Origin of the sequence: Gracilibacillus marinus (assembly GCF_042651725.1) — a bacterium.
GTDB classification, from domain to species: domain Bacteria; phylum Bacillota; class Bacilli; order Bacillales; family Amphibacillaceae; genus Gracilibacillus; species Gracilibacillus marinus.
On record NZ_JBHSDV010000003.1, the window covers coordinates 1 to 417,244 of the forward strand.

Genomic DNA, 417,244 nt, shown 5'->3' on the forward strand with positions numbered 1-417,244 from the left:
CGGAGAGGTCACACCTGTTCCCATGCCGAACACAGTAGTTAAGCTCTCCAGCGCCTATGGTAGTTGGGGCCTTGCCCCTGCGAGAGTTGGACGTTGCTAGGCAATTAAAAAGCTTCTTAGTTTGCATTATGTAATCTAAGAAGCTTTTTTGTTTTTCAATAAAGTAGTTGTATAATATTTGGTGTTGGTGTAGGAAATTTTGAGAAGAGATTCGTGCTCGTCAAAATACATTCACTAGCACCTTTTTCCTTTATAATAGAAAACAAGTGAATTTTCCTGTGGAATTAGTTTTTACTACAAAACAATTAGGAAAGAACTCACTTGTCTATATATAATTTTAATATAAAATTGATGAATTTCAAAATAAAAATACACTATTAGTAGCTGGGATGTCTGTTAAGAAACTATAATCAATAATATTAATTAAGAAATTTAGTTTTTCAAATTCTGATATGTTTGTAATACATAAGTTGATAACGCGATATACTCGTTGGGAGACCCTACTAGATTTAATTACTTGCAAAAAGATGAAACTGAAATTCAACAAATTTAGTGTTATACATATTTATAGAGATGCAAGCTTAATGAGAGATTCCTTCCCATGCTGCATGCATTCCAGCGACTCTACCAGTAACTAAAGCTGCAGTGATATTATAACCACCTGTATATCCGTGAATATCTAATACTTCCCCACAAAAATATAAACCATGCATAAGTTTTGATTGCATTGTATTTGGCACAACTTCTTTAATAGAAATGCCCCCACCAGTAACAAAAGCTTTCTCAATAGATAAATTTCCATGAACATAAAAAGTGAAGTTTTTTATGTTATTGACAATATCTAGTATATTTTCCCGGGAAATATTTGCGCCATTTGTATCGACATTGATCTTTGCTTGCTCTAAAATAAAATCTAAATAACGCTCAGGTACTTGACCTTTTAAAATATTCTTGATTGTTTTTTTAGGGTTATTATTTATTAAATTAGTGATTCCTATTTCTAATTCATTTTGTGTCAATAAAGGTTTTGCATCAATGGTCATTTTAACTTTTTTTAATCCAGATAGAAAAAGTTTGACTACATATTGAGAACAACGCAAAATTGCTGGTCCAGAGACACCGAAATGGGTGAATAACATATCCATTTGATGTGTAATAATCTTTTTATCTTTCTCATTATAAACAGAGATGGCAGCATCACGTAAAGATAAACCTTGTAACCTTTTCTCTTTTATAAATGGTTCGTTTGAAGTTAAAGGTACTTCTGTTGGATATAATGTTGTAACGGTATGTCCAGCTTTTTTAGCCCATGGATATGCATCACCTGTTGATCCTGTATGTGGAACAGAAGTACCTCCAGCTGCAATAATTACAGTATTTGTTTTAATTTTCTCACCATCAGTTAAAATGATTTCATGTTGTTTTTGACCATAGTGTATTGCTTCTACTTTTGTATTTTTACGAATATCTACATGTAACTCTGCTAATCGATTTAATAACGCATTGACAACATCTTGTGCCTTATTACTTAATGGGAACATTCTTCCATGGTCTTCTTCTTTTAATGGGACATTCAGCCCTTCAAAATAATCAATGATGTCAAAATTGTTAAATGTAGAAAAAGCACTATATAAGAATTTTCCGTTACCTGGTATGTTTCGAATGACTTCTTCTTCAGGTAAACGATTTGTTACATTACATCTACCACCACCAGAAATAGCTAATTTCTTGCCTAACTTGTTTCCTTTATCTATTAATAATGTTTTTGCATTTTGTTCAGCTGCTGCAATTGCTGCCATTAATCCTGAAGGACCGCCACCTATGACGACAACTTCGTAACACATAATTTAACCTCATTTCATTACTTTCTTTTCTAATCATAAACTATTTTTTGTAATGAGTAAATCGACAAAGAGTTCCTATTCTTGACAATAATTAATAACAATATATTGTTAATTATGATAAAATAATTACGTTACATGAATGAGAGGAATATAGGTGAAAAAATGAGCTCAAATTTTATTAGAGGAACAATGCTACTAACAGGTGCAAGTTTCTTGTCTAAATTTTTAGGTATGATTTATGTAATTCCATTTATACATATGGTTGGAGAGGAAGGGATGACATTATACGGATTTGCATATACACCGTATAATATTATGCTCTCTGTAGCTACTGTAGGGGTTCCTTTAGCAGTATCAAAGTTTGTTTCTAAATATAATTCATTAGATGATTATTATACAAGTATGAGAATGTTCAAATTAGGAAACTATTTAATGTTAATCACTGGAATTATCGGTTTCCTTCTAATGTATTTTGGTGCAGATTTGTTTTCAAAAATGGTATGGGATCCTAGAACAGAAGGAAACATAACTGTTGCTGACGTTGCAAATTCTATTAAAATGGTCAGCTTTGCATTAATAATTATTCCAAGTATGTCGATTGTACGTGGATTCTTTCAAGGAAATCAATCCATGGGACCAACAGCGGTCTCTCAAGTAATAGAACAAATTGTGCGAATTATATTCTTGCTTATTTCTGTCTATATAGTGATGGAAGTATTAAATGGTGAGATTGCTACATCAATTGGTTATGCTACTTTAGCAGCATTTGTTGGTGGTATTGCTTCATGGATTGTACTATTAGGTTACTGGTTTAAACGAAGGAAATATGTGAAAGCAAAAGTGGATGCACAAAAAAATAGACAACACATTCCAATGAAAGAATTATTCAGAGAATTACTTTCATACGCTGGTCCATTTGTATTAGTTGGTGTGGCTACATCTCTTTATCAATTAGTGGATATGTTGACATTTCAACGAGCAATGGCACAAGCAGGACTGGAATCCATTTCTAACATTGCTTATTCAAGTTTTAATCAACAAGGACATAAATTAGTCATTATCCCAGTAACTATTGCAACAGGGCTATCATTAGCTTTAATTCCAGAAATTACACGAGCTTTTCAGAGAAATCAACAAGATCGCGTAAAAAAATTAATTAATCAATCACTTCAAATTGTGATGTTCTTTGTTTTGCCTGCAGTAGTAGGTTTAGTCATTTTATCACATGAAATTTATACAGGCTTATTTGGTGGAGATAACATTGCCATCACAGGTCCATTATTTGCATGGTATGCACCAGTTGCTTTAACATTTGGATTCTTTACTGTGACTGCGTCTATTTTACAAGGAATTGAGCGCCAACGATTTACTTTGTTTAGTTTAGGAGCAGGTATTTTAATCAAACTATTATTCAATGCGATTATGATTCAATCTTTCGGGGCTAAAGGAGCCATCATCACAACATTTGTTGCCTCGCTTGTAGCAGTTGTTTTAAATATATGGCAAATAAGAGCATCAATACAATTTTCATTTAAAAAATTCTTTAAATTAACATTACTTATGATCATATTCAGTACAATAATGGCGATTGTACTAATAGTAATCAAATGGCTATTTAGTTATTTGATGACATATCAAGATGGTAGCATTCAAGCAATCATCATTGCTGGATTTGGAGTAATTCTAGGTGGAGGCGTCTATCTTTATTTAGGGTATGCTTCTACATTATTTGAACGAATTGTTGGGAAAAGGATACCAATTCTTGATCGTATTACTGGTAGATAGGAGTACAGAATCTGATGAGACTTGATAAGTTGTTAGCGAATAGTGGATATGGCTCAAGAAAAGACGTCAAGCAATTAATTAAAAATAAATTAGTAAAGGTCAATGAGACTATTGTTAAAAAAGCAGAAATGCAAATCAATCCTGAAACAGATCAAATTACATGTAAAGGAGAAATAGTACAGTATGAGCAGTTCAAGTATTTGATGCTTTATAAACCCAAAGGAGTAATCTCTGCAACGGTAGATGAGGAACATAGGACAGTGATTGACTTGTTGGACAAAAAAGACCAGATAGCTGACTTATTCCCTGTGGGTCGACTAGACAAAGACACAGTAGGATTGCTCTTACTTACAAATGACGGAAAGCTTGCTCACAATTTACTTTCACCAAAAAAGCATGTAGACAAAAAATATTTTGCAAAAGTGAAAGGTATCGTTACAGAAATGGATAGACATACATTCGCAAAAGGTGTCAATATAGGGGATTATATTACGAAGCCAGCTAGCTTAAATATTCTATCATCTGCTGATATATCAGAAGTAGAAGTCATTATATCAGAAGGAAAATTTCATCAAGTGAAAAGAATGTTTGAAGCAGTAGATAAAAAGGTGATCTATTTAAAGAGGTTAGAAATGGGGCCTTTAGTATTGGATGAGAAACTGCCTATTGGAAAATACAGAGAATTATCTATTGAAGAACTACAATTACTTAAAGATTGTTAAAAAAACTTATTCCATCAATATAGTATCATCTGTTTATATTACAATAAAAAACCAGCATAAAAATTTATGCTGGTTACAGTTTATATGAAACATATATTCATTGCTATGATATTTTTACCTTTTTCTTTGTAATTTCCCAACTTCCCCGATTTGGGCTATCGACAAGCCCGTTATACGCTAACAAATGTAAATCTCGTTGTGCTGTACGGTCTGTAATACCAAATTCTTCTGCTATTTCATTTGTCGTCACAGGCCCATTCTCTTTAATGAATAGATAAACTGCTTTAACACGAGATAGCATGCGGGTGGTTGATTGACTCAAAGAATCACTCCTTAAAAGTTATCGGTAACCATTAAAAGCATATGCAAGTTGTTACTATTATTTTACACATAATATATATTTTTTTCTAGTTATAATAGTTAGAATTTACAGATATTTTATATTTGGGAGGGAAATAAATGATAATACTTCAGTCACTCTTTAGAAAAGTCATTCATATATCTAATCATTTGTTATTTATTATAAGTATATTTCTTGTTGCTTTTTCATCATTTTTGATTGTGAAAATAGAATCAGATACATTTCCGACATTCTTTGATGGTTTATGGTGGGTAATGACGACTGTAACAACTGTAGGATATGGAGATTTCTATCCAGTTACGGTTGCAGGACGAGTAATTGCACTGTTTCTATATGTTTTTGGAATTGGATTAATTGGTATTGTAATTGGAAAAGTAATTGATGCTTTTTCAGTATTTAGAAAAAAAAGAGTAGAAGGTGATATTGTGTATAACGGAAAAGGACATTATATTATAATTGGCTGGTCACAAAAAGCTAAAATTGCTATAAAAGAGATGATGGCAACAAATGAGAAAATTGACGTGATTATTATCGATACATTAGACAAAGCACCGATATTAGAAACGAATATCTTCTACATTAAAGGGGATGCAACAGAGAAGGAAACATTAGAGCGAGCGAATATTCATGATGCGACTGCTGTATTAGTGTTTGCAAATGAAACTATAAATAATGGTCAACTAGCAGATGGTCAGACATTATTAATTGCTTCAACGATTGAATCGATTGCTTCAAGTATCTATACCATTGTCGAAATTAAAGAAGAAAAGCATTTAAAGAATTTCAAGTATATGAATGTGGATGAATTTATATTATCTGATGAAACCATTTCTTCATTGTTTGTTCGATCCGCATTTAGAAAAGGAGTTTCTAACATCTTCTCTCAACTTTTAAAAAGAACAGAAGGAGATGATTTATATTATATCCCTGTAAAACCTAATTGGAGAACATATGGTGAAGCATTTGAACAATTATTAGCACAAGGTGCCACTCTAATTGCAGATCGCAACAAATTAAATATTAACCGTATGTTAGAAGAAACTATTCCTAATGATGCAGAACTTTATGTAATCTGTGATAAAGAGACCTACAATACAATTATTAGAGGAGCTTCTGATATACGATGACTTCCAATCATTACTTTATTGCTATCAAATTTGATAATAATATAAAAAAATGGATATATGACCAACAAGCAAAAATAAAATCAAGTCAATTGCCTTATCAAATTTGGGTACATGAAGAAGACTTTCATGTTACACTACAATTTTTAGGTGAATTATCAGAGGAAAAAAAGAGTATATTGAGTAAGGATTTAGACCAATTAGAGAATTTTCCATCTTTCAAAATGATGTTAAGTGGAATGAATCGGTTCGGTAAAACAAATCAACCCCGTGTCTTATGGGTAGAAGTAGAAAACACTAACATATTAAACGATTTACATGATCGAGTTCAAACAATTTGTAAAAAAAATGATTTTCCAATAGATCATCGTGTATTTACACCACATGTAACTATTGCAAAAAAGTGGAAAGATAAGAATGAGTATTTGACCGAGAATTTGACCCCAACATTAGAAGAGGCATCAACAATTATAAATGAAATTGCGCTGTATCGTATTAATCCAACAGCTGCAGTAAAATATATACCAGAAAAAATCGTTACATTAAGATAAAGAAAGTGTGGATAAAATTGGCCCAACTTATCAAACTTAGAGACTATATATCACGATATGAAACAGATATCTTCCATTATCCAAGTCAGTTTGTAAGATTAAAACAAGAAAATTGGAAAAAGCTTAAGCTTGAATGGCAAGAAAAACTTGAGCAAAGTGAAGAAAATGATCAGACAGAGCCTGAAAGAAATCGATGGAATTTCTTTCACAAAACAGATGCAAATGAACCGGATGAGAAGAATGAGCATACATTTGAAGCAATTCCTCAAACTGAAGAAGAATTGAAATATTTTTATTTAAACAAATTATTCCAATTCCAATTAAAGTGGGCATCTACTACAATTAGTAATATGTCTTTTATCGATAAATCTTATGATAACAATGTACAATTGAGATATTTTCTTCAGCGCATCCCTGATAATTATTTAGTACTGTATGAACCGATTTTTTCATTGAAAAATCATTTGATGGATGGAGATATCATTTTAATTAGTCCATTAAGTATTGAAGTGATTACATTATTTGAACAAGATGAAAAATATAAAATTATTGCTGATGAAGAAAGAGTTTGGTATATCGAAGAACGCAATGTGCAAACAAAAGTATTAAGTCCAATACCGTCATTAAAAAGAACGGAGAAGGTCATTCAATCCATTTTAGATAAACATGAATTAGACTTCCCTATTTATCGAACGATATTGGCACATCATAATGTAATAGAAATGAAAAAAGAGCCTTACCGAACAAGATATGTAGATAAAATCAATCATGAAGATTGGCTCAAAGAAAAACGTAAATTGCAATCTCCAATAAAATTTGATCAATTAAAAATAGCAAATGCCATTCTGCAACATTGTGAAACAACATCATTCAGAAGACCAGAATGGCACAGAGAAAATGACAAAAATGAAGACAATAATAGACAAAATTTCAATGAATTTTAGGAAATTCACAATAAATACTTGAAATTATGTCTAGTTTTGCGGTAATCTATTATTACTATTCTCTATTTTTTCTTTGATAGAAATGAAGAATAGATTACGAGGAATCGAGGGTGACAACTGTGGAACACATTTTAGGAGAAGGCTGGATTATTGAGCCTGCTGGTGGTTCAACTGGCGCAGCATATTACGCACAATCAAATAAAAAGCGGTTGTTCTTAAAGCGCAACTCCTCACCTTTTTTAGCTGTATTATCAGCACAAGGCATTGTTCCTAAATTAGTATGGACAAAGCGCTTAGAAAATGGTGATGTTGTTACTGCACAACAGTGGCTTGAAGGTAAAGCATTAAATGTTGAAGAAATGCAGCATCCAAAAGTTGCTACACTACTTAGTAAAATTCATCATTCCTCCGAATTATTAGATATGTTATTAAGAATTGAGAAAACAACGGTTACGCCTGTCAATAGTCTTCAAATGGTGAAAGAGATTATTGAACAAAATAGCCAGTTAAATCATTCACTTCTTATTCGTAAAATATATAAATATTTACAAAAACGTGTAAAAGTCATGCCAGTTAATCATACAGTTGTTTGTCATTGTGATTTAAATCATCATAATTGGATGTTATCTGAAGAAGGCGAATTATATTTAATTGATTGGGATAACGCAAGAGTTGGAGACCCTGCAATGGATATAGGGAGAATTCTTCAATCCTATATTCCAGTGGAAGACTGGGAACAGTGGTTAAATCAATATGGTTTAGAATATAGTTATGAATTAATGCAAAGAATGCACTGGTATTTATTAATAGATGAAATTATTGGTTATGCTTGGGCAGTTCAACAGAAAAAGGACAAAGAAGCTAATTATCATTACGAAGAATTAAACCAGCTTCTTTACCAAGTTAATAATTGGAATCTTTAATAGACTGTAACCATGTAGAAAAAGCTTCTTGGTGACTTAAAATATGTTGTTCCATTGTGGAAGTAACAGCACCATCTTCTCCATATTTACGAATATGATCGTAATGATTTGTTAATGGAGATTGGATGGTGTTTTGTTGTTGAATGGACTGAATAAGTCGAGCAATTTGTTCACACTCTGATTTACTACCACATCCTTCTTCAGCATGAAGGCTGAGTAAATCATGTAAAAGTTCTAATTGATTATTAATATTCAAAGACATATTTTATCACCTCATATTTAGAGTAAGCATTTTTATAAAAACTATACAGAATGTTACAATATTCTTAAATACAAAAGGAGAAAAACGATGAGAGCTAGACATAAACCATGGGCAGATGATTATCTAAAAGAAAATGTATCGATTGTAGAATTAAATCCAACAGAAAATAAAGGGAAATGGAAGCAAATTTTTACAAATGACAATCCGATTCATTTAGAAATCGGTTCTGGTAAAGGACAATTTGTTTCAGGTATGGCTAAACAGTTTCCTTCTATTAATTTTATTGGAATGGAACTTGTAAAAAGTATTATTGTTTCGACAATTGATAAAGTAAAAGAAGTTGGTTGTAAAAATGTTCGTTTAGTGAATGAAAATGCAGAAAAAGTAACAGAGTTCTTTGAAGAGGATGAAGTAGATACCATATATTTGAATTTCTCAGATCCTTGGCCAAAAAATCGCCATGAAAAACGTCGACTAACCTATCATACATTTTTAGAACAATATCAAACCATTTTAAAAAAAGGTGGAAAACTTGTTTTGAAGACGGATAATCAGCAATTATTCGAATATTCCTTAGTTAGTTTTTCACAATTTGGTTGTACATTAGAAGAAGTATCTTTAGATTTACATGCATTGAATGACCCGACAAATATAAAAACAGAATATGAAGAGAAATTTGCAGCGAAAGGTCAACAAATCTATCGTTGTGTCTGTCGTTTCGATTAATGAATATTTTAAGTCAATAGGTGTTGTTACAAGTAAGTGATGGACATAACTCTTGTTATTCGCAACTTTGTGTATTTACCCCGCTCCACTTTTTATAGAACTTTTTCTTCAGCTAACTTTTCCAAGCAAAAACTGGTTGGAAAAATGAACTTTCAGAAAAAAGAACCCCATAGGAGTGGGAGTGAGCGCATATATAAAATCTCAAAATCACATAATATTTCCTTTTTAAGTACACAAAAACTCCAAACGATTCAAAGTTATTTGCTGAATCGTTTGGAGTTTTTTTAAGTTAAAGAGTTCTTTTGTTCCAATTGTTTATCACTTTATTGCTGACGTTCTTTGGTTTTTACTACTGTTCCTGTACGTGCATCAATAAAAAATTCAATTGGGATATGCTCTCCATCGATATGTTTCGTAATTCCGCCATGATACACTTCGTAAGGCAAATCATTAATCATTAGTTGTTCCTTCTTCATATAGATCCAAGAACCACTTACATCATACCTTTCTTGAAATCGTTGTCTCGTTATTTTTAATGCAACTTCAGGCTTTATAAAATCATCTTCTTGTTTTTGTTTTACCAAATACCCGACTACCATTCCCAATCCAAAAGCAATGGCATAATCTTTAAATTTCAATACGGTCACCTCTAATTTTCTTTACTTTCTTTAGTGTAAAAATAATTCGACGAAAAAAGCAAGTATTTTTACTGTAAATAAAATAATGATATAGTAAAGATACATTATAAATATTAGAAGGTGAAAAAATGAATAAGGAAACGTTAGAATTATTTCGTACATTAACAGAACTACCTGGAGCACCTGGTAATGAGAAACCAGTACGTCAATTTATGCGTCAAGAACTAACGAAGTATGCTGATCGTATTATACAAGATAATTTAGGCGGAATTTTTGGAGTAAAAGAAGGTGTTGGTCCTAAAGTTTTAGTAGCAGGCCATATGGATGAAGTTGCATTTATGGTTACACAGATTACAGATAATGGGATGATTCGATTTCAGCCTTTAGGAGGTTGGTGGTCGCAAGTACTATTGGCACAACGTGTAGAGATATTCACAGAAACAGGCCAAGTGATAGGTGTCGTAGCATCCATTCCTCCGCATCTATTAACACCTGAAGAAAGAAACAAACCGATGGAACTAAAAAATATGTTAATTGATGTGGGTGCAGATGATAAAGAAGATGCCAAACGAATGGGAATAAAAGAAGGTCAGTCTATTTTACCTTATTCTCCATTCACACCAATGGCAAATAAGAAAAAAATCTTAGCAAAAGCATGGGATAACAGATATGGGTGTGGACTAGCAATAGAGTTATTAAAAGAGGTACAGACAGAGAAATTAGATAATATGTTATATTCAGGTGCAACTGTGCAAGAAGAAGTAGGTCTTAGAGGTGCAAAAGTAGCTGCGAATATGATTCAACCAGATATCTTTTATGCTTTGGATGCGTCCCCTGCAAATGATATGTCAGGTGATAAAAAGGAATTCGGACAATTAGGCAAAGGTGCTTTATTACGTATATTTGATCGTTCTATGGTGACACATCGTGGAATTAGAGAATTTGTTCTCGATATTGCAGAAACAAATAATATACCATATCAATATTTTGTTTCTCAAGGTGGAACAGATGCTGGCTCTGTTCATGTCGCAAATAATGGTATTCCTTCAGCGGTTATAGGTATATGTTCCCGTTATATTCATACACATGGCTCCATCATTCATGTAGATGATTATGCTAGTGCAAAGGAATTATTAGTTCAATTAGTGAGAAGCACAAATCAATCGACAGTGGACTCGATTCGAAATAATGATTAATGTTGGTTTCGTTTGTTTAGATAATTTATGTTAACTGATTCATAAATAAAAATTGCACTTGTGTAAATAGAGAAAAAAAAGTATGATAGAAAAGGGGAAAATTGAACTATTTTTCAGGAGGATTACGATGAAACAGGAAAAAACTGGGCTGTTAGTAATAGGATTATTGCTCGTAGCAGTCATCGGAATAAGCATATGGAGTATGGAACCAACTGAGGATATTTTAACTGAGGCTATCGTTGTTGCGAATGAAAAGTTTACAGAAAACAGTGTGGAAGTAAATAGTGAAACAGATGAATTAAGTATGTATGTACCTGAATCATTCGTAGTAGTAGAAGAATCACCAAATAATGTGATATTATCTCGTGAAGAGCAACAATATATACTATTTTATAATTCCTTCGAGCCTGTTACGAGTAAGCTGAACTATGAGGCAGCTTCAAAAGATACAGATAGCCTAGTATTGGAAAGTTTTGAAGAGAATGATCGATTTGGTTATATTTATATAACTTCAGAAGAAGCAAATGATAAAGCATTCCTTTTGCAAATTGGAGTCGGAGGCGTTAAAATTACAACAATCAGCTCAAAAAATGAAATATTATATGATGTAGAACAAATGATGCTGATGGCCAATTCTATCGCATACAAAGACAAATAAGTACTGGAGTGTAGCAAATGAATATAGTTAAATCAGAAGAACAATATGAGCAATTATTACAAGAAGAGAAAGTAATTTTCTTATTTACTGCAGATTGGTGTCCGGATTGTCGTGTAATTGAGCCGGTATTACCAGAAATAGAAGAGAAATTTGCTGATTATCAGTTTTATTCCGTAGATCGTGATGACTTTATTGATATTTGTATAAAAAATGACATCTTTGGAATACCTAGTTTTGTTGCATATAACAAAGGGCAAGAAGTGGATCGCTTCGTTAGTAAGAAACGTAAATCACAAGAAGAAATTGAAGCATTTCTTACTGATTTATTTTAATCTATCGTGAATGACGAACCGAGCAATGGAAGATACTTTCTGATTGCTCGGTTTTTTATATTTTCGGCACAATATCGTTTTCTTGAATTACAAATATATAGCGTGATACAATAGGATGATGACTGTTTCTTCCTTAAGGAGGATGATGAAAATGAAAATGACTACATTAAAAATGAAAAAGAAATTAGATGAACTTTTTCAAAATGATGATTGGAGAATCTCCTATCAACGTGATAAAGATATATATAGAATAGAGTGGAAAGAAACAAAAGAAGGAGTCTCTATTAAATTACCTAATGTAATTGCCAAATATGAACAACGCGGGGAACAAGCTGTGGAAGAATTACACTATCATGTTACAGAATCATTAAAAATGATGAAAGAAAAGCACGAATTAACTGGTAAAGAGAAACACATCTTTCCTGTAATTCGCGCAACTTCTTTTCCTAAGAAAACAAAATCAGGAAAAAAATTACTCTTCACTAAACACACAGCAGAAACAAATATTTATTATGCACTTGACTTAGGTAATACGTATCAATTAATTGATGAAACGATGATATCTGAGTACAATTTGGATGAAACAAGATTAAAGGAAATTGCATTGTTTAATATACGATCGTTAAAGATTACACCAAAGAAACAACGTGTAGCGGATAATGATTTTTATTTTATTTCACCACAAGACGGCTATGATGCGAGTAGAATATTAAATGAAGTATTTTTAGAAGAAATGAGAGCAAATGCAATCGGAGAATTAGTAGTGGCAGTTCCACACCAAGATGTTTTGATTGTGGCAGATATCCAAAATGAAACTGGTTATGATATAATCGCACAGATGACAATGCAATTCTTTGCTGAAGGTAGAGTTCCAATTACATCGCTACCATTTGTGTATGATAATAAAAAGCTGGAACCCGTATTTATTTTAGCTAAGAACAAACCAAAGCAATAATGTATAAGTTTATTAAAGTTACTGAGTAGATTCAGAAAGGGAGACATATATGCATATTTTTTATAATAAACAAGGAATTGGTGATGTACTGTTATTTCCATTTAAAACCGTAACACACAATCACATTACATTTGAAACATATGGAGATGTTGTAGAGATACGAGAAAACCAAACAAATGAAGTGATTGGATATAATATTTTCCATGCTTCTAGTTATATGAGTGACTTAGAAACAGGAAAAATAGTAGTAGATGAAACAATCGTGTCAAAATTAGGTGAAATTTTCAAAAAAAATAATGTGCCAACTGAGTTATCCATCGATTTATCTCCAAAATTTGTTGTGGGGCAAGTAGTAGAAATGAAGCCACATGAAAATGCAGACAAATTAAGAGTTTGTCAAGTAGATATCGGCGAGGAAACATTACAAATTGTATGTGGTGCACCAAATGTGGACATACATCAAAAAGTGGTAGTAGCAAAAGTTGGCGCAATCATGCCAAGCGGATTAGAAATAAAGCCATCTAATTTAAGAGGAATAGATTCATTTGGAATGTTATGTTCTCAAAAAGAATTAGGATTACCTAATGCTCCGAAAGAAAAAGGGATTTATGTGTTACCAAATGACTATGTATTAGGTGAACCATTTGAATTTTAATAAGTAGTAAGGATAGTCTGACTCTTAGTAATCAATATGGTTGATGAAAAGAGACAGGCTATTTTTGATGAATGAGTGATTTGAACTATATCTAATTTATTATTTGTCCAACACGTTAAAACAAATGATGTGGACGTATCTATTCATAGAATACATTTCGTGATAGAATAATAAATAACTTTGATGTGATGTAAGAGGAAAGAAACCTTGAAGAGTTCACAAGCCTCTTTATTGATATACTTACAAGATGTAAATGATTGTATTACATGACGCCTGTCCATTATAGTTAAGTAGACAACATGTTTAACTATGTCGGAACGGGTGTTCTTATGTTTCTAAGCGAAAGTCTTATAATGGCTTTTTATATAAAGGAAGTGAAAGAGATGTGGAAACATTTAAAAAATAAATGGGATCATTTATTTGATGATGAGGAAGAACTGATATCAAGTAATGAGAAAATAAAAAATAATGATATAAATAAACAATTAGAATTACAACATCATACATTTCAACGCAAATCAATTGAAACAAAAGTAGCGTACCAATATCCAAAAACACATTTACATACTGAAAGAATGGATGAAGTTAAGCCAAATAAACCAAATAAGCGAAAAGAAACAAATAACGTGGCATCTAATCAAACAACCGAAGAACCAAAAGAGAGGAAACAGAAAAAGCCATTCAAAGTAAGTAGTGTACCATCACCAATCCATGGCTTTCAACAAAAAAAGCAATTTAAGAGTGATGATGATGAGAATGTTGTCCTAAGCAACGTAATGACGTCAGAAACAGAACAAGTGGAAGAAGAGAAAGTATTACCTAACAAGATAGAGCAACAATTAGTGGATGACGAGAAAGTAAGTAGGAATCAAGAAAATCATGTAACCAAAGAATTAATGGCAAATGATGAACAAGTAAGTGAGTTGAACAATGCAACTGAAATAATGGAAAAACCAGCATTTGAAAGAAAGAGAGAACAAGAAACAAGTACGAAAAAAGAACCAATATTCGCTCAACAACCAACTAAACATACTTTTAAAAAACCAGTCAATGTGATGATGACACCGAGAGATAAACGAAGACAATGGGAGAAACAGCAAGAATTAAATAAGCCAATCAATAGAACACATACAGAATCGATCCATCATACTCCTGTAAATACAATCGTAACAAAGAAAATACCTTATCACTTATTAAATGATGCACCTATGAATCAATCTGAACAATCAGATTGGGTAAAGGAACAATCGGATCGTTTACAATTAACCATGAATCATTTTCACATTCAGGCAAAAGTAGTAGGTGCTACACAAGGGCCTAGTGTAACAAGATTTGAAATTCAACCAGAACCAGGTGTGAAAGTGAGCAAAATAAAAAATTTAACTGATGATATTAAATTAAACCTTGCAGCGAAGGATATCCGTATGGAAGCACCGATACCAGGTAAAAACACAATTGGCATTGAAGTTCCAAATGAAATAGCGCAGCCTGTTTATTTACAAAACATGCTTGAATCAGAAGCATTTCAAAATCCTTCTTCACCGCTAACTGTCGCGTTAGGGGCCGATATCGAAGGCAAACCTATTGTGACTGATTTACAAAAAATGCCGCACGGCCTCATTGCAGGTGCAACAGGCTCTGGTAAAAGTGTTTGTATTAATACAATGTTAATAAGTCTTTTATACAAAGCGCATCATGATGAAGTGAAATTTCTGTTAATCGATCCTAAAATGGTTGAGTTAACACCTTATAATGACATTCCACATTTAGTTGCACCTGTAATTACTGATGTAAAAGCAGCAACATCTGCTCTCAAATGGGCAGTGAATGAAATGGAAGATCGATATAAGAAGTTTGTTCAAGAAGGTGTCCGTGATTTAACAAGATATAATGATAAAATGACCAAAGCAAATCGAATACATGAACGGATGCCATACTTAGTCATTGTAATTGATGAGCTAGCAGATTTAATGATGACATCGCCACAAGATGTAGAAGATGCCATCTGTCGAATCGCACAAAAGGCTCGAGCATGTGGTATGCATTTACTGATAGCTACACAAAGGCCGTCTGTTGATGTCATAACTGGATTAATTAAAGCAAATGTTCCGACTAGAATTGCATTTAGTGTTTCTTCACAAGTGGACTCTAGAACGATTCTGGATGTGGCAGGTGCAGAAAAACTGTTAGGTAAAGGGGATATGTTATTTGTTGAGAATGGATCTGGTGAGATGAAACGAATCCAAGGCGCGTTTGTCTCTGATGATGAAATTGAACGAATTACCCATTATGTTAAACAAATTGCTGAGCCCAATTATTTATTTGAACAAGATCAACTAATTGCACAAATTAATATAAATGAAGATGTTGATGAACTATATGAAGAAGCAATAGCGTTTGTTTTAGAACATAATGGCGCTAGTGCTTCATTATTACAAAGAAGATTTAAAATCGGATATAATAGAGCAGCAAGATTAATCGATTCGATGGAAGAGAGTGGCATAATCTCAGGCCAAAATGGAAGCAAACCAAGAGATATTATTGCAAATAGACAAGAAATTGATCATATACTAAAAGGATAAAGAAATTGCTACTTGTCGATTTCAAAGAATTCCTATATTATAGACAATGATATTTTTTTATGGAATGCATGCCTAGATGAACGATTTAAATAGACGAAGAATAGAATAGGGTAAATATTTTTTTGAATAACGTATGCACAGAAAATAATCGAGTATAGAAATAGAAGTATGACAATGATTAGATGTTGGAGGTTCATTTTATGAAAGCTTACCATTTTATTGGTATTAAAGGAACAGGAATGAGTGCATTAGCACAAATACTAGCAGATTCAGGGATAAGCGTACAAGGTTCAGATATTGATAAGTATATATTCACACAAGATGCACTTGAAAATAAGAATATACCTATATTGCCATTTTCAAAAGATAATTTGCAAGAAGGGTTGACAGTTATTGCTGGGAATGCATTTAAAGACGACCATGAAGAAATTCAGGAAGCTAAACGTTTAGGCTTACCATTTTATCGTTATCATGAATTTTTAGGTGAATGGTTACAAAAGTACACGAGTATTGCAGTAACAGGCGCACACGGAAAAACATCAACAACTGGCCTTTTAGCACATGTGTTGAAACAAAATTTCCCGATTTCTTATTTAATTGGTGATGGGACAGGTTGTGGAGATATAAACAGTGAATATTTTGTTTTTGAGGCATGTGAATATAGAAGACATTTTCTTGCATATGAACCTGATTATGCAATCATGACAAATGTGGATTTTGATCATCCAGATTACTTTACGGATATCCATGATGTATATTCATCGTTTCAGCAGATGGCAGATCGAGTGAAGAAAGGTATAGTTGCTTGTGGTGATGATGAATATCTACAATCTATACAAGCAAAAGTTCCAGTAGTATATTATGGATTAAATGAGAATAATGATTTTCAAGCAAAAAATATTCGAATTGAAGATGGGAAGACAACATTCGATGTACATGTAAGAAATGATTATTATGACACATTCCAAATAAATGGTTTTGGTACTCATAATATTTTGAATGCATTAGCTGTTATTGCGATTTGTCAGTATGAGAATATGCAAGCAGATGAAATCAATCAAATGGTTTCTTTTGAAGGGGTAAAGCGTAGATTTTCAGAAAAAACATTCCATAATCAAATTCTAATTGATGATTACGCACATCATCCTAAGGAAATTGAAGCAACTATAGAAGCAGCAAGAAAAAAATATCCAGATAAAGAGATTGTAGCAATATTTCAACCACATACTTTTACACGAACAAAAACATTTTTAAATGAATTTGCAGCTGCTTTATCTACCGCAGATTGTATCTATTTGTGTGATATTTTTGGATCCGCTCGCGAGAAGCAATCTGATTTAACAATCCAAGATGTGCAAAAACTTATCGACGGAAGCAAAGTACTAGAATTAGATCAAGTAGACATATTAGAACAACATAAAAATAGTGTGTTGGTATTTATGGGTGCAGGTGATATTCAAAAATATCAACAAGCATATGAAAAAAATAATTAAAATAGTGGAAGGAATTAGCATCTTCTTGTAGAATTAGTTTATAAGGATGTTTTTTTCCTTCTTTTTTTTGTTTAGAATAAGTGAGTTCGGGTATACCATAATTATAATATACATAACTTAAGGAGTGAACTAGTATGGAGATATTACTTTATCTAGCAGCAATCATTGCAGCTGTTGCATTTGCAGTTCTTGTTATATACTTAGTGAAAGTGTTAAAAGAAACTCAACGAACAATGTCTAACGTTGCAGATACACTTGAAGGATTAGAAAAGCAAATGGAAGGTATTACGTTAGAAACTACAGCACTACTTAATAAAACGAACAAATTAGCTGATGAAATAAATTCTAAAACAGCTAAACTTAACCCACTGATGGATGGGGTGAAGAACGTTGGTGACAGTGTAAAAGAATTTACTCAGTCTATAAAAAATGTCTCCCAATCTGTTAGTAAAATTGCTGATGAGAACAAAGAAACTACAGCAGAAGCAATTAAATGGAGCACTGTCGTACTAGAATTGTTTAACAAAAATAAAAAAAATAAATTACAATAATGGAGGAATGAGAAATGACAAATCAAACAAACACTACACACACAAATGACGATAACCAAAATATTAATAGCAAAGACTTTTTAATTGGTTCACTAATTGGTGGAATTGTAGGCGCATCTTTAGCTTTAATATTCGCACCTAAATCAGGTAAGGAGCTTCGTGGCGATATTAACCAAGGTGCAGGATATGTGAAGGACCGTGCATCTGAATGGAAAGATGTAGCGTATGTGAAAGGTTCTGAATGGAAAGACTATGCAAAAGAACAATCCACTCAATTAGGACAAACGGTTCAAGAAAAGTCATCTCAAATTTCTAATAAATTAAAAGAAACAACTTCGACTATTCAAGATAAAATCAAAGGAGAACAAGATCCAGAACAAGCAGCTGAAGAAGTTGCAAAAGCAATCGATGATGCAGCAAAAGCCTTTGATGAAACAGATGACGACAATGTAACTAATATTTAATATGTGAAGAATAAAAAAGAGATTGTGATAAAAGTATTTTTTAACCTAAAAAAATCCAAACGATTCGAAAGCTATTTACCGAATCGTTTGGATTTTGTGCATATTAGAAGAAAACTGAGATATCACTCTATTTGGTTATTTGGAGCTTTTTTATACGCTACAATTATAGTAATAATAAAAATATTTGCTTTACTTCATATCGACCACGATCAACTAATAAGCGCCTATCTGTAACAATCCAAAATGCTAGCACTTGCAAGCATTGTAGAACTTCATAAAGCGAAGGCGCACGCTCCCACTCCTATGGGATTCTTTTTCCTGAAAATCAACTTTTCCAAGCGGTCTGCGCTTGGGAAAGTTAGTTGGAGGAAAAAGCCCATGGAAAGGGAAGTGGGCAAGCCGGAGCGGGTTATACGCACACAATTCATTTCACAATTCATCATTTAAGCGATGTCTAATTATTCTTACCGGGCACTTGCGCTTTTGATTCGTCTAGCTCCAGTGCCCAGAAACTAGGCGACTTCGCGAAGCAACGATCAACATAGAAGACTTACCTCATGAGGATACATGAGGTATAGTCGCACTTGTACTGGTGAGTATAAGTCATCATCGATTCGCAAGCTCACCGTGATTCCTTTATTTCTGTTGATGCACTCCAGTCGCTACGTTTCTAAACGGGCACTTACGCTTTTGATTTTTTTAATCAAAATAAATTTCTATGTGGTCGTTTGGTTTTAGTTGTTCGAAAAAGGAAACGGGTTCTTTGTTTTTTAAAGTAACGATTTTTCCTTTTGTATTAGACAAATCTAATGAAATAAAACGGAATATATCTTGGAAAATGAAAGGTTCATCTCTTAATTTTTTCAATTGTAATTTATCGTATTGAAAAAGTTCATCTGACCACTTTAATGCTTCTCCATTTCGTGTCACTTCTATTAATTGATTAGATAATTTAAGTGGTTTATTGTTGTAAACAATATCGATTGATTTCTCCCATTGATAGGGGAAATATGATTTTATATCTTCAAGTATGGGTTGTTGCAATACTTGAATGGTACATTTGTCTCCATTTCTGACATAATCATTCATATTTATTTCTTTGCCATTTACAAGTAGTTGATGTGTATACTGATTCATTTCTAACTTTTGATCATCAATCCATAGAACAAATGGATGGTGTTTATTTTTAATTTCCTCTAAATCACCCCATTTTTTGGTGTGTCGAAATTCAACATTGTCTCCATCTTGAATGATATAATTTGCTGTTTGTTTTTTATTATTTACTAGAATTGTAGGATGTATTTCTTTACGTTCTTCATTAAGGAAAATAGCAAATGGATCACATTCTCCAACTAAATCTTCTATAGACATTTCAGGACTTAAACCATCTGTTCCTTTATTAATTTGGATAGTATCTCCGTTTTGAATCATTGTATCAACAGATGCTTTTTGACCATTAATAAATATTTCTGGAGCTGTTCCAAAACTTCCAGGTAGTGTTAATTGTTTTCCATTATATTGAATAATATAAGCAATACCAGGTTTTCCATATAATTTTTGGATATTCAACCCTGCAGCTAGTAAAACATCTGCCATTGTTAATTGTTTCATTTCAAAAAGACGGATCATTCGTTCGTTTACTGTTACACTTATATAATGTACAGGATTTTGTTTGGCAGCAATCGCAATACCTATAGGTGTAATGAATTCAGGTCCGATTGGTAACTGTTCATTTTTTTCTAAAAGTTGAATGGCATCTACTCCACGAATAGCTACTCTATTTTCTGGTAACTTCAATTTATGTGCGAGACGCTTGGAAAGTTCAGGCGTTTGGCTACCACCACCAACTAACATGACAGCTTTTGGTGGCTTTCCATTCAGAGTTATAAGTTGATCTGCAATTGCTTGTGCTAACTCGTCTACAGAAGGTAAAACAATATCTACTAATTCTCTATATGTTACTTCTTGTTCAAAACCAAGAATATCTTCAATCATCGCAACATTATTTGTCGTAATATCTTTTTTAAATTGCTCTGCTTGATTAAAATCAAGTAAATAATGATCACTAATAGCCTCTGTTATCTCATCACCTGCTTTAGGCACCATACCATATGCTGTGACGGTTCCTTCTGAAGTAAGAGCAATATCACTCGTACCCGCTCCAATATCCACTAGTGCTACATTTAAACGACGCATAGAAGGGGGTATTAATACTTGTATTGCAGCAATTGGTTCTAATGTGAGTGCTTCTAATTTCAAATCCGCTCTCGTTAAAGCAGAAAGTAATGATTCAACAACTACTTTTGGAAGAAACGTAGCAATAATCTCGACAGTTGCATATGTACCTTGTTGATCAATTAATGAACCAATAATTTCATCATCTAAAACATAATTAAGTACAGAATAACCAACACAATAATAATGACTACTACTATCTTTTTCTTCATTTGCTAAATCATATTGTGCTTTTTGAACTGCTTCCAATTCTAGAAATAGAATATCTTCTTCGTTCATTAGTGGTTGTTTTTCTATGTTTTTAGTTGTCTTCACTCGTTTTGTTTTTAATGCACGTCCCGCTGCTGCAACACAGACGCTATCTAAAGTAATGTGATGTTTTTGTTCTAAATGGTATTTCACTCGTTGTATGACATTCGATACTGCAACGATATCATGTATTTGTCCATCTAACATGGATCGTTCATCATGTTCTACAACATAATAATCAATCAGTCTATAAGTTTCATCTATTTTTTCTATTAACAGACCCACAACAGATCTTGTCCCAATATCAAGTGCAAACATTCTATCAGACATGGTTGTTTTCCTTTCTTTTGTATGAATATTTTAAATTTTCTATAAAATATTATAACTAAATGGTGACAAGACGATAAATTTTAGCTATAATAATCCCTAAATATATAGAAAGTATAACACTTTTTTAGTAATTTAAAATAGGAGTAGGGGGATTTTATAATGAGTAATGAACAATTGGATCAGCTTCGTGAAAAGCTAGACCAGATAAACTTAGAGATTTTAGAATTAATTAACAAAAGAGCGGAACTAGTACAACAAACTGGTCAAGCAAAAGAAAAACAAGGTGCAAATCGTAGCTATGATCCTGTTCGTGAACGTGATATGTTAAATCTTATCACAAAAAACAATAATGGGCCTTTCGAAAATTCGACGATTGTTCACTTATTCAAAGAGATTTTTAAAGCAGGACTAGAACTTCAAGAAGATGATCACAGTAAAGCCTTATTAGTATCACGTAAGAAAAAAGCAGAAGATACTGTGATTGATATAAATGGCGATAAATTCGGTGATGGGAACCAACATTTTATTTTTGGACCATGTGCTGTTGAAACATATGAGCAAGTAGCAGAAGTTGCAGCTGCAATTAAAAAAGAAGGCTTAAAATTAATTCGTGGTGGAGCATTTAAACCTAGAACATCTCCATACGATTTCCAAGGGTTAGGATTTGAAGGATTAGAGATCTTAAAGAAAGTATCTGAAGAGTACGGTTTAGCTGTTGTGAGTGAAATTGTTAATCCAGCTCATATTGAAGAGGCTATTAATTATATTGATGTAATTCAAATTGGTGCAAGAAATATGCAGAACTTCGAATTATTAAAAGCAGCTGGTGAAACAAATAAACCAGTATTATTAAAACGTGGAATGTCTGCAACTATTGCTGATTTTATCAATGCAGCAGAATATATTAATTCAAAAGGTAATGGTCAAATTATTCTATGTGAACGTGGTATTCGTACATACGAAACAGCTACAAGAAACACATTAGACATTACAGCAGTACCTATTTTGAAACAAGAAACACACTTGCCTGTAATGGTTGATGTAACGCATTCTACAGGAAGAAGAGATTTATTATTACCTGCAGCAAAAGCAGCACTTGCGATTGGAGCAGATGGTGTAATGGCAGAAGTACACCCTGATCCAGCTGTTGCTTTATCTGATTCTCAACAACAAATGGATATACCAACATTCCATAACTTCATGAAAGAATTATTAAACAAGTAATAATAAAAACACAAGCGATTATGATGCGCTTGTGTTTTTATTTTGTTGTATTGACACCATATTTTCAATAATATAGAAGATAATAGCGTGTTTTTGTGATTTTTTCACATTTCTTTGAAAATATTTATGAAAATTGATGTTTTCCATGTAAAAATTTTCACTATATTTGTTATAATAGTAATGATATACATATTGATTATACGAAAAGTCATAAAAACTATCGTATTATAAAATATATGAAAAACATATAGTAGCATAAATAGATGGAGGTAACGATAATGAATATAACAATTTATGACGTGGCAAGAGAAGCGAATGTATCAATGGCAACAGTATCACGTGTAGTGAATGGTAATCCAAATGTAAAACCAGCAACAAGAAAGAAAGTTTTAGCGACGATCGAGCGTTTAGGGTATCGCCCAAATGCAGTTGCTCGTGGTTTAGCTAGTAAAAAAACAACTACAGTTGGTGTAATTATTCCAGATATCTCAAGTATTTTCTTTTCAGAGTTAGCAAGAGGTATTGATGATATTGCAACAATGTACAAGTACAATATTATTTTAAGTAATTCAGATCAAAATAAAGAAAAAGAATTACGCCTTATTAATACAATGTTTGAGAAACAAGTGGATGGCCTTATTTATATGGGTGCAACTATTTCTGAGGAGCATGTACAACAATTAAAGACATCTCCAGTACCTGTTGCGCTTGCGGCAACTATTGACGGCTCTGACACGATCCCTTCTGTGAACATAGATTATGAACAAGCAGCATATGAAGCGACAAAATACTTAATCGAAAATGGAACAGAACATCCAATCTATGTTACAGGTGTAGAGGATTCTGTTGTATATGAACGCAAATTAAATGGCTATAAAAAAGCATTGGAAGAATCTAATGTTACTTTTAATGAAAATTATAAAATCGAAGTAGACTTTAGTTATGAGGCTGGACTTGATGCTGCAAGTAAAATTGTTGAAATGGAAGATTATCCAAAAGCAATTTTTGCTGCAACAGATGAAATCGCTCTAGGTATTATTCATGGATTACAAGATAAGGGAATGAATGTCCCAGAAGATGTAGAAGTATTTGGATTTGATAATACACGTTTAGCAACAATGGTTCGCCCGACTTTAACTACTGTTGTACAACCAATGTATGATATTGGTGCAGTTGCTATGCGTCTACTTACTAAATTTATGAATAAAGAAACGGTAGAAGAAAAAAATGTGGTTTTACCACACCAAATTGTGAAAAGAAACTCAACAAAATAAAAATAATGCCGATATTCATACTGTAGGTTTCATTACCTAGTATACTTTGAATTGTTTCAAACATTAGGGAGAGAATACAGATGAAAAAGAGAGATATTTTTACTCCGATTGGCATTACTGTCGGATTTATCATGATTATGTTCGGAATTGTTTCAAGTGGTGGTATGAGCGGATTTGTTAGCTTCCTCCATGTGTCCTCCATTTTTATCGTTATCGGTGGACTTATTGCAGCATTACTTGTAAATTTCAATATGCAACAAATGAAATCATTAAAAGATGTGTTTAAAGAAGCATTCAAGCGAAATGACAATGATTTGTCTGATTTAATCGCATTATTTGAGAAATTATCAGAGAGAGCTAGAAGAGAAGGATTACTTGCATTAGAGAATGAATTAGAGAATGTAGACGATCCTTATATTAAGAAAGGGATTCTTCTAGCAATTGATGGTATTGAACCTGAAGTGATTCATGATATTATGAATGCTGAAATAGAAGCAATGGAAGAGAGACATTATCGTGGACGACAGATTTTGGAGAAAGCTGGAGAGTATGCACCAGCATGGGGGATGATTGGTACACTAATCGGACTAATCTTGATGCTACGAAACCTTCAAGAGCCTGAAACATTAGGCCCGAGTATGGCAGTTGCCTTGATTACCACATTTTATGGATCTGTATTAGCAAATCTTGTATTCTTACCTATGGCAGGTAAATTAGAAGCAAAAACAAATGAAGAGATATTTGTCAAACAAGTGATTATTGAAGGTGTCATTGGAGTACAGTCAGGACAAAATCCGAGAATTCTAAAAGAAAAACTAAGTGCATTCCAATCAGATAAAGTAAAACAATTAGACTCAACAGAAGAGCAAGAAGAGTTTACGGAGGAATCTTTTAATGAGGCGTAAACAAATGAAGAAGCGTCCTGAATCAAAAGGTGCTCCTAAATGGATGACAACATACTCTGATATGGTGACACTAATCCTTGTTTTTTTCATTTTGCTTTTTACAATGTCTCAAATTGATGCAGAAAAGTTTGAAAAGGTTGCTATTGCATTAAGAAGTAGTAGCATTTTTGACTCGATGCCTGCAATGATGGAAGAACAAACGATAAAAGAAGACAACAATTTAGAAGTAAAAGAGCCTGTCAAAGAAGATACTCCGACACCAAATCAAGACAATGCGGAAACACCACCTGTTGTAAACAATAATGATATAGAGCGAGAAGATAAAGAAACACTTGATGAACTACTACAAGAAGTCGAATCCTTTTTAAATAAGAATAATTTGAATGATGTAATTACAGCTACAAGAACAGATGAAGGTGTCGTTCTTGTCTTACAAGAAAACGCCTTATTTGAATCAGCTGAAGCAGAAGTATTAGAACCGGCCAAGCCATTTCTAGATAAAGTTAGTACATTATTATCAAATGTTCCGAATATGGTAAGAGTAGAAGGACATACAGATAATCGTCCAATATCTAATTTCAGGTTTCCTTCCAATTGGGAACTATCTGGCGCGAGAGCAAGTAGTGTGATTCGATATATTCTTGAAACGAATTCATTTGATACATCACGATTTATTGCTGCTGGTTTTGGGGATACAAGACCAATTGTACCAAATGATTCTCCAGAAAATTGGAGTAAAAATCGTCGAGTAGAGATTATTATTTTAGAACAAAGCAATTCATAATTTGTGAGAAGAATATAGAGGTTGCCACAAACGAAAGCTTTTCATTACAAAAATCCAAACGATTCAGTACCGACCCAAAAAAGTTAGAGTGATAATCTAACTTTTTTGGTTTTTTTTATGCATACAAATCATTTCATAATTACCCAACCCATTCTGTTATTTTACTTGATTACTACTAGCATTTTCTACAAACTTCAATACTTGTGTTAATATTTGATTGTTGTAATCTGTAATGATTGGTTTTCTTTTGATAGGCGTATACTCATCCAAAGAGTCTTCCCATGTTAGTGGTAATGGAATCCTTTGATTATCTTGCCAATAAGAAAGCCACTCTTTATTAATGAGACCTGTAAAAGCTTGATTCCTTATCATAATCTTCCATAACTGTCCCCATGCACGAGGTACTACTTGCCAAATATCGTATCCGCCCCCACCTAGTGCAAGCCATTTGCCATTACAATATTCATGTGCTAATTGATGAATTTTACTTGGAATTTTATTGAAAATATCCATAGTACAGTGTAAGTGTGTTAATGGGTCTAAATAATGCGCATCTGCTCCATGTTGACTAATAATGATATCTGGTTGATAATATGCGCAAATATCATCTATTGCACGGTTAAAAACATGTAAATAAGATTCATCTTCCGTAAATGCATCCAATGGAAAATTAAAAGAGTATCCAAATCCTTCTTTAATACCTCGCTCACTTGTTTTACCTGTACCGGGATATAAATATCTTCCTGTTTCATGAAAAGACACTGTGCAGACTCTCGGGTCATCGTAAAAGCAATGTTGAACACCATCACCATGATGTGCATCTGTATCTATATATAATACTTTCCAATCTGTATTGTTGAGGATATATTGGATAGCTATCGCAATATCATTAAAAATACAAAATCCTGCAGCATGATCTGGAAATCCATGATGAAGACCACCACCAAGATTCACTACATGGTCTGTTTCATTTTGGATAAGTAAATCACATGCAGTAATTGTTCCTGAAACTAACAACATTGCAGCATCAAACATTCCTTTAAAGGCAGGTGTATCTGCACTACCAATACCATAGTTTGATGGTAGCTTTATCGATGGGTCGTTGCTTGCTTTCTTGACTGCTTGAATGTAGTCTTCTGTATGAATCAATCGCAACAAGGATTCATCAATGGGTACTGGCATAACAATATCTGAGTCTGAGAGTGTATGATGACATTCCAACAAACTTTTTGTTAATTCGATTCTATGTTGATTAAATGGATGATTTTCATGGAATGTATAGTCTGTAAAGTTGCTAGAATAAATGAATTTTGCATTACATGAACTCATTAGAATCCTCCCTTATTGGATCTATCAGTTCATAATTTGATTGCTTTAGATCATTGATTACAGGTATTGGATTCATTGTTTGTATACGAAATATAAGTTGTTTATATCCTGCTGTTGCTGGTAAAGGATATGTGTAGACAGACACAATTTTGATGTTTCTTTGTGTAAATATGTTACTTATTTCTGTCAATACACCAACTTGATCGGGAACCTTTACTACGATTTGCGTACTAGGTTGAGATGTTCCTGTAAATTGTATAAACGTATATAGCATATCTTTTTCTGTTACCATTCCAACAAGTTTTTGATTTGCTACAACCGGAACACAAGCAAATTCCTTGTCATAAAAAATAGAAGCAACCTCGTCAAAGGACTCATTTGGATGTATTGTAATGACAGGAGAAGTCATTATTTTTGAAATAGGTTCAGAGAATATATTGGCTTGAGTCGATTGCTCTAATGTAGATGGGCTCACGTCGCGAATATCTCTGTCTGATACAATACCAATTACATTATCTTCCTCATTGATAATTGGTATGTGTCTAATATGATGCTTTTTTAATAGGTGTATTGCATTTTGGATAGTATCTTCTTTTTTCATTGTAATGACAGGTTGTTTCATTACGTCTCTCACAAGCATCATCATTCACTCCTCTCATAAAAACAATCGTCACATATTCATGAAGCGTATTTTATCAAATCTTTGTCTATCAGAATCTGAAACATTCTCACCGATACGCACCATTAAACAATTTGCAGGGTGCGCCATAATTTCTGGATCATTAGTAGGCATTGGTCTTAATCCACCTGCATTCATCATTTTTTCCATAATTTTGCGGTAGTCCCACACACTTAATTTCGTTTGGGTAAGATCCCAGTGCCAGTAATATTCAGTTGAAATAATAATATAATTCTCCATAAACGGATCAATCATAGCTAATTCAATTAAAGTAGAGCCTAAATGTAATCCTCTATATTCATTTGCTACTTCAATTGCACCAAGCTCTAATAAATTCTCTTTCTTATATAGTGACCATCGTTCAATTGGATCTGGATGTAAAAAGGTAACATAACCGATAATCGTATTGTTTCTCTCGACAATAAAAATTCTACCTTCTTCTAACTCTGCAATTTCTTTTAGTGCTTCTAATTGTTGGTTTGGTGGGCGAAAAGCACATAAGTCAAAGTGCATTGTCAATTCAGATAAGGTAGATGATGACACAGGTCCTTTGACAATAATTGTTTCCGTTTCTAGTTTTATTGTTTTCATTTGTTCATTTTTTGTATGAATCAATCCTTATATCACCTCTTATGAAAACGTTTTATATAACTAGTATACTATATATTTTCGAATAATAAAAAGGAAGAACTTAGTTGTGATAAGTTCTTCCTTTGAGTAGAGTCTATTTTATTCTTCTGTATTTGATTCCTCCGGCTTAGGGTCTGGCTTCGGTTTTTCTTGCTCAGTAGGTTTCGGTTTTGTTTCTTCTTTCTTCTTTTCTTCTTTCTTCTTTTCTTCTTCTTGTTTCTTTTTCTCTTCTTCTTTTTCTTTCTCGAAATCTCCTACAATTACTTTGTTGGAATTAGATGATTCATTTCCTTCGTAATCGACAGCTTTGACAATGTAGACAGCATTTTGATTTGGAACTGTGAAGCTTGTCTCCATTGTGTTTCCGATACGTTGGAAATTGTCGCTATCTGGATTATTCGAACGATAAATTCGATAACCGACAACATCTGAACTTGATGATTTACTCCAACTTAATTTTTGATCTGTTGCTTTTAGACTTTTTGGTGGTTCAGGACTACCTCCTACATTCTTGAAGGAAGTAGTCATATCTGGGAATTGAATTTTTGACCATGCACCTGAACCATGGAATGGAATTAATTGTTTGATATTCGATAACTTATCATAACCCATTTCTTTTAACCAATCAGGATTGAAAATATATCCGTCACCCTCAGTAAATTCTGAAGGTGTTTTGTCCCCAGCTTGAACGGCATTATCCCCAATCATGACGTAAGATTTCTTAATTAAGCTATTATCTTCTTTAGTTGGTACAAAGTTCGCATTATAAATATCTGAACGCACAAGCCCTAAATCAGAACATTCTTTAGATGGAATTAATCCAGAAGTTGCACAATAACTTCTAGATACAATACCACCAGGACGTTCAAATGCTTGGGATGGTGCCATAATTTCTGGTTTCACTTCAGTTGCAGCATTTACTAATTGTGCCCAGAAGATGTTATTGATTGCACCATGTCCTGTTGATAATTTTTGATTATAATCATATCCCATCCAACTACCTAATGTGACATTTGGATTGGATGCAACAAACCATGAGTCTCGGTAATCATTCGATGTACCTGTTTTACCTGCCCAATCAACACCTTTATTATTAAGGGATGCGCGCGCGGCAGTACCAGTCCCACCAGCTTGTGTTAACACATCACGCATCATATCAATGGTTAGGTAACTTGTTTGAGGACTAAATACTTCTTGTTTCTTCACTTCATGTTGATAAAGTACTTCACCATCTTTTGTTTCGATTTTCTCAATCATATATGCATCAACAAATGTACCACCATTTGCAAATGTTGCGTATGCATTTGTATTTTCTTCAACTGTCACACCATTTAATGTACTACCAAGTGTGAGAGACATATTCTCATAATCACTTGAACCGGCTTCATGTGATAGTGCTTCAAATCCCATTTTCTCTAAAAATAACTTAACTGGATTTTGATCAATTATTTTAGAGTACACTTGCAATGCAGATATGTTATGGGAACGATACAATGCTTCACGTACAGAAACTAAACCATAATATCTATTTGGTACATAGTTACTAGGTTTTGTACTTGTATACCCTCTAATTGGTGTATCTACATCTGCAATAATAGAACCAGGTTGTACGACACCTAATTCCATTGCTGGTGCATATGCAGCAAGAGGTTTCATAGTACTACCATTCGGTCTTCTCGAATTGGTTGCGTGGTTTTTTTGAGAAATAGAAAAGTCTCTACCTCCAACAAAACTTAAGATTTTACCAGTACTATTCTCGATAAGTACACTTCCAACTTGCACTGGTTGATACCCTAATGGTTTTTCTTCACCTGTTTCAGGATCTGTAACCATAATTGGTGTATTTGTACGCTCATTTCTTGCGATTTTATCTTCACCATAATTATTGTATTCTTTTGCTACTTTTTGAAAAACAGTATAAATCGGTTTGTCAATTGTTGAATGAATTCTTAATCCAGCACTAGATAATTCACGTTCTGCTTTTATGTGATATTCCTCTAATAACACTGGACTGTCTTCAAGTTCTTCCAATGTGTATCCGTCATTCTTAGCCAATACTTCCATCAAAATATCTTCTGCACGCTGTTGAATTTCAGTTACTAAATAAGGATACGCTTGATTATCTGAATCGTCGTTTTGTTTGAAATCAGCGACAATATCGTAATTAAATGCTTGATCATATTGTTCCTTGTCTATATAACCAGCTTCATGCATTCTAGATAGTACTGTTTTCATACGATTTAACCCTGGTTCCAATCCTTCTTTTTCTTTGATACCACCACTGTTAAGGAATGGTGTATAATAGGATGGACTTTGAGGTAAACCTGCAATAAAGGCGGATTGTGCTAGATTTAACTCATTTGCAGAAACGCCAAAAATACCTTGTGCAGCTGTTTCTACACCAGCTATATTTTGACCAGATGCATTACGTCCAAATGGCACAATATTTAAATATGCTTCTAGTATTTCATCTTTCTTGAAGAATTGTTCAAGTCTCATTGCCAACAGTATTTCTTTTGCTTTACGTTCAAAAGACACTTCATTTGTTAATATTTGATTCTTAATAATTTGTTGGGTTAATGTACTACCACCAGTTTTTACGGCAGAGTTCGTTACTTCTTGAAATACAGCTCTTAAGATTGCTTTTGGCACAATGCCATTATGTGTATTAAAATATTCATCTTCTGTTGCAATAACAGCATTCTGTAGATCCTTACTTACTTTGTCTAGCGTCGTCTCATCTCTTAATAAATCTGTTCTTACTTCTGCTAAGAATTGATTATCAGCAAAATAGAGTTCAGATGTTTCTTCATAGTTGTATATTGCTTTCGTCATCTCTTCTTTTGTTTGAATTTTTTCGTCAGCTACAAGGGAAGCAAAATAGCCTGCACCAAGTCCACCTGCAAAAAAACCACCAATAATGAAGATACTTAAAAATACTAACGTGATATTCCAAATAATATGATAGCTAATTCTAGCTGATTTTTGAATTGTTTTCTTCTTCCATCTTGTTCGAATAGATTGCCAACAATTACGTAAGAAATCTACAATTTTCATTATATTAAAACCCTCCATTTCCCCAATCAATATTATATCACAACAGTCAAACATTCCATTATGTTCTTAAAAATTTTTATTGCATAATAATTTGAATTATGTTAATAATGTATTAATAACTTTATATTTAACAAACGTAGAACGATTGAAGTAAGGATATGATTCACTGTATAGAGAGCTAGCGGTTGGTGTAAGCTAGTCATAATCATTGATTGAATTACGATCGGGAGTTTTCTTCTAGAATGGAAGACGGTGTAGGTGCATCGTTATTTACTTGAGTGGCAATTTATTTTGCAACAAGGGTGGTACCGCGAGACAGACTCGTCCCTTTTTTATGGGAGGAGTTTTTTGTGTTAAAAAATTTAAAAGGAGTTGCGTTGGATGCATATTTTAGATGATTTAAAAGCAAGAGGATTATTGAATCAAGCAACAGATGAAGATGGGTTACGAAAACATTTAAGTGAGAATACAGTAACATTATACTGTGGATTTGATCCAACAGCAGATAGTTTACACATTGGTCATTTATTGCCTGTGTTAATGTTAAAAAGATTTCAAGAAAGTGGCCATCGTCCTATCGCTTTAATCGGTGGGGGAACTGGATTAATTGGTGATCCAAGTGGCCGTTCGACAGAGAGACAATTAAATAGTGTAGATATTGTAAAAGGATATAGTGACAGTATTAAAGAACAACTTGCGAGCATTCTTCATTTTGATGCATCAGAGAGTGGTGCGGTTGCTCGTAATAATTATGAATGGTTATCATCACTTACTGTCATAGAATTTTTACGTGATATTGGAAAACATTTTGGAATTAATTATATGTTAGGCAAAGATTCCGTTGAATCTCGTTTAGAGAATGGTATTTCATTTACTGAGTTTACGTACATGATTCTTCAATCATTTGATTTTATGAATTTATACGAAAAAGAAAATTGTACATTACAAATTGGTGGTAGTGACCAATGGGGTAATATTACTGCAGGAATGGAACTTATTCGAAGAACGAAAGCAGAAAAGGGCGAAGAAGACGCTAAAGTATTTGGGTTAACTGTCCCGCTAATTACGAAGAGTGATGGAACAAAATTCGGTAAAACAGCTGGTGGCGCTGTATGGCTAGATCCAGAAAAGACAACACCATATGAATTTTATCAATTCTGGATTAATACAGATGATCGTGATGTAATTAGATTCTTGAAGTACTTTACATTCCTTGATTTACAAGAGATTGATGCACTCGAAAAAGAATTAGAAGAAGCACCAGAAAAACGTGTGCCACATCGTCGATTAGCAGAGGAAATGACGACATTAGTACACGGTAAAGAAGCATTAGTTCAAGCACAACGAATTACGGAAGCGTTATTTAGTGGTGATGTAAAAAATTTAAATGCGGCAGAAATTGAGCAGGGCTTTAAAGATGTGCCATCAACTACAATAGAAGATAAAGAAATAGCATTAGTTGACTTATTAGTGACTGCAGGTATTGCAAAATCGAAACGCCAAGCGAGAGAAGATATTGCTAATGGAGCAGTCTATATCAATGGTGATAGAAATCAAGATGTTGCATATCAATTAACAGATGCAGATCGTATAGATAATACATTCACGATTATTCGTAGAGGGAAGAAGAAATATTTCTTAATTCGTTACTAAACACATGTAAAAAAGCGAAATGTACTCTCACATTGTGAGAGTACATTTCGCTTTTATTCTTAATAATCCCCTTTTTGTATCCACCAAAAGCTAACGATCAAACCAAGAATTACAATGAGAAATGGTGCGTAGAAATAAACGAACTGATCCATATTGGTGCCTCCTATTTTGTTTTGCCTTCAAGGTACGCTTTGTTAAATAAGAACAATTTGAATAGTAGAAATAAAGATGGAATGAGTAAACAGAATCCAGCAATAAATGCAATAATTAATGCTGTTGCCATTGCATCACTTGTAAATCCTTCTGTTATAGTCAAGTAAGGATACAATAAATATGGATAATGAGAAACTCCATATGCAAAAAAGGCAATGAAAAATTGTAATGTAAGTACAATAAATGCAAGCCCGTAACTTCTTCTAAGCCATAATAAACGTATCGTTAGAAGAAATAGCAAGAATGAAATAGCAAACATCCACCATAAATCTATCATTCGCTCGTAATGATGAATATTGTGAAGACGTAATTCCACGATAATTCCTGCTGCTGTTAGAATTGCAGGAATTGCCCAGATAAGCGCATATTTTCTCATTAATTCTGTTGCTTCTTCATCTTTCGCTTTAGATGCATACCATGTTAGGAATACTGCAGAAATATAAAGGACACTTGTTAAGCTTAAAATAACAATACTCCATGTTAATGGACTTAGAAATAAGTTTAAATAATCTAACTCTATAGAAGAATTGGTTTGAAGAACAAATCCACCCTCTGATATTGTAAGTACAATAGATAAGGAAGCTGGGATGAATAACCCAGAGAAGCCATATAAGTATGTCCACATATTACTTTTTAGTGACCCGTAAGTTGTAAAAGCATAATAAGAACCTCTTATAGCAAGCAAAATAATTGCAATACTTGCAGGCACGAGTAAAATGGTACCATAATAATATGCAGTACTAGGGAAGAAACCAACAATGCCAACAAAGAAGAATACTAAAAATACATTCGTTACTTCCCAAACTGGAGATAAATAGCGTTTAATGATATTGCTAATAATATGTTCTTTCTTTACAAGCACACTATACGCTTGAAAGAAGCCTGCACCGAAATCGATGGATGCAACAATGATATATCCAAATAAGAAACACCACAATACCGAAATACCAATTAGCTCATGAGACATATCATCCACCACCTTTAACATCTTGAAGTTCTTTTTCTACTGGATTTCTTTTGAACATTCTTATTAGTACAATCATACTTGCAATTCCTAATACGATATATAAAGCGATGAATAAATATAACATCACATCAACATGGTTACTTGTTGTTGCAGCATCTTTCGTTCGGAGTATTCCTCGTAATATCCATGGTTGTCTACCAACTTCAGCTAACCACCAACCAGCTTCAATTGCGATGATACACAACGGTCCAGTTAATACAAGCAAGGTAAGGAACCACTTATTGTGAATAAAGGTTCGTCTCAGGAAGTTAGCAACTACATATATTAATCCAATAAATGTAACCCCCATACCGATAATGACCATAATATTAAACAAATAATGAATATATAAAGGAGGGATGTCCTCTTCATTGTATTGATCTAACCCAATTACTTCAGCATTTGGATTTCCGTGTGCTAAAATACTTAAGGCATATGGCAATTTGATGGAATACTGAATATCATTCTCTTCATCTAATATGCCAAACAGAACTAGAGGTGCACCTTCTTCCGTGTGAAAGTGCCATTCCATTGCAGCTAACTTCTCCGGTTGATATGCAGCTAAGAATTTTCCAGAGAAATCACCAATAATTGCCGCTGCAATCGAGAAGACTAATCCAATTTTTACTGTTAAGAGCAATGCTTTTTTGTGATAAATATGATTCGAGCCTTTCATCATTCTAAATGCTGCAATAGATGCTAAAATAAATGCGGAGGTCATATAGGCTGTCGCTAGCACATGTGCCACTTTTGTAGGCATTGCTGGATTGAACATTGCAATTAATGGTTCGACATTAATTAGATTACCATTTTCTAATTCAAATCCTTGTGGTGTGTTCATAAATGCATTTACCATTGTGATAAAAACAGCAGAAAAGGATGCTCCGATTGCAACAGGAATGAGTAAAAGCATATGTTTTCGTTGATTCTCAAATCGATCCCATGTATATAAGTAAATCCCAAGAAAAATCGCTTCAAAGAAAAATGCAAATGTCTCCATAAATAGTGGTAGAGCAATCACGTTCCCTGCTAACTCCATAAATGTAGGCCATAGTAGATTTAATTGAAGTCCAATGGCGGTTCCTGTTACAACGCCAACTGCTACTGTAATAATAAATCCTCGTGTCCATCGTCTAGCTAATAATATGTAATGTTCATCTTGTTTCTTGATTCCTAGCCATTGCGCCATAAATATTAATAATGGCACACCTACACCTATTGTTGCATAGATGATATGGAAGGTAAGGGTAAGTTCTGTTAACATTCGACTAAATAAGACGGAGTCATAATGTTCCATTGTTTCATCTCCATTTAAATAAATATTCTTCTAAATATAGATAATCCTAAAAGAAAAACAACAATGACAATTAATATAAATAATCGTTTCTCATGTTTTTTATACATATAGTCGCCTACCTTAAGTTGATAAAAAATACTTTTCTATTTTCAACTAAAGCCTTTTTTTTATACGCAAAACGCATGGTTTTATACATAAAATTGCTATTCTTGCTTAAATCGATTACAATATTTTTTATGTGTCTTGGATATTTTGCTGAAAAATCGGGTATACGATGAACAAAAGGAGAGTGGGCAACATGAAGAGTGTAGAAGATTTTTTGGGAAAAATCATTGACTTTGGAAATATGGTGCTATGGGATTACATACTCATTTATTTATTACTTGCAGTAGGTTTATATTTCACATTTCGATCTCGATTTGTACAATTTAGATTGTTTGGTGAGATGTTTAAAGTAATTAGTGAAGAGGCGGTAGAGCAAAGTGGAAAGCGTGGAACAAATGCCTTTCAAGCTTTTAGTATCACTATTGCTTCAAGAGTAGGGACAGGAAATTTAGCAGGTGTTGCATTAGCTGTTGCAATTGGTGGACCTGGTGCAATTTTCTGGATGTGGGTGGTTGCATTAATCGGTATGGCAACAGCATTTATTGAAAGTTCATTAGCTCAAGTATATAAAGTACCAGATAAAGAAGGATTTCGTGGTGGTCCAGCATATTATATGGAGAAGGCGCTTGGACAGAAATGGTTAGGTGTATTTTTCTCGGTATTAATTACAATCACATTTGGATTTGTATTTAATGCCGTACAATCTAACACGATTTCGCAAGCGGTAGATCAAGCATTTAATATTGACCCAATGTGGACAGGTATAGCATTAGTTGTCTTATCTGGACTTGTTATATTCGGAGGAATTAAGCGAATTGCAAACGTTGCAGGTGTCATTGTACCAATCATGTCATTAATTTATTTACTTGTAGGTTTATATGTTGTGATTACGAATTTTACTGCAATACCTGATGTGTTTATGCTAATTATAAGAAATGCATTTGGTTTAGAAGAAGTATTTGGTGGTGGAGCAGGTGCAGCGATGATGTATGGTGTACGTCGTGGGCTTTTCTCCAATGAAGCTGGTATGGGTAGTGCGCCGAATGCTGCTGCGACAGCAGGTGTGAATCACCCTGTTAAACAAGGACTTGTACAATCATTAGCGGTATTTTTTGATACGATTGTTATCTGTAGTGTAACTGCTTTTATCGTTATTTTATATGATAATTTTTACCAAGCTTCTGAAGATGGTATACAGTTAACACAAGTAGCATTAAGTCACCATGTTGGTGAATGGGCATCTATCTTCTTAGCAATTGTTATTTTCTTCTTTGCATTTAGCTCGATTGTAGGAAATTATTATTATGGCGAAACAAATGTGAGCTTCTTAAATCATAGTAAACAATGGTTAACTTTATATCGTATTTTCGTTTTAGGAATGGTTATGTTCGGTGCATTGGCTAAAATCCAATTAGTATGGAACATGGCAGATCTATTTATGGCATTAATGGCAATTGTCAACTTAATTGCAATTGTTTTATTAAGTAAAATATCTATCCAAGTATTACAAGACTACACAAAACAGAAAAAAGAAGGAAAAGACCCGATATTCCACTATAAAAATATTACAGGATTAAAAAATATTTCATGGTGGGGAGCACAAAACGAGAAAAAATAGTAAATTTTATCTAAATAAATAAGATTTTTAACTGATGTGCATCCTAAAAGTTAGACGAACTAATTCTAACTTTTGGGGTGTTTTTTTGGAGTCATATTTGATAAAGGATTTAAGCAAAATGTGGATAACACTTCAATTACAACTTCATTATTTATAGTCGGCTTTGATTAAAATTTATTAGATGGTAATTAGTTCTATCTTGTGGTAAAATATTCAAGTATATTATGAGGAGGATATTGAATGAAGAAAATTATATTAATAGTCGCATTAATCTGTATGTTTGTCTTAACAGCTTGTGGAAATGATACGGATGAAAAGAAAGTAGATGAAAATACATCTACAGAGACAGATTCAGCAAATGGTTCAGAGCAAAATGTAGAAGTAGATAAGAATCTATTAAGTGTAGAAGTAACGATACCAGCTTCTATGGTCGAGTCTACAGAAGATACCCTTGCTGCAGCGGAAGAAGAAGGACTAAAAGTAACAGAAAATGAAGATGGTAGCTTAACATACAAAATGTCAAAGGCTAAACATAAGGAACTTCTAAGTGAAATTGGTTCACAAATAGATCAATCTATAGAAGAATATAAAACAAGTGGTGACTTTGTTTCTATTCAAGATGTTGTGGCAAACAAGGACTATTCTGAATTTACTGTTGTTGTGAATGAAGCCGATTATGAGAACAGTATGGATGGTTTTATCGTGTTAGGATTAGGGGTTAGTGGTATGATGTACCAATTATATGATGGGAAATCAGCAGACAATTATAATGTTGAAATTAATGTAGAGAATGAAAATGGAGAAGTGTTAAGCACTGTAAACTATCCAGAGGCATTAGAAGAATTAGAAAATATGGAAGTAGAATGAGTGAAAACCCTGAAAACTTGTAGTGATAAGTTTTCAGGGTTTTTTGTAATTATATACATGTGACAATTTTGATTAGGAAACTCCGTTTATGCTGCTTTCTCATTAGCAATCGTTGTTTTTTTGGTTTTCAAGAAGAGTGAAAATACTAATCCAACAATGGAAAGAATCGTTGCAACCCAAAAAACTGTTTGATACCCACTAATAGCAGCATCTCCTGCTACTTGTGCCATTGCTTCTTGTTCAGATAAGCCTGCAATATCTGATTGATTTGGTTGATAATTGCTCGCGGTTGTTGTCATTAACGTAATTAATATAGCTGTACCGATAGAAGCAGATACTTGTTGCATCGTATTAGCCATAGCCGTACCGTGTGAATGCAATTCCATTGGTAATTGATTTAATCCAGCAGTCATTACTGGCATCATAACAAGTGATAATCCAAACATACGAATGGCATAGATGATCACAAGGTAGTTAAATGCTGTGTCTAGTGCAAGGTTCGTAAACAGAAATGTTGTAATTGTAACTATTGTAAGTCCACTTGCAGCTAACCATTTCGCACCAAACTTATCAAACAACATACCTGTAATTGGTGACATAATCCCCATCACAATAGCACCTGGAAGTAGCATGAGACCAGAGTCTAATGGAGAGAAATCTCTAGTGTTTTGCATATACAGTGGTAAGATCGTCTCAGCACCAATTAACGCCATTAATACAATCATCGTGATGACTAATGATAATGAATAGACAGGATATTTAAAAACGCGAAATTCAAGCATTGGTTTTTTAATTTTTAGTTGACGAATGATAAACAGAGTTAAAATAATCGCACCACTAATAATAAATGTTAATCCAGTAGTACTTATACCGCCAGACGCCTCACCTGGACCGTGTCCTCCAACCGTTGAAAATCCGTATAGTAAGCCACCAAAACCGAATGATGACAATAAGATGGATAGTATATCAATTTTAGGAAAGGTTTGATTTGTAACATTTTTAACATAAATAAATGCAACAATAATTGCGATGATGACGATTGGCAATACGACATAAAATAGTCCTCTCCATGAGGTGAATTCAAGCAACCATCCAGATAATGTTGGGCCAATTGCAGGAGCAAAGGAGATAACAATCCCTGCCATTCCCATTGCTGCACCACGCTTTTCGATAGGGAAGATAGCTAACATAACGGTCATCATTAGTGGAAGCATAATCCCAGATCCTGATGCTTGGATTATACGTGCTATAAGTAATAATTCAAAGCTATGTGATATAGAAGCAATGAATGTACCTAATGCAAATATGCTTAATGCAGTAATAAATAATTGTCTTGTCGTAAAACGTTCAATAAGAAAAGCTGAAATAGGAATCATAATCCCATTTGTAAGTAAGAATGCGGTAGTTAGCCATTGTACTTGTGTTTCTAAAATACCAAAATCATCCATAATACTAGGTAATGCTGTTGCAAGTAATGTTTCATTTAATAGACCAACAAAAGCCCCAATTAACATAACTGCAACCATAGGTATTCGCTTCACATTTTCTAAATTCGTTTGTTGATTCATCAATTTTCCCCCTGTTGTAGCAATTGTTCTAATTGCCATATTATTATTTGTAATTCTTTTTTTTGTTTTAGAAAATATAACAATGCCTCTAATAAAGGAACATTGATACTCTCTTTATTCCATTCAGTCTCTATAAGCAAAAGTACTTCATTATACTTCGATTGCTCAGATTTGTCTTGAATGTTGTGCATCATTTGCTTCAAATCCTGAATCAGTTGTGTCTTATTTTTTGGATGGTTGTGAGCAAGTAAAGGTTCTCTTTCTTCAATATGCTGGATAATAGAGTGTATATGATGACTAACCCAATCAGCAATCGATGCAGGAGAAATTTGCAGTTTCCGATGAATAACAATCTGAATAATATACTCACGCATCATACCTTCTAATAACAGAACTAAATCTGATAGATACTTTTCCAACTTTTCACCATATATATGGAAAAAGATACGGTAGTGATTATTGATCGTTGCTTCATGAATTCTTTCCATACGATCGGTAATTGCACCATTCGAATTAGGTGGGAATTCTCTGAAAAGCACATAGAAAAAAGACTGGTTTTCCATCCATGCTTCGACTTCTAACTCAATATAGTTAGCTAGTGAATGTATGGAATTTGATTCATTCCAATCAAATTCATTTGTGCGTTGTGTAATTTTATGGTAATATTCATCAATTAAATCGAGCATTAACGCTTGCTTCGATTTGAAATAGTTATAAAAACCGCCTTTTGAGATATTAGCACCATCAGCAATTTCTTGTATAGAAGTTTCATTAAATCCTTTTTCAGCGAATAAATTTAAGGCGATTTGAGTGATTTCTGTTTTCTTAGACAACAAAGAGCCTCCTTATTTTGACTAATCGGTATGGTTTTCTGACTAATTGGTCACTCGGCTATATTATAGGATATATAAACTAATGTCAATCAATAGGATTTTCGTATTATGGAGTTATTTAAAGGGATAATATTTTGAGTTTTTTGGATGTATAAACAGACGAGAATAGTAGCAAGGTTTGGAGGTGTTGATATTAAAATAGTTTATCCTCGATTATGTGGAGAAATTGAAACTGAGTTTGAAGATTGTGTTAGATGTGAATGTGGTGTGCATATAAAAAATAATGCAGGGATTTGAATTATATTAATAAAAAAATCATTTTGTAGACAAAAGTGGTGATGAAAATTAAATGATATAACATTTAAAAGTTTATTTTTTTCAAGATTATGTGTATTTAATCTAGTAAAGTGTAACTATGTAATATAGAAGTTTCTTTTACGTGTGGCTTGTTTGTGAAGAACAGATCTTTTTAAATATTATTTCAATTTGAATACACTGCTTGTAATAATATTTTAGATTTAAGAAAATAAAGCCCCATAGAATGTTGTTATAGCAACATTCTATGGGGTTACTTTCATTAATCTGCAAACTATATAGATTAACGAGAGTAGAACTCAACAATAAGTGCTTCGTTGATTTCAGCTGGTAATTCAGAACGCTCTGGTAAGCGAGTGTAAGTACCTTCTAATTTATCTGCATCGAAAGATACGTAGTCAGGTGTGAAGTTGTTAACCTCTACAGCCTCTTTAATAATATCAAGGTTAAGAGATTTTTCACGAACACCAATTACTTGACCAGGTTTTACTTCGTATGAAGGAATATCTACACGACTTCCATCAACAGTAATGTGACCATGGTTTACTAATTGACGAGCTTGACGACGAGTACGAGCAAGACCAAGACGGTAAACTAAGTTATCTAAGCGAGATTCAAGAAGAATCATGAAGTTCTCACCATGGATACCTTTGATTTTGCTAGCTCTGTTGAATAAGTTACGGAATTGACGTTCGTTTACTCCGTACATGAAACGTAATTTTTGTTTTTCTTGTAACTGTAAACCATATTCAGATAGTTTACGACGTTGATTAGGTCCGTGTTGACCTGGTGCGTAAGGGCGTTTGTCTAACTCCTTACCAGTACCTGTTAATGAGATACCAAGACGACGAGACTTTTTCCATACAGATCCTGTATAGCGAGCCATAGTGCATCTTCTCCTTTATATATTAGATTTGCATAAATAAGACAGTGTGTTCCAATATCGTCAGCCATTTTATTTTCATGTATCTTCGCCCTAGTAGCAGAGAGTTACGCGATACACCTTATTAAAATAAGGAATAAAATGGTCAGCCGGCGGTTCACATAGGCTACCTTTTTTACACAAACTCCATTATATGATTTTCCTAGAACGAAGTCAAGAGAATTAAATGAATTTCTCCAGTGTCGCAACAAATTCTTCTAAATATTTTTTATCGATTTCATCAAAGCGATATGTGCTAGGACTATCAATATCTAATACACCAAAAATACGACCGTCTTTTCTTATTGGTACGACAATTTCTGACTGACTAGCAGCGTCACAAGCAATATGTCCTGGGAATTGATTGACGTCCATGACAAGTTGTGTAGTTTCTTCACTTACTGCAGTTCCACATACACCTTTACCAATTTTAATTCGTACACATGCAGGAAGTCCTTGGAATGGCCCAAGTACAAGCTCTTCCTCTTTTAATAAATAAAAACCTACCCAATTCACATTATCTAAAAATTGATTGAGAAGTGCAGATGCGTTGGATAGATTTGCAATAATATCTGTCTCTCCATCTAGTAATGCATCCAATTGTTTAATAACAAGCGGATAATCTTTTTCTTTATCACCATTATAGTGACTAACGTTAAACATTTGTAGTCCCCTCTCTATGTTGTTGTATTTTATCGAAAGATTGTATCTATCGTATAATATCTTTAAAAATGTGACAAATTTCAGCAACTTTTGAATCACTTTTTTGCATTTATTTCAAGTATTGCAAAAAGAAATTAGATAAATATTAAAAATCTTGGCAAAAACAGTGCTAAACATGATATTATAACTTTACATACAAAAGTCGCAATTATTTTCATAAAATGACAATAGATAGTGGTGTTTAGTGGGAGGAAATGAAAATGGAATTTGTGATCGGTGGAATATTACTCATCATTGCACTAATGATTGTTGGGCTTATTCTGAGAAGAAAAATATATGATGAAGTAGATCGACTCGAAGAATGGAAAATGAGCATCATGAGTCGTAATGTGACAGCAGAACTAGGAAAAATAAAACAATTAAATTTATTAGGTGAAACGCAAGATAAGTTCGAATCATGGAAAGATGCGTGGGATGAGATTGTTGCACAAGTATTACCAGATATGGAAGAGGACTTATTAGATGTTGAAGAACTTGCGAATCGATTTAATATTCCTCAAGCAAAGAAAAGATTACAGTTAATTGAGCAATCGTTACAAGAGATTGACCACAAAATTGACCAACTATTAGAAGATGTGGATCGATTATTAGATTCTGAAAAACATACAAAAGAACAGGTAGAATTGTTAGCACCTGACATTAAAGAACTAAAAAAATATCTATTACATAATCGCGTACAATTCGGAAAAGCTGAATTATTTTTTGAATCAAAATTAACACAGCTTGAAAAGAAGTTAGATTCGTATCATGAATTAGAGGATGGTGGCAATTATATTGCTGCACAAACGATGGTAGAAGAAGTGAAACAGACATTTGCTGAATTGGAAAACAAGATATCTGTATTTCCTGAACTCTATCGTAAGTCTAACAAAATGTTACCTGAACAAATGAATGAACTATTACGTGAAATGAAAATGATGGCAGAAGAAGGGTTACGTGTAGAACAATTTGGTTTTGAGAAAGAATTAAGACAATACGATAAAGTACTAAAGCAAACAATTATTAACTTAGAACAAGGTGAGTTAATAGATGTAGATGAAACATTAGTGCAAATGGAAGAACGTTTAAATGAAATGGTATTAATGTTAGAAAAAGAAGAGAAGTCAAAATCCATTGTAGAAAATGAATTTCCAAAGTTAAAAGTAAAAGTAGAAGAATTAAAAGAAGCATATATTGTTTTGAAACAAGAAATTGCCGAATTACAGGAAACGTATTATATTGAGTCACCAGATTTAGAACTGTTTTTAAGTATTGAAAAATGGCTTGAAAAAATACAAAATCAATTTGAACAAATGGAAAAGGATTACGAAGAAAAGGCAACTCACCATGTTGATTTGAAAGACAGAATTGACGGTATAAGAGAAGAAATGGAAGAATTAGAAAAGGCACAAGTGGAATTCTACGAAAAAATTAAAGACTTACGTAAAGATGAGATAGAAGCAAAAGAAAAAATTGGACGATTAAAACGACAATTGGTTGCAACAAATAAAAAATTAATGAAAAGTAACATTCCAGGAATTCCATCAACCATTCTAAATTTGTTGGAAGAATCTACGGATAAATGTGAAGTCGTACTGAAGAATTTGTACAAACACCCATTAGATATGGGGAGAGTACAACATAGTTTAGATGAAGCATATAAGGCAGTTTCACATTTCACAGAACAAACAGAGATGTTATTAGATCAGGCTCGTTTAGTTGAAGTGGCAATCCAATATGGGAATCGTTATCGTACGACACACCCCGAAATTAATGGATCATTGATTGAAGCAGAAAAGCTTTTCCGTGATTATAAATATGAAAAAGCATTAGAGGTATGTGTGAAAGGTTTAGAAGAAGTGAATCCATATGCGATGAAGAAAATTGAACAATTGGATGAACACTATCAACAAATGTTAAGTTAAAGGAGTACTGACATCATGAAATGGCTTATATCGATACTATGTGTTTTTACTATTGCTATATGGGGTACAATTATTTGGACATATGCTGGCGTGAAGGCAACAGATGTAACTGTTGCATCCCATCACTACAATATAAATAGTGAATTAAATAAAAAAGTAAGAGTATTCAATTACTTTGATACGATAGAATCGAAACAATATGCAAATCACTCACAAGATGGAAGTAAAGAAGAGGAGAGACAACAAGATAAACTAACTACTTCCCTAGAGCAACATATAGGATATATCAATCCAAATCGAGCATTATCCATCGATGTGGTATTAGAAGCATTAAATATTCAAACACAGTAAAAAAACGCAGAGAGTACTCTGTGTTTTTTTACGTTAGCAACGATAAGCGCAACAACAACTAAAAAGTTATTTAAAGCTTTTACGAAATGTGTTACGATATTTCAATGAATAAGTATGAGGATAGCGATAGAAAATTAAAAGAGGGGTAACATGATATATTTAGACAATAGTGCAACAACAAAACCTAATGAAGAAGTAATGAAAAGTTTTCATACTGCTGCTACACACTATTTTGGTAATCCATCATCTTTGCATGGATTAGGTATGGAAGCTGAACGATTACTTAGAAAAGCAAGGGAGCAAATTGCAGAACTTCTTCAAATCAATCCAGATGAGGTTGTTTTTACATCTGGCGGAACAGAAGGGAATAACTTAGCAATTAAAGGGATTGCGCTTCAACATCAACATCGAGGCAGACATATTATAGCGTCATCTGTAGAACATCCTTCTGTAATAGAATCATTAGAAGCGTTAAAACAATTAGGTTTTCATATCACATATATTCCAGTAGATGAAAACGGAAGAGTAAATCCAAATGATGTGAAAAAAGAAATAACAGATGATACGATATTGGTGTCAGTAATGCATGTGAATAATGAGATTGGTACAATTCAACCAATAGAAGAAATCGGAGCATTGCTTCACAATTATCCAAAAATCTTTTTTCATGTAGATGCTGTACAGAGTATCGGGAAAGTACCGATTTCGATTCGAAAAGCAAATATAGACTTATGTACCATTTCCGGTCATAAAATCCACGGCTTAAAAGGTACAGGTATATTATATGTAAAAAAGGGTATTCGACTTTTTTCTTTAGCGCATGGTGGAGGTCAGGAAGCAAACATTCGGTCAGGTACAGAGAATGTTCCAGGTATCGTAGCACTAGCAAAAGCATTACGAATTACATTAGCTAAGGAAAATGATACGAAGCGTATAGAACAACTTAAAATCTATATCATGGATGAACTAAAAAAGATTCATTATGTAAAGATAAATACACCAGAGACAAGTAGCGCACCACATATTGTGCATTTTTCTTTACCTGGCTTCAAACCAGAAGTTGTCATTCATGCATTAGAAGAAGCAAAAATTTATATTTCAACAAAATCAGCTTGCTCTTCAAAGAAATCCGATATCAGTAGTGTGTTAGAAGCTTGTGGAAAAAGCCAAGCTATTGCTAGTTCTGGATTGCGAGTAAGTATGTCCTTCAATACAACGAAAGAAGAAATCGATGGATTCCTTCACACATTAAACATAGTTATAAATAAATTAGCAAAAGTAATGAGGTAGATAAAGATGAATTATGATCATATTGTAATAAGGTATGGGGAATTGTCATTAAAGGGTCGAAATAGAAAGCTATTCACAACTCCATTACACAAAACTGTTATCAGAGCAATAAAGGACTTCCCTAATGCAAGAGTACAGAAAAAAAGAGACCGTATGTACATCGAATTAAATGGGGAAAATCCTGAGCCGATATTAGAAAGATGTAAAGATATATTTGGTATCCAAAGCTTAAGCTTAGCTATAAAAGCGGATAATGATGTAGAAAAAATTAAGGATAGTGCACTTACATTATTAAAAAAATCAAATCCTACTACATTCAAAATTACAACAAAACGATCAAATAAAGAGTTCCCGTTAGACTCACAACAAATGAATCAAGTGCTTGGAGGGCATTTACTTGTTCATACAGAGAATATTACAGTAGACGTTCACAATCCAGACTTAGAAATCACAGTGGATATAAGAGAAAAGGCGACATATTTAACATCCGAAAAAGTTCTTGGTGCTGGTGGATTACCTGTAGGTTCAGCAGGGAAGACATTATTGTTGTTGTCCGGAGGAATTGATAGCCCTGTTGCAGGTTATTTAGCGATGAAACGTGGTATTGAGTTAGAAGCCATTCATTTTCATTCACCACCATATACTAGTGAAAGAGCAAAAGAAAAAGTATTAGATTTAGCAGAGAGACTTGCTTATTATGGCACGAGTATGAAAGTACACATCATCCCTTTTACTGCTTTACAGCAAAAAATTCATCGTGAAATACCTCATGGTTATTCCATGACAGTAATGCGTCGGATGATGATGAGAATAAGTGAAGAAGTAGCAAAAAAAGAAGAGATTTTATCATTAACAACAGGAGAGAGTCTTGGACAAGTAGCTAGTCAAACAATGGAGAGTATGCATGCAATTAATGCTGTTACAAATTATCCTGTTATTAGACCATTAGTAACAATGGACAAAGATGAGATTATAAGGATTTCTGAACGAATTAATATGTATGATATATCGATACGTCCATATGAGGATTGTTGTACAGTATTTGTTCCGAAATCACCAAAGACAAAACCAAGACTTGAAAAAGTTGAGCAATTTGAAAGTGCTGTTGAATTTGAACAAGATATAGAAGAAATCCTAGCAAATATCGAAACCATTCATATTACACCGCAAATGAAACAAAAAGATGAGATGGAAGACTTGCTATAATCATTGGTTAAATTAACAACAACTACCAAAGTTTTTGATGCATGATTCCTCCCTACTTGGCGCAAGATACTATTGTACCAAGAGGAGGTGAATATCATGGCGAATAACAATAGCTCAAATCAATTAGTAGTTCCTGGAGTAAGTCAAGCATTAGATCAAATGAAATATGAGATCGCACAAGAATTTGGCGTAAGTTTAGGTGCTGATACTACTTCTCGTGCAAATGGTTCAGTTGGTGGAGAAATCACAAAACGTTTAGTACAAATGGCTGAACAACAATTAAATGGAACACAAGCAAATCAATAATTTAGAAATATAAAAAGGGTAGTGCGATGTGCACTATCCTTTTCAATATGTATGCTTTCTGTTATCGTTAGTGCTAATACAATAAAGTGTGTATGGAGTGGGATGAAATGAGTACATTATGGTATGGTGGAAAAATTTATACGATGACAGAAGAGAATGATATCGTTGAAGCGGTCGTAACAGACAATGGAAAGATAATAGATCTAGGTAATAAAGAAACACTGATACATATGTATAAAGATAAAATCACTAAATGGGAAGATTTAAATGGAAGCGTCATGTATCCTGGTTTTGTAGATAGTCATTTGCATATCATTGGCCATGGAGAGAAATTGATGCATATAGACCTCTCGCAGATGCAATCAAAAGAAGAAGTGTTAGAAAAAGTAGCAGAAAGAGCAACAGAACTCGATATGGATGAATGGCTCATTGCAGAAGGATGGAACGAAAATCAATGGGACGAGAAAGAAATTATTCATAGAAAAGAACTCGATAGTGTTTGTAAAGACAATCCAGTTATGTTAACAAGAATTTGTCGACATGCAGTAATTGTTAACTCGAAAGCATTACAATTAGCTCATATATGTAAAGATACGGAAAATCCTCAAGGAGGAAAGATTATTAAAGATGACAGTGGTGAACCAACTGGTTATTTATTAGATCAAGCACAAGAACTAATCAAGAATGTCATTCCTCCAATATCTGACCAGTTATTGCGTAAGACAACAGAACGTGCGATACAAGATTTATTATCAAAAGGATTAGTAGGCGGACATACAGAAGATTTAGCTTATTATGATGGATTTGCTCGGACATTACAGGCATACCAATCTATATTGCCGAGTACATTTCTATTTCGTGCACATTTATTAGTTCATCACGAAGTTTTTCAAGAAATGATTCAATCAGGCTATGTGTATGGAGATGGTGGAGAATATACCGAATTAGGTGCGATGAAAATATTCTCAGATGGTGCACTTGGTGGGCGAACGGCATGGTTAAGTGAAGCATACGAGGATGATTCTAATAATAAAGGGATTCCTATTCATCATCAAGATGATTTAGAAAAGTTAATTATACAAGCACGTAAACAAAATCATCCGATTGCTATTCATGCAATTGGGGATAAAGCTTCAGAAGTTGTAGCTAAATTAATCAAGAAGTATCCATTAACAAATGGATTGCGTGATCGAATTATTCACGCACAAGTAACCAATCCAGATGTCATACAATTACTGAAAGAAATAGATGTTGTTTTAGATATTCAACCAACATTTGTCGCATCGGATTTTCCTTGGGTAATAGAAAGAATTGGTGAATCGAGAGCAAAGCAAGCATATGCTTGGAAAACATTTTTAGAAAATGGGATTCACTGCGCTGCAGGATCTGATGCACCAATTGAGGAGGTTCATCCGTTATTGGGTATCGACGCATTTGTCAATCGCGTTTCTTCCATAGACAATCAAACATATTATCCAGAACAATGTCTATCTGTTTATGAAGCTGTGTCGTTATATACAAAAGGAAGTGCCTATGTCATTGGTCATGAGCATGATAGAGGAATGATAGCAAAAGGTTATGTAGCTGATTTTACTCTACTTGCTGAAGACTTATTTGCTATTGACCCGATTCACATAAAGGATGTACAAGTAGTAGGGACAATTGTGAATGAACAGTGGATGTATAAAAGACAAGAAAGTTAATTATATATAAGTATTTTAGAAAAAAATGAACTTGAGTCAGAAGGATTTTTTTACGTGTTTAAGGGGAGTGTAATGTGATTTTGAGATTTTATATGTGCTTAGCAACCACTCCGGCTTGTCCGTTTTTCCTTTCCGTGGGTTTTTCCCCTAAGCTAACTTTTTTTAGCAAAGGTCTCTAAAAAAGTGGATCTTAGTGGAAAAACATCCCATGGGAGTGAAAACGGACACCTGCGCTTTTTGATACTCTACAATTAAAGTAATCATCAAAATTTCATTTCTGCTATGATTTGGTCTTTAGATTACGTATGATAAGAAAGAAACAATCTACTATCTGTAATAAACCAAAATATAAGCACTTGTAAACATTATAGAACTTCACTTAGCGAAGGCGCACACTCCCACTGCTATGGAAAGGGGAGTGGGCAAGCCGGAGCGGGTTATACGCACATAATTCATTTCATAATCAATAATTAGAGTCGTTTCGTATCATATCATCCTTTCATTATGAAACAATAAATATGGCATCTTTTGTTTTTTTGTGTTAAGGACAATATTGATGTTCCTTTCTGCTTTCAATTTTCTATAGAAATGTACGTTTTACACGGTCCCAGAAGGAATTGTTTTTTAGTTTTACTGTTTTTACTCGTTTGTCACTCAATTGAATTGTGACTGTTTTGATGTTGCGGATAGAATATGCTTCATTGTCCAAACCGATAATCGGATAGTCATTACCATCTTGAATCACTTCGATACGTAGTGTTCTATCTTGATTTAGAACAAAAGACGAGCCGAGTGTACGATAGTGGTTGTTATTTAATGAAGCGAGTTCTGTCACCTGAAAACATGGGATCTTTGGATCAATGACAGACCCAGTTGTTGATTTATTATAACCAGTACTTCCTGTAGGAGTAGCTACAATAAGGCCATCTCCACGGAATCGTTCGAAATGATTATCATCTATGTATACATCCATAACAATTGTTTTAATAATCGCTGAACGAATAGTTGCTTCATTTAAACAATGAAAAGTAGACTCACCATTAATTGTTACATCAATGACAGGAAAACGTCGAACTTCAATTTGATCATCTTTCATTGCATGAATCATATCAACATATCGATCTAATTGAAAATCACAATATAATCCAGCTTCATTCTCTTGTGTGATTCCGACATACAAACAATCTTGTCTAAAATTAGTGTGGCGAACAGCTTGCAAAAATTCACCATCACCACCAACACTTATGATGATATTTGCCTTGTTAAAATCATCTACAATGTTAAAACCACTTTTTTTCACTGTTTCAAATAATGCGGATAACTTTTCCTCTAGTTCTTCACTTTTAGCGTGATAAAAATATAGATTCTTGCGTTTTTCCATTATGTAAGCACCTCCATTTGTTCATTGTATCATCATTTTATCATGTATTATTCATTGTTCCTATTCTAAAGTATGGCTTATTTGATTAATGTTATCAAAAATTGTATAGACTATTAACGTATTTATTGGAATAAATGAACGTTATAAAAAGGCTACACCATAATAAAGGTGGTGACAGACATGATTGTCCTTACGTTAGCAATTCTTCTCTTACTTATACTGCTAGTAGCCATTTTAATTATTTCTTTCGCCAGATTTTATTGTTGGTTAAATTGGAATATTAATAAAGATTCACAACAAGTAGAAATGACGATTCGAGTGATCGGATTCAAAATATATCAGAACAGTATCCATCTTTTAGACGATAAGGAAGATACGTCTTCTGACAGTAATCTTAGCAAAAAAAATATCAAGCTTCTGATGCATTTTTTTATGAATGAAGTAAGAACAGAGAAATTACAAGCAGATATTGTGATAGGAGCAGAAGAACCTGATGTTACTGCTATATGGTATGGAATTATACAGTCTATTGTTGAAATAATAAAAAGCCGACAATCTAATAACGCAACAATCGATTGTCAAGTTGCTGCGAATTTTGAAGAAAATATATTGGAAGCAAATGGTGTATGTATTTTTTCTTGGAAATTGCGAAAGACTATACATGTCTTTAAACAATGGAAAAAGAAAGGAGAGAAATAAATGGAAGAAAATGTTCATCCACTAGAAGGATTTATGTCATTAACAATGGAGAATCTCAGACAAATGATTGAGGTAGATACGGCAATTGGGAAGCCGATAGATGCACCAGATGGGAGTGTGATTATTCCTCTATCCAAAGTGAAATTTGGATTTGCGGCCGGAGGAAGCGAATTTTTAGGAAAGGAACAGAAATCACAAGATCAAGGGTCTGATATGATTATTCCATTTGGTGGGGGAAGTGGTGGGGGTGTATCCATTACGCCCACAGCATTCTTAGTTGCAAATAAGTCAGGGGTCGAACTCATTACATTAAATGAGTCCACACATGTGTATGAGAAAATGTTAGAGAAAGGTCCACAATTTATTGATCAAATTATGGGTCTTCTAAAACATGAAAAAGATAAAAATCAACATGATGAAAAAAAGTAATGAATACAAACGAGTAGACAGAACAATCCACTGCCTTCATAATATAATAGGCAGTGGATTTGTTGTATGTTAGGATGAAGTGTAAAGAGCAACAAATACTTGTGAAGTGAAAGCAATGGAACAAAGAGTGGGGGAGAATAATGAGTTATCAAATAGAAGAAGTATTTAAACAATTAGACGAAGTAACACATTTAATAGAAGAAAGATTAGACATCACTTATTTAGAAGGTCTTATAGAAGTACTCCAATTTTTAAATGATGGTAGCAACTCGGATTTTCAAACAAATGAATTAGAGTTATTAGAGAATATTAAAAACAAAGTGACAGATGAAAAAGTAGAAAGTGAACAAATTAGAAAGACAATTCAATTAGCTTTAATAAAAGGAATGAAAGGTCATACGCAACCACAGCATATGATTACACCAGATTCTGTATCCATGTTCATGGGGTATTTTATTCAAAAACTAGTGAAAAACAAACAACATTTTCGTTTATTTGATCCAGCAAGTGGGACAGCGAACTTATTAACTGCTATCATGAACCAAGTAGAAGCAGATGTGAGTGGTTATGGTAGTGAAGTAGATCCTACATTTATTCAATTAGCAGTGGAGAATGCTAACTTGCAAAAACAATCAATCGAATTTTTCCATCAAGACAGTTTAATGCCATTTCTATTAGAACCAGTAGATATTACTGTATGTGATTTGCCTGTTGGTTACTATCCAAATGATGAGCAAGCAGCTAAATATGAGTTACAAGCGGAAGAAGGGCATTCTTATGCACATCATTTATTTATTGAACAAAGCTTAACATATACAAAAGCAGGGGGATTCTTATTATTTATTATCCCTAATTTCTTATTTACAAGTGATCAAAGTAAGCAACTACACAATTTCTTGCACAAACATGCACATATTGTGAGTTTATTACAATTACCGATGTCGATGTTTGCGTCAGAAAAGCATGCAAAAAGTGTTTTTATTATTCAGAAAAAGGGAGAAAATACAAAAGCACCAAAGCAAGCGTTAATGGCTCAATTACCGTCATTTAAAGACATACAAAAGACACATGCGGTACTTCGAAAAATTGATCAATGGTTCAAAGATGAAGGTTTAGAATAATCAGAAAATAAAAATTTTGTGAAGGAAACGGTATCATTAGACATCTCTGTTGCAAACTTGTTCTGACGGTGGTTAAATGGAATGGGGAATGTTCAACAATTATTATGTTTAGGAACGAAAGGATGGAAAATATTGCGTAAAATATTAGCAGTAAATGCTGGAAGTTCGTCTCTAAAATTCCAATTAATCGAAATGCCAGAAGAAAAAGTACTAGCAAAAGGCTTAATAGAAAGAATCGGAATAGCTAATTCTATTTTTAATATGGAATATGGCGAGACGGAAGACAAAGTAGTTGAAGATATAGCAAATCACGAAATTGCTGTAAAATTATTATTAGACAAATTAACAAAAACAGGTGTCATTAAAAGCTTAGACGAAATCGATGGGGTTGGACATCGAGTTGTTCACGGTGGAGAAAAATTCAATGATTCTGTGAACATTGACAAAAAAGTTATTGATGAGATTGAAGAAGTATCTGAATTAGCACCATTGCATAATCCTGCTAATTTGACAGGGATTAAAGCATTTTTAGAGGTATTACCAAATGTACCTGCAGTCGCAGTTTTTGATACAGCATTTCATCAAACAATGCCGGAACAATCTTATTTATATAGCTTACCATATGAGTATTATGAAAAATACGGTATCCGTAAATACGGTTTCCACGGGACATCACATAAATATGTGTCAGAACGTGCTTCTGAATTAATGGGAGTACCACTTAGTCAATTACGTCTGTTATCTTGTCACTTAGGAAATGGTGCGAGTATTGCAGCGATTGAAAATGGGAAATCTATTGACACTTCAATGGGCTTTACACCACTTGCAGGTGTGACAATGGGTACAAGATCAGGAAATATTGACCCAGCACTTATTCCATATATCATGGAAAAAACAGGACAAACAGCACAAGAAGTGATGAGTGTATTAAATAAGAAGAGTGGGATGCTTGCATTATCAGGCTTCTCAAGTGACTTACGTGACATTCAGGAAAAAGCAGATGCAGGAGACCATCGTGCAGAGCTAGCTTTAGAAGTATTTGCAGAACGTATCCATAAATATATTGGTTCATATGCTGCAAGAATGCATGGAGTTGATGCAATAATTTTCACTGCAGGTGTTGGTGAGAATAGTATTACAATCAGAGAACGTGTACTTAAAGGTTTAGAATTTATGGGTGTATACTGGGATCCTAAATTAAATAATATTCGTGGAAAAGAAACATTTATTAACTATCCACATTCACCAGTTAAAGTAATTATCATTCCAACGAATGAAGAAGTTATGATTGCGCGAGATGTTGTACGACTAACAGATCCTGTGAAAGCATAACTTAATAAATAATAAAAGTTATAATGTATCTGAAGCCAATCTTTTTTCTTAACAAAAGAAGATTGGCTTTTGTAATAGCTAAAAGCACAAGAGAGTCGTGAAGTCGAAAATATTACACATAGAAAAACCGAACTTTACTTACAGTTCGGTTTGAGATTTATCACAATTATTATACAAAGTCACTACTCTAGCTCCTAACAACTAAAACATCACATTTTGCATATCGAGTAATACTTTCTGACACACTTCCAATTAAAAATCTTTCTACTGCATTCATTCCAGTTGCTCCGCATATAATTAAATCTGCTTCATATTTCTTAGCTAAATCTTTAGGTATTTTAATTTTCGGTGAACCAACTTCCACATGTGTAACGATATCAAGTACACCACTTTTGTGTGCTTTTTCTTTATAATCATTTAGTATGGATTGAGCATAACTTTCAGAGCGTGAAGCAAGTGTTTGATCATATACCTCTGGTGCAACAGTTGTAATAGTACGTGTGTCAATGACATGTACTAAAAACATTTTTGCATGATTCCTTTTTACGATATCCACAGCTTTTTTAAATGCTAATTCAGATGCTTCTGAACCATCTACAGCAACGAGAATACGGTGATATTCAAATGCCATGATGATCACTCCTTTCTTATATAATAATTATATCATGAATTCGCTTACAATGTGTGAACATTATAAGAATAAATACCCTTTTCGATGTGAAATCAAACAAGTGAGCTGGCATGTTACCATTAGATATTTGTTCGAAAAAGATGTTATGATAAAAATGTTGATATTTTTTTAAAAAAAAGTGAAACGTATTTCATTTAGTTTCCGTATAAGTAGTAACAACTTGATATTGGTAAAGTGGGGTGTAATAGTTGGGTTTGTTTCAAAGATTATTTTCTAAAAATAAATCAATTCCAGATATTAAGAAGCGAGATGCTTTATCTATTCAAATAGGTGACATAGTTGAATATGACTTACAAGATTTTGAAGTTGTAGGGAAGATTATCTATCGTCAAGGTAACTATGAGTGGATTAGCTATCAATTATTAGGAGGTGAGGACACGATTTGGCTATCAGCTGAAATGGATGATGAATTAGAGCTTGGTATATACAAGAGTATTCAGTTACCTGAAGCTAGTACGTATCCAAAAAAACTTGATTACAATGGTAAAACGTATTATTTGGATGAACGAGGCGAAGCAAGAATTCAAGGTGAAGGTAGAAGCCGAAATGTGAATGGTCAAGTAATGAAATATGCAGATTACTGTGACGATAGTGAGGAGCATTTTCTTAGTCTAGAGGACTGGGGAAGTGAAATTGAAGTGAGTTATGGTTTTGAAATAGAACCATTTGAAATTAAAATAATAGCAGGATCAAATTAAGGAGGAAATCAATATGTTTCAATTTTTTAAACGTGTAAAAACAGTAGTAGGTTCAGAATTAAATGCGATGTTAGACAAGGCAGAAGATCCGGTTAAAATGCTTGATCAGTTCATGAGAGAAATGGAGTCAGATATTCGTGAAGCAGAAGCGTCTGTAGCGAAACAAATTGCAAATGAAAAAATGCTAAAACGCAAAGCAGATGATGCAAATCAACTTGTTGAAAAGAGACAACAACAAGCAGAAAAGGCAATTGAAGCAGGTAATGAAGATTTAGCAAGACGTGCTTTAGAAGACAAAAAAAGCCAAGAACAACAAGCGATTTTGTTAACAGAGTCATGGGAACGCGCAAAACAAGATGCAGATCAATTGCGTGAAAAACTAGATGAAATGAAAAAAGAATACCAAGACATGCAATTGAAAAAAGACACATTAAAAGCACGTGCAGAGTCTGCTAAAACACGTACGAAAATGAATCGTGCTATGTCTAGTATTAGTAATGACGAATCAAAACGTGGATTTGAGCGAATGGAAGAGAAAGTAATGCGTTTTGAAGCGGAAGCAGAAACTAGTGAAGATTTATCTTCTTCTAGTCGCAGTTTAGATGATGAATTCAGAGAGTTAGATAAAGGCGGAGTAGATGATGAACTAGCGGCATTAAAGAAGAAATTAGGTAAAGAATAATTAAATAGTAGGATGAAGAAAGAGCCTGAATAGGTTCTTTCTTTCCTATGTATTTACGGCTTACTGGGAGGTGAATTAATGAAGAAATTTACATTGATTTGTAGTGCTTTATTTTTCTTTATCTTATTATCTGGCTGTAGTCAAAATGAATTTTCAAATCTTTCAGCGTTTGATGAATCTTCGTCCGTCAATCTAGAAGACATTCAAACAGGTATTACGAAAGAACAGACAATGGAAAATATTAAAAATGATCGTAATCAAGAAATAGACACAATCATTGCGAACAACTTCTCTTATATTGATAATGTAAGTGGGAAAGAAACGGTTGCAAATGTTTACGGAACAGATTTATTTGGTGTAGAAGAACTGGCTGATTTGTTAAATGAAACAAAACAACCTGATGAAATAAGTGAGTACATAGATGGTCAACAAATACTAATTTATCAGGATCTATTCATTATTTTAAAAGATAGTGAAGAATTAGAAAATGTAACAATCATTGAAGTAGCAAGTGATCAGTTTGTTCGTAATAATTATAATCCTAGTTTTTTACAAACGTATTTTGCAATTCGATTACTTGATGATGTACTGGATGTAGATGATTGGGGAAAGAACAGAAGAAAGTACTGTCAAACTAATGACTGTTACGGTGGATATTCCTCTAGTACAGGAAAAGCATATAGTGGTGGAAGTACGACAAACAGAGGAATGTCATCTGTACGTGGAGGCGGACCTAGTTCAGGTAAATAATTGAAGGAGGTAGTATAAAAATGGATGCATTTATTTCAACTTTTATTTATTTTATTGCGGCAATTGTGGTTATTTTAATTGGTTTAGTTATTTTTGAATGGATTACTACAAAGTATAAAGACTGGGATGAAATCAAAGCAGGTAATCAAGCGGTGGCATTGTCTATTACAGGGAAGATTATTGGTATAAGTATTATATTATCATTTGCCATTTATCATAGTATTTCAGTTTGGGAAACGCTTATTTGGGGTGCTTATGGTGTGATACTTCAAATGATAGCATATTTACTTTTTGAATTAGTTACTAGAAAATTTTCGGTTGAAGAACAATTAAAAAACAACAATATTGCTGTTGGAGTTATTTCTTTAGGAGTATCAGTCGGTCTTGCATTTGTTATTGGTGCATCGATCACATAACATGTGAAACCTGGTCGAATTGGCCAGGTTTTTATCGTGTAGGTAAATTATTTTATTTATACTAAAGTTGGAGTGGCGTGTATGGAGAAGGTTAAACATAGGCAGAGTTACTTTATTTATTGGGCTTCTGGTATTGTATCTATTTGTGGCATTATATTTGAAGTATTATTTGGTGCATTAGGTTCCTATATTTTAGGAGATGGTGTGAAGCAATATACACTGACTATCTCACTTTTTTTAACTGGGATGGGTATTGGTGCTAGTCTTAGTGAAAAAGTCACAAAGAAACTAATCTTATCGTTTATATACATAGAATTCTTGGTTGCATTAATTGGTGGTTTTTCTAGCTTTTTAATGTTTGGGATGACTGCATTTGGATCTGATGGTGCAGACGCCATTTTTCTTTATGCTATTACATTAACTGTTGGTGCATTAACAGGTGTGGAATTGCCGATCCTGATTCGTAAAGCAAATGCAATCGGTGTGACATTAGAGAAGAGTACAGCGAGAGTACTTTTTTCTGATTATGCAGGTGGATTAATTGGTGGATTATTATTTGTGTTCTTCTTACGTCCTCAACTAGGTATTGTAAAAAGTGCGTTTTTCGTCGGATTAATTAATCTAACAGTTGCTTTGGTTGTATTGTATTTATTTAGAAATGAAATAAAACGTATGTTACTCCATTCGATTATTGGCGGTAGTATCGCAATTGTTTTAATTGTTGGACTGTTATTTGGTGAGCAAGTTGCACTAACGTTTGAACAGAAATTGTATAATGACCCTATTATACATTTAGAAGAAAGCCAATATCAGAAAATTATCCTAACAAAGGAAAAAGCTGATATACGATTATATTTAGATGGTGCATTACAATTTAGTTCGATAGATGAGCATCGTTATCATGAATTACTTATTCATCTTCCAATGGCGCAAGCAGAAGAAAAGAAAAATGTTCTTGTATTAGGTGGTGGGGATGGCCTAGGGACAAGAGAATTATTGAAATATGATGAAGTAGAGGAAGTCACATTAGTTGATTTGGATCCTGTTGTCATTGAGTTAGCAAACACGAATCCATATTTACTCGAGTTAAATGGAGGGGCATTAATGGATAAACGCGTACACGTGGAGAACCAAGATGCTTTTCAATATTTAGAAAATAGTGATCAATGGTTCGATATAGTTATTATAGACTTACCAGATCCAAATAATGAAAGCCTCAATAAATTGTATACAAAGGAATTCTATTCTCTTGTTCGCAATCACCTCACTCCAGGTGGAGCCATGATGGTACAGGCAACAAGCCCGGTGTTTGCACGAGAAGCTTATTGGACAATTTCTAATACAATTGGGAGTACGGGTTTACAGACAGAGAACTTTCATGTCGATATTCCGAGTTTTGGGAACTGGGGATTTGTTCTTGCATCAAGAGAAGAAATAGCAATCGAAGACATGAAAATTAGCGTTGAGACAAATTATTTAAAGGAAGAGATGATAGAGAGTCTCACATATTTTGGAAAAGATGAGAGTGATAATGGATTGGAATTAGGTGTAAATACATTAATAGATCCATTACTTATTCCAATATATGAACGTTCATGGGAATATTATTAAATCTACTTGATGTACATATGTAATTATCGTTAGGTATTCTTATAATACAGTTCATAAAAAAATAATAAGACAGTAGATGTGAATAAGAGAAAAATCACATTATTACTACAATAAATTGAATATTCTAGCAACTAACTGTATAATAAAACTATCGAAATAATTATTAGTACAGATGAAAGTATGGTGAGCTGCTATTGGCTACAAAACATGAGCAAATATTGGCATTTATTGAATCGTTAAAAGTAGGAAATAAAATCTCTGTTAGACAAATTGCAAAAGAATTGCATGTAAGCGAAGGTACGGCGTATCGTGCAATCAAAGAGGCAGAGAATAAAGGGTTAGTTAGTACAATAGAGCGAGTTGGTACGATTCGAATTGAAAAGAAACAAAAAGAGAATTTTGAAAATCTCACGTTTGCTGAAATTGTAAGTATTGTAGATGGTCAAGTGTTAGGTGGTCGTGAAGGTTTATACAAGACATTGAATAAATTCGTTATAGGTGCAATGAAGTTAGATGCGATGATGCGCTATACTGAGAAAGATTCTTTATTAATTGTAGGAAATCGAACAGAAGCACACCAACTAGCATTACAAGAAGGAGCAGCTGTTTTAATTACAGGTGGATTTGACACCGATGATGCATCAAAAAGAATAGCTGATGATAAGAAATTACCTATTATTTCAACAAGTTATGACACATTTACCGTTGCGGCAATGATCAATCGAGCGATTTATGATCAATTAATAAAGAAAGAAATTGTCTTAGTTGGAGATATTTATACAAAAGAAGAAGACACCTATTATTTACATATAAAAGACCACGTGACAAAATGGCATGAGTGGGAAGAAGAAACTACACATAGCAGGTATCCAGTTGTTGATGATAGAAATAAAGTTGTAGGTATCGTTACATCGAAAGACGTCATCGGCAAAAGAGATGATGTCCTCATAGAGAAAGTAATGACAAAGAATCCATTAACAGTAATGAAAGAAACTTCCTTAGCGTATGCAGCACATATGATGGTGTGGGAAGGAATTGAAATAATGCCGGTTGTTGATCAACATCATCAATTAGAAGGTTTAATTTCACGGCAGGATGTGTTAAAAGCATTACAGCATATACAAAAGCAACCTCAAGTTGGCGAAACAATCGACGACATTGTTTCTAATTACTTCGAACATGCATCTACTGATTCGAATCAAGCAACTTTTGAAGCAGAGATTACACCACAAATGACCAATCAATTAGGGACATTGTCTAATGGTGTATTCGTATCATTTGTCATTGAAGCTGCAAGCAGTCTATTAAGACAACAAAAGAAAGGTGACCTTGTTGTTGAGAATATTACAGTATACTTTATAAAGCCAATACAATTAGAAACAAAAGTCGTCTTCCATCCAAAGATTATTGATATCGGTAGAAAATCAGCAAAAATTGACGTAGAAGTATACCACGAACGAAAAATGGTAGGAAAAGCCATGCTAATGGCACAATTAATTGATAGGTAGAACCAAAAACGGAAGCGTCCTGTTAATCGACATAGCAACTGGAGCGAAGCAACCAAAATCAACACAAATATTATTCTTCTAAAATTAACAAAAAATAAACTGCACTGGATTATACAGTAGCAGTTTTTCTTTTCTTTTGTTCATTTGTGTAATGTTTATATCTTTTCCATCCAGCAATGAGTTGAATAAAACCAATCAAAAGAAAGGCGATGGTGACGAACAACGCTATTTGCGTTTGATAATATACATATTGATTCACACCAAATGCAATCATAAATATACCAAGAGACATTCGTGCTTTTGCATTTGTAATTTCTTGTATTAAAGGATCATTGCTTCGAATAATCATTACTTTAAAATACACATACATGATGATGGATGCAATAATGATAATTGGAAAGATTGGCATGATGAAACCTCCTAAACATGCTATAATAAGATGAAACAACTGTTATCCATTTTACATTGATGTGTACATTAATGCTAGTGATTTACGACATAATTATTTAAATTTGATTTTGGGGGCTATGTAATGAGTACAAGTGAAATTGTAAAGAGAATTAACAAATATGGCACGATAATTATCCACAGACATGTGAGACCAGATCCAGATGCATATGGATCACAAAATGGATTAGCTGAAATAATAAAAGCCTCTTATCCAGATAAGTTTGTCTATGTGGTAGGTGAAGAAGAAGAATGGTTGAAATATTTTGCGGAAATGGACCAAATTGATGATGAAGTGTATCGTGATGCTTTAGTCATCGTTTGTGATACAGCAAATCAAGAACGAGTATCTGACCAAAGATATAATTTAGGAAAAGAAATAATAAAAATTGATCATCATCCAAATCACGATAAATACGGGGATGTATTATGGGTAGATACGGATGCAAGTTCAACAAGTGAGATGATCTATCGTTTATTTGAAAAAGAACAATCAAACGGACTTGTGATGAATGATAAAGCAGCATCTCTTCTATATGCTGGTATTGTAGGGGACACGGGGAGATTCCTATTTCCAAGTACTTCTAATGAAACATTTGAGATTGCTTCTAAATTAGTTACATATCAATTCGACCGAACAGAGATATATCGTCAAATGTATAGTACAAGTTTAAAAATGGCTAGATTAAAAGGATATGTACTTCAACATGTCGAAGTATCAAAAACTGGAGTAAGTTATGTAAAATTAACTAAAGAAATACTAAAACAATTTGATGTGACACCAAACGAGACAAGTGCAATCGTTGGAATACTAGGTGAAATTGAAGGAATAAAAGCATGGGCTATTTTTGTGGAGGAAGAAGATGTAATTAGAGTACGTCTGCGTTCAAATGGACCGATTATTAATCAAGTCGCACAGAAATATGAAGGAGGGGGCCACCCACTCGCTTCAGGTGCTAAAATTCATCAGTGGGATGAAGTGGAATCTCTTTTAGCTGATTTACAAGAGGTTTGTGAATCTTTTTCTTAATAACTGTTAGGAATGAAACGAACATTTCTTAATCGAATAGGAAATGTTCGTTTTTCTAAATCCTACTGTTCACGTAGCTTTTTCTAGTTCAATGGCAAGTAGTAACTTCTCTGAAATAAGGACTCGTGTGACGTTTGCTTGAAATTTATATGGTTCAACAGCAATTGTTTTATTTTCGATTGCTCTTATTAATAAATCTAGATTCGATTCGACTTCATCCATATGTTTTCCCAATAATTGATTTGCTTCTTGTCTGATCGAATCATCCAATTGATGGATAAGTATTCTGTCTGTATCAATTTTTAATATCTTTAAATTAGTAAATGTAATCTCGATTTCTTTGATTTCCATCGCATCATTTGCCTTTTCATCTAACACACGATGGTTTTCTAATAATGTTTCATAGTTTTGATTTAATTCTTGTAATTGTTTTCGTAAATCGAGATTCTCTTCAATCCAATCCTCTTGCATTTGCCCAAACATGAAAAGAAATAGGAGATAACCGATGAAGCTACCTAATGCGACACCTGTCAAAAAACGTTGCCAACTAGGTTTTTTGTATAGTGGAGGAATGTGCATTATTCAATTTCCTCCTGTATTAACCATTCAATTATGAGTAATGCGGTTTGAGCACCACCCATTGCTGTAATAATTAATATAATTTGTTTCACCATGTCCATCGTCGAACCTAAAAAAATACCTCTTTCTAAATTAGAAATAGCGTCAAATGTCCCACCTATTGCTGCAACAATCGCCCATATATGCAAACTTTTAGCAATCCTATTCATATAAGTAAATGGAGGTTCGCCAGTTACAAATGCGCCAATACTTCCAATCATAGAACCACCAATCATGACACCAAGCGCAATGAAAAAACATTGAATCATTGTTGCGATAAATCGTTCTTCCACTATATTTCACCTCATTATATAACGATGTGCATTTCTTTTGTTATCGTTATAATATATGAGATTCATACAAGCTTATGTTTCCCAATTTCATAATAACGAAAATTTCGATATAATAATAAAGAACAATCGGACGGAAGGTGAAAGCAATGACGCTCGCACAACTTCATATTAAAAGTGGTTATAGTTTTAAAAAAAGTATGATTCAACTGGAACAATTAGTACATCGCGGGAAAGAATTAGGATACACGCATTTGGCTTTGACCGATGAGAATGTGATGCATGGTGTAATCCCTTTTTATCAATTGTGCAAGCAATATGGTATTACGCCGATAATTGGCATGGAAATAGAGTTGGATGAGGAGAATATGCAAGCAATCCCTTTCATCCTTCTGGCTAAAACAACAGAAGGATACAAGAAGCTCATGCAAATCAGTTCCAATTTAAATCGAAGTATAAAAGTAACAATGCAAGAAGTAATTGATAAAGAAAATATCATTACGATTATTCCAACTGATTTCTTGATGACTAATGGTGATTTTTCTTTTGAAAGATTTCAACAAGTAATCGATGTTTTTTCGGAAGAACAAGTATATTACGGTATTTCCATTGTGAGTCGTGCGTATTGGAATGAGATGAAACAGGTGCTCGATGATACGAATAATATTGGACTAGCATTATCTAATGTGCGTTTTTTACTACAACAAGATAAATTAGCATATAGTTATTTACGAGCGATGATGGAAGAAGTGAAGTGGGACCAAGAGGCATTACTACATATGAATGAAATGCATCTTGAGTCATTAGAAGAGCAAAACATCAACTTTAGTGAATGGAAAGAATTGGTTAAAAATCAACAACAATTGGTGGAATCTTGCAATGTACAGATAGATTTTCATAAAAGATTTTTGCCAGCTTTTCCAGTTCCTACAGACGAAACAGCAGATGATTATTTAGAAAGAATTTGCTATCAACAACTAAAGCATAAATATCCAGATGTTACAGATGAGATTTACACACGATTAAATTATGAACTTGATGTCATTCAGTCAATGGGATTTAGTGATTATTTTTTAATCGTGAGTGATTTCATTCAGTATGCTAAAGCGCAGGATATCATGGTAGGACCTGGACGTGGCTCTGCTGCTGGTTCTCTTGTTGCATTTATACTTGGTATTACCAATGTTGATCCAATTAAATACGATTTATTGTTTGAACGTTTTTTAAATCCAGAACGTATCACAATGCCTGATATTGACATCGATTTTTCTGATGAAAAAAGAGATCAGGTAATACGATATGTACAAGACAAGTATGGAACAGAACATGTTGCTCAAATCATTACATTCGGAACATTTCAAGCGAGATCTGTTTTACGCGAATTAGCAAAAGTGATGGCTATAGAAGAAAGTGACTTGAATTATATTTTGAAATTACTACCAAAAGATTCGGCAGTAAAACTAGCAACAATGGTGAATCAATCGACAGAACTAATTGAATACGTAAAACAATCAGAGAAATTGATGCGATTTTTTAAGATTGCAAATAGATTAGAAGGATTACCGAGACATAGTTCCACGCATGCTGCAGGGGTAATTATTAGTAAAAATAGGTTAACTGAACATGTACCCATTATGCAGGCGGAAAATGGAATAGCATTAACACAATATGCAATGAAAGAGTTAGAACAAGTAGGTTTATTAAAAATGGACTTTCTTGGATTACGAAATCTAACGTTACTCGAGCGACTAGTGCAACAATTGCAGCGCCAGAAAATTACGATTGATTTAGACAATCTACCTTTAGATGATATAAAAACATTTGAGTTATTACAAAAAGGTTTAACGAATGGAATTTTCCAATTAGAATCTGAAGGTATGAAGCATGTGTTAAGAAATATGATTCCAACACAATTTGAAGATATTGTGGCTGTAAATGCATTATATCGACCTGGTCCAATGCAATTTATCGAAACATATAATCAAAGAAAGAATGGACGAGAAGATGTCACCTATTTACATCAAGAATTAGAAGAAATTTTGCAACCAACATATGGTGTATTAATCTATCAAGAACAAATCATGCAAATAGCTAATAAAATAGCGGGATTTTCTTATGGAGAAGCAGATATTCTAAGACGAGCAGTGAGTAAGAAAGAAAGAGATGCAATCATTGCACAAAAGAAGAAGTTCATTGATGGATGTAAGAGCAATGGCTATTCCAACAAAATGGCTGAAGAAATATTTGAATGGATTGTGCAATTCTCTAACTACGGGTTTAACAAAAGTCATGCAGTAGCATATAGTCTTATTGCATACCAATTGGCATATATTAAAGCAAATTATCCGAATGTTTTTTTTGCAGAGCTACTTAGTATGCAAATAGGGAATCCAGATAAGCTACAAGTATATTTAAAAGAAGCAAAGAATAATCAAATCCACGTATTACCACCAACCATCAATAAGAGTATCGGGAAGTTTCGGGTAGAGGGTAAAGCTATAAGAATTGGATTACGGGTGATAAAGGGTGTCGGTTATCCTATTATTCAAGATATTTTAAATGAAAGAAAGAATGGAAGCTTTAAAAATATATTCGATTTTTGTATGAGACTACCCCATATAAAAAGACAAGTACTAGAACAATTAATACTGGCTGGTGTTTTTGATGAAACATATGCCAATAGAAGGACAATACTCGCAACTTTAGGAGATGCAATGGAACAAGCAGAACTTTTTGGGGGGATGGATCCTGAATTTAATTTATTAGGAGATCAGTTAGAGTTAGATGTTACGTATCATGAGAAAGAACCTTTTCCAATTATAAAGCAACTATTAATGGAGCAAGATGTCATTGGTTTTTTTGTATCGGAGCACCCTTTAGCAACATTTCGCCAACTTTTGCAAAAAAGAAAATTTCTATCCATTTATACGATAAAACAATCTAATGTGAAAAAGGTAAAATTGGCAGGTGTCGTGCAATCAATAACCATGATTCGTACAAAAAAAGGTGAGTCGATGGCATTTATGACAATAGCAGACGAATCAGATAGTATAGACACAGTAATGTTTCCGAATATTTATCGGAATTGTAATGATTGGTTAGAAGAGAATATGTTTATTCAAGTAACAGGTAGAGTAGAAGAACGTCAAAACAAATTACAAATGATTATTGAATCTATTCAAATACTAGATTTAGATCAGTTAGAGAATAGTAATCGAAAAGTATATATCAATTGGAAAGATAATCATGATATGCGTAAGCTAGAAGAGATAGCGCGTAGATTTCCTGGAATGAACGAAATCTATATTTACAAAAAAACACAACAAAAACTTTTCAAACTTGGAGAAAAATATCAATTGGAATTAACAGAACAAGCGATAAATGAATTAAATCAATTATTTGGGGAGAATGATGTAGCAATAAGAGAAGGTGAATAATAGAGCTAGTTTTTCTCATACGATTAGAGCACTGCTTTACATCAACTTGTCATCTGCTATAATAGAATAGTTAATGTAAATGCATTGACGTACTTTTACATAATATAATAAGTACAAGTTCGTTGCTTATTTTAGGTGACAGACTAGCATGAAAACAAACAAGTTGATTAATGTAATTATAGAAGTAATGTATCAATAAAGGAGGAATAATCCTTGCAGTTGAAAGATTTATTTGCAAAAAAGAAAAAGTATGCATCGATTCCTAGTGAACAAGCAAAGAAAGATGTTCCTGAGGGTTTAATGCAGAAGTGTGATAGTTGTCAGAAGATTTATTATCAAAAAGAATGGAAAAAGAATTTATATGTTTGTCCTAATTGTGGACGTCACCATCAGATTACTTCACATGAAAGAATCCAACATTTATTTGATGAGAATACATTTGTAGAATGGGACAAAGAGTTGCTTTCAGGGAATCCACTTGATTTCCCACAATATGAGGAAAAAATAGAAAAAGACAGAGTGAAGACAGGATTAAATGAAGCTGTTGTCACTGGAGAAGGACTCATTAAAGGCAAGCCGTGCGCTGTTGCTGTAATGGATTCCAGATTTAGAATGGGTAGTATGGGTTCTGTAGTAGGCGAAAAAATTACCCGTGCCATTGAGAATGCAAGAGAGAAAAAAATACCTGTCATTGTTTTCGCGGCATCTGGTGGTGCACGTATGCAAGAAGGTATTTTAAGTCTTATGCAAATGGCGAAAACATCGATTGCCATTCAGCGTCTACATAAAGAAAATGGACTATTTATCTCTGTAATGACAAATCCAACAACAGGTGGTGTTTCTGCTAGTTTCGCTTCAATTGGTGATTACAACTTTGCTGAGCCTGGAGCATTAATTGGTTTTGCAGGTCGTAGAATTATTGAACAGACGATTCGTGAGAAATTACCGAGCGATTTCCAAACGGCAGAATTTCAATTGACACATGGACAAGTAGATAAAGTCATCCCTAGACAAGAAATGCGTGACACACTTGCTACTATATTAGAAATTCACCAGTTAGGAGGTGTGGCAGATGAAACAAGTTCTTGAGTTTGAAAAACCAGTAATAGAATTACGAGAGAAGATAGAAGAATTAAAACGAATGACAAAAGACAGCGAAATAGACTTATCTGAAGAAATTGAAAAAATGGAAACTAGATTAAAGAAATTAGAGAATAATATCTATGGACAATTAAAGCCATGGGATCGTGTCCAAATTGCTAGACATTCCGATAGACCTACGACACTTGATTATATACAGCACTTATTTACCAATTTTATTGAATTTCATGGGGACAGGTATTATGGTGACGATGAAGCAGTTGTAGCAGGAATTGCAAGATTCAATCATATACCTGTGACTGTTATCGGACAACAAAGAGGCAAAAATACAAAAGAAAATATCGAGCGTAACTTTGGGATGCCACATCCAGAAGGGTATCGAAAAGCATTACGACACATGAAACAAGCTGATAAATTCAATCGTCCAATAATCACATTTATCGATACCAAAGGGGCATATCCAGGTAAAGCAGCGGAAGAACGTGGACAGAGTGAAGCAATCGCTCGTAATTTAATGGAAATGGCTGGATTAAAAGTACCTATCATCTGTATCGTCATTGGAGAAGGTGGTAGTGGTGGAGCATTAGGTATTGGTGTAGGTGACCATATTCATATGCTAGAGAACTCTACGTATTCAGTTATTTCACCAGAAGGTGCTGCAGCATTATTATGGAAAGATGCAAAACAAGCGGAGCGTGCAGCAAAGTCATTAAAAATTACTGCTCCAGACCTAAAAGAATTAGGTGTCATTGACGAAGTGATTCCTGAGCCATTAGGCGGTGCCCATCGAGATATCGCTGAACAGGCAAAAGCTATAGGTTCAGTGATAGAAGATTCATTGGAAAAACTCATGAAGTTAACAGAAGATGATTTATTAGAAGAACGATGGGAAAAATATAAGAAAATTGGGGAAGTAAAAGAACGGATACAAGTATAATATCTATTTAATTGCTTATACTACCACATGTATTCGGATTACGATTAGTTTGTGTATATATTGCAATTATTAAATTAAAGACCGAATATTATCTAGGTATTATAGGATAATGTTCGGTTTTTATGTTGGCGCGTTGTATCATAAATGATGGGATTTTGCTTTTCTTCCCATCAACTTTTAGCTATAATTATATATTGTGACAAATTGTTCTTAAATTGTTTTAGAAATATTTTAATTTTATTAGGAAAAACGTGAGTTTACTGTTCATTTCATGTATAATCATTAATGGATAGAATCTTGTTTAGATAACAAGTAATTTAGGGAGAAATGAATAGGGACATTTTATTTTGAAAAAGAGGTGACTTTATGAAAAAAATTGGCGTATTAACTAGTGGTGGAGATGCTCCAGGCATGAATGCCGCTATACGTGCCGTTGTGCGTAAAGCTATTTACCATGATTTAGAAGTATATGGCGTATACAATGGCTATGAAGGTCTAATGGAAGGTAATATTAAAAAGATGGAATTGGGATCTGTAGGGGATATCATTCAACGTGGTGGTACTATTCTTTATTCTGCTCGCTCAGAAGAATTCAAAACAGATGCAGGCCAATTAAAAGCAATTGAGCAAATGGAAAAACACGGTATTGAAGGACTTATTGTAATAGGTGGCGACGGCTCTTTTAGAGGTGCTGAGAAATTAACTCTAAAAGGATTTCCATGCATTGGCGTACCAGGTACAATTGATAATGACATTGCTGGTACTGATTATACAATCGGTTTCGATACTGCACTTAATACAATTGTTGATGCAGTAGATAAAATTCGTGATACAGCAACTTCACACGAACGTACATATGTAATTGAGGTTATGGGACGTGATGCAGGTGACTTAGCATTGTGGGCAGGACTTGCGAATGGTGCAGAAACTGTTATCATCCCAGAAAAAAAAGAAAGCTTCGAAAGTGTTGTTGCAAAATTGAAACGTGGACAAGAACGTGGCAAAAAACACAGTATCATCATCCTTGCTGAAGGTGTTGGTAGCGGTGTAGACTACGGAAAACGTATTGAAGAAGAAACACAAATGGATACACGTGTCACTGTGCTTGGTCATATTCAGCGAGGTGGATCGCCATCTGGTTATGATCGTGTACTAGCAAGTCGACTTGGTGCAAAAGCAGTCGATTTATTGCTTAGTGGTGTAGGTGGAAAAATGGTTGGTGTTCAGAATAACCTCGTAGTAAGTCATGATATCTCAGAAGTTTTAACTAAAAAACATGAAATCAATATGAATATGTACGATCTATCTAATCAATTATCAATCTAGCTTAAGCTAGATTGATATACGTTACATAGATTGTTTAACTATGCCCAAGGAGGAGAACGTAATGAGAAGAACAAAAATAGTTTGTACAATTGGACCAGCATCTGAAGCTCCTGAGAAATTAGAACAATTAATGGAAGCTGGTATGAATGTTGCTCGTCTTAATTTTTCACACGGTGATTATGAGGAGCATGGTGCGCGAATCAAAAACATTCGACAAGCTGCAAAAAAATTAGGCAAAACTGTTGCTATTTTATTAGATACAAAAGGTCCTGAAATTAGAACGGGTGTATTAAAAGAAGGTAAAGCAGAAATCATTAAAGGAAACACAGTATATGTTTCTATGGATGAGTCACTTCAAGGTGATGCGGAAAGAATTTGTGTTACATATCCACAATTAATTAATGATGTACATCCAGGTTCTAAGTTATTACTTGATGATGGACTAATCGCACTTGAAGTTGTAGAAGTTCTAAAAGATCGTAATGAATTGAAAACAGTTGCATTAAACTCTGGATTATTAAAAAATAAAAAAGGTGTGAATGTACCGAATGTAAGTGTGAACTTACCTGGTATTACAGATAAAGACGCTGCTGACATTAAATTCGGTATTGAGCAAGACGTTGATTTTATTGCAGCATCGTTTGTTCGTCGTGCGTCAGATGTACTTGAAATTAGAGGGCTACTTGAAGAGAATAATGCGACACATATTCAAATTATTCCTAAAATTGAAAATCAAGAAGGTGTAGATAACTTAGATACTATCTTACAAGTAAGTGATGGATTGATGGTAGCGCGTGGGGATTTAGGTGTAGAAATTCCACCTGAAGATGTACCATTAGTACAAAAAGACATGATTCAAAAATGTAATAATGCTGGTAAACCAGTAATTACAGCTACACAAATGCTAGACTCCATGCAACGTAACCCACGTCCAACAAGAGCAGAAGCATCAGACGTAGCAAACGCTATTTTTGATGGTACAGATGCAATCATGTTATCTGGTGAAACAGCTGCAGGAGATTACCCGGTCGAAGCTGTAATGACAATGAGTAACATTGCGAAAAAAGCAGAAACAGCTATCAATCACAAAAATGTTCTTGATGCAAGATCGAAAGCATCTGATATGACGATAACAGATGCGATTAGTCAATCTGTTAATCACTCTGCAATGAATTTAAAAGCGGACGCAATATTGACACCGACAGTTAGCGGATTTACAGCGCGTATGATTTCTAAATATCGTCCTAAAGCGCCAATCGTTGCAATGACATTTGATGAGTCTGTATCAAGAAAATTGGCACTAGTGTGGGGTGTGGAAACAATTGTTGGAAACTTACTTCATACGACTGATGATGTATTAGAAGAAGCAATTGAACGCGGACTTGAGACAGGACACTTTAAACGTGGTGATCGTGTGATTATTACAGCTGGTGTACCTGTTGGTGAAAGTGGTACAACAAATCTGATGAAAATTCATATCATTGGCGATGTATTAGCGAAAGGTCAAGGTGTTGGGAAAGGTCATGCATATGGTCGCGCAGTTGTTGTGAAGGATGCTGAAGAAGCTCAATTAAAAGTAAAACAAGATGATGTTATTATTACGTATGGTACAGATAAAGATATGATTCCTGCAATTGAGAAAGCGGCAGGTATTATTACAGAAGAAGGCGGATTAACTTCGCATGCTGCAGTTGTTGGATTAAGTCTAGGTATCCCTGTTATTGTAGGTGTAGAAAATGGCCTAGAATTAATTAAAGATGGGCAAGATATTACAATTGATGCAAATAAAGGAGATATTTACGCAGGACACGCTAGCGTACTTTAATCTTCATACATGTTATACTAAGGAAGAAGGACTAACTAGTTCTTCTTCCTTTTTTAAAAGGTTTAATTAATTGTATGAAATAGTAAAAGGATGTGTAGTAATGTTTAAATGGTTATTGTTAGCGATTATCTTGTTACCTGCAATAGAAATTGGTGTATTAATATGGATTGGTGGATATATTGGTCCACTATGGGTAATCATTCTTATTGGGTGTACTGGTATTTTTGGATTATTTTTAGCTAAGAAAGAAGGCATGGATACGATTGCAAGAGCAAAGCAAGCAATGCAAATGGGATATTCCCCACATGAAGAAATCATTGATGGCATCTGTATTCTAATTGGTGGATTATTTTTATTAACACCAGGTTTTGTCACAGATACTATTGGCTTTATACTACTTTTACCTCCAACGCGAAAGCCGCTAAAAGTTATCATAAGAGATATGCTAAATAAAATAATGCAGAATGGTAGATTTACTCTTTATCGACGTTAATAGTACCATTACGAATATACGACCATATCATATGAAATATTTGAATATCATATAACCCTTTGGACAAAAACAGTGTGCAGGGACCTACCCAAATTCCATGAATACCAAATAGTTGAAATCCTAAATAAATAGATAAGATGGTTAATAGTGGATGCACACCTAACGCATCTGCTATTAATTTTGGTTCCAATAATTGTCGCTGCACAATAATTAGAATATAAAGAAGTAGTAAGAATAAAGCGAGAAGGCTTTTATTTGTTACAAACAAATAAAAAATCCATGGAATAAAGATAATACCAGTTCCTAAAAAAGGCAGCAAATCGAAAATTGCGATAAGTGTAGAAATAGTGAGTGCATGTTTAATTTGTAAGGAAATAAGCCCAATAAAAATAGTGATGAATGAGATACTAATAAGCAAAAATTGAGCTTTCATATATCTTAATAGTGTTAATTTAATATGATTGTATAATTTACTTGATAATGAAAAATAGGTAGATGCAACATGATGGTACATGAACTCCTTTAGCTTAGGAATATCTTTTAAAATAAAAAAAGTACAAATAAGAGAAAAGAAAAAAATAATAAAGAAACCAGGTAATTGAGTCAAATATGTGCCGATTGTATTCAATAAAAATTCAAGTAAACTAGCAAATTGATCTGCCATACTGATACTAATCTCATCTAGCTGTTCTTTCATCAATAGCCGTTGTTCATTGCTTAGACTATCCATATAATGCATAACTTTCTGTATAAGCGGCAAGAACCATTCATTGAATAAGGATGTCATTTCTTCAAGAAATTGTTGAAATGGTTCTGGTAGCCATTTAGCTAAATAAATGACACCATCAATCAATTCAACGACAATAATAACAGAGACAAGAACAAATGATAGTAAAAATATGAAAATTGCTAATATACATGCGAGAAAATGATTGATACTGAACTTTGTCTTTAAAAATTTGATAAATGGATAGATACATAAGGATAAGATAATTGCTAGAAATAATGGGAAGATGTATGTATATATGATAAAAATGAAGCAGAACAAAATGAACACGCTAGATAACGTGATGAACGCTCGTATAATCATACTATTATGACTTTTCAAGCAAGGATCCCCTTTCGCCGGTCAAGGATTTAGATAAGCAGATGAACCGTGTAGGTTACATTTAATATATTAGTACAAGCTATGCGAAGAGAAAGATAATATGCGCAAAATTAATCGTTTTCATTTACTATCTTTTATTCTTTGTTTATAATAAGCATGGGGATGTTATAAAAGCACCATTTGCTTTTTAGGATAAGAATCACTGAATAAGGATAGGAAAAGGAGAGAGATGTTATGTCAATAGTTAAGGGACTTGAAGGGGTAGTCGCAGCAGAAACAAAAATTAGTTCAATAGTTGATGACCAACTAACTTATGTAGGATACTCTATCGATGATTTAGCGGAAAATGCTAAATTTGAAGAAGTTATTTTTTTGCTTTGGAATAAAAGACTACCAAATAAAGAAGAATTAGAACAATTAGAACAAGACCTTTATGAAAATATGGCGCTCCCACAAGGAGTAATTGATCACTTTAAATCCTATGAAATACATAAAGTACATCCAATGGGTGCACTTCGAACTGCTGTTTCGTTATTAGGTTTATATGATGAAGAAGCAGATGATATGAGTGAAGATGCAAACAAGCGAAAGGCCATCCGGCTGCAAGCTAGAGTAGCTTCAGTCGTTAGTGCGCTTTCTAGAATTAGAGATGGAAAAGAAGTGGTTCAACCAAAAGCAGGATTAAGCTATGCAGCTAATTTCTTATACATGCTAAAAGGAGAAGAACCAAATGATTTAGAAGTCGAAGCAATTAATAAAGCTCTTGTATTACATGCAGATCATGAATTAAATGCATCTACATTTACGTTAAGAGTATGTGTTGCTACACTTTCTGACATTTATTCAGGTATCACAGCTGCAATTAGTGCATTGAAAGGTCCATTACATGGTGGGGCAAATGAAGCGGTCATGAAGATGTTACTTGAAATTGATGAAGTAGAGAATGCTTTACCATATGTGAAAGAAAAAATGGCAAACAAAGAGAAAATAATGGGCATGGGACATCGCGTATACAAGACTGGTGACCCTCGTGCAAAACACTTAAAGAAAATGTCAAAAGAAATTACTGCATTAAAAGGTACTGAAAAGTGGTATGAGATGTCAGTGAAAATAGAAGAATTTATTAAAAAGGAAAAAGGTTTACCAGCAAATGTAGATTTCTATTCTGCCTCTGTATACCACAGTTTAGGAATTAAGCATGATTTATTCACACCTATTTTTGCTATGAGTCGTTTTTCAGGATGGATCGCACATATTCTAGAACAATATGATAATAACCGTTTAATTCGTCCACGAGCAGAATATGTAGGTCCAGAAAAACAAGTCTATACAGATATTAGTGAACGCTAATATACGATTTTAAGTATCTGCTATCAATACAAACGTTCGTTAAACCAGAAGGCTAGAACCAATAAGTCATAAAACGGACGTTAACTTTCTGATAAGTCTCACTATTTCGAAAAAATGTAGACGAGTTACTAATTTGATTCGTCTCATTTTTCAATACATGCTATAATGAATTTGAATTTATATCTAGGAGGAATTGAAACATGGGAGAAAAGATTACAGTAGAGAATGGTAAGGTAGTAACACCTAACAACCCGGTAATTCCATTTATTGAAGGTGATGGTACAGGTCCAGATATTTGGGCAGCTGCAAGCCGTGTGCTAGAAGCATCTGTTGAGAAAGCATATAATGGCGAAAAAAGCATTGAGTGGAAAGAAGTATTAGCTGGTGAAAAAGCATTTAATCAAACAGGTGAATGGTTACCAGAAGAGACACTTGATGTAATTCGTGAGTATAAAATTGCAATTAAAGGACCTCTTACAACACCAATCGGTGGAGGCATTCGTTCATTAAACGTAGCTTTACGTCAAAAATTAGACTTATTTACATGTCTACGCCCTGTACGTTGGTTTGAAGGTGTACCTTCACCTGTTAAGCGCCCTGAAGATACAGATATGGTTATTTTCCGTGAAAACACAGAAGATATTTACGCGGGTATCGAATGGCAACAAGGTTCAGATGAAGTGAAGAAAGTAATCGACTTTTTACAAAATGAAATGGGTGTGACAAATATCCGTTTCCCTGAAACTTCTGGAATTGGTGTGAAACCAGTATCTGAAGAAGGAACAAGCCGTCTTGTTCGCGCAGCAATTGATTACGCCATTAAAGAAGGTCGTAAGAGTGTAACTTTAGTACATAAAGGTAACATCATGAAGTTTACTGAAGGTGCATTTAAAAATTGGGGTTACGAATTAGCAGAAAAAGAATACGGGGATAAAGTATTCACATGGGCTGAATATGACAAGATTGTGGAAGAAAAAGGCCGTGAAGCTGCTGATAATGCACAACAAGAAGCAGAAGCGGCAGGTAAAATTATCGTTAAAGATGCCATTGCAGATATTTTCTTACAACAAATTCTTACACGTCCAAAAGAATTCGATGTTGTTGCTACAATGAATTTAAATGGTGACTATATTTCTGATGCCCTAGCTGCACAAGTTGGCGGTATCGGTATTGCTCCAGGAGCTAACATTAACTATGAAACTGGACATGCTATTTTTGAAGCAACACATGGTACAGCTCCTAAATATGCAGGTTTAGATAAAGTAAATCCATCTTCTGTTATTTTATCAGGTGTGTTAATGCTTGAGCACTTAGGATGGAGAGAAGCAGCTGATTTAATTATTAAATCAATGGATCAAACTATTGGATCAAAAGTTGTCACATATGATTTTGCACGTCTAATGGACGGTGCAACGGAAGTAAAAGCTTCTGAATTTGCTGATGAATTAATCAAAAATATGGGATAATAAATATAAAAAAATCGAACATTATTTATAATGTTCGATTTTTTTGTGTAAACAGATTATTAAGAATTGTAAATAAAAATTAACAGTAAATTTGCTTTTTTATTGTCGACATCTATTCACATTCCCTTCTTGTCCATGTATGATAAAGGTAATATAGAAAGATAGATGAGGTGCTTGCATGGAAGAGAAAGTATTAATTGTCGATGATGAACAATCCATTGTTACATTATTGCAGTATAATATTGAGAAATCTGGTTTTAAGACAGATGTAGCATTTGATGGAATCGATGGTTTAGAGAAAGCTTCAACAGGTGAATATGATATTATTGTGCTTGATTTGATGCTTCCAGGAATGGAAGGTACAGATGTTTGTAAAATGTTAAGGCAAAGACAAATTGAGACACCAATTTTAATGTTGACAGCGAAAGATGACGAATTTGATAAAGTACTTGGTCTGGAATTAGGCGCAGATGATTACTTGACCAAACCTTTTAGTCCAAAAGAAGTAGTAGCAAGAATTAAAGCAATTTTACGTAGAACGAGATATCGTGATACAACACAAGAAATGTCATTTATTAAAATTGCAAATTTAATCATTTACCCACAACAATATGAAGCAACCATTCAAGGAGAATCCTTGTCATTTACACGTAAGGAATTCGAGTTATTACATTACTTAGCAAAACACAAAGGCAAAGTGTTATCTCGAGATCAATTATTAAGTGCTGTATGGAACTATGATTTTGTTGGAGACACAAGAATAGTAGATGTGCACGTTAGCCATTTACGCGAAAAAATCGAGCCAGATACGAAGCATCCTATGTATATCAAAACAATTCGTGGTTTAGGATACAAAATGGAGGAACCTTCATAAATGATAGAAGAAAATAAAGGCAATTTATTTTTAAGGTATTTAATTATGATTACAGCTGTCTTTATTTTGATTGGAATTGTGGCAGTACCATTTTTAAAAGGTGATGACAGCCTATTTATTATTCTGGCTCTTTTTATCGGATATATCGTGATATTAGTATTGATGTATCATGTGTTTGAGAATTATGTAAAACCGATAAGAGCTTCTGTAAAAGTAACCAAGGAGTTAGTAAAAGGTAATTATAATGTTCGTACATATGTGAAACCAATTGGAGAAGCACAAGAATTGAGTGAGTTAATTAATAAGTTAGCTCGAAATTTTCAAGAAATGTATCTCCAAGAAAAAATGCAGGGCAGCCAATGGAAAACAGTCATTAATAATATGGAAAGTGGTTTAATGCTTATTGATGAGCGTGGATATGTGCATTTAGTAAATAGAAAATTCCTCAAGATGTTTGGTAAAAACTCGATACAGTATATCGGCTATTTGTATTATGATGTGCTTGAAGAAAAAGCAATACATAAAGTAGTACAAGAAACTTTTTTATATGAAGAAAAAATAACAGAAGCAATCACAAGAACAATAGAGGCACAAAAACATCATATTGAAGTAGTAGGTGCCCCAGTTATTAATGATGTGAAGGAATTAAAAGGCGCAGTGTTAGTATTTCATGATATTACAGAATTAAAACGTGTAGAACAAATGCGCAAAGACTTTGTTGCAAATGTTTCTCATGAATTAAAGACGCCAATTACATCTATTAGAGGATTCTCTGAAACTTTACTAGATGGTGCAATGGAAGATGAAGAACTGTGTAAACAATTTCTACAAATTATTTTGAAAGAAAGTACAAGATTACAAGCATTAGTACAAGATTTATTAGAATTATCCAAATTAGAAAAAGAAGAAATGAAGTTGATGTTAAAAACCATTCATATTGATGAATGGATTACAAGTATCCAAACATTAATGGAGCAACAAGCAAAAGCCAAATCGATTTCTTTCCAATCAACTATTGATGGAGGCATTACGTTCATAGCGGATCCTGACCGTATGCAACAAGTTGTTTTAAATTTACTTTATAATGCAATTAACTATACAGGTGAAGGTGGGACTGTCACATTACGAATAGAAGCAAAAGAGAGTGATATCCATATTTCTATTACAGATACAGGAATAGGAATTCCGGAAGATTCTATTCAACGTATTTTTGAGAGATTTTATCGTGTAGATCGAGCAAGGAGCCGAAATACTGGTGGAACTGGTCTAGGTTTAGCTATTGTCAAACATATCGTAGAAGCACATAAAGGAAAAATACTTGTAGAAAGTATGGTGAATAAAGGATCTACCTTTACAGTTATACTTCCGAAAGAATGGTAAATGTATGTTTACTGTTCTTTTTTATGTTCAAATAGACAAATTGGTTGAATAATGAAACTTTTGCTACACGTGGCCCGTATATGTAATGAAATTATTTTTGGTACTAAAAAGGGGGAAAATATGATGACATTAAAGCAAATCTATAGTTGGATTGGATTAATTATTGGAGCTATCATCTTAGCTATAATTGCGCTTACGAGTTGGTATACAGTGGATGAATCAGATCAAGCTGTTGTCATTACATTCGGGAAAGCAGATGAAGGAATTACGGAGCCGGGGCTACATTTTAAATTACCTTGGCCAATACAAAGTGTAGAGAAATTATCAAAAGAAACATTTAGTTTGAATTTTGGTTATGATCCAGAACAAGCAGAGAATGCAGATGTCGTTAGAATGATTACAGGTGACGAAAATATTCTTCAAGCAGATTTAGTCGTTCAATGGAAGATTGTCGATCCTGCTAAGTACATATTCAATTCTAATGATCCACAACAGATTCTATATAATGCAACATCTGCTTCTTTAAGAAGTATTATCGGATCATCTACAGTAGATGAAGCATTAACAGATGGAAAAGCAGAAATTGAGAACCAAGTATTAGATTTATTAATTAGTGTAATGGATGATTATGAAGTTGGGATTGCTATTCAAGATGTGAAACTGCAAGAAGTGGATTTACCGAATGAAGAAGTACGTCAAGCATTTATGAAAGTAACAGATGCACGTGAGACAATGAACACGAAGAAAAATGAAGCGGATAAATACCGTAATGAAATATTTGAAGAAGCACAAGGGGAAAAAGATGCCATTATTTCACGTGCAGAAGGGGATAAAATTGAGCGAGTAGAGATTGCGCGAGGAAACGTTGCTGGATTTAATGCATTATACAATGCATACAAAAATGACCCTGAAATTACGAGAAGTCGTCTAGTTTTAGAAACACTTGATGAAGTCTTGCCAAATGCCAATATTTATATTATGAATGATGATGGAAATACATTGAAGTATTTACCATTAGGTCAAAATGGTCAAACAACAACGATTCCGCCAGTGGAAGATCCGAAACAAGATGAGGTAGAGGAGGAGTCTAATAATGACAACCAATAATACGGATAATGTATATGAAATGAAGAAAATGTCCCCAAAAGAAATAAGAAGATATATCAAAATTGGTTTATCTTTATTGCTAGTTGTAATTATTACGATTCTCTTTTTTAGTAGTATGTTTATTGTGAAGGAAGGCGAATATAAAGTTGTTCGTCAATTTGGAGAAGTCGTTCGTATAGAAGAAACTCCTGGATTGAAGTTTAGGATTCCATTGGTACAATCAATTACAACATTACCAAATAAGAAATTAGTATATGATGTAAATGAGCGTGAAATTAATACATTAGATAAAAAACGAATGATTATAGATAATTACGCAATTTGGGAAATAACGAATCCTGAACAAATGATAGCAAATGCTCGTACAGAAATAAATGCAGAAACGAGAATGGGTGAGTTTATTTTTTCAGTAATTCGTTCAGAACTTGGCGCAATGAACTACGAAGAAATAATCAATGACGAAGGAAGTACACGAGGAGATCTCAATAAGCGAATTACAGATCGAGTCAATGAACTGTTAACGCGTGATGAGTATGGTATTCAAGTAGACGACGTTCGAATTAAACGTACAGATTTACCTGAAGAGAACGAACAATCGATTTATAATCGCATGATTTCCGAACGTGAATCTCAAGCACAACGATACTTATCTCAAGGGGAAGCAGAGAAAAAACGTATTATTGCACAAGCAGATAGAGATGTGAAGGAAATGTTATCAAAGGCGAATGCCGAAGCGGAGCAAATAAGAGCAGAAGGGGAAGCGGAAGCAGCTGAAATGTATAATGAATCATTTTCACGTGACCCTGAATTTTACCAGTTGTATCGAACACTCGAATCCTATAAAGAAACAATCGATGGTGAAACGACAATTATCATACCACAAGGATCACCATATGCAGATATTTTATTAGGGTATTTTGAGTAAGTATTAAAAAATATAATGAATGGATAAGTAATAATAAATTGGACATAAGAATCCTTTAACCAGAAAAGATCCAAATGATTCGAAAGGTATTGACCGAATCATTTGGATTTTGTGCGTATCAAAGAAGAATTAAGATCTGATTTAGAGATTTTATCTACTTATAACCATCATACATGATTAGATGATACAGAAGTGGTAAAATAATAGTAAGAAGAAAGAAAAGGAGACTCGGATATGTCAAATAAATTAATTCTGATTGATGGGAATAGTATTGCATACAGAGCATTTTTTGCACTACCGTTATTAAATAATGATAAAGGTGTATACACAAACGCAGTATATGGTTTTACAACAATGTTATTGAAAATAATCGAAGAAGAGAAACCAACACATGTACTTGTTGCGTTTGATGCAGGTAAGACAACATTTCGTCATAACACATATACAGAATACAAAGGTGGAAGACAAAAAACACCATCTGAATTGAGTGAACAATTCCCATTATTACGTGAGTTGTTGGATGCATTCCAAATTAAGCATTATCAACTCGAGAATTATGAAGCAGATGATATTATAGGAACAATGGCACGAATTGCTTCAGATGATGGGGTACAAGTGAAAGTGATTTCAGGAGATAAGGATTTATTACAACTTGCTGGAGATAACATTGAAGTGAACTTAACGAAAAAAGGAATAAGCGAAATGGTTGTCTATTCCAAAGAAGTAATTGAACAAGAGATGGAAATCACCCCATTACAAATCATTGATTTAAAAGCATTAATGGGTGATCAGTCTGATAACATTCCAGGTGTACGAGGTGTAGGTGAAAAAACAGCATTAAAACTTCTAAAACAATATGCTTCTGTTGAGAATATTTATGAACATTTAGATGAGATTACAGCAAAGAAATTAAATGAGAATCTAACCACATACAAAGAAGATGCATTTATGAGTAAAGAACTTGCAACAATTAACCAAGAATCACCAATAGAAATAACTGTAGAAGATCTTAAATATGACGGGTATGATACAAACAAATTAAGCACAGTATTTAAAGAATTGGGATTTCAATCATTATTAAATAAATTGGATGGGGAAGTAGATGTTGAGGAAGAAGTCGCTCTGAAAGAAATTAATTATGAGGTGATTTCGGAACTAGATGAAAGTATTTTTACTGGTGAAAATGCGTTCCATATTGAAATATTAGACGAGAATTATCATACAGAAGAAATGATTGGAGCATCTATTGTAAATAAAAATGGGAATTACTATATACCAATAGATGTGCTGGAAGACTCCGCAATATTTAAGAAGTGGGCCGAAGACGACACAAAAGAGAAATATGTTTTTGATGCAAAGAAAATGACAGTATTACTTCGACGTTTAGGTATTGATTTAAAAGGTGTAACGTTCGATTTACTTTTAGCGTCCTATTTAGTGAATCCATCAGAGAATAATCATGATATTCCATCAATAAGTCATCGATTTGGTGAAAAAGAAGTAAAGACAGATGAAGAAGTGTATGGTAAAGGGGCAAAAAAAGCGGTACCTAGTGAGAATGTATTGTATGAAGAACATATTATTCGTAAGACTGTTATGATTCATCTATTAAAACAACAAGTAGAAGATGAGCTCATTGCAAATAAACAATTGGAGCTGTTAACAGAATTAGAATTACCATTAGCATTAGTGTTAGGCAAAATGGAAGCAACAGGTGTAAAAATAGATAAAGACCGTTTATTAACAATGGGTAGTGAATTGTCAGAGAGATTAAGTGTATTAGAAGAAGAGATTCAAGAATTAGCAGGAGAAGCATTTAATGTGAATTCACCTAAACAATTAGGTCCAATTCTTTTTGAAAAATTAGAATTACCTGTTGTAAAGAAAACGAAGACAGGTTATTCTACTGCAGCAGATGTTTTAGAACAGTTAGAAGGCAAACATCCAATTATTGAAAAGTTATTATTATATCGTCAATTGAAAAAATTAGATTCCACCTATATTGCTGGCTTGTTACGTGTGATTGATGAAGACACGTTGAAAATTCATACACGTTTTAATCAAGCATTAACACAGACAGGTAGATTGAGTTCTATTGACCCTAACCTTCAGAATATACCAATTCGAATTGAAGAAGGAAGAAAAATCAGACAAGCGTTTATCCCATCTGAACAAGGATGGAAGATTTTTGCGGCAGATTATTCACAAATTGAACTACGCGTGCTTGCACATATCGCCAAAGATGAAAAGTTACAGCAAGCATTTAAGCAAGATAAAGATATCCACACACAAACAGCAATGGACGTGTTTCATGTAAGTGAAGATGAAGTTACATCAAATATGCGTAGACAAGCAAAAGCAGTTAATTTTGGAATTGTGTACGGAATTAGTGATTATGGTCTTTCACAGAATCTTGGAATTACTCGAAAAGAAGCAAAACAATTTATTGATCGTTATTTAGAAAGTTATCCTGCAGTAAAAGAATATATGAAAGACGTTGTACAGGAAGCAAAACAAGATGGATTTGTTACAACAATCATGAATCGAAGAAGGTATCTTCCTGATATTACAAGCAGAAATTTTAATGTAAGAAGTTTCGCTGAACGTACTGCAATGAACACGCCGATACAAGGTAGTGCAGCAGATATCATCAAACTTGCGATGATTCAATTGAGTAAGCAATTAGAAGAATCAGATTTACAAGCAAGACTCTTATTGCAAGTACATGATGAATTAATTTTGGAAGTACCTGAGAATGAATTAGAAGAAGTAGAGAAGCTAGTTGCAACAACAATGGAGCAAGCAATAGAGTTAGATGTTCCATTAAAAGTGGATGCATCGTATGGCGATACATGGTATGATGCAAAATAATGAATAAGATAAAAAACGTATTACAATTAAAAGCGGGGAATATACATTGCCAGAATTACCAGAGGTAGAAACCATTCGACAAACATTAAAACAATTGGTCATTGGAAAAGAGATAAAAGAAATTATGATTCATTGGCCAAAAATCATACAAGAACCAAATGATACGGAGCACTTTAAACAATTATTAATTGGGCAAGAAATATTAGATATTCGACGAAAAGGTAAATTTTTGCTGTTTGATTTAAATCATCATGTGCTTGTCTCTCATTTGCGGATGGAAGGTAAGTATGGTGTGCATCCTAAAGCAGAAGAGTTGCTTCCACATACGCATGTTATTTTTCAATTTACGGATGACTCTGAATTACGTTACCGAGATGTACGTAAATTTGGAACGATGCATGTATTTGAAAAAGGGACAGAGGATTTCATCAAACCTCTAAGTCAATTGGCAAAAGACCCATTGGAAAAAGATTTTTCTAAGGGAACATTTAAAGAGAAAGTTATAAAAAGTACAAGAGTGATTAAAAATATACTGCTAGATCAAACGGTCATCGCAGGTTTAGGTAATATTTATGTTGATGAAACATTATTTCTTGCAAAGGTTCATCCACTTACAAAAGGTATAGATTTATCTGATGCACAAATAGAAAAGATAGTAGATTCAGCTACCATTACTCTGAAGAAAGCTGTGCAAGAAGGTGGTACAACTATTCGTTCCTATGTGAATTCACAAGGACAAATAGGAATGTTTCAACAACAATTGCATGCATATGGGCAAGAAGGGAAAGCATGTAATGATTGTAGTACAGCAATTGAAAAGATAAAAGTAAGCGGAAGAGGTACGCATTATTGCCCAACATGTCAGGAAATTGCACCGATTAGGTGATTTGCCCATATAATACAGCAATTAAGCTGTAAGGGAGCAAATTACTTTGATTACATTGGTATTGATCGCTATTGCTATAAGTATGGATAGTTTCTTTATTGCATTCACATATGGACTAAAAAAACTAACGATGTCATTTTTTCAAATGTTAAAAATTGCATTCGTAGTTGGAATGGTTTTTAGTTTCTCTATGTTTTTAGGAGAGATAGCACTAGCAAAGGTCCCAAATGACTATACAGAAGTCATTGCTGGGATAATCTTGACAGTAATTGGGATTGTCTTTTTATTATCCACATGCCCTCTACCGAATATTTCATTACCTTATATGAATAGCTTGTGTTTTTTAATGGATATATTAAAAAAACCAATTAAAGCAGATTTAGATAATTCAGGAAAAATTAACGGGTGGGAAGCAGTTGTTCTGGGAATTGCATTGTCATTAGATTCCATTGGTGCTGGAATTGCATTATCTTTTTTGGAGATTCCTATTGCAACTGCTGCCATATCAATCATTGCAATTACAACATTCTTTTTGTTTACAGGTGTGAAAGCAGGAATGTATTTTGCTCGTTTTCAAACAATCGCAAAATTTTCTTTTATTCCTGGATGTGTATTAATCATTATTGGAATCTACAAAATTATTTTTTAACCGACATAGGACGTGGTTTATTTTGATTATTGGCGTAACTGGCAATATCGCAAGTGGGAAAAGCACAATCGTAAATTATATTAGGGAAACATATCATTATCCTGTGATTGATGCAGATCTTGTAGCAAGAAAAGTAGTGGAGCCTGGTGAAAAAGCATTAAACCAACTTGTTCAAACATTTGGACGAGTAATATTGAATAAAGATGGGGCACTAAACAGACAACATTTAGGACAAATTGTTTTTTCAAATCAGGAAGAAAGAGAAAAACTAAATCGTATTGTTCATCCTGCAGTAAGAGAACAAATGATAAAGGAAAAGGAATGTCTATTAAATAGTGGACATGATATAATAGTGATGGATATTCCATTATTGTTTGAAAACAATTTGCAATATTTGGTTGATAAGACGGTGTTAGTATATACAAATGAAAAGATACAATTAATAAGATTGATGAAAAGAAATGGGTTCACAGAACAAGAAGCAAAAAGTCGAATGAATGCACAATTATCTCCACAAAAGAAGAAAGAATTAGCTGACGCAATCATTGATAATTCTAATACTATTGATGATTCAAAAAAACAAGTCGATGTGCTTTTTAGAAAATGGGAATTGATATAATAAACTAGGAAAAAATAAATTATGTCGCTTTTTGTAAAAACTCAAGAAAATAGCTTGTCAAAAATGTAAAAAGCAGATATAATCTTGTTGTCTTTGTATAGGCATACGGAGTGAAATGTGATAAGCTTATGTAGAGATTTTCTGAATAAGTGTATTAAAAATGATGGCTTAAAGGGTTAGGACCTCTTTGGACTAACTTTCCCCCGTGGTCATACATTGCATATTACTCAGAAGAACCTATTTTTTAATTAAGGGGGAATATCGAAATGGATACAATGGGAAGACATGTTATTGCGGAATTATGGGAGTGTAATCTTGACATATTGAATGATATGGAACGGTTAGAAAAGACATTTGTCAATGCAGCTTTAAAAGCAGGAGCAGAAGTGAGAGAAGTTGCTTTTCACAAGTTCGCTCCATTTGGTGTGAGCGGTGTTGTCATTATTTCAGAATCACATCTTACGATTCACAGCTTTCCTGAACATGGATATGCTAGTATCGATGTATATACTTGTGGGGATATTATTGATCCGCATGTTGCTGTGCAATTTATCCAAGACGAGCTAGAAGCAAAAACGACTGAAAAAATCGAAGTTCCACGCGGTATGGGTGCGGTGCAACTACAAAATATAAAAGCACAGTAAATGAGACTTAAGCGGTTCTTCTTAGGAAGAATACGCTTAAGTTTTTTTGATTCTTGTTAAAAAAAGACCTCCATTTATAGTCTTTAATCGTTTTCTCAATGAAAACGTGTTAAAATAAAAACAACTATAAATATATAAGAGGTGTGGGGTATTTATGTCATTTCGTAATACAATAAATAAGAATTTTAATAATCATTCAGAAACAAGAGATAAGCATTGGGATCCAGCATTACGAACGCATTATTTCAAAACGACGAAAGATAAAGCATTTGATAAATTAGAACCAATGTTTAAAGGCATGAAAGAATGTGAAATTGTTGGAATCTCCAAGGAACATGGGGAAATAAGCTTTAATTACAAAGCAGGTCGCAAAGTATTTATCATTATGACGATTATTATGGTAAAACCATATCGTACTGCAATTGATATTTCTGCAACAACTGAATCATCTATTCCATTTGATTTTGGTTATAGCCATAAATTAATCCCTAAATTGTATGACAAGATTAAAAAAGAACTTGATTATATTGGAACGTCAGAATAAAAGTAAGGATGATGGAACGTGAAATGTCCACATTGTGATTTCAAAAACACAAAAGTATTAGATTCGCGACCAATTGAAGAAGGGCGATCTATTAGAAGAAGAAGAGAGTGCGAATCCTGTCAATTTCGTTTTACTACATTTGAACGAATTGAAGAAGTTCCGCTAATTGTTGTTAAAAAAGAAGGCACTAGAGAAGAGTATAGTAGGGAAAAATTAATGCGTGGTTTAATCAGAGCTTGTGAAAAGAGACCAGTTGCATTAGAACAAATTGAGAACATCGCATTAGAAATCGAGAAAGAATTAAGAAACAGAGGAACATCAGAGGTGCAAAGTAATGAGATTGGCGAGATGGTAATGGATAGATTAGTGGATGTAGATGAAGTGGCATATGTTCGCTTTGCATCTGTTTATCGTCAATTTAAAGATATAAGTGTGTTTTTGAATGAATTAAAAGATTTAATACGATCAGATCATGATAAGAAGTAAGGAGATAATGTAATGAGTATTGGCGACTTGGGTAAAATATTACCAGCAGAACGTTACATTGTCGAATTATCGTCTGATGTACAACAATCATATAATCATGTCTTAACACATTTATATCAACCGCTTATAGGGATTGACGCAATTAGTCTTTACCAAACATTGTTATCTGAATCGACATTGTTGTTTGAAAATAAAAATTATCAAACACACCATATGTTAATGAATTATATCGGGTTACCACTTGATCGTATCTATCGAGCGAGAAGAAAGTTAGAAGGTATTGGATTACTTAAAACATTTGAAATCGAGCACCAAGCAGAACGGATATTTAGGTATGTTATACAATCTCCGTTATCAAGCAGTGCTTTTTTTCAACATGACACATTATCCCAATTACTATTACACCAAATTGGGAAAGAGAAATTTGCAAAAATAGAACAAGCCTTTTCTAAACAAGTACGTCAATATCCTGAAAATATGTATGAGACAACTGCAAAATTTAAAGAAGTATTTTATTTAAAGAATCTAGCAGATGTGGATAACATTCATGAGGATAAAAGTAACACTTCAGAGATATTTGTAGGTACAACAATTGATTTTGGTTGGATAGCCCAATTATTAGATCAAAGAATGTTACCAAAACACATGATTCTGAGTGATGAGAACAAGAAGCTAATTCAACAAATGCAAGGATTATATAATTTGACGAATCAAGAAGTGGAGAAAGCATTAATTTGGGCAATTGGAGAAAATCATCAATTGAACAAGAAAGAATTTAAGGAAGCGTGTTTTGATTTTTCGGCATCCAGTTCCTCTAAAGTCACTCTTCAAGTCATTGAACATAGAGATAAATTAGCTACAAATGAAAGAAATCAAGCACCAAAAACACAAGAAGAGCAATTTATCTCCATGCTTGAGCAAATTTCTCCGAAAGAGTTGTTAGAAGATTTAACAGATGGTGCCAAAGCTTCTAATCAAGATTTAAAGACAATTAGTGAGGTTATGACGCAACAAGGGCTTACACCAGGTGTAATGAATGTGTTGATTCATTATGTTATGTTAAAAACAGATATGAAGTTAACGAAGAGCTACTTAGAGAAAATTGCTAGTCACTGGGCACGAAAAAATGTGAAAACAGTTCGTCAAGCAATGACTTTAGCTAAATCGGAGAATAAGAAATACCAACAATGGACAAAATCAACCAAACAAAATCGACAATCATATGTAAATACAAAAAGAGATATTGTACCAGAATGGTATAAAAAGCAAAAAGAAGAGCGTAAACAGAACGAAACGACAGATAAAGAAGTGGATAAACAAAAACGTGCAGAAGAAGCGGATGCATTACTTGCAGAGTATTTACAACAACAGACGAAAGATGAGTAAGGGGGGGGAACGATGAAACCTATTAAATCGGCAATGAAACAATGGTTACATTCCAATGAACGGTTACAAGAGACATATAAAGAAATACGTGAAGAAGTATTACAAGATCCATCAGTCCAAGATGTGTTAAGTAATCATATAGAACTAAGCGAAGAAGATATGGACAGAAATCTAATGAAGCTATATGAATATAAGCAAGCTTCAAAAGAATGTAAACAATGCCCGAATCTAAATGGTTGTATTAACATTGTTAAAGGATATACCCCTCATGTAGAAAAGAACGGAAATGATATTACATTAAGGTACGAAAAATGCCATAACAAAATTCAAGATGATTTACAAAAAGAAAAAGAATCTTTAGTAGAAAGTCTGTATATGCCAAAGCAAATTCGTTCTGCAAAATTGCAAGAATTGAGTACGGACACTTATGAAAGAAAAAATATTGTCAAAGAAATTCTTGAATTTATGAAATATTATAATAGAGATAACTTCCGTAAAGGTTTATATATACATGGTCCATTTGGTACGGGTAAATCGTATATATTAGGTGTGCTAGCAAATGAATTGAAAAAAAAGAATATAGCAACAGCTATTATTTATATGCCAGAGTTCGTAAGGATGATGAAAGCCTCGATTCAGGATGATTCTTTACAAATGAAAATGAATCATTTCAAGAATGTCGATGTACTCATGTTTGACGATATTGGTGCTGAAACTATGTCCGCATGGTTTCGTGATGAAGTTCTTGGTGCGATTTTACAATATCGTATGACAGAAGAATTGCCTGTATTTTTTACTTCTAATTTTGATTTTTATCAACTAGAAAAGCATTTAGGAATATCCAATCGTGGAGATGTAGAAACAATTAAAGCGGGAAGAATTATGGAAAGAATTCAACAATTAAGCAAACCAATTGGTTTAGAAGAGCGATACAGAGATAGTTAAATAAATGAATAGAAAAACATATTACCGATTGAACATAGGGACTCTTTTGCCTAAAAAAATCCAAACGATTCGAAAGCTATGTGGTATCGAATTGTTTGGATTTTTTCGTGTTTAAAGGTAATTCTCTTTGGTTATCGTGAGATTTTATATTTACTTGCAAGCCGGATTGAGTTAAACGCACATCATTCATTTCTCGCATTAATTAGCGAATCATTAGGTTTATTGAGAGATGGTTATTTTTTTCACTTTTGCCCCATATACTTATAGCAGTTTGATGCTGATGAGGGTGATGTGAATTGATGGAAGTTTATTTTGATCAAATGCAAGAAGCGGATTCATTTTGTTTATTTTTACGAGAAAAATGTCCGACATGGAGAACCATACGTAAACGTGGGAATATTCAGACGGTTCATATAGTAACAGATGAAGAGATAGTCATGGAATCATGCAAGCAACAGATTGCTCAACTATTAGCTATGGTTTATGTAAGACACAGAGAAATACAAGCAATTGAATCCATTTTACAAAAAGTATATCATTTCTCAAATGAAACAGAAATGGAACGCATTACGAGCTTAGCAATATCGTTAATTGAAAAAGATGCAGATATTTATGAACACCGAATTCATCAACATGAATTACATGATATTTTGCAAGCAATTTTCTTTGTGAATATGGAAAAGGACATCATTAGATATGATTCTATTATTCACTTTAGGTTTCATCATTATTTTGAACAATTAACGCAATTAGTAGGGCTTGCTATTGATGAATTTAAACGTGAGGAAGAATATCAAGAATATGTACATTCATTGCGCGAATTTGTGAAACGGAAAAACCCTGAACTTGATGTGATTTATGTCCTGGAAGGAAGTACGTTCGAATTCTACAAGGAAGATGGTACATGTATGGAGATGTCTGAACTAAGAGAATACGTAAACCAATTTCCGCTTTATTTATTAGGATTACCTGAAGATGAATGGGATATTTCCCCATTAATTAGTATGTCTCCAAATCATATTTATTTGTTTTGCTATGACACAAATGAACCGAGAATTCAGACAGTGATGAGTATCTTTCAAGAAAAGTGTTCGTTGTATAGTTTAGAGGAGTTTCCCTTTTATATAGAAAAAGAAAAAGGTTCTTGATTTTTCTTTTTCTAATGGTTATAATATAGCGCATAGTCACATATATTATAATCAGTTATGATGAGGACAAGATAGATTGAATGGATGTCTAAAGAGAGGAAAGTCATTGGCTGTGAGCTTTCTGTCATACCGCAATTTATTACCACCTCTGAACTCTATTTACGAATCCAATTATTAGTAGTAAATAGCGATTAATCATCGTTATCGATTGATAATGAAGCCATATTTTTTATATGGAAAATTGGGTGGAACCACGGGTGCTAACGCTCGTCCCTTTACGATTACAGTAGAGGGATGGGCGTTTTTTGTGTTTTTTGTCACTTATAATAACTGAGATGAGCTTCAAGATACACTTGGTAAATGTTTATTCATGCAAATAAAAAGGAGAGAAAAAAATGAGTCAAATCCAATTAACTTTTCCAGATGGTTCAGTAAAACAATTTGATCAAGGTGTAAATGGAGAACAAATTGCACAATCTATTTCACCAGGATTAAAAAAACAAGCAGTAGCTATAAAATTAGATGGTGTATTTTTTGATTTGCGTACGCCATTAGAGCATGATGGTGCAATTGAAATTATTACATTAAAAAATGATGAAGGTATTGAGATTTTACGTCATTCTACTGCTCACTTAATGGCACAAGCAATTAAACGACTGTATAAAGATGTAAAGTTGGGTGTTGGGCCGACGATTGAAGGTGGTTTCTATTATGATATCGATATGGAAGAAAGTATCACACCAGAAGACTTACCTAAGATTGAGAAAGAAATGAAACGTATTGTTGATGAGAATTTAGAGATTGTTCGTAAAGAAGTTTCTCGTGACGAAGCAAAAGCAATGTTTGAAGAAATTGATGATGAGTTGAAATTAGAATTGCTTGATGCAATACCAGAAGACGAGAAGGTAACCATTTATGAGCAAGGTGAATTTTTTGATTTATGTCGCGGTATACATGTTCCACAAACAAGCAAAATTAAAATTTTCAAATTGCTAAGTATTTCAGGTGCATATTGGAGAGGCGATAGCAATAACAAGATGTTACAACGTATTTATGGTACTGCTTTCGAAAAGCAAGGTCAGCTTGATGAATATCTTCGTTTACGTGAAGAAGCAAAAGAGCGAGATCACCGTAAATTAGGAAAAGAATTAGGGATATTTACAGTTTCTCAAAAAGTTGGTCAAGGATTACCACTATGGCTTCCAAAAGGGGCAACAATTAGACGTACAATTGAACGATATATTGTTGATTTGGAAGAACGTCTAGGATACAACCATGTGTATACACCTGTATTAGGTAGTGTTGAGTTATATAAAACAAGTGGACACTGGGATCATTACCAAGAAGATATGTTTCCAATTATGGAGATGGATAATGAAGACTTAGTATTACGACCAATGAATTGCCCGCACCATATGATGGTATACAAAAACCAATTACACAGTTACCGTAATCTACCTGTCCGTATTGCGGAGCTTGGTACAATGCACCGCCACGAAATGTCAGGTGCTTTAGCAGGATTACAACGTGTACGTGGAATGACTTTAAATGATGCACATATTTTCGCTAGACCTGATCAATTAAAAGATGAGTTTAGCCGTGTAGTGAAACTTGTGCAAAATGTGTATAAAGATTTTGGAATTGAAGATTATTATTTCCGTTTATCATATCGTGATCCAGAAGATACAGAGAAGTATATTGATAATGATGAGATGTGGGAAAAAGCACAAGGCATGTTAAAAGAAACAATGGAAGACTTAAAACTTGAGTATGTGGAAGCAGAAGGAGAAGCGGCATTCTATGGTCCTAAGCTTGATGTACAAGTAAAAACAGCCTTAGGTAAAGATGAAACTTTATCAACTGTTCAACTAGACTTCTTGTTACCTGAACGCTTTGATTTAACTTATATCGGTGAAGATGGGAAAGAACACCGACCTGTAGTTATTCACCGTGGTGTTGTATCTACGATGGAGAGATTTGTTGCATTTTTATTAGAAGAATATAAGGGTGCCTTCCCAACATGGTTAGCTCCAATTCAAGCGCGTATCATTCCTGTATCTAATGAAGTGCATTTAGACTATGCGAAAAAAGTAGAAGAAGAGTTACGATTCCATGGTATTCGTGTAGAGTTGGATGAACGTGATGAGAAAATTGGTTACAAAATAAGAGAAGCACAGACAGAAAAAATCCCATTTGCTTTAGTAGTTGGAGATAAAGAAGTAGAGCAAAATGCAGTAAACGTAAGACGTTATGGAGAAAAGGATTCAGAGACAGTTGAATGTGATGCATTCCTTTCACTCATAACAGATGAAATCAAAAATAGAACATTACGTGACAAATAAAGATATATCAACAACCCATTTTTACTTGATGAATAGAATAGTAGAAATGGGTTTTTACAAATGCATTTTTGATTGAAAGCGGTTATAATGACAATAGGGAGGGATTTTAATGAAATATCGTTATTTAGGAAATAGTGGATTACAAGTGAGTGAAATAGCGTTAGGAAGCTGGTTAACATATGGTAAAGCTGTTGCAGATAATACAGCTGAAAATTGTATACATAAAGCATACGAGCTAGGAATTAATTTCTTTGATACGGCTAATGCCTATGAAACGGGTCAAGCAGAAATCGTATTAGGAAAAACATTACAAAACTATGATAGAAGTAGCTATGTTGTTGCAACAAAAGTGTTTTTTCCTATGGGAGACAAACCAAATCAAAGTGGGTTATCGCGAAAACATATTATGGAACAATGTGATGCCAGCTTAAAAAGATTAGGTCTTGACTATATTGATCTATATCAATGTCACCGTTTTGATGCGAACGTACCTGTCGAAGAAACGATGCTCGCATTAGATGATTTAGTAAAGCAAGGAAAGATATTATATGCAGGTGTAAGTGAATGGTCTGCAGCCCAATTAGAGAAAGCAGCTGCAGTTCAAAAGGAATGGAAGTTACATCCGCTTATATCCAATCAACCGATTTACAATATGATTGAACGATATATTGAAACAGAAGTCATTCCTGTCTCCGCTCGAAATGGAATAAGTCAGATTGTATTTTCACCATTAGCTCAAGGGGTACTAACAGGAAAGTATAAACCAAATGAAAGTATACCTAAGGATAGTCGAGCAGCTAATAATGAAACAAACATGGTAATTAATAGTTATTTTGATGAACGCGTTTTACATGTCATTTCGAAATTGAATCAATTGGCAAGTGACCATGATATGAAATTATCTCAATTAGCTTTAGCTTGGATTCTAAGACAAGAAAATGTCGCATCAGCGATTATTGGTGCAAGTAAACCAAGTCAAATAGAAGAGAATGTGAAAGCAGTTGATTTCAAGTTATCAGAAGCATTGATTCAAGAAATCGAACATACTTTGGAACCAATCAAAGATTTTCATCCAGCAAGATAGTGGAGTAAGATGAGCTTCAGATAACTCTTATTGGTTATCTGAAGCTCTTTGTATATGCTTTGCAACCGCTACGCCTTGTCTGTTTCCCTTTCCGCGGGTTATATGCACACAAATCATTTTGTTGTGTGTATAATTTTCTCAATATGAAACAATAGTTGTGTCCTAGCCATAGTCAAAAATTCTAAATGCAAGTTGACATTGTTACATGCCTATGTTAAGATATTAGGAGTGAATTAAATATGATCTCAAAAGACAAGTAGAAGCACCCGCTTCTCACCTGATTGACACATGATGTAGTTGACAGGTATAGTTATCCGACTTAATTGTAATGAAATGGATGATGTGTGGGTGCAGTATGTGTACCGACACTTTTTTAATGGAAAAAATTAAACTTGTCTATTCAAAATGGATCATGTTTCATTACGCTTTTATAAAAATTCGGAGGTGGCTGATTATTAGCAAAGATATGAATGTCAATGAGAATATTCGAGCACGTGAGGTTCGTCTCATTGATTCAAATGGGGATCAATTAGGAGTTAAATCTCGTCAAGAAGCTTTAGAAATTGCCCAAACACGTAATCTTGATCTTGTATTAGTTGCACCAAATGCGAAACCACCAGTATGTCGTATCATGGACTATGGTAAGTTCCGTTTTGAGCAACAAAAGAAAGATAAAGAAGCACGTAAGAAGCAAAAAATTATTAACGTAAAAGAAGTACGTTTAAGCCCTGGAATTGAAGAACATGATTTCAATACAAAGCTTCGTAACGCACGTAAGTTCTTGGAAAAAGGCGATAAAGTTAAAGTCTCTATTCGTTTCCGTGGACGTGCGATTACCCATAAAGAGTTAGGTCAAAAAGTGTTAGAGAGAATGGCTGAGGAATGTAAAGATCTTTCCACTGTTGAACAAAAAGCAAAAATGGAAGGTCGTAGTATGTTCTTAATGCTTGCTCCTATCACGGATAAGAAATAATACGAACTATACACAGCTTTACAAGGAGGAACTATTATGCCAAAGATGAAGTCACATAGAGGTACTGCAAAACGTTTCAAAAAAACAGGTTCTGGGAAGGTAAAACGTTCCCATGCATATACAAGTCACTTGTTTGCAAACAAATCTCAAAAACAAAAACGTAAATTGCGTAAATCAGCAGTAGTATCTGCAGGCGATTACAGCCGTATCAAACAAATGTTGCCTAAATAAGCAATCATACAACTACAAATATAAACTTAGATTCGTTGATATATACTAGGAGGGAATTATTATGCCACGTGTTAAAGGTGGAACAGTTACACGTAAACGTCGTAAACGTATATTAAAGTTAGCTAAAGGTTACTATGGTGCAAAACACTCACTATTTAAAGTAGCGAAACAACAAGTTATTAAATCAGGTCAATATGCTTATCGTGACCGTCGTCAGAAAAAACGTGATTTCCGTAAATTATGGATCGCACGTATTAACGCTGCAGCACGTGTAAATGGTCTTTCTTATAGCCGTTTCATGCATGGCTTAAAATTAGCTGGTATCGAAGTTAACCGTAAAATGTTAGCAGAGTTAGCTATAAGTGACGAAAAAGCATTTGCACAATTAGCAGAACAAGCAAAATCTGCTTTAAAATAATTATTAATCAAAGGATTGTTTCATTAATAGATGAGACAATCCTTTTTTACTAGTTAGGATGTATATTTATGTGGATTTATTTACTTTGTATGAATGTGATTGGATTTTTTGTGATGAGTGTCGACAAAAGAAAGGCAAGAAAACAACAATGGCGTATTCCTGAACAGAGAATTTGGCTTGTGGCTGTTATAGGTGGTGCATTAGGGTGTACTCTAGGCATGTATATGTTTAGACATAAAACGAAACATACTATTTTTGTGTTTGGGTTACCTTTCTTAAGTATTGTACATTGTAGTCTTCTTATCTATTATTACATCATATTGTCATAACAGCTCGTACACTGTCATATACTCCTAATGCAGAGGAGTGATTAACTATGATGGGGAATGTAGAGTGGCTACAAGAATTCCGATTAATCGATAATTATATGTTCATTGCACCAATAGGATTTATTATTATTCATTTAATAAGGCCTTTTTTCTTTTTCCCTGTGCTCTTATTGTGTGTAACAGGAGGTATCCTATTTGGAACAGTAGCAGGCACAGTTTATTCTGTGATTGGTTTAACATTATCAAGTATTATTTTCTATGGTATCATGCAAATTGTACCAAAACTAACGTCAAAATGTAAAAAAGTAGAAGAGAAAATGTTCGGTAAACATAAAGAACTGACACTCACACAAATATGTTTGCTTCGGCTATTGCCATTTATGCATTTTCACTTGTTATCTTATTGTTTATATGAGATGTCGAAGGAGAGTTTTTCTTCCTATTTGAGGACAACGTTTATTACAGTAACACCTTTGTCATTTTTTTATACTGCATTTGGCCAATCGATTAAAGATGTGTCAATTTATATCATGATACCAGTTTGTTTAGTGATGTTACTCCTGATTTATATAACTAGAAAAAAGCAGATTATTATTAAATGGAGTATATTTTTTTCTTCATAACAAAAGCACCTTCCTAAGATGGAACGGTGCTTTTGTATTTCTAAATGGTTAACAAATACTCCTATTAATGAATTCGTAATTTATCAACGGGATGTTTCCATTCGATCGTGGCATGTGGATAACGAATAAGAATTTCTTCTTCTAAGAAATATAAATCCTTTCGTTCAAATCCTTTTAATCGCTCTGGTTGATGTGTATGCATAATAATAGTGATGACTTCAAAAGAGTCTTCTGTTGTACCTAGATATTTTTCTCCTTCAAATAAAAATCCTTTGTACGTAATGAAAAAATTCTTTTTAATGTTATCGTTATAATCCAAGAAATAAAACTCTTTTTTGTCTTGAGCCACTTCAAGTTTGCGCTTTGGGTTCACTAAATATTTAAATGCAGTATAAATAAGTATCACAATCGCAATAAGAACAAGTAATCTGAATAGAATAATAATCATAGTAAGTTCACTCCTTCAACAACATATGCCAAGTCTATTATATACATCGTATACGAATGAGCAAGTGCAAAGGTTTCAAAAAAATAAAAAAAACATGCTATAATAATGAAAGAAGGACTGGAAAGAGGTGGACTATGAACTGGAATACATTATTTACTATGCAGTATGAGCTTGATCAATACATTTTAAAACAACATGACGTAAAGAATGAAGAGATTTTTGACAAAAAACTATTGGCATTATTAGTAGAAGTTGGAGAACTTGCAAATGAAACGCGTTGTTTTAAATATTGGAGTTTGAAGCCACCAAGTGAGAAATCTGTCATTGCAGAAGAATATGTAGATGGCATACACTTTATCTTATCACTTGGGCTCGCGCTAGGTATTGATACATATCAGCCAAAAGAAATAGAAAAGAAAGAAGAAGAGTTAACAACATCCTTTTTACATATTTATGAAGCCATTCAGATATTGAGTAATAAACGTACATCAAGTGTGTTTTATAATTTATTTGATACATATCTACAATTAGGACTTCAATTAGGTTTTACTTCAAATGATATAAAAAATGCCTATATGGAGAAGAATAAGATTAATTTTGAACGACAAAACTCAGGTTATTAAAGATGGAGGTATTCAAATGAACGAGATGTTAACAATGTTAAAGGAATTAACAGATGCAAGGGGAATTCCTGGAGACGAGAAGGAACCACGTGATGTGATGAAAAAGTGGATTTCTCCATATGCCGATCGAGTGTATACAGATCATCTAGGTAGTTTAATTGCTGAAAAAATCGGCCAAGAAAATGGACCAAAGATTATGATTGCAGGACATTTAGATGAAGTAGGATTTATGGTGACACGAATTGACGATAATGGCTTTGTATATTTTCAAACAGTTGGTGGTTGGTGGAGTCAAGTAATGCTTGCGCAACGTGTGACGATTATGACTAAGAATGGGGATGTGACAGGTATTATCGGCTCCAAACCACCACATATCCTTTCACCAGAGGCACGAAAGAAGCCTGTAGAGATTAAAGATATGTTTATTGATATTGGTGCAACAAGTAAAGAAGAAGCAATGGAATTTGGTGTATTACCTGGTGATTCCATCGTACCATATTTCGAATTTACGCAAATGAAGAATGAAAAATTATTACTTGCTAAAGCATGGGATAATCGTATTGGCTGTGCAATAGCAATTGAAGTATTGAAACGTCTTAAAGATGAACAACATCCTAATATCGTGTATGGTGTTGCAACAATACAAGAAGAAGTAGGCTTACGCGGTGCGAAAACAGCGACACATACCATTAAGCCAGATATCGGTTTTGCTGTAGATGTTGGTATTGCTGGGGATACACCTGGTATATCAGCAAAAGAAGCAGATAGCAAAATTGGTGAAGGACCTCAAATTATTTTATACGATGCCTCAATGGTGTCACATAAAGGACTAAGAGATTTTGTAGTAAAAACAGCAGATCAACATCAAATTCCTTATCAGTACGCCACAATGGCTGGTGGAGGAACGGATTCTGGCTCTATTCACGTTACAGCAAATGGTGTGCCTGCATTGTCTATTACTGTAGCAACTCGTTATATTCATACACATGCAGCAATCTTGCATCAAGATGATTTCGAAAATGCTGTTCGATTGTTAGTTGAAGTAATCAAAAATTTAGATTCAGATACAGTCAAAAATATTACGTTTGATTAAGAATACCACATGTTACACACAAGGAAAGAAAAGCCGAACTACTTCAATGAGAGAGTTCGGCTTTTGCTATATTTAATTTTAAGCGAAATAATTTCCTAATACTTTTTTTACATAATTTTGTGTTTCATTAAATGGAGGAACCCCGTTGTGTTTATCCACATTACCAGGACCTGCGTTATATGCTGCTAATGCTAATTGTTTGTTTCCATTATATTTAGTTAACATTTGGCTTAAGTATTTTGTACCAGCAAATATATTCTGACGTGCGTCAAATGCATCTGTTACACCAAGACTTTGAGCAGTTGTAGGCATTAGTTGCATGAATCCTTGTGCACCTGCTTGACTCACTGCATTTTGATTATACCCTGATTCAGCCTGAATTACGGAATGTATTAATTTTGTATCGACATTGTATGTAGATCCGGCTTCCTCAATCAAGCTATCTATAGAAGAGTTACTTACATACGCATCACCACTAGCTACCGGAAGTGTGACATTCGATGTAGATTGAAGTAATTCTCGAATAGAAGGGGCCTGTTGAGTATTACCGTTCTGTGCTAATTCTGTTTGAGAGATAAGTGATTGTAATAATGTATCAAAATCATTTGTCATTACCTGATTAGTTGACGATGAATTTGTAAGATTTGCCATCATTTGTGCCTGCATGGCATATTGGATATAAGATATATTCACTAGATTGTCCTCCTAGTAGTACCTATTCAATACTATATCTTTACTATACATCCATTTGACTATTTTTACAATGCGAAATAGTCATAAAAACATATAAAAAATAAGTCGTTTACAGCATAATTTGATAATGAAAAACACATCCGTAAATGTGATGAGCGGATGTGTATAGTATAGGTGAAATTTCTTATGGAAGATACTTATAACAAGAAAAAATGGTTTAATTAAATTCACATTATTCGCTTTATCAACGAATGAAAGCCGATGATTCCGTAGCGAAGAAAAAATCGGCTTTTTTCATATTCAGATTTGCTTAGCATAAGTTTTGAACATTGTTAATAGAATCCCAGGATGAACATATTATCAGGCTATTACTGTACCGCTTTTTCTAGTGCTTGCAAAACTTCCTCTTTATCTTCTGTGGATGCAGTTTCCCAATATAATTCAAATAATACACCTAATCCAGGTAACATTTTTTCTTCTCCACTTTTAATCGCATCTACGATGGTTGCTTCTAAATCATCTGCTGTATTTCCGTGAATATTTGACTTAATTGCTTTTCGTAAATTTAAATCCATTTTTAAACACCTCACTAGTATTTTGTCGTTTTAGTTTGACCAACCTATAAGAAAATATGTATGATTAATTTATCAAATAATACAAGGATGAATAGCATGATTACTTCAGTAAAAAATGAAAAAGTAAAAGAATGGACAAAATTAAAACAAAAGAAAGGAAGAGACCAACTAGGACTGTTTCTAGTGGAAGGCTTTCACTTGATTGAGGAAGCACATAAGAGTGATTGTAATATTGTAGAAATTATACATACACCTAAAGCTACTATTGATTATTTGGCACAGTACAAATGTGTCGAAGTAACTGAGAATGTGTTACAAAAGATAACTGATACAAAATCCCCTCAAGGTGTTGTAGCGGTAGTTGAGAAGAAATTGAAGCAAGGTTCTCCTAACAATCGAGTATTGCTTTTAGATAATGTACAAGATCCAGGGAATGTTGGTACAATGATTCGCACAGCAGATGCGGCGGGGTTTGATACAGTTGTTTTAGGAAAAGGATCTGTAGATGTGTTTAATGATAAAGTCATCAGAGCAACGCAAGGTTCTATTTTTCATTTATCCATATACCAAGCAGATTTGTTAGAAGAAATTGCAAAACTTAAAGAGAACGGAGTCACTGTTTGGGCAACAGGACTAGAAAATGCAACAAATATGTATGAAATGCCTATTACGGAAAAAATGGCGATAATCGTAGGAAATGAGGGTGCAGGTGTGCATCCATCATTAATGAAAGAAGCAGATGAAATTGTTACGATTCCTATATATGGTCAAGCAGAATCATTAAATGTGAGTATAGCTGCAGCAGTATTAATGTATCATGTAGTAAAATTGTAAACATTTTTAGATTGGACTTGCAACAACGCTTTTGATTCATTATACTATATGAAGTAAAACTAATATAAAAGCTTTGAAGGAGCTAGTAATAAGATTCACATCATTTTTAAAGGGATGAAGCACCATAGACTGGAAGTGTTTCAAATGATGCTTATTGCATTTCACTCTGGAGCTGACACTTAGACCTCGATTAGAGTAAAGGTGTGCCGGATAAAACATCCGTTATCAATGACACGAGTGGATATAGATTCATATATCAACAAGGGTGGTACCGCGAAACGTCAAGTCTCGTCCCTTATTAGGGATGGGGCTTTTTTTGTTGTACTTTAATGTAAATCGATTGTCACAGAAAATGATAATGGGATAAATGAATAAGGAGGTTAATGGAATGAAAGAACAATTACAAGTTCTAGAACAAGAAGCATTGACAAAAGTAGAAATAGCACAGTCTCTACAAGAGTTACAAGATGTACGTGTAGCTTATTTAGGTAAAAAAGGTCCGATTACAGAAGTGTTAAGGGGAATGGGGAAATTGTCTCCTGAAGAACGTCCGATAATTGGTGAGTTAGCGAACAAAGTACGTGGGAATATTTCAGAAGCGATTGATTCAAAGAAAGCTACAATTGAGGCTGCACAATTAGAAAAACAATTAGAAAATGAACAAATTGATGTGACATTGCCTGGGCGTCCAGTAAATGTTGGTGGGCCTCATTTATTAACAAAAATTGTTGAAGAAATTGAAGATTTGTTTATCGGTTTAGGATTTGAAGTTCGAGAAGGTCCAGAAGTAGAAACAGACTATTACAATTTCGAAGCATTGAATTTACCAAAAGGACATCCGGCAAGAGATATGCAAGATTCTTTCTATATTACAGAAGATTTACTGTTACGTACACACACATCACCAGTACAAGCACGTACAATGAACGGAATGGAAAAAAAGCAACCAGTTAAAATGATTTGCCCTGGTAAAGTATTTAGACGTGATACAGATGATGCGACACATTCCCATCAATTCACACAAATTGAAGGATTATATGTAGACAAAAATGTTCGAATGAGTGATTTGAAGGGTGTACTTGATCGTTTTGCTAAGCACATGTTTGGTGAAGACAGAGAAATACGATTACGCCCAAGTTTCTTCCCTTTTACAGAGCCATCAGTAGAAATGGATATCTCATGTAAAGTTTGTAATGGAGAGGGTTGTAATGTATGTAAACGCACTGGCTGGATTGAAATTCTTGGTGCTGGTATGGTACATCCACGTGTATTAGAAATGGCTGGTTTTGATCCAAAAGTATACAGTGGCTTTGCATTCGGTATGGGGCCAGAGCGTATTGCAATGTTGAAATATGGTGTGGATGATATTCGCCATTTCTATACAAATGATGTTCGATTCTTAAAACAATATCATCAAGCATAAGGAGGAATAAACGATGTTAGTTTCTTTAAATTGGTTAAAAAATTACGTAGATATAGATACATTAACGCCAGAAGAATTAGCTGAACGAATTACTAAATCTGGTATTGAAGTAGAAGGAATAGAACAATTTGCCGCACAAGCTACGAACGTAGTAGTAGGATATGTGGAAAGTTGCGAGAAACACCCAAATGCGGACAAGTTAAATCTATGTCAAGTAAATGTAGGGCAAGAAACACTTCAAATTATATGTGGTGCACCAAACATTGCAAAAGGTCAAAAAGTAGCAGTGGCGAAACCGGGTGCAGTTCTTCCAGGTAATTTTAAAATTAAAAAAGCTAAGTTGCGTGGCGTAGAATCGAATGGGATGATTTGCTCCTTACAAGAATTAGGTGTCGCTGAAAAATATATTGAAAAGGAATATGCTTCAGGTATCTTTGTTTTTCCAGCAGATGTAGAAATTGGAGCAGATGTTACTTCATTATTAAACTTAGATGATTTAATCATGGAATTAGGGTTAACTCCGAATCGTTCAGATGCGCTTAGTATGTTAGGTGTAGCATATGAAGTTGCAGCAATACTAGATGTTCCAATTCGTTTGCCTCAAACATCTGTTAGAACAGCAAATGAGGTAGCAGAAGACATCCTATCAGTAAAAGTGGAAACACCAGACGTGAATCCTTATTATGGCGCATTTATAGCAAAAGATGTCCAAATTGGGTCATCTCCATTATGGATGAGAAACTATTTAATGGCAGCTGGTATTCGACCAATTAATAATGTAGTCGATATAACCAATTATGTTTTATTAGAATATGGTCAACCATTACATGCATTTGATTTGGATAAGTTCGGATCTAATGAAGTTATTGTAAGAATGGCAAAAGACGGGGAAGTATTAACAACTTTAGATGATCAAGAAAGAAAGTTATCGAAAGACAATCTTGTCATTACGAATGGCAGTATTCCTGTTGCTTTAGCTGGAGTAATGGGTGGAGCAGATTCAGAAGTATCTTCCGAGACAACGAATGTATTAATCGAAGCTGCTTATTTTGATGGCCAAGTTGTTCGTAAAACATCGAAACAATTTGATTTAAGAAGTGAAGCTAGTACGCGTTTTGAAAAAGGTGTAGATCCGAATCGTGTCAGAGAAGCGGGAGTACGTGCATGTCAGTTATTAGAACAATATGCGAACGCAACAATTTTATCTGGTGCAGTAGAATTTGATCAATTAGATAAATCAGAAAAACATGTAACAATTTGGACATCTGAAATCAATAATAGATTAGGTACATCAATTTCAAATGAGGAAATTGCAGATATTTTACGCAAATTAAATTTTAACTATGAACAAGATGGGGAAACTTTTACTGTTCATGCACCAACACGCAGACAAGATATCGTTATATTTGAAGATATGGTAGAGGAAGTTGCTCGAATTTATGGCTATGATAATTTACCTTTTACATTACCAAAAGGCGGTAGCCAAGCAGGTGGTTTAACGAAAAAACAAGCATTAAAGCGCCATGTGAAACATTTATTAGAAGGAATAGGGTTAGCGGAAACAGTCACTTATTCTTTGACTAGTAAAGAACGAGCAACACAATTCATTAGTCCTGAAGTCAAAGAAGAGTTCGTTTCAACAGTATCATTAGCAATGCCAATGAGTGAAGAACACAGTACTTTACGTGTAAGTATTCTTCCTGAGATGTTACATGCTGTCGGCTATAACTTAGCACGTAAACAAACAGATGTTGCTTATTATGAACTTGGTAGTATTTTTATCTCAAAAGAAGAAAAAGTGACGAAACAGCCAATTGAGACAACACGTTTAGCTGGTGCGATTACAGGACAATGGCTTTCACATGCATGGCAACAAGAGAAGAAAGCTGTAGATTTCTTTGTTGTAAAAGGTATTGTAGAAGCTTTATTCACATCATTGAAATTAGATGTCACATATAAGCAAGCAAAAATAGATGGCATGCATCCTGGACGTACGGCTCAATTATTCATTGGTGAGCGTCCTATTGGATTTGTCGGGCAAGTTCATCCTGGTGTTCAAAAGTCATATGGATTAAAAGAAACATATGTTTTCGATATCGACTTCGCATATCTATTAGATATTCACGAAAATGAACCTAGTTTCTCTGTCATACCTAGATATCCAAGTACTACTAGAGATATTGCTTTAGTGCTAGATCAAGATGTGAAAGCAGGAGAAGTTCAAGCAGTGATAAAAGACGCAGGTGGAGAATTAGTAAAGGATATTCAAGTATTTGACGTGTATCAAGGAGAACATTTAGAAGAAGGTAAGAAATCCATTGCCTTTAGCTTGTTCTACCAAGACCCTGAAAGAACATTAACAGATGAAGAAGTAGAAGCATCTTATCATGCCATTTTAGAAGCAGTGAAAGAACAATTTGATGCACAATTAAGAGGTTAAAGAAAAAAACGAACGGGCTGTCTTAGCACCGTTCGTTTTTTATATATATTTTTTTGCCTTTTCTGTATTAGCAAAATGAACTTTTGCAACATCTTCTAAAATAGTCATTCCGTGTTTTTTAATTAAATACGCACATGTTTCATCTACTTTGCTAGAAGCGCCCTTCGGAACAGTGATTCCTAATTTACTTGAGAGAAGGTCCATCTCTTTCACAAATTTAGCTCTAGCTATAATCGAAGCAGCAGCTACAGAGGTGGAGTGGCTTTCCGCTTTCGTCATAAAATAAGTGTTTTCATGTAATTGCATGTTTTCTGTATGGATATACTTTGAGTAAACACTAGGTTGACAGAATTGATCGATTAATATAGGTGCATGCATCCCAATTTTTGCAATAAGTTTCTCTATTGCATGATGATGAAGCATTGCTTTCATCTTACCTTGATTCCATCCCTTTTTTTGAAGTTGATTGTATTTTTTGTTGTTTAATGTTAACAACGTATAAGGAATGCGTAATTTTACTAATTTTTTTGCTAAACGTGCAATGTTATCATCTGTTAATGTCTTGGAATCCGTAATCCCTAATTGTTTTAACTCTTCTATTTTATTATCTGGTACGTACACAGCACTCACTGTGATTGGTCCAAAGTAATCTCCCGTTCCTGCTTCGTCTGTTCCAATATGGGAAGTATGAAATAAAGATTTTGTAGGAGCATATGCGTGATCGTTAACTGTATTAGTCGAGGTCTTATTAGGTAAAGTTGTGCTCCACTTACTAGCTTCTGTTTCTGCATGTTGTCCTTGAAACATTACTTTTCCCGATTTATATGCTGTAATGGTTGTCTGATTTACTTTTGCTAAAAAAAGTGCATTTGCTGGTTTTTTTACGATGGCACGTTCATAATGTTGATGTAATTTGGATAGATCACTCTGATTCATTTGTATAACAATATTGGACAATCGGACCGCTCCTTTTTATAGTCTTCTGTAATTATAACAGAGTTCATCATATCGGAATAGTTTTCTAATCAGCTTGTTCATGTTAATATATAGTGAGACTTCAATCAATCGCTTGGTTTTGTTTGAAACTTCTAAAGTTACATTGTCTACACATCATGATAAAATATAGGTTTTACTATATTCTCAAATAAAATCATAGTATAATCAGATAAGTGAATAGAATTTGTAGGGGGTATGAAGGTGACCCAACCGAATAAAGTAAGAACAACAGTTCAAATATATGGAAGATCTTATAATGTGGTTGGTGAAGAATCATCAGAACATGTGAAGCGTGTTGCTAGTTTAGTAGATGAGAAAATGAAAGAGATTCACCAATTTAATAAATCATTAGATACTACGAGTTTAGCAGTACTTACAGCTGTGAACACAATGAACGATTACATAAAATTAAAGGAAGAGTTTGAAGTATTACAAAATCTTCTAGAGGAGAAAGAGGAATAAGATTAAGATGGTAACTTTAGCTATTTTGTTTTTTTTCATTATTGGTTTTTTTGTAGGAATGAAAAGGGGTTTAATATTGCAATTTCTGCATCTAACAAGTTTTATTATTGCATTTATTGTAGCCTCACTTTATTACAAAGATATCGCCCCAAAATTAGAATTGTGGATTCCATATCCTGAAATGTCTTCAGATAGTTCATGGGCAGTATTCCTTGATTCTTTACCACTGGAAACAGCATATTACAATGCCATTGCTTTTGGTGCATTATTTTTTGTGACAAAAATAGTATTACAAATTATTGCGACAATGTTAGACTTTGTTGCTAATTTGCCATTATTAAATATTGTGAACACATGGTTAGGTGCAATATTAGGATTCATAGAAGTGTATCTTGTTATTTTTGTCATTCTCTATATTATTGCATTAGCACCAGTACCACAAGTTCAAGCATGGATTGATGCTTCGTCACTCGCTACATATATGATTGAACATACGCCTATCCTATCAGAGAAAGTGTATGATATTTGGTTTGCGAATGACATTCGTTCATAATACAAATAATATGTGAAACAATACCCTTGCAACCATGTATAGCAAGGGTATTTGTACGATAGAAAGAAGGTATCGATATGACGGTAAATAAAAAAGATATTATCAAATTACTAGAAAAAATCGCAACATATATGGAATTAAAAGGTGAAAATCCATTTAAGATATCTGCATACAGAAAAGCAGCGCAAGCAATAGAAAAAGATGAACGTTCTCTAAGTGCAATGGAAGACTTTACCACACTTCAGGGTGTTGGTAAAGGGACAGCAGCAGTAATTGTGGAATATATGGAAAAAGGTGCGTCTTCTACTTTACAACAATTGGAGAAGGAAGTGCCTGAAGGGTTGATTCCGTTATTGTCTGTGCAAGGACTAGGTGGAAAAAAATTAGCCAAATTATACAAAGAATTAAATATTACAGATAGTGATTCATTAAAAGAAGCATGTGAACAAGGTAAGCTTCAAGATTTAAAAGGTTTTGGGAAGAAGACAGAAGAAAAAATATTAGATGCACTATCAAAAGTAAATGAACGACCTGAACGATTACCAATTGCAACTGTGCTACCTGTTGTCGAACAAATTGAGACATATGTACAATCCATCGAGGAAGTGATACGTTTTTCTATTGCAGGAAGTATGCGCCGTCATAGAGAGACTGTAAAAGATCTAGATTTTATTCTCTCCACAGATCAGCCAGCTATTGTAAAAGATAAATTGCTAAAAATGGATGGAATCATTGACACCATTGCACAAGGTGATACGAAAGTTTCCATTACAATCCATCATCAATATGATATTAGTATTGATTTTCGTCTTGTAACAGATAAAGAATTTCCAACAACATTGCACCATTTTACTGGTTCCAAAGACCATAATGTACAAATGAGACAATTAGCCAAATCACAAGGGAAAAAAATAAGTGAATATGGCGTTGAAGATATCGAGACAGGAGAAATAACTACATTTGAAGATGAAGCATCTTTTTTCAAGAGCTTTGGGTTGCATTTCATTCCACCAGAATTACGTGAAGGAAATCATGAATTAGACCAAGCAAAAGACGAGATTCATTTACTTAAAAATTCAGATATCCATGGTGATTTGCATATGCACACAACATGGAGTGATGGTGCACAATCAGTAGAAGAAATGGTCAATCGAGCAATAGAAAAAGGGTATGATTATATCGCAATAACAGATCATTCTAAATTCTTAAAAGTTGCGAATGGATTGAATGAAGAACGATTGCGTAAACAGGCAAAAGAAATTGATGAGATAAATGAAAAATATCCATCTATTCATATTTTTAAAGGAGTAGAAATGGATATATTACCAGATGGTTCATTAGATTTTTCTGATGATTTTTTACAACATATGGACTTTGTAATTGCATCTATCCATTCGAGTTTCCAACAAGATCGAGATACGATTCATATGCGTTTGTTAAAAGCATTAGAAAATCCATATGTCCATATGATTGCACATCCAACGGGTAGATTGTTAGGTAGAAGAGAAGGATACGATGTGGATGTCGAATGGTTAATTGAACAAGCACATCGAACCAATACAATACTTGAATTGAATGCGAATCCTAATCGTTTAGATTTAGCTGCAAAATGGTTACGTATTGCAAAAGAAAAAGGTGTAAAAATTGCAATTAATACGGATGCACATAATTTCGATATGCTTGAAGATATGCCAATCGGATGCGGCACAGCGAGACGAGCAGGATTAGACCAGGCAACTGTTGTGAATAGTTGGACGACAGAACAAGTTATTGATTATGTAAACAACCTGAAAAAATAAAAACAACAAGGAGTGGGAGAAGATGAATTCTCGAATTTTTAAAGTATTGGAATTTAACAAAATCAAAGAACAACTTATCACACAAGCAGCTTCATCCCTTGGTGTAGAGAAAGCACGAGCACTTACCCCTTCTGTTGATTATGATGAAGTAGTTCAGTTACAAGAAGAAACAGATGAAGCGTATCATATTATTCGCTTAAAAGGTAACGTACCTTTAGGTGGTATTTCTAATATCAAACCACATGTAAAAAGAGCTGCAATTGGTGGTGTTTTAAGCACGCAAGAATGTTTAGCTATAGCAAGTACAATATATGGTGGTAAGCAACTAAAACTATTTATTGAAAGAATAGATGATTTACATTTACCTATCATCTTATCAATTACCAATGAAATAATGCCATTAAATGATTTGGAAAGAGAAATTAAGAGCTGTATTGATGAGAATGGTTACATGATGGACGGAGCCTCAGAGAAACTTAGAGGACTTAGAACAAAAATTAGAACTAATGAAAATAAAATTAGAGATCGATTAGAAAATGTCACGAGAACAAAAGCAAAAATGTTATCCGATTCCATTATTACGATTAGAAATGATCGATACGTTCTACCAGTGAAACAAGAATATCGCCAAGCAATTGGTGGGATTGTACACGACCAATCAGCTTCTGGCCAAACGTTATTCATGGAACCACAATCTGTTGTAGAATTAAATAATCAATTGTCACAAGCTAAAGTTGATGAGAAGCGTGAAATAGAGCGGATTCTTAAAGAATTATCCATTCGCGTTGCAGAAGATGAAGTAGTATTAATTCAGAATGCAGAAGCACTAGCAAAACTAGATTTTATTTTTGCGCGGGCAAAATTGAGCCATCAGATGAAAGCAAGCAAACCAAAGATGAACAACTCTGGTAGAATTAAAATGAAGCAAGCAAGACATCCACTCATTGAATCAGATGAAGTAATAGCTAATGATGTAGAACTAGGAGATTCCTATACAGCAATAGTGATTACAGGACCGAACACAGGTGGTAAAACAGTTACATTGAAAATGGTTGGGTTATGTACATTAATGGCACAATCTGGCTTACAGGTCCCTGCATTGGATGGATGCGAATTAGCTGTCTTTTCTAATGTATATGCAGATATCGGTGATGAACAATCGATTGAACAGAGTTTAAGTACCTTCTCCTCACATATGACTAATATTGTAAATATATTAGAAAACTTTGATGACCAGTCACTCATCTTATTTGATGAGCTTGGAGCAGGGACAGATCCTCAAGAAGGTGCAGCACTCGCAATGTCGATATTAGACTTTGTAATTGCAAAAGGTGCACGTGTAATTGCAACAACACACTATCCCGAATTAAAAGCATATGGATACAATAGAGAAGGTGTCGTGAACGCATCTGTAGAGTTCGATGTCCAAACACTAAAACCAACCTATCGTTTGCTAATTGGTGTACCAGGTAGAAGTAATGCATTCGAGATTTCCAAACGACTCGGACTACAAGAAGAGATCATTCTTGAAGCGAAGTCACATATAGGCACAGATTCAAAAAGTGTAGAAAATATGATAGCATCACTTGAAACATCTAGGAAACAAGCAGAGACAGATTATGATGAAGCAGCAAAAATTCTCGAAGAAGCAGAAAAGTTAAAAAAAGAAATCGAAATGGAATGGACTAAATTCGAACAAAAACGTGAGAATTTATACAAAAAGGCAGAAGAGAAAGCAGAGAAAGCTGTCGCTAAAGCGAAAGAAGAAGCAGAAATTATTGTGAATGAATTACGTAATATGCAAACAGAAGCAGAATGGAAAGAACATGAGTGGATTGAAGCGAAAAAGTTATTGCAAGATGCACGACCAGAGCTTTCTAAAAAAGAGAAGAAGCAACAAGCGACATTTGATGAAGAAAAAGCAAAACAATTAAAAGTTGGGGATGAAGTTCGTTTATTAACATTAGATCAAAAAGGAACAATCCTTGAACAGACAGGTAAGAATGAATTTCAAATTCAAGTTGGTATTATGAAATTAAAGGCAAAAAGAAAAGACTTGTTGTTTATAAGAAGAGAAGAAAAAGTAGTAGAAAAACCACTCGCAACAGTAAGAGGTTCGAACTATCATGTCAAGCCAGAATTAGACTTACGCGGAGAACGATATGAAGATGCGTTACAACGATTAGAGAAATATATGGATGATGCATTGCTTGCAGGATATAATCATGTTTCTATCATCCATGGAAAAGGGACAGGGGCATTGCGTAAAGGTGTTCGAGATTATGCACGTAAACACTCAAGAATTGCAGAGAGCCGTGACGGTACAATGGCAGAAGGTGGATCTGGAGTCACAGTATTTGAGTTAAAGTAAAGGGGCGATATAGGGATGACTGCTTTTTGGAGTAATACATTTGTCGAGACTGCTGCTCGATATAGTGTAGCAATCTTATGTTTAGTTGTGTTTTTAGTGATATTTGAATTAGTTACATCCTACAAGAATTGGGATGAGATTAAGCGTGGCAATATGAGTGTAGCGATGGCAACAGGTGGTAAGATTTTTGGGATTGCCAACATATTTCGTTATTCCATTGAGCATAATGATACTATTTTAGAAAGTATCACTTGGGGTGGCTTTGGTTTTATTTTGTTATTATTAGGCTATTTTATTTTTGAATTTCTTACACCAACATATAAAATTGATAAAGAGATCGCAAATGATAATCGTGCAGTTGGATTTATATCGATGATTATTTCTGTTGGTTTATCTTTTGTTATTGGTTCAAGCATAGGTTAAGAGGAGTGTAATAATTGAAAACACTAGCATATGTACTTATTGGGATTGCTGTTATCTTTTTTGCTGTAGGAATATATTTTGTAATGACAGTATAGTGGATGGTATCTATAAAATAGAGAAGTTTGTGTGACTAAAAATGAGGGTATCCATAATATATAGAATGAAATTAGAGCACCATAAGCAAACTAGTAGTAACTATTTCTAAAGAAATGGTATACTGAGTAAGAATATTGGAATGTTGAAGGAGGAAATAAAATGGCAATTGTAAATGCAACAGATCAAACATTTGCGACAGAAACAAGTGAAGGATTAGTTTTGGCTGACTTTTGGGCAACATGGTGTGGACCTTGTAAAATGATCGCGCCTGTGCTAGAAGAAATAGATGCAGAATTAGGAAACAAAGTAAAAGTAGTTAAGCTTGATGTAGATGACAATCAAGAAACTGCAGGAAAATTCGGTGTAATGAGTATCCCGACATTATTGTTATTCAAAGACGGAGAAATCGTTGAACAAGTTGTAGGATACCAACCTAAAGAAGCATTAGAAGAATTAATCAATAAACATGCTTAATAAAGCCTAATCCCTCACTATAGTGCTATACTATAGTGAGGGATTTACTTTTTATTAGAACAATGTGAAGTATGGTTACTGTTGAGGTGGTATAAGTGAATGAATATATACAACAAAAATTAGAAGTCTTACCGATGCAACCAGGTTGTTACTTAATGAAAGACAAAAATGGAACGGTTATTTATGTAGGAAAATCAAAAAAATTAAGAAATCGAGTGCGATCCTATTTTATTGGAGCGAATGATCAAAAAACACAAAGGCTTGTGAGAGAAATTCGCGACTTTGAATATATTGTTACAAGTTCTGAGATTGAAGCATTAATTTTGGAAATGAATTTAATTAAGAAATATGATCCACGGTATAATGTGTTATTAAAAGATGACAAATCTTACCCTTTTTTAAAAATTACAAATGAACGACATCCTCGATTACTCATTACAAGAAAAGTGAAGAAAGACAAGGGGAAGTACTTTGGTCCATATCCGAATGTCATTGCAGCAAGAGAAACGAAAAAGTTGCTTGATCGATTATATCCACTAAGGAAATGTAATAATCCAAAAGGAAGACATTGTTTGTATTATCACATGAAACAATGCTATGCATGTGCGGAAGATACCTTATCGATAGAAGAGTATGCTCAAATCGTGCAAGAAATCAGTAGTTTCTTAAATGGTGGACATAAAAAAATTAAAGATCAATTAACAGAAAAAATGTATGCAGCTTCAGAACAATTAAATTTTGAACGCGCAAAAGAATTACGTGATTTAATTCAACATATTGAAGCAGTAATGGAAAAGCAAAAAATGACACTAACAGATCAAGTGGATCGAGATGTATTTGGCTACAGCTATGATAAAGGTTGGATGTGTGTGCAAGTATTCTTTGTTCGCCAAGGTAAATTAATTGAACGTGATGTATCAATGTTTCCATTCTTTGATGATCCTGAGGAAACATTTTTAAGTTTTATTGGTAGTTTTTACTTACATCATCACCATCCTAAACCAAAACAAATTCTTGTTCCAATTCCGACAGATATTCAATTGTTGAAAGAATTGTTAGAAGTAGATGTCCATATTCCAATGCGAGGGCAAAAGAAGGAATTAGTCGCATTAGCCAAAAAGAATGCGGATATTGCTTTGCAAGAGAAGTTCAGTTTAATTGAGCGGGATGAAGATCGAACAATTAGAGCAATGGAACAATTAGGCGAGAAACTGCATATTGAGACACCATATCGGATTGAGGCATTTGACAATTCGAATATACAAGGAACAGATCCAGTCTCTGCAATGGTCGTATTTATAGATGGCAAACCAGCTAAAAAAGAATACAGAAAATATAAAATTAAACATGTCGAAGGTCCAGATGATTACGAGACAATGAGAGAAGTAATAAGAAGAAGGTATTCTCGTTTGTTAAAAGAAAATGCTCCTTTACCCGATCTTATAGTTGTTGATGGTGCAAAAGGACAAATGTCTGCAGCTATCGATGTATTAGAGAACGAATTAGGATTAGATATCCCGTTATGTGGCTTAGCTAAAGATGATAAACACCGCACAAGTGAATTGTTATATGGTAATCCAGTTCAAGTGGTAGATTTGGATCGCCGTTCACAGGAATTTTATTTAATCCAACGCATTCAGGATGAAGTCCATCGTTTTGCCATTACATTTCATAGACAATTACGAGGAAAAAGTGCTTTTCGATCAGAGCTTGATCATATAGAAGGTGTTGGAGCACAACGCAAGAAATTGTTATTGACACACTTTAAATCACTTACAGAAATTAAGCAAGCTACCATTGAAGACATTACAAAATTAGGTATTCCTGAAAATGTTGCTAATAATATTATAAAACAATTAAATAAGCAAAAGGAATCAGAAACGTGAGAATAGGATTTCAAATTTCAGAAAGCAAAAATAATCCGAACTAATTGACTAGTTCGGATTATTCTCTTAGGAGCGTAATTGTATATATCTCTATCCTCATTCGCTATACATCACTTGAAAAGTAACGGTGTCCTTTTTTATTTCAGCGATACATTCACATAATTTACCTGTAAGTTGTTCCATCACATACGCAAGAAAACCAGCTTCTAAACGAAATTCAATATCTTCTATCGTCTCTAACCGTGCTAAGACGACATCGCCATTAAGCTCGAAAATATACCCGCGTCTTTTTTCCTTTACCAAAACAAGTTCTCCCCATCCAACATGTCTAAAAAATTCAATCACTTCCTCTTGATTGACCCAATCACTTTTCGCTGCAAGATTTTTACCTAGTACATATAGAATTAAGTCTTTATCTTTACCTAACATGTCAGGGAGGCCAATATAGCGTAGAAGGTCATAACCGCTACCTGTAATATGTAAATTAGCAATAATTGTTGCGATATTTGTATGTTTATCTGTCAAGATTGTTCCCCTCTCTTACTGTAAAAAAAGCATCTATTCTTATTATCTACTTTTTTTAAATTGGATGCAATAAGTAAAATGACGGATTTCTTATGTAACTATTCCCTATTTGTATATCATTTAAGCGTATAATGTTATGTTTTATCAGATAAATAGTATTCGTTTTCTTGACGCTTTTTCATGATAGAAGTACAATAGTTGTGATGACAATATACAATTTTCTTTGGATGGGAATCTCGTTTAAGAAGGAATACAGTAGCTGATAAGCAATCGTTTTTTATCGCATTTATTTTTGGACGAGTAGTAAAGCGCTTTAAAAAGTGTCACAGAAAATTCGTATGTTGAAAGAAATAAGGATTGTTCGATAATAGAGGGGGGTAAAAAAAGATGGAAAATAGGGAGTTCTTTTATCGTAGGTTACACTCATTATTGGGAGTGGTACCGATTGGACTTTTTTTAGTTCAGCATTTGATTATTAACCATTTTGCTGTATATGGTCCAGAAAGCTTTAATAAGGCAGCACATTTTATGGAATCATTGCCATTCCGTTATGCACTAGAGTTATTCGTTATTTTCTTGCCAATATTATTTCATGCCGTACTAGGTGTGTACATTGTATTTGTTGCAAAGAATAATGTGAAACGCTATGGTTTTTTCCGAAATTGGATGTTTTTCTTGCAACGAATCACAGGAATCATCACACTTGTATTCATTGTTTGGCATGTATGGCAAACTCGTGTGCAAATTGGCCTTGGAAACGAAGAATTAGATTTTAGTTTAATGGAAAGTATCTTAGCAAGTCCAGCGATGTTTTGGTTCTATGTAATTGGGGTTGTGTCTACAACATTCCACTTTGCAAATGGTTTATGGAGCTTTTTAGTAAGCTGGGGAATTACAGTAACACCTCGTTCTCAAAAAATCGCTACATATGCAACATTAATCGTCTTTTTAGCGGTAACATATATTGGAATTCGTGCATTATTTGCATTCGTTTAATTGATTAATAGATTGGTAAGTATAAAGAGGAGTGAGTATAAATGAGTGATCGCAATATTGTTATTGTCGGTGGTGGTCTAGCAGGATTAATGGCCACAATAAAAGCAGCTGAAGCAGGTGTACATGTTGATTTATTATCTATTGTCCCTGTAAAAAGGTCTCACTCTGTTTGTGCACAAGGTGGAATTAATGGTGCGGTAAATACGAAAGGAGAAGGAGACTCTCCTTGGGAACACTTTGATGACACAGTATATGGTGGAGACTTTTTGGCAAACCAACCTCCAGTAAAAGCAATGTGTGAAGCGGCACCTGGTATCATTCACATGTTAGACCGTATGGGGGTTATGTTCAACCGTACAGATGAAGGATTATTAGATTTCCGTCGATTTGGTGGAACACAACATCATAGAACTGCATTTGCAGGTGCGACAACTGGTCAACAATTACTATATGCTTTAGATGAGCAAGTAAGACGTTATGAAGTACAAGGCCTCGTGACGAAATATGAAGGTTGGGAATTTATCTCTGCGATTATTGATGAAGAAGGTATTGGTCGTGGGGTGATTGGCCAAAATATCAAATCACATGAAATGAAAGTATTTAAAGCAGATGCAACTATCTTTGCTTCAGGTGGTCCTGGTATTATTTTTGGTAAATCTACCAACTCTGTTATTAATACAGGTTCAGCAGCTGCAGCACTTTATTTACAGGGTGCTATTTATGCAAATGGGGAATTTATTCAAATACACCCTACAGCTATTCCAGGTGATGATAAATTACGCCTGATGAGTGAATCTGCTCGTGGAGAGGGTGGCCGTCTATGGACATACAAGGACGGGGAACCTTGGTATTTCTTAGAAGAGAAATATCCTGCATATGGAAACTTAGTACCTCGTGATATTGCAACACGTGAGATTTTTGATGTTTGTGTAAATCAGAAATTAGGTATCAATGGTGAAAATATGGTTTACCTAGACTTATCTCATAAAGATCCGAAAGAACTAGATGTCAAACTAGGTGGAATTATTGAGATTTATGAGAAATTCGTTGGGGAGGATCCACGTAAAGTACCGATGAAGATATTCCCTGCAGTTCACTATTCTATGGGTGGCTTATGGGTCGATTATGACCAAATGACGAATATCCCTGGAATTTTTGCAGCTGGAGAATGTGATTATTCTCAGCATGGTGCGAATCGTCTTGGAGCGAATTCGTTATTATCATCTATTTTCGGTGGAATGGTAGCTGGTCCGAATGCAATTAAATATATTGATGGACTAGAAAAAACGATAGAAGATATTTCTTCATCCGTTTTCGATACACAATTGAAGATAGAAGAAGAGAAGTTTGAACAATTATTGAACATGCGTGGAACAGAAAATGCTTACCAAATTCATAAAGAACTTGGTGAGTGGATGACAGATAATGTGACTGTTGTTCGAGATAATGCCAAGTTACTTAAAACAGATGAAAAAATTCAAGAACTACTTGAGCGTTGGGAAAATATTAATATGAATGATACGTCTAGATGGAATAACCAAGGTGTGATGTTCACTAGACAGCTTAAAAATATGTTACATCTTGCAAGAGTAATTACTCAAGGTGCATACAATCGTAATGAAAGCCGTGGGGCACATTACAAACCAGAATTCCCTGAACGTAATGATGAGGAATGGTTAAAAACAACGATGGCTCAATTTGATGAGACGAACAATGCACCATCATTTACTTATGAAGATGTAGATGTCTCACTTATTGAACCAAGAAAACGAGATTATAGTAAGAAAAAATAAATAGAGGGGGTAGCAAGGGATGGCAGAAGAAAAAATTACACTCATAATAACTAGACAGGACAGTCCAGAATCGGACTCCTATCAAGAGACATTTAAAGTGAACTATCGTAAGAACATGAATATCATTTCTGCTCTTATGGAAATTCAAAAAAATCCTGTGAACGCGAATGGTGAAAATCGTCCTCCTGTCACATGGGAGTCTAATTGCCTTGAGGAAGTTTGTGGAGCGTGCTCGATGGTTATTAATGGGGAACCAAGACAAGCGTGTTCTACACTTGTAGATAAATTAGAACAACCAATCACAATTGAACCAATGTCAACATTTCCAGTTGTACGCGATTTAGTTATTGATCGTAGTCGTATGTTTGATTCACTGAAGAAAGTGAAAGCATGGATACCAATTGATGGCACATATGATTTAGGACCTGGTCCAAGAATGCCAGAGAAAAAACGTCAATGGGCTTATGAATTATCTAAATGTATGACATGTGGTGTATGTTTGGAAGCATGTCCAAATGTGAATAGTAAATCAGATTTTATTGGACCTGCTCCATTATCTCAAGTACGATTATTTAATGCACATCCAACAGGAGAAATGCACAAATCGGATCGCTTGAATGCACTTATGGAAGATGGCGGTATATCAGGATGTGGGAACTCTCAGAACTGTGTACAAGTATGTCCTAAAGGGATTCCGTTAACAACATCTATCGCTGCATTAAATAGAGATACAAATCTTCAATCATTTAAGAATTTCTTTGGTAGCGATAATAATTATTAATAGCTAAAGACCTTAAGACCTGTTTAGCCAAGCTAAGCAGGTCTTTCAATATTTGAATAAAATGCTTCTCAATTGGTCCTTTTTGAAATATAATGGAGAAAAAAGGAGTGAATACTATGTATGTAAAAGAAATTAAAGTAAATCGAATTCTAGGTCCAAAGGAAATCCAAGAATTATCTAATTTAGCTCGTGAATATGAAAGCGATATCAAATTACAATCTAAACACTACAAAATCGATGTGAAAAGCATTTTAGGTCTATTAGCATTGAATTTAGGACAAGGTTCAGATGTGACAGTTATTGCGATGGGAGAAGATGATAAAGAAGCGATGGATGCGATAAGTGCCTATTTGCAATCAATTAATGTGTAAAAGTACATGAATTCCTATCATTTAGCCATACTATTCATTAGGAGGCAATGATATGAACTATATATTCATTTTATTTATGACGACAATGTTTGCAACAATACCACAAGAAGAACTATTGAAAATTACATATAATGGCGAGCAATTAACTACAATCAATCGAGAAATGTATTTTATGCCAATATTTGATAATGCAATGATTAATCATGAAGATTTTAACCAATTAATCACGACAATGGAGCAAAAAGTATATCAAAAACCGAAAAATGCATATATTGATGAGAATGAACAAATCATTCCAGGTGAAAATGGCCATACATTAGATAAAGAACAATTTGTGGAGCAATTTTATCATTATTTTTTTTCAAAAGATAGACAACAAATAGAAGTTCCTGTCCGACATGTGTACCCACATGTCGACAGTGAACTTTTAGCAAATATAAAAACAAAACAAATTGCTCAGTATGTGACGTATTATAATCATAATAGAAAACAGAGATCACATAATATATTCCTTGCATCTGAAGCAATCAACAATCATGTGGTGTTTCCAGGAGAAACCTTCTCTTTTAATCAAGTGGTTGGTGAGAGGACAGAAGAGAAAGGATATTTACCTGCACCTGAAATCGTAAAAGGGGAACTGATTGAAGGAATTGGCGGAGGTATATGCCAGGTCTCATCTACATTGTATAATGCTGTTGACAAAATAGGCGTGCAAATGATTGAACGCTATTCGCATAGTAAGCATGTACCGTATGTGCCTAAAGGACGCGATGCAACAGTTAGTTGGTATGGACCAGATTTTAGTTTTAAAAATACGTTAAATCAACCATTGCTAATTCGTTCAAAGACGAAAGAGGGTAAAATGATTGTAGAAGTGTATTCATCGGATATACTTGATTATAAAATAAAATCTGTCCCAAAAGCATCAGAAGATTATTTACAAGATGAATTAGAAGTGAATGAGTAGATTATCCTTTTATCAGTAAAAGTGTTTATATGTGAAGTATTCTTTAAATAATTAATCTTTGTTATGTAAATATTCTAATGCTTAATAAGAAAACCAGTTATCCTATTTCGATAACTGGTTTTCATTCCATTCATTTAAAGCTCCAATTCGCCCATCCGCAATAGCTCCACAACAGCTTGTGAGCGCCCCTTAACACCCAACTTTTGCATAGCATTTGAGATGTGGTTTCTCACCGTTTTTTGTGAGATAAATAATTCTTGAGCGATTTCCTTGGTTGTTTTGTCTTGTACAAGTAGTTCAAATACTTCTCGTTCTCGTTTCGTTAATAATTGCTTCGGCTTGTAGTCATTGTCTTTCAAATGTGAACCCCTCCTTGCTGACTTTAGGGCGTTTGTAATAAGAGGGTATTACTTAGTCAATGTATCATATGTAAGCGCAAGAAGAGTTGTGCTGTACATTAGTCTAGATTATGTAAAAAATGTCCTGGGAAATATTCTAAAATTTTATAAATGAATAATCCAAAAATCCATGTATTTTTTATAGGATGAACAATAGTATTAGGTAATGAATACTAGTAATTTAGTTGTGTAAGTGATAAGATGATGGTAAAAAACAACAAGATTAGGAGATTACTATGGGATTATTATCAAAATTATTCAGTAGTAAACAAGCTGACACAAAGGAAAGTAACATTCAAACGACATTTAAATCGAATGAATTGAAAAAGAAAGATAATGAAAATATAGCTAAGCGAAAAGGAGATATCGGGGAGTACAAAATTAATATACAATTAGATCAACTATCAAAAGAGTTTAAGCATCTCAAAGATGTAATGGTTAAGAATACAAAAGGCAAAACTGGTTATTCTCAAATTGATCATATCGTAATTTCACCATATGGAATTTTCGTAATAGAAACGAAAAACTATCAAGGAACAATTTATGGAGATAAAGACAGAAAAGTATGGTCGGTAAATGGAAAATTTAAAATGATGAATCCATTTAAGCAAAATTACGGTCACATTCAAGCTTTAAAAGCACTCATTGATGAAAAATACCATCCGTATTTTATTTCAATGGTATCTTTTACGAAACGCTGTACCTTCAAAATAGATGATATGGAGTTAAGAAAGATTACCTCCAGCGATTTACTGGTCTATGACATCGAATTATCAGATTATATTGATAGAAAAGTTTCTGTTAATAAACATCAATATAAAGAACCTTTTTTAACAGATAGTGAAATCCAACAAATTTATGATCAAATAGAAAGAGCAAATATTACTGATCAATCTCTCCGAAAGCAGCATGTAGAATCATTGAAGAAAGAAAATGCAAAGTCAAAAGAAGAAAAAGCAAAATGTAAGATATGTCAAAAGACAGTATCGGGAAAAGTGAAATCCTACTGTCTGTCCAATAAGAAGTTTAAAGGTGAAATTTATTGTTATGAACATCAGAAGAATATTTGAACCAAGTCTAACTGACCTTAATTAAGTTGTCCAATTAAGTGTAACCTATCCAGATTATTAACTTCTAAAGTAGGAAAAACAGGAATGAAAAAAGGTTGGGCAATCGCTAGACCTTATGTAGAGAAAGCAATCAAAGCCCCTAAGACTTACATACTAGAAGGCTCTGGTGGTGGGGGGAGAATTATACAGGTAAGACTTAGAAAAGGTGGTTCTGTAGTATTTAGACTAGACTATTTCCCCGTAAAAACTGGTGGAAAAAACGTACTGCATTATCATGTACCGCCTAATTTAAAGAAACATCATACTATATTCTAAAAAGGTGGTTGTCCTTTTATGATGCTTTTTGATGAAAATCTTCATATGCATGTAGGTTATTATGAAGATGGTCACGATATTGAAGGAATATTTTTAAAAGTTTATGAAAAAGATATTTGGTGTCTATTCTATAATGATGAAATATACAAGATTAAAATTTCAAACAAAAGCGTTTATCCCTTTATAAATAACTTTGGTCACCTTGTGGGAATTCACCATATCTCTGCACCGGATTTTACAGAAGAACAAGGTAATCAATTATTGAAAAAATTCTTAGAATCCCAATGATTTTAATAAATGACTTGTAGTATAATCAGTTAAAAATAAGGAAAAAGGCTCGATTTTTCATCAAAGATGATAAGCTGAGCCTTTTTTTCTATAGGTTTAAGTATTTTACGCTTATATAGAAAAAGCTCTTAATTTGATTTCATATCTTAAAGCAAAGTATCAGTTTTCGGCTATAAATTCTGCTCACTATATAACTACTGACAATATTGAGATCACAGGTATGTAATAAGGTAGAAGTAGCTATTAATTGAATTAATAACGAATTAAAAAGTTACTTTTGGTGTAAGTTAACTAACTTGAATAGTAGTTTACATGAATGAGAAACCATTATGGTAAAACAAAACAAGTTCTACATTATCATTTATACGTAAGCATTAAATTTTTAAGTCAGCTTATACACGCTGGATATTAAATACTAAAAAATACTTAACTGTAATTAAAAGGAGAAATAACGTACAATTGCATCCTTGTATTGCTAATTAATTACACTGAAGATAAAATATTAGTAGTGACTGTAGAGTGATGAAATCAATTTAGGAGGTTGGATAAATGAATTGTAACAATTGTAAAGGGAGCTCTTTCGTGGAAGCGACAGATTATGTAAATTTACGACCATTAGATAAAAAAATGGCAATTGGCTCAGAGAAAGTATATACGGTCTGCTTAGATTGTGGAGAAGTAGTGTCCATTAAAATTAAGAACCCAAAAAAGTTGAAATAAATATATGTTAGATAACAATGCATGCTATACTTGCAATAGATGAAAGATTAGAAATGAGGTTTAATTTATGGAACTTAGTTTTAAGAATAAGCGTGTAAGGATATATGCATGGATCATGATTCCATCTTTTATATGTACCATCTTATTATTTATATTTTTGCCACGCGATTTGAATAGAATCATCATTGTTTCACCATTACTTATCGGTTACTTTATTTACATGGTCTGGAAAGTAAGAGATGTGAGTAAACAATTCTCTGGTAATGATTCGAGACAAATCAAATAAACCGTATGTGATTGGATGGGCTGCAGAAATGTCTAAAAATTATCAAACGATAATATGGTTACTCATTGCAATTATTCTTTTAATTATTGGCATTTTGTGGAGATAAGAAAAAACACTTACTAAAAAAATAAGTGTTTTTCCTGTATAATATTCCATACGATTCCATTATGGGTTATTCATTAAACCATAGTGGATCATTAATATCAACATCACCATTGTAATTGATAAAGATTTCTTCGCCTTCTTTAATATCTTTATACGCATAAAATTCAAATGTATGATTATCAAAGTTAATCTCATAATTTGCATTCGGTTGATAAGAGTGGTTAAATAACATGCCATAACCTAGTAAAATAGCCGAATGATGAATACCGTATTCAAACGCATAATCAGCGAGTAGTGTTTTTTCAATGTGTTCATGTTGTTCGTTTGGATATGCTATAACAGGTGCTTCATGTAGTAATGTTCCTTTTTCAATGTCGCATGTAGCAAACACACCTCTGTTGAACTCACCATCACTTATTAAAGATGTTTTTACTTCAATCATATTTTTCACCTACTCACTTTATTTAAGTCATCATTACGATATAACGTAAATGAATATATCCACAATCCAATATAGTAGATTGCAGTCTTTCACCATTGTAACATGAAATCACATCGTAATTCACTTCTTGGCACCCTTTATTGTGATAAATGATAGTTGGCTCTGATTCATAAAACGAATTGGTAAAACACTTGTACCGAGACCACTATCAATATACAATTGTTGTTTTTCTGTCAATTGAAATAATCCCTTATCTAAAGTTGGGAATAAATCTTGACCAGGAGCTATAAGTGCCCCAATGAATGGTAATCTAATTTGACCACCATGTGTATGCCCACTCAATATTAAATCAATCGATGCATTGAATTCTTCTTCAGGGGTATGTGCTAATAAAATGGTATAGATATTAGGGTCTAATTCGTTCAATGCACTAGATATATCATCATGATTTGTGGAACTATCTGCAATCCCTGCAAGCTGAATAGTAGATTGTTTTGTTGTGATACTCGTATTTGTATTGTCTAATAGTTGAATGTCATTCTTCTGTAATTCAGCAAAAAGTTCTTCACGTAATGGATTGGTCCATTCGTGATTACCCGAGATATAGTATATGTTGGAATGAATCAGAGATAATTCTTTGATGAAATGTTTCATTTGTGTTAAATCAGTAGTCTTTCGATCAATTAAATCTCCAGTGATTACGATGATGTGTGGGTTTAGTTCCTTAATTTTTGCTAATAATTTCATATTATTTTTATCGAACACTTTATTATGCATGTCAGATAGTTGTAATATAGTTAATGTATCATTCACATGTAATTTCGTTGTCTCAATAAACACTTTTTCAACTTTGAATGTAGTTGTATCATAATATGCTTTCGCACCTACTACTAATGTGAACAATAGCGGTGATAACAAAATCATTTTCTTTTTCACAATATTTCCTCCAAATGATAGCTTTTTCTTTTCTTTCGTAAATGATTAGTTAAATCTTTAATAGTTTGTAAGGTTCGTATGATATACTCTAGAGAGATTACTAGTTTTAGGTAAAAATAACAAATGGTCTATGTACAAGTATGTCCATTATTGGAATAGTATAACATAATTAGATGTTAATGGTGATAAAAAACAGGAGGGTTGTCCATTGAATGAACGTCAATTTTATGACATGGTTGGTTTGATTAATGGTTGGGACTTTAGCCAATTACAAGTTGAACGGGAAGATGTGTGTTGGGATTTTTACGATGAAGTCAGCAAAAGAGTGCGACCAGATATGCATATACTAGATATTGGGGTAGGTAGTGGGGAAAAGTTACTTGAACATGCATCACTTTTCCGACATGTAACTGGAATAGATCAATCAGAGGTAATGATTCAAAAGGCAGAAGAAAACAAACGGAAAGCGTGCATTACTAATAGTACATTTCTTCAGATGGAAGCTGAAACATTAGATTTCTTAGATAATCACTTTGACATGGTTACTTGTCGACATGCACCATTCCATGCAGAGGAAGTATTTCGAGTGCTATGTAAGGATGGCATATTCCTCACACAACAAGTAAGTGAAGCAGATAAATTAAATATAAAAAAAGCATTCGGAAGAGGTCAAGGGAACGATTGGAATGATGGAGAATTAATGCAGCGGTACTGTGAAGATTTAAAAAATGCAGGTTTTGCACAAGTCGATACATTTACATACGATGCAAAGGAGTATTACAAAAGACAAGAAGATTTACTCTATTTACTTGAACATACACCAATTATTCCAGATTTCCGAAAATATATTTTTGATGAAGAGATTTTCAACCAATTTGTTCATCAAAATCAAACATCTAAAGGTATTCTAACAAATGAAAAACGATTTATGATTATTGCAAGGAAGTGATCCATTGTTTTTACGAGAAGTTCGAATTGAAAATAAACATCTAAATACTCGTCAATACCCTTTTTCTATTCCTGTCATTCGTAATTTAGAATCATTAACATTGAATCAACCTGTGACCTTTTTTGTAGGCGAAAATGGTTCTGGAAAATCCACATTAATGGAAGCAATTGCGGATAAATGTGGGTTTAATACAGCAGGTGGTGGCAGAAATAATTATTATGAAATAGATGCACAAACTTCTGCATTGGCACATTATGTTCGATTATCATGGTTGCCTAAAGTTACTAATGGTTTTTTCTTAAGAGCAGAATCATTTTATCATTTTGCATCATACTTGGATACATTAGATGGAGGAACTGGACCTTATGGTGGAACCTCATTACATGAACAATCACATGGGGAAGCTTTCTTATCTTTATTTACAAACAGATTTAACAAAAAAGCAATTTATTTATTAGATGAACCAGAAGCTGCTTTGTCACCAAGCCGTCAATTTACTTTATTAAGAATCATTTATGATTTGACAGAAACAGGTGAATGTCAGTTTATAATAGCTACACATTCACCGATATTGTTAGGATTTCCGAATGCTACAATTCTAAGCTTTGATGACGAGAAGATTGAGGAAGTAAGGTATGAAGAAACAGATCATTATAGATTGACGAAATACTTTTTGAATAACCGTGAGAGATTTTTAGAAGAACTTTTCTCAGATGAGGAATAGACATTTTGATTGTATCGTTACAATTTATTCGTCTTATTAAATTGTTCCAACCATTTGTCGAATTCTTTCTTTGTTTTTGAATCTAGTGAAGAAATTCTCTGTTCAAATCGTGCTTTTGCCCAGTTATATAAATGAATGTCATGTGCATTCATTTTTTCAATGCGCTTAATTATTTCTTATGAGTGGCTTTGCAGAGACGGTCTATTATTTGTTTGGTTACGGTGAGGAATGGTGGGAATAGTTAGATTATATTGTTTTTGTAAAAAGAATAATGACTCCTCGTACATGTCTGTAAAGCCAATCATGGAAAAATGTTCTCTAGCATGATACTTAGCAAGTGCGATATTGTTAGGATCTCCACCTGAAAGATATCTTGTTGCCAGATTTACTGTTCTGTATCGAATACTTCGAATATCTTTTTTCTTATATTGTATATTCTTATGTCTTTCGTCTTCCATAATTGCTACAAAATCCTCTAAGGACAATTTTAACACTTTGTCGTGTAAGGGGTCTTCTTCATATCTTCTAATATAATAGTACGTGGAAATAACTCTGTCGACAGGGTCGCGTAATAATGTGAAAAACTCTACTTTCTTATCTAATTCTTTAAATAGCTTTCGATGCCAGATATGAAATGTATCTTCTTGTTTCTTCAAAATTGCCCATAATGATTTCCCACCAGATTTAGGGATGTGTAAAAAACACACAGGCGATTTCTCTTTCATCTTTTCATTTTCAAATACAATCAAGAATGGTCCTCCTTTAAAATGACCAAAGAGCATGAGGTGCTTGTTTTGTTTGTGATTTTGTACCATTTGATTGTTGGAATCGTTGATTGAAATGATAGAATCACCATCCCAAGATGATCATCAGGATGGTGATATAAATCGAGTTGTGATGGATGTGGATGTGTGGATGGATGACTGTGATATACTGCTAATACTTGTTTATTTGCATTTGTTATATCTAACAAAGTTTGGTGTACGATTTCTTTCCTAACAAAAAATCGATTCACTGTCTTGGCTTCATTTACTAACGGATATATTCCTGAAATGATATTATTTTCGCCTGCTATAAAACCACAAGCTTCATAAGGTAGACATGTTTGACAGTGTTGAATAAGTTCTTCATATAAGCATTCTTGCAAATAGTATGTTTCCATCTGAACTCTATCCTTTTTTCCAAAATGATTTTGCAAATAACACCGTTTTCTGCCAACGGGATAACGGCTTTTCCTTTTCTTGTATTGTTTCTTCTGTATGCACACCAACTTCCTCTGTTGATTGTTCTACTTCTTTGTTAGAATGCTCAACACTTGCTTTCCATTCATTTTGTGTCGTCGTTGATTCAATATCGGTATTCGGTTCAGGTATTTGAATGTCCGCTTTGTTTTGCTCATTTACTTGGTCATTTTTAATTTGATTTGCTTGTAGCTTAGAAGATTTTTCCTCTTCTATTACAAGTTTATGTTCATGTTCTTTTTTTTGGAAAGGCTGCTGCTCTAGTGGAAGGGTGTGATTTATTTTGGTTTCAATCATTGGTTCAGTGTTATTTACGAACTGTTTCTCTCTTTTTCTTGGTTTGATAATGATATTTTTGCTTCCTTCAAATCGTTGTCTTTGTAACAGTAAATTCTCCGGTGTGTTCCGGTATCTTTGTTGAGTTGTTGTAGTGGAGTTTTGAACATTTCCAATAATGGATTGTAATTGACGATATTCGGATCTGTATGCTTGTTTAGTTGTTTGCATTTGCATGACACGCTTTTGTTGTAATTGTACTTCTTGTTTTACTTCATTTACTTTAGCTGCTGTTGAAGTGACAACATCGTTCAGTTTGTCATATAATTCAGGAATGTTAGTATTTGTAACTTCTTTTTTTATTTGTGTGATGTCATTTTGTAATTCGTTAATAGATGTCTTTAATAAATGAATTTGTTCTTCTTGATCTGTTAAGCTCTTTATTTTTTCATCCATTACACTCATTTCTCCTTTTATCCATTCAAGTTGCTCAAAATATGTTTCTTTTGTATTAACACTGTGTGAGTTTTGTTGTTGTTGGAAATATAAATGCTTGTATTTGTTTTTTTCCTTACGTAATGCTTCTATTTCTTCTTCTTTATAGAGCCTATATTGATACATAGTTATTCACCCTTTTTACCTCACATTAATATACTATTTGTGAAACATCAATTCGTGACAAATGTGCTATTCGTTTTCGTCAATAACAGACATCAGCCCATTCGAGGATCTTACTTCAATAACGAATGTGCGTCATGGTTGTTGTAGCGTTGTGAGGAGATTTTCTTTTATTATGATATTCGCCTATATTCCTAAATATCATAATAATTCCGCTCCTTCACTAAAACATTTTGTTACATGTTGTCATAGGGTATATGGACTAAAAACATTTTGGAGGTGTTTGCATAATGCAAGCAAAGAATTTAACAGGAGGGCAGGAACTTCTGTGTATTAATACAGAGAAGGTCTATGATTGGATTTTGAATGAAGCAAACTTCGATTTAGCTCTAAACAATTTAGATTTACCATTAAATCCTGTAACTGGTGCACAGTTAGAATGTGCTGACATTGATTTAGATACGGTTTCATGTGCAGTTGACCCAGCTGAAGTGGATCCAATCGTTGTAACAGGCCGTGAAGATCAAGTGTTTGTTGTAGATGGTGCTGAAGTAACATTGCAAATCGTTAATATCCGCAAAAATTTTGACGTCACAATTTTTGTTAACTTAATTCCAGCACTTGGTGGTGCACGCGTAGAAGTAGGAACAGTACCATTTACTCGTTGTGAGCAAGTAATCCTTTGTGCACCAACAGGAACAGATATTGATGTAACATACACAGATCTAGATTGTTTTGTATGTACAGCTAGTTGTGACCCAGGAACAACTACAGAAATTGATGAATTAGATGTAACAGTAACTGTTCGTTTGTGTCAAAGTATTAAATCAACATATCCAGTAACATTAGAACTAGTCGCAGAATTTTGCCAACCACGTGATATTTTACCATTCCCACCATGTCCAGCTCCAACAATTCCAACACAATGTCCAGTGGTTTTCCCAACTACAGGGAATAATGGATAATGAAATAACATACTGTTAAGAGAGGGGAAATCCTCTCTTTTTTTCTGTATGTATAAATGAATTATTAGAAAAGCAAGTGTTAAGAATCTTTGAAGAAAGTGGTGAGCGTATTGTCACTCATTCAACAGATAACAGAATGGCACAAAGAACAGGTACACCGTCTAAGCCAACTCGAGACACTGATCGACAACATTTGTATAAATAATGGGAGTATTTATAGTTATTTCACGTATGCTATCACTATTTCGCACACAGTGGAACAAGATAGTTATTTGTTAGGTTCGATGCATGTACAGAATATTAGTAATCATGTCATAACAAATCCACTAATTTGTTTAAAAATATCCGCCACTTCACCATTTGACTTTTCAGGCAAATATATCTATCCAAATACGACACAGAAGATGCAGGTTACTGGAGCATGGGAGCGGATAAATGAAGCAACGAATAAAGAAGAGTATTGGCTTCGTCCAACACACAAACAAGTGATTGAGCCTGGTGAAACAATTACCTTCAGTAATTTTCAATTAAAATGGAAGGTAGACCAGCAATATAATTACCATCTTTATGGCTATGTCTACTCAGATGAATATAAAGATGGTGTCCCTACAAAAAATCAAATTAACGTGAACGGAAAAGTAGAGGGAGAGGATTCGGATGTCGACTAACATGGATACATTCCTACAACAACTTATTGAGCAGCAATTAGATTTAAGCTTAAAGGGATCGAGTGATAGCCAACCCCAAAGAAGCTTTATGTATTTGGATCATACGACAATTCAACTTATCCTGTCCTATTTCTTAATGCAAAGTGGCAATAGTCATTCTTCATCAGATGAAAGTGATGCGATTGCAATGTTTCAAAAATATACAGAAGAGCAAAAAAATCAAATAGAGATTATCACCAAAAAATTAGAGGAGCTAGTTAATAATGGCGCGTAAGCTAATCTATCTCCCTATTGAGGTAAAAGCAAGGGAACTGGATGCGAAATTATTATTAGCGTATTATGCTGTCTTTGCCGGCTTCGATATTATCATTGGGGATATGCCGACTATTTATACACTTTCTGAGACAAATCAAAAAGGTATTGTTTTCTTTAAAGGTGGTCCACATGGCTTTAGAGAAAGAATGATTACACATTCGTATGAATTTGGTCATCAAATTGTAGAATTAGACGAAGAAGGATTTTTATTTCAACCAACTTTGTATTTGCAGGATCGAATGCAAAAGAAGAGTCTCGACATGGTGACACAAGAATACTGTTGGGGACAAAATCAATTTGATACGATTGTAGGGGCGTATCCTCAAAGTAAAGATAAAGTGTTTGTGACAGGCAATCCTCGTTTTGATTTATTAAGTCCAAAATATCGACAATTATATAAAGAAGATAGCAATCAATTAATAGATAAGTATGGGGATTTTATACTAATTAACACACGGTTTTCCATATATAATACAGCAAAAGGATTTAAGAAAACGGTTCATTTCAAACATATTGAACAATTGTATATCGAATTTATTAAAATGATCAAACAATTAGCTAGTGAGTTACCGAATCAGACAATTATAGTAAGACCGCATCCTGGGGAGAATAGACAAAGTTATCAAAAAGAATTGCATACATTCCAAAATGTCAAAATCATACATGAAGGTTCTTTGGTACCTTGGTTAAATGCAGCAAAAGTGGTCATTCATAATGGATGTACATCAGGTGTAGAAGCATATCTGTTAGATAAACTGGTCATCGCATACGTACCTTTTGAAACAAAAGAGGCACAATTACCAAATGTCTTGAGCAATCAAGCTACAACAGTGGAAGAAGTAATACAATTATTGAAGGATAGTCATAAGCGTAATGATGACATCCTTCACAACCACTATAAGATAGAAAATGATACACATGCTTATACTGAGATTATCTCATTGTTAGAGAAAGTTGACACAGTATCTTACCAGGAGCGTTTACGCATCAACAAATTTCCAGTTGTAAAAAGGAAGAAGTCTAAACGGATTTTCTCACTTACTGAAAATGAAATAGCAATGTTTTTTCATCGACTGAATGAAATAGACAATAAAAAGCAAATAATCGATATACATGAAATCTGTTCCAATGTCTATTACTTATCTTTAGAATAAGCAGTATGTGACGATAGAAGTAACCAAAAACATAGCTATTGTTTTCAACACAATACACGAATGATGCCATATATTATTTCGCTATAAAAGGGGTATACACACCATGAAATGATATGTGTGCGTATAACCCGATCCGACTTGCAAAGTACATACAAAATCCAAACGATTCAGATGCTACTAACCGAATCGTTTGGATTTTGTAATTCTACCATTCTATTGTTCAAATCTTGTTTAACTTTTGTCTTTCTGCAAAATGACAAGTGTGTACTGCATGTTTATTTCATACAACAGCCACCGCCACCTCTTTTGATTGCCTTTCTTTTAATTGTAGAAGTTGTCGTAATCTCAATGGGTTTATCTGATGTATGGAAATTATTTTTGACTTGTTGGATAATCTCTTTTGCTTTCAAAATCAATCATCTCCCTAAGTAGTTATAATCTATAGTATTACAACAAAGGAAAAATGAATGGGCAATGAGGGAACAGTTTTTACTTGTATTTTTAAAATAACTTCGTACCACTATTCATTGGAATGGAATAATTTATTTTTCTTCTAGTGTGATGATACGATGCCGATTGTTTTGCTTCTAGATCATTTATTTGTTTTTTCTGTATATGCATGTCACGAACAATTTCATCCATTTGTGTTTGAATGTCATGTAACTGTGAGACAATTTGTTCTGCATTGGTGATATGAAGCGCTGTTTTTAACTCTTTCACTTCCTTTCGCAAATTCTCTACTATGTCCACGAAATTATTTAATTGATTCGTCATTTTTATCACTCCTCCATCTTATCTTATTGCCTATTTTCAAAAATGTGAGCACACACTAGGCGATTTAACATAGGTTATGTATGAGAACAATTCTTATGGAGGTGTAGGAATGATTCTGTCACAATCACTAAATGGTGGTCAAGAATTGCTTTGTATCGAAACAAATAAAGTATATGACTGGATTTTAAATGAAGCTAGTTTTGATTTGAGTTTGTCCGGGTTAGCTTTGCCGATTAATCCGAATAATGGAGCACAACTTGAATGTGAGGATATTGATTTAAATACAGTGACATGTGCAATAAGCCCAGCAGATATTAATCCAATTGAAATAGTCGGAAGAGAAGATCAAGTTTTTGAAGTGAACGGAGATATGGTAACATTACAAATTGTTTCGATAAGAAAGAATTTTGATGTTACTTTGTTTGTGAATTTAAATCAGAATTTAGGTGGTAACAGGGTAGAAGTAGACACAGTCACATTCACGAGATGTGAGCAAGTAATCCTATGTGCTCCAGAAGGTACAGAAGTAACTGTCACGTATGAGGATGTAGGTTGCTTTGTATGTAATACGGCATGTGACACTCTAAGCACGACAGAAGTAGATGAATTAGACGCAACAGTTACTGTTCGAATCTGTCAAAGTATTCAGTCGACTCATCCTGTTACAATTGAAGTTAATGCAGAATTTTGTCAACCCAGGGATACTATCGATTTCCCTCCGTGTCCAGCACCAACTATGCCCTTGCAATGTCCTGTGGTTTTTCCAACAAATTCACTACCAATAACAGATCAGGAAGAAGTGATGGAGGAAGAATTATTAGAAGAATCGATAGATGAAGTGTTGGATAAAGGTGAGGAACTAAGTCAAGAGACACATATAGATAATGAATAAACAAATACGTTTAGAACTCATAACTAAACTTAAGATTAATCCGAGCATTGTTGAATTTATGAAGTAAATTCACATATGTTCGGATTTTCTTTAAGAATGGTTCTATCATCTCTTTTAATTTGTTCAGATTGATAAATTGTACGAATTTGTAGGCCAAGGTCGTTACAAGAATGTATCTATAATAATATACATATACAGTGAAACTAGAAAAGCTTGTTATAGAAGAGAGGGAGAAAGTGTGTATTTTAAAGGGAAGAGAATCTTAATTATTGGTGGAACAGGTACAATTGGAATGCAGGTAATACACCACATAATAAAAGATAGCCCTCAATTGATTCGAGTATACAGTAGAGATGAATACAAACAATCTGAAGTCATAAGAAAATGGAAAGAAAGTAAATCAATTGATTACATGATAGGTGATGTACGTGATCAAGAAAGAATAGAAGAAGCAATGCTAGGAATGGATTATGTCATACACGTTGCTGCAATGAAGCGTGTAGAAATGAGTGAATTAAATCCGATTGAAGTAGTGAAGACAAATATACTAGGGACGTATAATGTCATGCGAGCAGCTTTAAAACAAAAAGTGAAGAAAGTTGTATTTACAAGTACAGATAAAGCTATTTCTCCAACAAATGTGTATGGTGCAACAAAGCTCATAGCAGAACGTCTTATTGCTACATCAAAAAATGATACGACAATATTTGCTAGTGTAAGGTTTGGTAATGTCATTGGTTCTAGAGGTTCCGTTATCCCATTATTTCAAAAACAAATTATGGAGAATCAGTCCATTACTGTTACGAATGATGAAATGACACGATTTATGATGACAATGGATCAAGCAACTGCCTTAACCATAAAAGCATTAAAAGAAGCGAAAGGTGGTGAAATATTTGTCTTAAAAATGCCTGTCATCAAATTGAAAGACTTAGTCGCACTAATTATTGAAGAAACGTGTGCCAAACATCGATTAGAGAAAGAACAAATTCAAATAGAACAGACAGGTCTTCGGCCAGGTGAAAAAATGTACGAAGAGTTAATGACAGAAGAGGAATCACGATATGCATGGGAATTACCAGATATGTTTATTATTCCATCTGATAAAGAACAAGTATATTCGAATGCAAAGAAAGCAACTGAACAAAAGTATAGTTCATCCCAAACAGCCCCTCTATCAAAAGAATCTTTACGTCAATTATTATTAAAAGCAAATGTATGGAATAAGGAGGAGTGAGATGGATACATTCTTGAGAAATTATTGGTCCATTTATTATAATTTCCTACAAGATTTCGAAACAATTATATATCGTGACTATTCATTAGCCTATTTTTGTCACTTACCAAGCTATCTACTGCCGAACAAACCATTATTAAGCAAACTGCAACAGACGTCTTTTTATACAACGAAGTGGGGGAAACAAATTACACATCAGCGTGATATTCAACAACTTTTCACAGAATTTACAGAAAAGCATCGAAATCCATTAAAGAAATCAGATGGAAAAGTTGTGATTCATGTAGACAAATTACTACGATTTCCTAATCCATCCTTACAACAATTCAATCACAAAAAAACAATTTTACTATCGAATGGGAACAAACAACGATTTACGAAAACAATTTCGACACAACCGTTATCCACTAAACAGTATAGAAAATCTACACGAGCAGTCCCACTTACGAATACGATTTTGATAAAGAAAGGAAAAAAAACGCGTACGACGGTGTCAAATGTAAAAATATCAAACCAATTTGTATCCATATATTTAAGCGATTTTGCCCAAAAAAATACAGATGCAATTAACATCATTACAAATCAAGCAAAACACATGTTAAATGAGCGAAGCAATCATCCACTATATAAAGAAAATGCATTTCGAAAATGGTTTATAAATAATTTGAGTGCGGTAATACAGTATATTGACATTGCTGAGAAGTTTTTTCGCAAAATGAATGTGGCATGCCTTGTTGTATCTACCACACATAGTTATATCAATCGTATTTTAACAGTTGTTGCATCAAAATTCGGTATACCAACAATTTGTATGCAACATGGAATTATCGCAAGTGAACTAGGCTATATTCCTAAAATCGCTACAATTGATGCAGTATATGGAAGCTTTGAAAAAAAGTTCTTTCAAAATATTGGAGTAAAGAAAGAAGCAATCGAAATCATTGGTCATCCAAGGTTTGACCAAATTCCATTATTATCATTACCAAAAGGGAAAATCCAGAAACAATTAGGACTGGATACACGGCAAAAAACAGTGCTCATTGCTGTTCGTGGTTCTGATGATATTGATCGATGGCGAACTTTTATTCAAGAATTACACCATAGAAATAAATGTAATATTTTAATTAAAAACTATCCTAGTTCTGAACCACATCCATTAACAAAAGAATTCTCTTATGTATATCCGACACACCCGTATCATCTGTATCAATTATTCTCACAAATTGATGTTGTTGTTGCATACCCATCTACTGTAGGGATTGAAGCAATGATTAACGACAAAACAGTTTTTATATTAGATAAAATCACAAATGGGTATACAAATTATTATGGATTATTACAATCACTTACACAATCGTCTCCAAAAGTACTTGCGCAATTAGTGGCGAACTATTTTCAAGAACCAACATTTCGAAATAAAGCAAATGAAATACGTCAAGCATTTGTGAAAGAAAGATATCCGAATCACTATGCTTCGACGAAACAATTGCTAGCTTGCATCAATAGATTAACAAAATAGGAGGGGTGTAAGTGGATAGATATAGACAAAACTATTGGTCTTTATATTATAAATTTATTACAGATTTTCAATCACTCACATACAAAGGATATCAATTAAATCTACTCACCCATTTTCCTAGTTTAATTAGAGGGAATCAAGCGCTTTGGTTACAATTTAAAGAGAGTACGTTTAGTAAAAGATTTCCACATCTAGTAACACAAGAAAGTGAGATTCAACAAATTTATAATCATGCATTAACACTAAAATGTAAGAAACAAAATAAAAAGGATGAAACAAGACCAATTGTGATTTGGCAAGATCAATTAATTAGGTTACCAAAAAACATGTTAGAAGAATACTTTCCATCAAAAAAAATAATGACAGTGTACACGACAAGTTATGAAGGTGCATCTGTTTACCTCGAAGATTATCTTGTGAAAGAACCACTTGATGCAATCAACAAAGTACACCATCAACTAGAGAGTATCTTCAAACGATACAAACATGATCCTGTCTATAATGAGATAAGCTTTCAACACATGTTGAGGAAGAAACTTGCATTTGTTATTCGTCAAATCGAAATGACAGAACATTTTATTCAGACAGTCAATCCAAGTTGTGTGATTATCTCAAGTCCTAATCATTTTGGACGAATAGCGGCATTTGTAGCTTCGAGATATGCCATTCCCACTATCTCACTCCAACATGGCATCATTGGTAATGAGTTCGGTTTTATTCCAAAAGTAGCAACAATTGATGCACTATATGGAAGATGGGAAGTAGATTGGTATGTTAGTAAAGGTGCGGTTCCTTCTTCATTAGCGATTATTGGACACCCTCGATTTGATCAAGCAAACGAGAAACCATCGATTACCAAACAACAATTATATGACAGATTACACTTAAATACCGAACGTAAATCAATGTTAATCATTGTACGAGGCGAACGCCAAGTACACAAATGGAAACTTTTTATTGATAAGTTAAAAGCGAATATGAATCTAAATATTATTGTACGGGATTATAAAGCGACAGAGACTCATCCTCTTGTGAAGCAATATCCGTCAGTTAAATCAAGTGAAGATATCGGTTTATATGATTTGTTGTTACATGTGGATATTGTTGTCTCCTATCAATCTACTGTTGCTCTAGAAGCAATGTTAACAAATAAACCAACTTTTATGATGCAATCTCCATTGCCTAGTTATTCCGGTTATTATAATAAACTTCAACCACTCGTACAATCAAATCCGACTAAACTAGCAGAACTAGTCATTCAATTTTTCCAAAAAAAATCATTTCAAAAGTATTGTAAGAAAGTCCAAATGGATTTTTTACAACAAGCGTATCCTGATAGAAGTTCGTCAAGTAAAAGGCTAGTTCAATTGATCGAACAGATAATACAAGGATAGAGCATTTTCATTTATTGCATAATCAGATTAAGAAAGGAAGATATATATTGAACATTCTTGTTACAGGGGGCGCAGGATTCATTGGTAGGTGGGTAGTCAAGCATCTACTTGATGATAAGCATAACGTGTGGATTTTAGATGATTTATCGAATGGAAGTAAGGAAAATGTAGAGGTATTTCTAACCCATCCGAATTTTAAAGCATGTATTGTTGGAGATATAAAAAATAAGAAAATACTGGAACAATTATTTAATAACAAGTTCGATATTTGTTATCACTTGGGAGCAAGTATTAATGTGCAAGACAGTATTGATGATCCTGAAACAACATTTAATAACGATGTAGTTGGTACATTTCAAGTATTAGAACAATGTCGAATACATCAAGTAAAAATGATATTTATGAGTACTTGTATGGTTTATGAACGAGCATATGACGAAAATGGAATAGACGAATCCAATAATGTAAAACCAGCATCTCCATATGCAGGAGCAAAATTAGCTGCAGAAAATATGGTGTTGTCATATGGAGATGCATATGATTTACCTGTAGTCGTGATTCGTCCATTTAACACATATGGTCCGTTTCAAAAGACAGGTGGAGAAGGTGGGGTTGTAGCAATTTTTATTAAAAATAAGCTTGAAGGCAAGGAAATCTCTATTTACGGTGATGGTACCCAAACACGTGATTTACTATATGTAGAAGATTGTGCGGATTTTGTTGTCGCATCAGGATATGCAGATAGCGTGAATGGTCATATTGTAAATGCAGGCTTAGGAAAAGATATTGCAATAAATGATTTAGCGAAGTTGATTATTCAAGATGAGAACCGAATCAAACATGTTGCGCACATTCACCCACAGAGTGAGATTGCAAAGCTTTTATGTAATTATCAAAAAGCCAAAAACTTGCTCGAATGGGAACCGAAACACACTTTAGAAGAAGGAATTAAAAAAACCGAAGCGTGGATTCGGAATACTAATTTAATATAAGGAACGATGATAATGAAATCTAGAGATACTTTTTTACCTTATGGAAAACAGTGGGTTGATCAAGTGGATATCGACGAAGTGGTAGCAGTATTGCAAAGTGACTATTTAACGACAGGTACAGTAATTGATCAATTTGAACAGCGAATGGCTCAGTATGTTGGTGCAAAATATGCTGTAGCTTTTGCAAATGGAACAGCTGCACTACATGGAGCATGTGTAGCGAGTGGTATCAAAAGTGGCGATGAGGTCATTACATCGCCATTAACTTTTGCAGCATCTGCTAACTGTGTACGTTATCTTGATGGAAAAGTCATCTTTTCAGATATTGATCACGAGACATATAATTTAGATCCAATGTTACTTGAAGAGAAAATCAATCATCGTACAAAAGCAATCATTACTGTAGATTATACTGGCCAACCTTGCGATTATGATAAAATTACTCCAATTTCAAAGAAAAACAACCTTGTTCTCATTGCAGATGCGGCACATGGCTTAGGGGCATCTTATAAAGGAAAGAAAGTTGGTTCACTTGCAGATATGACGATGTTTAGCTTTCACCCTGTAAAATCTATGACAACAGGTGAAGGTGGTATCATTACAACAGATTCTAAAGTGTATTATGAGAAGTTAAAAGACTTTCGCTCACATGGAATAACAAGAGATCCCTCTCGATTACAACATTCTGACAAACCATGGTATTACGAAATGCATTCATTAGGATTTAATTATCGTTTGACAGATATTCAAGCAGCATTGGGAATTAGTCAATTATCTAAACTAGATAGCTTTATTGAAAGACGAAGACAAATTGCAGCAAAGTACACAGAAGCATTAAAGTCCAATCCATTTATTAGAACCCCATATCAACTTCCTAATACGTCATCGAGTTTTCATCTATATGTTATCCAACTTCAAACAGACAAATTACAAGCAAATCGAACAGAAATTTTTAAGAAGCTCATTGCAGCAAATATTGGAGTAAACGTGCACTACATTCCTGTCTACTATCATCCATATTATCAACAATTAGGGTATAAGAAAGGTGTTTGTAAACAAGCAGAAGCATTGTATGAATCGATTCTTTCCTTACCTATTTTCCCAAGAATGAGTGATGTGGACGTTGCAGATGTGATTCGTGAAGTAAATCGCATTACAAATGAGGTGAGCATGTGAATGTGATAGCGATTATCCAGGCACGAATGGGCTCTAATCGTTTACCAGGCAAAGTACTACGCAAAGTACTAGGAAGAGAACTTCTTTCCTATCAAGTAGAACGAATACGTCGTTGTAATCAGTTACATCAAGTCGTTATTGCAACGACAACAAAAGCGATAGATCATCCAATCGTAGAATACTGTGTAAATAATCAAATCCTTTATTATCGTGGTGATGAAGAAGACGTACTATCACGTTACTATGAAGCAGCAGTGAAATATCAAGCAGATGTCATTGTGAGAGTAACTGGAGATTGTCCATTACTAGACCCAGAAATAATTGATCATATGATTGCAATGTATGAAAAGAATCCGAATCATTATGTGTCCAATGTCATTCATCGTACATTTCCACGAGGGTTTGATATAGAAATCATTCCATTCCAATTATTGAAAGAAATCAACGAACAAGCAACGAGCGCGTATGATCGTGAGCATGTCACAACTTTTCTTAGAAATCAATCCACAACTTTTCCTACAATAGATGTAACCAATGAAAGAGATTTAAGTAATTACAGATTAACTGTAGATACATTCGAAGATTTTAAATTAATCCAAAAAATTATAGAAGAATTATATCCAAATAATCCATCCTTCTCTTTAAAGGATGTGGTGGAATTATTAGCTAGTCAACCTAAGCTTCTACAATTAAATGCACACATTGAACAAAAGAGGTGAGAACGATAGTTGTTGTGATTCGTGTCGACGCCTCTGTCACTATCGGAACAGGGCATGTGATGCGCTGCCTCGTATTAGCTGACGATTTAAGTGAACATGGCGTAGATGTATTATTTATCTGCAGAAAAACGAAAGGGAATCTTATTAGCATAATGGAATCGAAAGGATACAAAGTCAAAACAGTAGGATTAGACATCGAAGCGAGAGAAACGATTGCCATTTTACAAACTATAGTATCTATTGATTTATTGATTATTGATCATTATGGAATAGATGAGCAATGGGAAAAGCGCGTGAGGCCATATGTGAAGAAACTAATGGTAATCGATGATTTGGCTAATCGTCCCCATTGTTGTGATCTACTGCTTGATCAAAATGAATTGCCCAATAAAGAGGAACGATATGCACACCTTGTTCCAACAACTACTGAGAAATTACTAGGGCTTCATTATCTTTTATTAAGGAAAGAATTTAGAGATTTCCCTGGAAGAAAAAAATCCGTACATTCAATATCAAATGTACTGGTTTCATTCGGTGGAAGTGACCCGACGAATGAAACAATGAAAGTAATGCAAGCAATTCATCGGTTGGATGTATCTATTGTTGTTGTAGTTGGTTCTAGTTATCCTTATTATCAACAATTAGTACAACAGTATCTTGAATGGGATAAGATTATTATTTTAAAACAAACATCCAATATGGCGGAATGGATGAGAAAAGCGGATATTGCAATTGGCGCAGGGGGTACTTCTACATGGGAACGCGTCTATATGGAATTACCAACAATTACGATTGATATTGCAGATAATCAAACAGAAATATTACGACACACATCAAAACTCGGAATCATATCACATATGGGAAAAAGTGATGAAGTAACTACTACGGCTATCGCAAATCGAATAACAGAGATGCAACGTGATAAGGAAATAGTAAATAAACTCATGAGAAATATGAAAGAAATAAAAAAACAAATCAATCCAAATGGAGTGTGCGAACATATATTAAATAGTATTTAATTTTTGTCATCTACATCTGACGAAAGAAGGCTGTTCATTTATGAATAATAGTTATTTACGTTTCATAAAGGAGTCCGATTTGCCGATTGTTTTAGCATGGCGTAATAGTGAACATGTAAGAAAGCATATGTACAATGATGCAAAGATATCAATGGAAGACCATATCCAATGGTTTCATAAAATGGAGCAAGATGATAAGCATTTTGTGTTTATTTATATTCAAAATAATGTGCCGCTGGGTCTTGTTCAATTAACAAATATCGAAAGAAGATTCGACCGTTTGTATTGGGGTTTTTATATTGGAGACAAGAAAGCACCGAGAGGATCAGGGACAGAGATGGGGATATTAGCATTAAACAAAATATTTACAGACTTCTCGATTAACAAAGTATGTGCAGAAGTCGTGGAAACAAATCAACAAAGTATGGCCTTTCATGAAAAATTAGGATTTAAGCAGGAAGGATTGTTTCAACAACATATCAAGAAAAATGGTAAGTATGTAAATGTGATTCCATACGCATTATTCAAAGAAGAGTGGAGAGGAGTAGTGAAATGATTAAAATAGGTGAAAGACAAATTGGGCTTTCCCATCCTCCATTCATTATTGCTGAAATGTCTGGCAATCATAACCAGTCATTAGAAAAAGCGCTACAAATGGTGGAGGTGGCAGCAAAAGCTGGAGCAGATGCCCTCAAAATCCAAACATATCGAGCAGAAACAATGACATTAAATCATCAAGGTCAGCAATTTACCATTCAAGATTCTAAAAGTTTATGGAATAAAGAAACCTTATATTCATTATACCAGAAAGCATATACCCCTTGGGAATGGCATGAAGCTATCTTTAATAAATGTATGGAAGAAGGAATAATTGGTTTTAGTTCGCCATTTGACGCAACAGCTATCGACTTTTTAGAATCATTGAATGTTCCGTGTTATAAAATTGCATCATTTGAATGCACAGATTTACCACTAATTCGCAAAGTAGCAAGTACAAAAAAGCCAATCATTATTTCGACAGGGATGTGTACAGTTGCTGAAATTGACGAAGCAGTACAGACTGCAATTGAGGCAGGCTGTGAACAAATCATTTTATTGAAATGCACAAGTACGTATCCTGCAACGCCTAAAACAACGAATGTTCGTACAATTCCTCATATGAGAGAATTGTGGAATTGTGAAATTGGATTATCTGATCATACAATGGGAAATGGTGTTGCTATAGCAAGTATCGCTTTAGGGGCAGTTGTGATAGAAAAACATTTGACGCTTTCTCGCGAGGATGGAGGAGTAGATGCGGCATTTTCAGCGGAACCTGATGAATTAGCGACATTAGTAAAAGAATCCAAGAGAGCTTGGCAAGGACTTGGTAATATCTACTATGGACCAACACAAGAAGAAAAATCATCTTTACAATTTAGACGATCACTCTATATTTCAGAAGATATGAAAAAAGGGGAAATTCTAACAGAAAAAAATTTACGTGTGGTGAGGCCGGGTTATGGTTTACCTCCGAAATATTATGATATGTTACTTGGGAAAAAAGTAAATCAAACACTTAAGAAAGGTACTCCTTTTCATTGGGATTATGTATAAAAAGAAACAAATCAGCTGATAAGGGTATGAGCACTTTGTCAGCTTTTATACGTTTGACGCCTTTATAGATGATAAATTGTGCGAATTTCGTTATGATAAGAAAGAAGTACATGAAAGAATACGTATTGTACGATAGCTATTTTGTAATAGTACTAACAATTCGCTTATAATGGTACTATAGCTTTATTTTTGTAAAAAGGGGAGACTTTATCTTGTCAAAAGAAACTTCTAAAGATACAATTGCGGATATTGAGAAAGAATTTAGATATATAGCTGGAATCGTCAAACAAAAAGGAAGAGAGATCCTACATAATTATCCAATTACTGCACCACAGTTTATAGCATTACAATTTTTATTAGAGTATGGAGATTTGACATTAGGAGAGTTATCAAATAAAATCCATTTAGCTTTTAGTACGACAACCGATTTAGTTGATCGTATGGAAAGAAATGAAATTGTTAAACGTGTGAAAGATTCTAAAGATAAACGAGTTGTGCGCATCCATTTATTAGAAAAAGGAGAGCAGATTATTAAAGAAGTAGTGGAGAAAAGACAGCAATATTTAGGCGAAGTATTAACAAATGTAAGTGAAGAGGATATTGAACAGTTATCTCGTGTCTTACATATTTTGCATTATGAAATGAGAGAGAACAGAAGTTAAGAGGCGATAATATGAAGCAACCAATTGGTGTGATTGATTCTGGTGTAGGTGGATTAACAGTTGCTAGTGAGTTAATGCGACAACTACCAAAAGAATCGATTATTTATTTAGGGGATACAAAGCGATGCCCATATGGTCCACGACCGAAAGAAGAAGTGATTCAATACACGATGGAAATGGTCCATTTTTTATTAGGTAAAAATATTAAAATGCTTGTAATTGCTTGTAATACAGCAACAGCATATACATTAGATTTATTAAAAGAAACATTAGATATTCCAGTTGTAGGTGTGATTCAACCTGGTGCAAGAGCAGCTATTACTCAAACTAGAACAGATGAGGTTGGTGTGATTGGGACTGAAGGAACGATTGCGAGTCAACAATACCCACGTACATTAAAGCACATACACACAGACTTAATTGTCCATGATTTGGCATGTCCAGCGTTTGTTCCTTTAGTAGAGAAAGGAATTGTCTCTGGAAGAGATGCTTATGAAACGGTCGTATCCACATTACAACCATTGAAGAAATACAAAAATATGGATACATTAATATTAGGCTGTACACATTATCCGATGATACGTGACTTAATACAAGAAGTGATGGGATCGACTGTTACAATCATTTCATCAGGTGAAGAAACCGCTCGTGAAGTAAGTACGATATTAGGATATAAAAAGACATTGTATGTTGGAAACGACGCACCTGTCTATCAGTTTTATACTACAGGTGATACAGCAATTTTTGAGATGATTGCTTCAAGATGGTTAGAGCAAAAAATTGAAGCAGTAAACAAAATTCATTTAACAAAAGTAAAGAGTATGGACTAGTTGAAAAAATCTAAGGGATAAATTCATTTATCTTTTAGATTTTTTTATTTTGGTAAATTCGATCTCATATTATCATATAGAACCATCTTATTATTTTTTCAAGTTGTTCTAAATTGAAAGATAGCTCGTATATATAGTAGTACAAACCATCGTAGGAGGTATCGGTTATGAAAATCGATTTCACTAAAAAAGTTTTAGGGGTAGTTTTGGTTAGTACATTTTTATTGACGGGATGTAATGCATTTAAAGGAGAACAAACATTAGAACCATTAGATCCACCGCCAGAAGATGCAGTGATTACAGATGAATTAACTGAAATACAAGAAGAATTAGAAAACACGGAAGGAGATGAGAGTGCGGAGGAGGAAGAAATATCTGAAGAAGAAGTACCATCTTCTACAACCGTCTCACGTGTGCTTTATCTTCTTGATGAGAATGGACTCGTAGTACCACATGAAGTGGATTTACCGCAACCATCTTCAAAGGAAGTAGCAAAACAAGTGTTAGAATATTTAGTGAAAGACGGCCCTGTATCTAACATGTTACCTACAGGATTTGAAGCTGTATTACCTGCAGGAACAGAAGTGTTACAGTTGAATCTAGAAGCTGATGGTACATTAATTATTGATTTGTCAGAAGAATTTGGCACATATCAAGCTGGAGAAGAACAGAAGATACTTGAGGCAATGACATATACATTGACACAATTTGAAAATGTAGAAAGAATTAAGTTGTGGATTAATGGCGAATCACTTGAGGAAATGCCTGTAAATGGTACACCAATTAAACAAGGTTACTCAAGAGCAAATGGCATTAATGTACAAAATGCAGAAGCGGTAGATTTAATGGAAAGTAAAGCAACAACGCTTTACTTTCCAATGCAAGGAGAAGATGAAAACATTTATTTTGTACCTATCACACAACATGTGGAATACGATGCTACAAATGAATATGCATCTATTATTGATGTACTATTAGATGGGCCAAGCTTTGATTTACCACTTGAAAATTATATTAATACGGGATCAAAGCTTGCAGAAGCTCCAATAGTAAATGATGGCGTCTTATCATTGCAGTTTACAGAAACTATTTTAGAAAACAGTGAAAAGAGTTTGCTTGCAGATGAAGTAATGCAATCACTTGTATTAACTTTGACAGAAAATGAAAAGATTGAAGCAATTGAAGTATCTATCGAAAATCATGAACAAGTAGTCAATGAAGCTGGACAACCTTATACAGCACCAGTTACAAAAGAGATGGTAACGCCAACTGATTCAATCTAATAGAATAGTGATTGAGACAAAAGAATTTTACATTATAAAATTCCAAACGATTCGGTGGTTATTTACCGAGTTGTTTGGATTTTGTACGTATTTAGATGAAAAGTGGGATCTAGCTTTATTTGGTAACTTTGAGATTTTATATGAAATTTATAACCTCTCCGGTTTATTCGCACTCCAATCATTTAATTACTACTAATCAGAGTTGCGTCGAATCAGTTTATAATTGCCAAACAATACATATGGCATCTTTCGTTTTCCTTATGTATGTTTCATCACTTTAAATGCAAAATATGTTAAGATAAGAAGGAATGTAAGGAGGAAGATTGATGAGAAATAATAGAGTACATAATCAATTACGCGATATTGAAATTATTCCGAATTTTACGAAACATGCAGAAGGTTCTGTTTTAATAAGTGTAGGTGATACAAAAGTAATTTGTAATGCAAGTATTGAAGAACGTGTTCCCCCATTTATGAGAGGGTCAGGTAAAGGTTGGATCACAGCAGAATATGCGATGTTGCCTCGAGCAACAGAAACACGTAATATTCGTGAATCATCAAAAGGAAAAGTGTCTGGTCGGACGATGGAAATCCAACGACTGATTGGCCGCGCGCTTCGTGCTGTTGTGAATTTAGATGCAATTGGAGAGCGTACGATTTGGATAGACTGTGATGTCATCCAAGCAGATGGTGGTACGAGAACGGCTTCTATTACAGGAGCATTTGTTGCAATGGTTTATGCACTAGGTACTTTAGTCGATAAAGGCACATTAAAATCCATTCCTATTACAGACTATTTAGCTGCTATATCTGTAGGAGTATTGCCTGATGGTATGGAAATTCTCGATTTAGAATACGCAGAAGATTCAATTGCACATGTGGATATGAATGTGGTGATGACTGGTAAGGGAGAATTTGTTGAATTGCAAGGAACAGGCGAAGAAGCTACTTTTACAAGTGCGCAATTGACAAAAATGTTAGATTTAGCGAACGAAGGACTTCAACAAATTTTTGAAATGCAAAAACAAGCTATACATGATTATAAAGAGAAACTAGATTGTAAATAGGGAGAATCATGGAGAATGAAACAAATCATTATTGCAACGAAGAACGCTGGCAAGGTGAAAGATTTCCAAAAGTTATTAGAACCATTTCATTGTGAAATTAAATCATTATTAGATTTTCCTGAAATAGCAGATGTAGAAGAAACTGGAACAACATTCGAGGAAAATGCAACACTAAAAGCAGAAACTATTTGTGATATCGTTCAACAGCCAGTTATTGCAGATGATTCTGGACTAGAAATCGATGCGTTAAATGGAGAACCAGGTGTGTATTCAGCTAGATATGCAGGTGAACAAAAGAATGATGCAGATAATCTAAACAAAGTGCTTCACAATTTAAAGGAAACAAAAGAAATAGATCGAACAGCCCGCTTTGTATGTGTGATAGCAATCGCTGAGCCTAACAAAGAAACGATCATCAAACGTGGAGAATGTGAAGGCGCGATTGTATTTGAACCAAAAGGTGAACACGGCTTTGGATATGATCCTATTTTCCGACCAAAAGGCCTAGATTTAACAATGGCTGAATTAACGCTAGAAGAAAAAAATAAAATCAGCCATAGAAAAAATGCGTTAGATCAATTGGTAAATTGGGTAAAGGAATTGTAGGAGGGTATCTATGACAACAATATTAATTATGAGCGATAGTCATGGTTGGACGAAAGAAGTTCAAGAAATTAAAGCGCGACATGTTAATGACATGGATGCAATGATTCATTGTGGTGATTCCGAGTTAGAACAGGATAGTATAGAATTAAAGGATATGTATGTAGTGAAAGGCAATATGGATTTTGATTATGATTTAAAGGATGAAGTGACTTTTCAAGTTGGCAATGCTCATTTTTTCATTGCGCATGGTCATATGCACCAAATTAAGTATAATTTAATGCCGATTTCATACCGTGCCGACGAACTAGGTGCAAATATTGTTTGTTTTGGTCATTCACACGTACCTGGTGCGGAAAAAGTTGGTAATAAACTATTCATTAACCCTGGTAGTATTCGATTACCTAGATCAAAATATCCTGGTACGTATGTGATATTGCATATGAATGAGGACTTATCATCAGTGAATGTGCATTTTTATACAAAAGAAGGCGATGAAATTAAAGAACTATCCTATCATACAAGTATAGGATGAGTTTAAACTTATAAGACAAAAATGATCGATTCACAAACTTTACCCATTTCGACTTTAGAAATGAAGACACTCCAAACAAGTAACATCGTTTGGAGTGTCTTTTTGTCTATATGAGAGCAATGGAATGAAAACGATACTTTAATTTTGAACTATCATTATTTTTTTAAAAAATAGAGATGCTCGACAAGAAATGACTTACTTTTTATTTTTTATGTGATAGGTTTATTGTATTACCATACAAAAAAAGGTAATAGGTTTAATTACATACTTTTCAAAAGAGGTTTTATAAAGAAAGATTCTTTTAGGTATGTAGGTTATACGAATTATTTGGGAGCACTCAAGAGATAAGTTAATGATACAAGCTCCCATGAAATTATTTTAGGAGGAATTACTATGAAGAAGAAACTAGGTACGTTACTTCTAGGTGCTACAATCATGGCAACATCATTTGGTATTTATGCAGACACATCGTGGGAAGGTTATAGTACAACAGTTGGGAAGTTTAACGGAAGTGGTTATACGGGATATGATCATACAAAATCATCAACTGGTGTTAACGGCACAGTTGATTCAGATTATGTAGGAGGACCTTATGTTGTAGATGTTAGAATGCAAGATGATGACGGTAATTCAGGAGATTGGACTAGAAACCTTGGGGACAGTGATAAAAAAAGTCTTGATGGACATAACTATCACCAAAAAAATGATGATATGAGACTTCAATTCTCAAATGATTGGGATACTACAGTTAATGTTCAAGTTGTTGGACGATGGAAAAGTGATAATTAAATGATGTAAAGCACCTTATAACTAATGCATATTATAAGGTGCTTTATCTAATCATGAGGGAGGAAAAAAGACATGAAATCACTAATAAAAGCAGAAATTCAAAAACTTAAATATCCTTATTTAATAAGCATATTTATTGCTGCTATTTATAGTGTATTAGTCATTATATCTGTACTACATGGATATAGCTATACTTACAATATTGAAGTATGGGAAGAATCAGGCGAGTTATTTAGAATCATATTTCCTATATTTGCTGTATTGCCTACTACTTGGCTGATGTTCTATGAAAGGAAAAACGGATTTTTATCTTATACAATAACTAGGGTGTCTAAAAAGAAATATATTATTTTGAAATGGCTAGTATCTTCTATCGGTGGCGCCTTTATTGTTTTTATAATATCCTTTTTAGGTTTAATAGTTTGTTTATACTTTATTCCAGATGTGGTATCACAAGGCACTGATTCGGCTATAGATAAATTTGCTGGAGACTTCTTTGTTAACCATCCTTTTATATACGGATTTCTGCTAAGTATTTGGAGATTGTTTATAGGTTTTTTAATTGCATCATTAGGTTTTGTAATTTCGCTGTATGTTAATAATATCTTTATTGTGTTAACAGGCCCTTTTGTGTACGCTATACTAGAAAATTTTTCTCTTTCAATTTTAGGAGCACCATACTATAGGTTAGTAACTTCATTTGATCCAAACACATTACAAGAAACAGCTATATCAATAGAACGTTTAATTGTAGGCCCGCTTTTCTTGATTGTTTTCACTAGTGGAATTATAACGTACTTTGCGCTAATAAAAAAAGAAAATATATACGAATTGTAGAATCATATTCATTTTAGGGAGGAGTTATTTATCTACTATGATTAGTATAATCAAAAGAAATGTAAATGTTTTTTTTAACACAGAAATGTGGATAGTTATATTGGTTTTTTCCATATATTCTGCTTATTTAAAGAGAGAAGCAATCACATTTAATCTTTCTTATTTTGAATATTTAATCATTGTAATGACGGATCATTATTACATATTATATTTTATGATTTTAAGTTTTACTTACTTAATATACAAACTATATAGAGAAGACAACGAGATAATATTAATTAGGTCAAAAACATATTTAAATTATTATGTGGCACAAATAGCTTCTTTATTCATAATATCAATGAGTTTTATCTTAATTCACCTGATTATCCCAATGGTTATAGGAATAGGTATAAGGTTTGAAAGCGAATTTACTAATTTATCAATAGATACTAATACTATAATAGTTGGAGAATTTAATCAGTATTTTTCAAATCCTTTTGTAGCGCTGATTTCAATTGTTTTTTATTTGATTTTAGGTTTAACATTTCTAGGATCAATTTTCTTGTTTTTGAATAATTTTCTAACAGAAAAGTTTGTATTAATTATTATTGTGTGTATATATATACTGATGTTACTAAGCATACGTTCTGACGTTGATTCTATGATACCATTTGTCTTCTTGAATAATTACATTATTTTACATCATGCGTTTGCTACTATAGATAGTAAATACTATCTATTCATTATCGTAGAAGTAGCATTACTAATTTGTATGATGTATATCATGAAAAAATATTGGTATAAGAAATTATCAGTGAGATTTTTTAACAATCCTTTAGACAAATGGAATTTGAATATGTTGTTCACCAAAAAGAACCTTATCGTAATTATAGTTTTGTCCACTTTCACTGTGATATCTATCATCATCAAATACAATAACCTTACTTTTTTTGATGTAATATCTATCCAATTCTATGGACATGGTACAGGTTACTTTAATTTTATATATTTTATCAGTTTAGTTGTTTACAATGGAGTTCCAGTCTATTTACTAAGTTACTTTCTGGAGAAAGAAAGTATTAATCGTAGTTCCGTACTTACAATTCGGTTACAATATAAACAAATTTGGCTATCATCAATACTTAGATCATCTTTCATATTTATTCTATCCTATATAATTTTGACTATAACTGTGACCGTAATAGTATCTATAGTTTTTGGACTATCTTTTAATGGATACGATTATATGCATCAAATATTTATTGGATTTGGAGTAAATGAAGTGAATACTCTAAAGTTATTATTAATCATTATTATTAGTAAAGCATTAGAACTTTACTTCAGTTTTCTTTTTATATTCACCCTATTTGGAATAGTTAAAAACGCCACTACCGGATTTGTTTTATTAGAACTTTCATATCTATTACTCTTGATTGATGCTCAGTTTGTGAAATATATACCTATAGGGATGTCCTCTTTATTAAGAATAGCGGAATTTGTGGGAAGAAATGGTATCACTTATTTGGCTTCTATTGGAATTTTACTAATCAGTATATGCTTGTTATATAGAGTGCAAAGGAAATATATTATAAATCAAATTTTCTGAAAAGAGGGTGAAAGTAATGAATAACGCAATTGAACTATCAAATGTTACGAAATCATTTAAAGGGAAAACGATTTTAAAAGAGATTAATTTAACTATAAAAAAAGGACAAACCATAGGTGTTGTTGGTGCAAATGGGAGTGGTAAATCAGTTTTATTCAAACTTATTGCTGGTTTTACTAGGCCTGATAAAGGAGAAATATATATTAGAGATGAAAAACTAGGAAGAGATATTGACTTTCCCAATAATGTAGGAGTTTTAATCAATAGTCCTGGCTTCATTGGAATCTATACCGCGTTTCAAAATTTACAATTCTTAGCTAAAATAAAAAATACGATTGATGATGATAAAATAGTGAATACATTAAAAGCAGTTGGATTAGATCCGAATGACAAATCAAAAGTACGAGTATATTCCACAGGGATGAAAAAGAAATTAGGCATAGCTCAAGCTATCATGGAAAATCAAGATATTATCATATTGGATGAACCTTTTAATGCGTTGGATATGAAAACATATAAGGATATAAAAGACATAATAAAAGACCAACAGAAAAAAGGGCATACGGTTTTATTAACAAGTCATAATCATGCAGATATTGAAGAGTTATGTGATGACACATATATTATTTTAGAAAATAGTCTAGTTCAATTAACAAAAGAACTTAAACAGGCATACTTTCAAATGTAATAAAATAGAACTTTTGAGATGAAAACTGAAAGTAAATTGGCTTTGACGTATTAACATGTAAAGTATTTATATATCTAATATGAATCTCTATAGGATTAAGTTTGAGAAGTATGGATATATAGTTGTATAAACTAATGCATGAAGTGAATTTTTCAATAATTAAGATCAGTAGACTACGAAAGATCTTCAAACCATTATGTATTTTAGTTGTGATTAATTTTCCCAATCTCAAACACATTAAATGGATGTTCCTCAGCTAATTGCTGGTAGATTTACTGAATCAGGTATTTGATTCATGATTATTGTATTCGCTTGTTCTTGATTAGTAAGCACTGCAGTATTTAGTCCAGATGCTGTTTTGGCAATTAAGATCCAACTTGTAATCACTGCAGGAATAAGAGATAATAACAAGAAAAGCACCATTAATTTAGAACGTATAGATTTTTTGATTAATTGTGTAAAAAAAGAATCTCTATTAAAAAGAAAGGATCCAAATTTATGCATAAACTATCTCGTTTAACCTATGTATTTATTTTATTGCTTGGTTTTTCTATTGGTTTCCACCAACACTTTGAACAAACGATAACGTTATTTCTATTTATTCTCATACTCATTGCAACCGTTTATACTATTAGTAAAGATTTAATGAAAAATAAGGGGAAATAGATTTTAAAAAATCAATTATTAAGATATATAATCGTAGGTTTAATTGTTGTTGTTAGAGGTACATGTACATTGAAATAATGTTAAAAAAATTTTTGTAAAAAAATTGTTGACATTTCCCTTTAATGTTTATATAATATTACTTGTCCGTTAAAAACAACGCATTACATATTCATATTTTAAACTTACATATAATTTTATGTGCGGGTGTAGTTTAGTGGTAAAACCTCAGCCTTCCAAGCTGATGTCGAGAGTTCGATTCTCTTCACCCGCTCCATAATGTGTCCCAGTAGCTCAGCTGGATAGAGCAACAGACTTCTAATCTGTAGGTCGGGCGTTCGAATCGCTCCTGGGACGTCCCAAGCAACCGTTGATATTATATAATATCAATGGTTGTTTTTTAATATATACTTGCGTTCACTTACTTACACAGAGGATTGCCTCTTGAGTCTTTTCCAATTTAAAACTATAATAGATATAATACAGTGTTAGTAAAGGTAGGTGAAAGAATGTCAGAAGAAACGGATAATGTGATTATATTTCCAAGATGGAAGAATGATTTAGAGCTAAAAGCAAAAAAATCAATGGAACAGGGGAATTTCAAGGAAGCATATACCTATTTAGTGGAATTAACAGATAATGGTGTGGATTCTCCTGAAGTTATGACAGGTAAGTTGATTTGTATGATGGAAATGAACTTGCAAACAGAGGCGGAACTTTTATGCGAACAATTACTTGCTAAAAAAGATAATCATTATTATTCCTACTTACATATATATGTAACACTTTTATTCCAGGCAAGTAAATATGCAGATGTGTTAACGATTATTGAGGAAGCATTAGAAACAGATCCTCCTTCTCCATTTCAAGAACAATTCAAACAAATGTACACATTAAGTAAAGAGTTGCAGCAACAAGTAGATATTCAAACAAAAAAAGAAGTATTAGTGAAGTTAAATGGGGCAATTAAAGAAAGAAATGACCGCCAACAATGGTATATGATTAAACGCTTACTTTATTTGGATGAACATAGTGATATACCACTTTTAAAATCGATGTTACTAGACCCTGAAATTAACCCTGTTGTGAAAACGGCAATATTAGAGTATTATGCAGTAAATCCGATTAAAGAAGAGTTACATATTGAAAAATTCAACGTGAAAGACAAAATGTATCTACATAAGGAAGAAGTAATACCACAAAAGTTTTTTGAAGAAATGTATCGTTTTTTAGATGAAATCCAACAACAAGACCCTACTATTTTTCAAATGATTCAATCCATCGTTCAACGCTTTGCATATGTCTATACACCATTTCTACCGCGAGAAGAGAATTATCTTTTATTTACACAAGCATTAATTGATTATGTTCATCAACGACTAGACAAAGAATGGAAAGATAACATAACAGACCCAGTGAAGAATCAATACATAAAAATGATTGAAGTTTCTGAAACACTATATGGACAAATACTAGATTTATAAATAGATACTTCAATAATATAACTGTATACAGAAGGCAGAGTTACTCATTTTTGATGGGTAGCTCTTCCTATAATAATGAAACGTATCTAGTTCACAGCTAGCCAGGTTCACTTATAACAAATTTTTAATACTTAATCGTTCACTCACCATGTATGTTTCTGAAAGGTTCACAATTTCATATTAAAGGAGTAATATTATGACTAAAATTTGTTTCATTCGTCATGGAGAAACGGATTGGAATGTGGAGAAAAGATTGCAAGGCACATCTGATGTACCGTTAAATGATTTTGGAGAATTACAAGCGCATTGGTGTAAAGAATATTTGATGGAAGGTCATTGGGATGTTATTGTGACAAGTCCATTAGTACGATCTCGAAAAACAGCAGAGATTATTAATGAAAAATTACACTTGCCTCTTATTGTAATGGAGGAATTTAAAGAGCGTTTTTTTGGTGATGCGGAAGGTATGAGTCTAGAAGAGAGAAAAAGCTTGTTTCCATTTGGTCAATATACAAATCAAGAATCGAGAGCGAGATTGAATAATAGATTACAAGCCGGATTAAATCGTTTAAAGGATGACTACAAAGGAAAGAATATCTTACTTATAAGTCACGGAGCGGTTATCAGTTCAATGATAAGAATGTTCGAAGAGGATGAGAGTAAATATTGTTCGATAAGTAATGCAAGTTTTACAACATTAGAATTCATTGATGCAGAATGGAAAGTTACTTCTAGTAATGTAACCAAACATTTGGACAAAATGTATACATTGGCAAAAAACAATGAAGGATAGCGATAGTATGACTTGATTTTTTCCTCCTAATATAGTAAATTCCTTTTGTATATCAAAATTCAATAAATCCATATCCTTATATTATTATTGAAAGCAAATGCTTTTGTGTTATAATATAATGGTTGCAATTTGCGTTCGGTCTTTTGAAGTATCATTTTTGAATGAACGTCAAATATACAGATTTATTTATGTTGGAGGGAAATTAGAATGACAGCAAAATGGGAGAAGCAAGAAGGTAATGTTGGTGTCTTAACTGTAGAAGTAGATGCTGATAAATTTGATAAAGCGCTTGACCAAGCTTTTAAAAAAGTTGTAAAACAAGTACAAGTACCAGGTTTCCGTAAAGGGAAAATGCCTCGTGGATTATTTGAAAAGCGTTTTGGTGTAGAATCACTTTATCAAGATGCAGTTGATATCATTTTACCGACTGAATATACAAATGCTATCGACGAAACTGGAATCGAACCAGTTGATCAACCAGAAATTGATATTGAACAAATCGAAAAAGGGAAAAACTTAATTTTCACTGCGAAAGTTACCGTAAAACCAGAAGTGAAATTAGGCGAGTACAAGGGCTTAGAGGTAGAAGAAGTAAGTACTGAAGTAACAGATGAAGATGTAGACAATGAATTAAAGCAACTTCAAGAACGTCAAGCTGAGTTAGTAGTAAAAGAAGAAGGCGAGATTGTTAATGGAGACACTGCTGTAATTGACTTCGAAGGTTTTGTAGATGATGTTGCATTTGAAGGTGGAAAAGGAGAGAACCATTCATTAGAAATTGGATCTAACTCATTTATCCCTGGTTTCGAAGAGCAACTTGTTGGTAAAAAAGCTGGAGAAGAAGTAGATGTAAATGTTACTTTCCCAGAAGAGTATCATGCAGAAGATTTATCTGGCAAAGATGCGACATTCAAAGTGAAAATTCATGAAATCAAAACAAAAGAATTACCAGAATTAGATGATGAATTTGCTAAAGATGTAGATGATGAAGTAGAAAGTTTAGATGAATTAAAAGAAAAAACTAAAAAACGTCTACAAGAACAAAAAGAAACAGAAGCAGAGAACAACAAACGTGAAGATTTAATTCAACAAGCAAGTGACAATGTAGAAGTAGATATTCCAGATGCAATGGTACAATCTGAATTAGATCGTATGCTTCAAGAATTCGAACAAAGACTACAAATGCAAGGTATGACATTAGATATGTATTTCCAATTCTCTGGTCAAGACGAAGACGCATTGAAAGAGCAAATGAAAGAAGATGCTGCAAAACGCGTAAAAACAAACTTGACTTTAGAAGCAATTGCAAATGCTGAAAATATTGAAGTTACTGAAGAAGATATCGAAAAAGAACTAGAAGCTATGGCAGAAATGTACAAAATGGAATTAGACCAAATTAAACAAGCACTTGGTGGCAATATTGCAGGTCTAAATGACGATTTGAAATTTAGAAAAGCAATTGATGTCCTTGTAGATAACAGCAAAACGAAATAATAACAAAAGAGAAAACAAGGTGCCGTTTATAGTACCTTGTTTTCTCATTAATAAAGATAGTTGAAATATTGAATCTAATTTACCTTCTCTTTATAAAAATTTTGCGTTTTGATATAGAAACAGATTATAATACATATACTACATATTATATATGAACATACATATGAAAAGCATACCATTTGAAATTGATCATGAAGCTTGTTAAGATGGAACAACATTAGAGCTTGGTAGGAAAGTGTTTTTACTTTTTTATTTTGATACAATTTGGTATGATTGGCTAAAGGTTTCTCAGATGCCAACAAAGTAAGTTGCTTTGATATTTTTGAACAAGGGGTGAATGGCATGTATAAGTTTAATGAGGAAAAAGGACAATTGAAATGTTCCTTTTGTGGTAAAAGTCAAGACCAGGTTCGCAAATTAGTAGCAGGACCAGGTGTTTATATATGTGACGAATGTATCGAATTATGTACGGAGATTGTGGAAGAAGAGTTAGGAACGGAAGAAGAAGTAGAATATAAAGACATTCCGAAACCACAAGAAATTTGTGATATTCTTGATGATTATGTAATAGGACAAAATAAAGCGAAGAAGAATCTTGCTGTAGCTGTATATAATCATTATAAGAGAATTAACTCACCAAAAACAAAAAGTGATGTGGAATTATCTAAAAGTAATATAGCGATGATTGGACCAACTGGTAGTGGTAAAACTCTACTAGCCCAAACATTGGCGCGTATACTAAATGTGCCTTTTGCAATTGCTGATGCAACTTCCTTAACTGAAGCAGGTTATGTTGGAGAAGATGTAGAGAATATTTTGTTAAAGTTAATTCAATCAGCGGATTATGATGTAGAAAAAGCAGAAAAAGGTATTATTTATATTGATGAAATTGATAAAGTTGCTCGTAAATCTGAGAATCCGTCTATTACACGTGATGTATCAGGAGAAGGGGTACAACAAGCTTTATTAAAGATCTTAGAAGGTACTGTTGCTAGCGTTCCTCCTCAAGGTGGAAGAAAACATCCACATCAAGAGTTTATTCAAATTGATACAACGAATATTCTATTTATTTGTGGTGGGGCATTTGATGGTATCGAACAAATTATTAAACGTCGTCTAGGTAAAAAAGTAATTGGATTTGGTGCTGATGCAGATAATAAAGAGCTAGATAAAGCAACACTTCTTTCTAAAGTATTACCAGAAGACTTACTACGTTTCGGTTTAATTCCAGAATTTATCGGACGTTTACCTGTAATTGGTAGTTTAGAACCTTTAGATGAATCAGCATTAGTTGAGATTTTAACAAAACCAAAAAATGCTTTAGTAAAACAATATAATAAATTGTTTGAAATGGATGGAGTAGAGTTAGAGTTTGAAGAAGATGCTCTAGTAGAAGTTGCAAAGCGTGCAATTGAACGTCAAACAGGTGCACGTGGATTACGTTCTATTTTAGAAGGACTTATGTTAGATGTTATGTTTGAATTGCCTTCACGTGATGATGTACAGAAGTGTATTGTCACAAAAGAAACAGTTGTTGAAGAGAACGGGCGACCGAAATTAGTATTGCATGATGGAACAGTTCTACAAACTCCAAAAGAAAGTGCATAGATGTTACGGAAAATCCCTTGGCTCAACAAGGGATTTTTCTTTGTCTATAAGCAAAAAAAACAAAAGTTAATCAAACAATCGCTTAATTAATTTACAAAGAAGGATATTTTCTTTAAACTAATTAGAATAGAGAAGCAACTTTTAAGTAAAAATGAACTAGGTATACTTTCATTGCAAACTATTATGCTTTGGCATGTAACACACATCTTAAAAGAAATGCTAGTAATTATGACGGAGGTGCCAAATGACGGAATCAAACTTTATACATATACCATTGCTACCATTACGTGGCTTAATAGTTTTTCCAGGAATGATTATTCATTTAGATGTAGGTAGGGATAAATCGATACAATCTCTAGAAAAAGCAATGATGAATGATCAAAAAATATTTTTAGCAGCCCAAAAGGAAAGTGCAATTGATGAACCGGAAGTAGAAGATATTCATACAATTGGTACAGTAGCTAAAGTGAATCAAATGCTTAAATTACCCAATGGTACAATGCGCGTATTAGTTGAGGGAGAAAATCGTGCGAAGATTGAGTCATTCATTAACAAAGAGAAGCAATTTTTTGTCGAAGTAAAGGTTCTAAAAGATCGCCATTCAAATAAACAAGAAGAGGAAGCGCTAAAAAGAACATTATTAGAACAATTTGAAAATTACTCACGAATATCCAAGAAAATAACTAAAGAAACATTAGCAAGTGTTGTAGACATAGAAGATCCAGCACACTTTTCTGATGTAATTGCTTCACATATTACATTAAAGATGTCAGATAAACAAGATGTGTTAGAAACAACAAATGTAAAAAAACGATTGCAAAAGCTACTAGATATTATCTCTGATGAGCAAGAAGTACTTGAATTAGAACGGAAAATAGGTCAACGTGTAAAAAAATCGATGGAAGAGACACAGAAAGAATACTATTTACGTGAACAAATGAAAGCAATCCAAAAGGAACTTGGAGATAAAGATGGTCGTACGTTAGAAATTGCAGAATTATATGAAAAGATAGAACAAAAGAATTTGCCAGCACGTATTCAAGAATTAGTTGTAAAAGAACTAACTAGATACGAGCGAGTACCACAAAGTTCTGCAGAGAGTTCTGTCATTAGGAATTATATTGATTGGATTTTAGCACTTCCATGGCATGAAGAAACGGAAGATAATCTTAATGTATTACGTGCGGAAAAGATTTTAAATGAAGATCATTATGGTTTAGAAAAAGTGAAAGAACGGGTATTAGAATATTTAGCTGTCCAACAATTAACGAATTCTTTAAAAGGACCAATATTATGTTTAGTTGGACCACCAGGTGTAGGGAAAACATCGTTGGCTAGATCAATTGCACGCTCGATTGATCGTAATTTTGTAAGAATTTCACTTGGTGGCGTGAGAGATGAAGCGGAGATTAGAGGACATAGACGGACATACGTTGGTGCAATGCCTGGTAGAATTATACAAGGTATGAAAAAGGCCAAAACAATTAATCCAGTCTTTTTGTTAGATGAAATTGATAAAATGGCCAATGATTTCCGTGGAGATCCTTCTTCTGCCATGTTGGAAGTATTAGATCCAGAACAAAACAATACATTTAGTGATCATTATTTAGAGGAAACGTATGATCTATCAAATGTATTGTTCATTGCTACAGCAAACAACTTACAAACAATACCACGACCTTTATTAGATAGAATGGAGATTATCTCTATTTCTGGCTATACTGAACAAGAAAAATTACACATTGCAAAAGATCATTTGTTACCAAAACAAATGGAGGAAAATGGTTTAACAAAAGGTTACTTACAAGTTCGTGAGGATGCATTACTGAAATTGATTCGTCTCTATACAAGAGAAGCAGGTGTAAGGGGGTTAGAGCGGGAGCTTGCATCACTTTGTCGTAAAGCAGCAAAACTCATTGTATCTGGTGAAAAACAACGTGTAATAGTAACAGATAAAAAGCTCGAAACGATTGTAGGCAAACCTCGTTTTAGATATGGCTTAATGGAGCAAGAAGACCAAATTGGTGCTGCAACAGGGTTAGCCTATACACAAGCTGGAGGGGATATTCTCTCCATTGAGGTTAGTTTGGCAAAAGGGAAAGGCAGACTCACATTGACAGGGAAATTGGGCGATGTAATGAAAGAATCTGCTCAAGCAGCATTTAGTTATATTCGTTCAAGAGCAGACGAGTTAAATATAGATCCAAGTTTTCACGAGAATTATGATATTCATATTCATGTACCAGAAGGGGCTACACCTAAGGATGGTCCATCAGCTGGTATTACAATGGCCACAGCTCTTGTATCTGCATTGACAAATAGAGCGGTGAAAAAAGAAGTTGGTATGACTGGTGAAATTACGTTAAGAGGACGAGTCTTACCGATTGGTGGACTTAAGGAAAAATCTTTATCTGCGCACAGAGCTGGTATTACAACGATTATTATTCCAGTGGAGAATAAAAAGGATTTAGATGACATACCAGAAAGTGTCAGAGAACAATTAACGTTTATTCCAGTGAGTCATTTGGATCAAGTTTTACAAATAGCATTACTGGAGGGTAATAATGAAAGTAAATAAAGCAGAAATTATTATAAGTGCTGTATCGCAAAAGCAATATCCTATGGATGGAATGCCTGAGATAGCACTTGCAGGTAGGTCTAATGTTGGAAAATCATCATTTATAAATAAATTATTGAATCGTAAGAATTTGGCAAGAACTTCTTCTAAACCTGGAAAAACGCAAACGTTAAATTTTTATACAATAAATGATTTATTCTATTTTGTAGATGTTCCAGGTTATGGTTATGCGAAGGTATCAAAAAAAGAACGAGAAAAATGGGGAAAAATGATGGAAGAATACTTTTCCCTAAGAGAAACATTGAAAGTTACCGTATTAATTACGGATATTAGACATAAACCAACAGAAGATGATGTGATGATGTATAATTTTTTAAAACATTATGATATTCCTGTATTGGTTATTGCAACAAAACTAGATAAAATTCCAAAAAACAAAAAAGGTGCACATTTGACTAGGGTAATCAATACACTAGACATGGATTCGAATGACACAATTATTCCCTTCTCTTCAGAAACTGGAGAAGGAAAAGAAGCAGTATGGCACTTTATTGACCAAATAGTGAAGAAATAGGAAAATGTCTAGATATTAGAGAAACAACAACAAAGTAATTTTGCATATAAAAAAGAAAGCTCAAGATAACTTTATTCGGTTATCTTGAGCTTTTATTTGTGTTTGGACAAGTTAGCTGAACATATGATAGTGAAATAGCCATGCCAGAACAGGATATACACATCATTCATTTCCTAATTACTAAATAGAGTGGTGTCGTATTACTTTTTATTGCGAAACAACAAATGATAAGAAAAATATTCTCATTTTATTTTTTTCTTAATAAAAGATATACACCAATACCGATTAATAAAAGAGGCCAAAAACGTTCTATCCAATTCATAATGTCGTAAATCCAAACAAACCAACTTGGCTGATTGTCAACAAAGATGGCAAAAATAGAAATACCAATTAATATAATACTTGGTACAATTCCTTGTTTTGTCTTTAGAAAACGAAGAAAAAAAGCTAATCCAACAATAAAAGTATATACGCCCCAATGATCTATCCAAAATGAATAATGTGCTATTCCATGAAAGTGCACACCCAAACCTAATAAAATAACTGCAGGAAAGATGTTCTTATATTCTTTTGCAGAATAGGCATGAATGAAAAATGCTGCACCGAGTAAAATTAGTAATGTAGGCCATGAATAAAAATCAGTAAGAATTGGTATCTTCAATTCTTTTAGCAGAAAGAAAGTTCCAAGACCTATCAATATATATGAAATAAGATTGTTTTTCTTCATGCATTACCTCCTAGATTAAAATTATTATTATTTTATATTCATTACTTGATAAAGTACTTATAGTATGGTAAAGTATATACGAATTCATCATTTTAAGAGCATGTAACATCTATTTTATCATAATAATGGAATGACTGTTCATAAATTGATCACGATTTAATAGGAAAAACGTGTTATACTATAAATAAAGATCGTCAATATAACTGTGGTTGAGCGGAAGTTATCATAGAGATAGGCTTTTGTTTTTGGGGGTAGATATTGTGCATATCATAACAGCAGGAATAAATTATAAGACAGCACCTGTTGAAGTGAGAGAAATGCTAGCTTTTCGTGAGGATATGCTTGTCGAAGCAATGACAGAATTAAGTGGACGCAAGAGCATTCTTGAAAATGTAATTATTTCGACATGTAATCGTACGGAAATCTATGCAGTTGTTGATCAACTTCATACAGGTCGATATTATTTAAAACAGTTTTTACATGATTGGTTTGGAGTAGAAACAGAAGTATTCACACCACATTTAATCATTTATGAAAACGAAGCAGCTGTGGAACATTTATTTCGTTTAACTTGTGGTTTAGAGTCCATGATAATGGGAGAAACACAAATACTTGGTCAAGTGAAACAAACATTTTTAGAAGCACAGAAACATACATTAACAGGAACCATTTTTAATGAATTGTTTAAACAAGCAATTACGTTAGGTAAACGAAGTCAAAATGAAACAAACATTAATGAAAATGCTGTTTCTGTTAGTTATGCTGCTGTAGAATTGGCCAAAAAGATTTTCACTGACGTTAGAGATAAACATGTTGTCATTATCGGTGCAGGTAAAATGGGTGAACTTGCAGCGAAGAATTTGTTTGGTTCAGGAATTGAGAAAGTCACTGTAGTCAATCGGACAATGGAAAAAGCAGTACAATTAGCAGCAAAATTTAATGGTGTAGCTAAGTCTATGGAGCAACTCAATGACACATTATTGGATGCAGACATTGTAATCAGTTCAACAGGTTCTGATGGTTATGTCATTACAAAGGAAAGTTATGAGTTAATTGAACGAAAACGAAAAGGTAGACCATTGTTTTTTGTAGATATTGCAGTTCCAAGAGATTTAGATCCGGAGTTGGATCATTATGAACATGTTTTTTTGTATGATATCGATGACTTACAAGATGTAGTTGATGCGAATTTAGAAGCGAGAAGACAAGCTGCAGAGCAAATTGGTATATGGATTGAGGCCGAAATTATTTCATTTCATACATGGCTTCAAACATTAGGTGTTGTTCCAATTATCACTGCATTAAGAGAACAAGCATTGCAAATTCAGCAAGATACAATGGAAAGTATTGAGCGTAAAATGCCGAATTTAACAGATAGAGAACGAAAAGTGTTAAATAAGCATACAAAAAGTATTGTTAATCAATTGTTGAAAAATCCGATATTACAAGCAAAAGAAATAGCTGGGAAACCGAATGCGAATGAAGCATTAGAATTGTTTAAACAAATATTTGATTTAGAGGATATAGTTGAACAAGAACAATCAGTAGACAAGGTTATTACATTCGAAAAATATAAAAAACTTAAAAATGTATCAACACATTAAAAGGATGGTATTTCCTTTATGGATGCAGGAAGACTTCTATTTGAGAGTATTCTTATAATTTATGCAGTAAGTGTCATTTTTTATTTTATAGATTTTTTATTCCATAACCGGAAAGCGAATCGTGTCGCTTTCTGGTTGCTTAGTATGGTTTGGGTTATTCAAACCATTTTTTTATTAACGGAAATAATTACTACAGCATCTTTACCAATTCAAACATTTAATGATGGATTGTATACCTATACTTGGATTATTGTTACATTTTCACTTATTATACATCGGTTCTTCCAGCTGGAGTTCTTTATGTTTTTTATGAGTGTTTTTGGCTTTTTATTTATGTTAATCCATTCATTACGGTCATTTCAAATTAATGATAGTAGTCAAATACCTGTCATGTTAAATGAATGGTTATATGCACATATTGTCCTTGCGCTTATTTCGTATGGTTTGTTTACGATATCATTTGTACTCGCGTTATTATATTTAATGCAATATCGATTCTTAAAAGCAAAAAAAGGATATAAATGGTTAGCGCGTTTTCGTGATTTAGAAGGCATAGAAAAACGTGCATTCCAATTGATTGTCCTTGCAGAACCATTGCTATTAATTTCAATTATATTAGGTGTCGTGTGGGCATATATGACAAATACTACGTTTTATTGGTATGATAGTAAAACAGTTGGTTCTATACTTGTATTTCTTATTTACGGCATGTATTTATACAGCAGAACCAGAGGAAACTATCGAGGTAGACCAATATTATTATTGAATGTAATAGCATTTTGTTTATTATTAATTAATTTTTTTTTATTTAACACATTATCGAATTTTCATGTATAGATAGAGAGGGGTTAAGACAATGCGAAAAATCATCGTAGGATCAAGAAAAAGTAATTTAGCATTAACACAATCCAAATGGGTGATTGATCAACTGAAGAAACACGTTGGTGATCGATATGAATTTGAAATAAAGAAGATTGTAACAAAAGGTGACCAAATACTAGATGTGACTTTATCTAAAGTTGGAGGAAAAGGGCTTTTTGTAAAAGAAATTGAGAAAGCGATGTATGATAAGGAAATTGATTTTGCTGTACATAGTATGAAAGATATGCCAGCAGTCATGCCAGATGGTTTAATGATTGGCTCCATCCCAATTCGGGAAGACCACCGTGATGCATTTATATCTAATCAACATGTGAAATTGGTTGATTTACCGAGTGGTGCGATTGTTGGGACAAGCAGTTTACGCCGCGGATCACAAATATTGGCACAACGTCCGGATCTACAAATTCAATGGATTAGAGGAAATATCGAAACAAGACTCAGAAAATTACGTGAAGAGAACTTTGATGCGATTATTCTTGCAGCAGCAGGGATGAAAAGAATGGATTGGGATGAGTCCATTGTTACGGAATACTTAGAACCTGAGATTTGTGTACCAGCCGTAGGACAAGGAGCACTTGCAATCGAATGTCGCGAAGAAGATACAGAATTGATTGAATTACTTCAATTAATTAATGATGCATATACAGAACGAACGGTTACGGCTGAACGAACTTTTCTACATTTATTAAATGGTGGATGTCAAGTTCCTATTGGTGGCTATGCATACTTGGATGGAGAGACTGTTGTGTTAACAGCACTTGTAGCTAGTGGGGACGGAAAGACTGTGTTAAAAGAGGTAGTAAAAGGAACAGATCCAGTCTCTGTTGGTAAAGAAGCTGCAGATAGATTAATTTCACTTGGAGCGATGAAACTAGTGAATGAAGCAAAAGAAGCGAATGGGGAACAATGAGCCATTCGCTTGCTGAAAAAAGGATTTTAATTACTAGAGAGAAAGCTCAAGCGAGGAAATTAATTCAATTAGTTCGTGATACAGGTGCAATCCCATGTGTCGCACCAATGATCCGTTTTGAACCGATTCCATTAACAACTACGAAAAAAGAATATATGGAATTGAGTAAGCAGCAATGGCTTTTCTTCACTAGTGCAAATACAGTACGCTTTTTTAATCAGGATATTAAGAAGTTGGGAATAGAAGTACCCCATTTGATTGCTTCTGTAGGTGAAAAAACAACGAAAGCACTTCTCAATTTAGGATACAAAGTCGATTTTCAACCATCTATTTTTCAAGGATCTGTCATGGTTGAAGAATTTGTACAGAGATATGGAACATCAATAAATGTAACGATTGTTAGTGGGGAAAGTGCACGTGAAGAAATCCCTTCATTGCTAACAAAATACAGTGTACCATTTACCCAATTGAAAATTTATCGTACGATTGAAAATAAAGAGAGTGAACGGCTACTTAATAGCCATTTAAAGACTGGTATAGATATTTGTTTTTTTACAAGTCCATCTACTGTCCATGCATGTGTTCAATTAGCTAAGAATATGTATTTAAACAAGTTGAAAGAAACATGCTTATGTATAGCAATAGGTGAAACTACAGCAACTAGTTTATTGGAATGTGGTTTTAAAAAAGTTACATATCCGAAAAAATATACAATGGAAGAAATGGTGGAGTGTGCAAAAAAGTATGTAGAGGAAGGTGTGTAGAATGACAACATTTAAACGTCATCGAAGATTAAGAAATTCTGCTACAATGCGAAATTTGATTAGAGAAACAGAACTGAAAGTGAATGATCTAGTTTACCCATTGTTTATTGTAGAAGGAGAAAATATTAGAAATGAAGTAAAATCAATGCCAGGTGTATTTCAGATTTCTTTAGATTATTTAAATCAAGAAATTGAGGAATTACTTCAATTAGGTATCCCATCCGTATTACTTTTCGGGATTCCAAAAGAAAAAGATGAAGTAGGTTCAGGTGCATATGATGAAAATGGAATTGTACAACAAGCCATTCGACAAATAAAAAGTCAAACAAATGATTTATTAGTTATTGCAGATACTTGTTTATGTGAGTATACGTCACATGGTCACTGTGGTGTCATTAAAGATAATGACGTTGATAATGATCAATCATTACCATTACATGTGAAGACAGCAGTCACGCAAGCGCAGGCCGGTGCGGATATTATTGCACCATCTAACATGATGGATGGCTTTGTCAAAGAGATACGCGAAGGATTAGATGAAGCTGGTTTTACTCGTATTCCAGTAATGTCCTATGCTGTTAAATATGCGTCTAGCTTCTATGGACCATTCCGTGATGCAGCAGATAGTACACCTCAATTTGGCGATCGTAAGACTTATCAAATGGATCCTGCAAATAGATTAGAAGCATTACGTGAAGCAAAATCTGATATCGAAGAAGGTGCGGACTTTTTAATTGTAAAACCAGCATTATCCTATATGGACATCATTCGTGAGGTGAAGAATCAGCATCCTGTCCCTGTTGTTGCTTATAATGTAAGTGGAGAATATTCCATGGTCAAAGCAGCTAGTTTAAATGGGTGGATTGATGAAAAAGCAGTAGTATTAGAGAAACTAACTAGCATGAAACGCGCAGGTGCAGATATTATTATCACTTATTTTGCTAAAGATGTTGCAAGATGGTTACAACAATAATGATCGGGAGGAATGAATGTGGTGTCATATCAGAAATCAATCGATGCATATAAAGAGTCTGTACAACTTCTTCCAGGGGGAGTGAATTCTCCTGTTCGTGCATTCAAGTCTGTTGGAATGAACCCAATTTTTATGGAACACGGAAAGGGATCAAAAATATATGATATTGATGGAAATGAATATATTGATTATGTTTTAAGTTGGGGTCCACTTATTTTAGGACATGCGAATGATCATGTTGTGTCAAAATTAAAAGAAGTAGTTGAAAAAGGAACAAGTTTTGGTGCACCAACACTTCTTGAATCAGAGTTAGCGCAACTTGTTATTGATCGCGTTCCTTCAATTGAAATGGTTCGCATGGTGAATTCAGGTACAGAAGCGACGATGAGTGCATTACGACTTGCGAGAGGGTATACTGGACGTAATAAAATTTTAAAATTTGAAGGAAATTATCATGGACATGGAGATTCTTTGTTAATAAAAGCAGGTTCAGGTGTCGCAACACTCGGATTACCTGATAGCCCTGGAGTGCCTGAAAGTGTTGCGAAACATACGATTACTGTACCGTACAATGATATAGATAGTGTGAAGTATGCGTTTGAACAATATGGTTCGGATATTGCTGCAATTATTGTAGAGCCTGTATCAGGAAATATGGGAGTTGTACCACCGCAGAGTGATTTCTTACAATCTTTAAGAACAATTACGACAGAATATGGTAGTCTACTCATTTTTGATGAAGTAATGACTGGTTTTCGTGTCGGTTACAATTGTGCACAAGGACATTTCGGTGTGATTCCAGATTTAACTTGTTTAGGTAAAGTGATCGGTGGTGGACTTCCGGTAGGGGCATATGGTGGAAAACGCGAAATTATGGAAAGAATTGCACCAGTTGGGGATATCTATCAAGCTGGTACATTATCAGGAAATCCTCTTGCAATGACTGCAGGTTTAGAAACATTGAAACAAATGACGAAAGAAGCATACGAAAAAATCAATGAAAAAGTGGATCGTTTAGTGGCAGGCTATCGCAATGCGGCTGATTTATATCAAATTCCATTACATATTAATCGTGCTGGTTCCATGGTTGGTGTATTTTTCACGAATGAGCCTGTAAACAATTATGAAACATCTCAAGCATCTGATACAGAAATGTTTGCACAGTACTATCGTTTGATGGCAGAACAAGGTGTTTTCTTACCACCATCTCAATTCGAAGGATTATTCTTATCTACTGCACATAGTGATGAGGATATTGACAAAACAATTGATGCAGTAAATAAGGCATTTGAGACAATAGCTAAGAAATAATTAATCATCGATTTGTATCTACTTTATAGGTACAGGTCGATTTTTTTATTTATTCCTAATTGTTCTTCATTTCATAAAGGGGGCGCATATTTATATATACACATACATATATTTTTATGGAATGCTAGTTCGTTTGAACAGAATGAAAGGGGGAACTATGTTGCAAGAAGCTTATACATTTACGTTGAATGAAACAATAACATTTGAAGAAGCACATCCACTCAAAGAAATGTTAGGGATTGGACTAGAACCTGTCTTATCCGTGCAAGAGCTGAGTGATACAGTATCTATACGGGGAGTAATGGAGTTAAAAGGTGAGTATGTAAGAAATGATGTGGCAAGTGAAATCGATCTTCCGGATGGTGCGAGAGTGGAACATGTGGAGAGCTTATCCGAAGAAGTGTGTGAATTCTTTCATAAATTTCTAATGGATATTACGATTCCATTAGAAAGAGTGGATGTAACAGAAAATATCTCCATTGATGTGGATCATTTTGATTATACAATTTTGTCCCCACAGGCATTATGTTTAGAAGCAGTGGTTTCTATTCATGGCTTAAAACAAGAAGATATAGTTATAGAACAAGAACAACAAAATGAGCTAACTCGATTTAATGATGTGATAGAAGAGCTAGAAGAATCAGACACTGAACAATTTGAAATCATTGTAGAGGATGATGAATTAAAAGAAAATGAAGAACAAGCCAATGATAATGTCGTTGTTTTAGAAAGAGATATAGAACGAGACCTGGCAGAGCACAAGGAGTTAGAAGAGAATATAGAGGAAATAATGGAAGAAGTAGAAGAACAGGAAGAAAAGAAAGAAGAAAGACTTCATGTCCAAGGTAGGACAGAAGTAGAAGAAGCCTCTTATTTGTTGAATATTTTTTCTGAAGAAGAAGAGACGTCTTATTCTCGTGTCAAATTGTATATTGTGCAACCTACTGATCAATTAGATGTGATCGCAGAGAAATATAATGTGACCCCGAGACAAATCATGCGTACAAATGCACTAGAAGATGAAGATATTTCACAAGGTCAAATTATATATATACCAATACACGACGAATGAATAAGCATATAAGACTTTACTAAGATCCCGTAATTTGGGATTTTTCTTTTTTTAATATGTAAGAAAAGGAGGTAATGCACTTTGCAATGGGAAAAGGTTTGGGAAGCCTATAATATAAACCCAATCCAAATAGATAAGATTACAGATCGCGTATATAAAATAACTACGAACACCACAATATATGGTTTGAAAATAAGTAAACTAACAATAGATCATATTGGTCACTGGCATGCTGTCTACAATTATATATGTACACATCAAATATATGGATTTGTTCCACTCATCTTAACGAAAGACAAAGAACCATATTATATCCTAAATCAAACTGTTTTATTTGTTCATCCTTGGGTTGAAAGTAATCGGACAGAACATATTATTGATGAGAGTGCTTCTTTTTTTCATGCGATTGGCAAATTGCACGGTAGTACGACTCAATATGTGGATAATAATGAGAATACATTTAATTACCAGTCATTTGATCGAAAACAAAAAAAAGAAGAACTATTGGAATACATTAAGTTCTTCGAAGCGAAACGTTTTATGTCACCATTTGAATTGCAAGCGTGTATGCATTATCGTGATATAGAATGGATCATAGAACAATTTGAAAAATGGAATGATGTATATAAGGGATTAAGTCAGGAAACAAGTCAACGAAAAATAGTACTGTGTCATAATAATCTTAATCCTTCACATTATGTAATGTTGGATGATCACTTATATTTTTTTAATTGGGAATATGCAAGAATAGCTACTCCGATTCATGATATTTGTTTTTATTTAAAGCATGCATTTCGTTATCATGATTGTGATATGAAAAAGATAGTGGAAGGATTAACAATATATCAACAATATATTCAGTTAGATGATAGAGAAAAATGTGAATTACAACTACAATTATTAAATATTGACTCCTACATTTATTTACTAGAGAATTATGTGCATCAATCAATGAGATTGGAAATACAAATGTCGAAAGGATTGGAGCAAGCATTTCGACAATTACTATTCGCAAATCAATTACAAACATATATGTTTCCAAGATTACAAGTGAATCAAGAAGAGGATTAGAACCATTCTAATTGAAATGCAATAAAGATACCAATAAGTATTCCTAATAAGATGACATCAAATGTTGTAGGAATGAATATCGTACGAAAACTTTGAAAAATAACAATTGGCATTGTGCAACGTTCACATACAACAATACAGTCTCGTGCCCATGGTGGTAAACGATAACGATAATATCGGCCCATATCATCACTCCTAATGAAAAATTCTCTTAATATGTAATATAGTGTATGCAAAAAGTAAAATAATGTTCATATTTATTTACATTTAGTAATTGCAAATGGTAAAATAGTCTTAAGTACAATACACCTAAGAATAAACTTGAAATTTTTTTGAAAATAAAAAGGATATGAACAATAGATGTCGAATATATATAAATGAGTAGAACATCTTGAATTGAAAGTATTGTATTCAAGAAACAAATGCTTTATATTGTCATCCGATTGTTACGTAGGTGTATTTACTAAACTTAAATGACGATTAAATATGCAGGAAAGCATATACGTACATTTCAGATAATGGCAAACCTATTGTGAGATAGGGACGCAAAGTTACAGATCCGTATATTTTTTACGGATGGCTGAGCTGCCTGAAATACAATTTGTATTTTAGGGGGAATAAGTGATGTCGCAAATGAATCAAGTCGATTACGAATGGGTGTATTTACTACTAGAAGCAAAGAATGCAGGAATAAGTGTGGAGCAAATTAGAGAGTTTATTGAAAAGAAAAAGCCCGCAACGAAAGAAATCCATGCTTAATCCACAAAACAAAAGCGGAAGAGACTGTTTATTAACGGAAACTTCCGCTTTTGTTTTGTAAAGCTTCAGTGCGCAGAAACTAGGTGACTTCACGAATTAACCATCCACAAGCTATCTTTCGCGAAAACGCTTATTTTTTGCTATACTAATTATAATGAGATACATATTGTATGTAGTTTCATCGAAAACTATCTAAGGTAGAAAATAAGTGTGACGAAAGGATGACAGTTTATGACAACACCACGTATTGTTGTATTAGGTGCAGGATATGCAGGTATGATGACAACGAAGCGATTAACTCAACAATTTGCACCAGAAGAAGCAGAGATTACACTAGTCAATAAACACAATTATCATTATCAAACAACATGGCTTCATGAAGTCGCTGCGGGCACGATTGATGTGAATAGATCTAGGATCATGATTACAGATGTGATTAATCCTAGAAGGGTCAATATTGTTCATGACTCGGTTGTAAAAATTCATCCAGATGATAAGCAAGTCGAATTATCTAATAGTATGTTGGAATATGATTATTTAGTAATTGGATTAGGATTTGAAAAAGCAACATTTGGTATTCAAGGGATGGAAGAACATGCATTTTCTATTCAGTCAGTGGACAAAAGTCGAATGATTCGTGACCATATTGAATATCAATTTTCACGTTATAAAACAGAAGAAAATCCATCCGATGATTTATTAACAATTATAGTAGGTGGTGCAGGATTTACTGGAATTGAATTTGTTGGTGAACTTGCAGAAAGAATACCGCAATTGTGTAAGAAATATGATATTCCTCGTAATCGAGTGAAAATAATAAATATTGAGGCTGCAGAGACTGTGTTGCCAGGATTTGATGAAGAATTAATCGCATATGCTGTACATTCCTTAACAGATCGTGGCATCGATATTCGTACGAAAACAATGATAAAAGAAGTGAAGAAAGATGCAGTAATCGTTGGGGAAGAAAAAGAAGAAATTAAAGCAGGAACAATTGTTTGGACAGGTGGTGTACAAGCCAATCGTATTGTTGGTGAATCAGGCTTTGAATTGACAAAAGGAAAAGTAAATGTGGATTCTACCCTTCGTGCACCTAATTATGACAATGTTTTTATACTAGGTGATTGTGCATGGGTAATGAACAAAGAAACTGGAAGACCATACCCTCCAACTGCTCAAATTGCGATACAAGAGGCAGATGTATGTGCACATAATATACGAACGCTTGTGTTTGGTGGAACATTAAGAGAATTTAAATTTGATAATAAAGGAACGGTTGCATCATTAGGTGGTTCAGAAGCAATGGGAACCATATTTGATGGCCACAAATTATACGGTTTACAAGCAAAAATGATGAAAAATGTCATTGATGATCGATACTTATTTATGCTAGGTGGACCAAGTCTTGTTTTAAAGAAAGGGAAATTCCGTCCATTTTAATGAGGAGGTAGCTAAAATGAAAAAAACATTCTGTTATTTACTTATCACTTTTTTTAGTACAATTGCATACGTATTTGTATCAAGAAAACTAGAAGATAAGAGAGATTTTCGCTAATTCAATATAACTATTGTTCTTCATACAAAACACGAATGATGCAATATGTATTGTTTCGCAAAAAAAGATGAAACGGTACTACTCTAATTAGTAATGAGTGTGTGTTATCCGGCTCTGGCTTGCCCACTCCCCTTTCCATGGGCTTTTTCCTTCAGCTCACTTTCTCAAGCGCAAACCGCTAAGAAAAGTGGATCTGAGAAGAAAAAGAATCTCATAGGAGTGGGAGTGTGCGCCTACGCTCAGTGAAGTTATGTAGCGTTTGCAAGTGCTTATATTTTTGATTGTTATAGCTATTGCTCATCATACTACATAATCAAAAGACAAAATCATTGGCGATATGAAATAAAGTCAACATTTTTATGATTACTTTAAGTGTAGAGTATCAAAAAGTGTAAGTGTCCGTTTCTACTCCTGTGGGATGTTTTTCTCCTAAAATCCACTTTTTTAGCGCCCTTTGCTAAAAAAGTTAGCTTAGGGGAAAACCCACGGAAAGGGAAACGGACAAGCCGGAGCGGTTGCATAGCACACACAAAAACTTCAGATAACCAAATCATTTTTTCTTCTAGCACATATATAATCCAAACGATTCGATAAATAGATTCGAATTGTTTGGATTTTTGTAATGAAAGAACTCTTTTGTCTAATTATCCTTTACATGTTTTATTTAAAATATTATATACTAAGATAGAGAAAGGAGTACTAATATGTTTACAATTCACAATCTACAGTATAAAGATATTGTATCAATTGAACAACTGGAAATAAAAGAAGGAAAAATTACTTGCTTATTTGGAGAAAGTGGTAGTGGTAAATCCACCATTTTAAAAATGTTAAATAATATGCTCACTCCTGATCATGGAGAAATAATGTATTACAACAAAAATCTATTAGATTATTCTCCAATTGAATTACGAAAAGAAGTAGTCATGTTAGGACAAGAACCTATTATGTTTGAAGGAGATATAAGGAGTAATTTAACAATAGGCCTAACCTTTTCTGGAAAAGATATAGTAGAGGACATGGTACTTGAAGAATTATTAAAAAAGCTCCAGTTACATAAAGGATTGGACGAAGATGCGAATCAACTCTCAGGTGGTGAAAAACAACGTATCGCATTTGGAAGAGTGATATTAATGAATGCAAATGTGTATTTATTAGATGAACCGACATCTGCATTAGATGAAGATACAGAACAACTAGTCATGCAATATTTTACTAACTATTTAAAAGAAGAAAAGAAAACAGCTGTACTTGTTACACATTCTAAAGACGTTGCCAAAAAATACGCTGATCGTATCGTATATATGCATGAACTGAATGACAAGAAGGTGACTTCATGAATGAAATGATAGATATCACATTGCTTCAATTACTATCGGCATATATTTTTATTGTACTCTTGTTGATTATTGTAAGATGGCGCAAAATTCCGCGTGAAAAAGAAATTATTATTGCAACATTGCGTATGACAGTGCAATTAATATTAGTGGGCTATGTGTTAACATTTGTATTTGAAAATGAGCATTGGTCTTATTCCATCATCATTCTAGTGTTAATGGAAGTATTTGCAGTATATAATATTTATAAAAGAACAAAGAAAAAATTATCTACGGTTTTAAAGAAAATAATTGCATTTGCAATGGTGTCAGGTACATTATTTTCCTTTTTCTATTTTAATTTTATTGTCATTCAATTTGCGCCATGGTATGATCCCCGATATTTCATCCCAATTGCAGGAATGTTAATTGGTAATTCGATGACTGGAATCACGCTTGGTGTGAATGCATTAGTGGAAGGATTTACGTCTAGAAAGAAGGAAGTAGAAGCAGCGTTAATGCTTGGGGCGACACCTAATGTTGCTTCGAAGACAATTGTAAATCATGCTTTTGATTCTGCGATTTTACCAACAATCAACAGTATGGTTGGAATGGGTATCGTGTTTTTACCAGGTATGATGACAGGGGTTATCTTATCAGGTGCTAGTCCATTAGATGCAATTACATATCAAATTGCTATCATGTTAGGTATTACAGGTAGTGTGTCCATTTCTGTTATTCTTTTCTTATATTTCGGTTATCAATCTTTCTTTACAAATCGTTCGCAATTAAAGTTATAATTTTCTTGACGTGAAGCGTCCTTTTTGGATAAAATAGCATAGAATATAGTAGTTGATGCAATGACTAGGAGGAGTACTATATACGACTCGATAGAGAAGAAAGTCCTTGGCTGAAAGACTTTCTCGGGTAACGATATAGGAAGGTAGCCTACGAAGCAGCTTTATTGAAAATAATAGTAGATAAAGCCGGTAGATCCGTTATCTCTTATCTAAAGTGTATAAGTGTTCATTAACTTATAAATAAAGGTGGTACCGCGGAATCCTTTTCGTCCTTTTATTCGGGATGAAATGGATTTTTTTTATGCAATAAGAAATAAAATAATCAAAATATAAGTAATCTATTGAGATGATTAGGAGGAATTTTAAAATGTCAGAACAACATGAAGTGAATTTACCGCCTAAATATGATCCAACAGCAATTGAAAAAGGTCGTTATGAATATTGGGTAAATGGTAAGTTTTTTGAAGCAGAAAGAAATCCAGAGAAAGAACCGTACACGATTGTCATTCCACCACCAAATGTAACAGGTAAACTCCATATTGGACATGCATGGGATACGACATTGCAAGACATTATTACACGTATAAAACGTATGCAAGGATATGATGTATTATATTTGCCTGGTATGGATCATGCAGGTATTGCTACGCAAGCAAAAGTAGAAGAGAAATTGCGCAATGAAGGCATCTCTCGCTATGATATTGGACGTGAGAAGTTTTTAGAAAAAGCATGGGATTGGAAAGAAGAATACGCACAGTTCATACGTAGTCAGTGGGCGATGCTAGGACTAGGGCTAGATTACTCTCGTGAACGTTTTACATTGGATAAAGGATTGTCTGAAGCAGTAAATGAAGTATTCGTTGAATTATATAACAAAGGATTAATCTATCGCGGCGAGTATATTATTAACTGGGATCCTGCAACTAAAACGGCATTGTCGGATATCGAAGTAATCTATAAAGATGTACAAGGACACTTCTATCATATGAAATATCCACTAGTTGATGGCACTGGAAGTATCGAAGTTGCAACAACACGTCCAGAGACGATGCTTGGAGATACAGCGGTTGCGGTACACCCAGAAGATGAAAGATATCAACACTTAATTGGGAAAAAAGTGAAATTACCAATTGTAGGACGTGAAATTGAAATTGTTGCAGATGATTATGTGGATATGGAATTCGGCTCTGGTGCTGTAAAGATTACACCTGCACATGACCCGAATGATTTTGAATTAGGAAATCGTCATAATTTAGAGCGCGTACTAGTAATGAATGAAGATGGTACGATGAATGAAAATGCAGCTAAATATCAAGGGTTAGATCGATTTGAATGTCGTAAAGAAATAGTAAAAGATTTACAAGAACAAGGAATTCTATTTAAAATAGAAGAACATATGCATTCAGTTGGGCACTCTGAGCGAAGTGGTGCTGTTGTTGAACCATATCTATCTACACAGTGGTTTGTAAAAATGCAACCATTAAGTGATGCAGCAGTAGCAATGCAAAATGGAACAGATGAAGAGAAAGTGCACTTCGTACCAGAACGTTTTGAGAAAACATATTTACGTTGGATGGAAAATATACGTGATTGGTGTATTTCAAGACAATTATGGTGGGGACATCGTATTCCAGCATGGTATCATAAGGAAACAGGAGAAGTGTATGTTGGTAAGACAGCTCCAGAAGATATTCAAAATTGGGAGCAAGATTCAGATGTATTAGACACTTGGTTCTCAAGTGCATTATGGCCATTTTCTACACTAAATTGGCCAAATAGTGAGGATGAAGAGTTTAAACATTTCTTCCCAACAAATACATTAGTAACAGGTTATGATATTATCTTTTTCTGGGTTGCACGAATGATTTTCCAATCTAAAGAATTTAATGGGAAACGACCGTTTAAAGATGTGCTTATTCATGGTTTAGTTCGAGATGCAGAAGGCCGAAAGATGAGTAAGTCATTAGGTAATGGTGTCGATCCAATGGAAGTAATTGAAAAGTATGGTGCAGATTCTTTACGTTACTTTTTAGCAACTGGATCTAGTCCAGGCCAAGATTTACGTTTTCAATGGGAAAAAGTTGAATCCACATGGAATTTTGTCAACAAAATTTGGAATGCATCTCGTTTTGCATTAATGAATATGAATGGATTAACATATGATGAAATTAATTTGACTGGCAAAAAATCTGTTGCGGACCACTGGATTCTAAGCCGATTAAATGAAACAATTGAGCAAGTGAATCGAAATGTAGACAAATATGATTTTGGTGAAGCTGGCCGTTATTTATATAACTTTATTTGGGACGATTTCTGTGATTGGTATATCGAAATGGCTAAGTTACCATTGTATGGTGAGGATGAAGAGGCTAAGCTAACGACACGTTCTGTATTAGCATATGTATTAGACAACACGATGCGCATGCTACATCCATTCATGCCATTTGTAACAGAAGAAATATGGCAACAACTTCCACATCAAGGAGAATCTATCGTTGTGGCAAAGTGGCCTGAAGTAAATAATGAACTTTCTAATGAAGAGGCATCTAATACAATGCAACAATTAGTAGCAATTATTCGTTCTGCTCGTAACATAAGAGCAGAAGTGGATACACCATTATCAAAGCAAATTCCAATTATCATTCAAGCAAAAGATGAAAAAGTAAAACAACAATTAATGGATAATGAACCATTTATCGAAAGATTCTGTAATCCTAGTACATTAACGATTGCAACAAATGTAGAAGTACCAGAAAAAGCAATGTCAGCAGTTGTAACTGGAGCAGAATTATTCTTACCTCTTGAGGGATTAATTGATATTGATAAAGAATTAGTTAGATTGCAATCTGAGTTAGAAAAATGGACAAAAGAAGTTGAGCGTGTAGAGAAAAAATTAAGTAATGAAGGTTTCGTAAGAAAAGCACCTGCCCAAGTGGTAGAAGCAGAAAAACAAAAACAACAAGATTATATGGATAAAAGAGATAAAGTAAAAGCGCGTATGGAAGAATTGCAAAAATAACACATTATAAATAACCGCACACTCTAATGGAGTTGTACGGTTATTTATTTTGCTAATGTATTTCTTTCATTATAGTATTTAATATCGAGTGTGTAACATCAATCCCTGTATACTTCAATATATTTGCAACATGTGCATTTGTATTTACTTCACAAATAATTGGTTCTTGATCCGGTCCAAGTAGTATATCTACACCACAATACGTAGCACCAACTGCTTTTGCTGCTTGCAGTGCAAGTTGTTTTTCTTTCTCTGTAGGTGTATAGGCAGATACCGTACTGCCTAAATATACATTTGCTCTAAAATCCTCTTTAGATTGTCGTTTAATTGCTGCAACAACATGATCACCAACAACAAATAGTCGTAAATCTTCCCCGTAACTAGAATCAATGAATTGTTGTAGTAAAAACGGTTTATCATAAATCTCCGTAACCTTATCAAGATATTGTTTTTGATTTTTAATGAGATAGACTTGTTCTCCAAATGAACCATATCCTTCTTTTACAATAAACGGATAGGAAAAAGGTTTTGTCAGATTAAGATAACTTTCCATGTCTAAAGTAGGTGTATTATGAAAAACTTTTGGAGCAAACACTGTTTTAGGAATGTTTATCTCGTGTCTTGCAAGTACCTGATACATCCATACTTTATTATCACAAATATCGATACATGTAGAGGAATTAAATACAGGTATACTAATTTGCTCAAATTGACGTGCTAGTGTAATGTCTTTATCATGAAAAATGACAAACGACGGTAAAGCAATATTGTCCTTATGTTTTAAGCTAGTATTGGATGATGTAACGATTTGCGTAATGTAATGATTAGGCACGAGTTTTATTTCTATGCCAAGTGTATTTGCAGTGACTTTTAATTGATTTGGAAATTGTAAGAAAGCTTCTTTTTGCATGTGTCCATTAAAAATGACCCATCCGTACATATATAAATCTCCTCATATATTATTTTTAATTGTATTTTAGTTAATTGTTTAAGTATGATCATGCTTTAGTATAATACCTTTTGGAATGAAAAGATACGTACTCTTTTGATAAAAAGCTCTCTTTATCATACAATGAGGAGTAAAGAAATGAAAGAAAGTGTGATTAATTTGTTAACGATACAAGAAGCAGAGCAGTTTCTCATTACACGGAGAAAATTAGGAATAAAACCAGGGTTAGAAAGGCTAGACTATTTGTTGAGTATGGTTGGTAACCCAGAACAAAAAATAAGGTCTATTCATATCGCTGGTACAAACGGCAAGGGTTCTACATTAACATTTATTAAACAGGTGTTGATAGAAGCAGGATATAGAGTTGGGAGCTTTACATCACCAGGTCTTCCAACAATTTATCATCATATGGCGATTAATCATACAAATATATCTCCAACCGAATTTGCCGAATTACTTACATCGATTCAACAGGTTATTGAAGAAATGGACAAGAAAGATATGTCACCATCTGAATATGAAATATTAATGGTCATTACATGGCTCTATTTATACAAACATGTAGATATTGCAGTAATTGAGACATGTATGGGCGGATTATATGATGTGACAAATCGAATTCAGCCCATTCTCACTGTGATTACAACGATAGATTATGATCATGTGGATTTTTTAGGGAATACATTAGCAGATATTGCTAGTCATAAAGCAGGAATTATAAAGAAAAACATACCAGTGATTGTTGGAAATATAGACAAGGAAGCAATCGATGTAATAAAAGAACAAGCAATGGAATTGGATGCGCCTTTGTATCAACTCCATAACGATTATCATATATCTAGGATGGAAGACGCAACGAAAAAGTTCGTTTATACAGATGAAAAAACAACGATACCATTTGAGATTTCTATTAATGGCCATTATCAAATGGAGAATGCAGCAAATGCGATGAAGGTTGTTCAATTATTGCAAGATTTGGCATATAAAATAGATGATCAATCTATCAAAAAGGGCTTCCTTCATGCAAAGATACCTAATAGGTGTGAGGTTGTCTCAAAACAACCATTTATTTTACTAGATGGAGCGCATAATAATCAAAGTATCGACAATTTAATAAAAACAATTAAAGATCATTGGCCTCATTATTCTATTCGATTTGTATTTAGTTGTTTTAAAGACAAAGAAATAGAAGGAATGTATGAGAAGTTGGCAGAAGTAGGAAAAGTAACTGTAACTAGTTTCTCACATCCTCGAGCGATTAATCAGCTAGATATATCAGAGGATTGGCATTATTGTTCATCATTTAAAAAAGCATTACATATCGGAATGGAACAGACGACGGATAATGATTTATTAGTAATTACTGGTTCACTGCATTTTGTAGATAGAGTTAGAGAATATATCAAACAAAATTTAAAGTGAACGAAATAATTACATTTATTTTGGCTCATTTTGTATGTTTAGCATATATATTGACGAAACATTTCTTATCCTAACTGACAAAACTCGTCTTACATCGTGATTGAAATATGATAGGGTGATAGAAAAGGATAGAAATGAGGGATATAGTGAAAGGAAATAATAAAATTTCTGTTCATATAAATCGCCAGCGTCAATCAAATGAGGGACGAATCGAACCGATAGAACCAATTGAAAAAATAGTAGAACGCAAACATGAAAGGGTGCACAGTGAGTCACATCATCCATTCTATCCAAAGAATGCACAGAAAAGAAATAGTTTTTGGCAAAAATATCGGTCGTTTTTTTATGCAACTATGACAGCTATTTGTATTGGTGTGTTTTTAGGATTTATTATGCTCAAAATATTCGTCGATACAGATCCGAATGAAATGTTACCAACACAGAATCAAACAACTCAGACATCCATTACACCTACAGAAACAAATGAGAAAGAATCGTCTAATGTTGCTTTAGAAAGTTATACTGGTAATGTACTTCAAGCATATGTCGTACAAGCAAATGTTTTTAGTTCAAAAGAGGGTGCAGACAAATTTGTGAGTAGTTATCCTGATGCAGTGATTTGGGAAAGAGACGCAAAATACCATATTTTTGTTTCTGTCGATGCATCAAGCGATATGTCTAAAGATTATGCGAAACAACACAGTGAGGAATCATTAGAACTTTATGGGGGAAAAGTTTGGACAACTGATGCAGTGACTTTTAATGTCTCGAATGAGGAAGTGAAGTGGTTACAACTATTTGAGCAGACATTGCAAGCACAATTTGAAAAACTAGATAAAGCAACTATTCAAGAAGTCGTAAATGGAGCACCTTCCAAATTAACAGATAGTATCCAATCTTTTGTTGAGGATTTAGAAGAAAAACTAACAAAAAGTGAGTTAACGAAACTGGATATAATAGCGATATGGCAATCTTATACGACGCGGAGTGAAACTTGATATTTTAATATGAATTTCTTAAAAATACAATTCGATATCATTCATTTTGATTTCATTCACATGCAAAATTAAATAGAAACAACGAATAATCTTAGTTGTACAACCTCTTTCATATTACTTACACTAGTACATGAATCATATGAAGGAGGTTTTTTATGGAATCAGAAATGGTTAAAATGAAAGAGTTACCAAAACAAGATAGACCGAGAGAGCGATTGATTCATTATGGACCTGATCATTTATCTAATCAAGAGTTAATCGCTATATTGTTCGGCTCAGGCTCAAGGAAAGAAAATGTATACCAACTTGCAGAGAAAGTGTTAGGGCATATTGATGGATTAGTCAATTTACGTGATGTAACAATTGAAGAGTTGACACAAATTAATGGTGTTGGTCAAGCGAAAGCCGTCCAATTACTTGCTGCCATTGAGCTTGGAAAGAGAGTACAAACATTCAAAATAAAAGACCGTTATGTCATTAGAAGTCCAGAAGATGGAGCGAATTATGTCATGGAAGAAATGCGGAATTTACAACAAGAGCATTTTGTTACATTATTTCTAAATACAAAAAACCAAGTGATTCATCGACAAACAATTTTTATTGGGAGCTTGAATGCGAGTATTGTCCACCCTAGAGAAGTTGTGCGCCCATAAGGTTCTATTGGAAATCTGCTCTAGCAAGGCAGTAGGGAATTTTCGCGAGTATACCCTATCATCAGTTAACTTATCCATGAGGGAAACCGATTGGGGAGTGTAGCATGTTAACAAAACTATAAATCATCTAATTACTTAAGATGCGATTGAATAGTGAGATGAAATGAATAGATAAGGATGAAAGCTGGATTGCTTAAATGATAGCTCGATGGGGATTACGGGGCCTATAGCGGAAAGTAATGTAGTTACGCTATATGAAGTAGCCGTTGTTCTATTGAACTTCTGGAACGACGGTGTGAAACTACTTCACCAATTCTATTCACAATAGAAAAAAGAGCAAACGTCACATCCGATACTATTCAATGCTTTGTTTCAATAGAAGTAAATGGGGATTGCCTAAGTCAATCGTAACGTGAATGATATGGCAACGGAGTTCTCGTAGTAGTTCGAGATAGGGAAAGCCTATTACAAAGCGAAGGAGAACAGTTTATTTCGTACATACTAATATGGATTGGAATGATCCTGTTCTAATAAATCTATAATTAGCATGCACAATCTAACAGCACTGAATGGTATTTCTACATCATTCTATGTCTCTATTGTTAGGTAAATAAACAGAAAGCCGTATACCTTGAGAAGGGTACGTACGGTTTGGAGGGAAGTGTAGAGAAACCTGCTATAAATAAAGCAAGGCGCAATATACTTACCCTACTATCGAGAAGCAATTAAACGTGCAGCAGCCTCTATTATATGTCTTCATAATCATCCATCAGGTGTGCGCCTGTATATTTTGTCATATTAGTGATTACTATGTAATTTGGAACTCCTTACAATGTTCTATGGTCAGCATCTTACCTTGATAGGAAACTAAATATAGAGAATAAAGCATGATGTGAAAAGGAGAAAAGACGACAAAGCTATCTCATGTCGAGTCCGTTCTTCAGACCAAGTGATGTATGGTAAAAGCTATACTGCTTGAATCTTAGGTGAATGAGCGTTGGATGCGTTATTGTCTACGATAGCTAACAGGCAATATGGGAATCATGGGGGCGTATCACCTGAGCGCTCTATTAGAATGCTATATTCTATTCCATAGTAAGGGTTTCCCTTCAATCTTCTAGTGGAAGAAACCGCCAAAAGAGATACCTAACCATCACAAATCTAAATGACGAAAGAAGCAGGGAATGCCTAAGTGTTTGTAAAATTCTACACATGCATATGGCATCGGAGTTCTCATAGTACTCAATCGTTTGCTTATAATGAGTTTAGCATGAGGAAGGGGAATAGGTTGTACATATTACTGGAATGGCATCATGAAAATGAATAAAGCCATTTTCGTATATAATATGTATACACTATTTAAGGGAATAGTGTATAGACAACTGGCGAGCCGTATACGCTGAAAGGTGTACGTACGGTTCTGTGGGAGAGATAATGAAACCTATTATTACTATGAATAAGGCGCATTGTTTCTACCCTACGATCCATCTCCATCAAATGAAGATATTCAAGTAACCAAAAGATTAGTGGAAAGTGGGAAAATGATTGGGATTGAAATGCTAGACCATCTCATCATTGGTGACCATCGATTTATATCATTAAAAGAAAAAGGGTACTTGTGACACTATCTATTTTGTGAAAAATTAAGTATAATAGTGAATACAAGCTCAAGATAACGCCTTTTACAAGAGATTGCTTGTATAAAGGCGTTTATTATTGATACATGCATTTGTTACATAAAATAAGAAAATTTTTAGTATAAAAAGGTAATTTCTTGCTTGAAATTGGACAAAAGCATAAAATAAGCTTGATTAACATTATAAATTTAGCTTTGAGAGGAAGAAAAAGATTGGGATTTTTAAATTTTTCGCAAGATTTAGGTATTGATTTAGGTACAGCGAACACGCTTGTTTTTATAAAAGGTAAAGGTGTAGTAGTACGTGAACCATCCGTCGTTGCAATTAATCGGACAACAGGTGATATTGAAGCAGTTGGTGGAGATGCTAAAAATATGATAGGAAGAACACCTGGTAATATTGCGGTAATCAGACCAATGAAAGATGGTGTGATTGCAGACTATGATACTACTGCAGCAATGATGAAGTATTACATTAAGTTAGCGCAGAAGAACAGATCTTCTTTTGCCAAGAAACCGAATGTAATGGTATGTGTTCCTTCAGGTATTACAATGGTAGAGGAACGAGCGGTAATAGATGCGACAAAACAAGCAGGGGCAAAAGATGCTTTCCCTATAGCAGAACCATTCGCAGCTGCAATTGGTGCAGGTCTGCCAGTATGGGAGCCTACAGGTAGTATGATTGTAGATATTGGTGGAGGAACAACAGAAGTAGCAGTCATTTCTCTAGGTGGTATTGTGACAAGTAAATCGATTCGTACTGCTGGGGATGATATGGATGATGCGATTATTCAATATGTGAAACGAAAATATAACTTGATGATTGGGGAACGTTCAGCAGAATCGATTAAAATGGATATTGGTTCAGCAAAAGTACCAGAGCAACCTGAAGAAATGGATATACGAGGTAGAGATTTGTTAACAGGATTACCTAAAACAATTACAATCACTGCAGCAGAAATTGCAGATGCATTAAAGGATACTGTAGATGCAATTGTAGAATCTGTAAAAAATACATTAGAATTAACTCCACCTGAATTATCAGCAGATGTGATGGACCGAGGTATTGTATTATCTGGTGGTGGTGCATTACTAAAAGGCTTGGATGAAGTTATTAGTGAAGAAACAAAAATGCCTACATTTGTGGCAGATGAACCACTTGATAGTGTTGCAATTGGAACAGGTAAATCGTTAGAGTACATCGAGCAATTTCGTTCGCAATCTAAATACTCTTCCCAACGTATACAAGATTAAGTAGGTGTTCACATGTTCTCATTTAAGAAAAAGTATCTGTTTATTTTTCTTTTAGTATTAATGGTACTGGTTGGCTTGATAGGATTTACAATGCGTGAACGTTCTAATTTAACAATTGTAGAAGATTTCATTCATGACAGCTTTGGTTCTGTTCAACAAATCATTAATAAGCCGATTGAATTCACAACAGATTTCTTTTCAAATATTAAAGATATAAAAAACGTATACAAAGAGAATGAGCAATTGAAGTCACGCTTAGAAGAAATACGTCAATTAGAGTATGAGAATCAAGAGTTAGAAAAAGAAATGATAGAGTTAAAAGAAATTGTAAACAAATCTGATTCTGATTTTTTACAATCCTTTGAATCGATTCATGCCTCTGTTGTTTCAAGAAGTAAAGACAATTGGTTTAAGCAGATTACAATTAATAAAGGTTCTGAAGATGGAATCGAACCTAACATGGCTGTTATTACAGGCAAAGGGATGATAGGTAAAGTACAATCTACATCGCCATTTACTTCTACTGTTTTGTTGCTGAATGGGTTTGATCGATATAACAGAATTTCTGTGAATGTCGATGTAAAAGAAGAAAGTGAAGACTTGTCTGGATTTATAGTAGGATATGATGAAGAGAAAGACTTGTTGTTACTTGAGTTAAATGAGAATAACGATAAATTACAAGAAGGACAGTTCGTATTTTCATCTGGATTAGGTGGCGTCTTCCCTAAAGGGTTGCAAATTGGTGAAGTACAGCAAGTAACAGAAGATCGATATGCATTAACAAAAGTTGCTTATGTAAAACCGACTGCTAACTTAGATGTCATTCACCACGTTATCGTTATTGATCGCAACATGATATCAGACAATGGAGGAGATGATGAATTATGAAAACATTCATCCCTTTTCTCCTATCCATTATTTGTATAGTACTAGTCATGTTAGAAGGATCTGTTGCGAATATTTTAATTCATCTACCATTTATACCAGATGATTGGCAAGTAACGTCCCATTTTTTGCTTCTGTTCACACTCTACATTACAATATTTTTTGATCAGCGCAATACATACTACGGTTTTGCATTTGCTGTATTGTTTGGTCTAATCATTGATATATTGTATACACCAGTCATCGGTATTTATTTGTTTGTATATGGTGTTGTATTATATGTAGCTAGGAATTTAATGAAATGGTTACATGCTAATTTCTTCGTGACAGTATTAATCGTTGCGATAGGTGTAATCATCGCAGATATCGCAACATATTTCCTATATGGAATGATTCAATTCCATCATATGAATTGGAACACATATTTTGTAGAGAGATTAGTCCCAACTTTTATATGGAATATATTATTGAGTATCGTTTTTTACCCATTCATTAAAAAGAACTTAAGAAAATGGGAGAGGATTAAATTTTTAAATAAGGATTAAATGTTGCATCAGTAGATTAAGGGGTTGAATGATTGTGGCAGGAAACCGTTGTATCACGATTAAAGGTACAAGAGATGGTTTAATACTATTTATGGATGATACATGTGCATTTAATGATTTATTGGTAGAATTAGAAACCGTATTAATGACGAAATATTTAGCAGATGATGAACAATCCATTCGAATTAAAGTAGAATTAGGGAATCGATATGTAACGGAAAGTCAAGAAGCGCAATTAAAAGCATTATTTGATCAACAACAAAAGTTTATCGTAGAAGAAATTGTATCGAATGTGATCTTAAAACAAACTGCACTTGATTGGAAAGAGGATACAGCAATTAAATTGCATAATAAAGTGATTCGTTCTGGACAAGTACTTGAAGTAAATGGTGACTTGTTATTAATTGGAGATGTGAACCCAGGAGGTAAAGTTGTTGCAACAGGTAATATTTACATATTGGGGTATCTAAGAGGGATAGCACATGCTGGTGTGGATGGAAATAAATCAGCAGTTGTTGCTGCATCTTATATGGCTCCTACTCAATTAAGAATAGCTAATATTATCAGTCGTCCATCAGACCAAGACAAAGATGGTGGAATGATGGAATGTGGTTATATTGATGAGACAGGCGAGAATATTCTTATGGATCGCATGCATGCACTTAGTCGTTTACGATCTGAATTAAATGCTTTTGAAAGGAGAATTTTACATGGGTGAAGCAATTGTAATAACATCTGGTAAAGGTGGGGTTGGTAAAACAACGACTACTGCTAATTTAGGAACTTCTTTGGCATTACTAGATAAGAAGGTATGTTTGATAGATACAGATATCGGTCTTAGGAATTTAGACGTCGTATTAGGTTTAGAAAATCGCATTATTTATGATATTATCGATGTCATGGAGAAACGTTGTAAGATTTCACAAGCATTAATTAAAGACAAACGATTTGATTGTTTATATTTACTCCCAGCTGCGCAGACTAGTGATAAATCTGCATTAACTCCAGAAGGTATGATTGAAATAGTAGAACAATTAAAGACAGAGTACGATTATATTCTAATAGATTGCCCTGCTGGAATTGAACAAGGATTTAAGAATGCAGTAGCTGGAGCGGATAAAGCACTTGTTGTAACAACACCAGAGAAATCAAGCGTACGTGATGCTGACAGGATTATTGGACTGTTGGAGCAAGAGGATATTGATCCACCGAATCTAATTATCAATCGAATTCGTAATCATATGATGAAAAATGGAGAGATGTTAGATATAGATGAAATTATGCAAATTTTATCGATTGATTTAATTGGAATTGTTGCAGATGACGATGAAGTCATTAAAGCATCGAATAGTGGAGAACCAGTAGCATTTCAACCGAATACGAGGGCATCTATTGCTTACCGAAATATTGCAAGAAGAATTTTAGGAGAGTCTGTACCACTTCAATCTTTAGATCAAAAGGTGACTTTCTTTGATCGTTTAAAAAAAGTATTTAGTAAATAATAACAATTGTTCCATTATACTTATATTTCTTTTGAAAATAGTAACCGAATCCTATCGATACAATATTGATGGGATTCGGTTTTTTTAATAGTTTTGAATCATAATCACAGTACTATATTCATAGTATAGGTATAAATAAGATAAAGGAATGTGAACATATGAAAAAGAATATTTCATCCATTCGTCAAAATATCAATAAGCGAAAACAAGAGAAGCGTAAAATGGCTTTACAAAGTCCTCCTAAATCATCTGCGTATATCAATGATATGATCATGGAAGATGAAGAAAGGCATGGGTATGTTAGTACAGGTCCGTCCTATCTGAAAAAAAGTAGTAATAAAAAACCGATATTTCATTCTTTTCTATTGCGTAGTGTCATTGCTGCTTGTTTATTTTTTGTAATGACATTATCCTATCAATCGAATGTATCGATTCTTAAACAACCGAAAGAATGGACAAGCTATGTCTTACATGAAGAATTTCCATTTGCCACAATGAATGCATGGTACCAATCGAAATTTGGTGCGCCTTTTGCTGTAGAACCTATTGTAGACATAGATGAAGACATTGCAGTATTACCTGTGTCTGGTCAAATCGATCAATCTTTTCAAGAAAATGGACAAGGACTAATGATATCAACAGTTAATAAATCTGATGTCATTGCAGTAAATGCAGGAACTGTACTATTTGCTGGTAATGATGCAGATACAGGCAAAACGGTCATTGTCCAACATGCAGATCGAAGTAAAACAATTTATGGATTCTTATCTGATATCCAGGTACATTCTTATCAATCTGTAAGGGCAAATCAAGTGATTGGGTCATTTAAGCCAAGTGATTCTGTAGAAGCAATTTATTTTGCAGTGGAGAAAAATCGAGAATTTATCGATCCTGTTCAGGTGATACATGTTCATGAACAACAATAAACAATTTCCACCAATTCATATACATCCAATTGTATTTTTCTTCTTTATTATTGCGGCAATTACTGGTATGTTAGTGGAATGGTGTATTATTTTTTTTATTGTATTTATTCATGAATTAGGCCACTTTCTTTGCGCAAGATATTATGGTTGGAAGATAAAACGCATTTACCTATGGATTTTTGGTGGTGTAATGGAAGTAGAGAAAGATAGAGAAGTACCAATGAAAGAAGAATGGCTTGTGATTATTTCAGGGCCGTTACAACATGTGATACTTTTTTTCTTCTTTTCTATTATTGGCATGTTAGAACTTTTACCTGATCAGACAATCCAAATAGCGATGTATTATAATTTATTTATACTTTTGGGTAATTTAATACCAATCCTTCCGCTAGATGGGGGTAAAATGTTACATTTATTATGCCAACATCAATTTCCGTACTATATAGCTAATTGCATCACTATTGTTATATCTGTATTTCTTATTGTTTTGACATGTTCAATTGCATATGTAACGAAATTCCTTACACTTAGTCTTTTTATGCTTTTTATTTTTTTATTTTGGGAAAATCGATTAGAATGGAAACGTAGGCATTATACTTTTTGGCATTTTTTATTATTACGTTGCACAGCGCTATTGGAAAATAAACGACAGCAGGTTATTTTTTCAGAATCACAGGTTTCTTTATTTTCATTATTTCGCCAATTTTACCGAAATAGAAATAATGTAATTTGGATAAATGGAAGGTCAGAAGAATTATCCGAAAGAGACTGTCTTCATTTTTTTCTTAAAAATAAAAATTATCATATAACATTAAAACAAATCATGGATGAGAAGAAAGAGGTCGACTATGGGTAAACTATATTTTCAGACAAAGTCAACGGAAAAAATTGGCTTGTATGTGGAGAATAATAAAGTTGAAGCAATTCAAATTGATCGGCCGACACTTTCGATGAGTGTCGGTTCTATTTATGTTGGGAAAGTAAGAAATGTAGATAAAAAAATGGAAGCAGCCTTTGTGGAATTAGAAAATGGAATTGTTGGATTTTTGCCTCAAAAAGAATGTCCATTTATCATGAACACCTCTATCCATACTGTTTTGACAAACGGGATGACAATACTTGTTCAAGTAATAAAAGAAGCATATCAAGATAAGGGACCACGATTGTCATGTAATATAACAATCGGAGGAGATAGTATTGTTTATCTACCTTATGGGGAATATATCGCTGTCTCAAAGAAAATAAAAGAACAAAAAGAGGAATATGAACAATTTTTTACACAATTACTATTAGAAAAAGAAGGGGTAATTGTTCGAACAAATAGTGTAAACAAAAGTAAAGCAACATTACATCAAGAATTGGGTGAATTGAGACAGACATTTCAACATTTAAAACAACAATCTGATTCAATTAAAAAACCGACCTTACTTTATCGTAAAGACATTATTCCGACTAAAATGATGAATCAATATCGAAGTGTACCAATAGAAGAAATTATTTTTGATCAATATAGTACAATGAAACAAATGGAAAAGATATATCCAGAATGGAAAGCTATCATGCAAGTAAGAGAGAAGCTGCCACTAATGGAAGGGAAAACAATCGATCAATTACTTCAGGCAAGTCTAGAGAAGACAATTCAAACGACTGAAGGGATTACTTTAACAATTGACGAGACAGAAGCATTAACAGTCATTGATATAGATAGTAGTAAATTTAAAAGTAATCAATCCAAACAACTTACTTTATTACAAATTAATATTCAAGCAATTCAAACTATCTGTAGAGAAATTCAGAAACGAAATATATCTGGTATTATTGTAATTGATTTTCTAAAAATGAAAGACGAAAAAGAACGACAAATCGTAGTAAATCAGTTACAAGAACGATGCAAAAGAGACCCTATTCGAACAGAGATTTTTGGATTTACGAAATTAGGATTGCTTGAGATGACTAGAAAAAGAGAACAAATAAGTTTATTGCAACTAATGTCTGATTCTTCTTTATCTAATCACATAACTTTGAATGTCCAATCGGTTGCTTACCGGTTAGAAAGAGAAATATTAGAATATGGGGATTCAAAAGCAGAAGCATGTTGTATTCGTACATCAAAGCAAATAGCTGAATTTACTAGCATGTTAGTAAAAAATAAGCGAATTGATTTAGAAGTATATGTACTAATTGATTCATCTAAGAATACATACATTACAGAACGAGTTGGTACAAAAGAAATGGTCATGGAGTATATAGATACGCAACAACATTTTGTCATTGACAAACTAGTCTAATACGTGGTAAAATCGTCATGTTGTTTATGTAGCACCTGTTGCTACAACCGCGCAGAACAGGTGAAAAGCTTATTAGGGCTACCTGTATGGCGAGTCTGAGTCATATGAGGAGGTGCATATTGTGTACGCAATTATTGAAACTGGTGGAAAACAAGTGAAAGTAGAAGAAGGTCAAGTGATTTACGTAGAGAAATTAGCTGCTGAAGCTGGTGAATCTGTAACATTTGATAAAGTTCTTGTAGTAGGTGGAGACGAAGCTAAAATTGGAGCTCCATTCGTAGAAGGCGCTACTGTAACGGCTAAAGTTGAGAAACAAGGCCGTCAAAAGAAAGTTACAGTAATCAAATTCAAAGCAAAGAAAAACTATTCACGCAAGCAAGGTCACCGTCAACCATACACAAAGTTGACTATTGAAAAAATCAATGCATAAGGATTTCTTATGATTAAAGTGACTATTTGGCGTAAACAAAATGTGATAAAATCCTTTACCATAACAGGACATGCAGGAAGCGGTCCGTATGGCCACGACTTAGTTTGTGCAGCTGTATCGGCAGTTTCCTTCGGTGCTGTGAATGCGGTATTAGAATTATGCGAGATTGATGTAGCAATTGATCAAGCTGGTGATGATGGTGGGTATTTAAAAGTAACGATTCCTAATGAAAGCATGGATGATAAAGCATCATTATTGCTTGAAGGGATGGTTGTCTCTTTACAAACCATTGAACGAGATTATGGTCAATTTATATCCATCTCTAACAAATAAAGGGGAGGTGCAACTGATATGTTACGTCTAGATTTACAATTTTTCGCATCGAAAAAAGGTGTAGGTAGTACAAAAAACGGTCGTGACTCTGAATCTAAACGTTTAGGTGCTAAACGTGCGGACGGTCAATTCGTTTCTGGCGGATCTATCCTTTATCGTCAACGCGGTACTAAAATTTATCCAGGTGAGAACGTTGGACGTGGTGGAGACGATACATTATACGCTAAGGTGGATGGTGTAGTTCGTTTCGAGCGTTACGGACGCGATCGCAAAAAAGTAAGTGTATATCCTGCATAAGGATGATAGAGAAGACTCCAATCGAAATAGATTGGAGTCTTCTTATTGGGATTGGTGAGGAATCAAGACTCTGCATTTGAAGAGGTTTGTAGTGACAAAACTATCAAAAAAGTACACGTGCAAACCGTCATTTGAATTTTTCATATTGCTTCATTGTTCCAAAGTTTTATTTTAATTGTTGAAGATAATGATTGACAAAATGTGTATAATTTCATATAGTTAACGTACTATTTCTTTGTTCGCTATTCCGTAGCTCAGTTGAAAAAGCGTCACTTCGATAGGGAAATTATCATATATTGCGATCTGATAGTTCAGCGGGAGAATACGTTCTTGACAGGGACGGGGTCGGGGGTTCGAATCCCTCTCAGATCATAACCTTAAGGCACATTTCATAATTTTGAGTGTGTCTTTTTTGTATGTCAAATTAAATGTTGTTTTATTATTTAAAGTAAAACAATCAAAGCCTAATTTGGAGATGAATCTAACTTCGTATAATCATTTAGATGTGGAAGACAATCCAAATAGTTGAACAGAAAGAAATTTAAACGAACAGAATAGATGTTCAATGTACTATACTAACTTTATATCTTCCAATACGTGATATCGCAATTCTATTTGTTGTGTGCTATAATCTTCTTATTATGCTTTCGTTTGGAGTGACTAGTTGTATGAATGAAAAAGATGCAGTCGAATTGTTACGCCATTATCGTCATGATTATTTGAATGATTTACAACTTGTCATGGGATACTTACAATTAGGGAAACAAGAAAAAGCAGAGAAGAAATTAATTGATATTGTAGAAAAGTCAAATATGGAAAGAAAACTAGATCAATTGCAAATACCAAAAACAACGGTATTTCTTCATCAAACGAATATGAATTCGACTCAACTTAAGATATCTACAATGGTCTTATTTCAAGCAGATATTCATGAAATAGACACACAGTTGAAATCGAATTTAGAAGAGATGCTGATCGATTTAACAAACTTTCTAGTTGAATATGAAGAATATCAATTGAAGCTTTCTTTTGTAGCAAATCATGCGAATCACGTCGTACTTGAACTATTAATTGAGGGTCATCTGAATAATGAGAAGACATTTATCGAAAAGTATATGCAAAAATCATATATCCACTCTATAAAGAAACAAACAGACAAACAACTGGTGATAGAATGGATAGAATTGAAGAAGTAGGTGAAGACAAATGTTTGTCGATCAAGTCAAAGTTTATGTTAAAGCAGGTGACGGAGGAAATGGTAGTGTAGCATTTCGCCGTGAAATATATGTACCTATGGGTGGTCCAGCAGGTGGAGATGGAGGTAATGGAGGAGATATTGTATTTGAAGTAGATGAAGGTTTAAATACATTGATGGATTTCCGTTATCAGAGACATTTCAAAGCAAAACGAGGAGAAAATGGTATGGGTAAAGGAATGCATGGGAAAAATGCAGAACCGCTCGTGCTAAAAGTACCACCAGGAACTACTGTTAAAGATGTGAATACAGATGAAGTATTAGCAGACCTTATTGAACACAAACAACAAGCGGTCATTGCAAAAGGTGGTCGAGGTGGCCGTGGAAATATTCGATTTGCAACAGCTCGTAATCCTGCTCCAGAAATTGCTGAAAATGGAGAGCCTGGTATTGAAAGAGATATTCAAATTGAATTAAAATTAATTGCAGATGTTGGTTTAGTTGGTTTTCCTAGTGTTGGAAAATCTACATTATTATCTGTTGTAAGTGCAGCACGCCCCAAAATTGCCGATTATCATTTTACAACATTAGCTCCGAATTTAGGGGTTGTAGATACAGAAGATCATCGAAGCTTTGTATTAGCAGATTTACCAGGGCTAATTGAAGGTGCACACGAAGGTGTGGGGTTAGGACATCAATTTTTACGTCATGTGGAACGTACGAGAGTCATATTGCATGTGATTGATATGGCTGCAACAGAAGGACGAGATCCGTATGATGACTTTGTGACAATTAATAAAGAATTAGAACAATATGACCCAACGTTACTGGAAAGACCTCAAATTATTGTTGCGAATAAAATGGATATGCCAGAAGCGGAAGAACAGTTAGCATTTTTTAAAGAACAGCTAGATCAAGATTATCCTATCTTTCCTATTTCCACATTAACGAGACAGGGGATTCGCGATTTATTATTTGTAACTGCAAATAAATTAAATGAAATCCCGAAAAATTATCAACCATTAGAGGAAAAAGAAGAAAGAGTAGTATACAAATTTGAAAAGCAAGAAAAGCCGTTCCGTATTACAAGAGATTCTGATGGAACTTTTGTGTTATCAGGTGCACAAATTGAGAAGTTATTTAAGATGACAGATCTATCAAGAGATGAATCGATTCAACGCTTTTCACGACAACTTCGTGGAATGGGTGTTGATAAAGAATTACGAGAGCGTGGAGCAAAAGATGGAGACACTGTAAGATTATTGGAGTATGAGTTTGAATTTATGGAATAATAGAGCAAATGTGCTTTCTAAATAAAGGGGAATGTACGAATGCCTGCTAATAGCGAGAAATTCTATTTAGTTCGAGAAGATTTCTTACCTGATGGGATGAAAAAAACATTAGAAGCAAAGAAATTATTAGAAGGAAAAAAAGTAGACTCGATTCATGAAGCAACTAAACGTGTCGGACTATCTAGAAGTGTGTTTTATAAATATCGAGATGCAGTATTTCCATTTCATCATATGATGAAAGAACAAATGGTCACATTATTTTTTCATTTAGATGATCAAACAGGTGCATTGTCACATTTATTGTCATTAGTCGCAACTGCAGGATGCAACATCTTGACAATTCATCAAACCATTCCAGTACAAGGAAAAGCAAATGTGACATTATCCTTAAATACGACAGGTATGACAATCGAGATTGATGAACTATTACATCAACTGAAACAAGTCACATTTGTAAACCAAGTAGAAATATTAAGTTCAGGTGTATCTTAATAGGGGGAACATAATTGATGTCAGTAAAAGTTGGATATTTAGGACCTAAAGGCACATTCACAAAGATTGCAGTGGATTCCATGTTTAATGGGGAAGAGAAACAAGGGTATAAAAGTATTCCACAATGTATCGATGCAGTGGAAACTGGAGAAATTGATTATGCTGTTGTCCCATTGGAAAATGCGATTGAAGGTACTGTGAATGTCACTTTAGATTATCTAATTCAAAAAGAAAATGTAAAAATTGTGAGTGAAGTAATTGTACCCATTCGACAACATTTAATGGTACATCCAGACAATGTTACATTGTATCAAGAAAAAGTAGCAATTATCTATTCACATCCGCATGCCATTGCGCAATGTCATTCATATTTGCGAGAAAAATTACCAAATGTAGATGCACAAACAATGGGATCAACAGGTGCTGCTGCGAAATATGTAAGTGAACATCCGGAAGAGCAAATAGCTGCTATTGCTAACCATTTAGCAGCAAAAGAATATGGGTTAGTCATAGTAGAAAAAGATATACATGATTTTGATAACAATCATACCCGCTTTGTAGTTTTACATAAAAGTAAAAATGCATTAACTTCTAACAAATTAGAAGAAAAGGGTTATAAGACAACAATTACTGTCTCGTTGCCGTCAGATCGACCAGGGGCATTACATCAAGTATTATCGGCTTTTGCTTGGCGTAACTTAAACCTTTCTAAAATAGAATCAAGACCAATGAAAACGGGCCTTGGTAATTATTATTTCTTAATTGATATTGAACAGAAACTTGATGATGTATTAATTCCAAATGCGATTGCAGAAATGGAGTCGCTAGGTTGTACTGTGGAATTATTGGGGAGCTATCCGTATTATCTTCATAGTGGTAATGGTGTAACACTCACAGTATAATGCTGTGAGTGTTTTTAATACGCAATTGATATTCATATCAAAAAACTATACTGTAAGAAAACCTCTTTGATTTAATACATGACATGCTTGATCAAGCTTTTCTGTATCATCTGCTGCAATAGTGTGGTTATGAATACCATCAGTTAACTCTAGTAAATATGGAGCGTTTTTTTGTTCGATATTTGTGATAAATTGATCCACTTCTAAACGAGTGCTGACCATTACAGATGCACGTAAATCACCATATATGGGATGTTCAATAATCACATCTTTCACTGTAACACCATGATCTACTAAAATATATAACTCTTCTTTTGTTTCGTTCCCTTTGTGTTTACATGCAATGACACGTTCTATCGTTTTTTGTTCTGTTTGCATATACAAATATCCATTACTTGTTGCAATAATTGGGTGATTCTGTGCTTTTAGTAGTGTGATGTCTTGTACAATCACTTGTCTACTAACATTTGCTTTAGTTGCAAGCTCTCCACCTGTAATTGGTTTAGTTGCATCTTGAAGCCACTTACAGATTGCATTTCGTCGCTCTTCACCGATTAATTTTTTAACCATATGCAAGTCGAGCCTCCTCTAATCTTTGAAAAATTTTCGCTGAAACCATAATGATTGTATCAATCTCTTCAAATGTCGTTAAATGACTAAATGAAAAGCGGATATACCTTTTCCCGTCCTCTTCGTTATCGAGTAATGGTAAGACTGCTCGTGGTATTTCTTGTTGGCCTAATGCACATGCACTTCCTGTTGAAATAGCAATATTAAAACGATTGTATTCTAATAATAAATAATCACCTTGTATTTCATTGGATATGCATCCGACAATGCTCGGACAACTATTTTTTGAGCATAAAGGTAGTAAGGGTATTTCTTTTTGTTTTAATTGATTAATAAAATATGCTCTTACTTGATATAAATGCTCATACACTGCTATTTCGTGGATTCTTTTTGCAGATACTGCAAACGCACAAATTGCAGCAACATCTACAGTACCCGGGCGTAAGCCGAATTCGTGATTTGTCTCAATTGGATGATGAACTAACACATGTGGATTTCTGAAATAAATGGCGCCAACACTTTTTGGACCATATATTTTGTGACTAGATACAGTAATTGCGTCGATTGGCAATTGCGTAACATCTGTATGTATTTTACCAAATGATTGGACAAAATCACTATGAAAAAGAATATTTTTTTTGCTAAGTAACGCACTTATTTCTTCAATTGGTTGCTTAACACCTGTCTCCCCATTCACGTATTGTATTGTCACGAGTTTTGTTGAAGGCTTTATTGCATGGATTACCTGCTCGATTGTGATGTGCCCTTCTTTGTTCCCCTCTAAAAACGTAACATCAATCTGATTTTCCTTTTCAAGTGACAGTAAATGATAATAAATAGAGCTATGTTCCATCATTGTTGAAATTACATGTGGCTTATCCTTTGTGGGAATAGATCGCAAAAGAGTATTTATTGCCAGTATATTTCCTTCTGTACCGCCATTTGTAAAAATTATATTTTCGCTTTTTGCACGGAAGCAATGAGCAATCAACTCTCGTGCATGACGTAAGTAATCATTTGCTTTTGTACCAAAATCATGCAAACTACTAGCATTCCCGAAGTAACTTCGATTTATTTCACTATATATGTCCATCGCTTCATCAAGCATTGGAGTTGTTGCAGCATAATCACAATATATCATAATTCATCCACCTTATAAAAAATTTGCTTGCCTTTCTTTATATTATATGTAAATATAGGTGTAAAGACAACTGTAAAGTAAGGTGACTGTTATGCGTAAAAAAATACTTATTCTTGGTTCAGGAATTGCAGCGCATGTTGTAGCTAGTGAGTTGTGTCATCATTATGATGTAACAATACTAACGAAAGAGACGAAATCACATAATAATTCATTAAAAGCACAAGGTGGGATTGCAGCAGCCTTGTCAATTGATGATAGTTGGCAACAACATGTACAAGACACCATAAAAGCAGGAAGTTATTATAATGACAATAATGCTGTAGAATTTCTTTGCAAAAATGGAAAAAAGGAAATATTGACATTAACAGAACAAATTGCTTTTGATTGTACACCATATGGAGAGCTTTCATTAGGGAAAGAAGGTGCACACTCGACACGCCGAATTGTACGTGCAGGAGGTGATCAAATAGGTGTACATCTCATGAATTATTATGCTAATCAAATACAAGAGAATGTACATATGATAGAAAACGAGATGGCCATTGAGCTGGTGATAGAAGATAACCAATTGACAGGTGTCATTACAATAGATACTAATAATAATCGTAAGCAATATGAGGCAGATGATGTGGTTATTGCAACAGGTGGTTGTGGCAATCTGTTTGCCACAACATCTAACGATAAATCTGTAACAGGAGATGGAATTGCATTAGCATACCGAGCAGGTGCTCTGATTCGAGATATGGAATTCATCCAATTTCATCCTACAATGCTTCCAAGTGGTGGATTGATTTCAGAAGCTGTACGAGGGGAAGGTGGGTTTCTTGTCGATGAACAGAATATGCGATTTATGGATGCATATAGTGAATTGGGAGATTTAGCTTCAAGAGATATCGTAGCGAGAGCAATACATCAAGAAAAACAAAAAGGCCATTCTATTTATTTAAATATTTCAGAGATTCAAGAGTTTGAAATAAGGTTTCCTCAAATCACTTCAATTTGTGAAGAGTCGAACATAAATTGGCAGGAAGGGCTCATTCCTATCACACCTGGTGCTCATTTTTTAATGGGAGGTATTGCAACTGATATGAATGGAGAAACATCGATTCCGCATTTGTATGCAGTTGGAGAAGTAGCATGTTCTGGTGTACATGGAGCGAATCGACTAGCAAGTAACTCGCTATTAGAAGGGATTGTATTTGCTAAACAAGTAGCTCATACAATTCGAACAAAAACAGTATTTGAGAAGCAAACAATCCCAAAATTGACCACAAACTATAAGGAATGCTCACTACCATCATTATCTATTCTACAAGAGAAAATGATGCAATATTGTGGAATAGAACGCAACACAATCGAGCTAAAGCAATTGATTACATGGTTAGAAAGGTATATCTTACCACTTCCAAGTATTCTGCAGAAATCGAGACAAGAAATAGAATTGTATCATTGTTACACAACAGCATGGTTAATCGCTACATCTGCATATAGAAGAAAAGCAAGTATAGGTGCACATTATTTAATAGACGGAGAGAAAAGTTTCTCATCACAACCAATTTACAGACAAAATCAAGAGTTAGGTATGGAGGTATTCTCATGAATAAATGGCTTTTACGAGAACAATTACAATCTTTTTTTTCTGAAGATATAGGAAATGGAGATATAACAGGAGAATTATTATTTCTAAATTCCAATAAAACAAAAGGGCAATTGATAGCAAAGGAAGATGGAATCATTGCAGGTATGATCATAATACAAGAAGGATATTCATTATTGGATCAAACAATCGAAGTAAATTGCTTCAAAACAGATGGAGAGAGTGTCAAGAAAGGAGAAGTGATTTGTGAAGTGATTGGCAATACACAACATCTGTTAACTGGTGAACGAGTTATTTTAAATTTAATACAACATATGTCCGGCATTGCAACACTAACTAAAAAATGCGTCGATACGCTTAATAGTTCCCATACAAAAATCTGTGATACGAGAAAAACGACTCCTGGACTGAGAATGCTAGAGAAATACGCCGTTAAAATTGGTGGAGGGGTAAATCATCGCTATGGATTGTATGATGGTGTAATGATAAAGGATAACCATATTAAAGCGATAGGTTCAATTTATGATGCCGTAAAATTGGTGAGAGAAAATACAGGGCATATGGTAAAAATAGAAGTCGAAGTAGAAACATTAGAACAATTAAAAGAAGCGGTAGAAGCACAACCAGATATTATTATGCTTGATAATTGTTCTGCAAGTGAAGTGAAAGAAATGGTGAATCTAATTCCTGAACCAATCATTTCAGAAGTATCTGGTAATATCACTTTAGAAAATATTCACAATTATCAAGATATCGGTGTGGATTATATTTCAATGGGGTGTTTAACGCACTCACCAAGTGGGTTAGATATAAGTTTTCGATTAATGGGGGAAATCATATGACAATCACACAATTATTTACAAATGTCAATCCGACATTACCTGAAGCATATAAACACTTATCTGATGAGGTCATGGAAGAAAAAATTTATCGAATAAAGAAGCAAATGGGAAACGAACTATTTATCCCATGTCATCATTATCAAAAAGATGAAATTGTTCAGTTTGCTGATGCAACAGGAGACTCACTACAGTTAGCACAAATCTCCGCAAAGCAACATGCTAAATTCATTGTTTTTTGTGGTGTACATTTTATGGCGGAAACGGCGGATATTTTGTCGACACCTAATCAAAAAGTCATTTTGCCAGATATGCGTGCAGGTTGCTCCATGGCAGATATGGCAAATGATCAGCAAACAACAATTGCATGGAATCTATTAACAGAGTTATTTGGCGACACACTGTTGCCACTAACATATGTAAACTCAACAGCTTCCATTAAAGCTTTTGTAGGGAGAAATGGTGGGGCAACAGTTACCTCTTCTAATGCAAAGAAAATGGTTCAATGGGCATTCACCCAAAAACAACGTCTTTTATTTTTGCCAGATCAACATTTGGGAAGAAATACAGCATATGACCTCGGTATCCCATTAGACCAAATGGCAGTATGGGATCCAATTCAACACAGATTAGAGTATGATGGTGACTTATCACAAGTTCGTGTCATATTGTGGAAAGGGCATTGTTCTGTACATGAAAATTTCACTTTGAAAAATATTGAATATATTCGAAAAAACAAGCCAGAAATGCATGTGATTGTCCATCCAGAATGTTCACACGACGTTGTCCAACATGCAGATTTTCATGGATCAACAAAGTTCATTATTGATACAATTGAAAAAGCCAAAGCTGGTACGAAGTGGGCGATAGGGACAGAGATGAATTTAGTTAACAGACTTCGGTCACAGCATAAAGATAAAGAGATTATTTCATTAAATCCATATATGTGTCCATGTTTAACAATGAATCGTATTGACCTCCCGCACTTGCTATGGGTATTAGATCAAATTGCTGAAGCGGAGGAAATAAATAGAATTGTAGTCGATGAACATGTGGCAGTAGATGCTCGATTAGCATTAAAGAGAATGCTTGATTTATCCTAGTGTTATTTCTTTACAAACAATAATTTGGTAGATACTTATTGGTAATAGAAAAAGTATGTTTAGGAGATAAATTTATCCTATCCATACTTTTTTTATTCAACATTTTAGGCTTATTGCATATGTTGATAAAGAAGACAGAACAGGTGCCTAGATACTTATAGATTGGAAAGGAGCAAGTACGTTGAAAATTCACGTTGTGCAAAAAGATGAGACGTTATGGAAGATTGCGCAGAAATATGGAGTGGATTTTGATCAATTAATTGCAGCGAATCAGCAATTAGCAGATCCAAATATGATTATGCCAGGAATGAAAATAAAAATTCCTGCGTCAACTAATAAACAACAATCAGATAAACAACAACAAACCCCTCCGAAAAAAGAAATGACACAGACACAAGAAGATAAGTCTAGTGATAAGAAAAAGCCAACGAATCAAATTTTGCCAGAAATAAAAGAAGATGAAGAGAAAAAATGGGAGCCACTAAAAAAGGAGTTGCCATCATTACCTATGAATTTTAATAAACAACCTTCAGAAAAAGAACCTAAATTACAGCCAATGGTACCACAAATGAATCAACAAAAATTACAACAAATGCCACAACAACAGCAACCAAGTAATGATTTGAAATGGCTACAATTTACATCAAATAATTTTGAAACAAATATTCAACAACCAATGCATCCAGTTAGTGAGAAGCCACAACAACAGCCAGAACAACCGTCCTTAACAAAACCAGTACAACAACAACAAATGCCACATATGATACCACAAGCACCGTGTTATTCAACGGATGGAATTCCATATGGATATGGTCACATGCAACCAATGCCATATCAAGGAGGATATCCATTCCCAGATAATTTTAATCCACAACAAATGCCACAAAATCAAATGATGCCACAGATGCAACAACAAATGCCACAAAATCAAATGATGCCACAGATGCAACAACAAATGCCGCAAGAACAAATGATGCCACAAATGCAACAGCAAATGCCGCAAGAACAAATGATGCCACAAATGCAACAGCAATGGACAGCGCAACCTATGTGGCCACAAATGTTACCAGGCGGTCCGCAACAGGGATGGCAACAACCTTTGATGAATCCGCAACAATTACACGTACCACAACCAGGTGCACCAGGATATCCAATGGTTCCATTACCACCACAAGGTTTTGGTATGGGAGGGAACATGTATCCAAATTATCAAGGGCCACAACATCCATATGGTAAACAACAAAATGACTGTGGTTGTGGACGAAGAGAAGAATAATAAAATGTCGCAATGTATGTTTTAAAACATATATTGCGACATTCACTTTTTATGGGAAACTATTAAGAGAACAATTGTGAACAAAGTCTAATAAGGTAAGGTGGCGCGTCCAGCATAAACGGACAAATCTTTTTATGATTTTATAAAAATTTAGGGTTTATGTATGGTTAAAAATGTTAGAGTTGGACAACCTAAAAATAACCAAGTTTAGAATGGAGTGAATATATTGTATAAACGATGGTTATTTTTAAATGTTCTATTTATTATGATCTGTTCTATTTATTTAGTCATTGATAATCTATCACCTAGTATATATAAGAATAATGCAGATGTGGAAATACTATCAGCAGTGAATACGGATCATTTAACCGTGGAAGTGACTTTAGAGAAACAGTATATTGATGGTCATATAGAAGTGGAGAAAACAAGTGAAACTATTTCTTCAATGGAAGATTTTTGGGCGAATTATCTTGATTGGGAATTAGTTGATCAAACAGATGGATTGATTCATTTTCGAAAAGAGGTAAATGATATATCTCCATATTTGAAAACATATGGATATTTTGGATTAAATAATAGTGTACTTACTATTTTTGAAGGCACGCCAATTGAAGAAAAAGCAATTCAATCTTTTTATCACATTGATACAGAAGAATTAGAAAGTCATTTGTTTCAAGAATTAAACAAAGGCATCAAGATAAAAACAAAAGAAGATTATGAGAATGTGCTAGAAACGTTTAGAAATTATAATGACACGAAAGAAGTGAGTGGATAATTTCTAAGTATGTGATAAATAGTATTACAATCCGAACTATAAAAAGTTCGGATTGTTTGTCTTTCAAGATACATTAATATTTACATATATGCATGATAAGTATATCAATAACATTTTGTGTGAATGAATGTATTCGTGTATCATAGTAAGTATGGATTCCTTGCCAAGCTTGAACGGAATAGAAAAATAGGCTATGATGAAATACGAACATATGATTGATATAAGGTGGATGACAATGATTGCATATATTAGAGGGAAGATTGCAGAAATAACAGATCAAGCAGTATTTATTGAAGCAAATGGGGTTGGATATGAAGTGATTTGTCCAAATCCATTTCGGTTTCAGTCTAAATTAGGTTTAATAGAGAAGATATATACATACCATCATGTGAGAGAAGATGCTCAAGTTTTATTTGGGTTTGAAAAAATAGATGAAAAAACATTGTTTGCTAAAATTTTGAATGTATCTGGTGTTGGACCAAAAGGTGCTTTAGCTGTCCTCGCGCAAACTTCTGTGAATGATTTTGTTGCAGCAATTGAACAAGAGAACGAAAAGTTCTTGACTACTTTTCCAGGTGTAGGGAAAAAAACAGCGAGACAAATGATACTTGATCTTAAAGGGAAATTACCATTCACATACTCAATGGAGGAAGTGTCAGAAGTTACGAATTCAAAAACAACTAACATGGCACTAGATGAAGCGCTAGAAGCATTAAAAGCTTTAGGTTATTCAGATAGAGAAGTCATGCTTATTAAACCAAAATTACAGGAATTGGAAATACAAGAAACAGATCATTATGTTAAAAAAGGTTTAGCATTAATGATGAAATAACAAGAGAGAGGAGTGTAGCTATGGAAGATAGAATCATTTCAGGTGAATTGCAAGAGTCAGATAGTATGGAAGAATTAAGTTTACGACCACAACGATTAAAGCAATATATTGGTCAGCATAAAGCGAAGGAAAACTTAGCTATTTTTATAGAGGCAGCAAAAATGCGTAATGAACCATTAGACCATGTATTATTGTATGGCCCACCAGGACTTGGAAAAACAACGATGGCCCAAATTATCGCTAATGAAATGGGTGTTCAATTTAAGTCTACATCAGGGCCGGCAATAGAACGTTCTGGTGATTTAGCTGCAATACTTTCCTCTCTTGAAGTTGGTGATGTGTTGTTTATTGATGAAATACATAGATTACCAAGAGCGGTTGAAGAGATATTATATCCTGCAATGGAAGACTTCTGTTTAGATATTGTCATTGGCTCTGGACCAAGTGCTAGGTCTGTTCAAATCGATTTGCCTCCATTTACATTGGTTGGTGCGACAACAAGAGCGGGGTTACTAACAGCGCCTTTACGCGATCGATTTGGAGTGTTGAGTCGCTTAGAATTTTATGAAGTAATCGATTTGTGCGCAATTGTTGAACGAACGGCAGAAATATTCAATACTTCGATACACAAAGACGCCGCATTGGAAATAGCAAGGCGATCAAGAGGAACACCACGAATTGCTAATCGATTACTAAAACGAGTGAGAGATATCTCACAAGTAAAAGGTGAAGAGCGGATCGCTATAGAGACGACACAACAAGCGTTAAAGATGTTACAAGTTGACAATGCAGGGCTAGATCAGATAGATCATAAATTATTACTAGCGATGATAGAAGGTTTCCAAGGTGGGCCTGTTGGATTAGATACAATAGCAGCTTCAATTGGGGAAGAATCACAAACCATTGAGGATGTCTATGAACCTTTTTTGTTACAACAAGGATTTATTCAACGAACACCACGAGGTAGAGTTGTAACACCTAAAGCATATATGCATTTTCAAATGGAGGTACCAAAGACTTGACGGATGTAGGGAAAATCTTTATTGTAATAGGGGTTGTCTTTATTATTATTGGATTACTTTGGGGTTTTATCGGTAAACTTCCAGGAGATATTAGCTTTAAAAAAGGAAATATCTCATTTCACTTTCCGATAATGACTTCCATTATTGTTAGTATTATTTTGACATTAATTTTTTATGTGATAGGACGGTTTAAATAATGCGTATAGAAGATTTTGATTTTAACTTACCAGAAGAACTGATTGCTCAAACACCATTAAAAGACAGAACAAGTTCTAGACTAATGGTATTGAACCGAAGTGACAAATCAATCAAACATCATCATTTCTATGATGTGATTGATTATTTGGAAAAAGGCGATTGTCTTGTACTGAATAATACAAAAGTATTACCAGCAAGACTATATGGAACGAAAATAGATACTGGTGCGAAAGTAGAAGTTTTATTACTGACTCAAATCGAAGGAGATAGATGGGAAGTATTAATAAAACCAGCAAAACGAGTAAAAGAAGGTACAATCATCACATTTGGTGATGGGAAGTTAGTTGCTACTTGTGTGGATACCAAAGACCATGGTGGCAGAATTTTAGAATTTGATTATGATGGTATTTTTTATGAAGTGTTAGATGAGTTAGGTGAAATGCCGTTACCACCATATATCAAAGAACAACTAGAGGAAAAGGATCGATATCAAACTGTTTATGCAAGAGAAGAAGGTTCTGCCGCTGCACCTACTGCTGGACTTCATTTCACAGAAGAATTATTAGATAAAATAAAACAAAAAGGTGTCGAAATTGCCTTTATTACACTACATGTCGGACTTGGAACATTTAGACCAGTGAGTGTCGAAGATGTAACTACACACGAGATGCATGCAGAATTTTACCAAATGACAGAAGAAACAGCAATGCAATTAAACAATGTGAAAAAAAGAGGCAACAAAATCATTTCTGTAGGAACGACATCAACAAGAACACTTGAAACAATTGCTCGCGATACTGGTGGTGTATTTGAAGCGAAAAATGGATGGACAGATATTTTCATTTATCCACCATACCAATTTAAAGCAATAGATGGGCTTATTACGAACTTTCATTTACCAAAATCAACATTAATTATGTTAGTCAGTGCATTTAGTAATCGTGATTTTATTTTAGAAGCTTATAATAAAGCGGTGGAAGAGAAGTATCGTTTCTTTAGTTTTGGAGATGCAATGTTATTGCTTTAATAATTGTAAGAACATAGAACAAATAGTATCATTATGTATAGTTTGAACACTAGAATAACAATGGATAAGATATAGAAGTTAGAAAGGAAAAAATTAATGACAGCTATCACTTATGAACATATCAAAACATGTAAGCAGACTGGCGCAAGACTTGGAAAAGTTCATACACCACACGGTACATTTGATACACCAACATTTATGCCTGTTGGAACACTTGCAACAGTAAAAACGATGAGTCCTGAAGAATTAAAACAAATGAATGCGAATATTATTTTATCAAACACGTATCATTTATGGCTAAGACCAGGCCATGAGATTATCAAAGAAGCTGGCGGTTTACATCAGTTTATGAACTGGGATGGTGCGATTTTAACAGATTCTGGTGGTTTCCAAGTATTTAGTTTAAGTGATTTACGAAGAATTGAAGAAGAAGGCGTACATTTTAGAAATCACCTTAATGGTGAAAAGCTATTCCTGTCTCCTGAAAAAGCAATGGAGATCCAAAATGCTCTTGGGTCTGATATTATGATGGCATTTGATGAGTGTCCACCGTACCCTGCAGAACATGAGTATATGAAAAAGTCTGTGGAACGTACAAGTAGATGGGCAGAGCGTTGTCTAGAAGCACATTCACGGAAACAAGATCAAGGCTTATTCGGCATCGTACAAGGTGGGGAATATGAAGATCTTCGTAAGTTGAGTGCAAAAGATTTAACATCGTTAGATTTCCCTGGATATGCTATAGGGGGACTATCTGTAGGTGAACCGAAAGAAGTGATGAATCGTGTCTTAGAATTTACTACTCCTCATTTGCCGTTTGACAAACCTCGATACTTAATGGGAGTTGGATCACCAGATTCCTTAATTGATGGAGCGATACGTGGAATTGATATGTTTGATTGTGTATTACCAACAAGAATTGCACGAAACGGTACATGTATGACATCAAAAGGAAGGCTTGTTGTGCGTAACGCGAAATACGCAAAAGATTTTACACCGCTTGATCCAAATTGCGATTGTCACGTATGTAAAAATTATACTAGAGCATATATAAGACATTTAGTCAAAGCAAATGAAACATTCGGTTTTAGACTTACTACTTATCATAATCTATATTTTCTGTTAAAATTAATGGAGCAAGTCCGTGAAGCAATTATGCAAGACCGACTTGGTGATTTTCGAGAAGAATTCTTTGAACAATATGGATTTAATAAACCGAATGCAAAGAATTTTTGATACTGTAAAGGGGGGGAAAAGATGGAGGCTGTATTATCATTTGTGCCATTGATATTGATGGTAGTAATCTTTTATTTTCTTTTGATAAGACCACAACAAAAGAAACAAAAAGAAGTACGTCGAATGCAATCAGAGCTGAAAAAAGGTGATGAAATCGTTACAATTGGTGGATTTCACGGAACAGTTCATGCATTAGATGAGGACAAAATTATCTTAATTACTGATGGTGGCACAAAACTTACATACGATCGCTCAGCGGTACGTGAAGTAACACTATCTAAATAAGAGGAAAAGCTTGCGATGATAACTTGTCGCAAGCTTTTTTTCACTCCAGTCGCTACGTTTCTGACTGGGCACTTTCGCTTTTGTATCATCTAGCGTAAGCGCCCAGAAACTAGACGACTTCGTAAACCGCCCTACGACATAGAAGACTTACCGAATGTGTGAACATGAGGTTTAGTCGCACTTGTACTCTCGAGTATAAGTCATCATCGGTTCGCAAGCTCACCGTGATTCCTTTTCCACGGTGAAGCGACCGTAATACCACAACATAATAAAGAGATTATACATTTAGAATGAATGCTAGTTGTGGGCAAACGGTCACTAACACCCTGATAAGTTTCGCTACCGATCAGTCAGAGTTTACAACTCCAACTGATTGAAGTCTCACTTTATCTCAGTTGGTTCACTCCAGTCGCTACGTTTCTGATCGGGCGCTTTCGCTTTTGTTCAATCTGTTTCTCCTCCGGATATGTTTACACCGATGATTGATCCCAGCATTGCTAATAAGAGATAGGCAGAATGATGTACAAATTCAGTGATGGAGAATCCAATATTGAGACCTAAATATCTGTAAAAAAATACAAATAATGAAAATGCTAAGCTCGTTAGTGCACCTACAACAATTCCTTTTTTCTTTGCTTTTATTCCTGCAATGAATCCCCCAGTAAATAATGCTAAAAAGCTGATAAATAATGTTACAAGATTTAATGTAGACTCACCTAATGAAGTGAAACGAAGTAATAATGTTAAAACAATACTTGCGAGAAGAATAACAAAAATAATCCCAATCCAACCAAAAAAAATACTCACAGCTGTTTTCATCTCATTTCTCCTTTCAAAAAAATATCCTCTATATCTATGTATGCTCGTACAAAAAAAATAGAAGAACGCTTTTTTGAATAGTTTGTCTGAAATCGAATATAGATGTTACATAGGCTTGTCAACATTGTAAAGAGGTGAAGAATATGTCTGTGATAATCGCTATTAGTGTTTTTATAATAAGTTATATCTTTATTATGTCTGAGAAAATAAATCGAGCATTAGTTGCATTAGCTGGGGGTATGTTGTTGTTACTAACAAATATATATGACTTTGAATTAGCAATAACAAAATATATAGATTGGCGAACAGTAGCTTTATTATTTGCCATGATGGTGTTAGTTTCGATAACGAAAAAAACGGGTGTATTCTCTTATGTGGCAGTTTTATTAGCAAAAATAGTGAAAGGAAAACCCATTCCTTTGATGTTTGGGATTGCAATACTTACAGCGATTGGGTCAGCATTGCTAGACAATGTCACAACAGTATTATTATTTGTGCCAGTCATATTAACTTTAACAAAACTATTAGAAATAAGGGCTTTTCCATATTTAATTATCATTATCATAAGTGCTAATATTGGAGGAACAGCAACATTAATTGGAGATCCTCCTAACATCATGATTGGTCAAGCAGTATCCCATTTAAATTTTGTTTCATTTTTAAAACATATGGCCCCAGTTGCAATGGTTATTTTTATTCTTAGTATAGGTACTTTGTTAATTATATTTAAAAGACAATTAAAGCCGATTCATCCAGCGAATTTGGAAAAACTAATGAAAATGAATGAACAAGACTATCTTGTACGCTCACCATTACTAGTTCAATCATTATCTGTATTAACGATGACTATAATAGGTTTTGTATTACATCCAGTCTTACATATTGATTTGACAATTATAGCGCTAACAGGAGCTATTTTGTTATTACTTATTAGCGAAAAAGAAGTACAAGCAGAGAAAGTGTTTGAGAATGTAGAGTGGGTCACATTATTTTTCTTTATTGGGTTATTTATGTTAGTAGGTGGATTAGAAGAAGTAGGCGTAATTGATGAATTAGCACGTTCGATTATGATGTTAACAGATGGAGATATGGTATATACTGCACTATTATTATTATGGACATCTGGGTTATTCTCAGGAATTATTGATAATATCCCGTTTGTTGCTGCAATGATACCTGTTATCCAAGAATTTGAATCATATGGAATGAGTAACTTAGATCCGTTATGGTGGTCGCTTGCGCTAGGGGCTTGTCTTGGAGGTAATGCGACATTAATTGGTGCAAGTGCCAATGTTGTTGTGGCAGGACTAGCTGAAGCACAAGGAGAACGTATCGCATTCTTAAAATATATGTTATATGGTGTACCGATTGTAGTACTATCTTTAATAATTACGACATTGTATGTGTATTACAGATATTTATTACCATATCATGTATCACCATAATAGATAGAATGAAAATGGACAAACTAACCAGAACGAATAGATTAGGAAGTGGTAAGGATGTCTATCGAAGAAATCGGATTACTATTAATGCGAACATTATTTTATTATATTGTTGTTGTGATTATTTTTAGAATGATGGGTAAACGTGAAGTAGGTGAACTTAGCCTGCTCGATATTGTTGTATACATTATGATCGCAGAAATTGCTGTCATGACAATTGATGATTTAGATTTGTATTTCGGTTACGGTCTTATTCCAATGTTATTGCTTATGGTTATTCAACGACTTACAGCATGGATTTCATTGAAAAGTCCATTATTCAGAGCATGGTTTGAGGGAAAACCTTCCATTATAATTACTCAAGGTAAAATTGATGAATATGCAATGAAAAAAAATCGATTCAATTTTGATGATTTATTACAACAGCTAAGAGAAAATGGAACGGAAAGTATTAATGATGTTGCATACGCAATATTAGAACCATCAGGTAAATTATCCATTATTGAAAACAAAAAAGCTCATCCTTTAGGTGATGCGATGAATGGGCTTGTACTACCATTAATTGTTGATGGCCATATTCAAATTGGTGCATTGCATCAGTTAAAAAAAGATCGAGAATGGTTAACTCAACAAATAAAAAAACGAGGTTTCGATACAATAAACGAAGTATCCTTTTGCTCCATTGATTCATCAGGTGAGTGGTTTGTAGATCGCAAAAATGAGGAGAAATAATAATGAGGTTGCTATTGTATGGCTACAATATGATGATAGAATGGCAATAGATTATTACGAAAAGTATAAACCGAACTATTTAGAAATAGTTCGGTTTGTTTTTAATACTGGGATAAAAAAATTCAATTATTACATTAATAGTCAGTTACACAGCTTTTCTTCTTCTAAGCTGTTGTAATTCTTCCTTGCTTATAAACTTTAGTGCAAACAAGAAGATAATATAGGTAATGAGTAAAATGATAAGTAAAAGTAAAAATGATATTAACTGATTCATGGAATGCGAGAAAACTTGCATTAAAAGCCAGCCAGTCCAAAAGCTAAGTCCGATTAGTAAGCACATTTTAAATATAGAGTAGAGAGAGAGTTTAAATCCAATGTGATTATATAATGTGATAAGGTGAAATATTGTTCCGATTATTACACCGACACACATTGCGATTGCTGCCCCAAAAATACCAATAGACGGATTTGTCGCTAAACAGATTAATATAATAAATTTTATCATTGTTGCAATGATATTATTCCACATCGCCTGCTTAGCTAAATCTAAAGCTTGTAATGTTGCATTCAAAGGAAACTGTATATACATAAATAAGAAACATGGAGCCATGATTTGAAGAAATCTACTTGCGTTAGTTGTCCCATACATATAGTGAAGAATCGTATCTGCATACAATGTTAAGATGACTGTAGCAATCGCACCTGATGCAAAAGACAATCTTACTGCCTGGTGGATCCGATAATGAATTAATTTATGTTGATTTTTTGCCTCTGCTTCACTTATGTTTGGTACAAGTGCGATAGCGAGTGAATGGGTGATAAATGTTGGTAAAAATAATAATGGGATAGCATAACCAGTAAGGACACCATACATCTTAGTTGCTTGAACAGTTTGAAATCCAGCAAGTGCAAGACTTTGTGCTACAAGTATTGGTTCAAGAAAATTCGATATAGAACTGACCATTCTGCTAGCAGTACTTGGTAATGCGATAGACATTAATTGTTGTAATGTTTGTTTTCCTGTTTTGAGATGATTAAAGATTTGTTTTCTTATCTTAATTCGCTTATGATGACGGAACATTTGTAACATAAATAATAAGGATATCGCTTCACCAATAATAACGGCAATCATCGCTCCAGCTGCAGCAAATTCTAACCCGTATGGAGCAAAGAGTTGAACAAGTATGATTATCGCAATAATTCGAACAATTTGTTCAATTACTTGTGCAATACTTTGTGGCTTCATATTTTGCCTTCCTTGAAAATATCCACGTATTACAGCAGCTACTGCACTAATTGGGATGATTGGAATAATTGCGAGCATAGGATAATAGACGCGTTGATCTGTTAATAAATTTGTGGCGATATATGGAATAATCATATACATTGCAATTGATGTGAAAATACTTAAACTTACAGTGATACATAAAGAAATAAGTACAATTTGCTTTATTTTTTGAATATCACCCTTAGCATCAGCCTCAGCGACTCGCTTTGAAATAGCTAATGGAAGACCAATCTGCGAAATGGTATACATGAGAAAAAGTGTTGGTAATGCCATGTTATATAAGCCGATGCCCTCTTCACCCATTACTCTAGCAACGACAATTCGGTTAATAAAACCAAGAAATCTAGTAATCATTCCTGCTACGACAAGAATGATAGTTCCTTTTAAAAAATTCTGTTTGGTCACTTCATCAGACCTACCTTCTCAAATAGAAATTTTTCGTATACAATGAATTATATGCATGATACAAGGACAAGCATGACCATTTTTTCAATGTTTTGTGTATAATAGAATATAGTGAAGTTTTAGAATGGAGGAATTCCTGTGTGTGTTAAAAAAGAAGTCTCAGATTGGAAAATGGAACTAAGTGAAGTGTTAGAAAGTAAAATGGAAGAATTCAAACAGTTGGATTATGCGAAAGCAACAACAGAGGATGTTTGGAATTGTCTTGTTACAAAGGTTTGGAAAGGGAATCCTGAAAAAAGATTGTCAGAAGTAGTTCAAGATATTTTTCATTTAAATGCAAACACATATATGACTTATTTAACACAACAATCATTTATTGATTCAAGTTTACAGGAATCTATTGAAGCATTGTTTGGAAAAGAGTAAAATGAGTAAGTACTTGTTACAACATAGTGTCATTCGTATGAATGGATACATACATATTGGATTAAGGTTACCTTTCGTAAAGTGATACGAGTAGGAAAATAAGACTTTTTAGATGATTTTGTGATCGCAAGTAGTGGAAGAAAAACGAGACGAAGCGTGATGCAATACAACGAAAGTGTCGTTTTTCAAATGTTAGGGAGGCTTTAGAATGGTGAAAAGAGGAAGAATTGTTGCTTTCTTTCTAATAGTACTTGTGCTAGGAGCAACGATTGGAACAACATATTCTGATATTGCAAGTAAATTAAATCTTGGCTTAGACCTTCAAGGTGGTTTTGAAGTCCTATATGAAGTAGAGCCATTAGATGAAACACAAGAAGTAACAACAGAATTGTTAGAATCAACAGTGAGAATTTTGAATGAACGTGTCAATGTGTTAGGTGTTAGTGAACCGAGTTTCAACATCGAAGAACCTAATCGCATTCGAGTCCAATTACCTGGTATCTCGAATCAAAATGAAGCAAGAGAGTTGTTAGCTACATCTGCTTCCTTATCCTTCAGAGATGTGATGGACAAGGAATATCTGGATGGTTCAGATATCAAAGAGGGAAGTGCGAGACAAGCATTCGATCCTAATACGAATGAACCTGTTGTTACAGTGCAATTTAAGGATGCAAATGCATTCGGAGATACAACAGAAGAAATTTTCAATAATCCAGAACTAGATAATCGTGTAGTTATTTGGATGGATTATGAAGAAGGGGATTCTTATCAAGAAGAGGCAACTAAACCAGACCCCAAATTCGTATCTGCTCCAGGCTTTCAACAAATCTTGCGTACAACAGATATTCAGATTTCTGGTGATTTTACTGTAGAATCTGCAAAAAGACTTGCTGATATCTTAAATGCAGGATCGTTACCAGTTAATCTTAATGAAGAATATTCTACATCTGTTGGTGCACAATTTGGTCAACAGGCTTTGGATAAAACAATGTTTGCTAGTATTCTTGGTGTCTTATTAATTTTTGTTTACATGATTATTTATTACCGTTTTCCTGGTATTATTGCAACAATCACATTGAGTATTTATATTTATTTAGTATTGCTTGTATTCCAATTAATGAATGGTGTATTGACATTGCCAGGTATAGCAGCATTAGTACTTGGGGTTGGTATGGCTGTAGACGCGAATATCATTACATATGAGCGTATAAAAGAAGAATTAAAAGAAGGTAAATCCATTAAGGCAGCTTTTAAAGCAGGAAATCAACATTCTTTATCAACGATTTTTGATGCGAATATTACGACATTAATTGCTGCAACTGTTTTATTTATATTTGGTACAAGCTCAGTTAAAGGTTTTGCCACAATGTTAATTGTAAGTATTGTTTTAAGTTTTGTTACAGCAGTATTTGGTTCCCGATTGTTCTTAAGCTTTTGGGTACAAAGTAACGTATTAGACAAGCGCCCAGGCTGGTTTGGGGTGAAGAAAGACCAAATAAAAGACATTGCAAGTAAAGAAGAAATCGAACCAACTGTTTTTGGTCGCTCATTTGACCTGGTAAAACATAGAAAGAAATTTTTTAGTGTATCCATTATTTTGGTCATATTAGGTTCTATCTCACTAGCAATTTTTCAGTTGAATGTAGGAATCGACTTTAAGAGTGGATCTCGTGTAGAAGTATTAGCAGATCAATCGTTGACAACAGAAGAGATTGAAGGACTGTTTGAAGAAGTCGAACTTACAGCAAGTGGCCCGATTGTTTTATCTGGTGATAACAATAACATTGCAGTTGCTAAGTTTGAAGGAGAGTTATCTAAAGATAAGGTTGCTGAAGTAAGAGCATTATTTGAAGAAGAATATGGTAATGCACCAGCAGTAAGCACTGTTTCACCAGTAATAGGAAAAGAATTAGCACAAAATGCGGTATTAGCAGTCATCTATGCGTCAATAGGTATCATTATTTATGTCACTATTCGCTTTGAATTTTACTCAGCCTTAACTGCAATTTTAGCATTACTTCATGATGCGTTCTTTATTCTAGCGTTCTTCAGTATTACGAGATTGGAATTTGATATAACCATCATTGCAGCAATTTTAACGATTGTCGGTTATTCAATCAATGACACCATTGTGACATTTGATCGAATCAGAGAAAATATAAAGAAAAAGAAACGTGTAAAATCATTTGCAGAACTTGCAACAATCGTGAATCATAGTTTAATACAGACGCTAGCAAGAAGTATTAATACAGTCTTAACTGTTATTTTTGCAGCAGTGATGTTACTAGTATTTGGAGCTTCTTCTATAACGAACTTCTCATTTGCTTTAGTAATAGGATTGTTCGCGGGAACCTATTCTTCTTTATTTATCGCAGCACAACTATGGTTAGTATGGCGTGGAAAATCAATTAAAGAAAAACCAATCGTTTATACAGAGAAAAAGTCTTATGACGGACCTCAAGTATAGGTAATAATTAAAAGCAAGAGTAGAAACAATTGTGGTTTCCTCTTGCTTTTTGACTTAGAACCAGAATTTAATGTTTTTGGATATTGGAAATAGGGAACAATAACAAAAAAAGAGGTGATACCATTGAAAGGACAAACGTATATTGTTTTAGCTATTATATTTTCTGTTATTATTGCAATTTTTGCTGTAATCAATGTGGAACCTGTTCAAGTCGATTATTTATTTGGAACTGGGCAAGCACCATTAATCTTAATCATTCTTTTCTCTGTATTAATGGGAGCAGTCATTACTGCTGCCGTCGGAGTAATTAGACTTATTAAATTGCAAAGAGAAATTAAACAATTGAAGCAAGAAAATAACATCATACAAACAGAAGAAGTATCTGAAGTAAGTCTTGAATCGGATGAAACATTACCCGAAGAACCAATAGAAAATTACGAAAGAAAATGATGAAAAAATTTTCACCCTTGATACACTTTGTATAATAAGTGTATCAAGGGTTTTTTGATTGTTCTTACATTGTTAGGAAGGATATGCACCTTAAATAACAGTAATGAATGAAGATAAAGACTGTTAAATAAAGGTTTTATAAGTTTATCATTTTTAATGATAGGAACTACATTTTCATGTATAATAAGTGAGTCAGGGGTGAACTTATGTTACAGAGTCAATCAAATTGGATTTTTACATATAAAGAGGAAGATGAACAAGTTGATGAAACTGGCTTGTCATTATCACCATTTATCACAAGATTACTTAACAGTCGAGGGATGTTAACAAAAGAACAAATAGAGGCTTTTTTACATCCCACATTGGATCAGTTACATGATGCTAATCTATTTCATCAAATAGATATAGCAGCAGAACGTGTGGAAAAAGCAATTGAACGTGGTGAAAGCATACTCGTATATGGTGACTATGATGCGGATGGTGTCACCTCTACAACGTTAATGGTAGAAGCTTTACGAGAAAAAGGTGCAATGTGTGATTATTATATTCCTAACAGATTTACAGAAGGATATGGCCCTAACGAATCGGCATTCAGAGAAGCACACCGCCAGGGATTTCAATTAATAATTACAGTTGACAATGGGATTGCAGGCGTGAATGAAGTGAAGATAGCGAATGAACTTGGAATTGATGTGATTATAACGGATCATCATGAAGTACAAGAAGAATTACCTGAAGCACTTGCTATCATTCATCCGAAATGTTCTCCTAAATATCCGTTTGATGAATTAGCAGGGGTTGGTGTTGCATTTAAATTTGCTTCCTATTTGCTGGGGTATTTCCCTAAACAATTTCTTGATTTAGTAGTCATTGGAACTGTTGCAGACCTGGTACCATTACAAGATGAGAACAGAGTGCTTGTTAAGTATGGACTTGAAAGTATATCGAATACGAATCGAATTGGATTACAAGCATTAAAGAAGCAATGTTCCTTAACGGAAGAAATAACAGAAGAGGATATTGGATTTAGAATTGGACCAAGATTAAATGCTGTAGGTAGATTACAAGATGCGAATATAGCTGTAGACTTGTTATTGTCTGAAGATCCTGGTGAGGCAGAAGAGTTAGCAGAATATGTGCAAGAGTTGAATACAGAGCGACAAAAAATCGTGACTCAAATAGCTGAAGAAGCAATCCGTTCCATCGAACAATTAGGACCAATTGAACAACACAAGGTATTAGTTGTGGCAAAAGAGGGATGGAACCAAGGGGTATTAGGTATTGTAACTTCAAGGTTAGTTCAAGAGTATCACAGACCGGCAATCGTACTAACAATAGATCCAAAAACAAATAGTGCGAAAGGGTCTGCACGTAGTATAGCACAGTTTGATTTATTCAAGCACTGTATGACAAATAAATCATTGTTTACTCATTTTGGTGGACATGCACAAGCTGCAGGAATGACTTTACCTTTAGAGAACATAGACAAATTACGTACGGCATTAAATGAAATTGCTGAAGAAATATTAACAGAAGATGATTTCAAACCTCAATTGTTCATTGATACGACAATTGATATTAAGGCAATCAATATGGAATTGTTAACACAAATGAATCAATTAGCACCATTTGGGATGAATAATCCAAAACCAATTTTTCATGTGAAGGGATTACCGGCAGAGATTAGACAAATTGGTGCTACCAAAAATCATTTAAAAATCTTATTAGAAGATGATGGTGTTGCAGTTGACGGTATTGGCTTCGGAATTGGTGAGTTATATCAAAGATTATCTCAAGACACGCCATTAGAAGCGGTTGTTGAATTACAAATCAACGAATGGAATGGGATTCGAAAACCTCAATTATTTATTAAGGATATTGCAGTGAAAGAATGGCAATTATTTGATTTCCGAGGTGTAAAGAATTGGATTGATAAAGTAAATATTGAAAATAATGCGATTGCTTTGTCTTTTCAAGGTAATCAAATAGAAGCGATACAAACTGTTACAGTAACAGAATTTGAGCAATTAGCATCTCCAATTGAAGCATTATACTTAATTGATTTACCTAATAATATGGATCAATTAAGCAAAGTACTAAAAGGTAAAGAGATTTATCGAATGTATACCTGTTATCAAAATGATGAAAGTGTATTTTTTCAAACATTACCATCTAGAGAAGAATTTAAATGGTTATATCAATTTATTCTTAAACGTAAATACTTTGATTACAAAGTAGATGCGCCAAAATTAGCGGTATATAAAGATTGGAAGTTAGAGAAGATTAAGTGGATGTTTCAAGTGTTTCATGATTTGGGTTTCTTGACACGGGAAAATGGACAAATTGTGCCAACAAAAAATCCTGAAAAGAAAGACCTAACGGAATCTTCGTTGTATCAAAAGATGCAACAACAAAGAATAATAGAAGAACAATTATTTTATTCTACTTATCATCAGCTGAAAGAATGGTTAAATGACCAGATAGAATCAGCTACAACTAACGAGGAGGAACTCATTTATGGATTTTAAAAAATATATTACAGTAGTAGAAGATTGGCCGAAAGAAGGAGTTAAATTTAAAGATATCACTACATTAATGGATAACGGTCCTGCATATAAAGCAGCAGTAGACGAAATTGTGAAATATGCAGAAGATAAACAAATAGATATCGTTGTAGGTCCTGAGGCGCGTGGGTTTATTGTTGGATGTCCAGTATCTTATGCATTGGAAATTGGATTTGCACCTGTACGTAAAGAAGGAAAATTACCTCGTGAAGTAGTGAAGGTAGATTATGGTTTAGAATATGGAAAAGACGTATTAACCATTCATAAAGATGCCATTAAACCAGGTCAGCGTGTGTTAATTACAGATGATCTTCTAGCAACAGGTGGTACAATTGAAGCGACAATTAAATTAGTGGAAGAATTAGGTGGAATTGTTGTTGGATGTGCCTTTCTAATTGAACTGTCTTATTTAAATGGACGCGACAAGTTAAATGGATATGATGTATTAACATTAATGAAATATTAAGAATAAAATCAGAGTATCAAGCTAACTATGCTTCGATACTCTTTTTCTATCCAATTGTATTCGATTACATTCATTTTTTGTCGATAAATGCAAAAGAATATAAGGAAATGTTCGCTTTTTTTTGGTATGATAGAAAGAAATCTTAATTTAGAAAAAAATTTGTTTATTGAATATCAAATCTGTACACATACTTTTATTAGGTGTATATGGAATTTAGTAGTTGCGGATAGCAAGTCTAAAATAAAAGGTGATTATAATGGCAAAGGATAAAATATTAGCTCCAGAAGATATATTTGTGCAAGCAGAGAAATATCTAAATGATGAGGATATTAAGTTTATTCAAGATGCTTACAAATATGCTGAAAAAGCACATGAAGGACAATTCCGAAAATCAGGTGAACCATATATTATTCATCCTGTACAAGTTGCTGGAATTCTAGTTAGCTTGAAGTTAGACCCTGAGACAATTGCAGGTGGTTTTTTGCACGATGTTGTAGAAGATACGGATGTTACCATAAAAGATATTAAAGAAGCATTTAATGAAGAAGTCGCGATGCTTGTTGATGGGGTAACAAAGTTAGGGAAAATTAAGTATATGTCCAAAGAAGAACAACAAGCAGAAAATCACCGCAAAATGTTTATAGCAATGGCAAAAGATATCCGAGTTATTCTGATTAAATTAGCAGATAGATTGCACAATATGCGTACACTTAAACATTTGCCAATGGAAAAACAACGAAGAATTTCTAATGAAACTTTAGAGATTTTTGCTCCCCTCGCACATCGATTAGGTATATCTGCAATTAAATGGGAGCTAGAAGATACAGCATTGCGCTATTTAAATCCACAACAATATTACCGCATTGTTCATTTGATGAAACAGAAACGTGATGAGCGCGAAAACTATATTGATGAAGTAATGCAAGAAGTAAAGAAACAATTAGATGATGTAAATATTTACGCAGAATTTTCTGGTCGTCCAAAACATTTATATAGTATCTATCGAAAAATGATGTTACAAAAAAAACAGTTCAATGAAATTTATGACTTGCTTGCAGTACGTATTATCGTTTCGAGTATTAAGGATTGTTACGCAGTATTAGGAATCATTCATACTTGCTGGAAACCAATGCCAGGGAGATTCAAAGATTATATAGCTATGCCGAAAGCGAATCTTTATCAATCTCTCCATACAACAGTGATTGGACCAAAAGGTGCGCCATTAGAGGTTCAAATACGTACAAAAGAAATGCATGAAATTGCGGAATATGGTATTGCTGCACATTGGGCTTATAAAGAAGGCAAAAAAATCAATCCAGAAAAACAAACGAATGAAGATAAACTAGCATGGTTCAGGGAAATCATTGAATGGCAAAATGATGCGAATGATGCAGAAGAATTTATGGAATCACTAAAGGTCGATTTATTCTCAGATATGGTTTATGTATTTACACCTAAAGGCGATGTAATTGAGTTGCCGAGAGGTTCTGTTCCGTTAGATTTCGCGTATAAAATTCACACAGAAGTAGGAAATCATACGATAGGCGCTAAAATCAATGGAAAGATGGAACCATTAGATTATGAATTGAAAAATGGTGACATTGTTGAAGTAATGACATCTAAGCATTCCTATGGACCATCTCAAGATTGGTTAAAAATGTGCCAAACATCTCAAGCTAAAAATAAAATCAAACAATTTTTTAAGAAACAATTACGTGATGAGAATGTAGTAAAAGGTCGTGAAATGGTCGAAGAGGAATTAAGGCTTGCTGGCTATATACCGAAAGATGTGCTTACAGAAGCCAATATTCAACTTGCGATGGATAAATTCAGTTTTGCATTAGAAGAGGATATGTTTGCAGCTGTTGGTTATCATGGAATTACAGCAGCACAGATTGTCACACGCCTTACGGAAAAAATTCGTGAAGAACAAGAAAAAAATGAAAAAATTGAAAGAACAATTGAAAAAGTCAATGCAAGTGGAGAACAGATTAGTCGGAAATCGAAACGAGACTCCGGTGTATTTGTGCAAGGATTAGACAATATGCTCATTCGTCTATCCAAATGTTGTAATCCAGTACCTGGTGATCAAATTGTAGGATATATAACAAAAGGTAGAGGGGTATCCGTGCACAGACAAGATTGTCCTAATATCCAAACAGATGAAGCAAAAGATAGAATTTTACATGTAGAATGGGAAAATGAAGAATCAGAAACGAAACAATACCATGTTGACTTAGAAATCTCAGGTTACGATAGACGAGGATTGTTAAATGAAGTATTACAAGTAATTAATGAAACAAAGACGAATATTATTGCAGTAAATGGCAAATCGGATCGAAACAAACTTGCGATTATACATGTGACGATACTTATTCATAATACAGGTCATTTAAGACGTATCGTTGATCGACTCAAAAATATACCTGATGTGTATACAGTAGAGAGAACTATACAATAAGGAGTTAAATTATGCGTGTAGTGTTACAAAGAGTGACGAAAGCAAACGTAATAGTGGACAATGAAGTGATAGGTGAAATTGGAGATGGTTATGTTGCTTTGGTTGGTATTACCCACACAGATACAGAAAAAGAAATAGAATATATAGTAAATAAAATAATTAACTTACGTGTATTTGAGGACGAATTTGGTAAAATGAATTTTTCATTAGCTGATAGAAATGCCAGTATATTGTCCATATCGCAGTTCACTTTGTATGGAGATACACGTAAAGGAAGAAGACCTAACTTTATGCAAGCAGCAAAACCAGATATTGCAAAGGAGCGATATCAATACTTTAATCAATTGCTACGACAAAATGGTGTTCATGTGGAAACAGGTTCCTTCGGTGCAATGATGGATGTTCATTTAACGAATAATGGACCTGTTACCATTATTCTTGATTCGGATGATATGTAAGAAAGTACGTAAATAGATAAAAAAGACTGAAGTAGTTAAACTTCAGTCTTTTTTTTATTGACAATTATATCTCTCTATTGTTATAGTGTGTATATCGATATACACACTATAACAATATGAGGTGAGGGAATGGAATTTTTTGAGTTTGTTTGGGTATATATTTTAGTCTTTTTATTAGCGGCAGTTCCGTTTGTTGAGGCGATTATCTTAGCACCAATTGCGATTTTTGGTGGGTTATCACCATTACCAGTCTTTTTGCTTGCTGTATCAGGAAATTTACTAACAGTCTTTTTTGTTATTATCTTTATTGAAAGAATAAAGCAATGGAGAAAAAAGAAGGATAATGAAAAGCGTAAAGCTCGAGCGCAACGAATATGGCAAAAATATGGCGTGATTGGTTTAACGATAATTGGACCTTATTTTATAGGAAGTCATTTAAGTGCTTTTTTAAGCTTATTATTCGGAGGCACGAAGAAACAAGTCACGATTTGGATTACTATAAGTGTTGTGGGCTGGACATTAGTATTTACAATCATTGCAGTACTTGGATTTGATTTCATGAAGATTGAGCATCCGTTTCTTGAACAAATTTTCGGTGCGCAGTAAATACAAAGAAGGAGTGGTCATATGCGGAATCATGTACTTTGGATAGTGAAGAATGACTTAATGGTGAATTGGCCTAGTTTCATTGCTACACTTCTCGGAACATTGCTAATGGCAATGATAACTGGAGTTAGTTTGGATTACGTTATAGAAGAATTGTACAATGGAGCTAAGTTAAATAATAATACGATTTTTCTAGATATTATTTTTCTTGGAATTACACCTTCATTCGTGACACTATTTATTTCAGGACCGTATCTAAGTTTTAGAACACTGAAGGAAGATCCATTTAGTAGAAAGCTTGCTTTATTACGCTCATTACCTATCTCTATTAAAAGTATTTTTATAAGTAGAATCGTATTGATGTGCACTTATTTTATACTATTTACTATTTGTTTTTATATTGTTGTATATAGCAATGTGTCCGAGTCTTCCTTGCAGCAATTTGATTTCACAAGTTTAATTTACTTATTTTTATTCTGGAGTGGATATGCACTTGCTACAGGAAGTATTTTAACTTATATGGAATATGGGACAAATGGAAAGAAGTTATTCTTATCCCAAGTTGTTTCATTATTTTTAATCTTCATTGTTATTACTTTTATGATTATTCTATTTCAGACGAGTGTGACAGAATGGAGTATAAAACTTATTCGAGATTATCAACACATTCCTGTTTTATGTAGTATATTAATTGGTAGCATTGGATTTGTAACGACAACTGCTGCTTTGAGGCAAAGGTTAATAAACAGAGATTACATTTAATGAAAGGTTGAGGTGAATGAAATTACCCATAACTGTATCTAATCATAATAAAGAACCGATTTATTATCAGATTGAATCACAGATAAAAGCAATGATTGCAAGTGGCCAACTTTCACCAGGTACAGTATTACCCTCTATCCGATCATTATCACAGGACTTATCTTGTAGTTTGATTACAACGCGCAGAGCATATCAAAATTTAGAACGTGACGGGTATATTCAAACAGTGCAAGGAAAAGGGACGTTTGTTTTACAATTAGAGAATCATGTCCAAAAAGAATTTAATGATGAAAAAATTTATCAGTCATTTTTGAAAAATATCACAGAAGCGCAATTAGCGGGATATTCAAAAGAGCAGATTCATTCGATATATAATAAAGTAATCGATGAGATATGGAAGGAGTGAAAAAGGTTGGAAGACAGCATTCAAATCGAATCAGTAATTAAACGATTTAATAATTTTCAACTAGGACCAATTGATTTAACTTTCGAACAAGGCACAGTATTAGCACTTGTAGGGGAAAATGGTTCTGGAAAGAGTACGCTTCTTCAAATTATAAATCAATTACTACAAAAAGATGAAGGAAACATCACAATATTTGGAGATAAATTAGAGGCAACAAATGATCAAGTAAAGCAAAATATCACCTATATAGGTGAAGAATTACTACTAGCATATTCTCATATGACAATAAATAAAATGACTAAATTTATTGAACGTTTTTATAATAATTGGGATCAAATGTTGTATGATCATTTAATTAGTAGGTATGAAATTAATGTGAATGAAAAATATACGAATTGTTCTACAGGCACGAAAAAGAAAGTAGCATTTATTCTTGCTGTCTCATCAAAGCCTAAGTTGTTATTGTTAGATGAGCCGTCTGCAAATGTAGATATGCTTTCTCAATATATGATGATGGAAGATTTACGTTCCTTACAAGATAGTAATAATAGTACGATTATTATCGCAACACATATGGAAGAAGATTTAAAAAAATTAGCAGACTATATTTGTATTTTAAAACAAGGCAAAATTGTTGCGTTCTCTGATAAAGATACACTACAAGAGAGTTGGGCACGTGTGTGGCTAGATGATGGAATTAATTTATCTAACATCCAAACTTATTATGAAATGGAATCCAGATCCCCATTACAACTCATCACAAATGATATCTTTCAATTAGAAAGAGAACTACTAGATCAGCATGTTAAAATAAATCAAATCATTCGTTTAGAATTAAGAGAAGTGATTACGAAATACTGTCAGAAGTCACTGTAGTGTTTTTTAATCATCTAATCCGAATAGTAAAACCTGTATATGACGAACCGAGCTATTTAAAGATAATTTAAAATAGCTCGGTAAATTTATGGCATGATAACGAATGTAGAGTGATGTTCTATCTTGGCGCATTTAAAAAGAATTTCTGCAATCCTTCTACAATACCTCTAGCAAATGCTTTTTGAACAACCTGTTTTTGAATATTTTTTTCTTCGCTTTCATTTGATATAAATCCTAGTTCCAATAATAATCCGTGTTGATGATTTGTTCGAAGTACTTGTAAATCAGCTTGTCTTATTTCTCGATTGTTCATATTTGTTTGATTAATAATACCTTCTTGTACAAAAGATGCCAATTCTTTGTCTCTATCATTATAGTAAAAAGTTCCAACACCTGTGACCTCAGGTAATTCAGGTGTACTATTATAATGTATGCTTATGAATACATCTGTTGCTAATTGGTTGGACAAACTCACTCTACTTACTAATGGTAAGTATCGATCATCTTCCCTTGTTAGGTAGACGATGGCGCCATGTTGCTCTAAATTTTGTTTAAGTAGCTGTGCAGTTCTTAATGTGTACTCACTTTCGTAACGTCCCCTAACACCTATTGCACCGACATCTCTTCCGCCATGTCCTGGATCAATCACAATAGTCTTTCCTTGTAAATGTAAAGGAGAAAATGATTGGTGCTTTTTTGGCTCTTTCGCGATAATTTGTTGATTTACATCAGTTGTTTTCTCATTTTTTTCATTCGTCACCGAAGAAGTATATAATTTATGTACCCAACCAGTTACATCTTCATCTAATTGTATTTGAACCCATTCACCATTTTCTTCTAAAACAGGATAAACATCCTCTGGCTGGACTTGTCCGATTGTTTCATAATTTGTTCCAGGCCCTGTCCTCACATTTAGGTTTTCTGCTGTAATTTTTATTTCTTTTGCATATAGTAATGTCGAGATGGAGAAAATACAGATAAGTATGAGAAATATGCTGATTACAAATTTTCTTTTCAATACAAATCATCCTTTCCATTATCTATCTATATATTACCAAATACATCAATGAGGTGCTAGGTTTTATGCGTGTACACAAAATGCAACAATATCGGACAAATCGATTATGTATGAAAATGAAACAGACAAGTGATGAAGTTCGTTTCACTTCACAACATGAAATTGCACAATATATGGGTATTCATTTACATAAGGTCCAAAAAATCTCTAAATTTCATAAAGAATCTTGACAAACCTGCAAATAAACAATTATTATAGAAATAATTGTATCAATTGATCGAAAAAAGCTGATGAAGGAAATAGTAGTATAGGAAAAGTAGGAAAGAGAGAGAATTCCTTAGGCTGGAAGAATTCTTGCTAACTGCCTTTATGAATAACATTCCAGAAGTGCTATGTTGAAAATAGTAAACATAGACGTATGCAGGCGTTAACTGTTTGAGTGGGAGTAATCATACTTCAACTAGGGTGGCAACACGGGAATACTCTCGTCCCTTTTTAGGGATGGGGGTATTTTTGTATTTTTTAAAACAGGAGGTATTCAAATGAAAGGACCAAGAGGGACACAAGATTTATTACCCGGAGTAACTGAAAAATGGCAGTATGTTGAAGATAAATTAAAAAATTTAAGTATGAGATACAATTATCAGGAGATTAGAACACCGATTTTTGAACATACAGAGCTATTCCAACGTGGGGTCGGAGATACTACTGACATCGTCCAAAAAGAGATGTATACATTTACTGATAAGGGTGATAGAAGTATTACATTACGACCTGAAGGGACGGCATCAGTCGTTCGTTCTTTCGTTCAACATAAATTATTCGGATTACCGAATCAACCGACGAAATTATTCTATATTGGACCAATGTTTCGCTATGAACGTCCTCAACAAGGGAGAATGCGTCAGTTTGTGCAATATGGTGTAGAGGCATTAGGTAGTGAAGATCCAGCAATCGATGCAGAAGTAATGGCATTAGCTTTAGAAGCATATAAACAATTGGGATTGAAGTCATTAAAATTAGTGATCAATAGCCTTGGTGACATTGACAGTCGTAACGCACACCGTCAAGCCTTAATTGAGCATTTTTCTTCTGTGAAAGAGGAACTTTGTGGTGATTGTCAAGAAAGACTAGAAAAAAATCCATTGCGAATCCTAGATTGTAAAAAAGATCGAAATCATCCATCAATGCAAACTGCTCCATCTATACTAGAGTATTTGAATGATTATTCTAGAAATTATTTTGAACAAGTAAAAAGGTATTTGGATGTAATGGGTATTTCTTATGTTGTCGACCAAAACTTAGTGCGTGGATTAGACTACTACAACCATACAGCATTTGAAATTATGAGTGATGCAGAAGGATTTGGTGCAATAACGACATTATCAGGTGGAGGAAGATATAATGGATTAGTCAGTGACTTAGGTGGTCCTGAAACTCCTGGTATTGGATTTGCATTAAGTATTGAACGTCTATTAATGGCGCTTGAAGCAGAGAACATTAGCTTACCGATTAAAGAAAGTATCGATTGCTATGTCATTGCATTAGGAGAAGAAGCGAATTTAAAAGCAGCTGCAATCGTTCAACAATTAAGACAACAAGGTATTCAAGTAGATAAAGATTATCAAAACAAAAAAATGAAAGCACAATTTAAAGCAGCGGATAGGTTACAAGCAAAATTTGTACTTGTCTTAGGTGAAGATGAACTAGCGAAAAATGAAGTTGCAGTAAAAGAAATGGAAACAGGAAATCAAGAAAATATAAAATTAGATGTTTTAACAGACTATTTAATTTCTAAATTATAGGAGGATATAGAATGTCAATGCGTACATATGCAGGTTCTTTATCAAAAGAGCAGATTAATCAAGAAGTAGTTATTAAAGGATGGGTTCAAAAGCGTCGTGACTTAGGTGAGATTATATTTGTTGATGTAAGAGATCGTTCAGGTGTTGTTCAAGTTGTATTTAATGGCGAAATCTCAAAAGAAGCATTACAAATTGCGGATAGTATCAGAAGTGAATATGTAGTAGAGATAAAAGGTAAAGTAATAGAAAGAGATCCAGAAACAGTCAATCCAAAGATTAATACTGGAGAAATTGAAGTGTTTGCTAATGAAGTAATTGTTTTAAATAGTGCAAAAACACCTCCATTCTCATTAGTAGACGAAACAGAAGTGAGTGAAGATGTTCGCTTAAAATATCGTTATTTAGATTTACGCCGAGACGTGATGCAAGAAACATTCAAATTACGTCATAAAACTACACAATCCATTCGTGAATTCTTAAATGAAGAAGCGTTTTTAGAAATGGAAACACCAATGTTAACAAAAAGTACACCAGAAGGAGCTAGAGACTATCTAGTGCCTAGTAGAGTACATGAAGGGTATTTTTATGCGCTACCGCAATCTCCGCAGTTATTTAAACAATTATTGATGGTAGCTGGATTTGAAAAATACTATCAATTTGCACGTTGTTTCCGTGATGAAGATTTAAGAGCAGATCGTCAACCAGAATTTACACAAATTGATATAGAAACATCATTTATGTCAATGGATGATATTATGACAATGACAGAACGAATGATGAGTAAAGTGATGAAAGAAGTAAAAGGCATGGAAATCCAAACGCCATTTAGAAGAATGCCTTTTGATGAAGCGATGGAACGATATGGTTCAGATAAACCAGATGTTCGTTTTGAGATGGAATTAACATCATTAACAGAACTTGCAAAGAATTCTAGTTTTAAAGTATTTAGACAAGCTGTTGAAGATGGTGGAAAGGTAAGTGGGCTAAATCTAAAAGCAAAAGCTGACAATTACTCACGTAAAGACTTAGACAATATGACTGACTTTGCGAAAATCTACGGAGCTAAAGGTCTTGCGTGGTTGAAAGTGGAAGCAGACGCCCTTGTAGGACCAATTGCTAAATTCTTTTCAGATGAAGAACAAGAAGAAATGCGAAAATTATTTCATGCAGAAGCAGGCGATTTATTATTCTTTGTTGCAGATAAAAAACAAGTTGTATATGATACTTTAGGAGCATTACGTCTCAAATTAGCAAAAGATCACGATTTAATTGATAATTCTAAATTTGAATTCTTATGGGTTACAGATTGGCCATTATTAGAATATGATGAAGAAGCAGGTCGATATCATGCTGCACACCACCCATTTACAATGCCAGCTGAAGGTGACTTTGATAAGTTAGCAACAGACCCTGCTAGTGTACGTGCACAAGCTTATGACTTAGTATTGAATGGTTATGAATTAGGTGGAGGTTCGTTACGTATTTACCAAAGAGAAATGCAGAATCAAATGTTTAAACATCTAGGATTTACGCAAGAAGAAGCGGAAGAACAGTTTGGTTTCCTATTAGACGCGTTAGAATTCGGAGCACCACCACATGGAGGAATTGCATTAGGATTTGATCGTTTAATCATGTTGTTAGCAGGTAGAACTAATTTACGTGATACGATTTTATTTCCAAAAACAGCTTCTGCTTCAGATCCAATGACAGAAGCGCCAAGTGCAGTGGATGTTAAACAATTAAAAGAACTTCATTTAGAAATTAAGTAAGAAAGTTGTAATTGATTAATGAAATATTTTTTAGAAGAAATTCTTCATCAATAGAAATAATGGTATAGAAAATGTATTGGTAATATTTACATTCATTTTGTAACGATATTGTAAAGATGAATTGTTGAAAGTCTACGTAGAATATGCTATTATTTAATTACAAATTAACAATCCTGATGTGTTCGTTGGATTAATGGCGTTTTGACCGAACACCATTTACTTCGGGAGCTTACGTTCTCTTAGGTAGTGCATGCCATATTACTTATTGGTAAGATAGTGGAAGTACGAGATGAGAGACGGGGCACCCACCTGCCGAGAGCGGGTTCAAAACTTCATCAAACTGCGACGGCACGATCGGGATTGTCGAATGTAAAGTTAAAAGCACATCTGCATAAGATGTGCTTTTTTTGATATTTACGAAAATATAAAATGAATATTTGTGAATACATTAAAAATGGTAATAGAATCATTCAGATGAAACTATATAACCTCTCAAATCAACCATGAACGAACCACCATAGGTCCCTTATCGTACATTAGTTATTTTGCAACTTGTTCTAGATTCCCGTTTTTATCCATTCTGAATTTTGGAACAGGGCGAGTATCTTCATCAAAGACAACCATTTTCCTTGCACGTTCCACGATTTGCATAAATGCTTGGTAGTCATCTTTCATTGTATTTAATTCTCGCTCTAAATCTTGTATTCTCTTTTCGCTCATTAACAACTGATTTTGCAGTTGTTCTTTTTCTTTTATTAATCTTTCCATATTCGATTGCGAATATTTAGAATGTTGGAATTCTTTCTTCAAATTTTGTAAATATCTAATAATTTGATTCAAATCCATTGCATCATCAAAAACTTTAGTTTCCGTCGTAGTATTTGTTAAGATCGGTTTCTCCCAATTCCATAATAGACTTTCGTTCGATTCGTTATCTAATTCTTCATCAGGTAAATGAAGAGAGGACAAAGAACCATTTGTTTCTTTAGCTAATTGGCGCTTTCTTTCTTTTCGCTGTTTTTTTGCAATTTGGACGGCTTGCTCATAACTTTGGCGCACTTCTGCATTCCAACGAAAGCCACATGCAGCAGATGTACGGTTAAGTTTGTCTCCTACTTCATCAAAAGCCCTTAACTGTGTACTACCTTCACGTATGTGACGTAATACAGTTTCGGCTAATAATAAATCATCTTCATGTGACCATGCATCTTGGCGAACTTTGGCCATTTGTTTCACTCCTAACTTATCAACAATATGATAGATTTCTGCACTAGATTACGAAGAAAATGATATCTAGGCATCTGTTATTAGTTAGTTTGGCCAACTTCAAACCTTTTAAACATTATCTTTTTAAATTTTGATAAATTTGTTTCAAGTTTTTTTCGTATTTACCAGTTTCTTTAGGATGATAATATTGTTTGTTTTTAATTTTATCAGGTAAATATTGTTGCTTAATCCAACCAGACTCAAATGCATGAGGATATTGATAATCTACACCATGACCTAATTGTTTTGCGCCTTGGTAATGGCTATCTTTCAAATGTGGTGGAATCTCACCTGTATCGCCTTTTCGAATATCATTAAGTGCTGCATCTAGCGCTATATATGCGCTATTAGATTTTGGCGAAAGACATAGTTCAATGATGACAACTGATAACGGTATCCTTGCTTCAGGGAAACCAACTCTTTCTGCTGTTTGAATGGCTGCTAATACATGTGGTCCTGCCTGCGGATTTGCTAGACCAATATCTTCATAGGCACAAACAAGCATTCTTCTCGCAATACTATCAAGGTCTCCTGCTTCTATTAGACGACCAAGATAATGAAGGGCTGCATCTACGTCACTTCCTCGAATAGATTTTTGAAATGCAGATAATACATCATAATGGGCATCTCCACCTTTATCATGTGAAAAGCTTTTCTTTTGCATCGATGTTTCCGCAACAGATAAGTCAATGACTATTTCCTGGTCTTTATTTTTTGGAGTGGAGAATGCAGCTAATTCTAAACCATTAAGTGCTGCTCGTAGATCTCCATTTGCACTATTAGCAAAATGTTCAAGTGCCTCATTTGTTATGAGGATTGGAAGGGTACCTAGACCATTCGTTTTGTCCTCGATTGCTCGTTCGATAGCATTTATGATGTCCTGTTGTTGTAGTCTTTGTAATTCAAAAATGTGCGTTCTACTTCTGATTGCAGGATTAATAGAGTGATATGGGTTACTAGTGGTACATCCAATTAATGTGATTAAATTCGATTCTACATGTGGCAGTAAGAAATCTTGTTTTGCTTTGTCTAATCTATGTACTTCATCTAATATTAGTACAAGTTGCCCATGTAACTTCGCTTCTTCCACTGCGATTTCCATATCTTTCTTCTTATCGATGGCAGCATTTAATAATTTATATCTTAATTTTAAACTATTTGCGATTCCAATTGCCATCGATGTTTTACCAGTACCAGGTGGACCATATAGCACCATAGAGTGGAGTATTTTTGCATCAATCATTCGTCTGATGATTTTGCCTTCACCAACTAGATGTGCTTGTCCTATAATTTCAGTTACATTTTTGGGGCGCATTCTAAATGCTAATGGTTGACGCATCGTATTACTTCCCTTCCTGTACAGTAAACCCAAGCAATTAGCTTGACTTTTATAACTGCATTTCTTAAACTATAATATTTGTAAGGTTTATTCTAATCTTTTAATTATAAAGTGAATCAAACAATCGTGCAAAAATATCGATTTGTCACCTAATTTTTCATTCGTGTTATAATGAAGAGAGATATATAAGATAGATTACCTTCATAAATGTATAATTAGTTCCTATTATAATTACATGTTTAAAGTAAAAATAGATATAAATAATAAAATGAGGTGGACGTATGAAAATCTCTACAAAAGGAAGATATGGATTAACAATCATGATTGAGCTTGCCAAAAATAATGGAAATGGTCCAATGTCATTAAAGACTATTGCGAAAGAAAACGACTTATCTGAGCATTATTTAGAACAGCTCGTAGCACCATTACGTAACGCAAGTCTTGTAAAAAGTATTCGTGGTGCATATGGTGGATATATCCTTGCAAAGGAACCAAATGAAATTACAGCAGGCGACATTATACGGATTTTAGAAGGACCTATTACTCCTGTAGAAGGAATCGAGGATGAAGAACCAGCAAAACAAGAACTATGGATTAGAATTCGTGATGCGGTAAAGGAAGTTTTGGATACAACAACATTGGAAGATTTATCGACATATGGTGAAAAAGGTATGCAAGATCCATATATGTTTTATATTTAATAGAAGGGCATGACAGTAATGAATGCTATTTATTTAGACCATGCAGCTACTACACCGATACATCCAGAAGTAATCGATGTGATGACAACAGTCATGAAAGAAACGTTTGGTAATCCATCTAGTGTCCATTTATTTGGACGTGAGGCAAGAAAGTTATTAGATGAAGCTAGAAGAACAGCTGCTCAGTCTATTGGCGCAATGGAAAAAGAAATTATATTTACTAGTGGAGGAACAGAGTCTGACAATCTTGCGTTATTTGGTGTGGCTGAAAAGTATAGAAAAAATGGTAATCATATTATTACAACGAAAATGGAACACCATGCTATACTCCATACATGTGAACAATTAGAGAAGAACGGTTATCAAGTCACCTATTTAGATACAGATGAGTCGGGTAGGATTTCTGTCCAGGATTTACAACAAGCATTAACAGACCAAACCATTTTAGTCTCGATTATGATGGTAAATAATGAAACAGGTATGATTCAACCAATTATGGAAATTGGTGAAGTATTAAAAAATCACCAAGCATTCTTCCACACAGATGCGGTTCAAGCATATGGGATACTTCCAATTGATGTGAAGGACTTAGGAGTAGATTTACTATCAGTATCTTCACATAAAATCAATGGTCCAAAGGGAGTCGGCTTTTTATATGTCAATAACCAAGTTTCATTGAAGACTCAACAATTTGGGGGAGAGCAAGAACGTAAACGTCGTGCTGGTACAGAGAATATTCCTGGAATTGTTGGATTTCAAAAAGCAATAGAGCTTTCATTAATAGCAAATGAACAGAGACGAATGAAATATGAAGCGTATAATGCTCAGTTTATAGATATTTTGGAAAAGTCGACCATTTCATTTTCAATAAATGGAGAAGAAGGCTTCCGTGTACCAACTATTGTAAATATTAGTTTTCCTGGTACAAATGTAGAGCAATTGCTTATGAATCTTGATTTACAAGGAATTGCAGCATCTAGTGGTAGTGCTTGTACTGCAGGGTCTGTAGAGCCATCACATGTATTGAGCGCAATGTATAAAGAAAATCATCCATGTACGACAAACTCGATACGATTTAGTTTTGGGTTAGCAAATACAAATGAAAATATAACGGAAGCAGCACAGAAAGTAGTTAGTATTGTAGAAAGATTAACATCTAGATAAGTTGGTGAAAAATATGAAAAATAAAGCAGACACTAGAGTCGTTGTTGGAATGAGCGGTGGCGTAGATTCCTCTGTGACGGCATTACTATTAAAAGAACAAGGATATGATGTCGTAGGTATTTTTATGAAAAATTGGGATGATACGGATGAATCAGGCTTCTGTACAGCAACAGAGGATTTTGATGATGTTGTGCGTGTCTGTAATCAAATAGGTATTCCGTATTATGCAGTTAACTTTGAAAAGCAATATTGGGACAAAGTATTTACGTATTTCCTTGATGAATACAAAGCAGGTAGAACTCCTAATCCAGATGTTATGTGTAATAAAGAAATCAAATTTAAAGCATTTCTTGAGCATGCACTTTCATTAGGAGCGGACTATGTAGCTACAGGCCACTATGCTCAAGTAAGACATAATGGGGATAAAGTGGAAATGTTAAGAGGAGTAGACGAAAATAAAGATCAAACCTATTTCTTAAATCAATTGTCAGAAGATGTATTGAAAAAAGTAATGTTCCCATTGGGTCATATCCCTAAAAAAGAAGTTAGACGTATCGCAAAAGAAAATGGATTAGCAACAGCTAACAAAAAAGATAGCACAGGTATTTGTTTTATTGGAGAGCGTAACTTTAAAGAATTCTTAAGTGAATATCTACCTGCTCAACCTGGTCAAATGATGACATTAGATGGAGAGGTAAAAGGAACGCATGATGGATTAATGTATTATACAATTGGTCAAAGACAAGGTCTTGGTATCGGTGGACCAGGAGGACCTTGGTTTGTAGTAGGTAAAGATGTAGAGAAAAATGTGTTATATGTTGGTGAAGAATATGAGAATGATGCATTGTATTCAGATGGATTAACAGCAAATGAATTAAATTGGATCAATCATACTCCAACGAAACCATTTCATTGTACTGCGAAATTCCGCTATCGCCAAAAAGATAGTGGCGTCACAGTTTATCCGAACGAAGACGGTACTGTTAAAGTAGTATTTGATAATCCAGAAAGAGCCATTACACCAGGACAAGCAATTGTATTCTATCAAGATGACGTTTGCCTTGGTGGTGGGACAATTGATGAAATAATTAAAAATAATCAAGTCTTGGATTATGTTGGATAAAAGAAGTAGCGCAACGATTCCTGTTGCGCTATTTTACTATTTAAATAAAAATTCACATGAAATAGGTTAATATGTAGTTCTCTTTGTTTTTTCACTATACATCAAGTAAAATAAAAGTATCTGGAGGTAATAGTATGAGTAATATGGACAAAGGTATACAATATATGCAAGAAGGTAAATTAGAAGAAGCAGCGCAATATTTCACAGAAGCAATCGAAAAAAATCCGAATGATCCGATCCATTATATCAATTTCGGGAATTTATTATTACATATGAAAGAAACAGAAAGAGCAGAGCGTTTTTATAAAAAGGCTATCGAGTTAGATAAAGATGTAGCAACGGCATATTATGGTTTAGGCAACCTTTATTTTGAAGAAGATAATTTTAGTGATGCGAGAAAGTATTATCAAAAAGCGATGCAATTAGGATTAGAAGAAGCAGATGTGTATTTTATGTTAGGAATGTCTTGTTTATATGATGAGAAAGAAAAAATTGCTTTACCCTATTTACAACGGGCGCAGGAATTAAAGCCAGATGATAGTGATGTTGTATTTCAGTATGGATTAGCACTTGCTCAGACAGAACAATTAGATACAGCAAAAGAAATATTTGAAAAAGTACTCACAATAAACGAAGCTCATAGTGATGCGCATTATAATCTTGGCGTCATTTGTTTATATAATAGTAATTTAGATGGTGCCATAAATCATTTTGATAAGGCGGTACAGATTCAACCTGATCATATATTAGCTACAAATGCGAAAACACAAGTAGAAAAAATCATAAACGAAGAGAGTTAAAAAGGGGTATTTTAGCAATGGAAATCGAACAAATCGTTGATCAAAAAAATTTCATAAAAGGGGAAATGATTCATACGATATTCGAAAATAAAAATGAACACTTTTCCATTGCTAAAATAAAAGTGATTGAAACAAACCAATCATTTGATGAAAAAGAAATTGTCGTAAAAGGGTATTTTAGAAGGTTAGATCCTGGTGAAATCTACGAATTTTATGGGAATATAGTAGAACATAAGCGATTTGGACGTCAATTTCAAGTAGATAGTTATCAACGCTTTTTACCACAATCAAAAGAAGGTGTCATTAGCTATTTGTCTAGTGATTTATTCCCTGGAATCGGTAAGAAAACGGCTGAAAAAATTGTTGACACATTAGGAGAATCAGCATTAACTCAAATTCTAAATGACCGTACAGTGTTAGAAAAAGTACAAGGTATTCCAAAAGATAAACAAGAGAAGATTTATTATACATTACACGAGAATCAAGGTTTTGAGCAAATTGTAGTAGAATTGTCCAAATACGGTTTCGGTTTAAAAATGGCTCAAAAAATGTACAGTGCTTTTCGTGAAGAGACGATAGAACACTTACGCACTAATCCATATTTATTTGTCTTTGAAGTAGAAGGATTTGGATTCTTAAGAGCAGATCAAATAGCAAAGCAAAATGGTATTCCAACTGATCATCCGACTAGATTACAAGCTGCTTGTATTTTTATTTTACAAAATAGTATACAAGATGGACATGTGTATGTACCGATAGATCAATTAATGCATGAGATGGATGAGTTATTGCAAGGTGAAAGAAATCACATTCAACCAGACAAAATTTCAGAACAAATTGTGGAATTAAATAAGAATAAAGAGATTATCGTAACAGATGGAAAAGTATACTTACCATCCCTTTACTATTCTGAGACAGGATTTTGCTCTCAAATTAAAAGAATTGCAAATAATGATTTGGAACGCAAATTTACAGATGCAGAACTGTTAAAAATAGTTGGAAAAATGGAAGAAGAAGAATCTATTAGTTATGGTAAAGAACAATATGAAGCAATAGAAACAGCATTAACATCTAAAATCATGATTGTGACAGGTGGACCTGGAACAGGAAAGACTACTGTAATTAAGGGAATATTAAATGCGTATAGTAAGATTCATAAACTTTCACTAAATAATGATGACTACGAGGAAAAAGACACATTCCCATTTGTATTAACTGCTCCAACTGGGCGTGCTGCAAAAAGAATGTACGAATCGACAGGAATTGAAAGTATGACAATACATCGACTGTTAGGGTGGGATGGTCATGAAACGTTTGATAAAGATGAAGAAAATCAATTAAAAGGTAAAATCATCGTCATTGATGAATTTTCAATGGTCGATATTTGGCTTGCATACCAATTATTCAGAGCAATTCCAACAGATATGCAAGTATTAATTGTTGGTGATGAAGACCAACTACCTTCTGTAGGTCCTGGACAAGTATTATCAGATATTCTCGCTAGTGGAGTGATTCCTAAAATTCAGTTGAAGGAAGTGTATCGACAAAAAGAAGGATCTAAGATTATTCAATTAGCACATGATATCAAAAATGGACAAGTTGATCAAAATCAATTAAGTAAGGCGAATGATTTTAATTTTTTCTCCTGTAATGATTACCAAGTTGTGGACATCGTCACGCAAATCGTCAAGAAAGCACATGATAAAGGTGTAGATTTAAGACAAGTCCAAGTACTCGCACCGATGTATCGCTCGAAAGCCGGAATTCATACATTGAACGAAGCTTTACAACAAGTATTGAATCCAAAAAAACAAGGTGATCGTGAAATGCGATTCGGAGATATCGCCTATCGAAAAGGGGATAAGGTCATTCAATTAGTGAATCAACCTGAAGATGGTGTATTTAATGGAGACATTGGAGAAATTGTAGCAATCTTTGAAAAGGACGAAACAAAAGAACAAGAAGAACAATTAGTCGTACAGTATGATGATAGAGAAGTGGGATATGCAAAGACAGATTTAATCAATATTATGCATGCATACTGTACATCTATTCATAAGTCACAAGGTAGCGAATTTCAAATTGTTATCATGCCAGTCATACCTGGTTATTTTCGAATGTTACGAAAAAATTTATTATATACTGGTATTACAAGAGCAAAGCAATCATTAATTATTTGTGGCGACAAGGATGCGTTTATTCGTGGAGTAAATACGGAAGATACGAATAAACGATTCACATCATTAGTTGATTACCTACATGAATTGTTTTCTGTTTCTAAAAAAAGTAAAGAAGAACCAAAAACAGCAGATGAAAAGCTATTAGCAATTGAAGTGAAACAAGAAACATTCTCTCCTTATGATTTTGTTGAATAAGGAAATGGACACTGAAATCCTTTACTGAAAGCAATCTATACAATGACTATGATACAGATGATGCTTATTAAATGATGAGAATAGATAGTGATTCTCATCTTGTATAAGTGTTGTCTGTATTTGTTATGTAAAAGCATGTATAACATTATCGTATTTGGTTATACTGTCGGATAAAAAGGAAAAGTGAGGGAACTTCTAGTGCGCTGTCCGAATTGTAACAGTAAAGATATAGGTATCATTGGAGTAAATCAATATTATTGTTGGAATTGTTATATTGAGTTAACAATTGAAGATAATATCGTATATTTACATGAAGTGGAACTAGATGGTTCATTAAGTTCATTAAATGATATTTTCCCAGAAGAGGAAAGAAAGCTAGAAAGGTTTTAATTGATGGCAGATCAGACGAAGCGAATTCGCACTGTAATACAACTAGTTATTCTATGTCTATTTGTCCTTTTTATCTATTTATTAATTATTTTATTCCCATATTACAAAAGTGGAATTGTCGTTATATTTCAAATATCGATACCTTTTCTTATTTCAGGTTTGATTGCTTATCTACTACACCCTGTAATCAATTGGTTAGAAAAGAAAAAAATACCTCGAACTATTGCGATTTTGTTCATTTATTTTACTTTTTTTATCTCAGCAGGATTAGGTATTTATTTTTCATTTCCGATGTTTGTCAAACAAATAGAAGATTTTCAGGCAAATATACCAGAGTTAATGGAACAATATCGAGAATTTATTTATATGATTTATGAACAGACAGCATTTTTGCCAGAAGGATTTCATCAAGAAATGGATCAACTCTTCATAGACTTAGAAACAGGTCTTATTGAAAGATTAACAAGTTTAATGAAGAATATCGCGGTTCTATTCGATATGTTTGTAATGTTAGCTGTTATACCGATTTTAGTTTTTTATTTTTTAAAAGATTATGAGAAGTTACAAAAAAGTATACTAAGACTTGTCCCAAAAAAATATCAATCCTTTACTTGTAACTTGGCAAGTGAAATGGAAGATAGTTTAGGACAGTATATTCGGGGGCAAATCCTAGTATGCTTTCTCGTAGGATTATTAAGTTTTCTTTTATTGAAATGGTTTGGGATGAGTTATGCTTTATTACTTGGAATCATCAGTGGATTAACTAATTTCATTCCATACTTTGGGCCAATTATTGGTGCAGTGCCAGCAATCTTCATTGCATTCACTATATCAGAAAGAATGGTTTGGTTTGTACTTGGTGCTGTGTTGCTTGTACAATTGGCGGAGGGGAATTTGTTATCCCCATATATTGTAGGGAAGAGTATGCATATTCATCCTGTATATCTTATTCTTACTTTATTTGTCGCAGCAAAGGTTGCCGGTGTAATTGGAATGATATTAGCAATTCCAGTCCTAGCTATTGCCCGAGTAGCCGTTCCATTAATATGGAAACAGTTTAAACAAATTGACAGATGAGTTTTTTTTCACTATAATATGCTATCGTAGGATATCAAAGAAATCGTTGAAGAACACGAGTAAATGGCAATCATGTAAAGAGAGGAACTTTCACTTGGCTGGAAAAAGTTCTATATGCTCTTGTCATTGAAGCTAGTTCGAAGTGCAGCTAATCACTGTCGTTACTCTACGTTACAGAGTCTAAAGTTGATAGTAATCTAATTACTATAATTAGGGTGGTACCGCGGAATATAACTCTCGTCCCTGCATTTGCAGGAATGAGAGTTTTTTTTAATAGGTAAAAAAATACATAATTTAGGAGGGTTTTACATGAAGAATTTAACTTCACAACAAGTTCGTCAAATGTTTTTAGACTTTTTTAAAGAAAAGGGCCATAATGTGGAACCGAGTGCCTCACTTGTACCAAAAGATGATCCAACACTTTTATGGATTAATAGTGGTGTAGCAACATTGAAGAAGTATTTCGATGGTCGTGTGATTCCAGAAAATCCACGTATTACAAACGCTCAAAAATCAATACGTACAAATGATATTACAAATGTAGGTTATACAGCGCGTCATCACACTTTCTTTGAAATGCTTGGAAATTTCTCTATTGGTGATTACTTTAAAGAAGAAGCTATCCAATTTGCATGGGAATTCCTAACAAGTGACAAATGGATTGGATTTGATCCAGAAAAGTTATCTGTAACTGTTCACCCAGAAGATGAAGAAGCGTATGTTTTATGGCGTGATAAAGTAGGATTACCTGAAGAGAGAATTATTCGAATTGAAGAGAATTTCTGGGATATTGGGGAAGGACCAAGTGGACCAAATACAGAAATTTTCTATGATCGTGGAGAAGGATATGGTAGCAATCCGAATGATCCAGAGTTATATCCTGGTGGTGAAAATGAACGATACTTAGAGGTTTGGAATTTAGTATTCTCCCAATTCAATCATAATCCAGATGACACATATACACCTCTTCCAAAGAAAAATATTGATACGGGAATGGGATTAGAAAGACTAGTTAGTATCATTCAAAATACAAAAACAAATTTTGAAACAGACTTATTTTTACCTATTATTAAGGCGACAGAAGAGATAGCTACTACCACTTATGGAGCAAAAGAAGAAACAGATGTTGCATTCAAAGTGATTGCAGATCATATTCGTACAGTAACATTTGCTGTAGCAGATGGTGCGCTTCCATCTAATGAAGGACGTGGATATGTACTGCGTCGATTACTGCGCCGAGCTGTCCGTTATGCTAAGCAAATTGGAATTGATGACCCATTTATGTATAAACTAGTAGGTACTGTTGCACGTATTATGGATGCTTTCTATCCAGAAGTAAAAGAAAAACAAGCATTTATAGAAAATGTGATGAAAACAGAAGAAGAGAGATTCCATGAAACTTTACAAGAAGGTTTACACATTTTAAATCAAATTGTCGAACAAGAAAAAGCACAAAATAAATCTGTATTCCCAGGTGAAGAAGTATTCCGCTTATATGATACTTATGGATTCCCAAAAGAATTAACAGAAGAGTATGTGGCTGAGGCTGGTTTTACTATTGATGAAGCCGGATTTGATGCAGAAATGAAAAAACAACGTGAGCGAGCTCGAAATGCGAGACAAAAAGTGGATTCTATGCAAATACAAGATGGTGTATTAGGAGAAATAACTGTAGCAAGCACATTTGTTGGTTATAATCAATTACAAGTAACTACGACTGTAGAAGCAATTGTAATAGAAAAAGCATTACAAGATACGATTAAGCATGGTGAAGAAGGGTATGTTATTTTAAGTGAAACACCTTTTTATGCGGAAAGTGGCGGTCAAATAGCTGATAAAGGTTTGTTGAAATCAAAAAATGGACATGCTGAAGTAATAAATGTGCAAAAAGCACCAAATGGGCAAAACTTACACAAAGTCATCGTTGTTGAAGGGTATTTAAATCAAAACGATGAGGTAGAAGCAATTGTAGAGCAATCTTCACGTCAAGCGATAGTAAAGAACCATACAGCGACACACTTACTACACCAAGCATTAAAAGACGTACTTGGAACACATGTGAATCAAGCAGGATCATTAGTAGCACCAGATAGACTTCGATTTGATTTCTCTCATTTTAGTGCAGTGACAGAACAAGAAATTTCACTTATTGAGCAAAAGGTAAATGAAAAAATATGGGATTCGTTACATGTAGATATTAGTAGTAAATCATTAGACGAAGCCAAACAAATGGGCGCGATGGCACTATTTGGTGAAAAGTACGGGGAGACAGTAAGAGTTGTAAAGATTGGGGACTATAGCTTAGAGTTATGTGGCGGTTGTCATGTGAATAATTCTGCTGAAATAGGCTTGTTTAAAATCGTTTCAGAATCAGGAATTGGTGCTGGTACACGCCGTATTGAGGCAGTAACCGCTAAAAGTGCATATCAGTATGTGAATGAGAAACACGACCAATTAAAACAGGCTGCACATCTATTAAAAACGAAAGAAGATCAAGTTAATGATCGAATCCAACACATTTTTAAAGAAATGAAAGAACAACAAAAAGAAATGGAAGGATTACGACATAAGCTATCCCAATTAGAAGCATCATCGATATTGGATGATGTGAAAGAAATAAATGGTGTGAAAGTATTGGCTAAACAAGTTGATGTGAGTGATATGAATCAGTTGCGCCAATTAGTAGATGAAATGAAACAGAAATTAGGTACAGCAATTATTTTGTTAGCAGCTGTAAAAAATGGGAAAGTGCAATTAGCAGCAGGTGTCACGAAAGATTTAATCCCAACATACCATGCGGGTAATTTAGTAAAAGCAACTGCTCAAATTTGTGGCGGCGGCGGTGGTGGTCGTCCAGATATGGCTCAAGCAGGAGGGAAGGAACCGAATAAAGTAGAAGAAGCATTACAATACGTAGAAAAATATGCAGAGAACCAAAGTTAACTTTGGTAATTCACGTGAAGAAACGGTATAATAGATGGACAAAGTATTGTACTGTTTAACTAACAGTGTCAAAGTTTGTAATTTATGGGGGTGCTTCCATGGATGGAATGGATAAAACAATGAAATTTAATTTTGCTGACGAACCGATCGAAAAGGATGTAAGTGAGGTTATGTTGCTTGTACACGATGCACTCGAAGAAAAAGGGTATCATCCAATAAATCAAATTGTCGGTTATTTACTATCAGGAGACCCAGCATATATTCCACGACATAAGGATGCACGAAACTTAATGAGGAGAATAGAGCGTGATGAAATAATTGAAGAATTAGTTCAATATTACATCCGTATGAATAAACATAATGAATAAAGTATTAGGACTAGACGTTGGTTCGAAAACGATTGGTGTTGCTATTAGTGATGGTCTTGGTTGGACAGCACAAGGTCTTACAACAATCCATTGGACAGAACCTAATTATGAGACAACCATCGACGAATTAAAAAAGACAATAGAACAAGAAGATATCCAGAAAGTTGTAATTGGTTTACCTAAGAATATGAATGGTACTGAAGGGCCGAGGGTAGATGCATCTCGCGCTTTTGGAGAATTTTTGAAAGACCAATTCCCAGTTGAAATCATTTATTGGGATGAGCGCTTAACAACGATGGCAGCGGAAAGGGTATTATTAGAAGCTGATGTGAGTCGTAAAAAGCGCAAGAAGGTAATCGATAAAATGGCAGCGAGTATGATTTTGCAAGGGTATTTAGATAGTATAAATTAAAAGGAGGCCGTCATAATGGCACTAGAAGAAAAAGAACGAATTATTATTCCAGACGAAAATGGAGAAGAACATTTATTTGAAGTATTGTTTACATTCGATGTAGACGAATCAGGCCATTCGTATGTGGCAGTCGTTCCAGCTGAGCAAAAAGATGACGAAGAAGTTGAAGTATTTGCATTTCGTTATGAAGAAAAAGATAAAGAAGACGATCTAGCACTTTTCCCAATTGAATCAGATGAAGAATGGGAAATGGTAGAAGAAGTATTAAACACAATTGCTGATAATGATTTAGTAGATTAATTAATAAGATAGAGAAGCAAGTGGAATATCCGCTTGCTTCTTTTTCAATAACCTAAGAAAAGTTAAGAAATAGCAGATATCGGCAAGTATTTCTGCAAATTCTTACATTTTGTTTAGATTTGTTTCGATATTGATTAATTTGTAGTATAATTAATCGGGTGAAAGGGGGATGCCTGATGACTGAAGGTACCAACGATTCAAAAAAAAATAAAAAGAAAATTACATATCGTGATATTGTAAAAGAGCGTGGACGTGAAGCAAGTATTGCTAGAAGAATTTTTATCATTATTTTTATCATTCTTATAGCTACGATTGCCATTGGTGGTTATAGTGGATATAACTATGTGAAAGAAGGCTTATCACCTGTTGATATAGACAGCACGAAGGAAGTAGAAGTTAATATACCTCTTGGTTCAAGTACTTCAGATATAGCAACAATTTTAGAGGATGAAGGACTAATTCATAATAAACTGATTTATCGCTTTTATGTGAAATTTAACAATGTAGCAGATTTTCAAGCGGGAGATTATACATTGTCCCCATCCATGACTCTTGCAGAAATTACATCAGAACTTCAAACAGGTGCAGTATTTGATGAACCAGTTTTACGTGTGACTATCCCAGAAGGGCGTAATATTGAAGAAATAGTAGCTGTTTATGCAGAAAAAGCTGGTGTGAATGAGCAAGAATTTCTCGATAAAATGAATGATGATACATATATTCAGACATTGATTGATACGTATCCATCATTACTTACGAATGAAATACTACATGAGGATATTCGTTACCCATTAGAAGGTTATTTGTTTCCTGCAACATATGAATTCTATGTCAAAGAACCAGATATAGAAACAATTGTGACTAAGATGTTGGATAAAACGAATGATGTTGTAGCAACATATAAAGAAAAAATAGATGAAAATGAAATGACTGTGCATGAAATTTTAACTTTTGCTTCATTAGTGGAAGAAGAAGCGCCCTCAAGTGATGACCGGGCACTTATTGCAGGTGTTTTTTATAACAGATTAGCTGACGGCATGCCTTTACAGACTGATCCAACAGTAATATATGCACATGGGGAACATATTTCAAGATTAACATATGCTGATTATGAAATTGAATCACCATATAATACGTATCATGTAAATGGATTACCAATTGGACCAATATCCAATTTTGGTGAGAGTGCTCTTGAATCCGTATTACAGCCTGATGATTCAAATTACTTTTATTTCTTAGCAGATCGTGAAGGGAATGTATATTACTCCACAACTTACGAAGAGCACCAAGCGAAGGAAGCAGAATATATCCATTCCCAACCACAAGAATAAAAAGCGATTTATTTATATTATAAAACATAAAGTATTTTTGAGCAGGGGAGTAATTTACCCTGCTTTTACCATGAAAGAAGGACAAGATATGATTGAAGAAAATGTAATCCACTATATCAATAAATTAAACAACCCTAATGAGGAATGGATTCATGATATCGAACAAGAAGCAAAGGAGCATAATGTCCCTATAATGGATAAAGTAGGGATTGCCTTTTTAACACAATTAATTCGTATGCAGAAACCTAGTAAAGTATTAGAGATTGGAACTGCAATAGGTTATTCAGCACTAAGAATGGCATCCGTACATGATGCTATGAAAATTGTAACGATAGAGCGAGACAAAAACATGTTTCAGAGGGCAAAAAACAATATCGAAAAGCAAGAAAAAGAAAATCAGATTATACAACTATTTGGTGATGCGTTAGAAGTAGTAGCAGATGTAAAAGCATATGGTCCTTTTGATCTTATTTTCATTGATGCAGCGAAAGGGCAATATGAGAAATTCTTTATGCTCTATGAACAAATGCTATCAAAAAATGGCATTATTATAACAGATAATGTTTTATTTCGTGGCTATGTAGCAACTGAATCTGCCGAGACGAAACGATTAAAAAAAATTGCAGAAAAAATTGATAGATACAACCAGTGGTTAGTAAATCATCCTGATTATACCACAACCATTTTTCCGATTGGTGATGGTGTTGCAATAACTGTTCCAAAAGAAATAAAGGAGTATTGAACGTATGACAAAGAAAAAACCAATCATTATAGGAGTAGCAGGAGGATCTGGATCTGGGAAGACTTCTGTTACACGATCTATTCAGAATCAATTTCATGATCAATCTGTGCTTATAATTGAACAAGACTTTTACTATAAGGACCAATCTCATCTCCCGATGGAAGAGAGGTTACAGACAAACTATGATCATCCCTTAGCATTTGATAATGACTTGTTAATTGAACATATTGAACAATTACTACAATTAAAACCAGTGGATAAACCGGTGTATGACTATGCACTTCATACAAGATCATCTGAGGTTATTCGAATCGAGCCAAAAGATGTCATCATAATTGAAGGAATTTTGATACTTGATGATGCAAGACTGACTGAATTAATGGATATTAAAGTATTTGTCGATACTGACGCAGATTTAAGAATTATTAGAAGGTTGCTTCGCGATATACAAGAAAGAGGTCGCTCTATTGATTCCGTAATTAACCAATATATTCAGACAGTTAGACCCGCACATCTGCAATTTATCGAACCATCAAAGCGTTATGCAGATATCATCATACCTGAAGGTGGACAAAATACTGTTGCAATTGACCTTCTAGCAACGAAGATTGAAAAAGTTTTACAGGATGAAAACATTTCATCACAATCTAAATAGAAAACTATTGAAAAAAAATAAGAAATCTGCCATAGTAATGGTTAGTATATATTATATGGATGTAGCAATAATTTTTGGCAATTATTCATAGAATATCCTTATAATAAGGAAGACTTATTATTCATTCATAAAATGAACACGTATAGGTATAATGTGATAAGAGGAGTGTAGGACAATGCCAGAAGAAAAAAGTTATTATATGACAGAAGAAGGAAAAGAAAAGTTAGAACAAGAACTACAATATTTAAAAACAGAGAGAAGACAAGAAGTTGTTGAGCGTATCAAAATAGCTCGAGGCTTTGGAGATTTATCAGAGAACTCAGAATATGATGCAGCAAAAGATGAACAAGCATTTGTAGAATCTCGAATTGCTACAATTGAGAATATGATTCGTAATGCCGTAATCATTGAAAATGATACAGAAAATCCAGATGTCGTATCTTTAGGTAAAACTGTTACATTCAAAGAACTACCAGATGGAGAAGATGAAGAATATCAAATAGTTGGTAGTGCAGAAGCAGACCCATTTGAAGGAAAAATATCAAATGATTCTCCAATTGCGAAAAGTTTATTAGGTAAAGAAATCGGAGACGAAGTAACAGTCCCAACACCAGCAGGAGAAATGCAAGTAAAAATCATTAACGTACAGTAATATCAAAAGCAAAAACGTCCGTTCAGAAACGTAGCAACTGGAATAAATCAACAGAAATAAAGGAATCACGATGAGCTTGCGAATCGATGATGACTTATTGATAGTTGATTTGTGAAGTTGTCTAGTTTCTGGACGTTTTTGCTAGCCGAATCAAAAGCAAAAACGCCCGTTCAGAAACGTAGCAACTGGAATAAATCAACAGAAATAAAGGAATCACGATGAGCTTGCGAATCGATGATGACTTATACTCACCAGTACAAGTGCGACTAAACCTCATGTTTTCACATGAGGTAAGTCTACTATGTTGATGGTTGATTTGCGAAGTTGCCAAGTTTCCGGGTACTTTATTTAAACTAATAAAAAGTGGTGCCTCTAGCTTCTTGCTATAGCACCACTTTTTATATTATTCAACTTGTTTGATGAATGAATATATGATTTACGCAGATGTATGAATAGAAGATACTAAATACGTAGGTTTTAATTTATTTTCAATAAACCCTTCTTTATCGATGGCGATAAGGAAGTTAAACAATAGTTGTTCGTCAATGGAGTGAAATTGTATGTCCGTTTCATATGTATGAATCCATAAGATTTCCTTTTGTTTATCATAACTAATTGATTCAAAAGAAGATAATTTCCAAAGCTCTTTATTAAATGTAATACTACGCAACAATACTCACTCTCCTATTTATAAATTTATTTCTATATTATATATTCCATATATATGGTCAAAGTCCTTTAAATATGACAAAATAAGAAAAATAATGTAACGAAAATGTAATATCGTATCATTTTTTTGTCTTTGCTTGAATCAGTTAATTTCTAGTATAATATATAATTAGGAGGGTGAGAGTGATGCCAAATCAATATGGAGGACCATCTCGAGCAGATAGGTACAACAAAAAAAGAAAAAATACGAAAGCAATTACATACTTAAGCATTATAGCTGGTATTTTAGTAATTGTACTTCTTGCTATTTTTCTTATTGGTGGAAATGATAGCAAAGACAATGATAGTGAGAATGCTTCAGATAATGTCTTAAATGAGAGCAATAACAATGAAGAAGATAGCGTAATATTCAATGATTCTGAACAAGATGATACGAATGGACAGCAAGAAGAAGCTCCTAATGAGGAGAATGAAACAGATAATGAGAATCAATCCGATGAACAAACTCAATTGGAAGTGCCTGATCAAGAAATCGAAACATATGAAGTGCCATCAGAAAGTGAAAATGTGCGAGCAGCATATGAGGGAAATTGGCAACCAATTGGGACAACACAAGAAGGACCACATACCATTCAATTTGAAGAAGAGTCTGTTGACTGGAAAGAAATGTTACAAGCAGTAGAATATGCAACAGGCGTAGCAGTAGACGATCAAATAGTAAATTGGATTGGAAGGGCAGGAGAGCAAGCAGTTAATGCTACAATAACGTCTAAATCAAATCCAAATTCTATTTATCGCGTGCAATTGCAATGGATTGAAGAAAAAGGTTGGCAACCGACTTTAGTAGAAGAATTGGTTGAATATATACCAGAAAATTAGGAGGATTTAGATGATTGGAATAATCGGTGCAATGGATGAAGAAATTGAACTTCTAAAAAATAAAATGATAGTAGAGAAAAAAGAAGTGATTGCAAATTGCGAATATTATATTGGGAAATTAGAAGATAAAGACGTTGTACTTTTAAAGTCAGGTATTGGTAAAGTGAATGCTGCATTGTCTACTTCCATACTTTTTCAACGTTTCAACCCAGATTTTATCATAAATACAGGCTCAGCAGGCGGATTTCATCAAGACTTAGAAGTGGGAGACATAGTTATTTCTACAGAAGTAGTACATCATGATGTAGATGTAACAGCATTTGATTATGCATTTGGTCAAGTACCAGGAATGCCTGCACGATATAAAGCACATCCAGTTCTAATCGATGATGCGATAGCTGCGACGAAAGCATTAAATGATATAAAAGTAATGAAAGGATTAATTTCAACAAGCGACTCCTTCATGCAAGATAAAGAGAAAGTTGCTTTTGCACGCGAGAAATTCCCGGAAATGATTGCAGCAGAGATGGAAGCAGCCGCAATAGCACAAGTTTGTCATCAATTTGATAAACCATTTGTCATTATTCGTGCATTATCAGATATAGCGGGTAAAGAATCATCTGTTTCTTTCGATGCGTTTTTAAAAACAGCAGCAGAAAATGCAGCGAACTTGATTATTAACGTAATCAAAGATACCAATTACATTAAGAATTAAGGTTGAACATAAATAAATCGAACTTTCCTAAATAATAATTAATGGAAAGTTCGATTTATTGTTAATTGGTGTGAACAATTGTTTATTATTTTTTCACTTCATTTCGATAATATTCATGAAAAACTTTCATTAATGCTCTTTTTTCAATTCTTGAGACATAACTTCGAGATATTTTTAGCTTTTTCGCAATTTCCCTCTGTGTTAATTCATCCTTATTTCCTAAACCAAACCTTGCAATCAATACTTCTTTTTCTCTTTTATCAAGTACACGTAAGTATTTTTGTATTTTTTCTAATTCCATATGCAGTTGAATTGCTTCTGTAATATCATTGTTTTCAGCTTCTAATATATCTATTAAACTTATCTCGTTACCTTCCTTATCTTGCCCAATAGGATCTTGTAAAGACACGTCTTTCTTTGTTTTTTTAATTGCACGTAAATGCATGAGAATTTCATTTTCAATACATCTGGCTGCATATGTTGCTAATTTTGTTCCCTTATCACTTGAATAGCTCTCAATCCCTTTGATTAATCCAATTGTACCAATAGAAATCAAATCTTCTACATCTTCTCCCGTATTTTCAAACTTTTTTACGATATGTGCCACAAGTCTTAAATTATGCTCAATTAATTTGTTTCGCGCATACTCATCACCTTGTTTCATTTGTTCAATACATTTTGCTTCTTCTTCTGGTGGAAGTGGCTGAGGAAAGGTATTGTTTTTGACATAGGCAACAAAAAAAAGCGCTTCTTTCATCAATGCAATTAAAGTAAGTAATATGGACATTCTCACACCTCCTAACAATAGTAGGTATTCGCCTATATATTATTAAGTATATGTCATGAATTTGTCCATTGTGTCAAAAATAAAAAGCAATAAAGGAGTTCCTTTATTGCTTATCATTCGCATATTCATCTCGTTGTTCCCCATCTTTTGTCCAAACTTCTACACCTGAAGAGTGTGCTGCACGACCAATCATATGAGCAGATACAGGTGCAGTAAGTAAGACGAAGACAATTCCTAAAATTAATTTTCCACTTACTATTTCGTGTTCTACAAACAAGAATATAAAAGCACCGATAAGAATACCAGATATACCGAGTGTAGCTGCTTTTGTAGAAGCGTGTAATCGTGTATAAATGTCAGGAAATCGAATGACACCAATTGTTGCAGAGAAAATAAAGAATGTACCAACAATTAGTAGCACAATGACTATAATATCAAAAATCCCTTCAATCATGCTTTCTGTCAATGATAACACCCTTTTCTAAGTATTTTGCTAGTGCAATGGTTCCAATGAATAATACAATCCCAATCAATAAGATTACATCATTCAATCGTGTTGTCACAAGCATAATTGCAACAAGTCCAGCCATTGCCATTAAGTTTATCCCGATAGCATCTAGAGCAACAGCACGATCAGGGTTTGTTGGTCCTTTAACCACTCGATAAGCTAACAATATAATGGAGATAGTAATCACAATCATACAGATTATCGCAACAATCTCAACAAGTTCATTTAAGTTCATCTTGTCACCTCTTTGATTGCTTTTTCAAATGTGTCTTTGATCGCACGAATGGCTTCTTCTTTATCACCAATATCCATTGCATGAATATATAACACATCATTATTATCTGATATTGCGACAGATAAGGTACCTGGTGTAAGTGAAATAAGAGATGTTAGCATGGTAATCTCCCAGTTGCTTTTTAAATCAGTGGGTAAGGCGAATATGCCAGGATTATAATCACGACCTGGTTTGTATACCCATTTCACAATTTCAATGTTAGAAAGTAATAATTCTTTTGAAAATAAGATAATAAGTTTGATTACTTTCCAGACGCGATATAAATAAAATGCATCTGGAATAAATCGACGTAATAAAAATAGTAATATCGCACCGATAATAAATCCTGTTAAAAAGGAAGGGAAGTTATAACTTTCACTTAGAAACATCCACATCAGTGCAATAATCAAATTTAAAATAATCTGAAGTGGCATTTGGCTTTACTCCTTTAATACAGTTTGGATGTAGCTTGTAGGGTCTAATAAATAGTTACCAATTGATTCTATGGATGGATAGAACCATTCTGCTCCGACACCTAATAATACGTTGAAGAACAGAAGAAAAGCAATAGGAATGATAAACCCACGTGCTTTCTTATGATCAGGTACAATAGAGTCATCTTTTTCACCCCAGAAGCCACGAATAAATATTTTCATGACAGATAGTAGGATAAGTAAACTCGCACCTAATCCGATTAATGCAACAACAATTTCTCCACTTTCAAATGCGCCTTGAATTAATAACAGTTTTCCAATAAAACCACTAAATGGAGGAATACCAGCTAAGACAAATGTGGAAATAAAGAATAACCATCCAAGTAGTGGGTAATGATGAATGAACCCATGAATTTTTCGGAGGTCACTCGTTCCAGCTAAATAACTAATTGCTCCAACTAATAAAAATAATGCTGCTTTAATAAGCATATCTTGAATTAGATAGTAAACAGAACCACTAAATCCTGTCGCATTAAAAACGCCAATCCCAAGTAACATGAAACCAATTGCAGGGATTATATTATAAGCAATGATTAACTTGATATTATTTGTGGATAATGCTCCTATTGTTCCAAAGATTAAAGTGAGTGCTGCAATCCAAATAAAGAATTGAAAAACAGATTCTTCGTGTGGAAAAATCGTTGTGAATACACGAAGGATTGAGTAGATACCTACTTTTGTGAGCAATGCTCCAAATAAAGCAGAAATTACAGGATTAGGTACAATATATGGTTTAGGCAACCAATAATACAATGGGAATAAAGCTGCTTTTGTACCAAAAACAAAGAACAACAATATTGCGATACCAGTTAAAATACCTGATTGTCCATCTTCTGCAACACGCTCGGCAATTTGTGCCATATTGACAGTACCGACAACAGAGTAAAGAAATGCAACAGTTGTAACAAACAACATAGATGAAAATAAATTAATCAATACGTACTTAATCGATTCTCTTAATTGTACGCGTTCTCCGCCTAAAATAATCAATCCATAGGAAGCCATTAATAATACTTCAAAAAAGACAAATAAGTTAAACAAATCTCCTGTCATAAATGCACCTGATACACCAGTAATTAATAACAAGAAAAATGTATAGAAATAAAATTCTTCTTTGTCCTCATCTAATGATTTAGGTGCATATAAACTACAAGCAAATGCAACAATATTTGTTGTTAACACAAGAGAAAGAGATAACAAGTCTCCAACGAGAACAATACCGAATGGTGCCACCCAATCTCCTGCCTCAAGTACCACTGTACCATTTTGATTTACATAAAATAAAACAAATGTAACAACACATAGATTAATTGCAATCACTACTTGTGTAAAAATTCTTACAATAGGCAATTTTCTATGCAAGAATATTGCTATGACAGCTGCAAGTAGTGGAATAACAATTGGCAATACTACTAAATTACTAATCATTTTCACTACCCCTTAATTTATCCATATTATCTGTTCCGTTTTCTTTTGAAGCTCGATACGCTAATACTAATAAAAAGCTAGTCACACCAAAACTGATGACAATAGATGTCAAAATTAGCGCTTGTGGTAATGGATCCGTATAATTAGTAATTGTATCATCAAGTATTGGGGGTGCTCCTCGTTTTAATTTTCCCATTGTTAATATAAACAAGTGTGCACCATGTGAAATTAATGCTGTTCCGATAATGATTCGGAGCATTTGTTTTTGTAATAGATTATAGACACCTGTTGTAAAGAGGACACCAGCAAGAATAGACATAATAATCTCCATTTATTTTGCCCCCTTCTTTTTAACACGTAATTTGATCATTGTATATATAGCTAATGCAGCAATACCTAATACAACTATCTCGAATAATGTATCAAGCCCACGCATATCGACAAGGATTACATTTACAATATTTTTACCGCCACCAAGTTTATACGAAGTCTCAATAAAATATTCTGAAATAGAGTCGAATAACTTTGTACTGTGTGCAGAAATTGCAACAATTGTCATTAATGCACCAAAAGCAACAGAAATAATAATATTAGTCGATTTTTCTAGTTTAGAATCTGTTCGTTCACGTAAATTTGGTAAGTGATAGAAACACAATAAAAATAGAGCAACAGTAATTGTTTCTACAACTAATTGTGTCAATGCTAAATCAGGTGCTCGGTAAATAACGAATAGTAGTGCTAATCCGTAGCCAACAACACCTAATATAAGAATTGCAGCAATCTTGTTACGTGTAAATATGGTAGCAACCGCAGCGATTGCCATGGCAACGGCGATTAATACTTCGTGAATAGTAATTTCTGCTATATCACTTGTATCAAGAGCAAAGCCACTTGTTAACCCAATAAAGCTGAATGTAACGACGATAATTGTGACCAAAATAAAAATCATGTAACGTCTTAATGAACCATTCATATACGTATTTGTAATTTTCGCAGAAGTTTTTTCTATTTGATCAAGTAGATAATCGTAGGCTTTATTAAAACTCAATTTACCTGGTACTAATCGATAAACAGCACTCCACGATTTTCGAGTATACGCTAAAATAGCTCCAAGAATAACGACAATCAATGACATGTATAACGGAGTGATAAAACCATGCCAATATTTGATATGTTTTTCAATTGGCTCACCATAAATGGATTCCGCAGCATGTGCAATGAGTGACTCATTAAACAAATTAGGGAAGATACCAATCACAATTACTCCAACCACCAAAATTATAGGTGAAATAAGCATACCTATTGGTGCTTCGTGTGGTGCCTTTTCAAGCTTATCGAGTTGTTTTTTTCCAGTAAATGTCCCAAAAACTAAATACATAGAATAGACAAATGTAAAAATACTACCGAATACAGCTAAATAAGGAATGGCTTGACGTAGTATTTCGGCGATAAATAAGGATGATTCTTGTAATTCGATTGTTGCATCAAAGAACATTTCCTTACTATAAAAACCATTTAAAAATGGTAATGGAACACCAGCCATGGAGAACGTACCGAAAAATGCCAGTGTTGCTGAGATTGGCATTAATGTAGCAAGTCCACCAAGTTTTCGAATATCTCTTGTTCCTGTTTCGTGATCAACAATACCTGCAATCATGAACAAGCTACCTTTGAATGTTGCATGATTTAAAATATGGAATACAGCTGCAAATATTGCTAACTTTGTACCAAAACCAAGCATTGCCATAATCATACCTAATTGACTAATTGTAGAAAATGCAAGTATACCCTTTAAGTCTGTTTGGCGAACAGCCATATAAGAACCCCAGATTAATGTAAGGATACCGATGCCACTTACAAATACGAAAAACCATTCGCTTTGAGAAAAAATAGGTGTGAATCTAGCAACTAAGAAAATCCCCGCTTTTACCATTGTTGCTGAGTGTAAGTATGCACTTACTGGAGTAGGAGCCTCCATCGCATCAGGTAACCAAATGTGAAATGGGAATTGTGCAGATTTAGTAAATGCACCTAATAAGACTAATCCTAAAATAAGTCCAAAATAATCATTTGATAAAATAACATCTGCATTAGCAATCATTTCTGTGATACTAGTTGTTCCAGTAATGATAGTTAATAATATGAAACCACCTAGCATACTAAGTCCACCAAAAACGGTGATTAACATGGATTTTAATGCACCATATCTAGAACGCTCTTTGTAATTCCAATATCCAATTAAGAGAAATGAAGAAATAGACGTTAATTCCCAAAATGAGTAAAGCACATAGACATTATCAGATAATACGACACCAAACATCGCGGTCATAAATAAAAGTAAGTATACGTAAAATTGGTCTAACCGTTCTGATTTGTGTAAGTAAAAAATCGAGTAAAACGCCACTAATGAACCAATTCCACTAATAAGTAAAACAAATAGTAAACTCAATCCATCTAAATGAAAATCAAGTCCAATATTAAGTGAAGGAATCCAACTGTAATTCTGTTTTACAGGTTCAAATCCTTTTCCAACAAATGAAACAAAGTAAATAAATATGGCTAATGGTGCTAATAATACAAAAAAGCCAGTATGTATTTTGTCTTTCCATTTGCTTAAGTATGGAATGAAAATCGCCAGTAATGCTGGCAAAAATACGGCAAATAACATCTAATGATGATCCTCCTTATGTATCTTTTTAAAGTTCGTAACAAAAAAATAGATGTCCTATTCTATTCTAATCTAATTTTATGCATAAATACAAGGGCGGAGCACAGTAGAGCAACTGTATAAAAGTTTTTTGACGAGTTTTATCCTATTTAAAATAATTAGTAAAAAAAAAATTAATCGTCCGCGACTAAAAGAAAAAAATATACAACTAACTTTTAAAAGTATTTAAAAAAAGAGAAGCAACAGAATAGTTGCTTCTCTATATATAACGATATATTAATTTGCTTGGCTCAAACAATCTAATAGTGCTCTTCTTTTTAATTCCTCTTCCATCAATCGAATAAAATCATAACTCAGTTCTAATTCAGTCGCTTTCCGATAAGACTCTATTAATAGCTCATCTGATAAATTTTCCAATGCTTGTCCCTCCACTTAACAGGGTAATAGTGTAAATTTACATACTTTAGTTCGAGTGATTATTGTTACTTTAGCATGAAATAGTTGAACGAACAAGTGCTGAGTTATCTACAACCAGTGTGTATAACTTGTGGATTTGTTGTGAGTAAGTGCGTGTGAAAGTTTGTTTGTAGCGTGTGTATTTTGTGCATAAAGTTATCCACAGAAAAAAGTTTGTTATAAATTGTCGAACGATTTTATTATTAGAATGCATTTTTATCAAATAATTGTCATATTGTAATAGTTTCCGACACCATACAGTTAGTAATTTATGACTACATAGACCTTTCTTCACAAATTAGTGGAACAATCCTAGAAAATTGTTTATCATAGGTAAAGACGCAAAATACTTACGGAAAATGATTAGTAGAGGTGGACAACCATTGTTTAAATATTTTTTACCGAATCAACATGTAAAGTCAGTATTTGAAATTACACCTGCAAAATTAAAAGAAATGGGTATTAAAGGTGTGATTACAGATCTAGATAATACATTAGTAGCTTGGGATGTGAAAGATGCAACTCCAGAAATCTTCACATGGTTCAAGGCTCTAAAAGAAAACGACATTAAAGTAACAATTATTTCAAATAATGAAAAGGAACGTGTACGAGTATTTTCAGAACCATTAGAAGCTTCCTATGTATACAGTGCTCGAAAACCTTTAACACATGCATTTAAACGTGTTGCAAAACAAATGGGGTTAAAGAAAAATGAAATTGTCGTGATTGGTGATCAATTAATGACAGATGTATTAGGTGGAAATAGAGCTGGATTCTCTACAATATTAGTTGTGCCTATTGTAGAAACTGATGGAAAAATAACTCGATTTAACAGAATGATGGAACGAAGAATTCTGAAATGGATGCGTAAGAAAGGCATGATAACATGGGAGGATTAGATATGGAACAGACAGTATATTGTGAGGGATGTGGCGTCCCTTTACAATCGGAAGATAAAAGTAAAGCGGGATTTTTACCAAAAAGTGCATGGAATAATGAGCAAGTGATTTGCCAACGATGTTTTAGGCTTAAACATTACAATGAAGTTCAAGATGTCGATTATTCGGATGATGATTATTTACGAATGATTCATCAAATAAGTGATACAAATAGTCTTGTAGTAAAAGTTGTCGATATTTTTGATTTTAATGGAAGTTTTATTAGTGGATTACAACGATTAACAGGAAATAATCCGATTATATTAATTGGTAATAAGGTCGATTTATTACCGAAATCAACCAATAGAAATAAACTGATTAATTGGATGAAGAAAACAGCAAGTGAGTATGGATTAAAAATTCAAGATGTGTATTTAGTATCTGCAGTGAAAGGGTACGGTTTTGATGAAGTAGAAGAAGCTATTAATACATATCGTGGTGAAAAAGATGTGTATGTAGTTGGATGTACGAATGTTGGTAAATCTACATTTATTAATCAATTAATTAACCGTACAAGTGGAATTAAGGATGCAATTACTACTTCTTATTTTCCGGGAACTACGTTAGGATTTATTCAGATTCCATTAGATGAAAAATCTGCTTTATTTGACACACCGGGAGTGGTCAATCGTCAACAAATCGTTCACTATGTCACAGATAGTGATTTGAAAATAATTACACCAAGAAAAGAAATAAAACCTAAAATATATCAATTAAATGCGCAGCAAACACTATTCTTCGGTGGATTCGCACGATTTGACTTTGAAAAAGGATTAAAACAATCTTTTGTTTGTTATTTTTCAAATGAGTTAATGATTCATCGCACGAAATTAGATCAAGCAGATGAATTTTACACAAAACATGTTGGAGAGTTATTAAATCCTCCGAACAGAGAATCATTAGAGATGTTACCACAATTAACAAAACAAACATTTAAAATTAAAAATGAGAAGACAGATATTGTATTTCCAGGACTAGGATGGATCACTATTCCAGAAGGAGGCATCACTGTTACAATACATGCACCAAAAGGGATTCAACTGTCCATAAGACCTGCTTTAATATAATGGGAAGGGGAATGGTATATGGGATATAAATTCGGTTTAATTGGCCATCCAATTAGTCATTCGCTGTCACCATGGATGCAAACAAAATTTATAGAATTAGCACAAGTAAATGGAGAATACAAGTTATATCAAGGTTCTCCAGATGAGTTGGAAAATGTAATAAAACACTTAAGAGAAATGGAGATAGATGGTTTCAATGTCACTGTTCCATACAAACAAGTCATTATCGATTATTTAGATGAACTAGACGCAGATGCGGCTAAATTAGGTGCGGTGAATACAGTAGTACTTCGAGATGGGAAATGGGTTGGATACTCCACAGATGGAGAAGGATATGTTCAATCAGTCAAAGAAAAGTACCCAAATCTTTTAAAAAGGGATATATCTGTGTTACTATTAGGTGCTGGTGGTGCAGCTAGAGGTATTTATCGATCACTTGTTCAACAAAATATAACCCATATTGACATCGCGAATCGATCACTAAATAATGCAGAATCATTACTTTCGTTGAAAGAGAGTGATACATTGACATCTGTCTTATCATTTAAAGAAGCAGAAGAGAATTTATCCACATATGATTTAATTATTCAAACAACTTCTGTTGGTATGAAACCAAATGTACAAGACCAAGTTATTCAACTAAACAATATAAAAGAAAATGCGGTCGTAAGTGATATTGTGTATCAACCAATTGAAACAAAAATTTTGAAAGAAGCTCAAAACAATGGTGCTTATGTTCACTATGGTCATTCTATGTTAATATATCAAGGACAGAAGGCTTTTGAGAAATGGACAGGAATAAATTTAGAAGTAAATCATTTAACGGATGAACTTGAACAGAAACTTAGAGGTGAATAAATTGTATTTAACAGGTAAACAAAAACGTTTTTTACGTTCCAAAGCACATCATTTGAATCCGATTTTTCAAGTTGGTAAAGATGGTGTGAATGAAAATATGATTACGCAAATAGGTGAAGCGTTAGAAAAACGTGAACTCATCAAAGTATCAATTTTACAAAATTGTTTAGAAGAAAAAACAGATGTAGCAAATAGTTTAAGTGAAGGTACAGATGCTACTGTTGTTCAAATAATAGGAAATACAATTGTCTTATACAAAGAATCGAAAGAAAATAAAGAAATCATTTTACCATAAGTAGGTGAAAGAATGCGCAAAATCGGCTTACTTGGAGGTACATTCGATCCACCACATTATGGACATTTATTAATGGCAGAACAAGTAAAAGAACAACTTCATCTTGATGAAATATGGTTCATGCCTAATCAACAACCACCGCACAAAAATAACGCAAAAACAGATGGTCAAACTCGTCTTAAAATGATTGATTTAGCCATTCAGGATAATCATGCATTTAAAACAGAAGGTATTGAACTAAAACGTTCAGGCAAATCTTATACAATTGATACAATTAGACAATTAAGGGAAATGTATCCTTCGACAACGTTCTATTTTATTATTGGTGGAGATATGGTCGAATATTTACCGAAATGGCACGCTATTGATGAGTTAATACAGCTTGTTACTTTTATTGGAGTAAATCGTAAAGGATACAAACGAGAGACAGAATATCCAGTGATTGAAGTAGATATACCGACAATAGAACTGTCATCTACAATGATTCGAGAAAAAGTAAAAAATAACCAATCTATACAGTATACTACCCCAAAAGTTGTAGTAGAATTTATACATCAAAAAAAGTTATATAAGTAAGACAACTTCATAAAATAAAGTAGCGAACAAATGTGGAGGGCATGACAGTGGATCGTCAAGAAGCATTAGAAATTGTAAAAGAAAAATTAAAACCTAAACGATATGAGCACACGATTCGAGTAATGGATACGGCTGTTAGTTTAGCTAAATATTATGGTGTAAACGAAAAGAAAATAGAATTGGCAGCAATTTTACATGATTATGCGAAATATCGTTCACCTGATGAAATGAGAAGATGGGTAATTAAAGAAAAGTTACCTCAAGATATATTAGAATATAATGACGAATTATTACATGGTCCTGTTGGTTCCAAAATGATTGAACATGAATTAGGAGTAAAGGATGGCTTGATTCAAAACGCTATCTATTATCATACAACAGGTAAGCGAAATATGACTTTATTTGAAAAAATCATATTTATTGCGGATTATATCGAACCAGGCAGACAATTTCCTGGAGTGGAAGCTGTAAGAGAAGTTGTCTATAAAGATATACATGAAGCGTGCTATATGGCTGCAACGAACACTATTTTATTTTTAATGGAAATGGAACAACCAATATATCCAGATACATTTCAGTTGTATAACGAACGATACATTAAGGGAGGAAAATAAATGGATAGTAGACAAATGGTAGATATCGTAACAAAAGCATGTGATGACAAACGTGCTGAAAATATCGTTATTTTAGATATGAAAGAAGTTTCTTTAATGGCAGATTATTTCTTAATTTGTGATGCGTCGAATGAGCGTCAAGTACAAGCAATTGCTCGTGAAGTGAAAGATGTTGCTGAAGAACAAGGCATTAGTGTGAAACGTATGGAAGGCTTTGATAAAGCAAGATGGGTGCTTGTTGATATCGGGGATGTTGTTTGTCACGTCTTCCATCGTGATGAACGTATGTATTATAATTTAGAGAAATTGTGGGGAGATGCTCCTCAATTAGAAGTGAAGTTGTAAATGGCATATTCTAAATTAGCTTATATTTATGATATATTGATGGACGATGCACCATATGATGACTGGCAAGCATTTGTTCAATCAATGGTAAACAAATATTTGCCTCATGCAAATAAAATGCTCGATTTAGGATGTGGAACAGGAGAATTAAGTAATCGTTTTACGACACTTGGTTATCAAGTGACAGGTGTCGATTATTCAGAAGATATGCTCGCATATGCCCAAGAACAATCGAATAAATTACAGCACCGTGTCCATTATATTCAACAAGATATTCGATTACTAAATGGTTTGTCAGGATTTGATGTAAGCATTTGTCTCTGTGATGTACTAAATTATATTGTTACAGAAGAGGATGTCCGTTCTGTATTTAACAATGCATACAAGTCACTAAAAGTAGACGGCCTTTTTATGTTCGATGTGCATAGTATCAAACATATGGAGGAGTCTTTAGCAAATCAGACATTTGCAGAGATCTATGACGATGTGTCCTATGTGTGGTTTTGTGAAAAAGGTGAAGAAATCGGAGAAGTAATACACGATCTCACATTTTTTATCCAAGAGGATGGTAATAAATATGAAAGATTTGATGAGATACATCATCAAAGGACATTTTCTGTTGAAATATATAAGCAATTATTAAAGGAAGCAGGATTTACCCTTCTTAGTATGCATACAGATTTTTCAATGGAACAAGACGTAACCCCGGAAAATGGAGAAAGAATATTTTTTGTTTGTCAAAAACAAGAAAGTAAGTAGTAATTAGGCTAATTTCTGTGAAGTTATTTATCAAAAAAACCAACTTTATGTAAAAGTTGGTTTTTTGTAATGTAGAGTATTATTTAGTACTTTACTGAGCTTGTAATAAATCTTGCTGATTAAATAACTCACAAACATTTTCTAAAGTCGTCTCAGCATCCAAACCTTCAACAATCACAGTTATTTCGGAATTAGCTGTTGTTAATAATGAAAATGTTACTAATGTAGGTAATTTTGTCGTTTTTATTGTCTCATGATTATGTAAGATGTAAATAGTACCTTTATATTCTTTTTGTAATAAATGAATAGATAAACATTCATTTATAGTAAGTTGTTGTTTTAATGTGATTTTTTTAGATGTAATTTGTTTCATGTGATTCCCCTCCATTATGTTGTGTTGTCATCAATCCCTATAGAAGTTTCATTATAGATAAGTTGTCGTTCACTGCTTGTGACTGATTAATTAAATCTTACTTATATCTTCACTATTTTTAGGAAAACGAAACCTTTTTTTGTGTTAAAGATTGATAACAAATATTACATTTTCGTAACGGAGGGCAACCATTTATTTTCGGTATTCTTTTTCGGTGCCACTTGTGTAAGTAATTTCTAACTCGATATTCTCTGCATTATCCGGAACTTGAAATGCTTCTAGTACGGCTGAAATGACCTCATCATCGGAGCTATTTTCATCAAAATTTAACCCATTAAATATTGTAGATAATTGCTCTAATGCATCATCACCAGTAAGATTGATATCATTAGGTTCATCTAAATATTTAGCTTCCACTTTGTCATTAACTTCTTTTTCATACTCGACATCGATTGCATCATTATTACCATCAACATCTGCATCAAAGTCAAACGAAGAAAATAGGAAGTCTTTAGTCTCATTCTCATCTTTATTCTGTACTTCTTCTTTATCCGCACAACCAACTATAAAAGCAAAGAGAACGAATAAATATAAGATTTTTTTCATAGTAATCACCTCATCTATATTTTGTACAATAGCGTCTCTATATAAACATTTTTTTATTTAATATAGTAAATCTTTGTGGACATTGCAATAGTTATGATTTGCAATTTTGAACGAGAATTATTCTATTGCTTTTGATGCTATATCTGTTAGAGTAGATGTTAATAGAGAAGATGGAGGAATATTATGTTTACGAAAATAATGCTTATAGATCAATTAAAAGAAAGTGGTATTAAACAGAATGACACATTACTTGTTCATTCATCGATGAGAGCAATTGGTGATGTAGAAGGAAGAGCGGATACTGTAATAGATGCATTGATGGAGTATTTAACAGATGGTCTTCTAATATTACCAACACATACGTGGGCACAAATGGGGGAAGATTATTTACTATTTGATCCAAAAAAAGAACGAGCATGTGTGGGAATATTACCAAATATTTTTATGAAAAGAAAAAATGTTGTTCGTTCCCTACACCCAACTCATTCCGTTGCTGCTTATGGAAATAAAGCGAACGAGTATATAGATGGGGATGAAAATTGGGATACACCATGTGCAAAAGGTGGTTGCTGGGGGAAACTATACGATATGGATGCAAAAATTTTATTTATCGGTGTTGGAATGGAAAGAAATACCTTTATTCACAGTGTGGAAGAATGGGTCAATGTACCGAATCGTTTATCAGACAAGCGAGTTCCTTTTCAAGTGAAAAAAGATCAAAATTGCATTATAGAACGTCCTGCATATAGACATTATCATCCTAATGGAAGTACATCGGACTATTATGTTAAATTACAACAACCATTTTTAGAGACTGGTGTGATTAAACGAGTGAAGTTCGGTGAGGCCTCTTGCTTTGTCGGTAAAGCAAAAGAAATGGCAAATATGACACTTCAATTTCTAGAAAATGATTTAGACGTATTTGGACATCTGGACCCAATTCCAAGTAGTTGGTATAAATAAATAGAAGTCATTATTTACATTATCTATCGTTTTACAACATGATTATAAAATAAAAGCACCCTATAAGTTAGAGTTCAACTCTAATTATTGGGTGCCATACTATTAATAGAATATCATGTAGAGCTCTTTTGTTTTGGAATATTTAAGGTTATTGCAATAATACCACAACCTAAGAGCAATAATGGGTAAAAGGAGTAAGGCAAGATACTTAATGGTGAAATGGCTGCGATTCCTGCAGCTGCTAATACTTGTCCGCCATACGGCACAAGACCTTGCCATGCTGCAGCAAAAATGTCAAGAAGACTCGCGGATTTTCTAGGATCCACACCATATTGGTCTGCGATATCTTTAGCAAGCGGTCCTGTCATCAGAATGGCAATCGTATTGTTGGCAGTACTAATATCAGCTACACTTACGAGTCCAGCAATACCAAATTCTGCACCTTTCTTAGTATGAATTCTACTCGTCACAAAATGTAATAAGTACGTAATTCCACCATTAAATTGGATTAGTCCAATCAATCCCCCAACGAAAATAGATATAATAGCAATGTCTTGCATATTTATAATCCCTTGAGATGCTGCATGTATGAAAGTCATGCCAGTATAAGAGCCATCTATTAGTCCAATAAAACCTGATAGAAATATACCACCACTTAATACAAGTAAAACGTTCATACCTAAAATGGCTAGAAATAGGACAACAATATATGGTAATACTTTGATTAGTTCATATGTGTATTGTGTATTTGTTTCAATTGAGTTACCTGATGTGATGACCCATAAAATGATAATTGTCAAAATAGCTCCAGGAGTGACGATGAAAAAATTATATTTAAATTTATCACTCATAGAAGTTTGTTGTGTTCTCGCAGCGGCAATTGTTGTGTCTGAAATCATGGATAAATTATCGCCAAACATTGCTCCACCAATAACGGTTGCCATAGCAAGTGTCAATGAAATATCTGTTTGGTCAGCAATGCCAATCCCGATTGGTGCGAGTGCAACAACTGTACCCATTGATGTTCCCATCGTGATGGATATAAAACAACCTATGATAAATAATCCAACCATTAATAAATTTGGTGGAAGCATAGATAGACCAAAATTAACTGTGGCTTCGACAGCTCCCATTCCTTTTGCAACCTCAGAGAAGGCTCCGGCCATTACAAAGATAATGACCATTATCATAATATTTTCATTTCCACAAGCTTTTGCGAATATTTCAACTTTTTTAGTGAAAGATACTTTACGATTGATAAAAAAAGCCATAGCAGATGCAATAATGATTGCTACATTAATTGGCATACTAGAAAAATCTTTCGTAATCAAACCTGTTCCTACAAAAAGCAAAACAAATAGTAATAATGGAAAAAGGGCAAATGCATTACCTTTTTGATTTACTGACATGATAACCCTCCATATTTAAGACAAAAAACCTCTTCTACTAACAAGAAGAGGTTGTATTCCTATTATTTCTTCCTATCTAATCTGGAATGAGCACAGTACTCTATTAAGTGGTTACTGAGGTCTCATCGGGCCAGTCCCTCAACCTTTTTGGATATAATGATATTCATTTTTTTCGAATGCATTTTAGTTTACCTTTAACAAGTGAGGAAAGTCAAGTAGAAATGGTGTCATTCTATTCTTATAGAAGTATGATCAAATAGATTAGAATAATACATTGTTATGAAAAGGTGATTTTGTAAATATACTTGTAGCTATACCAACAAATAGGATTGTAACAAATGAAAGGAATAGTTTGGTTGGAGAAATTAATAATCCGCCTATCAGAATAATGACGAAATCAAGGATAAAGATGACAACACCAGTGTTCATTAGAAGCATTTCTGCAATAATTTGGGCGATTAAATCTGTTCCACCAGTGCTTGTCTTAAAACGAAGCATGATACCAATACCACATCCTATGAATACACCACCTATAATGGAACTAATCAAAGGATGTATCATAGAGAGTGATTGAATAGGTTGGAATACATCAATAAAAAGAGAAGAGATAAGTAAACCATGCATACTATTATAAAAGTAAGATTTGTTATAGAACCATGCAATCATAAAAATGGGGATACTGATTACTATAATCATTAGTCCTGTTTTTAGTCCCATTATATAATGCAAGATTAGTCCAATACCAATTACACCCCCATCCAGTACTTCGTGCGGGATTAAGTAGATATTGATTCCGAGTGCCACAAATAAACTCCCAATGAATATACTTAAACATTTCTTGAAATAGTACATACTAGTCTAATCCCTTCTATTTCGCTAAACAGAAACTTTTTTAATAAGTTCGCCCTGTTTGTTTAATGTATATGAGAAAATGTAGAGATTAGAAATAACAATCTTATTTAGTCTTTTTTTGATCTTCGTCAAACATTATTTCTAATAATGCAAGTAACAATGCAAGTGACCACTCCATTTGTAATGATAGAAAAATAGATTGCATATAACTATCAACAATATAGAAAGTGAACCAATTTGCGATGGACTCAATACTTAAACGAAAAAGAAATTGAAAATGTTTTGTGCGTATAAATGGTAAGGAGAATAAATATACCATTTTAAAGAATAATTCAATGAAAATACCTACTAGAAAAATATTGATAACAAATAATGCTAATGAATAGAAAGAATCATAATGAATTCCTAACAAATTAAATAAGCCGACTAAACCAAAAAAATAAATTCCCCATAACAAACCAAATCCTATTAATATAAGTGCGGTAATAACAATTATAGTGACAATTTTTTGCTTTTTATTTGATGTAGACATTTTTAATACCTTTCTTCTCATGAAATATAATAGAGTGCCATTAGCTAAAAAACGGATGAAGAGACACTTACTTATCTTAACATGTAATGCATTAAAGTTGGATAATTATGTTATAATTAGTATTGGGAGGAATAATTTTGATAACGATTACGCTAATTAGACATGGAAGGTCACTTATAGAAAGTAAACATAAATTAACTGCAAATGAGTATACAGAATGGGTAGAATTATACGATAAAAGTGGTGTAGTAGTAGAAAATACATATCCAGAAGAAACAATTCGTACCATCATGAAGGCTAATATAATTGTTACAAGTGACTTATCACGGTCTATTTGCTCAGCTAGACAAATTTGTGAAAATAAAGAAAGGGAATCATTTTCTATTTTCAGAGAGTTAGAGCTACCGACACTCTCAGTAAAGAAGATAAAATTTACACCGAAGACTTGGACTTTACTAGCTAGAATAGCATATTTTTTAGGATATTCTCATAAATGTGAATCACATAAAGATGCACAAGTGAGAGCAGTGAATGCAGCAAAACAATTGATTGAAATGGCGAATCAGCATCAATCAATTGTTTTGCTTGGTCATGGTTTATTCAACAAATATATCGCCAGACAATTAAGAAAAGAAGGATTCAAAGGGAAAAGGTACACATCTTCTATACATTGGAGTAGTACAACATATAGGAAGGGGAATGACGATGACATCAACAATGATTAAGGAGTTAAAAACAGATGGTGAAATAGAGTCATCATTTAATATTATGAAACAATTACGCACACATCTTAACTTACAATCATATGTAAAATTAGTGGCGGCAGCAAGAAAAGAGAATCAATATCGGATTTTTGCACTATATAAGAAAGAAGAAATGTTAGCATTAGTCGGATTTATGCCAATGATTACATTGTATTACGGAGAGTATATTTGGGTGTGTGATCTTGTAACAGATGATAATAATCGTTCAAATGGATATGGAAATGTGTTACTGTCTTATGTACATCAATGGGCGAAGGAGAACCATTATCATACTGTCGCGCTATCATCAGGATTAGCACGTACAGATGCACATCGTTTTTATGAAGAGAAAATGGGATATGATAAAGTGAGTTTTGTTTTTAAAAAAGATATGGAATAATAATAAATATATATTATATAGACTGGATGCTAAAAAACACTCTCATTATTGACTAAAATGTAAGAGGGTGTTAAGATTAACTGACGACCGTTCGGAAGGGTGATACGATGACAGCAAACGAAATCAAACAAATAGCATTAGTGCATTTTGCAAAGAATGGCTATGAAGGAGCTTCACTTTCGCAAATAGCAAAAGATGTTGGGATAAAAAAACAATCCATTTATACTCATTTTAATGGAAAAGATGACTTGTATCTTCATTTGTGTAAAGAAACGTATGAGAGAGAAGTTATTTTTGTGTCTGAATTTATTAACAAATATAAGAAGGAATCTATTTCAACTTTTTTATATACTTTTTTAGTAGATTGTACAAAAAGGTATGAAGAAGATATCCATGCAAAATTTTGGATTCGTAATGCCATCTATCCTCCTAAACATTTGAATGAGGAAATCATGGAATATGTATACAATTATTTAGATCGTATAGAAGCATTGTTTTTGCCTATTCTGGATCTAGCGCAAAAAAATGGAGATATAAATAAAGAAATAAAAATAGAGCAAGCAGTAACAGCATTTTTAGGTGTAGTAGATGGTGTACTGATTGAATTATTGTATGGTGGACATGAAAGAATGGAAAGAAGGTTATCTGCTTCATGGACAATATATTGGCATGGACTATGGAATGTGAGAGAGGATAGGAGTAAATGAATCGTAATTGGATATATGTCATTCTTGCTGGAATTGTAGAAATATTATGGGCAATGGGTTTAAAATATTCAACAAATTGGATATCATGGTTCGGAACCATTGCTTTAATTGCATTTTCTTTTTACCTATTAATTGAAGCAACAAAGAAATTACCAGTTGCTACTGTTTATGCGATCTTTACTGGGATTGGTACAGCAGGTACTGCAGTGGTAGAAATAATTATATTTAATGAACCTTTTCATTTGGTGAAAATCGGTTTTATTTTATTGTTGCTTGTCGGGGTAATTGGGTTAAAGCTTGTTACAAATGAACGGGTTGATAAGGAAGGTGCAAATTAAATGGCATGGATTGTATTAATATTTGCCGGTGTATTTGAAGTTCTTGGTGTGATTGGTATGAATAAAATTGTAAATGAAAAGAGTGTTACCTCATTTGTAATCCTTGGAATTGGTTTTAGCTTCAGTTTCGGATTACTGAGTGTAGCAATGCAATCATTGCCACTGGGGATTGCTTATGCTGTCTGGACAGGTATTGGAACAGTAGGTAGTGTACTTGTTGGGATGATATTTTATGGGGAACCTAAAGATTGGAAAAGACTGCTCTTCATTGGAATGATTATCTCAGCTGTAATTGGTTTAAAATTAACATCATAAATCAGTAACTTGTTGGAATCCATTCACTACTGTATGATAATTAGTATTAGAAGTCTGAACATATACTATTATTCAGGAGGTTAAGGAATGACTTTCGAAAATACAGAAAAGCTAATCAGAACTTTACGAGAAAGATATGAAAAAGAAGTATTTCACAAAGCAGAATGGGACTTTGGTTTAATTGAAGAAAGGTTACGTTCAGATAAGAATAAGCTGGAGTCATTAAGAGAAATGGAACGTACTGGTGGAGAACCAGCAATCGTTGATTACGATGAAAAAGAAGACAAATTTATCCTATTTGACTGTTGTAAAGAAAGCCCAGTTGGTAGACGAAGTGTTTGTTATGATCAAGAAGCATTACAATCAAGAAAAAAACATAAGCCTGAAACAAGCGCTATCGATATGGCGAAGAAAATGGGAATTGAGATACTGACAGAAGAGCAATATGTATATTTACAACAATTGGGCGAATTTGATTTAAAAACTTCAAGTTGGGTTAAAACACCTTCAAGTATTCGAGAAAAAGGTGGCGCACTATTTTGTGACAGAAGGTATGGCCAAGTATTTCTATATCATAATGGTGCAGATTCTTATTATAAAGCGCGTGGTTTTAGAGGGTCTTTAAAAATTTAAAATATTGTAATATTTGTCGGATACGAATGTCCCCTTTACATTCTTGCTAATGACAAGTATGATTTATTTGGGGGTGTTAATGATGAAACAAATAAAAATAAAACTATTATTATTACTTTTAATTGTTATATTGTTCGGTTGCAGTAGTAATGACCAAGTGGATTTATTCGAATGGGATGGTTCCTTTGTTGGAGACAATAGTGCTGTAATCAACTTAGCAAATCAATTAATGCATCATGATAAAATGGAATCTGTTGCATTACAGACAACGAAAGAACCGTATGGTATTCAATTAGTATACTCTAATATAGAAGCGAACCAATTAGAAGATGAGTACAGAAAAACAGTATTATACAATGCAACATATATATTTACTTTAATTGATAATGCAGAACTTCTTACATTTCAATTTGATGAAAAAACATATACATTAGAAAAAACAGAGTTGGAAAAATGGTATGGTCAAGATTTAGATTCATTTGAAGAAGAAGAGGCTTTACACCAGTTACTCGAGTCTACTTTAGCAAATGAAGAGAAAATAATTGATTTTTTTGAAAATAGCTTACATGAATAAAAATGAACCCTTCTATAAAGACTATACACGTATGTGAATAGTAACTTAGGAGGGTATTTAATGACAAAAGATTCGTTCGCGCCGAAAGAAAAGCTACATGGTAAAGGGAAAAAACCTGATGAGCAAAGAAGAGGCAAGGGGAAATCTTCTAAACGAAATGTGAATAATTAAATGGAAACCACCGATTAAAGATTCGGTGGTTTTTTGTAGTATAAAAAGAATGAAATACCAATTAAGTAAGTTAAAGCGTACTCAATCTTCATTTTCTTTGTGTATTTTATCCAAATACATTGAATTGATTGCTTTTCTTTGTGCAAAATGATATTCTTTAAATATTTTGAAAATAGTATACAGAAAGAGTAGGTTTTTAACAAATGTCTGAACGTCAATCACCCAATATTATTACAATAGGATTTATGCTGTTTGCTTTATTTTTTGGAGCAGGTAATCTAATTTTCCCACCGCAACTCGGACAAGCAGCAGGTGACAATTTATTTTTAGCAAATTTAGGATTTGTTTTTACAGGAGTTGGATTACCAGTACTAGCTGTTTTAGCTTTGGCATTATCAGGAAAAACTAATTTACAATCATTGGCAAGTCAGGTCCATCCTAAATTTGGCCTTGTATTCACAGTAGCACTTTATTTAACAATTGGACCATTCTTTGCTTTACCAAGAACAAATACAGTGGCTTATGAAATAGGAATTGCTCCATTTTTAGCAGGGGAAACAAATAACTTTGCTTTACTGCTATTTACTATCATATTCTTTGGAATCTCCTTGTATTTTTCTTTACAATCACAAAAGTTAATTGATATTATAGGCAAAGTATTGACGCCAATCTTATTAATAGTTATTGCATTACTAATTGTGATGGCATTTATCAATCCGATTGGTGAAATTCAAGAAGCAACAGATTTGTATCAAAATAATAGTTTTTTTAAAGGTTTTCAAGAAGGGTATTTAACAATGGATGTGTTGGCATCCTTTGTCTTCGGTATTCTAATTATTAATGCAATGAAAGAAAGGAGTGATGGTTCAAAGAAACAAATCATTCGAGCTACAATGAAAGCCGCAGTAATCGCTGCTGTTTTGCTCGCTTTTGTTTATTCTTCTTTAGCTTATTTAGGTGCTGTTAGTGTCGAAGGTATTGGTTATTTAGATAATGGTGGATCTATATTAGCAGCTGCTTCTGCGTATTATTTTGGTTCATTTGGTAAAGTGATATTAGGTTTTATTGTCATTGCAGCATGTCTAACAACGAGTATCGGTTTAATTACATCATGTGCATCTTATTTTGAACGAATATTGCCAAAAATATCTTATTCAATTTGGGCTATAATTTTCACAATATTCAGTGCAATTATCTCTAATTTTGGATTATCTACCATTATAGAGTTTTCTGTACCTGTATTATCCATATTGTATCCTATTGCAATTTGTTTGATGTTACTTACTTTTTTACATCCTTTATTTAAAGGAAGCAAAAAAGTCTATCAATATAGTATTTTCATTACATTATTTATATCTTTTGTAGAAGGTATCAATACATCAATAATAAAAAGTAAATGGATGGATGAATTATTTACTAGTATTTTACCTTTTTATTCTGTGGGATTAGGCTGGTTTATCCCAAGTATAATTGGTGGTGTTTTAGGGTACGTACTTACGAGAAAGAGTTAATCTTTGAATGCCATTCTTATGGATGGCATTTTTTTATTGTATAAATTTCAATCTGTTATTTTTTTCTGAAACTTATTTCGATTTAAAACGTACATATTTATGGGATTATTTATAAAATGAAGGAGGAAATACATATGAATATAAAAAGATGGATTGCATTGGTCATTGCAATTGGATTATTTTTTGTTTCAATAGGTTTTCAATTTGTAGGAAGTTTATTTACTGCAGATTTTGAGGAGGCATTTGACTTCTCGCAATTCGACCAGGAATTCACAGAAACAGTCGTAGAAGATGGATCATTAACAAAGAGAATAGCTGTTTTACACTTGGAAGGAGTAATTCAAGATACTTCCACAACTTCTTTGTTTAGTGAAGGGTTGTATAATCATGATCAATTTCTTGATATGCTTGAATATGCTGGTGAAGATCAAAGTGTAGCAGGTATTATTATAGATGTAAATACGCCTGGTGGTGGGGTTGTAGAAAGTGCAGAAATCCATGATAAGATTTTAGAAATAAAAGAAACATACAATAAACCGATTTATGTTTCAATGGGGAATACTGCTGCATCTGGAGGATATTATATTTCTGCACCAACTGACAAAATTGTAGCACATAAGGCAACATTAACAGGATCAATCGGAGTTATTATGGAGAGCATTAATTTTGCGGGCCTTGCTGAAGATTTAGGTGTGGATTTCAATACGATAAAAAGTGGAGAGTTTAAAGATATTATGTCATCCACAAGAGAAATGAGTGAAGAGGAACGGGCAATATTACAAGCAATGATAGATGATATGTACAGTGACTTTGTTCAGGTTATTGTTGATGGTAGAGATATGTCTGAAGAAAGAGTAAGAGAACTGGCGGATGGCCGTGTGTACACTGGTTCTCAAGCTTTAGAAGTTAATTTAGTAGACGCTATTGGTTCTCTAGAAGATACAATCACAATGATGAAAGAAGAACATGATTTAATAGATGCACAAGTAATTGAGTATGAACAAGGTTTTCCATTTGGTTCAGTTTTCGGAATGAAACTAGCATCAATGTTCCGTTCAAATACAGACTTAGTAGGTATAAAGGAATTGTTACAACAATCTAACGCACCACGTGCAATGTATCTGTACTCAAGATAAGGGGGGACATTTCATGGAAGAACAAATAGCTCAAGTAACAAAGTATCAATATGCAGGCTTTTGGATGAGATTCTGGGCATATATCTTGGATCTAATCATTATCTTTAGTATTAATGGTATTGTGCTAATACCATTTTCATTTATTAATGATGGTAAACCAATAGATATAGGTTTTTGGACTGTGAGTGGAATCATCAGTACTATTGTGTATTTTTTATATTTTTTGTGTATGACAAAGTTTTTTCAACAAACCCTAGGAAAAATGATATTCGGTTTAAAAGTAATTAAAGAGGACGACTCGTCATTAAAGTGGAATGATTTATTTTTTCGTGAAGTAATTGGACGCTTTATACACAATGTATTTAAAATTTTCGTGTTTTTATACTTATTTGTTGCATTTACACAACAAAAAGTTGGTATTCACGACATGATTGGTAACACACGTGTTATTCATCTAGAAAGATAGAATCAAAATGATATTTGTGTAAAAGAATTATTCAACCATTACAAAAATCCAAACGATTCGAGAGATAATTATCGAATCGTTTGGATTTTGTTTGTATTTATAAGGAAATTGAAATGTGATTTTATATATGCTTACAACGGCTATGGCTTGTCCATTTGTTTATACTCTAATCTAACTTTTTAGCCAATGATCGCTAAAAATTGTTAGAATCATAGTGTTCCTTTAGAAAATATAAGTATTGATAAAATCATTTTGAAATTTCCCATTAGGATCATATTCAGTTAATAGCTCTCTGAATTTTGGTAACATTTCATATTGACTTTGAATTTCTTCTTTATCTAAAGTAAATACTTTCCCCCAATGTGGTCTTGGACGAAAAGGTTTAAGCACAGATTCAAGGACTGGTAACATTCGCTGTACATTATCCCAATCATCTTTCCATGTGAAATGTAATCCGATAGAATCTCGCTTATAATATGGACTTAGCCATAAATTATCTTGTGCAATACTTCTGATCTCTGAAGTGTGTAACAATGATGATAATTGTTGACCAATTGTCTGAATCTCTTTGATTGCATGAGGCGCATCTTTTTTGCTAATTATATACTCTGATTGGATTTCATCTCCACTACTTGGTGTAAAATCCATACGGAAATGTGGCAATCTGTCATACCATTTTCCCTCTATACCGAGCTGGTCTGTACAATGAATAGGGTCAATACCTGTAATAGGATGCAATTTCTTTTCGGAAAGAATGGCTCCAAATAAATCCTCTACTTTAGAATCTTCTACTTTTTGCTTTAGCCACACTTGATTAATAGTATTCGTTTCCCAATTGGTAAATAGACTAACACTATATGCACTAGCATAAATAGAATCAAAATGCCGTTGAACGGAGTCTATCGGTAGATTTTCATACACATATTGTCGAATGGTGAATTCAGGAACTATCTCTAATGTTAATTTTGTTACAATTCCTAATGCACCTAAATGTACAATCATTCCATCGAATCGTGCTTCGTTCTCTCTTGTAATATGGATGATGTCACCATTTGCATTGATGAGTTCAAATGCGGTAATAATACTTGCAAGACTTTTGTTTTTATTACCAGAGCCATGTGTTGCAGTAGCAATGGCACCTGCCACAGAGATATGAGGTAATGATGCTAAATTATGTATCGCAAAACCTTTGTTCATTAATATTTTACTCAATTCGCTATATTTCATGCCTGCTTCAATTGTTACTGTTTGTTCTTCTGTATTCAGTTCAATTAATTTATTAAAATGGTGTAATGAAACAATTTCCTCTCTACACACGCTTATTGAATTAAATGAGTGCCCAGTCCCTACAACACGTAGCTTTTTTGCGTTTTTGACGATATGTTGTAATTCTTCAATTGTTCTCGGCTCGTGCCATTGCTTTGGTTTAAACTGAATATTTCCAGCCCAATTTGTATATTGTGTCAAAGTGGTTGCCTCCCAATAAATCCCAACTTTTTTTGTTTTCTTGTTCGCGCTTTCAATTCATTCTATCATTTTTAACAAAAAACGTAAAAGAAGTTGTATATGAGTGATATCCTTTAAAAATTATGTTGTTTACATTACAATATTTGTAGGAATACAAGAGAGGAGTATAAAAATGAATACATATATGAAGAAAGCAATCGATTTAGCTATGAATAATGTAACAGATGGGGGACAACCGTTTGGAGCGGTAATCGTAAGAGATGACAAGATTGTAGCGGAAGGTGTCAATGAATTGCATTTGATTCATGATATAAGTGGTCATGCAGAAATGATTGCTATTCGAAAAGCACAAAAGTTATTTCAAACAAATGATTTATCAGAGTTCACCATATATGCAAGTGGGGAGCCTTGTGCAATGTGTTTAACAGCAATGTACTTTGCAGGAATAAAAGATATTTATTTTTGTCAATCGATAGATGATGCGAAAAAAGTGGGATTAACGAAATCAAGTGAAATATATGAAGATCTAAAGTTGAATAGGGAAGAGAGATCAATTGTTATGAAACAAGTCAATCTTTCCAATGCAGAAAACCCAATGCAATATTGGCAATCTAAACAAAATAAAGAATGAAATTAATATACTATTATGTAGAAAGTATGCTTCTGTTCGCATTGTGTACTATCCCAGTCTATTTTTTATTGCGTAATATGTATATGAAAAAGAATCAGATTGAAAGAAATTTGTGGCATGAGTTGCTATTATTCATCTTTGTTGTTTATCATATTGGATTGGCTTCACAGACAATTGTTCCAAAATATATATCTGATCTGCAATTACCTTATTGGAATAATTCCCAAATTAATTTAATACCTTTTCAGACGTTAGATAATTATTTTTCATTGAGAGATGTGGCTGGGTATCGAAGTATCTCTTTCATCAATCTTCTAGGAAACATTTTTTTATTTACGCCACTGGGTTTTTTAACACCCATTCTTTGGAAGAGATTTCAATCAACTAGTTATATACTTTTACTTGGATTTCTTGTCACTCTATGTATTGAATCTATTCAGTTGTTTATTGGAAGAAGTACAGATATAGATGATATGATTCTGAATATATTAGGAGTATTGGTCGGTTTTTTTATTTATCGAATGATGAGAAGTATGATTATTTACTTAAATAAGTAAATGAAAGATGTGGTAAAAGAAGAATGTGAAATTTACTATATTCTTCTTTTACACATGTTAAAAACTACTTTGAATTATGATGTGTATGACAATTACTTGATATACATAGTTTGAAAACGAGCTCAAGTATCTCCATTTTTATTTGTTATTTTCCTATAACAGTTACATGTTTAGGTAATATTTCTACATCTAATGGCGTAACGCATCCTTCGTCACCATCTATATTAGCTGTCTTTGTATGGTCAGTATGAATAATTGCTTTTTTTGTCTTATAGTAAGTCACTTGCTCATGTTCATGTAATGCTCCATTCATTAATTTTGTAACAATGGACATCGCACCTAATTTTGTGAAAGGTTGAAATACAAAAATATGCAAATAGCCATCATCTATTTTTGCTTCTTTAATCACATTTTTCCAGCTAGCGAATGTATCTGTAACGGCAATTAAAAGTAGCATAGTATCAGATTCTATTGTTTGGTCCTCAATTTCTAGTTTTGCATGAAAAATGGCATCTTCTCCAAATTGCTTAATACCTTCTATGAAATAAGCAAAAGAGCCTAACTTAGACTTTTGCTCAGTAGTCACAGAATATGTGGCTTCTGCAATTGCTCCTACATTAACAAGATTCATAAAATATTGATTATTTATTTTCCCTATATCACACGATTTATAATCAGTAGAAGCAATGCATTCAATAGCTTCGTCAATTTGTAGTGGTATGTTTAATGCACGAGCAAAATTATTTACAGTTCCGAGTGGTATCACATGTAGTAATGGTATATGTTCCTTTTCTGCAACGCCATTAATGACTTCATTTACTGTGCCGTCACCACCCATAATGATAAGCAAATCATCTTTATTTGCACAAGCTTGCTCTGCGAACCTAATTGCGTCACCTGCTCTTTTCGTTTTTTTTACTTCATATGTGTATGCATTTTCTTTTACTATTCTCTCTACAAATGATAAATAGGTCTCACTATTTTCTTTCCCAGAGCTCGGATTTAATATAATAGTCGCTTTTTTCATAGAATTTTCTCCTTTTTTGATAAATTTATAGATAGTATTTTGATTTCCAAAATACAAGATTGAAGTAGACTGTATTGAACTGATATATGTTATATTTTCCCGTTTTTCTTGTGATTAATCCTCTTAAATATTTTTAATATGAATAACTTTCTGTTATGATATATACATAATATGTAAAATGGAAAGGCGAAATGTGAAATGAGTATTGGATTAGTATTAGAAGGTGGCGGTAGTAGAGGGGTATATACTGCAGGTGTATTGAAATCTTTAATGGTAAACAACAGATATTTCCCATATGTCATTGGGGTCTCAGCAGGTGCGTGTAATGCATCCTCTTATATATCCAAACAAGTAGATAGAAATAAACAAGCAACCATTGATTATGTTATACATCCAGAATACTTATCTATACGTAATTGGATGAAGAGAAGAGAATTATTTGGAATGGACTTTATTTTTGATAAACTACCTAACAAACTAGTTCCATTTGATTTTCAAACATTTCATCAAGCGGAAGAAGAATTAGTTGTTGGTGTTACGGATTGTATGACAGGTGAATCTATTTATTATAAAAAATCTAAACATGGGAAAGATTTGTTACAAATATTAAGAGCTTCAAGCTCCCTCCCGTTAGTTGCACCAGCTGTTCAATACGACAATCGAATTCTAATGGATGGTGGAATTAGTGATCCGATACCAATTAAACAGTCGATTAAAGACGGAAATACTAAGAATGTTGTCATTTTAACTAGAAATAGAGGATATTACAAAAAACCACAATCATTCAATTGGTATCTTCGAAAGAAATATCAACAGTATCCAGGGTTATTAGCAGCAATTGAAAAACGTCACAAAGTATATAATGAAACACTCCAGTTTCTATTTGAAGAAGAGAAGAAAGGGAATGTCTTTATTGTTTGTCCATATGAGAAATTACAAGTAGGTAGAGTGGAAAAAAATCAACGAAAATTATTAGATTTGTATAATCAAGGTTGTAAAGATATGAATAATCGATTAGACGATTTAGAACAATTCATTGCAGCAGTATAATATGAAGTGTTCTATGGAGAAGTGCTTCCTTACAAAATTTGTTATGTTTTGTAGGAAGCATTATTTAAATTTTTGTTTAGTAAGAATAGCAAGTTCCATTTTATTTAATGCTTGACAATAGCTATCGGAAACAGGTGATGGTTGGACTTTCTTTTGCTTACGATAATAAGCGAGAATATTCGTATTTTTATACCAATCCCCTCTTTTGCTTGGTGTATGGTCAATGTCTTTCCATGCATGCACAAGAACAGGACTATAAATTTTTTTAGTAAGATCAACCAAACTACATCCCTCTATAATAGGATAAAATTGGTGGTTAGAGGGTGGATTATTTACCTCATGAAATAAATCTGGCCAATAATCTTTTCTAGATCCTGTATGTGAAGTGTTTTTCGCATAAGTAAGAAATTGGCTGAAGTAGTCTTTATGAAACAATAATGAATAAAGGGATTTCCCAATAGCAATTCTTTCTTTTAATAATTGAAATTGTTGAATGGATTGTCCGAATAAATCCCTAGATGGTGTAGGGAAAAGTATAAAATTCAATTGGAACCAATCTTGTACTTTCAAATCAATACTTTCCATTATAGTTGCTTTGTAATGTGCATTTTGTATTACGCGTTCTTCAATATAGTGTTGCTCATTAATAATTAAAGCAACTGTTAATAACGAGGCATCTTTATATGTATAATAAAGTCGCCAATTGTGTTCCATAAATACGGACACTCCAAAATGTGATAATAAATGAAAATAATCTTTATTTTCTTTTTTACAATATGCATATAGCAAAAGTTGTGGATATGCATCTTGGAATATTAACCAATTACATCTCTCTAAGAAGAGGAAAAAATACTCTTGTTCTTCTTCATTAAGTAAAAAAGGTAAGTAAGTACCTTTTAGGTCTGTCATATTCCAACCCGCATTTCTTGATACCATATGTGCTAAAAAAGCCCAGTCAATTTCCTGATGATCCAAATAAAACTCTAAGTAAGCACTCGTTCTTGAAATATTATTCTTATTTGCGATGGTAGTTCTCTTCTCGATTTCCTTCACTATTTTCAATTCATTTGCTGTAAGACTTTTCAAAATAGATTTATGTGAGTTTAAATTTTGTTTTAGTTTTTTAACTAATGGATTGCTAATCATATGTGCATCTCTCCAATCTAACAACATTCTTATCCTCTACTACTATTTCTATTCATAACGCTATTTAATTAGTTACATTATTGAATACTTTGAAGAAATGTAATTGCTAATATGTACGTATACATTTATAATGTAAGTGATTACATTATAATAATAAAAGAAATGAGGAATCTAATGTGACTCCTATCACACTTACAAACCCATTATACTGGACGGATATACCTGATGTAGACGTAATAAGAGTAAATGACATGTTTTATATGATCAGTACAAGTATGCATACAATGCCAGGTTGTCCGATTATGAAGTCTGTCAACTTAAGAGATTGGGAAATTGTTTCCTATGTTTTTGACAAGCTAGAGGATAACCAGGAACATTATTTGATAGAAAAAAAGGGAATTTATGGACAAGGATCTTGGGCAGCTAGTTTGCGTTATGAGAATGATACATATTATGTATGTTTTTCAAGTAATGATATGAAAAAGTTCTATATCTACCAGACAGATGATATTGAAAAGGGTGAATGGAAACGTTCTGAAATTGATGGGATATATCATGACCCTGCATTACTATTTGATGGTGGAAGAGTTTTTGTGATTTATGGATGTGGAGACATAAAAATTGTAGAATTGACAGAAGATGTGACTCAGCTAAAAGAGTCTGGTATTAATCAGATTTTATTACAAACACCAACTGATAATATTGGCTTAAGATGTGAAGGGTGTCATGCATACTATATAAATGGTTACTATTATTTATTGTTTATTGAATGGCCAACAAATGGAAATGAACGACGTAGACAAATATGTTATCGTTCGAAGTCACTTTTGGGTAAATATGAAAGAAAAATTATTTTTGATGATGATTTTGGTTATAAGAATAAAGGTATTGCACAAGGTGCGATTTTTGATACACAAGCAGGGGATTGGTATGCAATGCTTTTTCAAGACCATGATGCAGTAGGACGAATTCCATATATTTTACCTGTACAATGGAAAGACAATTGGCCAATGATTGGTGTGGACGGTAAAACACCAGAACAGATAGAATTACAATTACCAAATGCTATAACATCTCCTATAGTAATTAGTGATGAATTTCATTATACAGATAATGCGCTCTCTTTACAGTGGCAATGGAATCATAATCCGATGAATGAATGTTGGTCATTAACAGAACGAAATGATCATTTACGATTACGTACAAGTAGAGTGGTTGAAAATGTGCTTGAAGCACCAAATACATTAACGCAACGTACAGAAGGCCCAACTTGTGAAGCAAGGATAAAGATAGATTGCACGAATATGCAAATAGGTGATGTTGCTGGATTAATCGCCTTGCAGAGTAATTTTGGAACAGTAGGAATAAAAAAAATGGATGAAAATCACTTTGAAATCCAGATGACTAAATCAAAGCAGAATCAGAATGAAGTGATTATTGATAGGAAGGAATTCGCTACACCTATCCTTTATTTGAAAATTCGTTTTCAGTATGAGGATAGTATCGATCAAGCTACATTTTATTGGTCTGATAATGAAGTTGAGTGGAACAACATCGGAGATATTTTGCAGATGAAGTATACATTAGATCATTTTATGGGATATCGAATAGGGATATTCAACTATGCAACAGAAGTAATTGGTGGTCATGTAGACATAGATTATTTTCGATATAAAAAAATTAAATAATAAATAGTATTGAAGCAAAGTAAATACTGGTAATCGCAGCATTTACTTTGCTTTATTTATAGATAAGGGTAAATAGTATTAGCTTACAGGTATATTTATCTATAAAATAGATTTATAAATTTTTACAATTGTTCTTTTCTTTTTTTATTTTATACCATACAATGAGATAGTAGGTAATCTTTGGTTTGTAATATTTCCTTTTTTTATCTAAATTAATAGGTTAAATGGTATAGCCATAATTTACCTGTTCAATCATTCTACTTCATTGAAGGTGAAAATCGTGTCATTACATAATGGTCTACATATTAACGAAAAAATTTGGTCAGAAAAAATAATCCAAATATATTGGATTATGGTATTCATGGCTTTTTTAGGACAATTTATTAGTTTTTTTATTACGCTTTATTATTTTCCTGATAGCATTATGAGATTTATCTTAGAAAAACTTATACTCCCGACATCGATTCAAGTAATTATTCTGTCCATCTTGTCCTATCTAGTAAGATACAAAAATTACTATAATACGAAGATGATAACAATTATCGGATCACTTGCAGCATTTGTGACTGTTTCTAGCCATCCAAATGTACCAGGTTTACAAGTATTGTTTCTTCTAACGATGTCTGTTATTGTGATTTATTTTGATGAAGATAAATTGCGTTTCAGTCTATTCATAAATATGTTGGCATTAACATGTGTGTATATATTTCCAGAGGTAAGAAGTGCTGTAACCGTATACGAATATGTTTCATATATGTTCGTACTATGGGCTGGTTACCGTGTTTACTTATTAGTGCTAGAGCGCGGTAATGAAGTAATGACATTTATACAAAAGGCAGATGAGAAAGAGAAAGAATTAATTGTAAAAAATGCAATCATGGATCGTTTAACTAAAGTAGATGCTCTTACAAATTTATATAATCATAAAACATTTCATCAATATTTAGACTTTTTATATGATCAAAGTATAAAACAAGGTATGCCACTACAATTAGCAATAATCGACATTGATAATTTCAAATCTATCAACGATACATTCGGTCATAGTATTGGCGATATTGTGTTAAGAAGGGTTGCGACAATTATATCAGAGCATATTACAGAAGATGATATTGCCGCTCGCTATGGTGGAGAAGAATTTGCTGTTTTATTAACAAATAAAGATCTTTCTACTGCTTATAACAGAATTGATCATTTAAGACAACAAATTGCTGAATGTTATCATGAAGAATTAAATGGTTATGTGACAGTTAGTGTTGGACTGAAAGAATTAGATAAAAGTATCACGAAAGTAGATTTCTTCCATCAAGCTGATGCAATGTTATACAACGCAAAGCGTACAGGTAAGAATAAGGTTATTTCAGAGGTTATGGAAGTTTGTTGATTTTTCTGAAAATTAGACTTGCATTCTTTTAACTAGTAAGTTATAGTAGTTTTATTGTAATTAAAATTAAATCATAAGTTTCTTATCCAGAGAGGCGGAGGGATTTGGCCCTAAGATGTCTCAGCAACCAGTCGATATGACCCGGTGCTACTTCCAAAAGACTGCATGTAGTCTTAAAGATAAGAAGATTGACTTTGTTTATATAAAGGCCTTCTTCTTAGAAGGTCTTTTTTATATGATTAAAACAGAAACAATCCTTCACTTACAAAACTGGATAAGGACAGAAAAGGGGATTAGAAATGACAACAAAAACAATTACAGCACCATTCAAAGCAGACCATGTAGGAAGTTTACTAAGACCAGACAGATTATTAGAAGCAAGAAAAAATTTTCAAGCAGGTCAGATTACATACCAACAGCTTCATGAGATTGAAAATGAAGAGATTGCCCGTATTGTGGATAAACAAATAGAAGTAGGATTAGAGCTTGTGACAGATGGAGAATTTCGTAGAAGATTTTGGCATACAGATTTTCTTGAACATTTAAATGGAGTAGAAGGATATGTACCAGAAGTTGGTTATATTTTTAATGGTGAAGAAGAAACAGAAAAATATAATATAAGAAATACGGGAAAAATCTCATTTAGTGCAGATCATCCATTTATCCAAGATTATAAAGAATTCCATGCAATTGTGGACGGGAGAGCTGTGGCGAAACAAACAATCCCTAGTCCAAACCAACTTTTTAATGAAGGCATAAGAGACGTAGCAATCTATCCAAATGTGGAAGATTATGCGAATGATATTATTAAAGCATATCAGGATGCGATACAAGCCTTTTATGATGCGGGATGTCGTTACATTCAATTCGATGATGTCTATATTGCAGGACTTTCATCTCCAGATATTCCGTTTAATGATGGTGAATTTTCTCGTGACTACTTAATTGATTTAGCATTACGTGTAGTGAATGGTGTTTTAGAGACGAAGCCAGATGATTTAACTGTTACAACACATTTATGTCGAGGGAATTATCGATCTAATTGGGCTTTCTCTGGTAGCTATGCACTAATTGCACCTACATTATTTGCGAAGGAAAAAGTAAACGGATTTTTCTTAGAGTATGATGACGATCGTTCAGGTGACTTTGGTCCATTAGACTATATACCAAATGGAGGAGCACATGTCGTATTAGGATTAGTTACATCTAAAAAAGGTGAACTTGAAGATAAAGAATTGATTAAGAAACGTGTAGAAGAAGCAACAAAATATGTCCCTTTAGAACAATTATGCCTAAGTCCTCAATGTGGCTTTGCATCAACACACCATGGAAATAAACTAACAGAAGAAGAACAATGGAATAAGCTTCGTTACATTGTAGAATTATCTAAAGAAATTTGGAATTAATTATTCATATATGCTTGTGGAAGAGAAGCTGGGACATACGTATTGTTCTAGCATAAAATCCAAACGATTCGGTAAATAGTTTTCGAATCGTTTGGATTTTTTAATTAAAGAATGCTTTTGTCTCAATTTCTTTTAACTTGCTTTAGGTAAACGCACACGCTTATTCTTTTTCCCCTTATATTGTCCTATTATTAAACCTACTATAACGATACATCCTCCGATGATTGATATTAGACTTGGTAGTTCTTTTAATAATAACCAAGCCACAATTACTGCAATAAAAGGTTCTACATAAAGAAATGTAGAAATGGTACTTGCATTCCCGTAAGATAATGCAATCGCCCATGTTACATATGCAATCGCAGCAGGAAAGATGCCTACATAAATAGTCGCTAGATGTGCATCCATTGTCGCATGACTAATTGTTGTAATTCCGTCTACAAATAAGAAAAAAGGAATTGTACCAATCCATGTAACGTATGCAGTAAATTCGATAGGTTTGTATCTTTTCAATAAAGGTTTTTGGAATACAGTAAAGAATGCTGCAGCAATTGCAGAGATGAAAATAAAAATTGTGCCTTTATTGAAGTGAAATGCGCCACTGTTTGAACCTAATGATATAATTATTAAGCCGATAAAACCAATAATAAGACCGATCCAACCATAGATAGAAATCCGTTCTTTCAAAAATAACATAGCAAAAAATGTTGTGAATATTGGTACAGAGCCAATGATCATACCAGCAGTTCCAGCAGAAACACTTACTTCACCGAATGTTACTCCAATATGGTATATAGAAATACCTATGAAACTTAGTAGTAATAAATAAAGAATATCTTTTAAATAAGGCAGTCGGAAGTTCGTAGTTGGCCATAATGCATACACGATAAAGAGCAATGATGCGATAATATATCTCATTAAAACAAGATGACCAGGCTCATATCCACCGTGTAAGCTGATACGAATAGCTGCAAATGTGGAACCCCATATTGAGACAGTTAGTGAGGCAAATAGAAATGCGCGTATAGTCATGATGTCACCCCTATCTTACAGTTAAGTAACCTTATATTATCACTCTGATAAACGTAACATCATTAACTTACAAATACAATACGATGTTATATATAAAAATTGAGATGTAAGACTATACAATCACATGAATTGGAGTATAATAATCTCATGACATCATAGGGGTGATTGGGTTGGAGAGACATTTTATCAATCAGTTGTTAGGGTTGCAAGGAAGAGAATTAAGAATGATATATACACTATTATTTTTAGATAATAGCTATTTATTAAAAGACAAGAAGGTTTCTTTACATACATATATAGAAAAGAAAGTAAGCGAATTGTCTAAAAGTGACGTAATGCTACAAATGGATATATTTCTTGAAATAACAAGGATTTTTAAGCTTAAGGGATTAGATTATCAAATAGAAGAGAACATCTATCAGCAAGCAAAACACATACTACAAAGTATTTATAATTTTGCTTGGAAAGATGATAAATCATTAAGAAGCAGAACAGATTTAACGAAACGTTGGGATGGTTATTTACAACACTATACTACTGTTTTTAAACGAATGAAACCCGAAACTGAAACCATTACAATTGAATTTATTTCATCAAATCATTTTTTACAAAAACACTTGCAGTTAAACAATGTAATACCATCTCTTTTTTCAAAAAGAATCATCCAAAAGAGATTTTTGATGGCTCTTGTAGTCCCGCTACTTCAGCAATATGAGGATAAAAGAAATACTGCCATAGATTCCTTTATTCAAGAATGGCAAAAAAGGTTTGGTGAATACAAGAGTTTAGCAGAACAGCTCCATGAAATAGAAATTGAGCGTAGTGGTGTATTACATGATTTCGAAGAGAATGAAGCAATCATTAGCGAAATTAATAAACAAATCGCACGAACAAAGAAGCAATTGGAACTAGAAAAGAAAACATTGGCCAGTTTGTTAAAATTTGCTGAATTAGAGGATTTAGACGTGAATTCATCATTCGATTTAAACAAGAAAGAATACTTATCCATAAGAACAAAAATCAGTAAACTATATCGCATGAAACAAGCGTTATCGACCAAAAATAAATTATTTCACAAAGTGGGCTCTGTTCTGACAAATATGAGTGTGGCGATTCAAATACAGGCAGAAGAGAAAAAAGCAAATTATTATCTTGAAGAGATGGTAGAAGATTTATTGAGTAGCAAGATAGTTTTTAAAGAAACTGAACAACAACGAATTACAGATTTAGAGAAGAAATTGGTGGATTTAAACAAATGGCAAGCGCAACATCGTAAATATCAAGAGATGTTGCAAAAAGAATTAGCACAATTGAGAAGTTCCGTTATTTCTATTCGAAAAGACATGAAGTTATTAGAGGATGTTCATTATGGTTTAAAAGATCTTCAATTAATAATAGAAACACCTTTATTAGAAGATACAAGTGAAGAGTAGAGACCCGATTACATGTAATCGGGTCTCAACGTTTCTAAATGGGTACTAAAGCTTTTGTATCATCCAGCTTGAGCACCCAGAAACTAGGAGACTTCACGAATCAACGATCAATAAGTCATCATCGATTCGCAAGCTCATCGTGATTCCTTTATTTCAGTTGATGCGTTCCAGTCTCTACGTTTCTAAACGGGTACTAAAGCTTTAGTATCATCCAGCTTGAGCACCCAGAAACTAGGAGACTTCACGAATCAACGATCAACATAGAAGACTTACCTCATGTGGATACATGAGGTTTAGTCGCACTTGTACTGGTGAGTATAAGTCATCATCGATTCGCAAGCTCATCGTGATTCCTTTATTTCAGTTGATGCGTTCCAGTCTCTACGTTTCTAAACGGGTGCTAAAGCTTTTGTATCATCCAAAAAATAAATCTAATATATTTGAACCGTTTGAGGCTTTTTTGTTATAGAACTCCGCGTAACCGCAATCCGCACAATAAATAACGATAAATTGATTATGTTGGATATCAAACATTTTTGACAATCCTGTTCCTGTCATTGCAACTTCTTTTTGTTTTGCATTTGTACTACCACATTTCACACAACCTTTTGTTGACATATAATCCCTCCAAAAACCTAATTTTATTAAGTATAACATAAATTTAATATGGCTTATTGGTCAAACTAATGTTGCAAGAAAAACTAATTTTCTAAAAGGAGAAATAAAATAATGGATGCAAATCGAGCACAAGAAATTTTAGAGCAATCATCAATGTGTCAGGTAACATGTAATGGAGAACAAGTATATATCGAACATGTGGATAGAGATCAAGGGCTTGCTACAATCCATCCTTTAAGTAATCCAATGAAAAAAATCTCTGTTACTGTAGATCAATTGCATGAATAAATCCAAAAAAAGTAGCACAAATTGTTGCGCTACTTTTTTTGTATATTTTTGTCGAAAAATAGATTTACAGTGCATTATAATTGTAGTAAACTATTGCTACATTATAGAACGAATGAAAGAAGGTATCATGCAATGAGGAAATTAATCGGTGTTATGTTATCAAGTGTTAGTTTATTATTAGTACTTACTATTCTCATGTATCTTTATCTATTTATCGACCAATTACAAGTAATTCCGATTATTTTATTAACACTTATTGTGCTTATATCTTTTGTATTAGGAATTGAGTATGATACCAAAAAAGAAATGATTGTTAAGCTTTTAAAAAAAGTAAATGATTTAAAAATGAAGAACACGCTTATTGAGAAACAATTAGAAGAATTTGATCAATTTTTTAATTCATTTGATCATGCGACATTATATATTTATGATTTAAAGAATGATCGAACATATTATTCTATAGGAGTAGAGTCATTATTCGGTTATACCCAAAATCAATTTAATAATAATGGTAGGTTATGGACAACACTTGTACATGAAAAGGATCAGAAAAAACTTCAAAAGTCAGATGAATTACTTTTTTCTGGGAATAAAATCGAAGTGGATTTTCGTGTGATTCACCCGATAGATGGTGAGAAATGGATAAAGAAAGTATCGAAACCAGTAACGAATAAAGATGGAAAAATGATAAAAATAAATGGTCAATTTATTGATATTACAAAACAAAAAGAATTAGAAATACAGCTTAGACATATGGCTTATTTTGATGATTTAACAGACCTACCTAATCGAAAGATGTTAGATCGACATATAAAGAAAGGGTTAGCTCGTTCAAAGAGACACAACCATAATTTTACATTGATGTTTATTGATTTAGATGATTTTAAACAAGTAAATGATAATTTAGGTCATGATGCTGGAGATATGCTATTGAAAGAAGTTACGAGTAGATTAAATACTTCTACTCGGGAAGAAGATATGATTGCGAGAATAGGCGGCGATGAGTTTATTGTTGTATTCGAAGAAACGAGTCAAGAAGAGATTGAAAATATTGCAAAACGTATTATAAATAATGTCTCTGCTTCGTTTATTATCGATGGTCATGAAGTGTTTGTTTCTGTAAGTATTGGGATAAGTATGTATCCTGAGCACGGTGAGGATAAAGAAACATTAATTCAAAATGCAGATAAAGCGATGTATCATGCGAAAAATAATGGTAAAAACAACTATTATGTTTTTACGAATGAATTGCATGAAGTAGACATTGTGGAAGATGGAATATTTGCAAAATGGTTTAATAAAATTCAAGAAACATTTAATATAAATAATTAAAGTTAAGAAGAGATCTTACTCATGTAAAGTTAGATCTCTTTTTCACTGCATATTATTCATAATATAAATGATATAATTCATTAATCTTATCTCGAAACAAATCAATAGGGACAATGCGTGCATGTCGTAAATACTCTTTTCCCTCAATAAACAAAAGCAACACAGGCGCTGTTAAAATTTCGAATTTACTAGCAATACTAGGTAATTCGTCCACTACTATTTTGGCAGTGTTTATTTTCTCATAATCCTGCAATACTTCCATTATTTGAGGATACAAGCTTTCGCAGACAGAACAATTTTCTTTAGATATATAAATAAATGAAAGTGCGTGTTGTTGAATGAAGCGATCCACCTCTGCTTCTGTTTTTAAATAGTTCATAAAATCACTACTCCTTTTTGTAATTATTACTATTTTTCTAATTAAATTGCAACAAAATAGTACTACTTATCTAAGAATAAATAACTTTTCCTTCAAATCAACTAACAAATTGACTAAGAATGCCGATAATAATAGGTAGCATGACAATATAATAGTTAGAAATTGGCAGAATTGAGGGAAAGACAATGAAGAAATTTAAAGGTTTTAATTCATTAAGAAAGAAAATCATGACTGCTTTTCTTATTTTAATTTTTTTAATATTCTTAAGTGGTCTAAGTAATTTTACTTCTATGTTAACATTAGAAAAAAGTACGGATGCAATGTCAGAAACGGAGATTCCGTTACTTATTGCTGATGAAAGATTACATGTAAATATAACAGATCGAATAGGTTTAGCCCGAGCATATGTATTATATGGTGATCCATATTATAAGGAATTATTTATGAATTTAACTGAAGAAAGTCAAAAAATACAAGAGAGCAGCTTGTCAATAGAACATTCAGATGAACTTGCAAATATTGTCGAAGATAGTATAAATTGGCGAGATGGTGTTTTAGAAAATGTATTTGAAGCATATGATCAAGGTGACGAATTAAATGCAAGAACTTACTTACAAAATGTAGCAGAACCTAAAGCAACATCTATTAGTAATAATTTAAAGGAATTAATTAAGACGAGAGAAGATGCAGTGAATTCAGGTGCAAAGAATATTGATATGATATTAGATATTTCTCGATATTTCATGTTGATAGTTGTAGTTATCGTTCTAATAATAGGAATCATTATTGCAATTAAATTAGCGAATTCCATATCAAAACCAGTCCTACAACTACGCAATCGAATGAATGAAATTAAAGCAGGCGAACTTCGTGGGGCACCATTAGTAACGAAAGCGAAAGATGAGATTGCGCATTTAATTCATGCAACAAATGATATGCAAGAAAGTCTTTGTACAATCGTTACAGAAATTAATACTGTTTCTAATACGGTACATAGTCACAGTGAAGATTTATCGCGTTCTTCTCATGAAGTGACAGAAGCAAGTACTCAAGTTGCAGCTACAATGGAAGAATTATCAACAGGTGCAGAGACTCAAGCTAACACAACAAGTGATTTAGCTAACGCAATGACTATGTTATCAGATAATATTCAGACAGCAAATAATAGTGGGAATCGTGTACGAGAGACATCTACAAATATGATGGACTGGACAACTGAAGGAAATCAATCCATGCATGATTCGATTAATCAAATGGAGCGAATTTATACTGTAGTAAATAATGCGGTAAGTCAAGTGAAGGGTTTAAATGATCAGTCGAAACAAATTACTCAATTAGTAAATGTAATAAAGGATGTATCTGAACAGACGAATTTATTAGCTTTAAATGCTGCAATTGAAGCAGCAAGAGCTGGTGAACATGGTAAAGGATTTGCAGTTGTTGCAGATGAAGTGCGTAAATTAGCTGAGCAAGTGTCGAATTCAGTAAATGATATTACTAGTATTGTTGCATCTATTCAAACAGAAACCTCTAATGTAACAAGTTCTTTAGAAACAGGATATAAAGAAGTGGAAAGAGGAATGGAACAAGTAGCCACAACTGGTGAGAAATTTGAGCAAATAAATAGTGGATTAAACCAAATGCTCACAGATGTGAAGTTAATTTCAGAGAATTTAGCAACAATCTTTGAACAGAGTGATGATATGAATAAATCTGTAGAAGAGATTGCGTCAATTTCTGAACAATCTGCTGCTGGAATAGAAGAAACGACAGCTTCAGTAGAAGAGACGAGTTCATCAATGGAAGAAGTTTCAGGTAGCTCGACAACACTGTCTAAATTGGCTCAACAGCTAAAACAGGTAGTGGGACATTTCAAAGTAAAATAAAATATAAAAAGTGACTTGTTTTGAGTAATACAAACAAGTCACTTTTTTAAATTTAAATATTTGCATTGAAATTTTGTTTAAATACCAATTTAAACAATGGAAAATCCATATTATTTCAACGATTTCTCTAAATAAAACAGTCATACTAAGATTTGAGTGTTTATCATATAAAGTTATAATTTGATTAATCATGCTTTTGTATCGCATCAGTAAGGTGTTTCTTTTCTTGATAAAATTTCTCATGTGTTTTATCAATTAAATCATAGAATAGCTGTTTTTGATTTTTTTCAAGACTTTCAATGCCAACACCTGTTATTCCTCCAGCCACTGTCACTTTTTCAATTAGTTCCTCCAATGTAAAATGTCCTTGCTGTAATAAAGTACCTAATCCAATTAACATTTTTTCTATTAATAATGTAGCATGTTGAGTTGAAATAGCTGTAGATTCTGATGCTGCTTGAATGTATTTTTGTGCAAAATAAGAAAAAAAGGCAGGACCACACGATACCATATCTGAAGAGATTCGTATGATTTCCTCTTCTATGATGACAGGCTCTGAGAAATATCGTGCACTTTTTAATAATATTTCTTTTCTTTCATTGTCAATAGATGTACCAAATGTAATGAGAGTAACTCCAGCTAAGGCTTGATTCGTTATACTAGGAATCATTCGCGCAACTTGGCAATCTACAAGTGATTCAATTTCGGGTACGGACAATGCACTTGTAATGGAAACAAGTAATTGATTAGATGTTAACTTTTTATTCATTTTTTTAAGGATTGGAATCATTTGTTTGGGCTTTACACAAAGGAAAATAATATCCGTTTTATTGATTACTTCTTCAATAGATTGTTCTACATGAATGAAGGGATAATTTTCTTTTATATGAAAAGCTTTATCTTGAGATCGATTATGAATATGAAGTTCTTCTTCTACTAGAAGGTGTGATTGAATAAAGGCATGAATTAATACTTGCCCCATGTTGCCTGTACCAATTATTCCACATTTCATTTCTTCGCCTCCTTATTTATATATTCTTTAATTAAACGTATGAATAACTATATCATTTTATGAGAAAGGAATAATTTTATGTCATGGCTAAGAAAAAATTGGTATATAATATTGTTTATTTTTTGCTTTGTTGTATGGATGATTATCAATCCTACACCAAAAAATATAGATAAAAATGCACATGATCCTTTATTGATTGAAGCATCAAATGAAAGTAATGACGAATATCTTGAGGAAGACATTGATACCGAACTACATATAGAGATGGTAGATGTGAAAGGGGAGGTGAAGTTTCCAGGTGTATATCGAATTGAGGCTGGTGAAAGAATTGAAGATGTGATTAAAAAAGCTGGTGGATTAACAGATGAAGCAGATTCTAATTCCATTAATTTAGCTGAAAAAGTATATGATGAAATGGTTATTATTGTTGCACAAGTTAATGAAGTAGGGGAGATACCGCAAATGAATGCAGGTAAAACATCTGATGGGAAGATTAGAATTAACAAAGCAACAAAAGAAGAATTAATGGAGATATCAGGTATTGGTGAAGCAAAGGCAAATGCAATTATAGAGTATAGAGAAACAAATGGAGATTTTAAACAGTTAGAGGATTTGTCTAATGTAAGTGGAATTGGTGAGAAAACTGTCGAACGAATAAGTGAACAAGTCCAAATTCCTTAATCAAACTATTGACGTTAATTTGTTCTATCGATACACTAATCTCATAACAGTTATTACATATAGAAAAGGGGAAAACGAGATGGAAAGGATTTCATGGCATCAATATTTTATGGCCCAAAGTCACTTGTTAGCATTACGAAGTACTTGTGAACGGCTTATGGTAGGTGCAACAATTGTACGTGATAAACGAATTATTGCTGGAGGATATAATGGAAGTGTGTCAGGAAGTGTACATTGCATTGATGACGGATGTTATGTAATAGATGGTCATTGTGTACGTACAGTGCATGCAGAAATGAATGCAATATTACAATGTGCTAAATTTGGTGCTTCTACAGAAGGAGCAGAAATATATGTAACACATTTTCCTTGTTTGAACTGTTGTAAAGCGATTATTCAAAGTGGAATTAAGACAGTTTATTATGCAGCAGATTATAAAAACCATCCATATGCAATCACTTTGTTTGAAGAGGCATCCATTCATGTCGAAAAAGTAGAGTTAGATCAACAGTCGATACAATTAATACCATAAGAAATACAATCTTATACTGAAAGAAATGAATGTTATGCAACAGTATTAGCCTGTTGTGTAACATGGAGGTGTTTATGTATTCCTTTCCTTATCATTGGTTAGTCATCAGTTATCTACTCGCATTCTTCCATATTTCCTACAAAAACCCTATCTTTAGTATAGTGTTACTATTCATTTTATTGGTATGCAAGCTAAAGTTGCAAGTGAAAATAACGACATGTGTTATCATTTTTTCAGTCCATTTAATTAGTTTTTTAATTATTCCTCATCCTTCTCCATTACTCCAAACAGACAATACCCCCAATGACCAGATAGAAGTATATATACAATCATCAGTAGTAGCAACAAATCATTATACTTCTTTTATTGGTACATCACCTCAGTTTAATCAAGAACCTATTCAATTTTACCATTTTGTCTCGTCAGAAGAAGAGGAGTTAGCTATATACAAAGTTGGTGCAACATGTGTACTAAAAGGAGAAATTAGTTCAGCATTACACGCAACCAATACAGGTGAGTTTACTTATGATGAATACTTGAGTAAAAAAGGGTTAGCAGGTCAATACAATATAGAAGAACTACTCCATTGTGAAGGGCAAGGGATTGTTCAATATTTATTTGATCTTAAAGGATATGTAATCAACCATATAGATCGATACGTTGATGATTTTACATTAGCATGGATAGAAGCGATGATTTTTGGAAACCGTAAATATTTGGACCAAGAAACTACGGAAGTATTTCAAGAATGGGGGTTAACTCATTTACTTGCTATTTCAGGATTACATATCGGCTTGTTATTAATGATGTTTTATTTTGTATTTTTATATATTGTAAAAATGACTGTTGAACGGGTACATTTTCTTTTATTATGCTTCTTACCAATATACCCAATTATAGCAGGGTCACAACCATCTGTATGGAGAGCGTCTATTTTAGCGATTCTTCTTATTCTTATAAGAAAATGGAAGATTAGACTACCGACAATTAGTTTGCTTAGTATTGTTTTTCTACTTCTTGTTTGTATTGATCTATATATTATATACCAACTTGGCTTTCAATTTAGTTTTTTTGTTACATATGCGATTTTGTTATCAAAGAGAATCGTCATTCATAATGAGTGGGGGATTTTTACAGGATTAAAAATCAGTTTGTTGAGTATGTTTATTATTTTGCCGATTCAATTGAATGCTTTTTACCAATTTCAACCATTATCTGTTGTAATGAATCTGTTCGTCATACCATACTTTTCATTCTTTGTCCTGCCTTTTTTATTATTAATCCTATTTGTAAGCATTTCTCCGACTATGTTACACCTATTCTCTAATGTATTTCACTTTGTTCATGAATATTTTTTAACTATATTACTTTTTTTGGATCAACATATTTCAATGATATGGACAGTAGGAAAATTACATACGTTACTTATTATTTTATTCTATAGTTGTCTACTTCTTTTCTTTATCTATTTTGAACAAAAAAAATATAAAAAAACGTTTGTCCTTGGGAATATACTTGTACTCTTTTTAATGGTACAAGGCTTTCTTCCATATATTCAAGATAAGGGAACTGTTACGATGTTAGACATTGGTCAGGGAGATGCGATTGTTATCGAGCTACCATATAGAAAAGGCGTCTATTTAATAGACTTAGCAGGAAAGATGAACTATGATTACTCAAGAGCATCTGATAAAACATACAAACAAATTATACATCCATTTCTTCAATCTAAAGGAATTACGCACATAAATGGTCTTTTTTTATCTCATGCCGACTTAGATCATATTGGGAGTGTGGAATATCTATTAGCGGATTATACTGTAGATTATATTTTTACCTCGCCATTTTTTTCTGAAACAATTACAAATCAATACAAAGAAATAAATACACAGTTTAAGCACAAGCAAATGAAGCAAAATGATCGTATTCAAATAGGCGATTGGAGCTTACATGTATTGCATCCCAAAATGGATTTGAAAGAAACCAATGCTAATTCACTTGTTATGTATACGGAATTAGGTGGATTTAAATGGTTATTTACAGGAGATATTACAGAAAAAGAAGAGAAAGCCTTAATTCAGAACTATCCAGAGTTAGATATAGATATTCTAAAAGTTGCCCATCATGGTAGTAAGACATCTACATCGACAGAATTTCTTCAAAAGATAACTCCGACAATTAGTTTAATCTCAGTAGGTAGAGATAACAGGTATCAACATCCAAATACGGATGTGATCGAAAAGTTGTGTCAATCAAGTACAGTGTTTAGAACAGATCAACATGGTGCCATTTATTTTAATTTTACTGATCAGGATGGAACATTTTTAACCCATTTACCATACGATAATGTAAATAACTCATGCTATATACCCTAGGTAAACACCTAACTTAAATCTTAATGAAGTGTTATAAGTTACAACATGAAAAAAAGGTATTCCCTAATATAGATAGAGAATACCTTTACAAAAAACATAAGAAAAAATTAAGAGCCGATTGCATCAAAGATAACTGCAATAAAGAAAATAATCATAAAAAATGCAAATGAAAAAATAAAGCCAGCTGCAGCGTCAAAGATATCATGACGTTTCGATTGAACTTCCTTTTCGAATTCATTCATTGCTATGTACCTCCCTATGTTAAAATAGTTCCTTTTTTCTACAGGATTCCCTCACTTAGCAAGAGTTAACACCTATATATTTAACAGATTCGGTCAATCTATATATAAGCAAAAAAACATCGTTGCTTCTTTAGTTACCTAGGGCTAATGAAGTTGCGTTCATATAGATTGCGGAGGGAAGGTGAGAAGAACTTTCCCTTCTTTAATCATTCCAATAAAAATATGTATGATTGCAAATTAGGAATGTAGAAGCTTTTCAATAGTTTAATCTTATTATACAATAAATCATATTGAAGATTTTTTCAACATTTATCTTTCATGTAATTGAATTCTATTGGAGTGGGGCAGATGAAATATCTTGAAGCAGTAAAAGAAATAAAAAAAGGAAAAATTGCGAATTGCTATTACATATATGGTACGGAAGCATTTATGATAGAAGAAATAAAGCAAGCATTATTTGAACATAGTATTACGTTAGAGGATAGAGAAACAAATATTTCAATTTTTGATTTGGAAGAAATCGCAATACAAGATGTAGTAAATGATGCTAATACATACCCGTTTTTTGGTGAAAATAAATTAGTTATTGCTTCAAATGCAGATTTCTTAAAAGCTAAACCACAACACACGGATGTGAAGCATAATCCCGACATACTAATCGATTATCTAATAAATCCAGCACCATACACTACGTTTGTTATTATTGCGCCATATGAAAAAGTTGATGAACGGAAAAAAGTTGTAAAGCAATTAAAGAAATTAGCTAAACCGATCGCTTGTGAAAAATTAAAAGAGTGGGATATGCAGGATGCATTAAAACAAATCGCAACAGAATCAAAAGTGAATATAGAACAAGATGTAATGAACTACATCATTGCCGAACTAGGCACAGATTTACTACTACTGCATTCAGAAATAGAGAAGTTAGCATTATATGTCGGTGAGGGTAATACGATTAGAATGGAAGATGCCGAATTGTTATTATCAAGGACAGACAATAACTCTGCTCTAAAGTTATTTGACGCGATCCTTGCAAAGGATTTGGCAAAAGCTATTACCATTACAAAGGATTTAGAAAAAATGGGTGAAGATCCAATTATGTTTATTGCTTTATTGTCCTCACAATTCCGTACATTATTACATGCGAAAATTCTATCAAAAAAAGGGTTCAATCAAACAAAATTAGCTCAACAATTAAAGATACACCCTTATGTTGCAAAATTAGCTTTACAAAGACAATCTAAATTTAAAATCGATTATTTAAAAAGGTCATTACAATTATTAACAGATACGGATGAAAAAATTAAAACAGGTAAAATGGAAAAAACGATTGCTTTCGAATTGCTTTTGTATTCTTTAATAAAATAGTTTTTAGATGGTTTAAGTTATGATCACAAGTGTGCTAACTTTCCTCAAACGATTAAAAAAGCCGCAAACCTAAGTTTGCGGCTTTTAAACTTATGCGCTTAATCCGTTAACTTTTTTCGTTAATCGAGATTTTTGACGGTTACCTTTATTCTTGTGGATTAATCCTTTTTGAACCGCTTTGTCAATTTTTTTAACAGCTGCTAATAATGCAGATTTTGCATTATCAACATCGTTTGTTTCAACTAATTTTTCAACTTTCTTAATATGTGAACGCATATCCGTTTTGATCGATTGGTTGTGTACACGACTTTCTTCGTTTGTACGAACACGTTTGATTGCTGATTTAATATTTGCCATTCTATTCACCTCCATCTTACATCGTACCATACATTTATTAGGTCACAAGACATTTTACCAAAGCTTTCACAAATTTTCAATAAAAATTATTCTAAGTTCTTACGTATCATTATCTATAAGCATGCGAAAACTACTATAAAAATCAAAATAGGAGTGATAAGCATGGCTGAAGAACAATATGGTATACGTACTGATTTAGCTATAGAAGCTAGAGATATGGTGGTAGAGAAAGGACAAAAAAATACGGAAGAGATACAAGGTGTGACAATAGAAGAGAAGAAGTTTGGGAATATTCGCGTTACGTATGTGGAAATCACAGAAGAAGGTGCAGAGAAAATTGGGAAAGGTAAGGGATCTTATCGGACAATTTATACAGATGCAATTCGGAAACAAGATACAAATTTGCAACATGAAACAGCTAATGTATTTCGAACACAGTTACAAGAATTGTTAACGAAACATCAGTTAACAAAAGATGCTAAAGCATTAATTGTTGGATTAGGTAATCGACATGTTACACCAGATGCATTAGGGCCGCTAGCTATCGAAAAAGTTCTTGTTACCAATCATTTATTTGAATTTGAACCAGAATATGTGGCTGAAGGATACAGAAGAGTAGCAACAATAAACCCAGGTGTCATGGGGGTAACAGGTATAGAAACAAGTGACATCATAAAAGGAGTGATTGAAAAATTAAAACCAGATTTCATTATTGCCATAGATGCATTAGCTTCACGCTCCATTGAAAGAGTAAATGCAACGATTCAATTATCAGATGCAGGTATTCACCCAGGTTCAGGTGTAGGAAATAAGCGAAAAGAACTGTCACAAGATACTTTAGGCGTACCTGTATTTGCTATAGGAGTTCCAACCGTAGTCGATGCAGTCACAATTACAAGTGATGCTATTGATTATGTGCTGAAACACATAGGGAAAGAGTGGAAAGAAAAAGATCAACCATCCAAATCATTAACGCCTGCTGGAATGAATTTCGGTTCTCGTTCTTTATCTGATGCAGATTTACCTTCAATGGAAAAAAGGGAAAAGATTCTTGGAATGATTGGTTCATTAGATGAAATAGAAAAAAGAGCATTAATGAAAGAAGTTTTAACACCATTAGGGCATAATCTCATGGTTACACCAAAAGAGATAGATGGGTATATTGAAGATATGGCACATTTGCTTGCAGAAGGGATAAATGCATGTTTACATGATAGTGTCACTATAGATACAGCGTCCAATTATACAAGATAATAGAATAATTTTTTAGTCTATATAGTTCTACTCTCTACATATCCTTCATACATTTCTAGTAAATGTAATAGAGTTAGTAGAGAGGGGACTATAATGAATCCAAGAATTCGTCGAAATAAACGTGTTTTTCTATTGTCAAAACATAAAGTACTTGTAGTAATATCGAGTTTTATCATTTCTTTTTTTACTGTTTTTATTTTAGTAGGACTAATGACAAGTATCGAACCAAATTATCGTGTTTCTTCTCAAACAATTAAAAATTGGACGACAAATGTAGATGAAGCTCACTTCTTATCATTAATGATACTCGAAAATCGAATTTTTAAAGAAGCTTTACCAAAAGATAAGCCAACATTAGACGTGTGGAAAGCATTATTTGAAGTAGGTACGAACATAAGAATGCATGATGTGAGAAGCCTTGTCTCAAGAGAAATTCCAGGTTTTTATCGATATGATAATCAGATATTAATTGCAGGAGAGGGCACAGATTACACGAATTTAACTTTCGAATCCAATCCACCATTAGATATAGTGCTAGAAGAACGAGAGGCTACGATGCCTAATGAGAAACCAGTAGATGAACCAAAACCAGAAACTGATAACACAACAGGAGATAAAAACGTTGTCTATATTTACAATACGCATAATAGGGAATCTTTTTTACCGCACTTACCTGAAACTGACGATCCAAATAGTGCTTTTCATAATGAAGTGAATATAACAAAAGTAAGTGATCAATTGGCCAAAGATTTAGAAAAACAAGGAATAGGAACAACGGTTGATCATACAGACATCGGGTCCATTCTGGTGAATAATGGATGGGAATATTCTGCACATTCTTATAAAGCTTCTAAACAAGTAGTCGAAACAGCATTAGCAGCAGACAGCAATTTAAATTTTGTTTTTGATTTACACAGGGATAGTATGCGCAAAGATGTTACAACAATAGAAATTGATGGAAAAAAATACGCGAAATTAATGTTTGTTATTGGTGGAGACAACCCTAATTATGAAAAAAACTATGCATTGGCTTCAAAATTATATGACGCTCTTGAACGTGAATATCCGGGCTTAAGCCGAGGTGTACAGAAATATGATGGAGCTGGACGAAATGGTGTGTATAACCAAGATGTGTCTGATAATGCACTAACAATAGAGTTTGGTGGTGTGGATAACACGATGGAAGAATTATTTAACACATCTGAAGTATTCGCGGAGATTTTTAGTGAATATTATTGGGATGCTGAAAAAGTATCAAATTAGGAGGGGTATACATGATTAAGTTTTTATTAAATCTTATTTGTATGTTGATTATTTTTTCCATCGGGTTATTCTTAGGTATTGATCAATCTACTGTGACTATTTATCCAAATCAAACACAACCACTGACAGGCGTGCATATGGATACAAAAATAGACATGGAAACTGAAGCAATTACGGATAGAGAAGCGATTGTTGATGAAATAGATGCCCCTTTAATTACCGAGAATACGGGTGAGAGAACATTCTTGACGAAGGTAGCTTCAGGTGGGGAGCAGGTTATTCAAACTGTTTGTGATGGGATTGTTACTGTTACATTTACCGTTATTGATGAAATATTCTAATTGATTTCTATTGAACATCACTGTGACTATTGCTATAATCTAACCTAGTATATTGTGCTCGCACATAGGAGTTGAAGACATTGACGAATGTAAGAAATCAAAGTAAAGTACGAAATTTTTCGATTATAGCACATATTGATCATGGAAAATCAACATTAGCTGACAGAATATTAGAAAAAACAAAAGCACTAACAGCTCGAGAAATGAAAGAGCAATTTCTTGATGCAATGGATTTAGAACGTGAACGTGGAATAACCATTAAATTAAATGCTGTGCAATTAAAATATAAAAGAGATGATGGCGATGAGTACTTATTTCATTTAATCGATACTCCTGGACATGTCGATTTTACATATGAAGTGTCACGGAGCTTAGCGGCATGTGAAGGAGCTATTTTAGTTGTAGATGCTGCACAAGGAATTGAAGCACAGACGCTTGCTAACGTTTATTTAGCACTTGATAATGATTTGGAAATTATTCCTGTTATCAATAAAATCGATTTACCGAGCGCTGATCCAGAACGAGTAAAGAAAGAAATAACAGATGTCATCGGAATTGATGGAGATGAAGCAATTTTAGCAAGTGCAAAATCTGGCATTGGTATTGAAGAAATACTAGAGCAGATTGTTGAACGTATACCAGCACCAGTTGGAAACCCTGATGAACCACTTAAAGCTCTAATCTTTGATTCATTGTATGATCCTTATCGTGGAGTAGTGGCATATGTTTGTATCAAAGAAGGTTCTGTCAAAGTTGGAGACAAAATTAAAATGATGGCAACAGGAAAGGAATTTGAAGTAAATGAAGTGGGTGTATTTAATCCTAAGCCTGTGAAGCAAGATATGTTAACAGTTGGTGATGTTGGTTATTTAACTGCTTCTATCAAAAATGTAGGGGATACTAGAGTTGGTGATACCATTACATTAGCAAATCGCCCTGCGACGGAAGCTTTACCTGGTTATCGTAAATTAAATCCAATGGTGTTTTGTGGTCTGTATCCTGTCGATGCAGATAAATATAATGATTTAAGAGAGGCACTGGAACGACTAGAATTGAACGACTCTTCTTTACAATACGAAGCAGAGACATCACAAGCATTAGGATTTGGCTTTAGATGTGGATTTTTAGGCTTATTACACATGGAAATCATTCAAGAACGTATTGAACGAGAATTCGGTATTGATTTAATTACGACAGCACCAAGTGTTATTTACAAAGTAATTAAGACAGATGGAGAAGAATTAACCATAGATAACCCATCATTCATGCCTGATAATCAATCGATTAATGAAGTACAAGAACCATACGTAAATGCTACAGTGATGGTTCCTAATGACTTTGTAGGTCCTGTTATGGAGATTTGTCAGAAAAAACGTGGTGAATTTATTAATATGGATTACTTAGATGAGAATCGCGTGAATGTTGTCTACGAGATTCCATTATCTGAGATAGTATATGACTTTTTCGATCAATTGAAGTCACAGACTAAAGGATATGCATCATTTGATTATGAAATGATTGGATATAAAGCTTCGAATTTGGTTAAGATGGATATTTTGTTAAATAGTGATACAATCGATGCACTTTCATTTATTGTACACCGTGATTTTGCATTTGAACGTGGAAAACAAATTGCTGAAAAATTAAAAAAATTAATCCCAAGACAACAATTTGAAGTGCCAATTCAAGCAGCAATTGGTAATAAAATCGTTGCCAGAACAAATATCAAAGCAATGCGCAAAAACGTATTAAGTAAATGTTATGGTGGGGATATTTCTCGTAAGCGTAAATTGTTAGAAAAGCAAAAAGAAGGAAAGAAACGAATGAAAATGGTCGGTTCTGTAGAAGTACCTCAAGAAGCATTTATGGCAGTGTTGAAAATGGATGAAGATTAATAAGTGAAACCCTTGTCAAACGGCAGGGGTTTTCCCCATTTTTCATTGCGAAATGTATACAGGTAGAATAACTCCTACCTAATAGAAAGGTGATAATAAATGATTACGTCCGTGTATATACACATTCCATTTTGTGAAAAAATTTGTCATTATTGCGACTTTACCAAGTTTTTTTATGATGAAAAAATGGCAGATGATTACTTACTTGCATTAGAAAATGAAATAAAAACAACAATGGTAGAGAAACAAGAAATGGAAACAATATTTATTGGTGGAGGAACACCAACAGCATTAAATGCTCGTCAACTAAAGCAATTATTACGTATCGTCGAACAATACTTTTCTTTTGCGCCAAATTGTGAATACACATTTGAAGCAAACCCAGGTGATTTAACTAAAGAAAAGATTAAATTACTGAAAAATGCAGGAGTTAACCGAATTTCGATGGGTGTTCAAGATTTGAATGATGAGATGTTAGAGCAATTAGGAAGGCTTCATAGAGTAAAAGATGTCTATCAAAACATAAATGATTTGCAAAAAGAAGGTTTAAACAATATAAGCATTGATTTAATGTATGCTTTACCTAATCAAACTTTTGAGCATTTTGATCAAACATTACAAGAAGCATTACAATTTGATTTACCTCATTATTCTGCATACTCATTACAAATTGAGCCTAAGACTATTTTTTATCAACGTTATAAAAAAGGCAAATTAGTAAAGCCACCTGAAGAAATAGAAGCAGATATGTATGCACATTTGCGTAAAGAAATGAATAGTAAAGGCATTAAACAATATGAAATCAGTAATTTCAGTAAAAAAGGTTTTGAAAGTAAACACAATTTAACATATTGGAATAATAATTATTACTATGGTTTTGGTGCTGGTTCGCATGGGTATTTACCTGGTAAAAGAATCATTAATGTGAGACCATACCCAACGTATGTTCAGAAAGCGATGGAAACAGGTGTTCCAAAACTTCATGTTGAAGAAATTAGCGAAAAAGAGCGTGTAGAAGAGGAAATGTTTTTAGGTTTAAGAAAAAGTGAAGGTGTATCATTAAAAGAATTTGAGAAAAAATATCATATATCTATCAATGAATTGTACAAAAATGATTTAGATGTGTTTCTAGAACGCGGTTGGATCGAAATAAATGAGGATTACATCAAATTAACAGAGTTAGGAAAGCCATTTGGTAATGAAGTATTTCAGGCATTTTTATTAGATGAAGAAGATTTAGTGTTTCTTCGTTGACAATTAGTATAGGATTTGATAATTTATTATTAGATTTAGCACTCGATGTGAATGAGTGCTAACAGAGGTGATCATCGATGCTTACAGAAAGACAAATTCAAGTGTTGCAGGTTATTATTGATGAATTCATCCAAACGGCACAACCGATTGGTTCTCGAGCAATTGCAAAGAAAGAAGATATTTCCTATAGTCCAGCAACAATTAGAAATGAGATGGCAGATTTAGAAGAGTTAGGTTTTATTGAAAAAACACATACTTCCTCTGGTAGAGTACCATCTGAAAAAGGGTATCGCTTTTATGTTGATCACTTATTATCACCGTTTCATTTATCGCATAATGAGATGTTGTTGATAGGGCAAGCGTTTGATAAAGGATTATTAGAATTTGAACAAATTGTTCAAAAATCTGCGCGGGTGCTTTCTGATTTAACTAATTATACATCCATCATACTTGGCCCAGAAGTATTCGAAACAACGTTAAAGCAGATTCAAATTGTTAGCTTATCAGACCATGCTGCTGTAGCAATATTGGTTACTAGCACAGGACATGTCGAACATCGCTATTTTACGATACCACAAAGCATGCAAGCAACAGATATCGAAAAGTTAGTGAACATATTAAATGCTCGATTAGTTGGTGTACCGATTATCCATTTGCAAAAGAAATTATATGGTGAAATTTCAGAGTTGATTCATCAATATAGTAGTGATTTTGAAGCAACATATGCATATTTAAAGGCAGCACTATTAGAAAAGAAACCTGTAAAGCTATATATGGATGGAAAAACTAATATATTATTGCAACCCGAATTCCACAATATTCAGAAGGTACAATCTCTTTATTCTGTGATGGAAAAAGAAGATAAAATGGCAGATATTCTACGTACTTCTGAGAGAGGGATTAAGGTATCCATTGGACAAGAAAATAGCTTAGATGAAATGCAAGACTGTAGTTTAATTACAGCAACATACACATTAGGTGGAACGCAATTAGGTACAATTGCACTACTCGGGCCAACCAGAATGGAATATTCTCGAGTAATTTCACTGTTGAATGTGTTGTCGAACAGACTAACTAAAACATTTCAATCTTTTTATTAATGCTATATAGGGTATAGCTCTATGCTATACTCCTGTATTTCTTTGTCTAGTAATATTGAATTAGTTGCTATTTCTATATAAGTATGTTTAGCTATACAGTGGTTGTATTTAGGAGGTGACTTGGAATGGAAGAAAAAAATATTAAAAATGAAGAAATTACTCAAGATGAAGTTGAAGAAGTAACGGATTCAGAACAAGAAGTAATCACAAATGAGGATGAAAAGAAAGAAATCGATATAAAAGAATTCGAAACATTAACAGAAGAAAAAAATCAGTTACAAGATAAATTGTTACGTGTCCAAGCAGAATATGACAATTTCAGGAAACGTACAAAAAAAGAAAAAGAAGCGGATTTAAAATATAAATCGCAAGCAATTGTAACAGAATTACTTCCGGTATTAGATAACTTTGAGCGAGCATTACAAGTGGAATTAGATGATGCGCAAGCAAAAAGTGTTGTGCAAGGATTAGAAATGGTATATCGACAGTTAGTGACAGTTATGGAAAATGAAGGTGTAACAGAAATTGAAACAGATCAAGCCTTTTTTGACCCACATTTGCACCAAGCGGTGATGCAAGTGGAAGAAGAAGGATTTGAATCGAATCAAATTGTAGAAACATTACAAAAAGGTTATCAATTAAAAGATAAAGTAATCAGACCAGCAATGGTGAAGGTGAATCAGTAATTACATAGTATTTAAGGAGGATTTACAATGGGAAAAATCATTGGTATTGACTTAGGAACAACAAACTCATGTGTTGCAGTTATGGAGGGTGGAGAAGCAAAGGTAATCCCGAATCCAGAAGGAAATCGTACAACACCATCTGTTGTTTCATTCAAAAATGGAGAACGTCAAGTTGGTGAGGTAGCAAAGCGTCAAGCAATAACAAACCCTAATACGATTCAATCAATTAAACGTCATATGGGTACAGATTATAAAGAAGAAATTGAAGGTAAAGAATATACACCTCAAGAAATTTCTGCGATTGTTTTACAACATTTAAAATCATATGCAGAAGATTATTTAGGAGAAGCAGTAGATAAAGCTGTAATTACAGTCCCAGCTTACTTTAACGATTCAGAACGCCAAGCAACAAAAGATGCTGGTAAGATTGCTGGCCTAGAAGTAGAACGTATCATTAATGAGCCTACTGCTGCAGCACTTGCTTATGGAATTGATAAAGCTGATCAAGATCAAACTGTTTTAGTATTTGACCTTGGTGGAGGTACATTTGATGTATCTATTCTTGATATCGGTGATGGTACTTTTGAAGTTGTATCTACTGCAGGGGATAACCGTCTTGGTGGAGATGACTTTGATGAAGTATTAATTGATTATATGGTACAAGAGTTCAAAAAAGAAAATGGAATTGATCTTGGTAAAGACAAGATGGCATTACAAAGATTAAAAGATGCTGCTGAAAAAGCGAAAAAAGACTTATCTGGTGTAACACAAACACAAGTATCATTACCATTCATTACTGCTGGTGATGCAGGGCCGTTACACTTAGAAATGAACATTACTCGCGCTAAATTTGATGAATTATCTCAAGAATTAGTTGAACGTACAATGGGACCTACTCGTCAAGCATTACGCGATGCAGATTTAAGTGCAAATGATATTGACAAAGTTATTCTAGTAGGTGGATCTACTCGTATTCCTGCTGTTCAAGATGCAATCAAGCGAGAAATTGGTAAAGAACCATCTAAAGGAGTAAACCCTGATGAAGTGGTAGCATTAGGTGCTGCAATTCAAGGTGGAGTATTACAGGGTGATGTGAAAGATGTTGTATTATTAGATGTAACACCATTATCATTAGGTATTGAAACAATGGGTGGTGTAACAACAAAATTAATTGAACGTAATACGACAATTCCAACAAGTCATTCACAAGTATTCTCAACAGCTGCTGATAACCAAACTGCTGTGGATATTCATGTGTTACAAGGTGAGCGCGAAATGGCGCAAGATAACAAAACATTAGGTAGATTCCAATTAACAGATATTCCACCAGCACCACGTGGAGTTCCACAAATCGAAGTATCATTTGATATTGATGCAAATGGTATCGTGAATGTTCGCGCGAAAGATTTAGGAACGAACAAAGAACAATCCATTACAATCAAGTCTTCTTCAGGTTTGTCTGAAGATGAAGTCGAAAAAATGGTACGAGAAGCAGAAGAAAATGCAGAATCAGACAAAAAACGTCGTGAAGAAATTGAATTACGCAATGAAGCTGATCAATTAGTGTTCCAAACAGATAAAACATTAAAAGATTTAGGCGATAAAGTAACAGAAGAAGAAAAACAAAAAGCAGAAGCTGCAAAAGATGCATTGAAAAAAGCTTTAGAAGAAAATGACATGGAAGAAATTAAATCGAAAAAAGAAGCTTTGGAGCAAGAAGTACAGAACCTTACAGTAAAATTATATGAGCAAGCACAACAAGCACAACAAGCTCAAGGTGAAGACGCTCAGAAACAAGATGATGATGTTGTCGATGCTGATTATGAAGAAGTAGATGACGATAAAAAATAATATTTAGTTAAGAGTCAAAGTCGGACGTAAGACTTTGACTCTTTCCATGCAATAGAAGAAATACATGCAATATTTTATTGTGAGAAAATTAAAAATCTACTTAAATTTGTTTGCGGTAAATAGGTTAGTGATGTTATGATTAATGTTATGCAATCAATGATCGGGAGTGTGATTCGTCAGTGAGTAAACGTGATTATTATGAAGTTTTGGGAGTATCTAAGGATGCTTCTAAAGAAGAAATCAAAAAATCTTATCGAAAATTAGCTAGAAAATATCACCCAGATGTGAATAAAGAAGAAGGTACGGATCAAAAATTTAAAGAAGTAAAAGAAGCATATGAAGTATTAAGTAATGATCAAAAACGCCAACAATATGATCAATTTGGTCACGCAGGTCCACAAAACCAAGGATTTGGTGGTGGAGCTCAAGATTTTGGTGGGTTTGGTGATATATTTGATATGTTCTTTGGTGGCGGGGGTAGACGTGATCCAAACGCTCCAAGACAAGGGAATGATTTACAATACAGAATGACATTAAGTTTTGAAGAAGCTGTTTATGGTAAGGAAACAGATATTCATATACCGAAAGAAGAAAATTGTAATACATGTAATGGTTCAGGAGCAAAACCAGGTACCACTCCTAAAACATGTAGTCATTGTAATGGTTCTGGCCAACTGAATGTGGAGCAAAATACGCCATTTGGTAGAGTAGTTAACAGAAGGGTCTGCCATCACTGTCAAGGTTCTGGTAAAATAATTACAGATAAATGTTCAACGTGCGGCGGACAAGGTAAAGTCAACAAACGAAAGAAAATTCATGTTAGTATTCCAGCAGGTATTGATGATGGACAACAAATTCGTGTATCAGGTCAAGGTGAACCTGGTGCGAACGGTGGACCAGCTGGAGACCTGTACGTAGTGATTCAAGTGAATCCACATGAATTTTATCAACGAGATGGTGACAATATTTATTGCGAGATGCCAATTACCTTTGCACAAGCTGCATTAGGTGACGAAATTGAAGTGCCAACACTACATGGTAAGGTAAAATTAAAAATTCCAGCAGGTACTCAAACTGGAAAAACATTTAGACTTAAAGGTAAAGGTGCACCTAATGTACGTGGATACGGACAAGGGGATCAGAATATTAAGATTCGTGTTATCACTCCACAAAATCTAACGGAGAAACAAAAAGAATTACTTCGTGAATTCAATGAGATTAGTGGTAATCAACCTACAGATGAACATGAAGATTCTTTTTTTCAACGAGTGAAAAGAGCATTCAAAGGTGAGTAATCGTATAATTTCATAGGATTCCTTATAGGAGAAGAGAAATATCAGCACTCGAGAAATAGGAGAGTGACCTGATTTTTTTCTCGTTAAGGATAAAGATAGCATAGGGAAGTTGCGCAATAATAAATTTATAATAGAAGTGAGTTGATCTGTTTGAAGTGGACAGAGCTATGTATTTATACAACCAACGAGGCGATTGAACCAATTTCTAATATCATTCATGAAGCTGGAGCAAGTGGGATTGTGATTGAAGATCCACAAGATTTATTAGTGGAAAGGGACACCTCTTATGGCGAAATTTATGAATTAAATCCTGAAGATTATCCTGAAGAGGGTGTAAGACTAAAGGTCTATCTTCCAGTAAATAGCTTTTTAGGCGAAACAGTTGCTGAAATAAAACAAGCAATAAACAATTTACTTGTTTATGATATCGATATCGGATTGAACAAAATTACATTAAGTGAAGTGAATGAAGAAGATTGGGCAACAGCATGGAAGAAGTATTATAAACCTGTAAAAATATCAGAGAAAATAACCATCACACCTACTTGGGAAGATTACAAGCCTGTCTCTACAGATGAACTTATAATTGAATTAGATCCAGGAATGGCATTTGGTACAGGAACCCATCCAACAACAGTATTAAGCATTCAAGCATTAGAAAGATACATGAAAAAAGGCAATCGTGTGTTAGATGTTGGATGTGGATCAGGTGTGTTGAGCATTGCTTCTGTTCTTTTAGGAGCTGAGAAAGTATTCGCGTATGATTTAGATGATGTTGCTGTGCAAAGTGCTAGATTGAATACAAAAGTCAATAAAGTGAATGATTCTGTTGAAGTAAAACAAAATAATCTATTGGATAATGTTACAGAAGAACCTGATATTATTGTCGCAAATATATTAGCAGAAATTATTTTGAGGTTTGAAAAAGATGCGTTTCATTTACTAAAACCAGGCGGATTATTTATTACTTCTGGTATTATACAAACCAAAAAGCAACTTGTGGAACAGCGCTTATTAGAAATAGGCTTTGAATTAATAGAAATAAATCAAATGGAAGACTGGATTTCTATTATTGCTAAGAAGCCTGAGTAAAGGTAGGTAGAAGATGCAACGATATTTTGTTTCAGCAGATAATTGGATGGAAGATGAAGTTCATATTGTTGGAGAAGATGTCCATCATATTGTACATGTCATGCGTATGGATAATGGATCAGAGATTTTGTGTAATCATCCGAATGGAAATGTGTGCAAAGCAGTAATAAAGGAAGCGACAAATGAAAAGGTCGTAGCAAAAATCCAAACGTATTTGGATGTGAAAACAGATTCTCCCGTCCATGCAACAATCGTTCAAGGACTCCCAAAAGGTGATAAATGGGAAACAATACTACAAAAAGCAACAGAATTAGGTGTTTCTGAATTCATACCTTTTCAAGCGGAGCGTTCTATTGTCAAGTGGGATAAGCAAAAAGTTGCTAAAAAAATAGAACGATGGCATAAAATTGTAAAAGAAGCGAGTGAGCAATCACATCGTAATACTATTCCAATCGTTAATAAAGTGTTGGAACTAAAAGAAGTAATAACTAGATATAAAGATGTCAAACATAAGTTTTTTGCGTATGAGGACACAGCAAAAACCAACCATCAAACGAAATTGCATGATCATTTTCAATCTATTCACGAAGGTGACTCTGTTATGATTTGTATTGGTCCAGAGGGTGGTTTTTCGAACTCTGAAGCAACGTTTTTAATAGAAAATGATTTTCAACCAATTCGTTTAGGACCAAGAATTTTACGGACAGAAACAGCACCACTCTATGTATTATCATGCTTATCTTATTATTTAGAGGAAATGAGGTGATCAAATGCCTACAGTAGCTTTCCATACATTAGGATGTAAAGTAAATCATTATGAAACAGAAGGTATTTGGCAAAAATTCAAAAATGAAGGATATGAACGTGTTGAGTTTGATCATCACGCAGATGTATATGTCATCAACACATGTACTGTTACAAACACTGGGGACAAAAAAAGTAGACAAATAATACGTCGTGCTGTAAGAAGCAATCCAGAAGGTATTATTTGCGTGACGGGATGTTATGCTCAAACCTCACCAGGAGAGATCATGGAAATTCCAGGAGTAGACATTGTTGTTGGAACACAAGATCGGGGTAAAATGATTGAATATATTGAGCAACATCAAGAAACTCGGTTACCAATAAATGGCGTGTCAAATATTATGAAAAATCGCGTGTTTGAAGAAATGGATGTACCAGCATTTACTGACAGAACGAGAGCATCTTTAAAAATTCAAGAAGGTTGCAACAACTTCTGTACATTTTGTATTATACCATGGTCAAGAGGGCTATTACGATCAAGAGACCCTAAAAATGTCATGGAACAAGCGCAACAACTAGTGGATGCAGGCTATAAAGAAGTTGTTTTAACAGGTATTCACACAGCTGGATATGGCGAAGATATGAAAGACTATAATTTTGCACAACTATTACGTGATTTGGAACATAATGTTAGCGGACTAAAACGAATTCGTATTTCATCAATAGAGGCAAGTCAGATAACAAATGAAGTAATCGAAGTTTTAGATCAATCCAAAAAAATTGTTCCACATTTACACATTCCACTTCAATCTGGTTCAGATACGGTACTCGAACGCATGCGTAGAAAGTACTCCACTCAATTTTATCGAGAACGAGTGGCAAAAATTCAACAAGCATTACCTAGGTTAGCAATTACATCAGATGTGATTGTTGGATTTCCTGGGGAAACAGATGAAGAATTTAATGAAACAGTACAATTTATTAAAGAGATTGGTTATTCTGAGTTACATGTCTTCCCTTTTTCCAGACGTACAGGTACACCTGCTGCAAAAATGGATAATCAAGTAGATGAAGATGTAAAGAATGAAAGAGTACAACAATTAATTGATTTATCTAACAAACAAGCATATGAGTATGCAAAGCAATTTGAGGATGAAGTAATCGAAGTGATCCCAGAGGAAACATATGACGCAGAAAACCCAGACATATTAATCGGTTATTCTGATAATTATTTAAAAGTGAAATTCGAAGGAACACAAGATATGATTGGCGAAATTGTTAAAGTCAAAATATCAAAAGCTGGTTATCCATACAATGAAGGTACTTTTGTACGCATAATGGATGATGTAGCACTACAAATTTGATGTGATAAGAAAATACCACAGTAGATGCTGTGGTATTTTACTTGCTAAAACAATGCAACAAATGGGTATAATATAAAAAGTGAGTTAGTTTATTCTAAAAATCTGAATGGATTAGGAGTGATCTTATGAGTAAAATTGGTATTGCTAAAGCAATTGATCACACATTGTTAAAGCCTGATGCTACAAAAGAACAAGTCACAAAAATTTTAAATGAAGCAAAACAATATCATTTTGCTTCCGTTTGTATTAATCCACAGTGGGTAAAATATGCAAGTGAAGCACTAATGAACACAGATGTGAAAGTTTGTACTGTAATAGGTTTTCCATTAGGTGCAACAACATCTAAAATAAAAGCACTGGAAACAAGAGATGCGATAGATAACGGTGCGACAGAAATTGATATGGTTATAGCTATCGGAAGGCTAAAGTCTGGGGATGATGATTACGTACAAGAAGATATCAAACAAGTTGTAGATGCAGCTGGAGATGATGCCATAGTCAAAGTAATTATTGAAACAACGTTACTAACAGAAGAAGAAAAAATCAGAGCATGTCAACTAGCAAAAAAAGCGGGAGCAGATTTTGTTAAAACTTCGACAGGATTTGCTGGTGGTGGAGCTACTGTGGAAGATGTAAAATTAATGGCTAAAACTGTTGGAGACGAAATGCAAGTGAAAGCTTCTGGTGGTGTAAAGGACTTAGAAACAATGCGTAAAATGATTGAAGCTGGTGCAACAAGAATTGGAGCAAGTGCAGGAGTAATGATTTTAAACGGAATGAAATCAGACAATGATTATTAAAGAATGTATAAAACTGTTGACCAATAATAGCTAGTATATTATAATTGCAAAGAGACATATGTCTATGTGTCTGATTAATTTTTTTGATGCTTCGGAGGGAGGGAAATTAGCATGTCTAACACAACTCGCGTTCGTAAAAACGAGTCACTTGAAGATGCTCTTCGTCGCTTTAAACGTAGTGTATCAAAGTCTGGTACATTATCTGAATATCGTAAGCGTGAATTTTATGAAAAACCTAGTGTTCGCCGTAAGAAGAAATCTGAGGCAGCTAGAAAGCGTAAATTTTAAAGAGGGTGTAATTAGATAATGGCAATCGTTGAACTTTTGAACCAAGATATGAAACAGGCGATGAAGGACAAAGATAAATTGAAACTTAGTGTAATTCGAATGGTTAAAGCCTCATTACAAAACGAAGCCATTAAGTTAAAGCAAGATACATTGTCTGAAGAAGATGAATTAACTGTTTTAGCAAGAGAGCTAAAACAACGTAAAGATTCCCTCCACGAATTTAAAGAAGCTGGACGCGAAGATCTTGTAAGCAAGTTAGAAGATGAAGTTAAAATTTTACAAGCTTATATGCCAGAACAATTATCTGATGATGAACTAAATCAAATTGTTGTTCAAACGATCGAAGAAGTTCAAGCAGAATCTAAAAAAGATATGGGAAAAGTGATGAGTGCATTAATGCCTAAAGTAAAAGGTAAGGCAGAAGGCGCAAGAGTGAACCAATTTGTTCTAAAACATTTACAATAAATGCATAATATAATTGATTCCTTTAGATCACAATAGAAAAGAGGCGTTATTCATATGAATAACGCCTCTTTTTAGTGGACGCACCTACATTTCTTTATTTACTCAATTGTGATAAACTATTTATCATGAACAATGAAACCTTTTTATTTTTTAAACGTAGAAGAGAGAGAATCCCTTCTTTTACGTGAATAATACGTATACATAAAAATAAATAGAAAGGAGGCAGTTAATGAAAAAATTTCTATTTCTTACACTATTATTAATTAGTGTACTTACCATTTTCCCCTCGTTTGCAAAACAATCAACAGTATTACATGCAGATGAAGGAAGTGGAAACCTCGTTTATGTCATCCCAATTGAAAACACTGTGGAAAGAGGTTTAGAAGCGTTTATAAAGCGAACAACAAATGAAGCAATAGAAGCAAATGCAGACCATATCATATTTGAAATAAATACTCCTGGTGGTAGAGTGGATGCAGCTAAAAATATTGGAGAAATTCTACAAGATTTAGAAATTAAAACAAGTTCCTTTGTTACTGTGGAGGCTTTATCAGCTGGATCTTATATTGCACTTAATACGGATTCAATCTATATGAAACCACAAGCGAGTATGGGAGCTAGCGGTGTGATCAATAGTGATGGAACGGCAGCGGACAAAAAAGCCCAATCAGCTTGGATTGCAAGCATTAAGAGTGCAGCATCTTCTAAAGGGAGAGATCCACTTTATGCACAAGCAATGGCAGATGCGGATGTTGATTTACCAGAATTCAATGCTGAAAAAGGTGAATTTTTGACATTAGGAGCAGACGATGCCGTAAAAGTCAAATATGCTGAAGGCATCGTTAAGCATCGAACCGAATTATTGAATGAGTTAGGTCTTTCTAATGCAGAAGTGATAGTCACAGAAACAACACTAGCAGAAGAAATTGCCCGATTTTTAACAAATCCGATTGTTGTACCAATCTTATTGTCACTAGCAAGTATAGGCTTAATTGTAGAATTGTACTCACCTGGATTCGGTATTCCTGGCTCTATAGGTGCAGCGTCGCTTGTCTTATATTTTTATGGACATATCGTTGCTGGTCTAGCAGGATATGAATCGATTATTTTATTAGTAATAGGGATTATTTTATTAATCATAGAGATTTTTGCACCTGGTGGTATATTAGGGTTTATTGGGCTTGGTGCGATGATAGGTGCATTGTACATGTCGAGTGATAACCCTAGTCATATGACAATGAGTATTTCCATTGCAATTATTGCTAGTATTATAGTTGCCGTAATACTGTTTAAGACAATTGGTCTTGAGAAAGGATTATTTAGACATATTATCTTAAATGATGCTACTACCACAGATAATGGGTATGTTTCGACGGTGAATCGATATGAATTGTTGCATCAAAAAGGAGTCACTGTCACACCGTTACGTCCATCTGGGACTGCAATATTTGGCTCTGAACGATTAGATGTTGTATCAGAAGGAGCCTATATTAATATAGATGAACCTGTTGAGATAATCAAAGTGGAAGGTTCACGTATTGTAGTAAGAAAGATAAATGAATAATAGGAGGATGAAAAATGGAAGGTATAGAATTTTTACCGATTATCGGTATCGGACTTATTGTAATAGCTGTTGCAATATTATTTACATTTATTCCTGTAATGCTATGGATTAGCGCATTAGCAGCAGGTGTAAAAGTTAGTATCTTTACATTAATCGGGATGCGTTTAAGAAGGGTTGTTCCATCACGCGTTATTAATCCATTGATTAAAGCTCATAAAGCGGGAATTGATGTAACGACAAATCAACTAGAGAGTCACTTTTTAGCTGGTGGTAATGTCGATCGTGTCGTAAATGCTCTTATTGCGGCACAAAGAGCGAATATCGAGTTAAGCTTCGAAAGAGGTGCAGCCATTGACTTAGCTGGCCGTGACGTGTTAGAAGCAGTACAAATGAGTGTAAACCCAAAAGTAATTGAGACGCCGTTTATTGCAGGTATCTCAATGGATGGGATTGAAGTAAAAGCAAAAGCACGTATTACGGTTCGTGCCAATATTGACCGCCTTGTTGGTGGTGCAGGAGAAGACACGGTTATTGCGCGTGTCGGTGAAGGTGTCGTTAGTACAATCGGTAGTGCAAAAGACCATAAACAAGTATTAGAAAATCCAGATTCTATTTCTCATAATGTATTGAATAGAGGATTAGATGCAGGTACTGCTTTTGAAATCTTATCGATTGATATTGCAGATGTAGATATTGGTAAAAACATTGGTGCGATTTTACAAACAGATCAAGCTGAAGCAGATAAAAATATTGCTCAAGCGAAAGCAGAAGAGCGTCGTGCAATGGCCGTTGCACAAGAGCAAGAAATGGTTGCAAAAGTACAAGAAATGCGTGCGAAAGTAGTAGAAGCTGAAGCACAAGTTCCTCAAGCACTAGCAGAAGCTCTACGATCTGGAAAAATGGGTGTAATGGATTATATGAACTATAAAAATATTGGTGCAGATACAGATATGCGTGATGCAATTGGTAAATTAACTGATAATGATGAAGATGACGAAAAATAACATACTCATCATTCATTTATCCCGAAAGGATGAGATGGATGGAAGATTTATTTAGTTTTCTTGTTCCTATCTTGGGTGTGATTGCTTGGATAGTTGGTAGTATGAATAATAAAGAAGAAGAGAAGACGAAGCCTTCACGTCCAACAGTATCTAAAGAACAACAGGAAGTCCAACAACCTGATATTATTTTAAGTGAAAATACTAATGGAAATGAAGAAGTGTCAACTTTTGCCCAACAGAAGCGTGAACAATTAGAAAAAATCCAATCAAATTTGGATAAAGCTGCATCTATTCGTAATAATCAAACCACATTTGATAGTAAAACATTAAAGAGGCCCAGTAAAAGCAAGAGCAAGAAGAAACGTCTTGCATTGAGCTCTAGCTTAACAAAAGAAGGTGTGGCTAAAAGTGTTCTGATGGCAGAAATTTTAGGTCCACCAAAAGCGTATCGAAAAAATAAATAAGTATGATAAAAAGAGTCAGCTAATTAGCTGACTCTTTTTTCTTGGTATCATTTGTGGATAAATAGTATACAAACTGAAATAGCAAGGTCTAATTTAAACGTCCAGAAATTAGGTGAATTCACAAATCAACGATCAACATAGAAGACTTACCTCATGTGGATACATGAGGTTTAGTCGCGCTTGTACTGGTGAGTATAAGTCATCATTGGTTCGTTCCTCACCGTGATTCCTTTATTTCTGTTGTTTTGATCCAGTCACTACGTTTCTAGTCGGACGCTTTCGCTTTTGTATCGTCTAGCTCAAGCGTCCAGAAACTAGGTGACTTCACAAATCAACGATCAATAAGTCATCATCGGTTCGTTCCTCACCGTGATTCCTTTATTTCTGTTGTTTTGATCCAGTCACTACGTTTCTAGTCGGACGCTTTCGCTTTTGTATCGTCATATTCTTGGGTTTTTGTTCATACAATGATGAAGAAGGAGGGATTGAATTTGTTGGAGAACTGGACAGAAAAATTATCAAGAATGATGACAAAAACATTTGATCTTCCTTCTGAAGTTATGTTGGAACTCCCACGTATTACAACAATTGGTCAAATACATGCATACATAGAAAATCATCAAGGGTTAGTTATTTTTCAGTCTAATCAATTAGTATTAAAAATTCATCAAGGCTATGTAAAGATAAATGGTACTGATTTTGTTCTAAAAATGATGATCGGACAAGAAATACTGTTAGAAGGTAAAATTACGGATATTATCTTTCAAGAGGACATCACTAATCCAAAAACCGGAGGGAAAGGTTAGATGTTTTATAAAAAGAAAAGTTGGTTTAAAGGTTTTATTAAAGTTAAAGTGGTTGGAGAATACCCAGAATTATTTTTTGATTTGTGTTCAAGAAATGGAATACAAGTATGGAATATAAAAAAAGCAGGAAAAACCGTTTGTTTTGGTGAAATAGAATTAGCAGATGTTAAAAAAATAAAAATATTAAAAAGAAAAACCATTCATAAATTATATTTTGAATCTCGATTAGGATTCCCCTTTTTTTTAAAACATACTTTTTATCAAAGGCCGCTTATTATTGGATTTGTGGTTGCGGTATGTTTTATTTTTATACTCTCAAATATGGTATGGCGAATCGATGTAGTTGGTTTAGATGAAGAATTAGAAAAGAAAGTAAATGACCAACTAGATAATTATGGTGTGAAGAAGGGGAACTTTCAATGGAATATAGAAGTGCCTGGTGAAATACAAAAAAAATTACTTAAAGATATACCTGAGTTATTATGGATTGGTGTGAAGAAAAATGGAACAACTTATTATTTAGAAGGTGTAGAAAAAACACGTGTAGAAAAACAGCAAGAAGACGAAATTGGTCATCTTGTTGCTGCAAAAGATGGTGTGATAGTTGATCTATATGTAAAAAAAGGACAACCTTCTGTGAAAGTAAACGATGTTGTACAAAAGGGAGATCTGTTAATCTCGGCGTATTTAGGGCAGAATAAACAAACAGACAAGAAAGATGATGAGAAGGAAGACAAGCAAACAGCTGTTGTGGCACAAGGAGAAGTAATTGCAAAAGTCTGGTACAAAACAACTGTTGATATGCCCTTTGATGATAATTACGATGTTTTAACGGGGAAAAATGTGACGAAACACTATATTGACATTTCTCAATTGAAAATACCGATATGGAATTTTTCCTCTATACCGTTTCAACAAAAAGAAGTGGAAGTTGAAGAAAAAAGTTTTTACTTTTTAAACTGGAAACTTCCAATTTCTTATCATAAAGAAGTGATTCATGAAGAAAAGAATGTAAAAGTCAAAAGGACGAAAGAAGAAGCAAGAAAATTAGCGTTAGAACAAAGCAAACGAAACTTATTTCAACTTATACCAACTGATGCCATTGTAGAAGAAGAAAAAGTTTTGCACGAACGTGTAGAGAATGGTAAAGTTAAGTTAACAATATACTATACAGTATTAGAAGATATAACGAAAAGACAACCACTATATCAAGGAGACTGATTATGCCAGAAGATTTAAAAGTTATTGATTTGCAATTAGAAAATGCAAATGAAGCACTTCAATTATTTGGAACAGAAGATCGTAATTTAAAGCAATTAGAAGAACAATTAGCAATTTCAATTGTGACTAGAGGTGAACAGGTTAGTGTTTCAGGTAATGATGAAGATATAAAAATCGTTCAGGAAGTATTGGACGGTTTATTGAAAATAATTAGAAAAGGGATTACAATTTCCGAAAGAGATGTAATATATGCAGTAGCATTATCTAAAAAAAATAAAATAGAAGAGTTAGCAACATTATTTGAAGATGAAATTGCAAAAACAGTCAAAGGGAAATCGATTCGCGTTAAAACTTTAGGACAACGAAACTATTTACAAGCAATGAAACAAAATGATTTAGTTTTTGGTATTGGTCCTGCCGGAACAGGTAAAACATATTTAGCAGTTGTTATGGCTGTACAAGCATTAAAGAATGGAAAGGTAAAAAGAATTATTTTAACACGTCCTGCAGTAGAAGCTGGAGAAAGTTTGGGATTTTTACCTGGCGATTTAAAGGAAAAGGTGGATCCATACTTACGTCCGCTATATGATGCACTTCATGATGTATTAGGCACAGAGCATACAATGAGGTTAATTGAGCGTGGTACGATTGAAATAGCACCATTAGCATATATGCGAGGTCGTACACTCGATGATGCTTTTGTGATATTAGACGAAGCGCAAAACACGACAACTGCACAAATGAAAATGTTTCTAACTAGATTAGGATTTGGATCAAAAATGGTTATTACAGGTGATGTTACACAAATTGATTTACCAAAAGGTGTTTACTCGGGCTTAGTAGAAGCAAGAGATAAATTAAAACAAATGGTTGGGATTAGTTTTATAACATTAACTCAAGCAGACGTAGTTAGACATCCAATTGTACAGAAAATCATCGAAGCATATGAAACATCTAAGCAATCTTAATAAATATGATAAGACGGGTGAGACTTGGCTTTTTATAGTCAAGTCTTTTAACTAAATGTAAAAATCATGAATAAATTTTATAAAAATATGCCGTTTTACTGTTATAATAGTAATGGAATGTATATTTCTAGTATACGTATCACGAAACACAGGTGAATTGAGGAGATTAATGTGAAAAGAGACATGTTAATAAAAAAAATAAGTTCATATTTTAATAGAAATTGGTCGCGTTTTTTATTAACGGCTCTTTGTTGTTCTGCTATTTTCTTTGCATTTACATATACCAATGTATATACAGAAACATATGACATTGAGAAATTCTCTACAGCTAAGGAAACGATTCGTGCACCTATTACAATTGAGAATACGAAAGAAACAGAAAGAAGGATTAGAGAAGCTGTACAATCAGTTGAAGATCATTATGAGATTTCACAAGAAGTAACAGACGAACAAGTGAATTCTGTTATCGAAATTTTTGAAGTTGTGGATAAAGTAGAATCAGAAAATCTTAAAGAAATTTTAAAGAAAGACAAGATTACATCAATTGATAAAGTCGAGTACTTAAAGCAGTTACTTCAAAATGATGCAATAAAAGAATTAGATGATTCTGTATTTATTTCAATTATAGAGGCCTCACCCAATGATCGTGTACTCGCTAAAGAGCTTGTATCATCTACATTGTATGATGTCTACAATAGTGGAATAAAGGTTGGTGAGGAAGACAAAGTAGCGAAGAGTGTAGTGCAAAAGTTAAGTTACACGACGTTAAGTGATAATTTTGTCGAAGAAATGATCCCAGTCATTCAAGTGGCGGTAGAGCCCAACTCCTTTTTTTCAGCTGATCAAACGAATGAGGCACAAAAAAAAGCAAGAGATACCGTAGAACCTGTGATGATTCGTGCTGGAGAGTTAATCGTAGAAGAGGGTCAATTAATTACAAATGAAATTTTTGAAGAATTAGAATTGACTGGTTTATTAAACGAAGAACGCAATGTATATCCATTAATTGGATTGCTTATATTAATGGTCTTACTTGGATTCATTATATTTTTAGAATTACAACACACAAATGGTGATATATTGTCTAGTCGAAAATTACTCGCAATATTAATTATAAGTTTTTTTATTGTTGTCTTAATGAAAACAATTAGTTTCTATGTGACAGCAGATAATCCTCTTTATTTTATAGCACCGATTGCTACTGTCTCGATGCTATTAAAAATGCTATTAAATGAACGAATTGCGATTGTGTTTTCGATTATTTATGCAATTGTAGGTAGTGTTGTATTTAATGCGAATATACCAGGTCTACTTAACATGGAAGTAGGTATTTATTTCTTAATTACCCAACTTGTTAGTATTTATTTGCTTGCAATTGTAAAAGATAAAGCAGCGATTATTAAGACTGGAATCGGAGTAGCTTGTATTAATTTAATGACTGTATCTTTATTTGTATTATTATCATTTGAGAAATATGACTGGTCAGACTTTTTATTAATTGGAATATACGGATTTTTATCCGCAATTATTGCAACAGTATTAACAATTGGATTATTACCATTTTTCGAGACAGGTCTTGGGATTTTGTCTGATTCCAAATTATTAACATTGTCGAGTCCGAATCATCCATTATTGCGCAAATTGTTAATAGAGGCTCCAGGTACATATCACCACAGTATTATGGTAGCAAATTTAAGTGAAGCCTCCTGTGAAGCGATTGGAGCAAATGGATTATTAGCAAGAGTTGCAGCATACTATCACGATTTAGGGAAGACGATAAGACCACACTATTTTATTGAAAATCAGATGGGAATGAAGAACCCACACGATTATTTAGATCCTTGTCAGAGTGCAGAAATTATCCTAGGACATCCCTCTGATGGTGCAAAGTTATTAAAGAAAGAAAAGCTACCAAAAGAAATTATCGATGTAGCATTGCAACATCATGGGACAACTCTACTAAAGTATTTTTATTTTAAAGCAAAAGAAAAAAATGATAAAGTAAGTGAACAAGACTTTCGTTATGTAGGACCGAAACCAAAGTCAAAAGAAGCAGCAGTTGTATCTATATGTGATTCCATAGAAGCAGCAGTTAGATCAATGAAAAATCCAAGTCAAGTCGAGATTGAAAAAATTGTCTCTGCTATTTTTGAAGATCGTATATTAGATGGACAATTGAATGATAGTACTTTAACATTTAAAGAAATTGACCAAATCAAAAATGTAATATGTGAGACGTTAAAAGGGATTTATCATTCAAGGATTGAGTATCCGAAGAAAGAAGAGAAAATAAGGGAGGCAAAATAATGGAAATTGATTTTATAGATGAAACATCGTCGATTGTACAAAAAGATATAAAGCTAGTGAAGGATTTGTTACTTTTTGCAGCAAAAGAAGAAATGATTCCAGATCATGCAGAGCTGTCTATTACTTTTGTAACGAATGAAGAGATACAGCAATTAAATAAACAATATCGTGATTTAGATAGACCAACAGATGTTTTATCATTTGCATTGGAGGAAGAAGGAGAGGGCGAAATTTCTATTTCAGGTATGAACTTGCCAAAAATTTTAGGCGACATCATTATTTCTATTGATAGAACCAAAGAACAAGCAGTGGAATATGGACATACGTTTGAACGTGAACTAGGTTTTTTAGCATTACATGGATTTTTACATTTGTTAGGGTATGATCATATGAACGAAATAGACGAAAAAAAGATGTTCCAAAGACAAGAGGAGATCTTAAATGGGTTCGGGCTATCGAGATAGTTCAAAAAAGTTTATAGGTTTTAGATACGCATTTAAAGGAATAGTATATGCAATTAAACATGAGAGAAATATGAAGATACATTTGTTAGCAACATTCATCGTACTAATTGTCAGTATCTATACACAAATTACACCAATCGAATGGGCAGTGCTATTACTTACATGTGCACTTGTATTAAGTTTAGAAATAATGAATACAGCAATCGAAGTGGCTTTAAATTATATTGAACCATCAAAACAAGAGGCAATTGGAATAGCAAAAGATTTAGCAGCAGGTGCGGTGTTCATTGCAGCAATTTTTTCTATTACAATTGCATGTTTTATCTTTATCCCTTATTGGATCTAGATGAGTCTGTATAGTTTTAATTATAATTGAACGATTGATTAGAATTTGTCGCGTGTATATGGCAGTTAGTCTATCAGATATGTCTCACTTTACAGAATGTTAAAACATTATCACTAGTTTTGTCGAAAGTATGAAATCATCAAAAAAATATTGTATGATGTATATAGTGAATGCAACAGGATAAACGGAGGAAATTACATGGAAAACAATTTCAAATCAGGATTTGTAGCAATTATCGGTAGACCAAATGTAGGTAAATCAACATTTATGAATAGAGTTATCGGTCAAAAAATCGCTATTATGAGTGATAAAGCACAAACAACTCGCAATAAGATACAAGGTGTGTATACAGATAAAGAGAAGCAAATCATCTTTATTGATACACCTGGAATTCACAAACCGAAACACAAACTTGGTGACTTTATGGTGAAAATCGCAGAGAACACATTAAGCGAAGTGGACGCAATTATGTTTATGATTAATGCGGATGAAGGGTATGGTAGAGGAGATCAGTTTATTATTGATAAGCTGCCGAAGAATACGCCTGTCTTTCTTATTATAAACAAAATTGATTTAGTCACACCAGATGAACTATTACCACTGATCGAATTATATAAAGATAAATTCGATTTTGCTGAAATTATACCAATCTCTGCATTAGAAGGTAATAATGTAGATCATTTAATGAATGTATTTGATAAATATTTAGCAGAAGGACCGCAATTCTATCCAGAAGATCAAGTTACAGATCATCCTGAGCGATTTATTATTGCTGAACTAATTAGAGAAAAAGTATTGCATTTAACGAGAGAGGAAATTCCTCATTCTGTTGCTGTTGTTATTGATCAAATATCCAATCGAGGAGACAATGAAAAGGTACTTGTACAAGCAAGTATTATTGTGGAACGCAAATCACAAAAAGGAATAATTATTGGTAAACAAGGCTCCATGTTAAAAGAAGTAGGAAAAAGAGCGAGACAAGATATTGAAGGGTTACTAGGTTCTAAAGTTTATTTAGAGCTATGGGTGAAAGTACAAGAAAATTGGCGAAATAAACCACATCATTTATATGAATTTGGATTTAAACAAGATGAGTATTGATTAGACAAATATGATAGCTATTGTTGATGTATAAAGCAATCCTTTATGTTTTTCTAATCATACATGGTAAAAATTATTACTAATGGAACGGCTGTTTTCGGTAATTCTATTAAAGAGCACAATGAAAGACAACCAAATAGAAAGGTGAGGTTTATTGTGATCGATGTACCATGGAAAATTTTCAGTCAAACAGGTAATATAGAAGCATATTTATGGATGAAACAAATGGAATTAGAAGAACCAGAAGATATAGTGAATCAGCAGGATGCATATAGTTATACAGAAGACAAATCGCAATTATAATACTCGTTTTACACAAGAGAGGAATAGGTGAATACTTGTGTTTGAAAAAGTAGAAGGATTTATTTTAAAAACACAAGATTATGGTGAAACACATAAAATCGTCACAATGATTACACCGACAATGGGGAAAATTGGTGCAATCGCAAGAGGTGCAAAAAAAACGAAAAGTAGAATGGCTGCTATTACGCAGCCTTTTATTCATGGAACATTTTTAATTCAAAAAGGCAGTAGTCTATCTACACTCCAACAAGGAGATATAATATCATCATACAGAAAAATTCGAGAAGATATTTACTTAACTGCATATGCAAGTTATATAGCAGAACTAACAGATAAATTAGTTGATGCGAAACGATACAATCCTACATTGTTTTTAAGATTGGTACATACACTTGGCGCTATGGAAGAGGGAAAAGATCCAGAGATATTACTGATGATATATGAGTGGAAACTATACAAAATAGCAGGATTTGCTCCAGTAATGGATCAATGTGCGACATGTGGAAAAAAAGATCAGTTGGTTGCATTCAGTGTGCGAGAAGGCGGTATGCAATGTATAAATTGTGCAACAAATCATCCATACGCAATACCGATTAGTGAAACAATCTACAAATTATTACGTATGTTCACCTGGCTTGAAATGGATAGAATCGGAAATATCTCGATTAAACAAGAAAATAAACTACTCCTTAAACAACTAATGGAACAATATTATGAAGAACATGGTGGATATTTTTTGAAATCGAAAAGATTTCTCGATCAAATGAATCGAATGGGAAAGCTTTAAGTAGTTGACAATCGGATAGAACTCTCGTATTATTTAATAATAATATGTATATGTACTGTGTAGATAAAGAAGAGTAAAAGTCAACAGTCTTTTATAGCGAGTCTAGGATGGTGAGAGCTAGATATAGATATGATTTTGAAGGCGCTTTGGAGCAGAATGAAAAAAGTGGTTATTTCAGTCGTGATGGAATGAAATAACAAATAGGGTGGAACCGCGGGTATACCCGTCCCTATGTTTTGTCAATTGTCAAAACATAGGGACGGGTTTTTGTATGGATTTATGGTATGCGATGAAACAAAAATACCACTATAGAAAGTAATATTCTTTATAATAAAATGAATGATAACGGAGGTAAGAGCAATGAATATTCAAGAAATGATACTCACATTGCAAAAGCATTGGTCAGATCAAAACTGTATTTTAATGCAAGCATATGATGTCGAAAAGGGTGCGGGAACCATGTCACCAATGACATTACTTAGAAGTTTAGGGCCAGAACCATGGAATGTAGCATATGTGGAACCATCAAGAAGACCTGCTGATGGTCGATATGGACAAAATCCAAACAGATTATATCAACACCACCAATTTCAAGTAATCATGAAGCCATCCCCTGATAATATTCAAGAATTATACTTGGAATCACTTCGAAAATTAGGTGTGAATCCAGATGAGCATGACATACGTTTTGTTGAAGATAACTGGGAAAATCCTACTTTAGGCGCAGCTGGTCTCGGTTGGGAAGTATGGTTAGATGGAATGGAGATTACGCAATTTACTTATTTTCAACAAATAGGTGGCTTAGAAGCGAATCCAGTAGCAGTGGAAATCACTTATGGAATTGAGAGACTAGCCTCTTATATTCAAGATAAAGAAAATGTATTTGACTTAGAATGGACGAATGGTGTTACTGTTGGTGATATTTTTTATCAACCAGAATTCGAACATTCTACCTACACATTTAAAGAATCGGATACAGATATGCTTTTTGAATTGTTCTCTACATATGAGAAAGAAGCAAAGCGCACAATGGAAAAAGGTCTAGTATTTCCTGCATATGATTATGTTCTTAAATGTTCACACACATTTAATTTATTGGATGCAAAAGGTGTCATCTCAGTAACGGAAAGAACTGGATATATCGGTAAGGTACGTAATTTAGCTCGAGAAATTGCTAAATTATATGTATTGGAACGCGAAAAGCTAGGATTCCCGATGTTGAAAGGAGAGAACAAAACAAATGACAACAACTAATGTACTTTTTGAAGTGGGTTTAGAAGAAATGCCTGCACGTTTTATGTCAGATACAGAAAAACAGTTACACGAAAAAACAATTGCATGGCTTGCATCTATCCGTTTAAAATATGATCAATTACACACTTTCATAACACCGAGAAGGTTTGCGGTGCAAATTATTGGTTTAGAAACAAAACAAGACGATGAAGAAGAAGAAGTAAAAGGTCCAGCAGTAAAAATTGCAAAAGATGAAGCTAATAATTGGACAAAAGCGGCTATAGGTTTTACAAAAGGACAAGGTAAAAGTGTTGAAGATATCTACACGAAAGAAGTGAATGGCACAGAATATATTTTTGTGAAAAAATTTACGGCAGGACAATCTGTGGATACACTATTACCTGATTTTAAGTCTGTTATATTAGATCTTCATTTTCCTAAGAACATGCGCTGGTCTAACCAGACATTACGCTATATTAGACCAATTAAATGGTTAGTTGCACTAAGAGATGAACAGATTATCCCTTTTGAAATAACAAATGTAAAAACAAGCAACTACACATTTGGACATAGATTTTTAGGTGGTAAAACAGTCATAACCAAACCAGAACAGTACGAACAATTATTAAATGAACAACATGTTATTGTGGACTCGAACAAAAGGCAACAAAAAATTGTAAATGAGATTAAAGAATTAGAGCAACAACATAACTGGGTAATTCCTATCGATGAGAGCTTGCTTGAAGAGGTAACTCATTTAGTAGAATATCCAACTGTATTTTATGGAGAATTCGAGAAGAGATTTTTGGATATTCCAAAAGAAGTGTTAATCACATCTATGAAAGAACATCAACGCTATTTTCCTGTGATGAATCATACGTCTGAACTACAACCATTTTTTGTTGCTGTGCGTAATGGTACAAATCAACATATTGAAAAAGTAGCAAAAGGTAATGAGAAAGTCTTACGTGCAAGACTTCAAGACGCACAGTTCTTTTATGAAGAAGATCAGCAGTTATCGATAGAGAGAAATGTCCAACAACTATCTAAAATGGTGTTTCAAGAACAGCTAGGAACAATTGCGGACAAAGTAAATAGAGTGAATAAAATTGCCAAAATTATTGCTAGAAAATTATCATTACAAGATGATGTCACTCAAAAAGTTACTAGAGCGTCTGAAATTTGTAAATTTGATTTAGTGACAAATATGGTTAATGAATTTACAGAATTACAAGGGGTTATGGGACATAAATATGCATTGATTTTTGGGGAAGATAAAGAAGTAGCTCAAGCAATTGAAGAGCACTATTTACCAAAATCAGCTAAATCTGAATTGCCAAAATCACTAGTTGGTTCTGTAGTCAGTGTTGCGGATAAATTGGATACAATTATTGGCTGTTTCACTGTTGGGTTAATCCCAAGTGGTTCTCAAGATCCGTATGCATTAAGAAGACAAGCTTTGGGAATTGTACAAATAGTGAAAGAACGAAATTGGGATATCAATATCAGTGAGTTAATAAAAGAAGTGCAACAGTTATATATCGATTTTACTACTAGTGATGAAATGGCAAATATTCACGAACAATTACACACATTTTTTAAACAGCGTGCTGCATATATTATGAAAGAAGAGAATATTGAACAAGACGTAGTAGAAGCGGTGTTAGCAGGGAAACTAGAAAAGTTTGCATTTATGATAGAAAAAGCACACTTGTTAAGTGAAAAAAGAAATGATCTATCTTTCAAAACAAAACAAGAAGCTTTTGTACGTGTGCTAAATCTTGCTAGTAAGGTTTCAGAAGAGGTGGATGTTGACCCACAGAAATTTAAGAACAATGAAGAAAAAGCATTATTTGAAAAATACCAAGCTATACACACAGATTATTTAAAAGCACTAACAAATAAAAAAGCGTCCGTTGCAATCGAACTCTTATCACAGCTAGTTACACCAATAAATGCATTTTTTGATCATACGATGGTAATGGATAAAGATGAATCGATAAAAATGAATAGACTAGCATTACTGTCATACATTTCAAAAGATATAAAACAATTCGCTGATCTAACCGAAATTAATTGGAAACAAACACATAGTTGAATGAATCCAGGAGGCAAGGAATGCGTATGGAAAAGTCAATAGTTTATGTTGTTTCTGATTCAGTTGGTGAAACAGCAGAATTTGTAACAAAAGCTGCACTAAGTCAATTTATGAAAGAAAATGAATATGATTTATACCGTATTCCATATGTAGAAAATACAGAAGTTTTGCGTGGTGTTGTCTACCACGCAAAACAATTAGGAGCAATGATAGGTTTCACTTTAGTTAATCCGGAATTTCGAGAGTTTCTAGTTAAAGAAGCGGAAATGAAAGAAGTAGAATGTGTGGATATAATGGGACCGATGTTACAAGCAATGCAAAGGAAATTTAATAAAAAGCCTAAGGAACAACCAGGACTCATTCACAGGTTAGACGAAGACTATTTCAGAAAAGTAGAAGCAATTGAATTTGCAGTAAGATATGATGATGGTAGAGACCCTAGAGGTGTAACGCAAGCGGATATTGTACTAATCGGTGTTAGTCGTACATCAAAGACTCCATTATCACAATATTTAGCTCATAAGAAATTAAAAGTTGCAAACATTCCAATTGTCCCAGAAGTAGATCCACCCCATACATTATTTACAATACCAACAAATAAATGCATTGGTTTGAAAATAAGTCCTGAGAAATTAAATGATATTCGTAAAGAAAGATTGAAGAGTTTAGGACTAGATGACAAAGCGAGTTATGCAACAATTAATCGTATAAACGAAGAATTAAAATATTTTGATGCGTTAATAAGTAAAATAGGTTGTCCAGTCATTGATGTGTCAAATAAAGCTGTGGAAGAAACAGCAAATTTAATACTTAATATGATTAATCATCCATATTGGAATATGGAAACTTCTCGAAGATGAGTTATTTTTGTTGGAAAAACTCATAATTTGTTTTATAATTATATTTTGTGTTATAACAATATAGTTTGTTATACCTTTTAATCACATTACTTATATATTTATCAAGTAGAATAGAATAATTGAATGGAATTTTGTTCTACATAGATTTAATAAATATTTATTAATAAAAAAAAGGAATTTTTCTTTTTTTGTAGAATTGATAATATATAAGGAAATAGAATATACACAAAAACTATGAATAATGAGATAGACAAACTTATGAATAGACAATCTCTTTCGTTTGATGGATGACAAATAATACCTGTTTAATTTGTGCTAAATAGGATATTACCTTTAGTAAAGAAGTAATAGATTATTTTTTATTACAACAATGGAGAAAAATGTCGAAATGATACAACAAAAGAATTATTATGATGAAAAATGGTGATAGATATGGTTAGTCATAATCAAGTAGACAATGACATAATTGCTTCTATCCAATCCTCCAACGATATTGTTGATGTTGTTGGTGAGTATGTCCAATTAAAAAAGCAAGGTAGAAATTATTTCGGGTTATGTCCGTTTCACTCTGAAAACACTCCTTCGTTTTCAGTGAACCAAGAAAAACAGATTTTTCATTGTTTTGGTTGTGGAAAAGGCGGCAATGTCTTTACATTTATGATGGAGATAGAAGGATACTCCTTTCCACAGTCTGTACAGCATCTAGCCGAGAAATCTGGTCAACAAATAACGTTATCTAATCAATCGAATGAAACAAAAGAATCGAATTCTGAAGAACAAAAAATACTAGAAGCCTACCAATTGTTAAGTAAACTATACCATCATTTATTAAAACATACAAAAGATGGAAAAAAAGGTCTTGAGTATTTGTATGACAGAGGATTTAATGAGGAAACAATTGATAAATTTCAACTAGGATTCTCTCCATACAAAAAGGATTTTATTATGCAATTTTTGGAACAAAAGGGTTATCACCGTCAATTAATGATTAAATCTGGTTTTTTTACAACAAATCATCAAGATCGGTTTCAAGGTAGAATTGTCTTTCCTATACGAAATATTACTGGAAAAACAATAGGATTTGTTGGTAGATCTATTGATGATCAAGAACCGAAATATTTAAATAGTGCGGAGTCACCATTGTTTCAAAAAAGTAAGATATTGTATAATTTTGACCAAGCAAGAAGTGAAATACGAAAAAAAAGTGAAGTGATTTTAACAGAAGGTTCTGCTGATGTAATGGCTTTAGCTCAAGCAGGATTTGAAAATACTGTAGCTTCATTGGGTACATCGTTTACAGATACTCATGCAAGTATTCTCAGAAGATATGTAGATACAGTTATTCTCTGTTTTGATGGAGATAATGCAGGTCAACAAGCAACTTTCAAAACATTAAAGATATTAAAGAAAGTCGGTTGTTTTGTAAAAATAGCAATGTTGCCTACTAATTATGACCCTGATCAATATATTAAAGAATATGGTGCAGATAGTTTTGATAAGCATATTATTCAGACAGCTTCTACAGAAATGTCCTTCTTGATGAAATATTATAAGAATGATTTTGATTTGAGACAAGAAGGTGAATTATTACGTTATGTTGATAAGATAATTAGTGAAATTGCACTATTGGCTAGTCCAATTGATAGAGATTTTTATATTCGAGAGTTAGCAGAGCAATTTTCATTATCACATGATGCATTAACAGAAGAATTGTCAAGAAAAATGCAATTCGTTAAAAAAAATGATGATAACAAGTCAAACTTTGGTAATACTAATGAAGAAAATCAATATTCAACGAACAATAATAAGAAGAAAGTTCTTCAAAGAGCATACTTAAATGCAGAAAGAACATTACTTGCATTTATGCTTCAAAATGCTCAAATTGCTGACAGAGTAAAAGACAAAATTGGATCAAAGTTTAACTTAGAACAGCATCAGATTATTGTAACGTATCTTTATGGCTTTTATGAGGAAGGAAATGAACCGAATCCTAGTCATTTTTTAACATATATAGAAGATCAAGCAATTCAAAAAATAGTTGTGGACTTATCTTTGCTTGATTGTAACTGGGATATTTCAGAAAAAGAGTTAGAAGATTATATTCATATTATTCTAGCTGAACAAACTGGACATGCAAAGATAAAACAATTAAATAATGAATTACATGCAGTTGAAAAAACAGATCCATTACGAGCTGCAGAAATTGCGATGGAAATCAACAAGATAAGGCAACAGTTAAAAAGAGGTAGTTAGTTTTTGGAAGGAGGGACACTCATGGCGAATAATAAATCATCACGTTCTAAAGAACCAGAATTAACTTTAGAACAGGCAAAAGAACAATTGTTAGAAATAGGTAAAAAACGTGGTGTGTTAGCATATGAGGAAGTGGCAGATAAATTATCTAATTTTGAATTAGAGTCTGATCAAATGGATGAATTTTATGAGTATTTAGGTGAACAAGGTGTAGAGGTTTTAGGTGAAACGGAAGAGGATCCTACATTACAACAACTTTCAAAAGAAGAAGAGTTCGACTTAAATGACTTAAGTGTACCATTAGGTATTAAAATAAATGACCCAGTAAGAATGTACTTAAAAGAAATAGGTCGTGTAGATCTACTTTCTGCTACGGAAGAAATTGAATTGGCTAAAAGAATTGAAGAAGGCGACGAATATGCTAAGAAACGATTAGCGGAAGCGAACCTTCGTCTTGTTGTTAGTATTGCAAAAAGATATGTTGGTCGTGGAATGTTATTTTTAGACTTAATTCAAGAAGGAAATATGGGTCTTATTAAAGCAGTAGAAAAATTTGACTTTAGAAAAGGATTTAAATTTAGTACGTATGCAACATGGTGGATTAGACAAGCAATCACACGTGCAATTGCAGACCAAGCACGTACAATTAGAATCCCTGTCCATATGGTTGAAACAATCAACAAATTAATCCGAGTACAAAGACAACTACTACAAGACTTAGGTAGAGAACCTTCGCCAGAAGAAATTGCGAAAGAGATGGATCTTACACCAGATAAGGTTAGGGAGATATTGAAAATTGCTCAAGAACCAGTCTCATTAGAAACGCCTATTGGTGAAGAAGATGACTCGCATCTTGGTGATTTTATCGAAGATCAAGAGGCAACATCGCCTTCTGATCATGCAGCTTATGAATTATTAAAAGAACAATTAGAAGACGTTTTAGACACATTGACAGACAGAGAAGAGAATGTATTACGATTACGTTTTGGATTAGATGATGGAAGAACACGTACATTAGAAGAAGTAGGAAAAGTTTTCGGTGTCACTCGAGAACGTATTCGACAAATAGAAGCAAAAGCTCTACGTAAATTACGTCATCCATCTAGAAGTAAACGACTCAAAGATTTCTTAGAATAAATAGAGTGAAGCTCACATTCATCCTTGTTAGGGAATGTGAGTTTTTGACTATCATTCTACATAATTTTTATTGTTTGCCGATATATATACAGTACGATGAAATAAAAATATGGGAATGATGTTATGGATGCAGAAAGAAAAAAAGTCATCATAAATGAAATAAAATATTGGAAAGATCATCGCCTTTTACCAACACATTACTGCGATTTTCTGCTTGCATTATATACAGAAGGTCAAGGGGATGAGGAAATAGAAGAAAGGACAAAATCACCGTATTATTTATTTTTTTATTTTTTTAATACATTAACATTATTTATTACATTACTGACAATTAATCTATATGAATCGCTCATTATTCAAGCATTGAGTATTGTTTTTGTAATCATAATAAATGTAGTATTTATTATGATTTTTAAAAAGAATGTAAATCTTAGAGATGATTATGCAGTAATGATTTTATTTGTAAATTTCCTGTTTGCTACTAGCCTTATGCTAATGCAATACATTATTATTCCAATTATTACATATAGTTGGATATTGCTTAATAGTGTTTGTTGGATTGTATTCGGTAAATGGAAGAAGCAATTTTTTCTGCAAGCTGCGGGTGTGTTTGTGTTAATAATTGGAATAATATTGATTGGGTTTTATTATTTATAACAATTTTTCGAAAAATTTAGCGGTTTCTCTTTGCTAAATAGGGATAATACAGTAAAATAGAATGTGGATTTGTATGAAATTATACATACATAATGATTGAAAAAAATGAATTAAATATCTAAAGGAGGAAAAGTCAAAATGAAAAATCCGATAATTCCGTTCGCTTTGATTGCAGTATTAGGTATATTAGCAATGATTATCTTCTCCGTTATTGGTCTTGATAAACAAGATGAAATTGCTAATGGAGGTGGCGATGCAGAATCAGTTGTAGAAGATCCTGAAGCAATTGCCCAAAGTTGTATTGGATGTCATGGTGGGGATTTAGAAGGTGCATCAGCTCCTAGCCTTCAAGATGTAGGAAGCAAGTACTCTGTAGAAGATGTAGAAAATATCATTAATAATGGTATTGAAGGTACAGCTATGCAAGGTGGTTTTGTTTCTGCAGAAGAAGCAAAAGTTTTGGCTAAGTGGCTTGTAGAAGGAGAAGAAGGCGGAGATTCTGAGGAAGAAGCTGCTGAAGCACACTAAACAACCACATTACATCATGTATTGATTTCTAACAGTAGAAGATTATTAGTTGTGTTAAATAATTTCCTACATAGTATGAAAAAGCTTTCTGTATATACGCAGAAAGCTTTTTCTCACATTTACATAGAAAGGTTTTGTCGTATGTTATCAAAAAGGTTAGAACATATAAAAAAATATTTAAAAAAACCAATTCACTTTGCTGATATTGGATCAGATCATGCATATTTGCCTGTATCTGTGTGTCTAAGTGACGAGGATGCAACTGCAATAGCTGGAGAAGTAAATCAAGGGCCATACAACCGTGCAAAGCAAACTGTTGAAATGAATGAACTTTCACATCGGATAGATGTAAGAAAAGGAAATGGATTAGAGATATTAGATGAATCAGATAATGTGAATCAAGTCACTATATGTGGAATGGGCGGGAAATTAATTCGTACTATTTTAAATAATGGAATTTCATATTTATCAGGTGTAAACCGATTGATATTACAACCAAACATTGATGGGGCTATTGTGAGAAACTGGTTAGTATCGAATCAATTTTATATAACGAATGAAGAGATTACAGAAGAAGATGGCTATATCTATGAAATTATTGTCGCAGATCGAACAAGTCAAAAAATAAGTCTATCAGAAAAAGAAGTCATGTTTGGTCCATACCTTATGGTTGAAAAAAATCATGTATTTATGACATATTGGCAAAATGAACTTGAAAAAAGGACAAAATTAATTAATGAAATGAAAAAAGCAACACAACCACCAGTTAAAAAGATCGAGAAATGGAATGAGGAAATAGACTGGATTAAGGAGGTTCTTGAGGGTGAGTAATACTACTGTTAAAGCAATCATTGACCTTTTTGAACAATGGGTTCCATTACATTATGCGGAACCTTGGGATAATGTGGGTCTTCTTGTAGGAGATAGAACTATGCAAGTGGACAAATTGATGATTACATTAGATGTTACAGAAGAAGTCGTAGATGAAGCGTTAAAAAACAATGTAAACATGATTATTGCTCACCACCCGCTTATTTTTGAAGGGCTAAAAGCAATTAATTTAACTAATTTCAAAGGTAAAATTATTCAAAAATTAATTAAACATGATATTGCTGTTTATGCAGCACATACCAATCTAGATATTGTATCTGGAGGAGTGAACGACTTATTAGCTGAAAAAATTGGATTAGAAAATAGTAAAGTTCTCCATCCGATGATAGAAGAAAAATTATACAAATTAGTTATCTATGTACCATCTTCTCATACAGATGTAATTGTCGAGGAACTGGGTGAAAGTGGAGCTGGTTTTATTGGGAATTACAGTCATTGTACTTTTCGAACCAACGGAACGGGTACATTTAAACCACTTGAAGGGACAAATCCCTATATTGGAAAAGCAGGGTTTGTAGAACGTGTAGCAGAAGACAAAATAGAAACACTTGTGAAAGAAAGTCAATTGCATACGATTATCTCAAAAATAGAGTCTGTACATCCGTATGAAGAAATGGCTTATGATGTATTCCAACTTAAAAATACTGGAACCTCATTAGGCTTGGGTAGAATCGGTACATTGAATCAGTCATGTACGTTAGACGAGCTTTTAGAAATTGTAAAAAAGGCTTTTCATGTAAATAGTGTAAGATTTGTTGGTGATAGGAATACAACGATTACTACTGTTGCTATCCTAGGTGGTAGTGGTAAAAGTTATATTAATGATGCAATTAAAAAAGGAGCAGATTGTTTCATTACAGGGGATTTATCTTTTCATGAAGCGCAAGACGCTCTTGCACAAGGAATCACATTAATAGATCCTGGTCATCATATAGAAGAGGTGATGAAAGAAGGGGTTAAGAAGTACTTTGAAGATAAAATGGCTATTTTACCTTCACCTATTCAAGTAATTACCTCTGAGCTTTCAACAGATCCATTTCAATACAGCTGATAAAAAAGAAGAAATATTTAAAAACTAAAAGGCCTGATATATAGTTAAACAGGCGCTTTTAGTTTTTGTTTAGTACTCATTTTACTTTTACCTTTGGAAGAATCTTATCTTTTTTTACTTTAGATGTCTTGTCCCATGTATCTGGATTATCACTATCGTATTGTTCAATAAATTTTATTACTTCCTTAGTGATAGGTGTTGGTGTAGACGCACCTGCAGTTATAGCCACTTTGTTTACATCGGCTAACCAACCTAAATCAATTTCCGTTACATCAGCAATTCGATAGGCTTTCGTCCCAGCATGTTCCATGGAAACTTGAGCTAAACGATTTGAATTATTACTTCTTGGGTCACCTACAACTAATGTTAAATCGGCATCTTTAGCTTGTTCAGCAACGGCTTCTTGTCTCACTTGTGTCGCCATACAAATTTCTTGTTCCATTTCTGTTTGTGGGTATTTTTCTTTTACTTTCAGCATGACATCATAGACATCCCATTGACTCATCGTTGTTTGGTTTGTGACAAGAATTTTAGCATTCTTATCAATGGTAAGTGTTTGGACATCTTCTTCTGTTTGAATTAAATGTACGTTATCAGGTGCGACTCCAATAGCACCTTCAGGTTCTGGATGTCCTTTTTTGCCTATATATACAATCTGATAGTTCTCTTTTACTTTTTCTCTAATTAAATCATGCGTTCTTGTTACATCTGGGCAAGTTGCATCAAGAACAGTGAGACCTTTTGCTTCAGCTTTTTTCTTTACTTCAGGTGAGACACCATGAGCAGTAAAAATAACTGTTCCAGATTCAATTTCATTTAATAATTCAGAACGATTTTTACCATCTAAAGTAAAAACACCTTGTTCTTCAAATGCTTTTGTCACATGTGAATTATGAACAATCATACCAAGAATATATATAGGACGAGGTAAATTAGGATCTTTCACAGCGTTTTGTGCAATCACCATTGCATCAACAACCCCATAACAATATCCCCTCGGAGCGATCTTAATTACTTCCATTGTGGTTCCCCCTCTGTACTTTAGATCACATATCAAGTAGAATAAATAATAATGGACATTTATTTGCCCAATACTTATTATTATAAAGGTAATTCAACTAATTGACAAAGATAAATTGTTAGTTAAAAGGAGATTAACATGGAAAAACATTTATTTAAACAATATGCACTTAATGACTGGATGAATCATGTCATTGATCAGTTACATTTTTATGAGCCAACAGATATTCAAGCACAAGTCATTCCGGATGCATTAAAAGGAAAAAATATAATTGGTCAATCAGAAACTGGTTCTGGAAAAACGCATGCTTTTCTAATTCCATTATTAAATAATTTAGATTTGGATTCAAATACTACTCAGGTTGTATTAACAGCACCTACACGTGAATTAGCAATTCAAATTTACGATGAAGTAAAAAAAATACTACAATTTGCCGACAAAGAAGAGAGTGTTCGAGCTAAATTAATCATTGGTGGAACAGATAAAAAACGCATGATCGATAAGATGAAAGAAATTCCACATATAATTGTTGCGACACCTGGACGATTATTAGATTTACTGAATGAAAATATTTTGGATGTATACACAGCAAATGCATTTGTAATCGACGAAACAGATTTAATGCTTGAACTAGGTTTGATGAATGAAATTGATCAAATATTAACAAAAGCAGATCCAAACATACAAGTAATGGTTTTTTCGGCAACAATTCCCGAAAAATTACAACCATTTCTTAAAAAATATTTGCATGCACCAAAATATATTAAAATTGATGATCGTCTAGCTCCAGAGAAAATGGAACATCGTATGATTCCATTGAAACATCGAGACAGAGCATCTGTTATTATGGATATTTCCAAAGTAATACAGCCATATTTAGCGATAATTTTCACAAATGGAAAAGAAAAAGCGAATGAACTGGCGAGTGAATTACAGACAAAAGGTTTAAATGTCGGATTAATTCATGGTGGATTAGCTCAAAGAGAACGAAAAAGAGTGCTTAAAGAAATACAAAACTTGAAATATCAATACATTGTAGCCACTGATTTAGCAGCGCGAGGCATTGATATTAAAGGGGTAAGTCATGTTATCAATGCTGAATTACCTAAAGAAGAGAGTTTTTATATACATCGAGTAGGTAGAACGGCGAGAGCAGGCATGGAAGGTACAGCAATAAGTTTGTTCACTGAGCAAGATTTAGAATTAGTCAAACGACTAGAAAAGAAAGGTATTACGTATACTTTTTACGATATTATTAAAGGTGAATGGCAAGAAACAAAAGCTTATAATGCTCGTCAAAATAGAATAAAGTATGAAAATGAGACAGAAAAACAAGCATGGCAGCAAATAAGAAAGCCTAAAAAAGTAAAACCAGGCTATAAGAAAAAAATGAAATATGAGCAGCAAAAAGTGAAAAAGAAAATACAACGTAAAACTTTCAAAAAGAAGTAGTATAGGAGAGAGTAGCACATGTTAAAAATAGGTTCACATGTTTCGATGAGTGGGAAAAAAATGTTATTAGGGTCAAGTGAAGAGGCAGTATCTTATGGAGCAAACACATTCATGATTTATACGGGCGCTCCTCAAAATACACGTAGAAAAGCAATTGAAGAACTAAATATTGAAGCAGGGACAAAGCATTTAAAGGAACATGGGATTACTGATATTGTAGTGCATGCACCATACATTATAAATATTGGTAATGCTGTGAAAAAAGAAACATTTGAGTTGGGTGTTAACTTTTTGAAAAGTGAAATAGACCGCACTGAAGCAATTGGTGCAAAGCAAATCGTTTTGCATCCTGGTGCACACGTTGGTGAAGGTGCAGATATAGGAATTGCAAAAATAATAGAAGGTTTAAATGAAGTATTAGATCCAAAACAAGACGTTCAAATTGCTTTAGAGACAATGGCAGGAAAAGGAAGCGAAATCGGACGAACATTTGAAGAATTAGCTCGCATTATAGATGGTGTCACACACAATGAGAAATTATCGATTTGTATGGATACATGCCATATTCATGATGCAGGATACCCAATTGTAGATGATTTTGACGGCGTGCTAAATGAATTTGATAAAATAATAGGTATTGATCGAATTAAAGTAGTGCATGTGAATGATAGTAAAAATGTACAAGGTGCAGGAAAAGACCGTCATGAAAACATAGGCTTTGGGCATATTGGCTATAAAGCATTACATCATATTGTACATCACCCGCAATTGAGTGATTTACCAAAAATATTAGAAACTCCTTATGTCGGAGAAGATAAAAAAAATAAAAAAGCGCCATATAAATTTGAGATTAGCATGATTAAGTCAGGAACATTTGATGAGAATTTAAAAGAAAAAATAATGGAACAATAAGTAATTACTCCGTACGCATTTTGCAGTACGGAGTTTTTTAAATTAAAAATACAATTAAAACATGTTTTCCACACCATATTGTTTAATTAATTGTTGAAACAACTGATTGCATCTTTTTGCTGTTTGCATATCCGTGATTTGAGCTAATTTTTTTAGCATCGCAGTACGATCAGATACTTTGGTTGGATCATACATATTTTCTTTTAAATGTTCACAAATTATTTCTGCCTGTTGGGAAGATATCGGAATATCATATTTTTTTGCATATTGTAAAAGAATGGATGGTTGGATAGTCTGTAATTTTCTTATCATAATCATTTTTTTAAAACTGTTCATATAGATGGGCTCCTTTCCACTATTGATGGATGATAGCATGAACTTTAAAAAATAAAATGAAAGCTCTAATAAGCAATATGTAAGTTAGTATATGTATATGACTTAATACATTAAAAAATTACCAAGCAATTTTTGAAGAAATAAAGCCATACTACGAATGTACCTCTAAAACAAAAGGAGGGTTGAAAGATGTCAAATGACAAAGAGTACGAAAACAATCGTGTAGAGGATGCACCAAAATACGATTTGGAAAATCAAGAGGATATCACTACCAAGCAATTTGCTTCAACGGATGAGTTATATGCACTAGATGAAGCATATAAGCGAGATTCAGAAGTGGCCCAAGAATTAACAGCCAATGAATTTAATCGGCCAATTGAAGATAGTGAACAAGGAACAGAAATGCAATCAAGTGTAAATACTACGTTTGGTTGGATTGGTTTAGTATTAGCAATTGCATCATTCTTTGTTTGGCCATTAATTATGGCGATAGGTGGATTAATATTTGGATTCATTTCCAAAAAACAAGGAGCAGATACGTTAGGTAATGCAGCAATCGTCGTATCGATTATCTCATTACTCGTATCTATCATAATGATTCCATTATTTTAGCCAATTACCAATACAGATGAAGTCAATCAATATGTCAGTATAATATAAAAAGTAGACACCTATCTGTGAATGGATAGGTGTCTACATATGTCTTAAGCTTCTTGTTCTTCTTTTTGTTTTTCTAAAAATTCAGCAGCTATTTTGTCTACTTCTTTTTTAAGCTCATCTACCATCGTTTCTTCAGGGACTTTTCGGATGATTTCTCCATGTCTGAATAGTAATCCTTCTCCACGAGCACCTGCAATTCCAATATCAGCTTCTCTAGCTTCACCAGGACCGTTTACTGCGCATCCTAATACAGCTACTTTAATTGGTGCCTTGATTGTGGATATATACTCTTCCACTTCATTAGCGATTTTTATTAAATCAATCTCAATACGTCCACAAGTAGGACAAGAAATCAATGTGGCAGCATTAGAAGCGAGTCCGAATGTTTTTAATAACTCTCTTGCTACTTTGATTTCTTCTACGGGATCTGCACTAAGTGAAATACGCATCGTATTACCGATACCTTTACTTAAAATCGCACCCATCCCTGCAGCACTTTTGATACTACCTGCAAAAAGCGTGCCGGATTCTGTAATTCCTAAATGCAACGGATATGGAATCACTTCAGCAGCTTTCTCATATGCTTCAATAGCTAAATTCACATCAGAAGCTTTCAATGATACAACAATATCATGAAAATTTAACTCTTCTAAGATTTTGATATGATGTAATGCACTCTCAACCATTCCATCAGCTGTTGGATAACCATATTTTTCTAAAATATGTCTTTCAAGTGAACCAGCATTTACACCAATGCGAATAGGTATCCCTTTCGCTTTAGCAGCATTGACAACTGCTTCTACTTTATCTCTTTTTCCGATATTACCAGGATTGATTCGAATTTTGTCTGCTCCGCCTTCAATTGCTTTCAAAGCAAGCTTGTAGTTAAAATGTATGTCAACTACTAATGGTATATTAATTTGTTTCTTTATTTCTGGGATGGCATTCGCAGCACGTTCATCAGGACATGCTACACGAACGATTTGACAACCTGCTTCTTCTAATCGGTGTATTTCTTTAACTGTTGCTTCTACATCATGTGTTTTGGTCGTTGTCATTGATTGTATAATTACTTCATTTTTGCCACCGACCATCACATTCCCGACTTTTACAGGTCGCGTATCCTTTCGGTGTATTAAAGCCATAAAATAAATCGCTCCTTTATTATTACCTCTTAATAGATTATAGTTACATCTCTGTATCATTATAATGCTTTCCTTACAAAATGAGAAGTAACAGGACTTATTTTTAATTTATTTTACAAAATGAAACCTTAACAACTTCTATTCGTATGATATGATAAGAATAAAAAAACCTAAAAGTAGGTGATAAAAATGATTGATGTACAAGTAGAATGGATAAGTTTTCTTGTCGTTGCACTAGCAACATTATTTTTAATTGGAGAAATTTTAGTTAATGCGAAGGGAATATTTAGTGTATTAGGGTTAGGTTTTATTGGTGTGTATTTTTCTAGTCACTTAGATACAGGTATGTTTTTTATTATGATTGCATTATATTTTGTCGGAATTTTACTTATCGTTATTGATGGAAAGGTAGTAAATGATGGTACTCTGGCTGTTATCGGAACTGTATTAATGATTATTTCTGTTGGGTTTGCAACATCTAATTGGGTTACAGGACTATATGCTGTGTTAGGAGTATTTATAGGTGGATTTAGTTCGCTATTGTTCTTAAAAGTATTTAAGAAGAGAAAGATGTGGACCAAGATTACTCTGTTTGATCAATTAACAAATGAAGCAGGCTATTCAAGTATGAATAAAAAATATGAATCATTAATTGGTAAAGATGGTTTTGCAATTACAGATATGCGTCCAATAGGAAATGTAAAAATTGATGGAGCGGAATATAGTGCAATTACACAAGGTAAATGGGTGAAAAAAGATACTCCGATTGTAGTTTTGCAAGTGGATGGTACGAGAATATTAGTCCAAGAAAGATAAAAAACATAGAGATGCCTCTATGTTTTTTTTATATGTTTATGGTAACACTATTAAAAATTCGAAATATATTTACCTAATAAGAATGAAATTGTTATAATAAAATAAAATATTAAATTATTGTAAATTTTCGCTTAACACCTTTACAAACTATTAATAAATAATTAATATTAAAATCGTGTGTGTTAGCGAAATTTGTCCAACTATGTCATTAAACCCATTTTTATCATGATGTCATAAGAACAAATGAAAAAATACACTACAATACATACTAACTATTAGAAATAGTGAAGGGATGAATACTTTTGGATGCGAATGTACAAGCAATGATCTTCGAATTTATAGGTGGCTTGGGGATTTTTCTTTTAGGTATTAAGTACATGGGAGATGGTCTGCAAAAGACTGCTGGAGATCGTTTGAGAGAGATTTTAGACAAAACAACTAGTAACCCGTTTTTAGGTGTGTTAGCAGGTATCATTGTTACTGTATTAATTCAATCAAGTTCAGGAACAACTGTTTTAACTGTAGGGTTAGTTAATGCAGGATTTATGACATTAAGACAGTCAATTGGTGTCATCATGGGAGCGAATATTGGAACAACCATTACAGCATTTATCATCGGTTTTGATTTGGGTGCATATTCATTACCGATTATTGGTATCGGAGCATTTTTATTATTTTTCTTTAAAAATTCAAAATTAACTAATTTAGGTTTAACTATTTTTGGTTTTGGTTCACTTTTTTATGGGTTAGAATTAATGAGTTCTGGCTTAAAACCATTAAGAGATGTGCAGATGTTTCATGATTTAACTGTAAGTATGTCGGATAATCCAATTTTAGGTGTGGTAGTTGGTACTGTATTTACAATGTTGGTACAAAGTTCAAGTGCAACTATCGGAATTCTGCAAAGTTTAATGTTAGAAGGTGCGATTGAGTTAAAAGCAGCATTACCTGTATTATTTGGAGATAATATTGGGACTACAATTACGGCTGTATTAGCATCAATTGGTGCTACGATTGCAGCGAAGAGAGCGGCATTAACACACGTAATTTTTAACGTAATTGGTGCAACAATAATAATTATATTTATCAATTTCTACACATTGTTTATGGAAAAAGTACAAGTAGCTTTAGAATTAAATCCTGCGATGACAATTGCTTTTTCTCATGGTATATTTAATGTGTTAAATACAGTTATTCAATTCCCTTTTATAGGATTATTAGCATTACTTGTAACTAAAATTATTCCAGGTGAGGATACAGTAGTTGAATTCAAACCAAAGCATTTAGATCCTATTTTTATTAAACAATCTCCATCTGTTGCTTTAGATCAAGCAAAAGCTGAAATTGTAAGAATGGGTGAGTATGCAACGAAAGGTCTAGAAGAAACGAGTATTTTCTTAAATACAAATAACAATAAACACGAAGAAATGGCGATGCAATTAGAAGGCGCTATTAATAATTTAGATAGAGAAATTACTTCTTATTTAGTAGAACTCTCAGGAACTAATTTTACAGAAACAGAACGTTTTAGTCATTCAGCATTAATTAATTCTGTTCGTGATATTGAGCGGATGGGGGATCATTTTGAAAACATTCTTGAATTAATTAATTATAAAATATCCAATAAAGTAGATATTACAGAACAAGGTATGATAGATTTAAATGAGATGTTTGATTTAACAATCATTACAGTTAAAGATGCAATAAGAGCACTAGATAATATGGACCGTGAAGCAGCACTTTCCGTAGTTCAAAAAGAAAATGAAATTGATAATATGGAGCGAAAATATCGCAAGAAACATATTATTCGATTAAATGAAGGTGTATGTACGGGAACTGCTGGAATTGTTTTTGCAGACATTATCAGTAATTTAGAACGTATTGGAGATCATGCTGTAAATATTGCAGATGAGGTATTAGGCGAGAAGCATTAATGAGTTAAATTCGCCCGGAATGGATAGGTTTTTACTTCTGGGCGAAAAATAAATCAAAAAAAATCAAAAAAAGTATTGACGCTTATAACTATATGTGATAAATTATTATATGTCGCTTCGGTGATACAAATTAAAAACAAGTCATTCATCATACATAACTAAGTATTTCATTATTCCACAGTAGCTCAGTGGTAGAGCTATCGGCTGTTAACCGATCGGTCGTAGGTTCGAATCCTACCTGTGGAGCCATATGGCGGTGTAGCTCAGCTGGCTAGAGCGTACGGTTCATACCCGTGAGGTCGGGGGTTCGATCCCCTCCGCCGCTACCAATATCACAATTTTATAATGGCGGTCGTGGTGAAGTGGTTAACACATCGGATTGTGGTTCCGACATACGTGGGTTCGATCCCCACCGGTCGCCCCATTAAAAATTAGATGGACCCTTAGCTCAGTTGGTTAGAGCTATCGGCTCATAACCGATCGGTCGCAGGTTCGAGTCCTGCAGGGTCCACCATCTATGACGCGGAGGAATACCCAAGTCCGGCTGAAGGGATCGGTCTTGAAAACCGACAGGGGCTTCACGGCTCGCGGGGGTTCGAATCCCTCTTCCTCCGCCATACATACTCAATTAAATATTATATAGGCTCGGTAGCTCAGTCGGTAGAGCAACGGACTGAAAATCCGTGTGTCGGCGGTTCGATTCCGTCCCGAGCCACCATTTTTAACAAGCTATAGAAGAGCTTGTTTTTTTGTTACCATTCATTTGAAAAAAGTAAGGAAATCTGATAATTTTGTGTAACTCAACTTATTTGTTTCAATAGTTCGAAATATTTGCAATTTATACAATTAATTTGATAATATTTGAGTTGGAAAGTAATAGCACTTTCAAATCAAAATATATAGGAGGAATACACATGACAAACTTTACATTACCAGAATTACCTTATGCATATGATGCACTAGAACCACATATTGACAAGGAAACAATGAATATTCACCACACTAAACACCACAATACTTATATTACTAAATTAAATGCAGCACTAGAAGGACATAGTGAATTTGATGGCAAATCTGTAGAAGAAATTTTAGCTAACTTAGATGCTGTGCCTGAAGAAATCCGTACAGCTGTGCGTAATAATGGTGGAGGACACGCTAACCACTCTCTATTCTGGACATTACTTTCACCAAATGGTGGTGGAGCTCCAAAAGGTGAACTAGCTGAAGCAATTGATAGCGCGTTTGGTAGCTTCGATGCTTTCAAAGAAGAATTTGCTAATGCTGGTGCTAATCGCTTTGGATCTGGTTGGGCATGGTTAGTTGTAGATAATGGCCAATTAGCAATTACTAGTACACCTAATCAAGATACACCTATTTCAGAAGGAAAAACACCAATCCTAGGCTTAGATGTTTGGGAACATGCATATTACTTAAAATATCAAAACAAACGTCCTGATTACATTCAAGCATTCTGGAATGTAGTGGACTGGGATAAAGTTGCAAGCTTATATAATGGAGCAAAATAATCACAAAAAAGCATCTCTACATGTTAGAGGTGCTTTTTTCTATTTTAAGAAGGTATATTTATTAGCATGACAATATATCAATTTTATTTTGTATATCTCTGTTTAAAACGTAAAGAATAAAGAATAGATTAAATTTGAGGTGTATAAAATGTTTCGTCAAGTAAGTGATCACTCGTCAAAAGTAAAGAAAGATTTACATCTATTGTTGATTATAGGTGGGTTATATGCCCTTGCTACTTTTTTGTCTAATACATTTGTAAATATCTTCATTTGGAAAAAGTCAGGTGAATATATCGATATCGCAACATACAATCTTGCTATATACATATTACAACCAATATCATTTTATTTCGCGGGCAAATGCGCAAAAAAAGTAGATCGGGTACTGATATTACGTTTAGGTATTCTTATTTTGTCGCTATTTTATATATTTGTATTAATACTTGGTGATTATGTAACAACAATTCCTTATGTTGCAGGGGCGTTACTAGGTGTCGGTTATGGGTTTTATTGGCTTTCATTTAACGTATTAACATTTGAAATTACAGAGCCAGATACGCGTGATTACTTTAATGGTATTTTAGGTGCACTACAATCGTTTGGAGGAATGGTTGGTCCATTGTTTGCTGGTTATATTATTTCGATTCTCGATAATTTTACTGGTTATACGTATATATTTTTAGTTTCTTTTATTTTATTTATATTAGCTGTAATTATTTCTTTCTATTTACAAAGAAGAAAAGCTACCGGGAGATTCTCTATCCGATTTGTGCAGAATGAAAGAAGAAAAAATAAATCATGGCGAACGATATTGCATTCTCATATTGCTCAAGGGATGAGAGAAGGTTTGTTTATCTTTATCATCGCGATTTGGGTATATGTAGAATCGAACAGTGAATTTGCATTGGGTATTTTTAATTTATTATTCTCATTTAGCTCTTTTATAAGCTATTTCTTTATATCTAAGTTGATTAAGCAATCAAATAGAAAGATAATGATATTTATTGGTGGTCTATTGTTATATTTAGCTGTTGCTATATTTGTCTTTCACACAAACTACATTACATTACTTGTGTACGGTGTGATTGTTGGATTAAGCTATCCTATTTTTAATGTACCATTTGTTTCTCTCACTTATGATGTAATTGGTACAAGTCGTCGTGCTCGTGAATACAGAATTGAATATATTGTCATGCGTGAACTATTCATTAATATGGGAAGAATTGTAGCAATTGTGTGTTTTATTATTGGTACAGTATTATTTCAAGAGTCCATCATTGCAATATTAATATTATTTTTTGGTGCAGGTAATTTAGCTGCAGGAGTTATTATAAAAAGAGGGATGGAATAAACATATTTTTTCTTTTGTTGTAGAAGTCGTTCATGCTATACTTAATGGGTACTTTTAGTGAGGAGCGATTTTCTATGGTTAATGAAAGAAATTTATTGAAAAAAAGAAAAAAAAGAAAGAAAAAACCGCAATTACCTTTTCGATTAAATATTTTATTTGTTGCTGTTTTTTTTATTTTTTCATTATTGATAGTTCAATTAGGTATTGTTCAAATACTAAATGGAGAAGAAGCACAACGTGAAATAGATCAAACCGAAAATACGCCATCTGAAAAGTCAGTTCCCCGAGGTAAAATGTATGACCGCGATCATCAACTTCTTTTAGATAATAAAGCAGTTAAATCAATTACATACACACCACCAAAAAATGGGGATAGTGCTCAAGTGAGATTAGAATTGGCTGAAAAACTCGCACAATACATCACTATAGAAAAAGACAGTGCCGAGTTAGAAAAACTAATTAAAGAGCGAGATAAAAAAGAATATTATTATTTATTTAATAGTGAAGAAATTACGAAGCGATTAAGTGACAAAGATCAGGAGAAAGAACCTGCTGAGAGATACCAGTTAGAGTTAGATGCTATCACAGATGAGGATTTACAAAAAATTGAATGGACAGATAGATTACTTAATATTTTGGCAATAAAAAAAGAATTGGATAGTGCTTATGAACTTTCTCCACATGTGATTGTGAATGAAGGAATTACGGATAAAGAGTATGCAATGGTTGCTGAAAATCTACATGATTTACCTGGTATTGATGCAACGATTGATTGGGAACGTGAAAAAGTACATGAAGATGTTCTATCAGCATTTATTGGTAATATATCTAGCGCAGATGAAGGGATTCCTCGTGAAAATAGTGAATACTATTTGGCCAATGGCTATACATGGAATGATAGAGTCGGAGAAAGCGGTCTTGAACAACAATATGAACATGTTCTAAGAGGGAGAAAAGAACAAGTACATTATGTTACGAATAGTAAAGGAAATGTCATCAGTTCAGATGTCGTAGTCGAAGGTCAAAGAGGGAAAGATTTAGTTTTAACAATTGATTTAGACTTACAACAAGCAATGGATGAGATTGTTGAAGAGGAATTGAAAAATGCACTTGCTTCCCCTATTAATAATAATGGCTATTTAGAAGATGCGATGGCAGTAATGATGAATCCTCGAACTGGCGAGATTTTGGCGATGTCAGCAATTCGATATGACAGAGAAAAGAAAGAGCTTGTTAACAATGCATATCGTGTAATATATGATGCACATGCACCAGGCTCTTCTATAAAAGGAGCAACAGTTTTAGCAGGATATCAATCAGGTGTCATTGGGCTAAATCAATATTTACCTGAAGCATCGATAAAGATTAAAGGATCTGAAGAAAAGAGTTCTTATTCGTATCTCGGTTCTAGTTTGAATGATGTGCAAGCACTTGCGAAATCTTCCAACGTCTATATGATGAGAATTGCTATCATGATGAGTGGTGCGACATATCGATATAATGAACCACTATACAACTTTAATTTTGATGCATTTGATAAAATGCGTTATTATTACAATCAATTTGGTTTAGGTGTGGAAACAGGCATTGATATGCCATTTGAATCTGTTGGAGTAATTGGTAATCCTTCAGAAGCAGGTAACTTACTCGATTTCTCGATTGGTCAATTTGATACGTACACAACGATGCAGTTAGCGCAATATGTTTCTACAATTGCAAATGATGGCTACAGAGTAAAGCCGCATTTATTAAAAGAAATTAGAGAACCGAGCGGAGACTCTGAACAATTAGGTCCAGTACTTGATGTATATAATACAGAAGTTTTAAACAAAATTGAAATGTCTGACGATGAGATTGATCAAGTGCAATTAGGATTCAAAGAAGTATTTCGTTCAGGTACTGCAGCGAACAATGTATGGAGCAATAGAGATTACTCAATAGCAGGTAAGACAGGAACTGCTGAAAATCCGCAATTTAAAGATGGGGAAATCGTTGCAAATACAGAGAATTTAACACTTGTTGGATATAGTCCGGCTGAAAATCCAGAAATAGCTTTTGCTGTCGTTGTACCTAAGAATGGTACTGGTTCAGGTCAATATCGTATAAATCACATGATTGGTAAAAGAATTGTAGATAAATATTATGAATTAAAAAAAGAAACAAATAATGAAACGACAGAAGCGGAGAAAGAAGAAGAATAGAATTATACATGGCTCCTAGATGGTAGGTTTACTTCTACTATCTAGGGGCTTTTTAAGTATTATAGAATTTAAACTAATATATTAAACGTGACATTAATCAAATTTACACAGTCTTTACATTTGCTTAATAGTTAATTAATAGTTTTCCTGTACTATGAAATAGAAGCTAATGAAACAAGCTTTTAAAAAAAAGAGCCTATTAGGGGGAAAAGCAATGAGTAAATGGAAGTTAATGATGGTAGTGGCAATAGCAATCTTATCGATTGGAGTATTGGCAGCATGTGGTAATGCACCAGATGATGCAGGAACAGATGACAGCTCTAATGAAGCAAATGCAAGTGAGAACAATGAAGAAGCAAATGCTGACGAAGATGCATCGGTATCTGGTCCAATAAATATAGATGGATCATCAACTGTTTTACCAATCATGGAATATCTAACATATGAGTACAGCCAACAAAATGGTGATGTAACCATTGCATTGAATTCATCAGGATCTGGTGGAGGTTTTAAAAAATCTACTGTAGGTGAAATTGATTTAAGTAATGCTTCACGACCAATTAAAGATGAAGAAATTGCAACAGCTGAAGAAAATGGAATTGAGTTACACGAAATTGAATTAGCGTATGATGGATTATCTGTTGTAGTAAGCCAAGAAAATGATTTTCTTGAATCATTAACAATTGATCAATTAAAACAAATCTTTTTAGCTGACGGTGGTGCAACAAAATGGTCTGATGTGAATCCTGAATGGCCAGAAGAGGATATTGTAATTTATAGTCCAGGACACGATTCTGGAACATTTGATTACTGGAATGAAGTGATTTTAGAAGAAGAGCCTATGCGTGAAGGTGAAAATGTAACATTATCAGAAGATGATAACACGTTAGTAACAGGAATTAAAAGTGATCCATATGCAATTGGATTCTTCGGATATGCATACTATGCAGAAAATCAAGACACTCTTAAAGTATTAGGTATTGATAATGGAGACGGAAATCCTGTAAAACCAGATGCAACAACAATTCAAGATGGAAGTTATTCACCGTTATCTCGTCCGTTGTTTACTTATGTGAATGTAGCTTATATGAAAGAAAAGCCACAAGTACTAGATTTTGTAGAATTTGCTATTGAAAATGCAGGAGCTGGTGCGGAGCAAGTTGGATATGTTGCTTTACCAGAGGAGAAATATACAGAACAATTAGAAGCTATTAAAGAGAAAGCTGCAAACTAATTGGAATAGATGAAAGATTGTTGGGACAGCATCACATGATTGTGTGATTGTCTGTCCCGTCATCTTTGTATCGAAGAAAAGGGGAAATTCATTGTGACAAAGAAAGCAAACTTAAATTATTCCGTCCAAGAAATGATTAGTAAAAATAAAAAATCTAATAGTTTGGGTAATCTTGTAGAAAAGTTAGTACCAATCTTTTTATTATTTTGTGCAATTGTTTCTGTTTTAACAACTATAGGAATAGTTTTTACTCTGTTAAAAGAATCACTTACTTTCTTTACAAAAGTTTCATTAAAGGATTTTTATTTTGGCACAGAATGGTCGCCATGGACTGATAAATTTGGGGTGGCACCACTTATTACTGGTACATTATTAATTACAGTTATCGCAATATGTGTTGCATTACCGATAGGTTTAGCTGCAGCTATTTATTTAAGTGAATATGCTTCAGAAAAAGTAAGACGTACAATCAAACCAATTTTAGAAATATTAGCAGGGATACCAACAGTAGTGTATGGTTTCTTTGCATTAACTTTTGTTTCACCGTTACTTGGTGAGATTTTCACTGATATGAAAATATTTAATGCATTAAGTGCAGGGATTGTTGTAGGTATCATGATTATCCCGATGATTGCATCATTATCCGAAGATGCAATGAGTGCTGTTCCTAGAAGTTTAAGAGATGGTGCTTTGGGGTTAGGTGCAACAAAATTTGAAGTTGCAATAAAAGTAGTACTTCCTGCAGCTTTATCAGGAATTATTGCGTCTGTAGTTTTAGCGATTTCTAGAGCAATCGGTGAAACGATGATTGTGACGATAGCTGCTGGAGCAACACCAAATATGACATTTGATCCAACTCAATCAATCCAAACATTGACGGCATTTATTGTTCAAGGTGCAACTGGAGATACTTCCTATCACTCGGTTATATATAATAGCATTTATGCTGTTGGTTTTACGTTATTCGTCTTCACATTGTTGATGAATATCTTGTCACAGTATATTTCGAGAAAGTTTAGGGAGGATTATTAATGCATACGAATAATACATCCAAATTAAAAAATAGAGTAATTCTAAACAAATTATTCAAATTACTGTTTATTTTTGCAACATCTATTGCTTTATTATTTTTAGGTGTTCTAATTTATCGAATATTAAGTCAAGGTCTTGACTATTTAACTATAGATTTTTTGAAAAATTATCCAGCTCCATATATTGAAGAAGCAGGAATTTTTGCAGGGTTAATGGGTTCTCTATTTATGATTGCAATTACGGCTCCTGTAGCAATCATTTTAGGAGTTTCAACAGCAATTTATTTAGAAGAATACGCAAAACAAAATAAATTCACAAGATTTATTCAGGTCAATGTTCAAAATTTAGCAGGTGTGCCATCCATTGTGTTTGGTCTGCTTGGTTTAACTTTTTTTGTCTATATGTTAGAGCTTGGATATACATTGATCGCAGGTGCATTAACGATGAGTTTGTTAGTTCTACCTGTCATTGTTGTAGCAGCACAAGAAGCAATTCGTTCCGTGCCAAAAGAACTAAGAGATGCATCTATCGGTATGGGTGCAACTAAATGGCAAACAATATGGCGAATTGTACTACCTGCATCAATACCTGGAATATTAACAGGTTCTATTTTGGCATTATCAAGAGCAATTGGAGAAACTGCACCATTAATTATCGTTGGAGCAGCAGCTGCAATTTATACAATACCTGATTCAATATTTTCCAAATATACAGTTATGCCAATGCAAATATGGAGTTGGACATCTCGACCACAAGAAGAATGGCAGTATGTAGCAGCAGCAGGGATTATTGTCTTATTAATTATTTTACTTTGTATGAATGCTATTGCTGTGTGGATTCGAAATAAATTTCAAAATAGATATTAATTAAAGAGGGGTTATTATGACAACAATTATAAACAATAATGCAGCATTTTCTATCGAAGATTTTAACTTGTGGTATGGTAATGACCAAGCAATCCATCAAATCAATATGAAAATACCACGAAATGAAATTACAGCGGTAATTGGACCATCGGGATGTGGAAAATCAACTTTGTTAAAAACATTGAATCGAATGATTGAAACGATTCCTTCTGTGAATACTTCTGGAAGTATTAAATATAATGATAAAGATATATTTAGTAAAAAGATGTTAGTGGAAGAGTTACGAACGCATGTGGGAATGGTATTTCAAAAGCCAAATCCATTTCCGAAATCTATTTATGAAAATGTTGCATACGGTCCTAAGATTCATGGTATCAAAAAGAAAAAAGTACTAGATGAAATAGTAGAAAAAGGTTTAAGAGGCGCAGCAATTTGGGATGAAGTGAAAGATCGATTAAATCAAAATGCATACGGCCTTTCAGGAGGACAGCAACAAAGGATTTGTATTGCTCGTTGTCTTGCAATAGAACCTGATGTTATTTTAATGGATGAACCGACTTCCGCATTAGATCCTATTTCTACATTGAAAGTGGAAGAGTTAATTAAAGAATTAAAGAAAGATTATACCATTGTAATTGTTACACATAATATGCAACAAGCAGCTCGTATATCTGACAAAACAGCATTTATGTTAAATGGAGAGTTAGTGGAATTTACGGATACTGATCAATTATTCTCTAATCCGAAAGACAAAAGAACGGAAGATTATATAACTGGAAGATTTGGATAATATTATTTTAGAAGAGATAGGAAGTGTAGTATGGTAGGAAGAGAAAATTTTGAAATTGAATTAGAAAAAGTGGAGAAATTAATCATTCAATTAGCAAAAAAAACGCAAACACAATTAGATAATGCAGTAAAAGCCTTATACGATCGTAATACAGATCTAGCAAATGATGTTATAAAAACAGATAAAGAATTAGATCAGTTAGATTTCAGTATTAATGAAACAGCGATTTTGTTAATTGCTCGTCAACAACCTGTTGCTACTGATTTAAGAAGATTAGTAGTTGCAATAAGAATGTCAACAGACCTAGAGCGTATGGCAGATAACGCCAAAAATATTGCAAAAGCTGCGTTACGTTTAGGTGCTGAACATGAGTTAATCGTTCATGGTAATATTGATGAAATGAGAGAAATTGCGATTAAAATGATTGATATTGCAATTAAAGCATATGAAAATGAAGACATTAGTTTTGCTAGAAAACTTGCAGAAATGGATGATTTAATTGATCACATGTACTCATCTATGTTAACAGAATTATTTGAAAGAACTGCTACTAATCATTTAAACATTGAACATATTATGCAAGTAGCGTTTAGTGGTCGATTTGTGGAACGAATTGGTGATCATGCAACAAACATAGGTGAAGATGTCATGTATTTAGTAAAAGGAGAATCTGCTGATTTAAACTCATAATGATGCATTTAGATGCCCGTATCTCAGTTTGTTAATTTTTGTCTATATGTATTAATTTGATAATTTATCAAATAAATATAAAGAAGCGTAACATGTTATGTTACGCTTCTATTTCTGTACGTGTAATGATTTGAGCTATTTCAAGAATAGACATTTGGTTGGTTAATTCAAATGTTCCGATTTGAATAAGTGTGGTTAATTCTTCTTGGGTGAAAAAGTTCAAAAAATCTTCTTCATTTGAAATAATCTGTTGAGTTAACAATAATTCAGATATATCATGAACTGTCATACCAGGCTCTATAACTAATGAATAAGTAATTTCTTCATTCTCAGTAGAGGGTTCTTCTTCGCCTGTTACATTATTGCTATTCGATGAATTTTCGATAGCCAATAGTGCTAATTTTTCCTCTGATTCTGCTAATTTTGTTTCAAGATCTTCGGTATATGTATAATAGCCTTTTTCTTTTAAAAATTGAATCGCTTCTTCTTCTGTTAAATCATCTATTGCATGACCATTTGCTGGTTTATCTAAAAAATAAATCACTCCAATTATAATGGTTGTAATAAATATCCCAATGGAGAAACCTCTAACTAATTGTTTCATAGTAGATTCCTTTCTTTTTTTACTTAAAAACGTATATCTTGATTATTATTTTTAAATGGTTCATTCACAAAATCTTCATCATCAACTAGCAATTCTTCTTCTAATATCTTTAATTTCTTCTTTATTTGGTATGTTTCTTGTAATGACGAAATGGAGAATTGTTCAAATTGGTCTTCTAATTGTTTGTATCTATCCTTCATAAAATAAGAAAATATCCATAAAATAATACTAATAATTGCTAATATTATTAAACTACTAATCATCATGTAAAATGTACCTCCTTTGTAATCCTATGTATATGTATATTGTTAATAATTAGTATAGCATATTAATCTGTTATAGGCGAGAAGTCATCGCTTCATTCCAATTTAAAAATGCAAACAACTATACTAATCTTGATGTTAAAATTAAGCATACAGTAAGATTGTCATTTATCTTTTAATTTATTATGTCATTTTCAACATTTACTTGAAATTAATCAGACTTTTTGCTATTATATTTTAGGTACAGATTCGATATTAAAGATGATGGTGAAGTTTGGAGGGAAAATAATGCGCGTTAATATTACATTAGCTTGTACTGAAACAGGTGATCGTAATTATATTACGACTAAAAATAAACGTAAACATCCAGAACGCATGGAGCTAAAAAAATACTGCCCACGTTTAAAAAAACATACGTTACACAGAGAAACTAAGTAACAAATAAAAAACTCCTACTATACAGTAGGAGTTTTTTATTTGGCTAGTATATTGAAATTATGTTGTAGTCGTTTCTCAATTTTATTCCACCTTTGCTACAATATAATTTTACAAAACCAGTAGTTTGGAGGACTTCATGTGGACATTAAAGCGTCTATTCGTAAGAAAATGTTGAACAAATTAAAAAATATTCAGAATAGAAATACAATAGAGAGCCAAATACATCAAATATTATTTGATACATCCTATTGGAAAAAATCTCATGTTGTAGCTGCAACTTATTCGATGAAACATGAATGGGATACGATTCGAATTATAGAGAAAGGTTGGGAAGAGGGAAAGAAGGTTGTATTACCTAGATGTGACCGTATTACGAATACGATGACTTTTTATCAATGTGATAACTTTGAACAGTTAGAGAATACTTTTTTAGATTTGTATGAGCCTGTTCAACATTCATCACAAATTATATCAAAAGCATCAATAGATGTAATGATTGTACCTGGCTTAGCATTTACTATGGATGGTGACCGCATTGGCTACGGTGGGGGATATTTTGATCGGTATCTAAAAAATTATAAGAACACCAAAATCGCACTAGCCGCTGATTTTCAAATTGTTAAGGAAGATATACATGAAAAACATGATATTCAAGTAGATTGTATTATTACAAATTCAAGTGTTATACAATGCAAAAAATAAAATTTTATAGTATATAGATGATTTGGATATACTACATGCATCAAGACGTATTGTTTGTATCAACTTTAAAATATGTAGAAAGGATAGCAAACAACTTTTAACGTCACACTTTATGAATTTATCAAAGGAGTGAAAAGGATGCGAATAGTAAAAATCTTCATGATATTGATTGCTTCTGTAAGTACATTATATAAATATCGAATGAAAGTAATGAATTTACTTGTTTCGATACCGTTCTTAAGGAAAATTGGTGTAAGATTGTCGATGAGAATTCCATATTTCCGTAATAAATTGATGAAGCAGATGTTTTCACGTTAACAATTAAAAATGATTATTACTTTATCTTGTATCTCAATTTAGTGAGAACATTCAAAAGCATACACTACTTACTTATTAGTACGATTCAAACAGATAAAATGGTATGATATAAAAAAGGTAGGTGGTTGTATGCTTTTGAAAAATCAATATGTTCAAAGTCAAATTGTACTACATTTGCTTAAGGAAGATTTTGAATTATTACAGATAAATGAACATTTTACAGAGTATTTATTAGTGAAAAGAAGCAGAAATGTACATAAAGTTCTTTTTGTCTCTACAAATCAATATAATTGGGCAAATGAGTTACATAAGAGAATCAAATTTTTAGAAGAAAAATATATAAAAAGTCAAATGAATAAGTGGAGTAAAAAAAACCTGACTTTTCATCATATTTTTATTACGGATTACCCTCCGGTCGATGAATGGGAACGGTATGAAGGTACTACTTACTCAAGATACGTGCATTTGGTTACAGAGAATATGGAATTAGATGAATGGATAAAAATGCTCAATTTGCTTGAGGTAAAACATATAGCGCAAGTGAATCTATCTCATGAGATGATGGAGATAGATCAAAAGTTACAAGAATCCAAACAAGAAATTATTAGCATACATCACAATAAACAAGAAGAGATAAGAGCATTATATCAACAAGGTAAACCAATTTGGACGTATGTCTTCATTGCTATAAATTGTGTGATGTTTATTTTACTAGAAATATCAGGTGGCTCTACTTCCATTGAAACACTGCTTACATTTGGAGCGAAATATAATCATGCAATTGTAACTGGTGAATGGTGGAGAATTTTCACATCAATGTTTCTCCATATCGGATTTATTCACATCATTTTAAATATGTTGGCATTATACTATGTTGGTACTTTAGTTGAACGGATTTTTGGAAATAGTCGATTTTTGATTATTTACTTACTCTCTGGCTTTATTGGTGGTTTAGCTAGTTTTGCATTTAATGACAGTATTGCTGCTGGTGCATCTGGTGCTATATTCGGTTTGTTTGGAGCGTTATTGTGTTTCGGTACACAATACCCAAAAGTTTTTTTTCGAACGTTAGGTTGGAACGTGATACTTGTCATAGCAATGAATGTAGTATTAGGTTTTTCAGTTGCTCAAATTGATAATAGTGCGCATCTAGGTGGATTAATTGGTGGATTTATTAGTGCATATATAGTAATGTTCCGTCAAAAGAAAAATATGAAGTGGCAGATCGTAGCTTCTATTTCATATATAATTCTAGCAATTGGATTAATCGGTTTTGGTACTGTAAATGAAAAGAATCATTACAATGGTGCGGTAGTACTACATGCAATTTTACAATTGATTGAACAAGAGAAATATGAAGAAACCATACATTATACATCTGAGTTGTTACCGTATATGGAAGAATATGAAAATGATGTGTTGTTTTATCGTGCCTATGCAACTATCCAAATAGGCGAATACGATAAAGCAATCATTGATTTAGAACAAATTGTAGCAAATGATCCAAAGTTTGAAGAAGCAATGTTCAACCTGTCATTATTATATTTGGAAACGAATCAGTTAGAAAAGAGTACTCCATTAATTAAGCAATTAAATGACATAGATCCAGAAAATGAAAAATATCAGCAATTAGAACAATATTTACAGTAATTAAGGAATGATTTGTTTTAACGCTTGTACTTGATTGGTGGCATCGTTAAATAAAACAAATAAATGGTCATAATTTTTACTAATTAGGATAATAGGCATATATAATGGAGAAGCGGTAGATGTATTGGATAATGGTATGATATATTCTTTATACAAACCTTCCCATAATTGAGCAATGATTTTATTTGTTTCTGCTTGACTAAAGCCATTCAATGGTTTACTAGAAAATTCATATATATTTACTAATGGATGGAGAATATAATCATTAGATGCAATATCTAACTTCTCCATCCATTGTTTCCATCGATAATGTAATGCTTGATCTGTTGTATGTGTTAATGTTTTTGCCCATTCTAATTGAAAATCACTTTCTGCTTTGTGAAAAGATTCTAAGGGAGAATATGGTGAATCAATAACATACAATTCATCATAGGTCATTTGTTGAATACTTTTTATTTCATCATTTGGATAATGAATTTCTCCATGATGATAACTAATTGCTTCAAAATGACTACTGTCACTTTCATCAATGTCCTCATTAAGGGAAATTTTACTTTCTTCTTCTTTCCATAAACTTTTTATTCCTTTTAGTTGTCCATCCATGAATAATAAAGATACATCTTGACGTAAGTAAATAGGTTGTTGTAAGTTACTGTCCACTTTCCAATTCACTTTATATTGATCATTACCAGTTTGCTCAACTAAAGACAAGTTCGTTTCTGCCTCTATAAATGACATCGATTCATCAAAAGGAAAATACTTAATCATTTCTTGCGATTCCTTCTCAAAAAGAATAAATAATAAAAATGTAATGATACATATACTGACAATCAGTTGCTTTACTCTCATTTTATAACCCCTCATCTTAGTAAACTTGTCCTAAATTAGTATGTTTTTAATACTATTGCAAATACTAAAAAACATATTATGTAAAAGTAGGTGTGTAAATATGAATGAACAAAAGTTTTTATCACATAATTATGATTCGAATATAAAATATATACGTGATTATTTACAGGTAGATAAAAGTTTTGATTTAATTCATTTAGATTTAGAATATGCAAACAGAAGCATGTCTTTATTTTTAGTTGACGGATTTGCTAAGGATGAAATATTGCATTATTTAATGCGATTTTTAGCAGAGCTTGATGAAAAAGACTTAGCTGAAAATACACTTGAACGACTACTTAAAAGATACTTGCCATATGTCGAATTAGATGTAGAAAAAGATTTAAACAAAGCAGCCGAGACAGTACTTGCTGGTCCAACAGCATTAGTAGTAGATGGTATCGATCATGTAATCATAATTGATGCACGAACATACCCTGTTAGAGGACCGGCTGAGCCTGACTTAGAGAAAGTGGTTAGAGGAGCAAGAGATGGGTATGTAGAAACAATTATTTTTAATACTGCACTTACAAGAAGAAAAGTTCGTGATCGATCATTACGTATGGAATATATGTCTATAGGAAGAAGATCAAAAACAGATGTATGTGTATGTTATATAGCAGACGTTGCGGACCAGAAAAAAGTGGATCAATTAAAATCCCACTTAGAAGAAATTGATACAGATGGCCTACCAATGGCAGAAAAAACAATTGAAGAATATTTGAGCGGAAAAACATGGAATCCATATCCCACCATAAGATATACAGAGAGACCAGACACTGCAGCTACGCATCTTTACGAAGGACATATTCTTGTGATTATAGATGGTTCACCAAGCGTTATGATCACACCAGCAACATTTTGGCATCATTTGCAACATGCGGAGGAATATCGTCAAAAGCCGTTTGTTGGCGTGTATTTAAGGTTGGTACGCTTTTTAGCGGTCTTTGCATCTATATTTTTATTACCTTTATATTATTTATTGTCAATGGAAACTAATTTGCTTCCAGATTCATTACATTTTATCGGTCCAAAAGATATTGGATTAATTCCATTAATATATCAATTTATTCTTGCGGAAGTGGGAGTAGATGTATTAAGAATGGCAGCAATTCATACTCCTTCAGCCCTTGCAACAGCATTAGGCCTTGTTTCAGCTATCTTAATTGGCCAAATTGCTGTCGAAGTAGGTTTGTTTTCTAATGAAGTAATATTGTATTTAGCAGCAGCAGTAATGGGCACTTTTGCAACACCAAGCTATGAACTAAGTTTAGCAAATCGCTTGATTCGAATAATTTTATTAATAGCAACAGCTTTGTTTGGATTAGAAGGTTTTGTAATCGGAAGTACCATATTTCTATTGTATTTAATTCAGTTAAAAACTTTTTATATTGGTTACTTTTGGCCGTTTATTCCATTTGATGCGAAAGCTATGTTAAATGTACTAATTAGACAACCAATTCCGACTGATAATTCTAGACCATCATTTTTAAACCCTCAAGATCCTGATCGATGATTTGTACACATAAATAAATTCACTCATTAATATAGTTAAACAATCGTGTTTATTCTTTCTTTTTACGTATTGTTTTGTTATAATATGTTAGGTGATTCAAGTGAATAGCATATATGATGTAAGAAAATTATTAATGAAATTCGGGACGATCATCTACATAGGTGATCGTCTTGCAGATTTAGAACTGATGGTTGAGGAAATTACTGAGTTATACCAAGTGAAAGTAATCACAAAAGAACAATATATAAGCGCTAAGCTTTTATTAAGTGAAGAGATAAATAAATTAAAATAGAAAATAGGGTGGTATATTGTGAAGGACTTATTAATCGGCGTGGATATCGGTGGAACGACAATAAAACACGGTATTATTACAAAAGAAGGAACATTAATTGATAAGTGGGAAATTGATACAGATATAACTAACCATGGAGAAAATGTTCCTTATGATATATGGAATTCGATTAAAACACGATTAACTGATTTGCAAATTGGGTATGATAGATTAATAGGAATAGGTGTCGGTGCTCCGGGTTTTATCGATCCTATTTCTGGAGTTGTTGCAATAGCGGTAAACATCGGTTGGCATGATTTTAATTTAAAAGAAATATTAGAGAACTTATCGAATTTACCTGTGTATATTGATAATGATGCCAATATTGCGGCATTAGGAGAGAATTGGAAAGGTTCAGGCCAATTAGTATCTAACATGTTAGCAGTAACTCTTGGAACAGGAGTTGGTGGAGGAATTATCGCAAATGGACAGATTTTAACAGGCACAAATGGTACTGGTGCCGAAATAGGTCACATGACTGTAATTCCTGAAAATGGCTATCATTGTAATTGTGGAAGAACAGGATGCTTAGAAACAATTGCTTCAGCGACAGGTTTTGTGCGAGTTGCAAAACAATGGATTGAAGAGGGAAAAGCTGATTCTCTAAAAGTAAGATTGCAAGAGCAAGGAAATTTATCTACAAAAGACATTTTTGAAATAGCAAGAAGTGGAGATGAATCTACTAATCAATTAATTGAGTATATCCTAGATCATTTAGGATTAGCTCTGGCAAATTTAGCTGTTACATTAAACCCTGCAAAAATAGTAATTGGTGGTGGAGTATCGAAAGCTGGGGAACAATTAAGTAAACCATTACAAAAGTCATTCGACAAATATGCATTGCCTAGAGCAAAAGAGGCTTGTGAAATTGTTATTGCAGACTTAGGAAATGATGCTGGAATTTTTGGAGGGGCTTTTTTAGCCTTACAAAAATCATAAACCGATCAATTTGTTAAGAGAATGTAATTTTTTTATAAAAATTATGAAACTTTCATGTTATATTTTCCGTCTATAATAGAGAGATGAATTTTAAAATGTATTTTGGGGCAATTTTTGAGGAGGAAGTTAAATGTTAAACAAGAGGCTGCACATGCCGTTATATTTAATCGCAGCACTATTATTTGGTCTTAAAACGTATATTGTATACCGTTTTGTATTCAATATTTCATTAGAAAATCCAATGCAAGAGTTTATTTTATTTATAAATGCTTTTGTTGTGTCATTCTTTTTATTCACTTTAAGTGTTTGGTTTAAAGAAAGAAGACAAAAGAAGTATATTAAATATATGATACTCATTGGATCATTGATTATTTACTTTAATATTGTGTTTTATCGTAACTTTTCTGATTTCATAACAATACCGTTGTTATTCCAAGGAAGTAATGCAGCAGATTTAGGATCAAGTGTGTTGAATTTAATCAAACCGTGGGATATTCTGTTGTTTCTTGATGTTATTATTATATGGTATTTAGCAATTAGAAAAAGTGATAGTTTACTAATTAATTATCGTAAGCGAACCAAGACAATGGCATTAGCGTTGTCCATTGCGTTTTTAGTTGGAAATTACATTTTAGCTGAAATCGAAAGACCACAACTTTTACAAAGAACATTCGATCGCGAATATTTAGTGAAAAATATTGGTTTGTTCAATTATCATATTTACGATGCAATCATGCATTCAAAGTCAAAAGCACAACGTGTTTTAGCTGATGGTAATGAATTAACAGATATCGCAGACTATATGCAAGAAAATACAACCAATAATGAGAAAACAGATCTTTATGGTATTGCAAAAGATAAAAATGTAATCTTTATATCACTAGAATCATTGCAAACATTCGTTATTAACAATACTGTAAATGGAGAAGAAGTTACACCATTTTTAAATGATTTGATTGGAGAAAGTTATTATTTCGAAAACTTTTATCACCAAACAGCACAAGGGAAAACATCTGACTCCGAATTTATAGTAGAAAATTCCTTGTACCCATCTCCTCGAGGAGCGGTTTACTTTACTCATGCACAAAATGATTATCATTCATTACCTGAAATAATTGGAAATGAAGGATATTATTCTACTGTATTCCATCCGAATAATAAAAGTTTTTGGAATCGCGATGTGATGTATGAAAACACAGGATATGATCATTTCTTTGATGTTGATGCATATGAAGTAACTGAAGGAAATTCTGTTGGGTGGGGTTTAAAAGATAAAGATTTCTTTAGCCAGTCAATGAAATATCTTGAAACAATGCAAAAACCATTTTATGCAAAATTTATTACATTAACCAATCACTATCCATTTGAATTAGCGGAAGAAGATGCGACAATTGAAAAATACGATTCTAATTCAAAAACACTAAATAGTTATTTTCAAACGGCCCGTTACATGGATGAATCTATTGAAGAGTTCTTCACATATTTGAAAGAGTCTGGATTGTATGAAGATTCTATTATTGTATTAATGGGAGATCACTATGGTATTAGTGATTTTCATAAAAAAGCAATGAGCATGTATTTAGATCAAGAATACACGGACTATTTGCATGTACAACTTCAAAGAGTACCATTTTATATCCATATACCAGGTCAAGAAGGAGAAGTAATTTCTAAAATTGCAGGACAAGTGGATGTAAAACCAACATTGTTACATTTATTAGGTATAGATGATTCGAATGATTTATCGTTTGGTACGAATCTTTTTGCTGATGAAAGAAAGCCATATATCGCATTAAGGGATGGTAGTTTTATTTCAGATGAATATGTCTATACAAAAGACCAATGTTTTAATCGAGAAACAGGAGAACTAATTGATACAACAACTGGAACGGCAGATGAAGAATCTACTTGTCAATTATATATAGAACAAGTAGAAGAAGAGTTGTCGTATTCTGATCAAATTATATTTGGAGATTTATTCCGATTCTATAATTTTAAAGATGAAAACGTAATTGAAGAAGTAGAATAATAAAAAAGATAGTAAGTGTGTGATTCATTAGCACTTACTATCTTTTATTACTTTAGGAAAAATAACTGTTTGATTTATTAAGTATAGAAATACTTCCTATATGGTTCAAATAATAATAAAGCCCCTCATCATAAGGATGAGAGGGCTTTATTAATTTTACTTAACAAAATGAAATTACTCGCCAGTAACTAATGGTCTAATTAATTCCCAGTATATTGTTGCAATTGAGAAAAAACCGAATACTAATGCTGAGATTGCTGAAAATGCTGCACCGAACATATTTTGTCGTTTAAATTCACGGAAAATTGCAATAACACACACAATTGCTACAGCTAATAAAATTAGTGCTAATACCATAGATTAAACCTCCTAAAAGTATTTGTTTTCATTTGATAAAGAATCAAGTTATAATATGTATTATTATTCACTTTTTCATTCTAAAACAAAAGTGAACTTTTGTCCATATAATTAGATAAAATCAACGTAGGAGGATGTTACATGAAAATAGAAAAATTATCATTAGGAGCCTTACAAACAAATTGTTATATCATTTCGAAAGATAACCACTCACTTATTATTGATCCTTCTGCAGAATCAACGGTGATTGAGAAGAAATTAAAGGAACAACAAACGAAACCGCTAGCTATCTTGTTAACACATGCGCATTTTGATCATATTGGAGCTCTTGAAGATATAAGAGAAAAATATCAAATCCCTGTGTATATTCAAAGTGAGGAACAAGATTGGTTAATTGATCCCAATTTAAATGGTTCTAGTAAATTTGGGTTTCCAAAAATTACATGTAAGAAAGCAGAAAATGAATTGATGGAGAAAAATTACTCTATTGGACCATTTCATTTTTATTGCAGATTTGTTCCTGGGCATTCTCCAGGTAGTGTTGCATTTATTTTTGAAAAGGAAGAAGTAGTTTTTGCTGGTGACTGTTTGTTTAAAGAAGGAATTGGACGCACAGATTTACATGGTGGAAGTTTTGATCAGATATATGATAGTATACATAACCAACTTTTTACATTACCAAACCAATATACAGTATTTCCTGGACATGGTATGTCAACAACAATTGGACATGAAAAAGTATCTAATCCATTTGTGTAAATGATAAAAGCGCTCTATATTTTAAATAGAGCGCTTTTACAACGATTAATGACCAAAACCAGGAACAAGAATGAAGTTAGTATAATAAGTAAATCCTACAAAGAATACCGTACAATAAGCCGCAAATAAGTACATATACATTCTTTCAGACAATTTTAAGAATCCTACACCTAAAAAGAAAATAGTTTGTGCTAAAAATAAAAATGCCATTGCATACATGTCTCCAATGTAAAACATTACAGTAAATATTCCTGTCCAAAAGGAAAGCATACGAAATACACGATCCATTGTTCCCCCTCCTTCTTTTACACTATGTATCAAAACTATTATAAACGACAATATCAAAAAAGTAAATTATTGTTCGAAGCTTTTTGAATAGATACGTATATTATTGTCATTTACTTTAGAATGTATACTTTATGGAGAGTATAGATGGTAAATTTTCTCGATTTGAGAGCCTTCTTTTGTAATGATTTGGATGGAGTAGATGGTTTTATTTGCTTCAGTTGCTACATAATTTATTGAGATATTACCATTTGGTAAAGGCATTGTTTTATTGAATTCTATTTCCTCAGTAATATGGATAGTGTGAATTGCTGATCGATACATTGTTTGAATTCGGTATTGTTCCAATTGCTTAACAACAATTTCTTGATTGAGTGTATATAAGTGGAGTTGGTGATAGACAATAATGATTAAAAGCGTAATAACGAACAAGATATAGGGGGAAATAAAGCCATGTTCCGTTTTAAGGCGATAGAAATATTTGTTCATACGATTGATTTTCCTCACTAATGATACGAATTTTGTAAATATCCTCACTCAATGCTTCAATATCGAATTGTTCGATGTTTTGTAACATGACTTCATGGCCTTTTCCATTTACTTGTTTTCTTATACTTGTATTATATTTAGAGTAAGTTACTGTTCGAGATTGCTTATCAACAAAATAAACTACATTATCTACCGTGTAAACATGTATTGCCTCAATAAATTCAGAGTCAATTAATTGGTAGAAAAATAAGACTTCATAGTTGCTATTTTTGTTCTCTGTAAATAATGTATGAAATAATTGATTTGTTAAAAGAAGTAATGTACTCAAGATAGATAATGCAATTAAGAGTTCAAACATTGTAAAACCATGTTCTTTCCTAATTGGTAAAGTATAGACAAAATTGTTCTTGTATATTTTTAACATTCGTCCATTCCGCACATCCTTCTATATATTTTGGATTGGGGTGAAAAGAGAGGATGACCTCTCCTTTCGATGTTTCTAAATTGTCTAATAAATGAAAATTCGGATATAACTGAAGTGATTGATATAAATATTGTGCAACAATTGTTCTTTCCTCTAACTTTCTATTTTCTAATTGGATTTGATGTAATACTGGAATAAGCGTGAGAATGGAAGAAAGAAATATTGTCATGGATACCAAAACTTCCATTAATAAAAAACCCTTATGACACGTTTTTTTCATAGTAACACCGACTTTTCCCAAATGGACATGTAATGGAATATCTACTTATCAATGTGGTGATTTTCATTTTTCCAGGACTATTTAAATTACCACTGTTTGACGTGAGAATAGGAAATTTTAATGTGTTTGTTTCTATTTCCCAATTATTTGGATATTGTTGCACTAATTTAATCTCACCAAGTGACCCATTTCTTACGATGAACCTTCTATTCGTTTGGTCAAAATAAATAGCATATTTTTCTGTTGATGTCATGTTAGCTTGTTGTAAATACAATAAGTTACGGTTCCATTGTTCGATGAAATTATTAAATTGGATTTGGTCCACAGTCTTGAGTGTAAAGGCCCCACTTATCGATAATATTAATGTGATGGAACTTAACGTTAATAGTAATTCAATTAAGGTGAATCCATGTTCGTATCTCATTTATTTTGCTTCTGCAGTAAATGGTTTTTCACCAGTAGCGTGATAAACTAATTCTTTGGTTCCATTCGCACAATCCTTTGTTTTTAAATAATCTTCTGTAACTAAATCACTAGCAGCTGTTATTGGTGCACCTTTCTCAAGCTCATATGCAATTAATTGATTTTCGGCGAGTGTGATTAACGCATCGCATCCTTGCTCTTGTATCGCATCATTCTTTGATGCCAAGTTTGGAATAAATAGAATCATTAGAATACTAATTACAGCAAGCACGATAATCATTTCAATTAGAGTAAATCCTTTTTCGTTTTTTGCCATTTTTATAACCTCACTTTTTTTATTGTAAAATATTTAAATAATCAAACATCGGAAGCATTAACGATAAGTAAACGAAGATAATTAAACTAGCAAGAATAGAAAGGAAAATTGGATGGATTATTTTTAACCATTTCTGCATGACTTGTTCCATTTTTGCCAATAAAAAATTTGCATACAAATGTAATTCTTGATGTAATTGTTGTGAATTATAATCTTTTTGCATGATGTTCGTTAATTCCGATTCGAATAACGACATAGTAGGGAGGATGGTATCCAGTCGATAACCATGACGTAAATGTTCATCAATCTTTACAATGTAATAAGACAAAAATGGATTGATGTTACTCGTTACTAATAATTTAAAACAGTCATTTAATTGGATTCCGGTCTGTAATAATGAAGTTAAATGCGTACCGAATAAGAAAGTTATTCTCATGCGCAAATATGGAAACAATATCGGTATTCTATTTAGTATCTTGATTTTTATTTGAATAGAGATCGATTGGTGTGTTGTTTTAAATAGTAGATAACCTATAACGGAAAAGAGAATGATAGTGATAATCCCATATAAAAATCCGTCTATTAAAGTTAAAGCAATCGTAAAGGAAGAATCAGAACCGGAAGAAGTACCAATTAATGATTGAAATGATGGAAAGATATATACTTTTAATGTGACTAAAATAATTAGAAAAACAGTTAAAAGTATAAGTGGATACACAGACAATTGTTTAAACCGTTTAATGAAATCAATTTGTTGTTTTAATAGTTGACAGCAATCATTTAAATTTTGTGAGAGATTTCCGTGTTGGCTTGCTATGGTCAAAAACTGTACAATTGTTGAATCAAATTGAACAACATGTAAGCTCTGTGCTAAAGAATGACCATTTAAAAGATGTTGGATAATACTGTCTGATACTTTTGCAAACTCTTTGTCCCACTGTATAATTGCCATCGCATCGTGTAAATTGTATTGATGGTCAATTAATTGTTTTAAACGATAAATAAAAGCGTATTGCTTTTCTAATGGAATCTTAGAGTTAGTGAGTTGCATTTTTTTAAATGAATTTATTGTGTAAAAAGCCATATGCAAATGCTTTTCTCCTTAATTGATTGAATTCAATGAAATTGGTGAGAGGAATAGAATTGTCTCGCAAAATTTGGCTGATTTGTGTATTATTTAGCATTTCTAATATGGCAGCTCGTTTGTTAGGATATTTTTCGACTTGAATGGGGAGTAGTTGTACAGAAGCAATAAATTTAATATTTTGCTCAATATCAATTTTTTTAATGCCCATATCTAATAATCGATAGATTGTCCCAATGGCATTGTTAGCATGTATGGTAGATAATACTAAGTGTCCTGTATATGCAGCTTTAACAACAAATTTAGCGGTTTCGTGATCTCTTATTTCTCCAACCATAATCACGTCTGGGTCATGCCGTAATGATGCTTTTAAGCCAGCGTCATACGTTAAACCAGTCTGTTGGTTAATAGGTACTTGAATAGTCTGATGCAGTCTTTTTTCAATGGGATCTTCGAGTGTGATGATTTGTAGATTATGCTCACTTTTAAGTGATTGAATTAATGCATATAATGATGTGGTTTTACCAGAGCCTGTTGGACCAGTAAATAAAATAATCCCTTTTCGCTCGTCTAGCCATTTTTTAATTTGATTTGTTTGTATACGAAATAGAAATAACTCATGAATAGATAAAGTTTCTTCTTGTGGGAGTATACGAATGGCTAGTGATTCTAATTTGGCTGAGGGTAATGTAGAAATACGTAATGCATATTCTCCTTTTCTAATTTTAATTGAAACTGCTCCTTGCTGTGGTATTCTTGTCTCACCAATATCCAATTTTCCAGTATACTTATAGTAAGAAAGTAGAATTTTGTATTGTTCAATGGTGAGAAATTTGTGAAATTTACGAATACCAATAATACGAAAATGTACACTTACTTGATTTTCTTCAAGGCAAAAGTGAATATCTGTTGCCATGGAATGAATAGCATCTTCGAGAATTTGTTTGACTAATACGGGTGCGTCTGACAAAGAAATAGTTCACCTCCTTTTTTAAACATGCTACAATTACTTATATTCGACACCGAAAGAGAAATTCCTTCAATATTTTTAAAATTTTTTAAGGAGAAATTAGAATGCAGTCATTATATTTAATTGGATTTATGGGAAGCGGAAAAACAACTGTTGCCGTAGAGTTAGCAGAAGCATTACAAATACAAGTGTTAGATACAGACCAATTAATTGAAGAAGAAAGCGGGAAAACAATCCCACAGATTTTTTCTAAGGAGGGAGAAGCTTCTTTTCGTGAACTTGAAATGTTAGTTTTAAAAAAAACACCAGTCACAGATACAGTGATTGCAACTGGTGGGGGAATTATTGAAAGAGGAGAAAATAGAGATTGGTTAAAAAAGAATGGTCTTGTTATTTTTTTAGAAACATCGTGGGACGAAATACAAAAAAGGTTAATCGATGATGTGGCAAGACCGCTTTGGAATAATCAGTCAACAGATAAAAAAGCATTATTAGATAGAAGAGTAAGTAAATATAAAGAAGTAAGCGATATAATTGTTCAAACAGATGGAAAAAATCCAACTACAATTGTAAAAGAAATATTATCGCAAATGTAATTTGTAGGCATCGTTTCATGTATAGAAAGAAATAATTTGCCAAGAATAATAAAGAAGGGTGTGATATTCTTGGCAAAAGATGAATATGTAAAGTATGTTACGCAAAGGGTTGTCAAATATATGGAGACACCAAAAGCGGAACGAAAAAAGATAAAAACTGAAAAAAAAGAGACACGATCTCAATCGAGTCATTGGTTTGGTGTTTTGCCATTCGCATTTCGGTTATTTTTACAACGAAGAAAAGGTTAATTTAGTATAAAAGCTAAATTAACCTTTTCTTTTTAACTAGGTTGAAAATCATTTGTTAGATAAAAGATTCCTGCATTGATTATTGATACATCCACTCTTGGTTTTAGTCTCTCTTCCAATTTCTCTAATTCGTTATTATACCACTCTATTCCTATATCTGATTGTTGCTCATAAAAATGGTTAATTAGAGATACTTCTTCGTCATATGCGTCTTGTGATTTTGTTGCCCATGTTAAATCGTCTTGTATAATTTGATTTTCAATATAATGAAACAATCGATGGAAACCACTTGTAGGTGTAATAATTGGTGATATAGTAAAACTATAATCTGTCATTATCCGTTGTAAAGTTCTTTCTTGTAATTGTTTCATCATGTTTTGACACATCATTCCATTAAGAAGATGTAATCCGTAAGAACCAACAATATCTTTACTTTGTTTCCCAATAATTTTAATTTTACAATTCATTATTAACCACGGATATAAAGCCGTTTGGCTATTTCCGTCTGTCTGTTCATATAGAATTGATACTTTAGATTTTGTTTGGATATAGTTAAATAATTGATGCAAACGAGGACTGCCAAAATGAATCCATTCTCTATTTAATTCTTCTCTTTTGTCGCCTGTGTATAAATACAACGACATTGGCTCACCTTGTTTCCCTAATTTATCCATATAGTGCCAGTAGAAGGGGCGATTCATTAGTGCTATATCTAGTTCTTTATTCAATTTTATGTCAATCAAATGTTCTTCTACTACTTTAACTTCACAACCTTGACTTTCAAAAAATTCAATGATAAATGTATTTAAATGTTCTATTTTCATCCAGACTCACCAATTTCCGTATTAGACATGGAATGAATCACAGCAGCTAAATTATTTATTTTCACCATTGTTTCTCCATTAGATTTAGACTCTGTGAAAATTTGTTGCAATTCTTTCTCTAAATTGTCAATGTGTAATTCTTGAAGAATTTGGTCAAGTTGCCCAATTACATTCTCGAATAAGCTAATTTTGTTGTACAATAGCTCCATTACATGTTCTTCCATAGTTTGTTTAATTGCAAAATTATATATTTTTACATCGTGTGCTTGCCCATACCTGTGTATTCTTCCAATTCGTTGTTCTAAACGCATCGGGTTCCAAGGAAGGTCATAGTTAATTAAATGGTGACAAAATTGTAAGTTTATTCCTTCTCCTGCAGCTTCTGTTGCAATCATTACTCTTGCTTTGTCATGAAATAATTGTCGCATCCAATCTCTTTTTCCTTTTTTAAATCCTCCACGATAGATGACTGCAGGTATATCATTTTGATGAAGTAACCATTGTAAATATAGTTGTGTCGCTCTATATTCTGTAAAAACAATGAATTTTTCATCATTACTTTTTAATAATTCTAACAATTTTACCGCTTTCGCATGGTGGGGTAATGATTCTATTTGAACAAATAAATCTTCTAAACAAGATATATTTGTTTCTTCTGGTTTAAGAGAAGCCCATTTCTTTAGTGATACATAGCAAGCTTCTCTAGAACTACAAAATTCACGTTTAAACATAATAGAAGTTGGGATGTTTAATTGTTTGCACACATTTTCTACTTCTCGATATGTATCTAATTCTTCTGAAGTAAAATCAACCCAAATTGTTTCTACTTTTCTTTCTGTCCACTCGACACCACTATCTGTTCGTCTATTTCTAATCATCACTTTACTAATTAATTGTTTCAAATATACGTCTGATTCTACTTTGATTTTTTTATCCCTGTATTTTCTCTGGAAATCCTCGTATGTACCTAAATAACCAGGTTTTAATAAATTGATTAAATTAAATAGATCTGTCAATTTATTCTGGACAGGAGTTGCTGTCAACAATAGAAAATACTTCTTTTGTAATTCTTGTATGAATTGATAATTTTTGGTCTGATGGTTTTTTAATTTGTGTGCTTCATCTACTATTACCATATCATATGTTTGGTTTAAAATAACACTTCTATGCGGTTCTCGCTTTGCTAAATCTAATGTTGTAATAAGAATATTTGAATTTTCCCAATCGACACGTTTACCAGCAGTGATTGCAGGTATGTAAAATTTCGAATTTAATTCAACTGCCCATTGATTGACAAGAGAAGCAGGTGCTAGAATTAATACTTTTTGCACTAAGCCCCTAACTAAATATTCTTTTAGTATGAGTCCTGCTTCTATTGTTTTACCGAGACCTACTTCATCTGCAAGTAATGCACGCCCATTCATTGATTGAACTACATCTTCTGCACATGCTAATTGATGTGGTAAAAATGTCATTTGAGGTAAAAAGTTTAGTGAAATTAAAGTATCGAAGGAATGTACTTTTAATGTTTCGGCAATTTGATAGCTTTTTAAAAACAATTCCCATGTGGCTAAATCATTAAGTTCGTGTATATTTTGGTTAAATTGATCCATAAATTCTATATCTTTTTTAATAGAAATTTGCATAATGAACCACCTTAATTTTGATAGTATTTTCTAATTGACATAACTATTTTAAGTGAAAGGAATCAAGCAAAATATGTGTGAGCTAGATAACTAATAAATTCTTTCTTTCTAGTTTATACGGATACAAAAAAAATAATCAGGTAAGTCCTGATTATTTTTTCTTTTTAATATTCAATTTTTTTCGTCTTTTTAATTTTGCCTGACCATTTTTTGTAACCACCTTCTAAATGGTACAACTGATGGTAACCTTTTTTGTTTAGTGTAAGTGCAGCCCTCATTGACCTTGACCCACTTTGGCAATATAGATAAACAGGTTGGTCTTTTCTTAGTTCTGTTAATCTTTGGTTAAGTTGTGAAAGTGGAATATTTCTAGCACCCAAAATATGACCACCATCATATTCTTTCGGTTCTCTTACATCGATTAATTGCGCTTTTCTGTACCCATTACGAAAAGCTTCTTCATTTAATGTGGTAAGAATCTTTTTTTGCTTTAAGTAACGATATACAGCAAATAGGATGAACGCAATTACAATTCCTAACAAGATGTACAATTCTGTCATACTACTTCCCCCAATATTGAAAAATACTACTTAAAAAATTATACCATTTATTTAGCTGAAATAAAGTAATAAATCTATATTTAACCAAACAAGCTTATAGTATGTCATATAATAGATCGTATCTATAAGATAATTTTTAATATATATACTGTTCGACTGCAATTCAGGTTGAAGTATGTATACTTGTCTGTATTACAATTCTATTGTATGCTTTTATTTACGAACAATTGGAATGGAGGTATCAATATGCCCACACCAACAATGGAAGATTATATTGAACAAATATATTTATTAATTGAAACGAAGGGGTATGCAAGAGTTTCAGCTATTGCTGAAGCACTTCATGTTCAACCATCATCTGTGACAAAAATGGTCCAAAAACTAGACAAGGATGAATATATTCATTATGAAAAATACCAAGGATTAATTTTAACATCAAAAGGAAAAAAAGTTGGAAAACGATTAGTGTATAGACATGAATTATTAGAGGAATTTCTACAAATTATTGGAGTAGAAGAAGAAAATATCTATCAAGATGTGGAAGGTATCGAACATCATTTAAGTTGGAACTCCATTGACCGTATTGGTGATTTGGTTCAATATTTAAAAGAAGATGACTCAAGAATAGAAGATTTAAAAAAAATACAAGAACAGAGTAGTGTAGATAAATAACCGATAGTTCTATCTTTTTAGCATACTGGATATATATAAGTATGCTCTAAAAGAATGGAATGATCGCAAAATGAAAATAGATGGTGTTTTTTCTGGTGGTGGAATAAAAGCATTTGTTTTTATTGGTGCATTAAAAGCATTAGAAGAAGAGGGCTATTCTTTCGAACGAGTTGCAGGAACATCTGCGGGTGCTTTATTTGCGAGTCTAATTGTAGCAGGATTTCAATCAGATGAATTGGAAGAAATCTTTTTATCCTTAGAAGTTGATCAGTTCTTAGATCAATCTTCAATAGGAAAGTACTTCCCTTTTGTAAAATGGATCACATTATTTAGTACAATGGGACTGTACAAAGGAAAACGATTTGAAAAGTGGGTAGCAGCATTATTAGAAGAAAAGGGAATACATTCATTTGGAGATATTGAATCAGATAGACTAAAGATAATTGCTGCAGACATTACTTTAAACAAAGTGGTTGTATTTCCTGATGATCTAAAGTCTAATTATCATATTGAACCAAGTTATTTTCCAATAAGCAGAGCGATAAGAAGTAGTGTCTCGATTCCTTACTTCTTCAGACCTACAAGACTTTCTAATTTATTGTCGAGGAAAATAAGTGTCATTGTTGATGGCATGATATTAAGTAACTTTCCATTATGGATTTTTGAGCAAGATAAGAAAAGACCGATATTAGGGATGCAATTGACAGATCCATCTATTCTGTCGAAAAATGTGAGGATTGATAATTCGGTGGATCTATTAAAAGCAATGATTGGTACGATGAGAAGAGCTTCAGATCAAAAATACATTAGCAAAAATATAGCAAACCAAATTTTATTTTTTCCTATAAATAATGTTAGTGGTACTGATTTTAATATATCAGTCGAAAAGAAAAAAGAATTAATTGCTACTGGATATAATCGAACAAAGTTACATCTTAAAACATTTAGAAAGAACAGAGCTTAAAGAGTCGCTCTGTTCTTTCTTTTTTTATTGCCATCAATTACGCGTAAGTGCGAAGCGTCTCTACGCTCTTTGCTGTGATTTATCTTATTCAATGAATGACTTTGTTTCGTTTGTTTTAAACTTGCTTTACTAGTCTGATAAGAAGTAGGATATTTTTGTTTGGATTGTTTAACTGCTTTTCTATATTTTTTAAGTTCATCTGTAGTTCGTTGTTTTACAAAGAAAAAATAGAAAATACCAAAAATAACAAAACCAGTAATAACAGCAAATAATAGCCCTCTCACTAATCCAATTGCATCTGTCGAGATAGCGCCAATCAACCCAATAAAGGCTAACCCAATTAAACCGTAGACGATATATGTGCTGATATTGTTTTTCATCACTACTCTCTCCTTTCTGTGTTGTACAATTTACAATTACTACTTTAACAATGTGTTGTCAAATGTTTATCCATGCCTCTTTATTTAGTTATACCCAAAAATAAATGGAATTTATACAGTATTAAATAATATTTTACCATGAGTTTCGATAATTTTGTGTTTAAGCCTTTTCTAACAGAAAATAAACTATAATATATTTTGAATCCGCTTACTTAATGATTATACTTCTATTTTAATAAATTTTTACTGAATTGACTAGTTTTGTTTTAAAATAGGATGAAAATATGCAAAAATGGATATTCTAATTCAAGAGGTGATAGAAATGAGACGTAAACAAAAACAATCTGAAAATATTGGGCATATTATGATTCCGAAAGTTATAAGTATTGGATTTTTTGGTGGGTTAATCTGGAGTATGGTAGCAAGTTTTACAGCTTTCTTCAATTTTACAACAGTTTCACCGAAATCATTTGTTCTACGATCATGGTTAGATGCAAAATGGACAGATCAATGGATCGGTCAGTTTGTATCTATACTCATTATCAGTATAATATCCATTTTGTTCGCATTATTATATTATTTATTTGGTAAAAAAATTCAAGGTGTGTGGGTTGGTATTATAGTTGGTATAGGCATATGGTTTCTCTTATTTGGTTTATTTGAACCTTTATTCCCTAATATTCCGATTTTTTATCAATTAAATAGTGATACTGTTGTGACGACTCTTTGTATTTGTATATTATATGCTGTGTTCATTAGCTATTCTGTTTCATTTTCCTATGCCCAACAGCTCCATGATGAAAAAACATCATGAACTATGATATGATATTACATATAGTATACGGTTGTGCCGATACATGCCAAAATATAAAGGCGGTGTAATATGAAAAAAATATTATTATTAAATGGACCTAATTTGAATCGATTAGGAAAAAGAGAACCATCGATTTACGGGCATGAGACATTAGAAGATGTAATTAATTCAGTTGAAACGCTTCTTGAAGGCAGTGGTATTTCATTAATTGCCAAACAATCAAATCATGAAGGCATGTTGATTGATTGGATACATGAAGCTAATGATGGTTATATGGGGATTATTTTCAATCCAGGGGCATACACTCATACAAGTATCGCTATAAGAGATGCAATTAGTTCCATTGATGTGCCAGTTATTGAAGTTCATATTTCAAATGTCCATGCTAGAGAGCCATTTAGACATCATTCCATGCTTGCACCTGTATGTAAGGGTCAAATTGTTGGATTAGGAATAGAAGGTTATATATTAGCTGCGACATATTTATTAAATAATAGGAATTAATTTTTTATTTTGATAGATGTTAAAAAAGGGAGAATGCTAAAATGACACGATTACATATTCTACGTGAAGCGATGAAAGAGCAAAATGTAGACGGCGTATTAATCACTAGTCCCATCAACCGACGATATTTAACGGCTTTTACTGGGACGGCAGGTGTTGCTTTTATTACATTAGACAAAGCTTATTTCGTTACAGATTTCCGTTATACTGCACAAGCGAAAGAACAAATAAACGATTTTTTAATTATTGAACATAAAGAACCAATACCAAATGTTATTGCTAACATTGTAAAAGAAAACGAGCTGTCTAATGTTGGTTTCGAGAATAAGACAATTTCTTATGAAGAACACCTTGCTTACCAACAGAAATTAGAGACAGGATTTGTTCCTATCGGTAATATGATTGAAAAAATCCGCTTGATTAAAACAGAAGATGAGATTAATATATTAAAGGAAGCTTGTAAAATTGCTGATCAGACGTTTGAGCACATCTTGAATTATATTAAACCAGGTGTAAAAGAGATTGACATTGCGAATGAATTAGAATTTTACATGCGAAAACTAGGTGCTGTGTCTTCAAGTTTTGATATAATTGTTGCTTCTGGTTATCGCTCTGCATTACCACATGGAGTGGCATCAGAGAAAGAAATTCAAACAGGTGAACTAGTTACAATGGATTTTGGAGCATTATATCAAGGATATTGTTCGGATATTACTAGAACAGTAGCTGTTGGCCAAATTTCAGATGAGCTACATTCTATTTATCAAACAGTGTTACATGCACAAAAGCTAGGCGTGGATGGAATCAAACCCGGTTTGTCTGCAAAGAATGCTGATGCACTGACGAGAGATTATATAGATAGCTGTGGATATGGTCAATATTTTGGTCATTCTACTGGTCATGGATTAGGATTAGAAGTACATGAAATGCCAGGATTATCTTTTAAATCAGCGGAAGTGTTAGAACCAGGAATGATAGTAACAGTAGAGCCGGGGATATATGTACCTGAAATTGGCGGTTGTCGCATTGAAGATGACATATTGGTTACATTAGATGGTAACACTCGATTAACCAATTCAACAAAGGATTTAATTACAATTCCAGTAGCATAGTTTTCGATACATAATAGAGGAGGAAGAATATGATTTCAGTAAATGAATTTAAAACAGGACTAACGATTGAAGTAGATGGGGATATATGGCAGGTTCTTGAATTTCAACATGTAAAACCAGGTAAAGGAGCGGCATTTGTTCGTTCAAAACTACGTAATTTAAGAAATGGAAATATTCAAGAAAAAACATTCCGCGGTGGTGAAAAAGTAAATCGTGCACATATTGAAAACAGAAAAATGCAGTATTTATACGCATCAGGTGATGTGCATACATTTATGGATACTCACTCATACGAACAAACAGAGCTTTCAACAAGTCAAATTGAAAATGAGCTAAAATATATTAAAGAAAACATGGAAGTAAATATTTTAACATATCAAAGTGAAACAATTGGAGTAGAACTTCCAAATAACGTAGAACTGACTGTGACAGAAACAGAGCCGGGAATAAAAGGTGACACTGCTAGTGGGGGTACAAAACCAGCTACACTAGAAACTGGACTTAGTGTACAAGTACCATTTTTCGTCAATGAAGGTGATGTACTTGTGATTAGTACAAGTGACGGTAAATATGTATCTCGTGCTTAGTAGAGAAGATACTATTAATTAAACGACATCAATTGTTATAAATAGAAAGTCTGTAATTTTATTTTAAATAGAATTACGGGCTTTTTTTGTTATGTTTTAGTAAGCGCCCAGAAACTAGGCAACTTCGCAAATCAACCATCAACAAGTCATCATCGACTCGTACCTCGTCGTGATTCCTTTATTTCTGTAGATGTGTTCCAGTTACTACGTTTCTAAACATACGCTTTCGCTATTGATTTTTCCAATGTCGAGTAATAACTACTTATCTAACGCATAGAATGAATAGAAAGAATGTTAACAGAAACGAGGCTTTTATATGGAAGGTATATTTGCTATATTACCAAATCATATTACAACAGAAATACAAAAATATTTGCATAAAGAAGTCTTTCCTATTCAAGAAATCAGATTGCGAATTAACCGACCAGTTGAAATTAATGATGGGAAAAATGTGAAATTATTTTACCATTTAACCTTCACTACACATGACGCAAAATATTTATTAAATAACATCAGTGAGTATTCTCTGTACAGATTAGAAGAAGAATTAAAACAAGGTTTTATAACGGTTAATGGTGGACATCGTATTGGTATTGCGGGATCTGTAAATTTGTCGAATGGTACGGTCAAAGCTATCCAACATATTTCCTCGTTCAATATAAGAATTGCAACTAATTTGATTGGAGTTAGTGAAGCGTATATACAGGATCTCTACAATGAACGTTATGTGAATACATTAATTATTGGACCGCCACAATCAGGTAAAACTACCTTTTTAAGAGATTTGACAAGAGTGATTTCAAATGGATATAAAGCGATTCCTGCGATGAAAACAGCAGTAGTTGATGAAAGGTCAGAAATTTGTGGTTCCGTTAATGGTGTGCCGCAATCAATTAGTGGAGGAAGGATTGATGTTTTAGATCGATGTCCGAAGACAGATGGAATGATGATGTTAGTTCGATCAATGTCACCGCAAGTAATTATAGTTGATGAAATTGGTACGGAAGAAGATGTACAAGCAATTGATGAAGTTATGCACGCTGGCATTACATTAATATGTAGTATACATGGTTATAGTTTTGAAGATGTAATAAATAGAGAAACAATTAAACCACTGATAGAAAAACGAGTTTTTGAACGTTTGATTGTACTTTCAAATGATAGATCAACAGGGGAAATAACCGCAATATACGATAAAGATGGTAAGAAAGTACATGCCAAAAGTGTGAGCATGATATGAATTGGATTGGAGCAATTTTGTTAGCTATTACTGGATATTTAGTTGGTAGTGAATACGCAAATAAATTAGTAGCACGACCTAAAACCATACGGTTGTGGAAAAATTCACTTTTGATATTAGAAGCAGAGATTGTATATAGTCAAGCGACAGTGAAAGATGCATGCGAATTTATATCAAGTCAGATTGATTCTCCTGTTGCTGAATTCTACCATAATATTAGCGTGAGAATACGTGATGGTTCTGTGGATTTATACGAAGTTTGGGTATCTGAAATGAATAACGCATGGAAAGAACTATCATTAAAAAATGAAGATAGAGAAATATTAAACCAGTTTGGCCGAACGTTAGGTCAACATGATTTAACACAACAAAAGAAGTACATTCAACTTGCAATCGTACACTTAGAGAACAAACATCAAGAAGCAATTGAGCAAAATCAAAAATATGGAAAAATGACAAGAGGATTGGGACTCTTGGGGGGGATTTTTGTTGCGCTACTTTTGATATAAAGAGGTGAGATAGGTTGGTAGGTGATACGAGTATACTTTTCCAAATTGCTGGTATAGGAATAATTGTTGCAATGATTCATACTGTATTGAAACAAATGGGGAAAGAAGAATTCGCTCAATTTGTTAGTTTAGTCGGATTTATCATAGTATTGCTGTTTGTCATCAATAGTATATCTGATTTGTTTCAACAAATTCGAGCGGTATTCTTTTTTAGCGGGTAGTATATTATGGGTATTTTTGAAGTAGTGAGCATTGGCATTGTTACAGCAATTCTAGTGTTGTTATTAAAAGATAAACAACCAGTTATTGCTTATTTAATTATTGTCGTTACCGTTTTGTATATTTTTGTGTTTTTAATCACATATATAAAGGAAATTCTCCATTTGGTCACATATTTAGGTGAAGAAGCAAATATTCAAAGCTTTTATATTAAAACAATCTTACAAATTATTGGCATTGCTTATGTAGCTGAAATTGGATCCAATATTGTGAAAGATGCTGGATTAGAATCTGTTGCAATAAAAATAGAATTAGTTGGTAAAATATTTATTTTAATACTGGCAGTGCCAATTTTTAAATCATTAATTGAAACAATTATTGGATTATTCCCTATAAATTAATGTTGGAAGGAATAAAAATGAATCGGTTAAAAAAATGGACATGCCTTTTATTTATAGTCACCGTCACCATATCGCCAATGCCAATCTTTGCAGCAGAAGAGGATGAACCACTCACTATAGAGGAATACAATGCTATCATTTCCCAAAGTGAGTTAGAAAGTTACTGGAACAACATTGCAGAAGAATATAATCACGTTTTTCCAGAACTAAGTAAAACTAATTTTTGGTCGATGGTCAAAGATCAAAATAGTCTTTCATTAGAGTCTTGGATAAAAGGTGCTCTTCGTTATTTTTTTTATGAAGTGATTGAAAATGGTAAATTACTCGCGACATTAATGTTACTTACCTTATTCTGCTTGTTGTTACAAACAATTCAGAATGCATTTGAAAAGCAAGTAGTGAGCAAAGTAGCATATGCTATTGTCTATATTCTATTGATAATTATCGCAATGAAAAGCTTCGAGCTTACTTCTACGTATGTCATTGATACAGTTAATAGCGAACAAGCCTTTTTAATTGCATTAATCCCTTTACTCCTCGGACTATTAGCATCTTTAGGACAATTATTATCCATCTCTTTCTTTCATCCGATTATTATATTTCTTATTCATACAAGTGTCTTTATTGTATCTAAGGTAATCATTCCATTAATCATGCTTTCGGCAATTTTACAAATTGTAAGTACATTAAATGAAGAATATAAAGCAACGAAATTAGCAAATTTGCTAAAGAATATTGCCATAAGTATCATGGGTGTCTTGTTGACTGTCTTTTTAGGTGTAATTTCTGTACAAGGAGCTGCAAGTGCAATTCAAGACGGAATTGCAATGAAAACAGCTAAGTTTGTGACAGGTAATTTTATCCCTGTAATTGGAAGGATATTTACTGATGCAACAGATACAGTTTTAAGTGCAACTGTTTTAATAAAGAATGGTGTCGGCATTATTGGTGTGATTATTTTGATTATGATTGTACTATTTCCAGCAATAAAGATTTTTACGATATCGCTAATGTATAAGCTTGCAACAGCAATATTGCAACCAATCGGTGATGGACCTGTTATTGAATGTTTAGATGTAATAGGAAAGCATATTCTATATTTATTTGCTGCTTTATTATTAGTATCGTTTATGTTCTTCTTTACAATCGTCATTTTAATCATATCAAGTAATATAACAATGATGGTAAGGTGATGAGTTACGATGGACTATATAACAAATTGGATTATTCAAATTGTTATTTATATGTTACTGGCACTTATCGTTGATTTAATACTGCCAAATTCTAAACTAAAGCAATATGCAAAATTGGTTATAGGGTTATTATTAATGCTCATTATATTACAACCGATCCTGTCGATTATGAACATCAATATGGACAAGCTAATTGCTCCTCTCTTTGAAACGAATGAATTACATCATTTAAGTGATGTAGTAGAAAATAAAACAAATCAAAAGAAAAGTGAAATAGAAATGATTCATCATGCATATGTTGTAGAAGAGGTGGTTGTCCAAATGGAGAAAATGGTAGAGGGGGAAATGAAAGACGAGTATGACGTAATGATCACGCATTTAGATGTCAATTTTGAAAATGAACAATCTACAGTGATTCAAGAAGTTACAGTATATTTGCAAGAATTTGAAATGCAACAACTGAAACCAGTTGAAACGGTATCTATCCAAATAGGAAACGAAACACCTAATCCAAACACATACACATTTACAAACAAAGAACTAACTAATTTTCTGGGGAACACATGGGGAATTTCGACTGATCAAATAACTCTAAAATGGGAGGAGGAAGAGTAGAGTGGATAATTGGTTTCATAAAATCAGGAATTTGTTAAACAAGACTGACAAAGACAAGACTAAAACAAAAAAAATACATTATATTGCATTAATTGGACTAGTCGGTTTGTTACTTTTGATTATAAGTAACATGTTTAACATTACGTCTCCCGACAGTGAGTCTGATCATGTATTACCGATTTCAGAAGAAAACCTAACAAATGTAGAACAAGAAACATGGAAGCAAAATGATCAATCAGATGCAACATCGAAAATTCAAAGTTTAGAAGACGCCTATGAGAAAGATTTAAATCATTTACTTGAACAGATGAATGGAATATCAAATGTAGAAGTAATGGTTAATCTTGATGCAACAAATGAACAAGTTTATCAAAAAAATCTAATCATTGGATCACAAGTAACGAAAGAGCTTGACCAAAATGGTGGTACTCGTGAAATCGATGATGAAACAAGAGAGCAGACAGTCGTGATTTTAAGACAAGGAGATAAAGAAATTCCACTAACCGTACAAACAAAAAAGCCAGAAGTAAGAGGTGTATTGATTGTTGCCAATGGTGTGGAAAATATGGAAGTGAAAAAATGGGTGATAGATGCTGTCTCTAAAGTATTGGATGTACCAGTTCATAGGGTATCTGTCATGCCTAAAAATAAATCATAAAGTAAAATAGGAGGAATTATTATGTTGAAAAAACAAACTGTATGGCTATTGACAATGTTAAGTTTAATGGTGGTTCTGAGTGTATACTACCTAAATGCACCTAAACAAGGTGACTTGGCGTTTAATAATGAACAAGACAACGTAAGCACAGAATTGCTTGATCAAGAAACAAATACATCTGGAGTAACTGATTTATCTGAAGAAGTTGACACATCGTCTATCTCTACTGACGAACAATTTGCTGCAGTGAGACTTGAAGTGATGAATCAAAGAAGTTTAGAAAAAGAAAGATTAGAATCAATCGTTGCATCAGCAGAAGCCACTTCTGAGGAAAAAAATATAGCATATGAAGCAATGAAAGAAATGGAAGTCATGGAATCCAAAGAGGCGATTTTAGAAGACACGATTAAATCTATCAATGGTTATGATCATGTATTAGTGAGAAATGTATCTAATAACAACATTGTCGTCACAGTGCAAACAGACACATTATCAAAGAAAGAAGCAAATCGAATTATCCAACAAACAAAAGATGAATTTGGTGAAGTGAATATTGAAGTTCAATATAAAGCAAGTTAATTCTAATAGTTTTCTTAGACTGTCATTATGGCAGTCTCTTTTTATACTTTACTAAAAAATCTCTTCAACTTATAAAAAAAATCTCTCGTATTATCATTAGTAAATACCGTGTTTATCACACTATGCGATTAAGCGAGTTAGAAAGAATTCTTTAAAATGGTTGCAGTTTTACTATTGTTTTCGTAAAATATTAGAAGGAGTTATTAGTACCTGTTATTAAAAGTCTTTAGAGAATGAAGGGGTGCAACACATGTTATCAATAAAAGAAATTGAAACACTAATAGAAAAATTAGATAAATCTACGATTGATGAATTTACGTATGAAGTAAATGGTGCAAAAGTTAAATTGAAAAAAAATCGTTCGGTTGTAGAACAAGCTGCAAGTAATGTAACAGAGAAGGTTGTAAACAGACCAGAAAGTACTCAACCTAAAGAAGAGCCTGTACAAGACACAAAAAAAGTGGAGGAAGAAGTAGCAGTTGAGACAATTGCGTATGATTATGAAATCGTATCTCCAATGGTAGGAACTTTCTATAGCTCTCCATCTCCAGACAAGCCTGTTTTTGTACAAGCAGGAGATCAAGTCGAAAAGAATACGATTGTATGTATTGTAGAAGCAATGAAATTATTTAATGAAATTGAAGCAGATGTAAAAGGGACAATTACAGAAGTACTTGTTGAAAATGGTGAACTAGTAGAATATGGTCAACCACTTTTCCGTATTAAGACAAAATAAGGGGATGAAAATGTGATTAAGAAACTCTTAATTGCGAATCGTGGAGAAATTGCTGTACGAATTATTCGCACATGTAAAGAAATGGGAATTGAAACAGTGGCAGTATATTCAGAAGCTGATCGTGATGCATTGCATGTCCAATTAGCAGATGAAGCATACTGCATTGGACCAAAGCAAAGTAGTGAAAGCTATTTGAATTTCACAAACATTATGAGCGTAGCAACATTAACACAATCAGATGCGATACATCCAGGCTATGGTTTCTTATCAGAAAATGCAGATTTTGCTGATATTTGTAATGCATGTAATGTTATTTTTGTTGGCCCTAGTTCTTATGCGATTCAAAAAATGGGTACAAAAGATGTTGCGCGTGAAACAATGAAAGAAGCAGGAGTACCTATTGTACCAGGCTCAAATGGAATCATTGAAAATGAGCAACAAGCAAAAGAAGTTGCAGAGCGAATTGGCTATCCTGTCATTATTAAAGCAACAGCAGGTGGCGGTGGTAAAGGAATTAGAGTTGCGCGATCGGAAGAAGAGCTTGAAAAAGGCATACGTGTAACACAGAATGAAGCAGAGAAAGCTTTCGGTAATCCTGGTGTCTATATAGAAAAGTACATTGAAGATTTCCGTCATGTGGAAATTCAAGTGTTAGCAGATAATCATGGAAATGCAATTCACTTGGGAGAACGCGATTGTACTGTACAAAGAAGGCTTCAAAAATTAATTGAAGAAACGCCATCTCCTGCAATTGATCAACAGATGCGTAGTAAAATGGGAGAAGCTGCAGTAAAAGCGGCAAAAGCAGTAAATTATTCTGGAGCAGGAACCATCGAATTTATTTTTGATAATAAAGAGAATACTTTCTATTTTATGGAAATGAATACCCGTATTCAAGTGGAACATCCTGTAACTGAAATGGTAACAGGTGTAGATTTAATTAGAGAGCAGATTAATATCGCGAACAATCACCCATTAACATATAAACAAGAAGACATCACCTTTGAAGGTTGGGCAATCGAGTGTCGTATTAATGCAGAAAACCCTGAAAAAGATTTCATGCCATCACCTGGTGAGATTTCCATGTACTTAACACCTGGAGGACTAGGTGTGAGAGTTGATTCGGCGGTATATCCAGGGTATAAAATCCCACCATATTATGATTCCATGATTGCAAAACTAATTGCTTATGGTAAGACACGTCAAGAAGCAGTAGACAAAATGAAACGGGCGTTGGATGAATATGTAATTGAAGGAATACATACAACAATTCCATTTCATCGAAAAATGATGGTACATCCGGTGTTTGTTAGTGGAGATTTTAATACAAGGTTTCTCGAAAAGTATAGTATAATGGGTAATGACCAAGAAGATACTAAATAATTGAGGAGGGATAACATGGCAGAAGATTTATTACATGTTGGTGAGCCTTCAAATTTAGGTAGAGTGGAGATTGCTCCAGATGTACTAGAAGTAATAGCGGGTTTAGCAACGACTGAAGTAAAAGGTGTTTCAAGTATGAGAGGTAATTTTGCTTCAGGAGTTGTTGAAAAACTTGGCAAAAAAGCACATGGCAAAGGGATTAAAGTAGAACTTACCGAGCAAGGTGTAGCAATCGATGTCTATACTGTCATTGATTATGGGTATTCCATTCCTAGAGTGGCAGAAGAAATACAAGCGAATGTTCGTCAAACAATTATTAATATGACAGCAATTCAAGTTAAAGAAATTAATATTCATGTTGTCGGTGTGCAAATGAATGATGCACAAGAAGAAAAGAATAATATGGAGAAATAAAATGATAGGAGATGCCTAGTAAATGATTATTCCTTTTCTAATTTGTAGGAAATCAAACTAGAAGCATCTCCTACTTTTGTTTCATTATTTTCTAATTTTTGTTCACATGTAGTAAGATTTAAAGGTTAGACAATTATGATTCCATATTTTTAGATATGTTGATAATGTATGATATAACATGTTATTATTTGATAATACATGTAATTTTGATGAAATTGAACGTGACGAGGAGTATAGAGTGAATGAAAAGACGAACAGCACGCGAAAAAGCATTACAAATCCTTTTTCCATTAGATCAAGAAGACTTTAATTTAGAGCAGGCGATACAATATCAAATTGACCTAGAAGATAGAGATGATTTCTTGCTACAATTAATTGAAGGTGTAGTAGCTAACCAAGCAAAAATCGATCAAAAAATAAGTGATCATTTAGAAAAATGGTCTCTACATCGTTTGGCGAATGTGGAACGTGCATTATTAAGAATTGCGACATTTGAATTATTTTTTCATCAAGATGCACCACCAAATGTTGTAATTAATGAGGCAATAGAAATTGCGCACGTATTTGGTGATGACAAATCAGGGAAATTTATCAATGGTGTATTATCAAAAATGAATAAATAAGGGGGAAATAGCATGACAGCAGAAGTGATTTTTGGAAGTGAACTTGCACAATCTATGAGAGACGAAATGAAAGAGGAAGTAAGTAGATTAAAGAGTCAAGGAATAGTTCCTGGATTAACAGTTATTCTAATTGGTGATGACCCTGCCTCTAAATCTTATGTACTTGGTAAGCAAAGAGCATCAGAATATGTAGGAGTATCATCTGATTTAATAACAATGCCTGAGGAAACTACTGAAGAGGAATTGTTAACAAAAATCGCAGAATTGAACAACGATGACAAAGTAAATGGTATTTTAGTTCAATTGCCATTACCTAATCATATTAATGAGCAAAAAGTAATTGAAGCAATCATACCTGAGAAAGATGTAGACGGTTTTCATCCGATTAATATTGGAAGAATGATGACTGGTAAAGACACATTTTTCCCTTGTACACCATATGGAATTATTCAAATGTTAAAATCTAAAAATATTAGTATTTCTGGAAAACATGCTGTTATTATAGGTAGGAGCAATATTGTTGGAAAACCCGTTGGCCAGCTTTTACTTAACGAAAATGCAACTGTTACATATTGCCATTCAAGAACGGTGGATATGGAAAAATACATTAGTGAAGCGGATATTCTCGTTGTAGCTGTTGGTAAAGCTCATTTTATTGATGGGACACATATTAAGAACGGCGCAGTAGTAATTGATGTTGGGGTAAATAGAACAGAAGAAGGAACATTAACTGGGGATGTTGATTTCGATAGTGCAAAAGAAAAAGCAAGTTTTATCACTCCAGTACCTAAAGGCGTAGGTCCAATGACAATTACTATGCTATTGCATAATACAATTAAATCGGCTAAAAAATCATATAATCTTTAAGAATTTACTGGTACATCCAAATGAAGCTACTAGTCATCTTGTCATAAAAAAAGTCATTGCATTCGCAAATGACTTTTTTTCACTTTAATATAGAACTATATTCTATTAGTGTGATATACAATATTTATTTAGATTTCTAGCCAACCGGACAGATGTAATGATAGAATGAGGTAATAATTATGAATAGAAGTGAGTGTATAATATGGAAGATAAATATCTCTCAGTCACTGCCTTAACGAAGTACATAAAGAAGAAATTTGATGTAGATGAACATTTACAAGGAATATATATTAGAGGGGAAATCTCTAACTATAAACATCACAGTAGAGGACATATGTATTTAACCATTAAAGATGAGAATGCAAGTATCCGTGCAGTAATGTTTCAACATCAAAATATCAAGTTACAATTCCGTCCAGAAAACGGTATGAAAGTACTGATTAATGGAAGTGTTAGTGTCTTTGAAGCTTCTGGACAATACCAATTATATATAAACGATATGCAACCAGATGGCATTGGTGCACTTCATTTAGCATTTGAACAATTAAAAATCAAATTAACAGATGAAGGCATATTTGAAGAAAGGAATAAGAAAAAATTACCTAAATTTCCTAAAAAAATTGCTGTATTAACATCACCGACAGGTGCAGCCATTAGAGATATATTAACAACACTAGAACGGCGATATCCCATTGTAGACGTACTTATATTTCCGATATTAGTGCAAGGAAAATATGCAAAAGATTCCATTGTGAGAGCGATTCAAACAGTTAATAATAGGACAGATATCGACTTAATTATTATGGGCCGTGGTGGGGGTTCTATTGAGGAATTATGGCCATTTAATGAAGAACTAGTTGCACGTGCGATTTTTGATTCTAACATCCCAATTATTTCAGCTGTAGGTCATGAAACAGACTTCAGTATTAGTGATTTCACTGCGGATAGAAGAGCAGCAACACCGACAGCAGCTGCAGAGCTTGCCGTGCCATCTATAGCGGATCTTATACAGTATCAAGAACAATTAAATCGCATGTTAACTAATTATATGCACCAACTTTACAAAACAAAATTTAACAGTTGGCATAATGTGAAAGAATCCTATTTCTTTAAATTCCCTCATCGATATATTGAAGAGAAGGAACAAGCTTTAGATACTATTATCGATCGTTTTCAAACGAATCTTACGAAGATACGTCAACATAAAAAGGATCAAGTCGCACATATTGATAAACAATTATCTTATTTTAAACCGACAAAAATAATAGATAGAAAAAAAGAGAGTGTCTTACAGTTAGAACGTGAGATGACGAATTATTTGAAAACAATTTTATCAAATAAAAAAAGAGATTTCTCAAATAAGTTAGAGAGTCTTGAACTTTTAAATCCAACGAGTACGATGTTGAGAGGGTATTCTATCTTGTATGATAAAAATAAAGAAATGGTGACTAATATAACAAATGTCTCTGTTGGCGACGAATTACAAGCACATGTTTCTAATGGAGTAATTGTAAGTATAATTAAAGAAGTGAAGGAGAGTTGAAATTATGACAGACTATACTAATTTATCATTTGAAGAAGCGTTAAAGCAATTGGAAGAGATTGTATCAAAAATGGAAGATGGAGATATACCTCTAGAAAAAGCGATGGAGTATTATACGACAGGTGCAAAATTGTCAAAGATATGTCATGAGATGTTAACGAATGCAGATAAACAATTACAAGAAATTATGAATGAAGATGGTGAGATTACTTCATTCTCAATTCAGGAGGAAGAATAGTTGAAATTGAAATTAGACATAATGATAGAAGAAGAACAGCAAAGGATGACAATGGAATTAGAGAAATATTTGAAATCATTGTCTATGCCAAAACGTTTACAAGAATCGACAATGTATTCAGTGAATGCAGGTGGTAAGAGATTACGCCCGTTACTAATGAAACTTGCTGCTAAAGGATTAAATGGTAATGAAGAGAGAGTGTATCCTGCTGCCTTAGCATTAGAGATGGTCCATACCTATTCTCTTATACATGATGACTTACCTGCAATGGATGATGATATGTATCGTCGGGGTCAATTAACGAACCATAAACAATTTGATGAAGCAACAGCCATCTTAGCGGGAGATGGATTATTAACAAATAGTTTTCATGTGATTACTTCAAACTCTCAGTATACAGACGAAGAGAAAGTGTTTCTCATACATCGTCTATCTAAAGCTAGTGGTTTAGAAGGGATGGTTGCAGGACAACTGATGGATATGGAAGCAGAAGACAAACAAGTAGCGATTGAAGAACTAGAAAATATACATCTTTTAAAAACAGGTATGCTTTTGACATACGCATTAGAAATTGGTGCATACTTAGCAGGAGCTTCAACTGAAATCATCTCCAAGATAACGGAATTAGGAAAATATGTTGGACTGATTTTCCAAATTCAAGATGATATACTTGATGTCATTGGCGATCAAGAATTACTTGGAAAAACTGTTGGAAGTGACATGGAAAATAATAAAACGACATACCCATCACTGCTTGGATTAGATGGAGCAATCGAACACAAAAATAGATATGTTAAAAAAGCAAAAGGCATTATTGAATCCGTTCATTTGAAAGAAACTGAATTAGATTTAATCATTGATTACTTAAGTAATCGTAAGTATTAATTATTGAGAAAAGCGTAAAAAAATGATATAATAGAACTAATAGCGTGGAATGGTGCAGTATTCTAGTCAATCCTCCATTTCTGAAGGCGGGCCTAAAAATCCGCCAAAGGGCACATCGATGAAGTTCCTTGTGTTGGCTTGAGGCGCCCAGCCTTGGGTCGATGCTGGGAGTTAAGGTTAAAGGGCGATCCACAAAGGCATGTGGGCGAAGACCCTTTTTCCGCGGAGGCCCATCTCTGTGTTCTTCTCTTAGCCAAGAGGAGAGGATGGAATGGGGTATGAACCTACTTTCATAAGAATCGGGTATTTTTATGAGTAGCGTAGCCTGCCTTGAGTGGTGCGAAGGGGATTACAGGTAATAGAAATGTCTAATTTGGATGGCCACTAAATTAAACATATTTTTCTGTATGAAATTCGTACTGCAAAAGAGGCTAGGAAATGGTCAAAGGTTGTTGAGGAAATCTCCTAGACTGTTCTTATTCAGACATTCATGAGGGATTATAGTGTGGACTAAGTGGTAATCCAGTCTAGCTGTTGGTGACAACGCTAAGATAGGTTTAATGGGGAACCGCCAGAATGGCAACATTCGGTACCTATCTGGGAAAACCTACTGGACCTAAGCCGCAGTTTTTACTTCATAAATGACCATTCCACTGTTACATAACGAATAATAGGTTGTTTTTATTTTAATGTTATACATAATGGTAATGTATATTTGTGAATAGTAAAACAAGTAGAATATAACGACAAAATGAGGTAAAAAATGAAAAAAACACATTTGCAAAAGTCGATAAAATTTAGTGTAAGTATTGCCGTTATCACATTTGTGTTAGCGGCTATTTTTTCAATTGTTTCGTCTTCTGTATTAAGTGGAGTCAATTCTACTGTAGGATTGCTTATTGTACTTGTTATTGTATTAATTGGTGTCGTGTTTGATATGTTAGGTATAGCTGCAACAGCAGCAGATGAGGTACCTTTTCATGCGATGGCAGCAGAGAAAGTAAATGGCGCGAAACAAGCAATTATTATTGTTCGAAATGCAGATAGATTCGCAAGCTTCTGTAATGATGTAATTGGAGATATTTCTGGTATAATTAGTGGGACAGCTACTGCGATTGTCGTGTTGCAAATTGCTAATGGTTTCGGTTATAGTGAAGGTACAACTTTCCAAATTACTCTTTCAGTATTTTTAACAAGTTTAGTAGCAGCATTAACTGTTGGCGGCAAAGCATTAGGGAAGTATATGGCAATTCATGCTTCCACTACTATTATATTTACTGTCGGCAAAATAATTGCTTTCGTAGAAGAAAAACTTAAAATAAAAGTACTATCAAAATAATCCGAATGAAAGTAGGGAGGACACCATCGTGGACCTTACCAAAATTAAAGATCCCAAATTTTTAAAACAATTAAATGTAGAAGAATTAGAACAACTAGCTGCACACATTCGTCAATTTCTTATTGAAAAATTATCAACAACTGGTGGACATTTAGGGGCGAATTTAGGTGTAGTAGAATTAACATTAGCATTGCATAGACATTTTAATAGCCCTAATGATAAATTATTATTTGATGTTGGTCACCAATCATATATTCACAAGATTTTAACAGGACGTACAGAACAATTTGATACATTACGTCAATATAAAGGATTATGTGGATTTCCTAAAATGATTGAAAGTGAACATGATGTATGGGAAACAGGTCATAGTTCTACATCATTGTCAGCGGCAATGGGAATGGCGATAGCTAGAGATTTAACAAAAGCAGATTATGATGTTGTCCCAATTATTGGTGATGGTGCTTTAACTGGCGGAATGGCTTTAGAAGCATTAAATCATATTGGACATGAAAAGAAGAAATTAATCGTTATATTAAATGATAACGAAATGTCGATTGCGGGTAATGTGGGAGCATTACACAAAGCACTTGGAAGAATGAGGAGTGCTGGAAAGTACAATCGAGTGAAAGACGAATTAGAATATTTATTGAAACGAATTCCAGCTGTTGGAGGTAAGATTGCCCAAACGGCTGAAAGAGTAAAGGATAGCATGAAATATTTCATGGTACCTGGCATGTTATTTGAAGAATTTGGCTTCACTTATTTTGGACCAGTTGATGGACATGATTTCAAAGATTTAGAAGAAAATTTACAGTATGCATCAAAAACTGATGGTCCTGTACTGATTCATGTCATAACTCAAAAAGGAAAAGGTTATCAACCAGCTGAAACGGATGAAAAAGACAAATGGCATGGTGTGGGTCCATATAAAATCGATTCAGGGGAGAAAATTAAGCCTGTTGATAATAAACCAGCATGGAGTCAAGTAGTAAGTGATGCTGTTGAAAAAGAAGCAGAAACAGATGATAAGATTGCTGTCATTACACCTGCCATGATTTTAGGGTCAAAATTAGAGAAGTTCCAACAGAAATTTCCAAATCGTTTGTTTGATGTAGGAATCGCAGAACAGCATGCAGTTACAATGGCAGCAGGTATGGCAACACAAGGAATGAAGCCCTTTGTAGCTATATACTCTACTTTTCTCCAAAGAGCATATGACCAAGTAGTACACGATGTTTGTAGACAAAATTTAAATGTCTTCTTTGGTATTGATAGAGCGGGATTAGTTGGTGCTGATGGAGAAACGCATCAAGGTGTATTTGATATACCTTTTTTGAGACACTTACCTAATATGACTATTATGATGCCAAAGGATGAAAATGAGTGCCAGCATATGGTTAAAACAGCTTTTAGCTATAATAGTGGTCCTATCGCTATGCGTTTTCCGCGTGGTAATGGTTTAGGTGTAGTGATGGAAGAAGAAACAAAAGAAATTCCAATAGGTAGTTGGGAAGTATTAAAAGAGGGAAATGATGCGGTAATTTTAACTTTCGGTACAACAATAAAAATGGCTGAATCTGCATCGACCACTTTGAAAAAACAAGGATTAGATATAAGTGTTGTGAATGCACGATTTATTAAGCCGATGGATGTTGCTATGCTCCATACTCTTTTCAAAAAACAAATTCCGATCTTAACGTTAGAAGAATCAGTCCTCCAAGGTGGATTTGGAAGTTCTGTATTAGAATTCGCCGAAGAGAATCAATATACATCTGTTGTGAAACGCATGGGGATTCCTGATAAATTTATTGAACATGGTAGTGTATCCCAACTATTAGAAGAGATTCACTTAACAGAATCTCAAATAATTAAAAATTTAAAAGAAATAATTCAAACGAAAAATACTTCAGTTAAAAGGGCATGATAATGCAATGGGCAAAAAAGTTCGATTAGATCAATTGATTGTAGATAGAGGTTTGATTGATTCGAGAGAAAAGGCCAAAAGAACAATAATGGCAGGATTGGTCTTTTCTAATGAGCAAAGAATTGACAAACCAGGAACTAAAGTGAATGACGATATACCTTTAGAAATCAAAGGGAAAGTCATGCCATATGTAGGACGTGGGGGACTAAAGCTAGAAAAGGCATTAGATTATTTTTCTTTAAACATAGAAAACCGCATCATGGTTGATGTAGGATCGTCTACAGGTGGATTTACAGATTGTGCATTGCAAAATGGAGCTAAACTTAGTTATGCCATAGATGTAGGATACAATCAATTAGCATGGAAGTTAAGAAATGATCCCCGTGTAATTGTAATGGAAAGAACGAATTTTAGACATGTTACTCCAGATATGCTTACAGATGCCAAACCAAATTTTGCTACAGTAGATGTATCTTTTATATCTTTAAAACTGATATTAAATCCATTATTTGAACTTTTAGAAGAAGAAAGTGACTGTATCGTATTGATTAAACCTCAATTCGAAGCAGGAAAAGAACAGGTCGGCAAAAAAGGAATTGTTCGTGAAGCTTTGATTCATCAACAAGTTCTGGAAGATATTCTTCCATTTAGTAAATCATGTGGATTTACCATCAAAGGTTTAACATTCTCACCAATTACAGGTGGGGATGGTAATATTGAGTTTTTAATGTGGCTAAAGAAATCAGAAAAAGATGCAGGTCTTTCTCTTGAATTATGTACGGAATTAATCATTTCGACTGTACAAGCAGCGCACCAAACATTAACAAAAAATATATAAATATGACTTAAATAAAAGTGAATGAAACAACTTGAAATCCGAACTATTTTATAAAGTAGTTCGGATTGTTTATTTTATGTACAAAAGTTCTTAAATTGGAATCTCTCTCTGCTAAAGTAAGATGTTATAGGTACACGAAACGTCATAATAACAAAAAATATTACCATATGAATAGCGAATTAAACACAAGATAGTATAAAATAGAAGCAAAGATACATGATGGAATGCTATTTCTGTTTCAAAAAAATACTTACTAAAATACAAATTTTGAATACTACATTTATGGAGGATAAAACTAATGAATAAAGCACAACGTCACATAAAGATTCGTGAAATTATAACAGAAAATGAGATTGAAACACAAGATGAATTAGTCAGCTATTTGAAAGATTTGAGCTATAATATAACCCAAGCTACTATCTCTAGAGATATTAAAGAACTACATTTAGTAAAAGTACCTACAAATGATGGTAGATATAAATATAGTCTGCCTGCAGATCAAAAATTTAATCCATTAAACAAATTAAGGCGATTTATCATGGATGCTTTTGTGAGTATTGACACAGCAACACATTTTATAGTGATGAAAACATTGCCTGGAAATGCAAATGCAATGGGAGCATTAATAGACAATTTAGGATGGGATGAAATTATTGGTACAATCTGTGGAGATGATACCATATTAATTATTTGCAAAACTGCAGAAGATGCAGAGAATATGAAGAATAAATTTTTAGAAATGCTTTAAATTAGGAGTGTTATGTTATGTTAACAGAACTATCTATTAAAAATTTTGCAATCATTCATGAATTATCCATAACATTTCAAAAAGGCTTAACTGTGCTTACAGGTGAAACAGGCGCTGGAAAGTCTATCATCATAGATGCGTTAAGTTTATTAACTGGTGGAAGAGGATCTGTAGAATTTATTCGTCACGGTGAAAAGAAGGCGGAACTCGAGGGGCTATTTATCATCGAAGAACCGAATCATCCGATCTACTCTAAAGCGAGTGCATTAGGGATAGAAATCTCATCTGATAATATGGTGGTATTACATCGAACTATATCACAGTCAGGGAAAAGTATTTGTCGTGTGAATGGAAAATTAACGACATTGGCACTACTTAAAGAAATGGGTCAATTATTATTAGATATACATAGCCAGCATGAAACGCAAGCATTATTAGATCCCGATAAGCACATTGAATTGTTGGATTATTATCATTACACAACAGATCCTTCTTTCAAAAAAGAATATGAACGAATTTTTGAAAAATGGCATGATGTAAAAAATAAATACAACAAACAAAATAAAAACGAAAAAGAAATGGCACAACGATTAGATTTATTGAAGTTTCAAATTAATGAAATTCAATCAGCGCAATTAGAGCTTAAAGAAGATGAACGACTAATAGAGGAAAGAAATTCTTTACATAATTTTGAACGAATTTATAGCAATTTAACCGATGCATATAATGGGTTGTTTGGTGAGCAGAAAGGGCTTGACTGGTTATCGTATAGTGCTAATCATCTTGAAACAGCTGCAGATAATAATGAAGATGCCAAAAAAATTTATGATAAATTTTTGGATCAGTATTATATGATTGAAGATTTATCTTATCAAATCAGACAGCAAATTGACAGTATGGAATTTGATCCAGAACGATTGCAGTTTGTTGAATCAAGATTAAATGAAATTAATATGTTAAAAAGAAAATATGGTTCCACTGTAGAAGAAATAATGGAATATAGTGCAAAAATTGAAGAGGAACTTGATCAAATAGAAAATAATGATTTATATATCAATCAATTAGAGCAAAAATTACAGGAATTATCACATGATTTAATATTAGAAGGTAAACAGTTACACGATATACGAAAAAAAGCTGCAATAACATTACAAAATGCAGTTTTACATGAATTAAAGGATTTATATTTAGAAAAATCTAACTTTAAAGTTGATATCGCATTACAAAAACAACACGAGAGCGATTTAGAAATAGACGGAATTCCTGTAAAAGCAAGCAAAAAAGGAATGGATTATGTTCAATTTTTTATCTCCACCAATCCAGGTGAACCACCAAAAGAATTACATCGAATCGCTTCAGGTGGAGAGATGTCCAGAATAATGCTAGCATTAAAAAATATATTTGCTAAACATCAAGGTATTACAAGTGTTATTTTTGATGAGGTAGACACAGGTGTTAGTGGAAGAGTTGCTCAAGCAATGGCAGAAAAAATGCATAATATTTCTGTTGGTTCTCAAGTATTGTGTATTTCACATTTGCCTCAAGTAGCATCAATTGCTGATACACATTTGCGAATTGAGAAAGTAGTAAAGAATAACCGCACACATACGATTGTACATGAACTTACACTCGAAGAAAGAATTGCTGAAATTGGAAAAATGATAACAGGAACCGAATTAACAGATGCCTCGAAAACACATGCAAAAGAATTAATTGAGATGAACGAGAAATTTAAACATTAATATTTTGTTATACATCAATGTTTTTTGTAAAAGTGGAAATCATCACAAGTTTTTGTTATGATTTACGTGTTTAAAAACGTCACCCAAAGGCCAAATTAGTTATACAGATGTTTCAGCAATAATCTGTATTACAAGGAGGGTGATGTGATGAATAAGAAATGTAAAAAAATGATAGGATTAATACTCCTTGTTTCTTTATTAATGCTACCATGGTTCTCACCAGTTAAGATATATCTCTCGCTTCCAAATGATGTGATGCTATTCAGCAGTAATGAACACTTCGACTTGCCACAACTTAGTGGAGCAGTAACAGTGATGTCTAATCAAACTAACCAAGCACCAACTGATCAAGCGATACATGCATCTAATTTTTCATTATCAGAAAGTGGCGATACCGATGTTTTGTACACTTTCTCAAATATTCCGTTAAAAAAAGTGAATGTATCGGTGTATGATGAATATAGAGTAATCCCAGGCGGACATTCTATAGGTATTAATTTGCAAACAGAGGGTGTACTTGTTGTTGGGCATCACATTGTAACAACAGAAAAAGGTGAAGTATCACCAAGTGAAGAGGCAGGCATTAAGATAGGTGACAGTATATTGGAAATAAATAATCAAAAAATAGAGAAAATGGAAGAAGTTGCGCCATTAGTAAAAGAAGCAGGAAATAAAAATAAATTACTAGCTGTGACAATAAAAAGAGGCAGCAAGGTAATAAATACAAAATTAAAACCATATCTAGACAAGGACGAAGAAGATTACCGTATAGGGTTATATATTAGAGATTCTGCAGCAGGAATTGGTACTATGACTTTTTATGATCCGGCGAATAAACGATATGGTGCATTAGGTCATATTATATCTGATATGGATACACGTAAACCTGTGGAAATTAATGATGGTTCTATTGTAGAATCAAACGTCACAGAAATAAAAAAAGGTGAAAATGGTATACCAGGAGAAAAACGTGCAACATTTGATATGAATAACAATAAATTAGGTAATATAACCAAGAACACACCATTTGGAATTTTCGGAACATTATCAGATATACCTGAGAAGAATGAATGGTCTACACCGTTACCAATAGGTTTTCCTGATCAAGTGCAAGAAGGAAAAGCAAAGATTCTTACAGTGATAAATGGCGAGAAGGTAGAAGCTTTTGATGTTGAAATTGTAAATACAGTCAAACAAGAAGCGCCTGCAACTAAGAGTATGATTATTAAAATAACAGATGAACGTTTATTACGTGAAACTGGAGGTATTGTTCAAGGGATGAGTGGTAGTCCGATTATTCAAAATAATCGCATTATAGGAGCAGTTACGCACGTATTCGTTAATGATCCTACAAGTGGGTATGGTGTGCACATAGAATGGATGCTAAAGGAAGCAGGAATAGATATTTATAAGCAAAACAAAAAAGCAAGTTAAAATATTTGTTTAAGATTACTGCAATGTCTGTAGTGATCTTTTTTTATAGAAATTTTACTAATTTTATTTTAATAAAACAAGACGCATTCAAAAGATTTTTCGACAAAAGTGTATGATTTTGGTATAATAAAGAAAATATCAAAAAATAAAATAAAAAAGTTTTTTCTTAGAAAAGAAGGAATTTTTTGTCCTTTGTCGAAAATAATATTTAGAATATAAAAAGTGTAACATTATGAGGAGGAAGTTTAGTGGAGAAGACGAAAGTATTGTTAGTAGATGACAACAGAGAGCTTGTACAATTGATGGAGGAGTATTTAGAAGAACAACAAGATATGCAGGTTGTAGGTCGAGCATACAATGGAAAAGAGTGTCTTGAATTAGTTGAAGACGTGTTACCAGATGTTATTATTCTTGATATTATCATGCCACATATAGATGGATTGGCTGTTTTGAGTAAATTGAAGCAATCAGAACGTACAAAACATATACATGTCATCATGTTAACAGCTTTTGGTCAAGAAGATGTCACTAAAAAGGCAGTTAATTTTGGAGCTTCTTATTTTATCCTCAAACCTTTTGATCTAGAGCATTTAGCAGATCAAATTAGGCAAGTAAAAGGAATGCAAACGGTGAATCAAACAACAGAGCGCAAACAAGTTGGTCATCACAAGAAGTTTGATCTTGAAGCAAGTATTACAAATATTATTCACGAAATTGGTGTACCAGCACATATAAAAGGTTATATGTATTTACGTGAAGCGATTACGATGGTTTATAATGATATCGAATTACTTGGTTCGATAACAAAAGTATTATATCCAGACATTGCTACGAAATTTAATACAACTGCATCAAGAGTAGAAAGAGCAATAAGACATGCCATTGAAGTAGCATGGAGTAGAGGTAATATTGATTCTATTTCTTCCTTGTTTGGTTATACTGTAAGTGTTTCGAAAGCAAAACCAACCAACTCCGAGTTTATTGCAATGGTTGCAGATAGATTAAGATTGGAGCATAGAGCTTCTTAATGTTACATGCAATTAAATTTAATTTATCTTAAAGTTTTAAATCCATCACTTTTTTATCCAAGTGATGGATTTTTTTGTATAACAAAATAAAAATGGCAAATACTAAAAAGTGTATGATACAAGGAGGTATTTAAATGATAAATAAAATGATTGCTATATCTATTGTATTACTATTATTTATCCCGGCAATTACTATTTCTGCAGCGCAACAATATGAAGTGAAACATGGAGACACTCTATGGAAAATATCTGTCTGGCATAAAATTGGGTTGTCAGAAATCATTGAAGCAAATGAGCAAATACCAAATCCTGATCTGATTTATCCTGGGCAAATCGTAACAATACCTGACATTGATCATATTAAAAAAATTGAACACCAAGTCATTCAATACACAAATCAAGAAAGACAGAAACATGGTTTAGCTCCTCTTAAACCAGATTGGCAATTATCAAGGGTAGCAAGATACAAATCTACAGATATGATGAAGCAGGGTTATTTTAGTCATACAAGTCCAACATATGGTTCACCATTTAAAATGATGAGAGATTTTAATATTTCATACCAAGCTGCTGCTGAGAATATTGCTAAGGGGCAGACAACGCCATATGCAGTGGTGAAAGCATGGATGGAATCACCTGGACATCGTGCGAATATTCTAAATGGAAAGTATACACATATCGGCGTCGGATATGTAAGTGAAGGTAACTATTGGACCCAACTATTTGTTTCAAAATAAAAAAAGCGTGAATATATCGAATTGAACCGCTTGTATGCTGAAATTATACCAAATCGGCAATGAAGTGAGCGATAACGAGCATATCCTCTCATATTTTTAAAAATATGTCCAACTTTTAATTAACAAAATGTTCTGAAATATGATACTATTTTTATGGATATAAAAATTATAAGTTGGAGAGGTTATGTCGATGAAAGTAGCTAAATTTGGAGGAAGTTCAGTAGCAAATGCTGAGCAGTTACGTAAAGTAGCAAATATTATCAGTGATGACAAAGAACGTAAAGTGATTGTAGTATCTGCACCAGGAAAACGTTTTTCAGAAGACATTAAAGTGACAGATTTATTAATTAATATGGGTGAAGCATATTTGAGTGATCAACCATATGAAGATAAATTAGAAATTGTATTGAACAGATTTAAAGAGATTACTACAGAATTAGAATTATCTACTGATGTGATTGATGAGATAAAACTGGGTGTGGAACGTATTTTTGCATCGGATCAAAGTGATGAATTAAAAATGGATGCAATAAAAGCAACAGGTGAAGACTCATTGGCGAAAGTCTTGAGTGCTTATTTGCAATCTATCGGAATGGATGCAGTATATTTGAATCCTAAAGAAGCGGGGATTTTTGTAAGTGATACTCCTGGTAGCGCACAAATACTAGACGAAAGCTATGATAAATTATATGAACTAAGAAATCGAAATGAAATTGTGGTTATTCCTGGATTTTTCGGATATACAAAGGATGGAAAGTTAATTACATTTTCAAGAGGTGGATCTGATATTACAGGCTCCATTGTTGCTGCTGGAGTAAAAGCAGACCTTTATGAGAATTTCACCGATGTAGATTCCGTTTATTGTGTAAATCCGAATATTGTGAAAAATCCAAGAGAAATCACTTCTTTAACGTACAAAGAAATGCGTGAATTGTCATATGCAGGATTTTCAGTATTTCACGATGAAGCGTTAATACCTGCCTTTAAAGCAGATATCCCAGTGTGTATTAAAAATACTAATAACCCTCAAGCAATGGGAACTATTATTGTATCTAAAAAAGAACCACAACCTAATCCGGTTGTAGGCATAGCTAGTGATACTGGATTTGTCAGTATTTATGTTAGTAAATATCTAATGAATCGCGAACTTGGTTTTGGAAGAAAGTTATTAACAATTCTAGAAGATGAGGGAATCTCTTTTGAGCATACACCTTCAGGGATTGATGACATTTCCATAATTGTTCGTGCATCAAAAATGCCAAAAGAAAAAGAAGAACGAGTAATTGCACGAATTAAAGAAGAGTTACATCCAGATACTGTTCATGTAGATCGAGATTTGGCATTAATTATGGTCGTAGGCGAGGGAATGGATAGTACAATTGGTCTAGCAGACAAAGCGACACATGCTTTCGCAAAAGCGAATGTGAACTTAGAAATGATTAATCAAGGGTCATCTGAGGTTTCTATGATGTTTGGAATAAAAGCGTCTAGAGTAGAAGAAGCGGTTAGATCATTATATGACATGTTCTTTTGTGACAAATAAAGTCTATTTATAAAATGATAAAGAAGGCGGCTAAACAATAGATTATTCCTTATATCTATTGTTTTTGCCGCCTTTAATTAATTGTCTTTTTTTATCACGGTGTAAAATAAATCCACCAATGAAAGATAATCCCCCAATAAATAAGCCTAAGCCTATAATAAATTGAAGTACGATATGAAAATAAATAGGTATAAGTTCTCCGAATAAAGCGTCTCTCATTAGCTTAATACCATAAGTAGCAATAACTACAGGTAAAATCAATAATATCAATGCGATTAGTCTCATTATAGTAACTCCTAACAATTAAATAGTGCAGTGAATCTATGAAGTAGTATAGCATATCGCCATATAAATACAATATCGAGTTATAACTTGCACATTCTTGCATAAAGTTATACTATTAAATCATGCAAAAACATGCAAGGTGTGGTGAAAATGTCTGCAAATAAACCGTTACACGCATATTTAACAAATGAAGAATTACATCATTTATTACCATTCGGATTCATTGTGTTAAAACAAGATTCTATTGTCTATGCCAATGAAAAGCTAAAAGAATATTTTAGTGTAACTAATATGGAATCTTATCAACTGATCATAGATGATGAAGTGGCACATAATGTTTGGAAACAGAGAAAAGTGATTCATACAATCAAATATATAGAGCAAAATAAATACTATTGTATCTATAGTCCTTCTGTAGATAATCAAGGTAGGATGCAATGTGTAACATTGATAATCATTCCTTTTGAAAGTTTTATGGAACAAGTGAAACAAAATACAGATTACTTTCCAATAATGGAACTTATACCATTAATTGCAGATTATTCACCAGATGCTGTTACTTATGTATTACCTGATTTAAACAAAACAATTCATAACAAGAGATGGACTACTACATTCAATAAAATAAAGTCAGAAGATAAGGATGCAGTAAATGAACTGAATGAAATCTTAAAAAATATAATAAATGAAACTGTTGAATCTAGAAGATCTTCTGTTGTGAATATTAACATTGGACAAATGCGATTAAGTTTGCAAGTGACAACAAAGCCTATTATTATCTCCGGAAAATTATATGGTTGTTTTCAAATGATTAAAAACGATGAAGCATTCAAATATTTCGAGAAAAAATATGAGATAGCGAAAAAAGTTATTCGAAATCTAGAAAAAACTTTCACATATACAGACATTATTGGGGAATCATTTGATTTGAAATTAGCAATCAACCAAGCTAAGTTATTTTCAAAAATGAAAGTCCCTATATTGATAAAAGGCGAACCTGGTACAGGAAAAGAAGTATTTGCCCGTGCCATTCATTCTGACAATAAAAAGAATTATTTGCCGTTTTTTCGTTTTGATGGAAGAACAGATTCGACCTCACTAGAACGATTGTTAATAGAGATACTAGATGAGTCCAATGTGTATAATGGGACAATATATGTGAAATACGTGTTTGATTTGAATGAAACGATATTAGAAAAAATTATGCTCTGTAGCAAAAAGACTGAAATCACATTTATATTCTCTACTGATGTAATAGAAATGCATAAATCACATTTCTATGATTGGATAACGAAATATATTATTTACTTACCATCATTGAAAGATAGGAAAGAGGATATTCCACTCATTATAAAAAACTATCTTGAGAAAATGAATGAACAATACGATTTACAATTACAAACATTAGATGAGGAAATAATGCATCTGTTTAATACGTACGAATGGCCTAAAAATATTGCTGAATTGCAAAATGTGATGGAGTATATTGGTAGAATAGCGAATCCATCCACAACGGTTATTTCGACAAAAATGTTACCGGAATATTTGAATGGTGAAAGAGAAGAAACGTATGAACTATCTAATGAAAAAGCATCATTACAAACAGCAATGGATGAATTTGAGAAGAAATACATTCATAACCGACTTATTAGTAATAATTACAACAAGACCAAAACTGCAAAAGAATTAGGAATCTCTATTAGAAATTTATATTACAAGATGGACAAGTATAATATTGATAGGGGTCGTTCGTAAAAATGAAACAATACCGCATTTTAGTGATTAATCCATTAGTGCATTCTACAAAGATTGCGTTATTTGAAGATGAACGAAACATTTTTGAACATGATGTTCCCCTTACATTTAATGAAATGAAAGTGTCTATATATGAACAAGTGCAATCTCGGTTGCAATCGATTATACAGGTGACTACAGAATTGGGAATTAATCTTAGTATCATTGATGCAATTTGTGGGAGGGGAGGGTTATTACGACCGATTCCTGGAGGAACATTTGCAATAAATGAAGAAATGATTAGAGATCTATATCGAGGCGTAAATGGTGTGCATGTGTCTAATCTAGGAGCAATTATCGCAAAAGAAATGGCAGACCTTTTAAAAATTCCTTCTTACATTGTTGATCCGGTGGTAGTGGATGAAATGGAACCAATTAGTAAATATACTGGAATTCCAGAAATGAAACGAAAAAGTATCTTCCATGCATTAAATCAAAAAAATGTCGCTTTAGAATACGCAAAAGAAAAGAATAAAAATTATGATAATGTGAACTTAATCATTGCGCATATAGGCACTGGCATTACTGTCGGTGCACATAGTAAAGGTAAGGTAATTGATGTAAATAATGGATTTGATGGAGAAGGTGCATTTTCGTTTGAACGTGCTGGGACTTTACCTAACTTATCGTTAGTCCATTTATGTTTTACAAGTGGACTAACAGAAGAAGAGATTAAGAAAAAGATTACATATGAAAGTGGACTAAAAGCATACTTAAACGTACATCACATTGAAGAAGTAATGGAATTGACAGAGAAAAAAGATGCACGAACATTAGAAGTCTTATCGATTTTTGCTTACCAAATCTCAAAGGAGATTGGCATGATGTCTGCTGTGTTAAAAGGGGATGTCGATGGGATATTACTAACAGGCCAATTAGCTTTTAATCACTTCTTAGTAAAAGAAATCATAGATCGCGTGAGTTGGATTGCTGATATTTTCACATATCCAGGTGACCATGTGATGTCAGCTATGGCAAAAGGTACATTACGCGTTTTAAAAGGGGAAGAAACATTAAAAACCTATACTGATGAATAGAGAGGTATTTTTTATGGCAAAAGAATATGATGTTGTCGTTTTAGGTGGAGGTACAGGAGGATATGTTGCAGCAATAAGAGCAGCCCAAAGCGGATTAAAAACGGCAATTGTAGAAAAAGAAAAACTTGGTGGGACATGTTTACACAAAGGATGTATACCTACAAAAGCTCTACTTAAAAGTGCTGCAGTGTTTCAGACGGTACGGAATGCATCTAAATATGGAGTAGAAGTAAATGAACCGACTTTTCAACTATCTACTGCAATAACACGTAAAGAAAAAATTGTGAATCAATTGCATCAAGGAGTTAAAAACTTAGTTAGTAAACAAAAGATTGATGTATACAATGGACACGGTAGAATTTTAGGGCCATCCATATTTTCACCAATGGCTGGTTCCATTTCTGTCGAATATGATACAGAAATGGAAAACGATATATTGGTCCCCAAAAATGTTATTCTAGCAACAGGTTCAAAACCAAAAGCATTACCGACAATGGAAGTAGATGGAGATAAGATTATTCATTCTGACCAAGCGTTATGCTTAACAGAGCTTCCAAGCTCTATTGCAATTATTGGTGGAGGTGTGATTGGAGTAGAGTGGGCGTCGTTCTTTCAAACAGTTGGTGTGGATGTCACTATTGTCGAAGCAGGAGATCGCATTCTTCCTACTGCAGATAAAGATATTTCTAAACAGATGCACAAGCATTTACAGTCAATGGGTGTGCAAATTAGGACGAATACATTAATAAAACAACACGATGTAGACGCATCAAATAAAATAGAGTTAACAATCAATAATCAAGATACATTTATCAATGTAGATAAAGTCTTGGTGGCAGTTGGAAGAGAAGCAAATATCTCTAATATTGGGATTGAAAATACAGATATTGAGTTATTAAATAATTTTATAAAAGTAAATGAATATGGACAGACAAAAGAAAGTCATATCTATGCAATTGGTGATGTAATTGGTGGACTTCAATTAGCGCATGTAGCTACATATGAAGCACAAAAAGCAATAGAACATATTTTAGGAAAAGCACCTACACTTTTCGATCAATCAGATATCCCTGTTTGTATTTATGGAGAAATAGAAGTTGCGTCACTTGGATTAACAGAAGAGGAAGCAATAAGTAAAGGATATGCAATCCAAACAACAAAAACGTCGTTGCAAGCAATTGGTAAAGCACATGTTAATGGTAGTACGAAAGGGTTTGCAAAAATTATTATAGATGAAAGTAATGACGATATTATTGGCGTACATTTAATAGGTCAAGGTGTAACAGAATTAATTGGGCAGGTTAGTGTCGCTAATTATTTTGATAGTTCAGGATTAGAATTATCTGAAATTATTGCACCACACCCATCTATCTCAGAAATTATTATGGAGGTTGCATTAGCAGCAAAGGGGAGGAAAATTCATGGATAACTTATCAAATGAACTTTTATTAGAAATGTATCGAGAAATGTTATTAGCGAGAAGAATTGACGAAAGAATGTGGTTGTTAAATAGATCAGGCAGTATTCCTTTCGTTGTCTCTTGCCAGGGACAAGAAGTGATGCAAGTTGCTGCGGCTACAGCGTTAGATAAAGAACAAGATTATGTATTACCATATTATAGAGATTTAGGTGTAGTATTGCACTTTGGAATGACAGCAAAAGATTTAATGTTATCAGCCTATGCTAAAGCAGAAGATCCAAATTCTGGTGGGAGACAAATGCCTAGTCACTTTAGTCAAAAGAAAAATAGAATTGTAACAGGCTCTTCACCTGTTACGACACAAGTACCTCATGCTGTCGGTATTGCATTAGCTGCTCAAATGGAACAAAAGAATATAGTCTCATTTGTAACGTTGGGAGAAGGTTCTTCCAACCAAGGAGATTTTCATGAAGGATTAAACTATGCAGGTGTACACAAGCTACCAGTTATTGTCATGGTAGAAAACAACAAATATGCAATTTCTGTGCCTTTAAATAAACAAGTGGCTTGCGACTCGATAGCTGATCGAGCAATTGGATATGGCATTCATGGTGTAAAAGTGGATGGAAATGATACAATGGCTGTTTATAATGCAGTGAAAGAAGCAAGAGAACGTGCAATAAATGGTGAGGGCGCTACGTTAATTGAAGCTGTATCTTACCGACTTACGCCACACTCAAGTGATGATGATGATATGACATATCGAACAAAAGACGAAGTAGATCAAGCAAAGTCAATTGATGGTTTACATGTGTTTAAAGAAGAGCTAAAAACAAAAGGTATTTTAACTGATGAGATAGATAAGGAATTGGAAGAACAAATTAAACAAGTAATCAATGAAGCAACAACATATGCTGAAAATGCCCCATATCCAGAAATTGATACAATTGGGCGCTTTGTATATGCTGAGGAGGTAAAATAATGGCAGTATTGTCCTATATTCAAGCAGTAACATTAGCACTTAAAGAAGAAATGGAACGTGATGAAAAAGTTTTTGTATTGGGTGAAGATGTTGGTAAAAGGGGAGGCGTATTTAGAGCAACTGATGGCTTATATGACCAATTTGGAGAAAAGAGAGTAATAGATACGCCTCTAGCTGAATCTGCTATTGCAGGAGTTGGGATTGGAGCTGCTATGTATGGTATGCGACCGGTTGCTGAGATGCAATTTGCTGATTTTATCATGCCAGCAATTAACCAAATTATTTCTGAAGCTGCACGCATTCGTTACCGTTCAAATAATGATTGGAACTGTCCAATTACAATACGTGCTCCTTATGGTGCTGGAGTGCATGGAGGTTTATATCACTCACAATCCATCGAGGCAATTTTTGCGAATCAACCAGGATTGAAAATAGTCATGCCTTCAAGCCCTTATGATGTAAAAGGACTATTAAAATCTGCAATTCGAGATGAAGATCCAGTTTTATTCCTAGAACATAAAAAAGCATATCGCTTATTAAAAGAAGAAGTACCAGATACAGATTACACTATTCCAATTGGAAAAGCGGAAGTGAAAAGAGAAGGAACCGATGTGACTGTTGTAACATATGGTCTTTGTGTTCACTTTGCAAAGCAAGCTGCTGAAAAACTAGCACAAGATGGAATTAGTGTAGAAATAGTTGATTTACGTACGGTGTATCCAATTGATGAAGAGACAATTATTCAGTCTGTTTCAAAAACAGGTAAAGCTTTATTAGTAACAGAAGATAATAAAGAAGGTAGTATAATTGGTGAGGTTGCTGCAATTATTAGTGAAAATTGTTTATTTGATCTTGATGCACCTGTAAAGCGCTTAGCAGCTCCAAACATACCTGCTTCACCATTTGCACCTAATTTAGAAAAAGAATTTTTAATTAATACAGACAAAGTGGAGCGTGCGTTGCGAGAGCTTGCAGAATTTTAATGAGGAGTGAGTAGATTGAGCATACAACGAATTAATATGCCTCAGTTAGGTGAGAGTGTAACTGAAGGTACTGTTACTACATGGTTGGTGAAGGTTGGAGACTACATAGAAAAATACGATGCCATTGCTGAAGTAATGACAGATAAAGTGAATGCAGAAGTACCATCTACCTATTCAGGTACAATTACGGAATTAATTGCTAAAGAAGGCGAAACAATCGAGGTCGGACAATTGATGTGTTATATCGAGGATGGAGCAGAAGATAAGAAGGTTGCTGCAGATCAAGTCAATCCTCCAAAGGAACTGACCAATGGCACGCAAGACGATGATCGAATGAAAAAACGATATTCACCTGTTGTAATGCGTCTAGCTCAAGAGAATGATATTGATTTAACTAGTGTGTCAGGCACTGGAAAAGGCGGCCGTATTACAAGAAAAGATATTGAAAAATTACTCACAAATACTGATGAGAACGACAGGGTGACTAGTCATAAGACTAAAGAAGAGGTACCTACAATAGAACCGAATCAACAGGCTGAAGTAGAAATAGATGAATTCACACCGCCAATCATTAGAAGAAAGCCATTAAAGGCAAATCCAGGTGATAGAGAGATTCCTGTTACAGGATTAAGAAGAACGATTGCGCAGAATATGGTTCGTTCCAAAACAGAGATTCCACATGCATGGATGATGATTGAAGTGGATGTTACTAACTTAGTAGCATATCGAAATGCAGAGAAAGTTCAGTTTAAAGAAAATGAAGGCTATAACTTATCTTATTTTGCATTTTTCTTGAATGCAGTTGCAAAAGCTTTAAAGAAATTCCCTGAATTAAATAGCTGTTGGGCAGGAGACAAAATAATTCAAAGAAAAGAAATTAATTTATCCATTGCAGTTGCGCATGGGCATGAGTTATATGTACCTGTCATCAAACAAGTAGATGAAAAAAGTATTAAAGGTATCGCTAAAGAAATACATGAATTATCTAGAAAAGCCAGAACTGGTAATTTAACACAAAATGATATGGAAGGTGGTACATTTACAGTTAATAATACTGGTTCCTTTGGTTCTGTTGAGTCAATGGGAGTCATTAATTATCCACAGTCTGCTATACTACAAGTGGAGTCAATTGTAAAAAGACCAGTAATTATTAATGACATGTTTGCTGCAAGAGACATGGTGAATTTATGTTTATCATTAGACCACCGTGTTTTAGATGGTGTCATTTGTGGAGCATTTATGTCTCATGTGAAAAGTATTTTAGAAAACATTTCGAGTGAAACTACACCAATTTATTAAACGGATGAAATTCTTCCCATTTGATTTTTTGATGATTGAATAGAGTAAGATATGTAAAAACAAAAAAACCGAACATTATATCAATATTTTAAATAAATATTCTGATATAGATCGGTTTTTTCTTTTTAATTTATAGGTTTATAATTACGATCAATAAAAACCGATTGTTAATATGGAATAAAGTTGTACTATTTTAAAAAAACTATATCATTCTGTAAGACCTTTTTGTATACTAATGAAAGGTATAGGTATAAATTATATTATTATTTTGTTTCTATTGCAGGAGGTTTATATGATTTTAATTGAAGCATTTGTATTTTTAGGTACGATTGCATTTGCAATCTCTGGATCTTTAATTGCTATTCAAAAAAGGTTAGATATTTTTGGAATTCTACTATTAGGACTTACTACTGCTCTTGCCGGAGGGGTTATAAGAGATTTGATGATTGGGAAAATTCCTCCAACTAATTTAGCTGAACCACAATATTTTTTAGTGAGTCTTTTAGCTAGTTTAATTACAATTCTTTTTTATGACAAAATAAGAAGCTTTAACAATAGTATTTCTTTTTTTGATGCAATTGGTTTAGGTGTTTTTACTGCCGTTGGTGCTAATGCAGCACTCAGTATAGATTATTCACAACCATTTCTAGTTGTGGCAATGGGTCTTGTTACAGGAATTGGCGGTGGTGTATTAAGAGATGTGTTTGTACAGGAAATTCCTCAAGTTTTTCGTAAAGAAGTATATGGAATTGCTTCGATTTTAGGTTCTGTTTCTTTATTATTAACATATAACTTATTCTCACCAATTATTAGTTTGTATATTTGTTTAACTGTAACATTTACAATTCGGATGATTGCTATCAAATGTAAATGGAATATACCAATTGTGGATAGAAAATCAAAAATAAACCGTTCAATAAAATCTTAATCTGTTATTTGCCTTTTTGTAATATATCCACTTACAATTACACCAATAGTGATGATGATAGATAAGATGATAACAAGATAATGATGTTGGATTTGGAATGTGTTCATTATAAAAGGTTCATGAATAAGCATGTCTGTACCTGTATAGACAAGAATAGCTGCGCCAATATAAATAAAGATCGGGTATTTATTCAGTATCATTACAATAAATTTAGATCCGAAAATCATCAAAGGTATACTTATAATGACACCAAATGTGAGTAAACCAATGTCACCTTCAGAAGCACCAGCAATAGCTACTACATTGTCTAAACTCATAATTACATCAGCCATAATAATAGTAAACACAGCTTTGTATATAGATGAATGTGACGTAATATGTTGGTTTTCTACATCATTTAATAATAATTTGTAACTAATCCAGATTAATAGCAAACCACCAATAAAATATATCATAGGAAAGTGAAGTAAATATATTACACCTGTTGCAAATATAATTCTTAGTAAGATAGCACCACCTACACCAATTAATATTGCTTTATTTTGGTGCTTTTTTGCTAAATTCTTTGTAGCTAATGCTATAATTAATGCATTGTCTCCAGATAAAACAATATCAATCGAGATAATTTGTAATAGTCGAACCCAATCCATATCGTTAAGAAACATTAATAGTGACAATCATATTCCTCCTTAAACTTTTTGGACAAATTAGCCTAACTTACTATATGCATGCTTGTATAATAGATATGCTAAATTAAATAGAAGATTTAAATTATATAAGGAGAATTAAATTTTTATTTATTATAGACTAGTTAAATACCTATCGCGAAAAATGTCGAATGATTCAATTGTTGTAATTAGATGTGTTCAAATCGGCTTGTATTATGTATAATTAATGATGTGACAGGAAGAGGAGTGCGTTATGGAACCATCTAAACAAATTAAATACATACTTGGAATTACGTTAGTAGTAACTTCAGTTTTTTTCTTATTTTTATTAATTCGTTCCAATGAAATTATGGAGGATATGAAAGAAGAAGTAAAAAACCCTACAAAAGTATTAATACTTACGACAGATAATTTGCGAGATCAAAGTTGGGGTAGTCAAGCATACAAAGGGAAGTTAGAAATGGAAAATGAATTCAATGTTGACATTAACTTAAAAGCTGAGGTTGACATTGATAATGAACTTGAATCGTTCATTACTGAAGCAATAGAAAATGATGTGAATTTAATTATTGGTCATGGTCGAGAATTTTCGGAAGCATTTTATAAGTTATCGGATTATTATAAAGATATTCAATTTATTACAATCCATGGTACATATGTAAATGATAATTTAGCTGTATACACATTTGATCACCAAGAAATTGAATATGTTGCAGGTGTAGCTGCTGCATTAAAAACGAAAACTAAAAAAGTTGGCGTAATTGATGCAGTAGATAATAGACATAAAGACTGGGGCTTTCCTAAAGGATTAGCAACAATTGATCCAACAATAGAGTTTCAATATGGGGTAGTTTATTCACGAGAAGATCATGAGAAAGCATTAGAAATTGCTAATAATATGATTGAGGACGGGGTAGATATCATTTACTCTAAAGGAAATAGTTATAATCAATCCGTTATTAATTTGGCAAAAGAAAAAGGTTTATATACAATCGGTTATTTAGAAGATCAAGCATATATGGCTAATGAAATTGTGCTAACAAGTGTTTTGAATAACGTACCGAAAATTTATACAGCTATTATGAAAGATTATACAAGTGAGAATGGTATCGAAGAAGAAATAAAGTATTTAGACACAACGGATGGTGTTTATGGTTTAGCACCATTTGGAGATATGTTCACACAAGAAGAATTAGATATCATTTCAAAAGAAAAAGAAGAGATATTGGCTTTACCATAGTTAGGACATGTTAGGAGAACAAGTGGATGAAGAATTTTATGATGCAATTATCACTAAGAAACAAACTGCTATGTATTCTCCTTGTAATAATGCTTATATTCAGTGGATTTTCTATTTTTCTGATTCAATCACTTGATGAAATTAATGAAGTAACGAATACAATTAAAAAGGAAAATTTACCTACATTAGTCTGGTATAATCATTGGGAGAAAGAGCTGGCAATCAAAAAAAGTTTAGTCGAAACACAATTAAAAAATGATTCTAAAGAGATTTTTATTAGAAATTACCTCGATTTTGATGAAGATTTCAGTCAAAACCAATTTAATGAAACAATGGAGTTGCCAATAGAGTTAATTGAATTAAATAATAGATTGATATTACTAGACTTCATTATTACAAATAAAGTAATGGGATTATTAGATTATGAAGAAGTAGAAGCGGCAAAAGGTGTGTTAGAGAAGGAATATTTACCTGAATTAATCGAATTACAAAAGGTTATTATGACAAATAAAGAAGAAGAAATGCAAGCATTTGACAAAAATTCCGAAGCATTTCCAATTATTATCGAAAAGTCAATTATGATTTTACTTGTACTGACCTTTATTGGAGTATTGACAGCTATTTATTTCTCATATAGGGTAAGTAAAAATATGTCTGAGCCTATTGTTGAAATGGTTCAAAAAGTAAATCATATAGCTAATGGAAATTACGATGTCAAACTGGATGAACCATCACAAATTGAATTTAGAAGTCTTGCTAAATCGATTACACAAATGTCACTTAGTTTGCAACAATCTTTTCAGAAGATATTGCATGACAAAGTGAAACATGAGGAAATTCTAAATTCTTTGCCAATTGGTATTATTACGTATGACGAAACTGAAAAAGAGTACATGGTTAATTCTTTTGTAAAAAAAATACTTCAAATAGATGCTGAAAAGTTACAAGATAAACGTGTAATACCTCAATTAAGAACAAATCCTTTATTGCAACTTTTTTTCTCTAAGGATACATGTTTAAATAAAAAGATTACAATAGAACTGAATCAACAACATTATGTGTTTCTTGTTTCACAAGTAGAGTTAAATGACTATATGAGTGTAAAGACAGGGAAAATTTTTTACTTTATTGATATTACAGAATCAGCGTTATTGGAAGAGCGAATTATTAAGTCAGAAAAATTAGCATTAGTTGGAGAAATGGCAGCATCTTCTGCACATGAGATTAGAAACCCTCTAACAGTGATCCATGGATTTTTGACATTAATGCAAGAATCGTTGAATAAAGAGCAACTTGAGCAATTTAATTTCCGCTTAATGATGAAAGAAATCGAACGGTTATATTCTATTGTTGAGCAAATGTTACTAATGTCGAAACAGAAGCCGCCAGAAATGAGACCAACAGATTTGAATGAAGTATTAAATGACTTATTCCCATTACTAAATGGAACATTCAAGTCTAAAAGTATAGATTTTATAATGAATCTAACAAATCAATGTGTACTTGCAGATTCAAAACAATTAAAACAAGTGTTTTTGAATTTAATTAGAAATAGTATTGAAGCAATTGGTTCAAATGGTAAAATAACTATCTCTGCTTTTGAACAACAAGATGATGTGTATATAAGAATTCAAGATAATGGGGAAGGTGTACCTGATTCTATCAAAAGAGAATTGTTTGAACCGTTCTCTACATCCAAATCCAATGGTACTGGTCTAGGTTTAAATGTTGTTAAAACAATTATAGAGAATCATCAAGGTTCCATCGAGCTGTATACGAGTGACAATACTGGTACAACATTTCAAATTCGTTTACCAATTTGTTCGTCTACATCTAATCGGTTTGTTTAATTGAAATTCCATATTTTTATTGATATGATAATAGTATAAATGTATTTGGAGAAATGGGGTAATAGTATGGACTTTAATTTATTTATGGGTGATATTGTTGAAACAGCTAGAGCAGAGATACGAGATGCCGGTTATAAAGAATTACATACAAAAGAGGATGTTCAAGAAGCGCTGAAACAAGAAGGTACAACACTTGTGATGATCAACTCGACTTGTGGTTGTGCTGGAGGCGTAGCTAGACCAGCTGCAGCAAGTGCTGTTCATTATGACAAAAGACCAGATCATTTAGTAACAGTGTTTGCAGGGCAAGATCGTGAGGCAACAGAAGTAGCGAGAAGTTATTTTGGGCAATACCCACCTTCTTCACCATCTTTCGCGTTATTAAAGAACGGTGAAATTCAAAGAATGGTTGAAAGACATGAAATAGAAGGGCACAGTCCAGTTGAAGTAGTGACAAAATTACAAACATTATTTGATGAATATTGCGAGGAAGTATAGGTTACTACAGTGAATATTAACCTTTTTCAGTAAAGATGATTATTTAATACAAAAAGTTTAGGTAATGCAAAAAAGGAATCTTCATCTATGATGTAGATTCCTTTTCCAATTTAGATTAAGAAGGATAATCCCATAGTTAAAGTAGATAATACCATTACAATAATCATAATATATACAATAATTTTCATTCTTTTTTGACGTTTAGATGCCATCTAACACGTTCCTCCTTTGTTTACATTCCTATTATTATTGTACATGGTATTAGCTATTTGAACAAGTAATTATTAAATAGAATTGAGGTAATGATAATGACTGATGAAAAAAGAATTGTTCAACAATTTATTGATTTAGTTTCGATTGATTCAGAGACAACGGAAGAGAGAGAAATTGCGAATTATTTGATAAAAATTTTAGAAGAATACGGATTAACTGTGGAGGAAGATAATACGAATGAGTTGACCAATCATGCTGCAGGAAACTTGATTGCAAAACTACCAGGTAACAAAAATAGAGATGCAATATTGTTTACTTCTCATATGGATACTGTAACACCAGGTAAATCGATTACACCGATTGTAAAAGATGGTTATATTATGACAGATGGTACGACAATATTAGGAGCAGATGACAAAGCAGGCATTGCGGCAATACTTGAAACAATCCAAATTATACAAGAAGAGAAATTAGAACATGGAGATTTGTACTTTGTTATAATGACAGGGGAAGAATCTGGATTGGTTGGTTCAAGACATATAGATATAAATAAACTACCTGTAAAATACGGATATGCACTTGATAGTGATGGAGATGTAGGGAATATTGTCAATGCAGCACCTGCTCAAAATAAGTTATACGCAACCATTAAAGGGAAGTCAGCCCATGCTGGTGTGAGCCCAGAAAAAGGAGTATCTGCTATAAGTATCACAGCAAAAGCGATATCGAAAATGCCACTAGGAAGAATAGATGAAGAAACGACAGCTAATATTGGTAGTTTCGAAGGTAAAGGTCCTACAAATATTGTATGTGATAAAGTATTATTAGTGGCAGAAGCTAGATCTATTTCCAAACAAAAACTAGAACAACAGACCACTGTGATGGTAGAAGCATTAGAGAAAACTGCTACTGCAATGGGAGGAACGATGTCTATCAAAATAGAAGAAATGTATCCATCGTATCAATTCTCAAAAGATGATTATGTTGTTACTCAAGCGATGCGTGCAACAACATCGATTGGCTTAACGCCGAAACTTGTAACTAGTGGTGGTGGAAGTGATGCGAATCATTTATCTGGAAAAGGTATTCCAACAGTTAATTTAGCTATTGGATACGAGAATATCCATACAACAAATGAAAAAATTCAAATTGAACAATTAATTACTATTCCTAAATTAATGCTTAGTATCATTAAAAATAGTAACTGACTTGTATTTATTTAGAAAATTATAAAATGAAAATTTGTGAGCAAAATCAACAGGAAATTTCCATTTTTGTTCTTAAAAGAAGGGATGAATCATGTCAAAAGAGTGGTATCCCAAAAAGGGTAAAGTCATACTTCATGTGGATATGAATAGTTATTATGCTTCAGTGGAGATAGCGGATAATCCAGCTTTAAAAGGGACGCCTGTTGCAATTGCGGGAAACCCAGATGAACGTAAAGGGATTATTGTAACAAGTAGTTACGAAGCAAGAAAATTTGGAGTTAAAACAACCATGCATGTATTTGAGGCTAAGAAATTATGTCCGGACTTAGTTGTCTTAAAACCTAATTTTAATCGCTATCGAGAGGTGTCACAACAAATTTTTCGGATATTTGAACAATTTACAGATTTAGTAGAACCAGTTTCTATTGATGAAGGTTATTTAGATATTACAGAATGTGCTTCAATTGGAACGCCAATAGAAATTGCTAAAATGATTCAAATGGAAGTAGACAACCAGTTACATTTGCCCTGCAGTGTAGGAATTGCTCCTAATAAGTTTCTTGCCAAAATGGCATCAGATATGAAGAAACCATATGGTATTACAATACTTCGTAAGAGAGATATTAAAAAAATGCTATGGCCCTTACCTATTGAAGAAATGTATGGTATTGGAAGAAAAACCGCAGAGAAGCTTAAAGCTAATCATATCCATACAATAGAAGAGTTTGTGAAAACAGATATACACAAAATAAGACAACTGCTCGGTGTAAATGGGCAAAAATTATATAATCGAGCAATTGGTTTTGATCCAAGACCAGTAGACCCATCACAAGCATATAGCTTTAAGAGTATTGGTAATTCGAGAACATTTGCGCAGGATATCACTACATATGAAGAATTAATTGTACAATTACAAAATTTAGCGAAAAGTGTAGCAAATAGATTAGAAAGAAAAAATGCTGTTAGTGATACTGTGCAACTTACCATTCGGTATTATAATCGAAAAACAGTAACTAGAAGAACGAAATTAACTACATTTATATATACACATGATGATATTTTTTACTATAGCGAAATGCTACTCAATCAACATTGGGATGGATCACCAATTAGATTATTAGGGATTACACTTCAAGATGCCAAGAAGAAAAACGAAGCATCGTATCAATTAAGTATTTTTGATAAATTATAACAAAACAAGGTTCATTATATACTGAACCTTGTCCCATCATTCGCTATTTCTGTGTGAGAAAAAATACTTCTAGCTTCTTCTAACAATTGTGGAATCTCTTCTTTTTGATACCTTGAAGAGATATGAGTTAAAATTAACTTCTTTACATTCGCTTGAAGACAGAATGTAGCAACTTCTGTAGTAGTTGAATGAAAATAATCTCTAGCAAGAGTAGATTTATCTTTAGCAAATGTGGATTCATGTACAAGAACATCCACTTCATGAGCTAACTCGATATTTGTATCATCTACTCGTGTATCACCAAATATTGCAATCTTTTTGCCTTGTTGTGGTTCTGAGATGAATGGTGCAGTAGCTACTATCGTTCCATCAGGTAATGTTACATGCGTCTGTTCCTTTATTTCTTTGTATATTGGACCTGGCAAAATATTATGATTTCTTAATTTATCTACTAATAATTTACCTTGAATCGGTTGTTGTTCAATTCTGAATCCGTAAGACGGAATGCCATGATGTAATTGTTTAGCAGTAATAGTAAAATTATCATCACTAAATATCAGTCCATCTTCTATTTCTTGATAATGTAAATCATACGTGAGATGTGTACAACTTATTTGTAGCGCTGTTTGGACAAATTCTTTTATTCCGCTTGGTCCATAGATTGTTAATGGGCTTGTCCCGCCAAGAAAGGAACGACTACTTAAGAATCCTGGCAACCCATATATATGATCACCATGTAAATGTGTGATTAAGATTTTGTTAATTTTTCTTGGTTTAATGGTACTATGTAATATTTGATGTTGTGTTCCTTCTCCACAATCAAACATCCACATAGACTTCAGTTCATTAGATAAATCTAGAACAATAGAACTGACATTACGTTCTTTGTTAGGCATGCCTGCTCCAGTTCCTAAAAATTCAAGTTCCATATTATGACTCCTTCAATTGTTTAGCTTATAAGGTAGCTTTAAAATTAGATTTTATTTGATTTGCTATATAAGGTACATCTGTAATGATACCTTGACAACCGTATTTAAATACTTTTTTCATCCAAATAGACTGATTTACTGTATAAACGGATACAAACATATCATTCTTATTAGCAACTTCGACTAGGCGTTTATTTAATAATCGAAATCTAATATGAACACCATTTGCTTGTAATTGCATACTGTCTTCTATTAAATTTCTCCTTTGTTTACTTGTTAGTACTGCTGTTACAATGTTCTTATCAATTTTATTTAATTCTATCAAACTATTGCGATTAAATGTAGATATGATACTTTGATGAACCATATTATACTCTACTAACTTACGATAGACAATTTCTTCTATATTCTTATATTGGATAAGGTTATTTTTTAATTCAATATTTAATTTTAGTTGTTTGTCTAGATTCCATTGCAACAAATCATCTAAACTTGCTAGCTTTGTGTGTTTGTATTTCTCGCTATGCCAAATGCCAGCATCAAGTTTTGACAATTCTTTATACGTGTAATCTTGAACAAAGCCAGTTCCTGTAGTAGTGCGTCTTACATTCTCATCATGAATTAATATAGGTATATTATCTTTTGTTAATTGAACATCGACTTCTATTCCATCAGCTCCTGATTGATAAGCTAGTTCAAAAGCAGGCATCGTGTTTTCAGGAGCTTCTTTACTTGCCCCGCGATGTGCGTAAATTAGTGTATGCAATTGACTCACCTCCATGTATATTTTTTCACTTGTATTGTTTTATTCTAGATTTTTTATATTACTTGTCAATTTTACTTATCTATTTTATTCATATGCTCCATATTCATTTCTATTAGTAAGATTCTAAATCGTTGTATGATATAATGTTGAGTAACACAACACAGATAATAAAAGTCTATGTTATTAATTGGACAGTTACGAACATTAAATTTTGATAAAGATCAGGTGATGAAAATGAACATATTGCAAAATAAAATAATCTTGGTTACTGGCGCCTCTTCAGGTATAGGTCGATCTATCGTAATGAAACTAGCAGAAAAAGGTGCTATACCTATTATGATTGCAAGGTCTTCAGATAAATTAGAAGAAATTAAACAACAAATTAACAGTTTATATGGCATGGAGAGTTATTATTATGTTGTAGATATGTTAGATCAAAATAAATACGAATCTATTCTCGACAATATAAAAATTTCACATCCTACCATTGACGGTATAATTAATAATGCTGGGTTTGGGAAATTTGAAAAACTAGAGCAAATGGATTTCAATACATCTAAAAACATGATACATCTAAATCTTCAATCATTGATTTACACTACATATACCCTTTTACCAATACTTAAAAAGCAACCTAATGCACATATTGTTAATATCGGTTCCCAAGCAGGCAAACTTGCAACACCTAAGTCAGCAGTGTATAGTGCAACAAAAGCCGCTGTTATTAGTTTTAGTAATGCTCTAAGACTAGAGTTAATCGAAGATAATGTATATGTCACCTCTGTTAACATCGGACCTGTAAAAACAGAATTCTTTGAGCATGCCGATCCAACAGGTAACTATTCACGTAATATTGAAAAATATATGCTGGATCCAGATAAACTTGCCAAAAAAATAGTAGGATCTTTATTTACGCGTAAAAGAGAAATTAATTTGCCGCAATGGATGCAATTTGGAGCAATCTGTTATCAATTAGCGCCAAACACAATGGAAAAACTACTTAAGAAGCAATTTTCTAAAAAGTAATAAGTGTCTGAATATAAATAAGACGAACGTTCTTATGTAACCTCCCTAAGTTAGCTGAAAGAGTTTATTTTATTTTCTTCTAATAAATAAAAAGTTGCACACATATTTATTTGATATTGATAATTAGATATGTGTGCAACTTTATTTATTTTTTAAAGAAACCGGTCAAAGATAATACTACTCATATGTTGAGGATAACCGTTTTGGTATGTCAACACTAAATCAAACAAATTTTTAAAGGTTCATTAACTTGTATTCATTCGGTGTTAAATAATGTAATGATCCATGAATTCGGATGCGA

The 417,244-nt window shown here is 33.4% G+C and carries 429 protein-coding genes, 9 tRNA genes, 1 rRNA gene, 1 other RNA gene, 2 pseudogenes, 3 riboswitches and 9 other annotated features; of the genes and pseudogenes, 349 read left to right on the plus strand and 93 right to left on the minus strand.

Features of this window, described 5'->3' with window-relative positions; genetic code table 11:
- Positions 1–102: ribosomal RNA gene (gene rrf / locus ACFOZ1_RS10210) — 5S ribosomal RNA — on the plus strand; the annotation flags it as partial.
- A gap of 479 nt (positions 103–581) precedes the next feature.
- Here the strand turns inward: rrf and ACFOZ1_RS10215 are convergent.
- Positions 582–1,844, minus strand: a complete 1,263-nt coding sequence (locus ACFOZ1_RS10215; protein WP_390199019.1) for a BaiN/RdsA family NAD(P)/FAD-dependent oxidoreductase — start codon at positions 1,842–1,844, stop codon at positions 582–584.
- 162 nt (positions 1,845–2,006) lie between these two features.
- Here ACFOZ1_RS10215 and ACFOZ1_RS10220 point away from each other — a divergent pair, with 162 nt between their 5' ends.
- Positions 2,007–3,629, plus strand: a complete 1,623-nt coding sequence (locus tag ACFOZ1_RS10220; RefSeq protein ID WP_390199021.1) for a putative polysaccharide biosynthesis protein — start codon at positions 2,007–2,009, stop codon at positions 3,627–3,629.
- A gap of 14 nt (positions 3,630–3,643) precedes the next feature.
- A complete protein-coding gene (locus tag ACFOZ1_RS10225; RefSeq protein WP_390199023.1) occupies positions 3,644–4,351 on the plus strand; it encodes a pseudouridine synthase in 708 nt (235 codons plus the stop codon).
- 103 nt (positions 4,352–4,454) lie between these two features.
- Here ACFOZ1_RS10225 and ACFOZ1_RS10230 read toward each other — a convergent pair whose 3' ends face one another.
- The gene (locus ACFOZ1_RS10230; protein WP_390199025.1) at positions 4,455–4,673 is read right to left on the minus strand and encodes an HTH domain-containing protein; all 219 of its coding nucleotides are present in this window, start codon (positions 4,671–4,673) and stop codon (positions 4,455–4,457) included.
- 137 nt (positions 4,674–4,810) lie between these two features.
- Between ACFOZ1_RS10230 and ACFOZ1_RS10235 the strand changes: the two genes are divergently transcribed.
- The 4 genes from ACFOZ1_RS10235 (at position 4,811) to ACFOZ1_RS10250 (ending at position 8,254) form a co-directional block, all read left to right on the plus strand.
- Complete coding sequence (locus tag ACFOZ1_RS10235) at positions 4,811–5,839, plus strand: potassium channel family protein (protein WP_390199027.1); 1,029 nt, start codon at positions 4,811–4,813, stop codon at positions 5,837–5,839.
- The gene (thpR, locus tag ACFOZ1_RS10240) at positions 5,836–6,387 is read left to right on the plus strand and encodes an RNA 2',3'-cyclic phosphodiesterase (RefSeq protein ID WP_390199029.1); all 552 of its coding nucleotides are present in this window, start codon (positions 5,836–5,838) and stop codon (positions 6,385–6,387) included. Before ACFOZ1_RS10235 ends, thpR begins: the two co-directional genes overlap by 4 nt.
- Positions 6,388–6,404: 17 nt before the next feature.
- On the plus strand, positions 6,405–7,331 hold the full coding sequence (locus ACFOZ1_RS10245) for an NERD domain-containing protein (protein ID WP_390199031.1): 927 nt from the start codon (positions 6,405–6,407) through the stop codon (positions 7,329–7,331).
- A gap of 119 nt (positions 7,332–7,450) precedes the next feature.
- Positions 7,451–8,254: a phosphotransferase gene (locus ACFOZ1_RS10250; RefSeq protein WP_390199033.1), complete on the plus strand. Its 804-nt coding sequence runs from the start codon at positions 7,451–7,453 to the stop codon at positions 8,252–8,254.
- Here the strand turns inward: ACFOZ1_RS10250 and ACFOZ1_RS10255 are convergent.
- Positions 8,235–8,516 carry a YtzH-like family protein gene (locus ACFOZ1_RS10255; protein WP_390199034.1) on the minus strand — a complete coding sequence of 94 codons (282 nt, stop codon included), beginning with the start codon at positions 8,514–8,516 and terminating at the stop codon, positions 8,235–8,237. The two genes, ACFOZ1_RS10250 and ACFOZ1_RS10255, sit on opposite strands and share 20 nt — an antisense overlap.
- 87 nt (positions 8,517–8,603) lie before the next feature.
- Here ACFOZ1_RS10255 and trmB point away from each other — a divergent pair, with 87 nt between their 5' ends.
- Positions 8,604–9,242: a tRNA (guanosine(46)-N7)-methyltransferase TrmB gene (gene trmB, locus ACFOZ1_RS10260; protein WP_390199035.1), complete on the plus strand. Its 639-nt coding sequence runs from the start codon at positions 8,604–8,606 to the stop codon at positions 9,240–9,242.
- Between the two features lie 323 nt (positions 9,243–9,565).
- On the opposite strand, the gene ACFOZ1_RS10265 is transcribed toward trmB, so the two are convergent.
- Positions 9,566–9,880, minus strand: coding sequence for a PepSY domain-containing protein (locus ACFOZ1_RS10265; RefSeq protein WP_390199037.1), 315 nt, complete (start codon positions 9,878–9,880; stop codon positions 9,566–9,568).
- Positions 9,881–10,008: 128 nt separating this feature from the next.
- On the opposite strand from ACFOZ1_RS10265, the gene ACFOZ1_RS10270 reads away from it, so the two are divergent.
- The 9 genes from ACFOZ1_RS10270 to ACFOZ1_RS10310 all read left to right on the plus strand — a co-directional run bounded on the left by ACFOZ1_RS10270 (position 10,009) and on the right by ACFOZ1_RS10310 (position 18,766).
- On the plus strand, positions 10,009–11,076 hold the full coding sequence (locus ACFOZ1_RS10270) for a M42 family metallopeptidase (RefSeq protein ID WP_390199039.1): 1,068 nt from the start codon (positions 10,009–10,011) through the stop codon (positions 11,074–11,076).
- Positions 11,077–11,203: 127 nt separating this feature from the next.
- Positions 11,204–11,734, plus strand: coding sequence for a hypothetical protein (locus ACFOZ1_RS10275; protein ID WP_390199040.1), 531 nt, complete (start codon positions 11,204–11,206; stop codon positions 11,732–11,734).
- Positions 11,735–11,751: 17 nt separating this feature from the next.
- Entirely contained in the window at positions 11,752–12,066 is a 315-nt protein-coding gene (locus ACFOZ1_RS10280; RefSeq protein WP_390199041.1) for a thioredoxin family protein, read from the plus strand.
- A 151-nt stretch (positions 12,067–12,217) separates the two neighbouring features.
- Positions 12,218–13,021 (plus strand): DUF1444 domain-containing protein, encoded by an 804-nt coding sequence (locus tag ACFOZ1_RS10285; RefSeq protein ID WP_390199042.1) that lies wholly within the window; start codon positions 12,218–12,220, stop codon positions 13,019–13,021.
- Between the two features lie 49 nt (positions 13,022–13,070).
- A complete protein-coding gene (gene ytpR, locus ACFOZ1_RS10290; protein ID WP_390199043.1) occupies positions 13,071–13,676 on the plus strand; it encodes a YtpR family tRNA-binding protein in 606 nt (201 codons plus the stop codon).
- Between the two features lie 383 nt (positions 13,677–14,059).
- Complete coding sequence (locus tag ACFOZ1_RS10295) at positions 14,060–16,258, plus strand: DNA translocase FtsK (protein WP_390199045.1); 2,199 nt, start codon at positions 14,060–14,062, stop codon at positions 16,256–16,258.
- Positions 16,259–16,458: 200 nt separating this feature from the next.
- A complete protein-coding gene (murC, locus tag ACFOZ1_RS10300; RefSeq protein ID WP_390199047.1) occupies positions 16,459–17,751 on the plus strand; it encodes a UDP-N-acetylmuramate--L-alanine ligase in 1,293 nt (430 codons plus the stop codon).
- 134 nt (positions 17,752–17,885) lie between these two features.
- Complete coding sequence (locus ACFOZ1_RS10305) at positions 17,886–18,302, plus strand: DUF948 domain-containing protein (protein WP_390199049.1); 417 nt, start codon at positions 17,886–17,888, stop codon at positions 18,300–18,302.
- A gap of 14 nt (positions 18,303–18,316) precedes the next feature.
- Positions 18,317–18,766 carry a YtxH domain-containing protein gene (locus tag ACFOZ1_RS10310; protein WP_390199050.1) on the plus strand — a complete coding sequence of 150 codons (450 nt, stop codon included), beginning with the start codon at positions 18,317–18,319 and terminating at the stop codon, positions 18,764–18,766.
- 699 nt (positions 18,767–19,465) lie between these two features.
- Here the strand turns inward: ACFOZ1_RS10310 and ACFOZ1_RS10315 are convergent.
- Positions 19,466–21,580: a cell division FtsA domain-containing protein gene (locus ACFOZ1_RS10315; protein WP_390199051.1), complete on the minus strand. Its 2,115-nt coding sequence runs from the start codon at positions 21,578–21,580 to the stop codon at positions 19,466–19,468.
- 159 nt (positions 21,581–21,739) lie between these two features.
- Here ACFOZ1_RS10315 and ACFOZ1_RS10320 point away from each other — a divergent pair, with 159 nt between their 5' ends.
- The 4 genes from ACFOZ1_RS10320 (at position 21,740) to motS (ending at position 25,767) form a co-directional block, all read left to right on the plus strand.
- Entirely contained in the window at positions 21,740–22,804 is a 1,065-nt protein-coding gene (locus ACFOZ1_RS10320) for a bifunctional 3-deoxy-7-phosphoheptulonate synthase/chorismate mutase (protein WP_390199052.1), read from the plus strand.
- A gap of 278 nt (positions 22,805–23,082) precedes the next feature.
- Positions 23,083–24,078: a catabolite control protein A gene (ccpA, locus tag ACFOZ1_RS10325; protein WP_390199054.1), complete on the plus strand. Its 996-nt coding sequence runs from the start codon at positions 23,083–23,085 to the stop codon at positions 24,076–24,078.
- A gap of 80 nt (positions 24,079–24,158) precedes the next feature.
- The gene (gene motP, locus ACFOZ1_RS10330; RefSeq protein ID WP_390199056.1) at positions 24,159–24,983 is read left to right on the plus strand and encodes a flagellar motor protein MotP; all 825 of its coding nucleotides are present in this window, start codon (positions 24,159–24,161) and stop codon (positions 24,981–24,983) included.
- Positions 24,973–25,767 (plus strand): flagellar motor protein MotS, encoded by a 795-nt coding sequence (gene motS / locus ACFOZ1_RS10335; protein WP_390199058.1) that lies wholly within the window; start codon positions 24,973–24,975, stop codon positions 25,765–25,767. The genes motP and motS overlap by 11 nt, the downstream gene beginning before the upstream one ends.
- Positions 25,768–25,923: 156 nt before the next feature.
- On the opposite strand, the gene ACFOZ1_RS10340 is transcribed toward motS, so the two are convergent.
- The 4 genes from ACFOZ1_RS10340 to ACFOZ1_RS10355 all read right to left on the minus strand — a co-directional run bounded on the left by ACFOZ1_RS10340 (position 25,924) and on the right by ACFOZ1_RS10355 (position 31,462).
- Positions 25,924–27,096, minus strand: a complete 1,173-nt coding sequence (locus ACFOZ1_RS10340; protein ID WP_390199059.1) for an acetoin utilization protein AcuC — start codon at positions 27,094–27,096, stop codon at positions 25,924–25,926.
- Positions 27,083–27,736, minus strand: a complete 654-nt coding sequence (locus tag ACFOZ1_RS10345) for a CBS and ACT domain-containing protein (protein WP_390199060.1) — start codon at positions 27,734–27,736, stop codon at positions 27,083–27,085. The genes ACFOZ1_RS10340 and ACFOZ1_RS10345 overlap by 14 nt, the downstream gene beginning before the upstream one ends.
- Positions 27,737–27,766: 30 nt before the next feature.
- A complete protein-coding gene (locus ACFOZ1_RS10350; RefSeq protein ID WP_390199062.1) occupies positions 27,767–28,390 on the minus strand; it encodes a GNAT family N-acetyltransferase in 624 nt (207 codons plus the stop codon).
- A gap of 114 nt (positions 28,391–28,504) precedes the next feature.
- A complete protein-coding gene (locus ACFOZ1_RS10355) occupies positions 28,505–31,462 on the minus strand; it encodes a transglycosylase domain-containing protein (RefSeq protein WP_390199064.1) in 2,958 nt (985 codons plus the stop codon).
- Between the two features lie 128 nt (positions 31,463–31,590).
- Positions 31,591–31,794: a binding site (T-box leader), on the plus strand.
- 49 nt (positions 31,795–31,843) lie between these two features.
- Here ACFOZ1_RS10355 and tyrS point away from each other — a divergent pair.
- Complete coding sequence (gene tyrS / locus ACFOZ1_RS10360; protein WP_390199066.1) at positions 31,844–33,115, plus strand: tyrosine--tRNA ligase; 1,272 nt, start codon at positions 31,844–31,846, stop codon at positions 33,113–33,115.
- Positions 33,116–33,174: 59 nt separating this feature from the next.
- On the opposite strand, the gene cydS is transcribed toward tyrS, so the two are convergent.
- The 3 genes from cydS to ACFOZ1_RS10375 are packed head-to-tail and all read right to left on the minus strand — an operon-like array spanning position 33,175 to position 35,631.
- Positions 33,175–33,267 carry a cytochrome bd oxidase small subunit CydS family protein gene (gene cydS, locus ACFOZ1_RS10365; protein ID WP_390199068.1) on the minus strand — a complete coding sequence of 31 codons (93 nt, stop codon included), beginning with the start codon at positions 33,265–33,267 and terminating at the stop codon, positions 33,175–33,177.
- An 11-nt stretch (positions 33,268–33,278) separates the two neighbouring features.
- The gene (locus tag ACFOZ1_RS10370) at positions 33,279–34,295 is read right to left on the minus strand and encodes a cytochrome d ubiquinol oxidase subunit II (RefSeq protein ID WP_390199069.1); all 1,017 of its coding nucleotides are present in this window, start codon (positions 34,293–34,295) and stop codon (positions 33,279–33,281) included.
- Position 34,296: 1 nt separating this feature from the next.
- Positions 34,297–35,631 carry a cytochrome ubiquinol oxidase subunit I gene (locus ACFOZ1_RS10375; protein ID WP_390199071.1) on the minus strand — a complete coding sequence of 445 codons (1,335 nt, stop codon included), beginning with the start codon at positions 35,629–35,631 and terminating at the stop codon, positions 34,297–34,299.
- 298 nt (positions 35,632–35,929) lie between these two features.
- Between ACFOZ1_RS10375 and ACFOZ1_RS10380 the strand changes: the two genes are divergently transcribed.
- Both ACFOZ1_RS10380 and ACFOZ1_RS10385 read left to right on the plus strand, forming a co-directional pair.
- Positions 35,930–37,354, plus strand: a complete 1,425-nt coding sequence (locus tag ACFOZ1_RS10380; RefSeq protein ID WP_390199072.1) for an alanine/glycine:cation symporter family protein — start codon at positions 35,930–35,932, stop codon at positions 37,352–37,354.
- A gap of 240 nt (positions 37,355–37,594) precedes the next feature.
- Positions 37,595–38,221: a hypothetical protein gene (locus ACFOZ1_RS10385; protein ID WP_390199074.1), complete on the plus strand. Its 627-nt coding sequence runs from the start codon at positions 37,595–37,597 to the stop codon at positions 38,219–38,221.
- A gap of 86 nt (positions 38,222–38,307) precedes the next feature.
- On the opposite strand, the gene ACFOZ1_RS10390 is transcribed toward ACFOZ1_RS10385, so the two are convergent.
- The 4 genes from ACFOZ1_RS10390 to ACFOZ1_RS10405 form a co-directional block, all read right to left on the minus strand.
- Positions 38,308–39,789: an MDR family MFS transporter gene (locus tag ACFOZ1_RS10390; RefSeq protein WP_390199075.1), complete on the minus strand. Its 1,482-nt coding sequence runs from the start codon at positions 39,787–39,789 to the stop codon at positions 38,308–38,310.
- Positions 39,789–40,622 carry a TetR/AcrR family transcriptional regulator gene (locus tag ACFOZ1_RS10395; protein ID WP_390199076.1) on the minus strand — a complete coding sequence of 278 codons (834 nt, stop codon included), beginning with the start codon at positions 40,620–40,622 and terminating at the stop codon, positions 39,789–39,791. Before ACFOZ1_RS10395 ends, ACFOZ1_RS10390 begins: the two co-directional genes overlap by 1 nt.
- A 598-nt stretch (positions 40,623–41,220) precedes the next feature.
- Positions 41,221–41,823 (minus strand): 30S ribosomal protein S4, encoded by a 603-nt coding sequence (rpsD, locus tag ACFOZ1_RS10400; RefSeq protein ID WP_390199078.1) that lies wholly within the window; start codon positions 41,821–41,823, stop codon positions 41,221–41,223.
- Positions 41,824–42,042: 219 nt separating this feature from the next.
- Positions 42,043–42,522, minus strand: a complete 480-nt coding sequence (locus ACFOZ1_RS10405; protein WP_390199080.1) for a GAF domain-containing protein — start codon at positions 42,520–42,522, stop codon at positions 42,043–42,045.
- 260 nt (positions 42,523–42,782) lie between these two features.
- Between ACFOZ1_RS10405 and ACFOZ1_RS10410 the strand changes: the two genes are divergently transcribed.
- The 6 genes from ACFOZ1_RS10410 (at position 42,783) to ACFOZ1_RS10435 (ending at position 49,342) form a co-directional block, all read left to right on the plus strand.
- Entirely contained in the window at positions 42,783–44,486 is a 1,704-nt protein-coding gene (locus ACFOZ1_RS10410) for a septation ring formation regulator EzrA (protein WP_390199082.1), read from the plus strand.
- A 15-nt stretch (positions 44,487–44,501) separates the two neighbouring features.
- The gene (locus tag ACFOZ1_RS10415; protein ID WP_390199083.1) at positions 44,502–44,837 is read left to right on the plus strand and encodes a hypothetical protein; all 336 of its coding nucleotides are present in this window, start codon (positions 44,502–44,504) and stop codon (positions 44,835–44,837) included.
- 150 nt (positions 44,838–44,987) lie between these two features.
- Positions 44,988–46,127 carry a cysteine desulfurase family protein gene (locus ACFOZ1_RS10420; RefSeq protein ID WP_390199085.1) on the plus strand — a complete coding sequence of 380 codons (1,140 nt, stop codon included), beginning with the start codon at positions 44,988–44,990 and terminating at the stop codon, positions 46,125–46,127.
- Between the two features lie 6 nt (positions 46,128–46,133).
- Complete coding sequence (thiI, locus tag ACFOZ1_RS10425; protein WP_390199086.1) at positions 46,134–47,333, plus strand: tRNA uracil 4-sulfurtransferase ThiI; 1,200 nt, start codon at positions 46,134–46,136, stop codon at positions 47,331–47,333.
- A gap of 96 nt (positions 47,334–47,429) precedes the next feature.
- Positions 47,430–47,639 (plus strand): small, acid-soluble spore protein, alpha/beta type, encoded by a 210-nt coding sequence (locus tag ACFOZ1_RS10430; protein WP_390199088.1) that lies wholly within the window; start codon positions 47,430–47,432, stop codon positions 47,637–47,639.
- 107 nt (positions 47,640–47,746) lie between these two features.
- Positions 47,747–49,342, plus strand: a complete 1,596-nt coding sequence (locus ACFOZ1_RS10435) for an amidohydrolase (RefSeq protein ID WP_390199089.1) — start codon at positions 47,747–47,749, stop codon at positions 49,340–49,342.
- A 580-nt stretch (positions 49,343–49,922) separates the two neighbouring features.
- On the opposite strand, the gene ACFOZ1_RS10440 is transcribed toward ACFOZ1_RS10435, so the two are convergent.
- A complete protein-coding gene (locus ACFOZ1_RS10440) occupies positions 49,923–50,726 on the minus strand; it encodes an NAD kinase (protein ID WP_390199734.1) in 804 nt (267 codons plus the stop codon).
- 177 nt (positions 50,727–50,903) lie between these two features.
- Between ACFOZ1_RS10440 and ACFOZ1_RS10445 the strand changes: the two genes are divergently transcribed.
- The 4 genes from ACFOZ1_RS10445 to ACFOZ1_RS10460 all read left to right on the plus strand — a co-directional run bounded on the left by ACFOZ1_RS10445 (position 50,904) and on the right by ACFOZ1_RS10460 (position 54,304).
- Entirely contained in the window at positions 50,904–51,422 is a 519-nt protein-coding gene (locus tag ACFOZ1_RS10445; protein ID WP_390199091.1) for a DUF2953 domain-containing protein, read from the plus strand.
- Positions 51,423–51,851: a GerW family sporulation protein gene (gene ytfJ / locus ACFOZ1_RS10450; RefSeq protein WP_390199092.1), complete on the plus strand. Its 429-nt coding sequence runs from the start codon at positions 51,423–51,425 to the stop codon at positions 51,849–51,851.
- 140 nt (positions 51,852–51,991) lie between these two features.
- The gene (locus ACFOZ1_RS10455; RefSeq protein WP_390199094.1) at positions 51,992–52,972 is read left to right on the plus strand and encodes a class I SAM-dependent methyltransferase; all 981 of its coding nucleotides are present in this window, start codon (positions 51,992–51,994) and stop codon (positions 52,970–52,972) included.
- Positions 52,973–53,104: 132 nt separating this feature from the next.
- Positions 53,105–54,304 (plus strand): acetate kinase, encoded by a 1,200-nt coding sequence (locus tag ACFOZ1_RS10460; protein ID WP_390199735.1) that lies wholly within the window; start codon positions 53,105–53,107, stop codon positions 54,302–54,304.
- A 187-nt stretch (positions 54,305–54,491) separates the two neighbouring features.
- Here ACFOZ1_RS10460 and ACFOZ1_RS10465 read toward each other — a convergent pair whose 3' ends face one another.
- The gene (locus ACFOZ1_RS10465; protein WP_390199095.1) at positions 54,492–54,935 is read right to left on the minus strand and encodes a universal stress protein; all 444 of its coding nucleotides are present in this window, start codon (positions 54,933–54,935) and stop codon (positions 54,492–54,494) included.
- Between the two features lie 248 nt (positions 54,936–55,183).
- On the opposite strand from ACFOZ1_RS10465, the gene ACFOZ1_RS10470 reads away from it, so the two are divergent.
- The 6 genes from ACFOZ1_RS10470 to ACFOZ1_RS10495 all read left to right on the plus strand — a co-directional run bounded on the left by ACFOZ1_RS10470 (position 55,184) and on the right by ACFOZ1_RS10495 (position 60,660).
- Entirely contained in the window at positions 55,184–55,693 is a 510-nt protein-coding gene (locus tag ACFOZ1_RS10470) for a DUF4178 domain-containing protein (protein WP_390199097.1), read from the plus strand.
- Positions 55,694–55,706: 13 nt separating this feature from the next.
- The gene (locus ACFOZ1_RS10475; RefSeq protein ID WP_390199099.1) at positions 55,707–56,375 is read left to right on the plus strand and encodes a PspA/IM30 family protein; all 669 of its coding nucleotides are present in this window, start codon (positions 55,707–55,709) and stop codon (positions 56,373–56,375) included.
- A gap of 78 nt (positions 56,376–56,453) precedes the next feature.
- A complete protein-coding gene (locus ACFOZ1_RS10480) occupies positions 56,454–57,125 on the plus strand; it encodes a DUF4247 domain-containing protein (RefSeq protein ID WP_390199100.1) in 672 nt (223 codons plus the stop codon).
- A 20-nt stretch (positions 57,126–57,145) separates the two neighbouring features.
- Entirely contained in the window at positions 57,146–57,541 is a 396-nt protein-coding gene (locus ACFOZ1_RS10485; RefSeq protein ID WP_390199102.1) for a DUF350 domain-containing protein, read from the plus strand.
- Between the two features lie 81 nt (positions 57,542–57,622).
- The gene (locus tag ACFOZ1_RS10490; RefSeq protein ID WP_390199104.1) at positions 57,623–59,152 is read left to right on the plus strand and encodes a polyamine aminopropyltransferase; all 1,530 of its coding nucleotides are present in this window, start codon (positions 57,623–57,625) and stop codon (positions 59,150–59,152) included.
- A 194-nt stretch (positions 59,153–59,346) separates the two neighbouring features.
- Positions 59,347–60,660 carry a DRTGG domain-containing protein gene (locus tag ACFOZ1_RS10495; protein WP_390199105.1) on the plus strand — a complete coding sequence of 438 codons (1,314 nt, stop codon included), beginning with the start codon at positions 59,347–59,349 and terminating at the stop codon, positions 60,658–60,660.
- A 109-nt stretch (positions 60,661–60,769) separates the two neighbouring features.
- Here the strand turns inward: ACFOZ1_RS10495 and ACFOZ1_RS10500 are convergent, their stop codons facing one another.
- Positions 60,770–61,069: a YtpI family protein gene (locus ACFOZ1_RS10500; RefSeq protein ID WP_390199106.1), complete on the minus strand. Its 300-nt coding sequence runs from the start codon at positions 61,067–61,069 to the stop codon at positions 60,770–60,772.
- Between the two features lie 123 nt (positions 61,070–61,192).
- Here ACFOZ1_RS10500 and ACFOZ1_RS10505 point away from each other — a divergent pair, with 123 nt between their 5' ends.
- The gene (locus tag ACFOZ1_RS10505) at positions 61,193–62,137 is read left to right on the plus strand and encodes a DHH family phosphoesterase (protein WP_390199108.1); all 945 of its coding nucleotides are present in this window, start codon (positions 61,193–61,195) and stop codon (positions 62,135–62,137) included.
- Between the two features lie 69 nt (positions 62,138–62,206).
- On the opposite strand, the gene ytrI is transcribed toward ACFOZ1_RS10505, so the two are convergent.
- Together ytrI and ytrH are read right to left on the minus strand one after the other, a co-directional pair.
- A complete protein-coding gene (ytrI, locus tag ACFOZ1_RS10510) occupies positions 62,207–62,716 on the minus strand; it encodes a sporulation membrane protein YtrI (protein ID WP_390199109.1) in 510 nt (169 codons plus the stop codon).
- Entirely contained in the window at positions 62,716–63,048 is a 333-nt protein-coding gene (gene ytrH, locus ACFOZ1_RS10515) for a sporulation membrane protein YtrH (protein ID WP_390199111.1), read from the minus strand. The genes ytrI and ytrH overlap by 1 nt, the downstream gene beginning before the upstream one ends.
- A gap of 146 nt (positions 63,049–63,194) precedes the next feature.
- On the opposite strand from ytrH, the gene dnaE reads away from it, so the two are divergent.
- The 6 genes from dnaE (at position 63,195) to ACFOZ1_RS10545 (ending at position 72,164) form a co-directional block, all read left to right on the plus strand.
- Entirely contained in the window at positions 63,195–66,482 is a 3,288-nt protein-coding gene (gene dnaE / locus ACFOZ1_RS10520; protein ID WP_390199113.1) for a DNA polymerase III subunit alpha, read from the plus strand.
- Positions 66,483–66,695: 213 nt separating this feature from the next.
- Positions 66,696–67,571, plus strand: a complete 876-nt coding sequence (gene accD / locus ACFOZ1_RS10525; protein WP_390199114.1) for an acetyl-CoA carboxylase, carboxyltransferase subunit beta — start codon at positions 66,696–66,698, stop codon at positions 67,569–67,571.
- Positions 67,555–68,520, plus strand: a complete 966-nt coding sequence (accA, locus tag ACFOZ1_RS10530; protein WP_390199115.1) for an acetyl-CoA carboxylase carboxyl transferase subunit alpha — start codon at positions 67,555–67,557, stop codon at positions 68,518–68,520. Before accD ends, accA begins: the two co-directional genes overlap by 17 nt.
- Before the next feature lie 366 nt (positions 68,521–68,886).
- On the plus strand, positions 68,887–69,846 hold the full coding sequence (gene pfkA, locus ACFOZ1_RS10535) for a 6-phosphofructokinase (protein ID WP_390199117.1): 960 nt from the start codon (positions 68,887–68,889) through the stop codon (positions 69,844–69,846).
- A gap of 61 nt (positions 69,847–69,907) precedes the next feature.
- Positions 69,908–71,671, plus strand: coding sequence for a pyruvate kinase (pyk, locus tag ACFOZ1_RS10540; protein ID WP_390199119.1), 1,764 nt, complete (start codon positions 69,908–69,910; stop codon positions 71,669–71,671).
- Positions 71,672–71,771: 100 nt separating this feature from the next.
- Positions 71,772–72,164 carry an FxsA family protein gene (locus ACFOZ1_RS10545; protein ID WP_390199121.1) on the plus strand — a complete coding sequence of 131 codons (393 nt, stop codon included), beginning with the start codon at positions 71,772–71,774 and terminating at the stop codon, positions 72,162–72,164.
- Here the strand turns inward: ACFOZ1_RS10545 and ytvI are convergent.
- On the minus strand, positions 72,145–73,272 hold the full coding sequence (gene ytvI / locus ACFOZ1_RS10550) for a sporulation integral membrane protein YtvI (protein ID WP_390199123.1): 1,128 nt from the start codon (positions 73,270–73,272) through the stop codon (positions 72,145–72,147). The two genes, ACFOZ1_RS10545 and ytvI, sit on opposite strands and share 20 nt — an antisense overlap.
- Before the next feature lie 234 nt (positions 73,273–73,506).
- Here ytvI and citZ point away from each other — a divergent pair, with 234 nt between their 5' ends.
- The 23 genes from citZ to ACFOZ1_RS10665 all read left to right on the plus strand — a co-directional run bounded on the left by citZ (position 73,507) and on the right by ACFOZ1_RS10665 (position 96,552).
- Positions 73,507–74,622: a citrate synthase gene (gene citZ, locus ACFOZ1_RS10555; protein ID WP_390199125.1), complete on the plus strand. Its 1,116-nt coding sequence runs from the start codon at positions 73,507–73,509 to the stop codon at positions 74,620–74,622.
- A 200-nt stretch (positions 74,623–74,822) separates the two neighbouring features.
- Positions 74,823–76,088 carry an NADP-dependent isocitrate dehydrogenase gene (gene icd / locus ACFOZ1_RS10560; protein ID WP_390199127.1) on the plus strand — a complete coding sequence of 422 codons (1,266 nt, stop codon included), beginning with the start codon at positions 74,823–74,825 and terminating at the stop codon, positions 76,086–76,088.
- Between the two features lie 178 nt (positions 76,089–76,266).
- Positions 76,267–76,962, plus strand: coding sequence for a response regulator transcription factor (locus tag ACFOZ1_RS10565; RefSeq protein ID WP_390199129.1), 696 nt, complete (start codon positions 76,267–76,269; stop codon positions 76,960–76,962).
- Entirely contained in the window at positions 76,963–78,342 is a 1,380-nt protein-coding gene (gene pnpS / locus ACFOZ1_RS10570) for a two-component system histidine kinase PnpS (protein WP_390199130.1), read from the plus strand.
- A 120-nt stretch (positions 78,343–78,462) separates the two neighbouring features.
- Positions 78,463–79,449: an FtsH protease activity modulator HflK gene (gene hflK, locus ACFOZ1_RS10575; RefSeq protein WP_390199131.1), complete on the plus strand. Its 987-nt coding sequence runs from the start codon at positions 78,463–78,465 to the stop codon at positions 79,447–79,449.
- On the plus strand, positions 79,436–80,374 hold the full coding sequence (hflC, locus tag ACFOZ1_RS10580; RefSeq protein WP_390199133.1) for a protease modulator HflC: 939 nt from the start codon (positions 79,436–79,438) through the stop codon (positions 80,372–80,374). The genes hflK and hflC overlap by 14 nt, the downstream gene beginning before the upstream one ends.
- A gap of 234 nt (positions 80,375–80,608) precedes the next feature.
- Positions 80,609–83,245, plus strand: a complete 2,637-nt coding sequence (gene polA, locus ACFOZ1_RS10585; RefSeq protein WP_390199135.1) for a DNA polymerase I — start codon at positions 80,609–80,611, stop codon at positions 83,243–83,245.
- A 46-nt stretch (positions 83,246–83,291) separates the two neighbouring features.
- Positions 83,292–84,131 (plus strand): DNA-formamidopyrimidine glycosylase, encoded by an 840-nt coding sequence (gene mutM, locus ACFOZ1_RS10590; RefSeq protein WP_390199136.1) that lies wholly within the window; start codon positions 83,292–83,294, stop codon positions 84,129–84,131.
- 46 nt (positions 84,132–84,177) lie between these two features.
- Entirely contained in the window at positions 84,178–84,780 is a 603-nt protein-coding gene (locus ACFOZ1_RS10595) for a manganese efflux pump (protein WP_390199138.1), read from the plus strand.
- 22 nt (positions 84,781–84,802) lie between these two features.
- Positions 84,803–85,399, plus strand: a complete 597-nt coding sequence (gene coaE, locus ACFOZ1_RS10600) for a dephospho-CoA kinase (RefSeq protein ID WP_390199139.1) — start codon at positions 84,803–84,805, stop codon at positions 85,397–85,399.
- 266 nt (positions 85,400–85,665) lie between these two features.
- Complete coding sequence (gene speD / locus ACFOZ1_RS10605; RefSeq protein WP_390199141.1) at positions 85,666–86,043, plus strand: adenosylmethionine decarboxylase; 378 nt, start codon at positions 85,666–85,668, stop codon at positions 86,041–86,043.
- A gap of 154 nt (positions 86,044–86,197) precedes the next feature.
- Complete coding sequence (locus ACFOZ1_RS10610; protein WP_390199143.1) at positions 86,198–86,587, plus strand: cytosolic protein; 390 nt, start codon at positions 86,198–86,200, stop codon at positions 86,585–86,587.
- A gap of 18 nt (positions 86,588–86,605) precedes the next feature.
- Positions 86,606–87,073: a transcriptional regulator NrdR gene (nrdR, locus tag ACFOZ1_RS10615; RefSeq protein WP_390199145.1), complete on the plus strand. Its 468-nt coding sequence runs from the start codon at positions 86,606–86,608 to the stop codon at positions 87,071–87,073.
- Between the two features lie 12 nt (positions 87,074–87,085).
- Positions 87,086–88,459: a replication initiation and membrane attachment family protein gene (locus ACFOZ1_RS10620; protein ID WP_390199147.1), complete on the plus strand. Its 1,374-nt coding sequence runs from the start codon at positions 87,086–87,088 to the stop codon at positions 88,457–88,459.
- 12 nt (positions 88,460–88,471) lie between these two features.
- Positions 88,472–89,404: a primosomal protein DnaI gene (dnaI, locus tag ACFOZ1_RS10625; RefSeq protein ID WP_390199148.1), complete on the plus strand. Its 933-nt coding sequence runs from the start codon at positions 88,472–88,474 to the stop codon at positions 89,402–89,404.
- Positions 89,405–89,703: 299 nt separating this feature from the next.
- Positions 89,704–90,552, plus strand: coding sequence for a sporulation protein YtxC (ytxC, locus tag ACFOZ1_RS10630; protein ID WP_390199737.1), 849 nt, complete (start codon positions 89,704–89,706; stop codon positions 90,550–90,552).
- 48 nt (positions 90,553–90,600) lie between these two features.
- Positions 90,601–90,830 (plus strand) — a binding site (T-box leader).
- A gap of 117 nt (positions 90,831–90,947) precedes the next feature.
- Positions 90,948–92,894, plus strand: a complete 1,947-nt coding sequence (gene thrS / locus ACFOZ1_RS10635; protein WP_390199150.1) for a threonine--tRNA ligase — start codon at positions 90,948–90,950, stop codon at positions 92,892–92,894.
- Positions 92,895–93,003: 109 nt separating this feature from the next.
- Positions 93,004–93,978, plus strand: a complete 975-nt coding sequence (locus ACFOZ1_RS10640) for an aldo/keto reductase family protein (RefSeq protein ID WP_390199152.1) — start codon at positions 93,004–93,006, stop codon at positions 93,976–93,978.
- Between the two features lie 248 nt (positions 93,979–94,226).
- Positions 94,227–94,359 (plus strand) — a sequence feature (ribosomal protein L20 leader region).
- Positions 94,360–94,444: 85 nt separating this feature from the next.
- On the plus strand, positions 94,445–94,951 hold the full coding sequence (gene infC / locus ACFOZ1_RS10645; protein ID WP_390199739.1) for a translation initiation factor IF-3: 507 nt from the start codon (positions 94,445–94,447) through the stop codon (positions 94,949–94,951).
- Between the two features lie 36 nt (positions 94,952–94,987).
- Positions 94,988–95,182, plus strand: a complete 195-nt coding sequence (rpmI, locus tag ACFOZ1_RS10650) for a 50S ribosomal protein L35 (RefSeq protein ID WP_390199154.1) — start codon at positions 94,988–94,990, stop codon at positions 95,180–95,182.
- Positions 95,183–95,243: 61 nt separating this feature from the next.
- A complete protein-coding gene (gene rplT, locus ACFOZ1_RS10655; protein WP_390199156.1) occupies positions 95,244–95,600 on the plus strand; it encodes a 50S ribosomal protein L20 in 357 nt (118 codons plus the stop codon).
- Positions 95,601–95,668: 68 nt separating this feature from the next.
- A complete protein-coding gene (locus ACFOZ1_RS10660) occupies positions 95,669–95,929 on the plus strand; it encodes a DUF1294 domain-containing protein (protein ID WP_390199158.1) in 261 nt (86 codons plus the stop codon).
- 47 nt (positions 95,930–95,976) lie between these two features.
- A complete protein-coding gene (locus ACFOZ1_RS10665; RefSeq protein WP_390199159.1) occupies positions 95,977–96,552 on the plus strand; it encodes a TVP38/TMEM64 family protein in 576 nt (191 codons plus the stop codon).
- A gap of 64 nt (positions 96,553–96,616) precedes the next feature.
- Here ACFOZ1_RS10665 and ACFOZ1_RS10670 read toward each other — a convergent pair whose 3' ends face one another.
- Positions 96,617–97,000, minus strand: coding sequence for a sigma-w pathway protein ysdB (locus ACFOZ1_RS10670; RefSeq protein ID WP_390199160.1), 384 nt, complete (start codon positions 96,998–97,000; stop codon positions 96,617–96,619).
- Positions 97,001–97,134: 134 nt separating this feature from the next.
- On the opposite strand from ACFOZ1_RS10670, the gene ACFOZ1_RS10675 reads away from it, so the two are divergent.
- Both ACFOZ1_RS10675 and ACFOZ1_RS10680 read left to right on the plus strand, forming a co-directional pair.
- Positions 97,135–97,623 carry a dUTP diphosphatase gene (locus ACFOZ1_RS10675; RefSeq protein WP_390199162.1) on the plus strand — a complete coding sequence of 163 codons (489 nt, stop codon included), beginning with the start codon at positions 97,135–97,137 and terminating at the stop codon, positions 97,621–97,623.
- Between the two features lie 16 nt (positions 97,624–97,639).
- Positions 97,640–98,716 (plus strand): M42 family metallopeptidase, encoded by a 1,077-nt coding sequence (locus tag ACFOZ1_RS10680; RefSeq protein ID WP_390199163.1) that lies wholly within the window; start codon positions 97,640–97,642, stop codon positions 98,714–98,716.
- Positions 98,717–98,794: 78 nt separating this feature from the next.
- On the opposite strand, the gene ACFOZ1_RS10685 is transcribed toward ACFOZ1_RS10680, so the two are convergent.
- Positions 98,795–99,409 carry a lytic transglycosylase domain-containing protein gene (locus tag ACFOZ1_RS10685; RefSeq protein ID WP_390199166.1) on the minus strand — a complete coding sequence of 205 codons (615 nt, stop codon included), beginning with the start codon at positions 99,407–99,409 and terminating at the stop codon, positions 98,795–98,797.
- A gap of 368 nt (positions 99,410–99,777) precedes the next feature.
- A complete protein-coding gene (gene sspI / locus ACFOZ1_RS10690) occupies positions 99,778–99,984 on the minus strand; it encodes a small acid-soluble spore protein SspI (RefSeq protein WP_390199168.1) in 207 nt (68 codons plus the stop codon).
- A gap of 96 nt (positions 99,985–100,080) precedes the next feature.
- On the opposite strand from sspI, the gene ACFOZ1_RS10695 reads away from it, so the two are divergent.
- The 3 genes from ACFOZ1_RS10695 (at position 100,081) to pheT (ending at position 104,681) form a co-directional block, all read left to right on the plus strand.
- Complete coding sequence (locus ACFOZ1_RS10695) at positions 100,081–100,818, plus strand: TrmH family RNA methyltransferase (protein WP_390199170.1); 738 nt, start codon at positions 100,081–100,083, stop codon at positions 100,816–100,818.
- A gap of 64 nt (positions 100,819–100,882) precedes the next feature.
- Positions 100,883–101,117: a binding site (T-box leader), on the plus strand.
- A gap of 89 nt (positions 101,118–101,206) precedes the next feature.
- Positions 101,207–102,241, plus strand: a complete 1,035-nt coding sequence (gene pheS / locus ACFOZ1_RS10700; RefSeq protein WP_390199171.1) for a phenylalanine--tRNA ligase subunit alpha — start codon at positions 101,207–101,209, stop codon at positions 102,239–102,241.
- 13 nt (positions 102,242–102,254) lie between these two features.
- On the plus strand, positions 102,255–104,681 hold the full coding sequence (gene pheT, locus ACFOZ1_RS10705) for a phenylalanine--tRNA ligase subunit beta (RefSeq protein ID WP_390199172.1): 2,427 nt from the start codon (positions 102,255–102,257) through the stop codon (positions 104,679–104,681).
- 39 nt (positions 104,682–104,720) lie between these two features.
- On the opposite strand, the gene rnhC is transcribed toward pheT, so the two are convergent.
- Positions 104,721–105,638, minus strand: coding sequence for a ribonuclease HIII (gene rnhC / locus ACFOZ1_RS10710; protein ID WP_390199174.1), 918 nt, complete (start codon positions 105,636–105,638; stop codon positions 104,721–104,723).
- A gap of 240 nt (positions 105,639–105,878) precedes the next feature.
- Between rnhC and zapA the strand changes: the two genes are divergently transcribed.
- The 7 genes from zapA to uvrC all read left to right on the plus strand — a co-directional run bounded on the left by zapA (position 105,879) and on the right by uvrC (position 113,741).
- Entirely contained in the window at positions 105,879–106,139 is a 261-nt protein-coding gene (gene zapA, locus ACFOZ1_RS10715; protein WP_390199176.1) for a cell division protein ZapA, read from the plus strand.
- 7 nt (positions 106,140–106,146) lie between these two features.
- Positions 106,147–106,692 (plus strand): CvpA family protein, encoded by a 546-nt coding sequence (locus tag ACFOZ1_RS10720; protein ID WP_390199178.1) that lies wholly within the window; start codon positions 106,147–106,149, stop codon positions 106,690–106,692.
- 77 nt (positions 106,693–106,769) lie between these two features.
- Complete coding sequence (gene polX / locus ACFOZ1_RS10725; protein WP_390199180.1) at positions 106,770–108,491, plus strand: DNA polymerase/3'-5' exonuclease PolX; 1,722 nt, start codon at positions 106,770–106,772, stop codon at positions 108,489–108,491.
- Positions 108,492–108,513: 22 nt separating this feature from the next.
- Positions 108,514–110,862, plus strand: a complete 2,349-nt coding sequence (locus ACFOZ1_RS10730; protein ID WP_390199182.1) for an endonuclease MutS2 — start codon at positions 108,514–108,516, stop codon at positions 110,860–110,862.
- 15 nt (positions 110,863–110,877) lie between these two features.
- On the plus strand, positions 110,878–111,285 hold the full coding sequence (locus ACFOZ1_RS10735) for a DUF350 domain-containing protein (RefSeq protein WP_390199184.1): 408 nt from the start codon (positions 110,878–110,880) through the stop codon (positions 111,283–111,285).
- 255 nt (positions 111,286–111,540) lie between these two features.
- Positions 111,541–111,855, plus strand: coding sequence for a thioredoxin (trxA, locus tag ACFOZ1_RS10740; RefSeq protein WP_390199185.1), 315 nt, complete (start codon positions 111,541–111,543; stop codon positions 111,853–111,855).
- 95 nt (positions 111,856–111,950) lie between these two features.
- Entirely contained in the window at positions 111,951–113,741 is a 1,791-nt protein-coding gene (uvrC, locus tag ACFOZ1_RS10745) for an excinuclease ABC subunit UvrC (RefSeq protein ID WP_390199187.1), read from the plus strand.
- Positions 113,742–113,837: 96 nt separating this feature from the next.
- On the opposite strand, the gene ACFOZ1_RS10750 is transcribed toward uvrC, so the two are convergent.
- Entirely contained in the window at positions 113,838–114,266 is a 429-nt protein-coding gene (locus ACFOZ1_RS10750; protein WP_390199189.1) for a YslB family protein, read from the minus strand.
- 387 nt (positions 114,267–114,653) lie between these two features.
- On the opposite strand from ACFOZ1_RS10750, the gene ACFOZ1_RS10755 reads away from it, so the two are divergent.
- From ACFOZ1_RS10755 to ACFOZ1_RS10775, 5 genes are all read left to right on the plus strand, one after another.
- Positions 114,654–115,262 (plus strand): succinate dehydrogenase cytochrome b558 subunit, encoded by a 609-nt coding sequence (locus ACFOZ1_RS10755; RefSeq protein WP_390199191.1) that lies wholly within the window; start codon positions 114,654–114,656, stop codon positions 115,260–115,262.
- 41 nt (positions 115,263–115,303) lie between these two features.
- The gene (sdhA, locus tag ACFOZ1_RS10760; protein WP_390199193.1) at positions 115,304–117,055 is read left to right on the plus strand and encodes a succinate dehydrogenase flavoprotein subunit; all 1,752 of its coding nucleotides are present in this window, start codon (positions 115,304–115,306) and stop codon (positions 117,053–117,055) included.
- 19 nt (positions 117,056–117,074) lie between these two features.
- Positions 117,075–117,836, plus strand: coding sequence for a succinate dehydrogenase iron-sulfur subunit (gene sdhB, locus ACFOZ1_RS10765; RefSeq protein ID WP_390199195.1), 762 nt, complete (start codon positions 117,075–117,077; stop codon positions 117,834–117,836).
- A gap of 116 nt (positions 117,837–117,952) precedes the next feature.
- Positions 117,953–118,207: an HPr family phosphocarrier protein gene (locus tag ACFOZ1_RS10770; protein WP_390199197.1), complete on the plus strand. Its 255-nt coding sequence runs from the start codon at positions 117,953–117,955 to the stop codon at positions 118,205–118,207.
- 52 nt (positions 118,208–118,259) lie between these two features.
- Entirely contained in the window at positions 118,260–119,174 is a 915-nt protein-coding gene (locus tag ACFOZ1_RS10775) for a VanW family protein (RefSeq protein WP_390199199.1), read from the plus strand.
- Positions 119,175–119,308: 134 nt separating this feature from the next.
- Here the strand turns inward: ACFOZ1_RS10775 and ACFOZ1_RS10780 are convergent, their stop codons facing one another.
- Positions 119,309–119,533, minus strand: coding sequence for a helix-turn-helix domain-containing protein (locus ACFOZ1_RS10780; protein ID WP_054859055.1), 225 nt, complete (start codon positions 119,531–119,533; stop codon positions 119,309–119,311).
- Between the two features lie 275 nt (positions 119,534–119,808).
- Between ACFOZ1_RS10780 and ACFOZ1_RS10785 the strand changes: the two genes are divergently transcribed.
- From ACFOZ1_RS10785 to ACFOZ1_RS10805, 5 genes are all read left to right on the plus strand, one after another.
- A complete protein-coding gene (locus ACFOZ1_RS10785) occupies positions 119,809–120,642 on the plus strand; it encodes a nuclease-related domain-containing protein (RefSeq protein ID WP_390199201.1) in 834 nt (277 codons plus the stop codon).
- A gap of 84 nt (positions 120,643–120,726) precedes the next feature.
- Positions 120,727–120,957 (plus strand): hypothetical protein, encoded by a 231-nt coding sequence (locus tag ACFOZ1_RS10790; protein WP_390199203.1) that lies wholly within the window; start codon positions 120,727–120,729, stop codon positions 120,955–120,957.
- Between the two features lie 18 nt (positions 120,958–120,975).
- A complete protein-coding gene (locus ACFOZ1_RS10795) occupies positions 120,976–121,245 on the plus strand; it encodes a DUF3986 family protein (RefSeq protein WP_390199205.1) in 270 nt (89 codons plus the stop codon).
- Positions 121,246–121,794: 549 nt separating this feature from the next.
- Positions 121,795–121,965 carry a hypothetical protein gene (locus tag ACFOZ1_RS10800; protein ID WP_390199207.1) on the plus strand — a complete coding sequence of 57 codons (171 nt, stop codon included), beginning with the start codon at positions 121,795–121,797 and terminating at the stop codon, positions 121,963–121,965.
- A 67-nt stretch (positions 121,966–122,032) separates the two neighbouring features.
- Positions 122,033–122,251 carry a hypothetical protein gene (locus ACFOZ1_RS10805; protein ID WP_390199209.1) on the plus strand — a complete coding sequence of 73 codons (219 nt, stop codon included), beginning with the start codon at positions 122,033–122,035 and terminating at the stop codon, positions 122,249–122,251.
- Positions 122,252–122,423: 172 nt separating this feature from the next.
- On the opposite strand, the gene ACFOZ1_RS10810 is transcribed toward ACFOZ1_RS10805, so the two are convergent.
- Both ACFOZ1_RS10810 and ACFOZ1_RS10815 read right to left on the minus strand, forming a co-directional pair.
- Positions 122,424–122,798 carry an SET domain-containing protein gene (locus ACFOZ1_RS10810; RefSeq protein ID WP_390199211.1) on the minus strand — a complete coding sequence of 125 codons (375 nt, stop codon included), beginning with the start codon at positions 122,796–122,798 and terminating at the stop codon, positions 122,424–122,426.
- A 120-nt stretch (positions 122,799–122,918) separates the two neighbouring features.
- Positions 122,919–123,734 carry a metallophosphoesterase gene (locus ACFOZ1_RS10815; protein WP_390199213.1) on the minus strand — a complete coding sequence of 272 codons (816 nt, stop codon included), beginning with the start codon at positions 123,732–123,734 and terminating at the stop codon, positions 122,919–122,921.
- A gap of 208 nt (positions 123,735–123,942) precedes the next feature.
- Between ACFOZ1_RS10815 and ACFOZ1_RS10820 the strand changes: the two genes are divergently transcribed.
- Together ACFOZ1_RS10820 and ACFOZ1_RS10825 are read left to right on the plus strand one after the other, a co-directional pair.
- The gene (locus ACFOZ1_RS10820; protein WP_390199215.1) at positions 123,943–124,683 is read left to right on the plus strand and encodes a class I SAM-dependent methyltransferase; all 741 of its coding nucleotides are present in this window, start codon (positions 123,943–123,945) and stop codon (positions 124,681–124,683) included.
- Between the two features lie 4 nt (positions 124,684–124,687).
- On the plus strand, positions 124,688–125,407 hold the full coding sequence (locus tag ACFOZ1_RS10825; RefSeq protein ID WP_390199216.1) for an AAA family ATPase: 720 nt from the start codon (positions 124,688–124,690) through the stop codon (positions 125,405–125,407).
- Positions 125,408–125,583: 176 nt separating this feature from the next.
- Here the strand turns inward: ACFOZ1_RS10825 and ACFOZ1_RS10830 are convergent, their stop codons facing one another.
- The 3 genes from ACFOZ1_RS10830 to ACFOZ1_RS10840 are packed head-to-tail and all read right to left on the minus strand — an operon-like array spanning position 125,584 to position 127,545.
- Positions 125,584–126,156, minus strand: a complete 573-nt coding sequence (locus ACFOZ1_RS10830; RefSeq protein WP_390199218.1) for a sulfotransferase family 2 domain-containing protein — start codon at positions 126,154–126,156, stop codon at positions 125,584–125,586.
- Complete coding sequence (locus tag ACFOZ1_RS10835; protein WP_390199220.1) at positions 126,153–126,569, minus strand: M67 family metallopeptidase; 417 nt, start codon at positions 126,567–126,569, stop codon at positions 126,153–126,155. Before ACFOZ1_RS10835 ends, ACFOZ1_RS10830 begins: the two co-directional genes overlap by 4 nt.
- Positions 126,570–126,576: 7 nt before the next feature.
- Positions 126,577–127,545, minus strand: coding sequence for an AAA family ATPase (locus ACFOZ1_RS10840; protein ID WP_390199222.1), 969 nt, complete (start codon positions 127,543–127,545; stop codon positions 126,577–126,579).
- 287 nt (positions 127,546–127,832) lie between these two features.
- Between ACFOZ1_RS10840 and ACFOZ1_RS10845 the strand changes: the two genes are divergently transcribed.
- The 4 genes from ACFOZ1_RS10845 to ACFOZ1_RS10860 all read left to right on the plus strand — a co-directional run bounded on the left by ACFOZ1_RS10845 (position 127,833) and on the right by ACFOZ1_RS10860 (position 130,644).
- On the plus strand, positions 127,833–128,507 hold the full coding sequence (locus tag ACFOZ1_RS10845) for a BMQ_0737 family morphogenetic spore coat protein (RefSeq protein ID WP_390199224.1): 675 nt from the start codon (positions 127,833–127,835) through the stop codon (positions 128,505–128,507).
- Between the two features lie 110 nt (positions 128,508–128,617).
- The gene (locus ACFOZ1_RS10850) at positions 128,618–129,175 is read left to right on the plus strand and encodes a hypothetical protein (protein ID WP_390199226.1); all 558 of its coding nucleotides are present in this window, start codon (positions 128,618–128,620) and stop codon (positions 129,173–129,175) included.
- Positions 129,165–129,449 carry a hypothetical protein gene (locus tag ACFOZ1_RS10855; RefSeq protein ID WP_390199227.1) on the plus strand — a complete coding sequence of 95 codons (285 nt, stop codon included), beginning with the start codon at positions 129,165–129,167 and terminating at the stop codon, positions 129,447–129,449. The genes ACFOZ1_RS10850 and ACFOZ1_RS10855 overlap by 11 nt, the downstream gene beginning before the upstream one ends.
- Positions 129,439–130,644 (plus strand): surface carbohydrate biosynthesis protein, encoded by a 1,206-nt coding sequence (locus tag ACFOZ1_RS10860; protein WP_390199229.1) that lies wholly within the window; start codon positions 129,439–129,441, stop codon positions 130,642–130,644. The genes ACFOZ1_RS10855 and ACFOZ1_RS10860 overlap by 11 nt, the downstream gene beginning before the upstream one ends.
- 275 nt (positions 130,645–130,919) lie before the next feature.
- Here ACFOZ1_RS10860 and ACFOZ1_RS10865 read toward each other — a convergent pair whose 3' ends face one another.
- Positions 130,920–131,054, minus strand: coding sequence for a hypothetical protein (locus tag ACFOZ1_RS10865; protein ID WP_390199231.1), 135 nt, complete (start codon positions 131,052–131,054; stop codon positions 130,920–130,922).
- 91 nt (positions 131,055–131,145) lie between these two features.
- Entirely contained in the window at positions 131,146–131,418 is a 273-nt protein-coding gene (locus tag ACFOZ1_RS10870; RefSeq protein ID WP_390199233.1) for a hypothetical protein, read from the minus strand.
- A 109-nt stretch (positions 131,419–131,527) separates the two neighbouring features.
- Here ACFOZ1_RS10870 and ACFOZ1_RS10875 point away from each other — a divergent pair, with 109 nt between their 5' ends.
- From ACFOZ1_RS10875 to ACFOZ1_RS10970, 20 genes are all read left to right on the plus strand, one after another.
- On the plus strand, positions 131,528–132,310 hold the full coding sequence (locus ACFOZ1_RS10875) for a BMQ_0737 family morphogenetic spore coat protein (protein WP_390199235.1): 783 nt from the start codon (positions 131,528–131,530) through the stop codon (positions 132,308–132,310).
- 238 nt (positions 132,311–132,548) lie between these two features.
- A complete protein-coding gene (locus ACFOZ1_RS10880) occupies positions 132,549–133,547 on the plus strand; it encodes an SDR family NAD(P)-dependent oxidoreductase (protein ID WP_390199237.1) in 999 nt (332 codons plus the stop codon).
- 1 nt (position 133,548) lies between these two features.
- Positions 133,549–135,066 carry a glycosyltransferase family protein gene (locus tag ACFOZ1_RS10885; protein WP_390199239.1) on the plus strand — a complete coding sequence of 506 codons (1,518 nt, stop codon included), beginning with the start codon at positions 133,549–133,551 and terminating at the stop codon, positions 135,064–135,066.
- 11 nt (positions 135,067–135,077) lie between these two features.
- A complete protein-coding gene (locus ACFOZ1_RS10890) occupies positions 135,078–136,460 on the plus strand; it encodes a hypothetical protein (protein ID WP_390199241.1) in 1,383 nt (460 codons plus the stop codon).
- 47 nt (positions 136,461–136,507) lie between these two features.
- Positions 136,508–137,452 carry a dTDP-glucose 4,6-dehydratase gene (locus ACFOZ1_RS10895; protein ID WP_390199243.1) on the plus strand — a complete coding sequence of 315 codons (945 nt, stop codon included), beginning with the start codon at positions 136,508–136,510 and terminating at the stop codon, positions 137,450–137,452.
- A gap of 12 nt (positions 137,453–137,464) precedes the next feature.
- Positions 137,465–138,628, plus strand: coding sequence for a UDP-4-amino-4,6-dideoxy-N-acetyl-beta-L-altrosamine transaminase (pseC, locus tag ACFOZ1_RS10900; RefSeq protein WP_390199245.1), 1,164 nt, complete (start codon positions 137,465–137,467; stop codon positions 138,626–138,628).
- The gene (locus tag ACFOZ1_RS10905; protein ID WP_390199247.1) at positions 138,625–139,347 is read left to right on the plus strand and encodes a cytidylyltransferase domain-containing protein; all 723 of its coding nucleotides are present in this window, start codon (positions 138,625–138,627) and stop codon (positions 139,345–139,347) included. Before pseC ends, ACFOZ1_RS10905 begins: the two co-directional genes overlap by 4 nt.
- Positions 139,344–140,366 (plus strand): UDP-2,4-diacetamido-2,4,6-trideoxy-beta-L-altropyranose hydrolase, encoded by a 1,023-nt coding sequence (gene pseG, locus ACFOZ1_RS10910; protein ID WP_390199248.1) that lies wholly within the window; start codon positions 139,344–139,346, stop codon positions 140,364–140,366. The genes ACFOZ1_RS10905 and pseG overlap by 4 nt, the downstream gene beginning before the upstream one ends.
- A 40-nt stretch (positions 140,367–140,406) precedes the next feature.
- Positions 140,407–140,922, plus strand: a complete 516-nt coding sequence (gene pseH / locus ACFOZ1_RS10915; protein ID WP_390199249.1) for a UDP-4-amino-4,6-dideoxy-N-acetyl-beta-L-altrosamine N-acetyltransferase — start codon at positions 140,407–140,409, stop codon at positions 140,920–140,922.
- Positions 140,919–141,962 carry a pseudaminic acid synthase gene (gene pseI / locus ACFOZ1_RS10920; protein ID WP_390199251.1) on the plus strand — a complete coding sequence of 348 codons (1,044 nt, stop codon included), beginning with the start codon at positions 140,919–140,921 and terminating at the stop codon, positions 141,960–141,962. The genes pseH and pseI overlap by 4 nt, the downstream gene beginning before the upstream one ends.
- Before the next feature lie 212 nt (positions 141,963–142,174).
- Positions 142,175–142,624 (plus strand): MarR family winged helix-turn-helix transcriptional regulator, encoded by a 450-nt coding sequence (locus ACFOZ1_RS10925; protein WP_390199252.1) that lies wholly within the window; start codon positions 142,175–142,177, stop codon positions 142,622–142,624.
- A gap of 11 nt (positions 142,625–142,635) precedes the next feature.
- A complete protein-coding gene (gene racE / locus ACFOZ1_RS10930) occupies positions 142,636–143,454 on the plus strand; it encodes a glutamate racemase (RefSeq protein ID WP_390199254.1) in 819 nt (272 codons plus the stop codon).
- 167 nt (positions 143,455–143,621) lie between these two features.
- A complete protein-coding gene (locus ACFOZ1_RS10935) occupies positions 143,622–144,737 on the plus strand; it encodes a GerMN domain-containing protein (RefSeq protein ID WP_390199255.1) in 1,116 nt (371 codons plus the stop codon).
- 326 nt (positions 144,738–145,063) lie between these two features.
- Positions 145,064–145,804: a ribonuclease PH gene (rph, locus tag ACFOZ1_RS10940; protein ID WP_390199257.1), complete on the plus strand. Its 741-nt coding sequence runs from the start codon at positions 145,064–145,066 to the stop codon at positions 145,802–145,804.
- Between the two features lie 15 nt (positions 145,805–145,819).
- Positions 145,820–146,410: an XTP/dITP diphosphatase gene (locus tag ACFOZ1_RS10945; RefSeq protein WP_390199258.1), complete on the plus strand. Its 591-nt coding sequence runs from the start codon at positions 145,820–145,822 to the stop codon at positions 146,408–146,410.
- A gap of 10 nt (positions 146,411–146,420) precedes the next feature.
- On the plus strand, positions 146,421–146,942 hold the full coding sequence (locus ACFOZ1_RS10950) for a metallophosphoesterase family protein (RefSeq protein WP_390199260.1): 522 nt from the start codon (positions 146,421–146,423) through the stop codon (positions 146,940–146,942).
- 393 nt (positions 146,943–147,335) lie between these two features.
- Positions 147,336–147,731, plus strand: coding sequence for a hypothetical protein (locus ACFOZ1_RS10955; RefSeq protein ID WP_390199261.1), 396 nt, complete (start codon positions 147,336–147,338; stop codon positions 147,729–147,731).
- Between the two features lie 72 nt (positions 147,732–147,803).
- Positions 147,804–148,568, plus strand: a complete 765-nt coding sequence (locus ACFOZ1_RS10960; protein ID WP_390199263.1) for a hypothetical protein — start codon at positions 147,804–147,806, stop codon at positions 148,566–148,568.
- A 37-nt stretch (positions 148,569–148,605) separates the two neighbouring features.
- On the plus strand, positions 148,606–150,156 hold the full coding sequence (locus tag ACFOZ1_RS10965; RefSeq protein WP_390199265.1) for a hypothetical protein: 1,551 nt from the start codon (positions 148,606–148,608) through the stop codon (positions 150,154–150,156).
- A 16-nt stretch (positions 150,157–150,172) separates the two neighbouring features.
- Positions 150,173–150,844, plus strand: a complete 672-nt coding sequence (locus tag ACFOZ1_RS10970) for an ABC transporter ATP-binding protein (RefSeq protein WP_390199266.1) — start codon at positions 150,173–150,175, stop codon at positions 150,842–150,844.
- Between the two features lie 252 nt (positions 150,845–151,096).
- Here ACFOZ1_RS10970 and ACFOZ1_RS10975 read toward each other — a convergent pair whose 3' ends face one another.
- Positions 151,097–151,348 carry a hypothetical protein gene (locus ACFOZ1_RS10975; protein WP_390199267.1) on the minus strand — a complete coding sequence of 84 codons (252 nt, stop codon included), beginning with the start codon at positions 151,346–151,348 and terminating at the stop codon, positions 151,097–151,099.
- Between ACFOZ1_RS10975 and ACFOZ1_RS10980 the strand changes: the two genes are divergently transcribed.
- The 9 genes from ACFOZ1_RS10980 (at position 151,343) to yihA (ending at position 160,038) form a co-directional block, all read left to right on the plus strand.
- Positions 151,343–151,510, plus strand: coding sequence for a hypothetical protein (locus ACFOZ1_RS10980; RefSeq protein WP_390199270.1), 168 nt, complete (start codon positions 151,343–151,345; stop codon positions 151,508–151,510). The two genes, ACFOZ1_RS10975 and ACFOZ1_RS10980, sit on opposite strands and share 6 nt — an antisense overlap.
- Before the next feature lie 200 nt (positions 151,511–151,710).
- Positions 151,711–151,784: transfer RNA gene (locus ACFOZ1_RS10985), tRNA-Gly, on the plus strand.
- A 6-nt stretch (positions 151,785–151,790) separates the two neighbouring features.
- A tRNA-Arg gene (locus tag ACFOZ1_RS10990) sits at positions 151,791–151,864 on the plus strand.
- Between the two features lie 152 nt (positions 151,865–152,016).
- Positions 152,017–152,991, plus strand: a complete 975-nt coding sequence (locus tag ACFOZ1_RS10995) for a tetratricopeptide repeat protein (protein ID WP_390199271.1) — start codon at positions 152,017–152,019, stop codon at positions 152,989–152,991.
- A 196-nt stretch (positions 152,992–153,187) separates the two neighbouring features.
- A complete protein-coding gene (locus ACFOZ1_RS11000) occupies positions 153,188–153,784 on the plus strand; it encodes a histidine phosphatase family protein (protein ID WP_390199273.1) in 597 nt (198 codons plus the stop codon).
- Positions 153,785–153,991: 207 nt separating this feature from the next.
- On the plus strand, positions 153,992–155,278 hold the full coding sequence (gene tig / locus ACFOZ1_RS11005; protein ID WP_390199275.1) for a trigger factor: 1,287 nt from the start codon (positions 153,992–153,994) through the stop codon (positions 155,276–155,278).
- Positions 155,279–155,620: 342 nt separating this feature from the next.
- Positions 155,621–156,886, plus strand: coding sequence for an ATP-dependent protease ATP-binding subunit ClpX (gene clpX, locus ACFOZ1_RS11010; protein ID WP_390199277.1), 1,266 nt, complete (start codon positions 155,621–155,623; stop codon positions 156,884–156,886).
- Between the two features lie 244 nt (positions 156,887–157,130).
- The gene (lon, locus tag ACFOZ1_RS11015) at positions 157,131–159,464 is read left to right on the plus strand and encodes an endopeptidase La (protein WP_390199278.1); all 2,334 of its coding nucleotides are present in this window, start codon (positions 157,131–157,133) and stop codon (positions 159,462–159,464) included.
- Positions 159,451–160,038, plus strand: a complete 588-nt coding sequence (yihA, locus tag ACFOZ1_RS11020; RefSeq protein ID WP_390199279.1) for a ribosome biogenesis GTP-binding protein YihA/YsxC — start codon at positions 159,451–159,453, stop codon at positions 160,036–160,038. Before lon ends, yihA begins: the two co-directional genes overlap by 14 nt.
- A gap of 247 nt (positions 160,039–160,285) precedes the next feature.
- Here the strand turns inward: yihA and ACFOZ1_RS11025 are convergent, their stop codons facing one another.
- Positions 160,286–160,765 (minus strand): LiaI-LiaF-like domain-containing protein, encoded by a 480-nt coding sequence (locus ACFOZ1_RS11025; protein ID WP_390199280.1) that lies wholly within the window; start codon positions 160,763–160,765, stop codon positions 160,286–160,288.
- Between the two features lie 260 nt (positions 160,766–161,025).
- On the opposite strand from ACFOZ1_RS11025, the gene hemA reads away from it, so the two are divergent.
- The 8 genes from hemA to ACFOZ1_RS11065 all read left to right on the plus strand — a co-directional run bounded on the left by hemA (position 161,026) and on the right by ACFOZ1_RS11065 (position 169,352).
- Complete coding sequence (gene hemA / locus ACFOZ1_RS11030) at positions 161,026–162,369, plus strand: glutamyl-tRNA reductase (RefSeq protein ID WP_390199281.1); 1,344 nt, start codon at positions 161,026–161,028, stop codon at positions 162,367–162,369.
- Between the two features lie 18 nt (positions 162,370–162,387).
- Positions 162,388–163,206: a cytochrome C assembly family protein gene (locus ACFOZ1_RS11035; protein WP_390199282.1), complete on the plus strand. Its 819-nt coding sequence runs from the start codon at positions 162,388–162,390 to the stop codon at positions 163,204–163,206.
- Positions 163,207–163,225: 19 nt separating this feature from the next.
- Positions 163,226–164,161, plus strand: a complete 936-nt coding sequence (gene hemC, locus ACFOZ1_RS11040) for a hydroxymethylbilane synthase (RefSeq protein ID WP_390199283.1) — start codon at positions 163,226–163,228, stop codon at positions 164,159–164,161.
- Positions 164,158–164,925 (plus strand): uroporphyrinogen-III synthase, encoded by a 768-nt coding sequence (locus ACFOZ1_RS11045; RefSeq protein ID WP_390199284.1) that lies wholly within the window; start codon positions 164,158–164,160, stop codon positions 164,923–164,925. The genes hemC and ACFOZ1_RS11045 overlap by 4 nt, the downstream gene beginning before the upstream one ends.
- A 1-nt stretch (position 164,926) precedes the next feature.
- Positions 164,927–165,898 carry a porphobilinogen synthase gene (gene hemB, locus ACFOZ1_RS11050; protein WP_390199286.1) on the plus strand — a complete coding sequence of 324 codons (972 nt, stop codon included), beginning with the start codon at positions 164,927–164,929 and terminating at the stop codon, positions 165,896–165,898.
- 18 nt (positions 165,899–165,916) lie between these two features.
- Positions 165,917–167,209 (plus strand): glutamate-1-semialdehyde 2,1-aminomutase, encoded by a 1,293-nt coding sequence (gene hemL / locus ACFOZ1_RS11055; protein WP_390199287.1) that lies wholly within the window; start codon positions 165,917–165,919, stop codon positions 167,207–167,209.
- A gap of 160 nt (positions 167,210–167,369) precedes the next feature.
- A complete protein-coding gene (locus ACFOZ1_RS11060) occupies positions 167,370–168,281 on the plus strand; it encodes a LysM peptidoglycan-binding domain-containing protein (RefSeq protein WP_390199288.1) in 912 nt (303 codons plus the stop codon).
- 81 nt (positions 168,282–168,362) lie between these two features.
- On the plus strand, positions 168,363–169,352 hold the full coding sequence (locus ACFOZ1_RS11065; protein ID WP_390199290.1) for a hypothetical protein: 990 nt from the start codon (positions 168,363–168,365) through the stop codon (positions 169,350–169,352).
- Here the strand turns inward: ACFOZ1_RS11065 and ACFOZ1_RS11070 are convergent.
- Positions 169,349–169,537 carry a hypothetical protein gene (locus ACFOZ1_RS11070; protein WP_390199291.1) on the minus strand — a complete coding sequence of 63 codons (189 nt, stop codon included), beginning with the start codon at positions 169,535–169,537 and terminating at the stop codon, positions 169,349–169,351. The genes ACFOZ1_RS11065 and ACFOZ1_RS11070 overlap by 4 nt on opposite strands.
- A gap of 325 nt (positions 169,538–169,862) precedes the next feature.
- A riboswitch (cyclic di-GMP riboswitch) is annotated at positions 169,863–169,945 on the plus strand.
- 31 nt (positions 169,946–169,976) lie between these two features.
- Between ACFOZ1_RS11070 and ACFOZ1_RS11075 the strand changes: the two genes are divergently transcribed.
- The 5 genes from ACFOZ1_RS11075 to ACFOZ1_RS11095 all read left to right on the plus strand — a co-directional run bounded on the left by ACFOZ1_RS11075 (position 169,977) and on the right by ACFOZ1_RS11095 (position 176,801).
- A complete protein-coding gene (locus tag ACFOZ1_RS11075) occupies positions 169,977–170,111 on the plus strand; it encodes an anti-repressor SinI family protein (RefSeq protein ID WP_390199293.1) in 135 nt (44 codons plus the stop codon).
- A 231-nt stretch (positions 170,112–170,342) separates the two neighbouring features.
- A complete protein-coding gene (locus ACFOZ1_RS11080; RefSeq protein WP_390199295.1) occupies positions 170,343–171,551 on the plus strand; it encodes an NAD(P)/FAD-dependent oxidoreductase in 1,209 nt (402 codons plus the stop codon).
- Positions 171,552–172,370: 819 nt separating this feature from the next.
- A complete protein-coding gene (locus tag ACFOZ1_RS11085) occupies positions 172,371–173,006 on the plus strand; it encodes an ABC transporter ATP-binding protein (protein WP_390199297.1) in 636 nt (211 codons plus the stop codon).
- Positions 173,003–173,782, plus strand: coding sequence for an ABC transporter permease (locus ACFOZ1_RS11090; protein WP_390199299.1), 780 nt, complete (start codon positions 173,003–173,005; stop codon positions 173,780–173,782). Before ACFOZ1_RS11085 ends, ACFOZ1_RS11090 begins: the two co-directional genes overlap by 4 nt.
- Positions 173,783–173,833: 51 nt before the next feature.
- Positions 173,834–174,059, plus strand: a binding site (T-box leader).
- Positions 174,060–174,149: 90 nt separating this feature from the next.
- The gene (locus ACFOZ1_RS11095; RefSeq protein WP_390199301.1) at positions 174,150–176,801 is read left to right on the plus strand and encodes a valine--tRNA ligase; all 2,652 of its coding nucleotides are present in this window, start codon (positions 174,150–174,152) and stop codon (positions 176,799–176,801) included.
- Positions 176,802–176,853: 52 nt separating this feature from the next.
- Here ACFOZ1_RS11095 and ACFOZ1_RS11100 read toward each other — a convergent pair whose 3' ends face one another.
- Positions 176,854–177,741, minus strand: a complete 888-nt coding sequence (locus ACFOZ1_RS11100) for an ATP-grasp domain-containing protein (RefSeq protein ID WP_390199303.1) — start codon at positions 177,739–177,741, stop codon at positions 176,854–176,856.
- A gap of 147 nt (positions 177,742–177,888) precedes the next feature.
- On the opposite strand from ACFOZ1_RS11100, the gene ACFOZ1_RS11105 reads away from it, so the two are divergent.
- The 21 genes and pseudogenes from ACFOZ1_RS11105 to pheA all read left to right on the plus strand — a co-directional run bounded on the left by ACFOZ1_RS11105 (position 177,889) and on the right by pheA (position 194,800).
- Entirely contained in the window at positions 177,889–179,172 is a 1,284-nt protein-coding gene (locus ACFOZ1_RS11105) for a bifunctional folylpolyglutamate synthase/dihydrofolate synthase (RefSeq protein ID WP_390199305.1), read from the plus strand.
- Between the two features lie 146 nt (positions 179,173–179,318).
- A complete protein-coding gene (locus tag ACFOZ1_RS11110) occupies positions 179,319–180,170 on the plus strand; it encodes a hypothetical protein (RefSeq protein WP_390199307.1) in 852 nt (283 codons plus the stop codon).
- A 155-nt stretch (positions 180,171–180,325) separates the two neighbouring features.
- Positions 180,326–180,823, plus strand: a complete 498-nt coding sequence (radC, locus tag ACFOZ1_RS11115) for a RadC family protein (RefSeq protein WP_390199309.1) — start codon at positions 180,326–180,328, stop codon at positions 180,821–180,823.
- Between the two features lie 697 nt (positions 180,824–181,520).
- Positions 181,521–181,625, plus strand: coding sequence for a JAB domain-containing protein (locus tag ACFOZ1_RS11120; RefSeq protein WP_390199741.1), 105 nt, complete (start codon positions 181,521–181,523; stop codon positions 181,623–181,625).
- Between the two features lie 679 nt (positions 181,626–182,304).
- Positions 182,305–182,445 (plus strand): annotated as a pseudogene (locus ACFOZ1_RS11125) (JAB domain-containing protein); the annotation flags it as partial.
- Positions 182,446–182,672: 227 nt separating this feature from the next.
- Positions 182,673–183,713 (plus strand): rod shape-determining protein, encoded by a 1,041-nt coding sequence (locus ACFOZ1_RS11130; RefSeq protein ID WP_390199311.1) that lies wholly within the window; start codon positions 182,673–182,675, stop codon positions 183,711–183,713.
- Between the two features lie 12 nt (positions 183,714–183,725).
- Complete coding sequence (mreC, locus tag ACFOZ1_RS11135) at positions 183,726–184,601, plus strand: rod shape-determining protein MreC (RefSeq protein WP_390199313.1); 876 nt, start codon at positions 183,726–183,728, stop codon at positions 184,599–184,601.
- Complete coding sequence (gene mreD / locus ACFOZ1_RS11140) at positions 184,598–185,143, plus strand: rod shape-determining protein MreD (protein ID WP_390199315.1); 546 nt, start codon at positions 184,598–184,600, stop codon at positions 185,141–185,143. The genes mreC and mreD overlap by 4 nt, the downstream gene beginning before the upstream one ends.
- Before the next feature lie 28 nt (positions 185,144–185,171).
- Positions 185,172–185,861, plus strand: coding sequence for a septum site-determining protein MinC (minC, locus tag ACFOZ1_RS11145; protein ID WP_390199317.1), 690 nt, complete (start codon positions 185,172–185,174; stop codon positions 185,859–185,861).
- Complete coding sequence (gene minD / locus ACFOZ1_RS11150; protein WP_390199318.1) at positions 185,854–186,645, plus strand: septum site-determining protein MinD; 792 nt, start codon at positions 185,854–185,856, stop codon at positions 186,643–186,645. Before minC ends, minD begins: the two co-directional genes overlap by 8 nt.
- A gap of 158 nt (positions 186,646–186,803) precedes the next feature.
- A complete protein-coding gene (locus tag ACFOZ1_RS11155; protein ID WP_390199320.1) occupies positions 186,804–187,571 on the plus strand; it encodes a peptidoglycan DD-metalloendopeptidase family protein in 768 nt (255 codons plus the stop codon).
- Positions 187,558–188,427: a M50 family metallopeptidase gene (locus ACFOZ1_RS11160; RefSeq protein ID WP_390199322.1), complete on the plus strand. Its 870-nt coding sequence runs from the start codon at positions 187,558–187,560 to the stop codon at positions 188,425–188,427. The genes ACFOZ1_RS11155 and ACFOZ1_RS11160 overlap by 14 nt, the downstream gene beginning before the upstream one ends.
- Complete coding sequence (locus ACFOZ1_RS11165; RefSeq protein WP_390199324.1) at positions 188,420–189,859, plus strand: ribonuclease E/G; 1,440 nt, start codon at positions 188,420–188,422, stop codon at positions 189,857–189,859. Before ACFOZ1_RS11160 ends, ACFOZ1_RS11165 begins: the two co-directional genes overlap by 8 nt.
- A gap of 35 nt (positions 189,860–189,894) precedes the next feature.
- Positions 189,895–189,966: a sequence feature (ribosomal protein L21 leader region), on the plus strand.
- Between the two features lie 14 nt (positions 189,967–189,980).
- Complete coding sequence (rplU, locus tag ACFOZ1_RS11170; RefSeq protein ID WP_390199326.1) at positions 189,981–190,289, plus strand: 50S ribosomal protein L21; 309 nt, start codon at positions 189,981–189,983, stop codon at positions 190,287–190,289.
- A 9-nt stretch (positions 190,290–190,298) separates the two neighbouring features.
- Positions 190,299–190,622 (plus strand): ribosomal-processing cysteine protease Prp, encoded by a 324-nt coding sequence (locus ACFOZ1_RS11175; protein ID WP_390199327.1) that lies wholly within the window; start codon positions 190,299–190,301, stop codon positions 190,620–190,622.
- 18 nt (positions 190,623–190,640) lie between these two features.
- Positions 190,641–190,919 carry a 50S ribosomal protein L27 gene (rpmA, locus tag ACFOZ1_RS11180; protein ID WP_390199329.1) on the plus strand — a complete coding sequence of 93 codons (279 nt, stop codon included), beginning with the start codon at positions 190,641–190,643 and terminating at the stop codon, positions 190,917–190,919.
- A gap of 300 nt (positions 190,920–191,219) precedes the next feature.
- Positions 191,220–191,291, plus strand: a tRNA-Val gene (locus tag ACFOZ1_RS11185).
- A 296-nt stretch (positions 191,292–191,587) separates the two neighbouring features.
- Positions 191,588–192,115, plus strand: a complete 528-nt coding sequence (locus tag ACFOZ1_RS11190; RefSeq protein WP_390199330.1) for a Spo0B domain-containing protein — start codon at positions 191,588–191,590, stop codon at positions 192,113–192,115.
- A gap of 10 nt (positions 192,116–192,125) precedes the next feature.
- On the plus strand, positions 192,126–193,406 hold the full coding sequence (gene obgE, locus ACFOZ1_RS11195) for a GTPase ObgE (protein ID WP_390199331.1): 1,281 nt from the start codon (positions 192,126–192,128) through the stop codon (positions 193,404–193,406).
- Positions 193,407–193,445: 39 nt separating this feature from the next.
- A complete protein-coding gene (locus ACFOZ1_RS11200) occupies positions 193,446–193,898 on the plus strand; it encodes an ACT domain-containing protein (RefSeq protein ID WP_390199332.1) in 453 nt (150 codons plus the stop codon).
- Between the two features lie 17 nt (positions 193,899–193,915).
- Positions 193,916–194,800: a prephenate dehydratase gene (pheA, locus tag ACFOZ1_RS11205; protein WP_390199333.1), complete on the plus strand. Its 885-nt coding sequence runs from the start codon at positions 193,916–193,918 to the stop codon at positions 194,798–194,800.
- Between the two features lie 45 nt (positions 194,801–194,845).
- Here the strand turns inward: pheA and ACFOZ1_RS11210 are convergent, their stop codons facing one another.
- Together ACFOZ1_RS11210 and ACFOZ1_RS11215 are read right to left on the minus strand one after the other, a co-directional pair.
- Positions 194,846–195,370, minus strand: coding sequence for a transcription repressor NadR (locus tag ACFOZ1_RS11210; RefSeq protein ID WP_390199335.1), 525 nt, complete (start codon positions 195,368–195,370; stop codon positions 194,846–194,848).
- Positions 195,363–196,511, minus strand: coding sequence for an IscS subfamily cysteine desulfurase (locus ACFOZ1_RS11215; protein WP_390199336.1), 1,149 nt, complete (start codon positions 196,509–196,511; stop codon positions 195,363–195,365). Before ACFOZ1_RS11215 ends, ACFOZ1_RS11210 begins: the two co-directional genes overlap by 8 nt.
- Before the next feature lie 91 nt (positions 196,512–196,602).
- Here ACFOZ1_RS11215 and nadB point away from each other — a divergent pair, with 91 nt between their 5' ends.
- The 11 genes from nadB to yajC all read left to right on the plus strand — a co-directional run bounded on the left by nadB (position 196,603) and on the right by yajC (position 206,701).
- Positions 196,603–198,111, plus strand: coding sequence for an L-aspartate oxidase (gene nadB, locus ACFOZ1_RS11220; RefSeq protein WP_390199337.1), 1,509 nt, complete (start codon positions 196,603–196,605; stop codon positions 198,109–198,111).
- Positions 198,108–198,950 carry a carboxylating nicotinate-nucleotide diphosphorylase gene (nadC, locus tag ACFOZ1_RS11225; protein WP_390199338.1) on the plus strand — a complete coding sequence of 281 codons (843 nt, stop codon included), beginning with the start codon at positions 198,108–198,110 and terminating at the stop codon, positions 198,948–198,950. Before nadB ends, nadC begins: the two co-directional genes overlap by 4 nt.
- On the plus strand, positions 198,947–200,050 hold the full coding sequence (gene nadA / locus ACFOZ1_RS11230) for a quinolinate synthase NadA (protein WP_390199340.1): 1,104 nt from the start codon (positions 198,947–198,949) through the stop codon (positions 200,048–200,050). The genes nadC and nadA overlap by 4 nt, the downstream gene beginning before the upstream one ends.
- 181 nt (positions 200,051–200,231) lie before the next feature.
- On the plus strand, positions 200,232–201,326 hold the full coding sequence (gene safA, locus ACFOZ1_RS11235; RefSeq protein ID WP_390199341.1) for a SafA/ExsA family spore coat assembly protein: 1,095 nt from the start codon (positions 200,232–200,234) through the stop codon (positions 201,324–201,326).
- A 217-nt stretch (positions 201,327–201,543) separates the two neighbouring features.
- Entirely contained in the window at positions 201,544–202,101 is a 558-nt protein-coding gene (locus ACFOZ1_RS11240) for a BofC C-terminal domain-containing protein (protein WP_390199343.1), read from the plus strand.
- A 235-nt stretch (positions 202,102–202,336) separates the two neighbouring features.
- Entirely contained in the window at positions 202,337–202,933 is a 597-nt protein-coding gene (gene ruvA, locus ACFOZ1_RS11245) for a Holliday junction branch migration protein RuvA (protein WP_390199344.1), read from the plus strand.
- Positions 202,934–202,953: 20 nt separating this feature from the next.
- Positions 202,954–203,955 (plus strand): Holliday junction branch migration DNA helicase RuvB, encoded by a 1,002-nt coding sequence (ruvB, locus tag ACFOZ1_RS11250; RefSeq protein ID WP_390199346.1) that lies wholly within the window; start codon positions 202,954–202,956, stop codon positions 203,953–203,955.
- Positions 203,952–204,152, plus strand: a complete 201-nt coding sequence (locus ACFOZ1_RS11255; protein WP_390199348.1) for a DUF2905 domain-containing protein — start codon at positions 203,952–203,954, stop codon at positions 204,150–204,152. The genes ruvB and ACFOZ1_RS11255 overlap by 4 nt, the downstream gene beginning before the upstream one ends.
- Positions 204,152–205,180, plus strand: coding sequence for a tRNA preQ1(34) S-adenosylmethionine ribosyltransferase-isomerase QueA (gene queA / locus ACFOZ1_RS11260; protein ID WP_390199350.1), 1,029 nt, complete (start codon positions 204,152–204,154; stop codon positions 205,178–205,180). Before ACFOZ1_RS11255 ends, queA begins: the two co-directional genes overlap by 1 nt.
- A gap of 96 nt (positions 205,181–205,276) precedes the next feature.
- Positions 205,277–206,416 (plus strand): tRNA guanosine(34) transglycosylase Tgt, encoded by a 1,140-nt coding sequence (gene tgt / locus ACFOZ1_RS11265; protein ID WP_390199352.1) that lies wholly within the window; start codon positions 205,277–205,279, stop codon positions 206,414–206,416.
- Positions 206,417–206,437: 21 nt separating this feature from the next.
- Positions 206,438–206,701 carry a preprotein translocase subunit YajC gene (yajC, locus tag ACFOZ1_RS11270; protein WP_390199354.1) on the plus strand — a complete coding sequence of 88 codons (264 nt, stop codon included), beginning with the start codon at positions 206,438–206,440 and terminating at the stop codon, positions 206,699–206,701.
- A 444-nt stretch (positions 206,702–207,145) separates the two neighbouring features.
- Here the strand turns inward: yajC and ACFOZ1_RS11275 are convergent, their stop codons facing one another.
- The gene (locus ACFOZ1_RS11275) at positions 207,146–207,520 is read right to left on the minus strand and encodes a TIGR04086 family membrane protein (RefSeq protein ID WP_390199355.1); all 375 of its coding nucleotides are present in this window, start codon (positions 207,518–207,520) and stop codon (positions 207,146–207,148) included.
- Between the two features lie 143 nt (positions 207,521–207,663).
- Between ACFOZ1_RS11275 and ACFOZ1_RS11280 the strand changes: the two genes are divergently transcribed.
- Both ACFOZ1_RS11280 and ACFOZ1_RS11285 read left to right on the plus strand, forming a co-directional pair.
- Complete coding sequence (locus ACFOZ1_RS11280) at positions 207,664–208,965, plus strand: ArsB/NhaD family transporter (protein WP_390199357.1); 1,302 nt, start codon at positions 207,664–207,666, stop codon at positions 208,963–208,965.
- 57 nt (positions 208,966–209,022) lie between these two features.
- Positions 209,023–209,697: a DUF421 domain-containing protein gene (locus tag ACFOZ1_RS11285; RefSeq protein WP_390199358.1), complete on the plus strand. Its 675-nt coding sequence runs from the start codon at positions 209,023–209,025 to the stop codon at positions 209,695–209,697.
- 145 nt (positions 209,698–209,842) lie between these two features.
- On the opposite strand, the gene spoVB is transcribed toward ACFOZ1_RS11285, so the two are convergent.
- The gene (gene spoVB, locus ACFOZ1_RS11290) at positions 209,843–211,390 is read right to left on the minus strand and encodes a stage V sporulation protein B (protein WP_390199359.1); all 1,548 of its coding nucleotides are present in this window, start codon (positions 211,388–211,390) and stop codon (positions 209,843–209,845) included.
- A 138-nt stretch (positions 211,391–211,528) separates the two neighbouring features.
- On the opposite strand from spoVB, the gene ACFOZ1_RS11295 reads away from it, so the two are divergent.
- The 11 genes from ACFOZ1_RS11295 to ACFOZ1_RS11345 all read left to right on the plus strand — a co-directional run bounded on the left by ACFOZ1_RS11295 (position 211,529) and on the right by ACFOZ1_RS11345 (position 223,332).
- Positions 211,529–211,816 (plus strand): post-transcriptional regulator, encoded by a 288-nt coding sequence (locus tag ACFOZ1_RS11295; RefSeq protein WP_390199360.1) that lies wholly within the window; start codon positions 211,529–211,531, stop codon positions 211,814–211,816.
- Between the two features lie 208 nt (positions 211,817–212,024).
- On the plus strand, positions 212,025–214,283 hold the full coding sequence (gene secDF / locus ACFOZ1_RS11300; RefSeq protein ID WP_390199361.1) for a protein translocase subunit SecDF: 2,259 nt from the start codon (positions 212,025–212,027) through the stop codon (positions 214,281–214,283).
- 123 nt (positions 214,284–214,406) lie between these two features.
- Entirely contained in the window at positions 214,407–214,733 is a 327-nt protein-coding gene (locus tag ACFOZ1_RS11305) for a LapA family protein (RefSeq protein WP_390199363.1), read from the plus strand.
- A 206-nt stretch (positions 214,734–214,939) separates the two neighbouring features.
- A complete protein-coding gene (recJ, locus tag ACFOZ1_RS11310; protein ID WP_390199365.1) occupies positions 214,940–217,261 on the plus strand; it encodes a single-stranded-DNA-specific exonuclease RecJ in 2,322 nt (773 codons plus the stop codon).
- Complete coding sequence (locus ACFOZ1_RS11315; RefSeq protein ID WP_390199366.1) at positions 217,251–217,763, plus strand: adenine phosphoribosyltransferase; 513 nt, start codon at positions 217,251–217,253, stop codon at positions 217,761–217,763. The genes recJ and ACFOZ1_RS11315 overlap by 11 nt, the downstream gene beginning before the upstream one ends.
- Before the next feature lie 256 nt (positions 217,764–218,019).
- Positions 218,020–220,224: a RelA/SpoT family protein gene (locus tag ACFOZ1_RS11320; protein WP_390199368.1), complete on the plus strand. Its 2,205-nt coding sequence runs from the start codon at positions 218,020–218,022 to the stop codon at positions 220,222–220,224.
- Between the two features lie 11 nt (positions 220,225–220,235).
- Complete coding sequence (gene dtd, locus ACFOZ1_RS11325) at positions 220,236–220,682, plus strand: D-aminoacyl-tRNA deacylase (protein WP_390199370.1); 447 nt, start codon at positions 220,236–220,238, stop codon at positions 220,680–220,682.
- A 129-nt stretch (positions 220,683–220,811) separates the two neighbouring features.
- Complete coding sequence (locus tag ACFOZ1_RS11330) at positions 220,812–221,288, plus strand: small multi-drug export protein (protein ID WP_390199371.1); 477 nt, start codon at positions 220,812–220,814, stop codon at positions 221,286–221,288.
- Positions 221,289–221,309: 21 nt separating this feature from the next.
- The gene (locus ACFOZ1_RS11335) at positions 221,310–222,050 is read left to right on the plus strand and encodes a hypothetical protein (RefSeq protein WP_390199373.1); all 741 of its coding nucleotides are present in this window, start codon (positions 221,310–221,312) and stop codon (positions 222,048–222,050) included.
- A 16-nt stretch (positions 222,051–222,066) separates the two neighbouring features.
- Positions 222,067–222,456, plus strand: a complete 390-nt coding sequence (locus ACFOZ1_RS11340; RefSeq protein WP_390199374.1) for a GntR family transcriptional regulator — start codon at positions 222,067–222,069, stop codon at positions 222,454–222,456.
- Between the two features lie 6 nt (positions 222,457–222,462).
- Positions 222,463–223,332: an ATP-binding cassette domain-containing protein gene (locus ACFOZ1_RS11345; RefSeq protein ID WP_390199376.1), complete on the plus strand. Its 870-nt coding sequence runs from the start codon at positions 222,463–222,465 to the stop codon at positions 223,330–223,332.
- A gap of 118 nt (positions 223,333–223,450) precedes the next feature.
- Here ACFOZ1_RS11345 and ACFOZ1_RS11350 read toward each other — a convergent pair whose 3' ends face one another.
- Positions 223,451–224,350 carry an N-acetylmuramoyl-L-alanine amidase gene (locus ACFOZ1_RS11350; protein ID WP_390199378.1) on the minus strand — a complete coding sequence of 300 codons (900 nt, stop codon included), beginning with the start codon at positions 224,348–224,350 and terminating at the stop codon, positions 223,451–223,453.
- A gap of 65 nt (positions 224,351–224,415) precedes the next feature.
- On the opposite strand from ACFOZ1_RS11350, the gene ACFOZ1_RS11355 reads away from it, so the two are divergent.
- From ACFOZ1_RS11355 to ssrS, 4 genes are all read left to right on the plus strand, one after another.
- A complete protein-coding gene (locus tag ACFOZ1_RS11355) occupies positions 224,416–224,580 on the plus strand; it encodes a hypothetical protein (RefSeq protein WP_390199379.1) in 165 nt (54 codons plus the stop codon).
- Between the two features lie 51 nt (positions 224,581–224,631).
- Positions 224,632–224,846, plus strand: a binding site (T-box leader).
- Between the two features lie 40 nt (positions 224,847–224,886).
- Positions 224,887–226,155 carry a histidine--tRNA ligase gene (hisS, locus tag ACFOZ1_RS11360; protein ID WP_390199743.1) on the plus strand — a complete coding sequence of 423 codons (1,269 nt, stop codon included), beginning with the start codon at positions 224,887–224,889 and terminating at the stop codon, positions 226,153–226,155.
- An 11-nt stretch (positions 226,156–226,166) separates the two neighbouring features.
- Entirely contained in the window at positions 226,167–227,924 is a 1,758-nt protein-coding gene (gene aspS, locus ACFOZ1_RS11365; RefSeq protein WP_390199380.1) for an aspartate--tRNA ligase, read from the plus strand.
- 167 nt (positions 227,925–228,091) lie between these two features.
- Positions 228,092–228,289, plus strand: a non-coding RNA gene (gene ssrS / locus ACFOZ1_RS11370) — 6S RNA.
- A gap of 175 nt (positions 228,290–228,464) precedes the next feature.
- Here the strand turns inward: ssrS and ACFOZ1_RS11375 are convergent.
- Positions 228,465–229,151, minus strand: coding sequence for an RsfA family transcriptional regulator (locus ACFOZ1_RS11375; RefSeq protein ID WP_390199382.1), 687 nt, complete (start codon positions 229,149–229,151; stop codon positions 228,465–228,467).
- A gap of 115 nt (positions 229,152–229,266) precedes the next feature.
- A complete protein-coding gene (locus tag ACFOZ1_RS11380) occupies positions 229,267–230,529 on the minus strand; it encodes a replication-associated recombination protein A (protein WP_390199384.1) in 1,263 nt (420 codons plus the stop codon).
- Positions 230,530–230,810: 281 nt separating this feature from the next.
- Between ACFOZ1_RS11380 and cymR the strand changes: the two genes are divergently transcribed.
- The 15 genes from cymR (at position 230,811) to greA (ending at position 245,562) form a co-directional block, all read left to right on the plus strand.
- Positions 230,811–231,230 carry a cysteine metabolism transcriptional regulator CymR gene (cymR, locus tag ACFOZ1_RS11385; protein ID WP_390199386.1) on the plus strand — a complete coding sequence of 140 codons (420 nt, stop codon included), beginning with the start codon at positions 230,811–230,813 and terminating at the stop codon, positions 231,228–231,230.
- 18 nt (positions 231,231–231,248) lie between these two features.
- The gene (locus ACFOZ1_RS11390) at positions 231,249–232,394 is read left to right on the plus strand and encodes a cysteine desulfurase family protein (RefSeq protein ID WP_390199745.1); all 1,146 of its coding nucleotides are present in this window, start codon (positions 231,249–231,251) and stop codon (positions 232,392–232,394) included.
- Between the two features lie 13 nt (positions 232,395–232,407).
- Positions 232,408–233,517: a tRNA 2-thiouridine(34) synthase MnmA gene (gene mnmA / locus ACFOZ1_RS11395; RefSeq protein WP_390199387.1), complete on the plus strand. Its 1,110-nt coding sequence runs from the start codon at positions 232,408–232,410 to the stop codon at positions 233,515–233,517.
- Between the two features lie 134 nt (positions 233,518–233,651).
- Positions 233,652–234,317 carry a tetratricopeptide repeat protein gene (locus ACFOZ1_RS11400; RefSeq protein WP_390199388.1) on the plus strand — a complete coding sequence of 222 codons (666 nt, stop codon included), beginning with the start codon at positions 233,652–233,654 and terminating at the stop codon, positions 234,315–234,317.
- A 17-nt stretch (positions 234,318–234,334) separates the two neighbouring features.
- Positions 234,335–236,692 (plus strand): SF1B family DNA helicase RecD2, encoded by a 2,358-nt coding sequence (gene recD2, locus ACFOZ1_RS11405; RefSeq protein WP_390199390.1) that lies wholly within the window; start codon positions 234,335–234,337, stop codon positions 236,690–236,692.
- A 198-nt stretch (positions 236,693–236,890) separates the two neighbouring features.
- A complete protein-coding gene (locus ACFOZ1_RS11410) occupies positions 236,891–237,082 on the plus strand; it encodes a hypothetical protein (RefSeq protein ID WP_390199392.1) in 192 nt (63 codons plus the stop codon).
- A gap of 3 nt (positions 237,083–237,085) precedes the next feature.
- Positions 237,086–238,159 (plus strand): AI-2E family transporter, encoded by a 1,074-nt coding sequence (locus ACFOZ1_RS11415; RefSeq protein ID WP_390199394.1) that lies wholly within the window; start codon positions 237,086–237,088, stop codon positions 238,157–238,159.
- Positions 238,160–238,196: 37 nt separating this feature from the next.
- Positions 238,197–238,407 (plus strand) — a binding site (T-box leader).
- Positions 238,408–238,468: 61 nt separating this feature from the next.
- Positions 238,469–241,102, plus strand: coding sequence for an alanine--tRNA ligase (gene alaS, locus ACFOZ1_RS11420; RefSeq protein WP_390199395.1), 2,634 nt, complete (start codon positions 238,469–238,471; stop codon positions 241,100–241,102).
- A gap of 98 nt (positions 241,103–241,200) precedes the next feature.
- The gene (locus ACFOZ1_RS11425; RefSeq protein WP_390199397.1) at positions 241,201–241,470 is read left to right on the plus strand and encodes an IreB family regulatory phosphoprotein; all 270 of its coding nucleotides are present in this window, start codon (positions 241,201–241,203) and stop codon (positions 241,468–241,470) included.
- Entirely contained in the window at positions 241,463–241,882 is a 420-nt protein-coding gene (ruvX, locus tag ACFOZ1_RS11430) for a Holliday junction resolvase RuvX (RefSeq protein WP_390199399.1), read from the plus strand. Before ACFOZ1_RS11425 ends, ruvX begins: the two co-directional genes overlap by 8 nt.
- A 15-nt stretch (positions 241,883–241,897) precedes the next feature.
- Positions 241,898–242,182 carry a DUF1292 domain-containing protein gene (locus ACFOZ1_RS11435; protein ID WP_390199400.1) on the plus strand — a complete coding sequence of 95 codons (285 nt, stop codon included), beginning with the start codon at positions 241,898–241,900 and terminating at the stop codon, positions 242,180–242,182.
- A 176-nt stretch (positions 242,183–242,358) separates the two neighbouring features.
- Complete coding sequence (mltG, locus tag ACFOZ1_RS11440; protein ID WP_390199402.1) at positions 242,359–243,513, plus strand: endolytic transglycosylase MltG; 1,155 nt, start codon at positions 242,359–242,361, stop codon at positions 243,511–243,513.
- Positions 243,514–243,601: 88 nt separating this feature from the next.
- Positions 243,602–244,255, plus strand: a complete 654-nt coding sequence (locus ACFOZ1_RS11445; protein ID WP_390199403.1) for an O-methyltransferase — start codon at positions 243,602–243,604, stop codon at positions 244,253–244,255.
- Between the two features lie 4 nt (positions 244,256–244,259).
- On the plus strand, positions 244,260–244,910 hold the full coding sequence (gene udk, locus ACFOZ1_RS11450; RefSeq protein ID WP_390199405.1) for a uridine kinase: 651 nt from the start codon (positions 244,260–244,262) through the stop codon (positions 244,908–244,910).
- Between the two features lie 175 nt (positions 244,911–245,085).
- Positions 245,086–245,562, plus strand: coding sequence for a transcription elongation factor GreA (greA, locus tag ACFOZ1_RS11455; protein ID WP_390199407.1), 477 nt, complete (start codon positions 245,086–245,088; stop codon positions 245,560–245,562).
- A 436-nt stretch (positions 245,563–245,998) separates the two neighbouring features.
- Here the strand turns inward: greA and ACFOZ1_RS11460 are convergent, their stop codons facing one another.
- Positions 245,999–246,235, minus strand: a complete 237-nt coding sequence (locus tag ACFOZ1_RS11460; RefSeq protein WP_390199409.1) for a hypothetical protein — start codon at positions 246,233–246,235, stop codon at positions 245,999–246,001.
- Between the two features lie 182 nt (positions 246,236–246,417).
- Between ACFOZ1_RS11460 and ACFOZ1_RS11465 the strand changes: the two genes are divergently transcribed.
- Both ACFOZ1_RS11465 and mtnN read left to right on the plus strand, forming a co-directional pair.
- On the plus strand, positions 246,418–247,110 hold the full coding sequence (locus ACFOZ1_RS11465) for a YrrS family protein (protein WP_390199411.1): 693 nt from the start codon (positions 246,418–246,420) through the stop codon (positions 247,108–247,110).
- Between the two features lie 10 nt (positions 247,111–247,120).
- Positions 247,121–247,825 carry a 5'-methylthioadenosine/S-adenosylhomocysteine nucleosidase gene (gene mtnN / locus ACFOZ1_RS11470; protein WP_390199413.1) on the plus strand — a complete coding sequence of 235 codons (705 nt, stop codon included), beginning with the start codon at positions 247,121–247,123 and terminating at the stop codon, positions 247,823–247,825.
- Positions 247,826–247,910: 85 nt separating this feature from the next.
- Here the strand turns inward: mtnN and sigK are convergent, their stop codons facing one another.
- From sigK to sda, 8 genes are all read right to left on the minus strand, one after another.
- Entirely contained in the window at positions 247,911–248,612 is a 702-nt protein-coding gene (gene sigK / locus ACFOZ1_RS11475) for an RNA polymerase sporulation sigma factor SigK (RefSeq protein ID WP_390199415.1), read from the minus strand.
- A 103-nt stretch (positions 248,613–248,715) separates the two neighbouring features.
- On the minus strand, positions 248,716–249,078 hold the full coding sequence (gene mnhG / locus ACFOZ1_RS11480; RefSeq protein WP_390199416.1) for a monovalent cation/H(+) antiporter subunit G: 363 nt from the start codon (positions 249,076–249,078) through the stop codon (positions 248,716–248,718).
- Positions 249,059–249,355 (minus strand): Na(+)/H(+) antiporter subunit F1, encoded by a 297-nt coding sequence (locus tag ACFOZ1_RS11485; protein ID WP_390199418.1) that lies wholly within the window; start codon positions 249,353–249,355, stop codon positions 249,059–249,061. Before ACFOZ1_RS11485 ends, mnhG begins: the two co-directional genes overlap by 20 nt.
- The gene (locus ACFOZ1_RS11490; RefSeq protein ID WP_390199420.1) at positions 249,352–249,828 is read right to left on the minus strand and encodes a Na+/H+ antiporter subunit E; all 477 of its coding nucleotides are present in this window, start codon (positions 249,826–249,828) and stop codon (positions 249,352–249,354) included. The genes ACFOZ1_RS11485 and ACFOZ1_RS11490 overlap by 4 nt, the downstream gene beginning before the upstream one ends.
- A 6-nt stretch (positions 249,829–249,834) precedes the next feature.
- Complete coding sequence (locus tag ACFOZ1_RS11495) at positions 249,835–251,313, minus strand: Na+/H+ antiporter subunit D (RefSeq protein ID WP_390199747.1); 1,479 nt, start codon at positions 251,311–251,313, stop codon at positions 249,835–249,837.
- On the minus strand, positions 251,309–251,647 hold the full coding sequence (locus ACFOZ1_RS11500) for a Na(+)/H(+) antiporter subunit C (protein ID WP_390199421.1): 339 nt from the start codon (positions 251,645–251,647) through the stop codon (positions 251,309–251,311). Before ACFOZ1_RS11500 ends, ACFOZ1_RS11495 begins: the two co-directional genes overlap by 5 nt.
- Positions 251,648–253,984, minus strand: a complete 2,337-nt coding sequence (locus tag ACFOZ1_RS11505) for a Na+/H+ antiporter subunit A (protein ID WP_390199423.1) — start codon at positions 253,982–253,984, stop codon at positions 251,648–251,650.
- Positions 253,985–254,260: 276 nt separating this feature from the next.
- The gene (sda, locus tag ACFOZ1_RS11510) at positions 254,261–254,401 is read right to left on the minus strand and encodes a sporulation histidine kinase inhibitor Sda (protein ID WP_390199425.1); all 141 of its coding nucleotides are present in this window, start codon (positions 254,399–254,401) and stop codon (positions 254,261–254,263) included.
- Positions 254,402–254,769: 368 nt separating this feature from the next.
- Between sda and ACFOZ1_RS11515 the strand changes: the two genes are divergently transcribed.
- The 8 genes from ACFOZ1_RS11515 to ACFOZ1_RS11550 are packed head-to-tail and all read left to right on the plus strand — an operon-like array spanning position 254,770 to position 259,892.
- Positions 254,770–255,339, plus strand: coding sequence for a YqeG family HAD IIIA-type phosphatase (locus ACFOZ1_RS11515; protein ID WP_390199749.1), 570 nt, complete (start codon positions 254,770–254,772; stop codon positions 255,337–255,339).
- 2 nt (positions 255,340–255,341) lie between these two features.
- Entirely contained in the window at positions 255,342–256,445 is a 1,104-nt protein-coding gene (yqeH, locus tag ACFOZ1_RS11520) for a ribosome biogenesis GTPase YqeH (protein ID WP_390199427.1), read from the plus strand.
- 18 nt (positions 256,446–256,463) lie between these two features.
- On the plus strand, positions 256,464–257,303 hold the full coding sequence (gene aroE, locus ACFOZ1_RS11525) for a shikimate dehydrogenase (protein WP_390199429.1): 840 nt from the start codon (positions 256,464–256,466) through the stop codon (positions 257,301–257,303).
- Entirely contained in the window at positions 257,272–257,598 is a 327-nt protein-coding gene (gene yhbY, locus ACFOZ1_RS11530; protein WP_390199430.1) for a ribosome assembly RNA-binding protein YhbY, read from the plus strand. The genes aroE and yhbY overlap by 32 nt, the downstream gene beginning before the upstream one ends.
- 12 nt (positions 257,599–257,610) lie before the next feature.
- Positions 257,611–258,174 (plus strand): nicotinate-nucleotide adenylyltransferase, encoded by a 564-nt coding sequence (locus ACFOZ1_RS11535; protein WP_390199432.1) that lies wholly within the window; start codon positions 257,611–257,613, stop codon positions 258,172–258,174.
- 47 nt (positions 258,175–258,221) lie between these two features.
- Positions 258,222–258,788, plus strand: coding sequence for a bis(5'-nucleosyl)-tetraphosphatase (symmetrical) YqeK (gene yqeK / locus ACFOZ1_RS11540; RefSeq protein WP_390199434.1), 567 nt, complete (start codon positions 258,222–258,224; stop codon positions 258,786–258,788).
- A complete protein-coding gene (rsfS, locus tag ACFOZ1_RS11545) occupies positions 258,789–259,133 on the plus strand; it encodes a ribosome silencing factor (protein WP_390199435.1) in 345 nt (114 codons plus the stop codon).
- Positions 259,134–259,892, plus strand: coding sequence for a class I SAM-dependent DNA methyltransferase (locus tag ACFOZ1_RS11550; RefSeq protein WP_390199437.1), 759 nt, complete (start codon positions 259,134–259,136; stop codon positions 259,890–259,892). It begins immediately after the preceding gene.
- A gap of 91 nt (positions 259,893–259,983) precedes the next feature.
- On the opposite strand, the gene ACFOZ1_RS11555 is transcribed toward ACFOZ1_RS11550, so the two are convergent.
- Positions 259,984–260,265, minus strand: coding sequence for an HPr family phosphocarrier protein (locus ACFOZ1_RS11555; RefSeq protein ID WP_390199439.1), 282 nt, complete (start codon positions 260,263–260,265; stop codon positions 259,984–259,986).
- A 192-nt stretch (positions 260,266–260,457) separates the two neighbouring features.
- On the minus strand, positions 260,458–260,871 hold the full coding sequence (locus tag ACFOZ1_RS11560; RefSeq protein ID WP_390199441.1) for a YusW family protein: 414 nt from the start codon (positions 260,869–260,871) through the stop codon (positions 260,458–260,460).
- Between the two features lie 183 nt (positions 260,872–261,054).
- On the opposite strand from ACFOZ1_RS11560, the gene ACFOZ1_RS11565 reads away from it, so the two are divergent.
- The gene (locus ACFOZ1_RS11565) at positions 261,055–261,834 is read left to right on the plus strand and encodes an AAC(3) family N-acetyltransferase (protein ID WP_390199443.1); all 780 of its coding nucleotides are present in this window, start codon (positions 261,055–261,057) and stop codon (positions 261,832–261,834) included.
- A gap of 113 nt (positions 261,835–261,947) precedes the next feature.
- Here the strand turns inward: ACFOZ1_RS11565 and ACFOZ1_RS11570 are convergent, their stop codons facing one another.
- The 3 genes from ACFOZ1_RS11570 to ACFOZ1_RS11580 all read right to left on the minus strand — a co-directional run bounded on the left by ACFOZ1_RS11570 (position 261,948) and on the right by ACFOZ1_RS11580 (position 264,627).
- Positions 261,948–263,243: a Na+/H+ antiporter NhaC family protein gene (locus tag ACFOZ1_RS11570; protein ID WP_390199445.1), complete on the minus strand. Its 1,296-nt coding sequence runs from the start codon at positions 263,241–263,243 to the stop codon at positions 261,948–261,950.
- Positions 263,244–263,304: 61 nt separating this feature from the next.
- Positions 263,305–263,401: riboswitch (SAM riboswitch) on the minus strand.
- Positions 263,402–263,504: 103 nt separating this feature from the next.
- Positions 263,505–264,095, minus strand: a complete 591-nt coding sequence (locus tag ACFOZ1_RS11575) for a YitT family protein (protein ID WP_390199447.1) — start codon at positions 264,093–264,095, stop codon at positions 263,505–263,507.
- A gap of 103 nt (positions 264,096–264,198) precedes the next feature.
- On the minus strand, positions 264,199–264,627 hold the full coding sequence (locus tag ACFOZ1_RS11580; protein ID WP_390199449.1) for a YrvL family regulatory protein: 429 nt from the start codon (positions 264,625–264,627) through the stop codon (positions 264,199–264,201).
- A 137-nt stretch (positions 264,628–264,764) separates the two neighbouring features.
- Here ACFOZ1_RS11580 and ACFOZ1_RS11585 point away from each other — a divergent pair, with 137 nt between their 5' ends.
- From ACFOZ1_RS11585 to ACFOZ1_RS11630, 10 genes are all read left to right on the plus strand, one after another.
- A complete protein-coding gene (locus tag ACFOZ1_RS11585; protein ID WP_390199451.1) occupies positions 264,765–265,352 on the plus strand; it encodes a histidine phosphatase family protein in 588 nt (195 codons plus the stop codon).
- Positions 265,327–265,770 (plus strand): GNAT family N-acetyltransferase, encoded by a 444-nt coding sequence (locus ACFOZ1_RS11590; RefSeq protein WP_390199453.1) that lies wholly within the window; start codon positions 265,327–265,329, stop codon positions 265,768–265,770. The genes ACFOZ1_RS11585 and ACFOZ1_RS11590 overlap by 26 nt, the downstream gene beginning before the upstream one ends.
- A 107-nt stretch (positions 265,771–265,877) precedes the next feature.
- Complete coding sequence (locus ACFOZ1_RS11595; RefSeq protein WP_390199455.1) at positions 265,878–266,477, plus strand: TetR/AcrR family transcriptional regulator; 600 nt, start codon at positions 265,878–265,880, stop codon at positions 266,475–266,477.
- Positions 266,474–266,815 (plus strand): DMT family transporter, encoded by a 342-nt coding sequence (locus ACFOZ1_RS11600; protein ID WP_390199457.1) that lies wholly within the window; start codon positions 266,474–266,476, stop codon positions 266,813–266,815. Before ACFOZ1_RS11595 ends, ACFOZ1_RS11600 begins: the two co-directional genes overlap by 4 nt.
- On the plus strand, positions 266,816–267,130 hold the full coding sequence (locus ACFOZ1_RS11605) for a DMT family transporter (protein WP_390199459.1): 315 nt from the start codon (positions 266,816–266,818) through the stop codon (positions 267,128–267,130). It abuts the gene before it with no gap.
- An 87-nt stretch (positions 267,131–267,217) separates the two neighbouring features.
- The gene (locus ACFOZ1_RS11610) at positions 267,218–267,763 is read left to right on the plus strand and encodes a DUF4256 domain-containing protein (protein WP_390199461.1); all 546 of its coding nucleotides are present in this window, start codon (positions 267,218–267,220) and stop codon (positions 267,761–267,763) included.
- Between the two features lie 82 nt (positions 267,764–267,845).
- Entirely contained in the window at positions 267,846–268,337 is a 492-nt protein-coding gene (locus ACFOZ1_RS11615) for a DUF4825 domain-containing protein (protein WP_390199462.1), read from the plus strand.
- A gap of 374 nt (positions 268,338–268,711) precedes the next feature.
- Positions 268,712–270,019 (plus strand): branched-chain amino acid transport system II carrier protein, encoded by a 1,308-nt coding sequence (gene brnQ, locus ACFOZ1_RS11620; RefSeq protein ID WP_390199464.1) that lies wholly within the window; start codon positions 268,712–268,714, stop codon positions 270,017–270,019.
- Between the two features lie 134 nt (positions 270,020–270,153).
- Positions 270,154–271,155, plus strand: a complete 1,002-nt coding sequence (gene sppA / locus ACFOZ1_RS11625; protein WP_390199466.1) for a signal peptide peptidase SppA — start codon at positions 270,154–270,156, stop codon at positions 271,153–271,155.
- A 13-nt stretch (positions 271,156–271,168) separates the two neighbouring features.
- On the plus strand, positions 271,169–271,621 hold the full coding sequence (locus tag ACFOZ1_RS11630; protein WP_390199467.1) for an RDD family protein: 453 nt from the start codon (positions 271,169–271,171) through the stop codon (positions 271,619–271,621).
- A 222-nt stretch (positions 271,622–271,843) separates the two neighbouring features.
- Here ACFOZ1_RS11630 and ACFOZ1_RS11635 read toward each other — a convergent pair whose 3' ends face one another.
- The gene (locus ACFOZ1_RS11635; protein ID WP_390199468.1) at positions 271,844–273,088 is read right to left on the minus strand and encodes an FAD-binding protein; all 1,245 of its coding nucleotides are present in this window, start codon (positions 273,086–273,088) and stop codon (positions 271,844–271,846) included.
- A 172-nt stretch (positions 273,089–273,260) separates the two neighbouring features.
- On the opposite strand from ACFOZ1_RS11635, the gene ACFOZ1_RS11640 reads away from it, so the two are divergent.
- Both ACFOZ1_RS11640 and ACFOZ1_RS11645 read left to right on the plus strand, forming a co-directional pair.
- Positions 273,261–273,719 (plus strand): nucleoside deaminase, encoded by a 459-nt coding sequence (locus tag ACFOZ1_RS11640; protein WP_390199470.1) that lies wholly within the window; start codon positions 273,261–273,263, stop codon positions 273,717–273,719.
- Between the two features lie 83 nt (positions 273,720–273,802).
- Positions 273,803–274,276 carry a VanZ family protein gene (locus ACFOZ1_RS11645; RefSeq protein WP_390199471.1) on the plus strand — a complete coding sequence of 158 codons (474 nt, stop codon included), beginning with the start codon at positions 273,803–273,805 and terminating at the stop codon, positions 274,274–274,276.
- 145 nt (positions 274,277–274,421) lie between these two features.
- On the opposite strand, the gene ACFOZ1_RS11650 is transcribed toward ACFOZ1_RS11645, so the two are convergent.
- Positions 274,422–275,303 carry a diacylglycerol/lipid kinase family protein gene (locus tag ACFOZ1_RS11650; RefSeq protein ID WP_390199473.1) on the minus strand — a complete coding sequence of 294 codons (882 nt, stop codon included), beginning with the start codon at positions 275,301–275,303 and terminating at the stop codon, positions 274,422–274,424.
- 198 nt (positions 275,304–275,501) lie between these two features.
- Between ACFOZ1_RS11650 and ACFOZ1_RS11655 the strand changes: the two genes are divergently transcribed.
- Positions 275,502–276,353: a patatin-like phospholipase family protein gene (locus ACFOZ1_RS11655; protein ID WP_390199475.1), complete on the plus strand. Its 852-nt coding sequence runs from the start codon at positions 275,502–275,504 to the stop codon at positions 276,351–276,353.
- A gap of 60 nt (positions 276,354–276,413) precedes the next feature.
- Here ACFOZ1_RS11655 and ACFOZ1_RS11660 read toward each other — a convergent pair whose 3' ends face one another.
- Positions 276,414–277,526: a DUF2515 family protein gene (locus tag ACFOZ1_RS11660; protein ID WP_390199477.1), complete on the minus strand. Its 1,113-nt coding sequence runs from the start codon at positions 277,524–277,526 to the stop codon at positions 276,414–276,416.
- A 149-nt stretch (positions 277,527–277,675) separates the two neighbouring features.
- On the opposite strand from ACFOZ1_RS11660, the gene ACFOZ1_RS11665 reads away from it, so the two are divergent.
- The 3 genes from ACFOZ1_RS11665 (at position 277,676) to ACFOZ1_RS11675 (ending at position 281,977) form a co-directional block, all read left to right on the plus strand.
- Entirely contained in the window at positions 277,676–279,187 is a 1,512-nt protein-coding gene (locus tag ACFOZ1_RS11665; protein ID WP_390199478.1) for a glycoside hydrolase family 43 protein, read from the plus strand.
- Between the two features lie 280 nt (positions 279,188–279,467).
- The gene (locus ACFOZ1_RS11670; RefSeq protein ID WP_390199480.1) at positions 279,468–280,571 is read left to right on the plus strand and encodes a GGDEF domain-containing protein; all 1,104 of its coding nucleotides are present in this window, start codon (positions 279,468–279,470) and stop codon (positions 280,569–280,571) included.
- A 79-nt stretch (positions 280,572–280,650) separates the two neighbouring features.
- Positions 280,651–280,757: riboswitch (SAM riboswitch) on the plus strand.
- A gap of 113 nt (positions 280,758–280,870) precedes the next feature.
- The gene (locus ACFOZ1_RS11675; protein WP_390199481.1) at positions 280,871–281,977 is read left to right on the plus strand and encodes a 5-methyltetrahydropteroyltriglutamate--homocysteine S-methyltransferase; all 1,107 of its coding nucleotides are present in this window, start codon (positions 280,871–280,873) and stop codon (positions 281,975–281,977) included.
- Positions 281,978–282,109: 132 nt separating this feature from the next.
- On the opposite strand, the gene ACFOZ1_RS11680 is transcribed toward ACFOZ1_RS11675, so the two are convergent.
- Complete coding sequence (locus tag ACFOZ1_RS11680; protein WP_390199483.1) at positions 282,110–283,009, minus strand: DMT family transporter; 900 nt, start codon at positions 283,007–283,009, stop codon at positions 282,110–282,112.
- A gap of 170 nt (positions 283,010–283,179) precedes the next feature.
- Here ACFOZ1_RS11680 and ACFOZ1_RS11685 point away from each other — a divergent pair, with 170 nt between their 5' ends.
- A complete protein-coding gene (locus tag ACFOZ1_RS11685) occupies positions 283,180–284,442 on the plus strand; it encodes a hypothetical protein (protein ID WP_390199485.1) in 1,263 nt (420 codons plus the stop codon).
- A 414-nt stretch (positions 284,443–284,856) separates the two neighbouring features.
- On the opposite strand, the gene ACFOZ1_RS11690 is transcribed toward ACFOZ1_RS11685, so the two are convergent.
- Positions 284,857–285,060: a zinc ribbon domain-containing protein gene (locus tag ACFOZ1_RS11690; RefSeq protein WP_390199486.1), complete on the minus strand. Its 204-nt coding sequence runs from the start codon at positions 285,058–285,060 to the stop codon at positions 284,857–284,859.
- Between the two features lie 111 nt (positions 285,061–285,171).
- On the opposite strand from ACFOZ1_RS11690, the gene ACFOZ1_RS11695 reads away from it, so the two are divergent.
- Together ACFOZ1_RS11695 and ACFOZ1_RS11700 are read left to right on the plus strand one after the other, a co-directional pair.
- Positions 285,172–285,348 (plus strand): H-type small acid-soluble spore protein, encoded by a 177-nt coding sequence (locus tag ACFOZ1_RS11695; protein ID WP_390199488.1) that lies wholly within the window; start codon positions 285,172–285,174, stop codon positions 285,346–285,348.
- A gap of 132 nt (positions 285,349–285,480) precedes the next feature.
- Positions 285,481–286,680 carry a diguanylate cyclase domain-containing protein gene (locus tag ACFOZ1_RS11700; protein ID WP_390199490.1) on the plus strand — a complete coding sequence of 400 codons (1,200 nt, stop codon included), beginning with the start codon at positions 285,481–285,483 and terminating at the stop codon, positions 286,678–286,680.
- Between the two features lie 52 nt (positions 286,681–286,732).
- Here the strand turns inward: ACFOZ1_RS11700 and ACFOZ1_RS11705 are convergent, their stop codons facing one another.
- Positions 286,733–287,059 carry a thioredoxin family protein gene (locus ACFOZ1_RS11705; RefSeq protein ID WP_390199492.1) on the minus strand — a complete coding sequence of 109 codons (327 nt, stop codon included), beginning with the start codon at positions 287,057–287,059 and terminating at the stop codon, positions 286,733–286,735.
- A 185-nt stretch (positions 287,060–287,244) separates the two neighbouring features.
- On the opposite strand from ACFOZ1_RS11705, the gene ACFOZ1_RS11710 reads away from it, so the two are divergent.
- A complete protein-coding gene (locus tag ACFOZ1_RS11710) occupies positions 287,245–288,945 on the plus strand; it encodes a methyl-accepting chemotaxis protein (RefSeq protein WP_390199493.1) in 1,701 nt (566 codons plus the stop codon).
- Between the two features lie 184 nt (positions 288,946–289,129).
- On the opposite strand, the gene comER is transcribed toward ACFOZ1_RS11710, so the two are convergent.
- Positions 289,130–289,957, minus strand: a complete 828-nt coding sequence (comER, locus tag ACFOZ1_RS11715; protein ID WP_390199495.1) for a late competence protein ComER — start codon at positions 289,955–289,957, stop codon at positions 289,130–289,132.
- Positions 289,958–290,035: 78 nt separating this feature from the next.
- Here comER and ACFOZ1_RS11720 point away from each other — a divergent pair, with 78 nt between their 5' ends.
- The 3 genes and pseudogenes from ACFOZ1_RS11720 (at position 290,036) to ACFOZ1_RS11730 (ending at position 293,545) form a co-directional block, all read left to right on the plus strand.
- Complete coding sequence (locus tag ACFOZ1_RS11720) at positions 290,036–290,638, plus strand: helix-hairpin-helix domain-containing protein (RefSeq protein ID WP_390199497.1); 603 nt, start codon at positions 290,036–290,038, stop codon at positions 290,636–290,638.
- Between the two features lie 79 nt (positions 290,639–290,717).
- Positions 290,718–291,161, plus strand: a pseudogene (locus ACFOZ1_RS11725) (ComE operon protein 2); the annotation flags it as partial.
- A gap of 83 nt (positions 291,162–291,244) precedes the next feature.
- Positions 291,245–293,545, plus strand: a complete 2,301-nt coding sequence (locus ACFOZ1_RS11730; RefSeq protein WP_390199499.1) for a DNA internalization-related competence protein ComEC/Rec2 — start codon at positions 291,245–291,247, stop codon at positions 293,543–293,545.
- 107 nt (positions 293,546–293,652) lie between these two features.
- Here ACFOZ1_RS11730 and ACFOZ1_RS11735 read toward each other — a convergent pair whose 3' ends face one another.
- Positions 293,653–293,787: a YqzM family protein gene (locus ACFOZ1_RS11735; RefSeq protein ID WP_390199501.1), complete on the minus strand. Its 135-nt coding sequence runs from the start codon at positions 293,785–293,787 to the stop codon at positions 293,653–293,655.
- A gap of 348 nt (positions 293,788–294,135) precedes the next feature.
- Here ACFOZ1_RS11735 and holA point away from each other — a divergent pair, with 348 nt between their 5' ends.
- A complete protein-coding gene (gene holA / locus ACFOZ1_RS11740; RefSeq protein WP_390199502.1) occupies positions 294,136–295,155 on the plus strand; it encodes a DNA polymerase III subunit delta in 1,020 nt (339 codons plus the stop codon).
- 90 nt (positions 295,156–295,245) lie between these two features.
- On the opposite strand, the gene rpsT is transcribed toward holA, so the two are convergent.
- A complete protein-coding gene (gene rpsT / locus ACFOZ1_RS11745) occupies positions 295,246–295,512 on the minus strand; it encodes a 30S ribosomal protein S20 (protein ID WP_390199504.1) in 267 nt (88 codons plus the stop codon).
- A gap of 162 nt (positions 295,513–295,674) precedes the next feature.
- On the opposite strand from rpsT, the gene gpr reads away from it, so the two are divergent.
- From gpr to ACFOZ1_RS11925, 36 genes are all read left to right on the plus strand, one after another.
- Positions 295,675–296,766: a GPR endopeptidase gene (gene gpr / locus ACFOZ1_RS11750; RefSeq protein ID WP_390199506.1), complete on the plus strand. Its 1,092-nt coding sequence runs from the start codon at positions 295,675–295,677 to the stop codon at positions 296,764–296,766.
- Positions 296,767–296,859: 93 nt separating this feature from the next.
- A complete protein-coding gene (spoIIP, locus tag ACFOZ1_RS11755; RefSeq protein ID WP_390199507.1) occupies positions 296,860–298,029 on the plus strand; it encodes a stage II sporulation protein P in 1,170 nt (389 codons plus the stop codon).
- An 11-nt stretch (positions 298,030–298,040) separates the two neighbouring features.
- Positions 298,041–298,370, plus strand: coding sequence for a hypothetical protein (locus ACFOZ1_RS11760; protein ID WP_390199509.1), 330 nt, complete (start codon positions 298,041–298,043; stop codon positions 298,368–298,370).
- 80 nt (positions 298,371–298,450) lie between these two features.
- Positions 298,451–300,265, plus strand: a complete 1,815-nt coding sequence (gene lepA / locus ACFOZ1_RS11765; RefSeq protein WP_390199510.1) for a translation elongation factor 4 — start codon at positions 298,451–298,453, stop codon at positions 300,263–300,265.
- Between the two features lie 99 nt (positions 300,266–300,364).
- Positions 300,365–301,519, plus strand: a complete 1,155-nt coding sequence (gene hemW / locus ACFOZ1_RS11770; protein ID WP_390199511.1) for a radical SAM family heme chaperone HemW — start codon at positions 300,365–300,367, stop codon at positions 301,517–301,519.
- A 77-nt stretch (positions 301,520–301,596) separates the two neighbouring features.
- Positions 301,597–302,619 carry a heat-inducible transcriptional repressor HrcA gene (gene hrcA, locus ACFOZ1_RS11775; protein WP_390199513.1) on the plus strand — a complete coding sequence of 341 codons (1,023 nt, stop codon included), beginning with the start codon at positions 301,597–301,599 and terminating at the stop codon, positions 302,617–302,619.
- A gap of 125 nt (positions 302,620–302,744) precedes the next feature.
- Positions 302,745–303,305, plus strand: a complete 561-nt coding sequence (gene grpE / locus ACFOZ1_RS11780) for a nucleotide exchange factor GrpE (RefSeq protein ID WP_390199515.1) — start codon at positions 302,745–302,747, stop codon at positions 303,303–303,305.
- A gap of 27 nt (positions 303,306–303,332) precedes the next feature.
- Positions 303,333–305,156, plus strand: a complete 1,824-nt coding sequence (dnaK, locus tag ACFOZ1_RS11785; protein ID WP_390199517.1) for a molecular chaperone DnaK — start codon at positions 303,333–303,335, stop codon at positions 305,154–305,156.
- Between the two features lie 179 nt (positions 305,157–305,335).
- Positions 305,336–306,451: a molecular chaperone DnaJ gene (dnaJ, locus tag ACFOZ1_RS11790; RefSeq protein ID WP_390199519.1), complete on the plus strand. Its 1,116-nt coding sequence runs from the start codon at positions 305,336–305,338 to the stop codon at positions 306,449–306,451.
- A gap of 150 nt (positions 306,452–306,601) precedes the next feature.
- On the plus strand, positions 306,602–307,543 hold the full coding sequence (gene prmA, locus ACFOZ1_RS11795; protein ID WP_390199521.1) for a 50S ribosomal protein L11 methyltransferase: 942 nt from the start codon (positions 306,602–306,604) through the stop codon (positions 307,541–307,543).
- A 13-nt stretch (positions 307,544–307,556) separates the two neighbouring features.
- Positions 307,557–308,309: a 16S rRNA (uracil(1498)-N(3))-methyltransferase gene (locus ACFOZ1_RS11800; protein WP_390199523.1), complete on the plus strand. Its 753-nt coding sequence runs from the start codon at positions 307,557–307,559 to the stop codon at positions 308,307–308,309.
- A gap of 4 nt (positions 308,310–308,313) precedes the next feature.
- Complete coding sequence (gene mtaB, locus ACFOZ1_RS11805; RefSeq protein ID WP_390199525.1) at positions 308,314–309,651, plus strand: tRNA (N(6)-L-threonylcarbamoyladenosine(37)-C(2))-methylthiotransferase MtaB; 1,338 nt, start codon at positions 308,314–308,316, stop codon at positions 309,649–309,651.
- A 125-nt stretch (positions 309,652–309,776) separates the two neighbouring features.
- Positions 309,777–310,451, plus strand: a complete 675-nt coding sequence (gene deoC, locus ACFOZ1_RS11810; protein ID WP_390199527.1) for a deoxyribose-phosphate aldolase — start codon at positions 309,777–309,779, stop codon at positions 310,449–310,451.
- A 111-nt stretch (positions 310,452–310,562) separates the two neighbouring features.
- Positions 310,563–310,739, plus strand: a complete 177-nt coding sequence (gene rpsU / locus ACFOZ1_RS11815) for a 30S ribosomal protein S21 (RefSeq protein WP_018931586.1) — start codon at positions 310,563–310,565, stop codon at positions 310,737–310,739.
- 18 nt (positions 310,740–310,757) lie between these two features.
- The gene (locus tag ACFOZ1_RS11820; protein ID WP_390199529.1) at positions 310,758–311,204 is read left to right on the plus strand and encodes a GatB/YqeY domain-containing protein; all 447 of its coding nucleotides are present in this window, start codon (positions 310,758–310,760) and stop codon (positions 311,202–311,204) included.
- 229 nt (positions 311,205–311,433) lie between these two features.
- Positions 311,434–312,768 (plus strand): NfeD family protein, encoded by a 1,335-nt coding sequence (locus ACFOZ1_RS11825; protein ID WP_390199531.1) that lies wholly within the window; start codon positions 311,434–311,436, stop codon positions 312,766–312,768.
- Between the two features lie 14 nt (positions 312,769–312,782).
- On the plus strand, positions 312,783–313,772 hold the full coding sequence (gene floA, locus ACFOZ1_RS11830) for a flotillin-like protein FloA (RefSeq protein WP_390199533.1): 990 nt from the start codon (positions 312,783–312,785) through the stop codon (positions 313,770–313,772).
- Between the two features lie 38 nt (positions 313,773–313,810).
- A complete protein-coding gene (locus ACFOZ1_RS11835) occupies positions 313,811–314,236 on the plus strand; it encodes a hypothetical protein (RefSeq protein ID WP_390199535.1) in 426 nt (141 codons plus the stop codon).
- Positions 314,237–314,727: 491 nt separating this feature from the next.
- Positions 314,728–315,042, plus strand: coding sequence for a sporulation protein YqfC (yqfC, locus tag ACFOZ1_RS11840; RefSeq protein ID WP_390199536.1), 315 nt, complete (start codon positions 314,728–314,730; stop codon positions 315,040–315,042).
- Positions 315,043–316,263 (plus strand): sporulation protein YqfD, encoded by a 1,221-nt coding sequence (gene yqfD / locus ACFOZ1_RS11845; RefSeq protein ID WP_390199538.1) that lies wholly within the window; start codon positions 315,043–315,045, stop codon positions 316,261–316,263.
- A gap of 2 nt (positions 316,264–316,265) precedes the next feature.
- On the plus strand, positions 316,266–317,231 hold the full coding sequence (locus ACFOZ1_RS11850) for a PhoH family protein (protein WP_390199540.1): 966 nt from the start codon (positions 316,266–316,268) through the stop codon (positions 317,229–317,231).
- Between the two features lie 171 nt (positions 317,232–317,402).
- Positions 317,403–319,538 (plus strand): HD family phosphohydrolase, encoded by a 2,136-nt coding sequence (locus ACFOZ1_RS11855; RefSeq protein WP_390199542.1) that lies wholly within the window; start codon positions 317,403–317,405, stop codon positions 319,536–319,538.
- Complete coding sequence (gene ybeY / locus ACFOZ1_RS11860) at positions 319,538–320,002, plus strand: rRNA maturation RNase YbeY (protein WP_390199544.1); 465 nt, start codon at positions 319,538–319,540, stop codon at positions 320,000–320,002. Before ACFOZ1_RS11855 ends, ybeY begins: the two co-directional genes overlap by 1 nt.
- A complete protein-coding gene (locus tag ACFOZ1_RS11865) occupies positions 319,980–320,348 on the plus strand; it encodes a diacylglycerol kinase family protein (protein ID WP_390199546.1) in 369 nt (122 codons plus the stop codon). Before ybeY ends, ACFOZ1_RS11865 begins: the two co-directional genes overlap by 23 nt.
- Positions 320,349–320,546: 198 nt before the next feature.
- Positions 320,547–321,449, plus strand: a complete 903-nt coding sequence (gene era / locus ACFOZ1_RS11870) for a GTPase Era (RefSeq protein ID WP_390199548.1) — start codon at positions 320,547–320,549, stop codon at positions 321,447–321,449.
- A 156-nt stretch (positions 321,450–321,605) separates the two neighbouring features.
- The gene (locus tag ACFOZ1_RS11875; protein ID WP_390199550.1) at positions 321,606–321,752 is read left to right on the plus strand and encodes a YqzL family protein; all 147 of its coding nucleotides are present in this window, start codon (positions 321,606–321,608) and stop codon (positions 321,750–321,752) included.
- A 37-nt stretch (positions 321,753–321,789) separates the two neighbouring features.
- Positions 321,790–322,539, plus strand: coding sequence for a DNA repair protein RecO (gene recO / locus ACFOZ1_RS11880; protein WP_390199551.1), 750 nt, complete (start codon positions 321,790–321,792; stop codon positions 322,537–322,539).
- A 51-nt stretch (positions 322,540–322,590) separates the two neighbouring features.
- Positions 322,591–322,773 (plus strand) — a binding site (T-box leader).
- A gap of 126 nt (positions 322,774–322,899) precedes the next feature.
- Positions 322,900–323,793, plus strand: coding sequence for a glycine--tRNA ligase subunit alpha (glyQ, locus tag ACFOZ1_RS11885; RefSeq protein WP_390199553.1), 894 nt, complete (start codon positions 322,900–322,902; stop codon positions 323,791–323,793).
- A complete protein-coding gene (gene glyS / locus ACFOZ1_RS11890; protein WP_390199555.1) occupies positions 323,780–325,870 on the plus strand; it encodes a glycine--tRNA ligase subunit beta in 2,091 nt (696 codons plus the stop codon). Before glyQ ends, glyS begins: the two co-directional genes overlap by 14 nt.
- Before the next feature lie 26 nt (positions 325,871–325,896).
- Positions 325,897–326,730: a pyruvate, water dikinase regulatory protein gene (locus ACFOZ1_RS11895; protein WP_390199557.1), complete on the plus strand. Its 834-nt coding sequence runs from the start codon at positions 325,897–325,899 to the stop codon at positions 326,728–326,730.
- 432 nt (positions 326,731–327,162) lie between these two features.
- On the plus strand, positions 327,163–328,983 hold the full coding sequence (dnaG, locus tag ACFOZ1_RS11900; protein ID WP_390199558.1) for a DNA primase: 1,821 nt from the start codon (positions 327,163–327,165) through the stop codon (positions 328,981–328,983).
- A gap of 21 nt (positions 328,984–329,004) precedes the next feature.
- Complete coding sequence (gene rpoD / locus ACFOZ1_RS11905) at positions 329,005–330,120, plus strand: RNA polymerase sigma factor RpoD (protein WP_390199560.1); 1,116 nt, start codon at positions 329,005–329,007, stop codon at positions 330,118–330,120.
- Between the two features lie 123 nt (positions 330,121–330,243).
- Entirely contained in the window at positions 330,244–330,777 is a 534-nt protein-coding gene (locus ACFOZ1_RS11910) for a hypothetical protein (RefSeq protein ID WP_390199562.1), read from the plus strand.
- Between the two features lie 138 nt (positions 330,778–330,915).
- Positions 330,916–331,305, plus strand: a complete 390-nt coding sequence (gene cccA, locus ACFOZ1_RS11915) for a cytochrome c550 (protein WP_390199563.1) — start codon at positions 330,916–330,918, stop codon at positions 331,303–331,305.
- Between the two features lie 141 nt (positions 331,306–331,446).
- On the plus strand, positions 331,447–332,136 hold the full coding sequence (locus ACFOZ1_RS11920) for a tRNA (adenine(22)-N(1))-methyltransferase (RefSeq protein WP_390199565.1): 690 nt from the start codon (positions 331,447–331,449) through the stop codon (positions 332,134–332,136).
- Positions 332,129–333,247: a Nif3-like dinuclear metal center hexameric protein gene (locus tag ACFOZ1_RS11925; RefSeq protein WP_390199567.1), complete on the plus strand. Its 1,119-nt coding sequence runs from the start codon at positions 332,129–332,131 to the stop codon at positions 333,245–333,247. Before ACFOZ1_RS11920 ends, ACFOZ1_RS11925 begins: the two co-directional genes overlap by 8 nt.
- 76 nt (positions 333,248–333,323) lie before the next feature.
- Here ACFOZ1_RS11925 and ACFOZ1_RS11930 read toward each other — a convergent pair whose 3' ends face one another.
- Positions 333,324–334,268 (minus strand): 4-hydroxy-3-methylbut-2-enyl diphosphate reductase, encoded by a 945-nt coding sequence (locus tag ACFOZ1_RS11930; protein WP_390199569.1) that lies wholly within the window; start codon positions 334,266–334,268, stop codon positions 333,324–333,326.
- A 138-nt stretch (positions 334,269–334,406) separates the two neighbouring features.
- Here ACFOZ1_RS11930 and ACFOZ1_RS11935 point away from each other — a divergent pair, with 138 nt between their 5' ends.
- Both ACFOZ1_RS11935 and ACFOZ1_RS11940 read left to right on the plus strand, forming a co-directional pair.
- Positions 334,407–335,720, plus strand: coding sequence for a DEAD/DEAH box helicase (locus ACFOZ1_RS11935; RefSeq protein ID WP_390199570.1), 1,314 nt, complete (start codon positions 334,407–334,409; stop codon positions 335,718–335,720).
- An 18-nt stretch (positions 335,721–335,738) separates the two neighbouring features.
- A complete protein-coding gene (locus tag ACFOZ1_RS11940) occupies positions 335,739–336,632 on the plus strand; it encodes a deoxyribonuclease IV (RefSeq protein WP_390199572.1) in 894 nt (297 codons plus the stop codon).
- 54 nt (positions 336,633–336,686) lie between these two features.
- On the opposite strand, the gene ACFOZ1_RS11945 is transcribed toward ACFOZ1_RS11940, so the two are convergent.
- On the minus strand, positions 336,687–336,968 hold the full coding sequence (locus tag ACFOZ1_RS11945) for a DUF2624 family protein (protein ID WP_390199574.1): 282 nt from the start codon (positions 336,966–336,968) through the stop codon (positions 336,687–336,689).
- 189 nt (positions 336,969–337,157) lie between these two features.
- Between ACFOZ1_RS11945 and ACFOZ1_RS11950 the strand changes: the two genes are divergently transcribed.
- Positions 337,158–337,580: a DUF4190 domain-containing protein gene (locus ACFOZ1_RS11950; protein WP_390199576.1), complete on the plus strand. Its 423-nt coding sequence runs from the start codon at positions 337,158–337,160 to the stop codon at positions 337,578–337,580.
- Between the two features lie 92 nt (positions 337,581–337,672).
- Here the strand turns inward: ACFOZ1_RS11950 and ispG are convergent, their stop codons facing one another.
- A complete protein-coding gene (gene ispG, locus ACFOZ1_RS11955) occupies positions 337,673–338,773 on the minus strand; it encodes a flavodoxin-dependent (E)-4-hydroxy-3-methylbut-2-enyl-diphosphate synthase (RefSeq protein WP_390199578.1) in 1,101 nt (366 codons plus the stop codon).
- Positions 338,774–338,962: 189 nt separating this feature from the next.
- Here ispG and ACFOZ1_RS11960 point away from each other — a divergent pair, with 189 nt between their 5' ends.
- The 16 genes from ACFOZ1_RS11960 to phoU all read left to right on the plus strand — a co-directional run bounded on the left by ACFOZ1_RS11960 (position 338,963) and on the right by phoU (position 351,213).
- The gene (locus ACFOZ1_RS11960) at positions 338,963–339,589 is read left to right on the plus strand and encodes an NfeD family protein (RefSeq protein ID WP_390199580.1); all 627 of its coding nucleotides are present in this window, start codon (positions 338,963–338,965) and stop codon (positions 339,587–339,589) included.
- 302 nt (positions 339,590–339,891) lie between these two features.
- Positions 339,892–341,523, plus strand: a complete 1,632-nt coding sequence (locus tag ACFOZ1_RS11965) for a Na/Pi cotransporter family protein (RefSeq protein WP_390199582.1) — start codon at positions 339,892–339,894, stop codon at positions 341,521–341,523.
- A 174-nt stretch (positions 341,524–341,697) separates the two neighbouring features.
- Positions 341,698–341,772 (plus strand) — tRNA-Asn (locus ACFOZ1_RS11970).
- 3 nt (positions 341,773–341,775) lie between these two features.
- Positions 341,776–341,852, plus strand: a tRNA-Met gene (locus tag ACFOZ1_RS11975).
- Between the two features lie 19 nt (positions 341,853–341,871).
- Positions 341,872–341,947, plus strand: a tRNA-His gene (locus ACFOZ1_RS11980).
- Positions 341,948–341,960: 13 nt separating this feature from the next.
- Positions 341,961–342,037, plus strand: a tRNA-Ile gene (locus ACFOZ1_RS11985).
- Between the two features lie 10 nt (positions 342,038–342,047).
- Positions 342,048–342,140, plus strand: a tRNA-Ser gene (locus ACFOZ1_RS11990).
- Between the two features lie 25 nt (positions 342,141–342,165).
- Positions 342,166–342,241: transfer RNA gene (locus ACFOZ1_RS11995), tRNA-Phe, on the plus strand.
- Positions 342,242–342,437: 196 nt separating this feature from the next.
- Positions 342,438–343,049 carry a superoxide dismutase gene (locus tag ACFOZ1_RS12000; protein ID WP_390199583.1) on the plus strand — a complete coding sequence of 204 codons (612 nt, stop codon included), beginning with the start codon at positions 342,438–342,440 and terminating at the stop codon, positions 343,047–343,049.
- A gap of 148 nt (positions 343,050–343,197) precedes the next feature.
- Positions 343,198–344,400, plus strand: a complete 1,203-nt coding sequence (locus ACFOZ1_RS12005) for an MFS transporter (RefSeq protein ID WP_390199585.1) — start codon at positions 343,198–343,200, stop codon at positions 344,398–344,400.
- A 74-nt stretch (positions 344,401–344,474) separates the two neighbouring features.
- Positions 344,475–346,601: a peptidoglycan D,D-transpeptidase FtsI family protein gene (locus ACFOZ1_RS12010; RefSeq protein WP_390199587.1), complete on the plus strand. Its 2,127-nt coding sequence runs from the start codon at positions 344,475–344,477 to the stop codon at positions 346,599–346,601.
- Positions 346,602–346,815: 214 nt separating this feature from the next.
- Positions 346,816–347,835 (plus strand): PstS family phosphate ABC transporter substrate-binding protein, encoded by a 1,020-nt coding sequence (locus ACFOZ1_RS12015; protein WP_390199589.1) that lies wholly within the window; start codon positions 346,816–346,818, stop codon positions 347,833–347,835.
- Between the two features lie 90 nt (positions 347,836–347,925).
- Positions 347,926–348,867 (plus strand): phosphate ABC transporter permease subunit PstC, encoded by a 942-nt coding sequence (pstC, locus tag ACFOZ1_RS12020; protein ID WP_390199751.1) that lies wholly within the window; start codon positions 347,926–347,928, stop codon positions 348,865–348,867.
- On the plus strand, positions 348,867–349,733 hold the full coding sequence (gene pstA, locus ACFOZ1_RS12025) for a phosphate ABC transporter permease PstA (RefSeq protein WP_390199590.1): 867 nt from the start codon (positions 348,867–348,869) through the stop codon (positions 349,731–349,733). Before pstC ends, pstA begins: the two co-directional genes overlap by 1 nt.
- A gap of 16 nt (positions 349,734–349,749) precedes the next feature.
- Positions 349,750–350,523 carry a phosphate ABC transporter ATP-binding protein PstB gene (gene pstB, locus ACFOZ1_RS12030; protein ID WP_390199591.1) on the plus strand — a complete coding sequence of 258 codons (774 nt, stop codon included), beginning with the start codon at positions 349,750–349,752 and terminating at the stop codon, positions 350,521–350,523.
- 30 nt (positions 350,524–350,553) lie between these two features.
- Positions 350,554–351,213, plus strand: coding sequence for a phosphate signaling complex protein PhoU (phoU, locus tag ACFOZ1_RS12035; RefSeq protein ID WP_390199593.1), 660 nt, complete (start codon positions 350,554–350,556; stop codon positions 351,211–351,213).
- 100 nt (positions 351,214–351,313) lie between these two features.
- On the opposite strand, the gene ACFOZ1_RS12040 is transcribed toward phoU, so the two are convergent.
- On the minus strand, positions 351,314–351,817 hold the full coding sequence (locus ACFOZ1_RS12040) for a hypothetical protein (RefSeq protein ID WP_390199595.1): 504 nt from the start codon (positions 351,815–351,817) through the stop codon (positions 351,314–351,316).
- A gap of 23 nt (positions 351,818–351,840) precedes the next feature.
- Positions 351,841–352,080 (minus strand): hypothetical protein, encoded by a 240-nt coding sequence (locus tag ACFOZ1_RS12045; protein ID WP_390199597.1) that lies wholly within the window; start codon positions 352,078–352,080, stop codon positions 351,841–351,843.
- A gap of 288 nt (positions 352,081–352,368) precedes the next feature.
- Between ACFOZ1_RS12045 and rpmG the strand changes: the two genes are divergently transcribed.
- The 4 genes from rpmG to ACFOZ1_RS12065 all read left to right on the plus strand — a co-directional run bounded on the left by rpmG (position 352,369) and on the right by ACFOZ1_RS12065 (position 355,188).
- On the plus strand, positions 352,369–352,518 hold the full coding sequence (rpmG, locus tag ACFOZ1_RS12050) for a 50S ribosomal protein L33 (protein WP_390199598.1): 150 nt from the start codon (positions 352,369–352,371) through the stop codon (positions 352,516–352,518).
- A 138-nt stretch (positions 352,519–352,656) separates the two neighbouring features.
- A complete protein-coding gene (locus ACFOZ1_RS12055; protein WP_390199600.1) occupies positions 352,657–353,220 on the plus strand; it encodes a 5-formyltetrahydrofolate cyclo-ligase in 564 nt (187 codons plus the stop codon).
- Positions 353,221–353,358: 138 nt separating this feature from the next.
- The gene (locus ACFOZ1_RS12060; RefSeq protein ID WP_390199602.1) at positions 353,359–353,538 is read left to right on the plus strand and encodes a hypothetical protein; all 180 of its coding nucleotides are present in this window, start codon (positions 353,359–353,361) and stop codon (positions 353,536–353,538) included.
- 135 nt (positions 353,539–353,673) lie between these two features.
- Positions 353,674–355,188, plus strand: a complete 1,515-nt coding sequence (locus tag ACFOZ1_RS12065) for a rhomboid family intramembrane serine protease (protein ID WP_390199604.1) — start codon at positions 353,674–353,676, stop codon at positions 355,186–355,188.
- On the opposite strand, the gene ACFOZ1_RS12070 is transcribed toward ACFOZ1_RS12065, so the two are convergent.
- Complete coding sequence (locus ACFOZ1_RS12070; RefSeq protein WP_390199606.1) at positions 355,189–356,037, minus strand: hypothetical protein; 849 nt, start codon at positions 356,035–356,037, stop codon at positions 355,189–355,191.
- Between the two features lie 100 nt (positions 356,038–356,137).
- Here ACFOZ1_RS12070 and ACFOZ1_RS12075 point away from each other — a divergent pair, with 100 nt between their 5' ends.
- The 4 genes from ACFOZ1_RS12075 (at position 356,138) to ACFOZ1_RS12090 (ending at position 360,891) form a co-directional block, all read left to right on the plus strand.
- Positions 356,138–357,592, plus strand: a complete 1,455-nt coding sequence (locus ACFOZ1_RS12075; protein ID WP_390199607.1) for a spore germination protein — start codon at positions 356,138–356,140, stop codon at positions 357,590–357,592.
- Between the two features lie 100 nt (positions 357,593–357,692).
- Positions 357,693–357,884, plus strand: coding sequence for a YqgQ family protein (locus ACFOZ1_RS12080; protein WP_390199609.1), 192 nt, complete (start codon positions 357,693–357,695; stop codon positions 357,882–357,884).
- An 18-nt stretch (positions 357,885–357,902) separates the two neighbouring features.
- Positions 357,903–358,862, plus strand: coding sequence for an ROK family glucokinase (locus ACFOZ1_RS12085; RefSeq protein WP_390199611.1), 960 nt, complete (start codon positions 357,903–357,905; stop codon positions 358,860–358,862).
- A 130-nt stretch (positions 358,863–358,992) separates the two neighbouring features.
- Positions 358,993–360,891 (plus strand): LTA synthase family protein, encoded by a 1,899-nt coding sequence (locus tag ACFOZ1_RS12090; protein WP_390199613.1) that lies wholly within the window; start codon positions 358,993–358,995, stop codon positions 360,889–360,891.
- Positions 360,892–361,065: 174 nt separating this feature from the next.
- Here the strand turns inward: ACFOZ1_RS12090 and ACFOZ1_RS12095 are convergent, their stop codons facing one another.
- Positions 361,066–361,248, minus strand: a complete 183-nt coding sequence (locus ACFOZ1_RS12095; protein ID WP_390199615.1) for a DUF2759 family protein — start codon at positions 361,246–361,248, stop codon at positions 361,066–361,068.
- A gap of 141 nt (positions 361,249–361,389) precedes the next feature.
- Here ACFOZ1_RS12095 and ACFOZ1_RS12100 point away from each other — a divergent pair, with 141 nt between their 5' ends.
- Entirely contained in the window at positions 361,390–362,007 is a 618-nt protein-coding gene (locus tag ACFOZ1_RS12100; RefSeq protein ID WP_390199617.1) for an MBL fold metallo-hydrolase, read from the plus strand.
- A 45-nt stretch (positions 362,008–362,052) separates the two neighbouring features.
- Here the strand turns inward: ACFOZ1_RS12100 and ACFOZ1_RS12105 are convergent, their stop codons facing one another.
- The 8 genes from ACFOZ1_RS12105 to comGA form a co-directional block, all read right to left on the minus strand.
- Complete coding sequence (locus ACFOZ1_RS12105; RefSeq protein WP_390199619.1) at positions 362,053–362,295, minus strand: DUF2626 domain-containing protein; 243 nt, start codon at positions 362,293–362,295, stop codon at positions 362,053–362,055.
- A 129-nt stretch (positions 362,296–362,424) separates the two neighbouring features.
- Positions 362,425–362,781, minus strand: a complete 357-nt coding sequence (locus tag ACFOZ1_RS12110; RefSeq protein ID WP_390199621.1) for a hypothetical protein — start codon at positions 362,779–362,781, stop codon at positions 362,425–362,427.
- Positions 362,756–363,205: a competence type IV pilus minor pilin ComGF gene (comGF, locus tag ACFOZ1_RS12115; RefSeq protein ID WP_390199623.1), complete on the minus strand. Its 450-nt coding sequence runs from the start codon at positions 363,203–363,205 to the stop codon at positions 362,756–362,758. Before comGF ends, ACFOZ1_RS12110 begins: the two co-directional genes overlap by 26 nt.
- Positions 363,159–363,452, minus strand: coding sequence for a hypothetical protein (locus tag ACFOZ1_RS12120; RefSeq protein ID WP_390199625.1), 294 nt, complete (start codon positions 363,450–363,452; stop codon positions 363,159–363,161). Before ACFOZ1_RS12120 ends, comGF begins: the two co-directional genes overlap by 47 nt.
- Positions 363,453–363,465: 13 nt before the next feature.
- Entirely contained in the window at positions 363,466–363,909 is a 444-nt protein-coding gene (locus ACFOZ1_RS12125) for a hypothetical protein (protein ID WP_390199627.1), read from the minus strand.
- Positions 363,910–364,224, minus strand: coding sequence for a competence type IV pilus major pilin ComGC (comGC, locus tag ACFOZ1_RS12130; RefSeq protein ID WP_390199629.1), 315 nt, complete (start codon positions 364,222–364,224; stop codon positions 363,910–363,912). It abuts the gene before it with no gap.
- Positions 364,225–364,243: 19 nt separating this feature from the next.
- Positions 364,244–365,308, minus strand: a complete 1,065-nt coding sequence (locus tag ACFOZ1_RS12135) for a type II secretion system F family protein (protein ID WP_390199752.1) — start codon at positions 365,306–365,308, stop codon at positions 364,244–364,246.
- Positions 365,280–366,278, minus strand: a complete 999-nt coding sequence (comGA, locus tag ACFOZ1_RS12140) for a competence type IV pilus ATPase ComGA (RefSeq protein ID WP_390199631.1) — start codon at positions 366,276–366,278, stop codon at positions 365,280–365,282. Before comGA ends, ACFOZ1_RS12135 begins: the two co-directional genes overlap by 29 nt.
- Positions 366,279–366,382: 104 nt before the next feature.
- Here comGA and ACFOZ1_RS12145 point away from each other — a divergent pair, with 104 nt between their 5' ends.
- Both ACFOZ1_RS12145 and ACFOZ1_RS12150 read left to right on the plus strand, forming a co-directional pair.
- The gene (locus tag ACFOZ1_RS12145) at positions 366,383–366,874 is read left to right on the plus strand and encodes a shikimate kinase (RefSeq protein WP_390199633.1); all 492 of its coding nucleotides are present in this window, start codon (positions 366,383–366,385) and stop codon (positions 366,872–366,874) included.
- A gap of 69 nt (positions 366,875–366,943) precedes the next feature.
- Entirely contained in the window at positions 366,944–367,123 is a 180-nt protein-coding gene (locus ACFOZ1_RS12150; protein ID WP_390199635.1) for a YqzE family protein, read from the plus strand.
- Between the two features lie 32 nt (positions 367,124–367,155).
- Here ACFOZ1_RS12150 and ACFOZ1_RS12155 read toward each other — a convergent pair whose 3' ends face one another.
- The 3 genes from ACFOZ1_RS12155 to ACFOZ1_RS12165 form a co-directional block, all read right to left on the minus strand.
- A complete protein-coding gene (locus ACFOZ1_RS12155; RefSeq protein WP_390199637.1) occupies positions 367,156–367,947 on the minus strand; it encodes a YqhG family protein in 792 nt (263 codons plus the stop codon).
- Positions 367,944–369,593 carry a DEAD/DEAH box helicase gene (locus ACFOZ1_RS12160; RefSeq protein ID WP_390199639.1) on the minus strand — a complete coding sequence of 550 codons (1,650 nt, stop codon included), beginning with the start codon at positions 369,591–369,593 and terminating at the stop codon, positions 367,944–367,946. The genes ACFOZ1_RS12155 and ACFOZ1_RS12160 overlap by 4 nt, the downstream gene beginning before the upstream one ends.
- A gap of 164 nt (positions 369,594–369,757) precedes the next feature.
- Positions 369,758–370,153, minus strand: a complete 396-nt coding sequence (locus ACFOZ1_RS12165; RefSeq protein WP_390199641.1) for a rhodanese-like domain-containing protein — start codon at positions 370,151–370,153, stop codon at positions 369,758–369,760.
- Positions 370,154–370,399: 246 nt separating this feature from the next.
- Here ACFOZ1_RS12165 and mntR point away from each other — a divergent pair, with 246 nt between their 5' ends.
- Together mntR and ACFOZ1_RS12175 are read left to right on the plus strand one after the other, a co-directional pair.
- A complete protein-coding gene (mntR, locus tag ACFOZ1_RS12170; RefSeq protein WP_390199643.1) occupies positions 370,400–370,825 on the plus strand; it encodes a transcriptional regulator MntR in 426 nt (141 codons plus the stop codon).
- A gap of 70 nt (positions 370,826–370,895) precedes the next feature.
- Positions 370,896–371,789, plus strand: coding sequence for a patatin-like phospholipase family protein (locus tag ACFOZ1_RS12175; RefSeq protein ID WP_390199645.1), 894 nt, complete (start codon positions 370,896–370,898; stop codon positions 371,787–371,789).
- Here ACFOZ1_RS12175 and ACFOZ1_RS12180 read toward each other — a convergent pair.
- Entirely contained in the window at positions 371,786–372,169 is a 384-nt protein-coding gene (locus tag ACFOZ1_RS12180) for an SA1362 family protein (RefSeq protein ID WP_390199647.1), read from the minus strand. The genes ACFOZ1_RS12175 and ACFOZ1_RS12180 overlap by 4 nt on opposite strands.
- A 322-nt stretch (positions 372,170–372,491) precedes the next feature.
- On the opposite strand from ACFOZ1_RS12180, the gene ACFOZ1_RS12185 reads away from it, so the two are divergent.
- From ACFOZ1_RS12185 to ACFOZ1_RS12325, 29 genes are all read left to right on the plus strand, one after another.
- A complete protein-coding gene (locus ACFOZ1_RS12185) occupies positions 372,492–372,983 on the plus strand; it encodes a YqhR family membrane protein (protein WP_390199648.1) in 492 nt (163 codons plus the stop codon).
- 69 nt (positions 372,984–373,052) lie between these two features.
- Positions 373,053–373,487 carry a type II 3-dehydroquinate dehydratase gene (gene aroQ / locus ACFOZ1_RS12190; RefSeq protein WP_390199650.1) on the plus strand — a complete coding sequence of 145 codons (435 nt, stop codon included), beginning with the start codon at positions 373,053–373,055 and terminating at the stop codon, positions 373,485–373,487.
- A gap of 41 nt (positions 373,488–373,528) precedes the next feature.
- Positions 373,529–374,599, plus strand: coding sequence for a M24 family metallopeptidase (locus ACFOZ1_RS12195; protein ID WP_390199651.1), 1,071 nt, complete (start codon positions 373,529–373,531; stop codon positions 374,597–374,599).
- Positions 374,600–374,628: 29 nt separating this feature from the next.
- On the plus strand, positions 374,629–375,186 hold the full coding sequence (gene efp / locus ACFOZ1_RS12200) for an elongation factor P (RefSeq protein WP_390199653.1): 558 nt from the start codon (positions 374,629–374,631) through the stop codon (positions 375,184–375,186).
- Positions 375,187–375,502: 316 nt separating this feature from the next.
- Entirely contained in the window at positions 375,503–376,426 is a 924-nt protein-coding gene (gene spoIIIAA / locus ACFOZ1_RS12205) for a stage III sporulation protein AA (protein WP_390199654.1), read from the plus strand.
- Complete coding sequence (spoIIIAB, locus tag ACFOZ1_RS12210) at positions 376,423–376,935, plus strand: stage III sporulation protein SpoIIIAB (RefSeq protein WP_390199655.1); 513 nt, start codon at positions 376,423–376,425, stop codon at positions 376,933–376,935. Before spoIIIAA ends, spoIIIAB begins: the two co-directional genes overlap by 4 nt.
- A 14-nt stretch (positions 376,936–376,949) precedes the next feature.
- Positions 376,950–377,156 (plus strand): stage III sporulation protein AC, encoded by a 207-nt coding sequence (spoIIIAC, locus tag ACFOZ1_RS12215; protein ID WP_390199657.1) that lies wholly within the window; start codon positions 376,950–376,952, stop codon positions 377,154–377,156.
- A gap of 6 nt (positions 377,157–377,162) precedes the next feature.
- On the plus strand, positions 377,163–377,555 hold the full coding sequence (spoIIIAD, locus tag ACFOZ1_RS12220) for a stage III sporulation protein AD (RefSeq protein ID WP_390199659.1): 393 nt from the start codon (positions 377,163–377,165) through the stop codon (positions 377,553–377,555).
- 17 nt (positions 377,556–377,572) lie between these two features.
- A complete protein-coding gene (gene spoIIIAE, locus ACFOZ1_RS12225; protein WP_390199661.1) occupies positions 377,573–378,748 on the plus strand; it encodes a stage III sporulation protein AE in 1,176 nt (391 codons plus the stop codon).
- Between the two features lie 9 nt (positions 378,749–378,757).
- Positions 378,758–379,363 (plus strand): stage III sporulation protein AF, encoded by a 606-nt coding sequence (gene spoIIIAF, locus ACFOZ1_RS12230; protein WP_390199663.1) that lies wholly within the window; start codon positions 378,758–378,760, stop codon positions 379,361–379,363.
- 1 nt (position 379,364) lies between these two features.
- On the plus strand, positions 379,365–380,021 hold the full coding sequence (gene spoIIIAG / locus ACFOZ1_RS12235) for a stage III sporulation protein AG (RefSeq protein ID WP_390199665.1): 657 nt from the start codon (positions 379,365–379,367) through the stop codon (positions 380,019–380,021).
- Positions 380,022–380,042: 21 nt separating this feature from the next.
- Complete coding sequence (locus tag ACFOZ1_RS12240) at positions 380,043–380,600, plus strand: SpoIIIAH-like family protein (protein WP_390199668.1); 558 nt, start codon at positions 380,043–380,045, stop codon at positions 380,598–380,600.
- A gap of 250 nt (positions 380,601–380,850) precedes the next feature.
- Positions 380,851–381,336: an acetyl-CoA carboxylase biotin carboxyl carrier protein gene (gene accB, locus ACFOZ1_RS12245; protein ID WP_390199670.1), complete on the plus strand. Its 486-nt coding sequence runs from the start codon at positions 380,851–380,853 to the stop codon at positions 381,334–381,336.
- Between the two features lie 12 nt (positions 381,337–381,348).
- Positions 381,349–382,719 (plus strand): acetyl-CoA carboxylase biotin carboxylase subunit, encoded by a 1,371-nt coding sequence (gene accC / locus ACFOZ1_RS12250; RefSeq protein ID WP_390199672.1) that lies wholly within the window; start codon positions 381,349–381,351, stop codon positions 382,717–382,719.
- A 15-nt stretch (positions 382,720–382,734) separates the two neighbouring features.
- A complete protein-coding gene (locus ACFOZ1_RS12255; RefSeq protein WP_390199674.1) occupies positions 382,735–383,133 on the plus strand; it encodes an Asp23/Gls24 family envelope stress response protein in 399 nt (132 codons plus the stop codon).
- A gap of 242 nt (positions 383,134–383,375) precedes the next feature.
- Positions 383,376–383,756 (plus strand): transcription antitermination factor NusB, encoded by a 381-nt coding sequence (gene nusB, locus ACFOZ1_RS12260; protein WP_390199676.1) that lies wholly within the window; start codon positions 383,376–383,378, stop codon positions 383,754–383,756.
- 12 nt (positions 383,757–383,768) lie between these two features.
- Complete coding sequence (gene folD / locus ACFOZ1_RS12265) at positions 383,769–384,623, plus strand: bifunctional methylenetetrahydrofolate dehydrogenase/methenyltetrahydrofolate cyclohydrolase FolD (protein WP_390199678.1); 855 nt, start codon at positions 383,769–383,771, stop codon at positions 384,621–384,623.
- 202 nt (positions 384,624–384,825) lie between these two features.
- Entirely contained in the window at positions 384,826–386,166 is a 1,341-nt protein-coding gene (gene xseA, locus ACFOZ1_RS12270) for an exodeoxyribonuclease VII large subunit (RefSeq protein ID WP_390199680.1), read from the plus strand.
- A gap of 4 nt (positions 386,167–386,170) precedes the next feature.
- On the plus strand, positions 386,171–386,404 hold the full coding sequence (gene xseB, locus ACFOZ1_RS12275; protein WP_390199682.1) for an exodeoxyribonuclease VII small subunit: 234 nt from the start codon (positions 386,171–386,173) through the stop codon (positions 386,402–386,404).
- Positions 386,405–387,289 (plus strand): polyprenyl synthetase family protein, encoded by an 885-nt coding sequence (locus ACFOZ1_RS12280; protein ID WP_390199684.1) that lies wholly within the window; start codon positions 386,405–386,407, stop codon positions 387,287–387,289.
- Between the two features lie 763 nt (positions 387,290–388,052).
- Positions 388,053–388,628 carry a hypothetical protein gene (locus ACFOZ1_RS12285; RefSeq protein WP_390199686.1) on the plus strand — a complete coding sequence of 192 codons (576 nt, stop codon included), beginning with the start codon at positions 388,053–388,055 and terminating at the stop codon, positions 388,626–388,628.
- Between the two features lie 28 nt (positions 388,629–388,656).
- Entirely contained in the window at positions 388,657–390,555 is a 1,899-nt protein-coding gene (gene dxs, locus ACFOZ1_RS12290; RefSeq protein WP_390199688.1) for a 1-deoxy-D-xylulose-5-phosphate synthase, read from the plus strand.
- Positions 390,556–390,562: 7 nt separating this feature from the next.
- Positions 390,563–391,393, plus strand: a complete 831-nt coding sequence (locus ACFOZ1_RS12295) for a TlyA family RNA methyltransferase (protein ID WP_390199689.1) — start codon at positions 390,563–390,565, stop codon at positions 391,391–391,393.
- A 298-nt stretch (positions 391,394–391,691) separates the two neighbouring features.
- Positions 391,692–392,141, plus strand: coding sequence for a transcriptional regulator AhrC/ArgR (gene ahrC, locus ACFOZ1_RS12300; RefSeq protein WP_390199691.1), 450 nt, complete (start codon positions 391,692–391,694; stop codon positions 392,139–392,141).
- 17 nt (positions 392,142–392,158) lie between these two features.
- The gene (recN, locus tag ACFOZ1_RS12305; protein ID WP_390199693.1) at positions 392,159–393,883 is read left to right on the plus strand and encodes a DNA repair protein RecN; all 1,725 of its coding nucleotides are present in this window, start codon (positions 392,159–392,161) and stop codon (positions 393,881–393,883) included.
- Between the two features lie 147 nt (positions 393,884–394,030).
- Positions 394,031–395,317, plus strand: a complete 1,287-nt coding sequence (gene spoIVB, locus ACFOZ1_RS12310; RefSeq protein WP_390199695.1) for a SpoIVB peptidase — start codon at positions 394,031–394,033, stop codon at positions 395,315–395,317.
- A gap of 248 nt (positions 395,318–395,565) precedes the next feature.
- A complete protein-coding gene (gene spo0A / locus ACFOZ1_RS12315) occupies positions 395,566–396,345 on the plus strand; it encodes a sporulation transcription factor Spo0A (RefSeq protein WP_390199697.1) in 780 nt (259 codons plus the stop codon).
- A 134-nt stretch (positions 396,346–396,479) separates the two neighbouring features.
- Positions 396,480–397,082: a CAP domain-containing protein gene (locus ACFOZ1_RS12320; protein ID WP_390199699.1), complete on the plus strand. Its 603-nt coding sequence runs from the start codon at positions 396,480–396,482 to the stop codon at positions 397,080–397,082.
- A 190-nt stretch (positions 397,083–397,272) separates the two neighbouring features.
- Positions 397,273–398,625, plus strand: a complete 1,353-nt coding sequence (locus ACFOZ1_RS12325) for an aspartate kinase (RefSeq protein WP_390199701.1) — start codon at positions 397,273–397,275, stop codon at positions 398,623–398,625.
- A gap of 42 nt (positions 398,626–398,667) precedes the next feature.
- Here ACFOZ1_RS12325 and ACFOZ1_RS12330 read toward each other — a convergent pair whose 3' ends face one another.
- Positions 398,668–398,910: a DUF2627 domain-containing protein gene (locus ACFOZ1_RS12330; protein WP_390199702.1), complete on the minus strand. Its 243-nt coding sequence runs from the start codon at positions 398,908–398,910 to the stop codon at positions 398,668–398,670.
- A 150-nt stretch (positions 398,911–399,060) separates the two neighbouring features.
- Between ACFOZ1_RS12330 and ACFOZ1_RS12335 the strand changes: the two genes are divergently transcribed.
- The 7 genes from ACFOZ1_RS12335 (at position 399,061) to ACFOZ1_RS12365 (ending at position 407,353) form a co-directional block, all read left to right on the plus strand.
- Positions 399,061–400,665, plus strand: coding sequence for an AAA-type ATPase lid domain-containing protein (locus ACFOZ1_RS12335; protein ID WP_390199704.1), 1,605 nt, complete (start codon positions 399,061–399,063; stop codon positions 400,663–400,665).
- A gap of 2 nt (positions 400,666–400,667) precedes the next feature.
- Entirely contained in the window at positions 400,668–401,741 is a 1,074-nt protein-coding gene (buk, locus tag ACFOZ1_RS12340) for a butyrate kinase (RefSeq protein ID WP_390199705.1), read from the plus strand.
- Between the two features lie 13 nt (positions 401,742–401,754).
- Complete coding sequence (gene lpdA, locus ACFOZ1_RS12345; RefSeq protein WP_390199707.1) at positions 401,755–403,170, plus strand: dihydrolipoyl dehydrogenase; 1,416 nt, start codon at positions 401,755–401,757, stop codon at positions 403,168–403,170.
- Positions 403,163–404,143, plus strand: coding sequence for a thiamine pyrophosphate-dependent dehydrogenase E1 component subunit alpha (locus ACFOZ1_RS12350; protein ID WP_390199709.1), 981 nt, complete (start codon positions 403,163–403,165; stop codon positions 404,141–404,143). Before lpdA ends, ACFOZ1_RS12350 begins: the two co-directional genes overlap by 8 nt.
- Positions 404,143–405,126: an alpha-ketoacid dehydrogenase subunit beta gene (locus ACFOZ1_RS12355; RefSeq protein WP_390199711.1), complete on the plus strand. Its 984-nt coding sequence runs from the start codon at positions 404,143–404,145 to the stop codon at positions 405,124–405,126. The genes ACFOZ1_RS12350 and ACFOZ1_RS12355 overlap by 1 nt, the downstream gene beginning before the upstream one ends.
- 15 nt (positions 405,127–405,141) lie before the next feature.
- Positions 405,142–406,425: a dihydrolipoamide acetyltransferase family protein gene (locus ACFOZ1_RS12360; protein ID WP_390199713.1), complete on the plus strand. Its 1,284-nt coding sequence runs from the start codon at positions 405,142–405,144 to the stop codon at positions 406,423–406,425.
- Positions 406,426–406,717: 292 nt separating this feature from the next.
- Positions 406,718–407,353: a trimeric intracellular cation channel family protein gene (locus ACFOZ1_RS12365; protein ID WP_390199715.1), complete on the plus strand. Its 636-nt coding sequence runs from the start codon at positions 406,718–406,720 to the stop codon at positions 407,351–407,353.
- On the opposite strand, the gene ACFOZ1_RS12370 is transcribed toward ACFOZ1_RS12365, so the two are convergent.
- Entirely contained in the window at positions 407,350–408,030 is a 681-nt protein-coding gene (locus ACFOZ1_RS12370; RefSeq protein ID WP_390199717.1) for a TerC family protein, read from the minus strand. The two genes, ACFOZ1_RS12365 and ACFOZ1_RS12370, sit on opposite strands and share 4 nt — an antisense overlap.
- Positions 408,031–408,274: 244 nt before the next feature.
- Here ACFOZ1_RS12370 and ACFOZ1_RS12375 point away from each other — a divergent pair, with 244 nt between their 5' ends.
- The 3 genes from ACFOZ1_RS12375 (at position 408,275) to ACFOZ1_RS12385 (ending at position 411,609) form a co-directional block, all read left to right on the plus strand.
- Complete coding sequence (locus tag ACFOZ1_RS12375) at positions 408,275–409,261, plus strand: BMP family ABC transporter substrate-binding protein (protein ID WP_390199719.1); 987 nt, start codon at positions 408,275–408,277, stop codon at positions 409,259–409,261.
- Positions 409,262–409,287: 26 nt separating this feature from the next.
- On the plus strand, positions 409,288–411,111 hold the full coding sequence (locus ACFOZ1_RS12380; protein ID WP_390199720.1) for a sensor histidine kinase: 1,824 nt from the start codon (positions 409,288–409,290) through the stop codon (positions 411,109–411,111).
- A 66-nt stretch (positions 411,112–411,177) separates the two neighbouring features.
- A complete protein-coding gene (locus ACFOZ1_RS12385; RefSeq protein ID WP_390199722.1) occupies positions 411,178–411,609 on the plus strand; it encodes a BrxA/BrxB family bacilliredoxin in 432 nt (143 codons plus the stop codon).
- 110 nt (positions 411,610–411,719) lie between these two features.
- Here the strand turns inward: ACFOZ1_RS12385 and prli42 are convergent, their stop codons facing one another.
- Positions 411,720–411,821 (minus strand): stressosome-associated protein Prli42, encoded by a 102-nt coding sequence (gene prli42 / locus ACFOZ1_RS12390; protein WP_390199723.1) that lies wholly within the window; start codon positions 411,819–411,821, stop codon positions 411,720–411,722.
- 96 nt (positions 411,822–411,917) lie between these two features.
- On the opposite strand from prli42, the gene ACFOZ1_RS12395 reads away from it, so the two are divergent.
- Complete coding sequence (locus ACFOZ1_RS12395; protein ID WP_390199725.1) at positions 411,918–413,030, plus strand: M20/M25/M40 family metallo-hydrolase; 1,113 nt, start codon at positions 411,918–411,920, stop codon at positions 413,028–413,030.
- Positions 413,031–413,121: 91 nt separating this feature from the next.
- Entirely contained in the window at positions 413,122–414,222 is a 1,101-nt protein-coding gene (locus tag ACFOZ1_RS12400; RefSeq protein WP_390199727.1) for a DNA polymerase IV, read from the plus strand.
- A gap of 14 nt (positions 414,223–414,236) precedes the next feature.
- Here the strand turns inward: ACFOZ1_RS12400 and rnz are convergent, their stop codons facing one another.
- Together rnz and ACFOZ1_RS12410 are read right to left on the minus strand one after the other, a co-directional pair.
- Complete coding sequence (gene rnz / locus ACFOZ1_RS12405) at positions 414,237–415,151, minus strand: ribonuclease Z (RefSeq protein WP_390199729.1); 915 nt, start codon at positions 415,149–415,151, stop codon at positions 414,237–414,239.
- Positions 415,152–415,176: 25 nt separating this feature from the next.
- Positions 415,177–415,917 carry a glycerophosphodiester phosphodiesterase gene (locus ACFOZ1_RS12410; protein WP_390199730.1) on the minus strand — a complete coding sequence of 247 codons (741 nt, stop codon included), beginning with the start codon at positions 415,915–415,917 and terminating at the stop codon, positions 415,177–415,179.
- Positions 415,918–416,151: 234 nt separating this feature from the next.
- On the opposite strand from ACFOZ1_RS12410, the gene ACFOZ1_RS12415 reads away from it, so the two are divergent.
- Positions 416,152–416,943 carry an SDR family NAD(P)-dependent oxidoreductase gene (locus ACFOZ1_RS12415; RefSeq protein WP_390199732.1) on the plus strand — a complete coding sequence of 264 codons (792 nt, stop codon included), beginning with the start codon at positions 416,152–416,154 and terminating at the stop codon, positions 416,941–416,943.
- The last annotated feature ends 301 nt before the right edge of the window (positions 416,944–417,244 follow it).

Bases quoted from the DNA above. Each gene is read 5' to 3' on its own strand.
- ACFOZ1_RS10215 (WP_390199019.1), bottom strand. From the start codon at position 1,844: ATGTGTTACGAAGTTGTCGTCATAGGTGGCGGTCCTTCAGGATTAATG.
- ACFOZ1_RS10220 (WP_390199021.1), top strand. From the start codon at position 2,007: ATGAGCTCAAATTTTATTAGAGGAACAATGCTACTAACAGGTGCAAGT.
- ACFOZ1_RS10225 (WP_390199023.1), top strand. From the start codon at position 3,644: ATGAGACTTGATAAGTTGTTAGCGAATAGTGGATATGGCTCAAGAAAA.
- ACFOZ1_RS10235 (WP_390199027.1), top strand. From the start codon at position 4,811: ATGATAATACTTCAGTCACTCTTTAGAAAAGTCATTCATATATCTAAT.
- thpR (WP_390199029.1), top strand. From the start codon at position 5,836: ATGACTTCCAATCATTACTTTATTGCTATCAAATTTGATAATAATATA.
- ACFOZ1_RS10255 (WP_390199034.1), bottom strand. From the start codon at position 8,516: ATGTCTTTGAATATTAATAATCAATTAGAACTTTTACATGATTTACTC.
- trmB (WP_390199035.1), top strand. From the start codon at position 8,604: ATGAGAGCTAGACATAAACCATGGGCAGATGATTATCTAAAAGAAAAT.
- ACFOZ1_RS10270 (WP_390199039.1), top strand. From the start codon at position 10,009: ATGAATAAGGAAACGTTAGAATTATTTCGTACATTAACAGAACTACCT.
- ACFOZ1_RS10275 (WP_390199040.1), top strand. From the start codon at position 11,204: ATGAAACAGGAAAAAACTGGGCTGTTAGTAATAGGATTATTGCTCGTA.
- ACFOZ1_RS10280 (WP_390199041.1), top strand. From the start codon at position 11,752: ATGAATATAGTTAAATCAGAAGAACAATATGAGCAATTATTACAAGAA.
- ACFOZ1_RS10285 (WP_390199042.1), top strand. From the start codon at position 12,218: ATGAAAATGACTACATTAAAAATGAAAAAGAAATTAGATGAACTTTTT.
- ytpR (WP_390199043.1), top strand. From the start codon at position 13,071: ATGCATATTTTTTATAATAAACAAGGAATTGGTGATGTACTGTTATTT.
- ACFOZ1_RS10295 (WP_390199045.1), top strand. From the start codon at position 14,060: ATGTGGAAACATTTAAAAAATAAATGGGATCATTTATTTGATGATGAG.
- murC (WP_390199047.1), top strand. From the start codon at position 16,459: ATGAAAGCTTACCATTTTATTGGTATTAAAGGAACAGGAATGAGTGCA.
- ACFOZ1_RS10305 (WP_390199049.1), top strand. From the start codon at position 17,886: ATGGAGATATTACTTTATCTAGCAGCAATCATTGCAGCTGTTGCATTT.
- ACFOZ1_RS10310 (WP_390199050.1), top strand. From the start codon at position 18,317: ATGACAAATCAAACAAACACTACACACACAAATGACGATAACCAAAAT.
- ACFOZ1_RS10315 (WP_390199051.1), bottom strand. From the start codon at position 21,580: ATGTCTGATAGAATGTTTGCACTTGATATTGGGACAAGATCTGTTGTG.
- ACFOZ1_RS10320 (WP_390199052.1), top strand. From the start codon at position 21,740: ATGAGTAATGAACAATTGGATCAGCTTCGTGAAAAGCTAGACCAGATA.
- ccpA (WP_390199054.1), top strand. From the start codon at position 23,083: ATGAATATAACAATTTATGACGTGGCAAGAGAAGCGAATGTATCAATG.
- motP (WP_390199056.1), top strand. From the start codon at position 24,159: ATGAAAAAGAGAGATATTTTTACTCCGATTGGCATTACTGTCGGATTT.
- motS (WP_390199058.1), top strand. From the start codon at position 24,973: ATGAGGCGTAAACAAATGAAGAAGCGTCCTGAATCAAAAGGTGCTCCT.
- ACFOZ1_RS10340 (WP_390199059.1), bottom strand. From the start codon at position 27,096: ATGAGTTCATGTAATGCAAAATTCATTTATTCTAGCAACTTTACAGAC.
- ACFOZ1_RS10345 (WP_390199060.1), bottom strand. From the start codon at position 27,736: ATGCTTGTGAGAGACGTAATGAAACAACCTGTCATTACAATGAAAAAA.
- ACFOZ1_RS10355 (WP_390199064.1), bottom strand. From the start codon at position 31,462: ATGAAAATTGTAGATTTCTTACGTAATTGTTGGCAATCTATTCGAACA.
- tyrS (WP_390199066.1), top strand. From the start codon at position 31,844: ATGCATATTTTAGATGATTTAAAAGCAAGAGGATTATTGAATCAAGCA.
- cydS (WP_390199068.1), bottom strand. From the start codon at position 33,267: ATGGATCAGTTCGTTTATTTCTACGCACCATTTCTCATTGTAATTCTT.
- ACFOZ1_RS10370 (WP_390199069.1), bottom strand. From the start codon at position 34,295: ATGTCTCATGAGCTAATTGGTATTTCGGTATTGTGGTGTTTCTTATTT.
- ACFOZ1_RS10375 (WP_390199071.1), bottom strand. From the start codon at position 35,631: ATGGAACATTATGACTCCGTCTTATTTAGTCGAATGTTAACAGAACTT.
- ACFOZ1_RS10380 (WP_390199072.1), top strand. From the start codon at position 35,930: ATGAAGAGTGTAGAAGATTTTTTGGGAAAAATCATTGACTTTGGAAAT.
- ACFOZ1_RS10385 (WP_390199074.1), top strand. From the start codon at position 37,595: ATGAAGAAAATTATATTAATAGTCGCATTAATCTGTATGTTTGTCTTA.
- ACFOZ1_RS10390 (WP_390199075.1), bottom strand. From the start codon at position 39,789: ATGAATCAACAAACGAATTTAGAAAATGTGAAGCGAATACCTATGGTT.
- rpsD (WP_390199078.1), bottom strand. From the start codon at position 41,823: ATGGCTCGCTATACAGGATCTGTATGGAAAAAGTCTCGTCGTCTTGGT.
- ACFOZ1_RS10405 (WP_390199080.1), bottom strand. From the start codon at position 42,522: ATGTTTAACGTTAGTCACTATAATGGTGATAAAGAAAAAGATTATCCG.
- ACFOZ1_RS10410 (WP_390199082.1), top strand. From the start codon at position 42,783: ATGGAATTTGTGATCGGTGGAATATTACTCATCATTGCACTAATGATT.
- ACFOZ1_RS10415 (WP_390199083.1), top strand. From the start codon at position 44,502: ATGAAATGGCTTATATCGATACTATGTGTTTTTACTATTGCTATATGG.
- ACFOZ1_RS10420 (WP_390199085.1), top strand. From the start codon at position 44,988: ATGATATATTTAGACAATAGTGCAACAACAAAACCTAATGAAGAAGTA.
- thiI (WP_390199086.1), top strand. From the start codon at position 46,134: ATGAATTATGATCATATTGTAATAAGGTATGGGGAATTGTCATTAAAG.
- ACFOZ1_RS10430 (WP_390199088.1), top strand. From the start codon at position 47,430: ATGGCGAATAACAATAGCTCAAATCAATTAGTAGTTCCTGGAGTAAGT.
- ACFOZ1_RS10435 (WP_390199089.1), top strand. From the start codon at position 47,747: ATGAGTACATTATGGTATGGTGGAAAAATTTATACGATGACAGAAGAG.
- ACFOZ1_RS10445 (WP_390199091.1), top strand. From the start codon at position 50,904: ATGATTGTCCTTACGTTAGCAATTCTTCTCTTACTTATACTGCTAGTA.
- ytfJ (WP_390199092.1), top strand. From the start codon at position 51,423: ATGGAAGAAAATGTTCATCCACTAGAAGGATTTATGTCATTAACAATG.
- ACFOZ1_RS10455 (WP_390199094.1), top strand. From the start codon at position 51,992: ATGAGTTATCAAATAGAAGAAGTATTTAAACAATTAGACGAAGTAACA.
- ACFOZ1_RS10465 (WP_390199095.1), bottom strand. From the start codon at position 54,935: ATGGCATTTGAATATCACCGTATTCTCGTTGCTGTAGATGGTTCAGAA.
- ACFOZ1_RS10475 (WP_390199099.1), top strand. From the start codon at position 55,707: ATGTTTCAATTTTTTAAACGTGTAAAAACAGTAGTAGGTTCAGAATTA.
- ACFOZ1_RS10480 (WP_390199100.1), top strand. From the start codon at position 56,454: ATGAAGAAATTTACATTGATTTGTAGTGCTTTATTTTTCTTTATCTTA.
- ACFOZ1_RS10485 (WP_390199102.1), top strand. From the start codon at position 57,146: ATGGATGCATTTATTTCAACTTTTATTTATTTTATTGCGGCAATTGTG.
- ACFOZ1_RS10490 (WP_390199104.1), top strand. From the start codon at position 57,623: ATGGAGAAGGTTAAACATAGGCAGAGTTACTTTATTTATTGGGCTTCT.
- ACFOZ1_RS10500 (WP_390199106.1), bottom strand. From the start codon at position 61,069: ATGCCAATCTTTCCAATTATCATTATTGCATCCATCATCATGTATGTG.
- ACFOZ1_RS10505 (WP_390199108.1), top strand. From the start codon at position 61,193: ATGAGTACAAGTGAAATTGTAAAGAGAATTAACAAATATGGCACGATA.
- ytrI (WP_390199109.1), bottom strand. From the start codon at position 62,716: ATGCACATTCCTCCACTATACAAAAAACCTAGTTGGCAACGTTTTTTG.
- dnaE (WP_390199113.1), top strand. From the start codon at position 63,195: ATGACGCTCGCACAACTTCATATTAAAAGTGGTTATAGTTTTAAAAAA.
- accA (WP_390199115.1), top strand. From the start codon at position 67,555: ATGAAACAAGTTCTTGAGTTTGAAAAACCAGTAATAGAATTACGAGAG.
- pfkA (WP_390199117.1), top strand. From the start codon at position 68,887: ATGAAAAAAATTGGCGTATTAACTAGTGGTGGAGATGCTCCAGGCATG.
- pyk (WP_390199119.1), top strand. From the start codon at position 69,908: ATGAGAAGAACAAAAATAGTTTGTACAATTGGACCAGCATCTGAAGCT.
- ACFOZ1_RS10545 (WP_390199121.1), top strand. From the start codon at position 71,772: ATGTTTAAATGGTTATTGTTAGCGATTATCTTGTTACCTGCAATAGAA.
- citZ (WP_390199125.1), top strand. From the start codon at position 73,507: ATGTCAATAGTTAAGGGACTTGAAGGGGTAGTCGCAGCAGAAACAAAA.
- icd (WP_390199127.1), top strand. From the start codon at position 74,823: ATGGGAGAAAAGATTACAGTAGAGAATGGTAAGGTAGTAACACCTAAC.
- ACFOZ1_RS10565 (WP_390199129.1), top strand. From the start codon at position 76,267: ATGGAAGAGAAAGTATTAATTGTCGATGATGAACAATCCATTGTTACA.
- pnpS (WP_390199130.1), top strand. From the start codon at position 76,963: ATGATAGAAGAAAATAAAGGCAATTTATTTTTAAGGTATTTAATTATG.
- hflK (WP_390199131.1), top strand. From the start codon at position 78,463: ATGATGACATTAAAGCAAATCTATAGTTGGATTGGATTAATTATTGGA.
- hflC (WP_390199133.1), top strand. From the start codon at position 79,436: ATGACAACCAATAATACGGATAATGTATATGAAATGAAGAAAATGTCC.
- polA (WP_390199135.1), top strand. From the start codon at position 80,609: ATGTCAAATAAATTAATTCTGATTGATGGGAATAGTATTGCATACAGA.
- speD (WP_390199141.1), top strand. From the start codon at position 85,666: ATGGATACAATGGGAAGACATGTTATTGCGGAATTATGGGAGTGTAAT.
- ACFOZ1_RS10610 (WP_390199143.1), top strand. From the start codon at position 86,198: ATGTCATTTCGTAATACAATAAATAAGAATTTTAATAATCATTCAGAA.
- ACFOZ1_RS10620 (WP_390199147.1), top strand. From the start codon at position 87,086: ATGAGTATTGGCGACTTGGGTAAAATATTACCAGCAGAACGTTACATT.
- dnaI (WP_390199148.1), top strand. From the start codon at position 88,472: ATGAAACCTATTAAATCGGCAATGAAACAATGGTTACATTCCAATGAA.
- ytxC (WP_390199737.1), top strand. From the start codon at position 89,704: ATGGAAGTTTATTTTGATCAAATGCAAGAAGCGGATTCATTTTGTTTA.
- thrS (WP_390199150.1), top strand. From the start codon at position 90,948: ATGAGTCAAATCCAATTAACTTTTCCAGATGGTTCAGTAAAACAATTT.
- ACFOZ1_RS10640 (WP_390199152.1), top strand. From the start codon at position 93,004: ATGAAATATCGTTATTTAGGAAATAGTGGATTACAAGTGAGTGAAATA.
- infC (WP_390199739.1), top strand. From the start codon at position 94,445: ATGAATGTCAATGAGAATATTCGAGCACGTGAGGTTCGTCTCATTGAT.
- rpmI (WP_390199154.1), top strand. From the start codon at position 94,988: ATGCCAAAGATGAAGTCACATAGAGGTACTGCAAAACGTTTCAAAAAA.
- rplT (WP_390199156.1), top strand. From the start codon at position 95,244: ATGCCACGTGTTAAAGGTGGAACAGTTACACGTAAACGTCGTAAACGT.
- ACFOZ1_RS10660 (WP_390199158.1), top strand. From the start codon at position 95,669: ATGTGGATTTATTTACTTTGTATGAATGTGATTGGATTTTTTGTGATG.
- ACFOZ1_RS10665 (WP_390199159.1), top strand. From the start codon at position 95,977: ATGATGGGGAATGTAGAGTGGCTACAAGAATTCCGATTAATCGATAAT.
- ACFOZ1_RS10670 (WP_390199160.1), bottom strand. From the start codon at position 97,000: ATGATTATTATTCTATTCAGATTACTTGTTCTTATTGCGATTGTGATA.
- ACFOZ1_RS10675 (WP_390199162.1), top strand. From the start codon at position 97,135: ATGAACTGGAATACATTATTTACTATGCAGTATGAGCTTGATCAATAC.
- ACFOZ1_RS10680 (WP_390199163.1), top strand. From the start codon at position 97,640: ATGAACGAGATGTTAACAATGTTAAAGGAATTAACAGATGCAAGGGGA.
- sspI (WP_390199168.1), bottom strand. From the start codon at position 99,984: ATGGATTTAAATTTACGAAAAGCAATTAAGTCAAATATTCACGGAAAT.
- ACFOZ1_RS10695 (WP_390199170.1), top strand. From the start codon at position 100,081: ATGATTACTTCAGTAAAAAATGAAAAAGTAAAAGAATGGACAAAATTA.
- pheS (WP_390199171.1), top strand. From the start codon at position 101,207: ATGAAAGAACAATTACAAGTTCTAGAACAAGAAGCATTGACAAAAGTA.
- pheT (WP_390199172.1), top strand. From the start codon at position 102,255: ATGTTAGTTTCTTTAAATTGGTTAAAAAATTACGTAGATATAGATACA.
- ACFOZ1_RS10720 (WP_390199178.1), top strand. From the start codon at position 106,147: ATGGTAACTTTAGCTATTTTGTTTTTTTTCATTATTGGTTTTTTTGTA.
- polX (WP_390199180.1), top strand. From the start codon at position 106,770: ATGACGGTAAATAAAAAAGATATTATCAAATTACTAGAAAAAATCGCA.
- ACFOZ1_RS10730 (WP_390199182.1), top strand. From the start codon at position 108,514: ATGAATTCTCGAATTTTTAAAGTATTGGAATTTAACAAAATCAAAGAA.
- ACFOZ1_RS10735 (WP_390199184.1), top strand. From the start codon at position 110,878: ATGACTGCTTTTTGGAGTAATACATTTGTCGAGACTGCTGCTCGATAT.
- trxA (WP_390199185.1), top strand. From the start codon at position 111,541: ATGGCAATTGTAAATGCAACAGATCAAACATTTGCGACAGAAACAAGT.
- ACFOZ1_RS10755 (WP_390199191.1), top strand. From the start codon at position 114,654: ATGGAAAATAGGGAGTTCTTTTATCGTAGGTTACACTCATTATTGGGA.
- sdhA (WP_390199193.1), top strand. From the start codon at position 115,304: ATGAGTGATCGCAATATTGTTATTGTCGGTGGTGGTCTAGCAGGATTA.
- sdhB (WP_390199195.1), top strand. From the start codon at position 117,075: ATGGCAGAAGAAAAAATTACACTCATAATAACTAGACAGGACAGTCCA.
- ACFOZ1_RS10770 (WP_390199197.1), top strand. From the start codon at position 117,953: ATGTATGTAAAAGAAATTAAAGTAAATCGAATTCTAGGTCCAAAGGAA.
- ACFOZ1_RS10775 (WP_390199199.1), top strand. From the start codon at position 118,260: ATGAACTATATATTCATTTTATTTATGACGACAATGTTTGCAACAATA.
- ACFOZ1_RS10785 (WP_390199201.1), top strand. From the start codon at position 119,809: ATGGGATTATTATCAAAATTATTCAGTAGTAAACAAGCTGACACAAAG.
- ACFOZ1_RS10790 (WP_390199203.1), top strand. From the start codon at position 120,727: ATGAAAAAAGGTTGGGCAATCGCTAGACCTTATGTAGAGAAAGCAATC.
- ACFOZ1_RS10795 (WP_390199205.1), top strand. From the start codon at position 120,976: ATGATGCTTTTTGATGAAAATCTTCATATGCATGTAGGTTATTATGAA.
- ACFOZ1_RS10800 (WP_390199207.1), top strand. From the start codon at position 121,795: ATGAATTGTAACAATTGTAAAGGGAGCTCTTTCGTGGAAGCGACAGAT.
- ACFOZ1_RS10805 (WP_390199209.1), top strand. From the start codon at position 122,033: ATGGAACTTAGTTTTAAGAATAAGCGTGTAAGGATATATGCATGGATC.
- ACFOZ1_RS10810 (WP_390199211.1), bottom strand. From the start codon at position 122,798: ATGATTGAAGTAAAAACATCTTTAATAAGTGATGGTGAGTTCAACAGA.
- ACFOZ1_RS10835 (WP_390199220.1), bottom strand. From the start codon at position 126,569: ATGGAAACATACTATTTGCAAGAATGCTTATATGAAGAACTTATTCAA.
- ACFOZ1_RS10840 (WP_390199222.1), bottom strand. From the start codon at position 127,545: ATGTATCAATATAGGCTCTATAAAGAAGAAGAAATAGAAGCATTACGT.
- ACFOZ1_RS10845 (WP_390199224.1), top strand. From the start codon at position 127,833: ATGCAAGCAAAGAATTTAACAGGAGGGCAGGAACTTCTGTGTATTAAT.
- ACFOZ1_RS10855 (WP_390199227.1), top strand. From the start codon at position 129,165: ATGTCGACTAACATGGATACATTCCTACAACAACTTATTGAGCAGCAA.
- ACFOZ1_RS10860 (WP_390199229.1), top strand. From the start codon at position 129,439: ATGGCGCGTAAGCTAATCTATCTCCCTATTGAGGTAAAAGCAAGGGAA.
- ACFOZ1_RS10870 (WP_390199233.1), bottom strand. From the start codon at position 131,418: ATGACGAATCAATTAAATAATTTCGTGGACATAGTAGAGAATTTGCGA.
- ACFOZ1_RS10875 (WP_390199235.1), top strand. From the start codon at position 131,528: ATGATTCTGTCACAATCACTAAATGGTGGTCAAGAATTGCTTTGTATC.
- ACFOZ1_RS10885 (WP_390199239.1), top strand. From the start codon at position 133,549: ATGGATACATTCTTGAGAAATTATTGGTCCATTTATTATAATTTCCTA.
- pseC (WP_390199245.1), top strand. From the start codon at position 137,465: ATGAAATCTAGAGATACTTTTTTACCTTATGGAAAACAGTGGGTTGAT.
- pseH (WP_390199249.1), top strand. From the start codon at position 140,407: ATGAATAATAGTTATTTACGTTTCATAAAGGAGTCCGATTTGCCGATT.
- pseI (WP_390199251.1), top strand. From the start codon at position 140,919: ATGATTAAAATAGGTGAAAGACAAATTGGGCTTTCCCATCCTCCATTC.
- racE (WP_390199254.1), top strand. From the start codon at position 142,636: ATGAAGCAACCAATTGGTGTGATTGATTCTGGTGTAGGTGGATTAACA.
- ACFOZ1_RS10935 (WP_390199255.1), top strand. From the start codon at position 143,622: ATGAAAATCGATTTCACTAAAAAAGTTTTAGGGGTAGTTTTGGTTAGT.
- rph (WP_390199257.1), top strand. From the start codon at position 145,064: ATGAGAAATAATAGAGTACATAATCAATTACGCGATATTGAAATTATT.
- ACFOZ1_RS10945 (WP_390199258.1), top strand. From the start codon at position 145,820: ATGAAACAAATCATTATTGCAACGAAGAACGCTGGCAAGGTGAAAGAT.
- ACFOZ1_RS10950 (WP_390199260.1), top strand. From the start codon at position 146,421: ATGACAACAATATTAATTATGAGCGATAGTCATGGTTGGACGAAAGAA.
- ACFOZ1_RS10955 (WP_390199261.1), top strand. From the start codon at position 147,336: ATGAAGAAGAAACTAGGTACGTTACTTCTAGGTGCTACAATCATGGCA.
- ACFOZ1_RS10960 (WP_390199263.1), top strand. From the start codon at position 147,804: ATGAAATCACTAATAAAAGCAGAAATTCAAAAACTTAAATATCCTTAT.
- ACFOZ1_RS10965 (WP_390199265.1), top strand. From the start codon at position 148,606: ATGATTAGTATAATCAAAAGAAATGTAAATGTTTTTTTTAACACAGAA.
- ACFOZ1_RS10970 (WP_390199266.1), top strand. From the start codon at position 150,173: ATGAATAACGCAATTGAACTATCAAATGTTACGAAATCATTTAAAGGG.
- ACFOZ1_RS10980 (WP_390199270.1), top strand. From the start codon at position 151,343: ATGCATAAACTATCTCGTTTAACCTATGTATTTATTTTATTGCTTGGT.
- ACFOZ1_RS10975 (WP_390199267.1), bottom strand. From the start codon at position 151,348: ATGCATAAATTTGGATCCTTTCTTTTTAATAGAGATTCTTTTTTTACA.
- ACFOZ1_RS10995 (WP_390199271.1), top strand. From the start codon at position 152,017: ATGTCAGAAGAAACGGATAATGTGATTATATTTCCAAGATGGAAGAAT.
- ACFOZ1_RS11000 (WP_390199273.1), top strand. From the start codon at position 153,188: ATGACTAAAATTTGTTTCATTCGTCATGGAGAAACGGATTGGAATGTG.
- tig (WP_390199275.1), top strand. From the start codon at position 153,992: ATGACAGCAAAATGGGAGAAGCAAGAAGGTAATGTTGGTGTCTTAACT.
- clpX (WP_390199277.1), top strand. From the start codon at position 155,621: ATGTATAAGTTTAATGAGGAAAAAGGACAATTGAAATGTTCCTTTTGT.
- lon (WP_390199278.1), top strand. From the start codon at position 157,131: ATGACGGAATCAAACTTTATACATATACCATTGCTACCATTACGTGGC.
- yihA (WP_390199279.1), top strand. From the start codon at position 159,451: ATGAAAGTAAATAAAGCAGAAATTATTATAAGTGCTGTATCGCAAAAG.
- ACFOZ1_RS11025 (WP_390199280.1), bottom strand. From the start codon at position 160,765: ATGAAGAAAAACAATCTTATTTCATATATATTGATAGGTCTTGGAACT.
- ACFOZ1_RS11035 (WP_390199282.1), top strand. From the start codon at position 162,388: ATGGATGCAGGAAGACTTCTATTTGAGAGTATTCTTATAATTTATGCA.
- hemC (WP_390199283.1), top strand. From the start codon at position 163,226: ATGCGAAAAATCATCGTAGGATCAAGAAAAAGTAATTTAGCATTAACA.
- ACFOZ1_RS11045 (WP_390199284.1), top strand. From the start codon at position 164,158: ATGAGCCATTCGCTTGCTGAAAAAAGGATTTTAATTACTAGAGAGAAA.
- hemB (WP_390199286.1), top strand. From the start codon at position 164,927: ATGACAACATTTAAACGTCATCGAAGATTAAGAAATTCTGCTACAATG.
- ACFOZ1_RS11070 (WP_390199291.1), bottom strand. From the start codon at position 169,537: ATGGGCCGATATTATCGTTATCGTTTACCACCATGGGCACGAGACTGT.
- ACFOZ1_RS11075 (WP_390199293.1), top strand. From the start codon at position 169,977: ATGTCGCAAATGAATCAAGTCGATTACGAATGGGTGTATTTACTACTA.
- ACFOZ1_RS11080 (WP_390199295.1), top strand. From the start codon at position 170,343: ATGACAACACCACGTATTGTTGTATTAGGTGCAGGATATGCAGGTATG.
- ACFOZ1_RS11085 (WP_390199297.1), top strand. From the start codon at position 172,371: ATGTTTACAATTCACAATCTACAGTATAAAGATATTGTATCAATTGAA.
- ACFOZ1_RS11090 (WP_390199299.1), top strand. From the start codon at position 173,003: ATGAATGAAATGATAGATATCACATTGCTTCAATTACTATCGGCATAT.
- ACFOZ1_RS11095 (WP_390199301.1), top strand. From the start codon at position 174,150: ATGTCAGAACAACATGAAGTGAATTTACCGCCTAAATATGATCCAACA.
- ACFOZ1_RS11100 (WP_390199303.1), bottom strand. From the start codon at position 177,741: ATGTACGGATGGGTCATTTTTAATGGACACATGCAAAAAGAAGCTTTC.
- ACFOZ1_RS11105 (WP_390199305.1), top strand. From the start codon at position 177,889: ATGAAAGAAAGTGTGATTAATTTGTTAACGATACAAGAAGCAGAGCAG.
- radC (WP_390199309.1), top strand. From the start codon at position 180,326: ATGGAATCAGAAATGGTTAAAATGAAAGAGTTACCAAAACAAGATAGA.
- mreC (WP_390199313.1), top strand. From the start codon at position 183,726: ATGTTCTCATTTAAGAAAAAGTATCTGTTTATTTTTCTTTTAGTATTA.
- mreD (WP_390199315.1), top strand. From the start codon at position 184,598: ATGAAAACATTCATCCCTTTTCTCCTATCCATTATTTGTATAGTACTA.
- minC (WP_390199317.1), top strand. From the start codon at position 185,172: ATGATTGTGGCAGGAAACCGTTGTATCACGATTAAAGGTACAAGAGAT.
- minD (WP_390199318.1), top strand. From the start codon at position 185,854: ATGGGTGAAGCAATTGTAATAACATCTGGTAAAGGTGGGGTTGGTAAA.
- ACFOZ1_RS11155 (WP_390199320.1), top strand. From the start codon at position 186,804: ATGAAAAAGAATATTTCATCCATTCGTCAAAATATCAATAAGCGAAAA.
- ACFOZ1_RS11160 (WP_390199322.1), top strand. From the start codon at position 187,558: ATGAACAACAATAAACAATTTCCACCAATTCATATACATCCAATTGTA.
- ACFOZ1_RS11165 (WP_390199324.1), top strand. From the start codon at position 188,420: ATGGGTAAACTATATTTTCAGACAAAGTCAACGGAAAAAATTGGCTTG.
- ACFOZ1_RS11175 (WP_390199327.1), top strand. From the start codon at position 190,299: ATGATTAAAGTGACTATTTGGCGTAAACAAAATGTGATAAAATCCTTT.
- rpmA (WP_390199329.1), top strand. From the start codon at position 190,641: ATGTTACGTCTAGATTTACAATTTTTCGCATCGAAAAAAGGTGTAGGT.
- ACFOZ1_RS11190 (WP_390199330.1), top strand. From the start codon at position 191,588: ATGAATGAAAAAGATGCAGTCGAATTGTTACGCCATTATCGTCATGAT.
- obgE (WP_390199331.1), top strand. From the start codon at position 192,126: ATGTTTGTCGATCAAGTCAAAGTTTATGTTAAAGCAGGTGACGGAGGA.
- ACFOZ1_RS11200 (WP_390199332.1), top strand. From the start codon at position 193,446: ATGCCTGCTAATAGCGAGAAATTCTATTTAGTTCGAGAAGATTTCTTA.
- pheA (WP_390199333.1), top strand. From the start codon at position 193,916: ATGTCAGTAAAAGTTGGATATTTAGGACCTAAAGGCACATTCACAAAG.
- ACFOZ1_RS11210 (WP_390199335.1), bottom strand. From the start codon at position 195,370: ATGGTTAAAAAATTAATCGGTGAAGAGCGACGAAATGCAATCTGTAAG.
- ACFOZ1_RS11215 (WP_390199336.1), bottom strand. From the start codon at position 196,511: ATGATATATTGTGATTATGCTGCAACAACTCCAATGCTTGATGAAGCG.
- nadB (WP_390199337.1), top strand. From the start codon at position 196,603: ATGCGTAAAAAAATACTTATTCTTGGTTCAGGAATTGCAGCGCATGTT.
- nadC (WP_390199338.1), top strand. From the start codon at position 198,108: ATGAATAAATGGCTTTTACGAGAACAATTACAATCTTTTTTTTCTGAA.
- nadA (WP_390199340.1), top strand. From the start codon at position 198,947: ATGACAATCACACAATTATTTACAAATGTCAATCCGACATTACCTGAA.
- ruvA (WP_390199344.1), top strand. From the start codon at position 202,337: ATGATTGCATATATTAGAGGGAAGATTGCAGAAATAACAGATCAAGCA.
- ruvB (WP_390199346.1), top strand. From the start codon at position 202,954: ATGGAAGATAGAATCATTTCAGGTGAATTGCAAGAGTCAGATAGTATG.
- queA (WP_390199350.1), top strand. From the start codon at position 204,152: ATGCGTATAGAAGATTTTGATTTTAACTTACCAGAAGAACTGATTGCT.
- tgt (WP_390199352.1), top strand. From the start codon at position 205,277: ATGACAGCTATCACTTATGAACATATCAAAACATGTAAGCAGACTGGC.
- yajC (WP_390199354.1), top strand. From the start codon at position 206,438: ATGGAGGCTGTATTATCATTTGTGCCATTGATATTGATGGTAGTAATC.
- ACFOZ1_RS11275 (WP_390199355.1), bottom strand. From the start codon at position 207,520: ATGAAAACAGCTGTGAGTATTTTTTTTGGTTGGATTGGGATTATTTTT.
- ACFOZ1_RS11280 (WP_390199357.1), top strand. From the start codon at position 207,664: ATGTCTGTGATAATCGCTATTAGTGTTTTTATAATAAGTTATATCTTT.
- ACFOZ1_RS11285 (WP_390199358.1), top strand. From the start codon at position 209,023: ATGTCTATCGAAGAAATCGGATTACTATTAATGCGAACATTATTTTAT.
- secDF (WP_390199361.1), top strand. From the start codon at position 212,025: ATGGTGAAAAGAGGAAGAATTGTTGCTTTCTTTCTAATAGTACTTGTG.
- recJ (WP_390199365.1), top strand. From the start codon at position 214,940: ATGTTACAGAGTCAATCAAATTGGATTTTTACATATAAAGAGGAAGAT.
- ACFOZ1_RS11315 (WP_390199366.1), top strand. From the start codon at position 217,251: ATGGATTTTAAAAAATATATTACAGTAGTAGAAGATTGGCCGAAAGAA.
- ACFOZ1_RS11320 (WP_390199368.1), top strand. From the start codon at position 218,020: ATGGCAAAGGATAAAATATTAGCTCCAGAAGATATATTTGTGCAAGCA.
- dtd (WP_390199370.1), top strand. From the start codon at position 220,236: ATGCGTGTAGTGTTACAAAGAGTGACGAAAGCAAACGTAATAGTGGAC.
- ACFOZ1_RS11330 (WP_390199371.1), top strand. From the start codon at position 220,812: ATGGAATTTTTTGAGTTTGTTTGGGTATATATTTTAGTCTTTTTATTA.
- ACFOZ1_RS11335 (WP_390199373.1), top strand. From the start codon at position 221,310: ATGCGGAATCATGTACTTTGGATAGTGAAGAATGACTTAATGGTGAAT.
- ACFOZ1_RS11340 (WP_390199374.1), top strand. From the start codon at position 222,067: ATGAAATTACCCATAACTGTATCTAATCATAATAAAGAACCGATTTAT.
- ACFOZ1_RS11355 (WP_390199379.1), top strand. From the start codon at position 224,416: ATGCGTGTACACAAAATGCAACAATATCGGACAAATCGATTATGTATG.
- aspS (WP_390199380.1), top strand. From the start codon at position 226,167: ATGTCAATGCGTACATATGCAGGTTCTTTATCAAAAGAGCAGATTAAT.
- ACFOZ1_RS11375 (WP_390199382.1), bottom strand. From the start codon at position 229,151: ATGGCCAAAGTTCGCCAAGATGCATGGTCACATGAAGATGATTTATTA.
- ACFOZ1_RS11380 (WP_390199384.1), bottom strand. From the start codon at position 230,529: ATGCGTCAACCATTAGCATTTAGAATGCGCCCCAAAAATGTAACTGAA.
- cymR (WP_390199386.1), top strand. From the start codon at position 230,811: ATGAAAATCTCTACAAAAGGAAGATATGGATTAACAATCATGATTGAG.
- ACFOZ1_RS11390 (WP_390199745.1), top strand. From the start codon at position 231,249: ATGAATGCTATTTATTTAGACCATGCAGCTACTACACCGATACATCCA.
- mnmA (WP_390199387.1), top strand. From the start codon at position 232,408: ATGAAAAATAAAGCAGACACTAGAGTCGTTGTTGGAATGAGCGGTGGC.
- ACFOZ1_RS11400 (WP_390199388.1), top strand. From the start codon at position 233,652: ATGAGTAATATGGACAAAGGTATACAATATATGCAAGAAGGTAAATTA.
- recD2 (WP_390199390.1), top strand. From the start codon at position 234,335: ATGGAAATCGAACAAATCGTTGATCAAAAAAATTTCATAAAAGGGGAA.
- ACFOZ1_RS11415 (WP_390199394.1), top strand. From the start codon at position 237,086: ATGGCAGATCAGACGAAGCGAATTCGCACTGTAATACAACTAGTTATT.
- alaS (WP_390199395.1), top strand. From the start codon at position 238,469: ATGAAGAATTTAACTTCACAACAAGTTCGTCAAATGTTTTTAGACTTT.
- ACFOZ1_RS11425 (WP_390199397.1), top strand. From the start codon at position 241,201: ATGGATGGAATGGATAAAACAATGAAATTTAATTTTGCTGACGAACCG.
- ruvX (WP_390199399.1), top strand. From the start codon at position 241,463: ATGAATAAAGTATTAGGACTAGACGTTGGTTCGAAAACGATTGGTGTT.
- ACFOZ1_RS11435 (WP_390199400.1), top strand. From the start codon at position 241,898: ATGGCACTAGAAGAAAAAGAACGAATTATTATTCCAGACGAAAATGGA.
- mltG (WP_390199402.1), top strand. From the start codon at position 242,359: ATGACTGAAGGTACCAACGATTCAAAAAAAAATAAAAAGAAAATTACA.
- ACFOZ1_RS11445 (WP_390199403.1), top strand. From the start codon at position 243,602: ATGATTGAAGAAAATGTAATCCACTATATCAATAAATTAAACAACCCT.
- udk (WP_390199405.1), top strand. From the start codon at position 244,260: ATGACAAAGAAAAAACCAATCATTATAGGAGTAGCAGGAGGATCTGGA.
- greA (WP_390199407.1), top strand. From the start codon at position 245,086: ATGCCAGAAGAAAAAAGTTATTATATGACAGAAGAAGGAAAAGAAAAG.
- ACFOZ1_RS11465 (WP_390199411.1), top strand. From the start codon at position 246,418: ATGCCAAATCAATATGGAGGACCATCTCGAGCAGATAGGTACAACAAA.
- mtnN (WP_390199413.1), top strand. From the start codon at position 247,121: ATGATTGGAATAATCGGTGCAATGGATGAAGAAATTGAACTTCTAAAA.
- sigK (WP_390199415.1), bottom strand. From the start codon at position 248,612: ATGTCCATATTACTTACTTTAATTGCATTGATGAAAGAAGCGCTTTTT.
- ACFOZ1_RS11485 (WP_390199418.1), bottom strand. From the start codon at position 249,355: ATGAACTTAAATGAACTTGTTGAGATTGTTGCGATAATCTGTATGATT.
- ACFOZ1_RS11490 (WP_390199420.1), bottom strand. From the start codon at position 249,828: ATGCCACTTCAGATTATTTTAAATTTGATTATTGCACTGATGTGGATG.
- ACFOZ1_RS11500 (WP_390199421.1), bottom strand. From the start codon at position 251,647: ATGGAGATTATTATGTCTATTCTTGCTGGTGTCCTCTTTACAACAGGT.
- ACFOZ1_RS11505 (WP_390199423.1), bottom strand. From the start codon at position 253,984: ATGTTATTTGCCGTATTTTTGCCAGCATTACTGGCGATTTTCATTCCA.
- yqeH (WP_390199427.1), top strand. From the start codon at position 255,342: ATGGAACAGACAGTATATTGTGAGGGATGTGGCGTCCCTTTACAATCG.
- aroE (WP_390199429.1), top strand. From the start codon at position 256,464: ATGGGATATAAATTCGGTTTAATTGGCCATCCAATTAGTCATTCGCTG.
- yhbY (WP_390199430.1), top strand. From the start codon at position 257,272: ATGAACTTGAACAGAAACTTAGAGGTGAATAAATTGTATTTAACAGGT.
- ACFOZ1_RS11535 (WP_390199432.1), top strand. From the start codon at position 257,611: ATGCGCAAAATCGGCTTACTTGGAGGTACATTCGATCCACCACATTAT.
- rsfS (WP_390199435.1), top strand. From the start codon at position 258,789: ATGGATAGTAGACAAATGGTAGATATCGTAACAAAAGCATGTGATGAC.
- ACFOZ1_RS11550 (WP_390199437.1), top strand. From the start codon at position 259,134: ATGGCATATTCTAAATTAGCTTATATTTATGATATATTGATGGACGAT.
- ACFOZ1_RS11555 (WP_390199439.1), bottom strand. From the start codon at position 260,265: ATGAAACAAATTACATCTAAAAAAATCACATTAAAACAACAACTTACT.
- ACFOZ1_RS11560 (WP_390199441.1), bottom strand. From the start codon at position 260,871: ATGAAAAAAATCTTATATTTATTCGTTCTCTTTGCTTTTATAGTTGGT.
- ACFOZ1_RS11565 (WP_390199443.1), top strand. From the start codon at position 261,055: ATGTTTACGAAAATAATGCTTATAGATCAATTAAAAGAAAGTGGTATT.
- ACFOZ1_RS11570 (WP_390199445.1), bottom strand. From the start codon at position 263,243: ATGTCAGTAAATCAAAAAGGTAATGCATTTGCCCTTTTTCCATTATTA.
- ACFOZ1_RS11575 (WP_390199447.1), bottom strand. From the start codon at position 264,095: ATGTACTATTTCAAGAAATGTTTAAGTATATTCATTGGGAGTTTATTT.
- ACFOZ1_RS11580 (WP_390199449.1), bottom strand. From the start codon at position 264,627: ATGTCTACATCAAATAAAAAGCAAAAAATTGTCACTATAATTGTTATT.
- ACFOZ1_RS11590 (WP_390199453.1), top strand. From the start codon at position 265,327: ATGACGATGACATCAACAATGATTAAGGAGTTAAAAACAGATGGTGAA.
- ACFOZ1_RS11595 (WP_390199455.1), top strand. From the start codon at position 265,878: ATGACAGCAAACGAAATCAAACAAATAGCATTAGTGCATTTTGCAAAG.
- ACFOZ1_RS11600 (WP_390199457.1), top strand. From the start codon at position 266,474: ATGAATCGTAATTGGATATATGTCATTCTTGCTGGAATTGTAGAAATA.
- ACFOZ1_RS11605 (WP_390199459.1), top strand. From the start codon at position 266,816: ATGGCATGGATTGTATTAATATTTGCCGGTGTATTTGAAGTTCTTGGT.
- ACFOZ1_RS11610 (WP_390199461.1), top strand. From the start codon at position 267,218: ATGACTTTCGAAAATACAGAAAAGCTAATCAGAACTTTACGAGAAAGA.
- ACFOZ1_RS11615 (WP_390199462.1), top strand. From the start codon at position 267,846: ATGAAACAAATAAAAATAAAACTATTATTATTACTTTTAATTGTTATA.
- brnQ (WP_390199464.1), top strand. From the start codon at position 268,712: ATGTCTGAACGTCAATCACCCAATATTATTACAATAGGATTTATGCTG.
- sppA (WP_390199466.1), top strand. From the start codon at position 270,154: ATGAATATAAAAAGATGGATTGCATTGGTCATTGCAATTGGATTATTT.
- ACFOZ1_RS11630 (WP_390199467.1), top strand. From the start codon at position 271,169: ATGGAAGAACAAATAGCTCAAGTAACAAAGTATCAATATGCAGGCTTT.
- ACFOZ1_RS11640 (WP_390199470.1), top strand. From the start codon at position 273,261: ATGAATACATATATGAAGAAAGCAATCGATTTAGCTATGAATAATGTA.
- ACFOZ1_RS11645 (WP_390199471.1), top strand. From the start codon at position 273,803: ATGAAAAAGAATCAGATTGAAAGAAATTTGTGGCATGAGTTGCTATTA.
- ACFOZ1_RS11650 (WP_390199473.1), bottom strand. From the start codon at position 275,303: ATGAAAAAAGCGACTATTATATTAAATCCGAGCTCTGGGAAAGAAAAT.
- ACFOZ1_RS11655 (WP_390199475.1), top strand. From the start codon at position 275,502: ATGAGTATTGGATTAGTATTAGAAGGTGGCGGTAGTAGAGGGGTATAT.
- ACFOZ1_RS11660 (WP_390199477.1), bottom strand. From the start codon at position 277,526: ATGTTGTTAGATTGGAGAGATGCACATATGATTAGCAATCCATTAGTT.
- ACFOZ1_RS11675 (WP_390199481.1), top strand. From the start codon at position 280,871: ATGACAACAAAAACAATTACAGCACCATTCAAAGCAGACCATGTAGGA.
- ACFOZ1_RS11680 (WP_390199483.1), bottom strand. From the start codon at position 283,009: ATGACTATACGCGCATTTCTATTTGCCTCACTAACTGTCTCAATATGG.
- ACFOZ1_RS11690 (WP_390199486.1), bottom strand. From the start codon at position 285,060: ATGTCAACAAAAGGTTGTGTGAAATGTGGTAGTACAAATGCAAAACAA.
- ACFOZ1_RS11695 (WP_390199488.1), top strand. From the start codon at position 285,172: ATGGATGCAAATCGAGCACAAGAAATTTTAGAGCAATCATCAATGTGT.
- ACFOZ1_RS11700 (WP_390199490.1), top strand. From the start codon at position 285,481: ATGAGGAAATTAATCGGTGTTATGTTATCAAGTGTTAGTTTATTATTA.
- ACFOZ1_RS11705 (WP_390199492.1), bottom strand. From the start codon at position 287,059: ATGAACTATTTAAAAACAGAAGCAGAGGTGGATCGCTTCATTCAACAA.
- ACFOZ1_RS11710 (WP_390199493.1), top strand. From the start codon at position 287,245: ATGAAGAAATTTAAAGGTTTTAATTCATTAAGAAAGAAAATCATGACT.
- comER (WP_390199495.1), bottom strand. From the start codon at position 289,957: ATGAAATGTGGAATAATTGGTACAGGCAACATGGGGCAAGTATTAATT.
- ACFOZ1_RS11720 (WP_390199497.1), top strand. From the start codon at position 290,036: ATGTCATGGCTAAGAAAAAATTGGTATATAATATTGTTTATTTTTTGC.
- ACFOZ1_RS11730 (WP_390199499.1), top strand. From the start codon at position 291,245: ATGTATTCCTTTCCTTATCATTGGTTAGTCATCAGTTATCTACTCGCA.
- ACFOZ1_RS11735 (WP_390199501.1), bottom strand. From the start codon at position 293,787: ATGAATGAATTCGAAAAGGAAGTTCAATCGAAACGTCATGATATCTTT.
- holA (WP_390199502.1), top strand. From the start codon at position 294,136: ATGAAATATCTTGAAGCAGTAAAAGAAATAAAAAAAGGAAAAATTGCG.
- rpsT (WP_390199504.1), bottom strand. From the start codon at position 295,512: ATGGCAAATATTAAATCAGCAATCAAACGTGTTCGTACAAACGAAGAA.
- gpr (WP_390199506.1), top strand. From the start codon at position 295,675: ATGGCTGAAGAACAATATGGTATACGTACTGATTTAGCTATAGAAGCT.
- spoIIP (WP_390199507.1), top strand. From the start codon at position 296,860: ATGAATCCAAGAATTCGTCGAAATAAACGTGTTTTTCTATTGTCAAAA.
- ACFOZ1_RS11760 (WP_390199509.1), top strand. From the start codon at position 298,041: ATGATTAAGTTTTTATTAAATCTTATTTGTATGTTGATTATTTTTTCC.
- hemW (WP_390199511.1), top strand. From the start codon at position 300,365: ATGATTACGTCCGTGTATATACACATTCCATTTTGTGAAAAAATTTGT.
- hrcA (WP_390199513.1), top strand. From the start codon at position 301,597: ATGCTTACAGAAAGACAAATTCAAGTGTTGCAGGTTATTATTGATGAA.
- grpE (WP_390199515.1), top strand. From the start codon at position 302,745: ATGGAAGAAAAAAATATTAAAAATGAAGAAATTACTCAAGATGAAGTT.
- dnaK (WP_390199517.1), top strand. From the start codon at position 303,333: ATGGGAAAAATCATTGGTATTGACTTAGGAACAACAAACTCATGTGTT.
- ACFOZ1_RS11800 (WP_390199523.1), top strand. From the start codon at position 307,557: ATGCAACGATATTTTGTTTCAGCAGATAATTGGATGGAAGATGAAGTT.
- mtaB (WP_390199525.1), top strand. From the start codon at position 308,314: ATGCCTACAGTAGCTTTCCATACATTAGGATGTAAAGTAAATCATTAT.
- deoC (WP_390199527.1), top strand. From the start codon at position 309,777: ATGAGTAAAATTGGTATTGCTAAAGCAATTGATCACACATTGTTAAAG.
- rpsU (WP_018931586.1), top strand. From the start codon at position 310,563: ATGTCTAACACAACTCGCGTTCGTAAAAACGAGTCACTTGAAGATGCT.
- ACFOZ1_RS11820 (WP_390199529.1), top strand. From the start codon at position 310,758: ATGGCAATCGTTGAACTTTTGAACCAAGATATGAAACAGGCGATGAAG.
- ACFOZ1_RS11825 (WP_390199531.1), top strand. From the start codon at position 311,434: ATGAAAAAATTTCTATTTCTTACACTATTATTAATTAGTGTACTTACC.
- floA (WP_390199533.1), top strand. From the start codon at position 312,783: ATGGAAGGTATAGAATTTTTACCGATTATCGGTATCGGACTTATTGTA.
- ACFOZ1_RS11835 (WP_390199535.1), top strand. From the start codon at position 313,811: ATGGAAGATTTATTTAGTTTTCTTGTTCCTATCTTGGGTGTGATTGCT.
- yqfD (WP_390199538.1), top strand. From the start codon at position 315,043: ATGTTTTATAAAAAGAAAAGTTGGTTTAAAGGTTTTATTAAAGTTAAA.
- ACFOZ1_RS11850 (WP_390199540.1), top strand. From the start codon at position 316,266: ATGCCAGAAGATTTAAAAGTTATTGATTTGCAATTAGAAAATGCAAAT.
- ybeY (WP_390199544.1), top strand. From the start codon at position 319,538: ATGGAAATTGATTTTATAGATGAAACATCGTCGATTGTACAAAAAGAT.
- ACFOZ1_RS11865 (WP_390199546.1), top strand. From the start codon at position 319,980: ATGGGTTCGGGCTATCGAGATAGTTCAAAAAAGTTTATAGGTTTTAGA.
- era (WP_390199548.1), top strand. From the start codon at position 320,547: ATGGAAAACAATTTCAAATCAGGATTTGTAGCAATTATCGGTAGACCA.
- glyQ (WP_390199553.1), top strand. From the start codon at position 322,900: ATGAATATTCAAGAAATGATACTCACATTGCAAAAGCATTGGTCAGAT.
- glyS (WP_390199555.1), top strand. From the start codon at position 323,780: ATGACAACAACTAATGTACTTTTTGAAGTGGGTTTAGAAGAAATGCCT.
- ACFOZ1_RS11895 (WP_390199557.1), top strand. From the start codon at position 325,897: ATGGAAAAGTCAATAGTTTATGTTGTTTCTGATTCAGTTGGTGAAACA.
- dnaG (WP_390199558.1), top strand. From the start codon at position 327,163: ATGGTTAGTCATAATCAAGTAGACAATGACATAATTGCTTCTATCCAA.
- rpoD (WP_390199560.1), top strand. From the start codon at position 329,005: ATGGCGAATAATAAATCATCACGTTCTAAAGAACCAGAATTAACTTTA.
- ACFOZ1_RS11910 (WP_390199562.1), top strand. From the start codon at position 330,244: ATGGATGCAGAAAGAAAAAAAGTCATCATAAATGAAATAAAATATTGG.
- cccA (WP_390199563.1), top strand. From the start codon at position 330,916: ATGAAAAATCCGATAATTCCGTTCGCTTTGATTGCAGTATTAGGTATA.
- ACFOZ1_RS11920 (WP_390199565.1), top strand. From the start codon at position 331,447: ATGTTATCAAAAAGGTTAGAACATATAAAAAAATATTTAAAAAAACCA.
- ACFOZ1_RS11930 (WP_390199569.1), bottom strand. From the start codon at position 334,268: ATGGAAGTAATTAAGATCGCTCCGAGGGGATATTGTTATGGGGTTGTT.
- ACFOZ1_RS11935 (WP_390199570.1), top strand. From the start codon at position 334,407: ATGGAAAAACATTTATTTAAACAATATGCACTTAATGACTGGATGAAT.
- ACFOZ1_RS11940 (WP_390199572.1), top strand. From the start codon at position 335,739: ATGTTAAAAATAGGTTCACATGTTTCGATGAGTGGGAAAAAAATGTTA.
- ACFOZ1_RS11945 (WP_390199574.1), bottom strand. From the start codon at position 336,968: ATGAACAGTTTTAAAAAAATGATTATGATAAGAAAATTACAGACTATC.
- ACFOZ1_RS11950 (WP_390199576.1), top strand. From the start codon at position 337,158: ATGTCAAATGACAAAGAGTACGAAAACAATCGTGTAGAGGATGCACCA.
- ispG (WP_390199578.1), bottom strand. From the start codon at position 338,773: ATGGCTTTAATACACCGAAAGGATACGCGACCTGTAAAAGTCGGGAAT.
- ACFOZ1_RS11960 (WP_390199580.1), top strand. From the start codon at position 338,963: ATGATTGATGTACAAGTAGAATGGATAAGTTTTCTTGTCGTTGCACTA.
- ACFOZ1_RS12000 (WP_390199583.1), top strand. From the start codon at position 342,438: ATGACAAACTTTACATTACCAGAATTACCTTATGCATATGATGCACTA.
- ACFOZ1_RS12005 (WP_390199585.1), top strand. From the start codon at position 343,198: ATGTTTCGTCAAGTAAGTGATCACTCGTCAAAAGTAAAGAAAGATTTA.
- ACFOZ1_RS12010 (WP_390199587.1), top strand. From the start codon at position 344,475: ATGGTTAATGAAAGAAATTTATTGAAAAAAAGAAAAAAAAGAAAGAAA.
- ACFOZ1_RS12015 (WP_390199589.1), top strand. From the start codon at position 346,816: ATGAGTAAATGGAAGTTAATGATGGTAGTGGCAATAGCAATCTTATCG.
- pstA (WP_390199590.1), top strand. From the start codon at position 348,867: ATGCATACGAATAATACATCCAAATTAAAAAATAGAGTAATTCTAAAC.
- pstB (WP_390199591.1), top strand. From the start codon at position 349,750: ATGACAACAATTATAAACAATAATGCAGCATTTTCTATCGAAGATTTT.
- phoU (WP_390199593.1), top strand. From the start codon at position 350,554: ATGGTAGGAAGAGAAAATTTTGAAATTGAATTAGAAAAAGTGGAGAAA.
- ACFOZ1_RS12040 (WP_390199595.1), bottom strand. From the start codon at position 351,817: ATGAAACAATTAGTTAGAGGTTTCTCCATTGGGATATTTATTACAACC.
- ACFOZ1_RS12045 (WP_390199597.1), bottom strand. From the start codon at position 352,080: ATGATTAGTAGTTTAATAATATTAGCAATTATTAGTATTATTTTATGG.
- rpmG (WP_390199598.1), top strand. From the start codon at position 352,369: ATGCGCGTTAATATTACATTAGCTTGTACTGAAACAGGTGATCGTAAT.
- ACFOZ1_RS12060 (WP_390199602.1), top strand. From the start codon at position 353,359: ATGCGAATAGTAAAAATCTTCATGATATTGATTGCTTCTGTAAGTACA.
- ACFOZ1_RS12070 (WP_390199606.1), bottom strand. From the start codon at position 356,037: ATGAGAGTAAAGCAACTGATTGTCAGTATATGTATCATTACATTTTTA.
- ACFOZ1_RS12075 (WP_390199607.1), top strand. From the start codon at position 356,138: ATGAATGAACAAAAGTTTTTATCACATAATTATGATTCGAATATAAAA.
- ACFOZ1_RS12090 (WP_390199613.1), top strand. From the start codon at position 358,993: ATGTTAAACAAGAGGCTGCACATGCCGTTATATTTAATCGCAGCACTA.
- ACFOZ1_RS12095 (WP_390199615.1), bottom strand. From the start codon at position 361,248: ATGGTATTAGCACTAATTTTATTAGCTGTAGCAATTGTGTGTGTTATT.
- ACFOZ1_RS12100 (WP_390199617.1), top strand. From the start codon at position 361,390: ATGAAAATAGAAAAATTATCATTAGGAGCCTTACAAACAAATTGTTAT.
- ACFOZ1_RS12105 (WP_390199619.1), bottom strand. From the start codon at position 362,295: ATGGATCGTGTATTTCGTATGCTTTCCTTTTGGACAGGAATATTTACT.
- ACFOZ1_RS12110 (WP_390199621.1), bottom strand. From the start codon at position 362,781: ATGAACAAATATTTCTATCGCCTTAAAACGGAACATGGCTTTATTTCC.
- comGF (WP_390199623.1), bottom strand. From the start codon at position 363,205: ATGTTAAAAATATACAAGAACAATTTTGTCTATACTTTACCAATTAGG.
- ACFOZ1_RS12120 (WP_390199625.1), bottom strand. From the start codon at position 363,452: ATGGAAGTTTTGGTATCCATGACAATATTTCTTTCTTCCATTCTCACG.
- ACFOZ1_RS12125 (WP_390199627.1), bottom strand. From the start codon at position 363,909: ATGAGATACGAACATGGATTCACCTTAATTGAATTACTATTAACGTTA.
- comGC (WP_390199629.1), bottom strand. From the start codon at position 364,224: ATGGCAAAAAACGAAAAAGGATTTACTCTAATTGAAATGATTATCGTG.
- ACFOZ1_RS12135 (WP_390199752.1), bottom strand. From the start codon at position 365,308: ATGGCTTTTTACACAATAAATTCATTTAAAAAAATGCAACTCACTAAC.
- ACFOZ1_RS12145 (WP_390199633.1), top strand. From the start codon at position 366,383: ATGCAGTCATTATATTTAATTGGATTTATGGGAAGCGGAAAAACAACT.
- ACFOZ1_RS12155 (WP_390199637.1), bottom strand. From the start codon at position 367,947: ATGAAAATAGAACATTTAAATACATTTATCATTGAATTTTTTGAAAGT.
- ACFOZ1_RS12160 (WP_390199639.1), bottom strand. From the start codon at position 369,593: ATGCAAATTTCTATTAAAAAAGATATAGAATTTATGGATCAATTTAAC.
- ACFOZ1_RS12165 (WP_390199641.1), bottom strand. From the start codon at position 370,153: ATGACAGAATTGTACATCTTGTTAGGAATTGTAATTGCGTTCATCCTA.
- mntR (WP_390199643.1), top strand. From the start codon at position 370,400: ATGCCCACACCAACAATGGAAGATTATATTGAACAAATATATTTATTA.
- ACFOZ1_RS12175 (WP_390199645.1), top strand. From the start codon at position 370,896: ATGAAAATAGATGGTGTTTTTTCTGGTGGTGGAATAAAAGCATTTGTT.
- ACFOZ1_RS12180 (WP_390199647.1), bottom strand. From the start codon at position 372,169: ATGAAAAACAATATCAGCACATATATCGTCTACGGTTTAATTGGGTTA.
- ACFOZ1_RS12185 (WP_390199648.1), top strand. From the start codon at position 372,492: ATGAGACGTAAACAAAAACAATCTGAAAATATTGGGCATATTATGATT.
- aroQ (WP_390199650.1), top strand. From the start codon at position 373,053: ATGAAAAAAATATTATTATTAAATGGACCTAATTTGAATCGATTAGGA.
- ACFOZ1_RS12195 (WP_390199651.1), top strand. From the start codon at position 373,529: ATGACACGATTACATATTCTACGTGAAGCGATGAAAGAGCAAAATGTA.
- efp (WP_390199653.1), top strand. From the start codon at position 374,629: ATGATTTCAGTAAATGAATTTAAAACAGGACTAACGATTGAAGTAGAT.
- spoIIIAA (WP_390199654.1), top strand. From the start codon at position 375,503: ATGGAAGGTATATTTGCTATATTACCAAATCATATTACAACAGAAATA.
- spoIIIAB (WP_390199655.1), top strand. From the start codon at position 376,423: ATGAATTGGATTGGAGCAATTTTGTTAGCTATTACTGGATATTTAGTT.
- spoIIIAD (WP_390199659.1), top strand. From the start codon at position 377,163: ATGGGTATTTTTGAAGTAGTGAGCATTGGCATTGTTACAGCAATTCTA.
- spoIIIAE (WP_390199661.1), top strand. From the start codon at position 377,573: ATGAATCGGTTAAAAAAATGGACATGCCTTTTATTTATAGTCACCGTC.
- spoIIIAF (WP_390199663.1), top strand. From the start codon at position 378,758: ATGGACTATATAACAAATTGGATTATTCAAATTGTTATTTATATGTTA.
- ACFOZ1_RS12240 (WP_390199668.1), top strand. From the start codon at position 380,043: ATGTTGAAAAAACAAACTGTATGGCTATTGACAATGTTAAGTTTAATG.
- accB (WP_390199670.1), top strand. From the start codon at position 380,851: ATGTTATCAATAAAAGAAATTGAAACACTAATAGAAAAATTAGATAAA.
- ACFOZ1_RS12255 (WP_390199674.1), top strand. From the start codon at position 382,735: ATGGCAGAAGATTTATTACATGTTGGTGAGCCTTCAAATTTAGGTAGA.
- nusB (WP_390199676.1), top strand. From the start codon at position 383,376: ATGAAAAGACGAACAGCACGCGAAAAAGCATTACAAATCCTTTTTCCA.
- folD (WP_390199678.1), top strand. From the start codon at position 383,769: ATGACAGCAGAAGTGATTTTTGGAAGTGAACTTGCACAATCTATGAGA.
- xseA (WP_390199680.1), top strand. From the start codon at position 384,826: ATGGAAGATAAATATCTCTCAGTCACTGCCTTAACGAAGTACATAAAG.
- xseB (WP_390199682.1), top strand. From the start codon at position 386,171: ATGACAGACTATACTAATTTATCATTTGAAGAAGCGTTAAAGCAATTG.
- ACFOZ1_RS12285 (WP_390199686.1), top strand. From the start codon at position 388,053: ATGAAAAAAACACATTTGCAAAAGTCGATAAAATTTAGTGTAAGTATT.
- ACFOZ1_RS12295 (WP_390199689.1), top strand. From the start codon at position 390,563: ATGGGCAAAAAAGTTCGATTAGATCAATTGATTGTAGATAGAGGTTTG.
- ahrC (WP_390199691.1), top strand. From the start codon at position 391,692: ATGAATAAAGCACAACGTCACATAAAGATTCGTGAAATTATAACAGAA.
- recN (WP_390199693.1), top strand. From the start codon at position 392,159: ATGTTAACAGAACTATCTATTAAAAATTTTGCAATCATTCATGAATTA.
- spoIVB (WP_390199695.1), top strand. From the start codon at position 394,031: ATGAATAAGAAATGTAAAAAAATGATAGGATTAATACTCCTTGTTTCT.
- ACFOZ1_RS12320 (WP_390199699.1), top strand. From the start codon at position 396,480: ATGATAAATAAAATGATTGCTATATCTATTGTATTACTATTATTTATC.
- ACFOZ1_RS12325 (WP_390199701.1), top strand. From the start codon at position 397,273: ATGAAAGTAGCTAAATTTGGAGGAAGTTCAGTAGCAAATGCTGAGCAG.
- ACFOZ1_RS12330 (WP_390199702.1), bottom strand. From the start codon at position 398,910: ATGAGACTAATCGCATTGATATTATTGATTTTACCTGTAGTTATTGCT.
- ACFOZ1_RS12335 (WP_390199704.1), top strand. From the start codon at position 399,061: ATGTCTGCAAATAAACCGTTACACGCATATTTAACAAATGAAGAATTA.
- buk (WP_390199705.1), top strand. From the start codon at position 400,668: ATGAAACAATACCGCATTTTAGTGATTAATCCATTAGTGCATTCTACA.
- lpdA (WP_390199707.1), top strand. From the start codon at position 401,755: ATGGCAAAAGAATATGATGTTGTCGTTTTAGGTGGAGGTACAGGAGGA.
- ACFOZ1_RS12350 (WP_390199709.1), top strand. From the start codon at position 403,163: ATGGATAACTTATCAAATGAACTTTTATTAGAAATGTATCGAGAAATG.
- ACFOZ1_RS12355 (WP_390199711.1), top strand. From the start codon at position 404,143: ATGGCAGTATTGTCCTATATTCAAGCAGTAACATTAGCACTTAAAGAA.
- ACFOZ1_RS12365 (WP_390199715.1), top strand. From the start codon at position 406,718: ATGATTTTAATTGAAGCATTTGTATTTTTAGGTACGATTGCATTTGCA.
- ACFOZ1_RS12375 (WP_390199719.1), top strand. From the start codon at position 408,275: ATGGAACCATCTAAACAAATTAAATACATACTTGGAATTACGTTAGTA.
- ACFOZ1_RS12380 (WP_390199720.1), top strand. From the start codon at position 409,288: ATGAAGAATTTTATGATGCAATTATCACTAAGAAACAAACTGCTATGT.
- ACFOZ1_RS12385 (WP_390199722.1), top strand. From the start codon at position 411,178: ATGGACTTTAATTTATTTATGGGTGATATTGTTGAAACAGCTAGAGCA.
- prli42 (WP_390199723.1), bottom strand. From the start codon at position 411,821: ATGGCATCTAAACGTCAAAAAAGAATGAAAATTATTGTATATATTATG.
- ACFOZ1_RS12395 (WP_390199725.1), top strand. From the start codon at position 411,918: ATGACTGATGAAAAAAGAATTGTTCAACAATTTATTGATTTAGTTTCG.
- ACFOZ1_RS12400 (WP_390199727.1), top strand. From the start codon at position 413,122: ATGTCAAAAGAGTGGTATCCCAAAAAGGGTAAAGTCATACTTCATGTG.
- rnz (WP_390199729.1), bottom strand. From the start codon at position 415,151: ATGGAACTTGAATTTTTAGGAACTGGAGCAGGCATGCCTAACAAAGAA.
- ACFOZ1_RS12415 (WP_390199732.1), top strand. From the start codon at position 416,152: ATGAACATATTGCAAAATAAAATAATCTTGGTTACTGGCGCCTCTTCA.